Genomic DNA, 446928 nt, shown 5'->3' with positions numbered 1-446928 from the left:
TGGTACTACATTTGTGGAAGAGTAGGTCGTCGCCTTTTTTGAATCCCGATACATTTTTTGTGTCGGGATTTTTTTTGCGCTTTATTATTGAATAAGCTAAAATATATCTGACTACCACTGGTTGTGCTCCTTTTAATTTCGAATATTATTAATATCTTTAATCTCCTTTAAAAATAAGCACCAAGATTTAGTCCCAAATATGATATACACCATTATAGATGTTGAAACCACAGGTAAAAGCAATAAGCTTACTGAGATATCTATTTTTAAATATGATGGGACACAGGTTATTGATGAGTTTACGTCTTTGATTAATCCGCAGATGCTTATTCCAGATTATATTACTGCACTTACGGGTATCGATAATGGCATGGTTGCTGATGCACCAACGTTTTCAGAGATTGCACAGGCTATTTTTGACTTTACAGATCATTGCATTTTTGTAGCGCATAATGTTAATTTTGATTATAATGCGATTCGGAATGAGTTTAAAGCTGTTGGTATTGACTTTAACAGAAAAAAGTTATGTACCATTCGGTTGGCACGAAAATTAATTCCTGGGCATCGATCTTATAGTTTAGGGAAATTGTGCAGTGCGTTGCATATTCGTATTGCAGATCGTCACAGAGCGCGAGGTGATGCTGAAGCTACGGTTATTTTGTTTGAACTTTTACTTGCTCAAGAACATGCGGAAACTGTTTTTAATGACTTTTTAAAAAAATCGTCTAAGGAAGCCACATTGCCTTCGCATTTACCAACTACAGTGTTTAATAATTTACCCAACACGCCCGGTGTGTATTACTTTAAAAACAAAAAAGGGAAAATTATTTATGTAGGGAAAGCTAAAGATATTAAGAAGCGTGTGTTAAGTCATTTTTATAGTAAAACGAAGAAATCTTTAGCCATGTGTCGTGAAACGGCTGATATTGATTTTGCATTGTCTGGAAGTGAATTAATTGCCTTACTTATGGAAGATGCTGCCATAAAACAGCATTACCCAGAATACAACCAAGTGGCAAAACGTGCTACTAAAATGTATGCTATTTTTAGTTATACTGATAGAAAAGGGATTTTACATTTAGCGTATAACACCCTTAAAGCCACACCAAACCCGATATTGGTTTTACATTCTATAACCGAATGCCGCCAAGAAATAGAACAGCTCTGTATGCAGTTTGAACTCTGCCCAAAGTATTGCCATTTACAAGAAAACGTTGGTACTTGCAACCACTTTAAAATACATACCTGTAAAGGGGTTTGTAAAGACCATGAAGCTATTGGAACTTATAACCAACGTGTGTTACAAGCCATAGACAGCCTTAAAACCCATAAAAAAGATGTTGTTTTAAAACAGAAAGGACGCTACGATTACGAAGATGCCTTTATTATGATTGCACAAGGCACCTATTTGGGTTATGGCTTTATTGATAAAACCGAACAGATTAACAGCACCGAAGATTTAGAAACCTTTTTAATACGGCAGCAAGATAATAGTGATATTCAAAAGATTATTAGGAAGGTGTTGGTAAATACCTAACGTATCAATTATTATCCTTGATTAAATTTTTAAGAACTTTGTAGTTATTATCGTTTATTCAACTAGTTTAAACTTATTAAAAATCGTTACCACCAAACAACCTCGTCACCTTTAATTTGTTTATAATCTACGTTAGTTAAATCAAAATGTTTAGTAGCACAATCGATTTTACGTTTTTCATTAGGAAATTGTAATAAGTTTGGATTGACATTTCCTTTGGTTTCTCTAACCAATTCTAACTTAAATTTTTCGTTTTCATCCCAACGGATGATTCCCCAATCTGGATTGTAATTCCCAATAATCTTAGGTAATGAGATTTTAAATTGATTTGGAAATTTGAAAAAACAAACTACTTTATCATCTTCATTTAGTTTGTACTCTACAAATCGTCTTTCGATATCTGAATCAATTTGCACTTGGTCGTATAAAGACCAATTTGAACCATCAACCAATTCTTTTTGAGGGAATTTACGAGCTTCTGGAAACATATCTTCTGAATCATAGTCCATTAACTCTTTAGTTAATGAGTACTCAACATTAGCCGCAATATGGTCTGCTAAAGTACCTTTAATTGTATCTATAAAAACAGAAGTAAAACCTTCAGGGTTTTTGAAGATTTTTTCTTTGACTTCTTTATTCAGTCCTTTATAGATAGAAACTAACGTGATTCTTTTTAAATGTGTTGCTTCTTCTGCTCTTTCAATGAAATTGAAAATTGGATACGTAGTTTGTGCTTGTTGTTTGTGCTGTGGATCTCCTTTCTGTCCCTTTTCACTTGAAAAGGTGATGGCTTCACCAGTTCTTAAAATACCTTTATCTGAAAAAACAATTTCAGAATGGTCTTCGTCGGATTTAGCGTCTACGATCTTGAAACCTTTTAAACGTTCGTCTTTGGCGATTTTGGCCAAATCATCGCCAACTTTAAAATTGCGTTTAATCTTTTCTTCATTTCCGTCGGAATCTGATTTGAGAATTTCAAGTTTTATTACTCCTTCAATCACGTTTTTGAGTGTGATTTTAAAATCGGTCATCACAAAACGCCCTTTAACCACAACGATATTTGGTTCTGGAAATTTGGCTATATTAAGTTTGTCAACACAAAGCTTGGATAACTCATCTTCATCAATCTTTATTTTGTAATTTGTTTTTTGACAGAGCTTCTTCCAAAAACTATTGAAAGCTTCTGAATTGAATAATTTATTATTTCGTTTAGCTTCTACTTTACGAGCATTACTTGGTGTTGGTGGTGCAGCATCTCCACTTTCTCGGTAATTGTTTTGCAATTGTTCACAATACGACTCATAGCTTTCATTAGCTATTACTGTTAGCACATTGACACCTTCATCTGTAACCCTTTTCCCTTCTTGGTTTACTGAAAGCCTCAAACCTCTACCAATTTCCTGACGTTTTCTATTCTCAGAAGATGCGGTATTGAGTGTACATATTTGAAATACATTTGGACTATCCCAACCTTCTTTTAATGCAGAATGTGCAAAAATAAAGCTCGTCTTCTCCTCAAAACTCAATAACTTTTCTTTGTCTTTCATTATTAAGTTATAGGCTACTTTCTCCAGTTCTTTTTCTGCTTTTGTCTTTTTATCTACCGAAGTATCAACATATGTATCTGGTTTATTTTTGGCTTTCTTTTTAGCAAAATAACCTTCCCTTACTTGTTCAGCAGACCAACCATCATAAAAAGGATATTGCTTTTTCAATCTTTCATAGGCTTCATCGAATAGTTTTTTGATGACACCATCGCTTTCTACATAATTTGCAACCTTGTCAATAAAGAAAAGAGACAATACTTTTACGCCTTTATTGATGAGTTGTTTCTGCTTCTTCATGTGAGACTTGATGGTCTCCTCAATCTGAACTCTGAAAATTTCCTCTTTTGATAGTGTTACGTCACCACCTTCTGCTACTTTATATTCTGTACCATTAGTAAAAAATACAACTCCTAATGATTTGTTGATTTCATCAATCACCAATCCTTTGAAATTTTCGTTATTGGTTTTTTCAAAAAGGTCGTCGCCTTTGCGAAGTTTGATGGTTTCTGTTTTTACCTCACCATTTTTAATAACATTTAGTTTTGCTTCTAATCCTAAACCATATCCAGCCCTTTCTTCCATTAGTATTAGAGATAACTGATTGTCGTTTAGGTTGTTTTGTTCTGTAACACCAAGAACTTCAATCTTCTTTACCAAATCCATTTTGAAGGCATCCACAGGTGACAAGTGATAAAAACGATTCATTAACTCTCTGTTTTCTTCAGAGGTTTTCCCTTTTTCTGTAGGTGTTGCTGAATACTTCAATGCAAAGAATGGGTGTAATGTTCGTAAAGCTTCCCTCGATTTTGGTGACGTATAGTTTTGAGACTCATCTAATAGAAGAATTGGTCTCGTTTCTTGAATGTATTGATACGGTAATTTTTCTCCTTGAAGCTTTTCAGTAGGTTTGAAAATGACGTTTGATTCTTTATTAAAAGAATCAATAGTCATCACCATTACCTCCACTGCTGATGAATTTGCAAAACTTCGCAGCTTACTGATGTTTTTACCTGAATATTGTGTGAGGTGAATGGTTTCGTTGTTATAGAGCGATGCAAAATGGTCTTTTGTAATTTTGAATGTTTTTACAACACCTTCATAGATAGCGACACTTGGCACAATGATGATAAACTTTCCCCAACCATAGTTTTTTCGTAACTCATGAATTGTACGCAAATACACATAAGTTTTACCTGTACCTGTTTCCATCTCACAGGTGTAATATGGATAACGCCAAGAATCGATACCAGTAACCTCAAAGCCATCATCGAAATTAAGAAACATATCTTCTACCAATCCATTATCTTGCTGTACTTCCAAGAGATTATCGTACAGCCAAGTTTCATCCAACATTTCATATTGGTCCATGTTAGCAACAGTATCATCTCCTAATTGAAAGCCAGTATCTCTTTTGGTATAGCCTTGAAAGAGTTTTATCGTGCTATCGATAGCTCTTACTTGATGCTCTTGATCGCTTTCAAAATGTATTTTAAGTTTGCTCATATTTTCTTCTTAACTTTCCATAAACTGAACTACACGATGGTCTAGAATTATATCTGTCCATTGTACATTTCGTTTTAAAATAATTCCATTTAGTGATGTACACCTACTTAATGCTACATAGGTTTGTCCATGTGCAAATGCACCATTACCCAAATCTATTACTACTTGGTCAAATGTTTGACCTTGACTCTTATGAATAGTAATTGCCCAAGCTAGTTTTAGAGGATACTGGCTAAAAGTACCGGTTACAATAGGTTCTATTTTTTTAGTTTCCTTATCGTATTTATATTCCACCTGTTCCCATTCTGCCTTTTCTAATTCTATTGACATTCCATTTACAGAAACTATTATTTTATCGTCTGTAAGCTTCTTTATTTTTCCGATTGAGCCATTTACATAGCGTTTACCACTATCATTTTTTAACAACATCACCTGACTACCTTCTTTTAATTCTAATACTTCTGAAGTGGGAATAGATTTTGTGTCAAAATTTGAGCTAATATCTGCCTCATAGAAATAAGATTTCGCATTAATTCCTTCCAAACGTCTGGCATTTTCACCATCAGCAACTTTATTGGTTGTACAAAGCGTAACGAAATAGTCATCTCGCTGTGGTAAGAATCCAGGTACAACACGTTCATTTAAAGTTTCTAAAGTGTCATCATGTATTTGATTTTTGCGCACTTGATTGAGTATATCAATAAAAGTAGTATCCCCTGCTTGTCTGAATATTTTTTGTAACTCAATCTTCTTAAAACTATAATTATTAAATGTATTTGCACTAAAAAAATATGGACTTCCAAAATGATTATTATAAAATTCATTTAATTCCTTACCAACAACCACAGGTGGTAATTGAAATAAATCACCAAAGAAAACCATTTGCACACCTCCAAAAGGTAAATTGCTATTTCTATGCAATTTTAAAGATTTATCAATACCATCTATAATATCTGCACTCACCATTGAGATTTCATCAATGATAAGTGTGTCTAGTTTTTGAAACAATTCTGAACGTTGTTCATTTTTACTTATGGTATTTAATTTTATAAATCTTGGTGGAAATCTAAAAAACGAATGTATGGTTTGCCCATTGACCTGTAATGCTGCAATACCAGTAGGTGCAAGTATCACAATATTCTTTCTTGTTTTCTTTCTGAAGTATTTTAACAATGTAGACTTACCTGTTCCTGCCTTACCAGTAATAAAAACACTTTCTCTAGTTTTATCCATTAAGTCAAAAGCTTCTTGAAACTCATCCGTAATTACTAAATTGTCGGGAATTGAATTATCATATTTTGCAAGACGCTTTTCTTTTTTAGGTCTAGCAATTACAATTTCTTTTTGGTCTTGGTTTAAAACTGTAGGTGGTGAATATTTTGGTGGTGTGGATGGTCTATAGGTAGAACTTGAATTAGAACTCCCAGAGAATGAACGAATCACAAAATACCCAATTACTATTGCAATTATCCAACCCATTTCTTTAAATCGTTTTAATTAAACCTTTATCAGACAAACGCAGTTTGTCTTGGTTGCTAATGGCAGTATCTAAACAGATAAAGATGCTATTGCTATCTAACTTTAAATCTGAAATGAGGTTTTCTTCTATGTTGTCGTCTAAACAAATGAGCAGTTTGGTTTCTAAATCCTCATGACTGATTTGGTTGACCTCATTTTTACCAAAGTTGGAAGTCTCTAGTTTACTATCTAATGGGAAGCCTTCTAGTAATTGTATTTCTGTAAGCAGTTTGTTTTTTGACCAATCTGGTTTTAATGGGCTGTTGGCAAACTCATCTAATGCTAGTTCTACTTGACTAACGTTTGTTGAATTGATGTCTTGCCATGTTTTATAACTAGAATTTATTAACTTATAATTTATAAAACCCGAATTAGTATTAAGTTTTTTTTCAACTCTTCTAATTCTTTCTTTTGCTATATCTGAAACTTTTAAATAACCCTGTGAAAATGCAATACTATCTTCATTAGTCAATTCAGGTAGTTGGACACAAATAAATCTTACATCTAAATTGTCGAGATTTGACTCTAACACAGCTTGAGCTGTTGAAGCTGAACCAGCAAAGAAATCTAATGCTATTTCACCTTCCATGTTAGTGGAAGTGATAAATTCTCTTATTAAATCAACTGGTTTTGGATACTCTAAAATATCCACCCCAAATAATTCTCTTAATTCTTGACTTCCTTGTTGTGTGCTAAATTCATTATAGTAAATACTTCTTAAAGCTTTCCCTTCATATTCATATTCAAATTTTTTATATCTAGGAATATTAGCACCCTTAAGAAATACTCGATTATCATCAAATATGTCTCGCATAGAACTTGGAATATATGCCCATCTTCTAATAAAATAAGCAATACCCTTATTTTCATCAAACTCTTCAGAAGATATTGAACTACCATCAACCTCTCTAAATACTATCAGATTGTTATGATAAAAAAAACTATCAATTACGTTCTTATCAATTATTTTTTCATCATCATTCGCATCATAATAAACCTCTATTTGATATAATTGATTTTGATTTCTATTTTTTGATGGTGCAGTAATTGCGCAACTTTCCCAAGGTCCTCTATCATCATTATCAGGGTTTTTAAAATTACCATCTTCATCATCTTTAACCCTCCATTTTTCTCCCAAAAATTTATTTTTTGTATAAGCTAATACATATTCATGTTCAGAAAAAACTTTGTCAATATTAGAGCCGGAACCTGTTTTTCTTTTCCAAACAATATTAGAAATGAAATTTTCTTCCCCAAAAACCTCATTCATAATCGCACGTAGATTATGCACTTCATTATCATCAATACTTATAAAAATTGCACCGTCCTCTTTCAATAAGTTACGTGCTAAACGTAAACGTGGATACATCATGCTTAACCATTTACTATGAAAACGACCATCACTACGTTTATTGGTGGTGAGTGGCTTGCCTTCTTCGTCTATTTGTCCTGTTCTACGTAAATATTCTTGTAAGGGTTCGGTAAAGTCATCATCGTACACAAAATCGTTACCAGTGTTGTATGGTGGGTCGATGTAAATCATTTTGATACGATTGGCATAACTCTTTTGTAAGATTTTGAGGACCTCTAGATTTTCGCCTTCAATGAAGATGTTTTTTGAGTCGTTTTTACCATCGTTATCTGGCGTGCCATCTGGTTTTAAGCCTTCGCCATACACAGGCTCAAAAGTCCCTTCACTTGGAATGGCTGCGAGTTTACGTGCTTCTTTTTTACCTGGCCAGAAGAGTCCAAAATGTTCTAGCGTATCGTCGTCTTCATCTTGTGCCCAATCGCCTAAATTTTGGCGTAGCGTTTCAAAATTAATCTTACCATCTTCAAAACACTCTGGTACAATTTGTTTGAGTTGGTTAATTTTATCGTCATCGAATGTAAACTCTGGTTGTAGTTTTTCGTGTGCCATATTTTATTTTTCCTTTAAAAAGAAGGTTTCATTTTTGTTTTGTGATACTGCCTTAAAGGTATCTATTTCGATAAAACGATTAAACTTTTCATCTTCAAATTTCCATCTTTTTAAGGCAAATTTTATTAATTCGTTTTCGCGTTGGTCAATTAAAGAGCAACCTAAATTTCTGTAAAAATTCTTTTTCTTTACTCTATTTTTTGAGCAGGCAAATGTCCAAGCTTTATCCAGTTTTTTCTTTAATTCATTGACTTGCATCATTGGACTAGAAGAATTGTCTATCAGAAATTTCACTTTATTCTCAATATTCCATGCATTTATCTGAATATTACTTGATAATCCTATGAGGACAAAATTGCCCAAACGACGTTTGTCTATGTAATTTTCTGGGAAGTATTGCAATAAATTTTTATTTGCCCAAATATGCTCTCGTGAGAGGTAATCGTTAAGTTTTTCCTTTTTGGTTTGCTGTCTGCTAATTAAAATCTTTTCGATGTCCCAAGTTATCTTGCGATTTACGTTTAATTCTTCTTCATAAGAAGCGAGAAAGAATCGTAATCCATTCCAATGGTAATAATCAATAGATTCGTCCAAATCTACTGTGAGTGATTGTACAAAAACAGACTCAGGACACATTCGTTTGGTAAAATCTATAAGCTGCGCTTTGGTACAATCAAAAATATCACCATGGATTTCACTCCCTAGATAGGTTTCATATTTTTCATCATCATTATCGGAATGCCAATCTTCACAATTGAAAAGCTCATTTGCCCAAAAGAATAAATCACCTTGTTTGCTATCAGCACGTGAAATGTTGGCATTTGGCAATACATAGATTCTGAAATTTGTTATCTCAATGATTTTAAGTAATTCTAAAACCGTTTCTGGTTTATCTTGTAGATAAGACATGGTTGCCAAATACATTGGTAGTACCGATGCATTAACTGGATGGCAACGTAATTGTTTAAGGACAGTAGCAATTTCTTTTTTTAATGGTCCTTCGTATTCACGGATAAAGACATCACCATTCGTAAAATAAGCAAAGGATTGCGAAGCTTCTTGAATAAAATCTATGAAGCCTTCAATTTCTTCAATTTTATCTTCTAAATCAGATTTATCATCTGGTTTATATTTTAATTTCAATTCATCATATACATTCCAACTTTTACTCTTGTTGGCAGAGTAATACACCAAATAGCAATTTCTTAAAAAGTTGTTTTCATCTTGATTTGAGATGACTCCAGATTCGCTTAAATATTTTAAAATGGACTCCCAGTTGTTATTTACTTTAACCTGTAAGGAAACCTTATTGTTTATAGTTGCATAATAGATGAAATAGTTTTTGATTTTTTCTAATTCTGACAATGCTTTGCCACGATTATTAATCACCTCGAACATGATACCTATTTCTTTAATGTTTGCTGGTGCAAAACAAAGAAACCCTAGCTTGTTTAAAACTGTATCATGAATAACATCGATACTACCATTCTGTAACCGCAACCATTTATAGATTTGAGTTTTTGACTTTCGTAAATTTTGAAGTGATTTAATGGTTGCTGGAATATTCTTTTTATCACCAATGATACATTCTTTAAAAAATGCATCAGTCTCTTTATTAGTTTCTAAAATGTATTGCCCTTTTTTTTGAATGAGAAAGGTGTTGTGAATATGACTATATTTTTCTTTATCTATTTCATAAAGTTCTTTAAGCAATATTATGAGTGTTGTTAAACGTTGTTGTCCATCAACTATGTTATAGCGTTCACTAGTTGCATCCTTGGAAATAACTAAAGTACCTGTATAGTGTTTATGGTCTTGATGACTGATATGCTCAATATCCGTTAAAAGGTCCTCTACTTGTTCATTATCCCAAGAATAGCCTCTTTGATAATCTGGTATCTTAAAAAGCTTGCCTGAAACTACTTCTTCAATGGTTAATAAATCGGTTACATATTTAGTTTTAGTCATAAATAGTTTTATAAATTATCTGGATTTCGGGCTTGCAAGTTTGCATTTACCCAATCTTCTTTATCGGTATCGCTACCAAAATCATCAAAATATTTTTTAAAATTTCCGCGTTCACCTTTTCCTTTACTTGTAGCATACTCTCTGTATGATGAACAAGAAAAACGTGCATCGCAGTTTCGACAAACTCTAGTGCCAAACAAAGCATTCGTTCCCTCCATTTTCTCACGCAACTTTTCGGTTGGTGCAGGTTTAAACTTTTTATCTTCAATACAATCTACAGTTTCAGCAAAGTCATCGATGACATCCTGTACTTTAAGTTGATCAAATTCTAAATCGACCATTGGGTTCCATTTGGATAACTCATACTGTATTCTGAACTGGTCGTTGAGCAAATGTGCCTGTTTTAAACCCTCCGGATATGCCGTAGAAATAATTGCTGTTTTATCTAATGCTTGACCACGAAGCTCCTGCCAGATGTGAGCATAGACGTTAAGTTGCTTTTCGTAATGCTCTTTGTTGGATTGCACGTATTCTAAATCGTGGGTTTTGATATCGTACATCCACGTTTCGTCATCGTCTCGTACAATATCGACAATACCTTCAATGGTAAAGTTTCTGCCTTTAGGTGTAGTTTTGTTTGGCAATGTTAGTTTTACTTCTGTATCCGTAACCTTGTTCGCCACGTCTTTCATTTTCTGAAAATAATAGAGTACTTGGGTTAATGCCAATTGCTTGATATCTTCGGTTACTGCGTGACCACCTTCAAGACGTAACAATTCGTAATTCTCTTCGAAATACTCTCTAATCTTTTCAATTACTTCAAAATCTTCCATTAGACACTTTCTTTTTTACGATTAGCAATGAGTAGGTGATGTAAATCTTCAATGGTTTGATGTACTAAACTACCAAAAAACATCGTTTGAGAACGTGATGGAATGAAACCATACTTTTTAAACACCATATACTTTCTTGGGCATTGTTGATAATTGAGATAGTCTGCAGTATAGGAATAGCTTTTGCCTAAATCTTCTTCGTCTAAAGTGATTTGAGGAATTGTATTAAATTCTAATTCATCAAGTTTTGGAAAATCGTTTGCTTTAAACATATTCTTAAACGCCTGACTTTGTCTCTGCCGTTTCCATTGAGGTAACAAAGTCATTTGTTTGGCTCGTGATAATGCAACATAGAACATTCGCATATTATCGAAATGTGAGATTTTATCTAGTGGTTCACCTTCTTTTTTAAGTAAGTCTCTCACTATTATTTCCTTCATATCCGCAGCTCGATCAATTTTGTTTAAATTCCCCATTACTACATAAGGAAATTCCAATCCTTTGGATTGGTGAATAGTTAAAAAAGGGACACGTCCTTTTGGAAATGGGTCGTCTGCATCTTCATATTCGGATTCTCCTAATCTGTAGATGGCATATAAATAAGAACCCACAAATGTATTAGCAAACTTTCTTTCTGAAAGGAATGAAGCCGTAATAATTGCTGAATACTCTTCCATGAATCTTGCTAAATATTGCGTAATGAGCCCAAGGTTGCATACAGGACCTTCATCAATACCTTCTTCAGCCAATTGGTACATGTCTTGAAAATGTTTAAAACCGTTTATTTGATAGAAAATATCTAATACACTCCAATCTGCAGAAGTAACTCGATTCACAACATAGGCTAATGAAACTGGTTCTTTAGCTTGCTGTCGTTTTTTGAGTAAATCTAAAAAGGCTCGTTTTTGAAGTGTCGCTCTACATTTGGCAGAGAGACCAGATGCACTTGCCAAATCACGCATCATATCGAGTTGTAATGGCTTGTTAAGTTTCCATTTTTTCTTGTTGATGACTTTCATTAAGGCCTCATAATCAGAAAGCATCCCTTCAATCTCCTTTTGCCTATCTTCTACATACTCTTTTAAGAAACTATCTTGTGCCATCAGTTGTTCTGCCCTTGTCATAGCCCTTATTTGCCACATTCTAAAATCTTGCAGTCCACCACTAACATTTCCTTGATGGCTCGGTCTCCCAAGAATATGAAACATTAAACCAAAAACATCTAATGATTCTTGTATGTCTAAAAAACGTCCTGCTCTTGGCGCAAAAACTTGAATACCGAGATTGTTTAATGCGTTTTCAAATCGTTCAACTGCTGTATTTTTAACACCTCTAAAGCTTAAAGAAGGAAATAAAAATGCTACTTGATTGTAGTCTTCAATTTTATCTTGTTCTCGTAAATCATAGATAAATTGAGCAACTTGAGCAAAAACATCGGATTGATCATTTCTGTCGGTTGTTATTATTGCCGGAAAATCTTCTTGATTGAAAGGCAAGATATTTTTGTCATGCACTCGGTAATATCCATTTCCTTTTGGCTTTGACCAATCGCTTTGCTCGATAAAATCTGTATAGAATTGAACTATATTTTTTTTGGAACGATAATTAATATCAAGGTCAATACGTGTAGGTTTTAAACCCAAATATTTTTGACATCTATCTTCAAACTCTACAAGGTTTTCAACGGTTGCACCTCTAAAACGATACAAAGCTTGGTCGTCATCACCTACAACACAAATATTCTTACATTTTTTAGCTAATTCAAAATAAATCTGTTCCTGAATCGCATTGGTATCTTGATACTCATCTACAATAATGTGGTCATAAACATCACAAGATTTTTTGTAATCTTTAATCTTATTAAAAGCTCTTTGCTGTAAAAGTGAAAAGTCAACTGTTTCTATTTTGCCTTCTCTGTGCGTCTTACAATAAAAATCATACATCTTGAGAATACGTTGTAAAACTTCGTCTGAAGTCTTTACCTCATTTGGGTTTAGATTCTCTTCTGAAAATCTATTGAAAATAGCAATTAAATTATTAGCAGCATAGTGCCTTGAATAGAAATCCTTCCCATCAAAATAATTGTTTATTTCTCTTTGCGCATTTTCCTCGTTTTTCTCAATATCTTCAGAAGTCATATACCCTCCAGCATTTAAAAGCTCTCTCCAATAACCTCTCCTATAAATCTTGAAATACTGTGAAAGAGAATCTAATAGGATTGGTGAATTACTTCTTTCATCTGAAAAACATCTATCTCTATCCACTAATATATCTTGACAAATTGAATGTACAGTTCCAATTGCCATTCCTGAAATGTCATACGGAACTCCTGTTTCGTTTGTTATAAGTCCAAGCAAACTTCTTAGTCCATCTTTTAATTGATGAGCTGCTTTTTCTGTAAAGGTTGCAAGAAAAATTCTTTTTGGATCTACGTCATGAAAAACAATTAAGTTTACCGTTCGCCATAACAAAACTCTAGTTTTGCCTGAACCTGGACCTGCTGTTAAGAACAATGGACCATCAACATGTAATATTGCTTTTTCTTGTTTATTGTTAGGTTTGAATTTTTTTAAGTTCCAGAAGAAGGTAATGTCTTTTTCAACCATAAAATATTAATTATAGCTTGTATAATTGTAGTGTTAGTTTTGTTTTAAAATTTAATTCTTAGGAGTTTTTAAAGATATAAAAAGTAGTTGAATACATACAGATTTATTTAATAAATATGGTTCTTAAATTATCAATATTTATCATCGATATAGTTTTTCTTTAAGCTAATATAAAAGCATTATTAGTTGAATAATTAATAACTTTAATACATTGGAGTAGAGCGCTAATAGTCCTTCGATCGCGCTAAGGACAAGCTCGATCATTTTTTTATGGTTTTGGTAGTATGAAGTTGTTAAGGTGAATGAATTATGGCATTACTAACAAATAGAGATGGTTTTTGGATTTAAAACTGGCCTTGGCAGACACGTGCGGGAGCGATAGTAGCGGCATCCTTTTGTTTTTGTTTAAGGGGTTGGACTGAATTTTAAATATTGAACAGAGCGTGTTATGGATTCCTGCCTTCGCAGGAATGACAAAAACAAAAGATACAGCGGATAGCGCGGTTTTTATTTTTTTTATAAAAACCCGCCCAAAAAAATAGTCAATAGTAGTATCTTCATTTTTTAAATTTTTAGCGTATTAATGGCAGAGAATAGGGAGTTGGAATTGGCGTGGCAATTTGTGAACCACACACACCGATCGATTTTTTTGACGGGTAAGGCGGGTACTGGTAAAACCACGTTTTTGCACCGTTTGAAGATGCATAGTTTAAAGCGTTTGGTGGTGGTGGCGCCTACGGGTGTGGCGGCGATTAATGCGAAGGGTGTGACGATACATTCGTTTTTTCAGATGCCTTTTGGCCCCATTTTACCGGATACGGATTTGAATGCCAGCAAGGGGTTTAACCGTAAGTTTAGCAAGACGAAGATTAATATTATTAAGAGTATGGACCTCTTGGTGATTGACGAGATTAGTATGGTGCGCGCCGATTTGCTGGATGGGATTGATCGCACCTTGCGCCGTTTTAGAAACCGCAACAAAGTGTTTGGTGGTGTGCAGGTGTTGATGATTGGCGATTTACAACAACTAAGCCCCGTGATTAAGGAACAGGAGTGGGAGTTGTTGAAGCATGAGTATGCTAACGGTTTCTTTTTTAGTAGTAAGGCGTTTAGGGATTGTAATGCGATTACCATTGAGTTGCAGCATATTTACCGACAAGAGAACCCGAAATTTATTGAAATACTTAATGAGATACGCAACAATGCCTTGAGCCAAAGGGCTGCGGATGAATTGAATAAACGGTTTGTGCCTGATTTTACACCAGCGCCTGATGCGGGCTATATTAGTTTAACCACACATAATAATAAAGCAGAGGCGACCAATAGGAGTGAGCTGGCGAAATTAACGACGAAACCGTTTACCTATAGGGCGGAAGTGGATGGGAAATTCCCGGAATATGCCTACCCGAATGCTGTGGATTTGGAGTTGAAAGTTGGCGCGCAGGTGATGTTTGTTAAGAATGATAGCGACCCTGCCAAACGCTATTTTAACGGTAAGATTGGAAAGGTGATTTTGTTGGATCGTGATGAAGTGGTAGTACACTGCCCTGATGATGATTTTAATATTAGCGTAACGCCCGAAACTTGGGAGAATATTAATTATTCGGTTGATGCTGAAACGAAGGCGATTACTGAGGAGAAAATAGGTTCGTACACCCAAATGCCCTTACGATTGGCGTGGAGTATTACCATACATAAGAGTCAGGGTTTAACCTTTGAAAAGGCCATTATTGATGCGGCTGGTGCGTTTGCGCACGGGCAAACCTATGTGGCTTTGAGCAGGTGTAAATCCTTAGAGGGTTTGGTGTTGAAGAGCAAAATACATGCTAGCCAGATTATTAGCGATGGTAATGTGACGCGTTTTAACGAAGCTGCTGAGGAGAATGCGCCTGATGAAACGGTGTTGGCGGATTCGCAGAAACAGTTTCAGTTGGATTTGATTGCTGAGATTTTTGAGTTTTATGGGTTTTTGTATCCGTTGAACAGGATTTTGGATGTGTACTATAAGAATAAGACGGTGGTAGAAGGGAAGGTGGAAGACACTTTTGTACCTATAAAAGAGTGTATTACTAACTTTTTGAAAGTGGCTAATGGGTTTAACGCTCAGTTGAAACAGCTTGCTTTGGATGGTGGTTTGCCAGAAGACAGTGCCTTGATACAAGAGCGTTTTAAAAAGGGGATTGGGTATTTTAAAACGGAGACCGAAACCAAGATTTTAGCGCCTTTAAAGACCTTTGCCTTTACTACAGATAACCAAGCAATTGGTGGTGAGATTACCAAACATTTGGATGGGTTTGAGGATTTATTAACGGTGAAGCTGTTGTATTTTAAAGGGTTGGAGACTGGATTTGAAGCGCGCAAATTTTTGGAGTTGCGAGCCAAAGCGGTATTTTCTGGAAAGGAAGCGCCTAAAAAGTCACGAAAGACTGTTGTTGAAGGGACGAGCAATGTGGAACTGTTTGAAAAGTTGCGTTTGTTACGGAATGACATTGCGGAGGAGAAGGGTTTAATTCATTATCAGATTTTTACCCAAAAGGCGCTTTATGAAATGTGTGAAACCTTACCTACCAACAAAGCGGAATTACTTAATGTAAATGGTATGGGGAAAAGGCGCGTGGAGAAGTATGGTGACGCTATCTTGAAGGTGATTCGTGGGTATTGTGAGGCAAACGATATTGAAACGTCTGCTGAAGCTGAGATTTTTGATGCGCCCAAAAAACCTAAACGCCAAAAGGGTGATACTAAAAGAGAATCTTTAGCATTGTTTCAGTCGGGGAAGTCGGTTCAGGAGATTGCCGTTTTTCGGGAGTTGAATACCAATACGATTATTGGGCATTTGGCGAGTTTTATGGATTCTGGGGAGGTAAAGATTACTGATTTGATGTCTGAAGATCATTATGAAGAATTGAAGGTTTTGATTCCGAAGACGACTTTTGAGAATTTATCGGATTTGAAACATCAAGTGGATGATAAGTTTAGTTATGGGGAGTTAAGGTTGGTTTTGGAGGATTTGAAGAAGTCAGGATAATTTAGGCAGATTCTTACGTCGCACTTAAGCGCTGCTCAGAATGACATTTGTCTTATTAGATTTTCACGTCGCACTTTGCTGCTCCTCATGATGACAATCATTTTTCTTGTTCATTTTGCCTTGATGCAAAACGAACCAAAAGATCAAAACGATTTGTTAGGAAATTGCGAAGCACCATTCGCTAATACTATATGATAATATTTTTATTTAATACTAATGCTTCAATCCTTGATATTGGATTTGAACAATACTGACAGCTCATTATTTCTGAAAATCGTTGGTTCCGACGGTGTCGGAATTCCAAGCTGCATGATGTTTTGAGTTTCTATGTCGATTAATAACATAGTTGTTGGATTTTTACTTTTAAATTTATTGTCTGAAAAGTGTTAAGACTTCTCTGTCCATTTTGCCTTAATGCTAAACCCTTCGACTGTGCCCAGTATTAACAAAGCCAAAAGGTCAAAACGATTTGTTAGGAAATTGCTAAAGCACCATTCGCTAATAAATTTATGATTGTAGTTTTTTATAAATTTTTAGATTTCAATCCTAGATTTCGGCTGTCAACAATATTAGTTGCTCATTATTTCTGAAAATCGTTGATTCCGACTCTGTCGGAAGTTCAAGTGGCATGATGTGTTGGGTAAGTAGTTAGTAGGTAGTAATCAGTTTTAGTATACTGATGTTCAAAGACCCAAACCTGTACTTGAAACAGTTAGTTTTTTATTATACACGATTCTTACGTTGTGCTTTGCTGCTCCTCATGATGACAATCATTTTTCTTGTTCATTTTGCCTTGATGCAAAACGAACCAAAAAATCAAAACGATTTGTTAGGAAATTGCGAAGCACCATTCGCTAATACTTTATGATAATATTTTTATTTAATACTAATGCTTGAATCCTTGATATTGGATTTCAACAATACTGACAGCTCATTATTTCTGAAAATCGTTGGTTCCGACGGTGTCGGAATTCCAAGCTGCATGATGTTTTGGGTTTCTATGTCGATTAATAACATAGTTGTTGGATTTTTACTTTTAAATTTATTGTATGAAAAGTTTTAAGACTTCTCTTTTCATTTTGCCTTAATGCTAAACCCTTCGACTGCGCTCAGTATTAACAAAGCCAAAAGATCAAAACGATTTGTTAGGAAATTGTGAAGCACCATTCGCTAACAAATTTATGATTGTAGTTTTTTATAAATTTTTAGATTTCAATCTTAGATTTCGGCTGTCAATAATATTTGTTGCTCATTATTTCTTAAAATCGTTGATTCCGACTCTGTCGGAAGTTCAAGAGGTATGATGTGTTGGGATTTAATTAGTAATTTGTTATGCAACGCTAACTATCTTTAATTATATTTTAGATTTATTATGAGTTTTCTAATTCTCGCTTTTGTAGTTCATAGAATGACAAAACTATTGATTCTCTGTAAGGATTTTTAGGTGTTTAGACTAAACGTTAATCTTTTATGAAATTAAAAATATTTATTTAAATTAGTGTCCATGAATTTAATCATCCAATCTACTCTTAAAACACTTCAAAAGTCTCAAGTATTATTAGATAATTTATCCAACTCGCAATTGAGTGATGCTTCCGTATCGCCTTACTATTCTAGTATTGGTTGCCATATTAGGCATATACTAGATTTTTATGATTGTATTTTTAATATATCTGAAGACAACAAGGTTGACCTAACTGCAAGGAGCAGAAATAAAGACGTAGAATGTGATTGTGGATGTGCACAGGATTATTTAAATCAGATTATAGGGCAGTTGAGTTCCACTAAGTTTGATATTGACGAAACTGTTTTAGTTACTGATGATTTAGGATTGGGACAAACAGAAATTCCTTATACTTATGGTTCGTTGTTGGCACAGGCCAATAGCCATACCATTCATCATTATGCTATTATCAATTATATTTTTGATAGTTTAGGTATCGTGATTAACGATAGTGAGTTTGGTTATAATCCCACTACGCCAAAGCAGGTTTCTGCGGAGTAATATTTTTGAAAGTTAAAGGTTCTCGATACAATTTTGAGGGGAGTCAAAATCTCTTCAACTTGCGTTCAATAAGCATATTTTAGTTATTTCTTTTTGAACATGCTATTCATTATAGTTCTTATGCCTTTAAATAACATGACAACAGCTAAAGCAGAAATAGCACAGCCTATAATAAGAAGCGGATAGTATAATTTATCCTCAGGTTTACTGAAAGCAAAGCTTAATAATATTGGCCCCATAAATAAACTTAACAATGCAAAAACAAGTGTTTTTATACCCTTAAATAATACTTGTTTGTCCGTTCTATTTTCTTCCATCTTTATAATTTTTTACAGCGTTACGAACGCTTTTGTGTTGGTTTAATAAATGTAATGCTTCTGCTTCAGAAACATTTATTTCCTTCATTATCATTTTAGTACCTCTATCTACAAGCTTGTTGTTGCTCAATTGCATATCTACCATTTTGTTACCTTTTACATGACCGAGTTGAATCATTGTAGAGGTGGTAATCATATTCAATACTAATTTTTGAGCAGTTCCGGCTTTCATTCTTGAGCTACCAGTGACAAATTCTGGTCCTACCACCACTTCAATAGGATATTTTGAAGCTTGCGATAATGGGCTATTGTGATTACAGGTAATACAACCTGTAATGATATTATTTTCGTTACATTTTTCTAAAGCTGAAATAACATAAGGTGTTGTGCCAGATGCTGCAATACCAATAACTACATCTTTTGAACTTACTTTGTATTCCTGTAAATCTACCCAACCTTGCGTTGTGGAGTCTTCTGCAAATTCTACTGCTTTACGAATTGCTGAATCTCCGCCAGCAATTAATCCAATAACTAAATCGTGCGGTACGCCAAAGGTTGGCGGGCATTCTGAAGCATCAACTATACCAAGTCTTCCGCTTGTGCCTGCTCCCATGTAAAAAAGGCGCCCTCCGTTTTTTAGTTTTTCAACTATTTGCTGAACTAAAGCTTCAATTTGAGGTATGGCTTTTTCGACTGCGTGAGGAACACTTTTGTCTTCTTGGTTAATGTTTTTGAGAAGTTCTGAAACTCTCATCTTTTCCAGATGATTGTGATTAGAATCTTGCTCGGTGGTTTTAATGAAACTCATGTTTCAAAAGTACATTTTTTTTAGAAAGTAATGCATTTTCAATAGCTTTTGTTGCACTAATTTATTAGTACTATTGTTAATCAGAAAACTATTGTTTTACTCAATTATATAAGTAAATACGGATACTTCGGAAGCTCTAAAATAGCCTAAAGGGTAATTATCTGGATTGGTTTGATTAACACAATTTCCTCTAACAGAAGCTGGTTGTGTTTCAAAAGGGTCGCCAGAATCATCGTCAGTTTGTTGAAGAAGGATATTCATAAATTCATAGAAAGGACCAGATATACCTAAATTTCTTATTTCTAATTCTTCACCAGCTTCAATATCTTCGTCGGAGTAAAATGCGAATATTTGATTACCATCTGTAAACTCATCGTCATAAACTTCAAGGTCTAGAATGTTTTTATCAACTCTTCTAAATTCAAAAAGATAATGGTTTTCTATGTTTTCAGGATCGGTGTAATAAGCTTCAATCTCAGTTTCCTCACCAGAAAAGCCACCTTCATTATTTTGTTCAACAAATTCGATAGGCACTACAGGCAACAGTGTTTCTGTGGCTGTATAGGTTTCACTATTATAAACAACAGTTAGGTTGTAATCCCTGTTTAATACTGGTATAAACGTGTTGTTTTGATAAACACCTGAGTTAGCATCTTCAATAAAATTAAAAGTATTGTTAAAATTATCTGTCACAAACACAGTAGCACCAGTGGCAGGTGGAATAACATCGTCGAAAAAAGGAGCAGTTAACGACAATTTAATTGTCTGGTTGTTTCCTGTGGTTCCTTTTTCCCAATTAAGTGCGGCATCTATAACTAACCTAGTTTGAGCTGTTTCTAAATCAACATCAATAACGTCTTCACATGATGTGAGACAAAAACCAATAAAAAGAATGTATATTATATTTTTCATTTTAAAGTTTAAAATTATAAGATACCGATGGTACAATTCCGAAAATTGATAAACGAACCGCCTCATTTCTTCTATTATCTTGGTTTTGTCTGAAAGAAACAGAGGCTGCATTTCTGCGGTTATAAGCATTATACAAACCAAATACCCAATAGCTTTTCCAGCCATTAACTTTTTTAGGTTTAGGTGTGTAAGTAGCCGAAATATCTAAACGATTATAAGCTGTTAATCTATCTGAATTTCTTTCACCAAAGTTTGGTATTATAACGCCATTAAATTCATATTGACTATCTGGAAAGGTGACAGGTTGCCCCGTTTGAAAAATAAAATTTGCATTTAATTTCCATTTATCATTAAGCTCGTAACTTCCAGTTAATGAAACATCATGAGTTTTATCAAAAGGTGTTTCGTACCAATTTCCGTTATTTATACCAATTTCATCAGGTGTTCTTCCAGGTGTTCTTTGTTCTGATCTGGATAGGGTATAAGCCAACCAACCTTTAAATCGACCTTCATTTTTTCTTAATAAAAATTCGGCTCCATAGGCTCTAGCTTCACCATTTAAAATAGACTGTTCAATGGCATTATTTGCTACTAAATCAGCGCCATCTATATAATCTATTCTGTTTTGTATAGTTTTATAAAAACTCTCAATTTCTAAAGAGTATTCATTATTATTGAAATTTTTAAAATACCCAATAGCATACTGATCTAATAATTGTGGTTTTATGTATTTGCCACTAGGTGTCCACACATCTAAAGGTGTTGGCGAATTTGTATTAGAAAGTAAGTGCAAGTATTGGCTCATTCTGTTGTAACTGGCCTTAACCGAACTATTAGAATTTAATTGATATGCTAAAGCGAAACGAGGTTCTAGATTTGCAAATTTTTCAATAACATCAGAGCGTTTGAAATTTGCAACCTCAATAGGGTTTGCCTTTTCATAAATTTGAAAGTCTTCGTTAAAAACGACACCTTGGTCATTTTCATAAATATTTAATTCATCTTGACCCAGCCTGTGAAATGTACTTAGTCTTACCCCGTATGATAGCGCTAATTTATCAGATATTTTATGTTCAGCATCTAAATAAATAGCATTTTCAAAGGCATATTTGTCGGTTAATTTAAATGGATTAATCCCTGAAGTTTCTACTGTTGGCGTAATATCTCCAGGGTTAAATTTGTAATAAATGCTATTTAAACCATATTGAAGTTTAAATTTATCGTTCAAATAATGTTTTAAATCGTATTTCACGTTAAAGTTTCGAATACCTGAAACCCAATCAAATTCTACGAAGTTTAATTTTAAATCGTAATCATAATCAGAATAGATTAATGATAAATTTGAGAATAATTTGTCTGAAAATAAGTGATTCCACCTAAAGTTTAGTACAGCATTACCATAGGAGTTTTCAAAGGTATCCTCAATACTAAACACATCACGACCAAAATAACCAGAAAGATAAATATTGTTTCTGTCGTTTATTTTGTAGCTAAGTTTTGTATTTAAATCATAAAAATAAGCAATGTTGTTAAGATCAAACAATGGTAAAAATAGATGTGCATAACTAGAACGACCGCCAAAAAGAAAAGAGCCTTTATCTTTTTTAAGAGGACCTTCAGCTAAAAGTCTGCTTGATACAATACCAATACCACCATTCATTTTAAATTCTCTACTATTACCTTCTTTTTGATAAATATCTAAAACTGAAGAAACTCTTCCACCATAGCGTGCAGGAATCCCTCCTTTATATAGCTTTAAATCTTTAATGGCGTCTGGATTAAAAACAGAAAAGAAACCAAATAAATGCGATGAATTATAAATAATAGCCTCGTCTAATAGAATTAAGTTCTGGTCTGCTGCACCACCTCTAACATTAAAACCAGATGAACCTTCGCCAGCATTTGTTACACCAGGAAGAAGTGTAATCGCTTTTACAATATCTGATTCTCCTAAAACCACAGGGATTTCTTTTATTGTTGCAGATGTTAGCTTATTAACACTCATTTGAGGTGTTTTAATATTGAGTTTTTCAATATCCTCAGTAATAACTACTGCGTCTAAATTTTCTAAAGCTTCAGATAAGCTGTAGTTTTTTGTAATATTCTCGGTTAACGTAATAGTCTCAGAAATGGTATTAAAACCTAAATAACTTATTATTATTTTATAGGTACCTTCTGGAACAGTGATGGAATAAAAGCCGTATTCATTTGTTGTTGTACCTGATGCTATTTCAGGAAAAATAATATTTACTCCAATTAAAGTTTCATTACTTTTTTCTTCAGAAATAGTGCCGCTTAAAGTAAACTTTTCTTGGGCATTTATAAATAAGGTGTTAAAAGAGAGCGCGAAAATAAACCACAATAGGATTTTATTCATGTAATAGCTTTTTTTTATAAAAATATAAAAAAGCCCCTTAAAAGGAGCTTTTAAAAAATACTTTATAATTTTTTTAACCTATAATAGCATTAAAGGTTTTACTTGGTCTCATGGCCTGATTAATTAAAGTTTCATCAGGTTCGTAATAACCACCAATGCTTATTGGGTTTCCTTGAATACTATTAAGTTCGTTTATAATAGTATCTTCATTTTCAACCAGCTGCTGCGCTAAAGTTGTAAATTCTGCTTTTAAACTTTCATCTTTGTCTTGATTTGCAAGTTCTTGCGCCCAATACATGGCTAAGTAAAAATGACTTCCTCTGTTATCTAACTCTCCAACTTTTCTTGAAGGGCCTTTTTTGTTTTCTAATAATTTGTCAGTAGCATCATCCAATGCTTCGCCTAATACTTTAGCTTTTGGGTTGTTGTTTACTTCACCTAAATGATCTAGTGAAACGGCTAATGCTAAAAATTCTCCTAGAGAATCCCAACGCAAGTGATTTTCCTCTAGCAACTGCTGTACATGTTTTGGAGCAGAACCACCAGCACCTGTTTCAAATAACCCACCACCATTCATTAATGGAACAATAGACAACATTTTTGCGCTAGTACCAACTTCTAATATTGGGAATAAATCTGTTAAATAATCACGTAATACATTACCAGAAACAGAAATGGTGTCTTCACCCTTTATAATGCGTTCACAAGTAAATTTAGTTGCTTCGATAGGGGATAAGATTCTTAAATCTAACCCAGAAGTATCATGGTCTTTTAAGTATGTATTTACTTTTTTAATTAATTCAGCATCATGAGCTCTGTTTTCATCTAGCCAGAAAACAGCGGGGGTTTGTGATGCTCTTGCACGTGTAACCGCCAATTTTACCCAGTCCTGGATTGGAGCGTCTTTGGTTTGACACATTCTCCAAATATCACCAGTTTCAACATCATGTTGTAAAAGGGTATCTCCAGATTCATTAATTACTTTTACAGTTCCCTTTGACGGGATTTCGAAAGTTTTATCATGAGAACCATATTCTTCAGCTTTTTGAGCCATTAAACCAACATTGGGAACCGTACCCATAGTTGTTGGATCGAAAGCTCCATGTTTTTTACAAAAATCTATTGTGGCAGCATAGATTCCAGCATAACTACTATCTGGTATAATGGCTTTGGTATCTTGTAATTTACCTTCAGCATTCCACATCTGTCCAGATGTACGAATCATTGCCGGCATTGAAGCATCAATAATAACATCACTTGGTACATGCAAGTTGGTAATGCCTTTATCGCTATTTACCATCGCTATACTAGGTCCGTTTTTGTAAGTAGTTGCTATGTCATCTTCAATTTCTTGACGCTTATCTTCAGGTAATTCTTGAATACGTTCTAAAAGATTTCCTAAACCAGAATTTACATTTACACCAAGCTCTTCTATTATGTTGCCATGTTTTTCAAATACATCTTTAAAAAAGGCTTTTACAGCATGACCAAAGATGATAGGGTCACTTACCTTCATCATGGTGCCTTTCATGTGTAGCGAAAACAATACGTTTTTTTCTTTTGCATCAGCAACTTGTTTGTCTAAAAAGCTCACTAATGCTTTTTTACTCATTACTGTAGCGTCAATTATTTCACCTTTTAAAAGCGGAAAACTATTTTTTAAAACGGTAGTATTTCCGTTACTATCGGTATGTTCTATTTTTACACTGGTTGCTTCAGGTATTGTAACTGATTTTTCGTTATGAGCAAAATCTCCATCACTCATGGTTGCAACATGTGTTTTAGAATCGCTAGACCATACACCCATAGAGTGAGGGTTCTTTTTAGCATAATTTTTCACTGCTTTTGGTGCACGCCTGTCGCTATTTCCTTCTCTTAAAACCGGGTTTACAGCACTTCCTTTAATTTTATCGTAACGGGTTTTAATTTCTTTTTCTGTGTCGTTTTCAGGATCATCAGGATAGTTAGGAATATCAAAACCTTGAGATTGCAATTCTTTAATAGCGCCTTTTAATTGTGGTATTGAGGCACTAATATTAGGAAGTTTTACAATATTTGCTTCTGGTTTTTTTGCTAACTCACCCAAAAAAGCCAAGTCGTCTGAAACTTGTTGGTTTTGGTTTAAATAATCTGGAAATGCAGATAGAATTCTTGCTGCTAATGAGATATCTTTGGTTTCAATAGCTATTCCAGAAGATTTAACAAAAGACTGAACAATTGGTAAAAAAGAACGAGTTGCTAAAGCAGGTGCTTCATCAGTTTTAGTGTAAATAATCTTCGACATTCGTTTTGATATTTTTATAATTATGACTTAAAAAATGAAATAAAAAGAAGGGTTCATTTTTCGCGTTGCGAATATACAAAAATTGCCTTTTAAAATCTTTATATAGTTATAGTAAAAGCTTATAAATTAATTAGATTTTAAGGAATACTAATAAAAGTTGAATGCAGTATGAATTATATAAAAAAAGAAAGTGATAAAATTATATAAAAACAAAAGCCATATCACTGCAGAAATTAATCTCCTTTGATATGGCTTTCTATGAAATAACATAACATGATCTATTTAACATTACTGCTAAAATCAATTTGAATTTTCATCAAATCTTTTCGATTCAAGTGCTATTATTTCAAGTGAAACATTACTGTAATTTTCAAAATGTATTGACATATTACATACAATGCTTCAGTTAATCGTTTTTCTTGATGCTATTAAACGAACTTTTCACTTTCGTGTTAAACTAATTTAACGCATTGCTCTTATTACAACTTTCACTTTCGTTCAAGTCGTTTTCAAAGCTTTCAGTTTTAACTAGTTTCTCGTTTTATTTCTTGTGTATTCAAACTTATATCTTCAAAAAGTCATCCAATTTCTTGCATGTCCCTCAGTTTTTATAAATCTGTTTTATCCAAAACCTAATCAGAGTCTTTTTAAAACGTCATGGTTTTTAACTTACACATGCATACACATGGTATCTCAAACCTCAAAAAACAATTATAATAAAGAACGTTACCTTATTTAGATTTAATACTAATTCGCTGTTGAGACGAAACCAACCGAAGTTGTTATTATTTCTTCTATAAAGATAATATGTAAATCTAATAAAACAAACTTTTTAAGGTGTTAGATATTAACTTGTTATGAACTCTAGTTATTAACAATAGTTAACAAAAAAAGCCTTGATAGATATCAAGGCTTTTAATATTCTGCTTTTGCAGTAGTAAGTTTTTAACGTCTACGCTCGGTAATTCTGGCTTTTTTACCAGTAAGACCTCTAAAGTAAAAGATACGAGCTCTACGTACTTTACCGCGTTTGTTTACTTCTATTTTTTGTAAAGCTGGTAAGTTAACTGGGAATATACGTTCCACTCCAACAGTACCAGACATTTTTCTTATTGTAAAAGTTTCAGAAGATCCAGATCCTCTTCGTTGTATTACAGTTCCTCTAAAAAACTGAGTACGTACTTTTTCTCCTTCTCTAATTTCGTAATATACAGTAATTGTATCACCAGCACTAAATTCTGGTAAGTCTTTTCTTGTTACAAATTCGTCTTGAACAAATTTTATTAAAGATTCCATATCTTTATATTTATAAATATTTTAATCAGAACAACATTCACGATTTTCGCCAGAGGTTAACCCGAAATTGGGTGCAAAAATAGTTATTAATTAATAATCTGCAATATATTATTTGTATTTTTTTGATGTTTATTTTTGCTTAGAAATTTATTAAATATAGAGTAGGAAGTAATTATGCAATGACGGTTGAATTTGATGATGATTTCCATAGCCACGATAACGATCTAGACTAATCGTCTAATAAATCAGGTCGTCTTTCTTTAGTTCTTAGGTAAGCCTGTTCTTCGCGCCATTTTTCAATCTCAGGAAAATTTCCTCCAAATAATAACTCTGGAACCTTCCAGCCTTTGTATTCTCTGGGCTTTGTATAAATAGGAGGTGCTAATAAACCGTCTTGAAACGAATCGGTTAGGGCAGAGGTTTCATTACCTAAAACTCCTGGAATTAAACGTATTACTGCATCGCAAAGTACAGCAGCTCCTAATTCGCCCCCAGATAATACATAATCACCAATAGATATTTCTTTAGTTATAAAATGATCACGAACACGCTGGTCTACACCTTTATAATGACCGCAAAGAATAATAATATTTTCTTTAAGTGATATTTGATTGGCAATACCTTGATTTAAGGTCTTGCCATCTGGAGTCATATAAATAACCTCGTCATAATGTCTCTCATTTTTTAGTTTCGAGATACATTTATCAATAGGTTCTACCATCATAACCATACCTGCACCACCACCAAACTGTGTGTCGTCTATAGATTTATATTTGTCGGTTGTATAATCACGTAAATTATGAAAATGCACTTCAACCAACCCCGCTTCAATAGCACGTTTTAAAATGGATGCTTCAAACGGGCTTTTAAGTAATTCTGGTAAGACGGTAATAATATCAATGCGCATTGGAGAGCTTTATATCTTACAAAGATAATTTAATTGTTTGTTTTTCTATGGAAGTTTATTGTATGAAGAGTGTATTGCATGTGTATCATACCAACCAGGGACACTTTCGGTTCTTAATAATTTAACCATTACTCGTTTAAATAATTTTATTATTCGCCATTTTTTTATTTTACTGTGATCTCCAAATAATTTGTAACCAAAAAAAATGAATCTATATTTTAGTATGGCCATTCGCTTACTTATCCATGAACCTTCAAAATCATTACCAAATAAACCCGATGACCCAGGTTCAAAAACATAATTTAGTGTTTGTCCTTCTACAGACTTAAGAGGTTCTTTTTGTTTTGGTACATCTCCTTGGTTTATAACCTTAAATTTATTGTAGCCTAAACGCTCTAGTAACTTAAATTCTTTGATGAGGTTGCTAAAATTAACTTTTTCAGATTCAATTGATATATAATTTGGTTTATTTTCAAAATGCGATAAGGTTTCTAAACACACTAAATCCATACCTTCAATATCAATTTTCATGTAATGCGGCATCCCGAATTTTTCAATACATTTTTTAAAATTTACAGTAGGCACGCTTATAATAGAAGAAGGCGTTCCAAATGTTTCATTTCGTGCAGACCAATCTTCAACTACAGTATTCCAAACGCTATTATTTTGGTTTTGATAAAATTTAATGGTTTTAGTGCTAACATTATCATTGACTATTGCACCTTCAACAATAATTAATTTATTTTCTTTTATTTTTTCTTGAAATCGTTCTTTACAACTTGCTATTAAATCTGGGTCAGCCTCAAATGCAATAACAGAAAAACCTTTTTTGAGGTAAAAAGCAGTGTCTTCACCTTTGTGCATTCCAACATCATAAATTAAATTTCTATTTACTTTAGACATTTTTTGATTTTAATTTTGATAAAAATCATTAGCTATTTTTCCAAAAAAAAGACAAATCCGTATCTTTTGTAAACCCTTCACGTTGATATAAATACTGTGCATTATTGGTAGGTTCTGTTTGAATTATAAGTCCTTTATATGATTTTTCTCTACAAAGTGCTTTAGCCTCATTTATTAAACTAGTCCCGATTTTTTTATTTCGCTGGTTTTCATCAATGTATAAATCATTTAATAAATACATGGGTTGCATTGATACCGAGGAAAATAAAAAATAAAGTTGGGTAAAACCTACTGCTACATCATTTTCGTAGGCTATATAAATTACAGAATCTTTTTTTGTAAGACGCTCTTTTAAAAAGTTTCTTGCTGCAAGAATATCAGATTGTTGCCTGTAAAATACACGATAAGCATCAAAAAGAGGAATTAAGTCTTCTAAGTGCTTAATTTTAGCTTTAATTATAGTCATACAAATAAAAAATCTGCATTTTATTATTGCAGATTTTTAAAGGTTTTATTAAGCTTTTTTCTGCTTATTAATTTCGTCTTGTAATTGTCTGCGTACCTTTTGTTCACGCTCTAAAGCCGTTTTCCGGTGTTCATCAAACTCTTCTTCTATTTCTGCCAATGCATGTTTTGCATTTTTAGTAACAGCATTACTATTTTTAAATTTAAAAATGAAGAATAATAAGAGTGCTAATAGTCCTCCAACAATAGACCACATAAGGACATTGTAGCTAACTTTACTCATTTGCATACCAAATAATGCCATGTTGTTTTTTTCATTATTGGTTTTATCTAAGTCTACTTGAGTATTAGATAAGTTAGCTTTTAAATCTGTTATTTCTTTGGCTTGTGTTTCAACAATAGCTTTGGTATCTGCTAAGTTTTTATATACAGTTTTTAAAGAATCGATAGTGTTGGCTCTTAAAGTAAGTAACATATTGCGTTTTACGGCTTCATACATTTGTCCATTTGTACCTCTAAAGTTACCTGATTTTCTTAACAGAAAATCAAATTGATTATCAATAGTACCACTGTTTATAGTCTGATTATCGTCTTTTGAAGTTTGTGAGAAAGATGTTGATGAAAAAGCTATTAGAATAGCAGTAAAAGTAAGGTATTTAATAAGTTTCATTTAGGATTAGTTTAAAATGGTTGCGTTAGGTTTTACGAAGTTATAAAATATTGTCTATTAACATAATATATTTATTAAAAAGCCTCAAATTAATGAGGCTATTTTATATACGGTTAAAAAAATAATTTAGATTTTTTTTATTAATAGTAGGTATAACGTCTCACCTTAGCAATATATTTTGCTAATCTGATAACTTGATGACTATATCCATATTCGTTATCGTACCAAATGTATAGAATCACATTTTTTCCATCTTTACGAACTATAGTTGCTTTACTATCATATATGGATGGAGCTGAACTTCCAACAATATCACTAGAAACTAATTCGTCGCTTAATTCATATTTTATTTGCTCAACCAAATCGCCTTCTAAGGCATATTTTTTTAAAATGGTGTGTATGCCATTAAGAGAAGTTTTATTTTTTAATTCTAAATTTAGAATTGCTAAAGATCCATTAGGAACTGGTACACGAATAGCATTTGATGTTAGTTTTCCTTCTAAACTTGGTAATGCTTTTGCAACTGCACTTCCGGCACCAGTTTCTGTTATAACCATATTTAAGCCTGCTGCACGACCACGACGGTATTTACCATGAAAATTATCGACTAGATTTTGATCGTTGGTATAAGCGTGAATAGTTTCTAAATGTCCGCTTTTAACTCCAAATGAATCTTCAATGGCTTTTAAAACAGGGGTAATAGCATTTGTAGTACAAGAAGCGGCAGAGAAAATATTAACTTTATCTGGGTCGTTTTCTTTATGATTTACACCATAAACAATATTTGGAACTTCTTTTCCGGGTGCCGTTAATAAAACTTTATCAACACCTTTAGATAGTAAATGTCTACTTAATGCTTCTTTATCTCTAAAAGCCCCAGTATTATCAATAACTAAGGCGTTATTAATATGATTCTTTGTATAATCGATATCTTCAGGGTTATTGGCAGATATAATATTTACTGTAGTTCCGTTTATAATTAGTGCTTTGTTTTTCTCATCAACAGACACTGTTCCAGAAAAATCGCCGTGAACAGAATCATTTTTTAATAAAGAAGCTCTTTTTTCTAGTATTTGTTTATCTATTTTACCACGAGTTACTATAGCCCTTAATCGCAATTGGCTCCCTTTGCCAGTTCTGGCCATAAGCTCGCGTGCAACTAAACGCCCAATTCTACCAAAGCCATAAAGTATAACATCCTTTGGTTTTAAATCTCCATTTTTATTAGCGTCTCTTAATTTTGATGCTACAAATGCAGTAACGTTGTTGTGCGTGTTGTCTTCTAAATGGTACTCGTAAGTTAATTTGCCAATATCTAGTTTAGCAGGAGGTGTATCTAGTGTTTTAATGGCTTGTGCTATTTCAACAGAATCAAAAATAGAAATAGGTTTTTGAACAAATTTACCGGCGTAATCATGAAGATTTAAAATCTGACTTACGTTTCTATCAATTAACTGATTTCTAAAAAGAACCAACTCGATTGATTTGTCGTACCATAGGTCGCTAATAATTTTAATAAATTCTACGGTTGCTCTTCTGCGGTCTGCTTGAAAAGCTAACTCTTTTTCATAAGTTTCGTTAAAATTCATTGCTTAAATAGTTTAGTTTGTTGTATAATTTTTGGCAAAAATACCATATTTCAAACGTTTTCGTAGCGTATTTTTATAAAAAAATATGCCCATTAAAATCTTAAGATTTTAATGGGCATATAGAAGTCTTTTTATTGATGTCTCTACCTAAAAATAACTTCTTTTCTCTCTTTTCTTTTATTAATATATTCTAGTTTTTTAACGTTTTCTAAAATATCATCACCATATTGTTCTTTTATTTTAGAGATATCTTCAATAGTTTCAATTTTAGTATCATTAATACCAGTTATTATATATCCTGGCGAAATACCAAGGTTATTATACAACCATTTATTTTCAGAATCTTTTACCATAACACCATAATCAATATCATATTCTTCTTTAAATGAATCTGATAAATCTTGTAATTCCATTTTCATGAAAATCACTGAGAAGTTTTCTGTTTTGGTAAGTGTTACATTTAATGTTTTGTAGCTATTATCTCTAAATAATTCAACAGTTACAATATCGTTAGGACGTTTTGTTTTTATGTATCCGCTTAAGTCTTCAAATTTTGAGACTTTAATATCGTCTAATTTTTTAATAATATCTCCTTCTTTAATACCTGCTTTCTCTGCGCCAGAATTTTTTATTACTTCACCAACAAAAACACCTTCAGTGTAATCTAATTGAAGTTTTTCTGCAATATCACTATTAAAGGTGCCTCCTTTTATTCCTAAAACTCCATTTTGTACATTTCCGTATTCCATAATATCTTCAATAACCTTTCTAGCTATGTTGCTTGGAACAGCGAAAGAATAGCCAATGTAAGATCCTGTTTGAGATGTAATTGCAGTATTAATACCTATAAGCTCTCCGTTGGTGTTTACTAGCGCTCCACCAGAATTACCCGGGTTAACGGCTGCATCTGTTTGGATAAATGATTGAGAGCTTTGTCCTGTTAAATCTCTAGATTTTGCACTTATAATACCAGCAGTTACTGTTGATGTTAAATTGAATGGGTTACCAACGGCTAAAACCCACTCACCAATTTTTGCATTGTCTGAATCTCCAAAAGTTACAAAAGGAAGCTCGTTTTCCGGTTCAATTTTTAATAAGGCAATATCTGTTTTTGGGTCTGTACCAATAACTTTTGCTTCATAAGTTTGGTTATCGTTTAAAGTAACAGATAATTCTTGAGCGTTTTTGATTACGTGATTATTAGTAATTATGTATCCATCAGAATTAATAATAACACCTGAACCCGTTCCTAGTTGTGGTCTAGCTTGACTTCTTCCAAAAAACAAATCTTCAAAAGTTGTTGGACCAGAACTCATTGTTACATTTTTAACGTGCACCACAGCATTTACAGTATTTTCAGCGGCAGTTGTAAAATCCGGATTTTCTATAGAATTAAAAGGAGTATTAATGTTACTAGTTGGCAAAAATGTTGGATTTTCATTTTTTGTTTCAACAATCATTTTATTTTCCTCTTCTAAAAAAAGCTTGTATGCACCAAGAGTTAAAACGCCACCTAATGCAGAAACCAATACTAATGTTAAAATCTTCTTCATGTTTTTCAGTTTTAAGTATTATTTAATAACGATTAAAATTAATTATTTATTGAATTAGCAATTCAACTTTAACGATTTTTAACTTCTAATTTAACGACTATTTAACAATCAAAAAAACAGTTTATATTTATATATTTGTGCTTTATTATGCAGCAACTTTTTTATAAATACCAAGGAACAGGAAACGATTTTGTGATGATTGATAATCGTCAAAAAAAATTTAACAAAAACGATACCAAATACATAAAATTTTTATGTGACAGACGTTTTGGCATAGGAGCTGACGGACTTATTTTACTAGAAAACCATGATACTTTGGATTTTAAAATGGTTTACTATAATGCAGATGGAAATGAAAGTTCTATGTGTGGTAATGGTGGCCGATGTTTAGTTGCTTTTGCCAAACAATTAGGTGTAATTAACAACAAAGCCACTTTTGAGGCTGTAGATGGTTTGCATCATGCTACAATAGAGGGCGATATTGTTAAGTTGCAAATGCAGAATGTATCTGGTATTAAAGAAAATAATAATTATATTTTTTTAGATACTGGCTCGCCGCATCATGTTCAATTTGAGGATAATATTAATGACTTTGATATTAAATCTAAAGGTGCTAAAATTAGATATGGTGAACCTTATAATGAAGCTGGTAGTAATGTTAATTTTGTAAGCAAAATATCAGATTCTAAGTTTAGAGTAAGAACCTACGAGCGTGGTGTTGAAGATGAAACTTTGTCATGCGGAACAGGTGTTACAGCCGTTGCTTTGGCGATGCATTATATAGGTGAAACTGAAAAAAGAAACGTTACATTAAATGTTGAAGGAGGAACTTTAGAAGTTTGTTTTGATATTGAAGATGAAACGTATAAAAACGTATGGCTTATCGGACCTGCACAACTGGTTTATAAAGGAGCGATATGATAACTCTAAAAGGTGAAAACATATATTTACGAGCTTTAGAGCCAGAAGATTTAGAGTTTATTCATGCTATAGAAAACGATGAAACCATTTGGGAAATTAGTAACACGCAAACACCGTATTCTAAGTTTTTAATAAAACAATATCTAGAGCAGGCTCATAAAGATATTTTTGAAGTTAAGCAATTAAGACTCGTTATTTCGAGTTATGAGGATGAACCACTAGGAATGATTGATATTTTTGATTTCGATTTTAAAAATTACAGAGCAGGTATTGGTATTTTAATAAAAGAGCCTTTAAATAGAGAGAAAGGTATTGGGAGTGAAGCTTTAAGTATGTTAATAGATTATAGTTTTACGCACTTAGGGTTACATCAATTATATTGTAATATTTCAGAAGATAATGAAGCTAGCTTTAAACTATTTGAAAAGCAAGGTTTTAGTAAAATTGGTTTAAAAAAAGATTGGAACTATGTAAATGGTTCATACAAAAACGAATACTTGTTACAACTAATAAACAACTAAATGTATATTAAGAAAATACTTTGGGCTATAGCTATTATTGGATTACTTGTGGCTGCTTATTTTGCAAACTTTGTTTATGGCGCTATGCTAAAACCAAATACAGCCTTTAATAATGATGAAGCTTATGTTTACATTCCGTCTAATGCAAAGTATGAAGATGTTCGTGCTCAACTTGAGCCATTATTAGATAATATTAGTTCTTTTGACGATTTGGCTGAACGGAAAAAATATATCAATAACATACGAGGAGGGAAGTATGTTATAAAAAAAGACATGAGTAATAATGACATTATAAATGCCATTCGAATTAATAGTTTACCAATAAAAGTCTCTTTTAATAACCAATCCACATTAGAAAAATTAGCTGGACGCATTTCTAAAGATATTGAAGCAGATAGTATTTCAATATTAAATGCAATGCTTGATAAAACCTTTTTAGCAGATAATGATTTTAATGAAGCCACAGCTTTAGGGATGTATTTACCAAATAGTTACGAGTTTTTTTGGAATACTACAGCCGAAGATTTTAGAGACAGGATGTTAAAAGAATATAAGCGTTTTTGGAATAATACTAGAATTAAAAAGGCTGAAAATATTGGTTTGACGCCAAATCAAGTAATAGCTTTAGCATCAATAGTTTATGAAGAATCAAAGCAAGCTTCTGAGCAACCCAGAATAGCAGGAGTCTATCTTAATAGATTAAGAATTGGAATGCCACTTCAAGCAGACCCAACTTTAAAATTTGCTGCATATAAACTTCCAGAATACAAAAACACTTTAATAAAGCGTGTTTTAAATGTTCATAAGGAGATTAAATCGCCCTATAATACATATAAAAATAGAGGGTTACCACCAGGTCTTATAGCTATGCCAGATATATCAGCCATAGATGCCGTGTTAAATCATGAAAAACATAAGTATCTTTATTTTGCTGCTGATGCTAAGCGTTTTGGGTTTCATAAATTCGCTAAAACACTTGCTCAACATAATGTGAATGCAAGAGCTTATCAAAGGTATTTATCGTCTCAAGGTATAAATAGATAGTGAATGGTTCGATATTAAAATATGCGTTTTTATGTGTTTTAATATCTTCAATGTCATTTTCGCAATCTGCTCTAAATTCTTTTTTAACACCAAGTGATACACTACATATTCCAAGACGAAATGCAGTAATTATATCAGAAGCATCAGCTATGAGTTTAACCTTAATTGGTTTAAATGAACTTTGGTATGCCGATTTCGAGCGTTCTAAATTCCAATTTGTAAACGATAATAAAGAATGGCTTCAAATGGATAAGATAGGCCATGTATTTTCAGCATATCAAATGGGGCGTTTTGGTGCAGATATACTTAATTGGAGTGGAGTTAGTAAAAAAAATCAGTTAGTATACGGAGCAACTCTAGGGTTTGGCTTTTTAACAGCTGTTGAGGTACTGGATGGATTCTCGAAAGAATGGGGTTTTTCTTGGGGAGATATGTTAGCAAATGCGTCAGGTACAGGTCTCTACATTGGACAAGAATTGTTGTGGAATGAGCAACGAATTGCCTTAAAATTCTCTTTTAGCAAAACAAAGTATGCTGCTTTGAATCCAGAAAAGCTTGGAGAAAGCACCTTAGAACAAATTTTGAAAGATTATAACGGACAAACCTACTGGCTTAGTTTTAATTTACATTCTTTTTTTAAAGAAAGTAAAATTCCAAAGTGGCTAAACCTAGCTATAGGCTACGGTGGAGAAGGTATGCTTTTTGGTTCAGAAGATATTGACAATCAAGTGTTAACAAGTAATTCGCGATATAGACAATACTATTTAAGTTTTGATGTAAATTTGAGTAGAATTAGAACAAATTCAATGTTTTTAAAGACTATTTTCAGCATTTTTAATACTATAAAAATACCTTTTCCAACATTAGAATTTAACAAAAATGGAGCTGTATTTCATCTATTCTCCAACTAAATAAAGTAGTTAAACGAGTAATTTTGATAATATATAAAAAATATCTAATTTTGCACGCTCAAATTTTCAGGTGTTTGTTTTGTAAATAGCACTGAAGAAATTTAAAATTATGATAAAAAATATTGGAAGTTATTTAACCCTCACACTTACAATATGTATTCTATTGTATACGTCGTTTTCATCTGATGAAACGGTAGATTTAAGTAAGTATTCAACAAAAGGATTAGAGTTGAATTATACTGTGAGTCAAGAGCAAAATATCAATGATGATGTTTTAGCTTCAAATGATTTAGATTTTTCTCCATATTTAGGGAAATCTTTCGTTGGTTTTAAAGAGGCTTTAGCTTTTAAAGAATCACGTGGCGATTATTCTTCTGTAAATACATTTGGCTATTTAGGAAAGTATCAGTTTGGAAAAGAAACTTTAAAAATGATTGGAATTAGTAACCCAGTTAAGTTTCTCAAAAACCCAGTGCTGCAAGAAAAAGCTTTTATTGCAAATGCCTCACGTAACAAGTGGATATTAAGAAGAGATATAAAAAACTTTGTTGGAAAACGGATTAATGGAATTGTTGTAACAGAGTCAGGAATTTTGGCCGCAGCACATTTAGCTGGTCCTGGAAGTGTAAAGGAATATTTAAGAAGCTACGGTTTAGATAATTTTGCTGATGGTTATGGAACTACAGTAGAGTATTATATGAAACGATTTTCTGGTTACGATACATCTTTTGTTAAACCAAATAAGCTCGCAAAAGCGATTTAGCGATAATAAAGTAATTAGCTTTTATGAATTATAAATATGGTAGGTCTCTTATGGAGGTCTACCTTATTTTTTTTCCACGAATTGGCTGTTTGGGTTTTTATAAATTCTGATGAAAGTGTAATATCGCATGCCACACAAATACTAGTGTTACTTTCTAGTATAGCGGATAAGTCTTCAAGCATTTTGTTGTTTCTGTATGGTGTTTCTATAAATATTTGAGATTGATTTTGCTCAAAAGATAGACGCTCTAAACGTTTTATTTCGGATTTTCTTTCTCCTTTATCAATAGGTAAGTAGCCATTAAAGGCAAAACTTTGTCCGTTCATTCCAGAACTCATTATAGCCATTAATATAGATGAAGGACCAACTAAAGGTGTAACTTTTATGTTTTTCTCATGAGCAATTTTTACAACCTCAGCTCCAGGGTCAGCTACTCCGGGGCAACCAGCATCAGATAATAAACCAACGTTACTGCCATGTAAACACGGATTAAGAAAACTAGGAATTTCAGTTGCATCAGTAAATTTATTTAATGAGAATAATTTTAATGATGGTTGTGGCTTTTCAGGTGTTATTTTTTTTATAAATCGTCTTGCTGATTTTTCATTTTCAACAATAAATATATCAGTTTCTTGAATTACTTTCTTCACCAAAATCGGTAATACTTCCAAAGGATCATTATCGCCTAGAGTTGTTGGAATTAAAAAAAGTTTACCTTTAATGGAATTCATTTTTTAAATTTTTTGCTATAATGTTACAGGCTTCGTCTAGCATATTATATACATTTTCAAAACCATCATCGCCGCCATAATAAGGGTCAGGCACGTCGAAATTTTTGTTAGGATAAACTTCGTTTAAAATCATTTTTACTTTTGCGATATCAGCATCATTACGCGCAAGTTTAACAACATTTTTGAAATTCGATTCGTCCATGACATATATTAAATCGAAGGTATCAAAATCAGATACGTTAAATTGTCTTCCTCTTAAATTAGAAATATTAAGCCCGTGTTTTCTTGCAATTGCTACAGATCGATTATCGGGAGAGCTGCCTATATGATAATTTGCTGTACCTGCAGAATCAATTGTAAAATTATTATTGAGTTTAGATTTTAAAATACCTTCGGCTAGTGGAGAACGACAAATGTTGCCCAAACAAACCATTAGTATTTTAGTCATTATTAATGGGTTTTAAACGGAAAGTTTTTTTGTAATGTCTTCAACATATTTTCTGAATTGTTTGTCAGTTGAAGATAGGTTATCTACAGTTTTGCAAGCATGTAAAACTGTTGCATGATCACGTTTTCCTATTTGAGAACCAATACTAGCAAGTGATGCTTTAGTAAACTTTTTAGCAAAAAACATTGCTAATTGTCTGGCTTGTACAATGTGACGTTTTCTAGTTTTAGATTGAAGTGTATCTACGTCCATTTGGAAATAATCTGATACTACTTTTTGTATATAATCTATAGAGACTTCTCGTTTTGTGTTCTTTACAAACTTTTCAACAATTACTCGAGCTAAATCTAAAGTAATTTCTTTTTTATTAAAAGACGATTGAGCTATTAACGAAATAATAGCACCTTCTAATTCTCTAACATTGGTTTTTATGTTTTTTGCAACATATTCAATAATATCATCGGGCATTTCAACACCATCGCGATATAATTTGTTCTTTAAAATAGAAACACGCGTTTCGAAGTCTGGATGCTGTAATTCTGCAGAAAGCCCCCATTTGAAACGTGATAATAAGCGTTGCTCTATATCTTGCATGTCAACAGGTGCCTTATCACTAGTTAAGATAACTTGTTTTCCATTTTGATGCAAATGATTGAAGATGTGGAAGAATACATCTTGCGTTCCTGTTTTTCCAGATAGGAACTGCACATCATCAATAATTAAAACATCTATAATCTGATAGAAGTGAATAAAATCATTCCTGTTATTTTTCTTTACAGAATCTATATATTGTTGAGTAAACTTTTCAGCAGATATATATAATACCGTTTTTTCAGGATATTTATCTTTTATATCTACACCAATAGCATGCGCTAAATGTGTTTTTCCTAAGCCTACACCTCCAAAAATTAATAACGGATTAAAAGATGTACCTCCAGGTTTTGCTGCCACTGCTAAACCTGCACTACGTGCTAAACGGTTTGAATCACCTTCTAAAAAGTTTTCAAAACTGTAATTAGGGTTTAACTGAGATTCTATTTTTACATTCCTAATACCTGGGATTACAAAAGGGTTTCGTAATTCTGGGCTTTTATTGTTTAAAGGAACATCTACATCTTGAGATTTTAAAGCGCCTCTATTGGAGCTTGGTATTTTCTCGGTAAATGGTTGCTTATTGCCATACGTATTCTCCATTTTAATAATGTATACAAGTTTGGCATGCTCACCTAATTCTTTAGTAAGTGACACTTTTAGAATTTTTACATAATGTTCTTCAAGCCATTCGTAAAAGAATTTACTTGGTACTTGAATACTTAATGCATTATCGGTAAGTTTTACGGCAACTATGGGTTCAAACCAAGTTTTGTATGCTTGCGGTTGGATATTATCCTTTATGAATAGAAGACAGTTACTCCATACCGATTGCGCAGTCATACTCATTTGTTTGATTATTGGTTTTTAGTTAGTTTAATTGAATGAGATTTGTAATTCTCAATTCCCCCCCTTATTAGTGACGCAAATATGTGAACAAAATTCTTAAAAAAAAAATGATTTACTATTGAATTTTTAGAAATTTTTCACCATGTTTAAAGCGTAGCCGAATCTACAAAAAAATATTTAAACTACGTTATGAAAATCGATGAAATACAAATAAGAGTGAGATATGGTGAAACTGACCAAATGGGAGTTGTTTATCATGGAAACTACCCATTATATCTTGAAATGGGACGTATTGAGTGGTTAAGGAAACAAGGAGTCTCTTACAAGAAAATGGAAGAAAATGGAATTATGTTACCAGTTGTTTCATTACAGATAAACTATAAAAAGTCAGCTAGTTATGATGATGTAATTAATGTAAAAACTCAACTGAAAAACAAACCCACAGCGAAGATTGAATTTGAATATGAAATAACCAATGAAAAAGGTGAAGTCTTAACTACCGCTTCAACTATTTTAGTTTTTGTTGATATGAAAACTAATAGACCAACAAGGGCGCCTCAATATTTATTAGATACTCTAAATTTCTAGTTTTAATTTTTTTATATCAATTTCAAAAAGATGATTGAAGATTTCAAAAATAGATGATGCTTCTTTTTTTCTAACACTAATAGTTATTTGGCAATCTATTTCTAATTTCTGTTTTATAATATTTAGGTTTTTCTCCTTAATAATACGCATAACAGTATTCATATTTTTATATTCAAAGGTTAAAAGGAAATGTACATTTATTGTTTTTTCTAAAATATTAGAAGCTTCCAAAGCTAATTGGGCAGAGGTTTTATAAGCTTTAATTAGTCCGCCAACTCCAAGTTTTACACCTCCAAAATAACGCACAACCACAATTAAAATATTGGTAACATTAAAAGACTGTATTTGTCCGTAAATAGGTAGGCCGGCACTATTGTTGGGCTCACCATCGTCGTTTGTTCTATAACTTATAGTTTCTGTACCAATTTGGTACGCATAGCACCAATGGCGAGCGGCATGATGTTCTTTCTTTAGTTTTTCAATACTGTACTTTATGTCATCTTCGTTTTTTACTGGGAAAGTATAACCATAAAACTTGCTATTTTTTTCTTTGTATAAAACAGGTTTTGAAGATGATTTAATAGTTTTATAGGTATCCTTATCGATCAAAATATTTTAAAATAAATGACTTTTTGTTTTAAACATTTTTGCAACATCTTCTGACTCTGGATTAATATGCCAGGTTTTAATGTTTAATTTTTTTGCAGTTTCAATATTATCTTTATTATCATCAATAAAAAAGCATTCGTTAGCTTTTAAATTATTTTTATTTAAAACAAATTCGAAAATATCAGCATTTGGTTTTCTTAAATTAATTTCATGAGATAAATAAAAGGCGTCAAAACAATTTTTAAAATTTTCATAGAATGAAACATGTTTTTTAATCCAGTTAATGTGTAACTCATTGGTATTACTTAACAGAATAAGTTTGAATTTTGACGATGCTTTTAAATCTTTTAAAAAATCTAATCTATAATCTGGAAAATCTTTCAGTATTAAATTCCACAAGTCAATTAACTCTTCTTTTGAAATGTTTGGAAAATTATCTTTGTAAAACATTAAAAATTGATCAGTAGAAACCAGTCCTTGCTCATAAAGGCTATTGTAGGTTATTATCTCATTTGTAAACTCAGTAATATTTAAAGATTCAAGAGTTTTCTTTATCGCCTCTTCTATATTAAGATTTATAAAAACATTACCAAAATCGAATATTATGGTTTTAATCATTCTTGTAAGTTTTGAGAATATCTGAATCAATTTGTTCTTCAGAGATTAGTTTTCCAGAAAAATTTGGCGCTTTCACACCTTGTTTAAAAGAATTTTTTCCTGTAAAAACTCGAGCTTCATCCCATAAATCTCTATCAATAAAGGTTTGAAGTGTTCTTGCACCACCTTCAATAATTACAGAAGTTATGTTGTTTTCAAAAAGCAAATTACATATTTGATGCTCAATATTTTTTGAGAAATCAACATTGTTTTTATTTATAACTATTGTTTTCGCTTGATTATTAAAAATATTATAAGCTTTAGATAGTTTATTGTTCTTATCTATAACAACCCTGATAGGATTTTCTCCAGTCCAATCTCTAGCAGTTAATGTTGGGTTGTCTTCAAAAACAGTATTTGTGCCTACTAATATAGCATGTTCTTCTGTGCGCCACTTATGTACTAATTGTCTTGAATATGAATTAGTAATCCAAACTGGTTTTTGTTCGTTTTTGGTTTTAGGAGCTATAAAACCATTAGAGGTTTCTGCCCATTTTAATATAATAAAAGGGCGTTTTTTGTTATGAAATGTAAAAAAGCGCTTATGGTGTGTTTTGCATTCGGTTTGCAAAGTACCAACAGTTACATTTATACCTGAATTTGTTAGTTTTTCAATGCCTTTGCCTGCTACTTTTTTGTTATCGTCTATACAACCAATTACAACATTTGGTATTTCATGTTTAATAATTAGGTCGCTACATGGTGGTGTTTTTCCATAATGAGAACAAGGTTCTAATGTAACATAAATGGTTGCATCTTTTAGGAGTGTTTTATTTTTTACTGAATTAATAGCATTTACCTCTGCATGATTTCCTCCATATTTGCTTGTGTAGCCTTCTCCAATAATTTTGTTGTTGTGCACAATTATAGAACCAACCATCGGATTTGGTCTGGTAGTTCCCAATCCGTTTTTAGCAATTTCTAAACAACGTTGTATGTAGTTTTCGTGTGTACTCAAAACTTAATTTTAACGTCTTCGGTTTGGTTAATTTCATAATTATAAGAAAAACCTAGAACTTTATATTTTATATCACCTTTATACTGAACTTTGATTTTTTTACTAAATAAACTACCAATCAAGCCACCTATACTTTTATTACTAAAAATACTATCCGTAGGTATTATGGCCGTTAAAGGAATTGAAAACTCTTGTTTTGCTGGAACTTTAAAGCTTTTAGTTGAAACTGTTCCCATTTGGTTATCGTTTACAAAAACTTTTATCTCATCGGTTTGTAATTCGCCACCAATATCATTCGGATTAATAAAATTAGCGTCGGCGGTAAAGGTAACTTGTTTAGATGTAGATTCTAAAACCTTTATATTTTCAACGTTAACAAAAACAGGCTTTTCTTTTACCGAGCAGCTTAAAAATGTAACTAATATTGTTGATAAGATTATGAGTTGCTTCATTCTAGTTTTTTAAGATTTAATGTATCTTCACTTACTTAAAAATAGTGTTGAAGTGAACAAAGATACTACAGTTATTCGAGAAATTGAACCTCAAGATAATGCTCAATTAGAGCAAGTAATAAGAGCTTGTTTTCCTGAGTTTAAAATTCCTTTGGAGGGAACTGCCTATGCAGACGAAGAAACTCCAAAAATGTATGAAGCTTACCAAAATGATAATGACGTTTATTTTGTTATTGAAAAAGATGGCGAAGTTTTAGGTGGCGGTGGAGTTAAACCCTTAAAGGATTTTGAAAAAGAGGTTTGCGAAATACAGAAAATGTATTTTTCTCCAAAAGTTAGAGGAAAAGGTTATGGCAAAGTGTTGTTTAAAAAATGTATGACCGCTGCAAAAGATTTAGGGTATAAAAAATGTTATTTAGAATCGGCTCCGCAGCTCAAAGCAGCCATACATATTTACGAGAGCTTTGGTTTTAAACATTTAGATGGGCCTTTAGGCAATACAGGTCATTTTTCATGTGGTGTTTGGATGATAAAGGAATTATGAAGTTAAAGGACATACAAATTAAATTTCATAACGAATTAGATGTTATTTACCCATCGGAAGAGGTTGATAGTTTCTTTTTTATTTTAATAGATTTTTATCATCAAATTTCCAGACTTAAGCTGGCAATGAATTTAGATTTAGAAATTGAAAACTCAAAAAATGTATTAGAAGCACTAGAATTATTGAAAAAAGAAATGCCAATTCAGTACATAACTGGCGAAACAGAATTTTTTGGATTAACTTTTAAAGTAAACGAAAGCGTTTTAATACCTAGGCCTGAAACTGAAGAGCTGGTCCATTGGGTTGTTAAATCTAACAAAAACCAAAAAATAAAAATAATTGACATTGGTACAGGTAGTGGTTGTATAGCTATTTCTATAGCAAAAAAAATGCCCAACGCCAGTGTTTATGGTATAGATGTTAGTAAAGACGCTCTAAAAGTTGCAAAACAAAATGCAGATTTAAATCATGTTAATGTTAATTTTATTGAGGCAGATATTCTTACATTTCAAAATAATAATTTTAATATAGAACCTAGTTTTGATATTATAATATCTAATCCGCCTTACGTTAGAGAACAAGAAAAAGAATTAATGTCTCTTAATGTTTTAAATAACGAACCGCATTTAGCATTGTTTGTAAAAGATGAAAATCCGCTATTATTTTATAATATGATTACCGATTTCGCTAAACATAATCTAAACGATAATGGACAATTATTTTTTGAAATAAACGAATATTTAGGAAGAGACATGATTGAGTTATTAACCGACAAGAATTTTAAAAACATTCAGTTAAAACAAGATCTTTTCAAAAAAGATAGAATGATTAAAGCAACTATAAATTAATGAGTAAAATACAGTCACAAATAAATTTACTTCGAGAAGAATTACGCAAACATAATTACAACTATTATGTTTTAGATAATGCTACTATTTCAGATTTTGATTTTGATAAAAAACTAAAAGAGCTCCAAGAGCTTGAAGCTAAACATCCAGAGTATTTTGATGCAAATTCTCCAACACAACGAGTTGGTGGTGAGGTAACAAAGAATTTTGAAACCGTTAAGCACGAGCATAGAATGTATTCTTTAGATAATTCCTATTCAAAAGAAGATTTACAGGATTGGGAAACTCGAATTAAAAAAATGGTTTATGGTGATATTGAGTATACTTGCGAATTAAAATATGACGGAGCTTCCATTAGTTTAACCTACGAATCTGGTAAATTGGTTAAAGCTATTACACGAGGAGATGGATTTCAAGGGGATAACGTAACAGCCAATATAAAAACTATAAAATCTGTCCCGTTACAATTAAAAGGTGATTACCCTGCTAAATTTGATATTAGAGGAGAAATAGTTTTGCCATTTGAAGGTTTTATAAAAATGAATGAAGAGCGGGTTGAAATAGGAGAGGAGCCTTACAGAAACCCAAGAAATACAGCTTCTGGAAGCTTAAAGTTACAAGATAGTGCAGAGGTTGCAAAACGCCCTTTGGAATGTTTGTTGTATAATTTAACAGGATACAATTTAGGTGTAAATACGCAATTTGAAAGTTTAGATAAAGCCAGACAGTGGGGTTTTAAAGTTCCAAAAGCTGCTAAACTAGCTAAATCTATTGATGAAGTTTTAGAGTTTATAGATTATTGGAATGAGGAGCGTCACAATTTACCTTACGAAACAGATGGAGTTGTTATTAAAGTAAATAATTTGCAACAACAAGAGGAGCTAGGTTATACTGCTAAAGCGCCACGTTGGGCCATGGCTTACAAATTTAAAGCAGAACAAGTTTCGACAACTTTAAATAGTATTACTTACCAAGTTGGAAGAACTGGAGCTATTACGCCAGTAGCTAATTTAGAGCCGGTAGAACTAGCAGGAACAACTGTAAAAAGAGCATCCTTACATAATGCAGATCAAATTGAAAAGTTAGATATTAGAGTTGGGGATGAAGTTTATGTTGAGAAAGGCGGTGAGATTATACCTAAAATATTAGGAGTAGATTTAAGTAAGCGTCCGAAAAATTCTGAAGCCACAACCTATATAACATCCTGCCCTGAGTGTGATACATCATTGATAAGACAAGAAGGAGAAGCTCAGCATTATTGCCCGAATTATAATGGGTGTAATCCCCAAATTATTGGAAGAATTCAACATTTTATTTCTAGAAAAGCCATGGATATTGATGGTTTAGGTGGTGAAACTGTGTCACTTTTAGTAAATGAGGGGCTTATAAATAATTATTCAGATTTATATGAATTAACAAAAGAGCAAGTTATTCCTTTGGAGCGTATGGCAGAAAAAAGCGCTGATAATTTGATTAAAGGTATTGCGGAATCTAAGAACATTCCTTTTGAACGTGTTTTGTTTGCATTAGGTATTCGTTATGTTGGCGAAACTGTTGCAAAAAAATTAGCAAAACACTATAAGAGTATTGATGCGATAGCAATAGCATCTCAAGAAGACTTAGTAAATGTTGATGAAATTGGGATAAAGATAGCTGAAAGTGTTGTTGCATTTTTCTCTTCAGAAGAAAATATGTTGATTATCAATCGTCTAAAAGGTTTTAATGTGCAATTAAAAATTTCTGATGAAGAGCTTGAGGGGCAAACAGATAAGCTTAAAGGAGATATAATTGTTGTTTCAGGTGTTTTTGAAAGTATTTCCAGAAATGAACTAAAAAAGCTTATTGAAGATAACGGAGGTAAAGTAAGTAGTTCAATTTCTTCTAAAACAAGTTATATAGTTGCAGGTGATAATATGGGGCCTAGTAAAAAAGATAAAGCAGAAAAATTAGGTATATCGCTAATAAATGAGTATGAATTCTTACAAAAATTGGAATAATTGCTGTATTTTATCGATAAAAAGTATTTTTTTAACGTTTAATTGTAAAATATGTGTATGTTTGTATATCAACATTAAATTGCAATTATGAACAAGTCGAAAGTCTTGGTAAGTTTTGTTTTAATATTTTACGCTCTATTTGTTTTTTTTGAATTTAGCGGGAATTATGATCTCTCATTTTATTTTGACACATTACTAATACCTTTAATTACTCTCACTTATATACTATTTATAAAAAATAAAAATATCTATTTTTTATTGTTCTTACTGTTTTACTCAGTAGGAGATTTGTTTGTTTTATTTTTAGATTTTGTACCCTTCAATGAAAACTCATTATTGAGTAATTATCAATATTGTATAACAAATTCTATGTTTATTATAGCTTACATATTTCTTCTAGTAAAAATAATAAAGTCTGTTTGTATGTTACACATCTTGAAAAATTTTAAAATTCATTTAATAGTTTTAATGGCTTTAAATGTTTATTTAATTTATGTTTTGCAGCTCATTGTAAAGCCAAATTTAGATGTAGAGTTGGATTATTATTTTGAATTAGTTTATAACATAGTAACACTTTTACTGCTATCTATGGCGTTGCTAAATTACTTTTACAGAGATAACCAAAAGTCACTCTTTTTATTCCTTGGAACACTATGTTTGGTGTTTTCAGAAGTAATAGATATTGCTTTTATTTACATATCTCAAAAGAGTATTTTAAGCTTTTTAGCTACTACATTATCTCTTGTTGCATTTTACTTTCTTTTCAAACAGTCTAAGTTCATAAACACACCAAGACAAGAGGACACCTTTATTATTGCAGACTAATTTTTCTGTTTATTTATAAAAGGAATATCTTTTTTATATAAGTAAAGTAAAATAGCTGAAAGTGTAAAGGTTAAAACTGCTGTGTAGAAAAGCACACCACCATCTTCATTTACTTCTATTCCCAACATAGTTAAATGCATAAAAATAGCACCACCAATAATTCCTAAAGTTAATAATGCTCCTAACCAAACTGTTTTAGGCACAAGAAGTAAAATACCAGCTATAAGTTCTAAAATACCGATACCAATTCTTCCGTAGGGTTCTAAACCTACTGTTTCAAAAATATAAACACTATCTGGGTGAGCCGTAAATTTAAAACGGAGTGTTTGTATTAAAATAATAGCTACAATTAATCTTAAAACTAGTGGAAAGTACTTTTTCATCTTATTTATGGTTTGGTTTTATAATTATATGTTTAGACGTAAGCTCAAGAATTACTTTTCATGTGCACGTTATATTTCATAAGAAACACATGAAATATGTATTTCGTCGATAAAATAGTGTTTTTAGTCGATGTGTCTGTAATTTTTTATATATTTGAAATAACCTACTTATAATGTTATTGTGAAAAATTTGTTCAAACCTACTTTTAACAAAATCTTTTTTTGTGCTTTATTAGTTTTAATTGCCCTAAGTTTTGTTAGCGCATTTAGTGAGGATGAATTGCTTTTAAATTCAACATTACCGCTATTTGTACCACTATTATTAATATTCTTTTTTGTTAAAAATAATTACCTAAAAATATCTTTAATTTCTTTTGTAGTACTTTCCTTTTTAGGTGATTTATCTTCAACTTTTTTTAAAGAATACACTTTACTTAATTTATCCAGTATGTTTTACTTGTTAAGTTATTTGCAATTAATAATAATTGCTTTAACTAAATTTAAAATTTTAAAAGTGGATAAGCTAATTGGATTATATTTACTGGTTGTTTTCTCAATAAACCTATACTTTCTTTATACAATATTTGATATTTTAAAAATTCTTATACCTGATGCAAATGAAGTTAATATGTTAGGCGCCAATGGCTTAACTTTAATGATTTTAACGTTTGTGTCGTTTGGAGTTTATTTAAATACTCAAACAAAACAATCTATATTCTTTTTAGTTGGTGTAATTTGCTTTGTATTTTCGGTAATTATAGGCTATGTAAATCATTATTATTTGTACGATTGGATTTTTGTTATGTTAACTAGAGGTTTATATGCTTTAGGTTTGTATCAAATATTTAAATATGCCTCTTTAGATACTAAAACCAAAAGGGAGAAAGTATTACGAATGAAAGAAAGTGATAATTTTTCTTCAGAGAAAGTCTTGGTTTAGACTATTATTGAAGTTCCTTTTGCCGATTTATTTTTATCTGTATCAAAATAAAAATCTATTTTACCAAGATTAATACCATAACAACCTACTTGGTTTACTAAGGTGTTTTTTCCTTCGCTATTTTTAACGATGGTTGGTTTTGGTAAAAATGTATGTGTGTGACCACCAATAATTAAATCAATATTTTTTGTTTTTTTAGCAAGATTTAAGTCGCTAATTCTGTTAGGATTTTTTTTGTAGTAATATCCTAAATGTGATAAACAAATAATTAGATCACATTGTTCGTCATTCTTCAAAATTCGCGTCATTTCCTGAGTCATTTCAATAGGGTCTAAATATTTAGTTTCTTTACTTAGCTCAGTAGTAACAAGTCCTTTTAGTTCAATGCCTAAACCAAAAACTCCAATTTTAATCCCATCTTTTTTAAAGATTTTATAAGGCTTTGTATGAGTGTCTAATATTGTATTTGAGAAATCGTAATTAGCAGTTAGAAATTCAAATTCTTTGTGTGGATATTGTGCATATAAACCATCAATTCCATTATCAAAATCATGGTTTCCAATAGTGGCAGCGTCATATTTTAACTTGCTCATCAACTTAAATTCTAACTCACCACCGTAGTAATTAAAATAAGGAGTACCTTGAAAAATATCTCCAGCATCAAGTAATAATGTGTTTGGGTTTTCTTTTCTTATAGATTCAATTAAAGAAGCCCTTCGAGCCACTCCTCCTTTGTTTGCATTTCTTCCATCTTCTGGACCAAAGGCATCAATATGGCTATGCACATCATTGGTGTGCAAAATGGTTATTTTAGAAGTTCTATTTATTGTCGAGAACGATTGCAAACCAAAACCACCAAGTGTTATTAATGCACTTCCTGCTGTAGTTTTCTGGATAAAATCTCTACGTTTCATAAGGTAAGTTTTAGTTTATCTGAATGTATCTATCGTCAATTACAGGTTTAAGGGTGTCTATCTTTTTAAAATTATCAATAAGTGCTTTACGTATTTTGTAATCTAAAAAAGTAACGCCCTCATTAGGTTTAAAAAAGGTCATATTATCACCCATATTATATGTGTAATCACTGGTAGCTACATAATAGGTTTTTGTAGAATCTATTGTATTATCATTAATGGTTACACTTAAAATATTGTAATCTTTATCAATTTTTAATTTAAGTTGAGAGCTAAAAGGAACCGCTCTTTTAGAAGATACTATATAATCTACAATATTCTTGATTTTATCACCTTTTAAACCGGCCACAACAATGCTGTTTTCAAAAGGCATTACTTTGTAAGCGGTTCTTGCTGTGATATTTCCTTTAGAAATTATAGAGCGAATACCACCATAATTAAGTAGTACAAAATCTATATTATTTTTAGTTCTCGCTTTAAATACAGGATTGGCTTGAGTATAAACTGCATCTGCCATAAAATTGCCAATTGCGGTATTAAATTGTCCGTCAGTTTTAGAATATGTGTCTATTGAATATGCCAAAACACTATCTAAATCTTTTTGAATATGAATTCTGTAGGGTTTTATAAACGCCTCAATTTCAGAATCAATGCTTAAGCTGTCGTTAATCTCAATTTTATCTCCTACAATCTTTGTAGGCCCAATTTTTTGTTGCTTACAAGCTGTAAAAGTGAAAAAATATAACAAAAAAAAGAAATATGTAAACCTCATATATTAAACGAAATTTTGAATGTACTTTTGCTACCTTTGCGCAAAGTATAAAGGTAAATGATTTTAAAGGCTTTCAAAGAAAAATCTAATAAAAAGTACTTAAACAAATTGTTATCTGAAAGACAAGTAAACGTTACAGATAAAAAAATTAGTAGTTTAGGTATTGTAATAAATATTAATGAAATTCAGGATTTTGAAAGGTTTAATGTATTAGCTGAATCTATTAAAGTAAGACCTAATAAACTAAAAATTATTGCCTTTTCTGAAAGTAAAAAAGATGATTTAAATTCTTGGGATAATTGTTACTATCCAAAAGATTTTGGTTGGAAGGGTGATATTAAAAATATTGAACTACAATCTTTTTTAAACACTAAATTTGATGTTTTAGTAAACTATTACGAAAAAGAAGTGTTAGAATTAAAACTGATTACAGCGCTTTCAAAATCAGAGCTAAAAATAGGAATTTCTAAATCTGATGAAAGATTAAACGACTTAATAATAAAGACCAATTTAAAAGAATTTGATGTATTTAAAAAAGAGTTATTTAAATACTTAACCATATTAAATAAAATTTAAAATGAATAGCAAGTTTCTAGGAACTGGAGTTGCGTTAGTTACGCCATTTAATTCAGATTTGAGTATAGATCATGAGGCTTTAACGAATATTGTAAACTTCAATATTGATAATGGAACAGATTATCTTGTAATTTCTGGTACAACCGGTGAAAGCGTAACTATTACCAAGCAAGAGAAAAAAGAAATTATAGCAACTATTTTAAAAGCTAATAACAAAAGAGTTCCGCTAGTTTTAGGAATTGGTGGAAATAATACAATGGCTGTAATAGAGGAGATAAAGAATACAGATTTAAGTGAAATAGATGCTATTTTATCGGTCTCTCCATATTACAGTAAACCAACACAAAAAGGAATTTATCAGCATTTTAAAGCCATAGCTGAAGCTTCTCCAATAGATGTTATTTTATATAATGTTCCTGGTCGAACGTCAAAAAATGTTGAAGTAGAAACTACCTTAAGACTTGCAAATGATTTTGATAATATAATAGCTGTAAAAGAGGCAGGAAACAATTTGGCTCAATATTTAGAATTGATTAAAAATAAACCAGAAGACTTTCTAGTTATTTCAGGTGATGACGATTTAGCTTTAGGAGTTGTTTTAGCTGGAGGCGCTGGAGTAATCTCTGTAATAGGACAAGCATTTCCTAAAGATTTTTCAGATATGATTCGCCTAGGTTTAAAAGGAGAAACAGAAAAGGCTTATAAACTTCACTTCAAATTAATTGATGTTATAGGTTATATTTTTGAAGAAAATAACCCTGCTGGAATTAAGGCTGTTTTTGAAGCATTAAATTTATGTAATGACACGGTACGATTGCCACTTGTACCTGCATCTAAAGCATTAAAACATAAAATACAAGATTTTGTAAAAGGGTATTAGGATGTTAAATATTACTTAAACCTTGCTGGTACTGACTTTAAGCCTTTACTTTAGCTTTAAAATAATATTTTTAAAATCCATATTAAAAACTTAATTTTGCATCCTGTTTTATTTTTATGAAAAACATATTTTATATATTATTAGCTTGTTTAGTTTTAAGCTCTTGTAACGAATACCAGAAAGCATTAAAAGCTGAAGGTGAAGGTGCTATTGCAGAAAAATTTAAATTAGGTGAAGCTTTGTACAACGAAGGTAAATTTGAAAAAGCAAATAAGCTTTTTGCTCAAATAGTTCCTAATTATAGAGGAAAGCCACAAGCTGAAAAACTAATGTATTTATATTCTAACTCATTTTATAAAATGGGTGATTATTACATTTCTGGATATCAGTTTGATCGTTTTGCTGCCAGTTATCCTAAAAGTGAGAAAGTGGAAGAAGTTTCTTTTTTAGCCGCAAAGAGCTATTATGAATTGTCTCCTGTTTACACTAAAGATCAAAAGGAGACTAAAGAGGCCTTAGAAAAAATACAAAATTTTATCAATATATTTCCAGAATCAGAATACATAGCAGAAGCTAACGAGCTTGTTAAAGAACTTGATTTTAAATTAGAAAAAAAAGCTTTTGAAATAGCAAAGCAATATAACAGAATATCAGATTATCCTGCTTCAGTTAAATCGTTTAATAACTTTCTTTTTGACTTTCCAGGTTCTACTTTAAAAGAAGAAGCTTTATTCTACAGACTTGATTCTGCATATAAATTAGCAACAAATAGTATTGAATTAAAAAGAACACTAACAGGAGTAGTACAATTAAAAAAACAGCGTTTGGAGGAAGCCAAAGAGTTTTATACAAACTTTAAGAAAACCTTCGCAAACTCTAAATACATATCAGAAGTGGATAATATGGCCACAATTATAGACGAAGAATTAAACAAATACACAGCACAAGTTAATTAACACAATAATAATGGATTTAAAGAAAACCAATGCTCCAGTAAATACGGTAACGTATGACAGAAATCAGATTGACGAGCCAACAGAAAATATCTATGAGTCAATTTCTATTATTTCAAGACGTGCAGAGCAAATTAATACAGAGATAAAAAAAGAACTTATCGATAAGTTAGAAGAATTTGCTACTTACAACGATAGTCTTGAAGAAATCTTTGAAAATAAAGAGCAAATTGAGGTTTCTAAATTTTACGAAAAATTACCAAAACCTCATGCGTTAGCTGTTCAAGAATGGTTAACAGATAAAATTTATTTTAGAAATACTGAGGAAGATTCTCAGGAATAATTTTTAAAATGTCAATATTAAGCGGCAAGAACATACTATTAGGAATTAGTGGTGGTATTGCCGCTTACAAAACAGCTTCATTAGTAAGACTTTTTATAAAATCGGGCGCTAACTTAAAAGTAGTTATGACGCCATCTTCAAAAGATTTTATAACCCCATTAACGTTATCAACACTTTCTAAAAACCCAGTACACTCATCTTTTACAAACGAAGAAGATGATAATGCGATTTGGAATAATCATGTAGATTTAGGCTTGTGGGCAGACGTTTTTGTAATTGCTCCAGCAACAGCAAATACACTATCTAAAATGGCAAATGGTAGTAGCGACAACCTATTATTAGCAACATACTTATCGGCTAAGTGTCCTGTTTATTTTGCACCAGCAATGGATTTAGATATGTATAAACATCCTTCTAGTCATGAAAGTTTTTCTAAACTTCAGTCTTTTGGAAATATTATGATTCCTGCAACTAGCGGCGAATTAGCAAGTGGTTTAGTTGGTGAGGGAAGAATGGCAGAACCAGAAGATATTGTTTCATTTATTGAAAATGATATTTTAGACAAACTTCCGCTCCGAGGAAAAAAAGTATTAATTACCGCAGGACCAACTTACGAAGCCATAGATCCAGTTCGTTTTATAGGTAACCATTCAAGTGGTAAAATGGGATTTGAAATTGCAAAAGCATCGGCTAATTTAGGTGCTGAAGTTTTTTTAATAACAGGACCAACTCATCAAAAAGCAGTTCATAATTTAATAAATATTATACCCGTTACTAGTGCTAACGATATGTACGATGCAGCCCATATGCATTTTGATGATGTAGATGTGGCTATACTTTCTGCAGCTGTTGCGGATTTTAAACCGAAAGAAGTTGCTAAACAGAAAATAAAGAAGAAGGAACCAACGTTAACTTTAGAGTTAGAAAAAACAAAAGATATTCTAGCATCGTTAGGAGAAATAAAAAAACAGCAATATTTAGTTGGATTTGCTTTGGAAACTAACAACGAGTTAGAGAATGCAAAAGGAAAATTAAAAAAGAAGAATTTAAATTTAATTGTTTTAAATTCGTTGAAAGATAAAGGCGCTGGTTTTAAAAGTGATACTAATAAGGTAACCTTTATTGATGATAATAATGAAATCAATCGGTTTGAATTAAAATCGAAAACTGAAGTTGCTAATGATTTATTAAATAAAATTCTAAAAGAAATAAATGCGTAATATTTTAATAGCTTTATTGTTTAGTATTGGTTTTTCTGGTATAGCTCAAGAATTAAACTGTACTGTAGTTGTAAATGCACAACAAACAGGAAACGAAAATTTTCCAATTTTTAAAACTTTAGAAAAGCAATTAAATGAGTTTGTAAATAATACAAAATGGACTAGTAAAAATTTTGCACCTCAAGAGCGTATAGATTGTAGTATGTTTATAAATGTGTCTAACTACAGTGGAGAAACTTTTCAAGCGTCATTACAAGTGCAATCTTCTAGACCAGTTTACGGCTCATCTTTTACAACACCTGTTTATAATTTTAATGATGGTTACTTCAATTTCAGATACTTAGAATTTCAAAATTTAATATATAATCCTACTCAGTTTGAATCAAATTTAATATCTGTATTAGCGTTTCATATACAAATGATTCTTGGTTTAGATGCAGATTCATTTGTTCAAAATGGTGGTGCAGACTATTACAAACAAGCTCAAGTTATAACAAACTATTCTCAACAAGGGAATTTTTCTGGTTGGAAAATAGAAGATGGTTTACAAAGTAGATTTGCACTTATAGATAATATTTTATCACCAACATTTAAAGAATACAGGGATGTTATTTACAATTATCATAGAAATGGTTTGGATGCTATGGCAGATAACGTAAAGCAAGGAAAAGAACAAATAGCTACCTCGCTTAAAAAATTTCAAGTTATGAATAGTCGCAGGCCTAATTCTTTTTTATTGCGTACTTTTTTTGATGCCAAGGCTGAAGAAATTGAGCAAATTTTTACTGGCGGTCCCAATGTAAATGTGGCAAGTGTTAAAGAGACTCTGCAAAAAGTAGCGCCAATGCACAGTAGTAAATGGCAAAATATTAAGTTTTAAAAACCACTTTTTTTAAACCACATTTCTTATATTTATTTTCATAATTCAAATTTTAAATTAAACTTTTGTTAGTATCGCTTTCTATTAAAAATTATGCTTTAATTGATAACCTTCATGTTAATTTTAATGATGGTTTTTCTATAATTACAGGAGAAACAGGAGCGGGTAAATCTATTCTTTTAGGTGGTTTATCTTTAATACTTGGTAAACGTGCAGATTTAAGTAGTTTAAAAGACTCGACACAAAAATGTATCATTGAAGCTGTTTTTAATGTGTCTAATTATAAATTGAAACCGCTTTTTAAAGCTGAAGATTTTGATTATGACGATCAAACAATAATTCGTCGTGAAATTTTGCCATCTGGAAAATCTAGAGCTTTTGTAAATGATACACCCGTAAATTTAAATAGTTTACAAACTTTAGGTGAGCGTTTAATAGATATTCATTCTCAGCATCAAACACTGCAACTCATTAGTAATGATTTTCAATTTCAAGTTATTGACGCTTTAGCTAAGAATAGTGGTCTTTTAGAGGATTATAAAGCAGAGTTGAAATTATTTAAAAGCCTTAAGCAAGAACTTAAAGATATTTTAGATTTTCAAAATGAAGCTGTAAAAGAACATGATTATAACACCTTTTTGCTAAATGAATTAGTTGAAGCAAACTTAGTTGAAGGTGAAATAGAAACGCTAGAAGAAGAATATGAAACGTTAAATAATATTGAAGGTATCAAAGAAAGACTATCTGAAGCTTACCAATTATTAAACGAAGATGAAATAGGGTTAATTTCAAATTTAACTACTTTAAAGAATACATTTCAAAAACTTTCTGAATACTCTAAAAAATATGAAGATTTATATGATAGAGTAAACAGTAGTCTTATTGAAATAGATGATGTTTTTACTGAAGTTGATGCGCTTCAGGATGCCATTGATGCAGACCCAGCTAGACTAGAAATTGTAGACTCAAAATTACGCATATTACACAATCTAATGCAAAAGCATGTGTCATCTAATATTTCTGAATTAATTGAGGTAAAAAAGAACTTAGAAGAGAAAGTTTCGGTTACTGAAAATTTAGATGAAACAATACAGAAGAAACAATTAGAAATTGCATCAAAAGAAAATGAACTCAATGCTATTTCTAAAACCATTAATAAGAATAGAAAGGAAGTTATTCCAGAGTTAAAAAAACAACTAGAATCAATTTTAGTAAGTTTGGGTATGCCCAATGCTCAATTTAAAATACATATTGATTTTAAAGATGAGTTTTTTAACAATGGAAAAGACGAATTAAACTTTCTGTTTTCAGCAAATAAAGGTGGGCAGTTTAATGAACTTAAAAAAGCAGCTTCTGGAGGAGAATTATCTCGAATTATGCTGGCTATAAAATCTATTTTATCTAATTACATACAATTGCCAACCATTATGTTTGATGAAATAGATACGGGTGTTTCGGGTGAAATTTCAAATAAAATGGGAGATATTATGCTGGAAATGAGTAAAACAATGCAAGTGTTTTCAATAACTCATTTACCCCAAATTGCTGCAAAGGGTCATTCGCATTTTAAAGTCTATAAAGAAGATGTAAATGATGTAACACAAACGAACTTAATAAAGTTAAATCATGATGAGCGAATTGTTGAGATAGCTCAAATGTTAGGAGGTATAGAAATGTCCTCGTCAGCAATAGCTCATGCGAAAGAATTGCTGAATTAATTAGTATCTTTGAACTCAATTAAATCAATAATTAAACATATATAAACTAACCAAATATGTCGTACAACTTATTAAAAGGAAAAAAAGGAATCATTTTTGGAGCGCTAGATTCAAACTCAATAGCTTGGAAAACAGCAGAACGCGTTCATGAAGAAGGTGGGCAATTTGTATTAACCAACGCACCTGTTGCAATGCGAATGGGGCAAATTAATGAGTTGGCTAAAAAAACGGGTTCTCAAATTATACCAGCTGATGCTACATCTGAGGAAGATTTACAAAATTTGATAGATCAGTCTATGGAAATTCTTGGTGGTAAAATAGATTTTGTTTTACACTCTATTGGTATGTCTATAAATGTTAGAAAAGGAAAACATTACACAGATCAAAATTATGCTTGGACACAAAAGGGAACAGATGTTTCAGCTATGTCCTTTCACAAATTAATGCAAACTTTGTACAAGAGCGATGCAATGAATGAATGGGGAAGTATTGTAGCGTTAACTTACATGGCTGCACAACGCGTTTTTCCTGATTATAACGATATGGCAGATAATAAGGCGTATTTAGAGAGTATTGCACGTAGTTTTGGGTATTTCTTTGGTAGAGATAAAAAAGTGCGAGTAAATACTATTTCTCAATCACCAACACCAACAACTGCTGGTAGTGGTGTAAAGGGATTTGATGGTTTTATTGCTTACGCTGAAAAAATGTCGCCACTTGGGAATGCCACTGCTATGGATTGCGCTAATTACACAGTTTCTTTATTTAGCGATTTAACAAAACGTGTTACGTTGCAAAACCTATACAATGATGGTGGGTTTAGTAATATGGGTGTTAGCGATGCTGTAATGAGTACGTTTACAGGAGAAGACTAAATTATTTTAAATATAGAAAAAAAGCCATCTTTATTAAGGTGGCTTTTTTGTTACTTTTGTGTTATGCAATTAAACTTTTCATTTATCATTCCTGTTTATAATCGTCCGAACGAAATACAAGAATTGTTGCAAAGTTTTGTTGGATTAGAAACAAACATCAAATTTGAAATTGTAATAATTGAAGATGGTTCTGAAAAACCTTCAAAATCTGTTATTGATAGTTTTAAAGATAAACTAGATGTCGCTTATTTTTTCAAGGAGAATTCTGGACCGGGTGATTCAAGAAACTTCGGAATGCAAAAAGCAAATGGAAACTATTTTATCATATTAGATTCCGATTGTATTCTACCAAAAAACTATTTAGAAGAAGTAAAGAAAAGTTTAAAAACAGATTATGTAGATTGTTTTGGAGGTCCTGATGCGGCTCATAGCTCATTTACAAATCTTCAAAGAGCTATTGATTTTTCAATGACATCATTTATTACAACAGGTGGTATACGAGGAAATAAAAATAGTTTTGATAAATTTCAGCCACGTAGTTTTAATATGGGTTTATCAAGAAAAGCTTTTGAAGCATCAAAAGGTTTTGGGAGAATTCATCCAGGTGAAGACCCAGATTTAGTAATAAGACTCTGGAATTTAGGTTTTAAAACGAAATTGATTCCCGAGGCATTTATATATCATAAACGAAGAATTTCTTGGGTTAAATTTTATAAGCAGGTTTATAAATTTGGTTTAGTTCGACCTATTTTAAATACATGGCATCCACAAACTAAAAAAATAACCTATTGGTTTCCTACACTATTTTGTTTGGGTTTTATAGTTTCATTAATCTTATTTTTTATAAATTTTAAATGGCTATTTTTATGTTACCTTTTGTACTTTAGTTTAGCATTTGTTTTAGCTGTGTTTTCAACAAAGAGTATAGTGGTTTCAGTTTTATCAATACCTGCTATTTTAGTGCAATTTATAGGTTATGGTTTAGGCTTTTTAAAGTCTACATTTTTCATTGGTATTTTAAATAGAAAACCAGAAGCAGAATTTCCAGAACTATTTTTTAAATCAAAATGATAAAAAAGTTAAAGTCTGAAATAATAACTTCAATTAAAAACAAAAAAATAAATGTTTTCCTTTTATTTTTATTGTCGGCTTTTATTATTCTAATTTTTTCGAAACTTTCAAAGCAATACACAAAGACTATTGTTTTTGATATTGAGAAAATAAATGTTCCACAAGAGAATATTATTTTAAGCGATACAACTTCAGTTTTATCTTTAACTTTAAAAACTCACGGGTTTAAGTGGTTAGAATATTATATTAAAAAGCCAGAGATAACCGTAGATTTTAGTAATGATGTTTATAAGAAAGATTCTTTCTTTGTTTGGAGTAAGTCTGAGGCTTTTTTAAATAATACTCAGTTTGATAAGCAAGTTGAGTTATTAAACATATCTCCCGACACATTACTGTTTGCTTTTGGAAAAAATGAAGTAAGGACTGTTCCAGTAAAACTCAATTCAAATATTAAGTTTGCTGCGGGCTATGACATTTCTAGCGATTATGTTTTAGAACCCGATTCTATCCAAATAATAGGTCCAGATATACTTGTAAAAGAAATTAAATATTTAGGGACAGATACAATTTCGTTGTCAAATATAAAATCAGATATATCGCAATTAATCAAATTAAAGCTTCCAGAAAATAAAGAAGAATTACAATTTTCTGATAGAAGTATTAATTTAATTGGGAAAGTAGAAAAACATACAGAAGGCACTTTAAAAATTCCAGTAAATGTAATTAACGTCCCTAAAGGAACTATCTTAAATTATTTTCCTAAGGTAGTTAGTTTATCGTATTATGTCAGTTTAAGTAATTTTAAAAGTGTAAAAAGTAAGGATTTTAAAGTGGTATGTGATTATAGTAAGGTTTCTACAAATCATTCTATTTTAATACCAGAATTAGTTAAATTTCCTAAAACAGTTAAGAATGTAAAAATTAATCAGCAACGTATTGAATTTATAATTACAGAATGATTATAGTAGGTTTAACAGGTGGTATAGGTAGTGGTAAAACATCAGTTGCAAAGCAGTTTGAAGCTATGGGAGTGCCTGTCTATATTGCTGATTATGAGGCAAAAAAACTAATTAAGAAATCTAAAATAATTAAGCGAAAACTGATTCAATTATTTGGCAATGAAGCCTACTTAAATGGGAAATTAAATAAATCTTACATAGCTGATATTATTTTTAATGACAAGAAATATTTGGATAAAATGAATGCTATTATTCATCCAAGAGTAGCTAAGCATTTTAAAAAATGGGTATTAAAGCAAACGTCACCTTACGTTATTAAAGAGGTTGCTATTCTTTTTGAAAATGCGGGATATAAACTTTGCGATTATGTTGTAACGGTAACAGCACCAAAAACATTAAGGATTGAACGTGTTTTAAAACGAGATAATACAACTAAAGCAAAAATTGAGGCTATTATGAAAAATCAATGGTCTGATGATGAAAAAGTGATGCTTTCCGACTTTGTAATTGAAAATATTGAACTTGAAAATACTAAAAGTCAAGTAAAAAAAATACACGAATTACTTCTTCAAAAATCACAATAAAATATATTGTTTAACATTTTTGTTAACGTAAGGTTAAATGATAACTCAGCTAAATGTTAAAATGTTAATTTTGATTGATGAAAAAAAGAATATTTTTCTTACTAATTGTTTTAATGAGTTTATCTCTTATTGGTATTATAGCTGTACAGGCTTATTACATAAACAATTCAGTTGAAAATGAAAGAGAGCGATTTGAGTATAACGTAAAAAAGTCTTTAAGTTATGTAGCTAATACTTTAGAAGATGAAGAATTAGATAGACTTTTTAATGTATACCAAAGTCTAGATAAGGAGAAGAAAAAAGATTCAACTGCTGTATCACAATTATTTATATATCAACAAAATAAAGATACCAACGAAACTGTTATTTACTCTCAAGGTATATTAGAAGAGAATTATAAATTATCGTCTTCTATACTAGATGCTGGTTTTGATGTTGATAGTATAAATTTAAAACGATTTACAGGTAGTTCTAAAATAGAGGTTTTTAATTCAGATTTAACAGATAAGGATATCGAACAAAGCCCTATTTCTAAGATTACTAATATTGGAAGAATATTAGAGCCAGAAATAAGTTATTTGAAGAAAAACTTTAGAGAGGCTTTAAAAAGAAAACCTATTCATACAAGGATTTCTGAAGATGAAATTACTAGGTTATTATCAAAAAAGTTAAAAGAAAATAATATAGATATAAATTATGAGTTTGCAATTTACAGTAATGATTTAGCAACAAAAGTACAAAGTGATAATTTTGAAAATTACAAAAAGTCTACTTACAGTACAGCCATATTTTATGATGATAATAAACAAACACCATATAAGTTATTAGTTAATTTTCCAGGTGATAGTAAATTCATACTATCGTCTGTTATAGGCATGATGACGCTATCAATAGTGTTTACTTTAATTATAATTATAGCATATTCAAGTTCGTTATATCAACTAATAAAGCAACGTAAAATATCTCAGATAAAAACTGATTTTATAAATAATATGACGCATGAGTTTAAAACGCCAATAGCAACAATAAACTTAGCACTAGACTCTATTAAGAACCCTAAGATAATAGGAGACCAAGAAAAGGTGAAGCGTTATTTAGGTATGATTAAGGAAGAAAATAAACGCATGCATGCTCAGGTGGAAAATGTTTTAAGAATATCAAAATTAGAAAAGAACGAGCTTAACATTAGTAAGGATAGGGTTAAGTTACACGACTTAATACTAGACGCTATTACTCATGTAGAATTGATAGTTGAAGATAGAAATGGATATATAAAAACGTTTTTAGAAGCTGATAAATCATCAATTTTAGCTAATGAAACGCATTTTACAAATGTAATAGTGAATATTTTGGATAATGCTATAAAGTATTCTCCAGAAGCCCCGAAAATTGAAGTATATACAGAAAATGTTGGAAATAATATTTTACTAAAAATAAAAGATCATGGTAGTGGAATGAGTAAAGCTGCCGTAAAGCGTGTGTTCGAAAAATTTTATAGAGAACATACTGGAAACATACATAACGTAAAAGGTCATGGTCTTGGACTGGCTTATGTTAAGCGAATTGTAGATGACCATCAAGGTCATGTATCTGCTGAAAGTGAAAAAGATAACGGAAGTACATTTACCATAAAACTTCCCATAATAACATAAAAATGGAAGCAATAAACAAGAAAATTTTATTAGTTGAAGACGATCCAAATTTTGGAACTGTTCTTAAAGATTATTTAATCATGAACGATTATGATGTTGTTCATGCTAAAAATGGAATGGAAGGATTTGAAAAATTCAAAAAAGATGATTTTGATTTATGCATTCTAGATGTTATGATGCCTTACAAAGACGGTTTTACTTTAGCTAAAGAAATTCGTGAAAAAAACACTGATGTGCCTATTGTTTTTCTAACAGCAAAAGCTATGAAAGAAGACGTTTTAAAAGGCTACAAGGTTGGTGCTGATGACTATTTAAACAAACCATTTGATAGCGAGGTTCTATTAATGAAAATAAAAGCTATCATTCAACGTAAAGCAACTGAGACGATATCAGATAGCAAGCAATTTGAATTTAAAATAGGGAAATTCGATTTAAATTCTAAATTACGTTTCTTACGTTTTGATGGTGGAGAGCCAATTAAATTATCTCCAAAAGAGAATGAATTATTACGCTTGCTAGCTTTACATGAAAATGATTTAATGCCACGTGAGTTAGCATTAACAAAAATATGGCGTGATGATAATTATTTTACATCTAGAAGTATGGACGTGTATATTGCTAAGCTACGTAAGTACTTAAAATTGGATGAAAAGGTTGAGATTTTAAATATACACGGAGAAGGGTTTAGGCTTGTTATTAACCAATAAGTAAATTAAAAAGTAGTCTATTTCATTTGCCAGAGTCTCCACCAAGGTACTCCCGGAGAATCATGATGTTCATAGTGATAACCAAAAAAATAGCAGCTTAAAAAAGCCCATAAATGGTTTTTTTTAAGTGATCCAGACTTATGTTTATTGCCATGTTCGTGACCATCTTTATGCGGTATATATGTTCCAAAATAAAACAACTGAGATGTAGATAATATACCTGGTAAAATCCAAAATAGTAATAAATTTTCAAGAGGAAATACAAATCTCAGTAGTTGTAAGCTAATTGTCATTAATATTAGCTGTTTTAAGGTTGTGTATTTTTTTATAAAATTCCAATACCAAATCCAAAAATTTCCAGATTCGTGGTAATCAGGATCATCTTCTGAGGCTACAAACTTATGATGGTCGTGGTGTTTATACAGAAGCCTATTATAGGAATTGAAAGCAAATAACACCAAGGTTATTTGACCAAGAATTTTATTAATTTTCCTATTTTTAGATACAGTACCATGCATCGCGTCGTGTGCGGTTATAAACAATCCAGTATAAAGATGTGTTTGTATTAAAATACCAAATAGTACTAATGGGTTTGTATAGTCAAAATCCCATTTTAATAACACATAGAGACTTAAAGCCCAAATTAATATAATGGATATGCCTAGTATTATTCCAATAGGATCTACAGATAAGTTTAAGCTTTTTTTACTTTTCATAGCATTAATAAACAAGCTTCTTTTTTTTGTTTAACAAATTAAACAAAAAAATAAACAAATACACAAAAAACTTCTACAAATTGCACGGTTTTTCGGTAAAAAATTGTAAAATGATGGATGAATGAAAATTTATAGACTTTAAAAGGATTTATTTACTGCTTAACGTATTTTAAACACGTGATTTAAGCCATTCTCTAAACTCATAAAAATTTTGAGGAGCGACACCATGACCCACGGGAAATTCGGAATACGAGTGTTTAATATTTAATTGTTTTAAAAATGGTGATGTTTGTTGTGCCCACTGAACAGGAATTACCTGATCTACACTACCATGTGAACAATAGAAATCTAAATTTGAGTAATCTTTTTCTTTTAAATTACCAGCAATTATATCTTGATTTACATAACCGCTCAAGGCAACTATGTTTTTCACCTTTTCAGGAAAAGATAATGCAACTGCAAAACTTAAAATACAACCTTGACTAAATCCTAAAAGCGATACATTATTTTTATTTACAGGATATTTAGTAACAGCTTCATCAATAAAATTAGCAATTAAATCACGTGATTGTTTTGCTTGTTCATTATCACTCCATTTACCTTTTTCATTATCGAAATTAATTGCATACCAAGCATTTCCAAAGGGTTGCATTGGGTAAGGTGCTTTTACAGATATAATGAATAGCTCTTCCGGTAATTCAGCAGAAAAAGAAAACAAATCGTTTTCATCACTACCATAGCCATGTAACATTATTAATAATGGAGCATTACTGCTTAAACTAGACTCGCGAATTAAATGTTGAAGTGAAAGTGATTTATTTTCCAAGATTAGCAAAAATTTTCTGGTACAATGCTCCAACTAGAGGAACTGCTTGTGCCTTTTTTGAAATGGCACTGGTAAATCCATAAATAAAAAGTATGGCAAAAAACAAATAAAAACTAGATGTAATTAACCAGCTATTAAAGCTCCCAACAATGTAGCCCAAAGCAAAAAAAGTAAGCCACAAACCTAAAGATTGCCTAATATGAAAACTTGCAAATGTACTTTTGTTTTTTTCTTCAATATTTAGATAATAAGCAATAATAACTCCAAAAATGGTTATGTAGCTTATTATGGCATTTTTTCGACCTCTTTCAATATCCTGCTCTGTCATTATTTATGAGTTTAATGAGATGATGTTATTAGAAATAATACCATAGACCTTACCTTTTAGAGTTTCTCCTTCAAAAATGGCATTTTTAGATTTTGAAATGATATTATCTTTACTAAATATATACTTTGTTTCAGGGTTAAAAAGTGTAATATCTAATGAATTACCTGTATTTATAGAATTTGAGCTTAATCCGAATCTAGATTTCCCTTTAGTTAAAATATCTATACTCTTTTTTAGAGTAAATATATTTTGAAGCGCACCAAAAGCACTTTCTAAACCTATTGTACCACATTCAGCGTGGTCAAATTCTATTTTCTTTTGCTCAATATCAATAGGAGTATGATCGCTGGTAACCATATCTATAGTACCATCTTTAACAGCTTCAATTAGAGCGTCAATGTCTTTTTTAATTCTTAGAGGTGGTAATACTTTAAAGTGTGTGTTAAAATCTGTAAGAACATCATCAGAAAAATATAGGTTATGAATAGCTACACTACAAGTAACATCTAACTTCTTCTTTTTTGCTTCTTTTATTAAAGCTACCGATTTTGCTGATGAAATTGTTGGAATATGTAGTTTCCCTCCTGTATATTCTAGTAAAAATAAATCGCGTGCAATTTGCAATTCTTCTGCTAAAGCAGGATTTCCCTTTAAACCAAGTTTTGTACTGGTTATACTTTCATTCATTACGCCATTTCCAGAAATTTTATTCTCTTGCGGAAATGAACAAACTAATCCATCAAAATTACTTGCGTATTGCAAGGCTATTTTCATCAGGTTAGGGTTAGAAACAGGTTTTTTATAATCGTAAAACGCAACAGCACCAGCAGAATTCATATCGTAAAGTTCTGCTAAATCTTCACCTTTACTTTCAGTGGTTAAGGCCCCAATAGGCAGAAGCGAAACGGCATTATTAATTGCTTTTGAGTTTACAAAAGTGATGTCTGAATTTGAATCTATTACTGGATTTGTATTGGCATTCATTGCCACAGCTGTAAACCCAGAAGCAGCGGCGGTTTTTAAACCGTTTGCAATGGTGTCTCGTTCTTCAAACCCAGGCTCACCAAAACTTACACTGCTATCAAACCAACCTTGAGATATGTGTAAGTTATCTAACTTTATTTCTTGATAGTTTTTAGAGTTTTTAATATTGCTGGCAATCTTAGTAATCAGACCATTTTCAATTAATAAATCTTGAGTAGAATTGTGAAACTCACTTTTAGAATCTATTATTGTAGCAGATTTTATAAGTATGTTCATTTAAAATATTTTAAGATGAGCATTTCAATAATCAGTAAGGTTAGCGCAAAAATAACAAACCATTTCCAGAGCGCATTAACTTTTGTATCACTTTTTATAGTTTCAAAAACGTCTTGAATGGAATCATCTACAACTATATTGCTTAAATTAGATAGATTCTTATAATTCAAATTACTTTCATTCCTATCATAATTGTAACTTACTTTTTTTATAGTTTCAGTTTTGTTATTTATGGAATATGTATTGGCAATACTGGGGAGTTCAGATGTTTTTATGGCTACTTTGTTATTATAATAACGCTGCTCAGGAATAATATTAATATCATTATAATTAAGCGATAAGATATTGTCTTGTTGCAATTTGGTATTAACATCGTAAGTGTTATTCTTTCCTATAGTGTAGTATAATTCAGGAACTTTATAGCTGTATTTACCAATATTATAAAGCGTAGGAACAATTAAAGGTGAGTTTTTAAAACTAGAATTGTCTCTTTTTAAAGAAGCAGTAAAAATAAAAGTATTCTTATTTTGAAACAAAAATGGTTTACCGTCTTCAAAACTTAAAATAGAGGAGCTAGTATTTGAATTTGTACTGAAATAACTATTAACCTTAGGATATTGAAAATTCTTGACTTGTTTTTCAAAAACACCATTATTATATAATGGATGAGAATAATTAATAGTAGTAATGCGCTTTTCTACAGGAACTAAATTATCAAAACTAGATTGATAATTTAATAAAAACTGGTTGTATGAGGCTTTATTGCTATCCTTTGAAGGAATAATAATTAGTGTTCCATTTTGTTGCGTAAACTGTTTTAAAGCAGCCAATAAAGTACTAGAAATATTATCTAATTCGTTTAAAATTATAAGGTTTTGAGATTCAATAAGATTATAATTTAATTGATTTTCTGTAGTAGATATATAATTAAATTCTTCGTTTGTGTAAATACGTTTTAAAAACGAATCTTCAGTTGCATTTACAGAAAGTACATTTACTTTTGATGTGCTATTAATATTGAAATACAGAATATTATCAAATTGGAGATTTGCATCATCAATCGTTATTTTTCCATTTATAATGTCATTTGTAGGTATTGAAAACGTTGTACTCATTTTCTTGTTACCACTAACAGAGGTTTTTGCAATTAAATTATTATTGTTGAAAAGTGAAACTGGTAAGTTTTCAATAGGATTACCGTTGTTTTTAATAGTAACTTTTAACTCAATATTTGTGGCTGTTTTGTTTGAAATAGCTACACTTTCTAAAGAAATATTATTGGTGTTTACCGGCTTTAATTTTACAAAATAATGATTTAGTAAAGAGTCATTATAAATACTGAAATCACTTTCGTTTTCTTGAAAATCAGAAATAAAAATCAAGTCTTTTACAATACCATTTTGGTCACTAAAAAAAGTTTTAGTCTTTAACAAAGCAGCATCTGTAGTTAGACTATTGGCCGAATATGGTAGTTGAAGCAACTCATTTTTAATAGCTTTAATTGTTGTGTTTTTAAAAACACTGCTATTAGTAATTAAAGATATATTTTCATCTTCCGGTATGTTGGTTATAATATCTTGTATAGCGCGTTTTAGTAATTCACCTTGGTTTCCTTTAGCTTGCATACTGAAAGAATTATCTAAATAAATAACCGTTTCTTTTTTAGTTTTAAACGCTTTAGTTTTAGATACAAATGGTTGAGCAAAAGCAAACACTAATGCACTAATAAGTAATAACCTTGTTAATAATATTAGCCATTTTTTTATTTGCGAACTCTTGCGAGTTTGTAATGTTGCTTCTTTTAGAAAAGCTACATTAGTAAATGGTATTTTTTGAAATTTACGTAATTGAAATAGATGAATGATAATAGGTATGAGCAGTAAAAATAGTGCGTAAAGAAGTTCGGGGTTTTTAAACTGCATTCCTTTTTAGATTTGTCAAATATAGAAAATGAAAATGAAATATGACACACTAAAAATTATTTAACAAAAGAATACATAATCTTCAATAGGCTTTAACTGTAAATTATGCATATAATTTTTTATTTCTGTTTGCGCCGTTTTGTTTGCCACAGTTATAATACTTTGAGAGTTTTTAATGTGTTCTAAAAAACTAAAGGGCTGCAATATTATACCGTAAATATCTTTACCAATTTTTTTAGGATTATCGCAAATCCAATTAAATGGAATACCTTTGGAAAGAAGTGTTTTGGCTACTTTCTTTCCCTTATTTCCTGCTCCCCAAATAACTAAGGTTTTATTTGGATTAAAATCTAGTTCTAAAAAGTAGTTTAGTTTTAAATCTAAAAAATGATTTTCAGCATAATGTTTATGTGTTCTGGAAGTACGCGTATTGTAATCTCTCCAATCATGTAAAACATGGTTACACGGAATACATTTGTAGCTGTGTTTGTAAAATCGAAAAGCCAAATCGTAATCTTCAGGGTATGTATTTAAATTAAATGCTTCACAGGCTATTAAATCACTTCTGTAAACCATCCAGCAAGGTGAGGGAATAACACATTCTTTATAAATTTCACTGTAATTATTTCCTGATTTAGTTAATTTATTTAGCCAAGTTTCATAGCTTTTATAACCGCTTTTAATACCATATTTAGAGAAATAGTTTACCAAACCAATGGCAACATGTTTTTTTCCATATTTTAAAAGATTAATGGCTAATACTTCTATTTTTTCTGGACGCATAATATCATCGCTATCCATACGAGTAATAAGTTGACCTTCGCTTACTGAAAACGCTAGTTTTAAAGCTTCTATTATACCGTTTCCAGAATTTCTAAATAGTCTTATTCTAGAATCTTTTTTTGAATAATTGCTAACAATATTATAACTATTATCAGCCGAGTGGTCATCTACAATTATTAATTCCCAGTTTTTGTATGTTTGTTTAATTATTGATTTTAAACAATCATCTAAAAAACCTTCGGTGTTTTTAAATGGAATTATAATACTAACAAGAGGCTGTTGCATAATGCTAATTTAACAAAACCTTAAGAATACCAATCGTAACATAGTGGTATTTTGCGCGTCAATTGAAAAACAAATTTTTTTATGAATTCAAAAATATATTTGGCATTATTTGCAGGTATTTTATTTGCAAGCTGTAGTTCTACAAAAACAAACAATGATTTAGCAACTGTTTTACCAATAGAGACGGCAATAAATCTATCAGCAGTGCAAGATGATAAAGCACCAGTTACAATAAATCCAGGACGTTTTACAATTGAGACTGTAACCTATAGATTACCAAGAGTAGTTCAAGGTACATATGCAGTAAGCGATTTTGGTAAATACGTAGATGATTTTAAAGCCATAAATTACAAAGGCGAAGAAATGCCAGTAGTAAAAGTAGATGTAAATACTTGGACTATTGCTAATGCGAAAGACTTAGATAAAATCACGTATTTAGTTAATGATACTTTTGATATTGAAAAAGAAGGTGGTATTGGTGGCGAGCAACCGTTTTCTCCATCGGGAACAAATATCGAGGAAGAAAACTATGTTTTAAACTTGCACGGTTTTATTGGATATTTTGACTCATTAAAAAATAACCAATACAAGCTTGATGTAACAGGACCATCTAGTTTTGTTCGTACTTCAGCTTTACAAAATGTAAACACCAAAACAAGTGAAGACGGAAAAACGACAACTACAAGTTATTTAGCTACACGATATTTTGATATTACCGACAACCCAATGATGTATGGAAATTTGGATGTTGAAGAATTTATGGTAGGTGATATAAAAATCGTTTTAAGTGTATATTCTCCTAATAATGTTCACTCGGCAGCATCATTAAAAGAAACTGTTTTTAAAATGATGCAAGCTCAAAAAACCTATTTGGGCGATATTAATGCCACATCACGTTACGACATATATTTATATTTATCTGAAGGAAAAGAAGATTCTCCAAAAGGTTTTGGTGCACTAGAGCATCACACTTCAACTGTGGTTGTTTTGCCAGAATCTATGGAAATAGAAGCATTGGCAGAAAGTATGACAGATGTTGTTTCTCATGAATTCTTTCATATTGTAACACCATTAAGTGTACACTCTGAAGATGTACATTATTTCGATTACAATAACCCTACTTTCTCAAAACACTTGTGGATGTACGAGGGTGTAACAGAATACTTTGCAACCTTATTTCAGGTTAGTGAAGGGCTAGTAGCAGAAGCAGAATTTTATAACAAGATTATGGGGAAAATTCAAGGCTCAAGAAATATGAATGATGCCATGAGTTTTACAATTATGAGTGAAAACGTTTTAAAGGAGCCTTATAAAGATCAATATTATAATGTTTATCAAAAAGGCGCTTTAATTGGAATGTGTATTGATATCTTAATGAGAGAAGAAAGTAAAGGAAACCGTGGTATTTTGTCTTTAATGAAAGAACTTTCTAATAAGTACGGTAAAAACAAACCTTTTGAAGATGATAAGTTAATTGATGAAATTGTAGCCATGACATATCCATCATTAAGAGACTTTTTCGATTCTCATGTTATTGGAGATATCCCAATTAACTATAACGACTTTTTTGCAAAAGTTGGTTTAGAAATAGGAGAGGGTAAGGTAGAAACCAACTATATTCAAAATGCAGGACAACTAATTTTTGGAGCAGATCCTAAAGCGGGTAAAGTATTTTTTAGCGAATTAGTAACAGAAAATAGTTTTTGGAACGAACAAGGTGTAAAACCAAATGATGTTATTAAATCAATAAATGGTACTGAGTTTTCTATGCAAAATGCTAACCAGATTTTACAACAAGTTTACATGTGGAAACCAGGAAAAGAGATAGAGGTAAAGCTAGATAGAGATGGGGAAGAGATAGTAATTAAAACAACTACTACGCAATCTTACACAATGGGCAAAGGCATTCTTGAAAAAGAAGATGCAACAGCTACTCAAAAGGATTTACGTGAAGCTTGGTTAAGAGGATAATAAAAGAAAAAAATTAAAACCGCTGATTAATTAATCAGCGGTTTTTTTTATGTATTTAGCAGATTTTCCTTTACTTAATGATGCATTTATAAACATTCTTAAATCATCATTCGCCGAAATTAAATCTTCATTTCTTAAGTACATCATATGCCCACTTCTATAGCCTTTAAAAGTAAAGCGGTCTTTCATTTTTCCACTAGGATCTACTTGCCACATGGTGTATTTTGCTCCAAAGTAAGTGGTAGCACCATCATAATAACCAGATTGTATTAAAACTTTTAAATACGGATTTTGCGCCATAGCTTGTCTTAATGCTTCACGAGTGTTATCGTTTCTTCTATCCCAAGGATGAACATCACCAAATACCTGGTATTTCACATCCGTTTTAAAGTTTAAATGCTCTCTTATATAATAATTTATGGCAGGTGTAAAAGAGTGCATCCATGAGGTTAATTCTGGATTAAAGTCTGGAATATCTCCAGATTCGGTTTTATCTATACCTAAATATCTTGAATCTAATCTACCTATAGTTTGTCCAGTTTCGTCTCTTAATAATTCCTTCCAAAAAAAACTGGTAGGAACATCTAAGTTATTCTGAAGAATTGATTTCTCACTTAACCCAGAATAGTAAGCCATTTTTCTTGCAACGTCTTTTTTCTCGCTATCAGATATAAAACCTCCTTTTGCCAGCGCAGGCATTAATGTGTTTATCGCATAATTTTCAGATTCGGGTAAAATGTCGAGTAAATCTTTTTGTTGTAAAGCAGGAGGTAACATTTTTTGATACCATGCCGCCGCTGTGTAATACGGTAAATTAAGTGAAGAATAAACGGGTTGCGATGTGTTGTATTGTTTATAATCTGCAGGCGAAACTAAAATAACACCATTTAAATACATCCATTGGTTTACTTGCAATTCGTTAGCTAGTCCCATAACTCTGGTTCCACCATAACTTTCACCAATAATATATTTTGGCGATTCCCATCGTTCTTTTCTTGTAACAAAAGTATTAATCCAATCTGCTAAATATTTAATATCTGCATTAATACCAAAAAAAGTTTTTCGTTCAGGAAGTTTTCCATCTTTATCTTCAATCATTCTAGAATAACCAGTATTTACAGGGTTTACAAAAACAATATCAGCCACATCTAGTATAGAATTAGGGTTACTTCTTACACCATAAGGTTGTACAGGGTAGCCTTCATCATCAATCTTTAAAACTTTAGGGCCAGTATAAGCTATATGCATCCATACTGAGGCAGAACCAGGACCACCGTTAAATGAAATAATTAGAGGACGATTAGCTCTATCTTTAACGTTATTACGTTCATAGTATGTGTAATAAAGTGTAGCAATTGGTTTGCCATTTGTGTCCCAAACTGGTTGCATTCCAGTAGTAGCTTTATAAGACATGCTAACGCCTTTAATTGTGGTATTATGATTTGTAACAACCATAGTATCTGTAGGGATTTTTAAATGCTGAGAAAAACTCAGAAATGTAAAAACTAATGTGATTAATGATAGGTGGTATTTCATAAAATTCGGTTTAATTATATTTTCTTTAAATATAATGAAATCTGGCGTTAAAATCCTTCAAAAACGCCTAAACCAAATAAAGCAAAATCATATTTCACTGGGTCGTTTTTATCTAATTTTCTCAAATTAGTATCTAATTCTATAAGTGCCTTTCCATCGTTTTGTTTACGCTTTAAAAGTCCTAATTTTCTGGCTACATTGCCTGAGTGTACATCTAGAGGACATGAAAGTTGGTTTGGAGAAATACTTTTCCAAATACCAAAATCTACACCTGTATTATCGTTTCTAACCATCCAACGTAAAAACATGTTAATGCGCTTTGCAGCTGAATTTTTTAGAGGATCGCTAACATGTTTTTCAGTACGCTGTAAATGTTCCATTTCGAAGAAAATAGATTTAAACTTTGAAATAGACACTTGTAGTGAGTCTTTATCTGCATGTTTAGCGAATACAGGCTCCAATCCATGATGCTTTAGATAAATGTGTTTTAAAGACTTTATAAACTGTATGCAATCATTACCATTAAAAGTTCTATGCACGAAGGAGGAAAGATTGTCTAAATCTGTTTCTTCGTGATTTAAAACAAAATCAAAAGGAGAATTATCCATTAATTGCATTAATCGTTTTGCATTATTAATAATACTTTTACGGTTTCCCCAAGCGATTGTTGCTGTTAGAAAAGCGGAAATTTCAATGTCTTCTTTTTTACTGAATGTATGCGGTATTTGTATAGGGTCACTTTCTATAAAATTAGGGTTATTATATTGAATAACTTTAGTGTCTAAAAATTCTTTGAGTTCTGTTTTATTTAATTTTATCTGCTTTTCTTTCATAGTTAGACAAAAATAATTGTAATTAGCTTAATAAAAACTAGACTTAACTTTTTAATAACTAACTATTATAAAATAGATAAATGCCAATTAGGAGTTATATTTTACCTGTTATTGTATTTTCTCAATTTTGTTGTACATCTTTATGGTTTGCCGGAAATGCAATTATTACCGATTTAATATCTAATTTTAACCTCGAAGTTTCCGCTCTTGCACATTTAACTTCTGCTGTACAATTTGGTTTTATTATTGGCACATTTGTATTTGCTATTTTAAATATTGCAGATAGATTTTCTCCATCAAAGGTGTTTTTTATTTGTGCTGTAGTAGCAGCATCTTTAAATCTTTTTACCGTATTTGATGCAAATAACTTAAGAAGTTTATTTCTCATACGATTTGGAACCGGTTTTTTTTTAGCTGGAATTTATCCTGTAGGAATGAAAATTGCCTCCGATTATTTTAAGGAAGGACTGGGTAAGTCGCTTGGTTATTTAGTTGGTGCTTTAGTTTTGGGCACTGCATTCCCACATTTTTTAAATGTTTACAATCAAGATATATCCTGGAAAGTTATTGTTTATTTTACTTCTAGTATGGCATTAATTGGAGGCGGAATGATTATGTTTTTTGTTGCCGATGGTCCCTACAAAACTAAACTCGAAAAATTCAATATAAGTGTATTTTATAGCGTGTTTAAAATTAAAAAATTTAGAACTGCTGCGTTTGGCTATTTTGGGCACATGTGGGAGTTGTACGCTTTTTGGGCGTTTACACCCGTTATTTTAAATGGGTATTTATATTTTCACAAAAACATAGATTTTAATGTGTCTTTATATAGTTTTATAATTATAGCTTCTGGTGCTATCAGCTGTGTGTTTTCAGGATATTTATCTCAAAAATATACACCTAAAAAAGTAGCAACCGTTGCACTAACCTTATCAGGTTTATGTTGTTTATTGTCTCCTTTAATTTTTGTAATTAATTCGGAAATATTCTTTTTGAGTTTTCTTATATTTTGGGGTATGGTAGTTATAGCAGATTCACCATTATTTTCAACTTTAGTGGCTCAGAACGTTCCAAATACAATTAAAGGAACAGCTTTAACTATAGTAAACTCCATAGGTTTTGCTATTACAATTATTAGTATTCAATTACTTAATAGTCTAAGTAATAATTTCGAAATAAGGTTTCTTTTTCTTTTTTTGGCAGTAGGACCCGTTGTAGGATTAATTGAACTATATAAATCTCTTAGAAAAGAATAATGCTATTTTAATAAATTTTTAAATTACCCTTATAATATTTATAACACCAATGTGAGGTTATAAATATTGTAGTTAAATGTATGACTCACAAAACATAGGGATTACTCAAAAAGTGAAATAATTTTCAATCTCATTTTTGTTTTATTTTTAAATTTAATAAAAAGGAATAAAATAACCTTTAAAAAACTATTTTTGTATTACAGAATTATCATACTAAAATTATACGCTAAACATATAAAAAACGTTGTAGAATAATAAAGTTATAAAAGTTATGAGAAACATTATTGTCCCTTTGTTTATTTTGTTACTTGCTTCCTGTCAAAAAAATGACTCTCCAGTTGAGAATAATGGACCTGACGAAGACGAAAATTTATTTTTCATAGAAATTCTTAATGAGTATTCGTTGGTTAATCAAATTTTTCAAGACACAGGAAATATAACTATTGATGGAATTGCAAGTGCAGAAGGTACAATAACTGGTAAATTTAACAGCACAAAAACTGATCCAGTTATTTCTATAGAGCCTCTTGATTTAGAAACATTTCCAAAAACAATTACAATAGATTTTGGTACTGGTACGCTTTGTGAAGATGGTGTTACTCGTAGAGGTATTATTACTGTAGAGTCAACAGGGTTGTATAGTGAAGTTGGGAGTCTTCATACAGTAGTTTTTAATAATTTTTTTCATGATAATTTTAAAGTTGAAGGAACACAATATGTTGAAAATTTTGGAGAAAATGATGATAATCAATTAGTATATTCAGTTGTTGTTGAAGATGGAATTGTAACAGTTACGAATGATATATTCATAAGGTTTTTTCAAAGTACTTTTAGAACATGGATTGCTGGATCTGAAACACCCCTAAATATTTGGGATGATGAGTATTTGATTGAAGGAGATCAACTTGGGTTGAGTTCTAATGGTGTTAATTTTTCTACATTTATTGAAGAGCCTTTGCATTTAGTAGTATTGCCAAGGGAAATAAAATCTGGAATTATCGACTTAGAAATAGGAAGTGTTCCCAATATAAAAATTAATTACACAAACGAGACATTTACTATTTTAGGTAAAACAACATCTTTTAATTAAAAAGAATAATTGCTTTATATATCTTTTGCTAAGGAGTTTAGCTTACAATTTTTCCATCAACCATAACCAGTTTTCTGTCTGCCATATTTGCTAATTCTTCGTTGTGTGTAACAATAACAAAGGTTTGTCCGAATTCATCACGAAGTTTAAAAAATAGGTTATGTAAATTTTCTGCAGATTCACTGTCTAAATTTCCAGAAGGCTCATCAGCAAAAATTAAATCAGGGTTATTTATTAAGGCACGTGCAACAGCCACACGTTGTTGTTCACCTCCAGAAAGCTCGCTTGGTTTATGATTATAACGACGCGATAAACCTAGAAAATCTAAAAGTTCTTTTGCTCGTTTGTCAGCATCAGCTTTTGAGGTTCCTTTTATATAAGCCGGTAAACAAACATTTTCTAGAGCCGAAAATTCTGGTAATAATTGGTGAAACTGAAATATGAAACCTATATGTTCATTTCTAAACTTAGCTAAGCCTTTATCTTTTAGTAAATTTATATTTGTGTTATTTATATTCAGTTCAAAATTAGTTTCTGTTGAAGCCTTATCTAAAGTACCTAAAATTTGTAAAAGTGTAGTTTTTCCAGCTCCTGAAGCGCCAACAATAGAAACGACTTCTCCTTTTTTAATGTGAATATTTACACCTTTTAAAACTTGTAAATCGCCGTAATATTTATGAATATTTTTTGCTTGAATCATAATACCAAATAATAATGGTGAAAATACTACTTTAACCTTTGATGCACAATTAAGAATTTACTTTCTTCTTGAACACTTTTTTGATTGAGCCATAATCTATAAAATATTGTAGGCGTAATGAAAACGTATGCTGTAATGGCTGGCTTGTAAGAAGATCTAAGTTGTTTCCAAAATCAATATTAGATTCATTATCTCTATTAAATAATTGGTTTCTATATAAGGCTGTTAAAAAACTTCCAGGGGCAAGTTGCCAAGAATAACTTAAATCTAAATTCCATGTGCTGAAATTAATATTTGGGTCATTATCAACATTCGATACAGTATAACCACTACTTGTGGTTAAGCGTCCATTATCTAATAAAGTAAATAAATTTTCATCGTAATCTACTGTATCCCAATATTTCCTGATATTGAGTGAAAGATTGTGAAAAGGATTAAAATTATAACGAGCAGAGATATTATTGGAAATTACAATTCTGTCTCGTTCCCCAAAAATAGATTCATTATTTTGTGATGTGGCGTATCCTCGACTACCTTTATTTGAATTATATTCAAAATTATATTGTAGAAGAAAATGCTCGTTAAAACGCATTCTTGGACTTAATCTAATTTCATACCCGAATAAATCTCTTCCATCTTCAAATAAGGTGCTTAAGTTGGTTCTAATATCAAAAGCAAAACGGTTATTGTAGTTAGTAGAAATTGAACCGCCTATTCGGGCAAAGTTTTCAAAAATAAAGAATTTACCTTCTTGCCTTGCTTCAAAATAATCGAATTGTTTACCAGGCCTGAGATTAAATTCAATTCCAAATGAATGTAAATTAGTTGTGGTTGCTCTAAACTCAGCACTTAACTCTGCACCAGTAAAGGTATTTGGTGATGCTAATTGCTCGTAATCAAAAGATACATTTATTCTATAATTATTTAACTTCTCAGTAGGTGTAAAGGTTCTGTAAGAAAGGTTTAATCCAAAATTATTAAAGTTATTTCGTCTATTTAAACCAAGGTCGTTTATGTTGTATTCTGTATCTGCAAAATCGTGTTCTACGCCATATCTAAAATTCCCATGAATTTTACTGGCTTCAAAAGAAGAACTATAGCCTGTTGAAGTATTATCAGGTAAGTAAACATTACTCATTTTAATTTGCCCTTCTAAATTATAAGTGTTTCTCTTATTTGATATATCAGCTAATAAACCTGTAACATTAGCATCTCTAAAATTACCTGCTCTAGTAACATTAGTATTTATTAAACTTACAGATGAGTTATCGTTAAATTGTTGGTCTACTACTAAAATATTATAATTTGCAAAGGATTCTGCTACAGCTTCTCTAGAGTTTCCTGATATGGTATCTAATATTTGAGCAGTGGTTTTTTCAGTTATAGCGTTAAAAACACCTATTCCTAGTCCATTTTTTGTACGTCCAGAAACTTTAACTGCATTTAAAACTTTAACCGTATTTGGGTAATCTACAAATTTTTCATTTTCATTTAATTCTGGTCTACTAACGGGAGCATTACCTACACGTCTTGAAAAAAATAAATTACCTTTATTAAATAAATCCACACCTTCTGTAAAAAACTGCCTTTGTTCATTAAAAGTTTGCTCAAAAGGACCCAAATTTAAAGTTAGATTATCAAATCCAACCTGGCTAAAATCGGGAACTAATGTGGCGTCTAAAGTAAAGTTATCTGTAATTCCATATTTTATATCTAAGCCAAAATTTAAATTTGTTTCAGATTTTCCGTCAAAGGTTGTCCCAACACCAGATATAAATGGGTACAAATTTAACCTCACAGGAGGTGTAATGTTTTTTAATCCAGTAATTTCTCCATGATATAAGAAATTAGATCCTTTAGTCGGGTCTATCGGGTTCCATGAGTATCGAGCACGTTCGCGTCTTACTTCACGCTGGAATTGTATGCCCCAGGTTTGTACTTCCTCATTAGCAAATCTTAGCGCACGATAAGGGATTTTAATTTCAACAGTCCATCCATCATCATTTTTTTTAACGGCGCTATCCCAAACGGCATTCCAACCATAATCGCTATTGTTAAGTGTTGCTATGGCATCGGCTTGAGCTCCTGAGCTGAATACAATAAAAATGGTGTTATTTTGTGCGTCATTATTTGGGTTTATAATAATTCTAAAAAAATCGTTTTGCCCAAAATTATCACGCTGAGTTATTTGGCTCATTATTTTATCAGGGTCATCAAACATTTTTGCACTAAAGTAAATGGCGTCGTCATCATAAGTAGCTCTTACCTCAGTACGTTCGTTGTGTGTGGGTTTAACACCAATATCAGGCCTGAATTGAACAAAATCTGTAGCTATTTCAGAAGTTTTCCAAATACTTTCATTTAAAACCCCATCAATTTTTGGAGATTTATAAGTTCTTTGAATATTTAGAGATTTCTTTTCTTGAGAAAAAGTATGAAAGCCAACAGAAATAAAAAAAATAAGTAAAAAAGAAAACCGCATTGTTTTATTAAATTAGGACTTAAGTTTTATCAAAAAAAGGAGATTGATTGAATTGTTTGCAAAAATAATTTATGTTAGTATTTATTTATCTTAATTTAAAGTTAAAAGACGTCTTCGGAAATATATTGGGAGATAGACAACTAAATTTTACTTAATTTTAAAGAATGAAATTCCAATTTGCTTATTCTAACTATTAAATACTTATATGGCTTACAAAAGTTTTGAAGAATATAACATGAAAGTGACAGATGATGTTAAAACACGTTATAAAAATATTATAGAAGATTTAGGGGAAGATACCACTAGAGATGGATTAATTAAAACTCCAGAACGTGCTGCAAAAGCTATGCAGTTCTTAACGCAAGGATACGATCAAGATCCTGTTGAAATTTTAACAGCAGCAATGTTTAAAGAGTCTTACAACGAAATGGTTATTGTAAAAGACATCGAATTATATTCACTTTGTGAGCATCATATTTTGCCATTTTTTGGAAAAGTACATATTGCTTACATTCCTAACGGTTATATAGTAGGTTTAAGTAAATTACCCAGAATCGTAGATGTTTTTGCAAGACGATTACAAGTACAAGAGCGTTTAACAGAACAAATTTTAGATTGTATTAATGATACCTTAAAACCTCAAGGCGTTGCTGTAGTTATTGAAGCATCTCACATGTGTATGATGATGCGTGGTGTACAAAAACAAAACTCTATTACCACTACTTCTGGTTTTAGAGGACAGTTTGAGAAAATTGAAACCCGAAATGAGTTTTTGAAATTAATAGGAAAGTAGTTTTGGTATATTTCTTGCAATTATTCTATTAAAATAAATTAAATGAATAAATATAAAATACTGGCTTTAGGTATTCTTTTTGATGCTTTGGGTTATGTGTCTTTTTTTATTCCAGTTATTGGTGAGTTTTCAGACGTTGTTTGGGCACCTTTATCTGGATGGTTAATGACAAAATTATATAAAGGTAAACCAGGTAAAATAGCAGGTGTTGTAACTTTTGTAGAAGAAGCACTTCCGGGTTTAGATGTAATACCAACATTTACATTGATGTGGCTTTATACTTATGTTTTTACAAAAAATAAGGAATAAAAAATCCCTTTCTAAGTGAAAGGGATTTTTTATTAGAGTTTAAATAAAATTAGTTATTTATAACTAAACAAGCTCATTTTTTGCTCTATTGGATTTCAACATTAGTAAATGTAATATTTACATCTTCAGAACCTCCAGTAACAGAACCAAACTCATCAGAGTCATCAGCACCTTCCGGTTCATGTACTAAAATAATTTGAAAATTACCAGTACTAACAGCGCCAGCTACCCATGTTGTATTAACACCTAATTTATTGCTATCAGGACCATCTACATCATCACTATCTCTAGTAACAGTTAAGTTTATTCCATTTACAGCATACACAAAAAAGTGTTCATCTGCTTCTGGTATAATATCATCATTTAATACATCATCAGCAGGATTTTCAGATGCATTGGTTATTGCAAGATTTAAAGAATATGTTGCGCCTTCAGTAAAGTCTCCGGTTACTATCTCTGTAGATGCTCCATCTTGACCATCTGGTGCAATACTAGACATAACAACGGTATCTGAAGTATTTGCGTTATTTACAAAAGTTAATGTAACATTTGTAATTAACTCTTCTTCAAGAACTGGTATCGGATCATCATCATCAGAACATGACGTGATAAGCGTTAAGCAAAAAAGGGCACCAAGAATAAATTTACTAGTTTTCATAAGATTAAGGTTTAAATAATTCATTTTCATCGCTTTAAAATTTAATTTATTTGTATTCATATTTTTTTAATAATTTATTTGTATTTGTAGTGTTATATTTCGTCCTAAGTCATCAGCAAAAAACCTTAAACGATTTAAATAATTTCTATAAGATGTATTTAAAAGATTGTTTACCCCAAAAGCTACATCTAAACTTGTTTTTTCGTTAATGGGGAAAGTTGCTTTACTATAAAAGTGTAGCAAATGATACGTAGGCGGAGGCGAGCTAATATCTACAGTACTAACTTCACCATTAAGCTGGTTTGTAACATCAAAATTAAAATCTGGGAATTCGTTTTGTTCAAAAACCAATTCAGATTTTAAACTAGCAGAAAAATTATACCACGCTATATTGTTATATGTAATTTTATTAAGTGTATTAAATGATGGAATGTCTATTAAAGCTAATTCAGTTTTAGTATCATAACCTTTTGTAAATGCTGTTTTATTTTGCCATTCTAAAGCATCAGTTAGTTTATAAGTAGCTGATATATCAAGCCCAAGTAATTCGGCATTGGTTTGTTGGTATTCCCATAAAGGAAATGGACCTCTTACCGTAAGCAAAAAATCAAAAGGTCTTAAATAGATAAAATCACTAATTCTATTATAAAATGCTTCTGTTACAAGATTAAATTTTGATGTATTGTAAGCATAGGATAACGATACTCTGTTAGCGACCTCTTTATCAAATCTAATATCACCAATTTCGAACCTTGCTGCAGAATGGTGAAGTCCATCACTAAATAACTCTGAAACATTCGGCGGTCTGCTAGCTAAACTGTAATTGAAGATAATTTGATTATTTTCATTAAAGTTATATTTTACGCCTGCTGACATAGATATGTTGTGATAATCAAAAACCGGATTAGTTAAAAACTGTGTAGGTAACTCTTCAATAATGATATCTGAAAAATCTTCATCATAATTGCGTTCTTCCCACCTCGACTTGCGGTAAAACTTTTTAGCATCAATTCTATTAAAATCATACCTTAAACCAACATCAATAACTAGGTCGTTTTTCAGTCTCCATTCGGTGGTTGTATAAACTCCAAAATCATACTTATTGTAATCTGGTATTAACCGCCTTACACCAGTATCTGGATTTGCAAAATTATCTTGATAGCGCCCCATAAAACCAAAATTAACTTTCCTATTTAAGTTAGTATCTAAGTTTATATCTGCTAGAACAGTATGTGTTTGCAGAGTTAAATCTATGGCAGGGATATTTCTTCTATCTCCTATTCTTACATCAAACTCAAGACGTTTATTGTTTTGATAATCGTACTGTAAGTTTAATTTACCAAAGTTTTGGATGCGTTTATAATAACTTGCTTTTACCAAATGATGTGTGATATCTTGCTTTGGAGCATTAATATTATAACTAAAATCATTAATAAGAAGCGGTTGTCCAGAATTTATAGCACGCTCTAAATCAAATGCGCTACCAATGTGTGAAGCTCCTAAAATACCAACTTCGTTGTTTAGAAAACTGTAATAAATTTCAAAACCTGATTCAATTTTCTTTTTACCAAATTGTGCAGATATACTTTTAGCATCCAAACCCGTATTAGTTAGGTTGTAGTCTGGCGCTTTAAAATCGCCATTTTTCTTATAAGATGCTTGAAATTGAGCAAACCATCCAGATTTATAATTTTTGTTAAGTCTGGTATTAAAATTAAAACCTCTACCATTTGTTTGACCACCTAATATTGTTTTTCCATAAAGTGTGTCTTTTAAAATAGGATTTGAGGGTTTAATAATAATAACACCACCAATGGCATCTCCTCCATAGGCTAAACCACCTGAACCTTTGACAACAGATATCTGACCAGCAGAATTAATATCTACACTAGGTGCGTGCTCAACTCCCCATTCTTGATCTTGGAGTCTTACATTATTGTTTAGAATTAAAATCCGACTACTATGTAAACCATTAATAATTGGTTTTACAATAGAGTTACCTGTGTTTATCGATGATATACCTGCGACTTCTTTTAAAGCGTCTCCAAGGTTAAGCGAGCTGTAACGTTCAAGTATTTCTGTGTTTAATACAGTTTCCTGAGCTGTTTTAGTTTGCTTTTTTGTAAGGTTTCCAGAAATTTTCACTTCAAGTAATTCTTCAATATGGTGTTCCATATTAATTTCCTTGTAAGTATCTCCATTAATGTCTATTTCTAAGCTCTTGGTTTCACATCCAACATGAGATATTACCAATGTTAACTTGCCATTACATAAGTTTTTAATAGAAAATTTTCCATTAATATCTGCTGTAGTGTAAGTATTTAAAGTTTCTACAAAAATAGTAGCTCCAGACATTGGTGTACTGTCATGAAAGTCTTTTACTTCACCAATAAAAGTGTATGTACAGTTTTGAGTATGAGCGATGCTAAAAAAACACAGCGCCATAATCAATAAATAATATTTCATTGAATTTCGTTTTAGTTTAAAATGTAAGCATTAAACTAAAACTGGTGGACCTCTTAATGAGAAAGATAATTGCTGATGATTATTAAGGAATTTGTATGTTAAAGCGGATATTTTATAATTACTTGAACTGAAAAATGAATACTCATATTGAAATGATGAATAATAAGTATTGTTAAGTTTAAATTTTAAAAAATCACAATCTAAATCTACTTCGTGTATGTGAGTAGATTTTTCTCCTTTACAAACTTTATGCTCATGATGAGTAAAAACGTGTGAAAACTTAACTGCAGAAGGTAAAGCAATAGATAAAACTAATGCTATAGAAAGAATCTTAAAAGTGATATGTTCTTTTAAGTTGCCCATTAATCTACAAAGCGTTTTAATCCAATTCTACGAAGCATCTTTTTTTCAAAGTTCCAAAAAAATGAATGTTGTCCAAAAAGCCATCCAAAAAACACCAATAAAAATTGGTACATAACAAAAAGAATAACAATGCGTAAGGTCCAATAACCAACACTACCAAAAGCTTCAGTTGTTATGTTTAAATATTTTAAAATGGGTTTGCCTATATAAGAAGCCGTAGAACCTGTTATAGCAAATACAAGAATTATAACAATAATTTGAAAGTTAGATTCTATACCCCAACGCGATTTAAGTTTTTCCACAACATTTTTTATTGTGGCAAAAATAATGAAAATGAATTTAAATCCTAGGTAGAAAAGGTCCTAATCTTTGATTATAGGTTAACTGAAAATAAATAAAGTAGTTGTAAAGCATATAATTTACTTCGTAACCATAGTCAATACCATTTTGATAATCAATTTGTAACTCATATAATCTTGGATTGAATCTTTGTGGTTGAAGTACGCGTTGGTTCCATTCTATAACATAAAGTCTGTTTCTGTTTTCTAAAAACTGTTGTGAATAAAACCCTCTTTGACGTGCTGTACTAGCTAGCCAGAAATTAAAACCAGGCTCAATAATAATAATTTCATATTCTAATTCTTCATTAGCAATAGTAACGGTATCATTACTTTTAGTAGCGAGTTCTTTTTCAGATTTAGTTGTATTTGGTGTTGTGCTTTTTGACGTATTACAACTAATAATAACAATAATAAGGATAGCGGTGTATAAAAGATTTTTCATTTTTCTATTTGTTTATAGCTCAAAAGTATGGTATCACGATTCATTAGAAAAATTGAAATGAGTTAACTATCGTTTTCATTGAGCGAACAGGTTTTTTCTACTTTTCATACTATATAAATTTACAAAATGCTTTTTGTAAATACCTGAATTTAAATGATTTTAACAAAAAAAAGAGTTAGTGAAAACTAACTCTTTTAAAACTCTTATTTAGATAAATGATTATTTACCACCAAAAAGACCTCCAAGTAAACCTCCAAGGCCACCTTTCTTTTTACTTCCACCTAATACCATTCCAGCAACATCATCAACTACACTACCATCACCATCAGCATCTAGAATAGATTCTAAAAAACTTTGTTCTTGTTGTGGAGAGTTTCCTTGTATTAACCCACCTAATAAATCTCCAATACCACTTTGGCTACTTACATTTTGTTGTCTACTTTGTTTTCCTAGAACACCCATTAAAATTGGTGCAGCAACTTTAAGTATTTGAGCCACAGAACCAGCATCCATTCCAGCTTTAGCACCTAAAGCGTTTTGAACATTCTGTTGTTTTCCTCCTAATACATGCCCTAAGATTTTTTGTCCGTCGTTCATTACATTATCATCAACACCGCCACCAAATAAACCACCAAGGTTGTCTAAAATACTTCCATCATGCTTACCGTTAAGCGCACTCATTAGGCCTTCTGCACCTTGTGGGGTAGAGGCATTACGTTTCATAGCTTGCATAAGCACAGGCAATGCCATAGTTAAAACATCTTGTGTTTTGTTTTGAGGCTGCTTGGTTTGTCCAGCAACACCACTAATTATAGTTTTTCCTAAGTCGCTGTTTAATAAATCTAAAATTCCAGACATGATTTTTATTTTAATTTTTAAAAGATTAATAAATATAGAAAGGTCAATGTACAAAAAAAGTCCTAACGTTTATAGTTAGGACTCAAATATAACATTTAGGTCACATTTTATTTAAAATCTTCTTTTATCCAAGAATATTAACAATTTGTGAGGCTAATTCTGTACCAATTCTATCTTGAGCTTCATTTGTTGCTGCACCAGTATGAGGTGTTAATGATAATGCAGAATTCATTAACAATTGCATTTCTGGTTTTGGCTCTTTTTCAAAAACATCTAAAGCAGCTCTGGCCACTTTTCCATTTTCAATAGCTTTTACTAAAGCAACTTCATTAAGAACTCCACCACGAGCAGCATTAGCTATAATTACGCCATCTTTCATCATATTAAATTCAGCTTCGTCAATAACATAATCTTTTTGGGCAGGAACGTGAAGTGTTATAAAATCTGATTGTTTTAAAACATCTTCTTTAGAAATAGTTTTAATCTCAAAATTCACTTTTTGTCCATCAAAAAAGTCTAGTTCTAGATTAGCAGTTTCTAAAAACGGATCGAAAGCAACCACCTTCATACCTGCACCAAGTGCTACTTTTGCTGTTGCTTGACCTATACGACCAAATCCTAAAACACCCAAGGTTTTTCCTTTAAGTTCTGTTCCTTTAGCGTAGGCTTTTTTTAAGCCCTTAAAGTTACTATCGCCTTCTAGAGGCATATCTCTGTTTGAGTTGTGTAAAAAACGTGCTAGACCATATAAATGCCCAAAAACTAATTCAGCAACCGAATGTGAAGAAGCTGCTGGTGTATTAATTACTGAAAGTCCTTTTTCACGAGCATACTCAACATCAATATTATCCATACCTACACCACCACGACCGATAATTTTTAAATTCGGACAAGCATCAATTAAATCTTTTCTAACTGTAGTTGCACTTCGCACCAATAAAACCGAAATATCTTTTTCGTTTATGTAGTTTATTAGTTGCTCTTGCGCTACAGTGGTTGTAGAAACTTCGTAACCTGCTTTTTCTAATGCATCAATTCCACTCTGTGAAATACCATCGTTTGCTAATACTTTCATTTTTATTTTTTTTGCTATTCCTAATGTTATTTGGGAATAACGATTAATTAATTATGCTTTACTTTCTAATTCGCTCATAACTTCAACCAATACTTTTACGCTATCTAACGGTAACGCATTGTACATTGAAGCTCTATAACCGCCAACACTTCTGTGTCCATTTAAACCATTAATTCCTGCTTCTTTAAGCATGGTTTCAAAAGTTTCTTTTAAGTTTTCGTTTTCTAAGGTAAACGTAGCATTCATATCGGAGCGATCTTCTTTTGCCGAGAATCCTTTAAATAATGGGTTTAAATCTATTTCAGAATACATTAAACGCGATTTCTTCTCATTTTCCTTTTCGATAGCAGCAATACCCCCAAGATCTTTTAACCATTCTAGGGTTAACATAGATGTGTATACCGCAAAAACTGGAGGTGTATTGAACATACTGCCTTTGCTAATGTGTACTTTATAATCCATCATTGATGGAATTTTACGAGATACTTTTCCTAAAATATCCTCCTTAATAACTACTAATGTTGTTCCAGCGGGTCCCATATTTTTTTGAGCACCAGCATATATTAAATCGAATTTTGAAAAATCTAAAGTTCTAGAAAAAATATCACTACTCATATCACAAACCATTGGGATTGGTGAGTTAGGAAATGTTTTCATTTGTGTACCAAAAATGGTGTTATTTGAAGTACAGTGAAAATAATCGTAATCTTCAGGAATTTCATAACCTTTAGGAATATAATTATAGTTCGCATTTTTTGATGAGCCAACTTCGTATATATCGTCGTAAATTTTAGCTTCTTTTATAGCTTTATCTGCCCAAGTACCACAGTTTAAATACCCTGCTCTTTTTTCTAAAAGATTTAAAGCAACCATTAAAAATTGTGTGCTTGCACCACCTTGTAAAAACAATGCCTTATAGCCTTTACCTTCTAAACCCAGAAGCTCTAAAGCCAAAGCTCTTGCATTTTCCATAATATCTACAAAGGCTTTGCTTCTATGAGATATTTCAATTAAAGATAAACCATTGTTATCTAAGTCCATTACTGCCTCTGATGCTTTTAGTAAAACACTTTGAGGTAAAATACACGGTCCTGCACTAAAGTTATGTTTTTTCATTTTGAGTGATAAAATTTAAGATGCAAAGTTGCTAATTAATTGGGTATTTAATATTAAAAATTCAATAATTTTTTCATCAAGTTGCTAACAAAAATTCAACAGAATCGACACTATCCGCATAATCCCAAAGTTTAGGTTTTTGGGTGGCGCCAAATGCAATTTCATTTTCTATAAATCCTTTTGAAACGATACACTGAATTTGCTCTTTATCTGAATTTAACTTTTCTTTTAATTCCTTAGGAGAATTATAATATTCATAAAATAAAGTTGCAATGGGTGATGCATAGCTTTCATCTTCTTTTATCATGAAGAATCCGTTTTCTAGCATGTCAAATTCACTCATTAAATAAACGGCTTTGTTGTAATCGTAGTTGTTGGCGTATTTAGCTTTATTTATTATTGGATTCCAATGGTAGATGGCTTCAAAAAAAGCATCGAAATTATAATTTTTTGGAACAAAAAGTTTTGAGACATTCCTACAACCTAAACCATAATATCTAAAAATATCTTCAGATAGGTTACGTAAATCTTCTGGGGTTTCATCACCTGTTAAAACCGCAACAGAATTTCTGTTATTTCTTATTATAGATGGTTTGTCTTTAAAATAATATTCAAAATAGCGAGCTGTGTTATTACTTCCTGTTGCAATAACGATATCAAAACCTTCTAATTTATCTTCAGTAAAGGTTATTTTGCCCTTAAAATTTGGCTCAACATATTCTAAGTATTTCGATAAATAGGGAAGTAGGTGTTTATCATTTGATGATTGCTTAACAAGTACACGATGCCCTGAAATGAGTACAGATAAAAAATCGTGAAAACCAACCAAAGGAATATTTCCTGCCATTATTATGGCGACTTTTTTTGACTTAGTAACATTAATAGTGTATGGCTTAAGCCATGTGTTAATAGTTGTCTCGGTTAAAGATTCTGCCCATCCATTTAAGGCAAACCTTATATTTTCTTGCGTAAACCAACCGTTATGCTCTTCAGCAAGTTTTAATTGGTGCTTAAAGCCGTCAAAAAATAAATTGTTGTGTTCAACTTTATTGTTCTTTTCAATAACTTCATTAGAAAATTGCCTTAAAAAATCTCCTAATTTTACAAAAGCGTTAATTCTTTGTTGTAAATGCATTCCTAATTTGGTTATGAATGGTTTTGGCTTTATTTTTGCGACTGCAAAGTTAGAAAAAGAAAAACGCTATGGCAATTATTATAACAGATGAATGTATAAATTGTGGTGCTTGCGAGCCTGAGTGCCCAAATACTGCAATATATGAAGGTGCCGACGATTGGCGCTATAAAGATGGTACAAGTTTAGAAGGCGCTGTGGTGCTAACTAACGGCACTGAGGTTGATGCTGATGAAGCACAAGAACCTATTAGTGATGAGCTTTATTATATTGTACCAGATAAGTGTACCGAATGTAAAGGTTTCCATGATGAACCACAATGTGCTGCAGTTTGTCCTGTAGATTGTTGTGTTCCAGATGAAGATGTTGTTGAAACTGAAGAAGAATTATTAGCTAAACAACGTTTTATGCATCCTGATGGATAGTCTATAACCTAAAGTAAAATATATGTAAACCCTGAGCGAAAGCTTGGGTTTTTTTATAAAATTTTAATTAAATTCACTATCTGTAAAATAATCAACAGTTTTAAAATTATAAAGTATTATGAAACTTAAACCATATTTCACGCTTTTTACATTATTATGTTTTGGTTTTATTTTTTCACAGTCAACACTATCTACAAAAAACCCAAAACCACTATTGAAGATAAACTTTGATGATAATACTAACTCAAAAGATTTTAAGGCTATTGTTAATCTTAAAAATATTGAAGTTGCTGAAGGAAAAGGTATTGATGGCTCAACTGGTATTAAAGCGAGGTATGTTGGTTTTGACAAAGGAAGTGAGCGCATCGTAAAAAATATCCGGCTACCACAATCATATAAAGAAGCAACTCTTAATTATGCTGTTGCTTTTGATGAAGATTTTCAATTTCCTAGAGGCGGAAAATTGCATGGCCTCGCACCATTAAAAAAGATTACAGGAGGAAAACCTATGCAAAAGGATGGATGGAGCGCTCGTATTTGTTTTAAAAAAAATGGTGTTGTTACGTCCTATGTTTACCACCAAGATTTAAAAGGAAAATATGGCGAGGGTAAGCCATCTCCAAGCTTTTATTTTAAAAAAGGACAGTATTATCAAATGGCTATTTACGTTAAGACTAATATGCCTGCTTCTGCTTCTAATGGTGAAGTTATAATTTACGCCAATGGAAAGGAAATATCCTCATATAAAGGTTTGCAGTTAAGAGCCGTTGAAGGCAAGGATACTGAAATTAACAATTTTCTTTTTTCAACCTTTCATGGAGGTAATTCCCCAGATTTTGCACCAAAGGATAGTAATGGTAATTTTACAACCGTATACGCTTGGTTTGATAATTTTGAAGTATACGAGGGTTTATATGTTGTAGAGCGTAAAAATTAAATTTTTAACTCAAGATTCTTTGTTATAATACCCTTTTAATCAGGATTATTTATTCCAATGGTTTTTAAAATTGATGATTAATAATATTAAAATTTTTAGTTAACGATTGGGATTTTTGTTTATAACTTTTAAGAACTAACACCTTAATTAATTGACTTTTAGATAGGAAAATTCGAACTTCGCTTATCATCAGACATAAAACATTAAAACGATTTCATATCAAGTCGTTAGCTACAGCTAAAGCAATTAATATTCAAAATAAAAAAGAAGAACCAAATGTTAATTGATGATAAAAACGACTCTCGATTCTTTCATAAACTAGTTGATATTGGAACAAATAAAGACTTTTCTAATACTGAAAGCAGGTATCTACGAGTAACGAATATTGCATCTATTCTAGGTGCAATATATAATGCAATTTGGGTGCTAATTTCAATTAATCTCACTGACTCTCCAGTAATTTACGGTAGCAATGCATTGTTGGGATTGATGTTTCTAATTGTATTAATTCTTAACAAAAAAGGTTGGCGGGTATTGGCCGCCATTTGGCTAACTATTGCATCGTATATATCCGTTCTCTTATTTCTCTATTTGTTGGGATATACGTCAGGTGTAGCGTTCATTTGCTTCTTACAAATTATTATGCCATACATTACTTTTCCCCGAAAGTCAAGAAAATTAGCCCATGGTTTTAGCATGCTGGCTTGCTTGACGTTGATTGTTACTGTAGTACTTCAATTGAGTATAAGCGGTCATTATAATGAAGTAGATCCCTATTTATCACAAGTGGTTAATATCAGTATTACTGGATGTATTAGTCTCGCTCTTATATGGAGTATGTCTGTTCTTCTTGATAGATCGGAGGATTCTTTAATAGCTGAACAGAAAAAAACAGATAATCTTTTGTATAACATTCTTCCAGTAAAAGTAGCAAGAGATCTAAAGGAAACTGGTAAAACAGTGCCCAAAAGGCATAAAAATGTAACAATTCTGTTCACTGATTTTAAAGACTTTACAGAGTTAGTAGCTCGAATTCCGGCAATTACTTTGGTCAATGAACTCAATGATATTTTTGGCCGATTCGATGAGATTGTTGAGGAAGTAGGTGTTGAAAAAATTGAAACAATTGGGGATGCATATATGGCTGCATCTGGCCTTGAAGAAGAGGTTAAAAATCATGCCATTAATTGTATTACAGCTGCACAAAAGATGCTATCCTATTTGGAGGAGAGAAATAAAAAACATGAAATTAAATGGCAAATGAGAGTTGGGATACATTCGGGACCAATCGTGGCTGGTGTAGTTGGGAAAAAGAAATTTAACTATGATCTCTTTGGAGATACAGTTAATACCGCAAGTCGGATTGAATCATTAGGCGAACCTGACAAAATAAATATATCAGAAACAACCTACCGGCTTGTTAAAAATAATATCGCTTGCGAAAGCAGGGGGAAAATTCAAGTTAAAGGAAAAGGAGAATTGGAAATGTATTTTATAAAATATAGCTAGCAATATGTATAGTGCATAGCATCACGTGGGATGCTAAGACACCATACCCATGACCGATAAGCGTAACATTAAATCAGTCCTTACTCTCAAAAGCTTTCATCTCCAGAGAAGGTTCTAAAACACCTTCACTATCCCAAATGGTTTTTTCATAACGGTTTAGTTTAATTATAGGTGTTTTTTCAGCTTGTCGTTCTGCTTGAAAATCTAAAAGCGTTAATTTGTTTTGTCCTGTAATTAGTAATTCTTCTTTGGTGCTATTGTCACCTTCAATTGTAAAATCAAATGATACTTTGTTGCGCTCACTACTGTTTTCAATAAATTTTAAAGGTCTACTAACATAAAAATAGCTTCCGTAAGTGCGTTTTATGTATTTAGGATGATATAGATTACTGCTGTCTTTTTCAAAAATAACGGTGCCTTTGCTAACATTTTCAATATATTTTACACCTATTAACAAACGTAGATTAAACTTTTGTCCGCGTCGGTTTTTATAATAACTATAGTCTGCTCTTGTAATGGCATAAGTGTCATCGGTAACATAAAGTTTTCCTTCATATTTGGCTTTACCTTTTCTTGGTTTAAACGAAATAATATAAGTTAGCTCTCCATTATTGTAACCCACATCCTCTAGACTATATTGATATAAATTTGCATTTATTAGTTTGCTTAAGAATGAGTTATTATAAAATTGCCCGCGTTTTAATAAGGATTCTGTTGCTTTATTTAAAGATGAAACCTTGTATTCGTTTTTATCATCTTCCTTAAAGTCATCATCATTTAGCGCCAATGAATCTTCAATTTTAAATAGTCCTGTTTTTAACTTGTATGTTTTTGTGGTGTCTAAATATTTAAGGATTATATTTTGCATTTTATCCTGAATATTCTCGATAGAGAAGTCGTTTTTGTAATCTAATAATTCGGTAGCTTTTTCAACTTCAAGTTTAATACTGTCTTTGTTTAGTGTAAATACTTTGCCTTTTAAGTCGGCAAATTGCACCATATTGCTATTTTTTACTTGGTTTACTAAGTCTGTTAAACTTTTGTTTACGCCCTCAAGCTGTTTCTTTTTTACATTTGAAGCTTTATCAATTTCAAATTCTAAACTTTTAAAATCTACATGATCTGTAGTACGTTTAAATATATTGTATTGCTGTAAATCGATATTGTAGTTTTTGGTAAGTTTGGCTCTTACTTTCGCAATAATAAAATCTGCATTAGGTGTTTTGGAACTAATAAAAACTTCATCTAATTGGTTAAGTGCTTGCTGGAGCGTAATTATCAAGTTTGATTCTTTAATCTCATTAATGGTTAGTGTTCTGTTTTCATAACCCATACATGAAATAACTATGGATTTACTATCATCTACAGAGGATACAGTGAAAAAACCTTCATCGTTAGAAATAACACCAGAGTAAGTTCCTGTTTTAATATTTGCGAACGGAATTGGTTTATTCGTGCTCTTATCAATAAGTTTTGCTGTAATATTTTGCGATACTACGGAGGAACAAAAACATAAAAAACCTAGAAGAATATTATATTTCATTTTAATATGATGATTGATGGTATTTTCTATTCAACGATACAATTTAAATAATGTTACAGCATAAATTTATTCACAAAAACCTATTTAACGTTTAATTATAATAAACCAATGTATTTCTTAAATATTCTTAAAGCCTTTAGATTAAAAAATTTCTTTTTTATTGTATACATTTGCACTCGCTAAAATAGATTTCCGAATTCTCGGAAATAGTTAAAGATTATTTTAAATGAAAGCAGGTATTGTAGGATTGCCAAACGTAGGGAAATCAACGTTGTTTAATTGTTTATCGAATGCTAAAGCGCAGAGTGCTAACTTTCCGTTTTGTACAATCGAGCCTAATATTGGTGTGGTAAATGTTCCAGACCCACGTTTAGAAAAATTAGAATCTTTGGTAAATCCAGAGCGCGTTATGCCTGCAACTGTAGAGATTGTTGATATTGCTGGATTAGTAAAAGGTGCTAGTAAAGGTGAAGGTTTAGGAAACCAATTTTTAGCTAATATTCGCGAAACCGATGCTATTCTTCATGTGTTGCGCTGTTTTGATAATGATAATATTGTGCATGTTGATGGTAACGTAAATCCTATCCGCGATAAAGAAACCATCGATATGGAATTGCAGCTTAAAGATTTAGAAACGACTGAAAAGAAGTTAGATAAAGTAAAGCGTGCTGCAAAAACAGGGAATAAAGAAGCTCAAAAAGAAGAAGCTGTTTTACTAAAAATAAAAGACGCATTAGAATCTGGTATTTCAGTTAGAGCGATAGAGTTTAACGAAGACGATTATAACGATTTTGTTATTCCTTCTCAGTTTATTACAGATAAGCCAGTAATGTATGTTTGTAATGTTGATGAAGGTGCTGCAGTTTCCGGAAATAATTATGTTGAGCAAGTAAAACAAGCAGTAAAAGATGAGAATGCTGAGGTTTTAGTCTTAGCTGTTGGCACTGAAGCAGATATTAGCGAATTAGATGATTACGAAGAACGTCAAATGTTTTTGCAAGATATTGGTTTGGATGAACCGGGTTCTGCTAAACTAATTCGAAGTGCTTATAAGTTACTAAACCAACAAACCTATTTTACGGCTGGTGTAAAAGAAGTTCGAGCTTGGACTATAGATATTGGTGCTACAGCACCTCAAGCGGCAGGCGTTATTCATACCGATTTTGAAAAAGGTTTTATTCGCGCTGAAGTTATTGGTTATGACGATTACGTAAGTTACGGAAGCGAAGCTAAAGTAAAAGAAGCTGGGAAAATGCGTGTTGAAGGCAAAAATTACGTGGTTAAAGATGGTGATGTCATGCATTTCTTATTTAATGTTTAAACCCTTTTGAACATCGTAATTCTGAATGTTTAGTAGATAAGCCTAAAAATTATGGAACTAAATTCGTTCCATGCAATCAACAAAACAATTTTGGTTTGGTATTGGTCTAGGTGTTTTAGGAATCGTCCTATTTTCATCCAAGGCTGTAATGGTTAAATTAGCTTATACCTATGATGTTGATGTTATAAGTATTTTGCTTTTGCGTATGGTATTTTCTTTTCCGTTTTATGTTGTTATAGCTTATTTGTACCGCAATCAGAATAAATCTATCGAAACAGAAAAAAGAGATTATGCTTGGGTTTTCTTCTTTGGTTTTATTGGGTATTATTTAGCCAGTTATTTCGATTTTGTAGGGCTAACATATATTAAAGCAAGCTTAGAACGTATTATTTTATTTTTATATCCCACAATAGTTCTGCTATTAAATAAAGTCTTTTTAAAACAACCAATAACCAAAATACAGGCAGGTGCCATAGTTTTAACGTATTTTGGTATTGTTTTGGCTTTTTTCGATGAATTACATATCTCTGGAGCAGGAACAATTACAGGAGGTATATTTATACTGTTAAGTGCTCTTACATATGCATCATATTTAGTTGGTAGTGGTTGGCTAATTCCAAAATTTGGAGTTATGAAGTTTACAGCCTATGCAATGCTTGTGTCCTGTGTTTGCGTATTTATTCATTATAGTTTATTTAGTGAAACAGATATTTTTAGCTATTCTTGGGAAGTATATGCGCTTGGGTTTTTAATAGCTGTTTTTGCAACGGTTATTCCGTCTTTTTTGGTATCAGCATCAATTAAAATGATAAGCTCTTCAAATTTTGCTATTGTTGCAGGAATTGGTCCAATTTCTACTATTGTTTTGGCTGCAATTTTTTTAAATGAAAGACTAACATTACTGCAACTATTTGGTGCTTTGGTAGTTATAGTTGGAATCTTGTTGGTGTCCTTAAAAAAGCCCAAAAAACCTAAGCTTAGGTAATCAACAATATTTATTTTTTATTGTTAATTACTTTGTATCTCAGCTGTTTTATTTTTTAATTGGTTGTGCTATATTAGCGTGCTATCTCATAATTCTACAGCATTTTTTATGGCACAACAAACCAAATATACCGAAGATAATATACGTTCATTAGATTGGAAAGAGCATATTCGTATGCGACCTGGAATGTATATTGGAAAACTCGGTGATGGATCTTCGCCAGATGATGGAATTTATATTCTTTTAAAAGAGGTTTTAGACAACTCTATTGATGAGTTCGTTATGGGTGCAGGTAAAACCATTGAAATTTCTATTCAAGGGAGCAAAGTTATAGTTCGCGATTTTGGTCGTGGTATACCATTAGGAAAAGTAGTTGATGTTGTTTCTAAAATGAACACTGGTGGTAAATACGACTCTAAGGCGTTTAAAAAATCGGTTGGACTGAATGGTGTGGGTACAAAAGCTGTAAATGCATTATCTAATTATTTTAGAGTAGAATCTAATAGAGATGGGAAATCTGCATCAGCAGAATTTGAACAAGGAAATCTTACCAATCAAGATATGCTTGATGATACAACCCGAAGAAAAGGGACAAAAGTATCATTTATTCCTGATGAAACAATTTTCAAAAACTACAAGTACAGAAGCGAATATGTTGTAAAAATGCTTAAAAACTATGTGTATTTAAACCCAGGTTTAACCATAGTTTTTAATGGCGAAAAGTACTACAGTGAAAATGGTTTAAAAGATTTATTAGCTGAAAAAATTAATGAAACCGACTTATTGTATCCAATCATCCATTTGCGAGGCGACGATATTGAAGTAGCCATAACACATAGTAAAACCCAATATAGTGAAGAGTATAATAGTTTTGTAAACGGACAAAACACCACTCAAGGTGGTACGCATTTAAATGCTTTTAGAGAGTCTTTAGTTAGAACAATTCGTGAGTTTTTCGGAAAAAATTATGACGCTTCAGATATTAGAAAATCTGTAGTTAGTGCTATTGCTATTAAAGTGATGGAACCAGTTTTTGAAAGTCAGACTAAAACCAAGTTAGGTTCTACAGACATGGGCGGTGATTTACCAACAGTTAGAACTTATATAAACGATTTTCTAAAAAGAAATCTTGATAATTATTTACATAAAAATCAGGAAACCGCAGAGAAAATTCAACGTAAAATTCTTCAAGCAGAACGCGAGCGTAAAGAATTGTCTGGTATTCGAAAATTAGCAAAAGACCGTGCAAAAAAAGCGAGTCTTCACAATAAAAAACTTCGTGACTGTCGTGTGCATTTTGGTGATACTAAAAATGAAAGAAACTTAGAAACGACTCTTTTTATAACAGAGGGAGATTCAGCTTCTGGAAGTATTACTAAATCTCGAGATGTAAATACACAAGCCGTATTCAGTTTAAAAGGAAAACCATTGAATTCTTATGGATTAAGTAAAAAAATAGTTTACGAAAACGAAGAATTCAACCTTTTGCAAGCAGCTTTAAATATTGAAGAATCTCTAGAAGATTTAAGGTATAATAACGTAGTTATTGCTACAGATGCTGATGTTGACGGGATGCATATTAGATTGCTGTTAATTACTTTCTTTTTGCAATTTTTCCCAGAGGTTATAAAAGAGGGACATTTATATATTTTGCAAACTCCATTATTCCGTGTAAGAAATAAAAAGGAAACTATTTATTGTTATTCGGAAGAAGAACGGATTGATGCCATAGAAAAATTAAAACCAAAACCAGAAATAACCAGATTTAAGGGGTTAGGAGAAATATCGCCAGATGAATTCAAACATTTTATAGGAGATGATATTCGCTTAGACCCCGTAATGCTTGACGATAATATGTCTATTGAAGAACTATTGTCGTTTTATATGGGTAAAAACACACCAACTAGACAAGAATTTATTATTGATAATTTGAAAGTAGAATTAGATATTATAAAAGACAACTAAACTAAACATAATGTTATACAAGAAAAACAAAAGAGAAGTCCCAAAGCGGTCTTATGAGCATTTGCATGTACATGATGTTACAGCAAAAGCAAAAAAACGAAATAAAAAAGTAAGAACATATCTTAACGGAAGGCCAAAAAATTAAGATTTTTTAATGATTGAAGACCAAAACGACGATTTAACAAACGAACAAGACGAACCTAAAGAAACCATTACTCGTGTTACGGGTATGTATAAAGATTGGTTTTTAGATTACGCATCATATGTAATACTTGAGCGTGCGGTTCCTGCAATTGAAGATGGCTTTAAGCCTGTACAACGTCGTATAATGCATTCCATGAAAGATTTAGACGATGGGCGTTACAACAAAGTAGCAAACATTGTTGGTCATACTATGCAGTATCACCCGCATGGTGATGCTAGTATTGCTGATGCTATGGTACAAATTGGTCAGAAAGATTTATTAATAGACACTCAAGGAAACTGGGGGAATATTTTAACTGGCGACCGTGCAGCTGCTTCGCGTTATATAGAGGCACGAATTTCAAAATTCGGATTAGATGTTGTTTACAACCCTAAAATTACAGAATGGCAAGCTAGTTATGATGGTAGAAGAAAAGAGCCTGTAAACTTACCTGTAATGTTTCCTTTGCTTTTGGCGCAAGGCGGTGAAGGTATTGCAGTAGGTTTATCAACAAAAATATTGCCTCATAACTTCATTGAGCTTATAGATGCTTCAATCAAGCATTTACAAGGAAAACGCTTTACTATTCTACCCGATTTTCCAACAGCAGGAGTAGCAGATTTTTCAAATTATAATGATGGTTTAAGAGGTGGGAAAGTGCGTGTTAGAGCTAAAATTTCTCAACTAAATAAAAATACATTAACCATTACAGAAATACCTTTTGGTACAACCACATCATCCCTTATAGATTCGATTCTAAAAGCAAATGATAAAGGTAAAATTAAGGTTAAAAAAATAGAAGACAATACTGCGGCAGAAGTTGAAATACTAGTGCATTTGCCATCAGGTTTATCGCCCGATAAAACCATTGATGCTTTATATGCTTTTACGAGTTGCGAGTCGTCAATATCTCCTTTAGGTTGTGTTATTGAAGATAATAAACCTTTGTTTATAGGTGTTACAGAAATGTTGCGTCGCTCTACAGACAATACAGTTCAACTTTTAAAACAAGAATTAGAAATTAAATTAGGTGAGTTTGAAGAGCAATGGCATTTTGCATCTTTGGAACGAATTTTTATTGAAAACAGAATTTACCGCGATATTGAAGAAGAAGAAACTTGGGAGGGTGTTATTTCTGCTATAGATAAAGGTTTGAAGCCTCATATTAAACATTTAAAACGCGCCGTTACAGAAGATGATATTGTGCGTTTAACAGAGATAAGAATTAAGCGTATTTCTAAGTTTGATATTGATAAAGCACAACAAAAAATTGATGCTTTAGAAGATCAAATAGCTCAAGTTAAACATCATTTAGCAAATCTTATAGATTATGCAATTGCTTATTTTACAAGGCTTAAAAAAGATTATGGAGAAGGTAGAGAGCGTAAAACTGAAATTCGAACTTTTGATGATGTAGATGCTACTAAAGTTGTTATTAGAAACACAAAGCTTTATGTAAATAGGGCAGAAGGGTTTATTGGAACGTCACTTAGACGTGATGAATATGTTTGTGATTGTAGTGATATTGATGACATCATTGTTTTTACAAAACAGGGTAAAATGATGGTGACCAAGGTAGATTCTAAAACCTTTATTGGTAAAGATATTATTCATGTAGCTGTATTTAAAAAGAAAGATAAGCGTACCATTTACAATATGATTTATAGAGATGGGGCTAAAGGGCCATCATACATAAAAAGATTTGCGGTTACGAGTATGACTAGAGATAGAGATTACGATTTAACTAATGGTAACAAAGGGTCTAATGTGTTGTATTTCTCTGCAAATCCTAATGGTGAAGCTGAGGTTGTTACTATTCTTCTCAGGCAAGCTGGTAGTATTAAAAAATTGAAATGGGATATAGATTTCGCTGACATTCTTATTAAAGGGCGTGTTTCTAAAGGAAATTTAGTAACTAAATACACCATTAAGCGAGTTGAATTAAAAGAGAAAGGTGTATCTACTTTAAAACCTCGGAAAATATGGTTTGATGATACTGTACAGCGATTAAATGTTGATGGTAGAGGAGAACTGGTTGGAGAGTTTAGAGGTGAGGATAAGCTACTTATTGTTAATCAGTCGGGTATAATTAAAACAGTAACTCCAGAAGTTACTATGCATTTTGATGACGATATGATTGTTATGGAAAAATGGGTGCCGAAAAAACCTATTTCTGCTATTTATTTTAATGGAGAAAAAGAACTTTACTACGTTAAACGCTTTTTAATAGAAAACGAGGGAAGAGAAGAGTCTTTTATTTCAGAACATCAAAATTCGCAATTAGAAATTGTAACTACCGATTGGAAACCTATGGTAGAAGTTGTTTTTGCTAAAGAACGCGGAAAAGACAGAAAGGATAATTTAGAAATAAACTTAGAAGAGTTTATTTCCGTTAAAGGAATTACTGCATTAGGAAATCAGCTAACTAAAGATAAAGTAAATCAGATAAATTTATTAGAGCCTTTGCCTTATGAAGCTCCTGAGGAGGTTCATGCTGATGATTTGGATGTAGTTGATGAAGAGGATTTGTCGAGTAAAACTAATGACAATCAATCTGAAGGAACATCCGGCTCTGATGAAAATAAATCAGAACCAGATGTTGATGACGAAGGACAAATTACAATGTTTTAAAGGTTAAATACTATTATTTAATTCTTAATAACCATACTCTTTCAAAACCTTTTTCGCGCTGTTTAGCTAGTGTACGTTTTGATGCTATATCTCTATCCTCATAGCGGTCTACGTATACATAATTGAAATCGTCATTAGCGTCTTTTTTACCATATCTAGCATACGCACCATTAGCTCTTAAACGTTCTATTTCTTTTTCAGCGTTATCGACCTTTTTGTAACTACCCAGAATGATATAATAACCTGGTTTCAATTTACCACCAACAATATCAGATGGTGCTTCTTCAGTCATTACAGGGTATTTAAGAAGTTCAGCTTTTTCAGCTTCTGCCACAGGATCTATTTCTTCAATATTTTCAACAATGGTATCATCAACTTCAGTATTTGGTTCCTCAACAGCTATAGCAGGTTCTTCTTTTACCTTTTTTATACTTTTAATTTTCTCTCTGTTTCTTTTAACGTTTGCTAGCCATTCCGGTATTTCGTTTTCTTTTGGTCTTAAGTCAATAGATACACCCACAGAGTGTACATCATTAAAGACTTGGTCGCCTATAGCACTTTCGTAAGAGTAGCTAACTCTTATAAACTTTAAAAATCTTCCGCTTAAAGCTGCATTTAATGAGTAATTGTCTTTATACGAAACAGCTAATTCATAATTGCCTTTGTAATTTAAATTCGCAACACCTTCAAAGAAATCTAACTCGTCGTATGAATTATATCTTGCCATGGGTGAAAATCTAAAGCTGTCTGAAATTCGGAATCTATATGAAAGAAATGCGGTATAGCCTTCAATATTTGTAAATGGATCTAAACTCGTGTTGGAAAGATCGTTTTGTAATGCATAATTATTAAGAAAACCACCAATGGTTAAATTAAAATTGGTGTAGTGTAAGCCTAATCTGTAAATAGTGTTAAGGTCATTTTCTCTTGAAGACCTATCTTCGTTTAAACGATCTATACCAATAGAAGCTCCTAGATTTATATAATGAAATTCGTTCCCTAGGTTTAATCTGTAGCGGCCGTTAAAAAACATTTGAGAATATCTAAAAACTTGATAGCTATGCCTAGAGTAATCCAAACCAAAAGCAACATTATCAAAAGGAGATAGTTGTGCTGCTATGTATTGCGATGTGTTAGATATATCTGTATCTGAAGCCTGAATAATGGCGGACATATTATATTCACCGTTTAATGATACAAAAGATGGATCTTCTAGGTAACGATTAATTTGGTTCTGGCCATTATAAACAATGCGTTGACCAATCATAGAGATTGTAAATAGTAAAAAAACGGATAAACTAATTGTCTTTTTCATTGCTTCAAAATTCTAATGTTTCTATTTATTCTTATTATCAAAACAATTAATTTTAATTGGATTAGGTTTAATGGATTTGATAAAAACTAATAAATCTTGATAAATATACGATAAAATGCATATATAATCGTTTAAATGTAATTTAATTTAAAAAGTGTAGCTTAATATTTATACTATTTTAATTGAGTTAACTAGAATATTTAAGTCTATCTTCAAGAGCTTTTACTATAATATTGGGTTCAGTTTTATAATCAAACCAGAGAGTTTCTTTGTTCTTTTTAAACCAAGTTAGCTGCCGTTTTGCAAAGCGACGTGTATTTTTCTTTATTTCTGCGATGGCAAAATCTAATTCCCACTTTTCATCTAAATATTTAAATAACTCTTTGTAACCTACTGTATTTAATGAATTTAATTTTTTAAAATCATATAAATTTTCAACTTCGTTTAGTAGCCCCATCTTTATCATAGTATCTACTCGTTGATTTATTCGATTGTAGATAATCTCTCTATCTGCCATAAGACCAACACTTATTGTTTTAAAATTCCGATTGGCTAGCTTTTTACTTAAAAAAGAGGAATAAGGTTTTCCAGTTCCAATACAAATTTCTAGTGCTCTAATAATGCGATGAGGATTATCAATAGCTATGGTTTCATAACTTTTTAAATCTAATGTTTTTAGCTGTTCTTGTAAATGTAGTAAACCTTTTGTTTTTAACTCGTTATTAAGATTTTCTCTTATGGTTGAATCTATATCAGGGAAATCATCTAAACCTTTTGTAACGGCATCAACGTATAGTCCTGAACCACCAACCATAATAACTATATTGTTTGTTTTAAAAAGGGTATTTAAAGTTTTTAAAACTTCCTTTTCAAAAATGCCAACGCTATAATTATCATGTATAGATTTATTATGAACAAAATGATGCTTTGCAGATGCCAATTCTTGTTTGGTAGGGGCTGCTGTACCAATTTCCATTTCTTTGAAAAACTGCCGAGAATCAGCAGAAATAATTTCAGTTTTAAAATGTTGGGCTAATTTAATGCTTAAAGCTGTTTTTCCAATTGCAGTTGGACCAACAATAGAGATAAGATATTTAGTCTTCATTTAGTAATTCACCACAATTGTAGCAATACTCGGCATTATCACGATGCTTTCTAGCCATACAATATTGGCAAGTTTGAGTATTGGTTTCAATTGAACGTTTATTTGTTCGTATCATTTCTGCAGATACAATACCAGTAGGAACAGCAATAATAGCGTAACCCATTAGCATAATTACAGAGGCTATTAATTGACCTAAAGCTGTAGCGGGAGCAATATCTCCGTAGCCAACTGTAGTAAGCGTTACAATAGCCCAATAAACACTCCTAGGAATACTTGTAAAGCCACTATCTTGACCACTTTCTACTAGATACATAATGGTACCTAAAATGACGCAAAGAATAAATACGAACATCATGAATAAGATGATTTTTGCACGGCTTAGTCTTAATGCTCTGATTAGATTTGTAGATTCTCCAATGTATCTAGTTAATTTAAGAATTCTAAAAACACGCAGAAGTCTCAACGCTCTGAGCGCTACTAATGAATGCGAACCTACTAAAAAGAATGATAAATATTTTGGAATAGTGGAAAGTAAATCAATAATACCATAAAAGCTAAAGATGTATTTAGTAGGTTTTTTTACAGATACAATTCTAGCGATATATTCAATAGAAAACAGAACTGTAATTACCCATTCTGCTGTATTTAGAATGTCATGGTATTTTTTATCAATTTCTTCAATGCTTTCAAGCATGACAAAAATGATACTTACAATAATGGCAATAAAAAGTACAATATCAAAAAACTTACCTGCAGGGGTATCTGCTTCGTAAATTATTTCATGAAGTCTAAATCTCCAGGTATGTTTTTTTGGCTTTTCCATTTAATCAAATATAAGAAAGATTATTCTTGTCTTTTTATTAGAATTAATGAATTGGTTTGAATGTCTACTATTTTACTCATAAACTCTTTAAGGTATGGGTAGTAATCTGGGGTGTATATGTGTGATTTAAAATTTATTCTAAACGAAAGACTAAAAGACGTTTCATTAAATGTGCTTGCAAAAACAATATTTCCCATATTATTAGGTAAAGCTAATTTTAAATCAGTTGGTTTTTCTTTTATGGCGTAGCTTTCATCAAAATTTAATTTAAGCATATAGAAATAAGAATCTTTGTACCCAAAATCTATTGGGTATGTTCTTTCTTGTAATTTAAAGGGGTTTTCTTTAAAAAAAGTAACAAAAAATGGATTTAAATAAATATTACTATTTGTATCGTCTGGAATGTATTCAATATTATAACTTTCAATAAAATTTTCACTTTCAGAATCTTTATGAATAGTTTCGTAATCTGAAATTTCTCCATAAGGAAATTTATCTTCAAGGTTGCTTATGTACTTATCTGGATTCGGGTAATAGCGTTTTTTAATATTTAAGGCATGGTAGCCTGTTCTTTTGGAACTAATTTTTCCAGTAATTAAATTATCATTTTCTAAATTTAAATTTACCTGATAATTTACAGATGATATTTTATTTGGCTTAATATCTATCCATTTACTGCCTTTTTTAAAGTCTAAAAGTCTCCCATATTCATTTAAGCATCTAAAGGGAACAGCTCCAAAATTCAAATAGCTATCTGTGGCATCTAATAAATACGTTTTTTCATCAACTGTAACTTGGGCTATTAAGTAATTGAAATCTGATAATACAGGGTAGATTTTTGTAGGAAAACCATTTTCTCTGGTAGAAATAAGTAGTGGATTTACATCAATATCAGATGCTTTTAATAGGTTGTGCAGTAGTATATTAATAGATGAAGCATTGCCTGATTTATTTTTTAATAAGCCTTTTACTGACCCTTCAGAAAAAAGTTTATATTCACCATTCCATGTGTAATTATCTTGAACGTAATTATAAATTAATTTGGCTTTTGTTAATTTATTTTTCTCATTAATTATTCCTTGGCTTAGGTAATCTTCGGGTTTAATAGATTTATTGAGTTGTCTACCAATTTTGGCATCTGTTTTTAAATCTTTATCTACAGTTTTCCATGTTTTGGTATAGTCCTTTTTGGTGCCATCAAAACTATTAAAGGTTTTTAATTCGTAATCTATTTTTGCTAAATAATTAGATTCGCTGGTCATGTAGTCTTCTTCAACAAACGCAGGAATATTTTCCATAACGTACTTATAATTTCCACAGTGTGCGGAACCTCCATTTCCTACTTCTAAACAATTTTTTTCAATTTCAGACTCATTAACAGATAACTTTTTGCCTCCAACGAGTTTAATATTATATTCCCAATTACCCGGTATACTGGCTCTATATTCACTATATATTTTAGGTATTTCACTTTGAAATTTCCATCCTTTGTATTTGAACATAAAAGGAGAGCGTAAAGTATAACTATAGGTAATAACAGAGCCAACTTTAATATTTGGTAGTGTAAATTTTACTAGTGTATAATTATCGTTATACTTTTCTTTAAAAATATCTTTTTCTTCTAATTTTGTTGTAATTACTTTATTTTCAACTAGGTTGTAGGTAGTAGCTATTATGTTTTTTACTCTTTCAAAGTTGTTACCATCATTGTACAAATACAAAACAATGTTAGCTTCATCAAAGGCTTCTTTACTTAATATTTTTATTTTATGTTTTTCTTGAGTCCTTAAGTCATAGTCATTTCTATCTACATAGCTATTACCGTATTCGTAAATTACAAGGGCATTGGCAGTAGAATCTTTTTCATAAGATTGCATCTTTAAATCATTAAGTGTTACTCTAAATTTATTTTTAGAATTGTTTGATTGCGATAATGATATAAGGGTAATGAATAGAAAGAAAAATGTTAGAATGTACTGTTTCATTTAATCAAATGTAATTATTTTTAATCGTTTATTCTTTCTCAAATAGCTTTGAATAATATGTTGCGTGTGTCTATTGTTGTTCATTGGTGTGATAATGGATTCTAAAACTTCAAGATTGTTTATTTGATAATTAAGGTTGAAAAACCCTAAGCCTTTAAAAACACCATTCTGAATTAATATTGCACTTCGTTCATCAACTTTTCGGCCTCTATCAATAATCACCATATTTTTGTTTGAGTAGCTATTTTTTTCAATTAAAGATAATACGCGTTTATTGTATAATTCTGGACTTTCCTTTTCTATGCAAGCACCTTCACACTCTTTTATTTCGTATTTAAAACAACTACTTTTTGTTTTGTATAGACCAGACAATTTTTGACACAGATTATAATCCTCAACAGCTTTGGTAATAAAACTTTTTCCACTCTGTCTATTACTGAAGGTTGTAATTGGTTTTTTACGTCCGTCTGCAATGTCAATTTTAAGATTTAAATAGTTGTTTCCATCTTTAAAAGCATATAAAGCATGAGTAAAGATGTTGCGCCTTAAGGCTCTGTTGTGTAATGGTTTAACTCGTTTTATTTCTTCACTTTCTTTTAAGAGTGCAACGAGCTCACTTCCAGTAGCTTCGTATGTTACAGCGGTAACCTGAGTTTGTATTTTTTTAGATTTATGATTCGTGTTGGTGAAGTGCTGGTTAATACGTTTTTTTATATTATTACTCTTGCCTATGTATATAATTTTACCATCAGCTTTATGAATATAGTATACACCAGTTTCAGATGGCAGACTTTCAAGAATATCTAAATGTCTTGGTTCTAACTGTCTTTTAGGGTTTAACCTAATAGATTTTTGGATAATTGTTTTGGTAGAATCTTTATCAAGAAGCATTTTGAACAACTTTACAGTGGCAAGCGCATCACCAGAAGCTCTATGTCTATCTGTTACAGGAATACCCAACGAGCGTACTAATTTGCCTAAACTATAGGATGGTAAATCAGGAATTAAATCTTTTGCTAATTCAACGGTACATAAGGTTTTTCTTTTATAGTCGTAACCTAATCTTTTAAATTCTGTACCTAATATTCTATAGTCGAACTGTGCGTTATGGGCTACTAAAATACAATCTTCTGTTATTTCAATAATACGTTTTGCTACTTCATAAAACTTTGGAGCGTTACGAAGCATATTGCTATTTATTCCAGTTAAATTAACTACAAAAGGTTGGATGTCTCGCTCGGGATTTACTAAGCTTATAAACTGATCTACAACCTCGTGTCCATCATATTTATAAATTGCAATTTCCGTGATGCCTTCTTCATTATATTTACCACCAGTGGTTTCTATGTCTACAATTGCGTACAAATACTTTTAGTTAAAAGTTAAAAACTAATAGTTAATAGTTAATGATTTTTTGATTTCATTGTATTGATTGTTGAAACTAACATTTTAATAAGCTCTTTATTTATATTAACAAGTTTTGTAAATATATCATGATTTATATAATTAGTATCTTTTAGTAATAAAAGCCAATATTCAGTTTCATTTGCTTCTTTCAGAGCAATACTCATTTTATTTATGAAATCTTTATTTGATTGAGCAAATTCTGCCTCTCTTATATTTGCACCAATTGATGTACCACTTTTTAATAATTGCCTAGATAAAGTAAATTCTTTTTTTTCAGAAGAAATAGTTTTGTATGATTTTACTATTAAAATAGCAAAATCATAACTCTTATTTTTCAATATTGACTCTTGCATAAAACTGTTAACTTTTCACTTTTACTTGTTAACTTCTAAGTCCAAATATACTACTTCCAACTCTAACCATGGTGCTTCCACAATCAATGGCTAATTTATAATCGCCGCTCATACCCATTGAAATTATTTTTAAGTCGCAGTTTGAGGTTTGTATGGAATTTAAATTATCAAAAGTATTTTTTAAAACTGTAAATTCTTGTTTAATTTGATTTTTGTTGTCGGTAAATGTTGCCATTCCCATTACACCAGTAATTTTTATATTTTTTAAGTCTGAAAAGGCTTCAGACTGAAGAATTTCTAAAGCATCAACTTCAGTCATACCAAATTTAGAATCTTCCGAAGCTATTTTTATTTGAAGTAAACAATCTATAACTCTATTATGTTTTAAGGCTTGTTTGTTAATTTCTTTTAGCAATTTAAAATTATCTACACCATGAATTAAGCTAACAAATGAAGCCATGTATTTCACCTTATTTCGTTGAACATGCCCAATCATATGCCAAGAAATATCCTTTGGCATAGCTTCAAACTTTTCTGCCATTTCTTGGATTTTGTTTTCACCAAAAATACGCTGGCCTGCATTATACGCTTCCATTAAATCGCTTATTGGCTTAGTTTTAGAAACAGCAACTAATGTTACATGATTTGCAATAGATGACTTTATATTATTAAGGTTTTGTGTTATGCTCATTTATTTCCTATTTCTTTTTTTATGAATTATTGAACAACTATAAAATTTCACTAACGTTAAAATTCATAAATAGTTATTCCACTTCTTAGTTTAGGTAGTATATAAGTGCTTTTTGGTGGCATTTTTAATCCTTCGTCTGCGATATTTTTAATTTGTTTAATGGTAGCAGGACACATCCCAAAACCAATTTTAAATTCTCCACTATCTACACTGCTTTTAATAGTTATCATTTCATGTCTGCCATTAACATATTCAATACGGTTGTCGTTTCTTAAATTATGAATACCTAAAATGGGTTGTAGTATGGTTTTATATAACAATTCTGCATCAAGTTGATCCAGAGCTGTATTGAATTTATATCGTTTTTTTCTTAAATATAAAGAGTAAAATTCACCATCCAAATACATGCTGAAATGATGTGGTTTTGATGGTGTATAAGGAATACTTCCTCTGTTTGTTATACGAAATAAATAATCCAGTTTAATTAAAAAGGTTTCTTTAGTTAAGCCGTTTAAATCTTTTATAAGCCGATTAAACTCATGAATGACTAAATCTGATTCTGGTATGAGGTACGACATGAAAAAATTATAGGATTCACTTCCATTGTGATTTGTATTTTTATTCTTTTCATCTTCATATAAGAGAAAGGAAGAAGCAGATCTATGATGCCCATCAGCAATATAAATGGTTTTCATTTTATCAAATTCGTTTTGAACTTGATTAATAGCTTTTTCATTATCTAATTTCCATAAATAATGTGTGTCTCTGTAGGTCATTGTAAACTCAAATTCGGCATAATTTTTTTGAGTTTCCTTAATAATTGACGCAATAATATCATTATCAGGATAGGTAAGTAGTACAGGTTCAGCATTAAAACCTACAGTTTGTAAATAGGTTTTAAAAGTTTGTTCTCGTTTTGCTATAGTGTCTTCGTGCTTTTTTATAATATTTTGCTCGTAATCTTCTGCACTTGTTGCAGCAATAATACCGTTAAACTCTTGGCCGTGTCTGTTTACAATTTTATAAACATAAAGCGAGGGCTTTTCGTCTTGAATAAAAACGCCATCTTCCTTAAACTCTAAATACCTATTTCTAACTAATTTGTAACGTTCTTCACCATGAATGGCTTTGTGGTATTTATATCCCGGATTTACAATGTGAAGAAAACTGTAAGGGTTATAATCCATACGAGATTCCCTCTCGTCAACAGTATAACTTTGGTATGGTCGGGCAGCGACTAAACCTACAATGGCTCTTGTTGGTCTCACAGCTTTAAATGGAATTATTTTAGCCATAGGTTTTAATTTCAATTGATTAGATTGGAAAATTTTCTGTAATCTTCTTCAGAGAAAAATATGTGCTTTGGGATATAAATGAATTTTGCCTTAGACATGTATAATAGCCAATATTTGGGTTTTGAAATTATTTTTTGAATGCTATCTGGGTTTAATTTAGTCTCATTCTTATTGCCTTTAAAATATAGAAATTCATCATCAAAACATAAACTTGTTTCAGCGAATATGGGCTGATGTCCTTTAGATCTTGACCAAAAATATAGATAAGTAAACATAAGGAAAGGATAAAAAAAAGAAAATAACACAAAAAAAGTACTAAAGCTGTCCTCTCCAAATTTAGGTAAATACAAAACGCCTAATAAGAACATCAATAGATAAAGCCACCAAGATTTTTTTAGTCGTTTAGATATAACAATCTTGGAGTACTCATTTTTTGTTAATGCGTATTTTTTTGTCTGAATCATTATTTTGAAAATTGCCTAGAAACTTTCTCAGCTTTTCTACTTTCAGAATAATCATAAAAACCTTCACCAGATTTAACTCCTAATTTACCAGCTCGAACCATATTGACTAACAGCGGACAAGGAGCGTATTTAGGATTTTTAAATCCATCATACATTACATTTAGAATAGATAAACAAACGTCTAAGCCAATAAAATCTGCTAATTGTAATGGTCCCATGGGATGTGCCATACCTAACTTCATAACCGTGTCAATTTCTTCAACGCCTGCAACACCATTATACAATGTTTCGATAGATTCATTAATCATGGGCATTAAAATTCGATTTGCTACAAAACCAGGATAATCATTTACTTCAACAGGAATTTTTCCTAAGGTTTTAGAAAGTTCCATAATGGTATTGGTAACCTCATTACTAGTATTATAGCCTCTTATTATTTCAACCAATTTCATTATCGGAACTGGATTCATGAAATGCATACCAATAACACGTTCGGGTTTTGATGTAGCCGCTGCTATTTGCGTTATTGATATGGAAGATGTATTAGTTGCCAAAATCGCTGATTCCGAACAAGCGTCATCTAATTCTTTAAAAATTTTAAGTTTTAAATCTAAATTTTCAGTTGCAGCTTCAAGAACCAAAGCGGCAAAATCTACACCTTCTTTAATATTAGTAAAAGGAGTGATGTTATTTAGAGTATCTGTTTTTTGTTGCTCTGTAATCTTTTCTTTAGCAACCATTCTATCTAAATTCTTAGCTATGGTTTGTAAACCTTTGTTTAGAGCCTCTTCGCTAACATCAATCAACTGTACTTTAAAACCACTTTGAGCAAACGTATGAGCAATACCATTTCCCATGGTGCCAGCACCAATTACAGCAATGTTTTTCATTTTAAAAACTTTTTATAATTTGAGTAGCCACTCGAAGTGCTTCTGTACCGTCGTGAAGCGTTACTACTGGGGTTGTATTGTTATTTATGGCATCAGCAAAAGTTTCTAATTCATCAAGAATAGAATTATTGTCAGGTACTGGCGGATTATCAAAATAAATCTGTTTTTTAATACCTTCAGCATTTTGTAAAATCATATCAAAATCTCCTGGGTTTTCAGGAGCGTCTTTCATTTTTACAACTTCACATTTTTTAGTTAAAAAGTCAACTGAAATATAGGCGTCCTTTTGAAAAAAACGTGCCTTACGCATTTTTTTTAGAGAAATTCTGCTAGCTGTTAAATTGGCTACACAACCATTTTCAAATTCTAAACGAGCGTTAGCAATGTCTGGTGTATCACTAATAACGGCAACACCACTGGCTGAAACATTTTTCACTTTAGATTTTACAACACTTAAAATAATATCTATATCATGAATCATTAAATCTAAAACAACAGGAACATCAGTTCCTCTAGGATTAAATTCTGCCAAACGATGTGTTTCAATAAACATTGGTGACTTTATATCATCTTTTACAGCTAAATACGCTGGATTAAAACGCTCTACGTGTCCTACCTGTCCGCGTAAATTGTGTTCTGCTAAAAGTTCTCTAATATGTTCTGCTTCTTCAACAGTATTGGTAATGGGTTTTTCAATAAAAATATGCTTTCCTTTTGCTATGGCTTGTTTTGCACAATCATAGTGCGAGAGTGTAGGTGTAACAATATCAACCATATCAACTGCGTCAATAAGGGCATCAATAGAATTAAAAAAAGTATATCCAAATTCTTGTTCTACTCGTTTACCGTTTTCTTCATCAGCGTCATAAAAGCCAACAAGGTTGTATTTTTCTGATTGTTTAAGTAGTCTTAAATGAATTTTTCCTAGGTGACCAGCACCAAGTACTCCAGCGTTTAGCATAATTTTTATGTTTTCAACAAAATTAAAATAATAATGTATCAATTTACTTAATTAATGTGAATATTTGGAATGAATTTCACGAAAAATAAAATCTGAATAAATAGTTTCAAGCTTTAAAATGTTTAACTAATTTTAGCAGAACTAACATCACCAAAATTGAAAGATACATTTAAACACAAAGGGCTACGACAACAGCTTGTTAACGTATTAATTAACAAAGGAATAAAGAATGATGCCGTTTTAAACGCCATTGGAAAAATACCGAGGCATTTATTTATGGATTCAAGTTTTTTAGACCATGCTTATCAAGATAAAGCGTTTCCTATTGGTGCAGATCAAACTATTTCGCAGCCTTATACAGTAGCTTTTCAATCTGAATTACTACAAATAAAACCTGGCGATAAAATTTTAGAAATTGGTACAGGAAGTGGCTACCAAACAGCTGTTTTATGCGAATTGGGAGCCAAGGTTTATAGTATAGAGCGCCAAAATGAATTGTTTAAAAAAACGAGTAAATTTTTACCTAAGTTAGGCTATCGTGCAAAAAAACTAATTTTTGGTGATGGGTATATTGGGCTAGAAGAAGAAGCTCCTTTTGAAGGTGTTATAGTTACTGCTGGTGCTCCTTTTGTTCCCAAACCATTATTGAGTCAGCTAAAAATAGGAGGAAGGTTAGTTATTCCTGTAGGTGATGATGTGCAAGTTATGACTATGTTTACTCGAAAAGGCCAAAAAGAATTTGACCAAGAAGAATTTGGTGAGTTTAGGTTTGTGCCTTTATTGGAGGATAAGAACTAAGTGGTTAGTCTTCTAAAATTTTAGTTTCAAAACCATCAATACTTGTTGTGTTTTTTTCTTCCCAGTATTTTTCAATGCGATCTTTTCCTTGTTTTTTAGACCATGCATTAAGTTGTCCGCGTTCTTCTTTAAAATCCATAAACGGTATTGAATAACCACAAGAAGTTTGTGCCGAATCAACATTAACCTCAATTATTTGTCTTGATCCAGTGTTATCTTCAAATAATCCAATATGTTTTTGGAATTCATCATCGCGTTCATGATAAACTTTTGCGCTACCATAAAGCCTTAATATAAGTGGTTTGCCCTCGAAAGCACACATCATAATCGTTATTCTATTCTTTTTTAAAAGATGAGCAGCTGTTTCGTTTCCGCTACCTGTAAGATTTAACCAAACTACTTTATTTGGGCTTAAAACTCGAAGCGTGTCATGTCCTTTTGGTGATAGATTGATACGACCATCTTCAGCTGCAGTTGCTACAAAAAAGATTTTTTGGTTTTTGATAAAGTCTTTTAATTCGGGTGTTATTTCAGTAAAAAATTTGCTCATTTATTTTAATATTAAAATCCATTCATCCCGCCAACAACAGGTAACGTTAAACTCGTTCCATCCAAATCAATAGTTAATTCTGTTCCTGGTTTTGGATGAAGTGTATAGTCTTTATCACTGGAAAATATCATTAAACCTATTTGTTGTCCTGCTTTTATAATTTGGTCGTCGGGCATTAATTCAAAAGAAATCTCATAAAACTTACCAGGTTTTAAAGGTTCACTTTTGGTTAAAGACTTATGGTTTTGAGGATCTGCCCAACCTCGTGTAATAATATTATCTGTAGTTTTTACGCGTCGTCCTTCGTTCCATGGTAAGGACACTAACCAAACCGATAAATTTACTGCAGGTTTGTTGCTTGCTAGTTTCACGGTTATTTTAGGGATACCAGAAATGTGTAAATCTTTTGAAAGCTTAGGAGTTACAAATAGCAAACGGTGATTGGTAATTTCTGCTCTAGCCAATGCTTCGCCGGAGAATGAATAATTATCAACCAAAGTTTCTTTTCCCTCGTTAGGGGATTTGGTTGGTGCTAAAACACCAGCATTTGGAGCTCCGCCAGCTAAGTAGAGAGTCACGTCTTTTGCATCAGGGTTTGGGTAGTCTTTGTATGGTGTTGGTTCGCTCATTTTATCACCTTCACGAACAATCCAAGCTTTATTAGTTTCGTTCTCTACACCATTGTCTATTACGTGTAAATAATGTGTAAACCATTTATTCATCATACCAATAGGTGGCGGTCCACCATGACCAAATTGGTGATAGTAAATACCAGTGTGTAGTCCCATTTCAGAAGCTTTTTTATAAATACGATAACTGTGCTCTGGCATCACATTCCAATCGTTAAAACCGTGCGACATTAATAATGCTGCTTTCATAGGTTTCATTTGATTTAGATAATCACGTCCAGCCCAAAAATCATTATAATCTCCTGTTATTCTATCCATACCGTTTTTCATTTCGGTATCACGAATTTTAGCGTTGTTATGAGCACGTTTCGATTCATCACCACTATGAATATAATCGTATAAAACATCGATATCTTCTCCTAAATAACCACCCGGAGAACGCACTAACCCGTTAGAGCGATAATAATGATAATAAGATGTGTTCGGCGCAACAGGAATTATTACTTTTAAACCGTCAACACCAGTTGTTGCAGCAGCTAGTGGAATAGTACCATTATAAGAAGTACCTGTCATACCAACTTTTCCAGTAGTCCAAAAAGCTTTAACTTCTTCATTCCCGTAAGGTTCTGTGTAGCCTTTAGCACGACCATTTAACCAATCTATAACAGCTTTTGGCGCTAAAGATTCGTTTTGACCTCCAACGGTTGGAGACCCTTGAGACAGTCCTGTTCCTGGTGAACATGAATGTACCACAATATAACCTCTTGGAACCCAAGTTTTAATTTGTGAATTTGATATTATAGGTCGTTTGCCTAAACGTGTTACTTCAGGATGAACGCGTTCTTCTGCCATTTTACCAAGTTCATGTTTAACATTCCAAAATACACCATCAACATCTGGTGCAACACCAGCATAATAAGGACTAGATTCATAAATTACAGGAAGTTTTAACCCTTCAGTATCGGTTTGATAAGGTCTGGTAACATCAACATGCATGCGGTCTAACTTTCCGTCGCCATCCGTATCAAAAGTGGTTTCAACAAATAAATCATGTCTAATCCATTTTTCAGGTGTATTGAAGGCTTCTACAATTTGCGCTTCACCATCTTTAAAAATTGGTTCTGTTTTTTCTTGGGCATTAACAGAAATTATTGATAGTACTATTAGTATGAATGCTATATTATTTTTTACAAATTTTATCATAAATTAGGTTATTTTAGGCTTTTGGTAAATAGGCTTTTGGTATAGGATTTATTTCAGTTTCATGAGTCCAGAAAATATTAACTACCCACCAGCGTTTGCCATCAAATTGCAATTGGATACTATTAATACCTCGCATAAATGGCTTTTCATCGGCTTCACTCTTGTATGATTCGTAGGTGCTAAAAACATGAGCTATACTGCCAAAACCATCCGTTTTTCTGTAAATTTCTTTTTCAAAAAAACCATTCTCCACTAACCATTTTCCTGAGCTTTTAATATAATCATCAGGTTTCATGTAACGAGCCATATATTCTCCCTCTTCATTTTTACCCATGGGGATAAGTTTTGCATCTGGTCTAAAAAGATATTTAAAAAGTTTCCAATCACGTTCTTGTCCTTTTTCTCCAGAAATAACTGCGTAAAGTGTTTCTATTGTGCTATCTAGAGTTTTAACTTTTGTTGAATAATCTTTTGTTTCTTGAGCATTTAAAGTAAAAAACAATGCCAAAAAACAAAATGTAAAGTAGATTTTTTTCATATTGAAAAAAGTATTTAGTTAGAGTGTACAAAGTAGTATTTTCAATAAAAATGAAGCGTTAAGGCTTTCATAAATTATTTGTAGATTTTCTTGATTCTATCAAGGTTTCGTTTATTATCTCTGTCCTTAATAGTTTCGCGTTTATCATAAAGTTTTTTACCTTTTGCTAAGGCAATTTCAAGCTTTGCATAGCCTTTTTCATTAATAAATAAACGCAATGGTATAATAGTTAATCCTGTGTTTTGAACTTCTTTATTAAGTTTTTTAAGTTCTTTTTTATTTAATAGAAGCTTACGGGTAGCTTTCGGTTTATGGTTATAATAATTACCAAAAGCATATTCTTGAATCGTCATATTAACCACAAAAAGTTCTCCATTTTCATTAAACTCGCAAAAACTTTCTGCAATAGATGCTTTACTACTTCTTATAGATTTTATTTCGGTACCAGTTAATACAATTCCAGCAGTGTATTTATCCAATATTTCATATTGAAAACGTGCCTTTTTGTTTTGTATGTTTATGTTTTTTTGCATGAAGCACAAAGCTACATAATTTTGTACGTAATGCATCACCTTGTTTTATTGAAAAGTTAAAGAAAGTGTAATAGGTTTTAAATTAATACGAATACTTCTATTTTAGCATTATATTTTTTATATATGAAGAAGTTTTTTTTACTTGCCTTAAGTTTAGTTTTATTGGTGTCTTGCGCCAGTGTTAAAAAGTACAACTCTCAAATTACCTCATTACATGCTGTTGAAGATTTACATGATGATGTAGATAAACTCTATAAACAATTACAAAAACATCATCCAAAACTTTACCAATATACACCTAAAGCAGATTTAGATTTTAAATTTGATAGCTTAAAAAAATCAATTAACCAGCCTTTAGACTCAAAGACGTTTTATAAAAAATTGGCGCCTGTAGTTACAAATGTTAGGCAAGGGCATGTTGCTGTAAGTTCCGTATCTAAACGATTCACAAAAAAAGAACGTAAAGCACTAAGTAAAAAAAAGTTTGAATTTTACGATTTAGCTTTCGAGTATTTAGAAGATAAACTTTGGGTTAAAAATAGTTACGGAAAAGACTCAACTTTAGTTGGTAATGAAGTATTAAGTTTAAATGGAGAATCTGCATCTAAACTAGCCGAAACTTATAAAACCCGTTTTGCTTCAGATGGTTATAATAAAACTCTTCATAATAGGTTTGTAGGAAAAGCATTTACAGCATATTATGTTAGAGACAAAGGTTTTTTAGACAGTTTGCAGGTTACCTTTAAATCTAAAGATTCGGTGTTTACTAAAATGTTTAAAAGGATTCCAAAAAAGGAAAAGAAAGATTCGCTTGCTATAGATACCGCAGCAGTTAAAAAAGTAAAGCCCAAAAAGTTAACAAGTGAAGAAAAAAAGGAAAAACGTTTAGCATCAAGAAAGAAGCGAAAGGATAATAAAAAATACGGATATATTTCAAAAATAAAGGATTACACGCGTAGTTTAGATTTCATAGGCGAAGATAGTACCGTAGCTTACATGAAAATACGAGCTTTTTCAAACGGAAATTACAAGAAATTTTATAAAGAAAGTTTTGCAAAAATAGATTCTGCTAAAACGACTAATTTTATTTTAGATTTAAGAGATAATGGAGGCGGAAGAATAGCCGAAATAGAAAATTTGTATTCCTATTTAACCGATAAAGATTATCAATTTATATTGGAAAGTGAAGTGAATAGTAGAATTCCCTTCATGAAATATTTAATGAGTAATACAACACCTGTTAGTCTTAAAGTGGTCTCTGGGTTATTATCACCAATTATTATTACAGGAAACTTAATTAAAACAAAAAAGAAAAACGGTAAGTTGTACTATAAGTTTAAAGAGTCTAAAATTCAAGAACCAAGCCCATTAAACTACAAAGGTAAAATGTATGTTTTAATAAACGGGAATTCGTTTTCTGCATCTTCATTAATTTCAACGCACCTAAAAGCAACTAAGCGCGCCACTTTTGTTGGAGAAGAAACAGGAGGTGCCTATAACGGAACTGTAGCAGGGGTTTATAAAGTTTACCAATTGCCAACAACAAAGTTAAAGGTAAGAATGGGTTTAATGCAAGTTGAAGCACCTCAAAAACAAGAACCAGATGGTTATGGAATTAAGCCAGATGTAGAAATTAGTCCTACTGTAAAAGATAGAAGAGCAGGGGTAGATACCGAATTAGAATGGATTCTTAACGATATAAAGAAACAGGAATAATTTGCTCAAAAAAACTGGAAAACCTATAAATTCCTTGAATCTAAATTCGTATTTTTGGTTTTCGATTTTTTTAATAAAAAAACTTCAATAAAAATATATGAATTCATACGATGTAGCCGTTATCGGTTCTGGTCCTGGAGGATACGTAGCAGCCATTCGCTGTGCGCAATTAGGCATGAAAACTGCCATAATAGAAAAATACTCAACATTAGGCGGTACGTGTTTAAATGTAGGTTGTATTCCTAGTAAAGCACTTTTAGATTCTTCACATCACTACGAAGATGCAGTAAAGCATTTTGAAGAACATGGTATTGAAGTTCCTGGTGAGGTAAAAGTGAATTTAGAAAAAATGATAGCAAGAAAACAAGCTGTTGTAGACCAAACTACTGGCGGTATTGATTTCTTAATGAAAAAGAATAACATTGATGTCTATCAAGGTTTAGGAAGCTTTAAAGATGCAACTCATATTACTATTGCAGGAGAAGAGACTACTGAAATAGAAGCAAAAAACACCATAATAGCTACGGGAAGTAAGCCTTCTAATTTGCCATTTATCGAACTTGATAAAGAGCGCATTATTACATCTACAGAAGCTTTAAAACTTAAAGAAATACCAAAACATATGATTGTTATTGGTGGAGGTGTTATTGGTTTAGAACTAGGTCAAGTTTACAGACGTTTAGGAGCTGAGGTTACTGTTGTTGAATACATGGATAGAATTATCCCAACTATGGATGCTGGCTTGTCTAAAGAATTAAATAAAGTTTTCAAGAAAGCTAAATTTAAAATGCAAGTGTCTCACAAAGTGAAATCTGTGGAGCGTAAAGGCGATGAAGTTATTGTGAAAGCTGATAACAAAAAAGGCGAAGAAGTAGAATTTAAAGGCGATTATTGTTTAGTATCAGTTGGTCGTAGTCCTTACACAGATGGTTTAAATGCTGAAGCTGCTGGAGTAAAATTAGACGATAGAGGAAGAGTAGAAGTTGATGCCCATTTACAAACATCAGCATCAAATATTTATGCTATTGGAGATGTGGTTAAAGGCGCGATGTTAGCTCACAAAGCGGAAGAAGAAGGTGTATTTGTTGCGGAAACAATTGCTGGACAAAAACCACATATAGATTATAACTTAATTCCGGGTGTTGTTTACACATGGCCTGAAGTTGCGGCTGTTGGTAAAACAGAAGAAGAACTTAAAGAAGCTGGTATAGAATATAAAACAGGTTCTTTTCCTATGCGTGCATTGGGTAGAAGTAGAGCAAGTATGGATTTAGATGGATTTGTGAAAATTCTAGCCGATAAAACAACGGATGAAATTTTAGGAGTGCATATGATTGGAGCTCGAGCTGCCGACATGATTGCAGAAGCTGTTGTAGCCATGGAGTATCGTGCATCTGCAGAGGATGTTTCTCGTATGTCTCATGCACATCCAACGTTTACAGAAGCTATTAAGGAAGCAGCATTAGCAGCTACAGAAGATAGAGCTTTGCATATTTAACATACAATTCTTATCATAATAAGATAAAAAGCAACCTTTAAGGCTGCTTTTTTTTTGTTTTAAAGAGAAACATTATACTTTGTTAATTTTTTGTTAAATAAATTTTTATACATTAGTAACGACTAATCAACCAACCAATCAAAATGAAACTAGTATTTGTATTTCTACTTACGCTTTTCTGTACCATTTCTTATTCTCAAACTATAAATATTCCAGACCAGAATTTTGAACGAGTACTTGTTGAAGAAGGTATTGATAGCGATAAAACAGTAAATGGGCGTGTATTAAGAATAGATGTGCAATCTGTAACGTTTTTAGATTTATTTAATAAGAAAATTAAAAGTTTAAAAGGGATAGAGGAATTCACATCACTTACGTATTTAGACTGCAGAAATAATTACTTATCAAGTTTAGATTTAAGTAAAAACATTTCTTTAAGTACGCTTTACAGTGATGTAAATAATTCAATAAAAACTAGCTCTAATGATTTGGCTTTTAATTGGTTTGATCAGTAAAATTAAAGTTTCCCTTTAAAATAAATCGTTTAAAACCTTAGCTAATCTAATTCCTGCTTTTTGTAGTTGAGAACGCACAGTGTCAAAATTCTTATAAGAATAGCTATATCTTAAATTGTCGTTAGGTTTTGTATTCTTATATACTTCTCTGGTTAATTCATGGGTTTCGTCAACCCAATCTATAATACTACCATTTTGTATAGCTTTTTTCTGCTTTTTACTTAGTGTTTTAACATTGTTAGCTAGCTCTGTGTAGCTCATATTATAATCCTCAATCATATGCTTGTCCCAAACTCTATGAAGATTTGAGTCTTCATTAAACCACTGTACTTTAAAATCGTTTCCACCACGGTCTTCTTCTAGTGCTATATGCATGGGTTGATGCAAATCTCCAATAAAATGAATAAGTAATTTTAGGTAAAAAGCTTTGTCATCGTTAGTTGTATTATCATCTTTTATAATTTTTATACAGTAATTTATTCCGGATACTAAATCGCCCTCTGGATTTTTTTTTGAATTTTTATAATCCATGTCCATAGGCATATTTATATAATGCCACGTGTAAAATTCATTATAACGTCTATCCGATTTAATTTCATCAGCAAAAGTAGAAGCAAAAGCTAAAGATTGGCCTTTAAGAATTTTTTTAAGCGCTCGTTTCGTTTTACCTGTTATGTGTTTACTAGCTATTTCTCCAACTACTCTGTGTCCGGTTTGACTCCAAACATCGTTATAAGCATGACTGTTTATTGGTGAAATAAATATTATAGCAATAAGGAGAACATTTAGAGACTTCATAACTTAAAATTTTTGCTAATTTATGAATATCATATAGAAGAATGAGGTTTATAATACCCAGTTAACAAAAGTTTAATCATCTTTATACTTTAATTGCAAAATTACTTTTTTGCGTAGTAAATGCGTATATATAAATAACCGTATATAATAACTTAAATATATTTTGCAATTTATGTGACTTTTTAAATAAGTGCGTGTCTTAAAAATTAATAACAACTAAATAGCGTAAGCTAAATTTGAAAACCCTAGACAAAATTAATACACTATCTGATGAAGATTTGATAGAAGCAATTGTGAAAACAAATAACACATTGCTTTTTGAAACTTTGTATGACAGGTATGCCGGTTTGGTATATAACAAATGTTATGGTTTTGCTAAGGATGGTGATGAAGCAAAGGATTTAACACAAGATGTTTTTTTAAAACTCTTTGTTAAATTGGCTAGCTTTAAGGGCAAATCGAAGTTTTCAACTTGGTTGTATGCGTTTACCTATAATCATTGTGTAAACTATGTAACAAGAAATACGGCTAAGAAGTTTGAAAAGCAGTCGGTTGATTATAAAGACATAGAGAATCTTTCTGAAGACGATGAAGAAGATAATAGTTTCCTTAACATGAAAGTTGAAAAGTTAAAGGTTGCATTAGAACTTATTTCTCCGGAGGAAAAAATGATTCTCTTATTAAAATACCAAGATTTTTTAACCATAAAAGAGATTGGAAGTGCTTTAGATTTAGGAGATAGCGCTGTAAAAATGAGAATTAAACGCGCAAAAGATAAACTAGTAACCGTATATAACGAAAACCAAAATTAATGGATAATCCATTTAAACATATAAACCAGCCTCTAAAGGAAGTTCCGCCAGAGTTAAAGTCAAAGGTGATGAGTGATATCGCTATGGCTAAACTCTTAATGGATTTGGCTGCTTTGTTTTCTTATAATTTTAGTCATGTTATAGAAACAGTAGTAAGCAATAGAAATAAGAAAAACCAATAACCAATTATAACCCACGAATTATGGATTTTTTAGATCAAATAAAAGAATCATTAGAAAGTATTTGGATAGACATAGCCGCTTCAGCACCTAAAATTCTCGGAGTGCTTGCATTAATTATTATTTTTTTAATAGTAACAAAGATAATTACAAGTGTGCTTAAAAAAGTATTAACAAAAGCCAATGTCAATAAGTTAGGAGATAAGCTTAATGAAATTGAATTATCTGAAGGAAAAACGTTAAACATTAATTTAGTAAAAATTCTTGTTAAGACCACAAAATGGTTATTGTATATCGTTTTAATTACCATAGTTGCAGATATTCTAGAATTAACCATGGTGTCTGAAGGTTTAAAAAGCTTTTTCGCTTATTTACCAAAGTTATTTACAGCCTTAGTTATTGTAACATTAGGTTTATTGTTTGCAACTTTTGTAAAGAAATCACTTCAGAGTTTATTTGAATCTTTAGAGCTATCTGGAGGTAAATTATTAAGCCAATTGGTATTTATATTATTAATGGTTTTAATAAGTATAACAGCATTAAATCAAGCTGAAATAAATACTGAGATTATCACTAGTAATATAAAAATGATCCTTGCATCATTTTTATTAGCCTTTGCTTTAGCCTTTGGATTAGGAGCTCGTAATGTAATAGAAAAAGTATTAAGCACCTTTTATGCAAGAAAGTTATATGAGGTTGGTCAAGTCATTGAATTTAATGATATACGCGGCGAAGTTGAAGCCATCAATAGTATATCTGTAACCATAAAAACAAAAGAAGGAAAATTAATAGTACCCATTAAAGATATTGTAGAGAGTCAAGTAAGTATTCAGGATTAACTTTAAGTTAGGGTTAAAATTTGGTTGGTTACTTTTCTGGGTAACGAAACACTCTCTACATCTTATCATCCCTTTTCATTCATTTGTAAAGGGATTTTTTATTTCTTTTTTTTTTTTTTTTGATTTTTTTAACTATTACCAATGGTTAGGTTTTAGTTTAAATTAAGACCAACTTTGAAAATAAAATAGCATTTAAAATGAATTTAACAGAGCAATTAAAGCAAAAAAAAGAGCAGTCATTGGCTAGTATTCCAAAAGAAAAACTAGACGTTATGTTGGGTAGTACACAAGATTTAATTAACGTACATTTATCGAATAATGCCCTAAAAACAGGGGATACTATGGTAGATTTTGAATTACCAAACGTAAATGGTAAAAAGGAAGCACTATCCAGTTATTTACAAAAAGGCAGTACAGTTATTTCTTTTTACCGAGGCGGTTGGTGTCCGTATTGTAATTTAGAACTTAAAGCCTTACAAGCAGTGCTACCAGAAATTAAAGCTAAAGGTGCTTCGTTAATAGCCATTTCACCAGAAACACCAGATAACTCTTTAACGACTTCAGAAAAAAACGAATTAGAATTTTCTGTTTTAAGTGATATTGATAATCAAGTAGCAAAGCAAATAGGTTTAGTGTTTAAAATGCCAGAAGCATTAAAAAACGTATACAACGACTTTAATTTAGATGTTGCAAAACATAATGGTAATAACGATTACGAACTCCCAATGGCAGCAACCTATGTTGTAAATTCAGATGGAAAAATAAGCTATGCTTTTGTCTCAGAAGATTATACCGAAAGAGCCGATCCTCAAGATATTTTAAACGTACTATAAAGAAATATGTATGTAAATATTAAAATCCCTTTTCATTCATTTGAAAAGGGATTTTTTTTATTATTAAAATTTAAAGTGATAATTTAGAGAACAATAAATACTCACTACATGAAAATTCCTTTTACTCTTTTTGTATGTTTTATTTTAAGTATAAAACTATGTGCACAAGCCACGATTCCAGAGGATTATAAACTAGTTTACAGTCAAGATTTCGAATCTACAGAAGCGATACAAGATTTTGAAATGACGGACAGCAAAGTGTGGCGTATTTCAAAAGGAAGTAACGGCAACTGTTTGGAGCTTTTTGAACAAAGTCATTACAAACCAGAAGTAAGGTCGCCATTTAATATAGCTTTAATAAAAAATGTGCTTCTTGGTGATTTTATTTATGAAATAAGACTAAACCAAAACGGAAGAGAATACGGGCACCGTGATTTATGTTTAATGTTTGGCATTACAAACGCCTCCAATTTTTATTATACGCATATCGCTTCAAAAGCAGATGCACACGCAAATTCTATTTTTATAGTTAATGATGAACCTAGAAAAAGTATCGCTTCGGAAAGAACAGAAGGTACAAACTGGGGAGGAGTAAACGATTGGCATACCGTAAGAGTGGTTAGAAAAGTTGATGAAGGACTTATTGAAATTTATTTTGATGATATGACGACACCTATTATGAAAGCTACAGATACGCATTTTAAATCTGGTCACTTAGGCTTTGGTTCGTTTGATGATACAGGTAAGTTTGATGATATTAAGGTGTGGGCACCAACCATTCTAAAACCAAAAAAAGGAATCTTCAACTAAAATTTTTCTAGTACTTCTAAAACGCCTTTTTTATAACTTCTGCTTATTGTAAGTGCGGTATTATTAATTGTAATTTCCTCGTTGGTAAAAGACGTAATGTGTTTTAGTGCAATAATATAAGAACGATGAATTCGTAAAAAACGTTTGTTTGGTAGTTTTGCTTCAATGGCACTTATCGTTTCTCTAGTCACAACAGTTTCATTGGCTAAATGAATTTTTATATAATCGCTGTAACTTTCAATGTAGATTATAGATTCAAAATCTATTTTAATCATGCGTCTATCGGCTCGAACAAACATAAAATCATTCGGGTCAACTTTTGTGGCTGTGGTTGTTTCATTTGATGCGTAAACATCAAAATAGGTGTTCACTGCTTTTAATAACCTTTCAAAAGAAATGGGTTTCATCAAATAATCTATGGCTTGCAGTTCAAAACCCTCAACAGCAAAATCTCTATAAGCTGTTGTAAATATAATTTTTACATCCTTATTTATAGATTTAGCAAAGGATATACCTGATATTTCGGGCATATTAATATCTAAAAAAATTAAATTGATGGTATGGTTTCGTAATACATTAAAAGCTTCAATGGCATTATTGCAACTTGCAACTATTTCTATATGCGGTATTTTAGCCAAATGCGTTGCAATAACGTCTCTTGCAATAGCCTCATCATCCACAATTATACACGATATGTTTTTGCTTTCTTGCATTAATTGGTCATGAGTTTTAAGTGTACTTTAAATATTCCATTGGTATGTTCAATATCAAGCTGGTGCTTATCTTTGTATAATAGGTTTAATCGCTTCTTTATGTTTTCTAAACCAATACCATTTTTAGATGCGAGATTATCGCTGGTCGTATTTTCAATGTCAAAAAATATGTTTTTGTCTTCACAATACAGTTTAATGTTAATATGAAGTACCCCGTTTTTTAAACTCCCGTGTTTAAAGCTGTTTTCAATAAATGGAAGCATGAGCATGGGAGGAATTTTTACATCTTCTAGAATATTTTTGGTCTCAAAATTAATTTGAAGCGTATCATTAAAACGCATTTTTTCCAACACAATATAATCATCAATATGATTAATTTCATCTTGCAACGCCACAAACGGTTTATCAACCTGATATAATAAATAATCTAACAAGTTTGAAAGTTTTAAAATCATTTCTGGTGTTTCATCAGCTTTTTTTAAAGCAAAACCATACATGGTGTTTAATGTATTAAAAAGAAAATGCGGATGAATTTGCATTTTTAAGTAATTCAGTTCTTGTTCTTTTAATTTCAGTTGGGTTTCTAAAATTTTGGTTTCAAGTTTTTTGGTGTCTTCTGCATGTTTTAAGTTTAGTTTTAAAAGCTTAAACGCACTAACAATTATAACCACCAAATACACGCTAATAGCTACAAATAGTAAGCTTTTACTAATGGGTGCCATGTTTGTATGCTCGAAATTTGAAAGATAAACAAGTCCATAAAACACCGAAATAACAATAAGATAAGCCGAAATTATAAACGTGTAAAGGCTATAAAGACTAAATAAAAAGTAGCGTTTCGGGATTAAATAATCTGGTATTATTTTATAAATAAACACATAAGTTGTAGCTATGGTTATGGGCATTAAGAAGAATGAAAAGTTTCTAACGTAACTATAATCGCTACTATCAACACCAAAAAAATAGGTATAAAATAAAAGCACGCCATACCAGAATATAACGTGTAAAAGCATTTGCCCTACCTTTTTTAATATGAAGCGCTTTGTAAACATCAATACAATAATAGTATAAAATTTGATGAGGTTTTTGTTTTGTAGACGAATGACCGATTTTGTAACCGTTTTAACAAGACGTCATTTTTATTGCTAAATTAGTCATCCGTCGCATTTTAAATTTTGCAAGGTATCTAAGCTATATGTTTGTAACATGTTTAATTAAAACCATTATTATGAAATCATTTCCAGTTTTAGTATCAAATCCTTTTGCAGACCGTTTTATGGAAGGTGGACCACTTTTTATGTCACTTATTTTAATATGCCTATTACTGGCTTTAGCCTTTGTTGTTATGGGATTTATAAACCTTAAAAAAGATGTTCTGAAATCTAAAAAAATGACCAGTTTAGCGTCCGATACCAGTATTCTAGGTTTGGTATTTGGGTTTCTAGGGTCTATTATAGGCATGATTACGGCGTTTGATGCTATTGAAGCCATAGGCGATGTAAGCCAAGGTATGATGGCTGGCGGACTAAAAGTTTCTTTTTTAACAACCGTTTTTGGCGCCGTAACATTTATATTACCACGCATTGGTATTATTATTTTAAAAGCATTACAGAAAAGCTAGTAGGGTAAAGGTTCTTCATCAATCAAGAAACCAAGCAACTTAAAAAAATCTCTTTTTCATGTATTTGAAAAGGGGATTTTTTTGTTTAAGTTTTGTATTTGTGGATTCCTGCCTTCTCAGGAATGACAGAACTCATTATATTAATTCTAGAAACATTGAAGAATTTTTTGATTAAATAAGGGTTTACAAATTATTAATTTTAAAAGACTAAATATTCCTTTTTGTCATTCCTGCGTAGGCAGGAATCCATATTTAATTTGTTTACAAGTGTTTATAAGTTTGTTGCAGATTTTGTAAGTAAAATTCTAACTTCGCTTATCGAATGATATAGTTCACTAAAACGAAACCATATCTTAACGTTGTAAAACATTTAAATAAATTAGTTGAATCTTCAACCATTTTTTTTCTAGATTTGCATTAGTTGAACTTTCATCTAAAATTAAAATGAATAAAAAAATATTAAGGGAAATCGGAAGAATTTATAGGGCATTAAACTCATTTTCGGATTTTTTAATGAAATCTATAAATCTGGAAAAAGGACAATACCAGTTTTTACTAAGAGTAAAGGAAAATCCAGGCATTAACCAACAAGATTTGTCGTTAAATCTTTTAGTCGATAAAACAACTACTGCAAAAGCAATTAAAAAATTAGTAGCAAAGGGATATTTAATTAAAAAAATTGAACAAAAGGATAAACGCAACCTAAACTTATACTTGACGGAAAAAGGTAAACAAACTTGTATTTTTCTTGAACAAGAGGAACAATTTGCGACAAAAATATCGTTGGGTGAACTAAATACATCTGAACAGAAAAAACTATTAGAGCAATTAAATGTAATTAGTAACAATGCATCCCAATTATATTCAAATTTCAAAAATGATACTGAAGAGCATTTTATTAAGTTAGTAAAAAAAGAAAAAATATGAAATACGCAATATCTCTACTATTATTGGCAATTATTACAGGTTGTACTAAACAATACAATTCAGATAATTTATCAATAACATCGAAAAATGTAAACAAACCATTAAGTACGTTCCCGTTTGAACTAAGGGATGATAATCAATTATACATACAAATAAAAGTTAATGAAAAAGATTCATTAATATTTAATGTTGATACTGGAGCAAGCTCATATGTTGTCGTTGATAGTATAGCACGTAACAAATTAAAATTGAATTTTGATGGAGAAGAAACTAATATAGGTGCTTCTTCTTTTACAACAATTAAATCTAGTTCGAACAATAAAATCGAATTAGGCAACGTCAAACTAGAAAATTTGACACTTTATTCAATTCCATATGAGAGCGTTGATTTTGATGGAATTATTGGATGCGAATTTTTTCTTAATTACGTGGTCGACATAAACTATGATAGAAAAACAATTAAACTATACGATCCAAAAACATATAAATATAAAGGGAAGAAAAAAAGACTTGAAGTGAAAATGGACAATGGCGTACCATTAATTAAATCTTCATTTATGTTAAACGACTCATTATATGAAGATTGGTTTATGCTCGACACAGGTGCTGATGACAGAATTTCGTTTAATAGTACAGCTGTTAAAAATTTAAATCTTGAAAACAAACTTAAAGTAGTTGGTAGCTCAAATAGTATGGATTCGAATGGAATCATATATAAATCACCTTTAGTATTAGTAAATGAAATAAAGATTAGTGACTATTCATTCTATAATGTTATAGCGAGTTTATCAAAAGCCAAACTAGGAACAAATGCAAGTGATTCTCATATTGGAGCATTAGGAAACATTGTCTTAAACAAAATGAATATTATTTACGATTTGGGTAATAATTCTTTGTATTTGGAGCCTAAATATTTTAAATAGAAGCAGAATAAAACGTTTTACAACACCGTGTATATTTTATTGCTTCCTTTTAGCCAACTTACGAAAATCCTCGCGGATTTTCTATTCGGTTTTTATTTGCTAAATTTACGCTAAACCAACGCAACAAAACATACACAAACACAATAAGCGTTACTCACCAATTACCGTTAGTTTTTAACTAGTTGTATTTTAAATAAACCAAAAAGAACCAAATCTAAATATCTATAACATATTTTAGTCAATAGGCGTGTTAGTTAGTAGCAGTATCATTCTTTTGTTTTGATTAAAAATAGGTTAACACTTGAGTTGTGTAATAGATTCCTGCCTGAGCAGGAATGACAGTAGTGTTTTTAGTTATCGTATTGGATTTTTAAGTTAAAAGTAAATTAAAATTTACATTATTATACTTAAAAGCCAAATTACATTTATTTGTCATTCCTGCGCAGGCAGGAATCCAGAATAAAATCAATCAATTAAATAAGTCCAATCTGCAGATAAATCTTCCCAATTGGAATTATCTTCTTCAATTAGGTTAATTTTCCATTGGCGTTTCCATTTCTTCATATTTTTTTCACGCTTTATAGCATCATTTACATATTGATATGTTTCAAAATACATAAGTTTATCTAGTCCGTATTTTGAAGTAAAACCTTCAACGAGTTTGTTTTTGTGTTCGAACATTCTTCGTTCTAAGTCGTTTGTAACACCAATGTATAAGGTTCCGTCCTTTTTGTTGGAAAGTATATATAGGTAATATTGGTGTATGTTTTTATGCATTTACACTTGTCTTTGAAAATGGATTCCTGCCTGCGCAGGAATGACAAAAATAAAGAATTAAGAACTGAATTTAGCAGACACCCAGCTACTGCTAGTTTCCAACTAGTGGCGTTTCGAGTAAGCAATGCAAAAAACTTGCAAAAAAACCAAACCCAAATGACTTATAGCTGAATTTGGCGGATACTTGCGTTAGGGATTGCAGCGGCATCCTTTTTAAAGCTTTAGATGTAATGCATTAGGTTTAGAACTTGGTTTTAACAGATTGCCACGTCGCTCGCTACTAACAATGACGTTTTAAAAAGATATAGCGGAAAGCCCGACCTATATCCTGAACTAAATTCAGGATATAGGTAACGCCCAAAATCTACTTTCGTTTATTGCGTTTATTATAATTTTTATCGCCTCGTGTTTTAGGCTTTTTGTACTTGGCGGCTATTTTAAACTTGTAGCTTCCTCCTAAATTTTCTTTTGAGTTTTTCTCGGATTTCTCATGAAAGGCTGGCCCAGGTTCGTCTTCGTCTCTGCGTTTATGCGGGTTGTTGCGCTCTTTTATTTGTGGGCGTTCTTCTTCTATAAGTTCGGTAGAAATTTCAACGGTTTCGGGAAGCTCTAAAACAGGAATCGTCATTTTCATTAAGCCTTCTATATTGGCAATGGCTTCTTGTTCCTTTTCTGTAGAAAACACTAAAGCTTCGCCTTTACGTTCGGCACGTCCTGTTCTACCAATACGATGCATGTAGTTTTCTGGAAAATCGGGTGTGTCAAAATTTATAACGTGCGATACATTATCAATATCTAAACCACGCGCCATAACATCGGTGGCTATTAAAATACGGTTTTCGCCATTTCTAAATTGCTCGATACTTCGTAATCTGTAATTCTGGGTTTTATTTGAGTGGATCACGCAGAGTTCTTCTTTAAAGAATTCGTCTAACTTATTAAACAAACGGTCTGCCATTCGTTTGAAGGCCACAAAAATTAAAACCTTGTTATACTGTTCGGTGTCATTTAATAAATGCACCAGTAAATTTACTTTGGTGTAAAAGTTAGGCACATGGTAACGATGTTGCGAGATATTATCTAACGGCGTACCAGAAACGGCTATGGAAACACGCTCTGGACTTTTAAAGAAATCGTTTATCAGCAAATCTACATCTTGCGTCATGGTTGCCGAAAACATGATGTTTTGCCGGCGTTGGGGTAGGATATCAAAAATATTAATGAGTTGGTGCCTGAAGCCTAAATCGAGCATAACATCTACTTCATCAATTACCAATTTTTGTATTGATTTTAGTTGCAATACGCGGCTTACAGCCAAATCGTACAAACGCCCTGGTGTGGCTACAATAATATCTAAACCTTGCGCAACGGCTTGTTTTTGTGTATTTATGTTCGTGCCACCATACACGCCCAAAACACGATTGTTGATGTATTTGGATAGTTTTTCAATCTCGTCTACCACCTGTACCACCAACTCACGCGTTGGTACTAAAACCAAAACCCGAGGATTATCTTGAGTGGAATATTTTAAGTTTTTAAGAATAGGCAACATATAGGCAAAGGTTTTTCCTGTACCTGTTTGTGCAATACCAACCACATCTTTTCCAGAGGCTACTACATTAAACGCTTGCTCTTGAATAGGCGTAGGCGTGGTGTAGCCTAAATCGTCTAGGGCATTAAAAAGCGGTGTGTTTAAATTTAAATCCTTGAAATGAGCCATACTATATTATGATATGATCTGAGTTTTTTAATGTTGAATTTAATCTGTTCTTATTTTTTAAAATAACGACTAACAGATTAAAAGTCAAAGTAGTGCTATTTAGCCAGCAAAGTTAAGCTTATTATTCTGTTTAGACTAAATGCGCATTGTGTATTTCTATACTGTAAGCAGCTTCGAAGGTTTTATTGGAAGCTAAACTTAAAACACCTGCTTTATCTTCTAACTTTTGATTGGTTGTTTCGCTATCTGCAATACCTAACCAAGGTTCTATGCAAACAAAATTACCATTGGGTTTTGCCCAAATGCCTAAATATGGAAAGCCTTTAAAATGAACCGTAATAACGTCGCCTTTTTTTGTGCTTTTTAATGTTATTTTACGCGACTTAGTATCTTTAAAAACCAATGCATCTGCATTGAAAAGATTGTGCGTTAATGGAATTTTATTAGAATTATTAAATACCTCTTCTGTTTTAGAAGATATAAGCCCGTTTTCCATGTTTATTAAATGCCTTTTAGAATTTTCTTCATTTTCAAATTCTAAAACATAGTCTTCGTAGTTCTCGTTTTCAAACACAGGACATTTAAATGCTGGGTGCCCACCAACCGAGAAATACATGGTTTTATCATCTGTATTTTTAATAGTATGATTAACCTCAAGTACGTTATTATTTAAAGTATAGCTTATATAAAATTCAAACTTAAACGGATAGTGATTGAGAGTATCGGTGTTTGATGTTAGTTTGAATATTAAACTGTTTTTGGTTTGCTTATGTAGCGTTATAGCTTTGTTGTGTCTAACAAACCCATGTTTTGGAAGGGTATATGTTTTACCTTCAAACGTGTAAGAATCATTTTTTAAAGCCCCAATAATTGGGAAGAGGTTAGGGGCAAAACTACCCCAAACATTTGGGTCTGCATGCCACATAAAATCGGTATTATGTTTTACAGAAGTAATTTTACATAACTCAGCACCAATATCTTGGACAGCTATTTTTAATTTATAGTTTTGTATTGAAAACATACTAATTGGTATTTTGTACAAAAGTCTTAATTTTTTAAGTATTCTCAGTAACTTTGCTTAGAATTCATCTTAACTTTTTTTCTTTAACCGAAAATGAGATAAAATTTATCTAGATGAGGCATTCTTAATAATAATTTTATTTGAGAACAACACAAATTCATAAACTTAAAGACGTTACCAAGTTTAAAAATCTGTTACTGGTTTGGGCGCAGCAATTTGATGACGTAGTTTGGTTAGACTCCAATAATTACGAGCAGAAATTTACAAGTTATGATGCTGTTTTAGCGGTAGATGCCTTTACAAGTATTCAAACGGACTATAACGATGGTTTTGAAAAGCTAAAGGAATACCAAACCAACACTAACGACTGGATTTTTGGTTATCTCACCTACGATTTAAAAAATGACATTGAGGTTTTAAATTCTAAAAACCATGATGATTTAGAGTTCCCAGATTTGTATTTTTTTCAACCTAAAAAGCTGTTTTTAATTAAAGACAATCAGCTTGAGATTCAATATTTAAATTGTGTTGATGATGAGCTTGAAGCAGATTTAGAATGTCTTTTTGAGAACCAAGAATGTCATGCTGAACGCAATGGAAGTGGCTGCGGCGATGTTAAAATAAAACTCCGTATACATAAAGACGAGTATTTTAGTAAAGTAGATACATTGCTGGAACACATTCATCGAGGCAATATTTACGAGGCTAATTTTTGTCAGGAATTTTATGCCGAAAACACCTGTATTAACCCGTTAGAAACTTATCAGAATTTAAATAATATTTCTAACCCGCCCTTTGCATCCTTTGTTAAACTCTACGATAAATATGTATTGTGCGCATCACCAGAGCGCTATATAAAAAAGGAAGCCGAAACTCTTATTTCGCAACCTATCAAAGGCACCGCTAAACGTGCTGAAAATCCTGAAGAAGATTTACAATTAAAAGCAGCTTTAGCAAACGACGAGAAAGAACGTAGCGAAAATATTATGATTGTAGATTTAGTGCGTAACGACCTATCAAAAACGGCACTAAAAGGCAGTGTAAAGGTAGAAGAGTTATGCAAGATTTACACGTTTGACCAAGTGCATCAAATGATATCTACAGTAACCTCTAAAGTAAATCTAGAAACGCATCCTGTTGATATTATAAAAAGTACATTCCCAATGGGAAGCATGACTGGGGCGCCAAAAATTTCAGCAATGCAAATTATTGAAAACCTTGAAGAAACAAAGCGCGGGTTATATTCTGGCGGTATTGGTTATTTTTCACCCCATGGCGATTTCGATTTTAACGTTGTTATTCGTAGCATTCTTTATAACGCATCAAAACAATATATCTCGTATTCAGTTGGTGGTGCGATTACAGCAAAAAGTGACCCGCTAAAAGAGTACGAAGAATGTTTAGTTAAGGCCAAGGCTATGCGTGAAGTTTTGGAGAATTAAAAGCATAGTATACGCAACCTTTTACGAGTTAATGCATCTTAAAAAAAAATCTATTTATGAAAAAGTATTTAAAATTTGTTGCCATTGCGCCACTTTTTATGGCCGTTTTATGTGAAGAAGACCTAGATAATTGCGGATTCGAATCTCCAGAAGCCTACACGTTAAACGTTGAAAATACAGCAACAACCTATGCTGCAAATGAGACCATTTGGCTAAATGCGGAAACTTCATCAATGCTTGTAGATTTTTGTAATGATACAGAAACGCCAGAACTCGTTACTGATAGAGAGTTATTTATTGACGGACTATTTATTCTAAAACTTAACAACCAAACGGACCTTAATGCAGAGGTGTTTACAGACGCCACTATAAATTTTGATATCGGTGAGCTATTCACTTTTAACACATGTGCAGAATCTACTAATTATGTACCCGAACTCACTGATGATAATCAGTTTTACCAATACAGATTAGGCGTTTCAGTTAACACACCCGGTGATTATTGTATGGTAAGTGCCTATAGTAATGCGTTTAACCTAAATACCGAAAATAACGCTCAAATATTTGAGGCTTACAACACGTTAAACGACGAAATAAAGTTTGAAAGTTGTAACACCGTATTTACCCGAACTGGAACAGACGGACATTATTTTTTTACAATAGAATAGTATTTGTTTACTGAATTGAAGCTAAATAAGGTGCTCCTTAAAATCTTCAATAGCCAATTCCAAAATACGTTCAACACGCTTTGTTTCAATATTTTTTACGGTAGCTATTTCATCAAAACTTAATTTTCCAAAAACGAACAAATCTACAATATCAGAAACCTTAAGTGGCAACCACGTATAGTATTTGCCTAATAAATGTTTATTGCGTTTCGTAGAAATATCAGAAATATCAAAAGCATTTTGTAACGAGGCATTATTGTCATCATACACAAAAACATGTTTGTCCTCTTGGTCCTGATGATACGAAATATCGCTTAACTCCTCATTCATAATAAAATCAAAACCTTCATCAGCAGTAAATTCTTCTTCTAAACCATCCAATTCATCTTTTAGAATAGAATCTGTACTCATTGTATTTTGATGAAATGCTTCATTTTTAAACAAATCATCTAAGTCTGCATCAACAATTTTAAAAAGTTCAATTTTTATAGAAGGCGCATCAGCATCCACATTATATCCTTGTTCATAAAATTTCGCAATTCCTTCATCTATAATATCGTTAGATTTATACATGTTTTTTGGGATAATCTTTGTCGATTCTGCAATATATAAACGGTGCTTTACATAAGCTTGTAAATGTTGTGTAGCAGAAATAACCTTCTTATCAAATGCAGTTTGCGCGGTTTTGTCGTTTAATTTATCTATCGTACACATGGCTCAATTATTTAAAAATTTATAGTTTAAAATTACAAAATCTCTAAAACGAGCTTATGATTTTTGTCATGCCAAAACTCATTTAAAATGTTTATATACACTATTAGTTTTTGTGACTTTAGTATTACCCACAAGTTTGCGACTTTGCACCTTTTAAGAGACTAAAATAAAACGTAAATTTGAGCGTGGTAGAAAATTTTAAAGAACACATAAATAATCGACTTCCCTTTTTAGAGAATTCAAAATTACTTATAGCTATTTCAGGAGGGATAGATAGTGTTGTTTTAACGCATTTAAGTTATAATTTAGGCTTAAATATTGCGCTTGCACATTGCAATTTTAATTTAAGAGGCAATGAAAGTGATGCTGATGAAGATTTTGTATTAGAGCTTGCTGAGGATTTGGATATTGAAGTATTTACACAACGTTTTGATACTGAAAAATATGCTGAGGATAATAAACGCTCCATTCAAATGGCAGCACGGGAACTGCGCTATAATTGGTTTGAAGAACTATCAGAACAATTACAGTTCGATTATATTTTAACTGCACACCATGCCGATGATAATTTAGAAACGTTTTTAATTAATTTTACCAGAGGCACTGGTTTAGAGGGTTTAACAGGAATTCCTGAAGTTAATGGCAAATTTGTACGTCCGTTATTACCATTTTCAAATGTGGATATAGAGGTTTATGCTAAAGAAAATAATATCCAATGGAGAGAAGACAGCAGTAACAAATCTGTAAAATATTTAAGGAATAAACTTCGTCATGAAGTAGTACCCATTTTAAAAGAAATCAATCCTAGTTTATTGCAAAGTTTCCAGACTACATTAAGTAATTTAAATGATACCGCAGATATCGTTGAAGAAAGTACTAATGCCGTTTTAAAGCGAGCTATCGATACTATGAACGAGCATTATATAACGTTCAAAATTTCTGAATTCAAAAAGGTAAATAATCCCAAAGCCTATATGTTCGAGGTATTTAAAAGTTTTGGCTTTACCGAATGGAATGATATGGTAGATTTGCTAGATGCAGAAACAGGCAAACAAGTATTTTCTAATACGCATAGGCTCATTAAAAACCGAGAGTACCTGTTGTTAAGTCCGTATAATAATGATAATACTCCAAATGAGATTAGTATTTCTGAAAGTGAAATAGAAAAAGAAACACCATTCGGAATCATACTTTTTGAAGAAGTAGATGCTATTTCAAAACCTGATAAAAATATCATTTACGTAGATAAGGATAAATTGAAATTTCCTTTAAAGCTAAGAAAACGACAGGAGGGTGACATCTTTTATCCGCTTGGTATGACAGGTAAAAAGAAACTCAGTAAATATTTTAAAGATGAAAAATTATCACTTTTAGATAAAGAGAATACTTGGTTGTTATCTTCGGCTGGAGATATTGTTTGGGTTGTAAATAGAAGAGCAGATGATCGGTTTAAAGTTAAGAATAGTACTAAAAACATTCTAAAAATACAATTTAAACATTAATGCAATGTTCAGTGCAATAGCAATACTTCAATAAACAAGAATTTGAAATTACAAGGACAAATAGTAGACATAGAAAATAAACATATTTTTAAAGGTGAAATAACCGTTGCCAATGGTAAAATAATAGCTATTGAAGAAAAACAGCATGATGTAAATCATTATATACTTCCTGGATTTATTGATTCACATATTCATATAGAAAGCTCCATGTTAGTGCCCAGTGAATTCGCAAGAATAGCTGTAAAACACGGAACCGTATCAACCGTTTCAGACCCACACGAAATAGCCAATGTTCTTGGTGTTGAAGGTGTGGAGTTTATGATTAATAACGGAAAACAAGTACCGTTTAAATTCAATTTTGGTGCACCATCTTGTGTGCCTGCAACTAATTTTGAATCTGCTGGAGCTACTATTAATTCTGATTATATTAAAAAGTTATTGGAAAATTCAGATATCAAGTATCTCGCAGAAATGATGAATTACCCTGGAGTTATTTTTGATGATGATGAAGTTTTAAAAAAAATAGCTTGGGCGAAACACTTTAAAAAACCTATTGACGGACATGCACCCGGCGTTAGAGGAGCTGATATTTCAAAATATATAAGTGCTGGCATTTCTACAGACCATGAGTGTTTTACTTATGAAGAAGCTTTAGAGAAACTTCAAAAAGGTATGAAAATACTAATTCGAGAAGGAAGTGCAGCTAAAAATTTTGAAGCCTTAATTGATTTGTTACCAGAGCATTTTGAGAATATGATGTTTTGCAGTGATGATAAACATCCGGACGATTTAATTATTGGACATATAAATCAGCTTTGCGAACGAGCAGTAGCAAAAAGTATTAATGTGTTTAAAGTTTTGCAAGCGGCTTGTGTTAATCCAGTAAAACACTATAATTTGAATGTTGGATTATTGCAAGTTGGAGATGCTGCTGATTGCATCATTGTAGAGGATTTAAAAACATTTAAAACGCTACAAACGTATATTAATGGCGAATTGGTTTTTGATAATGGAAACGTATTAATAGAATCAATAGAATTTCAAAACCTAAATAATTTTAATTGTGAAACCAAAGTTGTTTCAGATTTCAAGCTGGAATCTTCTGCAAAACAAATTAGAGTGATAGAAGCTGTAGAAGGGCAATTAGTAACAAACGAAATAATAAAAGAGGCTACCATAAACAACGGAAATTTAGTTTCTAATATTAAAAATGACATTTTAAAAATGACGGTTGTTAATCGGTATGAAAACCAAGAACCAGCAATTGCTTTCATTAAAAATTTTGGACTAAAAGAAGGTGCAATTGCATCATCCGTTGGTCATGATTCGCATAATATTATTGCTGTTGGTGTATCTGATGAAGCAATTTGTAAGGCTGTAAATTTAATTATTAAAAACAAAGGTGGTATTTGTGCTATTTCCAGTTCTCAAGAAAAAATAGTCTCTCTTCCAGTTGCAGGCATTATGAGTGATAAAGATGGCGAAACCATAGGAAAACAATATGCAGAATTGGATGATATGGCAAAAGCTTTGGGCAGCCATCTAAATGCGCCTTATATGACATTGTCTTTTATGGCTTTGTTGGTAATTCCGTCGCTAAAGTTAAGTGACAAAGGCTTATTTGACGGAACCAATTTCAAATTCAAATCTTTAGAATTTAATTAAAACAAACAACTACTAAGTAATAATGCCAATAATAGAATCTAATTACAAGCCACGGTTTTACTTTAAAAACGGATTTGTTTCAACTGTTTATTCAGGATTATTTCGGCAAGTTTCTTTAATTCAAGACCGGGAAAGAATTACGTTAACTGATGGCGATTTTTTAGATTTAGATTGGAGCTATTCTGAAGTAAAAACAAATAAGCTTATTATACTATTACATGGTTTAGAAGGCCACGGACAAAGACCTTACGTAACGGGTGCAGCAAAATTGTTTAATAAAAATGGATGTGATGCTATTTGTGTAAATTTTAGGGGTTGTAGTGGAGAAGAAAATTTAAATTATTATAGCTATCACTCAGGTGCTACCGAAGATTTGGTTGAGGTTCTTAACCATGTTATAAACAATAAAAACTATTCAGAAATTTATTTAAAGGGTATTAGTTTAGGAGCAAATATTATTTTAAAATATCTTGGTGAAAGAGATCATGTGCCAGATGAAGTTAAGTCTGCTATTGCTGTTTCTGTTCCTTGTAATTTGGCAGGAGCTTCAGATGAATTACATGCATTTAAAAATAAACTTTACCACGATAGGTTTTTAAAACCTTTAATAAAACGACTTGAAGAAAAACAACGTCTATTTCCTGAATTTATAAGTACGAAGGATATAAAATCAATTAAAACATTATACGATTTTGATAATGTTTATACTTCAAAAGCACATGGTTTTAAAAATGCGGCAGATTATTATGAAAAATGTGCTAGTCTTCAATTTCTTCAAAATATAAAAACTCCAACTTTAATAATAAATGCGTTAAACGATTCTTTTTTATCATCAGAATGTTATCCTGTTAAAGCAGCTAAAAATAATTCGTATCTACATTTAGAAATGCCTAATCATGGTGGTCATTCTGGTTTTATAGATAAAAACAATATCTATTATAACGAAAAGAGAGCGTTTGAGTTTGCATCAAAAATAGGATAAATAGATTTATTGTGAGATAATTTTGATTTGGTTAACTGTGTGTTAAAATTATAGGTTAGTGATATACTTAAATCTATTTTTAATAACTTAATACCAAAATAATCAATATGCCAACATTTAACTTAAAAATCAACAATAAAACCCATACTGTTGATGCAGATATGGACACACCTTTACTTTGGGTGTTAAGAGATAAAATTGACTTAGTAGGAACTAAATTTGGTTGCGGAATAGGTCAATGTGGAGCCTGTACTGTTCATGTAGATGGTAACGCCATGCGTAGTTGTTTGCTGCAAGTTTCGCAAGCTGAAGGTATGGATATTACTACTATTGAAGGACTTTCAGAAGATGGAGATCATCCTGTTCAACAAGCATGGAAAGAGGTAGATGTTCCGCAATGTGGTTATTGTCAAGCAGGACAAATTATGACTGCTTCTGCCTTTTTAGAAAACAACCCTAATCCAACAGAATCTGAAATTAGAAATGCAATGCATGGTAACATTTGTAGGTGTGCAGCATACAATAGTATTGAAGAAGCTGTAAAAGTAGCTTCAAAAAAAATAACTAACTAACCTGTAAATAGAAAAAAATGACACCTTCAAAAAAAATGACATTCAGCAGAAGAGCGTTTTTAAAATCATCAGCTTTGGCAAGTGGTGGTATGATTATAGGTTTTAACTTATTCAACGCTTGTAAATCTGATGTTAAACCTTCAATAGATTTAAGTCAATTAAACTACAACGATTTTAATGCGTTCATAAAAATTTCTCCGGAAGGAAAAGTAACAATCTTTTCTACTAATCCAGAAATCGGGCAAAATGTAAAAACATCAATGCCTATGATTATTGCTGAAGAACTTGATGTTGCTTGGGATGATGTTTATGTTAAGCAAGCACCTTTAGATACTGAAAATTTTAGCGGACAAGTGGCTGGCGGAAGTCAGTCCATTAGAAGAAGTTGGCAACCTTTACGGGAAACAGGAGCTACCGCAAAACAAATGTTGGTAAATGCAGCTGCTGCAAAGTGGGGCGTTGATGCTTCAGAATGTACTGTTAAAGAAGGCATCATTACAAATGCTAAAGGAGAAACTTTAGGCTATGGTGATGTGGTTTCTGAAGCCGCTTCTCTTGAGGTTCCTGAAGAGGTAACTCTAAAAGATGTAAAGGACTTTACAATTATAGGAAAAGGTAAAGGAAATGTTGATATAGATAGAATTATTACAGGGAAGCCATTATTTGGTTTAGATTATAAAGTGCCAGACATGTTGTATGCGGCAGTTTTAAGGCCTCCAGCATTTGGTCAGGTTTTAGATACTTACGATGCTTCAGTTGCAAAATCTTTACCAGGTGTTGTTGATGTAATAACTATTGGAAAAAAAGTGCGAGAGTATCAAGAGTCAGGAAAAAGAAATTGGTCAATGCAAATAAGTAGTTCTGATAAAGTAGTTGTTATTGCAAAAACCACTTGGGATGCTTTTAAAGGAAAAAAAGCCCTAAAAGCAACTTGGAAAACAGACTCGCCACTTGAAAGTACAGAAAAGCATGACGAAATTTTAAATGGATTATTGGATGGAAAAAAGTTTAATACAAGGCGAAAAGATGGAAATGTAACAAAAGCTTTTGCAAATGCAGATAAAATTATTGAACGTGTTTATGAGTCTCCTTTTTTACCTCATAATACCTTAGAGCCAATGAATTTCTTTGCTAATGTAACGGATGAAAAGGTAGATTTGGTTGGTCCAGTTCAAACTCCTGAAGCTGCACAAAGTGTAGTAGCCGATTTGTTAGGAAGAGATATTGAGACAGTTTTTGTTGACATGACCAGAATGGGCGGTGGATTTGGAAGACGCTTATATGGTGATTTTGTTTATGAAGCTGCCGAAATTTCAGATGCCATACGAAAGCCCATTAAAATGGTATCCTCAAGAGAAGATGATATGACTACTGGTGTTTATCGTCCTGCGATTAAATATAAAATTGCTGCTTCTATAAAAGATGGAAAACTAACAGGTTATCATTTAAAAGAAGCCGCGGTAAATTCAAATATGTATGGTTTAATTCCTAACTTCTTTCCTGCAGGTGCTATTGAAAATTATCAAGTAGATACTGTAAATTATAAAAGTAATATTACCACAGGAGCTTGGAGAGCACCTTACACCAACTTTTTAGCAAGTGCAGAGCAAAGTTTCTTTGATGAATTGGCTGAGGAATTAGGTGTAGATAGAGTACAGTTTCATATTGATTTGCTTGACAATGTAAAAAAGAATCCTGATGCAAAAATTCAGTATAGTCCTGAGCGATTACAAGGTGTTTTGAAAATGGTTGTTGAGAAATCTAATTGGGGCAAAGCAAAAGAGGGCGTTTATCAAGGATTATCAGTGTATTATTGTCATAACACACATGTGGCAGAAGTTGCAGATATAACTATGGAAAATGGTGTTCCTAATGTAAAACGAGTAACCTGTGCTATTGATTGTGGTATTGTTGTAAATCCTTTGGGTGCAATGAATCAAGCAAAAGGTGGTGTCCTAGACGGAATTGGTCATACGATGTACTCAGATTTCGGATTTAGTAATGGTGTTCCGCAGTCTAATAACTTTAACTCTTATCAATTGATAAGAATGGGACAAACACCTAAAGTTGATATCCATTTTATTGAAAATGATATTGACCCTACAGGTCTAGGAGAGCCAACATTACCTCCAGTAGGAGCTGCCGTTGCCAATGCTATTTATAAAGCAACTGGTAAACGACTAACTAAGCAGCCTTATATGAGCAACATGAATATTGAAAAGAAGGTTTTAGGATAAAAAAGGCTTCTCTTATTAGTTTTCTAGTATGACACACGAATTTAAAAACATTGTAGAGGCAGGTTTAAGTGCTAGTAAAAATGGACTTAAATCTGTTTTAGCTTCAGTTGTGGCTTTAGATGGTTCTTCATACCGGAGACCAGGAGTGCGAATGCTTATTTTGGAAAACGAAAACATGATTGGCGCGGTGAGTGGTGGATGTGTAGAAAAGGAGATTTTAATCCAATCACAATCTGTTTTTAGAACAGGTCAATCTAAAATAATGACTTATGATGGTAGATATAGACTAGGTTGTGAAGGCGTTCTTTATATTTTGATTGAACCCTTTGAACCTAGTGAAACTTTTGTTTCTGCTTTTACAAAATGTTTAAATCAGCGTCAATCTTTTGAAGTATTGTCTTATTTTGAAAAGAAGGAAAATGTAAATCCTGATTATGGATCCTTTGTTAAAATAGCAGATAAATTATACGCTTTAAATACTTCAAAAAAGCATTTTGAAAAACCTAAGCTTTCAGTTTTTAAACAATACATGCCGCCATGCTTTAAATTAATGATTGTGGGAGCGGAACACGATGCAGTACAATTATGCCAATATGCAGCTTTAACGGGTTGGGAAGTGACTATTATTGCTGGAGTTAAAGAACATAAATCAATTCAGGATTTCCCAAAAGCTCATGCTTTACAAGTAACTACACCTGAAACTTTAGATGTTTCCCATATCGATAATCAAACTGCTGTTGTTTTAATGACGCACAATTTTGCTTATGATTTGCGTTATTTAGTAGCTTTAAAAGATACTAATCCAAATTATATAGGTTTGTTAGGTCCTAGTAAGCGTAGAGATGATTTATTGTCTCAGCTTATAGAATACTGTCCAGAATTATCTGATGCGTTTTTAGAATCTATCCATGGACCAGCAGGTCTTAATATTGGTTCTGAAACACCTCAAGAAATAGCTATTTCAATTGTTTCGGAGATTTTGGCATTCACACGAAAGCAACACCCTTTGTCGCTTAATCAAAAAACAGGTAGAATTCACTCAAAACATTAGGCCGTTAATTAGCATGGATATTTCTATCGTTATTTTAGCAGCTGGAGCGTCAAGTAGAATGGGGAGCCCAAAGCAATTACTTAATTGGGGTGAAGATATATTGTTGAATCATGCTATAAATACGGCTTTAGAAGTTGGTAATTCTGAAGTTATAGTCGTCCTCGGAGCAAATCAAGAAATTATAAAAAAAGCTATTCAGTCTAATTCTATTGTTATTTTACAGAATGATGAATGGAAAAAGGGTTTAGGTAAATCTATAGCATGTGCAGTAAATTACATTTTAAAATTAAAACCTCAAACTCAGGGTGTATTGATAACTTTAGCAGATCAACCTCTAATTAATACTGATTATTTGAATAAAATAATTTCTAGGTTTTCTTCTAATGAAAACCAAATCATCGCTACATTGTATGATAATAATATTAAAGGAGTTCCAGTACTTTTTGATAAAATTTACTTTCAAGAATTATCAAATTTAATAGGTGATGATGGGGCTAAAAAACTTTTAAAGGCCCACGAATATTCTGTAAAAACTTTAAAACCTCCTTTAAAAAATGTAGATTTAGATTCGAAAGAAGATTATGAAAAACTTCACAAAGAGAATTTTAAAACTAAATGAGTAAATCAATAAAAGACAAAGCGTTAACTCCAGAAAATTTTAAAAAACTAAAAAGTAAAAAACCACTAAAAAATAGTGTTGGTTTTAAAAGCATCGCAGCTGTAATTGGTCAAGTTTCAAAGTATATGAATCCTACTGATGCTTTGAAATTATCGCTTAAAATGAATCAAAAAGGTGGTTTTGATTGTCCAGGTTGTGCATGGCCAGATCCAGACGATGAACGCTCATCTTTAGGAGAGTTTTGCGAAAATGGTATTAAAGCTATTGCGGAAGAAGCTCAGAATAAAACTATTGGAACCCATTTTTTTATAAAATATTCTGTAGATGAATTAGCAGGTTGGTCTGATTTTGAAATAGGGAAATCAGGACGATTAGCTGAACCTATGTTTCTTGCTAAGGGTTCTAAAAATTATGAACCAATCTCTTGGAATGAGGCTTTTAAAAAGGTTGGAACGCATTTAAATAGTCTTGATAATCCTGATGAGGCTGTTTTTTATACATCAGGAAGAACAACAAATGAAGCAGCATTTTTATACCAATTATTTGTTAGAGAATATGGAACATCAAACTTACCAGATTGTTCAAATATGTGCCATGAAGCGAGTGGAAGTGCCTTATCAGAAACTTTAGGAATAGGTAAAGGTTCAGTAACTTTAGATGATTTATATAAAGCAGAAGTCGTTATGGTAATTGGGCAAAACCCCGGAACCAACCACCCACGAATGCTTACTGCACTAGAAAAATGTAAAAATAATGGAGGTAAAATAATTGCTGTAAACCCATTACCTGAAGCTGGTTTAATAAAATTCACCAATCCACAAAACCCTGTTAAACTTATAACTGGAGGAACGCAAATAGCAGATGTTTTTGTTCCAATTACTATTAATGGCGATGTGGCTTTTTTTAAAGCACTACTTCTTAAACTTTTAGAAAAAGAAGAATCTGAAGGAAATATTTTTGATAAGTCGTTTATACAGGAATTCACTGAAGGTTATGATGCGTTTATTACTGATTTAAAAACTTATAATTTTCAAGAATGTCTGGACGCATCTGGTATTTCTCTAGAAGTATTTAATCAGGTTTTTGATTTGATTCTTAGTAATAATAAGATTATTATTTGTTGGGCCATGGGCTTAACACAACACGAAAACGCTGTTGATAATATTAGAGAATTGGTTAACTTATTATTGCTAAAAGGGAGCATAGGAAAAGAAGGGGCAGGTACTTGCCCTGTTCGAGGACATTCCAACGTACAAGGCGATAGAACTGTTGGTATTTGGGAATCTGCACCGCAAGCATTTTTAGATAAAATAGAAGCTAAATACGGTTTTAAACCCACAAACAAGCATGGTTATTCAGTAATAGATTCTATAAAAGCCATGTATGAGAAACGAGCAAAAGTATTTATAGGCATGGGTGGTAATTTTATTTCTGCAGTTCCTGATACGGTATACTCTGCAACTGCTTTGGCAAATTGTGAGTTAACAGTTCATGTAAGTACGAAATTAAATCGATCGCATCTAGTTACAGGAAAGGAAGCTTTAATTTTACCTTGTTTAGGGCGTACCGAAAAAGATTACCAGAAATCTGGTGTTCAAGTTCAAAGTGTTGAAAATTCAATGGGTATTGTTCATACAACCAAAGGTGTTTTAGAGCCTTGTTCAGAACAATTATTAAGTGAGGTAGCTGTGGTTTGCGGAATGGCACATGCTAGTTTAAAAGAAAAATCAAAAGTTGATTGGTTAAAATATAAAGACGATTATAATTTAGTTAGAGATGATATTGCTGAGGTGGTTTCTGGATTCGACGATTATAATAAAAAGCTAAAACAATCAGAAGGTTTTTATTTACCAAATGGTGCACGAATTAGAGAATTTAAAACCAAAACAGGTAAAGCTAACTTTTCAATTAATAAGTTGCCAGAATGGGAATTAAAAGATGATGAGTTAATTATGATGACGATTCGAAGTCATGACCAATTTAACACTACAATTTATGGTTTAGATGATCGATATAGAGGGGTTTTTAATGAAAGACGTGTCATTTTTATGAATAAACAAGACATGAAACTACGTAGTTTAAAAGAGCATGATATTGTTAATTTGAAATCTGAATACAGCGGTATTGTTCGAGAAGCTCATAATTTTAAAGTTGTAGGTTACAACATTCCTAAAAACTGCTGTGCAACTTATTTTCCCGAAACTAATGTATTAGTTCCTTTAGAAAGTTTTGCCCATACAGCAAAGACTCCAGCTTCTAAGAGTGTTAAGATTACTGTTGCGAAACTTTAGTTTTATTAGGTAAAAATTCATCATAAATTCACTAATAAGCAATTATTAATATCTCAATTTGAGAAATTGATAATAATAACATATATACTTAAATTTCTTAAAAAATCACATCTAAAAATACGTATAAATACTTAGTTTTGTATTTAAATACGTAATTATGCAACATATTATTGTCGTTGGAAATGGAATGGTTGGTTATAAATTTTGTGAAAAATTTGTAGCTCAAGCTAAAAGTATCAATTTTAAGATTACAGTTTTTGGTGAAGAACCAAGGCCTGCTTATGATAGAGTTCACTTAAGTGAGTTTTTTGAAAACCAAGATGCTAAAGCCTTAGAAATGGCACCATCAAGTTGGTATGCAGAAAATAATATAGACTTAGTTACTGGTGAACGTGTTGCAGATATTAACAGGACAGGTAAAACTATCACTACTGCAAAAGACCGAGAGTTTACATACGATTATTTGGTTTTGGCAACAGGGTCTTCACCTTTTGTACCTCCAATAAAAGGCGTTGAAAAAGAAGGGGTTTTTGTATACAGAACCATTGAAGACTTAGAAGGTATGCTATCTTACGCTGCCAAGCTCAAAGTAGATAAACCTGACGCAAAAGCTGCTGTTTTAGGTGGTGGATTATTAGGATTAGAGGCTGGTAAAGCGGTTATGGATATGGGTTTAGAGCCTCATATTGTGGAGTTTGCACCTAAATTAATGCCGCGTCAATTAGACTCAAGAAGCTCTCAAGTATTAAAATTAAAATTAGAATCTATTGGACTTAATATTCATTTAAGTAAAGCCACTAATCAAATACTTGGAAACGGTTCTATAACAGGAATGGAGTTTGGTGAAGATGATATGTTAGACGTAGATATGTTGATTATTTCGGCAGGTATTCGTCCAAGAGATGAATTAGGAAGAGCAAGCGGATTGGAAGTTGGTGTTCGTGGAGGTATTGTTGTAGATAATACTATGAAAACTTCTGACGAGCATATTTATGCTATTGGAGAAATAGCACTTTACAATCAAATGATTTATGGTCTGGTAGCACCAGGTTATGATATGGCAGATATTGCTGTAAAACAAATTCTTGCAGAAAACGATGCCATAATGCCTGCAGATATTGATATGTCTACTAAGCTTAAATTAATTGGTGTAGATGTAGCCAGTTTTGGAGAACCATTTATGCCAGCTTCAAAAGGTCATTCCATCATTTTTGAAAATAAAACGCAGCATTTATATAAGAGAATAAATGTGAGTTTGGATGGTAAAACATTACTAGGCGGAATCTTAGTTGGTGATGCCTCAGATTATAATATGTTGCATCAGATGTATTTAAACGGGATGAAAATTCCAGAAGATCCATCACAATTAATTTTACCTGCAAGTGATGGCGCTTCGTCTTTTGGTGATGTTACAGATTTACCAGACGAAGCTCAAGTATGTTCTTGTGAGAGTGTTACAAAGGGTCAAATATGTGGTGTTATTGAAAACGGAGAAGCAACAGATTTAGCTGGTGTAGTTAGTTGTACTAAAGCAGGTACAGGATGTGGTGGTTGTAAACCAATGGTAGCAGATTTAACCAATGCCACACTTAAGGCTTTAGGTATTGAAGTTAAAGATTCTGTTTGTGAGCATTTTGATTATAACAGACAAGATTTATACAAAATTATAGAAGTAAAAGGGTATACTACATTTAATGAAGTGTTAGATAGTCATGGAAACGGTGGCCATGGTTGCGAATTATGTAAACCATTAATTGCGTCATTAATGGCAACTATTCATGCTGATACTGCCAATAAAGAGTATGCTATTCAGGATTCAAACGACAGGTTTTTAGCAAATATTCAACGTAACGGAACTTATTCTGTAGTGCCCCGTGTTCCTGGTGGCGAGATTACTCCTGATAAGTTAATTGCTCTAGGTGAAATTGCCAAGAAATATGATTTGTATACTAAGGTTACAGGTGGAGTTAGAATTGATTTATTTGGAGCTACTTTAAACCAGTTGCCATTGATATGGAAAGAATTAATAAGTCATGGTTTTGAAAGCGGTCATGCCTATGGAAAATCTTTACGTACAGTAAAAACTTGTGTGGGCTCAACATGGTGTCGATACGGAATGGACGAAAGTGTAAGCTTTGGTATCGAATTAGAAAATCGTTACAGAGGTATTCGTGCTCCACACAAAATAAAAGGTGGTGTCTCAGGTTGTATACGCGAATGTGCTGAAGCCAGAGGAAAGGATTTCGGGTTAATTGCAGTTGAAGGTGGTTGGAATTTATACGTTGGAGGAAACGGTGGTGCAAACCCGCGTCATGCCGAATTATTTGCAGAACAAATTGATAACGAAACAGTAATTAAGTATTTAGATAGATACTTAATGTTTTACATGCGTACTGCAAAACCTTTACAACGTACTGCCGCATGGCAAGAGCGACTAGAAGGTGGTCTCGAGTATTTAAAAGAAGTAATTATCGATGATAAACTTGGAATAGTAGAAGATTTAGAAAAAGAAATGCAAACTTTGGTTAATAGGTTTGAATGCGAGTGGACTCAGGCTGTTAATGATCCAGAAATGATGAAACGTTTCAATCATTTTGTAAATAGCGAAGAAGATGATGATAATTTGGTTTTTGTTCCTATGCGTGATCAAAAAATGCCAGAACCTTGGTTATAATAAGTACTAAATTTATATAAAATGGAAGAAATCTTAGAAAAGTACGCAACAATCAAATCAGAGCAAGTAAAAGTTTGGTTTAAAGCAGCATCGATATATGATTTTCCCATAGATGGTGGTGCTTGTGTAAAGTATAAAGACAAACAAATAGCAGTTTATAATTTTTCAAGATTAGGTAAATGGTATGCTTGTCAAAATCTTTGTCCTCATAAAATGGAAATGGTCTTGAGTAGAGGAATGATTGGAGATGATAAAGGTATTCCAAAAGTGGCTTGCCCGTTACATAAAAAAACATTTTCATTAGAGAATGGCGAAAATTTAAATGGTGATTTAGGTGCTATCGCAACATATCCTGTAAAAATAGAAGAGGACTATGTATATGTAGGTTTTGCAGAGTAAAACAGAATTGACAAAATAAGAAGCTTAAAAGTCAATTTTTATTTATAAAATGGCTAAGTTTTTCATTTCCATTTAAAAATACAACATATAGTATTTAATAAAAAAAGTAATTGTTTATCTTGGCTTTTATAGACAGTAATTCCAAAAAACATTATGAAGCCAACTCGTTTTGAAACTGCGATAGCATTAATAGATAAAGCAAATTCTGAGGATATTAGTACCTATCATGTTGCTGGTATAGAATATCCTAAGGAATTATTATACTCGCAACGGATGACTAGAAAATTGTTGCAGTTTTTACCAGATGCTTCTAAGGCATTACAAATTGCAGCACGTGCGCAACACATTTGCAGATGGAAAATTGCTCGTAATGAATATCCGATGGATCGCGTAGGGTATTTAAAATGGCGAGAAACTTTAAAGAAAATGCATGCTGATTTAACTGAGGATATCTTAAGGCAAGTGGGTTATGATGATGAGTTTATAGATAGAATAAGAAAAATTATTCTTAAAAAACTGATTAAAAAAAATGATGAATCTCAGGCTTTAGAGGATACTATTTGCTTAGTTTTTTTAGATTATTATTTTGAGGAATTTGCTGCAAAACATCCTGACGAAAAAGTCATTGATATTTTACAGAAAACATGGGTAAAAATGAGTGATAAAGGGCAACAGGAAGCTTTAAAACTAAACTTCTCTGAAAAATCTTTAGCTTTAGTAAAGCAAGCTATTTCATAATTTTAACTTTTAATAATGGCAAAAAATGGTAACTCATTAGATCATCGGACTTTTGATAAACTACGCCGTTTGTACATTATCGGGTTTAGCACCATTGCACTTTCTGTAATTATAAGTCAGATTTTAATTCGTACTCATCTGTCAGGTCAAGAAAGTGATTCTACAATTATAAATATTGCTGGTAGGCAACGTATGCTAAGTCAGAAACTGGCTAAAAATGTTGTGTCTTTATCGTCTGCATCAAGTTTAGAAGAACAATTATCTATAAAAAATAATTTAAAAGAAACACTTCTAGTTTGGGAGTTCTCGCATCATGCATTGCAAAATGGTAATGATAGTCTGCGACTACCCAATACAAATAGTGAAGCTATTACTTTAAAGTTCGCCGCTTTAAATCCTGTTTTTGATACTATTGCCAAAGCCTCAAAAGCTATTATAAGTAAGATTGAGAATAGCTCTACTAACTCAGTACCATTTATAAATGATGTAACGATTGTTAAGGCGAATGAAGGCGAGTTTTTAAAACAGATGGATGCTATTGTAAATCAATATGATGCTGAAGCTGAAGAAAAAGTAGCATGGTTACGGAAACTTGAATTTTGGTTAACAATATTAACATTAGCGATTCTTTTAGGTGAATTTTTATTTATTTTTTGGCCCGCAGCTAAATCTGTACGTTATACACTAGCACAATTATTATCTGCCGAAAAACAAGCTAAAAAAATGGCTTTTGATGCTGATGAATTGAGTAAAGCAAGAGAAAAATCCATTCAAGAGTTAAGTACTTTAACCAGGGCTATGGATGAAACTTTGTTGTTTGCAAGAACATTACCAGATGGCACGCTAATACATATGGGGAATAAGTTTTCGCGTTTATTTAAATTCTCAAATTTTAATGAAACAGTACCATTTTGGAAAGCGATTTCACAGTTAGAAAATGAGCAAGTACATATTGAAGACCTTATAAAAAAACATAAAAAAACTGGCTGGAAAGGCGAGGTTAAAGCAACTTGTAAAGAGCATAAAGATGTATGGTTAGAAATGGCTATTATTCCCTATAGCCCAACAAGTGATAAATCTGAATTATTAATTATTGCATCAGAAATTACAGAGCGTAAAATAGCCCAATTGGAGATTGATAGATTGACGGAAAAGAGTTTTGAGGAGAAAATGAGTCAGCAAAAAATCATCTCAAGTAAAATTATTGAAAATCAAGAAAAAGAGCAAAATCGTATTGCAAAAGATGTACATGATGGTATTGGGCAGATGCTAACTGGTTTAAAGTATAATTTGGAGAGTATTGATACCAAAAATATTGAAAAAGCTACCTCAAAAATAGAACATTTAAAAGCTCTAACTACAGATATAATAAAAGGTGTTCGAACAGCAACTTTCAATTTAACACCACCAGAATTAACCGATCATGGTATTGTACCAGCACTTACAAAATTAGTACAAGAATTAGCAAAACTTACAGGTAAGGAAATTGTACTTTTTAATAAATCTGATTTTAATCAAAGACTCGATTCACTTGCCGAAATAAATATTTATCGCATTACCCAAGAGGCTATTAATAATGCTATAAAATATGCTGAATCTTCGCATATAATAGTATCATTAACGCACAGTAAAAAAATGTTAAGTATTGTTATTGATGATAACGGTAAAGGTTTTGACCCTGATAAAATTAAGCGTGTAAAAACTGGTGATGGCGGTATGGGTATGACTTTTATGAAAGAGCGAATAAAATATATAGAAGGGCGTTTATTCTTAACTTCGGAAAAAGGCAAAGGTACTCGTGTAACGCTTAATGTGCCTCTTACGACTAATTAAATAGTTAACGACTAGATATTATTAAATTAAAAACTATGGAAAGAAAACTGATAAGCTCGGGTTCAACATTCGAAGAAAAAGTTGGCTATTCTCGAGCTGTAGTCCAAGGTAATTGGGTTTTTATTTCTGGCACTACAGGCTATAACTACAAAACAATGACTATTAGTAACGATATAGTAACCCAAACCGAACAATGTTTAATTAATATAGAAAACACATTAAAGGAAGCAGGGGCAAACTTATCAGATATAGTAAGAGTGACTTATATTTTACCAAAAGCTGATGATTTTAAAGATTGTTGGCCAGTTCTTAAAAAGTATTTAGGCGAAATAAAACCTGCTGCTACTATGTTTTCAGCTGGACTTGCTGATGATAAAATGAAGATTGAAATAGAGGTTACTGCTTTAAAAACATAGTATAAATTATTTATCCAATTTATAAATTGTTTATGTACTGTGTTATTTTATCCGTTGGTGTTTCATATATTTTTATGAGATGACTGCGAACTTTAACTTGAACCAAACTATCGTTATCCTGAATTTTTAATGAGTTAGAGTTTGATATTGGCATATGGCAATCTATACAGTTGCTAGCATTATCTTCTGAAGAAGTTGAGGGTAAACTACAATTAATCTTTTGGCTACTGTGGCAGTTTATACATTTGTTATTAAAATTAATTAAATTTCCTCTTTCTTTGGCGTGAGCATTATGGCAAGTGTTACAATCCATACTAGCTGTTTTTTTAAAGCATTTACTAGCTTCTAAAAGCTCTACTTGATTTCCATGAACATCAACCGTTGATTTATGTTTTGATCTGTAAAAACTCCTAAAATCTTTAACTACGTAATTGTCTAAAGTGTCTCCTAAAACAAAACGAAATTCCGTATTAGGTTTTTTTGTTTTAGAGCCTGAATGACACAAAGCACACATATCCATTTTTTGTTGTCTTGATAATTGATTTTGTTTTAAAATATGTTTTCCAATAGTATCATTTGGAAACTTAATCTGGTATTCAACATGCTTTGCGGCAGGACCGTGGCAACGTTCGCAATCTATTCCTAAAATTATACTTCGCTTGTTAAACTCATTTTTAGTTTGTTTACGAGATGTCATTTTTGCAAAAGTAGCATGACATTCTAGACAGCTTACAGAAATTGGACGTTTTTTAGGTTCTATTGTTTCTTTGTAGCCAGGGCTATTTATCCATTGTTTACTAGGAACAAAATATGAAGTTTGTAACTGAAATAACTTATCATCCTCCCAGCTAAAATAAGATTGTCCTTTTACTCCCGAACCAATTACAATATCAATTTTATCTTCCCTTACAATTTTACTAATAGAATCATTTTTTAATATTTGAAAAAAGCCATTCCATTTCTTTTGAATTGAATAACTATGATGTTTTCCTATCTTAAAACTATCAGAAATCCCTTCATGTATTCCTTTGATAGTACTATCAGAGGGGATGGTTGAACTTAAATAATGAGCAGATTTTATATGTTGATTATAAACATCTTCATGACAAGAAATGCAGGCCTCAGAGCCTGAAAATTCTAGACCATTAAAATGCTCTAATTTTTGTCCTTTTTCAAAATATTCATACCTATCAATAGGTCTTTTTTGCCAAAGGTAAACAGCAAAAACAGTGATTATAAATAAGATAAAAAATATGAATCTTTTCATCATTTTATAAATCTACAAAATTGGATTGTTATCCATAATAATTTTTTTGTTATTTAGTAGCAGTAAAAATTAGTAGGCAATAAAGAAGTATAAATACGTAGTATTACTTAATTTGTTACTTTTGTATGCATAACAATAAATTATGGATAAAATTAATGTTGTACTAGCCGATGATCATGTTCTTGTGAGAGATGGTATTAAAGCACTTTTAGAAGACCAATCAGGAATTGTAGTAATAGATGAAGCATCTGACGGAAAAGAGGCTTTAGAAGTTATTACTAGAAACAAGCCTCATGTATTGATTGTAGATATACGTATGCCAGAAATGAATGGTATTGAAGTAGTTGGCGAGATGAGTAAATCTCATAAAGATGTGCGCACATTGGTATTATCCATGCACGATTCAGAAGAATATGTTGTACAAGCCATACAAGCAGGAGCTGATGGGTATTTATTAAAAGGAGCCAGTAAAGAGGAATTTTTAAAAGCGGTTACAAAAGTAGCTGCGGGTGGTAAGTATTTTACTGGTGATGTATCGGCCATTATTATGAATAATTTTGTGAATGGTAACACCAATACTGTTGAGGCAACACAAGTAACACCGAAAGAGGATTCTTTTAATCTAACCAAGCGCGAAAAACAGATTTTAGATTTGGTATTGCAATTAAAGAACAATAAAGATATTGCTGAAGAACTTCAAATCAGTAAACGTACGGCCGAAGTACATCGCTTTAATTTGATGAAGAAATTGGAGGTTAAAAACTTAATGGAATTAAGTAATAAGGCCAAGGAATTTGGGTTGGTTTAACAAAAGTCATTTTATTGATATTTAAAGATCACATTTTAGGGTTAATTGAAATTCTCTAATTTTTATAATTCACATAATAATTATTAAACATCACTACATAAAGTCTACGTGTATTTGCTAGAAATTAGTTTTTATTTTTTTTACTAATCAAATGACTAAATTTTAGTTCTTTTATTTCTAGGTATAACATTTTAATCATTTTTACTAAATCCTTAAAATTCATATTATCAAATTATCAACCTCATAATTATTCAGTAATACGTAATATTTAACATAAAAATTAAGTATTAATACGTAGATTTGATATTATAATAAAATTAATTTTTATCTTAAATATGTAATCAATGTTACGGTTTTGTACTTTGATTTTTATCAAATTTTAAAATTTTAAGCACCTTTTTTAAGGGATTCAGAATAATGTTTAAACCATTTGTTTTCAGAAGTTAAAATGTATTATTTAGTAAAAAACAGCCCTGTAAATGATTAAAAACGAAGTAAAAACAACCTGTTCTTATTGTGGTGTTGGCTGCGGTATTATTGTTAAAAAAGACAGTAGTAATAAGGTATATGTTGAAGGTGATAAAGACCACCCAGTGAATAAGGGTATGTTATGTTCTAAGGGAATGAATTTACATTATGTTGCTAATGATACTTCCGATAGAATTTTATATCCAGAAATGAGATGGAGTAGATCGCACCCAAGAGAGCGTGTAAGTTGGGATAACGCTTTGGATAGAGCAGCAAGTGTTTTTAAATCTATCATAAAAAAACATGGACCAGATAGTGTAGGTTTTTATGTGTCTGGGCAAAGTTTAACCGAGGAATATTATATAGCAAATAAATTAACAAAAGGCTTTTTAGGTACCAATAATATTGATACTAATTCCCGTTTATGTATGAGTTCTGCTGTTGTTGGTTACAAGAAAACCTTTGGTGAAGATAGTGTTCCTATTTCTTACGCAGATATCGAGCTTGCAGATACGTTTTTAATTACAGGAGCAAATCCTGCATGGTGTCATCCTATATTATTCAGACGTTTAGAAAAGCATAAAGAAGATAATCCTAACGTTAATATAATAGTTGTTGACCCAAGAAAGACAGACACTGCTAATTTTGCCGATTTACATTTACAATTATTACCAGGAACTGATGTGATTTTATACAATGCTATTGGAAGATGCTTGTATAAACGAGGTTTAATTGACGAAAATTTTATAAATAGATACACTGAAGGTTTTAAAAATTATAAAGATTTAATTTTTAAAACGTCTTTAAGGCAGGCATCAAAAATGTGTGGTGTGCCAGAAAAGGATATACAAAAGGCGGCAGATATGATAGGGCTTTCAAAAGGCTTTATTAGTATGTGGGCTATGGGCTTAAACCAGAGTGTAGTTGGTACAGATAAAAATGTATCACTTTTAAATTTATCATTAATAACAGGACAAGTTGGTAAACCTGGTGCAGGACCTTTTTCTTTAACAGGACAGCCAAATGCCATGGGCGGACGTGAAGTAGGTGGAATGGCAAACTTACTGGCAGTTCATAAAGATTTAATGAATGAAGAACACCGTCGTGAAGTTGCTCAGTTTTGGGGCGTTGATAAAATAAATCCAAAACCAGGATTAACGGCTACTGAAATGTTTGATGCACTGGAAAGCGGTAAAATGAAAGCGGTTTGGATTGCGTGTACAAATCCATTGGTGAGTTTACCAAATTTAAATCGTATTGAAAAAGCCATGAAAAACTCAAAGTTTGTGGTGGTTCAAGAGATTTCACATAAATCGGATACAGTTGCTTTTGCAGATTTGGTATTACCAGCAGCAGCTTGGTTAGAAAAGGAAGGGACTATGACAAATTCAGAACGCAGAATTTCGTACTTGCCAAAAGAAATAGATGCACCAGGAGAAGCAAGACCAGATGTTGAAATATTTTGTGATTTTGCCCAACGTATGGGTTTTAGAGGTTTTAACTTCAATAATGCCAGTGAAATTTACGACGAATATGCATCTATGACAAAAGGGACAAATATAGATGTATCCTTTTTAAATTATGATAGATTAAAAACTGAAGGCACATTTCAATGGCCAGTACCAGAGCATAGGCATCAAGGCACCCCTCGTTTGTTTGAAGATAAAAAGTTTTACACACCATCACAAAAAGCACAATTTAATTTACCTAGTACTATTGAAAATACTTCGGTACAACCAAACAATCAGTTTCCTTTAATTTTAACTACAGGTCGCGTTCGAGATCAGTGGCATACTATGACAAAAACTGGTAAAGTATCACGTTTAAAAACACACTACCCAACTCCAGTTTTAGAAATTAATCCTGTAGATGCCTATTTATATAAAATAGAAAATGGTGATATTACTGAAATTAAAGGAGAAAATGGTGTAGTTAGAGTACGTGCAAAACTTACCGATACTATTAAAAAGGGTGTGGTGTTTTTGCCAATGCATTGGGGTAAACGATTGCAAAGTAATTTAAACAGGGCAAATAATTTAACAAATACACATATCGACCCAACATCTAAAGAACCAGATTTTAAGTTTACACGTGTTTCGGTTTCAAAATATATAAAAGTATCAGAAAAAATTATTATTGCTGGTGCGGGTGCAGCAGCATTTAGGTTTGTACAAAACTATAGAGAACAAAATAAAACAGATGAAATCCATGTGTTTTCAAAAGAACCTAACCTGTTTTACAATAGAGTATTGTTACCAGAATATGTAACTGAGGAATTAAGTTGGGAGCAACTTTTAAAAATTAAAGAAAAAGAACTAAATAAACTTAATATTCATCTTCACCCAGAAACCTATATAACTAAAATTGATAAAACTAATAAATTAGTAAATGATAGCAATTCTGAATCGCATAGCTTTGATAAATTAATATTAGCAACAGGTAGTCGTGCCTTTATACCACGAGATGTACAAATAGATTTACCTGGGCGTTTTACCATGCGAAATAAAAGTGATGCTGATAGTTTTAAAACCTATTTAGATGCTACAGGTTTGCCACCAGAAGAGCAGCACGTAGTTATTGTTGGCGGTGGGTTGTTAGGTTTAGAGTTGGCTGCGGCTATGAAGCATAAAAATGCCAAAATTACAATTGTGCAACGTGGTTCTCGCTTAATGGAACGTCAGTTAGATATAGTTTCAAGTAAATTATTAGCTCTAGATGTTCAAGAAAGAGGTATTCAAATTTACTTTGATAACGAAGTAAGTACCGTGTTTGATGACGATGAAACAGGTGAATTGAATATTACACTTAAAAGTGGAAAATTTATTACTGCAAATGCTATTGTTTATGCAATTGGTACTATTCCAAATATAGAAATAGCCAGAATAAACGGGATTTCGTGTGGTAGAGGCGTAAAAGTTAATCAACATTTACAGTCTTCGCACCCCGATATTTTTGCAATTGGTGAAATAGCAGAATACAATAATCAGCTATTCGGTATAACATCTGCAGCTGAAGAGCAAGCTAATATTTTAGCAAACTTTATAGCGGGTGATGTTAGTTCCTCTTATAGCGGTTCTGTGTTGATGAATATTCTAAAATTTAACGATTTAAACTTGTGTAGTATCGGAGAAATTAATGTTCCTGAAAATGATGATAGCTATGAAGAAATTATATTTACAGATATTAAAAAACGTTACTACAAAAAGTGTATTGTAAAAGATGATTTGCTAATTGGAGCTGTTTTAATGGGTGATAAAAATGAATTTGCCGAATTTAAAACAATGATTGATAGTAAAATTGAAATGGCTGAAAAGCGAGATAAGCTTCTTCGAGGATCATCAAACGATGTACCTGTTTTAGGAAAACTAGTATGTTCTTGCAGTCAGGTAGGAGTAGGTAATATAGAAGAAACAATTACCCAGGGGTGTACGGATTTTACAGAATTATGTAATAAAACAGGAGCAGGTTTAGGATGTGGAAGTTGTAAAACTGAGGTTAGAGAAATACTTCAAAATTCAAAAGTGTTAGCATAATGGAGCCATACAGATTAATGATAAATGGAGGTGTTTTATCGCCTGGAGAGTTAAAATATATTTGTGAAGCTGCCGAGGGTTTGGGTTTAGATGCCATTTCTTTCGGTTCTCGACAAGACATTATTTTTCCTGAAGAAATTGATGAAACTAAGTTTGCACAGTATGATAAAATTCAATTTGTAAAACCTAAAAGAGACGGTGTTGAAAATATAGCATCTTCTTATGTTTCCGCAGAAATTTTACCTAGTACCTCTTGGTTAACAAGTGATCGTTATTTATATGTTTTAGAACAATTTAAACACAACCCAAAACTTCGTATTAATGTTATAGACCCTAAACAAAGGCTAGTTCCATTATTTACTGGAAATGTGAATTTTATAGCATCAGAGCATGAAGATTATTGGTATTTATACTTAAGACTTCCGGGTTGGAAAAAAACGCAAATGTATCCTGCGCTCATTTACAGTTGGGATATGGGCAAAGTAGAGTTGGCTATAGAAAATATTTTAATAGAAGAACCAGAAAGTATCGAGATGGTTTTTGATTTGGTGATAGATGCTGTAGATACTAATAATAGAACGGTTGATAAACCTTTAGAGGTTCCTTTTTATCCATTTCCGTATTATGAAGGGATGAATCGTATAGGTCAAGACAGGTATTGGTTAGGATTATATTGGAGAAATAATCGATACGATCTTAAGTTCTTAAAGGCCATGTGCGATTTATGTTCAGAAAACAAAATTGGAAAAATTACAATAACACCTTGGAAATCATTTATTGTCAAAGGTATTCCTCTACATTCAAAATTAAACTGGGAAAAATTCTTGGGTAAATATGGTATTAATGTCCGTCATTCTATGCTTGAAATGAATTGGCATTTACCAGTTAATGACAAAGATGCCTTAAGTTTAAAAAAGTATTTAGTTACCAATTTTGACCAAAATGATATTAGTACTTACGGCTTAACCTTTGGTATTACTAGTTATGATAGTGATACTTACAATTTCACATCAATTGTGATTGAAAAAAATAGACAACCAGAAATTAAAGGCGATTTTATAATAAGAGATACCTATAATTTACTCTATGCAAAAAATTTCGATCCCAATTCACGTGAATACATAATGCATGTTCAAGATGTAGACAAGGTTGAATTACCCGCTTTGTTAATGGAGTTAAGTCAATTGTATTTTGAACAATTAGGCACAGAACGGGAGGATGAAAGTACTCAAGTTACAGTAAAAGAAACTACTGAAGACGAAGTGCATCAATGTTCAGAATGTATGACTATTTATAATGAAGTTTATGGTGATATAACTCAAAATATATCACCTAATACCACTTTTGAAAGCTTACCTGATACTTATGAATGTTCACTTTGTGAGGCACCAAAAAGTAGTTTTGAGAAAAAAGTACTCATTAGTTAGTTGTTTTTTTTAAAACCATTCGTCTACACTTAATTTCCATTCGTCTACACATAATTTCATTTAGGCGAAATCAACTTTATTTTCTTGTAACGTTTGTTAACTTGGTTATTTAAAAATACGGAGAGACTATGAATACATTGAATATATTGTTGATTGAAGACGATATGATTGAGGTAATGAAATTGAATAGAACAATTTCTAAACTTGAATTACCACATAAAATCGTGGAAGCCAACAATGGAGAAGAAGCACTTAAAGTTTTACAAAATAAAGACGAATTACCTGACATAATTTTGTTAGATTTGAATATGCCAAAGCTAAATGGTATAGAGTTTTTAAATATTTTAAAGAATGATGAAGTTTTAAAATACATTCCAACCATAATTTTAACAACATCAAACAATCAAAAAGATTTATTAGAATGTTATAGAATTGGTATCGCTGGATACGTTTTAAAACCATTAAAATATGAAGACTATACCTCTAAAATAGAAAAGCTTTTAGCATATTGGAGTATTAACGAAGTAAAGCAAATTTAAAATGAAAGGTATAGTATTTACTGAATTTTTGGACTTGGTTGAAGATAAATTTGGATTAGAAGTTCTTGATAAAATCTTAACCCAATCGGATTTAGAATCTGGTGGTGTGTATACATCTGTTGGTACCTATAGTTTTTCTGAGATGTTGCAATTGTTGCAGCATTTAAGTGCGCATACAAGCATTTCTATTGATGATTTATTATTGGTATATGCAGAACATTTTTTTGGAGTAATAGAAGAAAGTTATCCTGGACTCTTAGCAACCTATAAAGACCCTATTGAGATGTTATCTTCCATAGAAAACCACATACACGTAGAAGTACGAAAAATATATCCGGATGCAGAACTACCAACCTTTGAAGTCGTTGAGAAAACTCAAGATAGTTTGGTTATGATTTACAAATCAAGCAGAGCTATGCATCATTTTGGTTTAGGTTTAATGAATAAAACATTTGAACATTTTAATTCAACTGCTACAATAGCTTTAGAAAAACTTAATACAGATGGAACTGAAGTTAAGTTTGTAATTAACAAAAATTAATGAGTCAAGATAAAATTGACATGTTGCAACGTGCGCTTGCACGTGAGAAAGCTGCTCGGAAACAAGCAGAAAAAATTCTTGAAAATAAAGCAGCAGAATTATATGAAGCAAAACAAAAACTAGAAAAATCATATACAGAATTAGAGGCTTTACTCAGTAAAACAGATTCACAATTACAAGGCGTTTTCGAAAATATTGTAGATGCCTATGTTATTATGGACCTAATGGGTAATATTCTTAAAATGAATGATGCTGCAGTAAATCTTTTGGGTTTTGATGATACAAAGGTAGAATTCAATCTTCTTGAAATGGCGCATCCTGAAGAGATGGAACGCGTAGCTGAGTCATTTCAATCTTTAATGAATAATGGAACACTTACCGATTTTGATGTTAATATTATTACCCAAAAAAAAGAAAAAAAGTTAGTACATATTAATGCCAGTATAATTTATGATAATGGTCAACCAGTTGCTGCTCAAGGTATTGTTAGAGATATAACTAAAGCTAAAGAAGCTGAAATTCAACTTATTGAATCTGAAAATAGATTAGCAAGTCTTATTGCTAATTTAGATAGTGGTGTATTACTAGAAGATGAACATAGAAAAATAGTATTAACTAATAATAAGTTTTGCGAACTTTTTGGTATTACAGCTAGCCCCGATCAATTAAAGGGTGCAGATTGTAGTGATGCTGCAGAGCAAAATAAAGTGTTATTTAAAAAACCCGATTTATTTGTAAAACGAATAAATGAGATTTTAAAAGATAAGTTAGAAGTATTAGGAGATGAATTAGAAACTACAGATGGTAAAATTCTAGAGCGTGATTATATACCTGTTTATGAAAAAGGCACATATAAAGGACATTTATGGACTTACAAGGATGTTACCCTAAGAAGAAAGTATAGAAAGAGTTTAGAGGCACAAAAACAAAAGTATAGTAGTATAATTGCCAATATGAACTTAGGGTTATTGGAGGTAGATAATGATGATAAAATTTTGATGGTCAATCAAAGTTTTACAGAAATGTCTGGATATGAAGAATCTGAATTGATAGGTAAAATAGCTAGCAAAATATTTTTGAAGGGTACCGATTATGAAACGTTTAAGCAAGAACATAAAAAGCGAGAAAAGGGCAAATCAAACTCTTATGAACTTAAAGTAACAACTAAACTTGGGGAAGACAGGCATTGGCTAATTAGTGGTGCACCAAATTATAATCTAAACGGCGAGAACACTGGCTCTATAGGAATTCATTTAGATATTACAGATTTAAAAAGTTTAGAATTACAAAAAGAAAGTTTACTTAAGAAGTTAGAAAAAAGTAATGATGAACTTCAAGAGTATGCACATATTGTTTCTCATGATTTAAAATCGCCATTGCGTAGTATTGATGCTTTAGTGAATTGGATTAAAGAGGATAATAAAGAAAAACTTGACGATACCAGTATTCAAAATTTAAATTTAATTGAAATAACTCTGGAAAAAATGGAACAGCTAATTTCTGATGTGCTCATGTATTCTAGTGTTGGTGACGAAAGTTTGGAGAAACAAAAAGTGGATTTAGATGCTCTAATTAAAGATTTAAAAAACATATTATTTGTTCCAGACCATGTTACAATATCTATTTTACAACCTTTACCTAAAATAGAGGGCGAAAAAGTTAAACTGCAGCAGCTATTTCAAAACTTAATTAGTAATGCAATTAAGTTTATTGATAAAGATGTTGGTTTAGTTGAAATAGATGTTAAAGATAATGGAACACATTATCAATTTTCAGTTAAAGATAATGGTATCGGTATTGAAGAAAAGTTCCATGAGAAAATTTTCAAAATATTTCATTCATTAAATAAAAGTAAAGATTCTACAGGTATTGGGCTTTCCATTGTAAAGAAAATTGTGGATTTACACCAAGGCCAAATTTGGTTAGAGAGTAAACCAAATATAGGTACTACCTTCTTTTTCACTTTAAAAAAATAAGGTATGAAAACAGTACAGTTAAAAAAGCATAAAACAAGAGATTGGACCTATTTATCACCAAAGCAAGCCTTATCTAAACCATTGGTTTTGGTTTTAGGAAACAGATATATGCTTGAAGATAACACTATATATGAAGAGGTTAAAGCACTATTCCCAGACGGAGAGTTAGTGTTCGGTTCTACAAGTGGTGATATTACATCCAATACGGTTGATGACGATAGTATAACGATTACTGCCATAGAATTTGAAAAAACAGAGTTTTTAATCAAAAAAAGTAACGTATTACATTCAGATTTAGATAGCCATAAAACAGGCGTTGATTTACTAAAACAATTTCCGGAAGACGGTTTAAAATACGTTTTTGTATTATCCGAGGGCAGTTTTATAAATGGTAGTGAACTTACTAAAGGAATGAATACCTCTACAACTAATAATGTATTAATTACAGGAGGGTTGTGTGGTGATGCGGCACGTTTTGAAAAAACATTAGCCGGGTACAACGAAAACCCAAAACCAGGCGAAATTGTAGCCATTGGGTTTTATGGCGAATCGTTTGAAGCCTCATTTTCCATTCATGGCGGGTGGACACCTTTTGGTCCAGAGCGTGTAGTCACTAAATCAAAATCGAATGTATTGTACGAGTTAGACAATCAACCAGCACTAGATTTATATAAAAAATACCTTGGTGATAAATCTAAAGAATTACCTGCAGCTGCGTTGCTGTACCCATTAAACGTTAAGTCTTCAGAAGAAAAACAATCCTTTGTACGAACCATTTTAAATATAGACGAAGCTGATAATACCATGATTTTAGCTGGAGATATACCAGAACATTCTAAAGTACAGCTTATGATGACTAATGTTGATAATATAGCAAACGCATCAGAACGCGCTGCTAAACAAGCTTTAGAGCTAAGAAGTACAAAACCGCAATTAGCTTTATTAGTAAGTTGTATTGGTAGAAAACTGGTACTAGACCAGCGTGTAGAAGAAGAAATAGAAGAAGTGGTTGCTGTGGTAGGTAACGATACTACAATTTGTGGCTTTTATTCTTACGGGGAAATTGCACCATTTCATGGTGAAAACAATTGCCAACTGCATAATCAAACCATGACCATAACGCTAATTAGTGAATAATGAACTCGTTACTTAAGCGCCAAATACGAAAATATTTATCAGAAGAACAGGCTAGTTCTGAAGATTTAGCTGCATTTATAGATGCGGTAAACAGATCTTACGCAAATTTTGATGATCAATACGTCATGCAACAGCGTGCTATGTCTATAAGTTCAGATGAGTTGTTTATTGCCAATGAGCAATTAAAACAAGAAGCCCAAGCACAAACAGAGGTTATTAATAAATTAAGACGCGTTATAGAAACCCTTAAATTTTATGAGTTACCAGAGCATAAAAGTTTAGATACGGTAGATTTGGATGGTTTAAAACTTGTCGATTTCATAGATAACCAAACCAAAGAGATTGTAAAAATTAATAAGCAACGGGAAAAACTTGTAGAAGAATTAGGGTATCAAAATCAAGAATTAAGCGATTATGCTCACATGGTGTCTCATGATTTAAAATCGCCATTACGAAGTATAGATGCGTTAACCGCTTGGTTGCATGAAGATTATAAAGATAAACTAGATGCTGACGGTGCAAAAAGTTTGAGCCTAATTAGAACGAACGTAGAAAAAATGGATACACTAATAAGTGGTATTCTAGACTATTCTACCATTAATAAAAACAAAACAGATTTTTACGATGTAAGTATCGATAAATTGGTTGATAGTATTAAAACTACAATGCTAGTGCCACATCATATTACCATACTAAAAGCCAATACATTGCCTGTTGTTAAAGGCGATAAATTTAGATTACAACAGGTGTTTCAAAATCTGATAGATAATGCCATTAAATATAATGATAAGTTAGAAGGACTAATTGAAATAGGAGTGGAGGACACTACCACATTTTGGAAATTTTATGTAAAAGACAATGGAAAGGGTATCGATGATAACTATTTTGATAAGATATTTAAAACATTTCAAAAACTAGAAAACAACCCAGAATCTTCAGGAATTGGCTTGTCTATTGTTAAAAAGATTGTAACACTTTATGGCGGCGATATTTGGGTAGAATCTGAAGTTGGAAAAGGAACAACATTTCATTTCACCTTAAAAAAGTAATTTATGGAACAACCTAATTTATCTTACATAAACGAGTTGTCTGGAGGAGATGAAACCTTTAAGAATAAGCTCATTACAATAATAAAAAAGGAATTCCCAGAAGAAAAAGAGGTGTATTTTAAAAACTTAGAAGCTCAGGATTTTAAGGCTTTAGCAGAAAATGTACACAAACTTAAACATAAAATTAGTATTTTAGGGCTTGAAAAAAGTTATAAGATAGCTGAAAGTTACGAGGATAATTTAAAAGAAAACAATGTTTCAAAAGATGAAGCGTTTCACCAAATCCTTAAAACTATTACAGTCTATCTGGAAACTTTGTAAAGTGACCTTATGAACTGTATTATTATTGATGACGAAGCTACTGCTAGAGCGATTATATCTCAGTTGTGCTCTAATATACCAAGTTTAAATATTCTAGAAGAGTTTCCTAATGCTATTGAGGCTATGAAATATTTAAATCAAAACGAAGTAGATTTAATTTTCTTAGACATCCATATGCCCGATTTTACAGGTTTCGATTTTATTCAGACCTTAAAAAATCCGCCTAAAATCATACTCACAACCTCAGATTCTCAGTTTGCTATTGAAGCGTTTGAGTACGATTGTATTGTGGATTATTTAGTAAAGCCAATAGCATTACCACGTTTTGAAAAAGCAATTAAAAAAGCAGAATCTTTTATAGCTACTTCTTCAACAACTTCTGATAATGATAAAGTAGAAACTGCTTCTGGAAACGATCTTTATGTAAATATTGATAGACGTTTGATAAAAATTGATATTCCAAGTATTTACTTAATTGAAGCAAAAGGCGATTACATCCATGTAAAAACCGAGGATAAAAATTATACAGTTCATTCTACACTGAAGAAAATAGAGGAGAAGCTACCAAACGATTTGTTTTTAAAAGTACATCGTTCATACGTTATTAATGTTCAAAAAATTATTGATATTGAAGATAATAGCGTTTTAATAAAAAAGGATGTTATTCCTGTAAGTCGCTCAAACAGACCGGAATTAATGAAGCGCTTAAACTTGCTTTAAAAATGTCTTGTCATTTCGACAGAGTGAAGCATGAGCGACGAGAAATCACATGTTTTTATGCCAATAAATAGTTGCTTACTCGAATGAGATGTCTCAATCGTGCCTCATTTCGACATGACAAAAGTAAATTAATTAACTATTCATAGTCATTTCGACGTCAGGAGAAATCACATTCGAGTAAGAAATAATTATTTTAGTATAGAAAACAAATATTTCGTTTACATCACAACCAATAAATACAGAACAACTTTATATATAGGCTTCACCAGCAATATCCAAAACAGACTCTCTCAACATTATTTTGATTCCCAAAATGCTAAAAAGTCTTTTGTTGGAAAATATGGTTGTGTTTATTTAGTGTATTATGAAACCTTTGAGTTTCCAAAATTGGGTATAGCCAGAGAAAAGGAATTAAAGAAGTGGCGAAGGGAAAAGAAGAATAAACTAATTTCAGAATTTAACCCAAATTGGGAAACACTTAATAATAAGGTGTTTTAATTAATAGTTCTTAGTCATTTCGACGACAGGAGAAATCACATTATTATTTTGTAATATTCCTCATTTTTGATGTGATGTCTCAATCGTACCTCATGTCGACATGACAAGCATTTTGTAATTCTATATCCATAGTAATTTCGACGACTGGATAAATCGTATTATATGTTATTTCTATTGCTTATGAGATGTCTTACATACGTTCGACATGACAAAAGCATTAATCATTATCTACTTTAAGGGAAATCATATCTCAAATAAAAAAGCTAAACACCTCAAAACAACCATTCGTCTACACTAAATTTTCATCCACCGAAAAATAAAAAATTCACTCTATTAACAAGTTAGTTTTGTGGTATAAATTAATATACCGTGAAAAAATTATTAATATTATCTATTGTATTTGCAAGTTTGCAAACAATAAATGCGCAAGTTGGAGCCTCTACCCAAGATCAACCTTTTAATTGCGATTATAACGCCTACTTATTTCAATACAATGATGTTTACGCTATAGATTTAGCTTCTGGAAATGCGTATGCGGTAGCCACCGATATTACTGAGGGCACAATAAACGCAGCTGCTTACAATCCAGCAGATGGCTATATCTGGGGCTCTTTAAGTTTTCCATCAAAATCTATTGTGCGTATCGGTAAAGACTTTTCAACACTTATTTATTATGTTGATGAACTACCAACTAGTGGTCGTTATATAGGAGATGTAAGTGCTGATGGTGTGTATTACCTTAAAGGTGGAGGAACTTCTTATTATGCTATAGATTTAGATCCGGAATCTGAAAACTACGGACAACACATTTTAACCTCAAACTTACCTTTAAGTATAAGTATTCATGATTGGGCATTCAATGCTGTTGATAATATGTTATATACCGTTGAAAAGAAAACTAACATATTATACAGAATTGATATTGAAACTGAAACTATGACTAATCTAGGTGTAGTGCCTATTCTTTCTGGATTAAACTACACATATGGTGCTGTTTATTTTGATGCTGATGGTCGTTTTTACGTATCAGCAAACCAAACCGGAACTATTTATGTTATTCAAAATGTTCAAGATTTAACAGGTTCTAATACCATGGAATCTAACCTTTTTGCCTTCGGACCTTCAAGTTCTCAAAATGATGGTGCACGTTGTCCTACAGCACCGGTACCACAAGAAGATTGTACAAATGGAATTGATGATGATGGTGATGGATTAATAGATTGTGAAGACCCATCATGTTCAGGATATGCTAATTGTCCAGTTATAGAAGTGTCATCATCATCAAGTGCTAATTCGGGTGGTTTAGAAAGCAATAACAGACTTTCAGAATTAATTAATAAGCGCAACTTTAACCGTGCAAAAAGTAGTTATAGTTTTAATAGTACTACTGCAAAACGGTTCGAAAAATCATCAAAATATGGTAAAAGTGCTACTGCAAAAGGCGGAAGTTTTCAACTATCAGATTTAATCCCTTTAGAAGTTATTCAAGAAGACGAAGTTGTAGAATCGTCACCAAGAGATTTAATCGGTATAACCAATGCTAAAGATATCTATTCTGTAGATTATTTAAAAAACGGAGAAGCCATCGGCTCAGTTATGGTATTAGAAACCGAAAAAGGTGTTTACGAACATACTAAGTATATCTGTGATAGGTTGTTAGGTGCAAAACTAATATCAGTTTCAACCATAGAAATTAAAGAACAACAATTTATAAAAGCTCTTATACAAAATATCGATGGCTCATTAGAATTCGTATTAAGTTTATCTGCTAAACCCACCAATAACAATACAAACTTCGGGATAGAGAGTCACTGGAATTTAGATAAATACGAAAAGGACGTACCGTTTTATAATTTTCAAATATGGTCAAATTCGCTAGATAATTTGGTGGAATTAGGCGAAGAAGTAGTACGGTTAATAGAAGTACAAAAACCTATAGAAAACTATAATAATACCACACCACCAACAGTGTTTGTACGTCAAGGAAAATACCATAACGGGAAGCTAGATTTACAAATTGTAAATACCAATGGCAGTAAAGCAGTGCAGTTTGATGGAGGTTTACGAGCAACTGAAACTAACATAGTAGAATTAGTAACAACTAATATTGATTTAAACGGCAATTACATATCTAATATAGAAGTAGATGCAGGCAATTTGTTTGATGTTGGATTTAGAATTGGAGATGGCATAAACACACCAGACGATTTATTCCTTTCTGATGGTCCTTGGGGTTATGATGATGCACAGGCAAATGTATCTCGTTTTGATGTAGCAACAAACCATGAGACTTTTCAAGGCGATGTGTTTCCAGTAGAGCGAAATATTACTTTAGAAGCAACAACAAACAGTTATGTAGCGGCTTACAGAGCCTTAACACCAAAGTTTAACCCAATAGATTTATCAGCTTATAATAGTTTAAAACTACAAGCCAAAGGCACGGGAACATTAATTGTGCGCTTAGTTAAAGCAGGTATAAAAAACTGGGATACCCAATATAAAACAGCCATAGAATTAACAGAAAATATGATAGATTACACCTTGGCATTCGAAGATTTTACAACTGCAGACGGTTCAAAAATTGAGGTAAACGATGTTATATCTATTGTATACACCATGCTTGCCGAAAACGGCGAAACACAAACCAAAAGTTTTAGTATAGAGCAAGTACATTTTGCACAAAGTAGCACACTGTCAACAAATAGTGTAGGGGCAGACAAAGGTTTAGATGTTTTAGCATCACCAAACCCAATGCGCTCAAACACCACCATACTGTTTAATGCAAAAGTTCGCGAAACAGTAACACTAAAAATGTACAACCAAATGGGCGTTTTAGTAAAAGAAATAGACTATACCGTTAACCGCGGAGAAAATAACCTGCTTTTAAAAAGAGGCCAATTAAGTTCGGGCATGTATTTCTGCAAAATTGTAAGTAGCCAAAACCAGTATCAAACCCTAAAACTACTCTTAGAATAATTAATAGCAAATTATCAAAGGTGGTTAGAGCGAAAAACGAAAGTTTTTCGCTTTTTTTTATTGTTCGACTTTTAAAATAATTAGGGCGTTACCACAAGGGTCGGGCTTTCCGCTATATCTTTTTTAATGTCATTGCGAGGATTTAGCGACGTGGCAATCTGTACAATTTTAGTTCTAACCACCTATTTAGGTATTTTACAAAAAAAGGATGCCGCTGCAATCCCTAACGCGGGTAAATCTGCTAAAGCCAATTACCAAAACCTAATGTTCTGTCATTCCTGCGAAGGCAGGAATCCATAAAAAATATAGTAAAATCAAAATGAGGAGTATCAATGAATTTATTAAAAGTTGCGTAACATAATGAGATTTCTCGTCGCTCATGCTTCGCTCTGTCGAAATGACAAAGGCATATAAACAAAACACAGCTTGTCATGTCGAAATGAGGCATGAATGAGACATCACATAATAGTAAGAATTTGGGGTTGACAAAAATAATGCGATTTCTCACATAAGTTCGAAATGACTAAGCAATATAAATTAAAAAGCGATTAGTCATGTCGACGATAGGAGACATCACATTTGAGTAAATACTACACCATAAAACCAAAGCATACAACTGTAAACCCTAACGCGGGTTCAGGCATACTATTTATATATTGTATTAAGTAAGAAAATTATAGGTTTTTATAGTATTGTTTAGTATTTTTCTTGCAGCTTAATAAAGCTTAATATCTATTAAACTTCTATATAGCTAACCAAAATGAAGGTTTAGGCTTATAAAGTTACATAAATAAATAAGTTTAGAGGTAAGCTGAAAAAAAATGACATACTACAAAACATCACATCAAGTCAATTACGGTAAGAGAATAATACCTCTTAAGATGATTGAACATATGTCATTTGATGACTGGGAAGAATTTATTGAAGAATGGATTGAAATAAAAAAAGATGAATATTTAGAAGCTGAAAGGTTTGGAGGTGCAGGCGACAAAGGAAGAGACGTGGTTGGATATATTTCTGACAAGCACAAAGCCAACTATATTTGGGATTGTTATCAATGCAAACATTACGATAGTGCATTAACACCAACTCAAGTATATAAAGAATTTGGTAAAATTTTATATCATACTTTTCAAAAAGAATATCCCAAACCTAGAAAATTCTATTTCGTTTCACCCAAAGGTTGCGGAACTTCCCTTTCCAAATTATTGCAGAATCCCAGCGAATTAAAGGAAGCTATCAAAAAAAATTGGGTAAGGTATTGTGAAAATGATATATCTAGCGAACAAATTATATTAGAAGGGGAATTACTGAAATGGGTAAACAATTTTGATTTTTCAATTTTTGAAAAAATTCACACTAAAAACATTTTAAAAGAACATATTAATCATCCAAATCATCTTATAAGATTTGGTGGAGGACTTCCAGAACGTGAAAAATTAGATACGAGTTCAATTCCTAGCTCGATTCAAAATTCTGAAACGACATATGTAAATCAATTACTATCTGCTTATGCTTCCGAAAGCAATGAAGTTTATAAAAAGGTAGAAGAACTAGATTCAAAAGAACATTATAAAAATCATTTTAATAGGGCAAGAATTAGCTTTCATCACGCAGAACAATTAAGAAATTTCTCTAGAGATAGTTTACCTGTTGACACTTTTGTAGATTTTCAAAACGAAATATTAGTTGGTATTATTGATATTGTTGAAGATGAACACTCTAACAGTTTTATAAAAGTAAAAGAAGCAGAAAAGGAAGCACGTAAAATTGTGATATCCTCAAATCCATTAAAGGATGTAAGTATCATTAATGACCGAAGCGGAGTGTGTCATCAATTAGTTAATGATAAAAAAATTAAATGGATATAATGGAAAATAGTAAAAACATAAATCCGTTCAATAATAGTGTTGAAGCTGGTCTTAGAATCTTAACTATTTTAAATGAAGCATTTCCAAAATCATTTGATTTACAAAACCTAGTTTATCTAGATTATCTAACTATTCATTCGGCAGATATTGACAAAACAACAGAAAGCCTTCATCCTGCTGTACCTTATCGGTCAGGTGAAATAATGGTTAGAGGTTCAATAATTGCGAAAGGACTCAACCTTTTTGTCGCAAAGAATTTAATCGAAAAACAATATAATATCAAAGGCATAGAGTATAAGGCAACCGAGAATGCAATGCCTTTTCTTGAGTCACTTGAAGAAATATATTCAATTGAACTTCAAAACAGAGCAAAATGGGCTATTGATAAATTTTCAAGGCACACTAAACAAGAACTAAAAAAAATTATGACTCCAAAATTATCAGAAATAGACAATGAGTTTAATATTGAAATCTTACAATAATGAAAGCAGGGTTTATTTTAAAAGAGTTAAGACTAATAGGTGATTCTGTTGAAAAAGCAAGTATAGTTTTTGAAAAAGGTGTTAATATCATTACTGGTCCTTCCAATGTAGGTAAGACTTTTATATTTCAATGTTTAAACTATATGTTTGGCGGTTCAAAACCTCCAAAGCCTATTAAACAAGTAAGACCTTATGATTTTATATATCTGGAAATTAAAGATTCCCAAAATGAACATTTTACTTTATTAAGTGATTTAAAAGGTGGAAATTTTAAACTCTATAATTCAAGTATTGATAACATTAAAGAATCTGAAGAATTTGAAATACTTGATAGAAAACACAATCCATCTAGCGAGAAAACTGTTTCTGCTTTTTTACTAAAACTAAATAATTTAAATGGTAAAAAAATCAGAACGAATCAAAAAGGTAAAACTAGACAAATTTCATATCGGGATATTGTCAAATTCTCTATGGTTAATGAAACTCAAATAACTACGGAGGATTCTTTAATAGTTAGTCATTATACCAAGGCAACGGAAGAGTCTAATGTTCTGAAATTAATTGCAACAGGCAGAGACGATAGTACAGTTATTGAGTCTCTATCTCAAAACCAACTAGCAAATAGAAAAGGGAAATTAGAGATACTTAAAGAATTTATAATTGAAAATGAAAAAGAACTTAAAACCTATAAAGTTGAACCTTCTTTAATTCTCGCAGAAACTAATTCTGTAATAGAAAAATTAAGCGAAAAACACTCTAGTCTCCAAAATAAATATAACGAAATAGAGAGCAAAAGAACGGAAGCCTCAGAAGTACTTTACATAAGGCAATCAAGAAAGAGAGTGATTGAAGAGTTGTATAAAAGAACAGACCTATTAAAGTCACATTATTATTCAGATGTTGCACGTTTAAAATCAACCATAGAAACTAGTGTATTATTAAACGAAGAGAACCACTCTACAAACGGTAATTGTCCGCTTTGTAATGGAGAAATTAAGCAAGAATGTTCAATTGCCGACATTAAGAAAATAATCGATTCGTGTAGCACAGAAATACAGAAAATTGAAATATTAATTCAAGAACTAATTGAATCAGAAAAAGTTCTTAAGGAAGAGTTTAATGATATATCCAAAGCTGTTTCAAGTTTAGAAAAAAACATAGACGAATATACTTTAGAACTTGATAAAGGTATTGGGTTAGAAATGGGTTCAATCATTAAACAAATTAATATACAAAATGAAAAGAAAAGTATTGTTCTTGGGGCATTGTATAAATTTGAACAATTAAAGAAATTTAAAAAAGAAAAAGAAAAATTAGAAAATTCAATACCTAGTTCCAGTTCTAAAGAATCTTTTGAACATATCACAACTGCATCATTAACACCACTTTCAAAAGCCTTAAAATCAGTACTTGAAGGCTATAATTATCCGAACTTAACGCATGTTAGCTATAGTGAGGAACAAAATGATTTTGTAATATCTGGAGAGAATAGAAATCTATCTGGTAAAGGTTATCGAGCAATTATTTATTCCGCATTTATTGTGGCTTTACAAGAGTTAATATATCAAAAAGACTATTCAATAGGTGTACCTATTTTGGACTCTCCGTTAGTCACATATCGTAAACCTGAAAATGAAGGAGAGATTACAATAAGTGATGATTTAGCAATGGATTTTTATAGATATGTAACCTCTAAAAACGAATTAGAACAAATAATAATAATCGAGAACGAGGAACCACCAATAGATATAATAGATAAAATAAATCATATTAAGTATAGTAGAAAGAATGGATTTATACCGCAGAAATAAAAGCCTACCGCTAACAAGGTATATAAAAAAGAGGTGAAACAACAATAAATTCAAGGCTTTTTGCTCGTATCAAGCTTTTTGCTTAACCGAAAGTTTAGAACTTCGAAACCGCCTACTATTTCTATACAAAACCGTTACCTCCTAAACCCAGGAATCTCACTCAAATACCACTTAAACCTTACTCCAACTTCAGTAAATGTAAATCCTGCAGCAGTAGCCGAGGCAATATTACTTCTTGTGCCATAAAAGTTTAACAACGCGCGTTCAGAGAATTTATAACCTAGTTTTCCTTGTATGCGGTACGTACTTTGTTTTTCGTCGTCCTCAATAAACTGGTAACCTGTTGCAGCGGTTAACTCGTAAAACCACTCATTAGGTTTTGTAATAACTTCATCTTTAATTAAATTAATAAAAACCTCACCTGCATTAAATCGCTCTGGGCTAAAATAAATAGTAGGCACTTGGTTTTTAAAAGTGATGTATTGGTAATTTAAACCCGCTTTTAAGCTAGGCTTTGCTAAAATATTATAATATAAAGAGGTAAATAATAGGTTTCTAGTATTATCATCGCTTTGGCTAGTATAATAATATTGTGTAAACCAACCTAAATTAAAATTGGTACTTAGGTTGTAATTAGCGTAAAAATTGTTCATTACAATTTCACGATCTAATAATTCAGCATTAAAATTTTGTACTTCACGTTTGTAACCTAAATCCAAAACTTGCAGTTTAAACGGTTTTATTTGAAAAGAAGCATCAGCTAAAAGCTGGGTAAAGTCATCCGTATCTGCTTTTGCAGATGTAACACCTGCAGTACCTTTAAACGTAACATTTGGCATCAATTGATATGCTAAACCAAGAACAACGTTATTTGATGTGGCTTTTAAATTAGTAATAGCATTGCTTGTATTTCTGTAGGCATAACCGGCTAGCCATTTAAATTTTGTTGACGTCGGAAATTCTATGTTCGCTTCAAGCGCAAAGGCTTCGTTATCGCCATTATCAAACGTATATGAAGTTTTTGTTTCTATAAAAGGTGTAAATGTGGTGTTTAAAGTTTTTATAAATTGTGTAGCATCTTTTTGCTTATCATAATATGTTAACGTATTGTTTGCCGATTTATAGGCCTCGTCATACCTACCTAAAGCTTTAAGCGTATTGGCTTTTCCTAAGTTACCATCAAAAGAAGTACTATCATTTTCTAAAATGCGGTTATAGTCTACTAAACTTTTCTTAAAATCGCTTTTGTAAATGTTTAGTGTAGCGCGTAAGGCTAATACCCAATTGGCATTGGGCTTATTCTCTATCAAATTATTAATCAAAACATCAGCATCTTTAAACTTTTTGTTCCATATTAGTGCTTGTATGTAACGTTCTGTTGTTTGTTGTACCAATGTTGTATCTGTGTGGTCTTTTAAACTTAAAAATGCTTGTTCGCCTAATGTTAAGGCGTCCTTTTCTTTACCATTTAAATGTTGTGCTAAAGCTAAACCGTTTAATGCTGATAGTTTATTATCTGGGTTTTTAGCCAATATATTATAGGTTTCTGTTGCTTTATCAAGCTCAGCCATAATTAAATACAAATTTGCTAAGTTTAGAAGTGTGTCTTTGTCATCTTTAAAAAGGGTTAGGTTTTCTTTTAAAAGTGTTTCCGCTTCATCATACAATTGAGCCTGTTGTTTTTGATACGCATAGCCTAAATAGATGTATTTTTTTGAGGTTAAGGCATTTGCATTTCCTAGTGAAACATCTAAAGCTTTGTTAACATAAATTAAAGCATCCTGATATAGTTTTAAGTTAGACAAAGTATTTGCATAGCCTAATAATGCAGAAAAACTTTGATTATTTTCTTGTATTAAACCTTCATAATAGTTTTTAGCTGCTGTAAAGTCTTTATTCCAAAGTAAACTTTCGGCATAATTTAATTTGATTTCAAAATCGTTAGGGTAGGTGTTTAACAGATCTGTAAAAATACTTACAGCTTGTTTAGAATTACCTAATAAACCAACTGCTCTTCCATAGCACAATTTAGCGGTTTTGTTTTTTGGATACTCTTTTAGTACGGTTTTAAAAAACGATTCGGCTTTTACATATTGCCCAGTTTCTAAGAAAGAAAATCCTTCTTGCATGTTTTGGGTATATGCCATAGTGACCATAAAAAGTAAGACTAGTAAACTGTAGAATTTGTTACTCATAATTTAGATTTTTGTGATACTGCAAGTTAAGACCAAAACCCGTTTCATTCATCTACAGCAAAGCGTCACTCACCGAAATTTGACTGCCTTCCGTTGAATGTTGAAGCATCTTTGTGTCAGAAATCACAAATAACAATTATAAAAACATAGAAATTTATCAAGACTCTAAAGCTAAAATAGCGGCGTAAAGCCATACAACCAAATCACAAAACAGAACACCATGCAATTAGTTACATTAATAAAATCAAAAAAAATAAATCCAGAGCAATTGTTTATGCTTAGTGTTCTGGCTGTAAACGGAGGAAACTATTTATATAACTTACTTCTTGGTAGGTTATTAGGACCTACTGCCTTTGCAGATGCCGCTGTACTGATTACCTTTTTATTGGTATTAAGTTTTGCAGCGATGACCTTTCAATTGGTTACAGCTAAATTCTCAGTACTTTTTGAAAACTCAGTATTTAAAAGTTTTATATCTAAAGTATATCAACAGGCATTTTTAGTCGGACTTCTTTTTGGTATAGCTATCATTGTATTTGCATCATCATTACAAGATATTTTTAACACGTCATCATCCACGATGTTTGTGGTATTTGGATGCGGTGTACCTATTTATTTTTTAATGAGTGTAAACAGAGGTGTTTTTCAAGGAAAAAAATCATTCAAATCCTTATCTGTCACCTATCAAACAGAAATGTGGAGTAGGTTGCTAATTACGCTTGGTTTAATTTTTATACTGGATATTACATCACCTGTAATTATTGCTGTTGGTATTTTTGCCTCTTTTTTATTTGGATTAATACCGTTTAAGTACTTTACAATAAGTTTAAAAAAGCAAGTTGTTTTAGGTATTCATAAAAAAGCAATCCGCAGTTTTTTCCTTATTACTGCATTTTATGAATTAACACAAATCATCATCAACAACAGTGATATTCTATTAGTAAAGCACTATTTTGAATCTTACGAAGCAGGATTATATGCGTCTTTGGCTTTAATTGGTCGTATTGTATATTTTATAGCTTGGATGTTTGTAATGCTATTATTGCCAACAGTAGTACAACTAAAAAAAGATGGTAAAGATACTGCTCCTGTTTTGTTTAAATATGTGGGTTATATCGCGGCTATTTCTTTTACTATAGTATTAGTATGTTTTAGTGCACCAGAACTTATAATTGATATATTATTTGGTGAGCAGTATATTGCTATGGCACCATTATTATGGCAATATGCAATTGCTACCTCTATGTTTGCAATATCTAATATTTTCGCGTATTACTATTTGTCTTTAGACAAGTATGTCCCAGTTGTTATTTCAGGTGTATTTGGTATGTTACAAATGGCGTTAGTGGTCTTTTTTCACGATAGTTTAGCACAGGTAGTACATATGCAAATTATAGCTATGGTGTTACTTTTAATTATTCAAGTTGTATTCTTTAAAATAAACCATAAGAAGGCTTAATCTATAGCAATTTACCATTCGTCTACAGTAAAATTCCAACCACCTAAGAACCTCAATTTTACTCATCAATATACTGCAACTTTGTAGTATAAAATCACAAATAACATAAAAACTCAAATCATGAAATTAGCAATCGTTACAGCATATCCACCAAGTAAAGTTACTTTAAATGAATATGCATACCATTTAGTAAAACACTTTAGACAAAAAGAAAATATCACAGAATTAGTATTACTTACCGATACTACAGAAGGAAAAAAAGACATCAACTTTACAGAAGATGGATGTAAAATTACAGTAAAAGAGTGTTGGACATTTAATAGCTATTTAAACATTTTAAATGTAACAAAGGCTATTAATCAAGTAAAGCCAGATGCTGTGTTATTCAATTTACAATTTATGAAGTTTGGCGATAAAAAGGTTGCCGCTGCATTAGGTTTAATGTTACCATTAGTTTGTAAATTAAAAAAGATTCCAAATATTGTATTACTTCATAATATCATGGAAGAAGTAGATCTAGGAAGTGCTGGATTTACAAGTAATAAAATCATGCAAAAAATCTACGGATGTATTGGTAGCACTTTAACAAGATTGATTTTACAAGCAGATACCGTTGCGGTAACCATGCAAAAGTATGTGGATATTTTAAGTAAAAAATATAATGCTAAAAATGTAAAGCTAATACCTCACGGGACTTTTGAAATTCTTGAAGAACCTGATTATGAAACACCTTTAGAGCCTTTAAAGATTATGACTTTTGGGAAATTTGGAACCTATAAGAAAGTTGAAGGTATGATTGAAGCTGTAGAAATGCTTAGAGAAACTTCTAATTTAAATATGGAAATAGTAGTTGCAGGAACAGATAACCCAAATACGCCGGGGTATTTAGAAAGCGTACAGAGAACATATAATCATGTTAAAGGTTTGAATTTTACTGGTTACGTTGCTGAAGAAGACGTACCAAAAATATTTAAAGAAAGCGCTGTTGTAGTATTTCCATATACGTCTACCACGGGCAGTTCTGGAGTATTACACCAAGCAGGAAGTTATGGTAAAGCTGTTGTTATGCCAGACTTAGGAGATTTAGCTTTATTAGTACAAGATGAAGGCTACAGAGGTGAGTTTTTTGATGCTGAAAGCCCAAGTAGTTTAGCTATAGCTTTACAGAAAATTTTAGAAAATAAAGCATATCGTATAGCATTAGAAAAAGCTAATTATAAAGCTGCTACGGCATACCCAATGTCTAGAATTGCAGATATGTATATTAATGCTTTTGAATCTATAATAGATAAAAAATCTTCAGTAGAAACGATACAATCTCAGGAAGTTATTCTTTAGAAATATATTTAAACGCAGGCTTGGTCTCTCCATTTTGGTTGATAAAACCAAAATATTCTTGTGCCTGTTTTCTCCAAGGAAGTCGTCCTACGACTTCCTTTGGTATTTCAGTAAAATCGTAAAGTGTCCAGGACATAAACGACATATTGTTTTTACTGAATACTGCTTGTGCCTGTTTATAATACGCTGCTTGATCATCTTCAGAATTACCAAACGGATTCCACAGGCCTCGATATGAGGATATACCAAATTCTGTAACTACAATGGGTTTGTTAGGTATATCAGTTTTTAAATTTTGATATTCTGTTTCTAATGCATCCAAATCTTCGTAGTAGTGAAAGGATACAAAATCTAGATTGTCTTTCAAGATTGTAGCACTTTCAGTATTGGACCATCCTATGGTTACTGGGTGAATAGTATCAATAGATTTTACAGAAGCTATCATTTGTTTTGCCCATGCTGTAACTTTAATTTTTCCTCTATTTTCAAAATCTAAATTGGGTTCATTTTTAATATCCCAAGCTAAGAGCGCTTTATGATTTTTTAATGCAGAAACTATGTTTATGGCATGATGCTGGTTTAAAGTCCAATTTAAGACCTCATAGTCCCCATAAAAATCAAATAGAGTTACTATAACTTTTAATTCGTGTAGCGCTGCAATATCTAAAACTTTTTTTAGTTTTTGGAGCTTCTCTGGTTTAACATTTGCGAGTCCGAAATCCTCATAAGGCACAAAAATTCGAATACTATTTAACCCCGATTCTTTAATAATTTTAAAATCTTTTGAAATGATATTGTCATCAAAATCATCACCATATAAATTCCAAGGGGTAGCTTGCGGGTAGTAATTAATACCTTTAATTTTAGTGATTATATTTTCGGCTGGCTTAAATTTATTTTTATATGGTGCTGTTTGTTCTTTAATAAGATGCCTTATACGCCAAACCCCATCTTCTAAAAGTAAAATAACCTTATATGTTGTTAATTCTTTGGTTTCAAGTAAAACATTGTTTTCTTGATAAATGCGTTTATATTCTAATACATTGCTATCTCGCAATACGACTAATTGTCCATCTTCACTAAAAAACTCTAAGGTTAAATGATGTTCTAAAGTAGTGCCATCTATTGTAATGTTTTCATTGGAATTTGTTTCAACAATGGAATAAATAGAGGATCTGGCGTTTTCGGTATAATAATCATCAACACCTTTAGTTGTATTGGTCTTATAAGCTACATGTTTTACGTACCAAGCATCTAAATAATCTGTTTCAATAGATTTTAAGGTTTGTAAATCCATTGGTCTGCCTTCATTTTTTAGTGGCTCCCATTCCAATTTAGGTAAATATTGTTCTATTTTTTTTATTTCAGTATGCAGCATGTTACTTCTGTCCGCTCCAGTATTCAAATACGAAAAAACACTACTTATACCTAAAATGATTATACTAATAATGATGATGTAAGACAGCACCAAAACACTTCTCAATATGTTCTTGTTTAGTATTTTCATAATTTAATAGCGTTTATAGATTTGCTATTACCTGCAGCTTTTACAGTAATATTATAAGTGCCTTTTGGAAATTGGTTGATGTTTAATTTGAAATTTACATAACCATCTGCACTATTTTTTCGTTTGGTAAGCACCAGTTTATTTTCTGAATATACATAAAGTGTAACATCTAAACCATCAGGAATCATTTGATTCATAAAACTCTGCAACGGGCCCACAGTAATGTTTCTGTTGTTGTTCGATAACTTAATGTTGAAATCTGAAATAACAGATTTATAATCAATTGTAATGCTGTTACTTTCTGCCATACCATCAATAAATGCTTGAACGGTCCATTTATCTGCATGATCTGGATGAATTATTCTTCCGGTAGCGATTCCATTAATAGTTGTACCAGATGTTTTTAAAACGGTTGCTGTTGACGTTTTAATAAAAAACTCAACGTAAGTACCATCACTTACCAAATTCTCATATTTATCTTTTAGGATTGATGTAGATAAAGTGGTTATTTGGTTGCCATCAGCGTAAACATGATGTCTGTTATAATCTATCGTGAAATTTTCTGGAGGTGCTGGCATGATATTAATACCATATTCCTTAGACTCTAAGCCGTAGCATGATGAGTTTATAAGGATACGTCCCGTTTTTTCAGTTGAATATATATTCTTATAGGCAATACTGTTTTTTACGACCACAGTATCTGTACTTACTCTAGTTTTAAATTGATGCTTTACAGCAATTTTGGTATCATCTGATAGTGGATTATCATACGAGTCGGTTGGAATAGCTACCAGCATACTATAATCACTACCACCAGCAGCAATACTGGGAGGACCTAAATATGTTTGGATGGTTTTAACAGTATTTTGAGGTATAATTTTGAGCTGACCTTGTAATTGATGTGTTTTGTTTAAAAGTCTCCAATTAATAGAGCCAACTCTTGATGATATATGTAATGGAATATTATAAGTTAAGATTGTTGAGCTTAAATTAGGTTTTATAAGAGTTGACCCAAAACTGTTACTTACATATAAAAATGGGGATAAATTTCCAGGTGTTGTAAATTGTAATGTAATAGTATTACCTGCAACAAACTCTGTAATTTTGGTAATTAGCCTAATATCCTCAGAGGCAAATGTATTTGGGTTGCCAAATGTTAGAAGCATCACTAAATAAATAATATGTAATTTATATTTAATCATGTATTATGGGTTACCTAAATAAGCATTTGTTTCAATTTTTATAAACTTGTAAATAGGATGGTTAATCGGTTGTAATTGTGAGTTGGTATGATTTAGAATTCTATTTGGAATAACTTTATTAGCAATATCTAAATTAGGTAATCCATTTACAAAACAATTACTCATATTCGAGTTGATAATAACGCTAGGGTCTTCATCTAAACGATATTCAAAATATTGTTTATGCTGCTGCCTGATACCTTCTTTTAAAAATTTATGGTCTACCCATACCAACTTTTTATCGGCATCATAATAACTAATTATTAATTGAGGTATGGTAACCTCTTTAATTCCTGAATTAAATAATGCCCCAGAAACGGTAGTTTTTGTTATTTGTAAATCACTTAAAACGGTTTGTTTATATAAATCAGAGCCAGATACATTGCCTGCGGCTTGCAAATTAAATTTAGTGGGCTGTTCTTCAAATTCAACAGGTGTAAACTCATCTGGATTAAAAGTTTTTGGAATAGAATCTTGAGTTTTAGACCAGGCAATACCTTCAAAATTTATTCTAAACGCACTTACCTCTTTAGGCATTAGTTTGTGTTTTATTTGATGTTTTGCATTATAAGTGGCTAACTCTTTGTTATCATCGTTGTATAATGTGCCTTTTAAAACCACGTCGGCAGGTACGTTATCTATATTTTGAATTTCGCCTATAAGTGAATAACTCTTGTTATGTTTTACTAATTTGGTTTGAAGAATCTCTAAAACAGGTTGTTTTAAAACATCTTCATGATGTGTTTGCTCAGTTGTGATACGTCGTCTTCCTTGATTAAAATAAGCCGTTTCGTTATTAGAGTAAAATTGATCTGGTGGTAAGTCTAAATCAATATCGTCGGGTTCAATAAACCATTTGCCCTCTATTTTGACCAAAGATTTATAAAATATTTTGTCTATTTTTTCTAGTGGCGTAATCCATTTAGTGTTCACTATAGCAGAAGCCAGAGTATCGGTTTGTGCCGTTATTTGGGTATCAATAGCATCTAATTTAGCATACGAACTTAGTAAGCCATCGGTTACCGAAATTTCTAGCATGTATTGTGCAATAGTTAAATCGCTTTTGGGGTTAATAAGACTATGTGCTTTTTCAAACCGTTTAAAATCTAAAGCATCATAATAGGCGAGTAGTGCATTTTCTGGTGTATGATGACTATCATTTTTTAAATAGAATTGATACATTCCAAACCCAAAAATAATGGCTAATGCTAAAGACCAGATGTGTGTTATTTTTAATAATCCGCTAGAAAATAGTGTATAGTTTGTTTTGAAATTTAAATAGTCAGGTACATGTTTAATTTTTGTTTTAAGCGCTCTTGCAAATAATAAATGGATATTTAATAAGAAAGCAATAAGTACTGTTAAAAAAGGCATAATACCCCAGAGTATTTTTTGCCATTTGGCAACATCATCTTTAGGTAAAATTGAGGATATTGGTGGCACATTTAATTTCTCCCAAACTTGTATGCCATTTTCTAATTGTCGCAGGCGTTGCCATCCACAGAAATATAAAATAGGATCGTAAAATTTATCGTTTGAAAAAATGTACTTAAAGTTATATTTTTCAGGAGTGGTTAAAAATTGTTGTAAAGAACCAATACCTTCAACACCTTTAAATTTTGAGTTTTCTAAACGTTCAATTGGTCTTGTTGTAAGTTCGGGTAAGCGTCTTGCAGAATGATAATTACCATCAACACTCATAGCCTTAGTTTGAGCAGATAACCACGCCATTTGGTCTCCAAATCCTAAAGTCATATAACGCCATTGGTCATGTTGGTCTTGATTAAGGAAATTCACAATGGGTAACATCTTAATTTTCTGTGGTTGTGAGGGTCTAAAATATCCTAGACTCATGGTAAATATTGTCATAAACACAAACAAACCAGCAAAAACACCTCCAATAATTCTATGGTAAACCGCGCCAAATTTATTTTGTATCAAGACTTTTAAATCACCATCAACCAATCGATATACAAACTCACCAAAAAGTGGTATAGACATAATGGATGCCCAAAGTGTAAAACGATCTAAGGTTAAAATATTGAAAGCAGTTTCACCTAAAAACAATCTAGGAATTGGTGTGGTACCGCCTGTACCCAAAATTGTAAGTATGGTTATGGAAAAGCCAAAAAACAGGTAACGCTTGCTATAGTAGCGATAAAAAATGTAAGGTAAAATTATTAATAAAACACCCCAAGGAATTAAAAAGAACACCAATCCTGATGAAGTGATTTCTAAAAAATTATCACGAGAGCCATGTGGTATTGGTACTTGAGTTATGGGGTTATTCTTAGAGTTTATCCAATAGGGTAAAATACATCCAATAATGATAACTAATGATAATAGTCCAAAGCTAACAATACGCTTGAATAGTTTAAAGAAGCTATTTAAAAATACTTTAAAAGTAACGGCTTTAATGCTGCCTACTTTGTCTTTTGAAACATCCATAAGCACCATACCAATTAATGGAAAAATAAAAAATACCATTCCAAAAATAGGTGTAACATGATGTGATGTTACGGTAACTGCAATTAGTGAGAGGCTGGTACATAAATAACGCAGTTTACCAGTTTTAAGCCATAAGTATATTTCTGGTAAAGCATGCATTAATACGGAAATTCCGATAATACTTGGTAACTGCCCAAAAACATGTAGGGTTTCTACGAAAGAGGATGATAAAACGGCTAATATGGAAGCGTAACCTGCTACAGTTCTATTACCAGTGATTAGTAATGAAAACCGATATGCTCCAGTTATAAATAAAACAATACTGATGAGTGCAACTGTAAAAAGTCCAAATTTTAAACCACCTATATAAGATAGTGCAGCTATAGCTTGATGCACCAAAGGCGGGTAACTCATTACAGTAAAGCCAGTATACCACTTATAGTTCCAAGGTTCAAACCAACTATTTGAATAGTGTTCTGCAAAAAATAAATGTATTAATGCATCATAGGTGCTTTCTAAGGTAAAAAATATAGAAGTACCATGAAATGCAATACCAATAAGTAGTGCAACAATTAAAAATTTATTCGATTTGGTTGGGTTCAACATATATCAATTTAAGACTATGTAAAGATATATAATGCTTAGTTTGGTTTCAGTCTAGCTCATCTATAGTAAAGTACCATTCATCTACACAAAACATCTTCTTAAGCTAAAATAGACTTTTTCTTACGCTAATCATAATACTTTTGTCTTGTAAATAATCACAAAAACTATTTATTATGAAAATTTTAGCAATCGATGACCAACAATTAGTATTGTTGCCATTACAAAAAAGATTAAACGAATTAGGTTACAATGTTATTATTGAAACCGATGCCAACACTGGTATTTCAAAATACAATACGTTTAAACCAGACCTTGTTATTGTCGATATTAATATGCCAAAAGTATCAGGTTTAGATATTGTAAAATACATTAGGCAGTCTAAAAATGCAGAAACACCAATCATGGTGTTATCAGGCAATACGCAAGACGATATTATTACTGAAGGGTTTGATTTAGGAATTAACGATTACATGAAAAAGCCACTTAGTCTTAATGAAATTTGTGCACGTGTAAAACGATTAATAGGAACTCCAGAAAGCAAAAATATTGTTTCTAAAACAGATGTTATGATACAGCAACGATGTGTTGGTGTTGTAATTCCGTGTTATAATGAAGAAGATAGATTATTGAGTGATGAATTTCTTCAGTTTATTAATAAAAATTCTGGATACCATTTGTGTTTTGTAAACGATGGCAGTAAAGACAATACTTTAGAGGTATTACACAACTTACAAAAAGGGCGTGAAGATTTTATCACAGTTTATAATTGTGAAAAAAATGGAGGTAAAGCAGAAGCAGTAAGATTGGGTATGTTACACATGGCTGAAAAATCTGATTTAGATTATATAGGATTTTTAGATGCCGATTTATCAACCGATTTGAAGGATTTTGATGATTTAGTTTCTACTATAGAAAATTCAAACTTTAAAATTGTTAGTGGTTCAAGAATAAGCAGAATGGGAGCTAACATTACAAAAGAATCTGCTAGAAAAATAATAAGTATGACCATTAACTTTATTATAAGAAAGATTCTTGGCATGAATTTTAAAGACACACAATGTGGTGCTAAGATTTTTAGGAAAGATGTAATACAATTAGCTTTTGATAAAGAGTTTGTAACACAATGGATTTTTGATGTTGAAATATTTAAAAGAATGTCTATTCATTTTGGAGTAGAAAAAGCTAAAAGTTATATCTGTGAACAACCTTTAAAACGATGGATTCATGCAGATGGTTCAAAATTATCTATGAAAGATTCTGTAAAAATAGTTTTACAATTAGGACAAATAGCATGGGTATATAGAAATAAAAAAAAGCATTTGATTGGTAATACTCAAGTTGAACTCAAATTAGTTCATAAGAGCTAGTTTAGTTTGATTTGTTTATGTTTTTGTGATTGAAAAGGTAGTGTTAATACACTACCTTTTTTTATTCTTTTAGCCGTGAATAGAATGCTTTTTGAATCATATATTAATGGAGTTTAAGTGCACCAATTCCTTTATCCCATAGTTGTTTATTGAATTCTGGAATCTCTTTATTTATAAATATTTCAGCCTCTTTTTTCAAAATTGTCCATTGCTTATCAAGTTCTTCTTTACGATCTTTTGAAGACCTATTAATTATTGGTAATGTATTATCTGATTGATTAATTAAAAACATGTAGTTTGCTGTAAACTTATTTTGAAAATTTTCAACATCATCATAAGCTTTTGATTTTCGCTGTACCATTTTTTCATCCCAATCTTTCAGTTTCTTTAGCAATAGTTTTCCTTGAGTAACCAAATCTTTGTTTTCAGGGTTCTTTTTTAAATATGTAATGGTTTCTTTTAGTTGGTTTTGTAAACTAAAAATTAAGTTTACTTTATTATGCATTTCTGTTAAGTTTTGTTCCATCCCTCCAAGAAACGCATCATAAGCTTTGTAATCATTTTCATCAATGTTATCGTAAAGCGGAACTTCAACAATTTTAGCATTAGTGCTTAATATTGAATCTCCAATTTTTAAACTTAATTCATATGTACCAATAGTAACAACATGTCCGCTATAACCTGCTTCAATGTATACATTTTTAATTCCCGGCATTGTAGCTTGCCTCATATTCCATACAAATCTATTTAAGCCCTCATTTTTGTCTAATGTTGGTTCTTTTGAAGGACCACCATCGTATTTTTTGTATGAAGTATCTTTTTTCGATGTAAAAGTACGTACTAATTTACCAGAATTATTTCTAATTTGTAATTGAATATCAATAGAATCATTAAGTTTAGGAAGTTCGTAATATATTACCATGCCATTGGCTGGATTAACACCACTAAATGCACTTGACCCTTTGAAGTTTTTACTATTACTGTTTAATTGACTTCTCCAAGAACCTCTGTAAGTATCTTCAGGTGTAAATAACTTTGATTCCTTATTGCCTTTATATTGAGTCATTAAATTTAAATCATCAAGAATCCAAAAACCTCTTCCAGAAGTCGCTACTATTAAATCACCTTTATGCACTTTTAGGTCTGTAATAGGAGTAATAGGTAAGTTTAATTGAAAGGGTTCCCACGAATCACCTCCATTCCAAGATATATAAATACCTTGTTCAGTTCCTGCATAAAGTAAATTTTTACGTGAAGCATCTTCTCTAACAACTCTTGTAAAAGCTCCATAAGGAATATTTGAACTTATATTTTTCCAAGTTTTTCCATAGTTAGTTGTTTTGTATAGCGCTGGTGTATGGTCATTAAATTTAAACCGAGTTGTAGCTATATAAGTGGTTCCTGGATTATGTGGAGATACTTCAATAGCATTTATTAAGCATTCTTTTAATCCTTTAGGTGTAATATTAATCCAATTTTCACCATCATCTTTTGTAATGTGTACTAGCCCATCATCACTTCCAGTATAAAAAACACCTTTTTCATGTGGAGATTCAATCATATAACTAATAGTACCGTAGTTTTCTCCTCCCACAGCTTCATTGGTATATGGCCCACCTCCTTTGCCTTGCCTCTCATCTAAATTACGAGTTAAGTCTGGTGAAAATTCTTCCCATGTACGCCCCATGTCATTGGTTTTTAAAACCAATTGAGCACAGTGAAAGTATGTATTTTTACTATGTTGAGACCATAATGTTGGAGCATTCCAGTTATAAAGATATTTCATATCTCTTGCGTCTTCTCCTAAGTATTGGATAGGAGCAGCCATAACTTTAGTGTTTGTGTTGGACTTGGTATCTAGAACATTTATCGTACCTAAGTAACTTCCGCCCATTACATATCTGGGATTGTCTGGATTAAAGGCCAAAAACGCACTTTCACCACCTGCAGAATTAGACCAATCACTTTCGGTAATAGAAGAATTTCCATAGGATAAACTTGCAATTTTCATTGAAGGAAAATCTTGCTGCCCACCGTAAATATTGTACGGAAACAGATTATCTGTATTGATACGGTAAAATTGTGCAAGAGGCATATTAGATTGTGTTGACCAACTTTTTCCAGCATCAAATGAAATTCCAGCACCTCCATCATTAGCAATAACCATGTTATTGGAGTTATTAGGATTAATCCATAAATCATGAAAATCGCCATGAGTTCCAGATAAGACCTTCCAAGTTTTACCTCCATCTATAGATTTTAATGCGGGAGCACTTAAAACATAAACCACATTTTCGTTATTAGGATCGGTAAATACTTCTGTGTAATACCATGCACGTTGTGTTAGACGATTATCATCGCTAATGCGAGACCAATTTTTTCCTGCATTAGAAGAAACAAACAAACCACCAAGATCTTTATTACTATCACTTTCTATTATGGCAAAAAGTTTATTTGGGTTTGATCTACAAACTGAAATACCCATTTTACCCTTTTCCTTTGGAAGTCCCTCATGAATAGTATTCCAAGTTTCACCACCGTCTGTCGATTTATACAAACCACTTCCAGATCCACCACTAATAATTTTCCAAGGTTTTCTCTGATGATGCCACATAGCTGCATACATCACATTAGGGAAATTCATATCAATCGATAATTCTGAACAACCAGTTAATTCATTTATAAACAAAACGTTTTTCCATGTTTTTCCGCCATCTATAGATTTGTATATACCTCTTTCTTTTGATGGACCATATAAAGCACCTTGGGCTGCAACATAAACTATATTTGGATTTTTAGGATGCACTACAATTCTAGAAATATGTTGGGTTTTAGCTAACCCGATATGTTTCCATGTTTTTCCGGCATCTGTAGACTTATAAACACCATCACCATATGATGTCATTACTGCTCTAACAGCATGTTCTCCCATGCCACAATAAACTATATTTGGGTCAGATTCAGAAACAGCTACGGCTCCAACAGATCCAGTTTTAAAATATCCATCAGAAATATTCTCCCAACGTTGCCCTGCATCTTTAGTTTTCCATAAGCCACCTCCTGTTGATCCCATGTAATAGGTAAGAGGATTATTAATTACACCGCTCGTAGCAACAGATCTTCCTCCACGAAATGGACCTATGTGTCTATATTTTAAGGGTTTAAAATAAGTTTCGAGGTCTTGAGCAAAAAGGGATGTTATTGAAAAAAATAATAAACAAAAGGAAAATAATCGCTTCATATGGATTGGTTATAAGGTATCAATCAAATATACCTAAATTAATAACTCATATCCAAAAAGAAGTTATTCATAATAAACTACTTTGTTCTTTTATTTTAATTGTTCTGTTTCTAGAGAGTTTTGAATATGTGTACCAACCAAAACCTAAAATTGAGTTAGGTTGCTTTTTTCTTAACTTACTGTCCATTTTGAATGGTTATTTTGTTTTTTTTGTAAAAGGAATTAACATAGGGGTTTTTGATTGGTAACTCTTATAAGCTTTACCAAATTCCTTTTTTAGATCTCGTTCTTCAAAAAGAGTTCCTATTATAAAATAAGAGGTTAATCCAATTGCAAAAATTAGATGTGTAACTGTCATATTTGGTGTTGCCCATATTCCGAGTATACCTCCAAAATATAAAGGATGACGTACATGTTTGTAAAAAGAAATTACTTTAAAGTTTAAATTTGTATAGGGCTTATTTCTGAGTTCTAAGTACGTTTGGCGTAGTCCGAATAGATCAAAATGATTAATTAAAAATGTACTGATAAATAGAATTGTCCAACCTAAAAAGAACATAATATAAACCAGATAATACAAAACACTATCAGATTGAATTTTCCAAATAGACCCACCCATAGGTGCCCATTCTGTAACTAAAAGAATTAATAATAACCCAGAAATTAAAACAAATGTGCTACGTTCAATAGGTTTTGGAAAGTATTTAGCGAAGGTAGTTTTAAACGATTGTCGAGCCATAACACTGTGTTGAACTCCAAAAAGCGCTACAAGACCAAAATTCTTTAATAGTGCTAGGTAGAAAGGAAGTGTAGCGGTTTGATCGATAGATATTTCAGTAACTAAATCACTACAAGAGATTATCCATAATAACAGCGAAGTAAACCCAATAAGATAGGCGATTATTGAATACAAAAACATTAATATTTTTTTCATGACATATTGATTTTAAATAATATGCCAAAAGTATTGTGTAAAGGAGGTTTAGAATTTTCTTAAAAGTTCAACTTTCTTTCTAAAAAGTTCAATCCAAAAAAGATAACGATTTGGTTACGTGCTTATTTCTATATTGATTGGGTGGATATTCGAACTTTTTTTTGAAGCTACTATTGAAGTGTGAGGTGTTTTTAAAGCCACTTTCATAACAAATTTCATTTATGTTTAACTCAGAATTTTCTAATAGTGTTTTAGCGTATTCCAAACGCTTTTTGTTTAACCACTTTCCTGGTGTCTCTTTAAAGTGAGTTTTAAAATCTCTTTTAAATGTAGACAAGCTTCTTCCACAAAGACGTGCATATTCTTCCAATTGTAAATCATAATGAAAGTTTTTCATCATAATATCGTGTATACTAGTCTTTTCAACTTGTTTTAGCGTATTAAAGAAATTAATTAAATCTTTATTAATAGGATCCAGTGCTATGTTAAAAAGCAATTCATTAAATTTTATTTCAACTAATTCTTTGGGAATTTCTCCTTCCATGTCAAAATAGTTAAAAACGGAAAGAAATAGTGAATTAATTGAATTTGTAACGTGTATTGGAAATATTTGATCGTATTTTTCTTTTGGGCTTGTAGATTTTATAAACGAAGTGTTATTCGTCATAAAACGTCTTATAAAATCCTCAGTAATAAAAAATAGAATAGTGCAATAATCCTCTTCAAAATATTGTTTTGTATTGTAAATACCTTTTCTAATAAAAAGTGCATCTCCAGAATGCAACGGATATGTTTTATTTACGGAAGTCCAATCCTTTTTACCACTAATAACGTAGGTTATGAATGGTATATCTGTCCATAGTTTAAATTTTTCTACATCAATTGGACATTTGTACTCAACAAACATATAGTCATCACTAATTAGTCTGTTATAATGGGTACTATTCTTGAAATATTTGAAAACATCTAGGGTCATATACAAATTTAGTAAAAAAAATTATCCACCAATAGTAATCATACTTCTGTTATTAGTGTGTAGTTTGGGTTCTTGTAATTTTTTTAAAGTATCCATACCACCACGCACTTTAAACTTAGCTTTTACTGCTTTTTGGATAACAGGCTCTATAGATTTTCCTGCTCTTAGGGTAGTCAATAAATCAGATTCAGTAGACGAAAACAAACAATTTTTCAATTGCCCATTGGCAGTTAAACGCAATCTATTACAAGAATCGCAAAACGGATTAGTTACAGAACTTATAACAGCAAAAGAGCCTTTATAACCTTTTATTTTGTAGTTTTTTGAAGTGTCATTGGGTGCGTCTTGTAAACGTTCAATGTTATCTTTTTCAAAAGTATTATTAACATATGTCATCACTTCAGCATAGGAAACCATTTTACTCATATCCCATTTATTGCCGTCAAAAGGCATAAATTCAATAAAGCGAACTGAAATAGGTAAATTCCTGGTGAAATTGATAAAATCGATAATTTCATTATCATTAAATCCTTTTATTAAAACGGCATTGACTTTAACGGTAAACCCTTCTTTAACAAGTAATAAAATGTTGTCATAAACTTTTTGAAATTCATGACGACGCGTAATGTGTTTAAATTTTGAAGCATCTAAAGAATCTAAACTCACATTTATTTTATTGACGCCGTTTGTTTTTAAAGCATTGATAAACTTATCAATAATAACAGCGTTTGAAGTAATAGATAATTCCACAGGAAGCGTTGCTAATTTTTCTAAAATTACAGGAATATCTTTTCTAATTAAAGGTTCTCCACCAGTTAATCGAATTTTGGTAACGCCATTATCTACAAAAGTTTTAGCGATTTCATAAATTTCCTCATAAGTCATTAAATGACTTTTAGGAGATAGTTTTACACCTTCTTCAGGCATGCAATAGGTGCAACGTAAATTACAACGCTCTATTAAGGAAATCCTTAAATAGGCGTGATCTCTATGATGTGAATCTTGTAATATGTTTTGGTTTGTATTCATTAATCGTGTCTAGCACCTTTTAAAATTCTAAAACTATGTAATACGGCTGGAAATATAGCGTCCATAGATTCCTTAGCACCGTTGGTTGAGCCTGGTAAAGCTAAAACCAAAGTATCTCCAATGGTTCCAGCAACACTTCTGGAAAGCATCGCAAAAGGCATACGTTCTTGTCCATAACTTCTAATGACTTCTTCAATTCCTGGAATACGTCTATCTAACAAAGGCAGTAAAGCTTCTGGTGTAATATCCCTTCCTGATAATCCTGTGCCACCAGTATAAATGACCATATCGATGCCTTGTTCCTGATAAGTTCTTGCTTTTTGCTGAATATCTTTAACTTCATCAGGAATTATAACATATTCAGAGATTTTTACATTGCAACTTTCAAGTTTGTTAATTATGGCTTTTCCTGCTCTGTCTTCTTTATGACCAGCAGAAATAGTATCGCTACACACCACAACGGCTGCTTTTAAGTCTTTTCTGAAGGTGTCTTTGAAATCAGATTTCCCTCCTTTCTTTTTCAAAAGTTTAATGGCGTGTATTTCTATGCCTTTATCAATAGGTTTGAGCATATCATACATATTTAAAGCTACAACACTAGCACCATGCATCGCTTCAACTTCAACCCCTGTTTTGTAAATGGTTTTTACAGTAAAAAGCACTGTAATTTCTAATCCATTAGTTTTATATTCTACACCAGTGTACTCAATAGGTAAGGGGTGGCAATCTGGCAAAATATCTGGCGTGCGTTTTACACCTAATAACCCTGCCGCTTTACTCATAGCGAATACGTTGCCTTTTGGTACGGTTTCGTTTTGAATTGCCGTTATGGTTTCAGGCTTACTGACCTTTACAATGGCTTGTGCAACTGCTGTTCTTAGTGTGGTTACTTTATGTGTGATATCGACCATATTATTTTATTTTTGGATTATTAATAACAATCGTTTGGAAACTTTCACAGACCCATTCTCTGATTATCTTAATGTTATTTTTTTTCCCAAAATCAACTATTAAATCCCACTTAGAATTCATATCTAGGAAAATGTTCTCATTTTTAGTTTTAAAAATCAAATCAACAGAATCAGCATTTTTACCCAACACAGAATCACAAATTTCATAGATTTCAGATGCATTAATTATTATGTCCCGCCTTGTGTTTTTTTTAACTCCAAGTATCAATGAGCTTTCTTTAATTTCCTTTAAATGAAGTCTATTTGAATTAAACATTTTTTTAAATTTAGATTAATTATAAAACATTTTTATGAGTTTACTTTCCATTGGTGACTTTCATCTTCAAAAATTTCCTTTCCAAATACAGGAACATCAGCTTTAATGGCTTCAACTATAAACTCTAGAGCTTCAAAAACTACTTTTCGTCTTGGTGAGGATACAAACACAAAAAGACAAATTTCACCTGCTTTTACAGTTCCAAGACTATGATAAATATGCATGCAGGTTAAATCAAATTTTTCAAAAGCACTTTCACGTATCTCGTGAAATTTTTGATTTGCCATGTCCTCGTAGGCCGAATATTCAATGGCAGAAACAGTCTTTCCGTCTATCTCATCTGCACGAACTTGCCCCAAGAAAATATTATGGGCACCGATACTTGTTTTTGTTTGATGTTTGTAAATAGAATTCCCTATAAATTCTGAAGTTATCGCTCCTTCTTTGAAAACGCTTTTCATTGGTTTTTTATCTTTCATTGGATAGTATTTTATTATGTTCTTTTAAATAATTGTTTATTTCTGAAGCACCTTGAGGTATACTAAAACAATTATTAATATTTAATCCTTGCAATACTTTTACGGCATGTTTACTGCGCATTCCAGATTTACAAAAAAGGGCTTTCTTTTTTGATAAATCAATTTTATGTAAACTAGTTTCTAATTCACTTAATGGAATATTGGTAACGTTTAAATGGTCTACTTTAGGTTGTTCGTCTATCTCTCTAACATCAATAAACTGAACGTTTTTTTCTAAAATCATCTCGGATATTGAAACTTCCATGACTTCAATTTGACAGTCAATAATGAGATGCTTATTCTCAAAACTATCTTGCTCATCTAAAACAGATTGAATACTAGTTTCATTTCTATTTATTTTTAAAGTTGACGTTTGGGATGTCAAAGCATTATAGCAAAGCAATTTCCCAGATAATACATCACCTAATCCTATAATGAGTTTTAAAACTTCATTAGCTTGCATGCTCCCAATAATACCAGGAAGCACACCTAAAACACCAATATCTGAGCAATTAGGAACAGTATCTTTATGTGGTGGGTTAGGGAAGAGACATCGGTAACTTGGTCCGTCTTTATAATTGAAAACCGAAACCTGACCTTCAAATTTATAAATGGCTCCAAAAACTAGTGGTTTGTTTGTGATGATGCAGGCGTCATTTACCAAATACCGTGTTTCAAAATTATCAGAGCCATCAACTATAATATCGTATTCTCTAAAATGGGTAATTGCGTTTTGATAGGTGAGTGTTTCTGGGTAAGCAATTATTGAAATATCATTATTTAAATCCTGTAACCGTTCTTTGGCTGCAAGGGCTTTGTTTTTTCCCAGAGATGAAGTTCCAAAGAGCACCTGACGTTGTAAATTTGAAAGTTCAACCACATCAAAATCAATGATGCCGATGGTTCCAATGCCAGCAGCTGTAAGGTATTGCAACACAGGGCATCCTAAACCACCAGCACCAATAACCAAAACTCTGGCATTGGAAATTTTATCCTGACCTTCTTGTCCGATTTCGGATAAAATGATATGTCTGTTGTATCTATCTGTCATTCCTGCGAAGGCAGGAATCTCTTCCTACCAATTTTATGTTTTTTATTTTGTCATGTCGAAATGAGGTACGATTGAGATATCTCATAAAAGGTCTCATTTCAATTATTATGTGATTTCTCCCTTTCGGGTGAAATGACACGTTTTATCAACCACCAGCAAAAGGTGGTAATAACGCAATTTCAGCTCCTGTTAGTTCAGTTTCTAAACTTACTAATTCTTGATTCTGCGCTATTTGAAAATCTTTATCATTTAAAGTGTCATATTTAGAATGTAGCACATTTAAAAGCGCTGAAATTTTACCTTCATAAACTTCTAATTGTTCCTCTTCTTTTTGAGTCACTTCTGCTATTTGTCCGAAATATTTAATCGTAATAAGCATCTTCAATTTGTTTAAATTCTTCTTTTGTATTCACATTTAATGTTGCATTTTGAAAGGCTTCATCTAAAACAACATTTTTATAGTTACAACCTTTTATTGCTACTCTCAATCGCCGTTCGCCCTGTTCTAAAAAGCTTTTGAATATATCATTAACAGTCTTTTTGTAAAGCGCAATTAGAGGCATAGATTTACCATTACTTTCAACTTGGATAATATCAGAAGTATCATCGATAGCATTCGTTAATAATTGTAGTACTTCAGAAGTTATCAGTGGAATATCGCAACTTAAAACCAAATTAAGTTCAGTTTTTGAAGCTTCTAATCCTGAATAAATACCAGAAACAGGACCTGCATCTTTGGTAATATCCGTTATGCGTTTTAATCCAAAAACATCATAATCAGGATTATCAGAAACAATTATAATTTCTGAAACTAAAGGCTTTAAAGCATCAATACTATATTGTACAAAAGGTTTGTCATTCAACATTAAAAAACCTTTATCAATCCCCATTCTTGAGCTTTTACCTCCAGCGAGGATAATACCTGTTATGTTTGTTTTGTTTATCATTTTATGTAAACATGAGTTTAGCACAAGCTATAATTAGTACAAAGGCTAAAATATATCGTAGTTTCTGATTATTGATTTTTTTACTGCCATAATAACCACCTAAAACACCACCAATAAGTGCAATAGCAACTAATAGAAACGATTCTTTTTCTAAAGTAATGCCAATGCTAAATTGTCCTATTAATGCCGAAGCTGAATTTACCCATATAAAAAGCGCTGAAACCGCTGCTGCTTCCTTCATTTTTCCCCAATGAAATAATAGAATGAGTGGCGTTAATATGATACCACCTCCAATTCCTATGAGTCCAGAGAAGAATCCGATAATAGCACCAACAATAAGTCCTTGCCAAAGTTTTATGTCTTTAATTTTATCACTTTCTTTCCCAAAAACATTCAACATTTTTAGGATTGCAAATATTAATAAGACAGCTAGTATTTTTTTATACAATGATGCATCAATATCAAATCGACCACCCAATAAAGAAAAAGGAATGGAAGTTACTGCAAATGCTAAAAATAATTTTTTATTAAAATAACCTTCTTTATAGTAATAGTAAAACGAAATGCCTGCTACAAAAATATTAAGTAATAGGGCAGTAGGCTTCATGCTTTCTGGTGCAAATGAAAACAATGCCATAAGCGCTAAATAGCCACTAGCACCACCATGCCCCACACTAGAGTATAAAAACGATACTATTGGTAGTATAGCCAGGAAAAAGTATATGTTTTCGTTTTGCAGCATTTAGCTAAATTATTTTACTTTTTGTCATGTCGAAATGAGGTACGATTGAGACATATCATCAGAGTAAAATGTATCAATGATTATGTGATTTCTCATTGCATTCGAAATGACTCACTCAGTTTTTAATTTTATATTTTTTCAATCTTTTTTAATTCATTATCCAAAAACGCCCAACAATTTCTATTGATTTCATCAAAAGCCTTGACTAAAGACTTCCCATATTCCGTTAATTCAGCGCCACCACCACCTTTACCTCCAATACTATTTATAGTAACAGGTTTTTTTGCCGATTTGTTCACAGAATCCAATAGTTGCCACGCTTTTTTATAAGATATATTCAGCGACTTTGCAGCTTTAGAAAGCGAACCCGTTTCTTGAATGGCTTTTAATAGATGTACACGACCTTCTCCAAGAAGTACGTTTTCGTCAGATTCAATCCAGATTCTACTTTTTATTTTGTATCCCATAATAATCTTTTAAACAGGCAATTGAATCACTTCAGTAACATCTCCCTTTTCAATTTTTGTAATGCTTTCTGGCGCATAAACCAAAGCATTGGAAAGCGCAAAAGTCTGCAACATGGATGAATTCTGCCCATCTAAAATTTCAACTTGCCCATCGCTATATATACCTTTTAGAAATTGGGGTCTATCACCTTTCTTTACAAAAGGATTTATAGCTTTAGCTTTTATTCTTGGTAATTCTAAATCTTTACGATACATCATGTGTTGCAAAGCGATGTATACATATACATAAAAACAAGATAAAGCTGCTGCAGGATTCCCAGGAAGCGCAAATACTTGAGTGTCCTCTTTTTTTCCATAATATAGAGGCTTTCCTGGTTTTTGTTTTACCTTATAAAATAGTTCTTCAACTTGTAATTCTTTTAACGCTTTACCAACAAAATCATAATCACCAACCGAAATACCGCCAGTAATCATCACTAAATCATTATCATTAATTGCTGTATTTAATGTGTCAACAGTTTTGTTGTAATTGTCTTCAACTTTGTAAAGTGTAACATCGTAGTATTTTAAATTGTAAAGCGCACTCAATAGCATTTTTGAGTTACTTTCGTATATCTTTCCGTATGGTAAGTCTTGTCCTGCTTCAACTAATTCATTTCCAGTAGTAACTACAGCAATATTTGGTTTTTTAAAAACAGAAACTTCCGTTATACCCAATGAGATTAAATATCCAATGGAGGCAGGTGTTAATTTCGTGCCTTTTATTAAAGCTATGTCTCCTGCCTTGACTTGTTCTCCTAAAGGACGAATATTTTGATTTTGATGAATTTGTTGTTCTATTGTTATCGTTTTTCCTTTTGGTATCACTTTTTCCTGCATCATAACTGCATTGGCAGAATCTGGAACAGGCGCGCCAGTAAAAATTCTAACAGCTTCTCCTTTTTTTAAAACCAATTTTTCACCATCACCTGCTTTTATTTCACCAATTAATGTATATGAAAAATCTTCATGTAAATTTAAAGCGTAACCATCCATGGCCGATTGTCTGAACGGTGGCATATTAATAGGCGAATGCACATCCTTAAACAAAAGGTAACCACCTGCTTTTTCAACCTTTTTGGTAGTAGATTGTAATAAAGGCTTTCCGTTAGTTTTTACTATAGAAATAGCTTCGGCAATAGAAATCATAAATCATTTTCGTTATATCCAAACAAATATAACGATTTGATTTATTTTTTGACTTCAATAACAAGTCTTATAATAAATTAATATAAATCAACTAAAAAAGGAGCATCAATATTTAGATTTTACAAATTGACGTTCCATTTTTTGTGGAACTCCTAAAAATACGTATTCAACTCAAAAAATTAAGTATTATTACTTACTTTTGACTTAAATCTAATTTTAATGCACTTAATGCCCACATTAAACAGTTTGGAAACTAAATCATCGTTAGATGTAGTTTGTGATGTTTGCAAAAGTGCAAGTTGCTTAATTCATAATAATTATGAAGTACTTTTTAACGTTAAATCTACACAAGTTAGTACAGTAATAAAATGTAAAAAGGGCCAGCAATTCATTATAGAAGGCGCACCAGTAAACGGACTGTTTTTTATAAAAACTGGAACGGTAAAAGTTTTTAGAACGGGTATCAACGGCCGTGAGCAAATTGTACGTTTTGCAAAACCGTGCGAAATTATAGGCCATCGTGGTTTTGGCACACAAGAATATTATTCCATTGGTGCAATTGCTCTTCAAAATACTGAGTTGCATTACTTTTCTAAAGAGCACATGCAAGATGTTTTAATGCATAACCCAAAGTTTGCCTATGAAATGATGTTGTTTTACGCCAACGAACTCAATAGAAGTGAAAACAAAGTAAAGTCTATTTCACAAATGACAGTGCGTGAGCGTGTTATTGATACCTTATTATATATTCACCGTAAGTTTGGCGACCTAAGAGGCTTTATAAACTTACCGTTAAGTAGGAAAGAATATGCTGATTATGCTGGTACAACAGAGGAGCAAGTAATTCGTGTGTTTTCTGCTTTAAAAAAGGAGAGGCTTATTTCAGCTAAAGGCAAAAAGATTGGAATTAATGATGTTAATTTACTTAAAAAAGAAATTAGCGAACATAACTACTTTTTGGATAGTTAGTACCCCCTGTATTATACTTATTTTTTTATTAATGTTATAGTATATTCTGCGTTTTGGCAGTTTTTTTCATGACGTAAAAGATTATTTTCTACTGTATTATTTCATATTTAGTTAAAAGTTGACACTTTATTTTTGTTTCAAATAAGTATTAATACTTAATTTTTAGAAACAATCCGAAAATATAGAATTATGGAAGCAAAAACAGTCACTCTAGTACAAGAGTCATTCGAAAAAGTAAAACCTATTGCCCCAGCAGCAGCTGAAATATTTTACACAAAATTATTTGAGTTAGATCCTGCATTAAAGCCTCTATTTCCAACAGATAAAGAAGGCGCCATGGTAGAGCAAGGAAATAAGTTAATGACTATGCTTGCTGCTGCAGTAGCAGGATTAAGCAATTTAGATGCTTTAATTCCTGTATTAAAAGGTTTGGGAAAGCGACATGTAGAATATAAGGTAGAGCCTTCTCATTATAATACTGTAGGAGCTGCATTGTTAGGAACTCTTGAAGCTGGTCTAGGTGATGACTTTACACCAGAGGTAAAAGAAGCATGGACTAGTGTTTACGGAACAATGTCGAGTGTTATGATTGAAGCAGCTTATTAAAAAATCTATTAAAACTACATTTATGAAGAATATATATAGAATATCCATCATATCATTGTTATTACTTTTTAGTGCTTTAGTATTAAATTCTTGTGGTGGTGTTCCAGAGGAAAAGTCTGAAACATCAGGTGCAGAAAATGTTTTTTCTGTTGAAGAAGTACTAGAAATGGTATCTAAAGAAAACGATGTAACTAGAACACTTTATACAAAAGCTATTGTTGGTGGAGGAAAAAAGCAAGGTATGAAATTTGATGAAGATTGGAGAAAAGACGATGTTGAAGCTGGTCCATTACCTGCACTATTTCTTAGAGGAGTTGCAACAAGTATAAAAAAGAGTCCAGTACCTTTAGGTCTGTATTTAGGTTCAGATTTCCCTGTAAATGCAGCTAATAAATTTGTTGGAAAACAAGCTGAGCTTTTTGAGCAAATTAAAGAAGATAGAAAACCTCAGTTTTTTTATGAAGAAGACCAAAAATTACACACTGCTATGTTTGCTGATGTTGCTGGTGCAGCAGCATGTGTAACTTGCCATAATGACCATAAGCAATCTCCTAAAAAAGATTGGAAACTTGGTGACGTTATGGGAGCAACAACATGGCAATACCCAAAAGATTCTTTAACGTATAAAGAAACAGTTGCGGTATTGAATTCTTATGCCAAAGGTACTGTAGATATTTATATGGAATACCTAGATGAAATAGAAGCTTTTGAAACAAGTGAAAAGCCAGTAATTGGAGATAAATGGCCAGCAGATGGAAAATTTTTGCCAACTGCTGAAGTCTTTTTAGATAGTGTTAGAAAACTATCATCTTATGAGACCATGAAGCATTTAGTTGCAGCTAGTAAATAATTTTATTCAGTGTTTAAATTGCAATTATGCTCATTTCTTTTCATCGGGGTTTGGGCATATTGCAATTGTTTTCAATTTAATAAGACCCAGTATGGTTATAAGTAGTCATAAATCTACATTATTTGGATTGGTATTACTCGGTATATACTTTTTGCAATTTTTTTTAAAATTAGAATGGAATTGGTTGTTTCATTTACAGCAAGAAGAAATGTATAAACGTTGGTCTGGATTGGCCTTAGCATTATTTATTGCGTTTCAATGGGTTTTGACACTTACCAGAACTATTAAAAAGTTTAGAAAGTATGCAGTCTCTATGCAAAATGTCCATAAGTGGTTGGGTGCTTTGAGTCCTCTATTTTTTTACATACATAGCATAACCTTGGGTTATGGTTATTTATTGTTATTATCATATCTATTTTTTGCAAATACACTACTGGGTTATTTCAACTTGGATATTATAAAAAATAGTAGTGATGCCTTTTTTAAAGGTTGGATGATAACTCATGTGGCTTTATCTATAGTGGTAACAATACTTATGCTGTTTCATATAACTATGGTGTTTTATTATAAATAAAAAGGCATGAAGTTAGTAGTAAAAGATATAATTAAAGAAACGAATGATGCTGTAAGTATATCTTTCAAAAACGGGAATTTTTTTAAAAAACTTAAATATAAACCAGGACAGTTTTTAACTATTCATGTACCTATTGATAAAGAGGTTCAGCGACGTGCTTATTCTTTTAGTAGTAATCCGTATACAGATAAAGATATAAAAATTACTATTAAACGTGTGGAGAAAGGATTAGTTTCAAATTATGTACATGATAATCTTAAGGTAGGCGATAAATTAGAAGTTGATGACCCAGCAGGATCTTTTTTTGTTGAGCCGTCACAAAAATCGAAAAAGCAATATGTGTTATTTGCAGGCGGAAGTGGTGTAACCCCTATGTTTTCTATAATAAAATCAGTTTTAACAGAAGAGAAAGACTCAAGGATGTTGTTAATTTACGCCAATCAAAACATGGAGTCTATTATTTTTCATAAAGAAATACAAGCACTTGAAACCGAATATCCAAATAATTTTTCAGTCGAGCATATTATATCTTCAAGTAAGGTTACCAAAGAGAATTATCATAAAGGTTTAGCCACTAAAACATTGATAGATAGAATTCTAAAAACGCATCATTTAGTTTATGATGACCATATATATATGATTTGTGGTCCATTTGGCTACATGGAAAAAATCAAGGAAATTTTAAAAGATAATGGCATTTCACGTGAAAAAATAAAAATTGAAGTTTTTAAAAGTCCAGAAGTTAAAATTTTAGGTAAAAACTTGTTAAGCGATGTAACTTTGAAATTTGAGGGCGATGAACATTTATTAAAGGTTAAAGGCGACACATCTATTTTAAAACAAGCCATGTCTGATAATATAGTAATACCGTATTCATGCAGGTCTGGTATGTGTTCAACATGTAAAGCAAAGTGTGTTGAAGGCGAAATTAAAATGACGGATGGGCATTTTTTAACAGAAGAAGAAGTAGCTGAAGGGAGTATTTTAACTTGCATTAGTTATCCATTAAGTAAAGAAGTTGTTATAGAAATATAATTAAAATTTTATAGTTGTATGTTTAAGGTAAGTCCGTTACGAAAAAGACAATTTTTAGGAGGTGTTATAGGTTTGGTCTTGGGTATAGGAATATTTTATGTACTCACTTTGGAAGCCACTGAAGATTATGTTTCTATTGGCCCTATGAATACTGGTCATCAGGATTTATCTTGTTTCGCATGTCATGCTGATGCTAAAGGAAATTTAATGCAGCAAATACAATCTAATATCTCTCATGCGGTTGGGGCAAGAAAAAATGGCGTAGATTTTGGAACTCAAGATGTTACAGTTAATAATTGTTTAGAGTGTCATGATCGTCCAAACGATAGGCATCCAGTACATCGTTTTTCTGAACCTCGATTTAAAGATGCCATTAAAAATATAGATGCCACTACATGTATAACTTGCCATACAGAGCATGGGGGAGAACGTGTATCTGTAGCTTCCATAAATTACTGTATGAATTGCCATCAGGATTTAGAGGTTGAAAACGACCCAGTAGATATTTCTCATAAGGATTTAATATCTCAAGAATCATGGAATACCTGCATCCAATGTCATGATTTCCATGGCAATCATAAATATGCTTTACCCGAAAAGATGAGTGATACTATTCCTATGCAAACCATTCAAAATTATTTTGATGGTGGAGAAGACCCATATGGTAAGGTAAAAAAGTATATTGCTTTATCTCAAGAAGAGTGGTTAAAAAGCTTAGACGAATAATGTTTTAATTATTAGCTAGTTACTCTAACGAGTTAGTCTTAGTTGAAGACTTATGTGTTTTTTTCAGTAGAAATCATATCGCAATTTAGAATTACTCCTTTTATTACTCAAATCTAAATTTATCATACTACAAATAAAAACTACGTAGTTTTTTATTTAAATCACCTATTTTTTGTTGAGTATTTCCTATTTATACTAAAACAATACGTAAAATGTTATTAACAATTACTTGTTTATACGTAGTGTTTTACGTAGTTCTATGTGTCGTAATTTATCTTTCAAATACCTTTTAATCAGAAAGTTATATTAAAAAACTATGTTTTAGCATGTTTTGTTATGCGTAAAAAGAGGTTGGTTTATGCGGATTAACATGGGTGATAATTAAGTCTACTTATATATTTGTCAAAAAAATAAGTATTTATACTTAGTTAATTCAAAAAAAACAGACACATGAAATCTCTTCTAAAAAAAACAACTTGGATTTTACCTGTAGCAGCATTACTAATTGCTTGCGGTGGTAAAGACAAAAAGAAAGACGTTGCCGAAGTTGCAGTTGCTGAAACTTCAAAAACAAAAACATTAGCTATTGAAAAGCCACAATTAACTTTTGGTTTTATAAAATTAACAGATATGGCACCTTTAGCCATTGCTAAAGAAAAAGGATTCTTCGAAGATGAAGGGTTATTTGTTTCTGTTGAAGCACAATCTAACTGGAAAAATGTATTAGACCGTGTTATTGATGGTCAGTTAGATGGATCGCACATGTTAGCAGGTCAGCCAATTGCTGCTGGTGCTGGTTTTGGTCGTCAAGCAAAATTAGTTACGCCATTCTCTATGGATTTAAATGGTAATGGTATTACGGTATCAAACGATGTTTGGTCTAAAATGAAACCAAATGTACCAAAAGGAGCAGACGGTAAACCAATTCATCCTATTAAAGCAGAAGCTTTAAAACCGGTAATTGATGAATACAAAACAAATGGTAAAGCCTTTAAAATGGGTATGGTATTTCCAGTTTCTACTCACAACTATGAAATAAGATATTGGTTAGCAGCAGCAGGAATTCACCCAGGAATGTATACTGCAGACAACGTACAAGGGCAAATTGATGCAGAAGTTTTATTATCTGTAACGCCTCCACCACAAATGCCAGCTACACTTGAAGCAGGAACTATCTACGGTTATTGCGTAGGTGAACCATGGAATCAGCAAGCGGTATTTAAGGGTATTGGTGTACCTGTTACTACAAACTACGATATCTGGAAAAATAACCCAGAGAAAGTATTTGTGATGACGGAGAAATTTGTTGAAGAAAATCCTAATACGGCCATTGCTGTTACTAAAGCTTTAATTAGAGCAGGGAAATGGTTAGATGAGCCATCAAACAGAAAAGAAGCTGTTGAAATCTTATCAATGTCTCAATATGTTGGTGCTCCAGTTGAAGTATTAGCAAACTCAATGACCGGGACTTTTGAATTTGAAAAAGGTGACAAACGTGAAATGGAAGATTTCAACGTATTCTATAAGTACAATGCAACATATCCGTTTTACTCTGATGGTATTTGGTTCTTAACACAAATGAGAAGATGGGGACAAATTCCTGAAACTAAACCAGCTGATTGGTATGCTAGCACAATTAAAGACATTTACAGACCAGATATCTGGACAAAAGCTGCAAAACTTTTAGTTGAAGAAGGAAATATTCCTGCAGGAGATATACCAACAACTGATGGTTACAAACCAGCAACATCAGACTTTATTGACGGAACAACTTACGATGCAAAAGACCCAATTGCATATATCAATAGTTTCAAAATAGGAAATAAAGATAAAGCGATACAATAATAGATTGATATCAGTTACGCTGTCTCGAATTTTCGGGACAGCTTAACAAAAACGTATAACACTAAAACAAAACATAGCACTGATGAAGCAAAGTTTAACATTAGGAAAAGTAACTAAATTTATGGGCTTAGGTTTTCTTACTACATTAAAAAATCTATTTACCGGAAAACTTGAAAAAGAAGATTTTAAAAACTTTCTACGAAAAGTAGTTGTACCAATTGCATCAATTTTATTATTTATTGGTCTTTGGCATATGGGAGCAAAAGCTTTGTACAACATAGAGGCAGATTTTAAAATTCAAAAAGCATTAAATGACCAAGGTCAAGCTGCTGCTGACGCTTTAGAAGCTTGTATAGCATCAGGAGATTCTAGTTGTCAGCCAAATACCTTACCATCACCAAGTCAGGTTTGGGCCTCGTATCAATCTTTGTTGAGAGATCACAATATTATTAGTGCAGATAAGGAAGCTTTTATTGAAAAAACTGCTGCCTTGAATGAAACTCGTATTGCACAAGGTTTAGATGCTATTACTTACACAGGACGTCCATCATTTGTTGATCAAATTTTTAGAAGTTTAAAAACGGTTTTTGCAGGGTTTTTATTAGCCTTATTTATTGCGGTGCCTTTAGGAATTTTTATTGGGTTAAGTCCAACGTTAAAAAGTGCTTTCAACTGGTTTATTCAAATTTTTAAACCAGTATCTCCAGTAGTTTGGTACTTATTGGTTTTTATGATTGTTAAAACATTATTGATAGATTCTAATGAAGATAGTTCATTTACTATTTCGTTTATTAGTGTTGGTTTATGTTCTATGTGGGCCACTTTAGTAAATACAGCAATGGGTGTATCATCGGTTGATAAAGATTATATAAACGTTGCAAAAGTATTGAAGCTTGGTAATTTTCAGAAGATTTTTAAAGTCGTATTGCCATCGTCTTTACCATTAATTTTCACAGGGTTGAAGATTACGTTATCCGTAGCGTGGATGGTTTTAATTGCTATTGAGTTATTAGCACAAAGTCCTGGTTTAGGATTATTTGTTTGGGAAGAGTTCCAAAACGGAGCTAACGACTCTAATGCAAAAATTATAGTAGCCATGTTTGTAATTGGTATCATTGGTTTCTTGTTAGACCGACTGATGTTAACCATTCAAAACTGGGTGTCTTTTGATAAAACCGACGCAATATAATTCTAAAACATAAAAAATATGGCATACTTAGAATTAAATAATATTTATAAAACCTACGGTCAAGGCGACAATGAAACTGAAGTGCTTTCAAATATCAATTTATCGATAGAAGAAGGGGAGTTTGTGGCAATAGTTGGGTTTACAGGAAGCGGAAAAACAACCTTGGTAAATTTGATAAATGGTTTGATAGAACCAACAAAAGGAGAGGTTTTATTTAAAGGTGAACCTGTTCAAGGAACGAGCCATGAACGAGGTGTAATTTTTCAAAATTACTCATTATTACCTTGGTTGACTGTTGGACAAAATGTTTTTATGGCGGTAAAAGAAGCATTTCCGAAAAAGAGTAAAAAAGAGTTAAACGAAATTGTTGCTAACTATGTGGAGATGGTGAGTTTAACACCTGCAATTAATAAACGCCCCAAGGAATTATCTGGGGGTATGCGTCAACGTGTAGCGGTTGCTAGGGCTTTAGCCATGAAACCCGAGATGATTATTATGGACGAACCACTCGGTGCTTTAGATGCATTAACAAGAGGGAATTTGCAAGATGAAATTTTAAATATATGGGGAAAAGATAAGCGCACAGCATTATTAATTACCAATGATGTGGATGAGGGCATTTATATGGCAGATCGAATTATTCCGTTACGTCCGGGGCCAAATGCAACTTTAGGACCTGAATTTAAAATAGATATTGAGCGTCCGCGAGATAAAACAGAAATGAATGATAATGCAAATTTTAAGGAAACAAGAAATGCCATTATTGAATATTTAATGGATATAGGAAACGAACGAAAAACTGAGGCAAGTGTAGAAATTAAGCTTCCAGAGTTAACACCGAAAGATTTTGTAAATCAATTTAAATAAGCATCAAGATGAGCACTATAATTGAAAATAAAACAAAGATTATAAAAGAGGTTTCAGGTTTTCCATCTAATGACGTGATGCTTGATTTAAAAAATTTAAAGAAAGTATACCCAACACCAAAGGGCGACTATGTAGTTCTGGAAGATTTAAATCTTCAAATACGTAAAGAGGAGTTTGTTACCATTATTGGACATTCTGGTTGTGGAAAAACAACTATGCTTTCTATGATTGCTGGATTAAACCCAATTTCTGGAGGTAATATTTCGGTATTAGGAAAACACATAAAAGGCCCTGGGCCAGATAGAGGTGTTATTTTTCAAGCACCTAGCCTGATGCCATGGATGACAGCATTAGATAATGTGTTGCTGGGAGTAAAACAAGTTTTTCCTCATGCTACAAAAGCACAGCGTAACGATATAGCAAAATACTATTTACAGAAAGTAGGTTTAGAAGATGCTTTTAATAAACGTGCTTCAGAATTATCTCAAGGCATGCAACAACGTGTTGGAATTGCCAGAGCATTTGCCATAAAACCAAAGGTATTATTATTAGACGAGCCTTTCGGAATGTTAGATTCATTGACACGAGGAGAACTTCAAGATATTTTAATTGAGATTTGGAATAAAGAAAAAATTACCGCTGTAATGATTACTCACGATGTTGATGAAGCTATCTTTTTGGCAGACCGTGTAGTTATGATGACTAGCGGACCTCGCGCAAAAATTGGAGATGTTTTAGATATTGATTTTGAAAGACCCAGAACCAGAAAAGCCGTATTAGAACATGACGATTATTATAAATACAGAAAACACTTAATAGACTTTTTAGAGCACTAATAAAGAGAAATTAATCAAAACAAATAGAAAATAATATGAGTTTATGAAAAAGTAAATTTTTCATAAGCATTGGATAACTACAACCTTATTTAAACAGAAATTAACGATTAACAAAAACTCAAATTAACAAAAATTAAAAACAAGAAAAATGAAAAAACAATATGTAATTTTAGGACTATTACTTGTGTGTATACAATTTGCACAAGCACAATTTACATTAGATGGTCAGTTTAGACCAAGAACTGAGTACAGAAATGGATTTCAAACCTTAATTCCAGATGCAGCTGATGCAGGTTTTGGTATTAATACCAGAATTAGATTAAATGCAGGTTATAAAACAGATGCTTTTAAAGTGTATATGAGCTTGCAAGATTTATTAGTTTGGGGAGAAAACCCACAAATTATACCAGTTGATGCAAATAACTCATTTTCAATTTTTGAAGCATGGGCGCAAATTAATTTAGGAGGAAAATGGTCTACTAAAATTGGGCGTCAAGTATTGTCTTATGACGATCAGCGTTTCTTTGGAGGTCTAGATTGGGCACAGCAAGGAAGAAATCATGATTTAGCTATGATTAAATATGTAGGTGAAGGTTTCGTTTTAGATTTCGGACTTGCTTTTAATCAAGATTATGATAATAATGGTGGTCCTTTGTTTGGTTTTCAAAATATTGGTACAGGATACCCTGCAAACAATCCTTTTCAATACAAAACTATGCAGCATATATATGCTAAAAAAACTTGGAGTGGTTTTGATGCAAGTCTTTTGTTAGTTAACTACGGGCACCAAAACTTTGATACTAATAGCGAACCTGATGGTGTAAATAGTTTATTTACTGCAGGAACACACCTAAACTATAAAAAAGGAAAATTTGGTGCTGCGGCTAATGCATTTTTACAAACAGGTACGTTCTTTAATGGAAGTACCGATGTTGGAGGAGCATATTTATTAGGACTAGATTTAAGCTACAAAGCATCTAGCAAAGTTGGTTTAGGTCTTGGTCTAGAACTTATTAGTGGAGATGATAGTAGTACAACAGATAAAACTGAAGCATTTTTACCAACCTTTGGTACCAACCACAAATTCAATGGTTTTATGGATTATTTCTATGTTGGGAATCATGTAAATACTGTTGGTTTATTTGATGTTCATGCAAGTGCTAACTTTAAATTAGGAGAAAAAGCAAGTTTATTGGCTAAGGTATTAAACTTCAGTGCAGACCAAGAGTTACCAAGCGGAGAGACTTCTTTAGGTACAGAAATAGATTTAGTATATAGTCAAACATTTAAAGGCTATGCTTTAAAGATTGGATATTCTCATTTATTCGTCGCTGATGGTATGTACGAACTTAAAGGTGTCGCTGAAAGTGCAGCAAAAGACACTCAAAACTGGGCATGGGCAATGCTAGTAATTAAGCCAAAATTTATTAACTAAATATTTTAAAATTTTTCATCAGTGAATTGGAGATAATTTTCATTTTAGTGTTAATTAGTTTGATTTTCCAATTTATTAATCCCGCTTCGGCGGGATTTTTTTGGTTTATAACCTGTTGGCTCACTCAAATTGATAGTTCACTCAATTTGGTTGGTTTTACTTTTAGTTATAATGTAGTTTCGAAGTAACTAAAAAAACAAATATCATGGAGCAAAAATTCAATCTTACAATTAGTAAACCGTGTTCAGAAAAATTTAATCAGTTTAATAAAACTGAAAAAGGAGGCTTCTGTAATTCATGCCAAAAAGAAGTTATAGACTTCAGAACTGTTAGTGATGAACAGTTAATTAAGTATTTTAAAAGTAAAGAAGGAAAAACATGTGGGTATTTTAGCAAAACTCAACTAAATAGAGATTTTCAAATTCCAGAATTCGAGCAATCAAGTAGATATAAATTCTTAAGAATTGCTGCTGTTGCGTTTCTAAGTCTAACTTCTCTTCATAATATTCAGGCTCAAAATCAAAAGGATAAAACGGAAATCATTGAATCATCTAAACAGAACAATAATTCAAATGATAACAGAATACAAGAAGTATTACTAACAGGATCTATTGTTGAAGAATCTGGTTCTCTTCCGGGAGCAAATATCGTATTAAAGGGAACAACAATTGGAACATCGACTAACTTTGATGGTAAATTTGAATTCCCAAAACCTTTAAAAGAAGGTGATATTTTAGTGGTAAGTTATCTGGGTTATGTTACAAAAGAAATAAAGATTAACAAGTCTCAAACAGAACTTAATGCTATACTTAATATTAATATGGAGGAAGATTTATCCTGTGTTTTATTGGGTGAAGTAGAAGTTAATGAAGTATATAAATCTAAGCGTTCGTTTTGGCAAAAAATAAAAGGAATATTTTAAATGAGACAGTTAGTTTTAATACTTGTTTTGTTTTTGAGTTTTACTATTTATGCACAAAAGGAAGATTTTTCATTTATAAATTTTGATAAAGCCGATAGTATTGCCAATTCATGCAAAGGTTATAGTTTGAGAAATTTACCTGTATTAACTTATAATATTACACAAGATTTAGACACCCAAGTAGAACAATTTCGGGCAATTTATATTTGGGTGTGTAACAACATTGAAAGTGATTATAGTTTTGGTGAATCCACTTTGCGCCATCGTAAAAGGATGAAAAATGATAGTGTTTCATTTTCTATTTGGAATGCCCAAGTGCTTCCAAAAGTGTTTAAAAAACTTCTAAATGATAAGAAAACTATTTGCTCTGGTTACGCCTATTTGATTAAAGAAATGTCTGCTTTGGTTGGTATAAATTGTGAAATAGTAGACGGATATAGCAGAACAACAAGCCATAATATTGGAGAAATTGATATTCCTAATCATTCATGGAATGCAGTGAAATTAAATAGTAAATGGTATTTAGCAGATGCAACAATGGCAAGTGGGTATTTCGATATTGATAAAAATGAATTCGTTAAAAACTATAATGATGGTTATTTTTTAGTATCACCCGAATTATTTCTTAAAAAAAATTATCCGTTAGATTTAACATGGTTGTTATCAGAAAATAAAACGACATTGAGACAGTTTGTTGATGCCCCAATTGTTTATGGTAGTACATTTAAACATACTGTTACCCCAATTTGTCCAAAAATTTTAAATACGAAAATTACAGTTAACCAAGAAGTTGTTTTTAAGTTTAAACTTAAAGATGAAACTAAAATTAAGAATACACGTTTAGTTTTTAGTAGCGGTTTAAAAAGCAAAACAATTAATGTAACTGATTTAGATATTAATAACGGAATAGTAGAATTAAAATACCGTTTTACTAAAAAAGGTAGCTATGATGTTCATTTAATGGTAGGTGCAGATTTTGTAATTACATATACAGTTAAAGTAGAAAAGGTTAAAAAGAACTTATTGTAGAGAACTTTTTATTTATTATTCAATTTCAAATACATTTCTTACATTTAAGCAGTAAAGAATAAATATGCTTAAAAAAGTTTTTGCTAGCGCCGTTTTTGGTGTTGAGGCCTCAACAATTACTGTTGAAGTGAATGTAGATAAGGGTGTTGGTTATCATTTAGTTGGCTTGCCAGATAATGCCATAAAAGAGAGTAATTTTCGAATAGCCGCAGCACTCCAAAATAATGGTTATAGAATTCCTGGAAAGAAGATAATTATTAATATGTCGCCCGCAGATTTACGCAAGGAGGGAAGCGCATACGATTTAACTTTAGCTATAGGTATTCTTGCTTCTACAGATCAAATTAAAGCCGAAGATTTAGATAAGTATTTAATTATGGGAGAGCTTTCATTAGATGGAAGTTTACAACCCATAAAAGGCGCTTTACCAATAGCGGTTAAGGCACGAGAGGAAGGTTTTAAAGGGTTTATTTTGCCTATTCAAAATGCAAAGGAAGCTGCTATTGTAAATGATTTGGAAGTTTATGGAGTTGAAAATATAGAGCAAGTCATTAATTATTTTGATAAAGGCGAGCCTTTAGAGCAAACCATTATTGATACAAGAAAAGAATTTGAAAAAAATCTAGATTTCCCAGAATTTGATTTTGCTGATGTAAAGGGACAAGAAGGTATTAAGCGTTGTATGGAAATTGCTGCAGCTGGCGGACATAATATTATTTTAATAGGTCCACCAGGTGCTGGTAAAACTATGTTAGCAAAAAGGCTTCCAAGTATTTTACCACCAATGACTTTGCATGAAGCTCTTGAAACTACAAAAATTCATTCTGTAGTTGGGCGCGTAAAAGATTCTGGCTTAATGGCACAACGCCCATTTAGAAGTCCACATCATACCATAAGTAATGTAGCCCTTGTTGGTGGCGGTAGTTACCCACAACCCGGAGAAATTTCATTATCTCATAATGGTGTTTTGTTTTTAGATGAATTACCAGAATTTAAGCGTGAAGTTTTAGAAGTGATGCGGCAGCCATTGGAGGATAGAGAAGTAACCATTTCTAGAGCAAAATTCACGGTAACCTATCCGTCCTCATTTATGTTGGTAGCGAGTATGAACCCGAGTCCGGGAGGTTATTTTAATGATCCTGATGCACCTGTAACCTCAAGTCCTGCTGAAATGCAACGCTATTTAGGTAAAATTTCTGGACCGTTACTAGATAGGATTGATATTCATATTGAAGTGACGCCTGTACCTTTTGATAAGTTAAGCGATGATAGAAAAGGTGAAACTTCCGTAGAGATAAGAAAGCGTGTTACCAAAGCCAGAGAGCTGCAAACTAAGCGTTTTGCTGATTCTGATGCGGTGCATTATAATGCCCAAATGAACACTAAGCAAATAAGAAAATATTGTATTTTAGATGATGCTTCAAAACAGCTTTTAAAAACGGCTATGGAGCGTTTAAATTTATCAGCTCGTGCTTATGATAGAATATTGAAAGTATCAAGAACCATTGCTGATTTGGAAGGTGTTGAATTGGTAAACGGATCTCATATTAGTGAAGCTATACAGTATAGAAGTTTGGATAGAGAGGGTTGGTTGGGATAGCTTTATGCAGACTATTTAATTAAACAAAAAAAAATAAAATGAAAAATCTAAAAATCAATTATATTAGATTAAATGTTATGAACAAATGAATATTTCAACAATACCAACCGATAACCTGTACAAATTTATAGCAATTTTTGGATTAGCTATTTTTATATCATCATTTTTCCTTGTAAAAGATACTGATTTGGAGAAAAGAGACAAAGCAGGAAGCGAGTATGTTATAGCTAAAGATTTAATGGATTTTAATCTAAAAAGATATAATGAATCAAAAGAAGTTTATGACTATTTAGGTGATAAATTGCAAAGTTTTAAAATTTCAAAAGAAACAGACTTAGATGTTTTTTTAGATCATCGAAAGGATTTTGATGAAAGTTGTGATTTAATGAATTTAAGGTATCAAGAATATTATGATAGTTACAGAGATTTATTAATGAAACAATTCAATAATAAATTTTATGAAGACCTTATAAAATTCAATAAAAGTCGTTCTTCAAATTTAATTATTTTAGGATCTATTCTTATAGTTATTGGATTTTTATTATGGTACTATAAGCATCAAAGGTATATTGATGCCCAAAAAGCTGCTGAGGGGAATAAATTTTTAGAGTTATTAAATCATGTTAGTGAAAATAAAATTAAAAATAATAATAAAGTTGATTTAGATGAGGATAAAATAAACTAGATACTTAATCTTTCTAAACTATCAGATATGTCACGCTCGTGACTAGAATGATTACAAGACTTCTTATCTTAAAAGCCAATATTAAAGTTACGAGTATTATGCTCATACTTAACAGTTATTTTCTACTTCATAGAAAAAGGTTGTCCTGTACTTTGTAAAGCACCAAACCAAAAACTGCCTTCGTAAAGTGTAAGTAAACAAATCTCGTGTTGAAGCTTACCGCAAGAAAATTTGTTTTTTGATTTAAAGTAATAAATCTTCAAATTAAGACAACTATTTTCTATTTTTATGATGTCATGTTATTATGCACTTCATTTAATTAAACTGATAAAATCATGAAACAAATATTTTTTTTACTTGTCAGTACTTTTTTGTCAATATCAATTAACGGGCAAAGTTTTATAGGAGCTTGGGAGGCAACTTCAACATCTAATGCGGGTGTTGAAATAAGAAATGTTGTTATTTTTTCTGAAGGATATCAAGTTGCAACATGGTACGAAGCCAAAACAGGAAAGTTTTTAAAAACGAATGGTGGAACATGGAAATTAGAGAGCGATACCATGACTGAAGTTGTAGAGTTTGATTCTGAAAACCCTGATAGGGTGGGAACTGAATTGAGTTTTAAAGTGCGAATTGATGTTAATACTATGGGCATTATTGGAGATTCAGCAACATATAAAAGAATAGATGATGGTTCTCCGGGTAAATTGCAAAATGCTTGGTTAATGTCTGGAAGAGTTCGAAATGGAGAAACTCAATTAAGAGACGTTAATAGACCTAGAAAAACCATGAAAATTTTATCTGGTACACGTTTTCAATGGATAGCTTACAATACAGAAACTAAAAAGTTTTCTGGAACAGGAGGTGGAACTTACACTACCATAGATGGAAAATACACTGAAAATATAGAGTTTTTCTCGAAAGACAATTCAAAAGTAGGCATGAGTCTAGATTTTAACTACAGTATAGATAATGGTAACTGGACACATACTGGTTTTACTAGTAAAGGAGATCCTCTGCATGAAATTTGGAGTGTTCGAGAGTAACTATATCAATAATTTAAATGCTAAGAAGAATACAATATAGATAAGATTGTGTTTTAGATGATGCTTCAAAACAACTTTTAAGAACAGCTGTTGAGTGTTTAAATTTGTCGGCAAGCGCTTACAATAGAATATTGAAAGTTTCCAGAACCATTGCTGATTTAGAAGGTGCCGACGTGGTAAATGGTGCTCATATTAGTAAAGTGATTTAGTATAGAAGTCTGGATCGTGAGGGTTGGTTGGGGTAACCAGTTCCTAAGAAAGCGAGAATCTTTTCATGCTTACTAGTGGTCACTATTTGCAAACTAACAGTAGCGGCGGTATTTAGTATAAAATTTTTATTTGTAAAGAAATATTTAAATAAAAAAGAACTCTTTAGTAACGAGCACTGAAAAATTAGTATCACTAATTTAAATGTTTAATGTTATAATACATTAACTTATTCGCTCATCTTCATCCCAAACTCCAGAGTCTGTAATATCACCTTTAGAATTAAAAATTTTGCCCTTTCCATTTTTAAGATTTTGTTTCCATTTACCACTCCATTTAGTGCCGTTTAGCAAAATAAGAGAGCCTTTGCCGTGACGTTTTCCTTTTTTAAATGCACCTTCGTAGCGCATACCGCTAGACCAAATGTATGTGCCGCGTCCAGAAATGTATTTTCCATTTAGATTGCCAGAGTAAGATGTACCATCTTTCCAAATAATATTGCCTTTTGCATATTTGCCTTGTAATATCTCTACATCAAAGTAGGCATCTTCTAGTTCAAATTTATACCAACCATCAGTTAGCAATTGTATATCGTTGTGTACGGGTAAAACTTTGATTTTTTGCGCATTAACATGTTCAAAAATCAAAAATAAGATGATAATAAGCAATTTTTTCATAATATATTTTTTTAATTGAGTCGTTCCTTTTTTATAGGAGCTTACAGAAAAGTTAATTAACCTAAAAGAATAGCTGTATAGCTCTGTGATAGAACGGTTATTAATTAATTAGTATTTGTTTGTGGAAAAAAAATACAACTCAAATGTGTACTATCTCAACAAAAAAGCTTAGGAGAAAATAATTCCAAATTTTGCTATAAATTTTTTCTCTATCCAATTGAATTGCTCCTCAAAGTCGAGAGACTTTGAGGGTATAGTACTCCTAAATTAATTCTTATTCTGAAAACTTTCAATTGCAAACCATATTAAAAGGTAAAATTAGCAAAAGAAGAAAAGGTTAAAATTTAAAACTATAGTTGGCAAACAAGTGCGTTAGGGATTGAACGGCATGTTTGAAATCCCTGACGTAGGAGGGATTGAGTAGTGAAAGCCCGACCCCTTGTGGGTAACGCCCAAATAAAAACCTATCATTAACATCTTATTTCATAGAAAAAGGTTGTCCTGTACTTTGTAAAGCACCAAACCAAAAGCCACCTTCCATGTTTATCTTTTTACGTTTTTTGGTAACATCTGCTATTGGTAAGTAAACAAACCTATTATTAACGCTAGCGACAACAAAATTTGTTTTTCCTGCCATAGCACCGTGTACAGCATGATATGCTAAGTGATTACAGTAAAGGCTATCATTCGCGTTTGCTGGAGCACTTCTAATGATATAACTCGGGTCGATATATTTTATCGTTGTTTTCATATCTATAGCGTCAAAATATGCTTTAATTTTCTCTTTAAGTAGTATTCCAATGTCTTTATGTTGAATATTTCCTGAGGCATCTGTAGTCGCTTCATCATTTTTAAATAAATGTTGACCAGCGCCTTCAGCAACAACAATAACGGCGTGTTTTTTGGAATTCAGCCTCTTTTTTAAATTTTCCAGAAATCCATTCTCACCCTCCAATTCAAAATCCATTTCTGGTACTAGAACAAAATTAACTACAGGCATGGAAAGTGCTGTTGATGCAGCAATAAACCCACTGTCTCTCCCCATTAATTTAACTATAGCCATACCATTGTAAGCACCATCTGCTTCGTTATGAGCATCTCTTACAATGGGGCAGGCCACATCGAAAGATGTTTCAAAGCCAAAAGATTTGTCAATAATATCAATATCATTATCAATGGTCTTTGGTATGCCAGTAACAGCAATTTTTAAGCCTCTGTTGAGGATTTCAGTTCCTATGGCGTTAGCGCCTTTTAAAGTGCCATCGCCACCAATAGCAAATAGTATATCTATTTTATTATTCACAAGGGTATCAACCATTACCGATACATCTTGTCCGCCTCTTGAAGACCCTAAAATAGTACCTCCAAATTCATGGATATCTTTAACTTTATCAGGTGTAAGTTCAATAAAATCATGTCCAACTTCAGGGTTTAAACCCTCATAACCATAAGGAATACCAACAATTCGCTTGACGCCATAAAAATAATGCAATGCCATGACCAAACTACGAATAACGTTATTGATGCCAGGGCAAAGTCCGCCGCAGGTTACAATAGCTGCAGTAGTATTTTCACCCTTAAAAAAGATTTTTTCACGAGGGCCAGAACGCTCGTAAGAATCTGGAATTACGTCATGTTCTAAAGAAGAATGAAGATTTTTCAATTTAACATCTGCCAAAATCCTATCTGTATCTTCAACAAAATTAAAAATACTATCACCTATGGTTTTACTTAAATGTATTGGAGATATTATTTTAGGATCTCCTAAATTAGTTATTCTGAAATTATCATTCTTTTTCATGTAGCTAGTAATAGTTTAAATCAAAACATAAAAATAGAATAAAATAAGAACTTTATAATCCTTATTCAATAACTATTAATTGCTATTTCACAATTAGTATTGAACCTTTATATTTACATTATGAAAAAACTAATTGCGTTTGTACTTGTATCGATTATTTTCAATTGTAATTCATCAAAAGAAGAAAAAAAACCTGAACAAACTAAACCTTTAGAAATAGTCAAGCAACCTGTTTTAAACATAGAACAAGCCAATAAATTGGCCAATTTGCCATTGCATTGTATTAATACTGAATATCCAAATAAGCTATCTCAGACTTTGGGAGGTGATGAAGATTTAAAGTCGCCAACCCAATTACATCCTGCGTTTTATGGTTGTTTCGATTGGCATTCATCTGTTCACGGACATTGGAGCTTAGTGAGTTTGCTAAAATCGTTTCCTAACATTGAAAACGCAGATGATATCAAACAAAAATTACTCAACAACATATCAAAAGAAAATATTGAAGCTGAGGTTGCTTATTTTCATGGTAAACACAATAAATCTTACGAGCGTACCTATGGTTGGGCGTGGTTATTAAAACTTACTGAAGAGATTCATACTTGGGAAGACGAAACTGCACGACAATTAGAAAGTAACTTGCAGCCACTTACTAATTTAATTGTGGATAAATATATAGAGTTTTTACCAAAATTAAATTATCCACAACGTGTGGGAACACATACAAATACGGCATTTGGTTTGTCTTTTGCTTATGATTATGCTGAGACTCTAAAAAACGAAGTGCTTGCGAAAGCTGTTAAAGATCGCGCTTTGTATTTTTTTGAAAAAGATAAAGAATGCCCAATTACTTGGGAACCTAGCGGAAGCGATTTTTTGTCACCTTGTTTGGAAGAAGCTGCTTTGATGAAGCGTTTAATGTCTATTAATGATTATAAAGTTTGGCTTAACGATTTTCTACCTGAATTAAAAGATGAAAATTATACTTTAGACGTTGGTATAGTTTCCGATAGAACTGATGGTCATTTAGTGCATCTGGATGGTGTAAATTTTTCCAGAGCTTGGAGTTTAAATAAAATAGCTGAAGGCTTACCTGAATATAATCACCTTAAAAATATTGCAAATCAACACATCAATTATTCGTTACCTAGTATTTTTGGTGATAGTTACGAAGGTGGGCACTGGCTGGGTAGCTTTGCTATTTATGCTCTTAATTCTATAGATTAATGATAAAAAAATGGTATAAAAATATAGGTCCAGGTCCATTAATAGCAGCAGCTTTTATTGGTCCTGGAACTGTTACCGTTTGCACTTTGGCTGGAGTTGGTTTTGGATACTCACTATTATGGGCTATGGCGTTATCAATAATAGCTACTATTGTGCTTCAAGAAATGTCAGCTCGCTTAGGTATTATTACGCAAAAGGGATTGTCTGAAATCATTAGAACAGAAATTAAAAATCCCGTATTTAAATTATTCGCCATTGCTTTAATTCTTTCCGCTATTGTTATTGGAAATGCCGCATATGAAGCTGGAAATATTAGTGGCGGGGTGCTTGGTTTAGAAACCATTATTGGTAATAAAAATATAAATTTTGATGGATTCTCGTTCAACTTACTAAGTTGGTTTATTGGATTTGTTGCTTTCTTTTTATTGTACTTAGGTAATTATAAAGTTCTAGAAAAGGTGCTCTTATTCTTGGTTATCCTAATGAGTTTTTCTTTTTTGTTTACAGCAGTTATTACGAAACCTGATGTTCTAGATATTTTAAAAGGTGTTTTTGTTCCAAAATTTAATGATACTAGTTTGTTCACTGTTATTGCTTTAATTGGTACTACGGTGGTACCTTATAATTTATTTTTGCATGCATCATTAGTAAAAGAAAAATGGCAAAATATTGATGATTTAAAATATGCTAGGAAAGACACCTTTGTAGCGGTTTTTTTGGGAGGTATAGTATCTATGTGCATCATTATATCTGCTGCATCTATTCAAGCAGCAGAGGTAAATAATGTGGCAGATTTGGCAAAGGGGTTAGAGCCATTATTTGGTAATTTGGCTAAGTATTTTTTAGCTATTGGTTTGTTTGCAGCTGGTATTACAAGTGCTATTACGGCACCTTTAGCAGCAGCTTATGTAGCATGTGGTTGTTTGGGCTGGAGCAATAATTTAAAGTCTAACAAATTCAGAGCAGTCTGGATTTTTATTCTAATTTTAGGTGTTTTGTTTTCGTCGTTTGGCATTAAGCCTATAGAAATAATAAAATTTGCACAAATTGCAAATGGTATTCTGTTACCTGTTATTGCAGGGTTTTTAGTATGGATTATGAATAAAGAATCGTTGTTGGGACAATATAAGAACACAATAATGCAAAATATATTAGGGTTTTTAATCCTTGGAATTAGTGTATTACTGTCTTTGGCAACTCTTAATAAAGTATTTGATTTAAACTTTTTTTAGTGATAAATAAAACGATAGATATTAACGCAGATGTAGGTGAGGGGATTGGTAACGAATCTCAGCTGATGCCTTATTTATCATCCTGTAATATTGCATGCGGCGGACATGCCGGTGATTTTGATATTATGAAGGAAGTAACAAAGCTTGCACTGGAAAATGGGGTTAAAATAGGTGCGCATCCTTCCTTTCCAGATAAAACTAATTTTGGTAGGCAAGCCATGGATATTACTAGACTAGATTTATATAACTCGATAAAAAATCAAATTGAAGATTTAATAAAGGTTTTGAATAAAGAAGACGCCTTATTACATCATATTAAGCCACACGGTGCACTTTATAATTTTGCTGCAGTTGATGAAAATATTGCTAATATTATTATAGAAGTTATAAAAAGTATAGGACTACCTTTGAAACTTTATGTGCCTTATAAATCTGTAATTGCAGATTTAGCCATAAAGGAAAATATCCAAATTATATACGAAGCTTTTGCAGATAGAAACTACAACAACGACTTAACTTTGGTTTCTAGAGCAGAAAGTAATGCCGTAATTACTGATTCTAAATTGGTTTTTGCTCATGTGTTTTATATGGTTTCAACACAGAAAATTAAGACAATACAAAATACAAAAGTAGATATAAAAGCCGATACATTTTGCATTCATGGAGATAATCCAAAAGCTTTAGAAGCTATTAAATATTTAAATGAAAAACTAATGCTTAATGGCTATAAAATTAAATAGTTTTTGATGTCTTTTGAATTGAAATACAAGCCCTTTGGAGAGTCTGCAATTTTAATAGAATGGCCTTCTAGAATTGATAAGGGTATATTAAAAAACATCACATTATTCAAAGATAAAATACAACAAAAAAGTACTGAATATATACTTGAAATAAAACTCTCATATAACTCACTATTAGTTATTTATAAATTTGAAATCATAGATTTTAAGAAGAAAGTGAAGTCTTTGAAAAATATTTATAATTCTGGTTTTTCAGAAGATGAAATTATATCAAAAACATGGTATATTCCTGTATGCTATGATGATAGCTTTGGATTAGATTTAGAACATATGTCCAAGACGAAAGATATATCTAAATCTAAAATTATTGAGTATCATTCAAAAGGTTTATACACAGTTTATTTTATCGGATTTTTACCAGGGTTTTTATACTTGGGAGGTTTAAATGAAGCACTACATTATCCTAGAAAATCATCTCCCAGATTAGAAATTGAAAAAGGCGCAGTGGCTATTGGTGAAAGTCAAACAGGAATATATCCGGATGTTAGCCCTGGTGGATGGAATATTATTGGTAACTCACCAATCAATTTTTTTGATGTTTCTAAAACTGAACCATGTTTTGCAAAACCTGGAGATTTTATTAAGTTCTTTTCAGTTTCAATAAAGAAGTATAACGATATAAAAACTCTAGTAAACGCAGGAGTTTATGAGTTAAAAAGCGAGGTTGTTTATGGTTAAGGTTTTATCACCAGGATTTTATTCAACAATACAAGATATTGGACGTTTTGGTTATCAAGAATATGGAGTACCTTATTCTGGAGTTATGGACTTAAATGCAACTACTCTAGTAAATATGTTGTTGGGGAATGATAAAAATGATTCTGTAGTTGAAATGACAATGACTGGTGCAAAACTTCAATTTAGTATCAAAACAGCTATTGTAATTTCGGGTGCAGATATGTCTCCGATGATTAATGGTAATTCTATTCAATTAAATAAAATAGTAGCAATTAACCCTAATGATATTCTGTCTTTTGGAAAATTAAACACAGGTTTTAGGTCTTATTTAGGGGTTTTAGGTGGTTTTAATACAGAAACCGTTATGCATAGTAAAAGTATGTATAAGAGCATAACTAAGTCCTTTATGCTAGCTGCAAATGATAAATTGCAAATAACAGAAGTATTGTCTAATCATAATAAAAAGCATGCCAGTATTAGATTTGATACATCATATGTTAGTTCTAAGGATTTAGTGGTTTTCAAAGGTCCAGAATTTGATATGTTATCCAATGAACAACAAAAAGCATTATTTAATAAAAGTTATACTATTTCAAAAAATAACAATAGAATGGCTTATCAAATAGAGGAAGTAGTTCAAAATAACTTAAAACCTATTATAACTTCGGCAGTTTTACCTGGAACTGTTCAATTAACACCTTCAGGTAAACTCATAGTTTTAATGCGCGATTGCCAAACAACAGGAGGTTATCCAAGAGTGCTTCAACTTGAAAAATCTTCAATTAGTATATTAGCACAAAAGTTTACAAGTAAAACCATTCAATTTAAGCTTAAAGCTCAAATTTAATATCTATGTGGTTGGGTAATTGTTTAAGAATCTTACCACTATTAAAAAAAATATCTTATGATAAAAAAAATCTCATTACAATTATTAATCTTACTATTGGTTTTTAGTTGTGCTGAAAGTCCAAAAGAGGCAAGTGTTATTGTTGATAAGTCAATTGATATTTCAGGAGGGAAAATAATTGAAAAATCAATAATAGACTTCGATTTTAGAAACAGGCATTATAAAGCAACTAGAAATAATGGTTTATTTGAATATGAAAGACAATTTCTAGACTCAATAACTGTCATTAATGATGTGTTAAATAATAAAGGTTTTAAGCGATTTATAAATAATGAATATGTTGAATTAGCAGAAAAACGAGAACAGGCTTATTCTAGTTCAGTAAATTCAGTCCATTATTTTTCTGTTTTGCCTTATAGTTTAAATAGTGAAGCAGTAAATAAAAGTTATTTAGAGACAATAACTCTAAAGAATAAAGAGTACCATAAAATTAAGGTTACTTTTAACGAAGATGGAGGTGGAGAAGACTTCGAGGATGTTTTTATTTATTGGATAAACACAGAAAACTATAAAGTTGATTATTTAGCTTATTCTTACAGTGAAAACCACGGAATGGGACTGCGTTTTAGAGAAGCATATAACGAGAGATATGTTGAGGGTATTAGGTTTGTAGATTACAATAACTATAAGCCAAAAAATGGAGATGCCACTTTAGAGAATTTAGATGTTTTGTTTGAAAAAGAAGAATTAGAATTGCTTTCTAAAATAAAGTTAGAAAACATAAAAGTCAGAACCAAAGCTATTTAATAAACAATAAATTGCTAATTATAGTGTCATTAAAAACGGTAACCGTATATAGGTTAGCGTTGTTATTGTCATCAATTTGTTTGTAAGTTTTATTTTTTAGGATCTTATTTACAAAAGATGGAGTTGAATTACTATGTCCAACAACCAATACGTTTTTGCCTGCATTTTCCTTTAAAAATTTATTTATATCAATTGCATTGGAGTTATAAATAATAACTTCTAGGTTGTTTTGTTTAGCAGTAGGTGCTGCAGTTAGTTTTGTTCTGTGATAGTTAGTTGAATAAATAGCATCAAAAGCTACATTTTTAAAAACTTGACTCCATTTTTCAGCTCGTAAAAGTCCTTTTTCGTTAAGTTTTGGATTTTTATTGGTAATGTCAGTCCTATCTTTTTCTGCGTGTCTTATAAAATAAAATGTAGATATAGTTTTATCATCTGGTGTTTTAATAATTGTTGTTTCCTTTTTGCAGGACGTCAAAATAAAAAGAGTACAGAGAATAAAAGATAATAGGTGTTTCATACTTCAGTTTTAAGCTAATTCAATAGCAATTTCAATCATGTCTTTAAAAGTGGTTTCGCGTTCTTCACTAGAAGTGCGCTCTCCTGTTACAAGAGAATCTGCAATAGTTAAAATAGATAAAGCATTTACATTGTGTTTTGCTGCAACGGTATATAAACCAGCTGTTTCCATTTCTACACATAGCACTCCAAATTTTGACCATTTTTTGTACGATTCAAAATCATCAGCATAAAACTCATCAGAAGTAAATACATTACCAGCTTTTATTTGGATATTTTTATGTTTTGCAGCTTCAATAGCTTTTTGAAATAATTCAAAATTAGCAGTTGGTGCATAATCTGCTCCACCAAACCTAAGTTCGTTTAATCCTGAATTTGAAGATGCCGCCATGGCTAAAACAATATCTCTAATTTTAATATCTTTTTGGTACGAACCAGCACTACCAACCCTAATTAAGTTTTTTACGCCGTATTCTGTAATAAGTTCATGTGCGTAAATAGATATGGATGGAATCCCCATACCAGTTCCCATAACAGAAATATTTTTCCCTTTAATCTTACCTGTGTAACCAAACATTCCTCTAATTTTATTGAAACAAACAGGGTTTTCAAAAAAAGTTTCAGCAATCCATTTAGCTCTTAAGGGGTCTCCTGGTAATAAAATAGTTTCGGCTATATCTCCTTTTTTGGCTTCAATATGTACGCTCATATTTTAATATTTTGAGTTTGAAGATTTACCAGTTACAATTTCAATACCACTTGATGTTCCTAAGCGTTCTACACCAAGGTTAATATATTCTAGAGCTGTTTTAGCATCTTTTATACCACCTGATGCTTTTATTTTTACTTCATTTTTTGCTACACACTTCATAAGTTTTATATCATGAACGGTTGCTCCGGCAGTACCAAAACCAGTTGATGTTTTTATAAAATCTGCACCACTTTGTATGGCAAGTTCACTAGCTTTAATAATTTCGAGTTCTTCAAGATAGCAAGTTTCTAATATAACTTTAAGTATTTTATTTGGCATTATATTTTTAACAGATTCAATATCTTTCCATACACCATCAAAATCTTTACTTTTTAACAATCCAATATTAATAACCATATCAATTTCATGGGCACCATCATTTAAAGCAGTTTTAGCTTCTTCAACTTTAGCTTTGGTACTCATAGCTCCTAAAGGAAACCCAACAACACTACATATTTTTATGTTGGTGCTTTTTAATTGAGATTGCGCTAAAGATACATAGCCACTATTAACGCAAACGGAGTAAAATTTATGTTCAATGGCTTCTTTGCATAACTTTATAATATCATTTTTAGTGGCATTAGGCTTAAGAAGTGTATGGTCTATATAATGGTTTAAAAGTTTCATATTGTTGTGCTTAAAGTATGCACAATCAAATGTATTAAACTATTATTAATTTAATGTATATTAGGAAGTGATATTTAACTGAAAATTTATGATTGTGAGTTCTTTATGAAGGAATCTGAATTAGAAATTTTATTCTTTTCTATACCTTGAAGATAGTTTTTGTAGATCTTTATATTTCTATTTAATTGCGCTTTATTTACGCTTTGTATGTTTATTTCTGTGCCAATTCTATCAGCTCCAGATTCAATATATTTTAAGGCCGTTTCGTAATCTAAAATACCACCAGACGCTTTTATTTTAGCTTTATCCTTAACTGTTTTTTTAATAATCTTTACGGCTGTTAATGTGGCTCCACTTTTTGAAAAACCGCTTGATGTTTTTATAAAATCTGCTTTAGCATCTAAACATATTTCACATGCTTTTATTATTTCGTTCTTGTTTAATTCTGAAATTTCTATAACCACTTTTAAAGGAATTTTACCTATAGCAAGTTTTACATCACTAATATCTTTTAGTACCGATACGTAATTTCTGCTTTTAAGTAAGCCAATATTAATTACCATTTCAATTTCATCTGCTCCATCTTCAATGGCTTTTTTTGCTTCAAAAACTTTTGATACTGTTGCCATAGTGCCCAAAGGGTAACCTATAGTAGTACATATTTTTACTGAAGAATCGTAAAGTAATTGTTTAGATAGAGCTACAAAACAACTGCCTATACAAATGGCATAAAACCCATCTTGTTTTGCTTCATTACATAGGTTTATTATATCTCTTTCTGTGGCAGATGGATGTAGTAAGGTGAAATCAATGTACTTTGATATTGTCATTAGTATAAGTAGGTTTTTAAAATGTTAATATTCTGATTTTCAGAAATTAAACATTTTGTTAGTTGGGTTTAAATGAGTGATTTGGGCACTTACATTTAAGCTAATTTATAAATAATTTCTGATACTTTTCATTAAAACTCACATTTTTAGATGAACTGCACATTCTATTATTTTAGAACTTAATTGTGTTATTATTATTTTATTATTTAGAATGTTTTTTTACTTTTTTTGTTTTAAATTTTTGAATTCGTTCTTCAAAAGTTTGAGAATCAACAGGATGATTTACAGATTTAAACAAATTTAGAAATTCAGTTGAATGCGTCTCTCTTTTTTGCAATAACAAATTAAAATGTACAAATTCACACCAAATAATCGATTTTATATGAGTTTTATCTTCATTAAACATACGCATTTCCACAAGTAATTCACTATTAGTGTATTTTATTAATTGAGATTCTATATACACTGTTTCCATTAAAAAAGCAGGTTTTAAATACGCTATTTGGCTACTGCTAGAAACCCAGCTTTTACCTTCTTTTCTTGCTATTTTATAAATATCTAAATTGTAGTTTTCTATTAAGGAATCTTCCCTATGGTTCATAAAATAATTTATATAACTACCATTATTTAAATGATTAAAAGGATCGCAGTCTTGAAATCTAATTTTCGTTTTTGTTGTTAATACTTTTAATAATTCGTTCATTTTAATTTGTGTTTAAAATATACCAATCGGTATATTTTTGGTTAAAAAAATATTATATTTTTAATTCGTTTACTATTATTCTATCTATGGTATCCATGGTGTCTTTTAAATAAATATCATCATCCATAGTGTAAGTCATGAAAATAGCACCTTGTATCATGGTATCTAATCGTTTAGCGAAATGCATAGCATTTACTTCTGTGGATATTTCACCAATTTCAATACCATCTTCTATAAGTGTTGCAACTTGATCTTGAATGCGTTCTATAACTTGTCTTACTTTTTGTAGAAGTAGTGAGTTCTGATTATTAGCATCAACACCAATATTTAAAACAGGACACCCACCAAGTTTTTTACTATAATCGTAATAATTTCTATAAAAATCGGTGATTAGAAATAGCTTTTTAATTGGAGAATCACCTTTTGAAATATGACTATTAATAACATTCATCATGTTTTTAATAGTAAACTTAAAGGATGCAATAGCAAGCTCTTCTTTATTTTTAAAATTACCGTATATAGAGCCCTTTGTTAAACCTGTAGCCATTGTAATATCTGAAATGCTAGTTGCAGCATAACCATTTTTGTTAAAAATAGGCGCTACAGTCTCTAAAATATATTTTGACGTTAGTTCAGCTTTTGTAGTCATATTTAACAAAGATATAAAAAATATACCAATCGGTATATTTTTTATATCTAATTAATATTTTATTGAACAGCTGTAACCGAGTATCCTGAATTTCTTAATAATTGAATAACACCTTCTTTACCCGCTAAATGACCCGCACCAACACCAAAGAAAGTAGGTTGTTGTTTAGAATATTCTTTAATTTTAGGTATCCAATTTTTATTCCTGTTTGCTAAAAGTTTATCTTGATGCTTTGAAACTGTTACACTGTTTTTATCATTCATCATATCAAGCATTTCAGAAATATTTTCACTTTTGTAAATAGCTAACATTTTAGCAAAACTTGTTTTGTCGTATTCAAGATTATCTTTTGCCATTCTTAACAAATCAGATATTTGATCCTCATAAGGAATATCATCAAATAATTGTAATTGCTCTTCAATAGTTTCAAGACCATTTACTTCCTCTTCTTGACTTTTTGCAATTTTCATAAGTTCCATTTCAAAGGATTGCATAGGGCAATCTATCATTTTTGGATATAACATGGCTGATAAGAAAAATGGTTTTACATTTTGCATCATATTTACAGACATTCCTATATTTTTTAAAAATAGAGAATCTATAACGGTATAATCTTCTTCAGAAACATAATCTTTTATGGTCTTTCCATCTTTCATATACATACCACCCATCATTTTTGTTTGCATTGAAGGGTCGTCCATATCAAATTCTAAAACTACTTGAGAGGTTTCTTCTAGTGCTTTCGTAACGTCTTCGTCAAGTGATGCATCACAAGTAATATGGATAGTTCCGAATAAATACGAAGGCTTTTCTAAACCATTTCCAGTAATTTTCCAAAGTGTTGAGTTTTCTAGTTCTTGTGCGTTAATTGATATAATTGAGAAAACTGATAATACTAATAGTGATAATTTAAATTTCATATGTTCAAGTTTTTATTTCGACCTATCAGTATAAATATGGTTGAGTTTGTTACATAAAAAAAGCAACAATCATCTATTTAAAGATTCATGTTGCTTTTAAACCGTCTGCGATTAAACAGACAACCAACCATTATAAAGACTGTTTTAATTCATTTTTGTTACAGAAAAACCTATGTTTTTTAAAATTCTTCAGTAACTAAGTCTCCTTGATTTCTAAAAACCAGCTTATCATCAAAGGCATCTAGTAATATAATACTATCAGTTGTTACTTTTCCAGATAGAATTTCTTTACTTAAAGCATTCAAAACTTCTTTTTGGATTACTCGCTTTACTGGTCTTGCTCCATATTCTGGATTATAACCTTTTTCTGCTAGATAATTAATAGCTTCAGGAGTAGCATCAAAAGTAATGCCTTGTTGTGCTATCATTTTTGTTATACTTTTTAGTTGTAAGCCAACAATATCAACAATATTCTTTTTGCTTAGTGGTGTAAACATCACGGTGTCGTCAATTCTATTTAAAAATTCTGGACGAACCGTTTGCTTAAGTAAGGCCAAAACATCAATTTTAGCTACTTCAATGGCAGACTCTATATCTTTTGTAGCCTCAAAACGCTCTTGAATGATATTACTTCCCATATTTGAAGTCATGATAATAATGGTGTTTTTAAAATTAGCAACGCGCCCTTTATTATCAGTTAAATGTCCTTCATCTAACACTTGTAATAAAATATTAAATGTATCTGGATGTGCTTTTTCTATTTCATCCAACAGTACAACAGAATATGGTTTTCTTCTTACAGCTTCGGTAAGTTGTCCGCCTTCATCATATCCAACATATCCAGGAGGTGCTCCAACTAATCTGCTAACAGTATGACGTTCTTGATATTCGCTCATGTCAATTCTGGTCATCGCATTGTCATCATCAAATAAATACTCTGCTAAGGCTTTTGCTAATTCTGTTTTACCTACACCTGTAGTTCCTAAGAATAAGAAAGTACCTATTGGTTTTTGAGGATTTTGTAAACCTGCACGACTTCTTCTAACGGCGTCACTTACAGATTCAATAGCTTCTTCTTGTCCAACAACACGTTTATGCAATTCATCTTCCAGTTTTAATAACTTTTCTCGTTCACTTTGTAGCATTTTCGTGACTGGAATTCCTGTCCATTTAGCTACCACTTCAGCAATGTCATCATAAGTTACTTCTTCTTTAATTAAAGAGGTTTCAGCTTGTTCCTGTAATTTTTTTTGAAATACTTCCAGTTGTTCTTGTGCCTCTTTAATTTTTCCGTATCGTAATTCTGCTACCTTACCATAATCACCTTCACGCTCTGCTTTTTCAGCCTCTAGTTTATAGTTTTCAATATCTTGTTTTGTATTTTGAATATTATCAACTACTTCTTTTTCAGACTTCCATTTAGCATTAATTTCATTACGTTGTTCTTTGATATTTGCTAAATCTGAGCGTAATGATTTGAGTTTTGTTTCATCTTTTTCTCGCTTAATAGCTTCAATTTCAATTTCTAACTGCATAATTTTTCTATCCAAAACATCGAGTTCTTCTGGTTTTGAATTGATTTCCATTCGGAGTTTAGATGCTGCCTCATCCATTAAATCAATGGCCTTATCTGGTAAAAAACGATTTGTAATATATCTTGTAGATAATTCTACTGCACCAATAATAGCTTCATCTTTAATACGAACTTTATGATGTGTTTCATATTTTTCTTTAATACCTCTTAGAATTGAAATAGCACTCTCGGTATCTGGCTCATCTACCATTACTTTTTGAAAACGACGCTCTAGAGCTTTGTCTTTCTCAAAGTATTTTTGGTATTCATCTAAAGTTGTAGCACCAATAGCACGAAGTTCGCCGCGGGCTAGGGCAGGTTTTAAAATATTTGCTGCATCCATAGCGCCTTGGCCACCACCAGCACCCACAAGGGTATGTATTTCATCAATAAATAGAACAATATCACCATCACTAGTTGTAACTTCCTTTATTACGGCTTTTAATCGTTCTTCAAACTCACCTTTGTATTTTGCACCTGCAATTAGTGCGCCCATATCCAGAGCGAAAATTTGCTTATCAACTAAGTTTTCTGGAATATCGCCATCTATAATTCTGTGTGCTAAACCTTCTGCTATAGCCGTTTTTCCTGTACCAGGCTCACCAACTAAAATAGGGTTGTTTTTGGTACGTCTAGATAAAATTTGAAGTATTCTTCTAATTTCTTCATCACGACCAATTACTGGGTCTAGTTTACCATCTTTAGCTAACTGGTTTAAATTTTTAGCGTATTTATTAAGTGAATTATAAGTTTCTTCTTGACTTTGAGACGTTACGTTTTCGCCTTTTCGTAGTTCTTCAATTGCAGCTTTTAAACCTTTTTCAGTTACCCCTTGATCTTTCAACATTTGTGCTATTTTGCTGTTAGATTTAAATACAGCTAATATTAAATGCTCTACAGATACAAAGTCGTCTTTCATTTTTTTAGCAATGATTGAGGCTTCGTTAAGTGTTTTTCCAGCTTCACGAGAAAGCATGAGTTCGCTACCTGTTACTTTAGAAAAGCTTTCTAATTGCTTATCTAAAGCCTGTTTTAAAATTGAAACGTTTACATTCAGCTTTTTTAACAAGAATGGTAATACGTTTTCATCAACTTCGAAAATACCTTTAAAAATATGTTCGTTTTCAATTTGTTGATGGGAAAAGCCTTGAGCAATTTGTTGTGCTTGCTGTATGACTTCTTGCGATTTTATTGTATAATTATTTGGATTCATATAATTTGTTGTTTTCTTTTTACATTTACAACAACTATAGGTCAACAATCTTACCAATTGATTTTAAGAGACAAAATGTCTTGTTTAGCCTTGTTTTGAATGACTTTTTGTCTGTTTGTAAGATTTAGAATTTGTTTCGACTTAATTTGTGTTAATTAGATTTTCCATGTTTTTTTGGAAAGTATAAAAAGAAATTTAAAATGGGATTTTTTAGTAAAGTTTTTGGTGGTTCTGGTGAAGCTAAAGAAGAAAAGGTTTTACCTTGGATAGCATTGAATGATTTAAAACAATTAAGTGAAATTGAAAGTAAGTCTAAAACAAAAACTCAAGTTATCTTCAAACATTCTACTAGATGCGGTATAAGTAGAATGGTAATGAATCAATTTATAGATGCCTATTCGCTTACTGAAAAAGACTTAGATTTATATTATCTAGATTTGTTGAGTAACAGAGATATTTCTAATGAAATAGCCGCTAAATTTCAAGTTATGCACGAATCTCCACAACTTCTTGTAATAAAAAATGGAGTGGTGGTTGCGCAAGATTCTCATGGAGCAATTAACAGTATAAATCTTCAACAATTTATATAATACTTCTTAGGTTATTTTTTTAAGTATTTAGTAAACAGTATATTTAGATTGTAATTTTCTATAACAATCCAAGTATATGCGATTTCTCCCTGTTTTATTTTTTTCCTTTTTATTAGTTTTTACTTCAAGTTGTAAGAAATCTAAAAACGAATCAGTTTCAAGTTTCGATACATTAGTTTGGTCTGATGAGTTTGATAATAGTGGCGCTATTGACTCTACAAAATGGTTTCATCAAACACAACTACCAGCAGGTGGCGATTGGTATGGAGGCTTAATAAACCATTACACCAATAGATTAGAAAATACATTTGTTAAAGATGGGTTTTTAAACTTGGTAGCCAAAAAAGAAGTTTTTAACGACCAAGGAGAAATTAAAAACTACACCTCTGCAAGGTTAAATTCAAAATTCGCATTTACTTATGGAAAAGTAGAAGTAAGGGTTAAATTACCTACTGGAATTGGCACATGGCCAGCAATTTGGATGCTTAATAAAAATATTGACGAACCCGGAGCGTATTGGGAAAAGCAAGGTTACGGTACAACTTATTGGCCTGTTTGTGGCGAAATAGACATTTTGGAGCACTGGGGGGGTAAACAAAATCGTATTCAAAGTGCTGTTCACACAGGATCTAGTGCTGGAGATGATGTTGTAAATGTTGGAGGTAGAATTATTGAGAATGTATCAAATGAATTCCACATCTATGAGTTAGAATGGGATGAGAATAAAATGATTTTTAGTGTTGATGGTATTGAACATTATACTTATAAACCAGAAATAAAAAATGCAGATACATGGCCTTTTACTTCTGATCAATACTTACTACTCAACATAGCCATAGAACCTGATATAGATCCTTCCTTTGAAGAAAGTGCCATGGTGGTCGATTATATCAGAGTATATCAATAAATTTTAATGAAACAAAAAGCTTCTTTAAATAATAGTTTTAAGATATTCTATTTAGTTTTTATTCTTTTTTTCTGCTGCGAAAAAGATTCAATTACTAAAAATGAGGTAGAAGTTGATCAAATAGATGGTCAGTGGGATTTAGAGCAAATTAAGGCAAAAGGAACTTTAAGAGCATTAGTTGTTTACAGCGGAACAACCTATTATCTCTATAAAGGAAGGCCTATGGGTTACGAGTTTGAACTATTAGAACGCTTTTCGAAATACATAAACGTAACCTTAGAAATAATAGTTGTAAAAAATGTAACTGAGCTTTTCGAGAAATTGAATAATGGTGAAGGTGATATTATAGCACATGGTTTAGCCATTACACAAGAACGACAAACAGAAGTGTCCTTTACAGACCATTTGTATTTAACAAAGCAGGTTTTAGTTCAAAAAAAGCCTGTTAACTGGCGAACAATGAAATGGAGTAAACTAAACAAAGCCTTAGTAAATGATCCAGTAGATTTATTAGGCCATACCATTTCTGTAAGAGATAAAACGTCGTACAAAGAGCGAATAGATAATTTGTCAGGAGAATTAGGCGGAAAAATTCATGTAAAAATACTGCCAGGAGAAATGACTACAGATGAAATTATAGAACGGGTAGTTGAGGGAGACATTAAGTACACCATAGCAGACCAAAATATAGCAAGCATTATGGCAACGTATTATCCTATTTTAGATGTTAAGGTTCCTGTTAGTTTTTCGCAACGCATAGCTTGGGCTACTCGACACGATTCGCAAAGTTTATTGAAAGCAACAAATAATTGGTTATCGCAAATAAAAAGGAAGATAGATTTTAATGTAATTTACAATAAGTACTTCAAAAACAAAAAATACTTTAGAAGACGTATAAGAAGCAATTTTTATAGTATAAATAAACAGCAAATTAGTATTTATGACGAGTTAATTAAAAAACATTCAAAACATTTAAATTGGGATTGGAGACTTATTGCATCTCAAGTATATCAAGAGTCAAAGTTTGATCCCAGAGTAAGTTCTTGGGCTAAGGCATCAGGTTTAATGCAACTTATGCCAAATACCGCTATTGAGCTTGGTGTGACTAACAGAGCAGACCCAGAACAAAGTATTAAAGGCGGAACAAAATACTTAAAACAATTATGGAAAAATTTTGAACAAGTCAATGATTCCATTCAGCGTTTAAAGTTTACTATGGCTTCATACAATTGTGGATTAGGGCATGTTTTAGATGCTCGAAGGTTAGCCGAAAGTGAAGGATTACAAAAAGATGTATGGGATAATAATGTAGAAAATATGATATTAAAGTTAAGTAAACCAGAATATTATAACCATCCAGTAGTTAAATATGGTTATGTAAGAGGTTTGGAACCATACAATTATGTGAAGCAAATTTTTGAACGCTACCAGCATTACCAACAATTTATTGAAGAATAGATACTTTTAGAAAATAGGTATATCTACGTATTGACTTTCTGGTAGGAAAATTCTAACTTTAGCTTTATCATTAGAAATAAAACATTTTGACAGAAACCTATCGTATTATTACAGTATCTATCCTTTTACTGGGCTTAAGTTATAATCTATCTGCTCAGGACATTATTGATAAACTTTCGAAAAAATTATGTAAATGTATTGAAAAACAAGAAGTTAAAAATCCTAATGAAATGGGGCCTTGTTTTGAGGACTTACTGATAAATAATTGGAAAGAAATAAAAGAGCACTACAAAGCCGAAACAATGGAAGATTTAAATATGGAAGAAGTTGGAAATAAAATCGGTGTAAAAATGATTAAAGAGTGCCCTTATGTTTTAGATAACTTTCCATCTGGCGTTGCTGGAGACGAAGAAAAAGTTGAGAAACAACCTGATTTGAATTGCAAAGATTTGAAAAAAGGAGAATTCTATTATCTAACTGAAAGACCTGAAGTTGGAATCGTGGACACAACTTTTGTTACAATATCAAATAATATGTTTTTGGAACGAATGAAAAATGGAAAAACATACTCTCTTCTGAATATAATATGGAATGAAAATTGCGAATTTGATTTAATTTTTAAGGAAAGTAATGACCCAATGAAAAAGGAGTTAAGTAAAACTGGAGATGTTTACCAATATGAAATACTAACAAATAGTAGTGAATCCGTTTACTTAAAAACCACTTGGATGAACAGAAGTTATCAATTTGAACTAATAAAAATAAAATAACATATTACCTAAATGGCTATAATTAATTGCTAGTACATAGTTAATTCGGAAAATCCTTGCGCAAAAACACGTAAATTTTCATATACGAATAAGCTGTGTTGCTCATAAACAAAACGAAATGAAAAATAAAATTAAAGTATCTTTCGCTGTTATATTGATTTTAATAATAATCGGATGTCGAAACCCTGACAAAAAAGAAAAAGAGTCAACACAAAAAGAAACGGCCTTGATTCAAATGGAATTTGGAAAGTGGAATAGACAAAATGATAGTCTAGGAGTAGAATTAAACGTTAATAATTTCGAAAACTGGATTGACCTAATTAATCGAATTGAAATAATAGTCTGTAATGATAGTATACCGAAAATAACTTCAACAACAGACAGAGAAATTAAAACCATTTATTTCAGAAACACTTGTCTAAAAGAAGATTCTTTTAGAATTATTAAAACTAAAAATGTAATTGAAATCTATAATAATAAGATATTTAAAAATAACAAATCTGGTCTTCCTTTGGATAGTTTAGAAAATGTTTTAAGAAAAGATATTGAAAATAATGGAAAAAATTTAGATTTAAGTGAAAGTTCAGAAAAGCTAACCATATGTATTCAGTATGATGATAAAAATGAATTTAATAACCTGCCTAATATCTTAAATCAACTTACAGAAACCTATTACCGAATTACAAACAAAAAGGATTTGAAAATACTTTTAATTAATGAAAACTATTTTAGTCCACCACCAAGGCCAAAGACTAAATTTAAAAAATAAGACCATACACAAAAACGATAAGGGTAACTCAAGATCACATTATTAAAAACTACACAAAATTATTAAGTATTTTGTTTTAACTATATTTACAAATACCCTTAATTAACTAATCCATAATTTATGAAAGTTCGAATATCATTTATTTTACTATTTCTCTGTTCTCTATTTTTTTTAAACTCACAAAATACTCCAATAGCATATCAAGGAGCGCTAATTTATCCAATTAATGGAAACCCTATTGAAAATGGTACTTTACTGGTGCAAAACGGAAAAATAATTGCAGTAGGTTCCAATGTAAATATTCCACAAAATGCTATAGTTAATGATGTGTCAGGTAAAGTAATTATGCCAGGTTTAATAGATACACATTCCCATTTGGGAAATGGTTCTGGAGGCGATAGGTCAGGGGCATTACATCCTGAAGTTAGATTACTAGACGCTTTAAACCCTATGGCTGTAGATTTGATGAAAGCACGTTCTGGTGGCATTACTACGCTTAATATTATGCCAGGTTCTGGGCATCTTATGAGCGGACAAACCGTGTATATTAAAAATAAGCTTGGTAAAGTAATTGAAGATTTAACTATTTGTAATAATGTATCCTCTGAAATTTGTGGCGGTATGAAAATGGCAAATGGTACAAACTCTATTAGAGATAAGCCTTTTCCCGGAACACGAGCAAAATCTGCAGCTTTAGTAAGAGAATTGTTTATTAAAGCTCAAGATTATCAGAAAAAGCTAGATGCTGGTAAAAAAGATGCCTCAAAAATGCCAACACGCGATTTAAAAATGGAGGCACTTGTACAAATTTTAGAAAGAAAACGTATTGTTCATTTTCATACACATAGGCATGATGATGTACTTACAGCTATTCGCATATCTAAAGAATTTGGTTTTAAAATTGTGCTACATCATGTAAGTGAAGCATGGAAAGTAGCTGATGAAATCGCTGAAGCTAAGGTTCCAGTATCTCTAATTTTTATAGATTCTCCAGGAGGTAAAATGGAAGCTGTAGACCTTGATCCTAAAAGTGCGCCTTTTCTTGAAAAAGCAGGTGTAGATGTTGCTTTTCATACAGACGACCCAATTACAGACTCGCGCTTATTCTTGCGTTCTGCTGCTATTGGTGTTCGTGAAGGCATGTCAAAACAAAAAGCTTTAGAAGGTTTAACATTGGCAGGAGCTAGAATGCTTGAATTAGATGATAGAATTGGATCTCTAGAAAAAGGAAAAGACGCAGATTTTATAATTCTTTCCGGCGATCCATTAAGCGTTTATACACACGTTGAAGAAACTTGGATTGAAGGACAAAAAGTTTACGATAGAAAAAACAAAACAGATAAAGCATTTGCTGTAGGCGGATATCAAGTATATCCAGAAACAACTACACATGTTCACGATTAATATAGAAAATATGATAAAGTATATTTTATTTACAGCCAGTTTACTATTTGTAATTCAATTTACGGAAGCACAAATAGCAGTAAAAGGTGAAACTGTTTATACCGTTACTGGTGAAACGATTAAAAATGGTATTGTTCTTATAAGAGATGGAAAAATAACCAAAGTAGGAAGCGCATCTAAAGTGAAAATACCAAATGGTTTTAAGATTTATGAAGGAAAGGTGGTTACACCCGGTTTAGTTGATGCTCATGCCACTGTTGGGTTTTCTGGTATTTACAACCAAAAGTCAGATCAAATGCAACTAGATAAATCGTCTCCCATTCAACCAGAATTACGAGCCATAGATGCTTACAATCCTCAAGAATCTTTAGTCGCTTTTTTAAATTCAAATGGGATAACAACAGTACATACAGGACATGGGCCGGGTGCTCCAATTAGCGGTCAAACCTTTGTTGCAAAAACGGTAGGAAAAACCATTGAAGATGTAAAACTAGATGATGCTACCATGCTTGCTATGACTATGGGCGGAAGTGTTCATTCAAATTTTAAAACACCTGGAACTGTAGCTAAAGAAATGGCGATGCTACGTTCAGAACTCATAAAAGCTCAAGAATATCAAAAGAAATCGTCTAATTCAGATGCTTCTAAGCGTCCTGCTAGAAATCTTAAAATGGAAACGCTTGTGATGCTTTTAGAAGGAAAGCTTAAAGCATTAATTACCGCAAATTCATCAAACTCAATTATGACTGCTATTCGTTTGGCTAAAGAGTTTAATTTAAAATTAGTACTTGATGGTGCATCAGAATCTTACTTATTAATAGACGAGATAAAAGCTGCAAATGCTGAAGTTGTTTTACACCCAACTAAAGCCAGAGGTTATGGCGATATGAAAAACATGTCGTGGGAGACGGCAGGAATACTTGCAAATGTTGGTGTACCAGTAGCTATACAAAGTGGTTATGAACCTTATGTTCCTAAAACTAGAGTTATTTTGTTTGAAGCCGCTATTGCCGTTGCTAATGGACTTTCATTCAATGATGGATTAAAATCGATTACCATAAATGCTGCGAAAATTATAGGTCAAGATAATCGAATTGGCTCTCTTGAAAAAGGTAAAGATGGCGATGTTGTAATTTTTGATGGCGACCCTTTTGAGTATCTAACAACAGTTACCACTGTAATTACAAATGGTGAATTGAGTTATGAAGTAAAAAAGTAGATTGTGGTTAACTTACAATAAGACAAATCAAACTTATGATATAAAAAAACTCCCAAATTATTTTGGGAGTTTTTTATTTAATTTAAGCTATATGAATTTATAATATTTTTTAATTGAAGTTTTAGATCTTCGCCTGTGTCATAAATCATTTGCTCTTCAGTAGGGAAGGGAACAGCTCGTCTTTCTAAAAAAGGAATCAAACTTGTTTCTAAAGCTCTTCGGTCTCCTCTAGAGGTCGCATAAATATGCTCGAAAACAAACTTACTAGTTACAGGAAATGCATCTACAAGTTGTTTTGTGTTTAAATTTACATATTCTACATTTCCGGTTACTTGTGTTGCTTTAAATTGTGTAAACTCATAATATTCGCAACGCACGGTTTTCATTCTGTCTACTTTAATAGCATTACCAAGACTGTCTTTAACAACTTCTCCATTTTCAATCAGTTCTTTTTTTCCGTCAGCAATTTGTTTTTCTTTAATTATTTGACGCTCTTTAATTTGCTCTGGAGAAATATTAATACCTCTTAAGTTAACACGCATATTGTAATCGTAGTTAACTTTGTCTTCTGGTGTGCTATGATATACAGCCCAAAAGTTATTTAGACCGTAACTACTAAAGTTTAGCAAATCATTTTCTAAACGAACTGGAATAATTTTCCCAGAATCATTAATCATATCTACTAATACAAAATCAATTCCTTTATTGTGTGCTATTTGCATCAGTTGACGCACATCTTTATAATTAGGGTTAATTTCTTCAATGCTTTGCAAAACTTGATAAGCTGTTCTAAAATCTAATTTATTATTCGCGTTTAACAAAGCTGTAGCGTTATTGTATAATTGTATTGAAGCACTATTTTTATAATCAATAATTTCATCAGAATAATCATTAAAATTTAAATTGATGGCTCTGTCTTTTATATAAAGAGGCAAAAGCGGTTTAATGCGTTCTTGACGATTATCTAAGTTCACATACGAATCAAAAATACGTAAGTAGCTTTCTGGGTTATTGTCTTTTTTAAGAAGATTAATATTATCTAAATCTCTTGCAGTTGCTTTATTAAAAGCTTCTTCAAGTAACATTATAATATCGGTTTTACCCTTTCTGTCTTTATTAATTTGAAGTTTGCCAATCGCATCTGAAATTGCACGATCGTAGTTACCATAGCTTATGGTTTTTTCCATTTGTCTGCGTGTACTACACGCAAAAAGTATTGTAATGGCTATTGCTGAAAGTAATATTTTTTTCATAGGTTAAAATTTTAGGTTATGGGGCTATGATTTCAATAGTGGTGCCAAAGTACTACTATTGCAGATAAAACGCAAATAAATACGATTAAATGTAATTTATATTAATTTTATGTAAGTTTTATCTTATTTTTTAGAAAAAACAGGAAGTAATTTTGTTGATACTTCTCCAAAACCTATTCGAGTTCCATCATTTTCACAATGGCCCCTCATAATAACAGTATCGTTATCATTAATAAATTTGCGCTCGGTACCATCTTTCATTTTAAGTGGTTTTTCGCCTTTCCATGTAAGTTCTAACATAGATCCATAAGAATCTTCGGTAGAACCTGAAATAGTTCCGCTTCCCATCATATCACCAGAATTTACTGGACAACCATTAACTGTATGATGTGCTAATTGCTGTACCATATTCCAATACATGTACTTGAAGTTAGAATTACTAACAACTGCTTCTTTTGCACCTTCTGGTTGAATAGATACTTCTAGATGAATATCGTAACTTTTCTTTCCTTCATACTTAAGATAATCTAGTTGTGGTTTAACAGGTTTTGGTCCTTCAACACGATAAGGCTCTAAAGCATCTAAAGTTACTATCCAAGGTGAGATAGATGATGCGAAGTTTTTAGCTAAAAACGGTCCTAAAGGAACATATTCCCATTTTTGTATATCTCTGGCGCTCCAATCATTTAGTAGGACTAATCCAAATATATATTCTTCAGCTTCTTCAATAGGGATAGGTTCTCCTAAATCGTTAGCGTCTGTGGTAATAAAAGCCATTTCTAATTCAAAATCGACTAATTTACTTGGGCCATAAACAGGTTCAGTTGCTCCATTCGGTAGTGTTTGTCCTTGTGGCCTGTGTACTGGAATTCCTGAAGGAATAATTGAAGAACTTCTCCCATGATAACCCACTGGAATATACAACCAGTTTGGTAGCAACGCATTATCTGGATCTCTAAACATGGTTCCTACGTTTGTAGCGTGCTCTATACTTGAATAAAAATCGGTGTAATCACCAATTTGAACAGGTAATTGCATCTCTATTTCATCTAAACGAAATAGTACAATTTCTTTATGCGGCTTGTTGTCTTTAAGTGTTTTATTGTTGCTATCAAAAATTTCAGCAATTCTATTTCTAACAGCGCGCCATGTTTTTCTACCGTCGGCTATAAAGTCGTTTAAAGAGTCTTGAAGAAAAATATCATCAGTTAATGGAATCCCATCAAAATACCCAAGTTGGTGTAAAGCTCCTAAATCTATGGCGGTGTCTCCAATTCGTGTACCAATGGTTATAATATCATCTCGGGTTAAAAACACACCAAAAGGAATATTCTGTATTGGGAAGTCTGAGTTTTTATCTACGTGTAACCACGATTTTCTATCTGGATTATTAGCTGATAATGGCATAGCTTTATTTTATTTTTTGTTATTGATTTCTTATCAAACCTACACATTTTTTTTATTTTAAATAACAAAAACAAAAAAAATCTAGGTTAACTTTAAACGTTAATAAAATGGTTAAAAACTTACTAGTAAATATATGTTTTTTGATGAATTTAAATATTGTATTTCATATTTTTGCCCAATATTTAATTAGAAAGACATTTTATGAAACGCGACGAACAAATTTTTGAACTTATTGAGGCTGAAAAAGAGCGTCAACTTCATGGTATTGAATTAATTGCATCTGAAAATTTTGTAAGTAATCAAGTTATGGAGGCTGCAGGTTCTGTTTTAACAAATAAATATGCTGAAGGCTACCCAGGAAAGCGTTACTACGGTGGCTGCGAAGTAGTTGATGAGGTTGAGCAAATTGCTATTGATAGAGCAAAAGCTTTGTTTGGTGCTGCATATGTAAATGTGCAACCGCACTCGGGAAGTCAAGCAAATACAGCTGTTTACCACGCATGCTTGAAACCTGGTGATAAGATTTTAGGATTCGATTTGTCTCACGGAGGGCACTTAACACATGGGTCGCCAGTAAATTTTTCTGGTAAATTATATAAACCTTCTTTTTATGGTGTTGAGGAAGAAACAGGTGTCTTAAATTATGATAAAATTCAAGAGATTGCTACAAAAGAGCAACCTAAATTAATAATAGCCGGAGCTTCTGCCTATTCTCGTGACATAGATTTTGAACGTTTTAGAGTTATAGCCGATAGTGTTGGTGCTATTTTATTAGCAGATATCTCACATCCTGCAGGTTTGATAGCTAAAGGCATTTTGAATGATCCGCTTCCGCATTGTCACATCGTTACTACAACAACACACAAGACGCTAAGAGGACCAAGAGGCGGTATGATTATGATGGGGCAAGATTTTGAAAACCCTTTCGGAATTACTTTAAAAAATGGGAATTTACGTAAAATGTCCTCATTGTTAGATTCTGCTGTTTTTCCAGGAAATCAAGGCGGACCATTGGAACATATAATTGCGGCTAAAGCAATTGCTTTTGGAGAAGCATTAACTGATGAATTTTTACATTATCAATTACAAGTAAAAGCTAATGCAAATGCTATGGCACAAGCTTTAGTAGCTAAAGATTATCATATTATTTCTAACGGAACAGATAATCATATGATGTTAATAGATTTACGAAACAAAAATGTGTCTGGAAAAGATGCAGAACAAGCACTTGTTAAAGCTGATATTACAGCAAATAAGAACATGGTTCCTTTTGATGATAAGTCGCCATTTGTAACATCTGGAATCCGTTTAGGAGTTTCTGCCGTTACTACTCGTGGGCTAAAAGAAGCAGATATGGTTGCTATTGTAGACTTAGTTGATGAAGTTATTACAAATTTTGAGGATGAAGCTACTTTAGAATCAGTTAAAGCTAAAGTTAATACAATGATGAAGGACAAGCCTTTATTTGTTTAGACACACTTCAAACATATAATATGAATAGTAAAACCCGTTAATCACGGGTTTTATTGTAAATAATAGTTAGTTATTATATGAGTTTAAATAAAAAAGTTTTTTACGATTACTATTTATAAATACTTCAAACTAAAAATCTAGGTTGTAACAATAGATTCTTGAAGGCGTTAGAAACCATTTGTTTAAATTGAAAATCGCGTATCCAGAAAATTATCAATTAAGCTTTTAAATGTTAATTCTCATCTTCAGGAAACGTGATATGCTGGTAGGCACCTAAATCTGGAGAACTAGTTCTGCTGACATTTAAAATATCAAAAGGAACTTGTATTGCAAAAGCTGCTAGTCCTTGGTTTATAGCTGCAGACTCTTCGCCAATTATAAGTTTATTTAATTCTGTATCAAGAAAGTTTGGGTCTTCATTGAAAATATTGCCTTCATATTTGGTAATATCAGTCAAATCATAATTAGGACCTGTAAAGTTGTTATTATTATCTTCAAATCGAATTAAGCAATTTGTAAACTTAAAATTAAATTCTACCGCCTCATCTTCAATTTCATCCAAAAGAATTTCTGGGTTATCGTTGCCATAAATAATACAATTGCTAAAATTTGCTTCGGTTAAATTTGCAATAGTCGCATTATTATCTTCATCTAAAATAAAATTATTAAGTAATACTGATGGGAATTGCCTAAAACTATTATTCCAATAATTTACGATTGTGCTATGTGTAAAGTTATATTTTCCACCAAGTGTACCTGCAAAAGAGGATTGACCTGTGTTATTAATCACTAAATTTTCTCCTAAAATAGATGTGTTTCTGCCCAAAATACCAAAACTACTAGAGTTATAAATTTGCGAATTTGTAATGGTTAATTTGTTACCAATCTCGTTAGGGTTACCATCACATAAAATTCCAACAGTTGCGTTTTTTATTGTAGCGTTATTAATGGTGTTATTTATGCTTCCATCAAAAAACCAAATAGTTCCCCATTGCCCTGGTGTTTCAGAAAAATTGGGTTCTAATCGGTCGCCTTCAAAAATAACTTCATTCTCTAATACATCTTGGTCATTACTAAAACTACCATTTACTTGTAGTGTGGCATTGTCAGTTACTATTAATCCAGATTCTGAATGAAAGTGAATTCTTGCTCCAGCTTCAATGGTTAAAGTTTCTCCATTAGGTACTGCGGCAAAACCATAGATAACATAAGGTTTTTCGTTTGTAAAAGTTAGTTCTGTAGGTAATAATTCTCGACCTTGTAGTTCAGTTTCAATTGGTTCACCATCAACATTGAGCGTTAAAGTTTCTATTACTTTAGTTGTGTTATCTCGGTTAGGATATATAAAGACTGCATCTTGAACTAGAGTAACTAATTCTACAGTTTGTAAGTTAGCATTACTGTCAAATTCAATTTTATCGGTGTATAAAAAGTTTCCGTCTGGATTTGGGAAATTATTAATATCTATAGTTGTTTCAACAAATATAAAGAGACTGTCTTTTGCTAATAATTCTATATTCTGAAATTCTTTTCCTGCTAAACCATCAACGCTTAATCTATAATTTGATGATTCTCCTAAACCAAGTTTTAAAGAGGGGATAAGAATATCTTCATTACTTCTATTGTAAACTTTTAAGTTATATGTACTTGATCCTATGTTTGTGAAAATTGTGTCTAAGTATACCGTGTCTTTTGAAAATTCTAGACTTCCAGTGCTTGGTGAAAATTCAAAATCCTTTCTACAAGAACTCCAAAAAACTAAAAAGCATATTAGGAATAAAAAGTAGCAGAGTTTTTTAATCATTATTAATTCGAGTTAAGAATGCTAAAATATAACTTTTGATTTTATGAAATAGTATTTAATAAGTAGTATTAAATGTTTTTTCTTAACTATTAACTCAAAATAGGCTAATAAAAAAGCCTTTACAATTTGTAAAGGCTTTTTTTTGTTTATGCGATACTATAAAACTGATTAGTTACCAGCTTCAAGGTTTTTCATTTCTTTTTCAATCATATCATAAAACTGATCGATTTTTGGTAAGATAACAACGCGTGTACGTCTGTTTTTTGCTCTATTCTCAGCAGTATCATTATCTACTAAAGGAACATAAGAACTACGACCAGCAGCTATTAACTGACCTGGATTAACATCTAGTTCTTGTAATACTCTTATTATTGATGTAGAACGCTTTACACTTAAATCCCAGTTGTCTATTAACGGAGCTTTATTATAAGGAACACTATCTGTATGCCCTTCTACCATACACTCAAAATCTGGTTTGCTATTTACTACTTTAGCAACTTTAGCTAAAACATCTTTTGCTTTGCTTGTTACATTATAACTTCCACTTTGGAATAATAATTTGTCTGCAATAGAAATAAATACAACACCTTTTTCTACATTAACTTCAATATCTGGATCGTTAATACCAACTTCACGTTTTAAGCTGGTAACTAAAGCTAAAGTAACACTGTCTTTTTTTGTAATAGCATCTTGTAAACGAGTAATTTTAAGATCTTTTTCTTTTATGCTCTCCAAAGTTTTTTCTACGTTACTAGCACCTTTTGCTGATAAAATTTGAAGATTATCATTACTTTTACGTAAATCTGCTACTTGCTCTTCTAATGCTGTTGCTCTTGCTGTAGCAGCAGCTCTGTCTTCTAAACAAGTATTTAATTTTACAGTGGCAGAATTAAGTAAATCTTGAGTTTCTTTTTGTTTTGCTTGTAAATCTGTGAATTGTTTTTTTGATACACATGAGCTTAATACTATCATTGCTGATGCACCAAGTAATAAAACTTTCTTCATAATTTTTGAAATTATTTTTGGATTAAAAATTGCTAATTTGATATACAAAAGTATATAAAAATAAGTACGTTAGAGCATTGTTAACAAAACTTTTACTAACTATTTATAAACTTTTAAATTTCTTCTTCTTATTTACGAAATAATCAAGTACTATAGATGTTATCTGATAATATTTTATTTTGTTTTTTGATGTTTTTCGCTGTTTTAGCAATCGTCTTAGATTATAATAATAACTAAAATGAGCTTTTAAAATAGCTAATGTATGACTTGGCTTTAATTCAAGTAAAAATTTTATGGCGGCTATCCCATCTAAAATCAAACGTATAAAAACAATTCCGAGTAAACCACCTTTTGCATTTTTGGTAAGAGAAAATAAACTATTACGGAAATTCAAAAATGTTTTTTTAGGATTCAAGTTACTAAGTGTTGCACCGCCAACATGATAAATTTTAGAATTGTAGACATATTGGATTTGATATTCAGAATTTTTTGCACGCCAACATAAATCTATTTCTTCCATATGTGCAAAAAATGATTCATCAAATCCATTTAATTCTTTAAATAGGTTGCTTTTAATAAATAAACAAGCACCTGAAGCCCAAAAAACTTCTGAGTTTTCATCATATTGCCCTTCATCTCTTTCAATAGTATCAAAAATTCTTCCTTTACAATATGGATAACCGTATTTATCTATAAAACCACCAGCAGCACCAGCATATTCAAAATAATCTTTCTTATTATAATCTAATATTTTAGGCTGAATTATTCCTATACGTTTATTAGTATCAAAAGCTTTTTTGATAGGGTTTAACCAGTCTTTAGTAACCTCTACATCATTATTTAGTAAGCAAAATACATCGGCGGTAATATGTTTTAAAGCATCATTGTATCCTTTTGCATAACCTCCGTTTATTTTATTTTGAATAATTTTTACTGAAGGAAAATTAGTTTTAACATATAAAATTGAATCATCAATAGAAGCATTATCTGCTAAATACACTTCAGCTCCAACAGAAAACTTAACAACCGAAGGTAAAAACTGTTTTAGTAATTTTTCTCCATTCCAATTTAATATGACGATGGCTAACTTCATTCTTTGTAATCTGGAATATCTTTTAAGAATTGATAACGCTTATTTTTTATATCCATTTGGCAATAATAATGATTTAATCCATTAGTAACCATTAAAAATGATGCATTTAACGCTAGGTTATAACGTGCTATTTGGTCGAATGTATCCTGCTTTAAAACTATTTTAGGAGCTTTACATTCTACTATTAAAAAAATACTACCATCAGTATTAAATACTACAATATCGTAACGTTTTTTTAGAGTATTAATAGTTAGTGTTTTTTCAACATTTATTAAAGATTTTGGATACTTTTTCTCTTCAATCAAATAATGAACACAATGTTGACGCACCCATTCTTCTGGTTGTAAAATCACATATTTTTTACGAATGACATCAAAAATGGAAACTTTATTTTCGCTATTTTTGAATCGGAACGAATATGTAGGGAAATTTAGTTTTTGCACTACACAAATTTGGTGATTTTTTTTTAATGGACGAAGTAAAACAATTAGTTACAGATATTAAAAACGGAAATTTAAAGCCTATTTATTTTTTAATGGGTGAAGAGTCTTATTATATTGATAAAATCTCAAATTTTATTGAAAGCACTGTTCTTGCTGAAGATGAAAGAGGTTTCAATCAAATGGTTTTGTATGGCAGAGATGTTTCTATTGAAGATATTATTGGACAAGCAAAGCGTTATCCTATGATGGCTGAATATCAAGTGGTTATTATTAAAGAAGCTCAAGATTTGTCTCGTACTATAGAAAAACTAGCTTCTTACGCAGAGAACCCGCAACCAAGTACCATTTTAGTTTTAAACTATAAGTACAAAAAAATTGATAAGCGTAAAGCACTTTATAAAACCTTAAAGAAAACCGGATTAGTTTACGAAAGTAAAAAACTTTATGAAAATCAAGTTGCTGACTGGATTAGACGTGTTTTATCTCCAAAAAACTATACCATTTCTCCAAAAGCAGCTCAAATGCTTGTTGAGTTTTTAGGTACAGATTTGAGTAAAATAAATAACGAACTAGAAAAGCTTCAAATTATTCTACCAAAAGGCACACAAATTAGTCCAGAACATATTGAAGAAAATATAGGAATAAGTAAAGATTATAATAATTTTGAGTTAAGAAAAGCTGTTGGTGAAAAAAACACAATTAAGGCATATCAAATAGTTAATTATTTTGCCGATAACCCGAAAGATAACCCTATGGTTGTAACAGTATCTTTATTGTTTAATTTTTTTTCTCAGTTGTTGCATTTTCATGGTTTAAAAGATAAATCACCAAGAAATGTTGCGTCTGCTTTAAGAGTAAACCCATATTTCGTTAATGAATATATTACAGCTGCTAGAAATTACCCCATGCGAAAGGTTAGTGCTGTTGTGTCTACGTTAAGAGATTTTGATGTTAAAAGTAAAGGTGTTAGTTCTAATGCTGTACCTCAAGGCGATTTATTAAAAGAGTTATTAGTTCGAATTTTATCATAGCCGTTCATGGATATTAAAATACACGAAAGTTGGAAACCTCATTTGGTGGAAGAATTTAATAAACCATATTTTAAAGATTTAATAAACTTTGTAAAATGTGAATACAAGAATAAAAAATGTTTTCCTCCTGGAAATGAAATTTTTAATGCTTTTAACCATTGCCATTTTAATGATGTTAAAGTTGTTATAATTGGGCAGGACCCATATCATGGAGAAGGTCAGGCAAATGGTTTGTGTTTTTCTGTCAATGATACTGTACCACATCCTCCATCTTTGATTAATATTTTTAAGGAGATTGAGTCAGACTTAGGAATAAAATATCCAAAGAATGGAAACTTGTTAAGGTGGGCAAAGCAAGGGGTTTTATTATTAAATGCTACGCTTACAGTTAGAGCTCATGAAGCAGGAAGTCATCAAAAAAAAGGATGGGAAGAGTTTACCAATGCTGTAATTAAAGTTTTAAGTAATAATAAAAACGGAATTGTTTTTTTGTTGTGGGGCGGATTTGCTAAGAAAAAAATGAAAATTATTGATAATAACAAACATTATATATTAACTAGTGGTCACCCTTCTCCACTAAGTGCTAACAGGGGGTATTGGTTTGGTAATAAACACTTCAGTGAAACTAATGCTATTTTAGGAGAACAAGTAAAACGAGATGTAATTGATTGGTAGTTTACTTTAGCTACCTGTTGGAGCAAGTGTTTCTAAATCTTGCTCTATATTTTTTGGTTTAAGAATTACTGGATTTTTTTCCTGTTTTTTATTGACGACTTTTTTACAACTAAACTTAAGCAACAATAAATTGATAAAAACTAAAGCAGACAGCGTAATAGTGATAGTTAATAGCATTATCTTTTGGGGTTTAAAATTAAGGCAAAATACAATAAAATTCGATTAAACGCAAAAAATACCGATTAAATTGAATTTATATTACAATATTAATAAATAAAATACTACAAATCAATACGTACATATACTTATTTTTTATTTATAATTAATTAGTAATTTTTAATAATCAAAATTGAAGAGTTTATAAAAATTTATGATTATTTCTGCTAGATTAGTATTTCATAATTGAATCTAAAGAAGCTATATTTATTAGTAGAATTTGGTATAATTTATTAAATAAGAATTATTTTTGACAAAATATTAAGAAATGAATCAACCCGAATGGATAACTGTTAAGGACTATCAAGACATAACCTATAAAAAATGTAATGGCGTAGCCAGAATTGCTTTTAATAGGCCAGATGTTCGTAATGCTTTCAGACCTAAAACAACTAGTGAACTTTATGATGCATTTTATGATGCTAATGAAGATGTTAATATCGGAGTTATTTTACTATCCGCAGAAGGACCTTCCAGTAAAGATGGTGTTTATTCATTTTGTAGTGGTGGAGATCAAAAGGCTAGAGGTCATCAAGGATATGTTGGGGAAGATGGATATCACCGTCTAAATATCCTAGAAGTGCAGCGTTTAATTCGTTTCATGCCAAAAGCTGTAATAGCTGTTGTGCCCGGTTGGGCGGTTGGTGGAGGCCATAGTTTACATGTGGTTTGCGATTTAACGTTAGCCAGTAAAGAGCATGCTATTTTTAAGCAAACTGATGCAGATGTTACTAGTTTTGATGGCGGTTACGGTTCAGCCTATTTAGCAAAAATGGTTGGTCAAAAAAAAGCCAGAGAAATATTTTTCTTAGGTAGAAATTATTCGGCTCAAGAAGCTTATGATATGGGAATGGTAAATGCCGTATTACCGCATAACGATTTAGAAGATACTGCTTATCAATGGGCACAAGAGATTTTATCTAAATCTCCAACATCAATAAAGATGCTTAAATTTGCAATGAATTTAACAGACGATGGTATGGTTGGTCAACAAGTATTTGCTGGTGAAGCAACAAGATTAGCTTACATGACTGATGAGGCTACAGAAGGACGAAATGCATTTCTTGAAAAAAGAAAACCAAACTTTGAAAAAAAATGGATTCCATAATGAAGAAAGTTTCCATTTGGATTTCATCAATGCGTTTACGAACACTACCATTATCGCTCTCAGGTATAATTTTAGCATCATCTTTTGCGGTTTATAACGGAGTTTTTAAGTGGAGTATTTGTATTCTTGCTATTCTTACAACATTAAGTTTTCAAATATTATCAAACTTAGCCAACGATTATGGTGATGGTTTAAAAGGAACGGATAATAAAAATAGGGTAGGTCCTGAAAGAGCTATTCAAAGTGGTAAAATTTCTCCAGATGAGATGCTTAATGCCATTAAATTAAATGTTTTATTTGCTATTTGTCTATCTACTTGCTTAATATATTGTGCTTTTGGTGTTACAAATTTTACACTTACTGCTACTTTTTTTGTTTTAGGCACGTTGTCTATAATCGCTGCTATTCGTTATACTGTTGGTACTAATGCCTATGGATATAAAGCACTTGGAGACATTTTTGTTTTTATATTTTTCGGTTTGGTAAGTGTAATAGGTTGTTACGTTTTGTTTGCTAAAAGAATAGATGCTGTGGTTTATTTACCAGCAATAACAATAGGTTTATTAAGTACAGCTGTGCTTAATCTTAATAATATGAGAGATATTAAAAATGATGAAACATCTAATAAAATGACTTTAGCCGTAAAATTAGGTTCCAAAAAAGTTAAGATATATCATTATATTCTTATTATTTCGGCTATTGTTTTATCCTTAATGTTTGGTTTGTTGTTTTATACTTCATCTTATAATTTAATTTTTACTATCACATATATCCCTCTGATTATTCATCTTAATAAGGTAAATAAAAATTCAGATCCAAAAGACCTTGATCCTGAATTAAAAAAGTTGGCACTAACAACAGTATTACTTTCTATTTTGATGGGTATTGCTTATTTAATATAGATGTAACCTTAAATTATTACAATAAATCATGAGAAATAGTTTTCACTACATCACGTTTCTTATATCACTTTTTAGTTTTTCTCAAACAACAAATTTAAAAGTATTAGAAAGCGCTGAGTTTAAAGACAAAGTGAAGTCTGAAGAAGTTATTTCTATGCATTCAACTTCTTTAAACCTAACTGCAGTTATTAGAAATAGCAAAAAGAACTTAATGTTTGATGTTTTTAATGAATCTCTTGATAGAGTTAATAGTATTTTAGTACCAATTGAAAAAAAAGAGCGTGTTTATGGTGATTTGGCTTTTAATAACACAATGAAGGTGTTTACTGTGTTTTCTTCATCGAAAAGAGAACGAGTAATAAACTGTTATGAGTTTGATATAATATCAGGGGAGCACAAAAAAATTGAATTATTTAAAGCGAATGTAGATAAAAACCGAAGTTTATTTTCAGGCAATAATAAACGTGAAACCGGATTGGCAATGTCGCCTAACGGACAATATTTTGTGGTTTCTACTGATAATATAAAGAAGAATTCTAACTCATATACCCTACATGTTTTTAACTCCAATACTTTAAGTTTAATCTATAAAAAAACGTTTCAAGAAAATTTAGAAAAGTTTTATGAAGCTAACGATTTATCTATAGATGATGAAATGAATGTTTATTCATTAGGAAAGTTGTTTGTTGAGGGAAAGAAAGATAAAAAAGGAGGTAAAGCTAATTACGATTTTGTATTAAATAAAATTAGCGATTCTAACATTAAAACAACTAAAGTAGATTTTGAAAAAGAGGCGTTTATAAGCTCTCTAATACTTTCTAATATTGATAATCAAATTAAGTTAATAGGCTTTTATTCTGATAAAAGAGCAGGAAAAATAAAGGGAACTTTAATATTTAATGTAAATACTGAAGACTTAACGATTACTGAAAATAAGTCGTTTAAATTACCTGAAAACGTATACAAGGATTTGTACAGCGAAACCAGAGCAAAAAAGAAAAAAGATAATAATGCAGAATTATCAAATTATTATGTTGATTATGTAATTACTGATGCTATTGGTAATACATACTTATTAGCTGAAGAATTTTATATTACAGATGCATACGTATCTAATGGTATGAATGGCGGTGGATATTGGCTTACTACTTTCCATTATAATAATGTATTAGTGCTAAAGATAAATGCAGAAGGAAAGCTAGATTGGGGGAGAAGTATATTTAAAAGAGCTGGTAATCCTTCCTACGGTGCTTTTGTTAAAGATAATGAGTTACATGTTATTTTAAATTCTGGTAAGAATTTAACAGAAAAAGATGATGGTAGAGTAAAGGTTTCAAAAGGGTGGTTAGAATCAACGGCATTGTATGACATTGTTTTTGATGAAATTGGCAATGTTACTCATAACAAAATTCAAGATAATAAAGGAAAAACATTCTATAAACCTTATTATGGGATTTTTAATGGAGAACGTTTTATTACTATAAGTAAAAGTGGTGGTAAAAAACAATTTTTAATTTTGGAGTAAAAGCAGTATTTTACGAGTAAAAATTTATTAAAATGAAAATCACATTTTATGGTCATGCCAGTTTAGGTATTAAAATAGATAATATTAACATTATTGTAGACCCTTTTATAACAGGAAACCCAAAAGCATCTAATATTGATATAAATAAACTAGAAGCAGATTATATTTTAGTAACACATGCACATCAAGATCATATTCTGGATGTTGAAGCTATTGCAAAACGCACCGGAGCAAAAGTAGTTTCAAATTATGAAATTGTATCATATTATGAAAAACTAGGAATTGATGGTCACCCAATGAATCATGGTGGGCAGTGGAATTTTGATTTTGGAAACGTAAGATACGTAAATGCAATACACACATCTTCTTTTCCAGATGGAAGTTATGGTGGGCAACCAGGAGGTTTTGTAATAAAAACAAAAAATAAAACTATATATATTGCTGGCGATACTGCTTTAACCTACGATATGAAGTTAATTCCAAAAGCATATAATTACGATTTAGACTTAGCTATACTACCTATTGGAGATAATTTTACCATGGGTATAGACGATGCTATTCTTGCAACAGATTTTTTAAAATGCGACCAAGTTTTAGGATATCATTACGATACATTTGGCTATATAGAAATTGATTCTGCTAAAGCAAAAGCTAAATTTGATATTGAATTAAAGTCTCTCACACTACTTGAAATTGGTGAATCCTTACAATTAAAATAAAGAGTTAATAAATGAGGAAACTATTTTTAGTAGTATGTCTTTTATTTGTATTTAAGTTTTCAAATTCTCAAATTGAACAATCTAAAACTGGTGCATGGTATATGTATTTTTTCAAGCATCAGTTTAAGAAAAGTAAGTTTGGTATTCAAGGTGATTTACAATATAGAAATTGGAATACCATTGGAGATTTAGAACAACTTTTGGTAAGAACAGGTATTACATACACACCTAAGGATTCAAATCTATTATTAACTTTAGGATATGCAAATATTACCACAGGAGTTTTTGGAGATAGTAATGATACTACTAACGAAAGTAGAATTTATCAAGAAGCTCTGTTTTCGCAGCGATTGTTAAGCCGAGTTTTATTAACTCATAGATTCAGGTATGAGCAGCGATTTGTCGAAAATCAAGATTTTAGAACACGCTACAGGTATAATTTGTTTATGAATATTCCTTTTAACAAAAAGGACTTGGTTAAAGATGCTATTTATGCAGCTTTGTATAACGAGCTATTTATAAATGGACAAACTGATATTGGTGATGATAGAATTGTTGAATTATTTGATAGAAATAGAACTTATTTAGGAATTGGTTATGTGTTGAAGCCATCAATGAAGTTTCAATTTGGTTGGATGAACCAAAAAACAGTTAATTGGGGAAAGGGTCAACTGCAATTAAGTTTTCATCATAGTTTTTAATTTGTATTAACCGTATGAAAGCAACCTATCAAAGGTTTATTTTAAAATTTAAACAAGCCAGTGGAACCTCTCGTGGTGTACTAAAAACCAAAGAAACCTTTTTTCTAATTTTACACTCTGCACAAAATACGGGTATTGGTGAATGTGGTTTATTTAGAGGTTTATCAATTGATGATAGACCAGATTATGAGGATAAGTTAAAATGGGTTTGTAATAATATTGAACTTGGTTTAGATTTACTATTAAGCGAATTAATTGAATTCCCAAGTATACAGTTTGGTTTAGAAACAGCTTTTAAATCATTACAAAGTCAAAACTCTTTCGATTTATTTCCTTCTAAATTCACCGAGAGTAAAGATTCTATTTCAATAAACGGTTTAATTTGGATGGGTTCTGAGGCTTTTATGAAAAAGCAAATTAAAGAAAAAATAAAGGCTGGTTTTAATTGTATTAAAATGAAAATTGGAGCTATTGATTTCCAACAGGAAATTAACCTTTTAAAGTCAATAAGAAAAGAATTTACATCAAGAGATATTGAACTTAGAGTGGATGCCAATGGCGCCTTTTCAACTCATGAGGCGTTAGAAAAACTCAAAATATTATCAGATTTAGATTTACATTCTATAGAGCAACCTATAAAACAAGGTCAAATAGAATTTATGGCTAAACTTTGTAGTAAAACGCCTTTACCTATAGCTTTAGATGAAGAACTAATTGGTGTTTTTTATGCAACAAAAAAAGAGGAATTAATACAAATTATTAACCCACAATATATTATTTTAAAACCTAGTCTTGTTGGTGGTTTTAAAGGAAGTAATGAATGGATAAATATTGTAGAAAACAAAAATATAGGCTGGTGGATAACCAGTGCACTTGAAAGTAATATAGGGTTAAATGCTATTTCGCAATATACATATAACAAACAAAGTAATTTACCGCAAGGCCTAGGTACAGGAAGTTTATTTACAAATAACATTCCTAGTCCTTTGCAGGTTAAAAATGGTACATTATATTACAACAAAAATATTGACTGGAATTTAAAAAAAATTAACCATTAAAATTTATGGTTAAAAGTATTAACTCTCATTCCGTAATTAATATGGAATTTAATTTGTAAACATGTATATAGCACAAACATTTAATGTATTACACGATTGGTGGCGGTATTTAGTAGGTTTAATTTTTGTTGTAATAGCCGTTGTTTTAGGTCAGTTACCTTTTACAGCTGCGGTTATGATAAAAGCGTTTAGTGAAGGTGACGGAATTGGAAAACTTGATGAGTCTAAAATGATGTCGTTATTAGAACCAAATCTTAATTTGTTTTTAATGCTTCTCTCTTTTGCAATTGGTTTATTGGGCTTATTTTTAGTTGTAAAACATTTACACAAACAATCTATAACACATTTAACAACATCCAGAAAAAAAATAGATTGGAAACGCTTCTGGTTTATTTTTATTATTTGGGGAACACTTTCTAGCAGTTTAGTAATAATCGATTATCTATTTATTACACCAGAAGATTATGTACTTAATTTTAAATTGGTTCCATTTATTATTCTTTGTGTTATAGCTATCATAATGGTGCCATTACAAACAAGTTTTGAAGAGTATCTATTCAGAGGTTATTTGATGCAAGGTATAGGGGTTTCAACAATTCATAAACAATTTCCCATAATCTTTTTATATATTCTTATTTCAATAGCAATCTTTATTTATCTCAATTTTATATATTCTTTTGGATTTTTAATGAATATTATTCTTCTAATTTTATTATCGGGGTTATTAATGTTACTACTTAATTCAAAATGGATTGAAAGGCTAATTAAGTCATCTAATTATTTTGCATTTTACAAGGTTTTTAAAAGAAACTCAACACCTTTAATAATAACATCTATAATTTTTGGAATATTACATATAGCTAACCCAGAAGTTGATAAATTGGGTTATGTTATTATGGTATATTATATAGGAACCGGTTTGTTTTTAGGAATTCTAACTTTAATGGATGAAGGTATGGAACTAGCATTAGGTTTTCATGCAGCAAATAATTTATTTACAGCATTATTAGTTACAGCGGATTGGACAGCTTTTCAAACACATTCTATTTTGAAGGATATGAGTAATCCAGAAACTATGGCTTTAGGAGAAATTTTTGTTCCTGTATTTGTCATATTTCCAATATTACTATTAATTTTGGCTAAGAAGTATAAATGGACAAACTGGAAGGATAAATTATTCGGTGAAGTGGTTGAATTACCAAAAGAAGATTACAAAATTTTAGAAAACACAGACTAGCATGATTCCAAATTATAAAAATGTACACCTTAGGTTTAAGTTAAACGGTCATCACTATTCATTTGAAGACCTTATGGAAGTAGCCTATAGTTTTGTGAAAGAGGGAGAGCCTTACCAACAAGAACTTGGTAATTTTTTATTAGATTGGTTAGACAGGCACGATTTTATAATAGTAAAAACCTCTGGTTCTACAGGAAGGCCTAAACGTTTGAAAATAAAAAAGCAGGCCATGGTTAATTCTGCTATAATGACAGGTGATTTTTTTAAGTTAGAGCCAGGTAACAAAATGTTAAACTGTTTACCTTCAAATTTTATTGCTGGCAAAATGATGATTGTACGGGCATTAATTCTAGGTTTAGAATTAGATATGGTAGAACCCAAAGCATTACCACTTATAGATTATGAAAAAAAATATGATTTTTGTGCATTTACACCTATGCAACTTAAAAATTTCGCAAAATATTTTAATAGTATAAAAACAGTTATAGTAGGAGGTGGTCGTGTTTCAAATCATATTGTAAGTCTAATACAAGATACGAAACCACAAGTTTGGGAAACTTATGGAATGACAGAGACTGTGTCTCATATAGCTGTAAAAAAACTTAATCACAGAGGTGATTCTGAAGTTCATAAACGTTTTAAAGCTTTGCCAAATATTTCATTGTCTGTAGATGATAGAAATTGTTTAGTAATTGATGCTCCAAAATTATCTGACGATAAAATAGTTACAAATGATATTGTAAAACTGCATTCTGATACAAGTTTTGATTGGTTAGGTAGGTACGATAATGTAATTAATTCAGGAGGTATAAAATTGTATCCAGAACAAATAGAATTTAAGCTTCGAGGTAAAATAGAGCCACAATTCTTTATTACCTCAATTCCTGATGATACTCTTGGTGAAAAGGTGATTTTGGTTTTAGAAAATGATAAAAATGATATTGATACATCAATTTTTAATAGCTTAGATAAATTCGAAAAACCAAAAGAGATTTTTACTATTCCTAAGTTTATAGAAACAGGTTCAGGAAAAATACACCGCAAAAAAACTTTAAAAGCATTAGGGTTAATTAATTAATCTTCACCTTTTAAACTAGAAAAAAAAGCTAAACTATTTAAGTTTAGCTTTTTTCTTTATTCACTCATTCAAAAGTACACTTCACTCATTTGCTGTTTTAAATAATAGTGGTTGGTTATAGTTTTATGAAAACTTTAAAATCAACTATTATGAAATCATTACTAAAATTATTGTTTGTATTGGCTGTAACAATACAAATGCAATCTCAAGAAAAAACTATTTATGGGAAAGTGCTGGATGAATCTAGTATACCGTTACCAGGAGCAGCCGTGTTAGTTAAAAATTCAAATATTGGAGTAACCACTGATTTTGATGGAGAATATCAAATAAAGGCTAAGGAAAAAGACACATTGGTTTTCAGTTATGTGGGTTATATTACAAAAGAAATTTTAGTAGGTACTGGTAATGTAATTACTGTTGCTTTGCAAGCTGATTACGCAACACTTGATGAAGTTGTAGTGGTTGCTTATGGCACTCAAAAAAAGAGTTCTGTTACTAGCTCTGTAACTCATGTTTCAGCGTCTCAAATTAAACGTCAAAAACAAAGGAATTACCATAATAAATTAGCAAATCAATTACAATCTAATTCAATTCCAAAAGCTTTACAAGGAAAAGTTGCAGGAGTAAGTGTTAATCAATCAATAGGTAAAACTAAACCTAATACTAAGGTTTTAATTAGAGGGGTTAGCTCATTAAACATGAAAAAACCTCTTGTTATTGTTGATGGTAAAATTACAACTTACAGTAAAATGGAGAGTTTAAATCCTAAAAACATAAAAGATATAAGTGTTTTAAAAGACGCAAGTGCTTCAGCAATTTATGGAAGTAGAGCTGCCAATGGAGTAGTAATTATATCAACAAAAAATAAATTAGTAAAGAATTCTGAAACACCATTATATATTGTTGACGGTGTGCCAATAAAAAAAGAACATAATTATATAGTTGAAGGTTTGTCTAAATCTGATATTGATAGTAAAAAAAAATATAACAAATCTGAAGCTAAGACTAAGTTTGGCAAAATAGCTAAAAATGGATGTATTGTAATTACAACGCACCAAGGTAATTTCCGATTAAATAATCAAGAGGCTTATGCAATAATTGACGAAAACACTTTTGAAAGAACAACCTTATCACCGTTATCAACTTTTTCAATAGATGTAGATAAAGCGTCTTATAGCAATGTAAGAAGAATGATTAATAATGGATTAACCATTGAACCCAACGCTGTTAAAATTGAAGAAATGATTAATTACTTTGATTATGATTATCCGCAACCAAATGGGGAACATCCTTTTTCTATAAATACTGAAGTTTCAAAAACACCTTGGCACAACGATACTAGAATTGTAAAAATTGGTCTTCAAGGAAAGACTTATAATTATGAAGAATTACCACCATCTAATCTAACATTTTTAATTGATGTATCTGGTTCTATGAGTTCTCAAAACAAATTACCGTTGCTTAAACAAGCATTTAAACTCTTGGTAAATCAACTTAGAGAGGAAGATAAAGTTTCGATAGTAGTTTACGCAGGTGCTGCTGGAGTTGTTTTAAAGCCTACTTCGGGAAAGCACAAAGATAAAATTATTAGTGCTTTAAATAATTTAAATTCAGGTGGATCTACTGCTGGAGGGGCAGGAATAGAGTTAGCTTATAAATTAGCTGAAGAAAACTTTAAGAGTAAAGGTAATAATAGAGTTATACTAGCAACGGATGGAGATTTTAATGTTGGAGCATCAAGTGATATAGATATGAAAGCACTTATTGAAGAAAAAAGAAAATCAGGAGTGTTTTTATCAGTTCTAGGTTTTGGATATGGCAATTATAAAGATTCTAAACTAGAAACATTAGCAGATAAAGGTAATGGTAATCACGCATATATAGATAATATGCAAGAAGCTCAAAAAGTATTTGGTAAAGAATTTGGTGGAACATTATTTACAATAGCCAAAGATGTTAAAATTCAAGTAGAGTTTAACCCTAATAAAGTTCAAGCTTATCGTTTAATAGGTTATGAAAATAGAATGTTGGAAGATGAAGACTTTATTGATGATACTAAAGATGCAGGTGAATTGGGAAGTGGACATTCAGTAACGGCTTTGTATGAAGTTATTCCAGTTGGTATTAAAAGCAGTTATTTAAAAGATGTTTCAGATTTAAAATATACCAAAACACAAGTTTCTCAAAATTATTCTGATGAATTATTTACTGTGAAATTTAGATATAAGAAACCAGACGGAGATAAAAGTATTGAAATGATTCATGTTCAAAAAGACAAGATTTCAGAAGCATCACAAGATTTAAAATTTGCATCATCAGTTGCTTTATTTGGTATGCAATTGAGACAATCAAAGTATCAGAATAGTGCTAGTATTGAAGATGTTATTTCATTAGCCAAAGAAGGTAGAGGAGTAGACGAAAAAGGTTATCGCTCAGAGTTTATTAGGTTAGTTTCATCTTACCAAAGTCTGTAATACTAATTCAAGTATAAGAATATAAAAGAGCAAATTTGTTTTGCTCTTTTTTTATACTCTTAAAATCCATATTTTTAAGAAAACAATAAATTTCATGAAAAACGTATCTATTATAATATTCTCATTTCTAATCTTTCAATTAAATGCACAACAAATTTTACCAATTAAAGATCGAGCCAGAGTAATTGATGAAATTCTAGCAGATCGTTTCAATAACTTGCTTCCAGAATTAATGGATCGAGCAAATCTAGATATGTGGATTTTAATTTCCAGAGAATACAACGAAGATCCTGTTTTAAAAACCATGTTACCAGCTACTTGGTTAAATGCAAGGCGTAGAACTGTAATTGTTTTTTATAGAGATAAAGCAAAGCAAAACATTGAAAAATTGGCTGTTGCACGATATAATTTTGGAGATAATATTGTTTCAGCTTGGAATAAAGAAAAACAACCAAACCAATGGAGGCGTTTAATAGAAATTATTGAAGAGCGGAACCCAAAACAGATTGGTTTAAACTACTCTAAACATTTTAATATTGCTGATGGGCTAGATAAAACAGATTTTGATGAGTTTATACAAGAACTACCATCAAGTTACAAATCTAAAGTTGTTTCTGCTGAAAAGCTAGCTGTTGGCTGGATAGAAACTAGAACCAAACGAGAAATGATTATATATAATCAGTTAATCGATATAACCCACAATATTATAGCAGAAGCATTTTCAGAAAAAGTAATAACTCCAGGAATTACTACAACTACCGAAGTAGAGTGGTGGATGCGTCAAAAAGTAAATGATTTAGGTTTAAAAACTTGGTTTCATCCAACTGTTGATGTGCAACGTTCAAAGGATGATTTGAAAGGTCATCTGTATTCATTTTCAGATCGACCAGAGCAACAAGTCATCTTACCTGGCGATTTAGTACATTGTGATTTCGGAATTACTTATTTGAGATTAAATACCGATTGTCAAGAATTAGCATATATATTAAAGCCTAATGAAACCCACCCACCAAAATTTTTATCAAATGCACTAAAAGCTGGAAATAGAGTTCAAGATATCTTTACAAATAATTTTGAAAGAGGAAAAACAGGTAACGAGATTCTATTAAAATCATTACGAGAAGCCAAAGAAGAAGGACTTAAACCTTCTATTTACTCGCATCCATTAGGAAGTTATGGACATTCTTCAGGGCCTACTATAGGGATGTGGGATTCTCAAGGTGGTGTAGCCGGTGCAGGTGATTATCCATTATATCCAAATACAGTATACGCTATAGAATTAAATACAACAGTAAGCATCCCAGAATGGAAAAGAGATATTAGAATTATGCTAGAGGAGGCTGGTTTTTTTGGAGAAGATGGATTTAGATATGTAAATGGAAGACAAACAACTTTATTGACTATTCCTAGAGTAAAAGCTCATCAAGGCAATTAAATATTTGTTTATTTCCAAAATGTTGTCACTATTAAGTTTAGCTGTATTAAACTTGTAAAACACCCATATTAAATGCCTTTTGAATTGGGGCGTGGTTAGCAGCCTCAATACCCATAGAAATCCATGTTCTTGTGTCTAAGGGATTTATAACAGCATCGGTCCAAATTCTAGCAGCAGCGTAATACGGCGATACTTGATTGTCATAACGGTCTTTAATTTTATTAAATAATTCTTCTTCTTTTTCGGGGGTAATTTTCTCTCCTTGCTTTTCAAGCGAAGCTTTTTCGATTTGCAACAAAACTTTTGCTGCAGAGTTACCACTCATTACGGCAAGTTCTGCACTAGGCCATGCAAAAATCAAGCGAGGGTCGTAAGCCTTACCACACATAGCGTAATTTCCAGCGCCATAACTATTACCAATAACTACAGTAAATTTTGGTACCACAGAATTGCTAACTGCATTTACCATTTTAGCACCATCTTTAATAATACCGGAATGTTCACTTTTACTACCAACCATAAAACCAGTAACATCTTGTAGAAAAACTAAAGGAATTTTCTTTTGGTTACAATTGGCTATAAATCGGGTGGCTTTATCAGCGGAATCATTATAAATTACACCACCAAACTGCATTTCAGTTGGTTTAGTTTTAGAACCTGTAGTTTTTACCAGTTTACGTTGGTTTGCAACAATACCTACTGCCCAACCATCTATTCTAGCATAACAGGTAATTATGGTTTGTCCATACCCAGCTTTATATTCCTCGTATTCAGAATTATCAACTAATCGCTTAATAATCTCATACATATCATATTGGTCTGCACGACTTTTTGGTATAATTCCAAATATATCTTCAGGGTTTTCAGATGGTTTTTTAGCATCTATTCTGTTAAAACCAGCTTTATCGTAATCTCCAATTTTATCAACTATATTTTTTATTTTATCTAAAGCATCTTTATCATCTTTTGCTTTATAGTCTGTAACACCAGAAATTTCACAGTGTGTTGTTGCACCACCTAAAGTTTCGTTATCAATACTTTCGCCAATAGCCGCTTTTACTAAATAACTACCTGCAAGGAAAATACTACCTGTTTTATCAACAATTAAAGCCTCATCACTCATAATAGGGAGGTAGGCACCACCGGCAACACAACTCCCCATAACCGCAGCAATTTGTGTAATACCCATACTGCTCATTATGGCATTGTTTCTAAAAATGCGTCCGAAATGCTCCTTATCAGGAAAAATCTCATCTTGCATTGGTAAATAAACACCTGCAGAATCCACCAAATAAATTATTGGTAACCTATTTTCAATGGCTATTTCTTGAGCACGCAAATTCTTTTTTCCAGTAATAGGAAACCATGCACCAGCTTTAACCGTAGCATCATTAGCAACAACAATACATTGTTTTCCTTTTACATACCCGATTTTTACAACAACACCACCTGAAGGACATCCACCATGTTCTGTATACATATCTTCACCAGCAAAAGCAGCTATTTCAATAGATTTTGATTTATCATCTAACAAATAGTCAATTCGCTCTCTAGCAGTCATTTTACCTTTACTTTTGTGCTTTTCAATACGCGATTTACCTCCACCTAAGCTTACTTTTGCTAACCGTTTTTGTAATTCTGACACTAAGAGTTTATTATGATCTTCGTTTTTATTGAAGTTGATATCCATAGAGAAATTATTTGTTACGAATTTACAAAACCAATTCCTGTATAAAAAGCGAATAATTTGTTAAAATAAATTACATGGAAATATATTCCTTGGAATATAAAATATTTTTTCTTACTTTTGTATTGTAATTAATAATTTAAGACATGAAAACAAATAAAATAATTTATTACATCGCAACAGTTTTACTTACAGCAGTGATGTTATTTTCAGTAAGCATGTATTTTCTTCAACACGAGATGATTAAAGGTGCATTTGAAAGTTTTGGATATCCCTCATATATTATATATCCATATGCTGTGGCTAAATTATTGGGACTTGTAGCACTATGGTTGCCAGGATTTAAAACACTAAAAGAGTGGGCTTATGCAGGTTTCTTTTATGCGTTTGTTTTAGCATTTTTTGCTCATTACATGATAGGCGATGGCCAACAAGGAACAGCAGTAGTAGCTTTAATAGCTTTAGCTTTATCATACATATTTTATAAAAGAATTAATAAATAGAATTTAAAAAGAAAAATAAATGAAAAATATTATTGCATTTGCGGGAACAAATAGTAAAACCTCAATAAACAAACAGTTAGTAACATACGCATCAAGCTTAGTAGAAGATGTAACGGTAGATATATTAGATTTAAACGATTTTGAATTACCTATTTACGGTATCGATTTAGAAAACGAAAAAGGTATACCAGATAATGCCAAAACGTTTTTAGAACATATAAAATCATCAGATGGTATTATATTATCTCTAGCAGAACACAATGGCGCGTATGCTACAGTATTTAAAAATATATTTGATTGGATGTCTAGAATAGACGGTAAACTTTGGAGCGATAAACCTATGCTTTTAATGGCAACTTCACCAGGAGGTAGAGGAGGTGCAACAGTTTTAGATGTAGCAAAAGGACGATTCCCTTTTATGGGCGGTAATATAGTAGCAGATTTTAGTTTCCCATCATTTTTTGATAATTTTTCAGAAGGGAAAATAACTAATGAGGATTTGAATAAAGATTTGAAAAGTAAAGTGAAAACTTTTAAAGAAGCTTTATAATTTAATAGTATGGGAGATTTATCAAAAGATATAAATTCAAAATTTGCAAATAACAGAGTAAAAGCTATGTTGAATGTTATTTATACTGCAAATTGGATATCGAGTCATCAAAACGAGTTTTTTAAGTCTTTTGGTATCTCACCACAACAGTACAATATTTTAAGAATATTAAAAGGCGCTGATGAACCTCTAAATGTTCAAACAATTAAAGATAGAATGTTAGAGCGTTCTCCAAACGCAACGCGATTAATGGATAAATTATGTGCTAAAAAATATATTGAACGCTGCCCGTCTGAACACGATAGGCGTGTTGTTAAAATAGCCATTACCAATGAGGGGAAAGATTTTTTAGAATCTATTCCTAATAATTTCAACAAAGAACTATTAAAGCGTTTAAGTGAGGAAGAAGCAGAACAATTAAGTAATCTGCTCGATAAGATGCGATAATCGTATTTTTTTAATTTAATATTTTCCATGGAAAATAAAAACAAAGTAATTATGAAATTAAATACAATAAAAACAGTAAGTCGAAGTGACTTTGTAAACATGGGTCCTATACAATTACGGCAGCCCATTCCTACGAGAACAATTGATAATATAGATCCTTTCATATTATTGCACCATTACGGACCTTATGAGATATCTGAACTAAACAATCCGTTTGATTTAGGTCCTCATCCGCATCGTGGGTTTGAACCTATTACATTTTTAATTGAAGGCGAGCAATTTCATAGAGATTCGCTTGGTAACGAAAGTGTAGTAAAGGCGGGAGATGTGCAATGGACAACCGCTGGTAGAGGAATAATTCATGCTGAAGCACCAACAAAGGATTTCGTTAAAAAAGGAGGTACTTTAGAAGGAATTCAGTTATGGTTAAACTTACCTGCTAAAAAGAAAATGATAGAAGCGAATTATCAGCATGTTGCTAATCATGATTTTAGATTAGTAACATCCGATGATAGTAAAGTTAAAATTCAAATTATAGCAGGGGAGTTGGAAGGTGTTTATGGTCGTATTAAAACACAAACAACTGTTAATGCTTTTATGATTGATGTTGAATTAGGTGGGGAATTTAATTTTGCTATTCCCGCTTCCCATCATTCAACTATATATTTATTAAAAGGTGAAGTTTTGATAAATGCTGCTGAAAATTTGAAGTTAAATGAGAATCAGTTAATTGAATTTAATCAAGATGGTGAAGGGTTTTCAATTAAAGGTAATGCAGAAATGAGCAAATTATTATTTCTTTCAGGCGAACCTTTTAACGAGCCAGTAACCACATACGGTCCTTATGTAATGAATACTCAAACAGAAATTATGGAAGCTATGCGCGATTACCAAATGGGAAAAATGGGATTTCTTCCGGCTAATTAAAATAATAATAATTCGTATATCCAGATATTTTTCCGGGTGTATCGATTAAAATAAAAAATTGAAATTATGAAAACAGTAGTTCACAAGTCGGAAACAAGAGGTTTTGCAAATCATGGTTGGCTAAAATCTTATCATACATTTAGTTTTGCAAGTTATCAAAATGCAGAACGTATGAATTTTGGAGCCTTAAGAGTTTTAAATGATGATGTAGTTGAACCAAAAATGGGTTTTGGAACGCATCCGCACCAAAATATGGAAATTATTTCTATCCCTTTAAAAGGCGCATTATCGCATAAAGATAGTATGGGGAATAAACGTGCAATTGTGGTTGGTGAAGTTCAAGTAATGAGTGCAGGAACAGGTTTAACGCATTCTGAATTTAATGATAGTACAACTGATGAAGTTAATTTTCTTCAATTATGGATAATACCAGAAGAAATGAGTGTGAAACCCAATTATGAGCAGCGAAAGTTTGATATAGAAAACCAGAATAATACGTTACAAACCGTTGTGGCTCCTAAAGACAAATTGATTGATAATGCTTTACCAATTAGTCAGCAAGCTTATATTTATAGAGCAAATTTAGATTCAGAAAAAAACATTGAATTACAGGTTAAATCTGGACAAAATGGTTTTTATGTTTTTGTTGTTGATGGAGAAGTACAAGTAGCAGGAAATAAATTGAATAATAGAGATGCTATAGGTGTTTACGAAACAGAAAGTATTGAAATACAAGCTAATAAAAATTCAGAATTGGTAATAATTGAAGTGCCTATGAATTAGTATTAATTTAATTAAAAAGCATCCATATGTGGATGCTTTTTCGTGGAATTTTACTTTTGTAGATTATTTTTATTTTTCAATATAATTAATAATTTATGTGTTGCTTTTACTCTTAAACGGCAAAAAACAACTTTTAGAAGTTTTTATTTTTCAGTTTAATGATATTGGGTAAAATTTGCATTAAGAACCCAAATCTTAAGTTAAAATGATACCTAAAAAAATACTAGCTTTAGTATACGTGTGCGTTTTTATATCTTCTATTAATGCACAAACACAATTACCCGAACTCACAAAAAAAGATTCTACAGCAGTTAGTTATTGGCTAGTTGGTCTTAGTTATAATATTATTGATGATTCAGGAGACGTTTTTGATAGATTATTTGATATTGAAGAATCATGGCATGCCGTTGCATATCCATCTCGTATTAATGTTGGTAGATATTTTGAAAACGGATTGGGCATAGAAGCCATAGCAGCCTATGTCAAATATAGTGAAGGTAAACGTGTTGATAGAGAAACTATAAACGAAAACAAAGAGTTTCTTTCTTTTGATACAAGACTAAGTTACGATTTGAATAAAATAGTAGGCGAAACAGGTTGGTTTGATCCATATGTTGGTATAGGTCTAGGTTATACTAGAGCAAATAGTTTATCGCGTGGTACTTTTAATGGTGTATTAGGTTTTAGAACATGGTTTTCTGATAACTGGGCAGCAGATGTTAATACTTCAGGAAAATGGTCATTGGATGGTACTGCAACAAACTATCTTCAACATGCAGTAGGTGTTGTATATAGGTTTGATAAAAAGAAGGAATTAACTAAAAAGGGAAAGAAAAAATTAGCTTTAATAAATCAATTAAAAGAAGAACAAATTAAGATTAATGATTCAATTGCATTAATTGCTGAGGCCAAAGAAAGTGCCAGACTACTTGAAGAAAAATTAGCCCGAGAAAGAGAAAATAATAGAATAGCAAAACTTGAGGAAGAAAAACAAAAAGCAAAAAACAAAGAGTTACAAGACATAAAAAGTGCCATACAAAACTTAGATAAAATCTATTTTGCTTTTAATTCTTCTAATTTAAATTCGCCATCAAAAGATATATTGACTAAGTTGGCTAAAATTTTAAATGATTACCCTGAATTAATAGTCGAGATTAGCGCACATACAGATTCCAGAGGAGCAGCTAAGTACAATCAAATACTCTCAGAGAAAAGATTAAAATCTACAATCAAGTATTTATTAGAAAACCAAGGTATACTACCAAAAAAGGTTGAAGGAAAAGCTTTTGGTGAAGAAAAACTACTTAATGAATGTAACGGAAAGGTAAAATGTAGTGAAGAAAAACATAAGCAAAACAGAAGATCTGAAATTAAAATCTTAAATAATTAAAGAAGTATTTGGAAACATTTTCTTTTATTTTAGTACAAATCTTTAAAAGAGGTTAGCATTAAAAGTTAACCTCTTTTTTATTTTAATAAATAACCGAATAATTTAATATTAGTTCAACTTTAGTTTTATTAGTAAAAACACGATATTTGCTTTTAGACTAACCAAAAAAAGAAAAGATTATGGCAATGAATAAAAATACGGTTTTAGCTTGGGCTACTGTTTTAATGGTAATAATGGGAATTGTATTGATTTTAATGGGAGCTTACAGGTATGACGATGTTGCAGGTTGGGGCTTTGCAACTGTTGGTATTGGTTTTTTTGCAATAGCCTGGGTGTTTAATGCTTTAAAAGGACGCGTTTAATCAGCTTTAACAAAACACATACAATTAATAAAAATGAGTGACGATAAAAAAATAATTTTTTCAATGTCTGGGTTAACCAAGACATTTAAAAGTTCAAATACACCAGTTTTAAAAAACATTTATTTAAGTTTTTTCTATGGTGCCAAAATAGGAATTTTAGGACTTAACGGTTCTGGTAAATCTACCTTACTCAAAATTATTGCTGGTGTAGATAAGAATTATCAAGGAGACGTGGTGTTCTCACAAGACTATTCTGTTGGATATTTAGAGCAGGAACCGCAACTTGATGATGATAAAACAGTAATGGAAGTAGTTCGTGAAGGTGCTGCTGAAACTGTTGCCATTCTTGATGAATACAATAATATAAACGATCAATTTGGTTTAGAGGAAGTGTATTCTGATCCAGACAAGATGGAGAAATTGATGGCTAGACAGGCAGAATTACAAGATCAAATTGATGCTGCAGGTGCTTGGGAGTTAGATACCAAATTAGAAATTGCTATGGATGCATTACGCACTCCTGATGGCGATAAAAAAATAGGTATACTTTCTGGTGGAGAAAAACGACGTGTGGCTTTATGTCGGTTATTGCTTAAAGAACCAGATGTATTACTATTAGATGAACCTACTAACCATTTGGATGCAGAGTCTGTACATTGGTTAGAGCATCATTTAGCTCAATATAAAGGAACAGTAATAGCTGTAACACACGATAGGTACTTTCTGGATAATGTAGCAGGATGGATTTTAGAGTTAGACAGAGGTGAAGGTATTCCGTGGAAAGGAAATTATTCATCTTGGTTAGATCAAAAATCTAAACGAATGGCTCAAGAAGGGAAAGCAGCTTCTAAGCGTCAGAAAACATTAGAACGCGAGTTGGAATGGGTTCGTCAAGGAGCTAAGGGACGACAAACTAAGCAAAAAGCACGTTTGAAGAATTATGATAAATTAATGAGTCAAGACCAAAAACAACTTGATGAAAAGCTTGAAATATACATTCCAAACGGACCACGTTTAGGGACCAATGTTATTGAAGCTAAAGGGGTTGCAAAAGGTTATGATGATAAATTATTATATGATGATTTAAATTTCAATTTGCCTCAAGCTGGAATTGTTGGTATTATTGGTCCAAATGGTGCTGGTAAGACCACAATTTTTAGAATGATAATGGGAGAAGAAACTCCAGATAAAGGCGAGTTTGTTGTTGGAGATACCGCTAAATTGGCTTACGTAGATCAAAAACATTCCAATATAGACCCAGAAAAAACTATTTGGCAAAACTTTAGTGATGAGCAAGAGTTGATTTTGATGGGTGGAAAAGAAGTGAATTCTAGAGCATATTTAAGTCGATTTAACTTTTCCGGAGGTGAACAAAACAAAAAAGTAAAATTGCTTTCTGGAGGAGAGCGTAACCGTTTACATTTAGCTATGACACTTAAAGAAGAAGGTAATGTATTACTTTTAGATGAGCCTACTAACGACCTTGATGTTAACACATTAAGAGCATTAGAAGAAGGTTTAGAAAACTTCGCAGGATGTGCTGTAGTAATTAGTCACGATCGTTGGTTTTTAGATAGAATATGTACACATATTTTGGCTTTTGAAGGAGATTCTCAAGTGTATTTCTTTGAAGGAAGTTTTTCTGATTATGAAGAAAATAAGAAGAAACGTTTAGGTGGTGATTTGATGCCAAAAAGAATTAAGTACAAGAAATTAGTACGATAGAAATAACGGGTGTTGCACAGATAACAAAAGCCTGCATTTGCAGGCTTTTGTTATTATTTTAATTTTAATTGACCTTCTAAGTTTTTAATTCTCTTTTTTTGTTTATTCGATTTTATTAGGCTTAAAGTTAATAATACTAATAATGTAATAAAACCTATAGTTAGGATACTGATTAATTTACTCAAATTATCAGCATCTTCAAATGTTTGTAACTGCTCTTGGATGTTTTGATAAACCAAGGTTGATGTTAATGAAAAATTCATATTAGTAGGTTTTAATGATTTAAATAAACGTCCAGAACATATACTATGGTTTCATAAGGTTTAACCCTCATTGTATTATTTTTAAATGGATTATTCAATTTCCGCCATACATATGCCCATCTGTAAAATCTTGATAGGGCTTTTCTTCTTCCTCTGCAATTTTTTTATTTATGGCATCCAAACGTTCGTTCTCTTTTTTGAGCTTATAGGATTTTCTAATACCCAAAAGTAATAAAACAGCAAAAAACACCACTACAATAGTAAGCATAGTGACAATGTCAGATTGTTCAATTAGGGAAATCTTATGCGTAAAAAATGAAATTTGGTTTAGGGGCATTTTAGTACTTTAAGTTAGATTTTTAGCTTACCAAATATACTATATTTTCATTTAAGAAAGAACAAGAAACGTATTAAAGGTTTGGATACCAATTAAGTTGTACAACCTCAATTTCTAAGTCAGCTTTGTTAACAATATTTGCAAATTTTCTTATGTCACTTAGTCCACCCGTTCCTCTATAATGATAAGGATATACTTGTTTTGGTTTAAACTCTAATACGGCATCAGCAGCACTTTCAACAGTCATTGTATACGGTAAATTCATGCAAACAAAAGCTTTATCTATATTTTTTAAAGCTCTCATTTCTGGTATATCTTCTGTATCACCAGAGATGTATATCCGCTCATTATCAAGAGTTAAAACATAGCCATTTCCCCTTCCTTTTGAATGAAATTTGAGTGCTTCCTCTCTTAAATTATACATAGGAACTGCTTCGATGGAAATATCTTTAATAACTGAAGATTCTCCGTTGTTTAATACTTTAAACATAGGTTTAAAATCTTCTGGAAATTTATCAATTACAGCAGTTGGCGCAACTATTATTGTACCATTTAAATCTATTTCTTTTAGTGTTTTTAAGTTATAATGATCGCCGTGAATATCTGTAATTAATACAATAGTAGGTTTTTTTTGATTTTTGAAGGCTAATTTCCCACCAGTTGGATCTACATAAATGGTTTCGTTACCATAGTTTAAAACCATAGTGGCATGAGATATTGGCTTTATTTCTAACCTTTTTTCAGATTCAGAGTTAGTCGAATTTTCTGTCGAATCAGCAGTTTTATCATTTTTACAACTAGAAATTAAAATGGTTATTAGAAATAAGTAGTAAAATAGTTTTTTCATTTTTATAGAATTTGTTTAAAGATAAAAAATAAAATACTTACAGATTTTTTGTAACATTTATTTAATGTATAATACCAATATGTGTAGCTATAAGGTAAAAATAAAATATGTAAAGTAAGTACTTATTTACTTTTAGAAATCATATTTTTTAACGAAATTGCTTATCCAAAAATTTGTTCAATCTTAATTTAATTTATAAACATGTCAGACGATTTTGATTTATTAGAAACCAATTCAAACGAAAAAACCGAAAAAGTAGATGTCAATTGGGGTAAAGCCATTGATACTATGAAATCTAAATTGTCTCAAGAGGATGACCCTGAAATGCGTCAGAAAATATTAAATGCGACTTTAGATGATGTTGTGCATATGGCAGAAAAGGATAGAACAACCCTTTTAGATGCCATTAAAGACTTAACGGATTATCAAGATGAAGTTGGAATTATTTTCGAGAAATTCTCTGCTCTAAATCCTACCGAACAAAAAGTTATTGATGATGCCCAAAAAGCTTTAGAACGTGCCAAAATTGAATTAGAAGATGCTCAGGCAAAACCAGACACTTGGTGGAATAACCTTTGGGGACGTAAAAGCAAAATTAAAAAAGCAGAAGACGAATTAAAATCAGCCGAGAAAGTTAGAGCGGGAGCAGATAACAAAGCAAAAGCTATGTTTCAAGAGCGTATTGAAAGTGCTGATGTACAAACGCTTTTAAGCGAGTTATCTTATAAATCTCAAGCTGCAGTTACACGTCTAAAAAATCGTGAAGTAGAAATAAAAGAAGTTGAAGAAAAATTAAAAGACGCTATTGTTGAAGCTTCAAAAAATCACACAAAAGCTTTAGAGAAAAAGAAAGAAGTTGAAGCTAAATTAGAAGAACAATATGCCTTATTAAAACAAGCGCGCCAAGAGTTGGAAGATATTGCCGATAAACAATCTGCAGAATATGCAGAAGCTATAGGTAAAGTAACTGGTTTAGAGCAAAAAGTAGAAGAACTAGAAGGTCTTAAAAACGCCTATACTACATTGGCTGCAAGTAAAGATAGTTTTGTGCACAAGCATAATTTAACTATTAAAGTATTAACGTCTTTACGTAGTAATTTACAAACGCACCGTGCAAAATTAAAATCTGATACAGAGGAACGCCTTAAATATTATGATGGTTATGTAGTTGCATTAAAAGCAAGAACCGACCAAGAATTTGCGGCTATTTTAGAGCATTTAGGTGTTAAAACTGATGAGCATATTGGAGAAACTTTAGCTTCTATGCACACAGCTAGTGCTAAGGCAAGACAAGATATGATGGATAATATTCCAGTTCACGAAAAAGTTATGCAAGGTGTTTATAGTAGTTATGCTGAGGCTTTACAGGAAATTCGTGCTAAAGACGGTGAGATTCAAAAGAATTTTGCAGAGCGTTATGGAATAGATATGAAAGAGATTTTTGAAGATTACTATAATGCTGATTCTAATGCGCCATCTGGAGATGATGGTGAACCAGCAGGGGAGCCTAAACCTGAAGCTAGCGAGGACGATTTGTTGTCTTAAAATAATTTTGTTATTCCGATTAAAGCGGTAATCTCATTAAATAATTTCAATAAATTTATATTAAAGTGCGGGGGTTGTACGACGTATTTTGTATTCATTGCAAGTAAGAAAGAGAATATTAGACCTTCTTCTTGTGTTTGTACTCCATTGTCAAATTTTAATTAAAACATGTCCATAAACCACATTGTAACACCTTTAGATTCGGCAATACTAGACTCCAAAGAGCAATACGTTTTTTATCATAAAATGATAGATTTTGCCTTTAAGGAACTCATCGTAGCAGTACAAAGACAAAACCTATGTAACGAGCAAGAGGTATTATTGTTTAAGCAATATTGTGATTTACTGCTGTATTCCATTGAAGCCATGCGTATTAAATATATGTATGACGAGGAGGATAACATGAAAGTGGATTTAACATATTCTGGATTCCCTAATTATTTAGAGTTTAGATATTTATTTAACGATTTAGAATTACGGGAGGAATATCTAGGAAAACTGACGCCTATAAGTTCACTGAAAGAAGAGTTTTTACAAACATTGATGCATAAAAAACAGCCTATAAAAAAGAGTAAGTTGTTTCAAGCGGCATCAATAGTTTACTATTCTTCGGTAAAAAAAGAGTATATATTCAATCGATTTGTACAAGGTAAAATTTTAAATGCGCCCCCAAATTCAGCAGGAGATTTATTAATTAGCTGGAGTTTTTTTGATGTATCTCACAACCGCCCATTTATTTGTTTTATGTATTTTAATTATGATGGAAATCGTATTGAGGATTATAAATATGATATTTATGAGGTATTAAAAACTGTAGCAGATAGAGATATGAATTTGGATGCAATGGCTTATACGATAGACAGAAAGCTAGCTAAAGTGTCACCAAAGCTTATAAAACGAATTGATTTGGGGCCAATTCACAATGTTTTTGCTAAGGATGAAAACGAAGTAACTCATACTATTTTAAATGCTATTGCTAAGAAAGAAGTACCATTAGAATCTTACGCAATTTCTTTAAAAATTGATGAAGTATTATCTGGTAGCGAATTTAAAGAAGGAAGTTTTTTTAGTAAACAAATTTTGCAAAAATGGGATGATGTTTTTAAACGAAAGTATGTATTTGCACCACATCGTATCATTCAATTATTATACAATAAAACACCAGAAATCATGAATAGGTTAGCTAAAGCACCTATTGAAATATCTAAATTAAAAATAGATTTAAAAAAATAAATAGTTTGCTAGCAGTATTTAAAGCTGTAAGCAACTGAGATTGAAAATTTAAAACATGGAACATAACTCGACATTCCCAATAAAATTAACCGAACTTGATATGCTTCGAGACGAAGCATCTTCATACTTAAAAAGCATACAATGGGAGCAAGGTGCTCGAGCTAAAAATAGAGATAAAGATGCAAAAGAAGAATCTATTTTATTGTATTTATCTCGTGCTAATAATGGGTCAAGTGCTGCAGAAATTACTTCTGTGTCTAAAACAATATTAGCATTAAAAAAGCGGTTACTACCAGACTCTGTAGCTATTCCTATCTATTTAAATCAAACGCTTTATGCAGTTCAAGAAGGCATTACTTTGGGTATTTGGATTAAAGATAGTTATTACGATGCATCTGGTTTATCGGCATTGAACGAAAACAAATCGGCTTTAGACAATAATGGAAAACGAGAGTTTGAAAGTAAAATGCATACTGCTACAGCATTTATGTTGTTTTCTCAAGCTTATAAAATATTAAACGATTTAAAACCACATGCTTCGGATGATTTAAGTGTCATGAAACAGAAATTTGCTGGTATTCCAGAGGTGTCTTTACTATCGCCTTTAAAAGGAATTTCCTGTACTTTGTTTTATTATGATAAATATTTAGGACATCCAGAAATTATCAAATCAGATAAAGATGTTATCGATTTTACGGTCGTTTATTTTGAGGCTCTAATTGATGAAATTCAGCTAAGAAAAAGTAGTTTAGAATATACTGAAACTATTGAAGATAGAACTTATAAACTGGAAAATTCAGAATTTGCAGTGTCAGGTTGGAATAACGTATTTCAAGGTACAGCAAAGAGTGTTGAGTTTAATAAAATCCAGTTTGAACAAATTGTTGGTAACCGTGATGCTAAGCATTTTGCGCGACGTTTAACGGAGCGTATGTTGAGTTACGATTTTACTGCTAAGAAAAATCCATTTCAAGAACTAGGTGGTTTTATGCCTGTATTTATGGGCTATGGTATTCCAGGAACAGGTAAAAGTATGTTAATTGCAGCTATTGCTACAAGACTAAAAGAGCATTGCGACACACTTGATATTCCATTTTTATTTCACCCTATGCCAGATACGCTAATTTCTACGTTTCAAGGTGGTTCGGCAGAAAAAATGGTTGAATGGATGAAACCGATGCAAGATCCTTCTAAATTAATTTTTGCTCCTATTGATGATGCTGAAAATAATTTACAAGAGCGAACGGCTCAAGGTGTTTCGGCAGGTGTAAAAGAAGTTATTGGTGTTTTTTTAAGATATACTGAAGGTGCTTATGCTGTAAATTATGGCAATAGTTCTATCGGATTATTTACAAACCTACCAGAAATGCTCGACAAAGCAGTGATTTCACGTGTACAAGGACGTTTCAAAATAGATGGTGCTAGAACTGAGCATGATTTTCTAGATCAAGATCATCTTTGGTGGCGAAAATTAGATGATACTATGCCAGATTTTGTAAACATGCAAGGTCCAGAAAACTATAGCTATCTACAAAATCAAGGCTTAGCAAAAAACATGGGAGATATTTTAAGTAATGTTGAAAAACCAACAGAACAGAGAGTTCACGAGGTTTATGATAAAGTTGAAAAACAGTTTAAAACCAATCAACATTTATTTTATGCTAATTTGTATAAAGATATGCAAACGGTATTTCCATTCTTTTCATCTCGTGATGTTCGTAATATTCAATCTGCTATTTCTTTACGTTTAACCGATTTTGATTTGGAAGAAGATTGGTTTGAAAATCCTGAAATTTATTTTAAACAAGATTATGACACTAAGTTTAATATGCTTCAAGAATTGATGCGCGCCAACATGAAAGGTCTAAATTTCTCTGAAATTCGTCGTCAAGAAGTAGTTCGTTATTTAGATAATGTAGCAACCATTGCAGATACTGATTTTAAACGAAAAGTAGATGCTAGAGTGAATCAATTAAATATAGAAACCGAAGCTAGAAAAGCATTTGATAATGAGTAGTAATAAAATTAAAAATATAGAAAAAAAACTCCTTTCAGATAATTATTATATCCTCAACCGAGTAACCTTCGATTATTTAATGTCAAGCGGAAAATGGGTAAACCAAATGCGAGAGGTTTATGATAGAGGTGATGGTGCTGGAATTTTGCTTTATAATAAAGAAAAGAAAACGATAATTCTTACCAAGCAATTTAGAATGCCGACTTATATGAATGATAATAAAGATGGTTTTTTAATTGAAATTGCTGCAGGTATGTTAGATAAAGACAATCCAGAGGCTTGTGTTATTAGGGAAACAGAAGAAGAAGTAGGATACAGGCTAAAAAGTGTTAAAAAAGTATTTGAAGCTTACTCGTCACCTGGAGTCATGACCGAAAAGATGTATTTTTTTGTTGGCGAGTATACTGATGACATGAAAGTGAATGAAGGTGGTGGTTTAGATTCAGAACATGAAGATATTGAGGTATTAGAAATTCCTTTTCAAGAAGCTACTAAAATGTTGAATAATGGACAAATTGTAGATACTAGAACAATTGTATTGTTGCAGTATGCTATAATTCATAAGTTATTAGATTAAATGGACAAACTAAAACAAGCCAATTTATATAGAAGTGAACTTATTCCAGTTAGTGGAAAACTTGTTGAACGTTACAATAAATGCTTGATAAAGCTAGGTTTCACAAAAACAAAATTAAAAACCTTTCACATAGATGGTATAGGTTGGAGTCCTGAGATAGCAGAGGAAAAGAAAAACAATAGCTACTTAAATAACGGTGAAGCTAATCCACATGGTATTATTATTTCGCCTTTGCAAAAAGGCAAACCTGTATACTACCCATTTCATAGTTTTGATAGGGATATGATGCGTTTTATTTTCAGAACCTATGGCGATAAAATAAACGATATTACTCGAGATTCTGCTATTTGTATTGATTTTGACCAAAAAATAGATGCTTTTTATGAGCCTTTAGATGTGCTGAAATATAATACAGTTCACATTAATTTTCATTTAATGGATAACCTCTACCATCTTCAAAATGAACAATTAGAGCTCATAGAAAAGTTTAATCAGGGTAATAACTTTATAGATGAAAATATACATCAAGAGCTGTTAACTTCTGCAAAAACTTATGGCGATTTAAGACATCGAGATTTAAAAATGCCAGCTTTAAGCTTTTCAGTAAGTTCATTTTATACCAAAGCTTTTGGAGGTATTTATTTATTAAGAGATTTTATTTCACCAATTATAATATTTGAGGATACAAAGTGGCATAAAGAAGCTATTAAAGACACGAATTATGATGTGTTAATTTACCATATTGAGCAACCCGAATTGATGGATAAATTACGTGACCACGTTATTATAGAATACGATTTGGAAAAAGCTGTTAATACTAAACGTTACGAACGTATTAAGAAGTTTGAAATAACCAAATACTTAAAAAAGCCAGAACATACTATAAAAGACATACTAAACAACCCTATTTTATTTAAAAGCTATTTAAATAAATTAGATATAAATTCTCGTAAAAAAGTAATGAGTGTTGAGCGCTACTTAGAAAAATTAGAAGTTAGCAACCAATATAAAATAGCTGATATTGTTGATTTAAAACTCTTTGAAGCACTGCATCAACCGCATTCATCATTAGATGTAAAACATCAAGATTTAATTTGGAAATTATTAGTCAATATAGCTCCAAAAGATATTTTATTTTGGTATTGGTATGATAAAGAAGATTTTTATACAAGTTTTAAAACATGGGATGATTCTCTTAAAGAATGGGCAATTGAAACCATTAGTAACAATATTTAAAAATTAAAGACTAATTTTATAGAGATTAACTTCAAAGTAAAAGATTATGACACTAGAACTTATCGTATTTATTGGCGCCATACTATTTGGAATTTTCTTGTATTGGAGGGAATCTCACGGAAACGGACTGTATCGTTTTTTTAATAAAATTATAAATTCAAAAGAACTTCAAATGAAACCTGAAGATAAAACGGGTTTTGTTTTTCAGCAAACATTTGTATTACGATTAGTTTTTATAGGATTTTTGTTTTTAATAGGTATTGTAATAACACGTTTTTTAATTCCAATTGATTTAGCTACTATTTCCATTTTTGCATCCATGATTTTTGGAACATTAGCAGGTACATATTTAGCTAATTTCATCTTTAAATCTGGTGAAGTAATTGAAGAAAAAAGTGACTCAATAGAAGACATAGTAAGTGATACTATTGAAAAAGGAAAAGATTTTATAGAAGATTTAAAAACTAAAGAGACCACAGAAACTAAGGAAATAGACAAGATAGATAAAAATTCAGAACCTCAAGAAAAAAGTGCTAGAGAACGTTTAAAAGACAAAGGGTTGTTATAAGATGAGCAAGAATAAATTTAGATATATTTTAATAGTAATATTTTCAATTTTATTGATTCTACAATTACTTAATTATGATTATACGAGTGATTTTGAGTGGATAAGTGCTTTAAACTTATTAACTCCTATACTAATGATATTTGCTATGATATTATCTATAAACGATTCTAAAAAGCAAGGGAAAGAATAAAAGTACTACATATGTTAAAAAACTATTGGAATAAAGGAAAAAAGCAAAAAATAATAACTGTAATTATTGCGTTGATTATTTTAATTACACTGTTTGTACTTAGAGATGATTATCAACCTGCTTTATTATTTATAAGAAAGTATATTTTTATTATTCTTTTAAGCGGTATAGTGTTGTTTTTTGGTTTACGAAAGTTCAGAAACTCTGCAAGCACAGGAAGTCGTATAGGTATTTTAGGTTTACTCGTAGCTTTTTTCGGTATTTTATATGTTGTAGGGTGGCATTTTAAGATGTACGATTATATGAAAACATACAATGTTTTTAATCACTTAAATCGTATTGAAATTAACGAATTACCTTTAACTCAAAACGAACGTATACAGCCATTACGAAATGTTTTTTCAATGGCCAATGAAAGTGTTGGTGAAACCAAAGATGTATCACTTCCACATTTAGTAAGAATTGACGATGAAAATAAATGGACCATGGCTATTCAACCTACAGAAAAGTATGTTTGGCAAGGCATGACTGATAATACAGAGGAAGTTTTTGCTGTATCAAGCACAACACCCTTTCCAAGATTTTCAAGTGAAAACAGAATTCCAGTTACTTTCTCAATAGGTGAGTCTTTAAAGTTTAGCAGAAACACATATAATGCTGTTGTGCAAAGATTTAATTTTTTCAAATTGTTTACAATGGAACCTAGTGATACCTATTATATGAAAAATGATACAGGGCAATGGGTACAAGTAGTAAGTTTAATAAAATGGAAAGGTTTTTTATTTCCTTACCCAACCTTTGGAGGTGTTATGGTTATTGATAATGGGGAGCATGATTTTAACGATTACATTGAACGAATTTTTATTGGAAAAGGTACTTATATAAGTCCTGATGAAATGAAGAATTATCCATATCTAACTCGTCAAAATACACTAGCTGAAAAAGTATCGCGTTTACAGGCAGAATCTTTGAAGTTTTTGGGAGGATTTAGCGACCCATTACCTTGGAATATGAAAACGGCTGTTAAAATACCAGACTTGCCAGACGATCAAAATCAACAGCCTTTTGTTACCGATTTTGATTTTTCTGATACAGATTCTGATGCTTACAGTGGCTTATACCATTGGTTTGGCTTAGAGCCAGTAGGAGATGAGCGTACCAGTTTAACATATAGCGTATTTGTTCCTGCTGATGGGACTAATGCATTTTATTATTACGACCATGCCTCAAAAAAGCAAGGATATGCAGGTGTTTCTGCTATGCCACTTAAGGTCATAGAATCACGTAAGGAATTTGATTGGTCTGTTAATAAACCAGTAGAATTCAGGCCATATATAAAAGATATTGCAGGGAGAAAACGTATGTTTTTTCTAGGAACAATTTCGGCAATTCGAGAAGGCTCAGATAATTTTGATGGGTCTGCAACACCAGATTTAGCTTTAATAGATAGTGAATACAGAGATGTAGTCTGGATAGACGTAAAACACCCAAGCCAATGGGATAAAACGGTTTACGACCAACTTAATGAAGCTTGGCGCTCAAGCGAAAAAATTGGATACTACTTTGCTGAAGAAACTAAAGTTATTGATATTGCTGAAACGATGCGAGATTCAATAAATATTATACCAGCTGTTGATAAAAAAGCTGAAGAAATTGAAAAACTTCAAAAGCAGATTGATTCTCTAAAGGCGGTTAACAATTAAATATTTGATCTCAACTGATATTTTGTATTTTATGTAACAAATACACTTCATTCTGGACTTATAATGTAAAGGTTCGTTATGGGGTATATGGGTTTCGGAATGCAAAGTTGGGTTTATAAAAAACGCCCTAGAAAACCTTTTTCAAAAAGAGGACGAATTCCTTCATTTTCTCCATTTCAAGAATATTCTAGGACTTTTAAAATAAAGTCTCATACTAAAGAAAGTAAATATAAATACACTTTATGGGGTATAATATTCTTTATTAGCTTAATATTTTTAGTTACAAACTATACTAAAAAATTTACTCTATATACAAATGAAAAAAGTATTGTAAGGATTAAAGCAGCTGAGAAAATTGATAATAGAGCATTTGTTTTTTTAATTAAATCTGGAAAAAAAAGATTAATATCCAATAATATCATTGGTGCATATTCAGAGTTTAATTTAGCTTATCAAATAAAACCAAACAATGAAGAATTAAATCAATTGCTAATAGAAACTTTAAGTATACTCTGTGATAAAAATACCGATTATTGTGATGATTTAAATTACCATCTGGATAGTAGGTTCTAAAGCCTAAATTTTAACAAAACGTTATTAACTATTTTTTGTTCCTTTAGGTTTCTTAAAAACCGGTCATTATGAAAAATTTCCACATTGTTTTTTTAATAATTTTAGTATTACTTTTCGCTTGTAAATCAGAACAAACCGAAAAAGCATACTTGTCCTTAAAAGTTCCTGAAGCTAAAAAAGTTCCGAAAGAGCTTACAATTCATGATGATACTCGAATAGATAATTATTTTTGGATGCGTTTAAGTGATGAACAAAAAAATGCTGAAACTCCAGATAGCCAAACACAAGATGTTTTAGATTATTTAAATGAGGAAAATGACTATTTAAATAAGACTATGGCTCACACAAGTGAGTTACAAGAAAATTTATATACCGAAATTGTAAACCGAATTAAAAAGGATGACCAATCTGTTCCAGTTAATGATAATGGATATTCATACTATACTCGATTTGAAGAAGGTGGCGATTATGCGTTGTATTGTAGAAAAAAGCTAGAGGAAGGAGCTAAGGAAGAAATTATGTTAAACGGACCAGAAATGGCCAAAGCGTATTCATATTATGGTTTTGGAAGTCAATCTGTAAGTCCTGATAATAAAATGTTAGCCTTCGGAATTGATACCATTTCGAGGAGACAATATACCATATACTTCAAAAATTTAGAAACAGGCAAACTATTAAAAGATAAGCTTAGTAATACAGGAGGAAGTGCAACTTGGGCTAATGATGGTAAAACAGTTTTTTATACTACAAAAGACCCGCAAACACTTCGTCAGAATAAAATTGTTAAACATGTAATTGGCACCAATCAGTCTGATGACGTTGTAGTTTATGAAGAAAAAGATGATACCTTTAGGTGTGGTGTTGGCAAAACAAAATCTGATGCTTATTTAATGATTGGAAGTTTTCAAACGTTATCAACTGAATTTAGATATTTAGATGCCAATAACCCTGATGGAGAATGGAAAGTTATTCAGCCAAGAGAAAAAGATTTAGAGTATAGTGTAGATCATTTTGAAGACCATTTCTACATACGTACCAATCTTAATGCTAAAAATTTTAAGTTAGTAAAAACACCTGTAAATAGAACTGAAAAAGAAAATTGGGTTGATGTAATTCCGCATAGGAGCGATGTGTATTTTCAAGGGATGAATTTATTCGAAAACCATTTAGTTGCAGAAGAGCGAAAAGAAGGATTAAGAACTATAAGAGTAATAAAATGGGATGGGTCTGATGATCATTATATAAAGTTTAACGATCCTGCTTATGTTGCAGCTCCAACCTCTAATTTAGATTTTGACACTAATACATTACGTTATTTTTATAGCTCACTTACTACACCAAACAGTACTTTAGAATATAATATGGACACCAAAGAGCAAGTCTTATTAAAACAAGAAGAAGTTATTGATAGTAGTTTTTCTGTTGATAATTATGTATCAGAACGTTTGTATGCAACAGCTAGAGATGGTGTAAAAGTTCCAATTTCGTTAGTATATAAAAAAGGGATTGAGAAAACAGGTAAAAACCCTTTACTTTTATATGCTTATGGATCTTATGGGAATAGTATGGAGCCTACGTTCAGATCAACACGTTTAAGTTTATTGGACCGCGGTTTTGTTTATGCCATTGCACATATTCGTGGCGGACAAGAAATGGGAAGAGATTGGTATGAAAACGGAAAGCTATTAAAAAAGAAAAATACGTTTACCGATTTTATAGATGTGGGAGAGTTTTTAGTTAATGAGGGATTTACAAACAGTAGTCAGTTATACGCACAAGGTGGATCTGCAGGTGGTTTGTTAATGGGAGCTATATTAAATATGAAGCCAGATTTATGGAATGGTGTTGTTGCTGCAGTACCATTTGTTGATGTAGTATCTACAATGCTTGATGAATCAATTCCATTAACTACTTTTGAATTTGATGAATGGGGTAACCCCAAAAATAAAGAGTATTACGATTACATGAAATCGTATTCACCTTATGATAATGTTGAAGCTAAAGATTATCCAAATATTTTAATTACTACAGGTTATTGGGATAGTCAAGTTCAATATTGGGAACCTGCAAAATGGATAGCTAAGTTACGTGAATTAAAAACAGATGATAATTTACTTATCATGGATTGTAATATGGAAACTGGACATGGAGGTGCATCTGGACGTTTTGAGCGCTACAAAAGACTAGCTTTAACATATGCCTTTATTTTTGATTTAGAAGGTATTAAAGAATAGTTAATTAGATATAAAAAAACTTTGAGTTTTTATTAAAGGCTTTTCTGTTGATTTAATATCAACTCCATTTTAATATTACTTCTTTTGTATGGAGAATTTAACTCAACTGGCATTTCAATAAAGCCATATTTTCTGTAAATGTAAATGGCGTTTTCTAATTTAGTATTTGAGTAAAGAATGAGTTTAGGTAACCCGACAGATTTAGCATAATCAATACAATATTGCAAAAGTTTTTGTCCAATTTTTAATCCACGTTGTTCTGGAGAGACAGCCATTTTTGTGAGTTCAAAAAGGTTGGTATTATCAACAGACATTAATGCTACTGTTCCAACGACATTATTATTGTATATGGCGAAAAAGATATGCCCTCCTTTATCAATAATATATACTTTGGGTTTACTTAAAACTTTCTCATCATAAGGTTCAACATAAAAGTGAGTTTTTAGCCATTCTATATTTAGATTATAAAAATCTTTAGAATATTCATTCTTAAAGGAAACAATACTTATGTTCATTTAGCTTTTATAAAATCTGTTACTAAGTAGGTGAGAAGCTTACCTATTTGTTTAGAACTTTTCTTGGTTGGTGAAGCTTCGCATATGTGCAGATAAGAGGCATTTTCATGTTTTGCAAAAAAGTTTAAAAATAACCTTGTCTTATTTAAACTAAACCCGGTTGGCGTTTCAGCACTGCTTTTTATATTCTGTATAGCATCACAATCAATTTCAATACCAAAGGGTTTGCTTTCAACATGATTTAATGCACGTTGCATTTCTTGTTTAAACTTAAGTTCTTTTCTAATTTCAATAGCTTCAAAAGTATTGTAATTAATAAATTTAACCTTTTTTAATGTTTTAAGTAATTTGTCTGAAGTGTAATTTTCATGAAGCCCAAATACAAAGTATTTTTCTAAAAAGCCTTCTGCATAAGCATAACTGAAACCATTTCCGCTATGTCGACCTTCTTCGGGTCTAAAATCAGAGTGAGCATCAAAATTTACAACATTTATGGTTTCTCCTTTTGCTAAAGAAGTACCTTTAATATTTCCGTAAGCATTATTGTGTCCACCACCAATTACAATAGGTTTTTTTCCAGCTAAAACAATTTGATGAATAATGTGTGTAGTGTAAGTGTCAATTTCTTTTACTAAAGCCCTAGTTTTTTGAATATGCTTTTTCTTTGACTGGTCTAATGTAGAAAGTTGAATTAGTTCTTCAGTAAAATCAAGACGACCTAGTATTAAAACTTTATCTGCTTTGGTAAATTCATTACTTTGAATATTTAACAAAACTTTAATAAAGCTGTCCCAGGCTTTTGCTGTACCTGTTTTACCATAATTTGCAAATACACCAATATCTTCAGGAAAACCAATAATTACATAATTAACATCCAAACTTTTAAGTTGCTCGTATATATTGGAAATGCCGGATAACATTTTAATATGTTCTCCAAATTTGGATTCGCCAGAGCGTTTGTTTAGTAATTTATTGCGCGTTGTATTATTAAATAAAACTAGTTTATCCATTAAAGTAAATTTTGAATTAAAAATACATCATTATTTATTTACCGCATTAAAAAAACAAAGTATTAGTATTAAAAAAACAAGTTTAAGAATTTAAAACATTAAAACTATTAATTATGGAAAACAACAAAAGTAGTATGGGACTTAAAGTGGCTTTAGGAATAGCACTAGTATTATTTTTAGGTACAGGTTTCTATACAATGAATTTGTACAAAAAGAGTAACGACACACAAAGAGAACTTACAGAAGAAAAGAATTTAGTAATGAATGATTTAAACGCAATGGCTAAACAATATGATGAAGCTATAAGCGAGAATGATGTAGCTAATGCTAACCTAGTAGAAGCAAGAGCACGTATTCAAGGTTTAATTGATTCTTTAAAAATTTCTGAAACTAATGTAAAAAGTTTATGGAGATATAAAAGCAAATACCAATCATTACAAAAAGAAATGGATGTATTATTAGCTCAGAATGATTCTTTAAGAGTTGAGAATTCTTATTTAGCAACTTCTCTAGATAGCACTCGTGTTCGTTTGGAAGAACGTACTATGTTTACAGACTCTTTATTGGTTCAAAATACTGCCTTAGCTGAAGTTGTAGAAAACGCATCTGTACTAAATACTGTTGGATTAAAAGGATTTGGAGTAATAGAAAGAACTTCTGGAAAATTAATACCTACAGAAAGAGCAAGTCGTACAGATAAAATTAGAGTTTGTTTTACTGTAGCTAAAAATGCTTTAGTACAAGCTGGAGATCAAGAATTATATGTTCAAGTAATTGATCCAAAAAACAATACTTTAGGATTAAATGAGCAAGTTCAATTTGAAGATAAAACTTTAAATTATAGCATCATTAGTAAGTTTAATTATGAAAATGGAAGCTTAAACATTTGTGAGTTTGTAGCATCAAAAGGAGAAGATAACTTTGAAAAAGGACGTTATATTGTAAATGTTTTTAATGCAAAAGATTTAGTATCTAGTTCAGAGTTTACTCTAAGATAAAGAACTTAATAGTATTCAATATAAAACCTCAGGCTTTATTGCTTGAGGTTTTTTTGTATTATTAATTGCCATTATTGCAGGTAAACAATTTTTTTTACTTGTTGCGGATAAACTAAATATTAATTTTAAATAATTTGTAATATTACAAAAATATGTTTTGCGTAGTAAATGAGTAGTAATTTTGAATTTTTAAAATCAATTGCAGATATCTCTGAAGAAACTTTTAAACAGCTTCAAAGCATATCTGAATTTAAAAAAATTCCATCTGGCACTCAATTAGTAAAACAGCAAGAAGTACCATCTAAAATTTATATGTTAATATCTGGTGCAATCCGGTGTTACATTTCAACAGAAAATGGTAAAGAATTTAATAAAACCTTCTACACCCCAATAAGTTTTGTTGGTTCTTTAACAGCATTACTTAAAAAAAAGCCTTCTTCACTAGCATTTGAAACATTAACAGAATGTAAACTTTATGAGCTAGATTATTATGAGCTTATGGAGTTATGTGAAAAAAATCCTAAACTTAAAGCATTATATACTAAAATTTTAGAACTTCTTTTTGTAAAATACGAAAAGCGTTTAATTGAATCAATTTCATTAAATGCTACCGATAGGTATTTGAAATTGAGAAAACAAAATCCAAATATTGATGCAGTTATTTCTCAGTACCACATAGCATCTTATTTAGGTATTACACCGGTGCAATTAAGCAGAATTAGAAAAAAAATATAGGTTGTTAACAAATGTTAATAACTATTAATATGTTAAATTATATATTTGACTCGATTTCCTTTTTAATTGTAAAATACAAAGGATTGATAGCTAACCAACCAAAAAAACAGGTAAATTATTTACCTGTTTTTTTATATAAATTTGTTAGTATAGTTTACTTTAAACTACCAACCATATCTTCAGGTTTTACCCAAGCATCATAATCCTCCGCAGTAACATAGCCTAAATTAATGGCTTCTTCTTTTAAGGTAGTTCCATTTTTATGCGCAGTATTTGCTATTTCCGCAGCTTTATAGTATCCTATTTTGGTGTTTAAAGCTGTAACTAGCATTAAAGAGTTATTTAACAGTTTGGTAATAACTTCATTATTGGGTTCAATACCATTGGCACAATTTTCTTCAAAACTTACACATGCATCACCAATTAATTGTGCAGATTGTAAAACATTAGCAGCCATAACAGGTTTAAAAACATTAAGTTCATAATGACCTTGTAAACCACCAACAGAAACTGCAACATCGTTACCCATAACTTGTGCACAAACCATAGTTAAAGCCTCACATTGAGTTGGATTAACTTTTCCTGGCATAATCGAACTACCTGGTTCGTTAGCAGGAATAGTAATTTCGCCAATTCCAGACCTTGGTCCAGATGCCATTAACCTAATGTCATTTGCTATTTTATTTAACGATACTGCCAATTGTTTTAATGCGCCATGTGTTTCAACTAAAGCATCATGAGCTGCCAAGGCTTCAAATTTGTTTGGAGCAGTTACGAAAGGAAGGTTAGTAAATTCCGCTATAAATTCCGCAACACGCTTACTATAGCCTTTAGGTGTGTTTAAACCTGTTCCAACTGCAGTGCCTCCCAATGCCAATTCGCTTAAGTGAGATAAAGTGTTTTCTAGAGCTTTTAAGCCATGATCTAATTGTGCAACATAACCAGATAATTCCTGACCCAGTGTTATTGGTGTAGCATCCATTAAATGTGTTCTACCAATTTTCACAACAGTTTTGAAATCTTCAGATTTTTTCTTTAATGTATCTCGTAATTGTTTAACTCCCGGTATTGTGGTTTCAACTATTTTCTTATAAGCAGCTATGTGCATGCCAGTAGGGAAGGTGTCGTTTGATGATTGCGATTTATTAACATCATCATTTGGTTGAATAGTCTTTTCACCTTCTCCAATAACTTTTCCAGCAATTTGATGAGCTCTGTTAGCAATAACCTCATTAACATTCATATTGCTTTGTGTGCCAGAACCAGTTTGCCAAATAACTAAAGGGAATTGGTCATCATGTTTACCAGCTAAAATTTCCTCGCAAACTTGAGCTATCAAATCTCTTTTTTCAATAGCTAAAACACCCAATTCACAGTTGGTGTAAGCTGCTGCTTTTTTTAAATAAGCAAAGCCATATACTATTTCCAGAGGCATAGAAGCAGCTGGACCTATTTTAAAGTTATTTCTAGAGCGTTCTGTTTGTGCTCCCCAAAGTTTATCGGCAGGTACTTTTACCTCGCCCATAGTATCTTTTTCTATTCTGAAACTCATTTTTGGAATGATTTAATTTGATTTACAAAGTTAATTCTTTTGTCAGGTTTAATATTATGATACTTGTTAGTTTTTTAAGATTTTTTAGAAAAACTATATTGATGACAAGTATGTTAATAATTTTTGGTTTCGTATTGTATAACAAATACCTTTATTATATCTTTGCAATAGATTTTTAATAAGATACACACAAATTATGTTTGAATTTGATCAATATTTAGGATTTTTAGCTTTTTTAACCATATTAACAATAGGGTTTTGGTTGATGATTTTTTTATTAACCTTTGTAATTCCTTATTGGATTGGAGGTTCTTTAATAGAAAGAATAAAAGAAATTCGTGAGGAAAAAAAAGCAAAACGATTAAATTCTTAATAAGAAAATAATATAAATAAAAAAGGAAGCTAATTTAGCTTCCTTTTTTATTTTGTAACAATTAGATATCTATATCACCACCACTAAAGTTTCTTTGAAACTCTTGTTTCTTCTTCTGATTAAATCTATATGTGAATGATAAGTTATAGGTTCTTACACCTCTATACCGAAGTTCTCTCTCAGTAATAAAATCTTCTGTATCAACAGTACCAGTAAATGCACGACTGTTAAACAAATCACTTATATTAAAAGCTATAGAAGCTTTTTCTTTGAACAAATCTTTACTAAAAGCCAAGTCTACTGCCAATACACCGTCTCTTGTATTTTGAGCATCTAAAGTGGGACCTCTATAGTTTAAATTAGTTTGCCAGTCTATATCTTTAAATATGGTTAGCTTGTTGTTTAGGCGAACTGTCCAACTTACGTTTTCCGAGTCAAAATTATTACCATTAAATTCGCCTTCAATTATAGAGTTGAATAAATTGAAGTCTGTATTAACACGCCATTTTCTGGAAGGACTATAAGTAAGATTGAATTCAAAACCATAACGATTTTCTGTTGCAATGTTTGATGGTGTTCTTAAAACTACAGGAGTGCTTCTACCACCTACATCTACAAAATCTCCCGTATTTCTGCTAACAAATTTAATTATGTTTGTAGAACGCTGATAGTATGCAGATGAGCTTAAAACAAACTTATTAAACCTATTGAGATAACCTAAATCTATCTGGCTAGAATATGTTGGATTAAGCCCAGGTTCTCCTTGAAAAATGTTAGTAATACTACTTCTTGATGGATACGGATTTAGGAAGAATGACCATGGGCGACTTAATCTTCTGTTAAAACCAAGCGTTAAGTTTTCGTCATCATCAAATTCATAAGTTAAGTTAACTGTTGGAAACAAGCCTGTGAAATTTCTTTTTTCAAAATCTCCAGATGTTGGCTGATCTAGAGTAAGTTGCGTGTTCTCCATACGTAAACCCAATAAATAAGAAAATTTATCAACCTTACTTCCAAATTGCATGTATGCAGCATGTATGTAATTTCTAAAATTAAATACGTTGGTTAAGCCCGTATCAACTTCAAACATATTGGTATTTGTGTTTAATAGCTCTACTCTGTAATCTGTTTTTGAATCATTATAATCTCCTCTATAACCTATCTCAAATTGGCTATTCTCTCCTAATGGTAAAACATAATCAGTTCTTAAAAATATTTTAGAATCATCAATGTCTTGATCAAGAATATCTGTGTCTGTACCATCAACATTTATTAACGAGAATTCATTTCTTTCATTATCTTCAAACTGAAAATCGAAAGTTAATTTATGTCCACTTGTTTTGAAATTTTTAGTATAATTAAATGAGTATTGAATATTTTTTGAGTCGCGATCTTGAGGATCTATTCTTAAACTTTCTGATGTTAAATTCAAGTTAGAATCAAACTGCAATAAATTATTAATTGAATTTCGTCCACCACCATTATCGCTATAAACCATAGCTGTTGTTATTGATGAGGATTCGTTAATATACCACTCAATTCCAAAATTATTTGTTATGCCTTTTGATGTTTCAGTCCAGTCCCTTCTTTCGTCAAGAATATTTCCAGTAGATTTAAAAGTTGTAGTAGAATACCAGTATCCTGGAGATTCATTATACCTGTAAGACAATGTATTAAAAATGTTTAAATCTCCTGTTCGGAAATTTATATTTCCAGATAAACCAGCTCTATCTGGATGACCTACATTTGCTGTAATTGCGCCATTAAAGCCTTGGAGCTTACTACGACGCAAAATTATATTTAAAATTCCTGCGGTTCCTTCCGCTTCATATCTAGCAGAAGGAGATGTAATAACTTCAACTTTTTCAATAGCTTCAGCTGGAAGTTGTCGTAAAGCTTCACTAGAATCTAAACCAACCAACCCGGATGGTTTACCATTTATAAGAATTCTTACATTATCATTTCCACGCAATGCGATTGTGCCTTCAGCATCAACAGAAACCGATGGTACGTTATCTAAAACATCGCTAACATTACCACCACGAACGGTAAGGTCTTTACCAACATTGTATATTTTTTTGTCTAATCTAACTTCAACAGTAGTTTTTTCAGCGATGATTTCAACTTCAGCTAACGATTCTAAATTCAGATATAATGATACAGTTCCTAAATCGAAGTTAGAGTCAATTTTTTTCTTTTCAATAACAAATGATTTGTATGAAATGTATTCAATTTTAATGTCGTAAATATCTTCACTTACTTTTATTTCGAAATCACCGTTTATATCAGTAATAGTTCCATCAACGATTTTCTGTTGTGTAAGACTAAACAGAGAAACGGTAGCATACTCTAAAGGTAAATTTGTTTCAGCATCTATAACTTTACCTTTTATAATTCTATTTTTTACGTTTGAAGGGTTTGGGTCTGCAAACAAAATATTAGTAGATAAAACAGAAAAGAATATTAAAAAAAAGTATTTCATTTCAAGTAATTTTGTGCAAAACTATATATATGAAGGATTAACTACGGTTAAAGAAAAGTTAAATAAAATAACACATTAACATTGAGTTGTTTAACGTTTAAAATGTTTTATTTGTGAGGGTTTAGCTATCAAAATCTAAATCATCATCGTCATTATTTTGGCGTCTTTGTCGTTGTTTTTGTTGGTTAAACCTATATATTAATGATAAATTAACTTGACGTTGTCTTCTCTGAGATTCATTAAAACTGGAAAAGAAATCAGTAGTAGTTGTCGATCTACGTTTTCTACTGTTAAATAAGTCTCTTACGTTTAATGTTATTGTGGCGTTATCATTAAAAAATTCTTTACTAAAAGCTAAATCTAACGAGAAAATACCTTTATCTTTACTCTGAGCATTTTGTCTGGCACCTCTGTAAAAAGCATTAGTTTGCCAATCTATTTTATGGGGTAAAGTTACTTTTCCACTAAAACGAGCAAACCAACTTGTATTATTTGCTGCATAACTTACACCATTAAATTCTCCCTCTGTCTCAAATTTAAATATATTGAAGCTCGTATTTAGTCTTAACCATTTTTCAGGATTATATAATATGCCAAATTCACCACCAGTTCTTTTATTAGTTGATAAGTTTACAGGTATTGTTCTTATGATATCAATACCATCAGTAGTTTGTTGACCTGTATTTTCTTGAATACGCTCAAACGAATCTGTTTCATATTGATAATAAACTGAAGTTGTTAGTGTCAATTTATCCCAACGTTTTAAATAACCAATATCAAATGCACTAGCAAAGGCAGGATTTAGATTTGGATTTCCTTGAAACACATTAGTTCTACTTGATCGAGATGGAAAAGGATTTAAGAAAAACCCACGTGGTCTGTTAACTCTTCTGTTGTAACCAAGAGTGATGCTTTCCTCTGAATCATCTTCTGTACCACTTAAGTTATAAATAACATTTAGGGTAGGGAATAAGCCTAAAAAGTTATTATTAAAATCTGTATCTATTGGAAAGCCAAAGGCTTCTTCTAATTCAGCATCTGTTAGTCTTGAATCTATATTTCCTTTAAGTTGAGTGTTTTCTAAACGTAAACCTACTAGAAACGAAAACTGACCAAATTTGGTTCCGTATTGTGTATAAAATGCATTTATATTTTGACTGTAATCAAACACATTTGATATGGTATCATTTACAAAAAATGTATTTGTTACAATATCTTCTTGCTCTAATAGATAGTCTGACACTTCGTTATTAAAATTACCTCTGTAACCTGCTTCAAACCTAGAATTTTTACCAATAGGTAAAACGTAGTCAGTTTGAAATAGGTATTCTTTTTCTTTTTGGTTTACAAATACTTGTTCTCTTTGAAAAGGGTCTGGATTGGTTTGATTTGTAATAATATAGTCTTCGTCAAAAAAAGTAAATTGATCTTCAGAACCATTTTCAAACTGAATATCAGCAGTTAATTCATGCCCGTTTTTATCAAATCTTGTGATGTAGTTTAGTGCCAATTGATAGTTTCCTCCGTCTTCTTCTTGTCTTTCTTGGCGTAAAGTTCTCTCAACAACACTATTGTTATTAAAGCGTTCGCTATTATTCTTTGACAAATCTGCATCTTCACCATATCTATAAAACAAGCTTCCTGTTACAGAAGTTTTATCAGAAAGGAAGTATTCTAAACCAAGATTCCCGTTATAGTTTCTGTTTAAACGTTCTACTTGTTCATCTTCAATAATTCTCTCAAACTCTGGAGTAATAGTTGCACCATTTACTAATCTGTCAAAATATTCGGTATCGTCAAAACTATTTCTGGGAGCGTTAAAATATCTAAACCCCAGATTTGAAAAAAGATTAAATTTTTCTGTTCGGTAATTAATATTAACATTAATTCCAAAATTATCAGGGTTTCCTACTGTAGCATTTAGTGAGCCATTAAATCCTAAAGTTTCTTTTTGTCGTAGTATGATATTTAATATTCCTGCGGTTCCTTCAGCATCGTATCTAGCAGAAGGCGAGGTAATTACTTCAACACGTTCTATAGCTTCGGCTGGTAACTGACTTAAAACATTGGAATCTCCAAAACCTGCTAATGCAGATGGTTTTCCATTTATTAAAATTCTAACACTTTCATTTCCTCGTAAACTAATAGCACCATCAATATCTACTGAAACAGATGGTACATTATTTAGGGCATCGCTAACTGTACCTCCAGCAGTTGTTAGATCTTTGCCTATATTGTATATTTTTTTGTCGAGTTTTATTTCAACTGTTGTTCGTTCTGCAACAATTTCAACAGCATTTAAAGATTCAAAATTTAATTCTAATTGTAGAGTTCCTAGGTTTAAATTTTGGTTAATTTCTTTATTTTTTATTGTAATTGTTTTGTATGAAATATACTCAATTTTGATGTCGTAGATATCCTGAGCAACCTTAATACTAAATTCGCCATTGGTATTTGTAATTATTCCATCTACAACTTTTTTTTGAGCATAGCTGTAAAACGAAACTGTTGCATATTCTAAAGGTTGTTTAGTTTCTGCATCTACAATTTTACCTTTTATGGTAATGTTTTTGTCTATTCCAGCATTAACAACGTTGCAAATGCTTAAAAGTAGTATGAATAAAAAAAATCTGTTCCTGTAATCCATTGGTTAGTTTTGCATTTAGACTAAAAGATTACTCTGTAGTTTAAGCTTTATTAGTTAAAAACTTGTTAAATAAAGCTTTTTGATTAACTACTAAAAATCACTTAAAATGCAAATCTATAATTATGATAACTTGATTGGGGTTAATTTTTTGTTAAAACATTTTAAAAAAAAATTAAACAAAATTAAATAATTTCAAGAATACGTTCAGGTGGTCTACCAATAACAGCTTTGTTACCACTAATAACTATAGGGCGTTCAATTAGTTTTGGGTGATTTACCATAGCCTCAATAGTTTCAGTATCTGTTAGTGTTTTTCCTTTAAAATCACTTTTCCAAATGGCTTCATTTTTTCTTACTAAGTCTATAGGATTTATATTTAGTAATTCTACTATTTCTTTTAATGCTTCAACAGAAAGATTGTTGTCCAAATATTTTACAACTTCAAATGGTTTACCCGATTTTGTTAATATTTCTAATCCTTGTCTGGATTTAGAGCAGCGTGGGTTATGGTATATTTTTGTCATTTTATATGGATGTTATATAATTCTAAACTTTTTATAAGTTCGTCTGGGTTTATAAACTGAATCCCATTTATTCCAAGAGTATTAGCGGTTTTAATATTTTTTAAATTATCGTCAATAAAAACTGAATTTTTTGCTTCAATGTTAAAACGATTTAATGTGATATCGAAAATTTTTTTAAAAGGCTTTCTTGTCTTTTCATCACCAGAAACTACAATACCCTCAAACCAATTTAAAAATTCAAAACGTTGTTTAGCAATTGGAAATGTTTCATTACTCCAATTTGTAAGTGCAACTACTTTGTATTTATTTGTTTTTATTAATTTTTCTAAAATTTTTACAGTTCCAGTAATTTCTCCTCCAAGCATGTTTTCCCATTTACCATAATACATTTCAATAAAAACTTTGTATTCTGGAAATTGCCCAACTAAATCAGAAGTAGCCTGTTTAATAGGATAGCCAGCATCTTGATTTTCATTCCAATCCATGGTACAAATGTTATCGAGAAACCATTGCATTTTTTCTCTATTGCCTTCAAAAGCATCTAAGAAAACATACTCAGGATTCCAGTCGATAAGTACACCGCCTAAATCGAAAATTATGGTGTCTATTTTTTTCATAATTGATTGTCATCTTCAACTTTTTGCCCCATCATCATTAAATAGGCCTTTAAAAAGTTATCAATATTACCATCCATAACAGCATCAACATTTCCAGTTTCATGAGCGGTTCTAACGTCTTTCACTAACTTATATGGATGCATTACATAATTTCTAATTTGACTACCCCATTCAATTTTCATTTTTCCAGCCTCTATATCTTCACGCTGCGCCATTTGCTTCTGCAACTCAATCTCGTATAATTGAGACTTTAACATTTGAAGAGCTCTAGACCGGTTGTCGTGTTGAGAACGTGTTTCGGAACATTGAATTTGAATACCCGAAGGTTTGTGTAATAATTGTACTTTGGTTTCAACCTTATTCACGTTTTGGCCTCCAGCACCACTGGAGCGCGCTGTGGTGATTTCAATATCTGCTGGATTAATTTCTATTTCTATAGAATCATCAACTAGAGGATAAACATATACAGATGCAAAACTGGTATGGCGTTTTGCATTACTATCAAAGGGAGAAATACGAACTAAACGATGTACTCCGTTTTCACCTTTTAACCACCCAAAGGCAAAATCCCCTTCAATTTCTAAAGTCACTGTTTTTATACCTGCAACATCACCTTCTTGAAAATTGAGCTCTTTTACTTTAAAACCACTTTTTTCAGCATACATGAGGTACATACGCATTAGCATACTTGCCCAATCGCAACTTTCTGTTCCACCAGCACCAGCTGTAATTTGTAGTACAGCACTTAAACTATCACCTTCTTCTGAAAGCATGTTTCTAAACTCAATATCCTCTAATAAGTTAGCAGCTTTTTCAAAACGTTTTTGAACATCTTCAAGTGTTGCTTCTTCCTCTTTGTAAAATTCATAAATAACTTCAAGATCCTCTACTAATGTTTTTGCATCGTTAAAATCTTGAACCCATTTTTTCTTTACACGAATAGATTTCATAATAACTTCTGCCGCTTTAGAGTCGTTCCAAAAATTAGGGTCAAAAGTTTGTTCTTCTTCGTTTTGTATTTCTATAAGTTTGGCATCTATGTCAAAGATAGTGCCTAAGTTTATCTAGGCGGGTATTGAGATCTTTTATTTGATCGGATGTAATCATGTGTAGAATTTATTTAGAACAAAAATAGGATTTATAGATTGATATTAAAATAATATGTAGCTTTATAAAAAAATAATTATTTATGAAGAAACTAATACTAACCATTTGTTTATTTGTCAATATTTTCAATTGCTTTTCTCAAGGCTTAAAAGATAAAAAGTTAAGTACTTATAATGGATTTTTTAATTTTCATTATGTAGAAAGTGAAGACAAAATTTATCTAGAGGTAAAAGATTTAAACAAAGAATTTTTATACATTAATTCGTTAGCTACCGGAGTTGGATCTAATGATATTGGTTTGGATAGAGGGCAATTAGGAAATGAGCGTATCGTAAAGTTTGAAAAAGCTGGAAATAAATTATTATTAGTTCAGCCAAATCAGAAATACAGAGCTATTACCAATAATGAATTAGAACGTAATAGTATTGAGCAGGCTTTTGCTAAATCTGTTTTATTTGGTTTTAAAATAGTTGAGAAACGTGATGATATTTATATCATAGATTTCACTCCTTTTTTAATGGAAGATGCACACGGTGTAGCAAATACATTAAAACGTTCTAAAGAAGGAGTCTATAAAGTAGATTTAACTAAAAGCGCATTGTCGCTAGTAAGAACTAAAGCATTTCCAAAAAATGTAGAATTTGAAGCGTTGCTAACTTTAAAGGGAACACCTACAGGAAAAAAACTTAGAACAGTGGCTCCAACACCATCGTTAATAAGTGTAACTCAACATCATTCTTTTATAGAACTCCCTGATGATGATTATAAACCTAGAGCTTTTGATGTTAGAAGTGGTGCCATATCTATGTCTTATTTAGATTACGCAACACCTGTGCACGAACAAATAAAAAAGCGTTTTGTTACAAGACATCGTTTAAAAAAGAAAAACCCTCAAGCTTCAGTTTCGGAGGCGATTGAGCCAATTATTTATTATTTAGACCCTGGTACTCCTGAACCTGTTAAGAGCGCCCTTTTAGAAGGCGCTTCATGGTGGAATCAAGCTTATGAAGCTATTGGTTTTAAAGATGCTTTTCAGGTTAAAATACTACCAAAAGATGCAGACCCTATGGATTGTAGATATAATGTTATTCAATGGGTACATCGTTCTACTAGAGGTTGGAGTTACGGTGGCAGTGTAACAGACCCTAGAACTGGCGAAATAATTAAAGGTCATGTGAGTTTGGGGAGTTTACGTATTCGTCAAGATTTTTTAATCGCACAAGCCTTATTAAATAAACCGTTTGCAAAACGCGATGATAATTATAAACCAATGCTTGATATGGCTTTGGCTAGAATAAGGCAGTTAAGTGCGCATGAAGTTGGGCATACTTTAGGTTTAGCCCATAATTTTGCAGCAAGTACAAATAGCAATGCCTCGGTTATGGATTATCCGCATCCTCAAATTAGGTTGATAAACGAAGAGGTAAATATTGATAACGCCTACAGTACAGGTATTGGCGAATGGGATAAAGTAACAGTAGCCTATAGTTACAGTGAATTTTCAGAAAATAAGAATGAGAAAATTGAATTAAATAGAATACTTAATAATGCTTCTAAAAAAGGCTTACGATTTATAACCGATAGTGATGCTAGAGCTGCTGGTGGGGCACATGGTTTAGCACATTTATGGGATAATGGAAAAAGTGCTTCTGTAGAATTAGACGATGTTTTAGCAGTTAGAGAAAAAGCAATTTCTACGTTTTCTGAGGATAATATAAGAACCAATGAACCATTTTCTGTTTTAGAGGATGTATTCGTACCTCTCTATTTTTTTCATCGCTATCAAACTGAAGCTACCACAAAACTAATAGGTGGACTAGACTATAATTATGCTATTAAAGGTGATGAGAATTTTACAACTAAACCAATTAGTTCCGATACACAACGAGATGCGCTAAAATCGATTCTTAAAACGATTTCAGCTGAAACCATAGCTATACCAAAAGATAAACTGAATTTATTTCCTCCTAGAGCTTTTAATTACTCTAGAACAAGAGAATCTTTTCAGGGTATAACTGGCGTAAGTTTTGATGCCTTAAGTGCTGTTTCTACTTCAAGTGAATTAACGCTAAAATTTTTATTACACCCGGAAAGAATGAATAGATTAATTCAGCAAGAAAGTTTAGATAATAAGCAATTAGGAATCAGAGAAGTTTTTGAAGAACTTATCGAAAATTCATTTTCTACGGTTTATAAAGACGACTATTTAATCGAAGTACAACAGATGATTAATGTTGAGGTTTTAAAATATTTAATGAATCTTGCAGTAAATGATAAAACGTTTTTTCAAGTAAAATCTGAAGCAAATACTGCTATTAATAATATTTCAAAACTGATTTATGATAAAAAGAGTGGAGTTAAATATGCAAATCAATATGCTTTCATGATTTCAGAATTCAAAAAACATCCAGATAAATTTAAATTAAAAAACACGCCCAAGATACCTGATGGTTCGCCAATAGGTTCTGGTATTTGTAACTATATTTTAAATTAATTTTTATGATAATTGACTTAAGAAGCGATACCGTAACAAAACCATCAAAAGGGATGTTGGAGGCTATGACGGAAGCTAAAGTTGGTGATGATGTTTTTAGAGAGGATCCAACAGTAAACAAGCTAGAGCAACGCGTAGCTAAAATGTTTGGAAAATCTACTGCATTATTTTTTCCAAGTGGCACAATGGCAAACCAAACAGCTATAAAGTTACATACTAATCCGGGAGATCAAGTTATTTGTGATAAATACGCTCATATTTATAATTATGAGTCTGGTGGAGCCTCTTTTAACAGTGGTGTTTCCTGTAAACTACTAGATGAAAATAAAGGGATGTTTAATGCGCAACATGTTTTAGATGCTATAAATCCAGAAGCTTATTATTACAGTAAAACAAGTTTAGTTGAAATTGAAAATACTGCAAATAGAAGAGGAGGAACAACTTGGGATTTTAATGAGATTCTAAAAATTAAAAAAGTTTGTGATGAACATGAGCTTGGTTTTCATTTGGATGGTGCACGGTTATGGAATGCATTGGTAGCTAAAAATGAAACCACACAACAATATGGTGAAGTATTTGATACTATTTCGGTATGTTTAAGTAAAGGTCTTGGTTGCCCTGTAGGTTCTGTTTTAGTTGGCGATTCAAAAATCATGGAAAACGCCATTAGAATCCGAAAAATATTTGGAGGTAACATGCGTCAAGCAGGATATTTAGCAGCGGCTGCCTTATATGCTTTAGATAATAATGTAAATCGTTTAATTCAAGATCATAAAAAGGCTAAAGAAATAGGAGAGGAGTTGTCTAAACTATCCATAATTAAAACTATAGAGCCAATTGAAACCAATATTGTTATTTTCGAATTGAATAATGATATAAACGAAAACGAATTTGTGAAAAAATTAGCCGACAATAATATTTATGTAATTAGTATGGGTGGAGGTAAGCTAAGAATAGTTACGCATATGGATTATTCCGATGCCATGCATGAAAGTTTTTTGAGATATTTAAAGGGGTTTAAATTAATCACTTAAACATATCCATCCCAGGGATATTAGGCATACCATCTTTTGCAACAGCTGCTAATTCAGCTTCATTTATGCTAGTTGCTTTTTCAATTGCTTTGTTCAACGTTATAATTAAATAATCTTCTAGTTGCTCTTTATCTTTAAGTAATTCATCATCTATTTCAATAGATTTAAACGTTCTATTAGCTGTTAATGTAACTTTTAATTTTTCGTCGTTGCTGGTCTCATCAACCAAAACAGTGTCTAAACGTTTTTTTGTTTCCTCAACTTTTTTTTGGGCTTCTTTAAGCTTATTCATCATGCCCATCATATCTCCAAACATAAATTCTTATTTTAATTAGTTTTTGCAAATTTATTACAATAAGCTAAGAACAAATTGTTTTTTGTATGAAAAAATATAAAATTCAATTATAGTTTTAACCTTTATCTTATTTTTGCATTTCCTAAAAAAATAAATACTAGATGAGTGAGAATGCAAATGATATTAAAATTCCAAAAGCTAAAAAAATACCTAGAGAATTAATTATTCATGATGATGTAAGAGTAGATAATTATTATTGGTTGAACGACAGAGAGAACCCTGAGGTAATTAAATATCTTAATGAAGAGAATGCTTACACGAATAGTGTTTTAAAACATACAGAAGCCTTTCAAAAAGATTTATTTGAGGAAATGAAAGGCAGAATTAAAGAAGATGATTCATCTGTTCCATATAAACTTAATGGATATTGGTATTTAACACGTTACGAAATAGGAAAAGATTATCCTATTTACATTCGTAAAAAGGAAACCTTAGAAGCGCCTGAAGAAATTCTATTCGACTGTAATGAAATGGCTGAAAATCAAGCCTATTTTAACTTAGGAGGAATTTCTATTAGCCCAGACAATACAATGGCAGCTTTTTCTACAGATTTGGTTAGTAGAAGACAATATACGCTTCAAATTAAAAACTTAGTTACCGGAGAAATTTATGATGATAAAGTTTTAAACACTACAGGGAGTGCAACTTGGGCAAATGATAATAAAACCTTGTTTTATGCAATGAAAGACGAGGTGACGTTGCGTTCAGAAAAAATATTTAAACACAAATTACAATCTGATACTAAGGAAGATAGAGTTGTTTATTTTGAAGAGGATGAGACTTTTAATACGTTTGTTTACAAAACAAAGTCAAAAAAATATTTAGTTATTGGTTCGTCTAGTACGCTGTCTTCAGAATATAGAATTTTAAATGCAGATAATCCAGATGGAGATTTTAAAGTATTTCAAAAAAGAACTCAAGATTTGGAATATAATATTGCACATTATAACGATTCGTTTTACATTATTTCAAATTTAGATAATGCTACTAATTTTAAATTACTCAAAACCCATGAAGATTTTACTGAAAAAAACCATTGGGAAGAAGTAATTCCTCACAGAAAAGATGTTTTAATTGAAGATATTGAAATTTTTAAAGACTATTTAGTTGTTAACGAACGTGAAAACGGTCTAAATAATTTAAGAATAATAAATTGGAATGGAAATGAAGATTATTATTTGCCTTTTAATTCTGAAACTTACAATACTTACATAGGTAATAATCCAGATTTTGACAGTGATGTTATGCGTTATGGATTTAATTCTTTAACCTCACCAAGTTCAATAATTGACTATAATTTCACTACAAAGAAAAGTAAAATAATGAAAGAACAAGCGGTTTTAGGAGGTAAGTTTAAAAAATACAATTACGAGTCTAAACGTATTTGGGCTACTGCTAGAGATGGTGTAAAAATCCCTATCTCTTTAGTCTACAAAAAAGAAATCAAGCTAGATGGAACAAATCCGTTATTACAATATGCATATGGTTCTTATGGTTCAACGGTCGATCCTTCATTTTCAACCATAAGGTTAAGTTTGCTAGAAAGAGGTTTTGTGTATGCCATTGCACATATTAGAGGTGGCGAATATTTAGGAAGAGATTGGTATGAGAATGGAAAATTATTAACTAAGAAAAACACATTTACAGATTTTATAGACTGTTCTAAACATTTAATAAAGGAAAAATACACCTCAAGCAAACATTTATATGCTTACGGAGGTTCTGCCGGTGGTTTATTAATGGGTGCAATTATTAATATGAATCCAGAATTATATCATGGTGTATTAGCTGCAGTTCCTTTTGTAGATGTAGTTACTACTATGTTAGACGACACTATACCATTAACTACTGGAGAATATGATGAGTGGGGTAACCCTAATGAAAAATCGTATTATGATTATATGAAATCTTACTCACCCTACGATAATGTTGATGCTAAGGCATATCCACATATGTTAGTAACTACAGGTTTGCACGACTCGCAAGTACAATACTGGGAACCTGCAAAATGGGTAGCAAAACTTCGAGAACTAAAAACAGATAGTAATAAATTATTATTGCATACTGATATGGATTCAGGTCATGGAGGGGCTTCAGGCCGATTTGAAAGCTTAAAAGAAGTCGCTATGGAATATGCTTTTCTATTAGATTTAGAGGGAATTACTAGCTAATAAAAAAAAAAATATTACTTTTGTCTGGTTTTAAGAAGTATTAAATTTCAAATAATACATCTTAAATAAAAAGCATTTATGAAGCACAGAAATCAAGTTTTTGACAATGTACTGGATTTAGTAGGTAATACACCGCTAATCAGACTTAATAAAATAGCTTCCAAGTTTAAAGGAAACTTTTTTGCAAAAGTTGAATCTTTCAATCCTGGGCAATCTTCCAAAGATAGAATAGCACTTTATATAATAGAACAAGCTGAAAAAAAAGGTATTCTAACACCTGGTGATACTATCATTGAAACAACCTCTGGTAATACAGGGTTTAGTATAGCAATGGTTAGTATTATTAAAGGTTACGAATGTATTTTAGCTGTTAGCTCGAAATCTTCAGCTGACAAAATAGATATGCTAAGAACTATGGGAGCAAAGGTTTACGTTTGTCCAGCACATGTTAGTGCAGACGACCCTAGGTCTTATTACCAAGTAGCAAAACGTTTACATGAAGAGCGAAAAGGTTCTGTATACATTAATCAATATTTTAATCAATTAAATATTGATGCACATTACAAATCTACAGGTCCCGAGATTTGGGAACAAACTGAAGGTAAAATAACGCATTTGGTAGCATGTAGTGGAACTGGAGGAACAATTTCTGGTACAGCTAAATACTTAAAAGAGCAAAACCCTAATATTAAAGTTATTGGTGTTGATGCTTTTGGTTCTGTAATTAAAAAATACCATGAAACTAGAGAGTTTGATGAGAAAGAAATATACCCATACAGAATAGAAGGCTTAGGAAAAAACTTGATTCCAACTGCAACAGATTTTGACTCGATAGATGAATTTGTAAAAGTTACAGATGAGGAAAGTGCCCATATGGCAAGAGCTATAGCTAAAACTGAAGGTATGTTTGTAGGGTATACATCTGGTGCAGCAATGCAAGCAATAAAGCAATTGGGGGAAGAGAAAAGATTTAAGAAAACTGATAATGTGGTTATTATTTTTCCAGATCATGGTTCTCGCTACATGAGTAAGGTTTACAGTGATAAATGGATGAATGAGCAAGGCTTTTTTGATAGCATTAATGAAGAAACGACACAAAAAATTCAGTATATAAAATAATTCATTTAAATTATACTTCAAAAGAGATAGCATTGTTATAACAATAAAATGCTATCTCTTTTTTTATTTTATTAATAATTGAGAGGTAAAAATTATGAACAAACAATATAAATAATTAATTTTGCACAACTAACTAAAGATTAAAGCTTTCATAAAACATAATGAAACATTAAAAAGTTTTTTTGTTTTTCCTTGTAAAAGCCTCTCCTGGTCGATAGTTATGTCTTAACATTAATAGCAACTATACTATAATAAATGAAAGATTTATTTGAAAAGATTTATAAGGACAAAGGACCATTAGGCAAATGGGCGTCACAAGCTGAAGGATATTTTGTTTTTCCTAAACTAGAAGGAGAGATTTCTAATAGAATGAAATTTCAAGGAAAAGATGTTATTACTTGGAGTATTAACGATTATTTGGGTTTGGCTAACCATCCTGAAGTTCGTAAAGTAGATGCTGAGGCTGGAATAAAATATGGGTCAGCTTATCCAATGGGTGCTAGAATGATGTCTGGTCATACAGATTTGCACGAGCAACTTCAAAATGAATTAGCGGCTTTTGTTAAAAAAGAAGCAGCTTACCTTTTAAATTTTGGTTACCAAGGGATATTATCGACTATTGATGCTTTAGTTGGTAAAGATGATATTATTGTTTACGATGTAGATTCGCATGCTTGTATAATTGATGGTGTACGATTACACATGGGTAAACGATTTACATATAAGCATAACGATGTTGAGAGTTTAGAGAAGAACTTAGAGCGCGCTACTAAAATGGCTGAACAAACAGGAGGTGGTATTTTAGTAATCTCTGAAGGTGTTTTTGGAATGCGAGGAGAACAAGGTCGTTTAAAAGAAATAGTAGCTTTAAAAAAGAAATTTAATTTCAGATTTCTAGTTGATGATGCACATGGTTTTGGAACCTTAGGAAAAACAGGTGCTGGTGCCGGTGAGGAGCAAGGTGTTCAAGATGATATTGATGTGTATTTTGCTACGTTTGCTAAATCAATGGCTAGTACCGGAGCATTTATTGCTGCAGACCAAGAAATTATAGACTATTTAAAATACAATTTACGTTCTCAAATGTTTGCAAAATCTTTGCAAATGCAACTAACTGTTGGCGCATTAAAGCGATTAGAAATGCTTAGAACAATGCCTGAGTTAAAAGAGAATCTTTGGAAGATAGTTAATGCACTACAATCTGGTTTAAAAGCTCGTGGTTTTGATATAGGAACAACTCAAAGTTGTGTTACACCGGTATATTTAAAAGGAAGTATTCCTGAAGCTATGGCTTTAGTTAGAGATTTGCGTGAAAATTACGGAATATTCTGTTCTATAGTAGTTTACCCTGTAATACCTAAAGGATTAATTTTACTTAGAATGATTCCAACAGCTACACATACATTACAAGATGTTGAAGAAACTCTAGACGCCTTTGATGCTATTAGAGAACGTTTAGATAATGGAACTTATAAACGCTTATCTGCTGCAGTTATGGCTGCAATGGGAGAGTAATTTCTATAAAAAAACAAACAAATAAAAAATCCGATTCTCTTAGAGAATCGGATTTTTTTATGCGATATCTTTTCTAAGTGTTTTTCTGCGTTTATAAACTTCAGGTGAGAAGTGTTTCCATATTCTATGTATGGCTTCATTATCTTCTAGTTCCGGAGTTCTGTAACATGTTTCAATACCTTTTTCTTTGAAAGTTTCATAATATTCATTGAAAATTACTGCATGTACTCCTTTGTTTTGATAATCGGGATGAATACCAATTAAATAAAACATCACGTCTTTGCTATGTTTTTTAGCATTCATAATATGTCTAAATCCTAAAGGAAATAGTTTTCCATTCATTTTTTGTAAAGCTTTAGCAAAAGCTGGCATTACAATAGCAAACCCAACCATGTTGTCATCTTTATCAACAACAAATTTTATATATTCTGGATTTATAAAACTTATAAATTTCTTTTTAAAATATTCTTTTTGAATTTCATTAATTGCAACAAAAGAGGATAATGAGGCATAACTTTCATTAAACAAATCAAACATCTTATCTGCATAAGGCATAACCTCTTCTGTTTTAGTGAGCTTTAACGGCGTTAGTTGATAACGTCTTTTTATTAGCTCTTGAGCTTTTTTGAAAAACTCAGGCTTTACATTTTCGAAAGGAAACCTACTTTCTGAATATGACTTTTCAACTTGGTAACCAGCAGACTCGTAGTGTTTTATATAATAAGGATGATTGTACCATGTAATCATTGAAGATATTGAATCAAAACCTTCTGTCATTACACCAACTTTATCAAGATTAGAAAAGCCAACTGGTCCTTCAACAAAATCTAGCTTTTTTTTCTTTCCAATTTCTTCAACTTTACTTAAAAGCATTTGAGAAACTTCTAAGTCATCAATAAAATCGAACCAACCAAAACGCATTTTCTTCAAATTTTGGTTTTTAACCTCTAACCAATTAGTTATTGCAGCTATTCTACCTACTATTTCGTTACCTTTAAATGCTAAAAACAATGTAGTTTCAGCGTCATTAAAAACTGGGTTTTCCTTTTCATTGAAGGTTTTTATTTCTTGACTAATAATTGGTGGTACCCAATAGTCTGAACCTTTATATAATTTAAAAGGAAACTTTACAAATGCCTTTAAATCTTTTTTTGTTTTTACTTCTTTAAGTGTAATCATATTCAAATTATAAATTTTGGTGTTTAGTTATCATCAAAATCTATATCATCTTTCTTTCGTTTTTTCTTAGTACTAGCTTTATCAGAGCTGTCTCCTTTTTTCTTTTTTCTTTTTTTATTGAAACGTCTTTTTCCTTCATCCTTTGCAGATGTTCCGTTGTCAATTTCCTTATCTCTATGAAAATCTAGGCGATAGGACATCCCAAAATTTACACTAAATACTGATGGCGTGTCTTTTGTGTTAAAAGTTAAGGCAGTATCCAACTGAAAATCTTTAGTCCATAAATATGCACCCCCAAATCTGAATAAATTATCTGCATAAAAATCACTTTTTATACCTTGCGTTTCGCCAAATACAACCCATTGCGGACTAAATGAATGGGTTAAGGTTAGTACATAAGAAAAATCAGATTGATCTGTACCTATTCTGTCTTTTACTAAATTCATAATAAATACCCAGCCACCTGCAAAATTATTTTGGGTTGCGATCATTACTTTTGGACTAAATCCTTCAATACCTGGAGCGGTATACGGATTGTCCTTGGTGTCAAAATTAGCGCCAGCATAAACTGCTACGGCTGGTATTAATGATTTCCATTTAAAACTATGATTTGCTTTCCAACTGTATAGGTTAGGTTTGTCATCTTCAGAATTTTTATAAGGGTCGTAAATTAAATATTTAGCACCAATAGCTAAACTTCTAAAATTTGCGCGTTTGTTCTCGTTAGAAATGTTAGATGTAAATGTTTGGGTGTCGTTTTGAAACGTACCCTCAATATTTAATTCTAATTCTTCCCAAAGTAAGCCATAGCGAGCTGCAAAGTCTACTCCAAATCCAGATACCTCAAATGCAGTTGCAGGTGTTCGTTCTTCTTTTAATATATATGGGCCAACTTCAAACTGTGCTACGTTGGTACCAACAGAAAAAGCACTTCTTGAAACTCCTGGTCTATTAGAATTTATAACATCTGTGTATTGACTGAAAGCTTGCATGGTAATCAAGCTAAAAATTAAAACTAAGGTAGGTTTGATTGGGCTCATAATTAAGGTTTTACACGGAATTTTAGATAAAATACCATTTAATTTTTTTGTTTTTAGAACTTATGGGTTCTCAAATATAGATATTTTATACTTTTTTTATCATTTCTGAACGTTTTTTAAACGAACAGAATTGTATTTTTGTACTAAGTTTTTAACAAAAAATTTCATAATGGGTTTATTAAGAACCATATTTATAATTGTATTAGTCTATTATATTTTTAAAGTACTTTCAAGAATTTTTGCACCATTTTTAGTTAAGTATGCAGCAAAAAAAGCAGAACAACGCTTTGGAGACCAATTTGGTCAGTATCAAAAACAAAAGCAAAAAGAGCCTAGCAAAAAAGTAGGCGAAATTACAATTGATAAAATGCCAAAAACTAAAACTTCAAATAAAGATGTTGGCGATTATGTGGATTACGAAGAAATTGATTAATTTTCGCATTCATTGTTTTTAAAACATTTTCATGCAATTTTCAATAAAAAGAATATTACCTCATGTTCTAGTTCTTTTAGGATTTATAATACTGTCTTTAGCTTATTTTAGCCCTGTTTTAAAAGGGAAGCAGATTTTTCAAAGTGATATCATGCAATATATTGGCATGAGTAAACAGCAAAAAGATTTTAAAGCTGCGACAGGAGAGGAAACCTATTGGACAAATGGTGCGTTTTCAGGCATGCCAACCTATCAATTGGGTACAAAATACCCACACAATTACATAAAAAAACTTGATTTATCGCTTCGTTTTTTACCAAGACCCGCAGATTATCTATTCCTATATTTACTAAGTTTTTATATTTTATTATTAGTACTTAAAGTCGATTTTAAACTCGCTGCTTTAGGCGCTTTAGCTTTTGGTTTTTCTACTTATTTAATAATAATATTGGGTGTTGGACATAATAGTAAAGCACATGCTATTGCTTATATGCCTTTAGTTTTAAGTGGAATATTGCTAACTTTTCAAAGAAAATACGTTGCAGGTTTTTTATTAACAGCTGTGGCCATGGGATTAGAAATAGTAGCAAATCATTTTCAAATGACTTACTATTTATTGCTATTGGTAATTGTTTTGGGCGTAGTTTATTTAATTGATGCTTATAGGAAAAAGGTATTACCACATTTTTTCAAATCAGTATGCATTTTGTGTGGTGCTGTTTTACTAGCTATAGCTTTAAATGCAACTGGTGTTATGGCAACGCAAGAATACGTAAAAGAAAGTACGCGTGGTAAAAGTGAGTTAACTATAAATGCCGATGGCTCTCCAAAAGAAGTTACTTCGGGTTTAGATAGAGCATATATTACGCAATTTAGTTACGGTATTTTAGAAACATTTAATTTATTTATCCCACGTTTTATGGGAGGTGGAACTTATGATAATGTTGGTAAAGATTCTAATACATACAATACATTTAGGGCATTAGGGGCTACTACAACACAAGCTGCTGATCAAGCTAAGCATGCACCAATGTATTGGGGAGACCAACCTATTGTAGAGGCTCCTGCTTATGTAGGTGCTGTTGTTTTGTTTCTATTTGCATTCGCTTTGTTTTTAGTAAAAGGACGATTAAAATGGTGGATTGTTGGTGGTACATTACTTTCTCTATTATTGTCTTATGGGAAGAATTTAGGATTTTTAACCAATTTCTTTATCGATTATGTTCCTATGTACAATAAGTTTAGGGCAGTAAGTTCTATTCAGGTCATTTTAGAATTATGTATTCCGTTGTTGGCTATTTTCGGACTTTCGAAATTATTTAATGATTTTGAAAGTAAAGATGATAAACTGAAAGCTTTAAAGTATGCAACAGCAATTACGGGTGGTTTGGCTGTTTTATTCTTAATATTTAAGTCTTCATTTGATTTTGTTGGACTAAATGATGGTTATTTTCGTCAAAGTTATGGGGTAGACTTTATTGATGCGATTAAAGCAGATAGAAAAGCTGTTTTTACAACCGATACCTTACGAACATTAGTTTTAGTTTTACTTTCCGCAGGTACTATTTTTATGTATTTAAAAGGAAAGTTGAAAGAGAATTTGGTTATTGTTGGGCTAGGGGTGTTTATTTTGTTTGATTTGGTTGGAGTAGATAGGCGTTATGTAAATAATGAAGATTTTGTATCGGCTATTAAAGTCAATAAACCATTTCAAGCAAACGAAGCCGATAAAACTATATTAAAAGATAAATCGCATTTTAGAGTTTTTGATATGGTTTCAGGTCCCTCTAAACCGTCTTACTTTCATAATTCTTTAAATGGATATAATGCAGCCGAATTAAAAAAGTATCGTGAAGTTTTTGATTTTTATATCGCTAAAAATAATATTAATGTGCTTAATATGCTTAATACAAAGTATATTATTGCTAAAGACGATAAAAAAAATATATACCCTTATGCCAATCCAGATGCTAATGGTAATGCTTGGTTTGTAAAAGAATTAGATAAAGTTGCATCTGCTAATGATGAAATAAAAGCTTTAGATAAGTTAGATACAAAAAACAAAGCGGTTTATAGATTAAACGATAAAGCGTATGCAAGTCAATTTAAAGTAGATTCTTTGGCGTCAATTAAATTGATAGATGTAAAACCTAATTACCTTAAATACGAATCGAACAATCAAAATGATGGTTTTGCAGTGTTTTCAGAAGTTTACTATGGTAATGGATGGAAAACTCTAATTAACGGAAAAAAAGCTAATCATATTCGTGTTAATTATATACTACGAGGAATGTCCATACCTGCAGGAAATCATATTATTGAATTTAAGTTTGATCCTGATGTTGTAAAAACCGGAAGTAAAATAGCGTTGGCAAGTTCTATTTTATTAGGAATATTGTTAATTGCTGGTTTATTTTACGAGTTTAAGAGTAAAAAAAGTGTCTAAAAAAATACTTATAATCACTTATTATTGGCCACCTGCCGGTGGACCAGGAGTACAACGGTGGCTAAAATTTGTAAAATATTTACCCGAATTTGATGTAGAACCAATCGTTTATATTCCTGAGAATCCGAGTTATCCGTTGATAGATAAGAGTTTGATTTCTGAAATCCCTGATAATATAATTATTTTAAAACACCCTATAAACGAACCTTATAAGTTTGCGGGAGCGTTATCAAATAAATCAACAAATACTATTAGTAAAGGGATTATTCCTGAAAAGAAAAGACAAAGTTTTTTTGAAAAAGTAATGCTTTATATTCGTGGTAACTTTTTTATTCCAGATGCACGTAAAAATTGGGTAAAGCCTTCAATTAATTACCTTTCAGAGTATATTTCAAAAGAGAATATAAAGACCATTATAACTACTGGGCCACCGCATAGTTTACATTTAATAGGCTTAAGTTTAAAAGACAAACTAGGGGTGAAGTGGATAGCAGATTTTAGAGACCCGTGGACAACAATTGGTTACCACAAACAACTTAAACTAACAAAAGCCTCAAAATGTAAACATAAAGCATTAGAAAAGCAGGTTTTAAATACTGCAGACCAAGTTATTGTAACAAGTTCTGTTACAAAAAATGAATTTCAACAAATTACAAATCAACCAATAGAAGTTATTACAAATGGTTATGATAATGATTTAGTTGGAAAAATTGAGCAAGATTCAAAGTTTACATTGGCGCATATTGGATCACTACTGTCAAAACGAAACCCTGAAATTCTTTGGCAAGTTTTATCTGAAAACATTCAAGAAAATGAAAGTTTTGCTCATGATTTTCAATTAAATTTAGTTGGAGCAGTAAGCGAAAATGTATTAGAATCTATTAATAAATATAATTTAAGTAACTATATAGATAATGTAGGTTATATATCACATAAAGAATCAGTTAAGTTTCAAAAAAAATCACAATTATTACTATTGATAGAGATTGATTCTGAAGAAACAAAGTGTATTATACCTGGAAAGTTATTTGAATATATTGTTTCTAATAGACCTATAGTAGCATTAGGTCCTAAAGGTTCAGACGTTGAAAATATTATTAAGGAAACCAACACAGGGGATTACTTTTATTACAACGATTATAAATCATTAAAATCTACTATCTTGATGCATTATAAAGCGTTTCAAAATAAGACTCTTAAAACACAACCAATAGGTTTGCAAAAATACCATAGAAAATCGCTCACAGAATCGTTATCTAAACTCATATGATGGGAATTGTTGCATCACAATCTTTAAAAAACATCGTTTCAACTTACATCGGCTTTGTCATTGGTGCAATTAACACGCTATTTTTATATACCGAATTTTTGACGGATGAATATTATGGAATGGTAGGTTACATGATGTCTTTAGCTTATGTTGTTATGCCTTTAATGGCATTTGGGGTACATAATACCTTGGTTAAATTTTATTCCTCTTTTAAGTCAAGAATTTCAATAAATAGTTTTTTAACACTCATGTTGTTTTTACCAATACTTATTATTATTCCTTTGGTGTTAATCACATTTTTTGGCTACAATACTATTGGTAACTTTTTATCAGAACGAAATTCTATAATTAAGGGGTATTTGTGGCATACCATATTTATTGCTGCTTCTTTAGCCTATTTTGAGGTGTTTTTCGCATGGGCAAAAGTGCAAATGAAAACAGTTTTTGGGAACTTTATGAAAGAAGTGTATCATAGAGCAGGAATTATGTTATTGCTGTTTTTGCTTTATTTTAAAGTGATTGATATTGAACAGTTTATGTGGGGCTTGGTTGTCATTTACGTTTTAAGAATGTTAATTATGATGTTTTTCGCTTTCAGTATAAAATTACCTGTTATCATGTTCAGAAAAGTTAATGATATGAAGCGTATTTTAAAGTACTCCTTTTTAATAATCATTGCTGGGTCTATAGCAACCTCATTATTAGATATTGATAAAGTAATGTTGGGTAGTTATATTTCTATAGAAGAAATTGCATATTACAACGTAGCTATATTTATTGCTGCCGTAATAGCAGTACCACAGCGCTCTATGCATCAAATTTTAATGCCATTGTCTGCAAAGTTTTTAAATGATAAGGATTTTGAAGCTTTAGAAGATTTATACAAAAAAAGTTCAGTTAATTTATTTATAGTAGGCGGTTTCATTTTTTTACTCATTGTTTTAAATATAAATGAGCTTTATTACATTATCCCAGAAGAGTTTAGCAAAGGGCTTTTTGTGGTGTTTATTATAGGTATTGTAAAACTATACGATTCGTTTTTAGGAAGCAATAATGCCATTTTATTTAATAGTGATTATTACAGAATTGTTTTAGTTTTAGGAGTATTATTAGTTATTTTAATGATAATATTAAACATAATTCTAATTCCCTTATATGGTATTAATGGTGCGGGTTTAGCAACATTTATTGCTGTTTTTATTTACAATTCAATTAAATTATTTTTCGTTTATAAAAAATTTAAAATACTGCCTTTTACAGTTACTACATTTAGAATAGGAGCTTTTATTTTGTTATGCACACTGATGTTTTATTTTTGGGATTTTCCTTTTAATCCTTTTATAAATATTGGGTTAAAATCACTATTAATAGGAGTAGTGTATTTGTTTATTGTTTATGGTTTTAATTTTTCTGAGGATATTACGGCACTTATAAACAAAACAATAAAACGTAACAATTAGAAACAGAAAACCCCACGATGTTGCTTTGAGGCATACTACTCGTAGGGCTTTCCAAACTAACCAACCAAAATCTTTACGATCGTCTTCTTGTGCTTGTCGATCTTTTATTATTATTAGAACTACTTCTTTTTTGTGTTGCTTTAGGTCTATTATTTGTTGAAGACCTTACAGTACGCTGAGTCGATTTTGATTTACTCTGTACTGTTCTATTTGCTACACGCTGAGTGTTTCTATTATTGTCACTTCTATTATATTTACGAGTATTTGTGCTTTTTGGTTTTTGTGTAACTGTATTACTACGCGTTACCGTTCTTGTACTCGTTCTATTTACATTAGGTCTAGATGTTCTGTTAACGGTTTCAGTAGTTCTTTTAGTATTTACAACTTGCGAATTACCTCTTGAAGGTGTTCTTGTTGCTTTTACTTCACGTTTACTAACCGTTCTGTTCCCAATATTTGTGTTTGTTCTAGAAGTTCTGCTAACCGTATTGTTGTTAGGTCTTGAGCTTCTATTAATAACATTGTTATCACGTCTGTTTTCATTTCTGCTAATAGTATTATTAGATCTAGATGTTCTGTTTATGTTAACGTTATCACGTCTATTAGACTTATTGTTTTGAGCAACAGATCTTCTTGTATTTGCATTTCTGTTAACTCGTGTAACATTTCTAGAGCTTCTATTTACTGTTGCGTAACTTCTGTTTCTTATAACGTTATTACCGCGTCTGCTAAAAACTGATGATACAGGTCTGTAGTTATTATAAAACGGTCTGTTGTATACATAACGAACAGGGTTATAAAATTGTCTGTAGGGCCTGTTATACACTACACAAAAGTTTCTTGGCGGTACAACATAAAAGTTATGCCATGGTCTGTAAATATATCGTCTGTTAAATACATTTATAAAACCTGTGTGATGTGAAAAACGATTAAAGTTATCATAGTGAACAAATAACCCACCAACACGCGATACATAACCAAAGTTGTTATAAAATATATTCACATTACCTACTTGGTTTACACGACCATAATAATCGTAAAAAATAGGAGTGTTTTCTATTTGAATAATGGCTCCAAACTCATCATATTGTAAATATGGGTTGTAATCGAAACCAGAATTGAAACTTACATTTACATTAGGAGATCCAATTGATACATTAAAACGTGAATTGTTTCTTATTAGATTAAAATCGAATTGTCCGTCTCTAAAAACTGAAAACTCAATACCACCTTCAACAAAAATGAAAGAATTGCTGTAACCTCCATAATAAGTGGCTGTTGTATTTAATTCTGCGTTTTTCGTGTCTGCATTAACAAAGAATCCCACTAGGAGTAAACTTGCTAATAAAAATGCTATCTTTTTCATAATTGTAAATTTTAAGGGTTACGATTATGTATTTACAAACAGCGTGCCAAAAAAACAAAGTATCTCTTAAACCCTTGAAAATCAACAAAAAATAGTTAATAACTTTTTAGTAAGTAGAAATTGTTTTGATTGCTTTTGTGAGAAAAATTAGTGAATTTCGTTTAATATCAGATAAAAAACATTAAAACGATTTCATATTAAGTCGTTGTGCTTCATTATTAGAAATCACTAACCAATGATAAAATTCTTTAGAAAAATTCGCCAAAACTTGTTTATGCAAAATAAAACTGGAAAGTATTTTAAGTATGCTATTGGAGAAATCGTGCTTGTAGTTATTGGTATCTTAATTGCTCTTCAAGTAAACTACCTCAATGAACAACGAAAAGAAAATAATTTTGAAATTGAAATATTAAAGCAAATTCAAATCAATCTACAAACTGACCTAATAGAAATAAGAGAGGATTTAGAGGTAATAGATTTCGTGAATAAAGCCTGTGTGGATGTAAAGAACCATATACTAAACCTTGATCAACCGTCCGATTCTTTATCAATAAGTGCAGCTATTTTAAGAGCTACACCACATTTTAGCCCCATAACTAGTGGTTATAATTTACTTCAAAACAGAAGCGTTGGAATAATTAAGAATGATAGTTTAAGAGATGCTATTATATATCAATACGATATGTTATATCCTTATTATAAAACTTATGAGGAAGAGCGTGGACGATTTCATGCCTTACATAGCGAACCACAACTCATAGAATATTTTTCAATGAATTATAATGTAAATCAACCTTTAAGTTTTCGAGGGTTGTTTTTTGAAATAAGTAAAGAGGATTATCAAAGATTGAGAGAAGATTTAAAGTTCTTGAAACTACTAAAAGCTATTACTTTTGAAAATAGTTTAATTCAATCCCGGGGCAAAAGAGTTGAAAAAAACACTCTTGATCTTATCAATAAAATTAATGTTGAATTAAACTCAAAATAAGTATTGTACAACATTGGCTATAAATAATTCTTTGTTCTCGCCTACTTTGAAAATTCTGCAGGTATTTCCAATTTGGTGTTAACTTGTGAAGTTTCGTGCAAACCCTCGCCACTTGGCATAGCCGAGACCGTTAAACGAACAATAAAAAACTCGAAATCATTATAACTTCGAGTTTTCACTTTTAACTAAATAACTAATTCAAAAAATTATCTTTTGTTTTTCTTTTGTTTTTTTACTTTACCATTTTGTTTGTAGTAATAGTAATTGTCGTCATCAAATCTATCAACATTCCTTCTATCGTCCCAATCGTTATTGTTTCTATGTCTATTTCCGTGTCTGTGATCTACATCACAAGATAAGGTGCCACAAAAATTACAATTATCATTAAAACGGTTTACTTGTCCTCGGGTATTTATAATTTCTCCCCAACGGTTATAGTTAACTCGTAAATTACCAACTCTAGATAGGTTTGAGTGTCTTCCTCTGTTATAACTCATAAAAACTGAACCTGCACGAGTAATACGACCAAATCTATCATAATTTAAAAACACATTTCCAATACGTCTAACCATACCATTTCTATCTCTTATAATGGACACACCTCTGTTTCTGTTAAGACGAGCGTTACTATATTGAATGTTTACGTTTGGGCCTCTGTAAGCTACATTTATATTGCTTCTTCTTGAGTTATTTTTATAATATATATCGTTATAAAAATTATTATCAATATTGGTGTTAAAATCGAAACTACCATCAGGGAAAATTAAAAACTCTACACCTCGCTCAATAAACACAATAGGTTGAGCTAAACGAGAATGTTTGTTTTTCTTAAAATGAGCATCTGTGTTTTCGATGTTCTGTTCTGTTGCTGATGCAGTTGTTAATCCTATTAACAAACCTGCGAATAATAGTACTAATCTTTTCATAATCATATAGGATTAATTTATGCCTACTCTTTAGCTTTTCGGCTTACGCTATATGATTGTGTGTTTTCAATATGCGTGCCAAAACTATTTTAAAGTTTTTTGATTAGTAGTGTTTTGTTATATAAAACACTAATTATAAGTGCTTTAATGTATTTAAAAACTTATTTTATTTTTTAAAATATAGATTAAGTATAAAATGATTTTATTTTCTATTTTTATAAAAACCAATTTAGGAAATGGCTAAAGAGCAAGAAACGTGTAAGAATTGCGAACAAAATTTTGATGCAGATTTTTATTTTTGTCCATATTGTGGGCAACAATCAAAAGAAGATTTGACTGTTGGGGTGCTTTTTTATAATACCATCAGTAATTACTTTTCTTTTGATGCACGTTTTTTTAAAAGCTTTTTGCCATTAATGCTAAAACCAGGTTTTTTGGCAAAACGATTTATTGAAGGTAAACGTTTATTATACTTGCATCCAGCGCAATTGTATTTATTTATATCAGTTGTGTTTTTCTTTGTATTCTCATTCATTCAGCGTGAGCAAGTGAGAAGTTTAGATGAAAACCTAGCTAAAACATTAAAGCAGGAAAAAGTTATAGATACTACCATAACAAAAGAGGTTAGGGATTCACTAAGGCTTGTTGAGATAAAAAAGAAACAAGTAGCAGATTCGATAGGTCGTGCAAAACTCCGAAAGACTTTAGAAGATAATAAAATGTTTCACGGTTTTTCTGAAAAACAAATAGATTCCTTAGTAAACGCTGAAAATTTCCAGCAAAATGGAATGGTAAATTTTGATTTTAATGAAAGGAATATTGATTCTTTAATTGCTAAGGGTGCTCCAGATAAAATGATTTATAAAGAAATGGGGTTGCCTGATGATGCCGGTGCTTTTAAACGTAGATTGTATGCGCAAGCTTTAAAGTTTTATAAATCTAGAAAGGGAGGGAGTATATTACAAGCATTTTATGATACTATACCCATAGCTATGTTTTTTCTGTTACCAATTTTTGCTTTATTTTTAAAACTGTTTTATAGAAAAAGTGGAAGTTATGCACATCATTTGGTATTTAGTTTTTACTACTTTTCATTCCTATTTACTGTATTTAGTATTATAATAGGCTTAAACTTTATTATAGATACTCCAGATTGGATTGACTGGTTGATAGCCTTTTCAACTTTTTTCTATTTATTGAAAGCGCTACGCGTATTTTATCAGCAAGGAAAATTTAAAACTTTTCTCAAGGGAAGTTTTGTTACGTTTCTATTTCTATCCTTTGTTGCGCCTTTAACAGCTTTTATTTTAGGAATATTTGCCTTTTTATTCTATTAAATATCTAGAGTTTATCTTTTAAATATTTCCCAGTTTCTGAGGCTTTAACCTTTACTATATCTTCGGGAGTACCAAATGCGACTAAATTACCACCTGATTCTCCACCTTTTGGACCTAAATCGATAATGTGGTCTGCGCATTTTATAAGTTCCAAATTATGCTCAACAACAAGAATTGAGTGTCCGTTTTCAATCAAAGCATTAAAAGACTTTAATAGTTTTTGAATATCATGAAAATGTAAGCCCGTAGTAGGCTCGTCAAAAATAAAAAGTGTTTTATCTTTATTATTGCCTTTGCCTAAAAATGATGCTAATTTAATACGTTGTGCTTCACCACCTGAAAGGGTAGAAGAACTTTGACCTAAAGTAACATAACCCAACCCAACATCTTGTAAAGGTTTTAGTTTCTTTTTTATTTTATCTTGATTTGTAGCTTCAAAAAATGCAACAGCATCATCAATGGTTAGGTTTAAAATATCATCAATATTTTTATCTGCAAAAGTAACTTCTAATACTTCTTTTTTAAAGCGTTTTCCTTTACAAGTTTCACACTCCAAATGCACATCGGCCATAAATTGCATCTCAATAGTTACTTCACCTTCACCTTTACAAGTTTCACAGCGCCCGCCATCTACATTAAATGAAAAGTGTTTTGCTTGGTAATTTCTAATGGCACTTAATTTTTGTTTTGAGTATAAAGCACGAATATCATCATAAGCTTTAATATAGGTAACTGGATTAGATCGAGAAGAGCGCCCAATAGGGTTTTGGTCAACAAACTCAATTTGTTTGATGTTGCTAAAATTCCCATCTATAGATGTAAACTGACCCGGCTTATCTCCAAAATCTGTTAACTTTTTCTGTAAAGCTGGGAATAATATTTTTTTAATTAATGTACTTTTTCCACTTCCTGAAACACCAGTAATAATGGTTAAAACTCCCAAAGGAAAGCGAACATCAATGTTTTTAAGATTGTTTTCACGAGCTCCTTTTATATCGACATGATACTTAGAGTCTCGTCGTTTTTTTGGAACTTCAATTTTTAAGTTTTCATTTAAATACTTGGCTGTTAAAGATTCTGATTTTAAAATATCTGAATATGTACCACTTGCAACAACATTACCACCAAAAGTGCCTGCTTCAGGACCAATATCTATTATGCTATCGGCAGCTTTCATTATGTCCTCGTCATGTTCTACTACAATAACAGTGTTTCCTAAATCGCGAAGTTGTTTTAAAACTAATATAAGGCGTTCGGTGTCCTTTGGATGCAACCCAATACTGGGTTCGTCTAAAATATACATTGAACCTACCAAACTACTACCTAAAGATGTTGCTAGGTTTATGCGCTGGCTTTCACCACCAGATAATGTGTTCGATTTCCTGTTTAGCGTTAAATAGTCTAAACCAACATTTGCTAGGAAAGAAAGTCTGTTGTTTATTTCTTTTAATAATCTGTTGGCAATTTGCGTATCGTAATCATTAAGTTCTAATTGCTTGAAGAAATTAGTTAACTTGTCTAATGGCATTTCAACCAAATCAGTAATCGTTACACCTCCAATTTTAACATAGTTAGCTTCAATTCGTAAACGCTTACCGTTACAGGTTTTACACTTCGTTTTTCCACGATATCGTGATAACATCACCCGATTTTGAATTTTATAAGCTTTAGATTCTAGTTCTGCAAAAAATGAGTTTAAACCCTCAAAATATTGGTTTCCTTTCCAAATAAGCTGTTTTTGGTCATCGCTGAGTTCAAAAAAGGGTTTATGAATTGGAAAATCGAACTTATGTGAATTATTAACTAATTGATCTCTATACCAACTCATGCTTTCTCCACGCCATGGAAAAATAGTGTTGTCGTAAACTGAAAGCCCTGTATTTGGAATAACTAAATCATCATCAATTCCTATAATATCACCATAACCTTCACATTTAGGGCAAGCACCGTAAGGATTATTAAAACTAAATAAATGCACGTTGGGTTCTAAAAATTGAATGCCGTCAAGTTCAAATTTATTACTAAAATGTCTTTGCTTATTATCGCTAAGCGTTTCAATAATACATTCACCTTTCCCCTCGAAAAAAGCCGTTTGTACGGCATCAGCTAAACGATTTAGGAAATCTTCTTCATCTTTAATTATAACTCTATCTACTACTAAATGTAAATTGTCTTTTTTATTAATTTTTCCAACTTCATCTATTCTTACAACAGCATCATTTACTTTAATTCTAGCATATCCTTGCTGGTTTAAAGCTTTAAGTTTGTCTTCAATAGTTCGGCCTTCTTCTAGGTAAATAGGGGCGAGTAGGAGTAGTTTTTCTCTTTCAGCAAAAGTTTTTAAATAGTTTAAAACATCAGAAACTGTATCTTTTTTTACCTCATTACCAGAAATAGGAGAATATGTTTTACCAATTCTAGCAAATAAAAGTTTTAAATAATCATAAATTTCTGTTGTTGTGCCGACCGTTGAGCGCGGGTTTGTAGAATTTACCTTTTGTTCAATAGCAATAGCTGGTGCTATACCTTTTATATAATCGACTTTTGGTTTATTTAATCTACCTAAAAATTGGCGCGCATAACTTGATAAACTCTCAACATAACGTCTTTGTCCTTCAGCATAAAGTGTATCAAAAGCTAAACTAGATTTTCCAGAGCCTGATAAACCTGTTATTACTACTAATTTATTTCTAGGTATAACAACATCTATATTTTTTAAGTTGTGCAGTTTTGCACCTTTAATAATGATATTTTCTTTTGGATTTACTTCTGAAATAGTAGTATTCATAGACATTTGTAGCAATAATTTTGCAAAGATACTATAAGTATACGAGCATAAAAAATAACCGTTTATCGAATAAATTGTTAAAAAAAGACTCGATTCTTTGCTTTTTAGGAACGATTGTTGTTATATTTGAATTCATTAATCATTTATAAATCAACACTTGCCTATAGCATAACATTACTTTTAAACATTTAACCCCAAGCAAAGAAGCCCTCTTCTGCGCGCTAAAAGTAATTATTATGCAATACGAACTTATCACAGATGCTACTTTGGTTAGCGACTACATTAAAGGCAATGAAAGTGCTTTAGAGATTCTAATTAAAAGGCACAAACAAAAAATTTACAGTTTTATTTATTCTAAGGTTTATGACAGAGATGTTGCTGAAGATATTTTTCAGGACACTTTTATAAAAGTTATAAGAACGTTAAAAAGAGGTGCTTACAATGAAGAAGGAAAGTTTTTGCCTTGGGTTATGCGTATATCTCACAACTTAGTAATCGATTTTTTTAGAAAGAATAATAGAATGCCAAAATTTGATAATGCTGGTGAGTTTAGTATTTTTTCTGTGCTAAGTGATTCAAGTTTAAATGCTGAAAAAACAATTATTAAAGAGCAAGTTGAGAATGATGTTAGACGCTTAGTTGATGAATTGCCATTAGACCAAAAAGAGGTTTTATTAATGCGTATATATAAAGATATGAGTTTTAAAGAAATATCTGAAAGAACTGGTGTTAGTATTAATACTGCCTTAGGTAGAATGCGTTATGCATTAATTAATTTGAGAAAGATAATAGATAAGCATAATATTGTTTTAACAAACTAATACAATAAAGTAATTTTTGCTACGTTAATATTTTGTATTAACCCTTAAATTAAAGAAATGGCAAAAATTTACTCTGAAAATTCTATTAAAAAATTAGATAATCTTGAGCCGCGAGAAGAAACGGTTAATTTTCTTCTAAATTATTCAAAAGCTTTACGTGTTATAAATTGTAATAAATTGAAGTTTGAAGCACTTCTAAATTAAGTTTTTAAAAAGTCCTGTTTTTAATAAAAATCAGGACTTTTTATTTTTATAGTATTCTTCAAGCACTGATTTTCTTCCAATAGTGCTGGTAATAATATCTTTTTCAAGATTCCAGCCTCTAGCTGGAGAATATTCTCGTCCATACCAAATAATTTGAAGATGTAAATCGTTCCATAATTCCTTTGGAAATAAACGTTTGGCGTCTTTTTCAGTTTGTGCTACATTTTTACCATTAGTTAAATTCCAACGGTACATTAACCTGTGAATATGAGTATCTACAGGAAATGCAGGCACGCCAAAAGCTTGTGACATGACTACACTTGCTGTTTTGTGTCCCACGGCTGGTAATTCTTCCAAAGCTTCAAAACTTTGCGGAACTTTACCATTATATTTTTCTATAAGTATTTTAGATAGTCCATAAATGCCTTTACTTTTCATTGGAGATAAACCGCAAGGTCTTATAATTTCTTTTATGTCTTCAACAGACATTTTAATCATATCAAAAGGGTTGTCTGCTCTTTCAAAAAGTAATGGTGTTATTTGGTTAACACGAACATCTGTACATTGCGCAGATAACAATACAGCTATTAATAGTGTATATGGGTCTTTATGATCTAAAGGGATTGGTATTTCTGGGTATAATTTATATAAGGTGTTAATAATAAAATTAACCTTCTCTTTTTTAGTCATAAGTTGTATTTTTGATAAAAATCAAAGTTAAGACTATGAATACACTAAAACAAGGTGATGCTGTTCCTAATTTTACAGCACAAGATGAACAAGGAAACACAATTTCTTTAAGTGATTATAAAGGTAAAAAGTTAGTAGTTTTCTTTTATCCTAAGGCGAGTACTCCAGGTTGCACCGTCGAGGCTTGTAATTTAAGAGATAATTACAAGGAACTCCAAGATCAAGGTTATGAATTGCTTGGTGTAAGTGCAGATTCAGCAAAACGTCAATCTAATTTTAAAAACAAATACGAATTTCCGTTTCCTTTATTGGCAGATGAAGATAAAACAGTTATAAATACTTTTGGTGTTTGGGGCCCTAAAAAGTTTATGGGTAAGGAATACGATGGCATTCATAGAATGACATTTTTAATTAACGAAAATGGAGAAGTTGAACGCGTTATTGATAAAGTAAAAACGAAAGATCACGCAGCACAAATATTAGGTTAAATCAAAAAGAGGCTGTTTTTAAAAAACAGCCTCTTTTTGTATTATAAATAAATTATATTTTTTACAGCTTTCTTTTTCTGCTTAAGGTTAAAGGTTTTCTGGTGTAACCAAATAATCTGTAATCTTTTATTAAATCTGCAGTGCCTTCTGGGACCATATCTTCCCAACCACGTTCACCATCTGTAATCATTCTTAAAATTTCTCGAGAGAAAATATTCATAATGCTTTCATCATACTCTTCAATATCAATAACTTTTCCGTTATACTTGAAGAATTTGTACAATTCTTTCATTCGTGGATAAACTTTTAGATTTTCACTATTTATAAGCTCACCTGTTTTTGCGTCTAGCATAGGATACAAATAAACTTTTAAATCCTTAAAGAATAATTTACCAAAGGCTTCTAAAATACCACCACTTATATGTCTGTAATATTTCTCATCAAAAATATCTATTAAGTTGCTAACTCCCATGGCTAAACCCATTCTGGCTTTAGTGTATTTTGAGAAATATTCAACTACTTTAAAGTATTCTTGGAAGTTTGAAATCATTACCGATTGTCCTAAAGAACAAAGTAAATCAGCTCGGTCAATAAAATCTTGTTCGTCAATTTCTCCCTCAGCCCTAAGGTTTGAAAGTGTGATTTCAAAGACTACAACGGTCTTTTCTTTATCTACTTTATTCTCTTTGATAAACATGTTATAGGATTTCTCATACATAGCCATGTTTACCTTGGTTACTGGTCTAAAACTACCTCTTAGTGCAAGAATGTTTTTCTTGTAAAAAACTTTTGCAGGCAAAACATTTGTTCCGTCAGGACCAAACATTACGGCATCTGTCATCCCGTTTTTAACAAGTTGCAAACTCATTAATCTATTATCTACGTTTTTAAATACAGGTCCAGAAAAATTTATTGTATCTATTTCAAGTTGATCTTTATCTAAATGGTCATAAAGATATCGAAGTAATTTCTTGGGTTCGTTATACTTATAAAAAGCACCGTAAATAAGATTAGTTCCTAAAACTCCCAGAGTTTCTTGTTGCAATCGAGCGTCAGTTTCTTTAAAACGCAAGTGCAAGATAATTTCATTGTAGTCCCCATTTTCTTCAACTTGATACTTTATACCTACCCATCCATGGCCCTTGAATTGCTTTGCAAAATCAATAGTAGCTACAGTATTGGCATAAGTGAAGAATATTTTATTTGGATTATTCTCTCGGGTTAATCTATTTTCCATGAGGTTCATTTCATGGGAAAGCATTTTACGTAAACGTGCCTCTGTTACATATCTTCCGTCATCTTCTGCTCCATAAATGGCATCACTAAAATCTTTATCGTATGCAGACATTGCTTTGGCTATTGTACCTGAAGCACCACCGGCTCTAAAGAAATGTCGACAAGTTTCTTGACCTGCACCAATTTCTGCAAATGTTCCGTAAATATTTTCGTTTAAATTTATGCGAAGCGCCTTTGATTTTAGTGAAGGAATATCATCAAATTCTTTATCGCCTTTTATGGTAATTTCCATGTATAAGAGGTTATTTCTTGTATTTACAAAGGTATTAAATAAGTGTATCAAACAAAAAAATAACCTTATTTTTGTATAAAAATTAACGTATTTGAAAATTACTTTTCTAGGCACAGGTACATCGCAAGGAATTCCTATTATAGGTAGTAAGCACCCTGTATGTTTAAGTGAAGATTCAAAAGACAAAAGATTACGTGTGTCTGTTCTAGTGGAATGGGATAGTTATACTTATGTAGTTGATTGTGGGCCTGATTTTAGACAACAAATGCTTAGAGCGGGTTCCGAGAAAATTGATGGTATTATTTTTACTCACGAACATTCAGACCATGTTTTAGGCTTTGATGATATAAGACCGTTTTACTTCAGACAAGGCGATATCCCAATTTATGCACATAAACGTGTTTTAAAAGCTTTAAAAAAGCGTTTCGATTATGTTTTTAAAACTAAAAATAAATATCCCGGTGCGCCAACAGTTATTACCAATAGGATTAAAAACAAACCATTTAATTTAAGAACTTTGACTGTTGTACCAATAAAAGGAAAGCATCACGAATTACAAGTTTTTGGCTTTAAATTTGGGGATTTCGCATACTTAACTGATATGAAAACAGTTAAAGATAAAGAGATTGATAAGATTAAAAATGTTAAAATTTTAGTTGTAAATGCACTTCGTATAGAGCCACATCAATCACATTTTAATTTGGAAGAAGCATTAAATTTTATAAAAAAAGTAAATCCAGAAACAGCTTATCTTACTCATATTAGTCATTTGCTTGGTTTTCATAAGGAAGTTGAAAAATCACTGCCCAAAAATGTATTTTTAGCATATGATGGTTTACAAATAAATATATAAAGAAAATGAAACAAAGAATATTTATGTACCTATTTGTGTTTTCAGTACTACTGATTTTGTTTCAGTATGTAAATTCAAAACGTGTATTTGAAGACATGAACAACAACCTTGGTAAATACAAAGCTCAAACACAAACCTACAAGGATTCAATAGTTTATCTTCAAAATGAGATACAAGAGCTTTCTCATTTTAATTTAAGCAGAAATGAAGACGCCATCAGTTATTTTGAAGATTCTGGATACGATGTTAGCAAATTGATTCCACTTATAAAAGACAAGCTTTACGAACTAAATTTACAAAAAAGTAACAATCCTCTAATTCCTTACAGCTCGAGTGAAGGAAGAAAAATGTTGGTTAATACAGTTAAAATTCTAAATCACAGATGGATTATTGCTGATTTTTCAGATGGAGAGTATTGGGGTGAGATATTTTTAACCTACTTTATAAATGAAGATGAAACTGTTGATTTTGAATTGGCTGAATCATTTTTATATCCATTTGATTAACGCCTAATCAACTCTATAAGCAATACCTTTTTGTTTTCTGGTTTCACCTACATACGAATATTCATAAGTATAAGATGAATCTGTAGTGGTGAGTATTTTTAAATGAATATCCTTTTTCTCGGCCATTCGTTTGGGGTTTATAGTTTTAAAAATAACCTCACAGTCATTTATCCATCGTAATTTAGATGAATCTATTTTATTATTATAAACTTCTATTTGTAAATCTTTAGTTCTTGTAAATTCAGATTTAAACAATTTGTCGTTTATAACCACTTTACTGTAAAACTTACCCGTTTTAAATTCTTTGCAGTTTCTAGAAGACTCGTAACAATTGGTTAATAATAACAATGGAATTAAATAGATTATTTTCATGAAAAGTATTTGAAATACAAATTTACTAAGAAAGGATTTAATTTTGAAAACTTTTAAAACTTCCGTCAGAATAAAAAATAACAATACGTTCAATAGATTTTTGAGCATCTATTTCGTCACTAGGGTTATTTTTTATTTCTGCAGATGTAGAGGAGAAGTTGCTTTTTTTCAATTTAAGATTATCTCCCGATGGGAATTCTCCTTTGCCATTTAATAACCAATATAATTCTACTTCCTGATATGAAGAAACTACTTTTAAAACAAACTCCAAACTAGGTTTATTTCTGCCTGATAAAACATGTGAAATACTAGAGCGTTGTACCCCAATTTTTTCCGCAAATGATGAAGCAGTTTCTCCGTAGTATTCTATTATTTTTTGAATTCTTTTAGCAAACTCTTCGGTGTTTACCATTTTATTTTTAAAATTAAAATTATATATAAACAAATGTAAACATAAAAAGAATAATAAAGGTTTAAAATGTTATATACTACGCAATATATTAAAACTAAAACTTAATATAAATTATATTAAAATACTGAAAATTTGATATTTAAATTTATTTTTATATGAATACTACTATTTTGTGTTAATGTTATTGATTGTTGTTTACATAAGTAAACAAAAGATGATTTTTACTTTGTTTACAATTGTAAATAATCAATTGTTTACATTTGTATCCTATAATAATTGTATGGAACTAAAACATATTCAATCACTTTTCTTAAAGCACAAAGAAGCCAGTATTTCTAATCGATATATCACTAATAAACACATAGCTCCTTTATTAAAAAAAATTGATAAAAAAATCAAGGTTGAGTCTATTGGTAAATCTGTTTTAAATGAATCTATCTATGGATTGAAAATAGGAAATGGGAATAAACGAATATTAATGTGGTCTCAAATGCATGGAAACGAATCCACTACAACAAAGGCCATTTTCGATTTATTAAATACATTATTGGATTCAACTTCTAACATAAACTACATTTTAGAGGCTTGTACTTTATATATTATTCCAATTTTGAATCCAGATGGAGCCAAAGTTTACACGCGCGTAAATGCCAACCAAATTGATTTAAATAGAGATGCTCAAAATTTATCTCAGCCTGAAAGTAAAGTACTAAGAGGTATATTTAACACTTTTAAGCCGCATTTTTGTTATAATTTGCATGGGCAAAGAACTATTTTTAGTGCGGGTAAAAGTAATAATCCAGCAACGGTGTCATTTTTAGCACCTGCGCAAGATGATTTTTGCACGGTTACTGAAAACAGAAAAATTGCTATGGAAATAATTACAGTTATGAATAGCACTTTACAAGAATTAATCCCAAATCAAGTTGGTGTTTATGATGACGCATTTAATATTAATTGTGTGGGTGATACTTTTCAAAGCGAAGATGTACCTACCGTTTTGTTTGAAGCAGGACATTATAAAAATGATTATGCAAGAGAAAATGTTAGAGAATTTATTTTTATATCGTTATTAAAGTCTTTAGATTATATTTCTAAAACAGAAATTACTGGGTATTCTCACGAGTCTTATTTTGAAATTCCAGAAAATGATAAATGCTTCTATGACATTATAATTCGAAATGCAAAATTATACGATGCTGAAAACAATGGTTTAATCGATATAGGAATTTTATACACTGAAAAATTAGTGGGTGATAAAATAGAGTTTTTGCCAAAAGTTATCACCATAGAAAAACTAAACGATTTTTACGGTCATCGTGAAATAAATGCTAACGGTCATAAAGTTTTAGATGATACTGGGATAGAAATAGAAGTTGGTTACGAAAACGTTTTCGTAATATTGAATAATGAAAAAATCTCATTATTATTAAAATAAACTACATCGATAATACATAATTATTAATAAAAATGTATTAATTTTGCTTTATATTTAAGAAAAAGTTAATTATGGGGAAAATTAAATTAGATGAAATAGATCATCAAATTCTTGATATGTTAATTGATAACACAAGAATACCGTTTACAGACATTGCTAAAAAACTCTTAATCTCAGCAGGAACAGTACATGTTCGTGTAAAAAAAATGGAAGAAGCTGGAATTATAAGAGGTTCTTCATTAACATTAGATTATAAAAAATTAGGGTACTCTTTTATTGCTTACGTTGGGGTTTATTTAAATAACACCTCACAAACCAAATTTGTTTTAGAGCGTATAGACGAAATTCCATATGTAACAGTAGCTCATATAACTACAGGGAAATTTAATATTTTCTGTAAAATTAGAGCTAAAAGTACAGAGCACGCCAAAGAAATTATATTTCTTTTAGATGATATTGAAGGTGTTTACAGAACAGAAACAATGATTTCTCTTGAAGAAAGTATTAATGATAAAAAGCGTTTAATGCATTCAATTTTTAATGATTTATAATGTAATTTATCTTACAATAAAAAAGCCCTTTTTAGGGCTTTTTTATTGTAAATTATTTTAGTTTAGTGTAGATTATAGTAGTATTTGGTAATTTGAAGAATATTTTTGACGATTCAATTGTCTTAAATGATATTTAACAAATGTTAACGTCCCAATATCTAAAAAAAGTAAAATGATTACACCTAAATTCAAACTTAATTTTTTTATTACCCTTGTTATTGTTAGTTTTTTTGTAACATCATGTGTTACAAAAAAAGATATAATTTATTTTCAAAATGCTAAAGATTTTGAAACAGTTGTAGATACTGACACATTTTCTGCAAAATTAAAAGTAGGAGATGAAGTTAGTATTATAGTTTCTACATTTGATCCAACACTTTCAGCACCTTATAATGCGTTAACTCAAGCGGCAAACCAAGGTGGTGGTGGTGGCCAAATGATGGGCTATATAATTGATGTAGATGGAAATATTGATTTCCCTGTTCTAGGAAAAGTAAAGCTAATAGGACTCACAGTTGATGAGGCAAGACAATTATTTAAGAAAAAATTTGAAGAAGGTAAGCTTTTAAAAGATCCAGTAATACTTATTAGACTCTTAAACTACAGGGTGATTATAGAAGGAGCAGTCAATGGTCCAGGTGTATATAATGTATCAGGTGAGCGTATGACTATTTTAGAAGGATTGGCCATGGCTGGAGGTTTATCAATAAATGGTAGAAGAGATAATATTTTAGTTATTAGAGATTTTAATGGAACTAAAACATATTCTCGAGTAGATTTAACTAGTAAAGAAATCTTTAATTCTCCAGTTTATTACTTAACACAAAATGATTATATATATGTAGAGCCTAATAACTCAGCTATTAGTGCTGCTTCGGGAGATTCAAGACTTACGTCTATTTTAGGAGTTACAGGAACTATTCTAGGTCTTGTGCTTATATTTGTTTCAGTGAATTAATTAAATAATAATTAATTATCATAATATTTAAAAGCATCAATTATAACATCTTCATCCACGATACAATCAATTTTTGTTACTCCTATATCTTGTAATAAAACGAAGTTTATATTACCATGATTATTTTTCTTATCATATTTTAGTAAATCAATTATTGTGGCATATTCATTTTGACTAATTGTTGTTTTACCATAATAATCAACAAAAATATTTTTGATTAATTGAGTTTTTTCTTCAGGGAAACCTAACAATTTTGTTGATATATAGCAAGCTAAAATCATCCCTACAACAATAGCTTCTCCGTGTAATAATGTTGTTTTTTCTGGATTACTTAAAAAATATGATTCGATTGCGTGTCCGAGAGTATGACCAAAATTTAGTGTTTTTCTTAAACCATTTTCATTAGGATCTTGTTCAACTACGTTTTTTTTAATCATTACAGATTCATAAATTAAATCATCCAAATCATCTAATGTTAATTTAGATAAATCTGTAAATTTACTCCAATATTCTTCACCTGTTATTAAACCGTGTTTTAGCATTTCGGCTAGTCCGGAACGCATTTGATTTCTAGGTAGTGTATCTAGAAAATTTGTATCAATTAATACTAAATCAGGATTGCTAATAACACCTATTTGATTCTTTAAATGACCTAAATCAACACCAGTTTTACCACCAACAGAAGCATCAACCATTGATAGTAATGATGTTGGTATATTTATATATTTTATCCCTCGTTTAAAAGTACATGCAACAAAACCACCTAAATCGGTAATAACTCCACCACCAATATTAATCAGTAAACTTTTTCTATCAGCATCTAAATCAGATAGAGTATTCCAAACTCCAACACAAGTATCAATTGTTTTATTTATTTCGCCAGATTCTATTTCTATTATTTCAATAACAATGCTAGTGTTTAGTTTTTCCAAAAAATATGGTAAGCAATGTGCATGCGTGTTTTCATCTACTAAAATAAATATTTTAGAAAAGTTCATTACTTCAATATACTTATTTATTGCATCGTAGCAGGCATTGTTAAAGTGAATTGTGCAATTGCTATAATTAATAGAATCCATAAAATATGTGTGCTTTTTTAAGGCTGTGAAATTAAGGAGATTTTATATAAAATGGTAACTTCGGGTTAATTATATTTGTAATAAATATTAACTATAATGCAAAAAAATATAGATATTTTTGATAATACTGAGATAGCATTTGCTCTTAAAACTGATTCTGAGTTGGAGCGTGCATATTTCTTATTTAAGATGATATCAATTGAGCCTTTAGTAAGGATTGGAACTGCGGCTACTAATTTTGCCATCAAAGCTCACCTTCCAATTGAAGGGCTTATTAGGTCAACAGTTTTTGATCATTTTTGTGGAGGTGTTAATGAAACCGATTGTTTACCTGTAATTGACAGAATGTATCAAAAAGGTGTAAGTTCTGTATTAGATTATTCTGTAGAAGGTAAAGAAAACGAAAATGAGTTTGATTCTGCTACTGAAACCGTTCTTAAAATCATTGATTTTGCCAAAAATATTGAAGCCTTGCCTATTGCTGTATTTAAACCTAGTGGCCTAGGAAGGTTTAGTCTTTACGTTAAAGTAGGTGATGGAGCAGAGTTATCAAGTAATGATAAAAGTGAATGGGACAAAGTAATTAACAGATTTGATGTTATTTGCAAAAAAGCAAAAGAAAATGATGTAGCTGTTTTAATTGATGCTGAAGAAAGTTGGATTCAAAGTGCTGCTGATGATTTGGTAACTCTTATGATGCAAAAATATAATACAGAGAAACCAATAGTGTATAACACTTTACAAATGTATAGGCATGACAGACTAAGTTTTTTAAAAGAGCAACATGCCAAGGCAAAAAAAGGAAATTACTTTTTAGGTTTTAAACTGGTAAGAGGTGCATACATGGAAAAAGAAAATGATAGAGCTGAAGACAAAGGTTATATTTCTCCAATATGTGTAACTAAGATGGCAACAGATATAAATTTTAATGAAGGTTTAAAATATATAATAGAAAATATAGATTGTATATCATTATTTGCAGGAACTCATAATGAAGATAGTTCTTATTTATTAATGCAGTTAATGTCTGATAAAAACATTCAAAATGACGATAAACGCATCTGGTTTGGGCAATTATATGGTATGAGCGATCATATAAGTTTTAACTTAGCTAACAGAGGCTATAATGTAGCTAAATATATTCCTTTCGGTCCGGTTAAAGATGTTATGCCTTATTTAATTAGAAGGGCTGAAGAAAACACATCAGTTGCTGGACAAACTGGTAGAGAATTAACACTTATTAGTAAAGAAAAAAAACGTAGAAAAGCACTAGATTAATTACTTTTTTCTAAATTTAAGATAGTAGCAATGCTATCACAGTTTTCTATTGAAAAAGTGATATCCTCATCATTGTAGGAGCTCTCCAAAATATATACTCCACAAGGTTTTTTTCGAGGATTACTTTTAGAAAAATTAATATGTCCTTTTTTTAAAATATGTTTAATGTCTATGGAGTCGATAAAATCATTATCAAGATAGACTCTAAAGTCTTTACTATAAAGCAGTTTTTTGGTGTTTATATTTTTTAAAACTCTCGCTTCCGGTCCATAACTGCAAGATGTTTTTTTTCCATTTAAAAAGAAGGCTAAAATTACTAATCCTAAAGAGAATCCGCCTAAATAATAGCCGATACGTTGTATTAATTTCATTGAAAAGTTTGGAGATTTATCAATTTAAAATATCAGTAAATTTATATCACTATATTTTAAATCAAACCATTCACCTACAGGTTTACTTGTTAAAATTCCGTGGTAAAAATACAACCCATTTTTTAAACCTCTATCAAATCTTAGAGAATTTTCAATACCTCCGTCTTCAGCTATTTTTAATAAATAGGGCGTAAAGATATTACTGATTGAAACTGAAGAAGTTCGAGAATATCTAGCAGGAATATTCGGCACACAATAATGTACAACATTATGCTTTATGAAGGTTGGCTGTTTGTGCGAAGTAACTTCACTGGTCTCAAAACAACCTCCCATATCAATGCTAACATCTATAATTATAGCACCTTTTTTCATGTTCTGCACCATGCTGTCAGATACAACAATAGGTGCTCTATTTGTCCCTCTAACTGCACCAATTACAACATCACAGCGTTTTAAAGCTTTTGTTAAATTTTTTGGCTGTAAAGTAGAAGTGAAAAAAGGCCTTCCTAAGTGAGATTGAATACGCCTAAGTTTGGTAATAGAATTATCGAAAACTTTTATATTAGCACCTAATCCCATGGAGCTTCTTGCAGCGAATTCACCAACTGTTCCAGCGCCAAGAATAACAACTTCTAAAGGTGGTACGCCACTTATGTTACCGAACATAAGCCCATTACCATCACGATTGTCAGATAGTAATTCTGAAGCGATTAAAACTGAAGCAGTACCTGCTATTTCACTTAAAGACCTAACAGCGGGATATGCACCATCACCATCTCTAATAAATTCAAACGCAAGTGCAGTAATTCGTTTTGAGGCTAATGCTTCAAAATATTTTTTGGTTTGCGTTTTTATCTGTAAAGCTGAAATAAGAATTGCTTGAGGATTTAATAGTTTTATTTGCTCCATAGTAGGAGGTTCTACTTTAAGTATCATAGGACAAGCAAAAACTTTAGCCGTGTCTTTTGAGATTTCTGCACCAGCTTCGCTATAGTCTTTATCACTAAATCTTGCACCTTCTCCAGCACCAGATTCCAAAAGTACCCTATGTCCGTTGCTAACTAATGCATAAACTGCATCTGGAGTTAAGCAAACACGTTTTTCTTGGTAAGCTGTTTCTTTGGGTATTCCTATAAATAGTTCACCTTTTCGTTTAGAGATTTCAAGAGTCTCTTCTTGTGGAATGAGTTGTTGTTTTGTAAAAGGCGATAACGATTTAGACATGGTTAGTTCTTTTAATAAAAATCAAATTACAAATTAATTTTTTATTGAATATAATTTTTTTTAATATTTAAATGTTTGTAGGAAAAAAAGCAGGTATTGATATGGTATAACCATAATTATTTTTAAATTAAATATCATATGTTTGTATTACAAATTAAAGTATGCTTAACAAATTAAATCTTTGTTTTTTCTTTTTATTCTCAATTCTTAGTTTTTCTCAAAACATAGTTTTTAAAGGTGTTGTAAATGATTCTGGAGGTTTTTCAATATCGTATGCAAATGTGGTTTTACTTAATGGTGAAAATGATACATTTAAGGCCGGAACAACCACAAATGAACAAGGTGCTTTTGAGTTTGGTAACATTGAAAGTGGTGAGTATAAATTAAAAATAAGTTATTTAGGTTTCAAAGAATACGAGAAAGTTTATTTGATTACTGAGAGTACAGATTTAGGAATTATAGTTTTAGAAGAAAAAACCGAAGAACTTAATGGAGTTGTAGTTGTATCAAAAAGGCCAACTGTTAAAAGAATGGTTGATAGATTGGTTTTTAATGTTGAGAATTCTACATTATCCAATAACAATGTTTTGGATGTCTTAAAGCATACTCCAGGGGTTTTGGTTTATGATGAGTCAATATCTATAAAAAACTCTACACCTACTATATATATTAATGATAGAAGAGTGCATCTATCTGAAAATGAGATACAACAACTTTTAGAGGGTACATCAGCTACAAATGTTAAATCTATTGAGGTTATTACAAATCCGCCAGCGAAATATGAAGCTGAAGGGGGTGCCGTTTTAAATATTATTACTAGTAAAAATGTTATTGCAGGATATAATGGAAGTATTTTTGGTAATTATAAACAAGGATCTGAATTTCCTAAATACGCATTTGGTACAAGTCATTTCTTCAAAGCAAAAAAACTTAATACGTATTTAAATTATAGTATAAGCCCAAGAAAGGATTTTAGAGACAATGATGAGTTTATAAATTTTATAGAAAATGATGTTATAACATCAAGTTGGGAAACAGACTTTAAAAGAGTAAGAGAAAATGCAAATCAGAATATAAATGCTAATATTGATTATGAATTAAATAAAAATAACAGTATTGGTTTTTCTACAAGTATACTCATATCTCCAAGAGAAAATACAGAAACACTTGTAAATTCTGGAACACAGGTTTTTAGTGCTGATAAAACTTTAGATTCAATTTTTAATACAGAAAACAGATTAAGAGACGAAACGTTCAATCTGGCATTTACATTTGATTATCTTCATAAATTTAAAAGGGAAGGAGAGAACCTTTCAGTAAGTTTACATCATACGGATTATGACTTCTCAAGTTTTCAAAATGTAGATACTGATTATTTATTCCCAGATTTATCGCTAATCAGAAATAATAGGTTTCAAACATTTTCAAGTCAAGAAATAAAACTGTACACTGGCCAAATAGATTATGTGCTTCCTATTGGAGATTCAGCACAATTTGAAACCGGTGGAAAGATTTCTAACATTAATTCTGAAAGTGTTTTAAATCAATTTGTTTTTATAGGTGACATGAGAGAGGAAGATTTACAAAATTCTGATACTTTTTTATATGATGAAACGAATTATGCAGCATATAGTAGTTTTTCAAAAGACTGGGATAATTGGAGTTTTAAATCTGGTTTAAGAGTCGAATACACAGGTATAAAAGGCAATTCATTATCTATTAATCAGATAAATAATAACGATTATGTTAAATTTTTCCCCTCTTTCTATTTGTTAAACAGAATTAATGATAATAATGAAGTTTATTTTAATTACAACAAGCGTATATACAGACCACGCTATTCGCAATTAAATCCTTTTCGCTATTTTTTAAATGACAATGCCTTTAATATTGGTGACCCAAATTTGCAACCACAAATAGATAATACATTTACTTTAGGATACACTTTAAATGATAAATTTACTTTTGAAGTTTATTATCGTCATGAAAATGACCCTACAGACCAAATCGTTTTTCAAGACAATGAAGAACGAGTTATTAAGTATGTTTATACTAATACAGATCAAGCAACCGAGTATGGTTTTGATTTTGCTACCTATACAGAAATAACCAAAGATTGGAGTCTTTATGTGCTATCCTCATTATTTCATAATGAAACCCAATTTTTTGCATTAGAAAGTAATAATGAATTATCTACAAATTCGCAATGGTCATTATACGCCCAAGTGATTAATTATTTTACTTTTCTAAAAGATAAGAGTTTAACTGCAGATTTATCTTTTCTTTATATTTCTCCGACTGCTAATGATGCATCAGATATTAGTGCGAGGTCTAATTTTGATATTAATTTCAGAAAAACATTATGGAATAACAGAGCATCTGTAAACATTGGAGTTGCGGATATCTTTAATGGTAAAAACTTCACTCAAACAACACAATACTTAAACCAAGATGTTAAATTAAAATCAAGAATTGAAAATAGACTTTTCGTGTTCGGCTTTAATTATAAATTTGGTAATTTCAAACTAAGAAATAATAAAAAGGAAATAGATTTAATTGAAAGGGAACGTTTAAATTAAAAATACTCTTTTACTTTACCCCAAAAGTTTTTAGGAGATATTTTAAACTCATCCTCTAATTCTTCCATAGTTTTATTAGCCTCATTAATTTTATTAAAAATTCGTGCTCTAATTAAATAAATTGTTGGAATTATTAAAGCCATTACAGGTATTAAGTATATGAGTTGAGACTCATCAACAAATTTAGTATTTTGATTGAATAGACCCATAATTTGGTATATGTACATAACTATAGGAACTAATAAAGTATGATACCACCAATGCCTATTTGTAAAAAACCATATAAATAATAATAATAAAGGAATTGCTTTTGTAGTTAGTAGCCACATTCCATATTGGGCATCTTCCCAATCCATACTATCGTATGAAAATAAAAAAGTGTTCCAAACTCTTGTGGTTGGAACACTTTCATATAAATAAAATAAATAGGGAGTAATAGCTATTAATGTAGCTATTAAACTACCCCCAACTAAAGATTTACTGAGTTTCTTACCCGTTACATGGGATTTCTCTTTTCTTTTTTTCAATCTTTGCTGTTGATTCTCCATCTACGTTGTATGTATTTGCAGCTTGCGCTAAAAATAACATACCTCCGAAAATTGCGATTGCAATAAAATACTTTTTTGTCTTCATTTTATAAGGGATTTAATTAATTAATTACCCAAATTTAAATAAAGGCTTTTCTGAAGATTGTGCTTAAATGTTAAAAAAATGTTAAAAACAATGTTTTTTAAATTTAGTGATGCGGGTTTCCCGTAAAACTTCAAAAATCGGAATGTTATTTTTTGTTTTTATTTGCTTATTGCTGGTTTATATGTTGTTTAATTAATAGTTTTCTGCAATTTTCTGATTCTATTTTTAAATAAATACTATCAATATTATCACTTAAAATATCTTCTATTAGTTCAGGCCATTCAATTATTATCCAATTATTTGAATACAAATAATCTTCAATTCCAAAATTATATGCCTCATCTAAACTTTTAACTCTATATAAATCAAAATGATAAATTTTATCATCACCTAATTCATATTGATTAACAATTGAAAATGTTGGACTGCTAACTTCGTCATCACTTCCTAAAGCTTTTACAATAGCTTTTATTAAAGTTGTTTTACCAACTCCCATATCACCATATAAAAATATCGTTTTAGATGTTAAATTGTTAATTACTTGATTAGCAATACTATTAACATCATTTAGTTCATAAGTAATTTCCAATTGAAATAAAATTTATGAAGCAATATTAGTAATTTAATTTGATAAAACCTAGAAAAATGTGTATTTCATCGATGTTTTGTGCTTTTTATGGATTATTTAGGATTGAAAACAACAAAAGGAATAATCATTTCTTCGAGTGAAACGCCACCATGTTGATAGGTGTTTCTAAAATAACTAACATAATGATTGTAGTTGTTTGGATATGCAAAAAACAAGTCGTTTTTAGCAAAAATATATGAACTACTCATAGTAATAGAGGGTAAGTGCAGTTCTTTAGGGTCTTTAGCAACTAAAACATCTTTGCTTTCGTAAGTTAAACTTCTACCTGTTTTGTATCGAAGATTTAAACTAGTGTCTCTGTCACCAATAACTTTTGAAGGGTTTTTTACATTTATAGTTCCATGATCAGTAGTAAGTATTAACTTAAAACCTAGCTGTTGAGCTTGTTGAATCATTTCTAATAAAGGTGAGTTTTTAAACCAACTAAAAGTTAGCGATCTGTATGCTTTATCATTAGATGCCAGTTCTTTAACAACTTCCATTTCTGTCTTGGAATGTGATAGCATATCAACAAAATTATAAACTACTACAGTTAAGTCATTGTTTTTAAGAGTATTAAAATTTTCTACTAACTTTTTACCAGTTTTTAAGTTTGTTATTTTATGATATTCATAGTCTAAATTATTTAAGTTTAGGCGTTTCATTTGAGCTTCTAAAAACTCTGCTTCATAGAGATTTTTTCCACCTTCATCAGTATCATTTTTCCAGTATTTAGGAAATAGTTTTTCCATGTCACTAGGCATTAAACCAGAAAAAATAGCGTTTCTGGCATATTGAGTAGCGGTTGGTAAAATGCTATAAAAAGCTTCTTCTTTCTCTTTTTTGTAATAGTTGTTAATTATTGGTTCAAATACTTTCCATTGGTCGTATCTTAAATTATCTATAACAATTAGCAGTGTTGGTTGTTCTTTACTTAATTCTGGTGCAATTTTATCTTTAAAAAGATTGTGAGACATCACAGGAGCATCAGTATGTGGTTCAAACCAATTTGCATAATTTTTGTCTATAAATTTTCCAAATTGTGTATTCGCTTCATTTTTTTGAGATTCAAGTATTTCAAACATACCAGCATCTTCAATATCCTCAAGTTGAATTTCCCAATAAATAAGCTTTTGGTAAAGATTTATCCATTCTTCATAGCTATTAACCATAGATAAATCCATAGCAATTTTTCTAAATTCTTGTTGATAATTAGAGGTTGTTTTTTCAGAAACTAGCCTAGAGTGGTCCAAATTCTTTTTTAAACTTAAAAGAATTTGGTTTGGGTTTACAGGCTTTATTAAGTAATCGGCTATTTTATTTCCTATAGCTTCTTCCATAATATATTCCTCTTCACTTTTGGTAATCATTACAACAGGTAGTGTGTCTTTTTTTGCCTTTACTTCATTTAAAGTTTCTAATCCTGTAAGTCCAGGCATATTTTCATCTAAAAATACGATGTCAAAATTTTCTTCATCAAGAATATCAATAGCTTCCGTACCGCTATTACAAGTAGTTACATGGTAGTTTTTCTTTTCAAGGAATATTATATGAGGTTTTAATAAATCAATTTCGTCATCAACCCAAAGTATTTTTATTGTATTCATTAAATGTATTTTAAAATGTAAAGTTTCTATTATGTTTATAAATTCATGTATTAGAATTCATATAATTATATTTGTGTTTATTAAACTATAACTTTTAAAGTTTGAACAAACTTAAAATATTAAACGACCCAATTTACGGATTTATTACTATTCCAAATTCTCAGGTTTTCGATTTAATACAACATAAATACTTCCAGAGATTACGTAGAATTACTCAAATGGGAATGTCTTATTTAGTGTATCCAGGGGCACATCATACACGTTTTCATCATGCTATTGGTTGTGTTCATTTAATGCAACAAACGGTTAATGTACTTCGTTTTAAGGGAGTTACAATTTCTGATGATGAAGAAAAAGCTCTATATGTTGCTATTTTATTACACGATATTGGTCATGGTCCATTCTCTCATGCTATGGAGCACAGTGTTGTAAATAATGTGTCGCATGAACAGATTTCGCTGCTTTTCATGGAGCGTTTAAATGAAGAATTTAACGGAAGTTTAACGCTTGCCATCCAAATTTTTAAAGGTGAGTACTCAAGAAAATTTATGTGTCAGCTTATTTCTGGACAATTAGATATGGATAGAGCTGATTATTTAAAGCGTGATAGTTTTTACACAGGAGTTGCAGAAGGAAATATAAATAGCGAACGACTAATTACTATGCTTAATGTAGTAGATGATGAATTAGTTGTTGAAGAAAAGGGTGTTTACAGCGTTGAAAAATTTATTATTGCACGTCGCTTAATGTATTGGCAAGTGTATTTACACAAAACAGGATTAGTTGCAGAGCAATTGCTTATTAGAGTTTTAAAAAGGGCAAATGAGTTAACTTTAAGAGGCGAAAAGTTAGAAGCGAGTAAACCATTACTATACTTCCTGAACAACAAGATTTCTATAGATAATTTTAATAAAGAAACTTTAGAAGTTTTTGCGAAATTAGATGATTACGATGTTATTTCGGCAATGAAAGAGTGGCAGTATCATGACGATTTTGTGTTAAGTAATTTGTGCCAAATGATAATTAATCGAAACTTATTAAAAATAAAGATTAAAAATAAGCCAATTAAAAAGATTGATTTACAAAAGCATATCACCAGAATGATAGAAAAATATAATATTTCTAAAACAGAAGCATCATATTTTGTTTTTATTGGAGATATTTCAAATCAAGCCTATCATCAAAAACAACAACGTATTAATATTTTGCATAAATCTGGAAAAATTGAGGATATTGTTAAGGCATCAGATCAATTAAATCTTAAAGCATTATCAAAACCAGTCACTAAATATTATATATGTTATCCTAAGGAATAACTTTAGTACATTTTTCCTATTTTTGCGTTAATCAAACAAAAAACACCAATTTCTTAGAGTGAAATTTACAGCAGAACAAATAGCAGGAATTTTAGAAGGTGATGTTGTAGGCGATTCTGATATTCAAGTTTCTAAGTTATCTAAAATAGAAGAAGGTGAAGAAGGTGCTTTAACTTTTTTAGCTAATCCAAAATACACACCATATATATATTCTACAAAAGCATCCATTACCATTGTTAATAGAACTTTCGAGCCTGAAAACAGCATAGAAACAACACTTATTAAGGTAGATGATGCTTATGTTGCTTTTTCTAAAATACTTGAATATTACAATGCTGTAAAGCTTAATAAGTTTGGTGTAGAGCAGCCCTCTTTTATATCTGAAAATGCTAAATATGGAGATAATGTGTATGTTGGTGCGTTTAGTTACATATCAGATAATGTGAGTATTGGAGATAACGTAAAGATATTCCCAAATACTTTTATAGGTGAAAATGTGTCCATTGGTGATAATTCAGTCGTTTTTTCTGGAGCTAAAATTTATTCTGAAACAGTTATTGGAAATAATTGTGTAATAAATTCTGGAGCTATTATTGGTGCTGATGGATTTGGTTTTGCACCCAATGAAACCGGTGGATATAACAAGATTCCGCAAACAGGAAATGTTATTATTGAAGACTATGTAGATATTGGTGCTGCTACTACAATTGACAGAGCAACAATGGGCTCAACTATTATTAGAATTGGAGTAAAACTCGATAACCAAATTCAAATTGCACATAATGTAGAAATTGGTAAAAACACAGTAATTGCAGCTCAGTCTGGTGTTGCAGGCTCAACTAAAATAGGAGAGAATTGCCAAATTGGAGGACAAGTTGGCATTGCTGGGCATATTACCATTGGTAATAATGTTAAAATTCAAGCTCAAACAGGTATAGCTAGAAATGTAAAGGATAATGAAGTTTTACAAGGTTCACCTGCATTAACGTTAAGTGACTACAATAAATCTTACGTGCATTTTAAAAACTTACCGTCGATTATAAAAAATATTAACGATTTAGAAAAAAAAGTGAATGGGAATAGTTAGTACAGATATAAAACAAAAAACCATCCAAAGTGAAGTGTCTTTAAAAGGTGTAGGGTTACACACAGGAAAAAACGTTACATTAACTTTTAAACCTGCTCCAGCAAATTCAGGTCTATCTTTTAAAAGAATAGATTTAGAAGGCGAACCAACAATTGAAGCAGACGCTAATTATGTAACCAATACCCAACGTGGCACTTGTTTAGAAAAAAATGGTGTGATGATTCAAACCTCAGAGCATGTTTTGGCTGCGCTAGTTGGATTAGATGTTGATAACGCCCTTATTGAATTAGATGCTTCCGAACCTCCTATTATGGATGGTTCATCAAAGTTTTTTGTTGAAGCAATTGAAAAAGCTGGCATAGTAGAACTTGATGCTTTTCGAGAAGAATTTGTTATTACAGATATTGTCTCTTACACCGATGAAGAATCAGGTAGCGAGATTTTAGTAATGCCTGCAAAAGAATACCAAATCACTACAATGGTAGATTTTGGTACGAAAGTTTTAGGAACACAAAATGCTACTCTAAATCAAATTTCAGATTTTAAAAAGGATATTTCTAACTCACGAACATTTAGTTTCTTACACGAAATTGAAATGCTTTTGGAACATGGTCTCATAAAAGGCGGTGACTTAAATAATGCTATTGTTTATGTTGATAAGGCATTATCTGAAAAAACCATGGAGAAGCTAAGAATTGCATTTAATAAAGAGAATATTTCTGTTAAGCCTAACGGTATTTTAGATAATTTAACACTGCACTATCCTAATGAAGCTGCAAGACATAAGCTTTTAGATGTTTTAGGAGATTTAGCACTTGTAGGAACTCGAATTCGAGGAAAAGTTATTGCCAATAAACCAGGACATTTCATTAATACCCAATTTGCAAAAAAACTATCTAAGCTTATAAAAAATGAAAGACGTAACAATGTTCCAAATATAGATTTGAATCTGCCTCCATTAATGGATGTAACTCAAATTATGGCTATGTTACCCCACAGACAGCCTTTTTTATTAATTGATAAGGTTTTTGAACTTTCTGAAAACCACGTTATAGCTACAAAAAATGTAACTATGAACGAAGAGTTTTTTAAAGGACATTTTCCTGGTGCTCCAGTAATGCCTGGCGTTTTAATTGTTGAAGCTATGGCACAAACAGGAGGTATTTTAGTTTTAAACACTGTACCAGATCCTGAAAATTACCTTACGTTTTTCATGAAAATGGATAATGTAAAGTTCAAACAGAAAGTTATGCCAGGAGATACATTAATTTTTAAATGTTCCTTAATAACACCAATACGTCGCGGTATTTGTCACATGCAAGGTTACGCTTATTCAAACGGAAAACTTTGTGCGGAAGCAGAACTTATGGCGCAAATATCTAAAGTTAAATAATCTAAAGAATGAATCAACCACTAGCATACGTGCATCCTGGAGCAAAAATCGCAAAAAATGTGGTTATTGAGCCTTTTACAACTATTCATAATAATGTAAAAATAGGAGAGGGAACCTGGATAGGTAGTAATGTAACCATAATGGAAGGTGCTCGAATAGGAAAGAATTGTAATATTTTTCCAGGTTCAGTAATATCGGCAGTTCCTCAAGATTTAAAATATAACGACGAAGATACTACTGTAGAAATAGGGAATAATGTTACTATTAGAGAGTGCGTAACTATTAATAGAGGCACCGCTGATAGAATGAAAACAGTAATTGGTGACAATTGTCTAATTATGGCATATTGCCACATTGCACACGACTGTATTGTAGGTAATAATTGTATTTTTTCTAATAATAGTACTCTTGCAGGCCATATTACAATTGGTAATTATGTAGTGTTAGCAGGAATGACAGCAGTACATCAATTTGTTTCAGTTGGTAATCATGCTTTTGTAACTGGTGGATCTTTAGTTAGAAAGGATGTGCCTCCATACGTGAAAGCAGCTAGAGAACCTTTATCTTATGTTGGAATCAACTCTGTTGGGTTACGAAGAAGAGGTTATTCAACAGATAAAATTAGAGAGATTCAAAATATTTTCAGAATTCTCTATCAAAAAAATTACAATAATACTCAGGCTTCAGAGATTATAGAAGCAGAAATGGAAGCAACTACAGAGCGCGATGAGATTCTTCAATTTATAAAGAATTCGCATCGTGGAATTATGAAAGGATATTTTAAATCAAACTAAATAAATGGCAACAACTAGTGATATTAGAAACGGATTATGTATTCGTTATAACAACGATATTTATAAAATCATTGAATTTTTACATGTAAAACCTGGAAAAGGACCTGCATTTGTAAGAACAAAAATGAAAAGTGTTACTTCGGGTAAAGTATTAGATAATACATTTTCTGCAGGGCATAAATTGGAAGATGTTCGTGTTGAAACTCATAAATTTCAATATTTATATAATGATGGTGAGTTTTATCATTTTATGAATGAATCAGATTACACACAAATACGATTATTAGAAGCTGCACTAGATAATCCAGGATTAATGAAAGAAGGTGAAGTGGTAACAGTTTTAATAAACACTGAAGATAATATGCCGCTATCTGTAGATTTACCAGCAAGCGTTATTTTAGAAGTAACCCATACAGAACCTGGAGTTAAAGGAAATACAGCAACCAACGCAACAAAACCTGCAACTGTAGAAACAGGTGCAGAGGTTAATGTGCCTTTATTTATAAATGAAGGCGATAAAATTAAAGTTGAAACTGCCAAAGGAACCTATAAAGAACGTGTAAAGGAGTAAATGAAATTTCCTAAACCATATACTTTAAAGTCTATTGCAGAAATAATTGATTCCTCATTTATTGGAGACGATGATTTTCCTGTTTTGGGAATGAACGAAATTCATGTTGTTGAAGCTGGAGATATTGTTTTTGTAGACCATCCTAAGTATTACGATAAAGCTTTAAATTCAGCAGCTACAATAGTTTTGATAAATAAAGAAGTTGAATGTCCCGAAGGGAAAGCACTTTTAGTAAGTGATGATCCTTTTAGAGACTTCAATAAACTTGCAGACTATTTTAAACCATTTAAATCTTCTGGCAGCTCTATTTCAAATTCAGCAACAATAGGCGAAAATACAGTAATTCAACCCAATTGTTTTATTGGTAATAATGTAACAATTGGAGATAATTGTGTTATTCATTCTAATGTTAGTATATACGATGATGCTATAATTGGAGATAATGTTACGATACATTCTGGTACGGTTTTAGGAGCAAATGCATTTTATTATAAAAAACGAGAAGATGGGTACGACAGACTCAAATCAAGCGGGCGTGTTGTTATTGAAAACTATGTTGATTTAGGAGCCTCTTGCACTATTGATAGAGGTGTTACAGCAGATACAACCATTAAAGCAGGTACAAAAATTGATAATTTGGTCCAAATCGGTCACGATACTATTATTGGTAAAAAATGTTTAATTGCATCGCAAGTAGGTATTGCTGGTTGTGTTGTTGTTGAAGATGAAGTAACTATTTGGGGGCAAGTTGGAATTACAAGTGGAATAACCATTGGTGCCAAAGCTGTAATATCTGCAAAGGCAGGAGTCAGTAAATCTCTTGAAGGTGGCAAAAGTTATTTTGGAATTCCTGCAGATGATTTTAGAACTAAATACAAAGAGATAGCCTCTATTCGAAAAATTCCAGAAATTTTAGAACATTTAAAATCAAAAAAGTAAAATTTAATCTTATAAAATAGCTTTAAAAAAAGTATTTTTGCAAGGCTTTATTCAAATAAAAAATAAATAAATGAGTGTTTTAGTAAACAAAGATTCAAAAATTATAGTTCAAGGTTTTACCGGTAGTGAAGGTACTTTCCATGCCACACAAATGATTGACTACGGAACCAATGTTGTTGGTGGTGTAACGCCCGGTAAAGGTGGTCAAACACATTTAGGTAAACCAGTTTTTAATACCGTAAAAGAAGCTGTAGATAAAGTTGGTGCTGATACTACTATTATATTTGTTCCGCCAGCATTTGCCGCAGATGCTATTATGGAAGCTGCAGATGCAGGTATTAAAGTAATTATTACAATAACTGAAGGAATTCCTGTTGCTGATATGATTACAGCATCAAGCTACATAAAGAACAAAGGATGCAGATTAATTGGTCCAAACTGTCCAGGTGTTATAACTCCGGGTGAAGCAAAAGTTGGTATTATGCCAGGTTTTGTATTTAAATCAGGAAAAGTAGGTATTGTATCTAAATCAGGTACTCTAACTTATGAAGCGGCAGATCAAGTTGTAAAACAAGGCTTAGGAATTACTACTGCTATTGGTATTGGTGGAGATCCAATTATAGGAACAACAACTAAAGAAGCCGTTGAATTATTAATAAATGACTCAGAAACTGAAGCTGTAGTCATGATTGGTGAAATTGGAGGACAATTAGAAGCTGATGCTGCAAATTGGTATAAAGCAAGTGGAAGTAAAAAACCAATTGTTGGCTTTATTGCAGGTGAAACAGCTCCTGCTGGTCGAACAATGGGGCATGCTGGGGCTATTGTAGGCGGAAGTGACGATACGGCTCAAGCTAAAAAGAAGATTATGAGAGCTTGTGGAATACATGTTGTAGATTCTCCTGCAGAAATTGGAAAAAAGATAGCTGAAGTTTTAGGCTAAATTTAATTTAACATACATCAAAACCTTGCAAATCTTGTGAGGTTTTTTTATTTGAAAACATTTGTATTTGCTATATTTGAATATATCTAGATTTAAAACAAACTAACTACACATATACATGAAATTATTAGAGGGGAAAACGGCTATTATAACTGGGGCAAGCCGTGGTATAGGAAAAGGAATAGCACAAGTTTTTGCAGAGCAAGGAGCAAATGTAGCGTTTACCTATAGCTCATCAGTTGATGCGGCAAATGCATTAGAAAATGAACTGAATGACTTGGGAGTAAAAGCCAAAGGTTATAAAAGTAACGCAGCTAGTTTTGATGAAGCTCAGAAATTAGCTAAAGAAGTGCTTGAAGAATTTGGTAGTATTGATGTTTTAGTAAATAATGCAGGTATTACAAAAGATAATTTACTAATGCGAATGGGTGAAGAAGATTTTGATAAGGTTATTGAAGTAAACCTGAAGTCAGTTTTTAACATGACAAAAGCTGTTCAAAGGACGATGCTTAAACAAAGAAAAGGGTCAATTATTAATATGAGTTCTGTAGTTGGTGTAAAAGGAAACGCTGGACAAACTAATTATGCAGCTTCAAAAGCTGGAATTATTGGTTTTTCTAAATCTGTAGCTTTAGAGCTGGGTTCCAGAAACATAAGGAGTAACGTTGTTGCGCCAGGATTTATTGAAACCGAAATGACAGCAAAATTGGATGAAGAAGTGGTAAAGGGTTGGCGAGCAGGAATTCCTTTAAAACGAGGAGGTACACCTGAAGATATAGCAAATGTTTGCGTGTTTTTAGCCAGTGATATGAGTGCCTACATTACAGGACAAACATTAAATGTTGACGGTGGAATGTTAACCTAATAACTATTACCTTGAGCATAGTTGAGAGGTCTTTAAATGCAAACAGAAACTTTATTTTACATCATAATTGCTGGAATTATAGCGCTAGGTTTAGCGCTTTTTCAGTATTTGACTAAAAAGAAAACCTTGTCTAGGTTAAACATCCTTTTTGCTTTTTTAAGATTTCTAAGTTTTTTTTCTGTTTTACTACTCATCATAAATCCAAGTTTTGATCAAATAAAAGTATCTATTGAAAAGCCTAATTTAGTTGTAGCTATTGATAACTCAACTTCAATTAAACATCTAAAACAAGATGAGAACGTACTTAGATTAATTGAAGAAATTAAGGCTGATAACAAGATTCAAAACAAGTTTAATATAGATTATTATACGTTTGGCGAAAACTTAAAGTCATCTGATTCTATTACGTTTTCTGAAAAGCAAACTAATATATCTAAAGTCTTTAGTCAGTTAAATCAAATTTATAAACAAACTACTTCACCAACTATTTTAATTACGGACGGAAATCAAACCTATGGTAACGACTATCAGTTTTCATCTAACACTTACAAACAGCCTATTTACCCAATAATACTAGGAGATACCATAACATATACAGATTTAAAGATTCAGCAATTAAATGTTAATAGGTATGCTTTTTTAAAAAATAGGTTTCCAATTGAAGCCATTTTAGTTTATAATGGTAATCGTGCAGTCAAATCAACTTTTGTAGTTAAAAGTGGAAATACAACAGTTTACTCCAAAGAGATAAACTTTTCTAAAAAAGATAATTCTGAAGTAATTAGTTTTACTCTACCTGCTAGTAGAGTAGGTGTTAGTAATTATAAGGCTACAATTGTTCCTTTAGATAATGAAAAAAACATTATTAACAACTCGAAGGATTTTGCAGTTGATGTTATCAATCAGAAAACAAAAATAGCATTAGTAAGTGATTTTTCACATCCAGATTTAGGTGCCTTAAAAAAAAGTATTGAAAGTAATGAACAACGCTCAGTAGCTATTTTGGATCCGATAAAGATAATTAATCAAGTTAATGATTTTCAATTAATTATACTATATCAGCCAAATAATAAGTTTAATACTATATATGATAGATTAGAAGAACAAAATAAAAATAAATTTGTTGTTGTAGGTACAAAATCTAACTTAAGTTTTTTAAATCGTGTATCTAAAAACTACTCTCATGATATAACAAATCAAACAGAAAACTATCAAGCCGAATTAAACATCAACTACTCAACATTTATTGTAGATGATTTAAATTTTGAATCTTTTCCGCCTTTATTATCATACTATGGAGATGTTAAATTTAATCTACCATTTCAGTCAATTTTAGAGAAAACAGTTAGAGGCGTTTCAATCAATCAACCACTTTTAGCTACCTATGAAACTAACGGAAAAAGAGAAGCGGTCTTGTTTGGAGAAAATATATGGCAATGGCGCGCTCAAAGTTATTTAAATGAAAAGACGTTTAACAAATTTGATGATTTTGTTGGTAAATTGGTTCAATATTTAGCCTCAAATAAACAAAAAAGTCGCTTAAATTTAGATTATGAATCATTTTATAACGGTAGTGGGAACATTATTATTAAAGCAGAGTTTTTCGATAAAAATTACTCATTTGATGCACGAGAAACTTTAAATATTACCTTAAAAAATAAGTCTAATAATGAAGAAATAATATATCCTTTAACTATCAAGAACAATAATTACCAAGTAGATTTAAGTAATTTACAACCATCTACTTATGATTTTACTGTAAAAGCTAAAAGTGAAAATATTTCTAAATCTGGTAGCTTTCAAATTTTAGAGTATAACGTAGAAGAACAATTTTTAAATGCAGATGTAACAAAATTGCAGTTACTTGGTACTAATAGTTCTGGTGCGAGTTCTTTTATTGCTGACACTAAGAATATGTTAAATGATTTACTTAATGATAATCGTTACGTTCCTATTCAAAAAAGCAGTAAAAATACCATACCTTTGATAGATTGGAAATACTTGTTAGCCATTATAGCGCTTAGCTTAGGTTTAGAGTGGTTTTTGAGAAAATATAACGGATTAATTTAAAATAAAATAAAAATGGAAAAATTACCTAAAGTAGCATTGCCTTTTATTATTGGGGCAATTATATTAGTTGTCTTATTAGCAAAATCTGCTGTGACAATAGATTCTGGAGAGGCAGGAGTTCTTTTTAAAACCTTTGGAGATGGTGTTGTAACAGATGAGCCTCCAATGGGAGAAGGATTTCATATTGTTGCTCCTTGGAATAAAGTGTATGTTTATGAAGTTCGTCAACAAGAGCTTTTTGAAAAAATGAAAGTATTATCATCAAACGGATTAGAAATTCAAATTGATGCCTCGGCTTGGTATGAACCCGTTTACAACGATTTAGGTAATTTACACCAATCTCTTGGACAGGGTTATTTACAACGAGTTATTCAACCTGCAATTCGTAGTGCAGCAAGGAGTGTTATTGGGCGTTATACACCTGATGATTTATATTCAACTAAACGTGATGCTATTCAAGTTGAAATATATGAAGAAACCAAGAAAATACTTGATAAACAATATGTGCAATTAAATGAAGTGCTAGTAAGAGATGTTACTTTACCTCCAACAATTAAAGATGCTATTGAGCGTAAATTAAAACAAGAACAGGAATCTTTAGAATATGAATTTAGATTAGTAACCGCTGAAAAAGAAGCTGAGAAACAACGTATTGAAGCCCAAGGAAAAGCAGATGCAAATAAAATTCTAAACTCTTCTTTAACTGATAAAATCCTTCAAGATAAAGGTATTGAAGCAACTGTTAAGCTTTCAGAGTCTCCAAATAGTAAAGTAATTGTTATTGGATCTGGAGATAGTGGAATGCCAATTATACTAGGAAATCAATAAGCCTAAAATTAAATAATTCAGCAATTAATATAATCTTTTAGAAATTATTAATTTTTTATGGTTAAATATTAAAATTGTTGAATTGTTAGAAGAATTGTATTTATAATTTGGTTTTAATCACATAAATTATAGATATTTGCACAAAATAAATAAAGAACATGACATTTATTCAATTACATCATCATTTTCATATTTGCTCTCAAGCGAAGTGAAAATGTATTGAATAAAATCAAAATATATTTAAACCCGTTTGAGACAATCAAGCGGGTTTTTTAATTTAAGTTCCAGCTTGGTAGTTTCAAACTCATAAAAACAAGATAATGAGTAAATTAAGAATTGCAGTACAGAAATCGGGTCGTTTAAACGAAGACTCAATGAAATTATTGAAAGATATAGGTATTTCTATTGATAATGGAAAAGACCAATTAAAAGCATCAGCTAAAGGATTTCCAGTTGAGGTTTTCTATTTAAGAAATGGCGATATTCCTCAATATTTGAAGGATGGTGTGGTTGATGCTGCCATTATTGGAGAAAACGTTTTAATAGAAAAAGGCGAGGGCATAAATGTTGTTGAGCAGTTAGGCTTTTCAACTTGTCGTGTTTGCATTGCAGTACCTAAGGCTGATAATTATACTAGTATAAAAGATTTAGAAGGTAAGCGTATTGCAACATCATACCCAAACACAGTACAACAATTTTTGGATAAAAACGGTGTAAAAGCAAATCTGCACATCATTAACGGCTCTGTAGAAATAGCACCAAATATTGGTTTAGCCGATGCTATCTGTGATATTGTTTCTAGTGGAAGCACTTTGTTTAAAAATAATTTAAAAGAAGTTGATACGATTTTAAAATCGGAAGCAGTTTTAGCCGTTTCTCCCAAATTAAATGCAGAAAGACAAGCAATCTTAGAAAAGATTCAATTTAGGATTCAGTCGGTTTTAAAGGGAAGAAATTCAAAGTATGTATTACTAAATGCACCAAATGATAAGGTTAAAGATATTATTAATGTACTGCCAGGAATGAAGAGTCCAACGGTTTTGCCATTAGCAGAAGAAGGTTGGAGTTCAATTCACTCAGTAATTAGTAAAAACCAGTTTTGGGAAGTAATTGATGATCTTAAAGCTAAAGGTGCACAAGGTATTTTAGTGTGTCCGATTGAAAAAATGGTACTTTAATTAATTAGTTATGCAGACAATTAAAAATCCAGATAGAAATCAATGGGCAGAATTATTGTCCAGACCAACACAAACCTTAGGAGATATTGAAGGAACTGTAAACGAAATATTCCTTGATGTCTCTGAAAATGGTGATGCCGCGATTAAAAAATATACGAATAAATTCGATGGTGTTTCATTAGATTCAAATGTTGTCACTTCCATAGAAATTAAAAAAGCAATAGAGCAAGTTCCTGAAAAACTTCAAGAAGCTATTAGAAAAGCAAAAGCAAATATAGAAGTATTTCATACTGCTCAAAAAACAACAAAAATAGAGATAGAAACTACAAAAGGCGTGCAATGTTGGCAGGAAAAAAGACCGATTCAAAAAGTTGGTTTATATATTCCTGGAGGCACAGCTCCTTTGTTTTCAACTGTTTTAATGTTAACAGTACCTGCGCAAATTGCAGGTTGTAAGGAGATTGTTTTGTGTTCGCCACCAAATAAAGAAGGTGAGTTAGCACCAGAAATTTTATTTGCAGCACAACTATGTGGGGTTACAAAAATTATAAAAGTAGGAGGTATTCAAGCCATTGCCGGATTAACATTTGGAACTGAAACTATTCCTCAGGTCTATAAAATTTTTGGACCAGGAAATCAGTTTGTTACTGTCGCCAAACAAATTGCAACCAAACATGGTGTTGCTATAGATATGCCTGCAGGTCCAAGTGAGTTATTAGTATTTGCAGATAAAACAGCAAATGCGTCTTATGTAGCTTCAGATTTATTAAGTCAGGCGGAACATGGAACAGACAGTCAGGTTATTTTGGTCTCAACATCTGAATCATTAATTAATGATGTTTCAGAAGAAGTTTCAAAACAATTAAAAGTGCTACCACGTAAGGCTATCGCTGAAAAAGCAATATCGAATTCAAAATTGATTTTTATTGAAAATGATAGTTTGGCTTTAGAATTAATTGATGCATACGGGCCTGAACATTATATTATCTGTTGTGAAAATGAAGATTTATATATAGATAATATTAATAATGCAGGTTCAGTTTTCATAGGTGATTATACTCCTGAAAGTGCGGGTGATTATGCTTCTGGAACTAATCATACACTGCCAACTAACGGTTTTTCAAAAGCATACTCTGGTGTAAATCTTGATAGCTTCATGAAGAATATGACGTTTCAAAAAATATCAAAAGAAGGACTTTTGAATATTGGAGAAACTATTGAGTTAATGGCAGAAGCAGAAGGCTTACAGGCACATAAAAATGCTGTAACTATAAGATTAAAGGATTTGAAATAATGAATATTCAAGATTTAATAAGGCCGACTGTAAAAGTGCTAAAACCATATTCTTCTGCAAGGGATGAGTTTCAAGGTAATAGTGGCGATATGGTATTTTTAGATGCAAATGAAAACCCGTTTGAAAATGGCGTTAATCGTTATCCAGATCCCAAACAGCAAACAGTAAAATCATTACTTTCAGAAATAAAAGGTATTCCTAAGCAAAACATTCTTTTAGGCAATGGAAGTGATGAAGTTTTAGATTTGATTTATAGAGCATTTTGCGAACCTAATCATGATAATATCATCACATTGCCACCAACTTATGGCATGTATAGTGTATTAGCAAATATTAATGCTATTGAGATTAAAAGTGTTCAGTTAGATGAAAATTTTCAACCTAAAGTTGATGAGATTCTTGAAATAGCAGATTCAAATTCGAAGTTGTTATTTTTATGTTCACCAAACAATCCAACAGGGAACAGTTTTGAAGCTTCTTCAATTGAAAAGTTGATAAAAGAATTCAAAGGTATTGTGGTTATTGATGAAGCGTATATTGATTTTTCTAATGAAGAAAGTTGGGCAAGTAGATTAAGCGAGTTTCCTAATTTAATGGTAACTCAAACACTTTCAAAAGCTTACGGAATGGCTGGTATTCGTTTAGGAATTTGTTTTGCTTCAGAGGAGATTATTTCAGTTTTAAACCGTATTAAGCCTCCTTATAACGTTAATGAGTTAACACAACAAAAAGCTATTTCTCAACTAGAGCAAAACGAGTTAACAACACAACAAGTTGAAGCTATTTTACAAGAACGAGAGGCTTTAGTTAAAGAATTGAAATTTGTAGATTATATTTCTAAAATATATCCATCAGATGCTAATTTTATTTTGGTAAAAGTAGATGATGCAACAAAACGTTATAATCAATTAATTAAAAAAGGGATTGTCATTAGAAATAGAACCACTCAACCAGGATGTGAAAATTGTTTACGTTTTACAGTTGGAACTCCTGAAGAAAATAAAATATTAATAGATACTTTAAAATCTATATAATGAAAAAAGTATTATTTATAGATAGAGATGGAACACTTGTGTTAGAACCACCAGTGGACTATCAATTAGATAGCTTAGAGAAGTTAGAATACTATCCAAAAGTATTTCAATACATGGCTAAAATAGCAAATGAATTGGATTACGAACTCGTTATGGTAACTAATCAAGATGGCTTAGGAACCGACAGTTTTCCTGAAGATACCTTTTGGCCAGCTCAAAATAAAATTATTGATGCGTTTGCAAAAGAAGGGGTTGTGTTTTCCGCTATTCATATTGATAAAACGTTTCCGCATGAAAATGCAGAAACACGTAAACCAAGAACAGGCTTGTTAACTCAATATTTTTCAGAAGATTATGATTTGGCAAATTCTTTTGTGTTGGGTGATAGAATAACAGATATGGAGTTGGCTAAAAATTTAGGAGCTAAAGGTATTTATCTATCTGAAGACCCAGAATTAGGAGCTGATGAAATTGAAAGTTCTAAACAAGAGATATTTGATGCTATTGCTTTAAAAAGTACTGATTGGTCAGAAATATATGAGTTTTTAAAACTTCAAGATCGTGTTGAAGAAATTACACGTAACACCAATGAAACACAGATATATATCAAATTAAATTTAGATGGTTCTGGTAAAAATGATATTAATACTGGTTTATCGTTTTTTGATCACATGTTAGATCAAATTGGACGTCATGGTGCTATGGATTTAACTGTAAAAGTTGATGGTGATTTAGAAGTTGATGAACACCATACTATTGAAGATACCATGATTGCTTTAGGTGAATTGTTCAACAAAGCATTAGGAAATAAACTTGGTATTGAACGTTATGGTTTTTGTTTACCAATGGATGATTGTTTAGCACAAGTAGCAGTTGATTTTGGCGGAAGAAACTGGTTAGAATGGGATGCCGAATTTAAGCGTGAAAAAATAGGAGATATGCCAACTGAAATGTTTTTTCACTTGTTTAAATCATTTACCGATGGGGCAAAATGTAATTTAAACATTAAAGCAGAAGGTACTAACGAACACCATAAAATTGAAGGTATTTTTAAAGCTTTTGCTAAGGCGATGAAAATGGCTGTAAAAAGAGATTCAAATAAAATGTTTTTACCGAGTACAAAGGGAATGCTATAATGAAGTTAGTAATAATAAATTACGGAGCAGGAAACATAAAGAGTATCCAGTTTGCTTTTAATCGTTTAGGTTATGATGCAATTCTGTCAAATAATCCTGAAGAAATAAAAGATGCCGATAAAGTTATTTTTCCAGGAGTTGGAGAGGCTAGTTCTGCAATGAAAATGCTTAGAGAAAGTGGTTTAGATGAATTGATTCCTACGCTTAAACAACCGGTTTTGGGTATTTGTTTAGGCATGCAACTCATGTGTTTACATACTGAAGAAGGCGATACCGAAGGTTTAGGTATATTTCAAACCAAAGTTAAACGCTTTTCTGATAATGTGAAAGTACCGCAAATGGGATGGAATGTTATTAAAGATTTAAAATCTGATTTGTTTAACGATATCAAAGAAAACGAATACATGTATTTGGTTCACAGTTATTATGCAGAGCATTGTAATGAAACCATAGCAGCAACAGATTACGAGATTAATTATGCCTCTGCTTTAAAACATGAAAATTTTTATGGAACCCAATTCCATCCAGAAAAAAGTAGTGTTGCAGGAGCAAAAATATTACATAATTTTATCAAAATGTGATTAAAATTTCTTAGCCAAATACGATAATAACGCATATAAAGCAATAGTCAATGAAATCAAAATCAAATCCTCATATTTAGGAAAAATTCTAGCTAAACCTTGGGCAAAAGCAATTGAAATGAAAAACCTAAAAGCTAAATTTTTTATGATATTCATATAAACAAATATATAATAAATGAGAATAATACCAGCCATAGACATTATAGACGGAAAATGCGTTCGTCTTACAAAAGGTGATTACGATACAAAAAAAGTGTATAATGAAAACCCACTTGAAGTTGCAAAAATGTTTGAAGCCTCAGGGATTGAATATCTTCATTTGGTTGATTTAGATGGCGCTAAGGCGAAGCATATTGTAAACTACAAAGTCTTAGAGCAAATTGCTTCTAAAACAAAATTAAAAATTGATTTTGGTGGCGGTTTAAAAGCAGATGAAGACTTACACATTGCATTTAATTCTGGAGCACGACAAATTACAGGTGGAAGTATTGCTGTAAAAGATACTAAAACGTTTGAAGGCTGGATTAATAAATATGGTAGTGAAAAAATCATACTTGGTGCAGATAGTAATGCGGGTAAAATAGCCATTAGTGGTTGGCAAGAAGATAGTAATGAGGATGTTATTCCGTTTATAAAAGACTATCAAAAAAAAGGCATTCAGTATGTAATTTGTACTGATATTTCAAAAGATGGTATGCTTGAAGGACCTTCTTTTGAATTATATAAAAGCATAATCGGAGAATGCAGTAATAGCAGTAATGATCAGTCTATAAAATTAATTGCTTCTGGTGGAATTTCACATATTGATGAATTACCAAAATTAATAGAATTAGGTTGTGAAGGTGTTATTATCGGAAAAGCTATTTATGAGAATAGAATCAGCCTTTATCAATTAGAAAAATTTGTATAATGCTAACAAAAAGAATTATACCTTGTTTAGATATTAAAAACGGACGCACAGTTAAAGGTGTCAATTTTGTTGACTTGCGAGATGCTGGTGATCCAGTCGAACTAGCAAAACAATATGCTGATCATGGTGCTGATGAATTGGTGTTTTTAGATATTGCCGCAACTTTAGAGAATAGAGGAACTACTTTAGACATGGTATTACATGTAGCAGAACAAGTAAATATCCCTTTTACAGTAGGTGGTGGTATTTCCAGTGTGGAGCATGTAGATGCTTTATTACAATGTGGTGCAGACAAAGTGTCTATTAATTCGTCAGCAGTAAAACGACCAGAATTAATTAATGAATTGGCTGATAAATTTGGAAGTCAATGTGTAGTTGTTGCTATTGATGCTAAACAAATTGATGGCGAGTGGTTTGTACATCTCGCTGGAGGAACAATTCCAACAGATATTAAGTTATTTGAATGGGCTAAAGAAGTTGAAGAACGTGGTGCTGGAGAAATTTTGTTTACATCTATGAATCATGATGGCACAAAAAATGGATTTGCAAATGACGCCTTAGCTAAATTATCAGAGGAGTTGAATATTCCAATAATAGCCTCAGGAGGCGCAGGGAATGTTCAGCATTTTATTGATACTTTTGAAAAAGGTAAATCTGATGCTGCTTTGGCAGCTAGTGTATTTCACTTTGGCGAAATTCCTATTCCAGAATTGAAAAAAGAATTAAAAGCTAATAATATAGAGGTTAGATTATAGTTGTCATTCCTGCGAAGGCAGGAATCCACAATTAAGTTTAAATAAAAATAGATTCCTGCCTTCGCAGGAATGACAAGAAATTATGACAATTAAATACGACTCAAACGGACTAGTGCCAGCCATCATCCAAGACTTCACAACAAAAAAGGTTTTGATGTTAGGCTATATGAATGAAGACGCTTATCAAAAAACAATAGACATAAAACAAGTGACTTTTTTTAGCAGAAGCAAGCAGCGTTTATGGACCAAAGGTGAAGAGAGTGGGAATTTTTTAAACCTTGTTGATATTAAAAATGATTGTGATAACGATTCATTATTGATTCAAGTACATCCTGTTGGACCAACATGTCATAAAGGAACGGATACATGCTGGAAAGAGGGAAATAATTCTTCATATGGATTCTTTTCAACTTTAGAAGATGTGATTGCAGAACGTATTGCCAATAAAGAGACTAAAAAATCTTATGTAGCTAGTTTATTTTCAAAAGGCATTAATAAAGTAGCTCAAAAAGTAGGTGAGGAGGCTGTTGAAACTGTTATCGAGGCTATGGATAATAATGATGAATTATTCTTATACGAATCTGCAGATTTATTATTTCACTATTTAATGCTACTACAAGCAAAAGGATTCACATTAAAAGATATAGAGGAAGAACTTAAAGGCAGACATAAATAAAACTACCGATAGAATTTCTATAGGCAGTTATTCTAATGTAAATAGAAAGTTTAATCGTGCATTAGAAACACATTTTACTCTTAATTACTAGTTCTCATTTTTTATAATACTAAGTGTTTGTTTAATCCAATCGCTATTAAAATCTAGTTTTATGTCTGGCGCTATACCAAAGCCTTCGTATTTGTAGAATTCATGAAAGTTCATATCTGTTGGTAAAATGCTAAAATAACCTGACGGTGTCTTATATGTTTTGCCGTAATTTAAGCCGTAAGAAATTAAACCATAAGTAGTTTGACCTAAATGAGTTGTGCCTTTTATGTTTTTTAGCTTAACCGTAAATTGTTCTGCGTTACTGCCCGTAAAGCTATTGGTTAAAACAAAAAGTTTTGCTCCACTTTTTTTGAATAACTTTAAAAAAGGATCTGATAATTTTTTATTTCCTCCACCATTATTTCTTAAATCAATAATAATGTGTTTTACACTTTCAAAACTATTTTTGTGCTTTTCGTAGAAATCTTTAAATGCTTTCTTGTTTTTTTGATGAAAACGAGGAGAAGTCTCCAAAATATATATATTGAGTATCAATATTTAATTGCTTAAAATCCCAGTTGGTTTCATTATTTACCTCTATTTCAAAATTAGTTGAATTATCTATTTTCTTGTATTTCCAGAACCTTCCATTTTCAAAAGTTAAACTTTTCACCATCATTAATTTTCTGGTAAAATCATCATACGCTAATACATCATATTTGCCAAACTCATTTCTTTTTGCTTTGAATTTTATTTGTCCGGGTTCCCATATTTTAGAATCACTGGTTAAAACTACAGCATGGTAATTTTCGTCTTTAGTCTTATATATGCCAATAGTTACTTTTTTTCCATAATTATAAATACCTTCAAAACTATTTTTTGTCTTAACTTTCAAGTCACTTTTCAAAAAAACTAAGTCTTTGTTAGTTCTTGGATGGTTTTTGAAATTATCAGAATTAATAAAATCTTCTAATTTCTTTTTGTCGTCATAATCATCTTTGTTAAAGTATTCCGAATCAAAATAAATATTGGCATGTAAATCGTTTACTATCATCATTTGTTCCTGTAGCATCTTATAACAGTCTACGATGCTAATTGGGTTTGTCATTTTCTCTGAAAGTATATTATAAGTGTTTTGAAATTTAACTTGTTTTTCACCTTTTATCTGTTTCTTGTAAGAAGGCATTTTTTTCATTTTTGTAATTAGAAAATCTAAATCTATCTTACAATTACATGTTTCTGTTTGGGCATAAAATACTGAACTATTAAATAGAATAATTAAACAAAATTTTAATAAATTTTTCATGGTCACTATTTTTTTTGATTAAACTTTCTTAAACAAAAGTATTTTATTAATCTTCAAAAATTCAATGATAACAGTACTTTGGGATGAAATACTATTGCTTTGTGGTGAAATTTAGTACTTCTTTTGTCGCCTCAAGATAAGTTTTAGAAACAGGTGTTTCTATATTATTTGAAAGTACAAGCAGATGTTTGCCATTTTGAGTTTTCCATGTTTGAAAATGAAATGGATTTATTAAATATGAACGATGTATTCTAATCAATTCTGAAAATTCATTATCAATTACTGATAGTTTATTTCTAATCAAAGTTTTTTTAACAAGATTACCTTAAAAATGTTGTACCTCTATATAATTGTCCGAAGATTGTATTGATATTAAATTATTTATTTGAAGTCGTAAACCTTCATAATTGCCTTCACCTTTTATTTCAATTTTCTGATTTTCTATTCGCTTTTCCTTATATTTTCCAAAAGAAAAACGGCCAATAATTATTATAGGTAAAATGGTTGCAATGGCAGGTAAATAAATATCAGAAATCATATACCCTAACGGATAAGGATTTCTTTCATTAATCATAATTACATAAATGTAAAATAGTCTTGCTAAAGTAATTGCAACTAATGTAAAAACGGTTAAAAACACCATTTCATTTAAAAGAGTCCATCGCTTTTTACTTTTTTTAAAAAGGAGATTTTGAAACGGTAAAAATAATAGATAAGAAACTCCTCCTAAAAGCCCGTATATAGGTAAGTAAATTAGTTTTTCTCTATTACCAAATTCGCTAACATCTAAGGGTTCAGTAAAATATAGGAAGACAAAAATCCAAATAGTCAAACCTAAAGCAATTAAAAAATGACTTTTTATAGCGCTATCAAAAGGGTATTTAATTTTCAAATTTTTATTTAAATATAACTTAGATTTATTTCATAAAAAAAGGTATTACTTATTTAATACCTTATTAAATCGACTTTATTTTTGATTAAGACAACCACCCATTAGCTTCAGATTTTCTGGCAAACCAAACAAAAATAAAAGCAAAAGCAATTATCATAATTGTCATTCCTGTACTTGAAGCAAAACCATTTATTAAAAGATAGCCCATTTGCACAATTACTGCAATTAAGGATAGTACCCATAGTTTTACAGACCAAGATTTTCTTAATAATAGTCCAATAGCTGCAAGTGCACCAGCAAAAACAGCAATAGCAAAGGCAGCGGTTACAAAAGCTGGCAGGTTAGATTCAATTTCTAGTTGTTCCGCAGTATACATAGCTCTGTAACTTTCTGTATTATAGGCTTGTTGTAAATATGCATTTACACCCATGCCATTCCATACTAAAGCAATTACGCTTACTATCCAGAACCAAATTGGAGGTTTGTTTGTTGAGTTACTCATAATTATTAGTTTTTATTTAGTAAAAAAGTAATACAATGTATAAATTTTTTGTCACAATTAATAAATAGTCTATTTTCAAATCCTTTTTAAAAAAGAAATGAAAAAGTACTTCTACGTTATAAATATTCAATTTTTAGGTTATCGTTTTCATGGTTGGCAAAAACAACCGAAAGTAAAAACTTTGCATTTAATGATTGATAGAACATTGAATTTCATACTTGAAGGACAGTATTTTAAGAGTTTAAGCTCAGGAAGAACCGATGCCATGGTTTCAGCTGAAAATGCCGCTTTCGAATTGTTTGTATCAGAGCCTATTGAAGATCTTGATGTTTTCCTACAATTATTTAATTATAATTTACCGCAGGATATTCGTGCTTTAAATATCAGAGAAGTTGATTCAACCTTTAATATCATTAATCATTCAAAGGTGAAAGAGTATTTGTATTTATTTGCTTTTGGAGAAAAGTGTCATCCTTTTTGTGCGCCAATAATGACAACCATTTTAGATGATTTAGATGTAGAACTCATGAAACAAGGAGCAAAACTTTTTGAAGGTGAAAATTACTTATGGTCTTACTGCTATAAACCCACAGAAAATGGTATTTATACTCGTGAAATTTTACAATGCGAGTTAGTAGAAAACACAATTTATTCTGCTAATTACTTTCCAGAAAAAACATATTTATTGAGAGTAAAAGGGAAGGGGTTTATGCGAAATCAAATTAGGCTAATGATGGGTACTTTGATTGATTTAGGTAAAGGGAAATTAATGCTTCAAGATATTAAGAATAGTTTGGTTCAAGATAGCAGAGTTAAGATGGATTATATAGCTCCTGCTTCTGGTTTGATTCTTAACAAAATAGAGTTTGAATAATACTAAAGCTTTCGTAGCTTTATAAAAAATATAAAATTAATGAGTTTAGTTGTCTCTAAGAATGTTTTCACCTTTTTTAAAAATTTAGAAAAGAATAATAACCGTGATTGGTTTAATGAAAATAAACCAGAATTTAAGGCTATTGAAGGCGAAGTAAAATTGTTTTACAATGCTATTCTAGAAAACTTAAATATTCATGATGAGATTGATAAATTGAAAATATTTAGGATTTATCGAGATGTGCGTTTCTCGAAAAACAAACTACCTTATAAAACCCATTTTGGAGGATCGTTTCATCGTACAAAACCCAGATTACGAGGTGGTTACTATTTACATATTCAACCAAATAATCAAAGCTTTATAGCTACTGGTTTTTGGGAACCAGCAAAAGAAGATTTAATGCGTATTCGTAAAGAATTTGAAATGGACGACTCTGAAATTCGTGAGATTCTAGCTAATAAAAAATTCAATTCGGTTTGGGGAGATACATTTGTTGGGGATGAAGTTAAGTCAGCTCCAAGAGGCTTTGCTAAAGACCATAAAGCCATTGATTTAATTAAGAAAAAACAATACATCTTCACCAAGAAATTTACAGACAAAGAAGTACTTGATGCGAATTTTTTAAATGAAATAGATACGTCATTTAAAGCGATTCGACCTTTTTTTGATTATATGAGTGATGTATTAACTACGGATTTGAATGGGGTTTCAATGATTTAATTGGCATCATCAAAAATCTTTTTGAGTAATTTAAATATGAAGAACAAATACAAGTTTATTTTAGTTTTGATAGTTTTTGGGATAATATGTTTTTTTCAAGGCGAAACAATAGATAGGATAAAAATAGATGGTATTTCTGGAGAGTTTTTAGATGTTTTATTTGTTACTGATACTAAATATGCTAATAATTATTCTCATGCCAATTTTAATAAAATAAAAATAGGAATGAGTGATACTCAAGTGAAAGAAATTCTTGGCGAACCTTTAATTTATTGGAAACCAAAAAAAGATGTTGCACATCTACAAGTACTTGTTTATAGTGAAAGTCCTAAAGATACACATTATAGAATCAGACAAATATATCTTGACAATTCAATAGTAAAAAAAGTTAAAGGATACTTTTATGTTGATTAGCTAGAATTATAAAATTAAACCGCCGCTAACAACTCAGGCTTCTCAAAAAGTTGAATATTACTCAACAACCGCTGTTTAACAATATTCATCATACGCTTATTCAAAGCAGAAGAATTTTCAATATATATATTGTATTCTTCAACCGTAAACTGACCTATAATCATGCCTTTCATAGAGTTTCGAAGTTTCATGTCTTTTTGAATGGCATTTTCTATATAATCTATTCGTTTCTCTAAGGATAAATCATAAAAAACCGACTTGTGCTTTTTTATATAATTTCTAAAAACAGCAATTAATAAATCATTTTGAAATTTAATTATTGGACGCAACACTAAATTCTGAAAACGCTCATCAGAACTCATGTTATCATTAATAGTGGCAGTTAAAATTTCAGGTCTAATACTTTTAAGATTAAATTGTCTGGAGTTCATTTTTGTAGATTTTCAATAAAAATATTGATTAATAACTCTTGAATTTGGTTCTAAACTTTATACTTGTTAACGAGGTTATCAACATTAAAGATTTTTCTATCTTTATTGAAAATATAAAACATGAAATTCGGAAGCGTTGACAATCCAGAATTAATAGACTTTACATTCCCAAAAGACCATCCAGATACTAAAAAAGTGCTTGAAAAAGTTAAGGATGACAATATTCCAGAAATTTATGTTGGATGTGCAAAATGGAATAAGGCAGATCTAAAAGGTTTTTATCCAAGGGGTACGAAAGACGAATTAGGATACTACTCGTCTCAATTTAATTCTATAGAGATGAATGCTACGTTTTATAGAATATTTCCTGCTGAACAATTCTCTAAATGGTATGATAAAACCCCCAAGGGGTTTAAATTTTTTCCAAAGCTAAATCAAGAAATTAGCCACTGGAAACGATTGAACGAAACAGACGCTGTGGTTGAAAATTATTTATATAACGCTTCAAACCTAAAAGAAAAATTAGGAACAATTTTTTTACAAATGCATAGTAATTTCGCTCCTAAAGATTTTGATAGAGTGATTACTTTTGTTGAAAATTGGCCAAAAGAAATTCCTTTAGCTATAGAATTTCGCCATACTAATTGGTATAATGATAAAGCTATTGCAGAAGATTTATATCAACTTTTAGAGGCAAATAATATTTCAAATGTTATTGTTGACACAGCAGGAAGGCGCGATTTAATGCATATGCGATTAACTAATGCTACCGCTTTTGTTCGTTATGTTGGCGCAAATCATGAAACAGATTATAGTCGTTTAGATGATTGGGTGGATCGCTTAAAACTATGGAAAAATCAAGGTATTAAAGAAATCGATTTTTTCATACATCAAAACATAGAAAAAGAATCCCCACTATTATCGGCTTACTTTATAAAAAAATTGAATTCAGAATTAGGCTATTCATTAACCATTCCTAATGAAGATTCACAAAAAACATTATTTTAAATTATATCATAACAATGAGATTTCACACTAGAAAATGGATTAAACCAGAAGATTTAAACGCAAATGGTACTCTTTTTGGAGGACGACTTTTAGAATGGATTGATGAAGAGGCAGCTTTATACAGCATAGTTCAACTTGAAAACCAAAAAATTGTTACAAAATTCATTAGTGAAATAGACTTTATTGCTTCGGCAAAACAAGGTGATGTTATTGAAATTGGCATTAAACCTGTAAAATTTGGTAAAGCATCTTTAACCTTGAGTTGCGAGGTTAGAAATATGATGACAAGAGAGACTATTATTACCATTTCAAATATAGTTATGGTAAATATTGGACCAGACGGAAAGGTTTTACCTCATGGAAAAACACAAGTTGAATATGTAAAGGATAGACTTTAAAATCTTATTCTTATTATCCTTTAAAGATTATAATCATTTTTTAGTTTTTATTGCATAAAATGCAATGAAAAATGCGTCCATTATTTATTTTATAAAAATAAAATAACAAGGTGGTCTAAAGTTTCGATTATCTGTAATAAAAATTAACTTTGAAGACTTTATAAAAAATTTAAATTACTTATGAGTAAATCATTGTTTGACAAAGTTTGGGATTCGCATGTGGTACGAAACATTGAAGATGGACCAGACGTATTGTATATAGACCGTCATTTAATTCACGAAGTTACAAGTCCTGTAGCTTTTGTAGGTTTAGAAAGTAGAGGATTAAGTGTGTTATATCCAGAGCGTACATTCGCTGTGGCAGATCATAATACGCCAACAATAAACCAACATTTACCGGTTCAAGATCCATTATCTGCTAACCAGTTAAAAACGTTAGAAGATAATGCTAATAAATATGGTATTAGTCATTGGGGTTTAGGTCATGAAAATAATGGTATTGTTCATGTTGTAGGTCCAGAAAACGGTATAACACTTCCAGGAGCAACAATTGTTTGTGGAGATTCGCATACATCAACTCACGGAGCTTTCGGAGCTATTGCTTTTGGTATTGGTACTTCAGAAGTTGAAATGGTGTTAACCACACAATGTATCATGCAGCCTAAGCCAAAGAAAATGCGTATTAGCGTTAATGGCACTTTAAATAAAGGTGTTACGCCTAAAGATGTTGGTTTATATATCATTTCTAAATTAACAACTTCTGGTGCAACAGGGTATTTTGTTGAGTATGCTGGAGATGTTTTTGAAAACATGACTATGGAAGGCCGTATGACGGTGTGTAACTTATCTATTGAGATGGGTGCTCGTGGCGGTATGGTTGCTCCAGATGAGAAAACATTTGATTATATAAAGGGTCGTCCTAAAACCCCAAAAGGTGCTGATTGGGATAAGGCTATGGCATATTGGAAAACATTAAAAACAGACGAAGGTGTTGTTTTTGATAAAGAATTAACTTTTGATGCCAGTGATATTGAACCTATGATTACATACGGTACAAATCCAGGTATGGGTATGGGTATTTCTAATAATATTCCAACTGCAGAATCTGTTGAAGGCGGAAAAGCAACTTATGATAAGTCTTTAGCCTATATGGGTTACGCTGAAAACGACCAGATGATTGGGAAGAAAATCGATTACGTATTTATTGGAAGTTGTACAAACGGACGTATTGAAGATTTTAGAGCATTTGCTTCTATTGTTAAAGGTAGAAAAAAGGCAGACAACGTTACAGCTTGGTTAGTTCCAGGGTCTCATGTTGTTGAAGCTAAAATTAAAGAAGAAGGATTACTTGATATTTTTGAAGAAGCTGGATTTGTACTTAGAGAACCAGGTTGTTCAGCTTGTTTAGCCATGAATGATGATAAAGTACCTGCTGGGAAGTATGCAGTAAGTACATCCAACAGAAACTTTGAAGGTCGTCAAGGACCAGGATCAAGAACGTTACTTGCTAGTCCGTTAGTTGCTGCAGCTGCCGCAGTTACAGGAGTAGTAACAGATCCGAGAGAATTACTTTAATAATTTAGAATATAAGAAAATGGCTTACGATAAATTCACAAAATTAACGAGTACTGCAGTTCCATTACCAATAGAGAATGTAGATACAGACCAAATTATACCAGCACGTTTTTTAAAAGCTACAAAGCGTGAAGGTTTTGGAGATAATTTATTCCGTGATTGGAGATATAATGGTGATAACACACCAAAGCAAGATTTTGTTTTAAACAATCCTATTTACAAAGGGAAAATATTAGTAGGAGGAAAGAACTTTGGTTCTGGGTCTTCTAGAGAGCATGCTGCTTGGGCGGTATATGATTATGGTTTCCGTTGTGTAGTCTCTAGTTTTTTTGCAGATATTTTCAAGAATAACTGTTTAAATATTGGCGTTTTGCCAGTTCAAATTAGCCCAGAATTTTCAAATGAAATTTTTGAAGCAATTTATGCTGATGCTAATACAGAATTAGAAGTTGATTTACAAGAGCAAACAATAACATTATTATCAACTGGTTCAAAAGAATCTTTTGATATCAATGGTTACAAAAAAGGAAACATGTTAAATGGTTTTGATGATATCGACTATTTACAAAGCATGAAAAGTGAGATAGAAACATTTACTGAATCTCGTCCTTTCTAATCAATGAGTGGTGTAAAGCACATAGAAATAATGGATACGACATTGCGCGATGGTGAACAAACCTCGACAGTGTCGTTTTCTGCTTCAGAAAAATTGACTATTGCCAAACTTTTACTTGAAGAATTAAAAGTTGACCGTATAGAAATTGCATCTGCACGCGTTTCTGAAGGTGAGCTTCAAGCCGTAAAAGACATTACTGATTGGGCTTCAAAAAATAATTATATAGAAGCTGTTGAAGTATTAACTTTTGTAGATAAAGGTTTATCTATAAAATGGATGATTGAAGCAGGAGCTAAGGTTCAAAACCTACTTACTAAAGGTTCTTTAAATCATTTAACTCATCAGCTTAAAAAAACTCCAAATCAGCACTTTAAAGAAATAGAAAACAATATTACTCTTGCTAAAAAACACGATATAAAAACTAATGTTTATTTAGAAGATTGGAGTAACGGCATGCGAAATTCCAAAGCTTATGTTTATGAGTTTTTAGATTTTTTGAAAACTCAAGATGTAGCTAGAATTATGCTCCCAGATACCTTAGGTGTTTTAACACCAAAAGAGTCTTTCGATTTTATAAAAGAAATAAAAGATACTTATCCAGATTTACATTTTGATTTCCATACCCACAATGATTATGACTTAGGTGTTTCTAATGCTATGGAAGGTGTAAAAGCAGGAGCAGATGGATTGCATTTAACGGTTAATGGTATGGGAGAACGTGCTGGAAACGCGCCAATGTCTAGTACAATTGCAGTCATTAATGATTTTATGCCTGAGATAAAAATTGGTGTAAATGAAAAAATGCTATACACGGTAAGTAAGTTAGTAGAGAATTTCTCAGGAGTTATGATTCCTGCAAATAAACCCATTATTGGCGCTAACGTATTTACGCAAACAGCAGGAATACATGCTGATGGCGATAATAAAAAGAATTTATATTTCAGTGATTTGATGCCCGAACGCTTTGGAAGAAAACGCCAATATGCTTTAGGAAAATCATCTGGAAAAGCTAATATTCAAAAGAACTTACAGCAATTAGGACTTCAATTAGATGAAGAGGACCTTAAAAAAGTAACCCAGCGTATTATTGAGTTGGGCGATAAAAAACAAGTGGTTACCAAAGAGGATTTACCATATATTATTTCTGATGTTTTAGATAGAACATATGAGGAAAAAGTAAAAGTAAACTCCTATGTATTAACACATTCAAAAGGATTAAAACCTTCTACAACGGTTTCCATTACCATTGAAGATGAGACTTTTGAAGAGAATTCACAGGGTGACGGACAATATGATGCCTTTATGAATGCTGTGAAAAGTATCTTTAAAAGTAAAAAGATTGTATTGCCTAGTTTGATTGATTACGCGGTAAGAATTCCACCCGGAAGTAATTCAGATGCATTATGTGAAACGATTATTACTTGGAAAAATCCAGAAAAGGAATTTAAAACTAGAGGTTTAGACTCAGATCAAACAGTATCTGCAATTAAGGCAACAGAAAAAATGTTAAATATTATTATTAATTAAGAATATAAATAGATGAAATTAAATATTGCACTTTTGGCTGGTGATGGTATTGGACCAGAAGTAATAGATCAAGCAGTAAAAGTTAGTGATGCGGTTGCAAAGAAATTTGGACACGAAATTAATTGGAAACCCGCATTAACAGGAGCTGCAGCAATTGATGCTGTTGGCGAACCTTATCCAGATGAAACGCATGAGATTTGTAAAAGTTCTGATGCAGTCTTGTTTGGTGCTATTGGTCACCCACGTTTTGATAATGACCCTTCAGCTAAGGTTCGTCCAGAGCAAGGTTTGTTAAAAATGCGTAAAGCTTTAGGTTTGTTTGCTAATGTGCGCCCAACGTTCACATTTCCTTCATTATTAGATAAATCGCCTTTAAAACAAGAACGTATTGAGGGCACAGATTTAGTGTTTTTACGTGAGCTAACTGGCGGTATTTATTTTGGTGAAAAGGGTAGAAGAGATAAAGGAGAAACAGCTTTTGATAATTGTGTTTATACTAGATCTGAGGTGCAACGCTTAGCAAAAAAAGGATTTGAATTAGCCATGACACGTGGTAAAAAACTTTGCTGTGTTGATAAAGCAAATGTTTTGGAAACTTCTAGACTTTGGAGAGAAACAGTACAAGCCATGGAAAAGGATTATCCTGAAGTTGAAGTGAGTTATGAGTTTGTTGATGCTGTAGCGATGCGCTTGGTACAATGGCCAAATAGCTACGACGTTTTAATAACTGAAAATTTATTTGGAGATATTTTAACGGATGAGGCTTCTGTAATTTCTGGTTCAATGGGATTAATGCCTTCTGCATCTTTAGGTTCTGATATTGGTTTATTTGAGCCTATTCATGGGTCTTATCCGCAGGCAACAGGATTAAATATAGCTAACCCAATGGCTACTGTTTTATCAGCAGCTATGATGTTTGAAAACTTTGGTTTACAAGAAGAAGGAAAAGCAATTAGAAATGTTGTAAATGAAGCTTTAAGTAAAGGTATAGTAACTGAAGATTTAGCCGATGGTGGAAAAGCTTATGGAACCAAAGAAGTAGGGGATTGGTTGGCTGAAAACATTTGATTCTTATTAAATCTAAAAATAGTATCGGGAGCAACATTTAATGTTGCTCCTTTTTATTTAATAAAACTTAAAGTTTTGTGAAAAGTATTATAAATAATACGCTATTAAGTATTTTTGGCGCAAAATTCTAATCAAAAAGCTATTTTTATGAAAAAAGTATTACTCCTAGCATTTACTTTATTATTATGTTTTTCAACTAACGATAGTGAAGCACAATCAAAACGAAAAAAGAAAAAGGAGGCTGCCCAGGAAGCGCCTAAAGTAGTACCAAAGAAAAAAGAAGGAAAAATAAAACCTTATAATAAAGTTATTACTAAAGATGCTATTTCTGATGATGGCTTATTTATAACTCATAAGGTTGGTGAGAAATATTTTTTTGAAATTCCAAAAGCATATCTAAATAAAGATATGTTGTTAGTTAGCCGAATAGCAAAATTACCAGCTAATTTAGGTAATGGTTATGTTAATGCAGGTAGTAAAACAGGTACGCGTTTAGTAACATGGGAACGTTTTCAAGATAAAGTTTTAATAAAAGAAAAGTCTTATAATGCAGTTGCTAATGATGAATTACCAATTAGTATTTCGGTAAAATCAAATAACTACGAACCTACATTATATGCCTTTGATATTTCTGCTTTTAGTAAAGATTCAACTGCTTTAGTTGTTGATGTAACTAAATTTTATTCATCAGATGTAAAAGCATTAAGTGGCTTATCATCTAGAGCGAGAACCGCTTATAAAGTTAGAAATTTAGATGCCTCACGAAGTTTTATAAATTCAATTAAAAGTTTTCCTGAAAACATAGAAGTTGTTCAAGATATGACTTATAATGCATCGGCACCACCATCATTTGGAAGTACGCAATCTATCAGTCTTCAAATGAACCAATCTATGATTTTACTTCCTGAAACTCCTATGCAACCTCGTTTTGCTGATGATCGTGTGGGTTGGTTTACTATAGATCAAGTGGATTATGGTAGTGAAGAATTAAAGGCTGATACTAAAACATATATTCGAAGATGGCGTATGGAACCTAAAGACCCTGAAGCCTATGCGAGAGGTGAATTAGTAGAACCTGTAAAACCAATTGTTTACTATTTAGACCCTGCTACACCAGAAAATTTACGTAAGTATATGAAAGAAGGTGTAGAACTTTGGAAAAAACCGTTTGAAGAAGCAGGTTTTAAAAATGCAATTATTGCTAAATATCCACCTAGTAAAGAAGAAGATCCAGATTTCAGTCCTGAAGATATTCGATATTCAGTAATACGGTATGTAGCGAGTGAAACAAGAAATGCCGTAGGACCTAGTGTATCAGATCCAAGAACAGGCGAAATTATAGAAAGTGATATTATTTGGTATCATAATCATTTACGTTCATATAGAAATCGTTATTTATTAGAAACTGGAGCCGCTAATCCATCTGCGAGAACATTGAATACATCACCCGAAGAAATAGGAGAGATGATGAAAATGGTAATTGCCCATGAAGTAGGTCATGCCCTAGGATTACCGCATAATATGAGTGCCAGTAAAGCTTACGATGTAGAAAGTTATAGAGATGGCGATTTTACACAAAAAAACGGTATTGCTGCAACTATTATGGATTATGCGAGATACAATTACATAGCGCAACCTGGTGATAAAAATATCCGTTTTATACGCCAAATAGGACCTTACGACAATTATGCTATTAATTGGGGATATCGTTTTATACCTGAAGCTGATACGCCTGAAAAAGAGTTAAAAAAATTAGATTCATGGATTCTTGAAAAAGCAGGAGACCCAAGATATGTTTTTGGAAAACAAAGCAGTCGTTTTGACCCAACATCACAAACTGAAGACATTGGGAATGATGCCATAAAAGCAAGTAATTATGCGCTTAAAAACCTGAAATATGTTGCAGAACATTTACCAGAATGGACAAGCGATGTAACTAATAATTACGACGATTTAGAAGAACTTTATGGGGAATTATTAGGATGTTATAACAGATATGTTGGTCATGTTTTAACTAATGTTGGAGGCGTTTATGAAAACTTAATTAACCCAAACCAAGAAGGCGTAGCATACCAAGCAGTGCCAAAAGTGTTACAAAAGGAATCTATACAATGGTTACATAAAAATGCGTTCAAAACACCTAATTGGTTAGTTGATAAAGAATTACTTTCAAATATTGATTATGCTGGATATACAGCACGAATAGGAAGATTACAAAATAGATATTTAAGTGGATTATTGAGCTTTGATCGTTTGGGGCGTCTTTTAGACCATAAAGCTATTAATAATAATAACTATGCTGCATTAGAAATGATGCAAGATATACGAAGAGGTATTTGGAGCGAAGCGAATGCTACTAAAAATGTTGATATATATCGTCGTAATTTACAACGTGCCTATATAGACCGCATGTCTTATTTAATGACTGAAGATTTAAGTACTAGAGCAAGTAAACCCTTTAGCGTATCTCAATCAGATATTAGAGCTATAGTTCGAGGAGAATTAAATGTATTAAAACGTATCGTAACTAGCGCATCAAATAGAGCCACAAATACTGAAACAAAATACCATTACAAAGATTGTATAGCTCGTATTAATCTAATTTTAGACCCTAAATAAGTTTAATATTTTTAGTATTTATTTAAAATTAGAATTACTGGGTAATTCAAAAATTTCTAAATCAAAGTAAGACAAAGAAGCTATGAGATGATCGAATATATCAGACATGATATATTCGTAATTCTCCCAGCGTTTATCACTACTAAAAGCATATATTTCTAAAGGAATACCTTGAGTTGTTGGAGCTAACTGTCTAGCCATAATCATCATATCTTTATTAATAGCAGAATGATTTTTTAGGTAAGAATCAATATATTTTCTGAAGACACCAATATTGGTAAGGTTTCTACCATTTATGAATAGCGCTTTGTCTATTTCATTATTTGCATTATAAGAATCAATATCCTTTTGTCTTTTATTTAAATAAGAACTTATAAGCTGAATGTTTTTCAGTTTATCAACATCTTCCTCAGATAAATATTTTACGCAGTCTTGTTTAATGTATAAAGCTCTTTTTATACGTCTACCATCAGAATTAACCATACCTCTCCAATTTTTAAAAGAGTCTGAGATTAGGGCATAAGTAGGAATTGTGGTTATGGTTTTATCAAAATTCTGAACCTTAACTGTGGCTAAAGTAATTTCGGTAACATCACCATCAGCACCGTATTTTTCAAAGGTAATCCAGTCTCCAATTCTTACCATATCGTTTATTGAAACTTGAATACTGGCCACAAAACCAAGAATAGTATCCTTAAAAACTAATATTATAACTGCTGAAATGGCTCCTAAACCTGTTACAAATTTTAAAAATGGAATACCTGTAATTATAGCAATTGCAGACATAATACCACCTAACCAAGCAAAAATCATGAATACTTGAATGTAACTATCGATGGGTTTATCTTTAAACCTAGGCAAGGTCTTTAAATAATCTTTTAATGTATTTAAAAGGCTTCTAGCAATCCATAAGGTTAAAATAATTGCAAATACTTGCAACCCTGTTTCAATAACAACATCAGATTCAGGAAAATCAAAAAATACAATTGGCGCAAATTTCAAGGCTATTAATAAAGGAATAATATGAGCAACGTTTCTTGGTACTTTATTAGTTATTAAAAGGTCGTCAAAATTGGTTTTAGATTTTATAGCAAATTGCGTAAAAGCACCTCTTATAATTCTTCTTATAATAAAGTCTATTATAAAAACAATAAGCAGCAACAAAATTAATAGTGCTAACATGTTTAAGTATTTAGCAGTACTTTCTGAGATGCCTTGAGATACTAAATAATCAAACAGCATATGTTTTATACTATCCATTTTTTTGTGGTTTTAAAAACTTCTTGTCTACATAAAATGTCCCAAATGGAATTATAGCTGCCAATAATATTAAACCAAATTCATTGTTTGTCCATTTCATATCTTTTCTTAGCATAAAAGCTAAAATAATATATAACATGAATAAGAGACCATGCGGCATACCTAATAACTTTACATATTCAGGATTATCGGCAATGTATTTAATTGGTGTTGCTATAAACAAGAGTAATATGTATGAAACTCCTTCAAGTAAAGCAACAATTCTGAAGATATTTATAAATGAAAACATTTGCATTTTATTTTATGCAAAAGTAGTACAGAATGTCGAGATAAATTGAGTTTTAAGACTTTTTTAAAACACATTAAAAATGATTAGACCATATATTACAAAGCGTAATAATCTTAACAATCCATATAACACAACATTTTTAAAAGGAAACTCAATGAGTCCAGCAGCCATACAGGAAATTGAGAAGGGTAGTGGTAATAGTGCCCCAACAATAATTAAAAAACCGCCCCATTTTCTAGAATTTTTAAGCTGTTTTTCCATTTTTAGCTCTAAATAACTATGCACTGAAGGAATTTTTGTAATTAAATTACCAATCCAATACGTTAAAAGACCGCCGAAATAGGATAAAAAAGCCAAAATACTTAAGTATAACCAAGGAATACTCGTTTTAGCAGACCAGGCTATAAATATTTCTGGAGGAATTAAACCAAGTAGTGTTTCTGAAACAAAAAAGAATAGAAGCACACTAAATATAGGTAGTGTTTCAGTAAGATTTACTAATAACGTATTAATATCATAAAAATGATTTACCACATAAACTAAAGCTGTAAATACTATTATAATTGGTAAAGCTTTTTTTACTGATTGCCAAACAAATGTATAAAACCCAGTATATTTATAATACTGGTGAAGTAATTGTAATCGGGATTTTTCAATTTTCGATTTGGGCTTCATACAAAGATAAATTCAAGGTAAGCAAATATACGGTCTAGTAATCTAGAATAAAAACTTTGACTTTGTATTTGGACGAATTTAACATATGATAAGGGAATGAGTTAAACTAAACAAAAATTGTATTTGACATAATATAAATTATAGTACAAATGTATTTCATAACATTGGATAGCTATAATTTCATACTATGTAAAATATCCCAGAATAATCCGTTGTTATTAGAATATTTAGAACGAGGGTGTTGAAACATTCGTCTTTGGGCTTTTGTAATTAAATTTAACATTCTTTATAATTTGGATATTCTGTATAAATATCCAGAAATTTTAAAATACAAGATTCTCAAGAAACTTATCGTCTGCGCATGTGTACTATAATTTGCCGTTATGTAAAATATCCGCTGCCATTGCGCTCGATTGTTTTATAAAATCAAATTGCTCTAGCAATTTATTTTAAACACAATTCCCAACCGCATGCCAGCGCATTATAAAAGCTAAGTTTTGGATTCCTATTGAAATTCTCGTAAACTTAGAAATATTCGTCAAAAAAAATTTTAAGTTATTCTTGGCTAAATTGCCACAAGAGTATAAAATTTTCCCTCGCATAAATCCATACTTTAAAATTTCTATACACTTGTTTTGTTATGAACTTCTATTTAAGTTTTCAAAGATTGAACCTTTGTAAATATTATGTAAAATAGAAATTTATTGATTCTTTGAAGATTGTTAACAATTGTTCTATTTAAAATCCCTAATTTAACTAATTAATGATGAGCTCTTTGATTTGATCAATTTCCTTAACTCTTAACGAATTATAGTCTAAATTACCTAATTCGGAACTATATTTAATGTTATTGGTTAACCATGGTGTCTGATTATCAACTTTTCCAGCGGCCAAATAAGACTCTGTTGCTTCCTTGTAATCTTTGCCCGCAAAAAAAACATCTCCCAAAAGAATTAATGCACCAGCTTGAAATGATTTAGATTTAGTGCTACCTGCGGCTAAAAGAGAAGAAATAAGTGCGTTGTCCCTATAACTATTGTTATTTTTATCGATTTCAAATAAAAAATAATTGCTTAATGCTAAATCTTTAAATAATGCCGATAAATACATATCATCATTACCTTCAATATTTTTTTCATTTATAGGATTTAACCAATCAACACTAAAATCAATAGTATCTGTATTTGTTGCGGACAAAGCATATTTGATGGAAGCGGGATTAGTCTTTATATGACTGTTTATACTACTTTTTAGCAAATTGCTAGCATTTTCAAGATGTCCAATGGCAGAATCTATATTTCCTAAAAGATATTCTCTTTCACCTATTTTCAACTCAGAACGTGCAACATCTTGCCTAGACGCAACCGAACTTAAAAGAGAATATCCGTCAAAAATTTCTCTATGCAGATAAGCTGGACTAATTGGACAATAAAATAGAGTATTTATTCTCGGCAATTTTTTCCAATACACACCAATATAGAGAGCTAAATGATACAGGTCTAGATTGCTCATTTTATTTTCTCTAGGAAAAGTGGGTTTTAAGGCTAATTCAAGTTCTTGAGGCGAAATCCTCCCTTTAGTTAAATCATTAATAATGGAATTAGTAATATTTCTTAATTCCATTTTTTTTAATAATTTTTTTAAGCCTGCCGAGGAGGAATAGAATGAAGTAGTTGCATCAACCCTCGATTTCGCAACACCATAAACCAACCCTTGATCCGATATTAATGGAGCCCCACTGTCACCAGGGTATCCACTCCCCTGCACCTCTATGACCTTTCTTCCATCACGTTTAGTAAGTCTTACTACATCAAGTTTTTTTACTGTAGCAATGGGATCATCTCCACGCGAATATCCTATTACAAAATGATTTTTGGGTCTTGGTAGATTAAGAGATATATCTAGTCTGCCAACTCTCTTTGTTATTTTATCTAAATGATTCGTTGTGACCTTCAATAATGCTAAATCACTATTCCGTTCATATATGAAATCCACCAAAATAGCATTATATGTTGATGGAAGAAACTCTGATTCAAAAGTTATAGGCACCGAAGAATCAGAAATTGCTTTTTTAATAACATGAGCAGCCGTAATTATATATCCATTCTCATTGTCAATAAAAAAACCTGTCCCGATATTAGCATCACATCTAATCTTAACTACACTTGATTTAAATTCGGATTCAATTATTTGTTTGGAAGCACCATCAGCGCGCCAAAAGGGGCCGCAATCAGACTGACAGAATAATGAGTTAAACATCAATAATGCCACCAAAATTTGAATTATGGAAACACTTTTCATTAGAATCACTTCTCAAATGACAATTTAACTGTGTGGATGGCTTTCTTACTTAAATCTCCACCTAGTTCAATATTTAACGGGGCTATTTCGAATTCAATACCAGGGCTTTTAGATTTTTTAATTGCAAACTTTAATTCAAGACTTATTGAACTTAACCTCAAATCGGGATCTGTATTATCTATATTTTTAGCTGATTTAGCCATCTGAAGTATTGTTTCTTTTAATTGTTCTGACAAGCTAATTTTCTTTTTCTTCCCAATCTCTTCTTCAATATTTTTTGGAACGGTGAAATTAAAATTGGCTGTTTGGGTAAATTCTTTATTTACCGTTTTGCCAAAAGAAAAAATTAGAATTTTAACCTTTTTTTTAACTTCTTTACTGACTACAGTTTGAAAGTTAATATCCACAGACTTTAGTTTGGGTAATTCTAAACTTTCTAAATCTTTCTGGGTTTCCTCTAGAGCTATTTTCACTTGTTCATATACCTCTTCTAAAGGAAAAACATCCTTTGTACTTTCCTGTGAATAAGTTAACGGAGAATAAACAATAAGAAATACAGCAACCATTAATAATTTTTTCATTTTTTCGGTTTTTAGGTTAGACAAATAATACTAAAAAATTATGAGCTTTAATGAAACACCATAAATGGGGAATTAATAAAGCTGTACTATTATTATATCTGGGAGAAGAATTAATTACTGTCACTCAAGTGACTTGGCTAAATATAAAAAATATGTAATATTAAACCTAATTATTCGTACGAAAAAAGAGAATTTAATAAACAAAAAAATGTTTTAAATTGAATTTTAACTAATAAAAGTTACAAAACATTTAAGTTATATCTTTTTTTCTTGATAAAAAAAGAAACAAAAAAATCAAGACTACATATAATTTTGGAAACAATTACGGCTCGTTTCGCTATATTTTAGGAAAGTTTTGAACTCGTCAAGATTTACTTTGAACTATATTAAAAATAAGAGAATCTTAGGAAAACTTAGAACTAGCTCCCTAAAATATAGACGCTCCACTCTCCTATTGTTTTAGCCAAAATTTTATGAGGTCAGAGTTTAGTACTCGTAATCAACTTTATCGATTTCTGCTAAGACATCTATCTGTTCAAATAAAAACTTGAAATTTTTAAAAACCTCAGGATTATTTAGTTTTCTAATTGTCTCAGAAAATTTCTTTTTCTTTTTGTCATTTATTTCAAAAATATCTGGAATAACAGTTTCTTTAATCATTCCTTCTTTTAATAAAATATCATCTTCAAAATAATGCTCAATACTAAAATAATTAAATACTTGGTCTTTAATTAAATATTGTTCTCTGAATGGAGGTATTGGCAATTTTATAGCATAAATATTTTTAGCTATATGCTTTTTAACTCTTTTAGAACCATCTATTAATTTATAAACACCCTTATTTAAACCTTGAAATTCTTGTATACCTTTTGCATCATTATCAAAAATACCGATTACAATTTCATCATCTTTTACCATTGGTAAACATTTCATGAGCAAACCATGCAGTTCTGTAGCACCACCTGTTTTATTACCGCAAGCCTTAATTGACCAGTATGGGTCAGTATTTTGTGTCAATTTCATAAATGCGTGTTCAATTATTTCCACATCAGATTTGCCTTCAGTATAAATATTTACCTTTCTACTTGAACGAATTTGGTCAAGCCCTGTGAACCTTAATTTTTTAGCGGGTGTATCAAGTAATAGTTTCGATACCGCATTTTTTCCATCAATATTTTTACCTATTTCTTTTTTTAAATCATTGTAATTATTTCCTTTAAACAATGAAACTCCAATATCAGCTAGTAGCAACAAAAACTGATTGTTCAAAAAAGATGAATTGTAAATTAATTTCTCTAATTCCACTTCTGAATTAATTCTTGTTGAATTAAGAGTTACAGCAAGCTTGAGGGCTTTGTAACCAATTGTTACATTTGCAAAGTCCTTCTCATATTCATTATAAATATCTGCAAATGCCAATTGAAGTGGCGTTTTAATTGTAATTGAATTAAAGTTTTCAAAAAAATAAAACATGTTAATCATTGCTATGAAAGGCAATTTCATGTTTTTGAAAGAGACCATTTGTTCATCAGATGCAATTTTAGTCAATAGTTCGTAGCTTTTAATATTTATATTAAGAGCAGTTAATAAAGAATCCTTTCTTAAAACATTATCAGTTTGATAAAGGGCTTGAAGTAAATAGCCAATACCCATTACACCACCAAAATAATTATTCAGATTGTTGGCATTTTTGACTTTACTTGTGATTTTCTCTAAAAACTTTGGCATATCTCTAGATTTTCCAGCATAAAAAATTGCTGAATTTTGCCAATTCGGGTCAAAAAAATTGTCAATTAAGTAACTTTCTTTATCTCTTTGGTGCTTAAAAATTTCAATCGCACAATAATATTCCATAAAAGAATCATGCTTGAACTGAACATACTTACCATTTTTCAAAAACAAAATACCTGTGTTTTCAATAAGAAATAGAAGGAATTCCTGTAATTTATCTTGAGCTAATGGTTGTGTTTTATTTTCAAAATATTTATTAAAAAAAACTATAAACTCATCTTTTGTAAGAGGTACTTTATTTTCAGTTGTCATTACATGGAGAGCATAATGCGATAATATCCTCTCTTTAAAGTTGATATCAATGAATTCGAAACGACTTTCTACATTAGTTTTTCCAAGAAGTAATTGATTGAAATTGTCATATATATCAGAAATAGTAGCTGGTATTTCGAAATTTTTTTCTTCAAAAAGTATTGATATCAATGATATTGATAAAGGTGTTATTGGTAACCTTTCTAGAATTCTATTTTCTTTCAATGCATTTATTAAATTATCTGCTCTAGAACCATTTGGGAAAAATTTAGAAATAAAGTTTTTTATCTGATGGTCATTAAATTTTTCCATATTAAAATAGGCCATTTCCTGATTAATATGCTCATTAAAACCATTATCAATATGTCTCGTTCCAATGAAATAATTTATTTTATAATCATTGAATAAACTTTCTAATTCAATTAATATACTTTTTTGAACTTTTTTGTCAAACTCATCTATAGAATCAACAAGCAATAATATATCATTTGTTTCTAAGGCTTTAATAAAATTTCCTTCATAAAAGCCATTTAGGCATTTATTAATAGCATTGACAATATTATACTTGCTAGAAATTAAATCTACTGTTGATATAAAAACAGGGATTTTCTTTTTATTAACGGCACTAGTCTCATTGATGCAGGTTTCTCCAATTTTTCTTAAAAATGTAGACTTACCAGCTCCTGTGTCACCCGCAATAATAGCAGGCTTTTTTATACTTAGAATTTTTTTACTATCAAATTTCACCAAAACGGGACTTGAAGATTCTTTATCTTCTTTTAATTGATAAATTCTTGGCTCAATAAAAATACCCAATAATTTATCATATGTTTTTTCAGAAATTTTAAGTCTTTTTAGCTCACCATCTTTAGCTATATTATTTAAAAAATATTTCTCGTATTCTAATAATTCTAAATCTTGATGATTCCAAAAATTTGGCAAGTATTCATCAATTAACTTGATTAAATCATCTCTATCAATAAATTCAAGATTGTATTTGAGTTTGACCTTTCTTCTAAAACCACTTGAAATATTTTTTGTACTAATTAAATAGCAAGTATGGAAATCATATTTTTCTGCATTTACATTTATTGGCTTACAAAATGAATTCATGTCAACATTACTACCAGTAAAAGCATCTAAATAGAGAATAAATCCATGTTTAGATGTTGTAATACCAGTTTTAATATCTCCAACTATACAACGTTCATTTTTTGTTTGTAAGTCAAAATAACCTAAGCTTTTAAATATTGTTTTGGTTAGTTCAGAAAGTTCTTGGTATGAAATATTTTTTAAATTTTCTATTTTTTTATTTGACTCCATAAATTGCATTGATATAAGTGTTAAAAATACGAAACCAATTTGGAATAATTACTTAATAACACCATTTCACACACATTCCACTACTCTCCTATCGTCGCTTCGTAAAAAGCGTGTTCCATTAACATCGTAAAGAAATTTTTAGAATTAAAATTTTTCAAGAAACTGTAGAAAGGACTTTCGCTTTTATCCAAAGCTCAAGTTACATAACGCGAGAACATTATGATACAAAATAGTAATCATAATAAGACATTATATAAAATGGCTTTGAAACGAATAATCGCTATTTATTATTGTTAAGCACTATATAGTATTAAACTAATAGGCATCCTTGTAAGTTTTTTTCCTGTATTGTATCCAGAAATTTTGGATATCCGTATTTTTTTTTAGTTATTCCATTTTTATTCAATTAATATGATTATCAAAACTACCAACCTCTACTTTATTTCTTTAATTTTCCTTTTTAGTTTCTGCCTTTGTAAAGCTCAAATTAAAACTACCAATACACCACAATGGGTTGTAAATCAATCTTATGATAAAAATCCAGATATTGACTTAAACGAAATCTCATACGGTTTGCTCGTATTACTTAGTGATGAACAAGTCCATATTCCAAAAAAAGAACGTTATCTGCGTTTTGTACGTAAAATAACTGATAATGTTGGTGTACAAGATGGCTCGTCAATATCTATTAATTACGATCCTACTTATCAGCAGCTTTTTTTACATAAAATACAGGTAATACGTAATGGTAAAACTATTAATAAACTAAATGTTAATGATTTTCAGACTATACGCCAGGAGTCTAATGCTGAGAGTTATATTTACGACGGAAGTCTTAATGCATTAACTAATTTATCAGATATTCGTAATGGTGATATTTTAGACGTAAGTTACACTATTAAAGGTTTTAACCCCATCCAAGGCAATCATTTTTCTGGAGGTACTACGCTAAATGATTTTCAACCTGTTGGTAAAATTAATTATGCTCTAATATCAAATAAGAAGCTTATTTACAAATCTCTAAATTCTGATATAGAACCCAAAATAGGAAAATACAATGGTTATACAACTTACAATTGGCAGACAACTTTAGCAAAAGCTCCAGAATTTGAAGAAAATACTCCCAGTTGGTATCTGCCCTATCAAAACCTATTTGTTAGCGATTTTGAAACTTGGGATGAAGTTGTTAAATGGGCTTTAAACATCTATCAAGATGATGTAAAACCATCAACATCTCTAAAAGCAAAAATTGAGCAAATAAAGAATAGTACTGAATATGAAGGCGAACGTATTTCGGCTACTTTAAAATTTGTACAAGATGATATTAGGTATCTTGGTTTAGAGTCTGGTATTGGTGCCTATAAACCCTTTTCTCCAAATAAAGTACTTGAACAACGCTTTGGAGATTGCAAAGACAAAAGTTGGCTTATGGTTACTATGTTGCGTAATATGGGCATTAAGGCTTACCCAGTACTTATAAATACTATTTATGGTGAATCACTTCACCAGTTTTTACCATCACCAAAAGTATTTGACCATGTTGTTGTAAAAGTTATTGATAGCACTGATACTAATTTGTTTTATGACCCAACTAATAGTAATCAATTTGGAAATTATAAATCTGTTTCTTTTCCAAATTATGGTAAAGCTCTAGTAATAAAAGAAGGAGTTACTTCTTTAGAACAAATCACCTCTAAAAGTGAAGATTTAGTAGAAGTCTTTGATACATTTGATTTGCCTACTGTTGGAGGCCCGGGTACACTAAATATTATGACGGTTTATCGTGAAGCGGAAGCAGATATTATGAGAGCGCGATATAAATCTAGCAGTTTATCTTCATTAAGTAGAGATTTTAAAAGTTATTATGACAACCTTTATGATGGTGTTGAAGTTTTAAAAGACCCCGTTTTTGATGACGATAGTCTAGCTAATAAAATACTTGTTGAAGAATCTTATAAAATTGATAAGATATGGAAACCAATGGTTGGAAACGATAAAAACATTGCTGTTGAATTTCTACCATACAGTATTTTAGACATTTTTGTTTCACCTGCTGAAAAAGAGAGAGAAACGCCGTTTGCGCTATATTATCCAACACATAAAAAGCATCAAATTACGGTAAAGTTGCCAAGACGATGGCCTGTACCAAAAGATAACTATAGTGTAAATTCTAAAAGTTTTGATTTTTCCTTAAAGTCTAAAACAAACTCTGGACAGGATATTCTTTATATTAATTACGAATATAAGAATAAGAGTAACTATGTAAACCCTGAAGATTTTGATGATTACTATGCCAAAATTAAGGAGGTAGAACAAATTATATCCTACTATATTTATATACCAAAATCTGAAGCAAAAAGTGGTGATTTTGATACCGCTGGTTTAAATCATAACCTGGCTTCTAATATTACCAAAATATTTTATTGGATAATAGGTATTATGGCACTCATAGTAATTGGTTTGGTAGTTTTTGTTATCAGAAGTAATAAAAAGAGAAACTAGGTTTTTTATAAATTACTCATCTTACATATACAATAAAAAAAATGGATTACCGAGAAAGGTAATCCATTAATTAACAAGGGTAAGGAAATTAATCTATTGGAAAATTTTTAAGTCTTCATTTAGTTTAATGTTTTTAGTAGCTATTAAAATATCACCCTCTTTTTCTAATTTTAGCATGCTCTGCACAGCTTTAGCTCTACAAGCAAGTGTTAACTCGGGAATTAATGGATCATCGTTAAAAAAGAATGAGTTAATCTCATATTCTGGCTTACCAGGTTCTTTTATAACACGATGTATTTGTTTAAGTTCTTTTGAACGCTCATATTTACCAGGCATAAACGTATAAAAAGTATATCGTCCATCGGCATCAGTTTTTATCCAACCTCTATGGTTTACATAACGCTTACGTTTATCATCTTTTCTTAAATCGTAATCTCCGTTTTCATCAGGCTGACAAACATAAAGAATAACGTCTTTGGCAGGAGTAACACCATCAGCTTTATATATAATACCTGTAATTTTTAATTTATTTGGTTTAGAATCAAAATCTGGAATAGTATCTGTATTGTTTAATACTTTTTCTGAATAGTCATAAATAGGGCTACGTTTTTTGTATTTAACAGGTACTTCTCTTAAAGCACTTCTATAATCTTCTTGAGCGTTAACACTAGAAGAAAAACTAATGAAATAAAAAACACATAGGATAGTAATTAGATTTTTCATGGGGGCTGTTTTTTTTAATCTTTTCAAAATTAGTCAACTAGCCTAAGTTTGGAATAAAAAAATCGTTTGAACTATAATATTTCCCGATGAATAGATGAAATGCAATATATTTTTCTTATTAGGAAATATTATAATTATACCATATGGTTATCTTAATTGAAGACTTTAATCTTTTAATTCATAACCTTGATTTACACCTTTTTCAATAGCAGGAACACCTCTATCCATCCATATTGGCATAGGTTTGCCTTTTAAATAATAGTCAAAAAACTGTGACATTCTAAGCGTGAAGTCTTTTCTATTCTGATATTTTAAAGGCCAATGTGGTTCGCCATTATAATTTAAAAACCATGATGGTTTTGACAAACGACGCAAACTAACAAAAAACTCGATACCTTGATACCATGGTACATGACCATCGGCATCATTGTGCATTATAAGTAATGGTGTATTAATTTTATCAATATTGAAAATAGGCGAATTTTCTATGTAGCGCATTGGGTATTCCCAAGGGGTGCCTCCTATCCTACTTTGTGTATGTTCGTACTGAAATTGTCTGCTTAAACCTGTCCACCATCTTATACCTCCATATGCACTAATCATATTTGGTACTGGTGCACCAGACTCTGCAGCTTTAAAAATATCTGTTTTAGTAACTAGATATGCTATTTGATAACCTCCCCAACTATGCCCTTGTACACCAATATTATCTTCATCAACAAAACCTTTTTCAATTAAAGCATTAACTCCTGCTATAACACAGTTAAAAGCACTTTCTCCTGGATAACCTTCACGATAAACAACATCAGGATTAAAAATAATATAACCTTGATTTGCATAATAACTATAACTAATTGTTGATCTAACATATGATGGCGGTCTATGACGATGTAATCCATCAGAGCTTCTTTCATAAAAATTAACAATCATTGGATATTTTTTGTTTGGATCGAAATTTTCAGGTTTTACGAGCATACCAGTAAGAGGAATTCCATCCAACGAAGTCCAATTTACCAATTCATTATTTCCCCATAAATAATCGTTTTGTTGTGGGTTAGCATCACTTAAAAGTGTTTCGTTTTTAAATTTTAAGTCTGTAACTCTTAAATCAGGGAATTCGGTAAAGGACTCTTTTGTAAAGATTAATTTATTTGATAATTGAGCCTTATTAGGTCTTGAATATCTATGTGGACTAAACTTGAGTTGTTTAATACTGTTATTTTTTGGGTTTAATTCTGAAAAACCTGAAGACTTGGTATTCTCATCAAAAACAGATATCAACCAATTAGATTTTGAATTAATATAATCTGCTTCATCATCTAACTCTACATAACGATAAACTATTTTTTCGTCACGCCCATTAGTTAAATTAGTAGCTGCTCCTGTATCTGGATTAAACTTCCAAATATCGAAGCGGTCATATATTAAAATATGTTCATCATCTTCTGTCCAACCTGCTAAACCATAACTTCTTGGGTAATTGGGTGTATCTTGCAATTCGTTATAAAACCCTTTTCCTTTTGTTAATGCTTTATAATGGTCTGTTTTTGTATTGTATGTAAACCAAGTGCTATCAATCTCGTTATAGCCAAATAAATATTTTGCTTTAGGGCTTAAAGATGCTCTAGATATGCCTTTTAAAACCGTTTTTCTGCTTCCAGTATCTGTGTTAATAATGGCGTAATCTCTTAATCTTCTTCCAGTCCATTGGCTTTCAAGTTCGTATGGTGTTGTTGTGTTTGCAAGAGCTAAATTTGAATTTCCCTTATCTGTTAATGAAACATTTGGAAAATATTTTTCACCTATTTGAATAATTTTATCAGATTTGTAGTTGTAAACAGCCTGATAAGATTTAACAGTATCATTTTTAACTTGAAGTTCTTGAACGGTATACAATCTCGGTTCGTTGTATGTCCAAACTTCAACATTTACAATTTCGTCTTTAAGTAATGTGGTGTCTTTTATTACTGGTGGAACACGTAAACCAAAATATAACTTAGATTCATCTTTTGAAAAGGAAACATCGCCATTTGAAGATACTAAATATCCTTCTGGAGCACTTGAGTTATCAATAAGTTTCTTTGCAATAGCACTTCCCTCCTGCCACGTATAAACTACATTTGGACGAATTTGAATTTTTGTAGTATCTGCATCTGCAACAAACGCAAATTTATTTCCAGACTCACTAAAACCCATTTTTGAATATTTGGTTTTTGGAGTATTATGAATGTTAGTTAATTCTTCTTTGTTAAAATCTAAGACAAAAACTCCAGCATTTTTATCTTCAATATCACCAGTGGTTGTAAAGGCAATTTTTTCACCAACTTTTGCAAAAGTATAATTTGTTACATATTTAAAAGTATCGTGAGCTGTGGTTGATAAATCGTGCACTACCAAATGATAACCATTTTTTTTACCAACCTTTTTTGTTTTTTTCTTTTTATCTTTTTCTTTTGTTGAGCTACTATCACTTTCTGTTTTCTTATCTTCTTTTTTAACATCTTCTAATAAATACGCCAAATATCCGGACCATTTTTCTGGCATTTTATAAGATTTAACGTTTGCTATTTTAGTTAATTCCTTGGTTTTTATATTGTAAATGGCAAGCGTATCTTTTGGCATTTTAGATTTTTTTACTTTTCTACGCTGCATATCCTTGATACTATCTTTCCAAGGTTTTATTGTAAAGGTTAAGAAATTTGAATCGTATGAAAACTTACCTTGGCTAGCTCTTTCATGCTCAAGAACAGTATCTCCATTACTGGTTTTAAGAATTAAATGGCTATCAGAATTGTCTAATTGTAAATCATAAACAACGTGATTTCCATTATGTGAAATAGATTCATTTTCAATGGTTTTCCATGATTGAATATCGGAATGTGTAAGTGTTTTTTTTTGTGAAAATGATAAAAGTGAAAGGCAAATAAACAATGAGGGTAAAAATATTTTCATGGAAGATTAATTTTGAATTTTAATATTGTAAGTTTTATTTTTTATTAATAATAGGAACATTTATTGCGAGGTCTCAGATATAATATTGCCAGAATACCGAATAGGAAAACGTGAGGAACTATTTATAATTATTTCGCTTCTTAAATTTGGGAAAATTATTATTGAAGTATTAAATGCTTCTTGTTTGTTTCTTGATTGAAATGATAGTGTATAACTTTCGTTTTTATTTTTTTCAACTTTGTAATCATTTAATAATCCATTTAACTGAATAGCAGAATCGTTATTGTTGTAGCTTACACCCATTTGCCTTTCTCCAAAATATGGGAGATAAGAACTAATACTGTCTCCTGAAATAGTTAAATAGTTAGAATTACCTATTAAATTTACGGATGTTGCATTACTACCTATTTGCATAAAAGCAGAGTTAAGCACTTGCTGCATAGCATTAGTAACTTGGGGATGAGCCCAAGTTGATTCAATAGTAAACTTTTTATTATCAATTAGTTTAGCTAAATCTTCAATTTGTTTTGGTGATGCCTTAGATTTTGATGATGCGCATGAAAATAAAACCAAAAACAACAAAATAAGAATATAATAAGCCTGTTTCATCTCTCTAAAAATAGATATGTATAAAATTACAAAACCATTTTTGCTATTCCTAGAATATTTATGTTAATAATTTGAACTAAAATGTTAAAGTATTATATTATATTCACTTAATTTTCAATTATACCTAATAATATTCATCAAAAAATGAAATTTAGCTATAATAATTTAAATTAAAGCTGTAAATTAGTAGCATTGATTAACATAACTAATCTACCCAACCAAAAAAAATGAAAATGAAAACATCTCAAATTAGTAGACGAAATTGGCTAAAAAAAGGGGCATTAACAATGGCCGGTATAGCAATGATGCCACAAGATATATGGGCAAAAACTGTTGAGCAAGCGCAATTAGAAAAACGTCCTTTTTTATTTAACACAAAAAATACTTTTAATGAGTATACACCTCCACTTTTTAAAGAATCCAAGCCTCTTAAAGCTATTTTAAGAGCTAACGAAAACCCTTATGGTCCGCCACCATTAGCTGCAAAAGCATTTCAAGATGAAGTTTTTTCGGGAAATAGATATGCTTGGAGTACGTTAAATAATTTGATTGATATTATTTCTAAGAAAGAAAATGTGAAACCAGAGCAAATTATTATGGCACCAGGTTCTTCAGATATTTTAGAAAAAGTAGCTATGGTATTTTTTCAAAAAGGTGGTGATGTCATAAGCGCAGATCCAAGCTATATGTCTTTAATGAATGTTTCAAAGTCTGTTGGTGGAGAATGGAAGGCATATAAACTATTAAGCGATTCTCAGCATGATCTTGATGCTATGGAGGCTGCTATTGATGAAAACACTAAGCTTATTTATATCTGCAACCCCAATAACCCAACAGGCTCTATTACTGATGCTAAAAAACTTAAATCTTTTTGCAGTAGGGTTTCAGAAAAAGTGCCAGTATTTATTGATGAGGCTTACATTGAGCTTTCTAATAATGGTATTAAAGATAGTATGGTTAGCTTAATTAGTGAGGGCAAAAATGTGATGGTTGCTCGTACATTTTCTAAAATTCATGGTATGGCAGGATTGCGAATTGGGTATTTACTCGGTAAAGAGGAAACTCTAAAGCGTATTAATGATGTTACTCGTGGTGGTATGGGAATAACAGGGCCATCAATTATGGCAGCAACTACTAGTCTTAAAGGAGAAGAGTTTTTAAACATGTCGAAAACCAAAATAGCTGAAGCCAGAGCTTATACCAAGGCTTATTTAGATACAAAAGGTTACAGCTCGTTACCTTCTCAAACTAACTTTATGATTTTTGAAATTCCAATGGATGGAAATGCATTTTTAGAAAAAATTTATAACAAACAAGTTGGTGTAAGAGCTTTTAAATTTTGGGATAAAAATTGGTGTAGAGTAAGCATGGGAACCATGGAAGAAATGAAACTATTTACTGCAGCTATGGATGAAATTTTTGCTTAATGAGTGACGGTCTTGTAAAAGCATTTTCTTTTATATTATTTATTATTATTGGTATTTTACTTAAACGCAAATTCACTTCTAAAGATGAAGTGAATGGTTTAAAGAAAATTATATTACTCCTTGCTTTACCAGCAACTATTTTTATAGCGCTTTTAAAAATAAAGATAGATTATAACCTCTTTCTTTTACCATTATTAGCATTAGGGCTTAATGTGTTTTTATATGTTATTACACCAACGCTTTTATTAATTCTAGGAGTAACTGACAAACCTACAGTGAATACTGCAAAGCTATTAATTCCATCTTTAGCACCTGGCTTATCATGTTTTCCTTTTATATTAGAATTTTTAGGTGATAATTACTTAGCGAAAGCAGCCATGGCTGATCTTGGAAACAAATTTTTTGTACTATTTATTTTATATTTAATAGCCATCAAATGGTATTATATAAATCAGTCTATTACCCAACAACCTATTGGTGAAAAAATAAAAAATTTAGCAAAAACTATGTTGTTTGAGCCTGTGAATTTATTTATCATAGTGGCCCTAATTTTAGTTTTTTTTGGTGTAAACAATAGTAATCTACCAATTTTTATACAAGAAATTTTAAATAGACTAAGCTATATTATGTCTCCTTTAGTACTTATATTCATTGGCTTATCCGTTAAAATTGAAAAGAAACAGTTTACTCAAATATTTTCGATACTTATGCTAAGAGCATCATTAATTATTTTCACTCTAGCTTGTTTGATTAATATTTTTGGTGTTGAAATAAAAAGTGATATTTTATTCTATATCACTTTCGGCCTTAGTGCTTGTAGTTTTTGGCCATTTGCTCATATGTGCAGTATTGAGTCTAAAGAAATTGAAGTCTCAGAAAATAAAAAAACATTCAATATCGATTTTGCTTTGTCAATTCTTGCTTTATCGCTACCCATATCTGTAATTCTTATTTTAAGTATTTTAACAGCTGGAGAAACTTTTTCAAATTTCAATAACCTTTTATTATTGGCATTATCTCTGTTTGGTCTAGGTGTTATGATACCACTTCAAAAATGGCTTAAAAATGGCGCTCAAATTAAAGACCGATTTAAAAAGATTGAAGAATCTTAATTAAAATTCTCGCTTTCCAAATTCACTATCTATGAATTTAGATTTGTTTTTAGCTTTGTTGAAAGTATAAGATAGGTTAAGTATAATCATATCAACTTCATAAACGTAATTTGTTGTAGTGAAAAATTCGTTAGGATTAGATGTTGTAATCCTTTGTTCATTTGTATTAAGCATGCCCATATCTATATTTTGCCATTGCAATGTGGCAACTAATTTATCATCTGAAAAGGATTTTCTAAATGTTAAGTTTGGCGAATAGAATCTGGAATCTTCGCCTAAAGCAGTATTTCTATCTGACAAATAATTAAACGTAAATTGCAACGATGCATTATCCAAAAAGTTGTAGGTTGAATTTAAATTAATAGAATAAATAGTAGATTCACTATCGATATTATAACGTCTTTCAATACCATCTCGATGCCTAAAATTTAAAACACCATCTATGGCATAATTGTAAATATTTGCACCAATAAAGTTTGTCCAATTTTTAGAAGGTTTTACAGTAGCACCAATTTCTAAACCAATAGCATTACTTTTTCCAACATTGGAATATACTCGATTTATAATACTATCTATAACAGCACCATTTGGCTGATAAGCTAATGTATTTACTCGATTTATAACGTTTTCAGTATGCCTTAAATACGCTGTTGCAAAAACAGAATTACCTCCTTTTATCTTTTTAGTAATACCAAGTTCTACCAAATCTATAAATTCGGGACGCAATGTGTTGTCTCCTTGCTCGAAAACTTCAGAATGCTCTCTTTCAGCAAAACTATTCATCTTAAATGTTGTGGTACGCTCAACACGTTTGCTATATGCCGCTTTTAAATTGGTTTTATTATTTACTGCATATTGTACTGATGCAGATGGAAAGAGTTTAACAAAATCGTAATTAAAAACGTTTGTAGTAGTTTCACTCGCTAAGGCTTCCGTATAGGTTCTTTCCATGGATTCTAAACGTATTCCTGCATTGTAATCCCATTTGTTTTTTGCACCACTTAGCTGTGCATAACCCGAGTGAATGGTTCTTTTTAACTCAATACTACTGGAAAATTCTGGAACCAAATTTCCATCACGCTCATATACAAAATCGCCCTCATGATCTAAATCTCTGAATTGATAACCAGTTTCAATGGTTCCAAACGGAAATGGTTTCCATTTATAATCAATATTAATTCGTGTTCCGTAAAGCGGATTGTCATTTGTATTGAATTCACGTTGGTAAACAATACTCTCGTCTGGAAAGCCTAAATTATCGTTTTCTGTTGGTCCGCCTAGAAAAGTATATTCATATAAGAAAGATGTTGATAATTTAGAAGTGTCATTAAACGTATGCGAATAATCAAAACTTCCTAATGCAAAATCTCCTTTTCTTATTCTTAGGTTATGATTAAAATAAGTAAATTCATAAAGTCTGTTATCACTATCAATTGGTGACACTGCAAAATTGTTATAAACAATATCTGCTAATCTGTCTTTTGTTCTTTTTCCAGCGAAAAACCCAAGTGAATAAGTATCTTTATTATTGGGGGTGAAATCAAGATTAAAGCGTCCATTATACGTTATTTCATCAAAACTACGCTCACCATCAGAAGGTAAAAAAGTAGTTCTGTTTTCTGCATTATTTATTATAAACATATCTCCTTCTCGCCTACCCGTTTTATCATTTCGCTGATAACTTGCACCTACAGAAACATTCCATTTATCGCTTCGTTTGTTAACAGTCGCATCAATTCCATAACGTTGTGCTACTACTTGAGTATCGTAAGGTTCTATTGAAGGAAACCCACCACGTAAGTTAACTTGAGCATAAGTTCCATTTATAGCTCCTTTTTTTGTAATGATATTTAAAATACCACCAGTACCCTCAGGATCGTATTTTGCTGAAGGTGCTGTAATAAGTTCTACAGTTTGTAGGGCATTTGCTGGAAGTTGAGATAATATACTAGTTACGTCGCCTTGCGTTGGTTTTCCGTTTATTAGAACAGCAAATCCTTGGCTACCTCGAACGCTAATTCCACCTTGCCCATCTACAGTTACAGATGGCAAATTACGAATAACATCAATCGCATTACCACCTTGACTATTTTGGAATTTCTTACTATCAAAAACCTGACGGTCTATTTTATGAATAACATCAGAACGTTCTGCGTTAATTGTAACTTCATTTAATTGGCTACCTATTTGCAAAGCTATATCGCCAATTTGAACTGTTTCGTTTCTACTAGTAACTTTAATATCAGAAATCGTATTGGTAGAATAACCTATAAATGATATTTCTAAGTAATATTTGCCACTCGTAATGTTATCTATTGAAAATACACCATTTACATCAGTAATAACTCCAGTTACTAAGCTGTTATCTTTTTGTTTATATAAAGCAACTGTAGCATACTCGATTACAGATTTGTCATCATTATCTAATACTCGCCCACTAATCTGAGCATGAATATTAAAAGAAGTAAAAATAAGAAGGGCTAAAAAAACTATTTTTTTTATCATGTACTTTACCTCAGTAGTTTAATTTAAAATTATATCTAATTGCTTAAACCAATCATCAATATTTGAATTATTTGTATTGATAGCTAAACTACCATTTCCGTAGGGTGCATAAACGCTTTCGTTAGTTACCGAGAAAAACCCAACTGTTGGCGTTAATGAAGCACTAGCTAAATGCATAACGCCGTTATCAGCGGCAATAAAAACTACCGTGTTCTTTATAATTGCTGCCATTTCTCGAATGTCTTTACTGTAAAAATTAGGTGCTTGAAAATTAATTTTTGATATGTTTTCAATAGGTAACATTTCAATGACATTATAATTAGGGTAAGTCGCTATTAAACGATTGTAAAAGGTTATCCACCAGTCTTCAGAATAACATTTATTTCCTGTGGCATTGGTATAAATACAAATTGTTTTTTTATCGTTTTTAGTAATATTATCTAATATGCCTTTTCCCGTTAAAACTTCATCATTGCTAAGCTTAATATCTAAAACCGGTAGCTCTTTATCAACATTCGAAATACCTAAGCTTTTCAGATAATAACGAAGGTTATAAATTGGGTATTTAGAAATGTGTTTGTAATCTGCATAGTCATTTTCTATAGCTTCATATGCTTCACCAAAAATTTTAAAATTAGATTTTGATAATTGTGTAAGCAAACGCCCTGAAGATGAGTTTTTATCACCATTAATCACTAAATCGTATTGCTTCTTTTTTATAGAAATCCAACCTTTTACGTATTTAAACAAATTGTTGAATGGCTTTCTTGGAAGCGGGATTATTTTATTAACGCTTTCATAATTTTCAAAAACAGGAAATGCTACACCACCTTTTACAAATAAATCAACTTCACAATTAGGGAAAGTATTAATAACCTCTTGGACTATTGGTGTTAAAAGTAATTGGTTTCCTAGTCTGTGGTTAGGTCTTATAATTAAAACCTTTTTTATTTCTTCTAGTTTTAAATCCCCTTTTTTGGGTTCTGAATAAGCACTACCAATGTTTTTGGTAATGCTTTGCATAAGTTTTCTCCTAAATTTATTAATGCGTGTTTTAAATGTCATATTCATTAAAACTAGTTGATTTTGGTAACCAAAAGTACAAAGATACTGTATGGTAGACAAGTATAAAATATTGTAAAAATAGCCTTAATCTTATTCATCACTAGGGTTTTTTAATTTAATAAAACCAATACCTAAAATAATTAGAAAACCTAAATTAATATAGCTGATATAACCGTAAGAGCCTAGTTTAGAAAAACAATAACTAAAAATAGTTGGTGCAATAGCACTAGCAATAATTAAGAAACTCATAACTTTTCCTGTTATGGCACCTAGATAAGTTCTACCATAATATCGTGGCCAAGTAACAGCGTTAACAACTGCAAATAGACCTCCTAAAACTCCTAAACCAGAAATTAATAAATACACGCCAACAGGTTTTTCTAAAAGTAACAATCCAAATGAAGCTACAAATCCACTAGCAATCATTATTAGTACATATATTTTATGTTTAATATAATCACTTAAAATATTACATAAAGTAGATACACATATGGCAATTATTGATATGGGTAAAAATATAGCTATCGCTTCAGATTTTAAATAACCTTGACTTTCAAAAATTGAAACCACATGAAATGTAAATCCTGTTATAAAGAAACTATTAAAAGCTAACATAAGACCAATTATCCAAAAAGCTCTGGTTTTTTTCGCTTCTTCTAAAGTTAGACTAAAATCTGATGGATTGATATTATTTTCCTTTTCAGACGAAATAAATCCATCAGGATGCATTCCAAAATCTTCTGGTTTATTTCTGTAAAATTGTAAAATAAAAAAACTGAAAACGAATAAGCATACCGCAAGTATTTGCCAACTTTTATCCCAACCATATGCATCAATTAATTTGCTAAAAAATATTGGTGAAATTGAAAACCCTAGCGAAACACCAATGCTACTTATTGAATTTACTTTACCTCTATTTTTGTCAAACCAAAGCATTATCATGTTTCTTGAAGACATTGTTATTACACCTTGTCCGCTAAATCGGATTAAAAAAAAGCATATGGTAATAACTAAAAAAGGAATAATCCAGGTTTGGGTGTTCAATAACTCTGAAAAGGTATTACTAATATTTACCGAAAACGAAGCTATAATTAGTGATATTCCCAAAAGTAAAGCTGCAAAAAACGCTACATTACGCGCCCCATATTTATCAAACCAAATACCTGCTCTACTTATAAAAAATGAACTAAGAAAAGTACCAATCATATAGGCATTACTAAATTGATTTCTGGTAAGACCTAAGGCATCTTTTACAGGATCTGTAAATACTGAAACACCAACTGTTTGCCCTGGAATACTTGCCAAAACACCAATACTTCCAAAAAATAGAATAAAATAACCGTAGAATATGGGTGATTTTTTAGGATTTACTAATGAATATTTATTTGGGTTGTTAGTCATGAAAAAGCATTATTTTTTATACAATGCATTTAAAACCAGCGCAATAATAATCATTGAAATACCCAATATACTCCAAAGGGTATAAATTTCTCCAAAAAGAAATATTCCAAATAATACTGTAAAAATAACTTCTACATATTTAATGGGAGCGACTTGATTTGTTGACGCTATCTGGAAAGCTTTAGTCATGTAAACTTGTCCGAAATAACCAAATAAGCCTAATGCTGATAGTAATACCCACTCAATCCCTTCAGGGTTTACCCAATTAAAAATTGACATAACACCACCAAATACGGTAGCAATAACCATAAAGTAATTAACTACCACAACAGGGTGCTCACTTTTCCCTATTTTATTGATTATAACATAAACAAAACCGCTAGTAATAGCGGCAAGAAGCACCAGAAGTAAGCCGTATGAATTCAGTTGAGTATCCAATCCTTTAAGAATAAATACACCAGCTAATGCTATTAAAAAAAGCAACCATTGTATAGGTTTTATTCTTTCTCTTAGCAGTAAGACAGCGAATATGGCTGCAAAAACTGGAGCTGTGTAACGCAGCGAAACAGCTGTGCCAACCGATAAATATTTGACCGACATAAAAAATAGTGTCATGGATGTAACACCTACTACACCCCGTAATATTAGCAACTTATTATTAGAGCCAATAATGGGAATTTTATTCTTAATAAGAAATCCGAAAGTAAAAAATAAGGAACTAATTGACCGAAAAAATACAATTTGAAAAGAATCAATATCTGTTAAAAACTTTACTATTGCATTCATACAAGCAAAAGCAAATGTGCTAATAAGCATAAATTTTATTGCGTTCTTAACGTCCAATACTTCTAGGTTTTATTTTTCGCTTAGTGTTAATAAAATATACTCCTGTAAGTAGCACAATAGCAGCAATTATCGATTGTTTGGTAATTTGTTCATTTAATATCCACCACCCTAAAATAAGGGCGATAATTGGGTTAACGTAAGTTGAAGTTGCTACTTTTTCTGGAGAAACTACTTTCAGTAAATAATTGAATGAAGTAAAAGCTATAATACTTCCGAAAATAATTAGAGCTACCATAGACCATTGCACGTCTGCACTCCAAGACGAAGGTAATGACCATGTTTCTCCAAAACATAAACTAGCAATGGCAAGCATAATACCTCCAGCTAACATTTGATACCCGGTATTTACAAAATAATTTGTAGGTAAATTTGCTTTACCAACAAATAAACTCCCATAAGCCCAACTTAACATACAAATAAAAATCATGATCATGCCTTTAATTTGACCTTCCTGACTTATAATTTGTTTTTGACTAACTAATAGGTAAATACCAATAAAACCCAATAAAACTCCAATGTACGACATGGGAGAAATTTTTTTCCCTTGCAAAATTCGCATTAAAATTAAAACAACTAAAGGTTGTGCAGAAATCTCAAGTGCTGTGAAACCACTATCTACATATTTAAGTGCCCAAACAACAACACCATTACCGAAAGTTAAAAACAAAAAACCAGCTATAATTGTATTTTTTAGCTGCTCTTTTGTAATTGATATGTTAACTTTTAAAATTTTTGCAATTATAAAAATGAGAATACCAGCCGATACAAATCGTATTGACGCTAATTTAAAAGGAGGTAATTCCCCGACTGCAATTTTGTTTAGAAGATAGGTTGAACCCCAAATAACGTAAATGGAGAAAAACGCCAATACAATAGAAATTGTTTTTCGATTTACACCCATTTAGTAGTAAATGCAATTTTAAAATAAAATACGGTTATATTTTCTTTACACGAACGGCATTCATGCCTTTTTGTCCGCGTTCTAGTTCGTAAGTAACCTTATCGTTTTCTTCAACTTCGTCAAGAAGACCACTAACATGAACAAAATATTTTTCTTGATTTACGCTATCTATTATAAAACCAAAACCTTTAGAATGATCGAAAAAAGAGACCTTACCTTCTTTTGCAGTTGGCTCTTCTTCTACTCTATCCTCTTTTTTAGGAATTCCTAACTCGATAGTTTCAGCTTCAACTTTTTCTCGCATTGCAGGATCTGGTGGTGTATCAGTTAAATTACCATTAAAATCTACATAAGCAAATTGAATTCCTGATGAACCGCTTGCTTCTTTTTCAGCTTTACGAGCTTCTTTTTTCTTTTGTTTTTCTTCTCTCTTTTTTAAGCGCTTTTTTTCTTTTTCTATTTTATTAAATGTTACTTGTGATTTAGCCATAGTTTACGTGAAGTAGTTTGAAATTAGAGCGTAAAGATACGTTATACAATTCAATTTAATTCCTCAAATTGAATAAATAAAATTATCTTAATCTCTTTGACCTCGCCCTGGAGTGTATGGCAAACCTTGTTTTATTAATTTCGATTCTAATTCTTTGATAGAAATATTATATAATTTTTCTAAATTTTGCTTAGCATCATTTATTTCATTTTTAGAAACATTAAAACTATTTAAATGTGTTTTTGTTGGTTCTGATGTAGAATATTTTTGTTCAGAATAAATAATATTTAACCTTGAAATTGGATTTTGAGGTTGATCAATATCTAGTTTAGTCTTTAAATTATCACCATAAAGAGCCGTTTTTACTTCTTTCAATTTAGCTTCAATATCAAGAATTTCCTTAGAAAATATGCCAATAGGCTGTTCAGCTCGTTTAACAGCTTTTTTAATATACTTAAGTTTATTTTCCATGTCATTAATTAAACTTGCACAAATTCTTGACGTTGCAAATAAATCTGCCATGTTTTTTTGAAAGGATACCTTTGCTCCTCTATCTTTTACAGGCATGCTTGAATTGTTTATAGCCTTGATATTAAACATTACAGAATCGCTTATTTGTTCAGCTTCACCATTTTGTAATTTATACATGGTTACTGAATATTTGCCTGGTTCAACTAAAGTCCCTTGATCTCTTGATGAAAACGGATTATAAAAAGCATTTTTATTGAATTCAATTGGATCCGGCAACGTATATCTTAAATCCCAATGAAACCTATTCAATCCTTTTTTAGGCGTTGTATATTCTTTTTTCACAACAAGCCCTTTGGAATCTTTAATTACAAAAACCAATTGTTGCTTACTTTCATTGCTTTCTGAGTATAATTCCTCATAATTTGGATAGTAAACATCTTTACTCGCTTTTACTAATTTCTTTTCTTTATCTGTACGAATCTCTTTTAAAGATTTATATGTTTTATCATAATAATAAGTTATCATAACTTCAGGTCCCAAATTTGTAGCGCTGTAAAAATTATCACCTTGAAATGCTTTTCCTGGAAGTCCTAATGGTTTTTTCTTCTCCCAAATTAGAGCATCTCTAATTGGATGTATCATTACATTTGTGGCTTCAATGTTACGGAGTGAAGAATAATCATCTAAGATGTAAAACCCTCTCCCAAAAGTTCCTAAAACCAAATCATTTTCTCTTTCCTGTATTGCAATATCTCGAACCGCTATAGTTGGTAGACCATTATCCAATTCTCTCCATCTTTCACCACTATTATTTGAAAAAAATACACCAAATTCAGTTCCGCAAAAAATTAATTCTTTATTAACTGTATCCTCTTCAAATGCATAAACACTGCCTCTTTCAGGAAGGTTATTACTTATTGATTTCCAACTTTTACCTTTATCTGAAGATTTAAATATATAAGGTTTAAAATCTCCATACTTATGGTGATTAAAAGCTACATAAATAACATTTTGATTGTGTCTGGACAGATAAACACTGTTTACATATGATTGTTTTGGCGCTCCTGATATTTGATTTATTTTATTCCAATTAGCACCACCATCTTCAGAAATATGAACCAATCCGTCATCTGTTCCAACTGCTAAAAGGTTTTCATTCAATAGAGATTCAGACATAGCCACAATACTTCCATAGAGCGATGTTGACCTATTTTTAGCAACGGCATCAATACTTACAACTCTATCATAAACTTTTAATTTATTTCGTTCTATATTTCTTGATAAATCATCACTTATAACTTCCCAACTATTTCCATAGTCATCAGATTTAAAAACTTTGTTTGCTGCAAAATATAAACGTCCGGACTTATGTTTACTGGCAATTAATGGAGCATCCCAATTAAACCTGTAAGCATCTTCCCCTTTTCTTTCTTTAGGTTGAATACCTACAGTCTCCCCACTTTTTCTATCATATCTGGCTAAAAAACCATATTGAGACTGCGCATAAACGATATCAGGATTATTAGGGTCTACTTGAGATTCAAATCCATCTCCTCCTTTGGTAATAAACCAATCGCTATTTGTTATACCATGATCTGTAAGAACACGAGAAGGACCACCTAAGCTGAAATTATCTTGAGTGCCGCCATAAACATTGTAAAAAGGATAATCGTTATCAACGGCAACTTTATAAAATTGGGTAACAGGTAGATTTTCTTTAAAATCCCATGTTTTTGCTGCATCAAAAGTTTCATAAATTCCACCATCACAACCAATTAGCCAATGTTTGTTATTATTAGGATTAATCCACATAGAATGGTTATCTACATGTTTGGTATCCTCGCCTACTTTATTAAAAGTTTTCCCACCATCATGACTTACAGACATCCAAGTATCCATAGAATAAATAGTGTGCTCTTGAATTGGGTCTGCAATTATTTCTTGATAATAATTTCCACTGGTGCTATGATTTCCTCGTTTTTGCCAAGATTCACCTCTATTAGTAGATGCAAAAAAACCACTCTTACCATTTGCGGCCTCAACAATAGCATATATAATCTCTGGGTTTGCTGGCGAAATTGCTAGTCCTATTCGCCCTAATTCAGTTTTTGGTAGTCCTTTATTTATTGTTTTCCAAGTTGCACCTCCATCAACAGATTTATGAAGTCCCGATCCTGGACCACCACCCACATAGGTATAAACATGTCGCCTTCTTTGTAAACTCGCAGCATAAAGGACATCTGGGTTTCTAGGGTCCATTACTAAATCTGTTATTCCAGTATGTTCGTCTATTTTTAAAACTTGAGTCCAATTTTGTCCGCCATCTATTGTTTTATATAAACCACGATCACCTCCTTTGCTCCATAAGGGACCAATAGCTGCTACATAAACAATATCTGAATTTTTTGGATGAACTATTATTTTTCCTATATGCTCAGAGTTTTTTAACCCCATATTCTTCCAGCTAGCACCACCGTCAACAGATTTGTATACTCCATCTCCATAAGCAACAGATCGTTGGTTGTTATTTTCTCCACTACCAACCCAAATAATATTCGCATTATTAGGATCCATAGTTATACATCCAATAGAATAAGAACCTTGTTTATCAAATAAGGGAATGTATTCTACTCCTGCGTTAACAGTTTTCCATACACCTCCAGAAGAAGTTGCTATATAATATTCAAAAGGATTATTTGGATTAACAGCTATATCAGAAATCCTTCCAGAAGTTAGTGAAGGACCAATAGAACGCCACTTTAATCCATTAATTTTTATTGAATCAAGAGTATGAGTTTGTTGTTTCTTTGAAGATTGCCCATAGTTTATTTTAAAACTAAAAAGGAGAATTATTAAAGAGAAAGTAATGGTTTTGTGCATTTTGGTTGTAAATTTTTAAGAATAGAAACGTAATTTATAAAAATTTAAAACCAAAATGTATAAAAAAGGAAATTTTAATTAATCCTCTGGAGGATATCCATGAATTTGTTCAAAAACGTCATCAAAATTAGTACGTAAATAAGAATTTAATTTCTTTTTGTAATCGCCTTTAAGCCATTCAACAAAATTGTATGTGCTCTTGCTAATGCATTTTGTGTAACGACCAATTCTAAAATCAATATCATCACCTAATTTTTTTGCAAGTGCTAAAGCATCATAAACATCTTCACTATTTTCAATGCAAATTTTACCGTGTTGTTCTATTGAACGCTCTAAAACTACTTTTGAGGATTCGCCTGCTCTAATAGAATCAACATAGCATTTTTGAATATCAAAATAGACTTCTTTTGATTTAGAGAACTCTGAACGAAGTGCATCGGGCATTTCGTATCGGAAATTACTCTCCAGTTCTTCATCACTTAAAATAGCATCTAAATAGTAGTTTGGCGACCTAAAAATACGTTGCCAATCTAAATCGTCTCCCCAGGGACCAAAACGATGGAAATTGTTTCCTAAATCTAAAACTTGAAACGTTTTTTTATCTTTTAAAATACGAGAACCACGTCCTATCATTTGGTAATAAAGGGTTAACGATTTTGTTGCTCTATTTAAAATGATACTCTCAACTGTTGGCTCATCAAATCCTGTGGTTAAAATACTTACAGATGTTAATATGGCATCAGGCGTTTTTTTAAACCACTTTAAGATCATGGCACGCTCCTTTTTAGTATTGGTATTATCTAAATGCGCTACCGGATACCCTGCTCTTCTAAAAGTATCGTAAACATGCAAAGAAGTGTTAATTCCATTGTTGAAAATTAACGTCTTTTTACCTTTAGAACGTTCTTCGTATGCTTGAATAAGTTTTGTAAGCATATCGTTTGCGGTATATAAATCTTCAGAAGATTTTACTGTATAATCCCCATTAGCACCAACAACCAATGAAGTTAATCCTACATTATAAGAGAACATTTCTGCTCGTGCTAAAAATCCGTTTTCAATTAACGATTCTATACTTTCTCCAACAATAAGTTCATCATAGTTATCAGTCATTGGCAGTTCCATGCTTGAACTTAAAGGTGTTGCTGTAACTCCTAAGATGAATGACTGACTAAAAAATTTAAATAATTTGGTGAAAGAATTGTAATGCGCCTCATCAATAATTACTAAACCAATATCAGAAATATCAAGTTTATCATCATTTAAACGGTTGTTTAAAGTTTCAACCATAGCTACAAAACAACTATACTCCGCCTGATCGCTTAAATCTGCTTTACTATCAACTACTTTGTTAATTACACCAAATTCTGTAAGCATGTTTGAGGTTTGCTTACACAACTCTATACGATGTGTCATGACCAAAACTTTCTTTTGGTGGTGCTTTAAATATTGTCTAACAATTTCTGAGAAAATAACTGTTTTACCTCCACCTGTTGGTAATTGATATAGTAAGTGATAATCATCGGGAGATTCTTCAAAAGCCTTGAATATCTTATCTATAGCCCCTTTTTGATAACTATATAAATTTTTTCCCTCAGCTCTTTCTTCTAATTCAATAGTTGATATTTTCGACATATTTTAAATTTATAGACGTGCAAAAATAACACCTTTAAAGGGTTTTTAACGACTATTTATTGTGAAAATTTAAATAAATATTAAAGTCGTTTGTAACAAAAAATAGTTTTAAGCTTCTAACAGTAATATTTATTAGTAAAATAAATCATTAATCATAAAATCGTTAAAAATGAAAACTAGTATTTTAAAATTCAGTAGTGCTTTTTTTCTATTTGTATGTGCTACATTGCAAATAGGTGCTCAAGAAATAACCGGCTCTTGGGAAGGAAAATTATCAGTTCAAGGAACCGAAGTGCCTCTTGTTTTTGATATTAAAAAGGATGCAGATACTTACTCATCTACCATGGATAGTCCGTCACAAGGTGCAACAGGTATTCCAATGGACGAAACTACTTTTGTAGACAATACCATCACCATTAAATTTGTTAAAGCTGGAATTAAGTATGTTGCAAGTTTAAAAGAAAACACGTTAGATGGTACATTTTTCCAAGGTGGTATGGAATTCCCTTTAAGCTTAAATAAAACCACTAAAACCTTACCTGGGGATACTTCACTGCCAACATCTGATGCTGACTTAGAAAAATTGGCTAATTGGAATCCTACTAACTACAAATATTCTGTAAAAGATTATTTTGCTAGACCTAAAGCTAGATCTTTTAGCTTTTCACCAAATGGAACTTATTTATCTTATAGAGAAAAAGATGAGAATGCAAAAAACCATGTTTATGTTAAAAATCTTGAAACTAATGAAGTTAAAAAGGTAATTGAAGAAAAAGAAGAGTTAATAAGAGGCTTTGGATGGGCAAATGATAATCGTTTAATTTATGTTATGGATAAAGGTGGTAACGAAAACTACCACTTGTTTGCAGTAAATATTGACGGTACAAACCAAAAGGAATTAACACCCTTTGATGGTGTTCAAGTTAGCATTCTTGAAGGTTTAAAAGAGGATAAAGACCATATGATTATTTCTATGAATAAGAACAATCCACAGATCTTTGAGCCTTATAAAATCAACATTATTTCTGGCGATTTAGAGCAACTATACAAAAACGAAGATCCTGCAAATCCAATTAATGGTTACCAATTTGATAAAGACGGAAAATTAAGAGGCTTTGCAAAAATGAGAAATGGTGTAAACGTAGACTTATATTACACTTTAGATGGCCAAAATTATGAGGTTATGAAAGAGCTAAGTTGGAAAGATAGCTTTAGTATTGCATCATTTAATTATGCATCAGATAACCCACATGAAGCCTATGTGATTTCTAATTTAGATAGCGACAAAACTCAAATTTATTTATACGATTTAAAAGAAGATAAAGTTTTAAAAAAGTTATTTTCAAATGATGATTATGATGTTTCTGGTATGGGTTTATCAAGAAACAGAAACTACGAGTTAGATTATTTTACTTACGAAGGAGAAAAGAGATACATTATCCCTGTGAGCAAATACTATAAAAAATTACACAAAAGAATAACTGATAAATTCCCAGGTTATAACTATTCCATTCCAGATGCAACTGATTATGAAAGTAAGTACTTAATTTATTTACAAAGCGATAAGTTATACGGTAAATACTATTCTTATGATGCTAAGAAAGATGAATTTAAATTGTTGTACGATTTAATGCCTCATCTTATTGAAAGTGATATGGCCGAAATGCGTCCAATCTCATTTAAAAGTAGAGATGGCAAAACTATTCATGGTTATATAACATTACCAAAAGAAGCGCTTAATGGCGCTAAAGTACCAGTAGTTGTAAATCCACACGGAGGGCCTCAAGGTATTAGAGATTCTTGGGGTTTTAACCCAGAAGCGCAATTATTTGCCAGTCGTGGTTACGCTACTTTACAGGTAAACTTTAGAATTTCTGGTGGCTACGGACGTGAGTTTTTAGAATCTGGTTTCAAACAAATTGGTAGAAAAGCTATGGATGATGTTGAAGATGGTTTACAGTATGTTATTGATAAAGGTTGGGTTGATAAAGACAATGTAGCAATTTATGGAGGAAGCCATGGTGGGTATGCTGTTTTAAGAGGCTTGACAAAAACACCAGATTTATATGCCTGTGGTGTAGATTATGTTGGTGTTTCTAATATTTTCACATTCTTTGAATCGTTTCCAGAATATTGGAAACCATACAAAGAAATCGTAAAAGAAATTTGGTATGATTCAGATATTCCTGAGGAGAAAGCAATTATGACAGAAGTATCTCCTGTTTTTCAAATAGATAAAATTAAAAAACCATTATTTGTAATTCAAGGTGCTAACGACCCACGAGTAAATATTAACGAATCTGACCAAATTGTAGCAGGATTAAGAGAAAAAGGCTTTGATGTACCTTATATGGTAAAATATGATGAAGGTCATGGTTTTGGTAAAGAAGAAAACAGAATAAAACTTTATGAATCTATGATGGGTTTTCTTGCTAAAAATTTAAAAAAAGAGATAAAACAACCTTTAAAAGATTAAGTAAAAAGTATAATTAATATTTTAAGACCTCCTTTATTGGAGGTCTTTTTATTTTTATCAAAAAACTTATTTTATTTTTGCATCAAAATTATTCCTAAAATGCAAATCAACGATAAAAGTCAAATTACCGAATACAAAGCTGCAGAGAATCGTTATCATACTATGACTTATAATCGTAGTGGTAAAAGCGGTGTGTTATTGCCTGCGATTTCATTGGGTTTATGGCATAATTTTGGTTTTGTAGATAGCATTCAAAATGCAAGGGCTATTTTACGTTGTGCATTCGATTTAGGAATTACACATTTCGATTTAGCAAACAATTATGGTCCACCCTACGGCTCTGCTGAAGAAAATTTTGGTACCATATTCAATAAAGATTTTAAAAATTATAGAGATGAATTATTTATTGCCACCAAAGCAGGTTACGATATGTGGCCTGGTCCTTATGGTAATTTAGGATCGCGAAAATATTTAATATCAAGTTTAGATCAGAGCTTAAAACGTATGAATTTAGACTATGTTGATGTTTTTTATCACCATCGTCCAGACCCAGATACTCCTATGGAAGAGACAATGGGAGCTTTAACAGATATTGTGCGCCAAGGAAAAGCATTGTATGTAGCTATATCAAATTATAACCCAGCTGAAACACAAAAGGCAGCAGCGTTATTAAAAGCATCTAACACGCCGTTTATATTACATCAAGCAAGATATTCTATGTTTGACCGTTGGGTTGAAGATGGGCTTTTAGATACCTTAGAAAAAAACGGAGTAGGCTGTATTACCTTTTCACCACTAGCACAAGGTATGCTTACTGATAAGTATTTAAATGGGATACCTAAAGACTCTAGAGCAGCTAAAGATTTAACATATTTAAATACAGAAACTGTAAATAACAATATTGATAAAATTCATCAATTAGCTGAAATTGCTAATAATCGTGGGCAAAAACTATCGCAAATGGCTATTGCTTGGATTTTAAGGCAACCTCAGGTTGCATCGGTGCTTATTGGTGCAAGTTCAACAAACCAATTAAAAGAAAATGTAAAGGCGTTGGATAATTTAGAGTTTACTTCTGAAGAATTGCAATTGATTGATAAGATTGTTTCTTAAGGATTACTATTCCTTTACGATGATAATAGTAGCTTTTACACCAGTAGCCAAATTCCATTGGTTGTGCGACACTAAATTACCAGTATCATCAACTACTCTAAATTCTGCTGTGTTTGGGCCAGAACTTCCTTGATTTAATGCTAAAAAATCTATTTTATTAAAACCCTTTTGCAAATCTAATTTAAATCCTTTGAAGCCTCCTGTTAGATAAACACGAGGTTGAATAATATCATCATTAACTAAAACCTGAATAACATCACCGTCTGTAAAACCGTGGTCTCTATAAACGACATTTACAAATTTAGCACCACTTTTAAAATCGCCTAAAAACTGATTTGTTGTACTACCATTACGTCGCTCTACTTCTTCAGGAGATAATTTAACATCCTCTATATTTTTATTTATTTGTTTTACAAAAAGCTCACCAGGATTTCCAAAATTTTCTTGCGGAAACATTGAAAATTCCTTTTTGGGTAAGTTTAGATTAGTTGATATTTTGGGTGCATTTAAAGGATTTATACTTTTATTATTCTCAATAGGTTTTGAGGGTACTAATGGGCTTAAGTCTGCAGAATCCTTTTTACTCTCCACAGCAGGAATAGTGATGGATGTTTTCTTATTATCAATTTGTGAAAAAACCGATAATGTAAAAAACAACATTACGAAAAATGAAAAATAAAGTTTCATCTGTTTTTTGTCTTTTATACTTTAGACCGCTATCCTATTAATTTATAAGATAAATCAAAGATATTTTTTTATGTTGAAATCGTCAACAATGTTATTAATATTTAGGATTTAATTAATACAAAAACCATACCTAACGTTTTTTTGTCGCATTTAATCCCTCACATTTACGTTCAAATCACTCCTATTTTCAAATTTATAGTTAAAAAATGTTAATTTATTACTTTGCTATACATAGTACTGTAACATTTTTTATTTATCGTCGTCTACTTAGTATAACAATCAAAAAACAAAACAATTATGAGAACTTTAAACAACAATCAATTAACAGGAACTTTAACTGAAACTAAAAGTAACCAGTGGAACACAAAAAGACGTTATAGATAAAAATAACGTCTTTTTAAACCAAACTCTTTCATCAATCAAATTTAAAAAAACATAAAATCATGAGAACGTTAAACAGCAATCAATTAACAGGAACTTTAATAAAAACTAAAAGCAATCAATGGAATACAAAAAGACGTTATAGATAGAATAGCATCTTCTTAAACCAAAATCATTCATCAATCAATTAAATCAAAAAAATGAACCTAATCAAAACATTATTATTGGCTACAATAATTTCTTTTAGTAGTCAAATCTCAGCAAGTACAGATAATCCATCTGACAATTTAAAGTCGGTGACAGAACAAATTGAAACATATTTAAAATTTTCAGAAGTGAAAGTTTATGATGATGTAATAGTTAATATTAAATTCAAAATAAATGAAAATAATATAATTATAATTATTTCAAGTGATTCAAATAACTATGATATTTCAAAGTTTATTAAAACAAGGTTAAATTCAAAAAAACTTTCAATTAATAAAACAAACAACTACAGGTTTTATTCTATTCCAGTAAAATTTAAGGCAACAGTAAAATAAACAAAATAAAAAGTAGTTTATAGTAACAAAAGACGCTACTACTAAAGTAGTGTCTTTTTTAAACTAAAATCTTTCATCAATCAAATCAAAAAAAAATCAAAATGGAATCTTTTCCCAGAATATCGAAACGTTTGGATATTATTACAAATGAAAATTTAAATAATTGCAGACGAATTCTAAACTTTCATAATACAGACACAACTATTTGGAAAGGCTGTAAACGTTATGCGCATTAATTAAATTGGTCTTTTATGGTATTGTTTTTGTGACACTTAGCGCATATTAACATATAAACTATAATTATGAGACGTTCAAATTTAATGCCTGAAGTTAATGCGGGGTCTATGGCAGACATCGCATTTCTATTACTAATTTTCTTTTTAATTACGGCTGCTATTCCTAAAGATAAAGGAATTACCAGAAAACTACCCGCAGAATGCCCACCTGGAGTTATTTGTGAAGGAGATATTTTTGAAAGAAACCTTTTAAGAATTTCAATTAATTCCAATGACGAAATAATGGTTGAGGATAATGTTATTCAATTAAACGAACTTAAAAACATTACAAAACAATTTATTGATAATAACCGAGACGAAAGTTGTAATTATTGTGAAGGAATGAAAGAAGAATCATCATCTGACAACCCTCAAAAAGCAGTAATATCGTTACAAAATGATAGACACACATCTTATAATCAATTTATTAAAGTTCAAGATGAGTTGACCAAGGCTTATTTTGAATTACGAAAAGTTTACGCAAAAAAAGTATTTAATAAATTACCCGAAGACTTATCAAAAGAAGAATTACAAAAGGTAAAAGATGCCTATCCTTTTATTTTATCGGAAGCTGAAACGAAGTAGTGTTATTCAATAATTGGAGTACCATAATCGATACAAACTTTTTTACGGCCCCATAATTTTGCGGCTTTAATATCAACCCCCATGTAAATATCAATTTTGTTTTTCCAACGCGAATGCATTTTATCTTTAACTAAATACACCCCTTCAAGACCATCAATTTTGACAGGGGTATTATGCCTTAAGCCTAGTTTAAGTAAATCTCGCGATACCGCTATATACTTCAATCCTGGTCTTAAACTATCTCCAAAAGCAGTAATATTAGGATCAGAATCTGTTTGATACTTTAATGAATTATATGCCGTTGCAGTAACCTCTAGAGATTGCCAATTGTACAACTCTTTTGGTACTTTCTTACAACTAAAAACCAATAATATTATTACACAAAACCTGAAACACATAAACTAAATATACAAATTTCGCACTATTACTATTTATTTGTAATTTGTATCTTCACAAACTAACACCAATTACTATATTACAAATGCGGTATTCCATTTCTATTTTTCTTATTTTATTATCTTTTTTTTCTTGTAAAAATGAATCAAAATCTTCTGAAACTTCCACTATGAATAATGATTCCATAGCTTTAATAAATCGAGCAAAATCTATTCACGAACGGGTTATTACTTTAGATACCCATTGTGATATAAATGTTAAGAACTTTACAGATTCTATAAACTATACGCAAGATTTAGATACACAAATAACATTACCTAAAATGAAATCTGGCGGATTAGATGTGGCTTGGTTTATAGTTTATACAGGACAAGACACTTTAAGTGCCGAAGGTTATAAAAAAGCATATGAAAATGCCATGAGTAAATTTGATGCCATACATAAATTAGTAACAGAAATAGCACCAAAAGATATTGAATTAGCAACAACATCAGCAGATGTTAAGCGTATTACTAAATCTGGAAAAAAAGTAGCCATGATTGGAATAGAAAACGGTTACCCTGTTGGCTTAGATATAAGTAATGTTGAAAAATTTTATAACCTAGGTGCACGTTACATGTCGTTAGCTCACAATGGACATAGTCAATTATCTGATAGTAATACTGGTGAAGCTGATGGTGTTTGGCTACACAACGGTTTAAGCGATTTAGGGAAAGACGTTATAAAAGAAATGAACCGATTAGGAATGATGATTGATGTCTCACATCCTTCAAAAGAAGCCATGAAACAAATGATTGAATTAAGTAAGGCTCCTATTATCGCATCTCATTCTTCAGCTAGAACTTTGTGCAACCACAGTAGAAATTTAGATGATGAGCAACTAGAACTTATGAAAGAAAATGGTGGTGTTGTGCAAACTGTTGCTTTTCAGTCGTATTTGAATGAAGAAAAAAATGATGCCAGAAACGAAGCCATTAAATCTATTAGAATTGAAATAGCAGATTCACTTGGTGGAAAATGGTACAATTCGAAAGAGCGACAATTATTAAATAACGAAGAAAAAGAAAAGTTTTACAGTATTAGAGCACAAGTGAGAAAACTGGCTAATGAAAAAGCAAGAAAACTACCTAATTTCCCTCCAATGGTTGATGTATCAGATTTTGTTAATCATATTGATTACTTAGTAGAAAAAATCGGAATTGCTCACGTTGGTATAAGTAGTGATTTTGATGGCGGAGGCGGAATTGAAGGTTGGAGTGATGCTTCAGAAACCTTTAATGTTACATTAGAACTTGTAAAACGAGGTTACACAGAAGATGAAATAGAAATGTTATGGAGTGGTAATTTGCTTCGTGTTTTAGATGAAGTTGAAGCAGTAGCAAAAACTATAAATTAATAGTTTGATAATTCTTTTAAAGCTGCTTCAAATCTATTCTTCGGAAGATATTGCTGTTCTAACTGACTAGCAAAAGGAATAGGTGTTTCAATACTCGCTACGCGTTTTACCGGTGCATCAAGATATTCAAAACAGTTTTCCATAATTAAAGATGAAATATCACTAGCTATACCACCAAAAAGAGAGTCTTCCTGAAGAATAATTGCTTTTCCAGTTTTCTTTACAGAGTTGTAAATAGTTTCTGTGTCTAAAGGTTGCAGTGTTCTCAAATCAATCAAGTCTGCAGAAATATCTGAGTTGTTTTCTAAAGTATTCAAGGCCCAATGTATTGCAGCTCCGTAAGCTATAATAGTGATGCCCTTACCCACTTTTAAAACAGATGCTTTACCAAAAGGAAGTGTGTAATAATCTTCAGGAACATTTTGTCTTACGCTTCTGTACAATCCTTTATGCTCAAAAAATAACACAGGGTTTGAATCGTTAATAGCTGTATTTAAAAGGCCTTTGGCGTCATAAGGAAATGCTGGGTAAACTACTTTTAAGCCAGGTGTTTTAGTAAACCAAGCTTCATTTGTTTGTGAGTGAAACGGACCTGCAGCTACACCACCTCCGCAAGGCATTCGTATGACAACATCTGCATTTTGACTCCACCTGTAATACGATTTTGCAAGATAGTTTACCACAGGATTAAAACCAGATGTTATAAAATCTGCAAATTGCATTTCCACAATACTTTTCATCCCTGCAATACTAAGTCCCATACCAGTTTCTATAATAGCAGATTCGCATATAGGTGTGTTTCTAATACGGTCTTTACCAAAACGTTCTAAAAAACCATCAGTAATTTTAAAAGCTCCACCATATTCTGCTATATCTTGCCCCATAATAATCAAGTTATCATGTCTTTCCATACTTTGTTTCAAACTCTCTGAAACAGCATCAATTAAACGTATTTCTTTAAATTTTGAATTCGATTTAACTTCTTGATATTTAAAATCTTGATAAACATCACTTAATTCTTTGGTTAAATTTGGAACAATAGCGTCTTCGTTAAAAGAAATCTCTAAATGCTCGTTAATTTCATGTATTATATTTTCTTTTATTTCAACTTCTTCGCTTTCAGTAAGTAGCTTTTTGTCTTTTAAAAATGCTTGAAGATTTAATAGTGGATCTCTTGCTGCCCAAGTATCCATGAGTTCCTGCGGAACATATTTTGTTCCACTAGCCTCTTCATGTCCTCGCATTCTAAATGTTTTAAATTCTATTAAAACAGGTCGCGGATTTTCACGAACGCTTTTAGCAATCTCATTTACTTTTGTGTAAACTTCTATGACATTATTGCCGTCTATAATATGTGATTCTATACCGTAGCCAATACCTCTATCAGCAATATCGTTGCAATTATATTGCTCGTTAGTTGGAGTTGATAAGCCATAGCCATTGTTTTCTACACAAAACAAGACCGGAAGTTGCCAAACTGAAGCTACATTTAAGGCTTCATGAAAATCACCTTCACTAGTTCCACCTTCACCAGTAAAAACAGTTGTTACTGCTTTTTCTTTTGTTAATTTTGATGCTAAAGCAATACCATCTGCTACACCTAATTGAGTACCTAAATGAGAAATCATACCAACAATTTTATATTGTTGTGTTCCAAAATGAAAAGATCGATCTCTACCTTTTGTAAATCCAGAAGCTTTTCCTTGCCACTGGGCAAATAAGCGATATAAAGGAATATCTCTAGTTGTAAAAACCCCTAAATTTCTGTGCATAGGTAAAATATACTCATCATTTTTCATTGCCATAGTAACCCCTACAGAAATGGCTTCTTGACCGATACCAGAAAACCACTTACTTATTTTACCCTGCCTTAAAAGAATGAGCATTTTCTCTTCTATCAGCCTTGGTTTTAAAATATTTTTATAGAGTTTTAATAGTGTATCATTATCTAACCCGCTTCTGTCGTATTCTATATTTATTGAGGTTTTCATAAAAAAGATATCGTTTCTTTATCAAATATAATTTAAAAGCAACAAATTATAATACAAAATCGAAGATTGTCTAAAACAAAATTTTCTAATGTTTTTGTACATTTGTAATGCACGTTAATAAATTTTTCTACATGAATAGTATACCAAGTGTCGATTTAAATAATTTTCTTTCAGATGACTTAAACGAAAAGCAAAAGTTTGTTGATGCTATTGGTAAAGCTTATGAAGAAATTGGTTTTGTAGCGTTAAAGGGGCATTTTCTAAACGATATTTTAGTTGAGAATTTATATAAAGAAGTTAAAAACTTTTTCAATTTATCAACCGATACCAAACAAAAATATGAAATTCCAGGAATTGCAGGTCAACGTGGCTATGTATCTTTTGGAAAGGAAAGTGCCAAAGGAAAAAAAGAAGGCGATTTAAAAGAGTTTTGGCATTTCGGTCAATATGTTGAAGATAACGATAAATTAAAACAGGAATACCCTGATAATGTAATAGTTGAAGAACTACCTGAATTTAACAAGGTTGGAAAGGAAACTTATAAAATGCTTGAGAAAACAGCTAAATATGTTTTAAGAGCTCTTGCGTTATACTTAGGTTTAGAAGAAATGTATTTTGATAAATATATACACAACGGAAATTCTATTTTACGTCCTATTCATTACCCTCCCATAAAAGAAGAACCCAAAGAAGCTGTTAGGGCCGCAGCACATGGCGATATTAATTTAATTACGCTTTTAATGGGTGCTCAAGGACGTGGTCTACAAGTTAAAAACCACAAAGGTGAATGGATTGATGCCATAGCACAACCAGATGAATTGATGATAAATGTAGGCGATATGTTATCTAGGCACACCAATAATAAATTAAAATCTACAATACATAGAGTTGTAAATCCTCCAAAAGAACTTTGGGGAACTTCACGTTATTCCATACCATTTTTTATGCACCCAATTAGCGACATGAAATTAGATGTACTAGACAGTTGTGTTGATGAGGGAAATCCAAAAAAGTTTGACGACATTACTGCTGGAGCCTTTTTAAACGAGCGCTTAGTGGAACTTGGACTTATTAAAAAGTAAACGTGATGGATTTACAAGACCAACTTAAAAATCTATTTCCAGACCATATTCAAGAAGAATCTACTGAAAAAGAAGTTGAAGACAATATTTGGATGCAAGATGACCCTATACTCTGTAAATACGAAAAAAGAAAAGGAAAACCAATCACTATTCTTGAAGGTTATACAGGCGCAACCGAGGATTTTAAAATTTTAGCAAAGGAAATTAAAAAAAAACTTAGTGTTGGTGGTAGTTTTAAAGATGATAAAATTATTATTCAAGGTGATTACAGAGATAAAATTATGCAAATCTTAAAAGATAAAGGGTTTAATGTAAAACGTGTTGGCGGATAATGTTATGAATAAACAACCTTTACACATTACCAATGGTAATGCTTTAACAAAAAAACTTAACGAGCTAGGTTTTGAAGGCGATAAACTAATATGGCAAGAATTACTATGTGAAGGCCCAACGATAGAGCATATAGATTCAAAAGATTTCTTAGATATTAGAAAAGAGTTTTTTAGTAACTTTTACAATATTGATTTAGATATTAATAAAATTCAACAGGAATTTGATAAATTAAATCATCCTGAAAGCTATTCAGAAATAATACTTTGGTTTGAGTACGATTTGTTTTGCCATATAAATATGGTAGCAGTTATAAGTCTTATAATGCAAAAGAAAATCGATCTTCCTTTGTATTTAGTATGCAGTGGCAGAATTAACAATTCTAAAAATTTAAAAGGTTTGAGCGAACTATCTTTTAACCAATTAATAGCACATTTTGATAAAAAAACGCTTTTAAAACCCTCTGATATTGAATTAGCCACCACTATTTGGGGTATTTATTGTGGTATAGACCACAATTTGTTTAAACCATTTATTGTTCAATCTTCCTCTTTCGAGTACTTGAGCAATTGCTTAAAGGCACATTTAGAACGATTTCCAAATTCTATTGATGGTTTAAATAATATAGAACGAAATATCTTAGAGATTATAAAAAATGAAGCCATAACATCGAAACATCATTTATTAGGTTATGCGTTAAACTACCAAGGGTATTATGGGTATGGCGATTTGCAATTATCTAGAATTATAGATCAATTAGAAGTGTTTTTTACTGTTAATGATGAAAGTATTGTATTAAATAGAAAAGGACATGAAGCACTAATTGGCCAACATAATTTTGCTCTCGAAATTGATAATAAAATAGTTTATGGAGGAGTAAACAGAATAGATTTTCAATTTAGTAAATCTGAAAACAAACTTATTAAATCTGTTTTAAATGCCAATTAAAGAATCGGAGCTTATTTTAAATCCAGACGGCAGCATATATCATTTAAATTTAAAGCCTGAAAACATAGCTGATACCGTTATTTTCGTTGGAGATCAAAATAGAGTAGAAAAAGTTACAAAACATTTTGATTCCATTGATTTTAAAACAAGTAAACGAGAATTTAAAACCCATACTGGTACATACAATAACAAACGAATAACCGTTATTTCAACTGGTATTGGTCCAGATAATATTGATATAGTTTTAAACGAATTAGATGCCCTAATTAACATTGATTTAAAAACAAGACAGCCTAAAAAAAAATTAAAATCTATTGATATTATTAGAATTGGAACATCTGGTTCGCTACAAAAAAACATTCCTGTAGATTCCTTTCTATTAAGCACACACGGATTAGATATAAATGGAATGCTTCACTCCTACCAAATAAATAAAATAAACAACACTAGTATTGAAAATGCTTTCATAAAGCACACTAATTGGAGTAATGTAAAAGCAAAACCTTTAATTATTGAAAATAGTAAAACGTTAGAAAAACGTTTTGAAAACTATAAAATTCATAAGGGAATAACGATTACTGCTGGAGGTTTTTATGGACCACAAGGTCGCAAACTTCGTTTAAATCTTCAAGATGAAAATCTGAACAATAAAATTGACTCATTCAATTATAATAATTTGTGCATTTCGAATCTTGAAATGGAAACATCAGCTATTTATGGATTATCAAAGTTGTTGGGTCATAATGCGTTATCACTTAACGCCATAATTGCCAATAGAGCTAATGGTACATTTAGTAAAAACCCAGGAGAAGTTATTGAAAACTTAATTGAATATACCCTTAAAAAAATTACAGAATAAATAATCGGATTGATGAAGAAAGTTAATATTGGTGGCGTGCCAGAACATTTTAATTTAGCATGGTATTTAACCTTAAAAAACGGTGAGTATAAAGACAAGGATATTAACCTTAGGTGGCATGATTATTATGGAGGCACGGGTGCCATGTGTAAGGCACTTAGAAGCGGAGATATAGATATTGCAGTAATTCTAACCGAGGGAATAATTAAAGATATAATAGCCGGAAACCCAAGTAAAATTGTACAAACATTCGTAGAAACACCTCTGGTTTGGGGTGTTCATGTAGCAGATAAATCTAGCTATAATAAAGTTGAAGATTTAAAGGGAACAAAAGCAGCAATTAGCAGATATGGTTCTGGCTCTCATTTAATGGCATACATTAATGCTGAAAACCATAATTGGGATTTAGAAAAAGATTTAGATTTTGAAGTTATTAAAAACTTAGATGGCGCTGTAGAAGGTCTAACTAATGGCGATGCCGATTATTTCTTATGGGAAAAGTTTACAACCAAACCATTAGTAGATGATGGTGTTTTTAGACGAATAGATAACTGCCCTTCACCATGGCCTTGCTTCGTTATTGCTGTGAGAGAAGACTTCATTAATTCAAATAAGAAAGATTTACAAACCATTTTAGATATCATAAACAACTCAACTGTAGATTTTAAAAATATTCCAAGCATAGATAGAACAATTGCCAATCGTTACGAGCAACAGTTAGAAGATGTTCAAGAATGGCTGAGCATTACTGAGTGGTCCCAAAGCTTAATAGATAAAAAAACTATTATGACTATTCAAAAAGAACTTTTTGCTTTAAACATAATCCCTGAGGTAGTTGATTATGAAACACTTACTCATAAACTTTAAAACAGTGTTAATAATTACTAAAATATATTGCTGAGACTAATTAAAATATTAATTTTAAAAAATACATAAACAATAACTCATGAAAAAATTACTAATTCTAGCTTTAATAATAACGATTTCAGCTTGCAAAGAAGAACCAAAAGTTGACTACACTGTAGTAACAGGAAAAATAACAAATAAGGCTTCTGGCGATTTTTCAATACAAAGTTTCGACAGAACTTTTGAGAAAACCCTTGAAGTTTCAGAAGATGGTACTTTTGCCGATACGCTTACAGTAGATGGTAATTCTTATGTGCTTTATGATGGTAAAAACCCCATTTTTATGCATTTAGAATCTGGTTACAATTTAAATGTTACCTATGATGCAACAGATTTTGATAATACCCTTACTATTACAGGTAAAGGTTCAGAAATAAATAATTATCTACTTTCAAAACGAAAAAACCAAAAAGAACTTTTTGGAAATTCTAAAGACACTTACAGTCTTGATGAAGCTGAATACAAAGAGAAAATGGGTAGTATAAAAGACACTCAGTTAGCTTTATTAGAGAGTGTAAAAGGAATCCCTGGAGACTATTTAGAAAAAGAAAAAAGAAATTTAAATTATTCATATTTATATAAATTGAGTGATTATCAGGGTGCACACAGATACTTTACTAAACAACAAGATTTTGAAGTAACAGAAGGTTTCTTAAATGAATTAGAAGGTTTAGATTACAATAGTGTTGATGATTTTGAATTCTCGCAAGACTATAAAAGACTGGTAACAAGTAATTACAGAAAAGAAGCTACAGATTTATCTAAAAAGGATTCTATCGAAAATGATATTGCATTTCTAAAAACAGTAAGTTCTATTGATAATGAGGTAATTAAAAACGGACTACTGTTTGACCATGCTACTTTTGGTATAACATATACAAAGGACTTAGATACTTATTATAATACATATATGGCAAATTCTACAGATGATGACAACAATGCCATAATTACCGAAAAATATAATAAACTACAAGCTTTAAATGCTGGTAAACCTTCACCTCAGTTTGTGAACTACGAAAATTATAAAGGTGGAAAAACATCGCTTTCAGATTTAAAGGGAAAATATGTTTATATAGATGTTTGGGCAACTTGGTGTGCACCTTGTTTAGGCGAAATTCCTTCATTGAAAAAAGTAGAAAAACAATTTCATGATAATAACATAGAATTTGTAAGTATCTCTATTGATAAATTACCAGACCATGAGAAATGGAAAACGATGATTGAAGAGAAAGAGTTAGGAGGCGTTCAATTATTTGCAGATAACGATTGGAAATCTAAATTTGTAACAGACTACCAAATTGAGGGAATTCCACGATTTATTCTTATAGATCCTGAAGGTAATATTGTTGATGCTAATGCACCTAGACCTTCAAATTCTAAACTCACAGAGTTATTTACTGAATTGAGTATTTAAAAAAATGTTTTAAATAGAAAAGCCGCTAATTGCGGCTTTTTTTATTGTTCATTTCCGTCTTCTGGATTTTGCTGTGGTGGCTGCTCTGGCTGTTTAAACAAATCCAAATAAGCTTCACCTAAATAATCAATAACATGGCTTGCTATTAAACTTTGATAACCAAAATCTTCAATAGCAATGTCTGCCGATTTTCCATGTAAATACACACCAAATATGGTAGCTGTAAGTGGATGATAATTTTGTGAAATCAAGCCTGTAATAATACCCGTTAAAACATCTCCGCTACCAGCAGTAGAAAGTCCGGGATTTCCTGTGGTATTAACATAAAGTTTATCCTCAAAAACAGTAATAGTATTGGCGCCTTTAATAATTATAATAAGTTTGTGTTTTTTAGAAAATGTTTTGACCTTTTTAAGTTTATCAAAATCATCTTTCCAAGTTCCTATTAAACGTTCTAATTCTTTTGGATGCGGAGTTAAAACAGTTGCTTCAGGTAATAATTTTAGCAAAGTTTTCTTTTTAGAAAGAATATTTATGCCATCAGCATCAATAACCAAAGGTGCTTTATTTGTTTTTAAAAATGCTTCAAAGGCTTTAATAGTATCTGTATCTGTCCCAACACCTATGCCTAAGCCAATTACAGTTGGCTCTATATCAAAACTAATAGATGTTATTTTTTCTTCATTAGTATCGGTAATCACCATAGCTTCTGGAAAAGATGCTTGCAAAGGTGTATAACCACATTTAGGAACAAAAGCAGAAATTAATCCTGCTCCGGCAGATAAAGCGGCTCTACTAGCTAAAGTTACAGCTCCTATTTTCCCATAGCTTCCGCCTATAATTAGTGTATGACCAAATTGTCCTTTGTGTGAAAACTTTTCTCTAGGAATGTAATTTGGCAATACTTCATGCTTACCAATTAATTCGACTTCAGTTTCTGTAGTAAATAAAAATTCTTGGTCTAAGCCAATATCCAGAACCTCCCATTGCACAGTATATTTAGCTGTTTCTGGCAAAAAGAAAACTAATTTTGGTGACGCAAAACTTAATGTAAAACCTGCCCAAACTACAGCATCTTCATCTTCAATAGCTTTATCAGGAAATAATCCTGAGGGTATATCAATGGCTAGAGTAAAGGCTTTACTGGCTCTAAAATGTTTAAATAAATTCTTAACCCATTCATCTACTGGTCTATTTAATCCAATTCCAAATACAGCATCAACAATAATATCATCTGGATTAATTTCAGGAAAATCTTCAGCACAACTTAAAAGTACGGGCCACTTTTTTGTAACATTTTTAATTCTATCGTAATTAATGAGAAAATCTTTTGAGCGCTTATCGCTACAATTGATAATAAATGTATTAACATTATACCCATGAGTGATTAAATGGCGAGCTAAAACAAGTCCATCGCCACCATTGTTACCAATACCACAAAACACATGAATTGGTACTTGTGCACCTTGCATACGCATGTGCATCCAATTAAAAATTTGCGTCCCCGCACGTTCCATCAAATCGGTTGAAGATATTTGTTGCTTCTCAGCTGTTAACTTATCGCCTGCGTAAATTTGCTCTTTAGAGAATATTTTCATCTATATTTTAATTGTTGTTTTTTCAGTTCTTAATATGGATTGTTGTTTTTTTTCAATCAAAATCCATTGAATATAAGAATACTGTAAAAAAAATATTTTAGTTTTTTTATAAGGCTAAAAGTAATACTTTTGGAGGGTATTATATAACATTAATGAATCATTTCAACCAAAATACACTTACAATTGTTTCTTTTTTCTCAAAAGGAACTACGTCTACTTTTGGTACAACTACAAATATCACAACCCTTTGGGGTTACTAGTTATATATATTCCGCAGACTATTTTTGTAATTTATAAGAATTACAACATTTCAAGCATTATTTTTAATTATTCAAGGTATTAAAACATGAAGGTTTTAAAATTCGGAGGAACTTCAGTAGGTTCTTCAAAAAACATAAATAACGTCATCAGTATTTTAGAAAACTACGGAAAAGATGATTCTATAGCATGTGTAGTTTCTGCAGTTGGTGGTATTACAGATAAATTATTATTAGCAGGAAAACAAGCTCAAAATAAAGACAGAGATTTTGTTAAAACGTTTCAATTTATCAAAGACAAGCATTTAAGCATTATTAAAGAGTTAAATCCAGATAATAATAGTGCTATTTTAGAATATGCCGAAGAAAGGCATAACAGTTTAAAAAACTTATTAGAAGGAATATTTTTAATAAATGAATTATCACCTAAAACTTCTGACAAACTTGTGAGTTATGGAGAGCGATTATCCTCTTTCATTATTGCTGGAACAATGAAAAATAGAGGCTTATCTGCAGATAGGAAAAACTCACAAGAATTGGTAATTACCAACTCCAATTACACCAAAGCTGAAGTTGATTATTCTATTACAAATCAAAATATAAAAAGCTATTTTGAAACAGCCACACAAAACATTACTATTTTACCCGGATTTGTAGCTAGTTCTAAAACTGGTGAGCAAACAACACTTGGTAGAGGTGGTTCAGATTTTACAGCAGCAATTATTGCAGCAGCTTTAAATGTTGATCAATTAGAAATTTGGACAGACGTAAGTGGTATGTTTACTACCAATCCAAAAATGGTAAAACAAGCCTACCCTATTGATAAAATATCGTACCAGGAGGCTATGGAATTATCACATTTTGGAGCAAAAGTATTATACCCTCCAACTGTGCAACCAGTATTAAGTTTAGGTATTCCTATTCATATAAAAAACACCTTAGAGCCTGAAGCTGTTGGTACAATTATTTCAAATGAGGAAATAAAATCTTCGTCGCCAGTAAAAGGAATTAGTAATATTAACAACATCGCTTTGTTAACCTTAGAAGGCACCGGAATGGTTGGTATACCTGGGTTTTCCAAACGATTATTTGAAACATTATTACAAGAAAAAATTAATGTGATTATGATTACTCAAGCCTCATCAGAGCATTCTATTTGCTTGGGTATAGAAAATAAAGATGCAGATAAAGCAAAGGAAGCCATTGATGTCGTTTTTGAAAATGAAATTGCATTGGGGAAAATTGAACCTATAATTATTGAATCTGATTTATCGATTATAGCTTTAGTTGGTGACAACATGAAAAACCACCAAGGTATAAGTGGAAAGATGTTTAGTAGTTTAGGCAAAAATAATATTAATATTAGAGCGATTGCTCAAGGTGCTTCGGAGAAAAACATAACTGCAGTTATTAATGAAAAAGATGTAAAAAAAGCACTTAATACTTTACATGAGCAGTTTTTTGAAGCAAAAACTAAACAACTTAATGTATTTATAACAGGAGTTGGAAATGTTGGTGAACGCCTTGTCGAACAAATAAAACAGCAAAAAAAATACTTAAAAGAAAACCTGAAAATTAATCTTAGAGTTGCAGGATTATCAAATTCTAGAACTATGATTTTTGATGAAACAGGTCTTAATTTAAAAGATTGGAAAATGCAACTGGCTAATGGAGAACAAGCCTCTTTACAAGGATTTTTTGAAAACGCAAAAGCATTGAATTTACGTAATAGCATTTTTGTTGATGTTACTGCAAATAAAGATATTGCAGAATTATACCCGCAATATCTTAGAGAAAGTATTGCTATTGTAGCTTGTAATAAAATTGCTTGCTCAAGCGAATTAAATAATTACAAAGAATTAAAAAGATTATCATTAAAATACAATGCACCATTTTTATTTGAAACTAATGTAGGTGCCGGTCTACCAGTCATTGATACATTAAGTAATTTAATTGCTTCTGGTGATAAAGTAAACTCAATTCAAGCTGTTTTATCTGGAAGTTTAAATTTTGTATTTAATAATTTTACCAATGAAACTAAGTTTTATGATATTGTAAAACAAGCTGGTGTTGAAGGGTATACAGAACCTGACCCAAGAATTGATTTAAGTGGTGTTGATGTAGCTAGAAAGATTTTAATTTTGGCCAGAGAAAGTGGTGTAGAAATGAATTTAGAAGATATTGAAAACACATCATTTTTATCAGAAGCAGGTTTAAAAAGTGATACTGTTGATGATTTTTATAAAACATTAATTGCAGATGAGGCACATTACCAGAGCTTATATGCTTCCGCGAAAGCGAACAACTGTCAATTAAAATATGTTGCTAAATTTAATGATGGTAAAGCAAGTGTTGGTTTACAAGAAATTCCTGAAGGCCATCCATTTTACAATTTAGAAGGTAGTGATAACATTGTTATGTTTTATACAGAGCGATACCCTAAACAACCAATGATTATTAAGGGTGCAGGTGCTGGAGCAGACGTAACAGCTTCTGGATTATTTGCTGATATTATTAGATTAGGAAACGATTAATAATATGGAATTACACAAAGAAAGTAATATTTCTTGCTCCAGTGCAGCCGAAAATTATTTAATAGAAAAGATGAACAAAATAAAAATATTTTCTCCTGCAACCGTAGCCAATGTATCTTGTGGTTTTGATGTTTTAGGCTTTTGCTTAGACAGTATTGGAGATGAAATGGTAATAAGAAAGGTTGATAAAAAAGGCATTGCCATAACTCGAATCGAAGGTTTTGATTTGCCTTTTGAAGCAGAATTGAATGTGGCTGGGGTATCTGCATTAGCCATGTATAATTCACTTGACTTAAGTTTTGGTTTTGAAATCGAAATCTATAAAAATATAAAACCAGGAAGTGGTATAGGTAGTAGTGCAGCTAGTGCCGTTGGTAGTGTTTTTGGCATGAATGAGCTTTTAGGTAGACCATTCAGCAAAACACAATTAACAGAATTTGCAATTAAAGGAGAAGCTTTAGCTAGTAAATGTGAACATGCTGATAACCTTGCTCCTGCACTTTTTGGAGGATTTACATTGGTAAAAAGCGTTTCGCCTTTAAAAATTTTAGAAATTCCATCTCCAGATGATTTATACGCCACAATTATTCATCCTCAAATAGAGATTAAAACTTCTGAATCTCGAGCTGTACTTCCAAAAGAAGTCCCTCTCAGTGATGCGATTGAACAATGGGCAAATTTAGGAAGTTTAGTTCATGCTTTACACACAAGCGATTACGAATTAATTAGCCATTCTTTGAGAGATGTAATTATAGAACCATATAGAAGTCAATTGATTCCGTATTTTGATAACGTTAAAGAAGCTGTTTTAAATGTTGGTGCACTTGGTGCTGGAATTTCAGGTTCTGGCCCTTCAATTTTCTCATTAAGTAAAGGATTGGATACAGCCAATAAAGTAAAAGACGCTATGCATGATGTATATTCTAAAACAGATATAGCATTTGACATACATGTGTCGAAAATTAATGCCAATGGTGTAAAAATTATAAACTAAACGTTTAAATAGAAATATTATGTCATTTCGACGAAAGGAGAAATCTCATAGCAAATAACTAATAAATAGATTCCTGATTTCGCAGGAATGACAGAAAAATGAACTATTACTCACTTAATCATAAAGCACCAAACACATCATTTAAAGATGCTGTTATAAAAGGATTAGCACCCGATAAAGGTTTGTACTTTCCAGAAAGCATAAAACCTTTACCGCAGTCATTCTGGGATAATTTTGAAAACTTATCGTATTCTGAAATTGCTTTTGAAGCTATTAAACAATTTGTGTCTCCTGAAATTCCAGAAGCTATTTTAAAAACAATTGTTGAAGAAACACTCTCTTTTGATTTTCCAGTGGTTCAGCTAAATGAAAACATTTCAACTCTTGAGCTTTTTCATGGACCAACAATGGCCTTTAAAGATGTTGGCGCACGTTTTATGGCGCGCTGTTTAGGGTATTTCAATCAAAACAACACCAATGAAGTTACCGTTTTAGTAGCTACTTCTGGAGATACTGGAGGCGCTGTGGCTAATGGGTTTTTAGGAGTTAAAGGTGTAAATGTAGTTATACTCTACCCGAGTGGAAAAGTGAGCGATATTCAAGAAAAACAGCTAACAACATTAGGTCAAAACATCAAAGCGCTAGAAGTAAATGGGACGTTTGACGATTGTCAAGCCATGGTGAAAACCGCTTTTTTAGATGAGGAGTTAACCAGTAAAATGCAGTTAACATCAGCAAACTCAATAAACGTAGCACGTTGGTTACCACAATTATTCTATTTTATGTTTGCTTACAAGCAATTACATAAAAAATATGAGGACATTGTATTCTCTGTACCAAGTGGAAACTTCGGAAACATTTGTGCTGGTATGATGGCGCAACAATTAGGCTTACCAATCAAACATTTTATAGCATCAAACAATGCTAATAACGTAGTAACACGTTATTTACAATCGCAGTTATACGAACCAAAACCGTCTATTCAGACTATTAGTAATGCCATGGATGTTGGCGCGCCAAGTAACTTCATTCGTATTCAAGAGATTTATAAAAATAAATTTGATAGCTTAAAACAAAATGTGTCTTCATACAGCTTTACAGATGAAGAAACCAAAGCAGCCATGTTAGAAATTTACAATAACTACAATTATGTTGCAGACCCACACGGTGCTGTTGGTTATTTAGGAAGTAAGACATATCTAAAAGAAAACCCAAACGCCCATTGTGTGTTTTTAGAAACCGCGCATCCAACTAAGTTTTTAGATGTTGTTATAGAAGTCATCAAAGAAGAACAACCTTTACCAAAGCAAATTCAAGAAGTAATGGGTAGAGAAAAGGAATCGATAGGCATTTCTAACTATGAAGGTTTAAAAGATTTCTTATTGGCATAAGAGCTTTTAGTAATAAATTCGATCTTCTACAAGCTATAACCATAAAGTATTACCCTAATAGTTGCTGCAACAGGATACCTCATGATGGTATAGTTTATTTTTTTCTAGAAATTTACACACATTAGAAAAAATTGCAACAATGAAAAAAATTACAATTCAAACATTGTATCTATTAGTGTTTTCACTTCTCTGTATACAGATATCAGCGCAAACAGCAACGTGTGATGGTACACTTCCGTTTGAAGAACAAAATGGCATCTTAATCATTGAAATGGAATCTGGAATTAGGAACAATTCTAGCTGGAAAACAGGTAGTGAGGCGGACCCAAATTTATCTGGATCTACTATTAATTATATTTATTGGGATGGACCACAATCTTTTAATACACTTACAGGAGCATCCATAACCTATAACATTAGAATAAATAACCCAGGTACCTATAGATTTGCATGGCGCGGTAGAATTGGAACAGGCACCGAAAGAGGCGAACACAATGATGCATGGTTGAGAATAATTGCTGATGATTGGTATATGACGCAAAATAACGACCCAAATGGAAGTGCTATAGAGCCTATACCTGATTGTAACTCTAATCCAAATAGAGGATGTCCAGATGATGCAAAAGTTAACAATTGGATTAAAGCTTTTATGAACGTAGATCCGACTGGGGATATTGATAAACGCTGGAAGTTTGTTACCAACTCTAGATCTAATCTTGTTTCACAAAGGTTTATATGGGCAACTTTTAATACAGCAGGTAATTATTCTATAATTGTAGATGCAAGATCAAGCTTCTTTTTTATGGATAAAATGGTATTGCGAAGAACAGATGTTTCTGATAGTACTGCATTTAATTTAATGAATAGTGAATCTTTATGTTTTGACGCTTCATTATCACTGGAAGAAATAACAAATATTAACGAGATAAAAGTCTATCCAAATCCAACTAATGATAATATTACGATTAGTAATTTACCTGAACAAGGGCAACTTTTATTAAAAAATATACACGGTGTTACAGTTCGCAAAATAGATTACACAACATCAAATAAAACTTTTGATATTAGTAATTTACAAAGCGGTGTTTATTTCTTATCAAACAGCAACAGTAATAATTACTTCGTTAAAAAAATAATTAAACTTTAAAAAGTTAGTCAATTGAAAACTTCATTTTAAACCAAATGATTTAAGTTTTATTAAACGTTCTTTATTTAAATTTTCAATACTTTTACTTCTAGAAAATTTTAATAGAACTTATAAATGAAGAATACAGCTTTAACAGAAACTCATATAGCACTTGGCGCAAAAGTAGTACCATTTGCTGGCTATAATATGCCTGTACAATATGAGGGTGTAAATTTAGAACACGAAACTGTTAGAAATAATGTTGGTGTTTTTGATGTCTCACACATGGGAGAGTTTTTAATTGAAGGTGAACACGCATTAAAATTAATACAAAAAGTATCAAGTAATGATGTATCAAAATTAACTATTGGAAAAGCACAATACAGTTGTTTACCTAACGACGATGGTGGTATTGTTGATGACTTAATTATTTATAAAATTAAAGAAGAAACATATTTATTGGTGGTTAATGCCAGTAATATTGAAAAAGACTGGAATTGGATTAGCTCTAAAAATGATGTTGGTGCTACAATGCGAGATTTAAGTGAAGATTATTCTTTATTAGCTATTCAAGGTCCAAAAGCTATTGAATCGATGCAAAGCATTACAAGTCACGATTTATCTGCTATTAAATTTTATAATTTTATTGTTGGAGATTTTGCTGGTATCGAACACGTAATAATTTCTGCAACAGGATATACAGGCAGTGGTGGTTTTGAAATTTATTGTAAAAACTCTGAAGTAAAACAAATTTGGGATAAAGTTTTAGAAGCTGGAGCAAATTTTGGAATAAAACCAATAGGTCTTGCAGCACGTGACACCTTACGCTTAGAAATGGGCTATTGTCTTTACGGAAATGATATTGACGATACTACGTCGCCTATTGAAGCAGGATTAGGCTGGATAACAAAATTTACGAAAGACTTTACAAACTCGGAAGCTTTAAAAGCAGAAAAAGAACGTGGTCCTGAACGAAAGCTTGTTGCTTTTGAATTAAATGACAGAGGGATTCCACGTCATGGCTATGATATTGTAGATGGCAACGGCAATAAAATTGGTACAGTTACTTCAGGAACAATGAGTCCTTCAATGGGTAAAGGTATAGGTCTAGGCTATGTCCCTGCTGTTTTTGCTGATTTAAATAGCAAAATAAATATACAAATACGTAAAAAAGCTATTCCTGCAACAGTTGTAAAATTGCCCTTCTACAAAAGCTAGTATGTCTGATTTTAAAGCTATTCTTAGTAATATTTACCAAAATGTTTCAAAAACTAATGATAAAGGTACTGTAGCAACTTACATACCTGAATTAGCTGACATTGATATTAATAATTTTGGTATTCACCTCCGCACCGTTAATGGGCAACATTATGGTATTGGTGATTTTAACAAACCATTCTCTATACAAAGTATATCAAAAGTTTTAGCTTTATCTAAAGCCATGGAATTAGTTGGTGAATCCATCTGGAAACGAGTTGATGTTGAACCTAGTGGCAACCCTTTTAATCATTTATCTTTACTAGAAATTGAAAATGGTATTCCTAGAAACCCATTAATAAATTCTGGAGCCATTGTTATTGCAGACATTTTAGTTTCTAGTTTGAAAAATCCCAAACAAGATTTTTTAAATTATGTTAGAGATATAACTGGTGATACCACTATTAATTTTAATGAAGATGTAGCTTATTCAGAAAAAATAACTGGATTTAAAAATTATGCAGCAGCTAATCTTTTAAAATCGTTTAATAACTTAAATAATCCTGTTGAAGAAGTTCTAGATTTTTATTTCCATCAATGCTCGATAGAAATGAGTTGTGAGCAATTAACAAATGTATTTTTCTTTTTAGCAAATAAAGGTAATTGTTTATTAAATAAAGCCCGACTAACCAAAACACAAGCTAAACGTATTAATGCTATTATGCTTACTTGTGGATTTTATGATGAAGCTGGAGAATTTGCTTTTGAGGTCGGTTTACCTGGTAAAAGTGGTGTTGGCGGAGGCATTGTGGCCTTACTACCAGATTATTTTGTTATAACTACCTGGGCTCCAGGCTTAAATAAAAAAGGAAATTCTAAATTGGGAATGCTAACTTTAGAAGCGTTTACTACTAAAACAAAACTATCCGTTTTTTAAATGTCTTTTGAAGTTTGATTTATGAAGAAACGAGAAGATAAACATAGAGTTTTAATAATTGGTGCAAGTGGTTTTTTAGGAGGTGCAATTTATAAAGAACTCTGCTCCTATTTTAAAACGTTTGGAACTTACGCTACTACCAATAAACAATTTGAAAAGAATCATCATTTCTTTCAATATAATATTGAAGAAGATGATATTTATGAAATTCTAGATATTGTAAAGCCTACTATTATAATTTCTTCGCTTCGAGGCGATTTTTCAAAACAAGTTTTAATGCATCAACATCTAGCAGAATATGTATTTTCACATAAAATAAAACTTTTATTTTTATCATCTGCTAATGTTTTTGATGCCTACAGTAAATATCCTAGCTATGAAGAAGACAAAACTTATAGCAATAGTATTTATGGGCATTTTAAAATAAAAATTGAGAATATGCTCCTACGTTTACCCAAAAAACAAGTTGCTATTTTAAGATTACCTATGGTTTTTGGAGCTCAATCGCCTAGAATAAATGAAATCTCACAAAATATAAAAGCAAAAGAGCCTATTGAAGTTTTTCCTAATTTAATAATGAATGTTACTAATGATAGTAAAGTAACTCAACAAGTTCATTACATCATAAATAGAAAAAAGTCGGGTATTTTCCATTTAGGAAGCACAGATTTGGTGCATCATGATGATTTTATAAAAGAAATAGCATCTAGTTTATTACTTGACGAAAAAGCTATTTACAAAAGAGTTTATACTACTAACAATGATAGATATTTAGCCGTTTTGCCTAAGTTTAACAAATTACCTAAACACCTTCAGTTAATTAGTCAAGATATTTTAACAGAATTAAAATTATAAGTAAATTGTAACAATAAAATTGCTAACATTATGAATAAATTATCTGAATTAGAAATAGAAAAGAAACTTCTCCGATTTCCAGATTGGGAATATTTTGATGATGCAATTCATGCAGAATTCGAATTTGAAAATTTTAAAGATTGCTTTAGCGCCATGAGTCGTATTGCTTTTGATTGCGAAGCGCTTAATCATCATCCAAATTGGAGCAACGTTTATAACGTACTTACAATTTCATTATCAACACACGGTGCGAATGGCGTTACTAATAAAGATTTCAAACTAGCAGAAGCTATTGAAGCCATAGTAGAACCAGAAGAATAGTTTGTTTTTAGTAAGTAGATTTTTAAATTTGCGAAAAGTAGTTTAAAATTTGTTTAATTTAATAAGTTCCTGCTTTTGAGGAATAACAAATAATATTATGGGAAGAGCTTTCGAATTTAGAAAAGCAAGAAAAATGAAGCGTTGGTCGGCAATGAGCAAAGCCTTTACACGAATTGGTAAAGACATTGTTATGGCTGTTAAAGAAGGTGGTCCAGACCCAGACAGTAACTCACGTTTAAGAGCCGTTATACAGAACGCAAAATCTGTAAACATGCCTAAAGACAATGTAGAACGTGCTATAAAAAAAGCTAGTGAAAAAGGCCAAGGCGATTATAAGGAAGTTATTTTTGAAGGTTACGCACAACACGGTATTGCAGTGCTCATTGAAACTGCCACAGATAACAATACACGTACCGTAGCTAATGTAAGATCGTATTTTAATAAAACTGATGGGAGTCTTGGAACATCAGGATCTGTGGTGTTTATGTTCGACCATACTTGTAATTTTAAAATTAAAGGCGAGAACATAGATTTAGAGGAACTTGAGTTAGAACTTATAGATTTTGGAGTTGAAGAAATTTTTGAAGATACCGATGAAGATGAAGAAGGTAATGAAGTAACTAGTGTAATGATTTACGCTCCTTTTGAAAGCTTTGGTAATATACAATCGTACTTAGAAGATAATAATATTGAAATTCTATCTTCTGGTTTCGAACGAATTCCTCAAGTAACAAAACAACTAACACCAGAGCAAGCTGAAGATGTTGAAAAACTTTTAGAAAAACTTGAAGAAGATGATGATGTACAAAACGTATATCATACTATGGAAGAAACTGCCTAATATATTGATATCAGAAATATTGTGTAATTTGTTTCTCCTTATATCTTTTACCGTAATACTATAAAATATGATTAGACTAATAGTTATTTCAATATGCGTTCATTTACTTTCAATTTCATCATTAAATTCGCAAACAAATGCTGCTATTAGTTTCTTGGATGCTCTAAATGAAGAGCAAAAAGAAAAAGCAAATTTAATGTTTGATGATTCAAACAGAGAAACTTGGCACTATCTACCAGCCGTATCTTTTAAAAGAGAAGGCATTGCACTTTTTGAATTAAACGAACAGCAAAAAATACTAGCTACTAATCTTCTAAAAAGTTATTTAAGTGAAGTCGGCTATATTAAAACACAAAAAATTATAAGTTTAGAAAACGTACTTGCTGAAATTAGTGGTGACCCTATTTACAGAGATCCATTAAAATATTATATAACAATTTACGGAGACCCAAAAAAAGACAACATATGGTCTTGGTCATTTGAAGGACATCATATATCATTAAATTTTACTATTGCCGAGGATAAAACATCTTTTTCTCCAAGATTTTTAGGAACTAATCCTGCAATGATAAAAAATGGAAAACGAAAAGGAGAACGGGTTTTAAACAAAGAAGAAGATTTAGCTTTTAAATTAATTACTTCGATGAATGGTGAACAAAAAAAGCAAACCATATTTAAGGAAAACTCATTTTTAGAGATTATAACGGCTAATAAATCGGAAGTTATTAAACTAAAACCAGTTGGTATTGATGCGAAATCACTAAATAAAAATCAGCAAAATATCTTAAAAGCTATCATTGAAGAATATCTTTCTACAATACCCACCGAATTAGCTAAAGAAAGATTAAGAGCCATAAATATAGCCGAATTTAATGATATTAAATTTGGTTGGGCAGGATCAACAGACATTACTAAAGGGCACTATTATAGAATTCAAGGTGACACTTTTTTAATAGAATTTGATAATACTCAAAATAAAGCTAACCACATACATACAGTATGGAGAGATTTTAATGGTGATTTTGGTAGAGATTTAATAAAGGAACACTACGAACAAGCAGAACACCATAAACAAGATTAGAATATCTATTGTGTAATCTCTTCTATTTGTTCTTAACATAAATCAGTTTAAATCGACCGTTTGTTTGATCTCGTTGTTCCATTTCAAATTGCGATAAAGATTTAAATAGTGGTGTTAGCTTAGAAAAACCAAAGTTTCGTGAATCGAAATTTGGTTGTTTCTTTAAAATTAACGAACCAACATCTCCTAAAAAAGCCCACCCATCATCATCGGCTGCATCATCTACAGAATTTTGAAGAAGTTTAATCACTTTTGGTGTTATGTTATATAGGTTTTCTTTTTTCTTTTTACCGCTCTTTTCTCCTTTATCATTATCTTCATCGTTGGCAAGAATTTCTAAATAAATAAACTTATCGCAAGCCACGATAAACGGATTTGGTGTTTTCTTCTCCCCCATTCCATAAACAACCATGGCTGCTTCACGCAGACGAGTGGCTAATTTTGTAAAATCACTATCAGAAGATACTAAGCAAAAACCATTTACTTTTTCAGAATACAAAATATCCATAGCATCAATTATCATGGCAGAGTCTGTGGCATTTTTCCCTGTAGTATAACCATATTGCTGAATAGGCGTTATGGCATTTTCTAACAACACATTTTTCCATTTTGACAAATGTGGCTTGGTCCAATCTCCGTAAATCCTCTTTATAGTTGGCGTACCATACTTGGCAATTTCCTCCATCATTTCAGAAATATACTTTGATGGAATATTATCACCATCAATTAATACAGCAATTTTTGTGTCTTTTATCATATTTTTTAAAGATATATAAATAATAGTTAAAACAGTACTTTATTATAATTGTTTAAAAGATTAAAAAGCAAAGATTTTAATTAAATTTACAATGAAAGCTTATAACATTAAGCTGTAATATTTTAATTTCAATCAAAAAAAATCAAATGAAGAATATTTTTTTAATTACTGTTTTGTTTATTTCATTACAATCCTGCGGACAAAATATGTCCTTTACTAAAGGTTTGGTAACTGAGAGAAATTATTACTCAGAAATTAAATTTGAGTATGTTTCAGAAAAAATAATTATACCTGTTACAATTCAAAATAAAGAATACAAATTTTTGTTAGACACTGGAGCACCTAATGTTATTTCTGCTGAGTTCGCTAAAAAAATTAAAACAAAAGCTATTGGTAGTTTAAAAGTAAGTGATGCGTCCAATAAAAAAAATACACTAGATATGGTTTCAATACCGCTAATACAGTTTGGCGGTTTGAATTTTAAAAATACTACCGCATTAGTTGATAACACTCTAAAAAATTTGGTGTTTGATTGTTTTAATATTGATGGTATAATTGGAAGCAATATGCTTTACAAATCAATACTTCAAATAGATTTAAAAAGGAAACTTATTATACTAACTGATAAAGAAAAAAGGTTAAAACTAGACAAAAGTAAAGCCACAAAACTATCATTACTAAAAAGTCAAAAAAGTCCCTATATATGGGTTAATATTGAAGGCAATAAAAAAGCTAGAGAACATTTACTTATAGATACGGGCATGAAAGGGTTTTATGATTTATCAAAGGAAAACTTTAATCTTTTACAGAAAAATAAAGTTTTTAATATTCATAATACAGGTGAAGGAAGCAATGGAATAAGCATATTTGGAGCAGCAGAAAAAGGCAAACAGTATAGAATTATTGTTCCTAAATTGAAAATTAATAATACTGAATTTAATACAATTGTTACCGAAACTACAAATGATGACAATTCTAGAATTGGGACTAAAATTTTAAATCATGGTGTTTTAACTATTGACTTTAAGAACAAACGCTTTTATTTAGACTCTGAAAAAAATGCTGTAAAAATAAATAAAAAACACTTTGGATTTAATTTAACTATTAAAAATGATAATCTAGCTGTAGGTATTGTTTGGGATGATTCGCTTAAGAATGATATTGAATTTGGAGACGAAATTATAGACGTAAATGGCCTAGATTTAGAGAATATACCAGTTTGTAAATTCTTAAATTCTGAATCAATATTTAAAAAAGATATTTCTTATGACATTACGTTTAGAAAAAATGATGGTACAATAAAAAAATTGAATGTAAAAAAAAGCTACCTTAAATAAGATAGCTTTTAATTAGTAATGTTTCTTTTTAGGGACAAGTAATTGTTTACTTTATGTTTCAGTTACTAATATTATATCAGCAATTCTCATGCCATATTTATGAATATTCAGGTATTTTTCCTTTAATACCCTCAAAAAATTTATACATGAATTTAAAGTCAGCTTCTTTATCATCAGTTGGATAAAATGGCTCAGATATTTTATTTTGTTTGTTTTCAAAATCTAGAGTAAACATAATTATAGGTACTTTAGCTTCTTTGGCTATATAGTAAAATCCTGTTCGCCATTCTAAAACTTTTTTACGGGTACCTTCTGGCGCCAATGTCATTCTAAATTCTTTTTTTTCTTCAAATAATTTAGCTATGGCTTGAACTTTATTTTCATTGTCTTGCCTATTTATTGGAGCACCACCTAAAACTTTAAAAAACCACCCTATAGGAAATATGAATAATTCTTTTTTACCAACAAAATTTGTTTTTAAACCAATAACAGCCCTTAATAAAACTCCAATATAAAAATCATGCCAGCTGGTATGAGGCACAGCAATAATAACAGCTTTTTTAATAGTATCTTTTGAAAAATTTTTGTTACCACAAATTTGCCAACCTAAAACTTTAAAATAAATAAATTTGGCAAACCATTGCATATTACATTTTTTTATAAAGTTCTTTTAGCTTTTTTCGAGTAACAGTGTTTTTCCAATTTTTCCCTACAGCGTTTTCCCAAAGAGGTTCTAAACTCAAAGAAATATTTATCATGGTATCAAAATCTGAATCACTTAAATCTGCACAAATACCTTGAGGTAATTCTATATTGTGTTTCTTTTTCATGGCTTTAAACAGTTTTACCCCTTCTGGATAAAATTCTTCTAAATGATTAAAAACAATACAGTTACCAATTCCGTGTTTAGTTCCTAATAAATAGGATAATCCGTAACTAAGCGCATGAGCAACACCTACTTGAGAATAAACAATACTCATACCTCCATGCCATGAGGCCATCATTAATTTGTCTTCAGCTTCCTCCTTACTCAAACTTTCACCAAAAAAGATGTCTTTACAAAGCTCTAAAGACATTTCGCCATAACTTTGACTAAATGTGTTTAAATAAGTTCCATTAAGTGATTCTATACAATGAATATAGCAATCCATACCTGTGAAAAACCATTGTTCTTTTGGAACATCCTTAGTCAATTCAGGATCCAAAATAACCTGATCAAAAGGTGTGTAATCAGAATTAATACCTAACTTTCTTATTGGACCGGTTAATACCGTTGTTCTAGAAACTTCAGCGCCTGTACCAGATATTGTTGGAACTCCCACATGATATATAGCAGGGTTTTTAACCAAATCCCAACCTTGATAATTTTCAGTCTTACCTTGGTTAGTAAGCATTATAGAAACAGCTTTGGCTAAATCTAGAAGTGTACCACCACCTATACCTATTATACCTGATGGCCGCTCTTTTGTATCTAGAATAATAGACTCAACTAGTTCATCAACTTGTGATGTTTTGGGTTCTTCTTTAGCTGAGATATAAATAATTTTATCGTCGTATGATAAATTTATCCTCGATGTTAACCATGTATTGTTTTTAAAAACATCGTCAACTAGAAAAATAAAAGGTGATTTTGTATTTAATCGCTTTGGGGCAACTATATCATTTAATTGATTGAAACTACCTCTGCCAAAAATAACTCTTGACACCATTGGAAAGTTTTTATAACTCATTTAATATGTTTTCTTTTACAAAAATGTAAAAATAGTATTAATTTAAATTTTACTCATTTAAATCGTATTGAAATTTTCAAAAAGAGTATTGAACTCTGTTTATTCAATAGAACGTTGTAATATACTTTTAACACAAGGCAAAGTCATGAGACTAATCAAAAATTCCTAAAATTTCATTTAACGATTTTATGGTTTTATAAGCTTTACCATTAGTTTCTTCCTCTGTTACTTCTTCGTGAGCCCAAGTAGTATGAAAAGGAACATGAATGGCATGCGCATTTATGTTTACTAGTGGCAAAATATCTGATTTTAATGAATTCCCTATCATTAAAAATTCTGATGGATTAATATCTAAATGATTTAATAACCTTGAATAATTAGCTTCTTTCTTATCACTTAGAACCTCAATATGATGAAAATAATCGGTTAATCCAGACTTTTCTAGTTTTCGCTCTTGGTCTAATAAATCCCCTTTTGTTGCTAAAATTAAGCGGTAATTTTTCGATAGCGTTTTTAAAACATGTTCTACACCATCTAGTAACTCTACAGGCTTATTTAGCATATCCTTACCTATATTAAGTATAGCCTCTATAGTTTTATTGGAAACATTATAGTTAGATAATTCTAACGCCATTTCTACCATAGATAATACAAATGCTTTAACACCATAACCATAAAGAGGCAGATTACTAATCTCCTTTTTAAAAAGCTCTTGATCAATTTTGTTTGGTGTTTCATATTTAGACAATAGCCTTCCAAACTCTTCCTCAGCCTCACGAAAATAGGTTTCATTTACCCACAACGTATCATCGGCATCAAAACCAATTACTTTTATGTTATTATAATCTATTTCCATAATTTCTTGGCGCGTTCTAAATCTTCAGGAGTATCTATTTCGACACCTTGAACATCGGTTTCTACCATTTTAATTCGTTTTCCATACTCTAAATAGCGCAACTGTTCTAGCTTTTCTGAGGCTTCTAAAAGCTGCATTGGTAAGTTGTAAAAATCTAATAAAGCTTGCTTTCTGAAGGCATAAACGCCTTTATGCTTAAAATATCTAACACCAACATTTTTATCTCTTGGATATGGAATTGGACTACGAGAAAAGTATAACGCAAAATTAAATTGATCTACAATAACTTTTACAGTATTTGGATTGTTGATTTCTTGTGTATCTGTAATATGTACCATTAACGATGCTAAATCAACCTCTTTTTTAGAGTCTTTTTTAAAAACATCTATGAGTTTAACTAAAGATTCTTTATCTGTAAATGGTTCGTCTCCTTGAACATTTATAACGACATCTACATCCATAAACTCAATAGCTTCAGCAATTCTATCACTCCCACAATCGTGCTCTTTTTTACTCATTATAGCTTTGCCACCATTATTCACAATTTCATTATAAATAATAGAGCTATCGGTTACAACGTAAACATCATCAAATAAATTAGTAGCTATTGTGGCCTCATACGTTCTAGTTATAACTGTTTTTCCTTCTAAATCTTGCATTAATTTACCAGGAAAACGTGATGCAGCATAACGCGCCGGAATCATTGAAATTATTTTCATCAAGTTGATTTCAAAATGTTATTCAAAAATAGAATAATTATTACTAGTGTTTAACTTTTTTGGTTTTAAACTTTTTGTAAAATTTAAAAATAATTAATAAGATTATTAAAACTAATATTACAGCCAAAACAGGAATAAAAACAGAAATAATAGCCATAACTATTGAAGTTCCTGTTTCTATGGTAGATACTACAGGGTTTGCTAAACCACCCGTTGTAGCAGTAGATGCTAAGCGCGTGGTACTTGACGAACCCGATATGGCCGCTGCTGTACCTCCACCAGCAATAATAGCTAACGACCAAGTTATTACAGGGCTTAAATCTGCCACTGTAGACATCATAACAACTGTACCTGCTATGGCCGCTAATGGAACCGCAATGGTGTCTAATAAATTATCAATGTAAGGAATATAATAGGCGAATACTTCAACCAAAGTGGCTACTCCTAAAGTTATTAAAGCGGTAGTACTACCAATCCATTCCCAAGATTCATTAAGTTGCCAAACATCAAAATATGACGCTAAACTTAATGCAAATAGTGGGACAAACACTCGAAAGCCAACAGAGGCCGCTAGCCCAATTCCTAAACAAATACTAATTATGGTTTCAATAGTCATATGTATTAATAATCAAATATCATTCCTCAAAAAAATCTTGTTTAAAACCAATAAGATACAACTTTTCTTTGGCTCTAGTTACGGCTGTATATAACCATCTTAAATACTCTTTATTTATTCCATTTGGCAAGTATGGTTGTTCTACAAAAACAGTATGCCATTGCCCACCTTGAGATTTATGGCAAGTTATTGCATATGAAAATTTTACTTGTAAGGCATTAAAGTATTTATTTGACTTTACTTTTAAAAACTTCTTGTATTTACTGGTTTCAGCCTCATAATCTTTCATAACTTCTTGATAAAGTCTATTTGATTCTTCATATGGTAATGATGGGGTTTCTGCATCAATAGTATCCAATAACAGAACGGTTTCAAAAGGGCGCATTTTTGGGTAATCAACCATTCTTACTTTTACTTCTGCAAATCTAAATCCGTAAAGCTCTTCTATTCTAAAAATTTCTAAAACTTCAACAATATCACCGTTAGCAATAAAACCAGCCTCGGTTGTTGGTTTTATCCAAAAATAATTATTCTTTACAACCATTAAAAAATCGCCTGCAGATAATTCATTTTCATTAAATAAAATGCGACTTCTTATTTGTTGATTGTACAAATTTGCTCTTTTATTACTTCTAACTATAATGGCGGTTTCTTCGTTTCCTAAGTTGCTGTAAGCATCATTTATTGCGTCCATAATATCATAACCATCAACTAGGTTAACAATATCTTTAAAACCATTTAAATCGAACTTAAATGACTCGTTAAATGAGTTTGATATAGACTCTCTAAGTACTGTTGCATTTACAAGAATACCAGAATCTTGTTCTTGTCTTACAACCTCGTCAAGTTCCATTTTAGTAACCTCTTTATTATAATTTAGGCTTAATGTGTTTTCATTTAAAGCGGGACTTAAATCTAATTTTACTGGCGGAAGTTGTGCCGTATCACCTATTAACAAAAGTTTACAGTGATGTCCAGAATATACATATTGCATTAAATCATCTAAAAGAGAACCATTTTCAAAAAGTTTAGATTCTGCAGGGGTATCTGGAATCATAGACGCTTCATCTACTATAAAAATGGTATTTTTATGTTTATTGGGTTGCAAGACAAACTTTACACCTCCATTTTTTTCTTTTTTAGGAAAGTAGATTTTTTTATGAATGGTAAACGCCTCTTTGCCTGAATAATTCGATATAACTTTAGCTGCTCTACCTGTAGGTGCCATTAAAATAGCGCTTTTTTTTGCTTTCCATAAATTAGTAACAATTGTACCAACAATAGTGGTTTTTCCTGTTCCTGCATAGCCTTTTAATAAATAAATATCATTATTCCCCTTTTTGAAGATAAACTCCGAAAGTTGTTGTAAAACAATATTTTGTTTAAGCGTTGGTTTAAACGGAAACTGCTGTTTTATAAGGGAATAAAATTCGGAAGATGTCATTTATTGTTTAACAAATTATAAATTATTCAAATATAGAAATGATTTTTACGCCTTATAGGTTTTTACGATTAAAAAAAAATTGTAGATTTGCTAAATACCATTAATAAACTTATAATAATATAACTATGTTAACATTTATTCTAATTGCAGTTGCTGTAATTCTTGTTACAATTGGCTTAGTTAAGCTGGTTGACAAATTTGTACCTACAAAATTTAAACCTGTTTTAACTATAGCTCTATGGGTATTAATTGCTTTTTTAGGATATCAAACATTTATGTCTGTTTATAATCCGATTCTTTTTAACCAAACAAAAGAAAAGCGATATGCTCAAGTTATTGAAAGTTTAATAGATATTAGAGATGCACAATTAGCTCACAAACAGGTTACTGGTAGATTTTCTGATGATTTTAACAAGTTAGTTACTTTTATAGATACTGCTAAATTTACAATTACTCAACGTCGTGACACTAGTGTTGTTGATGAAGTACTTACTAAACAATTTGGTGTAACTATGACTAAAGATATGGTAGTTATCGATACACTAGGTTATGCATCTGTAAAAGACTCTTTATTCAAATCTGATAACAGATACAAAACAATGATGAATGTTCCTGTTGGAGAAGAAGGTGCTAAATTTTCTTTAAAAGCTGGGTTTATAAATCAGAATGATATTAGAATTCCTGTTTTTGAAGCTATGGTAAAAAAGTCTGTTATTTTATTCGATCAAGATAAAGATTTAATAAATCAAGAAAATCAAGTAGTTTCAGTTGAAGCCGTTAATGGTGATGCTCTTAGAGTTGGCTCTATGGATGAAGTAAATACCAACGGAAACTGGCCAAAAAATTATGCCGCAAACGATTAATATTCAAAATAAACTAACTAATTTAGAACTGTCCATTCAACTGAGTTTGAGTGGACTTTCTTTTTGTATATTACAAAGAGATTCGAATACTATTCATGCTTTAAAGCGTTATTTTTTTGATAGTAAGGTAAACCCTGTTCAATTATTAGAAAAATTAAAAGATGTATTTAGCACAGAACCATTTCTTAAAAACAAGTTTGATAATGTTTCTTTAATACATGATAATAACCTTTCTACTTTAGTACCAAAACCGCTGTTTAACGAAGATTGTTTAGCAGATTATTTAAAATTTAACTCCAAAATATTGAAATCAGATTTCATTACTTTCGATAATTTAGATATAAACGATAGCGTTAATGTTTATGTACCTTATATAAATATTAACAATTACATCTACGATAAATACGGTTCTTTTACATTTAAACATGTTTCAACTCTATTAATAGAACAGGTATTAAAAATTGAAAAACATTCAGATGTACCAAAAGTTTATGCAAATATTGGGAAAAATAGTTTTGAATTAATTGTTGTTAATAACAGTAAACTTATATTTTACAATACTTTTGAGTATACTACAAAAGAAGATTTTATTTATTATTTACTTTTTACAGCAGAACAACTAGAACTAAACCCTGAGATTTTAAATTTAGTATTTACTGGAGAAATAGATTCTAAAGACGAATTATATATAATTGCCTATAAGTATATTCGTTTTGTGTTTTTGGGCAATAGGGAAGATCAATACAAATATCATTCTGATGCTCAACCTACTTCTAACCATAGTAACTTTGCCATAATACATAGTTTTTAATGCGAATTATTTCTGGATTATACAAGAGCAGAAAAATAATTGCTCCTAAAAATTTACCTGTACGCCCTACAACAGATATGGCAAAGGAATCGCTATTCAATATTCTAAATAACCTATATTATTTTGATGAGATTAGAGTTTTAGATTTATTTGCAGGTACGGGAAATATTAGTTATGAATTTGCATCACGAGGCACAGAACAAATTACTAGTGTTGACCAAGATTTTGGATGCATAAAATTTATTAATCAGACTGCTGAAAAATTTGAAATGCCCATTCAAACTATTAAAAGTGATGTTTTTAAATTCTTAGAAAAGACAACAATACAATCAAATATTATTTTCGCAGACCCGCCATATAATTTTTCAAATGAGCATTTTGCAAAAATACCAGAATTAGTCTTTCAAAATAACTTATTACTACAAGATGGTGTTCTTATTTTAGAACATTCAAAACACACCAATTTATCTTCATTAAATCATTATAACTACTCTAAAAGCTACGGTGGTAATATGTTCAGTTTTTTTGAACATGCCGAATCTTAATATTATTTTTTTAATTACCTTTTTTACAGTATATTACAGTCCCTATAAGTACTAATTAAAAAAGTCGTCCCAGACTTTACACATACTTTTCTCTCAAAAAAATCTTATTTTTTTAACATAGTTATGGCTTAAATTGAGTACTAACCTTTAAACCATAATTATAATGAAAAAACTTTTTTTACTTGGATTAGCAATAATTGTATTTACTGCTTGCCAAAACCAGCCACAACGTTATTTCTCTGAATCCTCAGAAATTGAAACTTTAAAAGCGGGTATTAAAGCTTATGAAGCTCAAGATTGGGATACTTGGAAAGCTAATTTTGCAGATACAGCAAAAATATACCATAACACAAATAAAGGAGCATCACCAGATGAACTCATGGTTGGCATGAAAGATATGTTATCCAACTTTTCTGATTACAAATTTTTAAACGAAGACGCTGAAATTGAAATGATTATTGATGATGATGGCGACACTTGGGTAAACTATTGGAATACTTGGGGAGGAAAAGCTAAAGTTACTGAGAAAAAAATAGCCGTCCCAGTACATTTAACTGTTCAATTTATTGATGGAAAAATTGTTCAAGAGTACGCATATTACGACACAGCTAGCATTGGAGAAACAATTGCAGAAATTGAATCTATGAAAGTAGTGGAAGAAACCGAAGAATGACATTTGAAGTATATAATCAACCAAAAACCCTTCTTAAAAATTTAAGAAGGGTTTATTTATTTCTAAGCAAATCTATAAGCCGAATTCTGTACTCAAAAAGAGCTCCTATCATTTATCTGAGTTAATAGTTACCTATAAACTTAAGCTGCCTACCCTCCAGTATCGAGCGTGCAGCTCTCAAGCACTGGTTTACATGACATTGCACCACATAGAGTTTACCTGGTTTCACTACGGCATTACCCGTACATACTTTCTGTTGCACTTTTCCTAACCTTACGGTTGGTGGTTATTAGCCACTATGTTGCACTATGGTGTTCGGACTTTCCTCTATCTCTAAAATGAGACAGCGATAAGACAATCTACTTGCCTGCAAAAGTACATAAATTGTTAATAACTATAAATAATTTGGAAACCTAGAATTCTTAATTTTGAGTTGAATTTTTAACTTTGTTACTCTAAGTTTTTTTAATGGAACATTTTATAGTATCAGCTAGAAAGTACCGCCCACAAACATTTAAAGATGTTGTGGGACAACAAGCTATTACCAACACTTTACTTAATGCCATTGAAAACAATCATTTAGCTCAAGCCCTGCTGTTTACGGGTCCGCGTGGTGTTGGTAAAACTACTTGTGCACGTATTTTAGCTAAAATGATTAATAGTGATGGAAATGAAACAGAAGATGAAGACTTTGCTTTCAATATTTTTGAATTAGATGCTGCTTCTAATAACTCAGTTGATGACATCAGGAGTTTAACCGACCAAGTTAGAATACCTCCACAAGTTGGTAAATATAAAGTCTATATTATTGACGAGGTGCACATGTTGTCTCAAGCTGCTTTTAATGCGTTTTTAAAAACCTTAGAAGAACCACCAAAACACTGTATTTTTATTCTAGCAACCACTGAAAAACATAAAATTATTCCGACTATTTTATCACGTTGTCAAATTTTTGATTTTAAACGTATTACAGTTAAAGATGCTAAGGAATATTTAAAATATATAGCTGAAGAGCAAGGTATTACTGCAGATGATGATGCTTTGCATATTATTGCTCAAAAAGCAGATGGCGCCATGCGTGATGCGCTTTCTATATTTGACAGAGTAGTTAGTTTTTCTGGAAAAAATTTAACCAGACAAGCTGTTACAGAAAATTTAAATGTACTTGATTACGAAACTTATTTTACAAGTACAGACTTAATATTAGAGAATAAAATACCCGAATTATTACTTCAGTTTAATAATACATTATCGAAAGGGTTTGATGGGCACCATTTTATTGCAGGTTTAGCATCGCATTTTAGAGACTTATTAGTTAGCCAAACTTCTGAAACGATAGAATTACTTGAAGTTGGTGAACAAACAAAGAAAAAATATTTAGACCAATCTAAAAAAGCATCTCAAGCGTTTTTGCTTCAAGGCATAAATTTAGCTAACGATTGCGATCTTAAATATAAAACTAGTAAAAATCAGCGATTACTCGTTGAATTATGTTTAATGCAGCTTGCCTCTATCACTTTTGATGGAGAAAAAAAAAATAGCAAACATTACATAATTCCTGCTTCATATTTTAAAGGTAAGGGCATTACCCCTATTCCTGTTGAACTTCCAAAACAAAAAATAGAAACTAAAGTTGAAGTTAATAACGATCCGACCGAAGAAAAAGATGAGTTGTTAAATTCTAAACACCTAGAAAAACTTCAAGTAAAAGAGCCTCCAAAAATTGTTTTAAAACATGATATTAAACGTACATCAGGGCTTTCTTTAAGTAGTATTAAAGCAAAAAAAGATCATCAAATAAAACAAATGGAAGTTATTATTGATGAAGAAAATTTACCAAAAGATGATTTTACACAAGATGAACTTACTGAAAGTTGGAATAAATTCATTAAAATTATTCAAGATAAAGGGCAATTTAATCTAGCATCTATTTTGTCAATAGACATTCCAAAATTAACAGGGACAACTGTTAATTTAGAATTTCCAAACGCCACCAATAAATTAGAAGTTGAGCGTCAACAATACGATTTATTATTGTTTTTAAGAAAGTCTTTAAATAATTATGATATAAATTTAAATATTATAGTTAACGAAGAAATAGAAAAAAAATATGCATACACTACTCAAGACAAATTTGAAAAACTGAAAGAGAAAAACCCAAATATTGATGTTTTGAGAAAAACTTTCGATTTAGATATCTAAAATAAATGAAAAACCTTCTTCTTATAGCCTGTATTAGTTTTTTTGCTTTTGCAAGTTGCGATGGCAGACAGACCAAAAAAGATTCTTTAAAAAAAGCAGTCGTTAAATTTAAAGATTCGGTAAAACCAACTACAGTAGTAAAATACAAGCCAGAAATGTATGCCGAAGTTTTAACTGATACAATTTTAAGTAATGGTTATTCAGTTAGTGTAAAAACATATACAGATATGCAAAATTCGGTAACACATAATTACCAAATTGATGATTTTAATATGGTTAAAGACATCTATAGAAAATGGATCTCTGAAGTCACAATAACCAAAGATAACATTATCATTTTTCGTGAGAATATTGACGAACAATTCCTAAACAAAGAAAACAAATTAAAAGCAGATAAAAGCTTGTTAAATTCTATTTCTATTGGAGTTGAAGTAGATGAGGAATTGTCTTTAACTAATAACGAGATATATTTACATACGGCAATCCTTTACCCAAAAGAAGAAAAACAAATACTTTACATATTGAAAATAAATGATAAAGGCTATTCGGTTTTAAAAGAACTTAATACCTTTTACAAAACTACATAATTATGTTAGGACTAAAATTACCTACAGATCCGCGTTGGGTTAATATTGTAGAAAAAAATATAGAAGAAATACTAACAGATCATGCATTTTGTGAACAAAAAGCTGCAAGTACAGCTATTTCTTTAATCGTAAGTTTTCCAGAATACACTGATTTGGTTAAAGAAATGGTAGCCTTAGTTAAAGAAGAAATTAGTCATTTTAAAATGGTACATGACAAAATTATAGAACGCGGATGGACATTGGGCAGAGATAGACGTGATGATTATGTTATTCAATTAGTAAAGTTCTTTCCAAAAGGTGGCAGCAGAACAACCCAGTTAATTCATCGACTTTTGTACGCTGCTCTAATTGAAGCTAGAAGTTGTGAACGCTTTAGACTTTTATCTGAAGAATTAGAAGATAGAGAATTAGCTGACTTTTATAGAAACCTCATGGTAAGTGAAGCAAATCACTACATTATGTTTTTAGGTTTTGCAAGACAATATGGAAATAAAAAAGAAGTTGATACCAAATGGCAGCAACTTCTTGAATATGAGAGTAAAATTATTTCTAATTTAGGAACAACTGAGGCAATACACGGCTAAAATTTATAACCAATCCCAATTTGAATATTTGAGTTTTTAGCTGAAATTAATTGGTTATCATCAAAAACATCAGAAATTCCGTAAGTATACCTTAAATCTGCAAAAAGCATGTGTGAAAGTTTGTATTCTATACCAGCAAGTCCAGAATATGCAAAGTTTTTAACTCCATCTCCTTCTTTGTGAATTTTTAAACTTACTTGCGGCCCTAAACCAAACTTTAACTTTTCGCTAAGTCTAAATTTAATTAAAACTGGCGCTTGTAAATAATCTAAATGTAAAACTTCAGCTTTAGCTCCTTCTGGTGAAAACTGTATTTCTGGCATTAATGAAACAGTTTTAGATAAACCAATTTCTGCAAAAAAACCAATATAGAAGCTGTTTCTATGTTTATTTTCAATTCCAGGAGATTCATCAAAGTCTAGGTTGGAAATATTATAACCACCTCTTACTCCATATTTTACACCTTGAAATGTAGAACTTTTAGACTTTTTATCGTCTTCTTTTTTTTCGTCTTCTTGACAAAATCCTTGTAAAGAAACGCTAAGTAGGATTATTAATAGTGATATTTTTTTCATAATTAAATAGTTTTGGGATATAATTTTATATCAATTATATGCCGACGAATATATATTAATTATGATTAAAAGTAATATTTTAAAAGGTAAAGTGCAGAATTTTACTGTGTATTGCTAGAAACAGTATCGTAATAAATACTTTTTATTATACCATCTGCAAGTCCAATTTTTGGTACATATATATTTTTTGCACCACTCCATTTCATTGCAGAAAGATAAATCCTCATAGCTGGAATAATAACATCTGCTCTGTCTTGATTTAAATCGAGCTCTGTAATACGTTCTTCATAAGAATAACTTTGTAACGTTTGGTAGTATGTGGTTAAATAAAAGTAAGACAGTGGTTTACCTATTGATTTTCCTGATATTTTAAAGATTTTATTTATGTTTCCTCCAGAGCCAATAACATCTATTTTATCATAAACTTTTACGTTTGCTTTAATCCAAGTTTCCAACTCTTGCCATGCCTCTTTTTTAACCATATCATTCAACAAACGAACGGTACCAATTTTAAAAGACCGTGAAGCAACCTGATTTCCTTGATGTATTACAGTAAATTCCGTACTACCACCTCCAACATCAACATACAAGTACGTTTTATTATTATCAATATATTTATTTAAATCTGTAGCTGCTATTATGGCTGCTTCTTCTTCTCCTCCAATTATATCTATACTTACACCGCATTGATTCAAAATTAGGTCAACTACCTTTTTACCATTTTCAGATTCTCGCATTGCCGAAGTGGCACATGCTTTATATTTAACAACTTTATGAGATTTCATAAGCAGTTTAAAAGCTAGCATGGTATCTAAAATACGCTGGGTGTTTTCTTTAGAAATTTTATTTTTTATAAACACATCTGCACCTAAACGAATAGGAACACGAACTAAAGAGTTTTTTTTAAATTGAACTGGTTTCCCTTTTTGTTCTATAATATTTGAAATAAGTAGTCTTACAGCGTTTGAACCTATATCTATGGCTGCGTACTTTTTTATTGAGAGCATATTAGTTTTCTAACTTTTTTAAATAATAGTCATAAATAGCAAATTGAGATCTTACCTTTTTCTTATCATTTCTTTTGTATTCATTTTCTATGTCAGTATTAATAAATCTTGCTTTTACATTATCGTTCCAAGATAAATTAAAACCATCTATAATTTCCTGCTTAATTGCCTCATCATAAATAGGACAGCTTACTTCCACTCTATTTTCAATATTTCTAGTCATCCAATCTGCTGAAGATATATAAACCTTTGTGTTACCATTATTTCCAAATATATAAATTCTAGAATGTTCTAAAAACTTATCTACTATACTGATAACCTCTATATTTTCACTCATTCCCTTAACTCCCGGAATCAAACAGCAAATGCCACGAACTATCATTTGTATTTTTACTCCTGCTCTACTGGCCTCATATAATTTATCAATCATTGTATAGCTAGAAATACTATTCATTTTAAGTCTGATAAATCCTTTTTCTCCATTTTTTACATTCTCTATTTCAGTGTCTATTAATTTAAAAACAGAAGATTGTGTGTAATGAGGTGATGTAATGAGGTGCTTATATCTATATATTTTATAATTTATTTGAAAAAAGTTGAATATTTTATTGACGTCTTTTAAAATTTTCTGATTTGATGTAAATAAAGTGTGATCTGTATAAATTTTAGCGGTAGATTCGTTAAAATTACCTGTACTTATAAAACCATAACGTTTTAATTTTTTCCCTTCCTCTCGCTCAATAACACACATTTTACTGTGCACTTTTAAACCCGGAACTCCAAAAATTAAATTAACGCCTTCATCTTCCATTTGTTCAGCATAATCAATATTGGCTTGCTCATCAAAACGAGCGCGTAACTCAATTGAAACCGTAACTGCTTTACCGTTAATAGCTGCATTTATAAGCGAACTAGCAATATGAGAGATCTGTGCAAGCCTGTATATAGTAATTTTTATAGTTTTTACAGACGGGTCTAGCGCTGCTTCTCTTAAAAATTTAACAACGTATGAAAATGTTTGATACGGTGCGTAAAGCAAATAATCTTTCTTAGCAATAGCCTCAAAAATACTAGCTTCTAGACTTAGTCCTTTTATTGGTAATGGCTCGATTTTATCATAAGATAAATCTGTTCTTCCTAAACTTGGAAAGCCCATATAATCTCTTCTATTATGGTAACGTCCTCCAGGAATAATACTATCTGTATTGTCTATTCCCATTTTAGACATTAAATACTCAAGAGTTTCATTATCAATAGTTTTATCGTAAACAAAACGAACAGGCTCACCTACTTGACGATGCTTAACACTATCAGATATTTTTTCAATAAAACTTTTACTTAGGTCACTTTCAAAATCTAACTCTCCATCACGAGTTATTTTAATCATATGGGCAGAAATACTCTTGTAATCAAAAATATTAAAAATATCACCCAAACAATGTCTTAATAAATCATCTAGCATGATGATATAGTTTTTGTTTCCTTGTTTAGGTAACTCAATAAACCTATTTATATTTTTTGGGATTTCAATTAATGCATATTGTCTTTTTTCATCATTCATTAACATTCTAACAGCCAAATAAGCAGCACTATCTTTTAAGTTAGGTAGTACTACCATATCGCTTAAAATGATTGTAACTAAAGCAGGACTAACTTTCCTTATAAAATAGCGTCTAATAAAGTCATGCTGATTACTATCAATTTGAGTTTCATCTATTATATAAATATCCTCATCTTCTAATCTAGATTTGATGTCTTTTAATATTCCCAGACTTTCAGTTTGTTGACGGATAACAATTTTAGTTATTATTTCTAATAATTCGGCAGCTTTAATACCACCAAGTGCATTTTTACCACCTTTACCTGCCTCAACAATTCGTTTTACGGTAGCATATCTTACTTTAAAAAATTCATCTAGATTATTTGAGAAAATTCCTAAAAACCGCAATCGCTCAATTAATGGCACATTCTCATCTGACGCTTCTTGTAAAACTCTAGCATTAAACTGTAACCAGCTTATTTCTCTGTTAATATATTCGTTATTATTTATTTCTGTTTTAGACATTATTTTGTATTGAAAAAGTACTTAACAAATATATTCTATTTATGATTAATTTGTAAAGAAAACAAACATCAGTTTTAAAAAAACTAGGCTTAAAATTAAGTATACTTCTATTCCTTGCTCAAACACTAAAATATTACTTAAAATCACGAGGAAATAAAGTTTTAGTTGTTTTTCCTTTTTTCAAATCTATCCAATTATCTATATCAAATTCGATAACAACCAAGCCACTAGTTGGAACGTTGTCAATATATTTGTCACCATATTGATTTACAAAATGTGTGATGGCATGATTATGCCCAAAAACCATAAGATTACTAATTGTTTTATCTGAAGACTTTATTATTTCTAATAAGTTTTCTCCCGAAAAATCATATAAACCATGATTTAGACTAAAATTGCTTTTATTTATTTCAAGATTCTCAATAAATATATTAGCGGTAGTTTTTGCTCTCATTGCGTCGCTAGAAAGTACCTTATCGATTAACAATTTTTCTTTCCTTATTTTATTAGAGATTGTATGAGCATCATTTATACCTCTATTCTTTAATGGTCGGTCATGATCTATGACATCATATTCCCAAGAAGATTTTGCATGCCTAACTAAAATTATTGTCTTCATAATATTCGATTAAATGTTTTATTTTATCGATAAAAAGTTGTTTTTGTCGATAAAAAGCAATTTATTTGCTTAATAAAATTAATAAAAATGATTTAATAATATGATTTAAAAAATTTAAAAAGTTAACTAGCTTTATATTAGGTGAGTAAGGAATTTAGTGGTCGATAAATGAATATATTAATCGTTTAAATGATTTTTATGAGCTTTTAATCGATTTTATAAGTGATTTGGCATTTATTTTTGAACAGTATTAATCATATATGTTCTTTTGCTAAACCTACTTTAAAAAATATTATTATGAACCCAAGTCTAGTATTTTATAGCAATAGTATGTTTGCTAAGATTAAATCCCTCACTGTTTTTCCCTCAAAGACTTTATTTTTTAATTAACGATAATTTCATTTTGTGACTATCATAACTCACAAGTGTCTAATATACATTTATAGTATATATAATCTTTTTGAATCATGAAAAATAAATACAATTGTATTTCATTAAAAAGTATATCGAAGATAATTTTATTAGTCTTTAGTGTTACTTTCTCTCATTTAATGACCGCTCAGACTCAAGCTCCCTCGATTCAAACTGGGGTAACTTTTCAATGGTCAGATACACAAACCAACAACAATAATCCTGCTACTATTCAATCGATTACTATTGATGGAACCCTGTACAATACTTTTGTAGTTCCTACAGATTATGAACTGACAAGAGTATTTCCAGGAGGTCATGGTGACAATAGAATTTTTGAAAACGGAAACCAACTAATAATTAATAGTGACCCTTTAGTAAATCCTAACTGGGATAATTTTGCGCTATCAGCTTTTCAAGATAAAAACTTAAACCATTACTTTTCGGCAAACCAAAATGGTAGAAATATTTGCGGAAACTTTCCTGCAGTTGAAACTACTGATGCTCAAAAACAAACTATTTTTTATAATCCATCCATTCCTTCAAATTCTGGTGGAGTTTTAGCTGTAACAGAACGTGGTGGTAATAACTGTTTTTATATAGAAGTTTGGGGTATTCCAGCTGGTGGAGGATCTGAACAAAAATTAGGAGAAACATTTGTTAGAAACGTTGGGAATTATTCAGGTTCTACTCCTGGTGTACCTGCTGCTGGATCTGATTATTGGAGATCTGGACGTGTAAATGAAAATGGTCAAACTATTGCTGTTGCATTATTTTACTTAAATGAATTAGCACCAACTGGATCTAACATTACGAAAATTGAGTTTGTAGGCGCAAGTAATGACCACGGAGATGGTAAATTCTTCTTACTTCAAAAATACGCTGTTGACCAGCAAGTAATTGAATGTTTAGACGAAACTTACAATGGAGATTTAAAAGTACTTAATAATGCACCTGCTAATTCCACTTATACAATAAATCCACCAGCTCAAATTGGATCATCATCTTTTACTTGGAATTCTGATGGTACATACACTTATGTCCCCGATGCTAATTATATAGGTGATGTAACTTTTACATATGAATTATGCTTGCCATTTCCAAATCAAAGTGTTTGTGACCAAGGAGGCGTTACTTTATCTTATGTAGATTTACCACCTGAACCAACCTTTAATGTAGATTGTAATACAGTTGATAATTTTACTATTACGGTAACAAGTCCATTAAATACAAGTACAGACCCTAATCAATATGAATATTCATTAGATGATGGAGTTACTTACCAAAGCTCTCCAACTTTTACAAATCTTCCTGAAGATTCTTACACTTTGAAAGTTAAGAGTACTTATACTACTTGTGAAAGAACATCTACCACAAATCCGATTATATTAGAGAATCTAGAAATTTCGGGTACGATTTCAGATGCTATATGTGATCCTGGATCTCCTCCTGGTGGAGGTATCGATATTACTGTCTCTGGTGGAAACCCTTCATACACATTCCTTTGGAGTAATGGTGAAACCACTGAAGATTTATCAAATATTACCGGTGGAGTTTATTCTGTTACTGCTACAGATCAAAATGGTTGTTCAATTTCACAAAGTTTTACTGTAGATGAAACTTCAAGCGGAGCTTCTTGTCAAATCATAGTTGATGATTGTCCTACTATGGTTGATCCTGTTTGTAGTGAAAACGACGGTGGCACTCCTATTTTCTGGTCTCCACCAAATTTCTCTTTTCAGTGTTGTTCTTCAACACCTGGGGATGACTACTCATTTAATGTAGAGTTTGATTTACCTGAAAACTCTAACGTTTGTTGGGATTATAGCGGAGTTCAAAGAATTGGAAGTAACAATTTAAGGTTATTCCAGTCTAATGGAGGTGAAACTAGTTTTTCGACGCCTCTTTCATACTTTGATACTTCTAATGGTGTTCCAATAAATTTAGATTTAATTGTTCCTAGTGGTACTTTTGATTGGACTTTAGAAGTTTTAGAAGGTAGCAATATTGTTTATACAAATACCATAACTAATATATCTTCTGATGGTTTACAAACTATAACCATACCAAATACAGTTTCTAGTGGAGCCTATATTTTAAAGTTTATTTTTGATGATAATGGTACAAATCTAAATGCTAGTGATTCAATTGAAGTTGATAGATTATACTATAATGCTTATTTATTAAATACAAATTGTACTGATGGTATAAACTTCGCTGTGACTTCTAATTTTAATCCTGGAGACTCTTTTAATGATGGCACTACTGCTGTAATTTATACAGCTACATATACAAGCGCTAATGGTGATACTGAGCAATTAACTTGTGAATTTAATGTAGAAGTACTTACTTTAACTGTAAGCGGAACACTTACGGCTACAAATGTTGCATGCTTTGGAGACAATACAGGAGAAGCAACTATAACACCTATTGACGGAACAGCTCCTTATACCTATTTATGGGATGATGCTAATGCGCAAACTACTGCTACAGCAACTGATTTAATAGCTGGAACTTATTCAGTTACAGTTACTGATGCTAATGGATGTAGTGCTTCTGACAGTATTACAATATTAGATGGAGATAATGAAAATCCAGTAATAGATTGTCCTGGTGATATTAACGTAAATGTAGACCCTGGTGTAGATGGTGCTATTGTAAATTATACTAATCCTATTGGTACTGATAACTCTACAGGCTCTATTACAACACAAACTGCTGGTTTAGCTTCTGGGTCATTATTCCCGATTGGTACAACAACAAATACATTTGAGGTAACAGATATATGTGGAAACTCTGTAACCTGTAGTTTTANCCTGGTGTAGATGGTGCTATTGTAACTTATACTGATCCTGTAGGAACGGATAACGCTACTGGTGCGGTAACCACAAGAATTGCTGGTCCTGCTTCTGGATCGCTATTCCCGATTGGTACAACAACAGTAACTTTCCAAGTGGAAGATGCTGCAGGTACTATTGTAACCTGTAGTTTTACAGTAACCGTTACGGATAACGAACCTCCTGT

At 31.3% G+C, this 446928-nt stretch carries 402 protein-coding genes, 1 other RNA gene and 1 pseudogene; 231 read left to right on the top strand and 173 right to left on the bottom strand.

Annotation, left to right across the window (positions count from 1 at the left end):
- The first annotated feature begins 199 nt into the window (after positions 1-199).
- Complete coding sequence (locus tag ABD939_RS11155; RefSeq protein WP_345168472.1) at positions 200-1537, top strand: exonuclease domain-containing protein; 1338 nt, start codon at positions 200-202, stop codon at positions 1535-1537.
- Between the two features lie 86 nt (positions 1538-1623).
- Here ABD939_RS11155 and ABD939_RS11150 read toward each other — a convergent pair whose 3' ends face one another.
- From ABD939_RS11150 to ABD939_RS11125, 6 genes are read right to left on the bottom strand one after another with little or no spacing between them, the layout of a single operon-like run.
- Positions 1624-4587, bottom strand: coding sequence for a restriction endonuclease (locus tag ABD939_RS11150; RefSeq protein ID WP_345168470.1), 2964 nt, complete (start codon positions 4585-4587; stop codon positions 1624-1626).
- A 9-nt stretch (positions 4588-4596) separates the two neighbouring features.
- Positions 4597-6066, bottom strand: a complete 1470-nt coding sequence (locus ABD939_RS11145; protein ID WP_345168468.1) for an ATP-dependent DNA helicase — start codon at positions 6064-6066, stop codon at positions 4597-4599.
- Positions 6067-6070: 4 nt separating this feature from the next.
- Positions 6071-8026 (bottom strand): site-specific DNA-methyltransferase, encoded by a 1956-nt coding sequence (locus ABD939_RS11140; protein ID WP_345168464.1) that lies wholly within the window; start codon positions 8024-8026, stop codon positions 6071-6073.
- Positions 8027-8029: 3 nt separating this feature from the next.
- Positions 8030-9994 carry a DUF262 domain-containing protein gene (locus tag ABD939_RS11135; protein WP_345168461.1) on the bottom strand — a complete coding sequence of 655 codons (1965 nt, stop codon included), beginning with the start codon at positions 9992-9994 and terminating at the stop codon, positions 8030-8032.
- A gap of 8 nt (positions 9995-10002) precedes the next feature.
- A complete protein-coding gene (locus ABD939_RS11130) occupies positions 10003-10827 on the bottom strand; it encodes a PD-(D/E)XK nuclease family protein (protein ID WP_345168459.1) in 825 nt (274 codons plus the stop codon).
- Positions 10827-13433, bottom strand: a complete 2607-nt coding sequence (locus tag ABD939_RS11125; protein WP_345168454.1) for a UvrD-helicase domain-containing protein — start codon at positions 13431-13433, stop codon at positions 10827-10829. Before ABD939_RS11125 ends, ABD939_RS11130 begins: the two co-directional genes overlap by 1 nt.
- Positions 13434-14016: 583 nt before the next feature.
- On the opposite strand from ABD939_RS11125, the gene ABD939_RS11120 reads away from it, so the two are divergent.
- Both ABD939_RS11120 and ABD939_RS11115 read left to right on the top strand, forming a co-directional pair.
- On the top strand, positions 14017-16461 hold the full coding sequence (locus ABD939_RS11120; RefSeq protein WP_345168449.1) for a helix-turn-helix domain-containing protein: 2445 nt from the start codon (positions 14017-14019) through the stop codon (positions 16459-16461).
- Positions 16462-17965: 1504 nt separating this feature from the next.
- On the top strand, positions 17966-18466 hold the full coding sequence (locus ABD939_RS11115; protein ID WP_345168446.1) for a hypothetical protein: 501 nt from the start codon (positions 17966-17968) through the stop codon (positions 18464-18466).
- 83 nt (positions 18467-18549) lie between these two features.
- On the opposite strand, the gene ABD939_RS11110 is transcribed toward ABD939_RS11115, so the two are convergent.
- The 12 genes from ABD939_RS11110 to ABD939_RS11055 all read right to left on the bottom strand — a co-directional run bounded on the left by ABD939_RS11110 (position 18550) and on the right by ABD939_RS11055 (position 32547).
- Positions 18550-18783: a DUF6095 family protein gene (locus tag ABD939_RS11110; protein ID WP_345168442.1), complete on the bottom strand. Its 234-nt coding sequence runs from the start codon at positions 18781-18783 to the stop codon at positions 18550-18552.
- Positions 18770-19591 (bottom strand): N-acetylmuramic acid 6-phosphate etherase, encoded by an 822-nt coding sequence (murQ, locus tag ABD939_RS11105; protein WP_345168439.1) that lies wholly within the window; start codon positions 19589-19591, stop codon positions 18770-18772. Before murQ ends, ABD939_RS11110 begins: the two co-directional genes overlap by 14 nt.
- A gap of 96 nt (positions 19592-19687) precedes the next feature.
- Positions 19688-20503, bottom strand: a complete 816-nt coding sequence (locus ABD939_RS11100; RefSeq protein WP_345168435.1) for a DUF4249 family protein — start codon at positions 20501-20503, stop codon at positions 19688-19690.
- A 1-nt stretch (position 20504) separates the two neighbouring features.
- Entirely contained in the window at positions 20505-22880 is a 2376-nt protein-coding gene (locus ABD939_RS11095) for a TonB-dependent receptor (RefSeq protein WP_345168429.1), read from the bottom strand.
- Between the two features lie 73 nt (positions 22881-22953).
- Positions 22954-25164, bottom strand: coding sequence for an NADP-dependent isocitrate dehydrogenase (locus tag ABD939_RS11090; RefSeq protein ID WP_345168425.1), 2211 nt, complete (start codon positions 25162-25164; stop codon positions 22954-22956).
- A gap of 945 nt (positions 25165-26109) precedes the next feature.
- The gene (gene rplS, locus ABD939_RS11085; protein ID WP_345168423.1) at positions 26110-26460 is read right to left on the bottom strand and encodes a 50S ribosomal protein L19; all 351 of its coding nucleotides are present in this window, start codon (positions 26458-26460) and stop codon (positions 26110-26112) included.
- Between the two features lie 229 nt (positions 26461-26689).
- Positions 26690-27367 (bottom strand): tRNA (guanosine(37)-N1)-methyltransferase TrmD, encoded by a 678-nt coding sequence (gene trmD / locus ABD939_RS11080; protein ID WP_345168420.1) that lies wholly within the window; start codon positions 27365-27367, stop codon positions 26690-26692.
- Between the two features lie 45 nt (positions 27368-27412).
- Positions 27413-28270: an FkbM family methyltransferase gene (locus ABD939_RS11075; RefSeq protein ID WP_345168414.1), complete on the bottom strand. Its 858-nt coding sequence runs from the start codon at positions 28268-28270 to the stop codon at positions 27413-27415.
- Between the two features lie 28 nt (positions 28271-28298).
- Positions 28299-28736 (bottom strand): GNAT family N-acetyltransferase, encoded by a 438-nt coding sequence (locus ABD939_RS11070; protein WP_345168408.1) that lies wholly within the window; start codon positions 28734-28736, stop codon positions 28299-28301.
- Positions 28737-28784: 48 nt separating this feature from the next.
- Positions 28785-29405, bottom strand: coding sequence for a tRNA (guanine-N1)-methyltransferase (locus ABD939_RS11065; RefSeq protein WP_345168404.1), 621 nt, complete (start codon positions 29403-29405; stop codon positions 28785-28787).
- 140 nt (positions 29406-29545) lie between these two features.
- Complete coding sequence (locus ABD939_RS11060; RefSeq protein ID WP_345168400.1) at positions 29546-30994, bottom strand: glyceraldehyde-3-phosphate dehydrogenase; 1449 nt, start codon at positions 30992-30994, stop codon at positions 29546-29548.
- 143 nt (positions 30995-31137) lie between these two features.
- Positions 31138-32547 (bottom strand): Do family serine endopeptidase, encoded by a 1410-nt coding sequence (locus ABD939_RS11055; protein WP_345168396.1) that lies wholly within the window; start codon positions 32545-32547, stop codon positions 31138-31140.
- 147 nt (positions 32548-32694) lie between these two features.
- Here ABD939_RS11055 and dapF point away from each other — a divergent pair, with 147 nt between their 5' ends.
- The 5 genes from dapF to ABD939_RS11030 all read left to right on the top strand — a co-directional run bounded on the left by dapF (position 32695) and on the right by ABD939_RS11030 (position 36707).
- Positions 32695-33468: a diaminopimelate epimerase gene (gene dapF, locus ABD939_RS11050; RefSeq protein ID WP_345168393.1), complete on the top strand. Its 774-nt coding sequence runs from the start codon at positions 32695-32697 to the stop codon at positions 33466-33468.
- Positions 33465-33989 (top strand): GNAT family N-acetyltransferase, encoded by a 525-nt coding sequence (locus tag ABD939_RS11045; protein ID WP_345168390.1) that lies wholly within the window; start codon positions 33465-33467, stop codon positions 33987-33989. Before dapF ends, ABD939_RS11045 begins: the two co-directional genes overlap by 4 nt.
- Positions 33990-35033 carry an endolytic transglycosylase MltG gene (mltG, locus tag ABD939_RS11040; protein ID WP_345168385.1) on the top strand — a complete coding sequence of 348 codons (1044 nt, stop codon included), beginning with the start codon at positions 33990-33992 and terminating at the stop codon, positions 35031-35033.
- A 50-nt stretch (positions 35034-35083) separates the two neighbouring features.
- Complete coding sequence (locus ABD939_RS11035; protein ID WP_345168382.1) at positions 35084-35944, top strand: DUF2279 domain-containing protein; 861 nt, start codon at positions 35084-35086, stop codon at positions 35942-35944.
- A gap of 109 nt (positions 35945-36053) precedes the next feature.
- Positions 36054-36707: a peptidoglycan-binding protein LysM gene (locus tag ABD939_RS11030; protein ID WP_345168379.1), complete on the top strand. Its 654-nt coding sequence runs from the start codon at positions 36054-36056 to the stop codon at positions 36705-36707.
- Positions 36708-36721: 14 nt separating this feature from the next.
- On the opposite strand, the gene ABD939_RS11025 is transcribed toward ABD939_RS11030, so the two are convergent.
- Genes ABD939_RS11025 through dnaA form a run of 3 tightly spaced genes read right to left on the bottom strand, consistent with a single transcriptional unit; the run spans position 36722 to position 39326 of the window.
- A complete protein-coding gene (locus ABD939_RS11025; protein WP_345168377.1) occupies positions 36722-37438 on the bottom strand; it encodes an SAM-dependent methyltransferase in 717 nt (238 codons plus the stop codon).
- A complete protein-coding gene (locus ABD939_RS11020) occupies positions 37425-37886 on the bottom strand; it encodes a low molecular weight protein-tyrosine-phosphatase (RefSeq protein WP_345168375.1) in 462 nt (153 codons plus the stop codon). Before ABD939_RS11020 ends, ABD939_RS11025 begins: the two co-directional genes overlap by 14 nt.
- A gap of 12 nt (positions 37887-37898) precedes the next feature.
- Positions 37899-39326, bottom strand: a complete 1428-nt coding sequence (gene dnaA, locus ABD939_RS11015) for a chromosomal replication initiator protein DnaA (protein WP_345168373.1) — start codon at positions 39324-39326, stop codon at positions 37899-37901.
- A 189-nt stretch (positions 39327-39515) separates the two neighbouring features.
- Here dnaA and ABD939_RS11010 point away from each other — a divergent pair, with 189 nt between their 5' ends.
- A complete protein-coding gene (locus ABD939_RS11010) occupies positions 39516-39914 on the top strand; it encodes an acyl-CoA thioesterase (protein ID WP_345168371.1) in 399 nt (132 codons plus the stop codon).
- Here ABD939_RS11010 and ABD939_RS11005 read toward each other — a convergent pair.
- The 4 genes from ABD939_RS11005 to ABD939_RS10990 are packed head-to-tail and all read right to left on the bottom strand — an operon-like array spanning position 39903 to position 42590.
- The gene (locus tag ABD939_RS11005; RefSeq protein ID WP_345168369.1) at positions 39903-40523 is read right to left on the bottom strand and encodes an IMPACT family protein; all 621 of its coding nucleotides are present in this window, start codon (positions 40521-40523) and stop codon (positions 39903-39905) included. The two genes, ABD939_RS11010 and ABD939_RS11005, sit on opposite strands and share 12 nt — an antisense overlap.
- Before the next feature lie 6 nt (positions 40524-40529).
- Positions 40530-41141, bottom strand: coding sequence for an HAD family hydrolase (locus tag ABD939_RS11000; protein ID WP_345168366.1), 612 nt, complete (start codon positions 41139-41141; stop codon positions 40530-40532).
- The gene (ribD, locus tag ABD939_RS10995; protein ID WP_345168363.1) at positions 41134-42138 is read right to left on the bottom strand and encodes a bifunctional diaminohydroxyphosphoribosylaminopyrimidine deaminase/5-amino-6-(5-phosphoribosylamino)uracil reductase RibD; all 1005 of its coding nucleotides are present in this window, start codon (positions 42136-42138) and stop codon (positions 41134-41136) included. The genes ABD939_RS11000 and ribD overlap by 8 nt, the downstream gene beginning before the upstream one ends.
- Positions 42135-42590: a hypothetical protein gene (locus ABD939_RS10990; RefSeq protein ID WP_345168361.1), complete on the bottom strand. Its 456-nt coding sequence runs from the start codon at positions 42588-42590 to the stop codon at positions 42135-42137. The genes ribD and ABD939_RS10990 overlap by 4 nt, the downstream gene beginning before the upstream one ends.
- Before the next feature lie 52 nt (positions 42591-42642).
- Between ABD939_RS10990 and ABD939_RS10985 the strand changes: the two genes are divergently transcribed.
- The 4 genes from ABD939_RS10985 (at position 42643) to ABD939_RS10970 (ending at position 46804) form a co-directional block, all read left to right on the top strand.
- Positions 42643-43134: a GNAT family N-acetyltransferase gene (locus tag ABD939_RS10985; protein ID WP_345168359.1), complete on the top strand. Its 492-nt coding sequence runs from the start codon at positions 42643-42645 to the stop codon at positions 43132-43134.
- Complete coding sequence (gene prmC, locus ABD939_RS10980) at positions 43131-43982, top strand: peptide chain release factor N(5)-glutamine methyltransferase (RefSeq protein ID WP_345168357.1); 852 nt, start codon at positions 43131-43133, stop codon at positions 43980-43982. The genes ABD939_RS10985 and prmC overlap by 4 nt, the downstream gene beginning before the upstream one ends.
- Positions 43982-45979 carry an NAD-dependent DNA ligase LigA gene (gene ligA / locus ABD939_RS10975; RefSeq protein ID WP_345168354.1) on the top strand — a complete coding sequence of 666 codons (1998 nt, stop codon included), beginning with the start codon at positions 43982-43984 and terminating at the stop codon, positions 45977-45979. The genes prmC and ligA overlap by 1 nt, the downstream gene beginning before the upstream one ends.
- A gap of 423 nt (positions 45980-46402) precedes the next feature.
- The gene (locus ABD939_RS10970; protein WP_345168351.1) at positions 46403-46804 is read left to right on the top strand and encodes a hypothetical protein; all 402 of its coding nucleotides are present in this window, start codon (positions 46403-46405) and stop codon (positions 46802-46804) included.
- On the opposite strand, the gene ABD939_RS10965 is transcribed toward ABD939_RS10970, so the two are convergent.
- Positions 46801-47187 carry a DoxX family membrane protein gene (locus tag ABD939_RS10965; protein ID WP_345168348.1) on the bottom strand — a complete coding sequence of 129 codons (387 nt, stop codon included), beginning with the start codon at positions 47185-47187 and terminating at the stop codon, positions 46801-46803. The two genes, ABD939_RS10970 and ABD939_RS10965, sit on opposite strands and share 4 nt — an antisense overlap.
- A gap of 514 nt (positions 47188-47701) precedes the next feature.
- Between ABD939_RS10965 and ABD939_RS10960 the strand changes: the two genes are divergently transcribed.
- Positions 47702-48127, top strand: a complete 426-nt coding sequence (locus ABD939_RS10960; protein WP_345168345.1) for a hypothetical protein — start codon at positions 47702-47704, stop codon at positions 48125-48127.
- Here ABD939_RS10960 and ABD939_RS10955 read toward each other — a convergent pair.
- Entirely contained in the window at positions 48124-49041 is a 918-nt protein-coding gene (locus ABD939_RS10955) for a bifunctional metallophosphatase/5'-nucleotidase (RefSeq protein ID WP_345168342.1), read from the bottom strand. The two genes, ABD939_RS10960 and ABD939_RS10955, sit on opposite strands and share 4 nt — an antisense overlap.
- A gap of 10 nt (positions 49042-49051) precedes the next feature.
- On the bottom strand, positions 49052-49813 hold the full coding sequence (locus ABD939_RS10950) for a 5'-nucleotidase C-terminal domain-containing protein (protein WP_345168339.1): 762 nt from the start codon (positions 49811-49813) through the stop codon (positions 49052-49054).
- A 57-nt stretch (positions 49814-49870) separates the two neighbouring features.
- Here ABD939_RS10950 and ABD939_RS10945 point away from each other — a divergent pair, with 57 nt between their 5' ends.
- The 13 genes from ABD939_RS10945 (at position 49871) to ABD939_RS10885 (ending at position 62231) form a co-directional block, all read left to right on the top strand.
- Positions 49871-50389 carry a DUF6913 domain-containing protein gene (locus tag ABD939_RS10945; protein WP_345168337.1) on the top strand — a complete coding sequence of 173 codons (519 nt, stop codon included), beginning with the start codon at positions 49871-49873 and terminating at the stop codon, positions 50387-50389.
- Between the two features lies 1 nt (position 50390).
- Positions 50391-51269: a 4-hydroxy-tetrahydrodipicolinate synthase gene (gene dapA, locus ABD939_RS10940; protein WP_345168334.1), complete on the top strand. Its 879-nt coding sequence runs from the start codon at positions 50391-50393 to the stop codon at positions 51267-51269.
- A 116-nt stretch (positions 51270-51385) separates the two neighbouring features.
- Entirely contained in the window at positions 51386-52225 is an 840-nt protein-coding gene (locus ABD939_RS10935) for an outer membrane protein assembly factor BamD (RefSeq protein ID WP_345168331.1), read from the top strand.
- A 10-nt stretch (positions 52226-52235) separates the two neighbouring features.
- Positions 52236-52565 carry a DNA-directed RNA polymerase subunit omega gene (locus tag ABD939_RS10930; RefSeq protein ID WP_136481415.1) on the top strand — a complete coding sequence of 110 codons (330 nt, stop codon included), beginning with the start codon at positions 52236-52238 and terminating at the stop codon, positions 52563-52565.
- An 8-nt stretch (positions 52566-52573) separates the two neighbouring features.
- Complete coding sequence (coaBC, locus tag ABD939_RS10925) at positions 52574-53785, top strand: bifunctional phosphopantothenoylcysteine decarboxylase/phosphopantothenate--cysteine ligase CoaBC (RefSeq protein ID WP_345168323.1); 1212 nt, start codon at positions 52574-52576, stop codon at positions 53783-53785.
- Positions 53778-54665, top strand: a complete 888-nt coding sequence (porD, locus tag ABD939_RS10920) for a type IX secretion system protein PorD (protein WP_345168321.1) — start codon at positions 53778-53780, stop codon at positions 54663-54665. The genes coaBC and porD overlap by 8 nt, the downstream gene beginning before the upstream one ends.
- A gap of 65 nt (positions 54666-54730) precedes the next feature.
- Entirely contained in the window at positions 54731-56383 is a 1653-nt protein-coding gene (gene recN / locus ABD939_RS10915) for a DNA repair protein RecN (protein WP_345168319.1), read from the top strand.
- Between the two features lie 56 nt (positions 56384-56439).
- Positions 56440-57258, top strand: coding sequence for an enoyl-ACP reductase FabI (locus tag ABD939_RS10910; RefSeq protein WP_345168317.1), 819 nt, complete (start codon positions 56440-56442; stop codon positions 57256-57258).
- 63 nt (positions 57259-57321) lie between these two features.
- Complete coding sequence (locus ABD939_RS10905) at positions 57322-58329, top strand: glycosyltransferase family 2 protein (RefSeq protein ID WP_345168314.1); 1008 nt, start codon at positions 57322-57324, stop codon at positions 58327-58329.
- Positions 58326-59288 (top strand): CdaR family protein, encoded by a 963-nt coding sequence (locus ABD939_RS10900; RefSeq protein ID WP_345168311.1) that lies wholly within the window; start codon positions 58326-58328, stop codon positions 59286-59288. Before ABD939_RS10905 ends, ABD939_RS10900 begins: the two co-directional genes overlap by 4 nt.
- Entirely contained in the window at positions 59285-59872 is a 588-nt protein-coding gene (gene coaE, locus ABD939_RS10895; RefSeq protein ID WP_345168308.1) for a dephospho-CoA kinase, read from the top strand. The genes ABD939_RS10900 and coaE overlap by 4 nt, the downstream gene beginning before the upstream one ends.
- A 77-nt stretch (positions 59873-59949) precedes the next feature.
- Positions 59950-61524, top strand: a complete 1575-nt coding sequence (locus ABD939_RS10890) for a sensor histidine kinase (RefSeq protein ID WP_345168306.1) — start codon at positions 59950-59952, stop codon at positions 61522-61524.
- A gap of 2 nt (positions 61525-61526) precedes the next feature.
- Positions 61527-62231, top strand: coding sequence for a response regulator transcription factor (locus ABD939_RS10885; RefSeq protein WP_345168303.1), 705 nt, complete (start codon positions 61527-61529; stop codon positions 62229-62231).
- A gap of 17 nt (positions 62232-62248) precedes the next feature.
- Here the strand turns inward: ABD939_RS10885 and ABD939_RS10880 are convergent, their stop codons facing one another.
- From ABD939_RS10880 to ABD939_RS10855, 6 genes are all read right to left on the bottom strand, one after another.
- Entirely contained in the window at positions 62249-62947 is a 699-nt protein-coding gene (locus tag ABD939_RS10880) for a fatty acid desaturase (protein WP_345168300.1), read from the bottom strand.
- Between the two features lie 169 nt (positions 62948-63116).
- The gene (locus ABD939_RS10875; protein WP_345168297.1) at positions 63117-63773 is read right to left on the bottom strand and encodes an alpha/beta hydrolase; all 657 of its coding nucleotides are present in this window, start codon (positions 63771-63773) and stop codon (positions 63117-63119) included.
- On the bottom strand, positions 63763-64101 hold the full coding sequence (locus tag ABD939_RS10870) for a hypothetical protein (RefSeq protein ID WP_345168294.1): 339 nt from the start codon (positions 64099-64101) through the stop codon (positions 63763-63765). The genes ABD939_RS10875 and ABD939_RS10870 overlap by 11 nt, the downstream gene beginning before the upstream one ends.
- 3 nt (positions 64102-64104) lie before the next feature.
- Complete coding sequence (locus ABD939_RS10865; protein WP_345168292.1) at positions 64105-65361, bottom strand: dihydroorotase; 1257 nt, start codon at positions 65359-65361, stop codon at positions 64105-64107.
- A complete protein-coding gene (locus ABD939_RS10860; RefSeq protein ID WP_345168289.1) occupies positions 65358-67283 on the bottom strand; it encodes a vWA domain-containing protein in 1926 nt (641 codons plus the stop codon). The genes ABD939_RS10865 and ABD939_RS10860 overlap by 4 nt, the downstream gene beginning before the upstream one ends.
- Before the next feature lie 60 nt (positions 67284-67343).
- A complete protein-coding gene (locus tag ABD939_RS10855) occupies positions 67344-68351 on the bottom strand; it encodes a glycosyltransferase family 2 protein (protein ID WP_345168286.1) in 1008 nt (335 codons plus the stop codon).
- 81 nt (positions 68352-68432) lie between these two features.
- On the opposite strand from ABD939_RS10855, the gene ABD939_RS10850 reads away from it, so the two are divergent.
- Positions 68433-70322 (top strand): M61 family metallopeptidase, encoded by a 1890-nt coding sequence (locus tag ABD939_RS10850; protein ID WP_345168283.1) that lies wholly within the window; start codon positions 68433-68435, stop codon positions 70320-70322.
- 30 nt (positions 70323-70352) lie between these two features.
- Here the strand turns inward: ABD939_RS10850 and ABD939_RS10845 are convergent, their stop codons facing one another.
- Both ABD939_RS10845 and ABD939_RS10840 read right to left on the bottom strand, forming a co-directional pair.
- The gene (locus ABD939_RS10845; protein WP_345168282.1) at positions 70353-71858 is read right to left on the bottom strand and encodes a S10 family peptidase; all 1506 of its coding nucleotides are present in this window, start codon (positions 71856-71858) and stop codon (positions 70353-70355) included.
- A 47-nt stretch (positions 71859-71905) separates the two neighbouring features.
- Positions 71906-72691 carry a TIGR02757 family protein gene (locus ABD939_RS10840; RefSeq protein ID WP_345168280.1) on the bottom strand — a complete coding sequence of 262 codons (786 nt, stop codon included), beginning with the start codon at positions 72689-72691 and terminating at the stop codon, positions 71906-71908.
- An 80-nt stretch (positions 72692-72771) separates the two neighbouring features.
- On the opposite strand from ABD939_RS10840, the gene ABD939_RS10835 reads away from it, so the two are divergent.
- Positions 72772-73947: an MFS transporter gene (locus ABD939_RS10835; RefSeq protein WP_345168278.1), complete on the top strand. Its 1176-nt coding sequence runs from the start codon at positions 72772-72774 to the stop codon at positions 73945-73947.
- 271 nt (positions 73948-74218) lie between these two features.
- Entirely contained in the window at positions 74219-75037 is an 819-nt protein-coding gene (locus ABD939_RS10830; RefSeq protein ID WP_345168275.1) for a hypothetical protein, read from the top strand.
- Between the two features lie 37 nt (positions 75038-75074).
- Here the strand turns inward: ABD939_RS10830 and ABD939_RS10825 are convergent, their stop codons facing one another.
- Together ABD939_RS10825 and ABD939_RS10820 are read right to left on the bottom strand one after the other, a co-directional pair.
- Positions 75075-75737 carry an ABC transporter ATP-binding protein gene (locus ABD939_RS10825; RefSeq protein WP_345168273.1) on the bottom strand — a complete coding sequence of 221 codons (663 nt, stop codon included), beginning with the start codon at positions 75735-75737 and terminating at the stop codon, positions 75075-75077.
- Between the two features lie 49 nt (positions 75738-75786).
- A complete protein-coding gene (locus ABD939_RS10820; RefSeq protein ID WP_345168270.1) occupies positions 75787-78219 on the bottom strand; it encodes a DUF5916 domain-containing protein in 2433 nt (810 codons plus the stop codon).
- A gap of 205 nt (positions 78220-78424) precedes the next feature.
- Here ABD939_RS10820 and folE point away from each other — a divergent pair, with 205 nt between their 5' ends.
- Positions 78425-79012: a GTP cyclohydrolase I FolE gene (gene folE / locus ABD939_RS10815; RefSeq protein ID WP_345168268.1), complete on the top strand. Its 588-nt coding sequence runs from the start codon at positions 78425-78427 to the stop codon at positions 79010-79012.
- A 42-nt stretch (positions 79013-79054) separates the two neighbouring features.
- Complete coding sequence (locus ABD939_RS10810) at positions 79055-79321, top strand: hypothetical protein (protein ID WP_345168263.1); 267 nt, start codon at positions 79055-79057, stop codon at positions 79319-79321.
- 85 nt (positions 79322-79406) lie between these two features.
- Here ABD939_RS10810 and ABD939_RS10805 read toward each other — a convergent pair whose 3' ends face one another.
- The 9 genes from ABD939_RS10805 to ABD939_RS10765 form a co-directional block, all read right to left on the bottom strand.
- On the bottom strand, positions 79407-79979 hold the full coding sequence (locus tag ABD939_RS10805) for a type 1 periplasmic binding fold superfamily protein (protein ID WP_345168259.1): 573 nt from the start codon (positions 79977-79979) through the stop codon (positions 79407-79409).
- A 66-nt stretch (positions 79980-80045) separates the two neighbouring features.
- Positions 80046-82445 carry a TonB-dependent receptor gene (locus ABD939_RS10800; protein ID WP_345168255.1) on the bottom strand — a complete coding sequence of 800 codons (2400 nt, stop codon included), beginning with the start codon at positions 82443-82445 and terminating at the stop codon, positions 80046-80048.
- Between the two features lie 30 nt (positions 82446-82475).
- Positions 82476-82808 carry a hypothetical protein gene (locus ABD939_RS10795; protein ID WP_345168250.1) on the bottom strand — a complete coding sequence of 111 codons (333 nt, stop codon included), beginning with the start codon at positions 82806-82808 and terminating at the stop codon, positions 82476-82478.
- Positions 82808-83110 carry a DUF6787 family protein gene (locus ABD939_RS10790; protein ID WP_345168246.1) on the bottom strand — a complete coding sequence of 101 codons (303 nt, stop codon included), beginning with the start codon at positions 83108-83110 and terminating at the stop codon, positions 82808-82810. The genes ABD939_RS10795 and ABD939_RS10790 overlap by 1 nt, the downstream gene beginning before the upstream one ends.
- A gap of 37 nt (positions 83111-83147) precedes the next feature.
- Positions 83148-83591: a DUF6146 family protein gene (locus ABD939_RS10785; RefSeq protein ID WP_345168242.1), complete on the bottom strand. Its 444-nt coding sequence runs from the start codon at positions 83589-83591 to the stop codon at positions 83148-83150.
- Between the two features lie 219 nt (positions 83592-83810).
- Entirely contained in the window at positions 83811-84449 is a 639-nt protein-coding gene (locus ABD939_RS10780) for a DUF937 domain-containing protein (RefSeq protein WP_345168240.1), read from the bottom strand.
- Positions 84450-84573: 124 nt separating this feature from the next.
- Positions 84574-85524, bottom strand: a complete 951-nt coding sequence (locus ABD939_RS10775) for a D-2-hydroxyacid dehydrogenase (protein WP_345168238.1) — start codon at positions 85522-85524, stop codon at positions 84574-84576.
- A gap of 51 nt (positions 85525-85575) precedes the next feature.
- On the bottom strand, positions 85576-86640 hold the full coding sequence (gene serC / locus ABD939_RS10770) for a 3-phosphoserine/phosphohydroxythreonine transaminase (RefSeq protein ID WP_345168236.1): 1065 nt from the start codon (positions 86638-86640) through the stop codon (positions 85576-85578).
- Between the two features lie 76 nt (positions 86641-86716).
- Complete coding sequence (locus ABD939_RS10765; protein ID WP_345168234.1) at positions 86717-87775, bottom strand: acyl-CoA reductase; 1059 nt, start codon at positions 87773-87775, stop codon at positions 86717-86719.
- A gap of 68 nt (positions 87776-87843) precedes the next feature.
- Here ABD939_RS10765 and ABD939_RS10760 point away from each other — a divergent pair, with 68 nt between their 5' ends.
- The 3 genes from ABD939_RS10760 to ABD939_RS10750 all read left to right on the top strand — a co-directional run bounded on the left by ABD939_RS10760 (position 87844) and on the right by ABD939_RS10750 (position 90643).
- Positions 87844-88197, top strand: coding sequence for a 4Fe-4S dicluster domain-containing protein (locus ABD939_RS10760; protein WP_345168231.1), 354 nt, complete (start codon positions 87844-87846; stop codon positions 88195-88197).
- 118 nt (positions 88198-88315) lie between these two features.
- Positions 88316-89134: a polysaccharide lyase gene (locus tag ABD939_RS10755; protein ID WP_345168228.1), complete on the top strand. Its 819-nt coding sequence runs from the start codon at positions 88316-88318 to the stop codon at positions 89132-89134.
- A gap of 276 nt (positions 89135-89410) precedes the next feature.
- Complete coding sequence (locus tag ABD939_RS10750; RefSeq protein WP_345168226.1) at positions 89411-90643, top strand: adenylate/guanylate cyclase domain-containing protein; 1233 nt, start codon at positions 89411-89413, stop codon at positions 90641-90643.
- Positions 90644-90716: 73 nt separating this feature from the next.
- Here ABD939_RS10750 and ABD939_RS10745 read toward each other — a convergent pair whose 3' ends face one another.
- Positions 90717-92186 carry a carboxypeptidase-like regulatory domain-containing protein gene (locus ABD939_RS10745; protein ID WP_345168223.1) on the bottom strand — a complete coding sequence of 490 codons (1470 nt, stop codon included), beginning with the start codon at positions 92184-92186 and terminating at the stop codon, positions 90717-90719.
- A gap of 226 nt (positions 92187-92412) precedes the next feature.
- Here ABD939_RS10745 and ychF point away from each other — a divergent pair, with 226 nt between their 5' ends.
- The 4 genes from ychF to ABD939_RS10725 all read left to right on the top strand — a co-directional run bounded on the left by ychF (position 92413) and on the right by ABD939_RS10725 (position 99272).
- Positions 92413-93507, top strand: coding sequence for a redox-regulated ATPase YchF (gene ychF / locus ABD939_RS10740; RefSeq protein WP_345168221.1), 1095 nt, complete (start codon positions 92413-92415; stop codon positions 93505-93507).
- A 70-nt stretch (positions 93508-93577) separates the two neighbouring features.
- Positions 93578-94492, top strand: a complete 915-nt coding sequence (locus ABD939_RS10735) for a DMT family transporter (RefSeq protein ID WP_345168220.1) — start codon at positions 93578-93580, stop codon at positions 94490-94492.
- 108 nt (positions 94493-94600) lie between these two features.
- Complete coding sequence (locus tag ABD939_RS10730) at positions 94601-96457, top strand: DNA topoisomerase IV subunit B (RefSeq protein ID WP_345168218.1); 1857 nt, start codon at positions 94601-94603, stop codon at positions 96455-96457.
- A gap of 154 nt (positions 96458-96611) precedes the next feature.
- Positions 96612-99272: a DNA gyrase/topoisomerase IV subunit A gene (locus tag ABD939_RS10725; RefSeq protein WP_345168216.1), complete on the top strand. Its 2661-nt coding sequence runs from the start codon at positions 96612-96614 to the stop codon at positions 99270-99272.
- Positions 99273-99285: 13 nt separating this feature from the next.
- Here ABD939_RS10725 and ABD939_RS10720 read toward each other — a convergent pair whose 3' ends face one another.
- The 11 genes from ABD939_RS10720 to ABD939_RS10670 form a co-directional block, all read right to left on the bottom strand.
- Positions 99286-100587, bottom strand: a complete 1302-nt coding sequence (locus ABD939_RS10720; RefSeq protein ID WP_345168213.1) for an SPOR domain-containing protein — start codon at positions 100585-100587, stop codon at positions 99286-99288.
- 187 nt (positions 100588-100774) lie between these two features.
- Positions 100775-101692 (bottom strand): tRNA (adenosine(37)-N6)-dimethylallyltransferase MiaA, encoded by a 918-nt coding sequence (miaA, locus tag ABD939_RS10715; protein ID WP_345168210.1) that lies wholly within the window; start codon positions 101690-101692, stop codon positions 100775-100777.
- On the bottom strand, positions 101682-102515 hold the full coding sequence (locus ABD939_RS10710; protein WP_345168208.1) for an ion transporter: 834 nt from the start codon (positions 102513-102515) through the stop codon (positions 101682-101684). Before ABD939_RS10710 ends, miaA begins: the two co-directional genes overlap by 11 nt.
- A 20-nt stretch (positions 102516-102535) precedes the next feature.
- The gene (locus ABD939_RS10705) at positions 102536-104500 is read right to left on the bottom strand and encodes a DUF3857 domain-containing protein (RefSeq protein ID WP_345168205.1); all 1965 of its coding nucleotides are present in this window, start codon (positions 104498-104500) and stop codon (positions 102536-102538) included.
- A complete protein-coding gene (locus tag ABD939_RS10700) occupies positions 104501-105865 on the bottom strand; it encodes a 3'-5' exonuclease family protein (protein ID WP_345168203.1) in 1365 nt (454 codons plus the stop codon).
- A 38-nt stretch (positions 105866-105903) separates the two neighbouring features.
- Entirely contained in the window at positions 105904-106245 is a 342-nt protein-coding gene (locus ABD939_RS10695) for a four helix bundle protein (RefSeq protein ID WP_345168202.1), read from the bottom strand.
- A 43-nt stretch (positions 106246-106288) separates the two neighbouring features.
- A complete protein-coding gene (locus ABD939_RS10690) occupies positions 106289-106951 on the bottom strand; it encodes a YggS family pyridoxal phosphate-dependent enzyme (protein ID WP_345168200.1) in 663 nt (220 codons plus the stop codon).
- Positions 106952-107007: 56 nt separating this feature from the next.
- The gene (locus ABD939_RS10685) at positions 107008-108246 is read right to left on the bottom strand and encodes a DUF1015 domain-containing protein (RefSeq protein WP_345168198.1); all 1239 of its coding nucleotides are present in this window, start codon (positions 108244-108246) and stop codon (positions 107008-107010) included.
- Between the two features lie 11 nt (positions 108247-108257).
- Entirely contained in the window at positions 108258-108710 is a 453-nt protein-coding gene (locus ABD939_RS10680) for a YcxB family protein (protein WP_345168195.1), read from the bottom strand.
- Positions 108710-109600, bottom strand: a complete 891-nt coding sequence (locus ABD939_RS10675) for a 3-hydroxyacyl-CoA dehydrogenase family protein (RefSeq protein WP_345168192.1) — start codon at positions 109598-109600, stop codon at positions 108710-108712. The genes ABD939_RS10680 and ABD939_RS10675 overlap by 1 nt, the downstream gene beginning before the upstream one ends.
- A gap of 1 nt (position 109601) precedes the next feature.
- Positions 109602-110561: a Gfo/Idh/MocA family protein gene (locus ABD939_RS10670; protein WP_345168190.1), complete on the bottom strand. Its 960-nt coding sequence runs from the start codon at positions 110559-110561 to the stop codon at positions 109602-109604.
- A gap of 156 nt (positions 110562-110717) precedes the next feature.
- On the opposite strand from ABD939_RS10670, the gene ABD939_RS10665 reads away from it, so the two are divergent.
- The gene (locus tag ABD939_RS10665) at positions 110718-111359 is read left to right on the top strand and encodes a protein-L-isoaspartate(D-aspartate) O-methyltransferase (RefSeq protein ID WP_345168187.1); all 642 of its coding nucleotides are present in this window, start codon (positions 110718-110720) and stop codon (positions 111357-111359) included.
- A 4-nt stretch (positions 111360-111363) separates the two neighbouring features.
- Here the strand turns inward: ABD939_RS10665 and ABD939_RS10660 are convergent, their stop codons facing one another.
- The 4 genes from ABD939_RS10660 to smpB form a co-directional block, all read right to left on the bottom strand.
- Positions 111364-111909: a pyridoxamine 5'-phosphate oxidase family protein gene (locus ABD939_RS10660; RefSeq protein ID WP_345168185.1), complete on the bottom strand. Its 546-nt coding sequence runs from the start codon at positions 111907-111909 to the stop codon at positions 111364-111366.
- Between the two features lie 11 nt (positions 111910-111920).
- Positions 111921-113741: a Xaa-Pro dipeptidyl-peptidase gene (locus ABD939_RS10655; protein ID WP_345168182.1), complete on the bottom strand. Its 1821-nt coding sequence runs from the start codon at positions 113739-113741 to the stop codon at positions 111921-111923.
- 13 nt (positions 113742-113754) lie between these two features.
- Complete coding sequence (locus ABD939_RS10650; RefSeq protein ID WP_345168179.1) at positions 113755-114279, bottom strand: hypothetical protein; 525 nt, start codon at positions 114277-114279, stop codon at positions 113755-113757.
- A gap of 74 nt (positions 114280-114353) precedes the next feature.
- On the bottom strand, positions 114354-114812 hold the full coding sequence (gene smpB / locus ABD939_RS10645) for an SsrA-binding protein SmpB (RefSeq protein ID WP_345168176.1): 459 nt from the start codon (positions 114810-114812) through the stop codon (positions 114354-114356).
- 123 nt (positions 114813-114935) lie between these two features.
- Between smpB and ABD939_RS10640 the strand changes: the two genes are divergently transcribed.
- The 3 genes from ABD939_RS10640 to ABD939_RS10630 all read left to right on the top strand — a co-directional run bounded on the left by ABD939_RS10640 (position 114936) and on the right by ABD939_RS10630 (position 118541).
- Complete coding sequence (locus ABD939_RS10640) at positions 114936-116528, top strand: S41 family peptidase (RefSeq protein WP_345168174.1); 1593 nt, start codon at positions 114936-114938, stop codon at positions 116526-116528.
- A gap of 97 nt (positions 116529-116625) precedes the next feature.
- Complete coding sequence (lpdA, locus tag ABD939_RS10635; RefSeq protein ID WP_345168172.1) at positions 116626-118026, top strand: dihydrolipoyl dehydrogenase; 1401 nt, start codon at positions 116626-116628, stop codon at positions 118024-118026.
- Between the two features lie 143 nt (positions 118027-118169).
- Entirely contained in the window at positions 118170-118541 is a 372-nt protein-coding gene (locus ABD939_RS10630) for a hypothetical protein (RefSeq protein ID WP_345168170.1), read from the top strand.
- A gap of 15 nt (positions 118542-118556) precedes the next feature.
- On the opposite strand, the gene ABD939_RS10625 is transcribed toward ABD939_RS10630, so the two are convergent.
- Positions 118557-119339: a S1/P1 nuclease gene (locus tag ABD939_RS10625; protein WP_345168168.1), complete on the bottom strand. Its 783-nt coding sequence runs from the start codon at positions 119337-119339 to the stop codon at positions 118557-118559.
- Between the two features lie 236 nt (positions 119340-119575).
- Here ABD939_RS10625 and ABD939_RS10620 point away from each other — a divergent pair, with 236 nt between their 5' ends.
- The 5 genes from ABD939_RS10620 (at position 119576) to ABD939_RS10600 (ending at position 122812) form a co-directional block, all read left to right on the top strand.
- Positions 119576-120151: an RNA polymerase sigma factor gene (locus tag ABD939_RS10620; protein WP_345168165.1), complete on the top strand. Its 576-nt coding sequence runs from the start codon at positions 119576-119578 to the stop codon at positions 120149-120151.
- A complete protein-coding gene (locus ABD939_RS10615; protein WP_109353385.1) occupies positions 120151-120333 on the top strand; it encodes a hypothetical protein in 183 nt (60 codons plus the stop codon). The genes ABD939_RS10620 and ABD939_RS10615 overlap by 1 nt, the downstream gene beginning before the upstream one ends.
- 20 nt (positions 120334-120353) lie before the next feature.
- Positions 120354-121169 carry a mechanosensitive ion channel family protein gene (locus ABD939_RS10610; RefSeq protein WP_345168158.1) on the top strand — a complete coding sequence of 272 codons (816 nt, stop codon included), beginning with the start codon at positions 120354-120356 and terminating at the stop codon, positions 121167-121169.
- Positions 121170-121366: 197 nt separating this feature from the next.
- On the top strand, positions 121367-122002 hold the full coding sequence (locus tag ABD939_RS10605) for a peroxiredoxin-like family protein (protein WP_345168155.1): 636 nt from the start codon (positions 121367-121369) through the stop codon (positions 122000-122002).
- Positions 122003-122110: 108 nt separating this feature from the next.
- The gene (locus ABD939_RS10600; RefSeq protein ID WP_345168152.1) at positions 122111-122812 is read left to right on the top strand and encodes a hypothetical protein; all 702 of its coding nucleotides are present in this window, start codon (positions 122111-122113) and stop codon (positions 122810-122812) included.
- Here ABD939_RS10600 and ABD939_RS10595 read toward each other — a convergent pair.
- Together ABD939_RS10595 and ABD939_RS10590 are read right to left on the bottom strand one after the other, a co-directional pair.
- Positions 122809-123525 carry a LytR/AlgR family response regulator transcription factor gene (locus ABD939_RS10595; RefSeq protein ID WP_345168150.1) on the bottom strand — a complete coding sequence of 239 codons (717 nt, stop codon included), beginning with the start codon at positions 123523-123525 and terminating at the stop codon, positions 122809-122811. The genes ABD939_RS10600 and ABD939_RS10595 overlap by 4 nt on opposite strands.
- The gene (locus tag ABD939_RS10590; protein WP_345168148.1) at positions 123525-124538 is read right to left on the bottom strand and encodes a sensor histidine kinase; all 1014 of its coding nucleotides are present in this window, start codon (positions 124536-124538) and stop codon (positions 123525-123527) included. The genes ABD939_RS10595 and ABD939_RS10590 overlap by 1 nt, the downstream gene beginning before the upstream one ends.
- Before the next feature lie 215 nt (positions 124539-124753).
- On the opposite strand from ABD939_RS10590, the gene ABD939_RS10585 reads away from it, so the two are divergent.
- From ABD939_RS10585 to ABD939_RS10575, 3 genes are all read left to right on the top strand, one after another.
- Positions 124754-125146: a MotA/TolQ/ExbB proton channel family protein gene (locus ABD939_RS10585; protein ID WP_345168145.1), complete on the top strand. Its 393-nt coding sequence runs from the start codon at positions 124754-124756 to the stop codon at positions 125144-125146.
- 444 nt (positions 125147-125590) lie between these two features.
- Positions 125591-126073, top strand: coding sequence for a MarR family winged helix-turn-helix transcriptional regulator (locus tag ABD939_RS10580; protein ID WP_298881404.1), 483 nt, complete (start codon positions 125591-125593; stop codon positions 126071-126073).
- Positions 126070-126996 (top strand): aspartyl protease family protein, encoded by a 927-nt coding sequence (locus ABD939_RS10575; RefSeq protein ID WP_345168136.1) that lies wholly within the window; start codon positions 126070-126072, stop codon positions 126994-126996. The genes ABD939_RS10580 and ABD939_RS10575 overlap by 4 nt, the downstream gene beginning before the upstream one ends.
- Before the next feature lie 465 nt (positions 126997-127461).
- On the opposite strand, the gene ABD939_RS10570 is transcribed toward ABD939_RS10575, so the two are convergent.
- The 3 genes from ABD939_RS10570 to ABD939_RS10560 form a co-directional block, all read right to left on the bottom strand.
- Positions 127462-127773: a GIY-YIG nuclease family protein gene (locus ABD939_RS10570; RefSeq protein ID WP_345168133.1), complete on the bottom strand. Its 312-nt coding sequence runs from the start codon at positions 127771-127773 to the stop codon at positions 127462-127464.
- A 364-nt stretch (positions 127774-128137) separates the two neighbouring features.
- Positions 128138-129493 (bottom strand): DEAD/DEAH box helicase, encoded by a 1356-nt coding sequence (locus ABD939_RS10565; protein ID WP_345168130.1) that lies wholly within the window; start codon positions 129491-129493, stop codon positions 128138-128140.
- A 130-nt stretch (positions 129494-129623) separates the two neighbouring features.
- The gene (locus ABD939_RS10560) at positions 129624-130514 is read right to left on the bottom strand and encodes an aldose 1-epimerase family protein (RefSeq protein WP_345168127.1); all 891 of its coding nucleotides are present in this window, start codon (positions 130512-130514) and stop codon (positions 129624-129626) included.
- A 140-nt stretch (positions 130515-130654) separates the two neighbouring features.
- Here ABD939_RS10560 and pabB point away from each other — a divergent pair, with 140 nt between their 5' ends.
- A complete protein-coding gene (pabB, locus tag ABD939_RS10555) occupies positions 130655-131956 on the top strand; it encodes an aminodeoxychorismate synthase component I (protein ID WP_345168125.1) in 1302 nt (433 codons plus the stop codon).
- 56 nt (positions 131957-132012) lie between these two features.
- Entirely contained in the window at positions 132013-132624 is a 612-nt protein-coding gene (locus ABD939_RS10550) for a hypothetical protein (RefSeq protein ID WP_345168123.1), read from the top strand.
- Positions 132625-132645: 21 nt separating this feature from the next.
- On the opposite strand, the gene ABD939_RS10545 is transcribed toward ABD939_RS10550, so the two are convergent.
- Positions 132646-133338, bottom strand: coding sequence for a hypothetical protein (locus ABD939_RS10545; protein ID WP_345168120.1), 693 nt, complete (start codon positions 133336-133338; stop codon positions 132646-132648).
- A gap of 185 nt (positions 133339-133523) precedes the next feature.
- Here ABD939_RS10545 and tilS point away from each other — a divergent pair, with 185 nt between their 5' ends.
- From tilS to ABD939_RS10480, 13 genes are all read left to right on the top strand, one after another.
- Positions 133524-134840, top strand: a complete 1317-nt coding sequence (tilS, locus tag ABD939_RS10540) for a tRNA lysidine(34) synthetase TilS (protein ID WP_345168481.1) — start codon at positions 133524-133526, stop codon at positions 134838-134840.
- Positions 134841-134882: 42 nt separating this feature from the next.
- A complete protein-coding gene (gene ade / locus ABD939_RS10535; RefSeq protein ID WP_345168118.1) occupies positions 134883-136505 on the top strand; it encodes an adenine deaminase in 1623 nt (540 codons plus the stop codon).
- A 22-nt stretch (positions 136506-136527) separates the two neighbouring features.
- Complete coding sequence (locus ABD939_RS10530; RefSeq protein ID WP_345168115.1) at positions 136528-137487, top strand: YheT family hydrolase; 960 nt, start codon at positions 136528-136530, stop codon at positions 137485-137487.
- Positions 137488-137594: 107 nt separating this feature from the next.
- Positions 137595-138059: a (2Fe-2S)-binding protein gene (locus tag ABD939_RS10525; protein WP_345168113.1), complete on the top strand. Its 465-nt coding sequence runs from the start codon at positions 137595-137597 to the stop codon at positions 138057-138059.
- Positions 138060-138076: 17 nt separating this feature from the next.
- A complete protein-coding gene (locus ABD939_RS10520; RefSeq protein ID WP_345168110.1) occupies positions 138077-140296 on the top strand; it encodes a xanthine dehydrogenase family protein molybdopterin-binding subunit in 2220 nt (739 codons plus the stop codon).
- A 28-nt stretch (positions 140297-140324) separates the two neighbouring features.
- Positions 140325-141347, top strand: coding sequence for an XdhC family protein (locus ABD939_RS10515; RefSeq protein ID WP_345168108.1), 1023 nt, complete (start codon positions 140325-140327; stop codon positions 141345-141347).
- A gap of 13 nt (positions 141348-141360) precedes the next feature.
- On the top strand, positions 141361-141966 hold the full coding sequence (locus tag ABD939_RS10510; protein ID WP_345168107.1) for a nucleotidyltransferase family protein: 606 nt from the start codon (positions 141361-141363) through the stop codon (positions 141964-141966).
- The gene (locus tag ABD939_RS10505) at positions 141963-144257 is read left to right on the top strand and encodes an FdhF/YdeP family oxidoreductase (RefSeq protein WP_345168106.1); all 2295 of its coding nucleotides are present in this window, start codon (positions 141963-141965) and stop codon (positions 144255-144257) included. Before ABD939_RS10510 ends, ABD939_RS10505 begins: the two co-directional genes overlap by 4 nt.
- Positions 144258-144414: 157 nt before the next feature.
- On the top strand, positions 144415-146931 hold the full coding sequence (gene nirB, locus ABD939_RS10500) for a nitrite reductase large subunit NirB (protein ID WP_345168105.1): 2517 nt from the start codon (positions 144415-144417) through the stop codon (positions 146929-146931).
- A 21-nt stretch (positions 146932-146952) separates the two neighbouring features.
- Positions 146953-147330: a nitrite reductase small subunit NirD gene (gene nirD, locus ABD939_RS10495; RefSeq protein WP_345168103.1), complete on the top strand. Its 378-nt coding sequence runs from the start codon at positions 146953-146955 to the stop codon at positions 147328-147330.
- 153 nt (positions 147331-147483) lie between these two features.
- Positions 147484-148068 carry a DUF4202 domain-containing protein gene (locus tag ABD939_RS10490; protein WP_345168102.1) on the top strand — a complete coding sequence of 195 codons (585 nt, stop codon included), beginning with the start codon at positions 147484-147486 and terminating at the stop codon, positions 148066-148068.
- 15 nt (positions 148069-148083) lie between these two features.
- Positions 148084-149901, top strand: a complete 1818-nt coding sequence (locus tag ABD939_RS10485; protein WP_345168101.1) for an ATP-binding protein — start codon at positions 148084-148086, stop codon at positions 149899-149901.
- A 35-nt stretch (positions 149902-149936) separates the two neighbouring features.
- Positions 149937-150317 carry a RidA family protein gene (locus ABD939_RS10480; RefSeq protein ID WP_345168099.1) on the top strand — a complete coding sequence of 127 codons (381 nt, stop codon included), beginning with the start codon at positions 149937-149939 and terminating at the stop codon, positions 150315-150317.
- A 19-nt stretch (positions 150318-150336) separates the two neighbouring features.
- Here the strand turns inward: ABD939_RS10480 and ABD939_RS10475 are convergent, their stop codons facing one another.
- Complete coding sequence (locus ABD939_RS10475) at positions 150337-151587, bottom strand: multiheme c-type cytochrome (RefSeq protein WP_345168097.1); 1251 nt, start codon at positions 151585-151587, stop codon at positions 150337-150339.
- 139 nt (positions 151588-151726) lie between these two features.
- Between ABD939_RS10475 and ABD939_RS10470 the strand changes: the two genes are divergently transcribed.
- From ABD939_RS10470 to ABD939_RS10400, 15 genes are all read left to right on the top strand, one after another.
- Positions 151727-152392: a response regulator gene (locus tag ABD939_RS10470; RefSeq protein ID WP_345168096.1), complete on the top strand. Its 666-nt coding sequence runs from the start codon at positions 151727-151729 to the stop codon at positions 152390-152392.
- A gap of 479 nt (positions 152393-152871) precedes the next feature.
- On the top strand, positions 152872-156393 hold the full coding sequence (locus tag ABD939_RS10465) for a molybdopterin-dependent oxidoreductase (RefSeq protein ID WP_345168094.1): 3522 nt from the start codon (positions 152872-152874) through the stop codon (positions 156391-156393).
- Entirely contained in the window at positions 156393-157820 is a 1428-nt protein-coding gene (locus ABD939_RS10460) for a rubredoxin (RefSeq protein WP_345168092.1), read from the top strand. The genes ABD939_RS10465 and ABD939_RS10460 overlap by 1 nt, the downstream gene beginning before the upstream one ends.
- 128 nt (positions 157821-157948) lie before the next feature.
- A complete protein-coding gene (locus ABD939_RS10455) occupies positions 157949-158359 on the top strand; it encodes a response regulator (protein WP_345168090.1) in 411 nt (136 codons plus the stop codon).
- 1 nt (position 158360) lies between these two features.
- Complete coding sequence (locus ABD939_RS10450) at positions 158361-158900, top strand: heme NO-binding domain-containing protein (protein WP_345168088.1); 540 nt, start codon at positions 158361-158363, stop codon at positions 158898-158900.
- Positions 158900-160876: a PAS domain S-box protein gene (locus tag ABD939_RS10445; protein WP_345168086.1), complete on the top strand. Its 1977-nt coding sequence runs from the start codon at positions 158900-158902 to the stop codon at positions 160874-160876. Before ABD939_RS10450 ends, ABD939_RS10445 begins: the two co-directional genes overlap by 1 nt.
- Before the next feature lie 3 nt (positions 160877-160879).
- The gene (locus ABD939_RS10440) at positions 160880-162013 is read left to right on the top strand and encodes an FIST signal transduction protein (RefSeq protein WP_345168084.1); all 1134 of its coding nucleotides are present in this window, start codon (positions 160880-160882) and stop codon (positions 162011-162013) included.
- A complete protein-coding gene (locus tag ABD939_RS10435) occupies positions 162013-163062 on the top strand; it encodes a sensor histidine kinase (RefSeq protein WP_345168083.1) in 1050 nt (349 codons plus the stop codon). The genes ABD939_RS10440 and ABD939_RS10435 overlap by 1 nt, the downstream gene beginning before the upstream one ends.
- A 3-nt stretch (positions 163063-163065) precedes the next feature.
- Positions 163066-163383, top strand: coding sequence for an Hpt domain-containing protein (locus ABD939_RS10430; protein WP_345168081.1), 318 nt, complete (start codon positions 163066-163068; stop codon positions 163381-163383).
- A 9-nt stretch (positions 163384-163392) separates the two neighbouring features.
- On the top strand, positions 163393-164103 hold the full coding sequence (locus ABD939_RS10425) for a LytR/AlgR family response regulator transcription factor (RefSeq protein WP_345168079.1): 711 nt from the start codon (positions 163393-163395) through the stop codon (positions 164101-164103).
- 138 nt (positions 164104-164241) lie between these two features.
- Entirely contained in the window at positions 164242-164601 is a 360-nt protein-coding gene (locus tag ABD939_RS10420; RefSeq protein ID WP_345168479.1) for a GIY-YIG nuclease family protein, read from the top strand.
- A gap of 369 nt (positions 164602-164970) precedes the next feature.
- Positions 164971-167577: a DUF6923 family protein gene (locus ABD939_RS10415; RefSeq protein WP_345168077.1), complete on the top strand. Its 2607-nt coding sequence runs from the start codon at positions 164971-164973 to the stop codon at positions 167575-167577.
- An 821-nt stretch (positions 167578-168398) separates the two neighbouring features.
- Positions 168399-169448, top strand: coding sequence for an ABC-three component system protein (locus ABD939_RS10410; RefSeq protein ID WP_345168074.1), 1050 nt, complete (start codon positions 168399-168401; stop codon positions 169446-169448).
- Positions 169448-169930, top strand: coding sequence for an ABC-three component system middle component 2 (locus ABD939_RS10405; protein ID WP_345168072.1), 483 nt, complete (start codon positions 169448-169450; stop codon positions 169928-169930). Before ABD939_RS10410 ends, ABD939_RS10405 begins: the two co-directional genes overlap by 1 nt.
- Positions 169930-171741: an AAA family ATPase gene (locus ABD939_RS10400; protein ID WP_345168070.1), complete on the top strand. Its 1812-nt coding sequence runs from the start codon at positions 169930-169932 to the stop codon at positions 171739-171741. Before ABD939_RS10405 ends, ABD939_RS10400 begins: the two co-directional genes overlap by 1 nt.
- 134 nt (positions 171742-171875) lie before the next feature.
- On the opposite strand, the gene ABD939_RS10395 is transcribed toward ABD939_RS10400, so the two are convergent.
- Positions 171876-173936: a tetratricopeptide repeat protein gene (locus ABD939_RS10395; RefSeq protein ID WP_345168067.1), complete on the bottom strand. Its 2061-nt coding sequence runs from the start codon at positions 173934-173936 to the stop codon at positions 171876-171878.
- 220 nt (positions 173937-174156) lie between these two features.
- Between ABD939_RS10395 and ABD939_RS10390 the strand changes: the two genes are divergently transcribed.
- Together ABD939_RS10390 and ABD939_RS10385 are read left to right on the top strand one after the other, a co-directional pair.
- Positions 174157-175395 carry an oligosaccharide flippase family protein gene (locus tag ABD939_RS10390; RefSeq protein WP_345168065.1) on the top strand — a complete coding sequence of 413 codons (1239 nt, stop codon included), beginning with the start codon at positions 174157-174159 and terminating at the stop codon, positions 175393-175395.
- A 120-nt stretch (positions 175396-175515) separates the two neighbouring features.
- The gene (locus ABD939_RS10385) at positions 175516-176733 is read left to right on the top strand and encodes a glycosyltransferase (protein ID WP_345168062.1); all 1218 of its coding nucleotides are present in this window, start codon (positions 175516-175518) and stop codon (positions 176731-176733) included.
- On the opposite strand, the gene ABD939_RS10380 is transcribed toward ABD939_RS10385, so the two are convergent.
- The 3 genes from ABD939_RS10380 to ABD939_RS10370 are packed head-to-tail and all read right to left on the bottom strand — an operon-like array spanning position 176723 to position 182535.
- Positions 176723-178240, bottom strand: a complete 1518-nt coding sequence (locus tag ABD939_RS10380; RefSeq protein ID WP_345168059.1) for a glycoside hydrolase family 2 TIM barrel-domain containing protein — start codon at positions 178238-178240, stop codon at positions 176723-176725. The genes ABD939_RS10385 and ABD939_RS10380 overlap by 11 nt on opposite strands.
- On the bottom strand, positions 178237-179442 hold the full coding sequence (locus ABD939_RS10375; protein WP_345168056.1) for a hypothetical protein: 1206 nt from the start codon (positions 179440-179442) through the stop codon (positions 178237-178239). The genes ABD939_RS10380 and ABD939_RS10375 overlap by 4 nt, the downstream gene beginning before the upstream one ends.
- 3 nt (positions 179443-179445) lie before the next feature.
- The gene (locus tag ABD939_RS10370) at positions 179446-182535 is read right to left on the bottom strand and encodes a hypothetical protein (RefSeq protein ID WP_345168054.1); all 3090 of its coding nucleotides are present in this window, start codon (positions 182533-182535) and stop codon (positions 179446-179448) included.
- 173 nt (positions 182536-182708) lie between these two features.
- Here ABD939_RS10370 and ABD939_RS10365 point away from each other — a divergent pair, with 173 nt between their 5' ends.
- Positions 182709-183902 carry a response regulator gene (locus ABD939_RS10365; RefSeq protein WP_345168051.1) on the top strand — a complete coding sequence of 398 codons (1194 nt, stop codon included), beginning with the start codon at positions 182709-182711 and terminating at the stop codon, positions 183900-183902.
- A 103-nt stretch (positions 183903-184005) separates the two neighbouring features.
- On the opposite strand, the gene ABD939_RS10360 is transcribed toward ABD939_RS10365, so the two are convergent.
- The 13 genes from ABD939_RS10360 to ABD939_RS10300 form a co-directional block, all read right to left on the bottom strand.
- Entirely contained in the window at positions 184006-187143 is a 3138-nt protein-coding gene (locus tag ABD939_RS10360; RefSeq protein WP_345168048.1) for a WD40/YVTN/BNR-like repeat-containing protein, read from the bottom strand.
- Positions 187144-187339: 196 nt separating this feature from the next.
- Positions 187340-188077 carry a methyltransferase family protein gene (locus tag ABD939_RS10355; RefSeq protein WP_345168046.1) on the bottom strand — a complete coding sequence of 246 codons (738 nt, stop codon included), beginning with the start codon at positions 188075-188077 and terminating at the stop codon, positions 187340-187342.
- A gap of 88 nt (positions 188078-188165) precedes the next feature.
- Entirely contained in the window at positions 188166-189053 is an 888-nt protein-coding gene (locus ABD939_RS10350; RefSeq protein ID WP_345168043.1) for a helix-turn-helix domain-containing protein, read from the bottom strand.
- A 21-nt stretch (positions 189054-189074) separates the two neighbouring features.
- Positions 189075-190082, bottom strand: coding sequence for a GTP 3',8-cyclase MoaA (gene moaA, locus ABD939_RS10345; protein ID WP_345168041.1), 1008 nt, complete (start codon positions 190080-190082; stop codon positions 189075-189077).
- Positions 190082-190993, bottom strand: coding sequence for a bifunctional molybdenum cofactor biosynthesis protein MoaC/MoaB (gene moaCB / locus ABD939_RS10340; protein ID WP_345168039.1), 912 nt, complete (start codon positions 190991-190993; stop codon positions 190082-190084). The genes moaA and moaCB overlap by 1 nt, the downstream gene beginning before the upstream one ends.
- A 1-nt stretch (position 190994) precedes the next feature.
- Entirely contained in the window at positions 190995-191309 is a 315-nt protein-coding gene (locus tag ABD939_RS10335; protein ID WP_345168036.1) for a hypothetical protein, read from the bottom strand.
- A 32-nt stretch (positions 191310-191341) separates the two neighbouring features.
- The gene (locus ABD939_RS10330; protein WP_345168034.1) at positions 191342-191788 is read right to left on the bottom strand and encodes a molybdenum cofactor biosynthesis protein MoaE; all 447 of its coding nucleotides are present in this window, start codon (positions 191786-191788) and stop codon (positions 191342-191344) included.
- Positions 191778-192878 carry a molybdopterin-synthase adenylyltransferase MoeB gene (moeB, locus tag ABD939_RS10325; RefSeq protein WP_345168032.1) on the bottom strand — a complete coding sequence of 367 codons (1101 nt, stop codon included), beginning with the start codon at positions 192876-192878 and terminating at the stop codon, positions 191778-191780. The genes ABD939_RS10330 and moeB overlap by 11 nt, the downstream gene beginning before the upstream one ends.
- A 145-nt stretch (positions 192879-193023) precedes the next feature.
- Positions 193024-193257 (bottom strand): MoaD/ThiS family protein, encoded by a 234-nt coding sequence (locus ABD939_RS10320; RefSeq protein WP_345168030.1) that lies wholly within the window; start codon positions 193255-193257, stop codon positions 193024-193026.
- Positions 193241-193825: a molybdenum cofactor guanylyltransferase gene (gene mobA, locus ABD939_RS10315; RefSeq protein WP_345168028.1), complete on the bottom strand. Its 585-nt coding sequence runs from the start codon at positions 193823-193825 to the stop codon at positions 193241-193243. The genes ABD939_RS10320 and mobA overlap by 17 nt, the downstream gene beginning before the upstream one ends.
- Position 193826: 1 nt before the next feature.
- Entirely contained in the window at positions 193827-194567 is a 741-nt protein-coding gene (locus ABD939_RS10310; RefSeq protein WP_345168026.1) for a sulfite exporter TauE/SafE family protein, read from the bottom strand.
- A gap of 128 nt (positions 194568-194695) precedes the next feature.
- A complete protein-coding gene (locus ABD939_RS10305) occupies positions 194696-195034 on the bottom strand; it encodes a winged helix-turn-helix domain-containing protein (protein WP_345168023.1) in 339 nt (112 codons plus the stop codon).
- A gap of 9 nt (positions 195035-195043) precedes the next feature.
- Entirely contained in the window at positions 195044-196222 is a 1179-nt protein-coding gene (locus ABD939_RS10300; RefSeq protein ID WP_345168020.1) for a molybdopterin molybdotransferase MoeA, read from the bottom strand.
- Positions 196223-196450: 228 nt separating this feature from the next.
- On the opposite strand from ABD939_RS10300, the gene ABD939_RS10295 reads away from it, so the two are divergent.
- The 17 genes and pseudogenes from ABD939_RS10295 to ABD939_RS10215 all read left to right on the top strand — a co-directional run.
- Complete coding sequence (locus ABD939_RS10295) at positions 196451-197191, top strand: Crp/Fnr family transcriptional regulator (RefSeq protein ID WP_345168018.1); 741 nt, start codon at positions 196451-196453, stop codon at positions 197189-197191.
- Between the two features lie 189 nt (positions 197192-197380).
- Positions 197381-197797: a globin family protein gene (locus ABD939_RS10290; protein WP_345168016.1), complete on the top strand. Its 417-nt coding sequence runs from the start codon at positions 197381-197383 to the stop codon at positions 197795-197797.
- Positions 197798-197819: 22 nt separating this feature from the next.
- Positions 197820-198647, top strand: a complete 828-nt coding sequence (locus ABD939_RS10285; protein WP_345168014.1) for a c-type heme family protein — start codon at positions 197820-197822, stop codon at positions 198645-198647.
- A gap of 91 nt (positions 198648-198738) precedes the next feature.
- A complete protein-coding gene (locus ABD939_RS10280; protein WP_345168011.1) occupies positions 198739-199221 on the top strand; it encodes a hypothetical protein in 483 nt (160 codons plus the stop codon).
- Between the two features lie 6 nt (positions 199222-199227).
- Entirely contained in the window at positions 199228-200256 is a 1029-nt protein-coding gene (locus ABD939_RS10275; protein WP_345168008.1) for a 2Fe-2S iron-sulfur cluster-binding protein, read from the top strand.
- 18 nt (positions 200257-200274) lie between these two features.
- Entirely contained in the window at positions 200275-200982 is a 708-nt protein-coding gene (locus ABD939_RS10270; RefSeq protein WP_345168006.1) for a cytochrome c3 family protein, read from the top strand.
- Positions 200983-201432: 450 nt separating this feature from the next.
- Positions 201433-202827, top strand: a complete 1395-nt coding sequence (locus ABD939_RS10265; RefSeq protein WP_345168003.1) for a CmpA/NrtA family ABC transporter substrate-binding protein — start codon at positions 201433-201435, stop codon at positions 202825-202827.
- Positions 202828-202909: 82 nt separating this feature from the next.
- On the top strand, positions 202910-204016 hold the full coding sequence (locus ABD939_RS10260) for an ABC transporter permease (RefSeq protein ID WP_345168001.1): 1107 nt from the start codon (positions 202910-202912) through the stop codon (positions 204014-204016).
- An 18-nt stretch (positions 204017-204034) separates the two neighbouring features.
- Entirely contained in the window at positions 204035-204883 is an 849-nt protein-coding gene (locus ABD939_RS10255; RefSeq protein WP_345167998.1) for an ABC transporter ATP-binding protein, read from the top strand.
- An 8-nt stretch (positions 204884-204891) separates the two neighbouring features.
- Positions 204892-205719: an ABC transporter ATP-binding protein gene (locus ABD939_RS10250; protein WP_345167995.1), complete on the top strand. Its 828-nt coding sequence runs from the start codon at positions 204892-204894 to the stop codon at positions 205717-205719.
- Between the two features lie 148 nt (positions 205720-205867).
- Positions 205868-207154, top strand: coding sequence for an alginate export family protein (locus ABD939_RS10245; RefSeq protein ID WP_345167992.1), 1287 nt, complete (start codon positions 205868-205870; stop codon positions 207152-207154).
- 205 nt (positions 207155-207359) lie between these two features.
- Positions 207360-208076, top strand: coding sequence for a carboxypeptidase-like regulatory domain-containing protein (locus tag ABD939_RS10240; RefSeq protein WP_345167990.1), 717 nt, complete (start codon positions 207360-207362; stop codon positions 208074-208076).
- On the top strand, positions 208077-209105 hold the full coding sequence (locus ABD939_RS10235) for a transglutaminase domain-containing protein (RefSeq protein WP_345167987.1): 1029 nt from the start codon (positions 208077-208079) through the stop codon (positions 209103-209105).
- Positions 209106-209169: 64 nt separating this feature from the next.
- Positions 209170-210705 carry a YifB family Mg chelatase-like AAA ATPase gene (locus ABD939_RS10230; protein WP_345167985.1) on the top strand — a complete coding sequence of 512 codons (1536 nt, stop codon included), beginning with the start codon at positions 209170-209172 and terminating at the stop codon, positions 210703-210705.
- An 85-nt stretch (positions 210706-210790) separates the two neighbouring features.
- Positions 210791-211390 carry a hypothetical protein gene (locus tag ABD939_RS10225; RefSeq protein ID WP_345167983.1) on the top strand — a complete coding sequence of 200 codons (600 nt, stop codon included), beginning with the start codon at positions 210791-210793 and terminating at the stop codon, positions 211388-211390.
- A 335-nt stretch (positions 211391-211725) separates the two neighbouring features.
- Positions 211726-212436, top strand: coding sequence for a membrane or secreted protein (locus ABD939_RS10220; RefSeq protein ID WP_345167981.1), 711 nt, complete (start codon positions 211726-211728; stop codon positions 212434-212436).
- A gap of 47 nt (positions 212437-212483) precedes the next feature.
- A pseudogene (locus tag ABD939_RS10215) lies at positions 212484-212645 on the top strand (magnesium chelatase subunit ChlI family protein); the annotation flags it as partial.
- Positions 212646-212867: 222 nt separating this feature from the next.
- Here ABD939_RS10215 and ABD939_RS10210 read toward each other — a convergent pair.
- Positions 212868-213320 carry an MORN repeat-containing protein gene (locus ABD939_RS10210; protein WP_345167979.1) on the bottom strand — a complete coding sequence of 151 codons (453 nt, stop codon included), beginning with the start codon at positions 213318-213320 and terminating at the stop codon, positions 212868-212870.
- 478 nt (positions 213321-213798) lie between these two features.
- Positions 213799-215121: an ATP-dependent 6-phosphofructokinase gene (locus ABD939_RS10205; RefSeq protein ID WP_345167977.1), complete on the bottom strand. Its 1323-nt coding sequence runs from the start codon at positions 215119-215121 to the stop codon at positions 213799-213801.
- A 120-nt stretch (positions 215122-215241) separates the two neighbouring features.
- Here ABD939_RS10205 and ABD939_RS10200 point away from each other — a divergent pair, with 120 nt between their 5' ends.
- Genes ABD939_RS10200 through ABD939_RS10175 form a run of 6 tightly spaced genes read left to right on the top strand, consistent with a single transcriptional unit; the run spans position 215242 to position 220712 of the window.
- Complete coding sequence (locus tag ABD939_RS10200; RefSeq protein WP_345167975.1) at positions 215242-216348, top strand: DUF2891 domain-containing protein; 1107 nt, start codon at positions 215242-215244, stop codon at positions 216346-216348.
- Positions 216348-217580, top strand: a complete 1233-nt coding sequence (locus ABD939_RS10195; RefSeq protein WP_345167972.1) for an Nramp family divalent metal transporter — start codon at positions 216348-216350, stop codon at positions 217578-217580. The genes ABD939_RS10200 and ABD939_RS10195 overlap by 1 nt, the downstream gene beginning before the upstream one ends.
- Positions 217580-218320: a 5-oxoprolinase subunit PxpA gene (gene pxpA, locus ABD939_RS10190; protein ID WP_345167969.1), complete on the top strand. Its 741-nt coding sequence runs from the start codon at positions 217580-217582 to the stop codon at positions 218318-218320. The genes ABD939_RS10195 and pxpA overlap by 1 nt, the downstream gene beginning before the upstream one ends.
- 6 nt (positions 218321-218326) lie before the next feature.
- On the top strand, positions 218327-219058 hold the full coding sequence (pxpB, locus tag ABD939_RS10185) for a 5-oxoprolinase subunit PxpB (protein ID WP_345167966.1): 732 nt from the start codon (positions 218327-218329) through the stop codon (positions 219056-219058).
- Positions 219051-219905, top strand: a complete 855-nt coding sequence (locus ABD939_RS10180) for a 5-oxoprolinase subunit C family protein (RefSeq protein WP_345167964.1) — start codon at positions 219051-219053, stop codon at positions 219903-219905. The genes pxpB and ABD939_RS10180 overlap by 8 nt, the downstream gene beginning before the upstream one ends.
- A gap of 57 nt (positions 219906-219962) precedes the next feature.
- Positions 219963-220712, top strand: coding sequence for a DUF6503 family protein (locus ABD939_RS10175; protein ID WP_345167961.1), 750 nt, complete (start codon positions 219963-219965; stop codon positions 220710-220712).
- Here ABD939_RS10175 and ABD939_RS10170 read toward each other — a convergent pair.
- From ABD939_RS10170 to clpB, 8 genes are all read right to left on the bottom strand, one after another.
- Positions 220705-221232, bottom strand: coding sequence for a SixA phosphatase family protein (locus tag ABD939_RS10170; RefSeq protein WP_345167958.1), 528 nt, complete (start codon positions 221230-221232; stop codon positions 220705-220707). The genes ABD939_RS10175 and ABD939_RS10170 overlap by 8 nt on opposite strands.
- A 9-nt stretch (positions 221233-221241) precedes the next feature.
- Entirely contained in the window at positions 221242-221940 is a 699-nt protein-coding gene (gene deoD, locus ABD939_RS10165; protein ID WP_345167956.1) for a purine-nucleoside phosphorylase, read from the bottom strand.
- Between the two features lie 3 nt (positions 221941-221943).
- Complete coding sequence (deoC, locus tag ABD939_RS10160; RefSeq protein WP_345167954.1) at positions 221944-222609, bottom strand: deoxyribose-phosphate aldolase; 666 nt, start codon at positions 222607-222609, stop codon at positions 221944-221946.
- Between the two features lie 86 nt (positions 222610-222695).
- Positions 222696-223439: a deoxyribose-phosphate aldolase gene (gene deoC / locus ABD939_RS10155; RefSeq protein WP_345167951.1), complete on the bottom strand. Its 744-nt coding sequence runs from the start codon at positions 223437-223439 to the stop codon at positions 222696-222698.
- Positions 223440-223641: 202 nt separating this feature from the next.
- Positions 223642-224142, bottom strand: coding sequence for an acyl-CoA thioesterase (locus ABD939_RS10150; protein ID WP_345167948.1), 501 nt, complete (start codon positions 224140-224142; stop codon positions 223642-223644).
- A gap of 52 nt (positions 224143-224194) precedes the next feature.
- On the bottom strand, positions 224195-224791 hold the full coding sequence (locus ABD939_RS10145) for a TetR/AcrR family transcriptional regulator (protein WP_345167945.1): 597 nt from the start codon (positions 224789-224791) through the stop codon (positions 224195-224197).
- Between the two features lie 59 nt (positions 224792-224850).
- Positions 224851-225711, bottom strand: coding sequence for a TraB/GumN family protein (locus ABD939_RS10140; protein ID WP_345167943.1), 861 nt, complete (start codon positions 225709-225711; stop codon positions 224851-224853).
- Positions 225712-225890: 179 nt separating this feature from the next.
- Complete coding sequence (gene clpB / locus ABD939_RS10135; protein WP_345167940.1) at positions 225891-228497, bottom strand: ATP-dependent chaperone ClpB; 2607 nt, start codon at positions 228495-228497, stop codon at positions 225891-225893.
- Positions 228498-228697: 200 nt separating this feature from the next.
- On the opposite strand from clpB, the gene ytxJ reads away from it, so the two are divergent.
- The 7 genes from ytxJ to ABD939_RS10100 all read left to right on the top strand — a co-directional run bounded on the left by ytxJ (position 228698) and on the right by ABD939_RS10100 (position 235614).
- Positions 228698-229087 carry a bacillithiol system redox-active protein YtxJ gene (ytxJ, locus tag ABD939_RS10130; protein ID WP_345167937.1) on the top strand — a complete coding sequence of 130 codons (390 nt, stop codon included), beginning with the start codon at positions 228698-228700 and terminating at the stop codon, positions 229085-229087.
- 76 nt (positions 229088-229163) lie between these two features.
- Positions 229164-229994, top strand: coding sequence for a glycoside hydrolase family 16 protein (locus ABD939_RS10125; RefSeq protein ID WP_345167934.1), 831 nt, complete (start codon positions 229164-229166; stop codon positions 229992-229994).
- A gap of 6 nt (positions 229995-230000) precedes the next feature.
- On the top strand, positions 230001-231452 hold the full coding sequence (locus ABD939_RS10120) for an MltF family protein (protein WP_345167932.1): 1452 nt from the start codon (positions 230001-230003) through the stop codon (positions 231450-231452).
- An 86-nt stretch (positions 231453-231538) separates the two neighbouring features.
- Positions 231539-232222 carry a hypothetical protein gene (locus ABD939_RS10115; protein WP_345167930.1) on the top strand — a complete coding sequence of 228 codons (684 nt, stop codon included), beginning with the start codon at positions 231539-231541 and terminating at the stop codon, positions 232220-232222.
- Positions 232223-232340: 118 nt separating this feature from the next.
- Positions 232341-232991, top strand: coding sequence for a hypothetical protein (locus ABD939_RS10110; RefSeq protein ID WP_345167927.1), 651 nt, complete (start codon positions 232341-232343; stop codon positions 232989-232991).
- Positions 232992-233111: 120 nt separating this feature from the next.
- The gene (locus ABD939_RS10105) at positions 233112-234395 is read left to right on the top strand and encodes an amidohydrolase family protein (RefSeq protein WP_345167924.1); all 1284 of its coding nucleotides are present in this window, start codon (positions 233112-233114) and stop codon (positions 234393-234395) included.
- 10 nt (positions 234396-234405) lie between these two features.
- Entirely contained in the window at positions 234406-235614 is a 1209-nt protein-coding gene (locus ABD939_RS10100) for an amidohydrolase family protein (protein WP_345167921.1), read from the top strand.
- A 77-nt stretch (positions 235615-235691) separates the two neighbouring features.
- On the opposite strand, the gene ABD939_RS10095 is transcribed toward ABD939_RS10100, so the two are convergent.
- Positions 235692-236867, bottom strand: a complete 1176-nt coding sequence (locus ABD939_RS10095) for a hypothetical protein (RefSeq protein ID WP_345167918.1) — start codon at positions 236865-236867, stop codon at positions 235692-235694.
- Positions 236868-236990: 123 nt separating this feature from the next.
- Positions 236991-238274 (bottom strand): fumarylacetoacetase, encoded by a 1284-nt coding sequence (fahA, locus tag ABD939_RS10090; RefSeq protein WP_345167916.1) that lies wholly within the window; start codon positions 238272-238274, stop codon positions 236991-236993.
- 201 nt (positions 238275-238475) lie between these two features.
- On the opposite strand from fahA, the gene glyA reads away from it, so the two are divergent.
- On the top strand, positions 238476-239747 hold the full coding sequence (gene glyA / locus ABD939_RS10085; protein ID WP_345167913.1) for a serine hydroxymethyltransferase: 1272 nt from the start codon (positions 238476-238478) through the stop codon (positions 239745-239747).
- 232 nt (positions 239748-239979) lie between these two features.
- Here the strand turns inward: glyA and ABD939_RS10080 are convergent, their stop codons facing one another.
- From ABD939_RS10080 to ABD939_RS10065, 4 genes are all read right to left on the bottom strand, one after another.
- Positions 239980-241551, bottom strand: coding sequence for a hypothetical protein (locus ABD939_RS10080; RefSeq protein ID WP_345167911.1), 1572 nt, complete (start codon positions 241549-241551; stop codon positions 239980-239982).
- Positions 241552-241719: 168 nt separating this feature from the next.
- Complete coding sequence (locus ABD939_RS10075) at positions 241720-242556, bottom strand: OmpA/MotB family protein (RefSeq protein WP_345167909.1); 837 nt, start codon at positions 242554-242556, stop codon at positions 241720-241722.
- 103 nt (positions 242557-242659) lie between these two features.
- Positions 242660-243649 (bottom strand): glycosyltransferase family 2 protein, encoded by a 990-nt coding sequence (locus tag ABD939_RS10070; RefSeq protein ID WP_345167907.1) that lies wholly within the window; start codon positions 243647-243649, stop codon positions 242660-242662.
- Complete coding sequence (locus ABD939_RS10065; protein WP_345167905.1) at positions 243646-244092, bottom strand: type I restriction enzyme HsdR N-terminal domain-containing protein; 447 nt, start codon at positions 244090-244092, stop codon at positions 243646-243648. Before ABD939_RS10065 ends, ABD939_RS10070 begins: the two co-directional genes overlap by 4 nt.
- A gap of 26 nt (positions 244093-244118) precedes the next feature.
- On the opposite strand from ABD939_RS10065, the gene holA reads away from it, so the two are divergent.
- Positions 244119-245123, top strand: coding sequence for a DNA polymerase III subunit delta (gene holA, locus ABD939_RS10060; RefSeq protein WP_345167903.1), 1005 nt, complete (start codon positions 244119-244121; stop codon positions 245121-245123).
- A gap of 6 nt (positions 245124-245129) precedes the next feature.
- A complete protein-coding gene (gene ung, locus ABD939_RS10055) occupies positions 245130-245798 on the top strand; it encodes a uracil-DNA glycosylase (RefSeq protein WP_345167900.1) in 669 nt (222 codons plus the stop codon).
- Between the two features lie 6 nt (positions 245799-245804).
- Here the strand turns inward: ung and ABD939_RS10050 are convergent, their stop codons facing one another.
- On the bottom strand, positions 245805-245975 hold the full coding sequence (locus tag ABD939_RS10050) for a hypothetical protein (protein WP_345167898.1): 171 nt from the start codon (positions 245973-245975) through the stop codon (positions 245805-245807).
- Between the two features lie 307 nt (positions 245976-246282).
- On the opposite strand from ABD939_RS10050, the gene ABD939_RS10045 reads away from it, so the two are divergent.
- The 10 genes from ABD939_RS10045 (at position 246283) to ABD939_RS10000 (ending at position 258251) form a co-directional block, all read left to right on the top strand.
- Positions 246283-247122: a 1,4-dihydroxy-2-naphthoyl-CoA synthase gene (locus ABD939_RS10045; RefSeq protein ID WP_345167896.1), complete on the top strand. Its 840-nt coding sequence runs from the start codon at positions 246283-246285 to the stop codon at positions 247120-247122.
- A complete protein-coding gene (gene menA / locus ABD939_RS10040) occupies positions 247122-248024 on the top strand; it encodes a 1,4-dihydroxy-2-naphthoate octaprenyltransferase (RefSeq protein WP_345167894.1) in 903 nt (300 codons plus the stop codon). The genes ABD939_RS10045 and menA overlap by 1 nt, the downstream gene beginning before the upstream one ends.
- A gap of 28 nt (positions 248025-248052) precedes the next feature.
- Positions 248053-249549 (top strand): hypothetical protein, encoded by a 1497-nt coding sequence (locus tag ABD939_RS10035; protein ID WP_345167892.1) that lies wholly within the window; start codon positions 248053-248055, stop codon positions 249547-249549.
- Positions 249550-249581: 32 nt separating this feature from the next.
- Positions 249582-250268: a metal-dependent hydrolase gene (locus ABD939_RS10030; RefSeq protein ID WP_345167890.1), complete on the top strand. Its 687-nt coding sequence runs from the start codon at positions 249582-249584 to the stop codon at positions 250266-250268.
- An 11-nt stretch (positions 250269-250279) separates the two neighbouring features.
- Positions 250280-250969, top strand: coding sequence for a DUF2490 domain-containing protein (locus ABD939_RS10025; protein ID WP_345167887.1), 690 nt, complete (start codon positions 250280-250282; stop codon positions 250967-250969).
- A gap of 14 nt (positions 250970-250983) precedes the next feature.
- The gene (locus tag ABD939_RS10020) at positions 250984-252027 is read left to right on the top strand and encodes an o-succinylbenzoate synthase (RefSeq protein WP_345167885.1); all 1044 of its coding nucleotides are present in this window, start codon (positions 250984-250986) and stop codon (positions 252025-252027) included.
- 61 nt (positions 252028-252088) lie between these two features.
- Positions 252089-253264: a CPBP family glutamic-type intramembrane protease gene (locus tag ABD939_RS10015; protein ID WP_345167882.1), complete on the top strand. Its 1176-nt coding sequence runs from the start codon at positions 252089-252091 to the stop codon at positions 253262-253264.
- A gap of 1 nt (position 253265) precedes the next feature.
- Positions 253266-254342 carry an AMP-binding protein gene (locus ABD939_RS10010; RefSeq protein WP_345167880.1) on the top strand — a complete coding sequence of 359 codons (1077 nt, stop codon included), beginning with the start codon at positions 253266-253268 and terminating at the stop codon, positions 254340-254342.
- A 149-nt stretch (positions 254343-254491) separates the two neighbouring features.
- The gene (locus tag ABD939_RS10005; protein ID WP_345167877.1) at positions 254492-256816 is read left to right on the top strand and encodes a YfbK domain-containing protein; all 2325 of its coding nucleotides are present in this window, start codon (positions 254492-254494) and stop codon (positions 256814-256816) included.
- Positions 256817-256910: 94 nt separating this feature from the next.
- Positions 256911-258251 (top strand): M24 family metallopeptidase, encoded by a 1341-nt coding sequence (locus tag ABD939_RS10000; RefSeq protein WP_345167874.1) that lies wholly within the window; start codon positions 256911-256913, stop codon positions 258249-258251.
- A gap of 46 nt (positions 258252-258297) precedes the next feature.
- Here ABD939_RS10000 and ABD939_RS09995 read toward each other — a convergent pair whose 3' ends face one another.
- On the bottom strand, positions 258298-259941 hold the full coding sequence (locus ABD939_RS09995) for an acyl-CoA carboxylase subunit beta (RefSeq protein ID WP_345167871.1): 1644 nt from the start codon (positions 259939-259941) through the stop codon (positions 258298-258300).
- 143 nt (positions 259942-260084) lie between these two features.
- On the opposite strand from ABD939_RS09995, the gene ABD939_RS09990 reads away from it, so the two are divergent.
- From ABD939_RS09990 to ettA, 8 genes are all read left to right on the top strand, one after another.
- Positions 260085-260441, top strand: a complete 357-nt coding sequence (locus ABD939_RS09990) for a DoxX family protein (RefSeq protein WP_345167868.1) — start codon at positions 260085-260087, stop codon at positions 260439-260441.
- A gap of 19 nt (positions 260442-260460) precedes the next feature.
- Entirely contained in the window at positions 260461-260991 is a 531-nt protein-coding gene (locus tag ABD939_RS09985) for an NADPH-dependent FMN reductase (RefSeq protein ID WP_345167866.1), read from the top strand.
- Positions 260992-261000: 9 nt separating this feature from the next.
- A complete protein-coding gene (locus ABD939_RS09980) occupies positions 261001-261438 on the top strand; it encodes a MarR family winged helix-turn-helix transcriptional regulator (RefSeq protein WP_345167863.1) in 438 nt (145 codons plus the stop codon).
- 51 nt (positions 261439-261489) lie between these two features.
- Entirely contained in the window at positions 261490-262365 is an 876-nt protein-coding gene (locus ABD939_RS09975; RefSeq protein ID WP_345167860.1) for a pirin family protein, read from the top strand.
- Between the two features lie 66 nt (positions 262366-262431).
- Complete coding sequence (locus tag ABD939_RS09970; RefSeq protein WP_345167857.1) at positions 262432-263148, top strand: pirin family protein; 717 nt, start codon at positions 262432-262434, stop codon at positions 263146-263148.
- A 205-nt stretch (positions 263149-263353) separates the two neighbouring features.
- A complete protein-coding gene (locus tag ABD939_RS09965) occupies positions 263354-264538 on the top strand; it encodes an OmpA family protein (RefSeq protein WP_345167854.1) in 1185 nt (394 codons plus the stop codon).
- Positions 264539-264717: 179 nt separating this feature from the next.
- Positions 264718-264900 (top strand): CAL67264 family membrane protein, encoded by a 183-nt coding sequence (locus tag ABD939_RS09960; protein WP_167611731.1) that lies wholly within the window; start codon positions 264718-264720, stop codon positions 264898-264900.
- A gap of 33 nt (positions 264901-264933) precedes the next feature.
- A complete protein-coding gene (ettA, locus tag ABD939_RS09955; RefSeq protein ID WP_345167847.1) occupies positions 264934-266625 on the top strand; it encodes an energy-dependent translational throttle protein EttA in 1692 nt (563 codons plus the stop codon).
- Between the two features lie 53 nt (positions 266626-266678).
- Here ettA and ABD939_RS09950 read toward each other — a convergent pair whose 3' ends face one another.
- From ABD939_RS09950 to ABD939_RS09940, 3 genes are all read right to left on the bottom strand, one after another.
- Entirely contained in the window at positions 266679-266888 is a 210-nt protein-coding gene (locus ABD939_RS09950) for a hypothetical protein (RefSeq protein WP_345167844.1), read from the bottom strand.
- Between the two features lie 94 nt (positions 266889-266982).
- Positions 266983-267156 (bottom strand): hypothetical protein, encoded by a 174-nt coding sequence (locus tag ABD939_RS09945; RefSeq protein ID WP_345167843.1) that lies wholly within the window; start codon positions 267154-267156, stop codon positions 266983-266985.
- A 142-nt stretch (positions 267157-267298) separates the two neighbouring features.
- On the bottom strand, positions 267299-268072 hold the full coding sequence (locus tag ABD939_RS09940; protein ID WP_345167841.1) for an MBL fold metallo-hydrolase: 774 nt from the start codon (positions 268070-268072) through the stop codon (positions 267299-267301).
- A 201-nt stretch (positions 268073-268273) separates the two neighbouring features.
- Here ABD939_RS09940 and ABD939_RS09935 point away from each other — a divergent pair, with 201 nt between their 5' ends.
- The 9 genes from ABD939_RS09935 (at position 268274) to ABD939_RS09895 (ending at position 279948) form a co-directional block, all read left to right on the top strand.
- Positions 268274-269617 carry a microtubule-binding protein gene (locus ABD939_RS09935; protein WP_345167839.1) on the top strand — a complete coding sequence of 448 codons (1344 nt, stop codon included), beginning with the start codon at positions 268274-268276 and terminating at the stop codon, positions 269615-269617.
- Positions 269618-269785: 168 nt separating this feature from the next.
- Positions 269786-270850, top strand: a complete 1065-nt coding sequence (locus ABD939_RS09930) for a hypothetical protein (protein ID WP_345167836.1) — start codon at positions 269786-269788, stop codon at positions 270848-270850.
- Positions 270851-270905: 55 nt separating this feature from the next.
- Complete coding sequence (locus ABD939_RS09925) at positions 270906-272867, top strand: AAA family ATPase (protein ID WP_345167833.1); 1962 nt, start codon at positions 270906-270908, stop codon at positions 272865-272867.
- Entirely contained in the window at positions 272860-273444 is a 585-nt protein-coding gene (locus ABD939_RS09920; RefSeq protein ID WP_345167831.1) for an NUDIX domain-containing protein, read from the top strand. Before ABD939_RS09925 ends, ABD939_RS09920 begins: the two co-directional genes overlap by 8 nt.
- Positions 273445-274680, top strand: coding sequence for a DUF6638 family protein (locus ABD939_RS09915; protein ID WP_345167828.1), 1236 nt, complete (start codon positions 273445-273447; stop codon positions 274678-274680).
- 46 nt (positions 274681-274726) lie between these two features.
- Positions 274727-275248: a hypothetical protein gene (locus ABD939_RS09910; protein ID WP_345167825.1), complete on the top strand. Its 522-nt coding sequence runs from the start codon at positions 274727-274729 to the stop codon at positions 275246-275248.
- Positions 275249-275449: 201 nt separating this feature from the next.
- The gene (locus ABD939_RS09905; RefSeq protein WP_345167822.1) at positions 275450-277141 is read left to right on the top strand and encodes a hypothetical protein; all 1692 of its coding nucleotides are present in this window, start codon (positions 275450-275452) and stop codon (positions 277139-277141) included.
- A gap of 78 nt (positions 277142-277219) precedes the next feature.
- Positions 277220-277714 carry a hypothetical protein gene (locus tag ABD939_RS09900; protein ID WP_345167820.1) on the top strand — a complete coding sequence of 165 codons (495 nt, stop codon included), beginning with the start codon at positions 277220-277222 and terminating at the stop codon, positions 277712-277714.
- Positions 277715-277782: 68 nt separating this feature from the next.
- Complete coding sequence (locus ABD939_RS09895; protein WP_345167818.1) at positions 277783-279948, top strand: S9 family peptidase; 2166 nt, start codon at positions 277783-277785, stop codon at positions 279946-279948.
- Positions 279949-279980: 32 nt separating this feature from the next.
- Here the strand turns inward: ABD939_RS09895 and ABD939_RS09890 are convergent, their stop codons facing one another.
- Positions 279981-280463, bottom strand: coding sequence for a GNAT family N-acetyltransferase (locus ABD939_RS09890; protein WP_345167815.1), 483 nt, complete (start codon positions 280461-280463; stop codon positions 279981-279983).
- On the bottom strand, positions 280460-281473 hold the full coding sequence (locus tag ABD939_RS09885; protein WP_345167812.1) for a formimidoylglutamase: 1014 nt from the start codon (positions 281471-281473) through the stop codon (positions 280460-280462). The genes ABD939_RS09890 and ABD939_RS09885 overlap by 4 nt, the downstream gene beginning before the upstream one ends.
- A gap of 113 nt (positions 281474-281586) precedes the next feature.
- Between ABD939_RS09885 and ABD939_RS09880 the strand changes: the two genes are divergently transcribed.
- Together ABD939_RS09880 and ABD939_RS09875 are read left to right on the top strand one after the other, a co-directional pair.
- The gene (locus ABD939_RS09880) at positions 281587-282471 is read left to right on the top strand and encodes a chromosome partitioning protein ParA (protein WP_345167809.1); all 885 of its coding nucleotides are present in this window, start codon (positions 281587-281589) and stop codon (positions 282469-282471) included.
- Between the two features lie 168 nt (positions 282472-282639).
- A complete protein-coding gene (locus tag ABD939_RS09875; protein ID WP_345167807.1) occupies positions 282640-283206 on the top strand; it encodes a Crp/Fnr family transcriptional regulator in 567 nt (188 codons plus the stop codon).
- Between the two features lie 154 nt (positions 283207-283360).
- Here the strand turns inward: ABD939_RS09875 and fumC are convergent, their stop codons facing one another.
- Positions 283361-284758, bottom strand: a complete 1398-nt coding sequence (gene fumC / locus ABD939_RS09870) for a class II fumarate hydratase (RefSeq protein WP_345167804.1) — start codon at positions 284756-284758, stop codon at positions 283361-283363.
- A gap of 196 nt (positions 284759-284954) precedes the next feature.
- Between fumC and ABD939_RS09865 the strand changes: the two genes are divergently transcribed.
- Positions 284955-285131 carry a hypothetical protein gene (locus ABD939_RS09865; protein WP_345167802.1) on the top strand — a complete coding sequence of 59 codons (177 nt, stop codon included), beginning with the start codon at positions 284955-284957 and terminating at the stop codon, positions 285129-285131.
- Between the two features lie 61 nt (positions 285132-285192).
- Here ABD939_RS09865 and ABD939_RS09860 read toward each other — a convergent pair whose 3' ends face one another.
- From ABD939_RS09860 to prfB, 5 genes are all read right to left on the bottom strand, one after another.
- Positions 285193-287613, bottom strand: a complete 2421-nt coding sequence (locus ABD939_RS09860; RefSeq protein WP_345167799.1) for a TonB-dependent receptor — start codon at positions 287611-287613, stop codon at positions 285193-285195.
- Between the two features lie 121 nt (positions 287614-287734).
- On the bottom strand, positions 287735-290260 hold the full coding sequence (locus ABD939_RS09855) for a TonB-dependent receptor (protein WP_345167796.1): 2526 nt from the start codon (positions 290258-290260) through the stop codon (positions 287735-287737).
- 182 nt (positions 290261-290442) lie between these two features.
- Positions 290443-290784 carry an arsenate reductase (glutaredoxin) gene (arsC, locus tag ABD939_RS09850; RefSeq protein WP_345167793.1) on the bottom strand — a complete coding sequence of 114 codons (342 nt, stop codon included), beginning with the start codon at positions 290782-290784 and terminating at the stop codon, positions 290443-290445.
- Complete coding sequence (locus ABD939_RS09845; protein WP_345167791.1) at positions 290781-291401, bottom strand: HAD family hydrolase; 621 nt, start codon at positions 291399-291401, stop codon at positions 290781-290783. The genes arsC and ABD939_RS09845 overlap by 4 nt, the downstream gene beginning before the upstream one ends.
- Positions 291398-292508, bottom strand: a protein-coding gene (gene prfB / locus ABD939_RS09840) for a peptide chain release factor 2 (protein WP_345167788.1) whose coding sequence is annotated in 2 segments (ribosomal slippage) — positions 291398-292444 and positions 292446-292508 — 1110 coding nt in all. Because the reading frame shifts where the segments join, the coding sequence is not laid out codon by codon here. The genes ABD939_RS09845 and prfB overlap by 4 nt, the downstream gene beginning before the upstream one ends.
- 82 nt (positions 292509-292590) lie before the next feature.
- Between prfB and ABD939_RS09835 the strand changes: the two genes are divergently transcribed.
- Positions 292591-295002 carry a zinc-dependent metalloprotease gene (locus ABD939_RS09835; RefSeq protein ID WP_345167786.1) on the top strand — a complete coding sequence of 804 codons (2412 nt, stop codon included), beginning with the start codon at positions 292591-292593 and terminating at the stop codon, positions 295000-295002.
- A 5-nt stretch (positions 295003-295007) separates the two neighbouring features.
- Complete coding sequence (locus tag ABD939_RS09830) at positions 295008-296036, top strand: threonine aldolase family protein (RefSeq protein WP_345167783.1); 1029 nt, start codon at positions 295008-295010, stop codon at positions 296034-296036.
- Here ABD939_RS09830 and ABD939_RS09825 read toward each other — a convergent pair.
- Positions 296029-296352 carry a YbaB/EbfC family nucleoid-associated protein gene (locus tag ABD939_RS09825; RefSeq protein ID WP_345167779.1) on the bottom strand — a complete coding sequence of 108 codons (324 nt, stop codon included), beginning with the start codon at positions 296350-296352 and terminating at the stop codon, positions 296029-296031. The two genes, ABD939_RS09830 and ABD939_RS09825, sit on opposite strands and share 8 nt — an antisense overlap.
- A gap of 140 nt (positions 296353-296492) precedes the next feature.
- On the opposite strand from ABD939_RS09825, the gene ABD939_RS09820 reads away from it, so the two are divergent.
- The 3 genes from ABD939_RS09820 to capB all read left to right on the top strand — a co-directional run bounded on the left by ABD939_RS09820 (position 296493) and on the right by capB (position 301196).
- A complete protein-coding gene (locus ABD939_RS09820; RefSeq protein ID WP_345167777.1) occupies positions 296493-298562 on the top strand; it encodes a S9 family peptidase in 2070 nt (689 codons plus the stop codon).
- A gap of 78 nt (positions 298563-298640) precedes the next feature.
- Complete coding sequence (gene capA / locus ABD939_RS09815; RefSeq protein ID WP_345167775.1) at positions 298641-299681, top strand: cysteate synthase; 1041 nt, start codon at positions 298641-298643, stop codon at positions 299679-299681.
- A gap of 255 nt (positions 299682-299936) precedes the next feature.
- Positions 299937-301196 (top strand): cysteate-C-fatty acyltransferase, encoded by a 1260-nt coding sequence (gene capB / locus ABD939_RS09810; RefSeq protein ID WP_345167774.1) that lies wholly within the window; start codon positions 299937-299939, stop codon positions 301194-301196.
- A gap of 57 nt (positions 301197-301253) precedes the next feature.
- Here the strand turns inward: capB and ABD939_RS09805 are convergent, their stop codons facing one another.
- Together ABD939_RS09805 and ABD939_RS09800 are read right to left on the bottom strand one after the other, a co-directional pair.
- On the bottom strand, positions 301254-302375 hold the full coding sequence (locus tag ABD939_RS09805) for a GTP cyclohydrolase (RefSeq protein WP_345167772.1): 1122 nt from the start codon (positions 302373-302375) through the stop codon (positions 301254-301256).
- Positions 302376-302398: 23 nt separating this feature from the next.
- Positions 302399-303415: a transporter gene (locus tag ABD939_RS09800; protein WP_345167769.1), complete on the bottom strand. Its 1017-nt coding sequence runs from the start codon at positions 303413-303415 to the stop codon at positions 302399-302401.
- 169 nt (positions 303416-303584) lie between these two features.
- On the opposite strand from ABD939_RS09800, the gene ABD939_RS09795 reads away from it, so the two are divergent.
- The 4 genes from ABD939_RS09795 to ABD939_RS09780 are packed head-to-tail and all read left to right on the top strand — an operon-like array spanning position 303585 to position 309024.
- Positions 303585-303848, top strand: coding sequence for a DUF4834 family protein (locus ABD939_RS09795; RefSeq protein ID WP_345167765.1), 264 nt, complete (start codon positions 303585-303587; stop codon positions 303846-303848).
- 31 nt (positions 303849-303879) lie between these two features.
- Positions 303880-306294, top strand: coding sequence for a YfhO family protein (locus tag ABD939_RS09790; protein WP_345167762.1), 2415 nt, complete (start codon positions 303880-303882; stop codon positions 306292-306294).
- Complete coding sequence (locus tag ABD939_RS09785; RefSeq protein WP_345167760.1) at positions 306287-307564, top strand: glycosyltransferase family 4 protein; 1278 nt, start codon at positions 306287-306289, stop codon at positions 307562-307564. Before ABD939_RS09790 ends, ABD939_RS09785 begins: the two co-directional genes overlap by 8 nt.
- On the top strand, positions 307561-309024 hold the full coding sequence (locus ABD939_RS09780; RefSeq protein WP_345167757.1) for a lipopolysaccharide biosynthesis protein: 1464 nt from the start codon (positions 307561-307563) through the stop codon (positions 309022-309024). Before ABD939_RS09785 ends, ABD939_RS09780 begins: the two co-directional genes overlap by 4 nt.
- Positions 309025-309097: 73 nt before the next feature.
- Here ABD939_RS09780 and ABD939_RS09775 read toward each other — a convergent pair whose 3' ends face one another.
- On the bottom strand, positions 309098-310390 hold the full coding sequence (locus ABD939_RS09775) for a hypothetical protein (protein ID WP_345167754.1): 1293 nt from the start codon (positions 310388-310390) through the stop codon (positions 309098-309100).
- Between the two features lie 274 nt (positions 310391-310664).
- On the opposite strand from ABD939_RS09775, the gene ABD939_RS09770 reads away from it, so the two are divergent.
- The gene (locus ABD939_RS09770; RefSeq protein WP_345167751.1) at positions 310665-311378 is read left to right on the top strand and encodes a DUF6090 family protein; all 714 of its coding nucleotides are present in this window, start codon (positions 310665-310667) and stop codon (positions 311376-311378) included.
- A 206-nt stretch (positions 311379-311584) separates the two neighbouring features.
- On the opposite strand, the gene ABD939_RS09765 is transcribed toward ABD939_RS09770, so the two are convergent.
- Positions 311585-312304, bottom strand: a complete 720-nt coding sequence (locus ABD939_RS09765; protein ID WP_345167749.1) for a hypothetical protein — start codon at positions 312302-312304, stop codon at positions 311585-311587.
- Between the two features lie 236 nt (positions 312305-312540).
- Here ABD939_RS09765 and ABD939_RS09760 point away from each other — a divergent pair, with 236 nt between their 5' ends.
- Positions 312541-313641 (top strand): DUF3667 domain-containing protein, encoded by a 1101-nt coding sequence (locus ABD939_RS09760; protein WP_345167746.1) that lies wholly within the window; start codon positions 312541-312543, stop codon positions 313639-313641.
- A 4-nt stretch (positions 313642-313645) separates the two neighbouring features.
- Here ABD939_RS09760 and uvrA read toward each other — a convergent pair whose 3' ends face one another.
- Positions 313646-316429: an excinuclease ABC subunit UvrA gene (uvrA, locus tag ABD939_RS09755; protein WP_345167743.1), complete on the bottom strand. Its 2784-nt coding sequence runs from the start codon at positions 316427-316429 to the stop codon at positions 313646-313648.
- Positions 316430-316665: 236 nt separating this feature from the next.
- Between uvrA and ABD939_RS09750 the strand changes: the two genes are divergently transcribed.
- The gene (locus ABD939_RS09750; RefSeq protein ID WP_345167740.1) at positions 316666-317250 is read left to right on the top strand and encodes an RNA polymerase sigma factor; all 585 of its coding nucleotides are present in this window, start codon (positions 316666-316668) and stop codon (positions 317248-317250) included.
- A 57-nt stretch (positions 317251-317307) separates the two neighbouring features.
- On the top strand, positions 317308-317454 hold the full coding sequence (locus ABD939_RS09745; RefSeq protein WP_345167737.1) for a hypothetical protein: 147 nt from the start codon (positions 317308-317310) through the stop codon (positions 317452-317454).
- Positions 317455-317484: 30 nt separating this feature from the next.
- Here ABD939_RS09745 and ABD939_RS09740 read toward each other — a convergent pair whose 3' ends face one another.
- Positions 317485-318144 carry an endonuclease III domain-containing protein gene (locus ABD939_RS09740; RefSeq protein WP_345167735.1) on the bottom strand — a complete coding sequence of 220 codons (660 nt, stop codon included), beginning with the start codon at positions 318142-318144 and terminating at the stop codon, positions 317485-317487.
- A gap of 35 nt (positions 318145-318179) precedes the next feature.
- On the opposite strand from ABD939_RS09740, the gene bcp reads away from it, so the two are divergent.
- Positions 318180-318632, top strand: coding sequence for a thioredoxin-dependent thiol peroxidase (gene bcp / locus ABD939_RS09735; protein ID WP_345167733.1), 453 nt, complete (start codon positions 318180-318182; stop codon positions 318630-318632).
- A gap of 61 nt (positions 318633-318693) precedes the next feature.
- On the opposite strand, the gene ABD939_RS09730 is transcribed toward bcp, so the two are convergent.
- Positions 318694-320160 (bottom strand): TonB-dependent receptor, encoded by a 1467-nt coding sequence (locus ABD939_RS09730; RefSeq protein WP_345167730.1) that lies wholly within the window; start codon positions 320158-320160, stop codon positions 318694-318696.
- A gap of 91 nt (positions 320161-320251) precedes the next feature.
- Here ABD939_RS09730 and ABD939_RS09725 point away from each other — a divergent pair, with 91 nt between their 5' ends.
- Positions 320252-321013, top strand: a complete 762-nt coding sequence (locus tag ABD939_RS09725) for an MBL fold metallo-hydrolase (protein ID WP_345167728.1) — start codon at positions 320252-320254, stop codon at positions 321011-321013.
- A gap of 5 nt (positions 321014-321018) precedes the next feature.
- Positions 321019-321519 (top strand): hydrolase, encoded by a 501-nt coding sequence (locus tag ABD939_RS09720; RefSeq protein ID WP_345167725.1) that lies wholly within the window; start codon positions 321019-321021, stop codon positions 321517-321519.
- A gap of 3 nt (positions 321520-321522) precedes the next feature.
- Here ABD939_RS09720 and ABD939_RS09715 read toward each other — a convergent pair whose 3' ends face one another.
- Positions 321523-321891, bottom strand: coding sequence for a DNA topoisomerase IV (locus ABD939_RS09715; protein WP_345167722.1), 369 nt, complete (start codon positions 321889-321891; stop codon positions 321523-321525).
- A gap of 37 nt (positions 321892-321928) precedes the next feature.
- A complete protein-coding gene (locus ABD939_RS09710; protein WP_345167719.1) occupies positions 321929-322303 on the bottom strand; it encodes a helix-turn-helix domain-containing protein in 375 nt (124 codons plus the stop codon).
- 280 nt (positions 322304-322583) lie between these two features.
- Here ABD939_RS09710 and ABD939_RS09705 point away from each other — a divergent pair, with 280 nt between their 5' ends.
- From ABD939_RS09705 to ABD939_RS09695, 3 genes are all read left to right on the top strand, one after another.
- The gene (locus tag ABD939_RS09705; protein ID WP_345167717.1) at positions 322584-323741 is read left to right on the top strand and encodes a M14 family zinc carboxypeptidase; all 1158 of its coding nucleotides are present in this window, start codon (positions 322584-322586) and stop codon (positions 323739-323741) included.
- A 71-nt stretch (positions 323742-323812) separates the two neighbouring features.
- Complete coding sequence (locus tag ABD939_RS09700; protein ID WP_345167715.1) at positions 323813-324292, top strand: Lrp/AsnC family transcriptional regulator; 480 nt, start codon at positions 323813-323815, stop codon at positions 324290-324292.
- A gap of 172 nt (positions 324293-324464) precedes the next feature.
- On the top strand, positions 324465-325250 hold the full coding sequence (locus tag ABD939_RS09695; protein ID WP_345167713.1) for a polysaccharide biosynthesis/export family protein: 786 nt from the start codon (positions 324465-324467) through the stop codon (positions 325248-325250).
- Between the two features lie 11 nt (positions 325251-325261).
- On the opposite strand, the gene aroB is transcribed toward ABD939_RS09695, so the two are convergent.
- On the bottom strand, positions 325262-326329 hold the full coding sequence (aroB, locus tag ABD939_RS09690) for a 3-dehydroquinate synthase (RefSeq protein WP_345167709.1): 1068 nt from the start codon (positions 326327-326329) through the stop codon (positions 325262-325264).
- A 96-nt stretch (positions 326330-326425) separates the two neighbouring features.
- Here aroB and ABD939_RS09685 point away from each other — a divergent pair, with 96 nt between their 5' ends.
- Positions 326426-327607, top strand: a complete 1182-nt coding sequence (locus tag ABD939_RS09685) for a proline dehydrogenase family protein (protein WP_345167706.1) — start codon at positions 326426-326428, stop codon at positions 327605-327607.
- Here ABD939_RS09685 and ABD939_RS09680 read toward each other — a convergent pair.
- Both ABD939_RS09680 and ABD939_RS09675 read right to left on the bottom strand, forming a co-directional pair.
- Positions 327604-327978 carry a DUF4258 domain-containing protein gene (locus tag ABD939_RS09680; RefSeq protein WP_345167702.1) on the bottom strand — a complete coding sequence of 125 codons (375 nt, stop codon included), beginning with the start codon at positions 327976-327978 and terminating at the stop codon, positions 327604-327606. The two genes, ABD939_RS09685 and ABD939_RS09680, sit on opposite strands and share 4 nt — an antisense overlap.
- A 24-nt stretch (positions 327979-328002) precedes the next feature.
- Positions 328003-329202 (bottom strand): alanine dehydrogenase, encoded by a 1200-nt coding sequence (locus ABD939_RS09675; RefSeq protein WP_345167699.1) that lies wholly within the window; start codon positions 329200-329202, stop codon positions 328003-328005.
- Between the two features lie 161 nt (positions 329203-329363).
- On the opposite strand from ABD939_RS09675, the gene ABD939_RS09670 reads away from it, so the two are divergent.
- Positions 329364-331781, top strand: coding sequence for an outer membrane beta-barrel protein (locus tag ABD939_RS09670; RefSeq protein ID WP_345167696.1), 2418 nt, complete (start codon positions 329364-329366; stop codon positions 331779-331781).
- Here ABD939_RS09670 and ABD939_RS09665 read toward each other — a convergent pair.
- The 4 genes from ABD939_RS09665 to porX all read right to left on the bottom strand — a co-directional run bounded on the left by ABD939_RS09665 (position 331778) and on the right by porX (position 334649).
- Entirely contained in the window at positions 331778-332308 is a 531-nt protein-coding gene (locus ABD939_RS09665) for a hypothetical protein (RefSeq protein WP_345167693.1), read from the bottom strand. The two genes, ABD939_RS09670 and ABD939_RS09665, sit on opposite strands and share 4 nt — an antisense overlap.
- Complete coding sequence (locus tag ABD939_RS09660; RefSeq protein ID WP_345167689.1) at positions 332271-332414, bottom strand: hypothetical protein; 144 nt, start codon at positions 332412-332414, stop codon at positions 332271-332273. The genes ABD939_RS09665 and ABD939_RS09660 overlap by 38 nt, the downstream gene beginning before the upstream one ends.
- Positions 332415-332580: 166 nt before the next feature.
- Complete coding sequence (gene tsaE / locus ABD939_RS09655; protein ID WP_345167686.1) at positions 332581-333003, bottom strand: tRNA (adenosine(37)-N6)-threonylcarbamoyltransferase complex ATPase subunit type 1 TsaE; 423 nt, start codon at positions 333001-333003, stop codon at positions 332581-332583.
- A gap of 92 nt (positions 333004-333095) precedes the next feature.
- Positions 333096-334649, bottom strand: a complete 1554-nt coding sequence (porX, locus tag ABD939_RS09650; RefSeq protein ID WP_345167684.1) for a T9SS response regulator signal transducer PorX — start codon at positions 334647-334649, stop codon at positions 333096-333098.
- A 101-nt stretch (positions 334650-334750) separates the two neighbouring features.
- Here porX and ABD939_RS09645 point away from each other — a divergent pair, with 101 nt between their 5' ends.
- From ABD939_RS09645 to hisIE, 18 genes are all read left to right on the top strand, one after another.
- Positions 334751-335965, top strand: a complete 1215-nt coding sequence (locus ABD939_RS09645; RefSeq protein ID WP_345167680.1) for an HD domain-containing protein — start codon at positions 334751-334753, stop codon at positions 335963-335965.
- Positions 335966-336023: 58 nt separating this feature from the next.
- The gene (lpxD, locus tag ABD939_RS09640) at positions 336024-337052 is read left to right on the top strand and encodes a UDP-3-O-(3-hydroxymyristoyl)glucosamine N-acyltransferase (protein ID WP_345167677.1); all 1029 of its coding nucleotides are present in this window, start codon (positions 336024-336026) and stop codon (positions 337050-337052) included.
- Positions 337039-338445 (top strand): bifunctional UDP-3-O-[3-hydroxymyristoyl] N-acetylglucosamine deacetylase/3-hydroxyacyl-ACP dehydratase, encoded by a 1407-nt coding sequence (locus ABD939_RS09635; RefSeq protein WP_345167675.1) that lies wholly within the window; start codon positions 337039-337041, stop codon positions 338443-338445. Before lpxD ends, ABD939_RS09635 begins: the two co-directional genes overlap by 14 nt.
- Before the next feature lie 8 nt (positions 338446-338453).
- The gene (lpxA, locus tag ABD939_RS09630; protein WP_345167672.1) at positions 338454-339239 is read left to right on the top strand and encodes an acyl-ACP--UDP-N-acetylglucosamine O-acyltransferase; all 786 of its coding nucleotides are present in this window, start codon (positions 338454-338456) and stop codon (positions 339237-339239) included.
- A 4-nt stretch (positions 339240-339243) separates the two neighbouring features.
- Entirely contained in the window at positions 339244-339810 is a 567-nt protein-coding gene (efp, locus tag ABD939_RS09625) for an elongation factor P (protein ID WP_345167669.1), read from the top strand.
- A complete protein-coding gene (locus tag ABD939_RS09620; RefSeq protein WP_345167665.1) occupies positions 339811-340749 on the top strand; it encodes a UDP-3-O-(3-hydroxymyristoyl)glucosamine N-acyltransferase in 939 nt (312 codons plus the stop codon).
- 70 nt (positions 340750-340819) lie between these two features.
- Positions 340820-341692 (top strand): succinate--CoA ligase subunit alpha, encoded by an 873-nt coding sequence (gene sucD, locus ABD939_RS09615; protein ID WP_345167662.1) that lies wholly within the window; start codon positions 340820-340822, stop codon positions 341690-341692.
- Positions 341693-341810: 118 nt separating this feature from the next.
- The gene (gene fabG / locus ABD939_RS09610; RefSeq protein WP_345167659.1) at positions 341811-342557 is read left to right on the top strand and encodes a 3-oxoacyl-[acyl-carrier-protein] reductase; all 747 of its coding nucleotides are present in this window, start codon (positions 341811-341813) and stop codon (positions 342555-342557) included.
- A gap of 36 nt (positions 342558-342593) precedes the next feature.
- The gene (locus ABD939_RS09605) at positions 342594-344627 is read left to right on the top strand and encodes a VWA domain-containing protein (RefSeq protein WP_345167657.1); all 2034 of its coding nucleotides are present in this window, start codon (positions 342594-342596) and stop codon (positions 344625-344627) included.
- A gap of 12 nt (positions 344628-344639) precedes the next feature.
- A complete protein-coding gene (locus ABD939_RS09600) occupies positions 344640-345455 on the top strand; it encodes a prohibitin family protein (RefSeq protein ID WP_345167654.1) in 816 nt (271 codons plus the stop codon).
- Positions 345456-345775: 320 nt separating this feature from the next.
- Positions 345776-346633: an ATP phosphoribosyltransferase gene (hisG, locus tag ABD939_RS09595; RefSeq protein WP_345167650.1), complete on the top strand. Its 858-nt coding sequence runs from the start codon at positions 345776-345778 to the stop codon at positions 346631-346633.
- Positions 346634-346643: 10 nt separating this feature from the next.
- Positions 346644-347927 carry a histidinol dehydrogenase gene (gene hisD / locus ABD939_RS09590; RefSeq protein WP_345167647.1) on the top strand — a complete coding sequence of 428 codons (1284 nt, stop codon included), beginning with the start codon at positions 346644-346646 and terminating at the stop codon, positions 347925-347927.
- Positions 347927-348961 carry a histidinol-phosphate transaminase gene (gene hisC / locus ABD939_RS09585; protein WP_345167645.1) on the top strand — a complete coding sequence of 345 codons (1035 nt, stop codon included), beginning with the start codon at positions 347927-347929 and terminating at the stop codon, positions 348959-348961. The genes hisD and hisC overlap by 1 nt, the downstream gene beginning before the upstream one ends.
- Complete coding sequence (gene hisB, locus ABD939_RS09580) at positions 348961-350097, top strand: bifunctional histidinol-phosphatase/imidazoleglycerol-phosphate dehydratase HisB (RefSeq protein ID WP_345167643.1); 1137 nt, start codon at positions 348961-348963, stop codon at positions 350095-350097. The genes hisC and hisB overlap by 1 nt, the downstream gene beginning before the upstream one ends.
- Complete coding sequence (gene hisH, locus ABD939_RS09575; protein WP_345167640.1) at positions 350097-350678, top strand: imidazole glycerol phosphate synthase subunit HisH; 582 nt, start codon at positions 350097-350099, stop codon at positions 350676-350678. Before hisB ends, hisH begins: the two co-directional genes overlap by 1 nt.
- Before the next feature lie 175 nt (positions 350679-350853).
- A complete protein-coding gene (gene hisA / locus ABD939_RS09570; RefSeq protein WP_345167637.1) occupies positions 350854-351588 on the top strand; it encodes a 1-(5-phosphoribosyl)-5-[(5-phosphoribosylamino)methylideneamino]imidazole-4-carboxamide isomerase in 735 nt (244 codons plus the stop codon).
- Positions 351588-352343 (top strand): imidazole glycerol phosphate synthase subunit HisF, encoded by a 756-nt coding sequence (gene hisF / locus ABD939_RS09565; protein ID WP_345167634.1) that lies wholly within the window; start codon positions 351588-351590, stop codon positions 352341-352343. The genes hisA and hisF overlap by 1 nt, the downstream gene beginning before the upstream one ends.
- A gap of 82 nt (positions 352344-352425) precedes the next feature.
- Positions 352426-353019 carry a bifunctional phosphoribosyl-AMP cyclohydrolase/phosphoribosyl-ATP diphosphatase HisIE gene (hisIE, locus tag ABD939_RS09560; protein WP_345167631.1) on the top strand — a complete coding sequence of 198 codons (594 nt, stop codon included), beginning with the start codon at positions 352426-352428 and terminating at the stop codon, positions 353017-353019.
- A gap of 87 nt (positions 353020-353106) precedes the next feature.
- On the opposite strand, the gene ABD939_RS09555 is transcribed toward hisIE, so the two are convergent.
- From ABD939_RS09555 to ABD939_RS09535, 5 genes are all read right to left on the bottom strand, one after another.
- Entirely contained in the window at positions 353107-353583 is a 477-nt protein-coding gene (locus ABD939_RS09555; protein ID WP_345167627.1) for a S41 family peptidase, read from the bottom strand.
- Positions 353537-354355 carry a hypothetical protein gene (locus tag ABD939_RS09550; RefSeq protein ID WP_345167624.1) on the bottom strand — a complete coding sequence of 273 codons (819 nt, stop codon included), beginning with the start codon at positions 354353-354355 and terminating at the stop codon, positions 353537-353539. The genes ABD939_RS09555 and ABD939_RS09550 overlap by 47 nt, the downstream gene beginning before the upstream one ends.
- Positions 354356-354446: 91 nt before the next feature.
- A complete protein-coding gene (locus ABD939_RS09545) occupies positions 354447-354659 on the bottom strand; it encodes a LytTR family DNA-binding domain-containing protein (protein ID WP_345167622.1) in 213 nt (70 codons plus the stop codon).
- 21 nt (positions 354660-354680) lie between these two features.
- Complete coding sequence (locus ABD939_RS09540) at positions 354681-355247, bottom strand: LytTR family transcriptional regulator (RefSeq protein ID WP_345167619.1); 567 nt, start codon at positions 355245-355247, stop codon at positions 354681-354683.
- 85 nt (positions 355248-355332) lie between these two features.
- Positions 355333-355749 (bottom strand): hypothetical protein, encoded by a 417-nt coding sequence (locus ABD939_RS09535; RefSeq protein WP_345167614.1) that lies wholly within the window; start codon positions 355747-355749, stop codon positions 355333-355335.
- A gap of 97 nt (positions 355750-355846) precedes the next feature.
- Between ABD939_RS09535 and ABD939_RS09530 the strand changes: the two genes are divergently transcribed.
- From ABD939_RS09530 to ABD939_RS09520, 3 genes are read left to right on the top strand one after another with little or no spacing between them, the layout of a single operon-like run.
- Entirely contained in the window at positions 355847-356623 is a 777-nt protein-coding gene (locus ABD939_RS09530) for a tRNA pseudouridine synthase A (protein ID WP_345167613.1), read from the top strand.
- Between the two features lie 39 nt (positions 356624-356662).
- Positions 356663-357343 (top strand): DUF2461 domain-containing protein, encoded by a 681-nt coding sequence (locus ABD939_RS09525; protein ID WP_345167611.1) that lies wholly within the window; start codon positions 356663-356665, stop codon positions 357341-357343.
- Between the two features lie 36 nt (positions 357344-357379).
- A complete protein-coding gene (locus ABD939_RS09520; RefSeq protein ID WP_345167608.1) occupies positions 357380-357757 on the top strand; it encodes a hypothetical protein in 378 nt (125 codons plus the stop codon).
- 14 nt (positions 357758-357771) lie between these two features.
- Here ABD939_RS09520 and ABD939_RS09515 read toward each other — a convergent pair whose 3' ends face one another.
- Positions 357772-358188: a glyoxalase gene (locus tag ABD939_RS09515; RefSeq protein ID WP_345167606.1), complete on the bottom strand. Its 417-nt coding sequence runs from the start codon at positions 358186-358188 to the stop codon at positions 357772-357774.
- Between the two features lie 120 nt (positions 358189-358308).
- Between ABD939_RS09515 and ABD939_RS09510 the strand changes: the two genes are divergently transcribed.
- From ABD939_RS09510 to ABD939_RS09480, 7 genes are all read left to right on the top strand, one after another.
- Positions 358309-359196 (top strand): DUF72 domain-containing protein, encoded by an 888-nt coding sequence (locus ABD939_RS09510; RefSeq protein ID WP_345167604.1) that lies wholly within the window; start codon positions 358309-358311, stop codon positions 359194-359196.
- Between the two features lie 14 nt (positions 359197-359210).
- Entirely contained in the window at positions 359211-359594 is a 384-nt protein-coding gene (locus ABD939_RS09505; protein ID WP_345167601.1) for an acyl-CoA thioesterase, read from the top strand.
- Between the two features lie 180 nt (positions 359595-359774).
- Complete coding sequence (gene leuC / locus ABD939_RS09500) at positions 359775-361169, top strand: 3-isopropylmalate dehydratase large subunit (protein ID WP_345167598.1); 1395 nt, start codon at positions 359775-359777, stop codon at positions 361167-361169.
- Positions 361170-361188: 19 nt separating this feature from the next.
- Positions 361189-361785, top strand: coding sequence for a 3-isopropylmalate dehydratase small subunit (gene leuD / locus ABD939_RS09495; protein WP_345167595.1), 597 nt, complete (start codon positions 361189-361191; stop codon positions 361783-361785).
- Positions 361786-361788: 3 nt separating this feature from the next.
- Positions 361789-363312: an alpha-isopropylmalate synthase regulatory domain-containing protein gene (locus ABD939_RS09490; RefSeq protein WP_345167592.1), complete on the top strand. Its 1524-nt coding sequence runs from the start codon at positions 361789-361791 to the stop codon at positions 363310-363312.
- 12 nt (positions 363313-363324) lie between these two features.
- Positions 363325-364380: a 3-isopropylmalate dehydrogenase gene (gene leuB, locus ABD939_RS09485; RefSeq protein ID WP_345167589.1), complete on the top strand. Its 1056-nt coding sequence runs from the start codon at positions 363325-363327 to the stop codon at positions 364378-364380.
- Positions 364381-364527: 147 nt separating this feature from the next.
- The gene (locus ABD939_RS09480; protein WP_345167586.1) at positions 364528-366999 is read left to right on the top strand and encodes a zinc-dependent metalloprotease; all 2472 of its coding nucleotides are present in this window, start codon (positions 364528-364530) and stop codon (positions 366997-366999) included.
- An 18-nt stretch (positions 367000-367017) separates the two neighbouring features.
- On the opposite strand, the gene ABD939_RS09475 is transcribed toward ABD939_RS09480, so the two are convergent.
- The 6 genes from ABD939_RS09475 to ABD939_RS09450 all read right to left on the bottom strand — a co-directional run bounded on the left by ABD939_RS09475 (position 367018) and on the right by ABD939_RS09450 (position 375471).
- Complete coding sequence (locus tag ABD939_RS09475; RefSeq protein ID WP_345167583.1) at positions 367018-368259, bottom strand: mechanosensitive ion channel family protein; 1242 nt, start codon at positions 368257-368259, stop codon at positions 367018-367020.
- Positions 368252-368548, bottom strand: a complete 297-nt coding sequence (locus tag ABD939_RS09470; protein ID WP_345167580.1) for a DUF3817 domain-containing protein — start codon at positions 368546-368548, stop codon at positions 368252-368254. Before ABD939_RS09470 ends, ABD939_RS09475 begins: the two co-directional genes overlap by 8 nt.
- 63 nt (positions 368549-368611) lie before the next feature.
- A complete protein-coding gene (locus ABD939_RS09465) occupies positions 368612-369223 on the bottom strand; it encodes a YqaA family protein (protein WP_345167577.1) in 612 nt (203 codons plus the stop codon).
- A 756-nt stretch (positions 369224-369979) separates the two neighbouring features.
- Positions 369980-371524: a S1 family peptidase gene (locus ABD939_RS09460; RefSeq protein ID WP_345167574.1), complete on the bottom strand. Its 1545-nt coding sequence runs from the start codon at positions 371522-371524 to the stop codon at positions 369980-369982.
- 5 nt (positions 371525-371529) lie between these two features.
- Complete coding sequence (locus tag ABD939_RS09455; protein ID WP_345167571.1) at positions 371530-372105, bottom strand: trypco2 family protein; 576 nt, start codon at positions 372103-372105, stop codon at positions 371530-371532.
- Between the two features lie 486 nt (positions 372106-372591).
- Positions 372592-375471: an NACHT domain-containing protein gene (locus ABD939_RS09450; protein ID WP_345167568.1), complete on the bottom strand. Its 2880-nt coding sequence runs from the start codon at positions 375469-375471 to the stop codon at positions 372592-372594.
- 411 nt (positions 375472-375882) lie between these two features.
- Here ABD939_RS09450 and ABD939_RS09445 point away from each other — a divergent pair, with 411 nt between their 5' ends.
- Complete coding sequence (locus ABD939_RS09445) at positions 375883-377973, top strand: DUF3857 domain-containing transglutaminase family protein (RefSeq protein ID WP_345167565.1); 2091 nt, start codon at positions 375883-375885, stop codon at positions 377971-377973.
- Between the two features lie 93 nt (positions 377974-378066).
- On the opposite strand, the gene ABD939_RS09440 is transcribed toward ABD939_RS09445, so the two are convergent.
- The 3 genes from ABD939_RS09440 to ABD939_RS09430 all read right to left on the bottom strand — a co-directional run bounded on the left by ABD939_RS09440 (position 378067) and on the right by ABD939_RS09430 (position 382257).
- On the bottom strand, positions 378067-378696 hold the full coding sequence (locus ABD939_RS09440; protein ID WP_345167562.1) for a dioxygenase family protein: 630 nt from the start codon (positions 378694-378696) through the stop codon (positions 378067-378069).
- Positions 378697-378861: 165 nt separating this feature from the next.
- On the bottom strand, positions 378862-381648 hold the full coding sequence (locus ABD939_RS09435) for an alpha/beta hydrolase family protein (protein ID WP_345167559.1): 2787 nt from the start codon (positions 381646-381648) through the stop codon (positions 378862-378864).
- A gap of 60 nt (positions 381649-381708) precedes the next feature.
- Positions 381709-382257, bottom strand: a complete 549-nt coding sequence (locus tag ABD939_RS09430; protein WP_345167557.1) for a DUF4251 domain-containing protein — start codon at positions 382255-382257, stop codon at positions 381709-381711.
- 233 nt (positions 382258-382490) lie between these two features.
- Between ABD939_RS09430 and ABD939_RS09425 the strand changes: the two genes are divergently transcribed.
- Positions 382491-383684, top strand: a complete 1194-nt coding sequence (locus ABD939_RS09425; protein ID WP_345167555.1) for a pyridoxal phosphate-dependent aminotransferase — start codon at positions 382491-382493, stop codon at positions 383682-383684.
- Positions 383684-384796 (top strand): AEC family transporter, encoded by a 1113-nt coding sequence (locus tag ABD939_RS09420; RefSeq protein WP_345167552.1) that lies wholly within the window; start codon positions 383684-383686, stop codon positions 384794-384796. The genes ABD939_RS09425 and ABD939_RS09420 overlap by 1 nt, the downstream gene beginning before the upstream one ends.
- Here ABD939_RS09420 and ABD939_RS09415 read toward each other — a convergent pair whose 3' ends face one another.
- The 8 genes from ABD939_RS09415 to ABD939_RS09380 all read right to left on the bottom strand — a co-directional run bounded on the left by ABD939_RS09415 (position 384797) and on the right by ABD939_RS09380 (position 396990).
- On the bottom strand, positions 384797-387301 hold the full coding sequence (locus tag ABD939_RS09415) for a TonB-dependent receptor domain-containing protein (RefSeq protein WP_345167549.1): 2505 nt from the start codon (positions 387299-387301) through the stop codon (positions 384797-384799).
- Between the two features lie 18 nt (positions 387302-387319).
- Positions 387320-388324 (bottom strand): glycosyltransferase family 9 protein, encoded by a 1005-nt coding sequence (locus ABD939_RS09410; RefSeq protein WP_345167545.1) that lies wholly within the window; start codon positions 388322-388324, stop codon positions 387320-387322.
- Between the two features lie 132 nt (positions 388325-388456).
- Complete coding sequence (locus tag ABD939_RS09405; RefSeq protein ID WP_345167542.1) at positions 388457-389767, bottom strand: MFS transporter; 1311 nt, start codon at positions 389765-389767, stop codon at positions 388457-388459.
- A 9-nt stretch (positions 389768-389776) separates the two neighbouring features.
- Positions 389777-390583 (bottom strand): DMT family transporter, encoded by an 807-nt coding sequence (locus tag ABD939_RS09400; protein WP_345168477.1) that lies wholly within the window; start codon positions 390581-390583, stop codon positions 389777-389779.
- Positions 390584-390599: 16 nt separating this feature from the next.
- Positions 390600-391514 carry an EamA family transporter gene (locus tag ABD939_RS09395; protein WP_345167539.1) on the bottom strand — a complete coding sequence of 305 codons (915 nt, stop codon included), beginning with the start codon at positions 391512-391514 and terminating at the stop codon, positions 390600-390602.
- 34 nt (positions 391515-391548) lie between these two features.
- Positions 391549-392004 (bottom strand): cold-shock protein, encoded by a 456-nt coding sequence (locus ABD939_RS09390; protein WP_345167536.1) that lies wholly within the window; start codon positions 392002-392004, stop codon positions 391549-391551.
- An 87-nt stretch (positions 392005-392091) separates the two neighbouring features.
- Positions 392092-395355 carry a WD40/YVTN/BNR-like repeat-containing protein gene (locus ABD939_RS09385; RefSeq protein WP_345167533.1) on the bottom strand — a complete coding sequence of 1088 codons (3264 nt, stop codon included), beginning with the start codon at positions 395353-395355 and terminating at the stop codon, positions 392092-392094.
- Positions 395356-395433: 78 nt separating this feature from the next.
- Positions 395434-396990 carry a DEAD/DEAH box helicase gene (locus ABD939_RS09380; protein ID WP_345167529.1) on the bottom strand — a complete coding sequence of 519 codons (1557 nt, stop codon included), beginning with the start codon at positions 396988-396990 and terminating at the stop codon, positions 395434-395436.
- Positions 396991-397159: 169 nt separating this feature from the next.
- Here ABD939_RS09380 and ABD939_RS09375 point away from each other — a divergent pair, with 169 nt between their 5' ends.
- Both ABD939_RS09375 and mgrA read left to right on the top strand, forming a co-directional pair.
- The gene (locus ABD939_RS09375; protein ID WP_345167526.1) at positions 397160-399466 is read left to right on the top strand and encodes a S9 family peptidase; all 2307 of its coding nucleotides are present in this window, start codon (positions 397160-397162) and stop codon (positions 399464-399466) included.
- A 99-nt stretch (positions 399467-399565) separates the two neighbouring features.
- Positions 399566-400579, top strand: a complete 1014-nt coding sequence (gene mgrA, locus ABD939_RS09370) for an L-glyceraldehyde 3-phosphate reductase (RefSeq protein WP_345167523.1) — start codon at positions 399566-399568, stop codon at positions 400577-400579.
- 6 nt (positions 400580-400585) lie between these two features.
- On the opposite strand, the gene ABD939_RS09365 is transcribed toward mgrA, so the two are convergent.
- On the bottom strand, positions 400586-401266 hold the full coding sequence (locus ABD939_RS09365; protein WP_345167520.1) for a hypothetical protein: 681 nt from the start codon (positions 401264-401266) through the stop codon (positions 400586-400588).
- A 581-nt stretch (positions 401267-401847) separates the two neighbouring features.
- Between ABD939_RS09365 and ABD939_RS09360 the strand changes: the two genes are divergently transcribed.
- From ABD939_RS09360 to ABD939_RS09350, 3 genes are all read left to right on the top strand, one after another.
- Positions 401848-402189, top strand: a complete 342-nt coding sequence (locus ABD939_RS09360) for a hypothetical protein (protein ID WP_345167517.1) — start codon at positions 401848-401850, stop codon at positions 402187-402189.
- Positions 402190-402290: 101 nt separating this feature from the next.
- Positions 402291-402425 (top strand): hypothetical protein, encoded by a 135-nt coding sequence (locus tag ABD939_RS09355; RefSeq protein ID WP_345167514.1) that lies wholly within the window; start codon positions 402291-402293, stop codon positions 402423-402425.
- A 66-nt stretch (positions 402426-402491) separates the two neighbouring features.
- Positions 402492-403049 (top strand): ExbD/TolR family protein, encoded by a 558-nt coding sequence (locus ABD939_RS09350; protein ID WP_345167511.1) that lies wholly within the window; start codon positions 402492-402494, stop codon positions 403047-403049.
- Positions 403050-403051: 2 nt separating this feature from the next.
- On the opposite strand, the gene ABD939_RS09345 is transcribed toward ABD939_RS09350, so the two are convergent.
- Entirely contained in the window at positions 403052-403384 is a 333-nt protein-coding gene (locus ABD939_RS09345; protein ID WP_345167508.1) for a 3D domain-containing protein, read from the bottom strand.
- A 146-nt stretch (positions 403385-403530) separates the two neighbouring features.
- Between ABD939_RS09345 and ABD939_RS09340 the strand changes: the two genes are divergently transcribed.
- The gene (locus ABD939_RS09340; RefSeq protein ID WP_345167506.1) at positions 403531-404841 is read left to right on the top strand and encodes a dipeptidase; all 1311 of its coding nucleotides are present in this window, start codon (positions 403531-403533) and stop codon (positions 404839-404841) included.
- On the opposite strand, the gene ABD939_RS09335 is transcribed toward ABD939_RS09340, so the two are convergent.
- Positions 404838-406832 carry an alpha-ketoacid dehydrogenase subunit alpha/beta gene (locus ABD939_RS09335; RefSeq protein WP_345167503.1) on the bottom strand — a complete coding sequence of 665 codons (1995 nt, stop codon included), beginning with the start codon at positions 406830-406832 and terminating at the stop codon, positions 404838-404840. The two genes, ABD939_RS09340 and ABD939_RS09335, sit on opposite strands and share 4 nt — an antisense overlap.
- Before the next feature lie 131 nt (positions 406833-406963).
- On the opposite strand from ABD939_RS09335, the gene ABD939_RS09330 reads away from it, so the two are divergent.
- The 6 genes from ABD939_RS09330 to ABD939_RS09305 all read left to right on the top strand — a co-directional run bounded on the left by ABD939_RS09330 (position 406964) and on the right by ABD939_RS09305 (position 412371).
- Positions 406964-407914, top strand: a complete 951-nt coding sequence (locus tag ABD939_RS09330; protein WP_345167500.1) for an isopenicillin N synthase family dioxygenase — start codon at positions 406964-406966, stop codon at positions 407912-407914.
- A gap of 5 nt (positions 407915-407919) precedes the next feature.
- Positions 407920-408246: a translation initiation factor gene (locus ABD939_RS09325; protein ID WP_345167498.1), complete on the top strand. Its 327-nt coding sequence runs from the start codon at positions 407920-407922 to the stop codon at positions 408244-408246.
- A 4-nt stretch (positions 408247-408250) separates the two neighbouring features.
- Complete coding sequence (locus tag ABD939_RS09320) at positions 408251-409192, top strand: DUF1835 domain-containing protein (RefSeq protein ID WP_345167495.1); 942 nt, start codon at positions 408251-408253, stop codon at positions 409190-409192.
- Positions 409182-410051, top strand: a complete 870-nt coding sequence (locus ABD939_RS09315) for a nucleoside phosphorylase (RefSeq protein WP_345167492.1) — start codon at positions 409182-409184, stop codon at positions 410049-410051. Before ABD939_RS09320 ends, ABD939_RS09315 begins: the two co-directional genes overlap by 11 nt.
- Positions 410052-410063: 12 nt before the next feature.
- Entirely contained in the window at positions 410064-410918 is an 855-nt protein-coding gene (locus ABD939_RS09310) for a substrate-binding domain-containing protein (RefSeq protein WP_345167490.1), read from the top strand.
- A gap of 79 nt (positions 410919-410997) precedes the next feature.
- Entirely contained in the window at positions 410998-412371 is a 1374-nt protein-coding gene (locus ABD939_RS09305) for a TlpA family protein disulfide reductase (RefSeq protein WP_345167488.1), read from the top strand.
- Between the two features lie 41 nt (positions 412372-412412).
- Here ABD939_RS09305 and ABD939_RS09300 read toward each other — a convergent pair whose 3' ends face one another.
- Positions 412413-413969: an NAD(P)H-hydrate dehydratase gene (locus tag ABD939_RS09300; protein ID WP_345167484.1), complete on the bottom strand. Its 1557-nt coding sequence runs from the start codon at positions 413967-413969 to the stop codon at positions 412413-412415.
- A 346-nt stretch (positions 413970-414315) separates the two neighbouring features.
- On the opposite strand from ABD939_RS09300, the gene thrA reads away from it, so the two are divergent.
- From thrA to ABD939_RS09250, 10 genes are all read left to right on the top strand, one after another.
- The gene (thrA, locus tag ABD939_RS09295) at positions 414316-416760 is read left to right on the top strand and encodes a bifunctional aspartate kinase/homoserine dehydrogenase I (RefSeq protein ID WP_345167482.1); all 2445 of its coding nucleotides are present in this window, start codon (positions 414316-414318) and stop codon (positions 416758-416760) included.
- A 70-nt stretch (positions 416761-416830) separates the two neighbouring features.
- On the top strand, positions 416831-417754 hold the full coding sequence (locus ABD939_RS09290) for a homoserine kinase (protein ID WP_345168474.1): 924 nt from the start codon (positions 416831-416833) through the stop codon (positions 417752-417754).
- A 98-nt stretch (positions 417755-417852) separates the two neighbouring features.
- A complete protein-coding gene (gene thrC / locus ABD939_RS09285) occupies positions 417853-419145 on the top strand; it encodes a threonine synthase (RefSeq protein ID WP_345167479.1) in 1293 nt (430 codons plus the stop codon).
- A 139-nt stretch (positions 419146-419284) separates the two neighbouring features.
- The gene (locus ABD939_RS09280; protein ID WP_345167476.1) at positions 419285-420292 is read left to right on the top strand and encodes a T9SS type A sorting domain-containing protein; all 1008 of its coding nucleotides are present in this window, start codon (positions 419285-419287) and stop codon (positions 420290-420292) included.
- Positions 420293-420406: 114 nt separating this feature from the next.
- Positions 420407-421489: a glycine cleavage system aminomethyltransferase GcvT gene (gcvT, locus tag ABD939_RS09275; RefSeq protein WP_345167473.1), complete on the top strand. Its 1083-nt coding sequence runs from the start codon at positions 420407-420409 to the stop codon at positions 421487-421489.
- A 1-nt stretch (position 421490) separates the two neighbouring features.
- Entirely contained in the window at positions 421491-422405 is a 915-nt protein-coding gene (locus ABD939_RS09270; protein ID WP_345167471.1) for a glutaminase, read from the top strand.
- Between the two features lie 21 nt (positions 422406-422426).
- Complete coding sequence (locus ABD939_RS09265) at positions 422427-423260, top strand: sugar nucleotide-binding protein (protein WP_345167468.1); 834 nt, start codon at positions 422427-422429, stop codon at positions 423258-423260.
- Positions 423261-423290: 30 nt separating this feature from the next.
- Positions 423291-423581, top strand: coding sequence for a 4a-hydroxytetrahydrobiopterin dehydratase (locus tag ABD939_RS09260; RefSeq protein ID WP_345167465.1), 291 nt, complete (start codon positions 423291-423293; stop codon positions 423579-423581).
- Positions 423582-423678: 97 nt separating this feature from the next.
- On the top strand, positions 423679-424422 hold the full coding sequence (locus tag ABD939_RS09255; RefSeq protein ID WP_345167462.1) for a YebC/PmpR family DNA-binding transcriptional regulator: 744 nt from the start codon (positions 423679-423681) through the stop codon (positions 424420-424422).
- 67 nt (positions 424423-424489) lie between these two features.
- A complete protein-coding gene (locus ABD939_RS09250; protein ID WP_345167459.1) occupies positions 424490-425503 on the top strand; it encodes a DUF3500 domain-containing protein in 1014 nt (337 codons plus the stop codon).
- A gap of 22 nt (positions 425504-425525) precedes the next feature.
- Here the strand turns inward: ABD939_RS09250 and ABD939_RS09245 are convergent, their stop codons facing one another.
- Positions 425526-426260: an NYN domain-containing protein gene (locus ABD939_RS09245; RefSeq protein WP_345167456.1), complete on the bottom strand. Its 735-nt coding sequence runs from the start codon at positions 426258-426260 to the stop codon at positions 425526-425528.
- A 146-nt stretch (positions 426261-426406) separates the two neighbouring features.
- Here ABD939_RS09245 and ABD939_RS09240 point away from each other — a divergent pair, with 146 nt between their 5' ends.
- The gene (locus tag ABD939_RS09240; RefSeq protein WP_345167454.1) at positions 426407-427597 is read left to right on the top strand and encodes a retropepsin-like aspartic protease; all 1191 of its coding nucleotides are present in this window, start codon (positions 426407-426409) and stop codon (positions 427595-427597) included.
- 97 nt (positions 427598-427694) lie between these two features.
- Here the strand turns inward: ABD939_RS09240 and ABD939_RS09235 are convergent, their stop codons facing one another.
- The 6 genes from ABD939_RS09235 to ABD939_RS09210 all read right to left on the bottom strand — a co-directional run bounded on the left by ABD939_RS09235 (position 427695) and on the right by ABD939_RS09210 (position 432962).
- A complete protein-coding gene (locus tag ABD939_RS09235) occupies positions 427695-428243 on the bottom strand; it encodes a 1-acyl-sn-glycerol-3-phosphate acyltransferase (protein ID WP_345167451.1) in 549 nt (182 codons plus the stop codon).
- Position 428244: 1 nt separating this feature from the next.
- Positions 428245-429327, bottom strand: coding sequence for an iron-containing alcohol dehydrogenase family protein (locus ABD939_RS09230; protein WP_345167447.1), 1083 nt, complete (start codon positions 429325-429327; stop codon positions 428245-428247).
- 151 nt (positions 429328-429478) lie between these two features.
- Positions 429479-430183, bottom strand: a complete 705-nt coding sequence (locus ABD939_RS09225; RefSeq protein ID WP_345167444.1) for an HAD family hydrolase — start codon at positions 430181-430183, stop codon at positions 429479-429481.
- Positions 430174-430902, bottom strand: coding sequence for a 3-deoxy-manno-octulosonate cytidylyltransferase (kdsB, locus tag ABD939_RS09220; RefSeq protein ID WP_345167441.1), 729 nt, complete (start codon positions 430900-430902; stop codon positions 430174-430176). The genes ABD939_RS09225 and kdsB overlap by 10 nt, the downstream gene beginning before the upstream one ends.
- Positions 430903-430945: 43 nt before the next feature.
- Positions 430946-431518, bottom strand: coding sequence for a DUF4126 domain-containing protein (locus ABD939_RS09215; protein ID WP_345167438.1), 573 nt, complete (start codon positions 431516-431518; stop codon positions 430946-430948).
- A gap of 19 nt (positions 431519-431537) precedes the next feature.
- On the bottom strand, positions 431538-432962 hold the full coding sequence (locus tag ABD939_RS09210; protein WP_345167435.1) for an ATP-dependent DNA helicase: 1425 nt from the start codon (positions 432960-432962) through the stop codon (positions 431538-431540).
- A 125-nt stretch (positions 432963-433087) separates the two neighbouring features.
- On the opposite strand from ABD939_RS09210, the gene ABD939_RS09205 reads away from it, so the two are divergent.
- From ABD939_RS09205 to ABD939_RS09190, 4 genes are all read left to right on the top strand, one after another.
- Positions 433088-433825, top strand: coding sequence for a hypothetical protein (locus tag ABD939_RS09205; RefSeq protein WP_345167432.1), 738 nt, complete (start codon positions 433088-433090; stop codon positions 433823-433825).
- Positions 433809-434636: a DUF3822 family protein gene (locus ABD939_RS09200; protein WP_345167428.1), complete on the top strand. Its 828-nt coding sequence runs from the start codon at positions 433809-433811 to the stop codon at positions 434634-434636. The genes ABD939_RS09205 and ABD939_RS09200 overlap by 17 nt, the downstream gene beginning before the upstream one ends.
- The gene (locus ABD939_RS09195) at positions 434636-435181 is read left to right on the top strand and encodes an RsmD family RNA methyltransferase (RefSeq protein ID WP_345167425.1); all 546 of its coding nucleotides are present in this window, start codon (positions 434636-434638) and stop codon (positions 435179-435181) included. Before ABD939_RS09200 ends, ABD939_RS09195 begins: the two co-directional genes overlap by 1 nt.
- 163 nt (positions 435182-435344) lie before the next feature.
- Positions 435345-435854, top strand: coding sequence for a nuclear transport factor 2 family protein (locus ABD939_RS09190; protein ID WP_345167422.1), 510 nt, complete (start codon positions 435345-435347; stop codon positions 435852-435854).
- A gap of 59 nt (positions 435855-435913) precedes the next feature.
- Here the strand turns inward: ABD939_RS09190 and rnpB are convergent.
- An RNA gene (rnpB, locus tag ABD939_RS09185) (RNase P RNA component class A) lies at positions 435914-436220 on the bottom strand.
- 102 nt (positions 436221-436322) lie between these two features.
- Here rnpB and dnaX point away from each other — a divergent pair.
- The 3 genes from dnaX to ABD939_RS09170 are packed head-to-tail and all read left to right on the top strand — an operon-like array spanning position 436323 to position 439227.
- Positions 436323-438056, top strand: coding sequence for a DNA polymerase III subunit gamma/tau (gene dnaX, locus ABD939_RS09180; RefSeq protein WP_345167419.1), 1734 nt, complete (start codon positions 436323-436325; stop codon positions 438054-438056).
- 5 nt (positions 438057-438061) lie between these two features.
- On the top strand, positions 438062-438643 hold the full coding sequence (locus ABD939_RS09175) for a hypothetical protein (RefSeq protein WP_345167416.1): 582 nt from the start codon (positions 438062-438064) through the stop codon (positions 438641-438643).
- A 2-nt stretch (positions 438644-438645) separates the two neighbouring features.
- Entirely contained in the window at positions 438646-439227 is a 582-nt protein-coding gene (locus ABD939_RS09170; protein WP_345167413.1) for a MiaE family protein, read from the top strand.
- On the opposite strand, the gene ABD939_RS09165 is transcribed toward ABD939_RS09170, so the two are convergent.
- The 4 genes from ABD939_RS09165 to ABD939_RS09150 form a co-directional block, all read right to left on the bottom strand.
- Positions 439224-439802, bottom strand: coding sequence for a porin family protein (locus ABD939_RS09165; protein ID WP_345167410.1), 579 nt, complete (start codon positions 439800-439802; stop codon positions 439224-439226). The two genes, ABD939_RS09170 and ABD939_RS09165, sit on opposite strands and share 4 nt — an antisense overlap.
- 101 nt (positions 439803-439903) lie before the next feature.
- On the bottom strand, positions 439904-440809 hold the full coding sequence (locus ABD939_RS09160; RefSeq protein ID WP_345167407.1) for a Ppx/GppA phosphatase family protein: 906 nt from the start codon (positions 440807-440809) through the stop codon (positions 439904-439906).
- Position 440810: 1 nt separating this feature from the next.
- On the bottom strand, positions 440811-442874 hold the full coding sequence (gene ppk1, locus ABD939_RS09155) for a polyphosphate kinase 1 (RefSeq protein WP_345167404.1): 2064 nt from the start codon (positions 442872-442874) through the stop codon (positions 440811-440813).
- Positions 442875-443007: 133 nt separating this feature from the next.
- Positions 443008-443493 (bottom strand): SixA phosphatase family protein, encoded by a 486-nt coding sequence (locus ABD939_RS09150; protein ID WP_345167401.1) that lies wholly within the window; start codon positions 443491-443493, stop codon positions 443008-443010.
- Positions 443494-443960: 467 nt separating this feature from the next.
- On the opposite strand from ABD939_RS09150, the gene ABD939_RS09145 reads away from it, so the two are divergent.
- Complete coding sequence (locus ABD939_RS09145; protein WP_345167397.1) at positions 443961-446729, top strand: HYR domain-containing protein; 2769 nt, start codon at positions 443961-443963, stop codon at positions 446727-446729.
- Between the two features lie 8 nt (positions 446730-446737).
- Positions 446738-446928: HYR domain-containing protein (locus ABD939_RS15740; RefSeq protein ID WP_425550285.1), on the top strand; the 191-nt coding region annotated here is incomplete at its 3' end.

The sequence above is a fragment of the Algibacter aquimarinus genome, assembly GCF_039543265.1.
Taxonomy (GTDB): domain Bacteria; phylum Bacteroidota; class Bacteroidia; order Flavobacteriales; family Flavobacteriaceae; genus Algibacter_B; species Algibacter_B aquimarinus.
This window is presented reverse-complemented; position numbering and strand designations above follow the sequence as displayed.

Bases quoted from the DNA above. Each gene is read 5' to 3' on its own strand.
- ABD939_RS11155 (WP_345168472.1), top strand. From the start codon at position 200: ATGATATACACCATTATAGATGTTGAAACCACAGGTAAAAGCAATAAG.
- ABD939_RS11150 (WP_345168470.1), bottom strand. From the start codon at position 4,587: ATGAGCAAACTTAAAATACATTTTGAAAGCGATCAAGAGCATCAAGTA.
- ABD939_RS11145 (WP_345168468.1), bottom strand. From the start codon at position 6,066: ATGGGTTGGATAATTGCAATAGTAATTGGGTATTTTGTGATTCGTTCA.
- ABD939_RS11140 (WP_345168464.1), bottom strand. From the start codon at position 8,026: ATGGCACACGAAAAACTACAACCAGAGTTTACATTCGATGACGATAAA.
- ABD939_RS11135 (WP_345168461.1), bottom strand. From the start codon at position 9,994: ATGACTAAAACTAAATATGTAACCGATTTATTAACCATTGAAGAAGTA.
- ABD939_RS11130 (WP_345168459.1), bottom strand. From the start codon at position 10,827: ATGGAAGATTTTGAAGTAATTGAAAAGATTAGAGAGTATTTCGAAGAG.
- ABD939_RS11125 (WP_345168454.1), bottom strand. From the start codon at position 13,433: ATGGTTGAAAAAGACATTACCTTCTTCTGGAACTTAAAAAAATTCAAA.
- ABD939_RS11120 (WP_345168449.1), top strand. From the start codon at position 14,017: ATGGCAGAGAATAGGGAGTTGGAATTGGCGTGGCAATTTGTGAACCAC.
- ABD939_RS11115 (WP_345168446.1), top strand. From the start codon at position 17,966: ATGAATTTAATCATCCAATCTACTCTTAAAACACTTCAAAAGTCTCAA.
- ABD939_RS11110 (WP_345168442.1), bottom strand. From the start codon at position 18,783: ATGGAAGAAAATAGAACGGACAAACAAGTATTATTTAAGGGTATAAAA.
- murQ (WP_345168439.1), bottom strand. From the start codon at position 19,591: ATGAGTTTCATTAAAACCACCGAGCAAGATTCTAATCACAATCATCTG.
- ABD939_RS11100 (WP_345168435.1), bottom strand. From the start codon at position 20,503: ATGAAAAATATAATATACATTCTTTTTATTGGTTTTTGTCTCACATCA.
- ABD939_RS11095 (WP_345168429.1), bottom strand. From the start codon at position 22,880: ATGAATAAAATCCTATTGTGGTTTATTTTCGCGCTCTCTTTTAACACC.
- ABD939_RS11090 (WP_345168425.1), bottom strand. From the start codon at position 25,164: ATGTCGAAGATTATTTACACTAAAACTGATGAAGCACCTGCTTTAGCA.
- rplS (WP_345168423.1), bottom strand. From the start codon at position 26,460: ATGGAATCTTTAATAAAATTTGTTCAAGACGAATTTGTAACAAGAAAA.
- trmD (WP_345168420.1), bottom strand. From the start codon at position 27,367: ATGCGCATTGATATTATTACCGTCTTACCAGAATTACTTAAAAGCCCG.
- ABD939_RS11075 (WP_345168414.1), bottom strand. From the start codon at position 28,270: ATGTCTAAAGTAAATAGAAATTTAATTTATGATGTTGGAATGCACAAA.
- ABD939_RS11070 (WP_345168408.1), bottom strand. From the start codon at position 28,736: ATGACTATAATTAAAGCTAAAATTAAGCACTTAGAAGACTTAATTCCT.
- ABD939_RS11065 (WP_345168404.1), bottom strand. From the start codon at position 29,405: ATGAAACTTATTAAATACCTTACTTTTACTGCTATTCTAATAGCTTTT.
- ABD939_RS11060 (WP_345168400.1), bottom strand. From the start codon at position 30,994: ATGAATTTTAACGAAACTTATGAAAAAGAGTTAGCTTTTCAAGCAGAC.
- ABD939_RS11055 (WP_345168396.1), bottom strand. From the start codon at position 32,547: ATGAAGAAGATTTTAACATTAGTATTGGTTTCTGCATTAGGTGGCGTT.
- dapF (WP_345168393.1), top strand. From the start codon at position 32,695: ATGCAGCAACTTTTTTATAAATACCAAGGAACAGGAAACGATTTTGTG.
- ABD939_RS11045 (WP_345168390.1), top strand. From the start codon at position 33,465: ATGATAACTCTAAAAGGTGAAAACATATATTTACGAGCTTTAGAGCCA.
- mltG (WP_345168385.1), top strand. From the start codon at position 33,990: ATGTATATTAAGAAAATACTTTGGGCTATAGCTATTATTGGATTACTT.
- ABD939_RS11035 (WP_345168382.1), top strand. From the start codon at position 35,084: ATGTCATTTTCGCAATCTGCTCTAAATTCTTTTTTAACACCAAGTGAT.
- ABD939_RS11030 (WP_345168379.1), top strand. From the start codon at position 36,054: ATGATAAAAAATATTGGAAGTTATTTAACCCTCACACTTACAATATGT.
- ABD939_RS11025 (WP_345168377.1), bottom strand. From the start codon at position 37,438: ATGAATTCCATTAAAGGTAAACTTTTTTTAATTCCAACAACTCTAGGC.
- ABD939_RS11020 (WP_345168375.1), bottom strand. From the start codon at position 37,886: ATGACTAAAATACTAATGGTTTGTTTGGGCAACATTTGTCGTTCTCCA.
- dnaA (WP_345168373.1), bottom strand. From the start codon at position 39,326: ATGAGTATGACTGCGCAATCGGTATGGAGTAACTGTCTTCTATTCATA.
- ABD939_RS11010 (WP_345168371.1), top strand. From the start codon at position 39,516: ATGAAAATCGATGAAATACAAATAAGAGTGAGATATGGTGAAACTGAC.
- ABD939_RS11000 (WP_345168366.1), bottom strand. From the start codon at position 41,141: ATGATTAAAACCATAATATTCGATTTTGGTAATGTTTTTATAAATCTT.
- ABD939_RS10990 (WP_345168361.1), bottom strand. From the start codon at position 42,590: ATGAAGCAACTCATAATCTTATCAACAATATTAGTTACATTTTTAAGC.
- prmC (WP_345168357.1), top strand. From the start codon at position 43,131: ATGAAGTTAAAGGACATACAAATTAAATTTCATAACGAATTAGATGTT.
- ligA (WP_345168354.1), top strand. From the start codon at position 43,982: ATGAGTAAAATACAGTCACAAATAAATTTACTTCGAGAAGAATTACGC.
- ABD939_RS10970 (WP_345168351.1), top strand. From the start codon at position 46,403: ATGTTACACATCTTGAAAAATTTTAAAATTCATTTAATAGTTTTAATG.
- ABD939_RS10965 (WP_345168348.1), bottom strand. From the start codon at position 47,187: ATGAAAAAGTACTTTCCACTAGTTTTAAGATTAATTGTAGCTATTATT.
- ABD939_RS10955 (WP_345168342.1), bottom strand. From the start codon at position 49,041: ATGAAACGTAGAGATTTTATCCAGAAAACTACAGCAGGAAGTGCATTA.
- ABD939_RS10950 (WP_345168339.1), bottom strand. From the start codon at position 49,813: ATGAGGTTTACATATTTCTTTTTTTTGTTATATTTTTTCACTTTTACA.
- ABD939_RS10945 (WP_345168337.1), top strand. From the start codon at position 49,871: ATGATTTTAAAGGCTTTCAAAGAAAAATCTAATAAAAAGTACTTAAAC.
- dapA (WP_345168334.1), top strand. From the start codon at position 50,391: ATGAATAGCAAGTTTCTAGGAACTGGAGTTGCGTTAGTTACGCCATTT.
- ABD939_RS10935 (WP_345168331.1), top strand. From the start codon at position 51,386: ATGAAAAACATATTTTATATATTATTAGCTTGTTTAGTTTTAAGCTCT.
- ABD939_RS10930 (WP_136481415.1), top strand. From the start codon at position 52,236: ATGGATTTAAAGAAAACCAATGCTCCAGTAAATACGGTAACGTATGAC.
- coaBC (WP_345168323.1), top strand. From the start codon at position 52,574: ATGTCAATATTAAGCGGCAAGAACATACTATTAGGAATTAGTGGTGGT.
- porD (WP_345168321.1), top strand. From the start codon at position 53,778: ATGCGTAATATTTTAATAGCTTTATTGTTTAGTATTGGTTTTTCTGGT.
- ABD939_RS10910 (WP_345168317.1), top strand. From the start codon at position 56,440: ATGTCGTACAACTTATTAAAAGGAAAAAAAGGAATCATTTTTGGAGCG.
- ABD939_RS10905 (WP_345168314.1), top strand. From the start codon at position 57,322: ATGCAATTAAACTTTTCATTTATCATTCCTGTTTATAATCGTCCGAAC.
- ABD939_RS10900 (WP_345168311.1), top strand. From the start codon at position 58,326: ATGATAAAAAAGTTAAAGTCTGAAATAATAACTTCAATTAAAAACAAA.
- coaE (WP_345168308.1), top strand. From the start codon at position 59,285: ATGATTATAGTAGGTTTAACAGGTGGTATAGGTAGTGGTAAAACATCA.
- ABD939_RS10890 (WP_345168306.1), top strand. From the start codon at position 59,950: ATGAAAAAAAGAATATTTTTCTTACTAATTGTTTTAATGAGTTTATCT.
- ABD939_RS10885 (WP_345168303.1), top strand. From the start codon at position 61,527: ATGGAAGCAATAAACAAGAAAATTTTATTAGTTGAAGACGATCCAAAT.
- ABD939_RS10880 (WP_345168300.1), bottom strand. From the start codon at position 62,947: ATGAAAAGTAAAAAAAGCTTAAACTTATCTGTAGATCCTATTGGAATA.
- ABD939_RS10870 (WP_345168294.1), bottom strand. From the start codon at position 64,101: ATGACAGAGCAGGATATTGAAAGAGGTCGAAAAAATGCCATAATAAGC.
- ABD939_RS10865 (WP_345168292.1), bottom strand. From the start codon at position 65,361: ATGAACATACTTATAAAATCTGCTACAATAATAGATTCTAAAAGTGAG.
- ABD939_RS10860 (WP_345168289.1), bottom strand. From the start codon at position 67,283: ATGCAGTTTAAAAACCCCGAACTTCTTTACGCACTATTTTTACTGCTC.
- ABD939_RS10855 (WP_345168286.1), bottom strand. From the start codon at position 68,351: ATGCAACAGCCTCTTGTTAGTATTATAATTCCATTTAAAAACACCGAA.
- ABD939_RS10850 (WP_345168283.1), top strand. From the start codon at position 68,433: ATGAATTCAAAAATATATTTGGCATTATTTGCAGGTATTTTATTTGCA.
- ABD939_RS10845 (WP_345168282.1), bottom strand. From the start codon at position 71,858: ATGAAATACCACCTATCATTAATCACATTAGTTTTTACATTTCTGAGT.
- ABD939_RS10840 (WP_345168280.1), bottom strand. From the start codon at position 72,691: ATGAAAGAAAAGCAGATAAAATTAAATAAAACAGAACTCAAAGAATTT.
- ABD939_RS10835 (WP_345168278.1), top strand. From the start codon at position 72,772: ATGCCAATTAGGAGTTATATTTTACCTGTTATTGTATTTTCTCAATTT.
- ABD939_RS10830 (WP_345168275.1), top strand. From the start codon at position 74,219: ATGAGAAACATTATTGTCCCTTTGTTTATTTTGTTACTTGCTTCCTGT.
- ABD939_RS10825 (WP_345168273.1), bottom strand. From the start codon at position 75,737: ATGATTCAAGCAAAAAATATTCATAAATATTACGGCGATTTACAAGTT.
- ABD939_RS10820 (WP_345168270.1), bottom strand. From the start codon at position 78,219: ATGCGGTTTTCTTTTTTACTTATTTTTTTTATTTCTGTTGGCTTTCAT.
- folE (WP_345168268.1), top strand. From the start codon at position 78,425: ATGGCTTACAAAAGTTTTGAAGAATATAACATGAAAGTGACAGATGAT.
- ABD939_RS10810 (WP_345168263.1), top strand. From the start codon at position 79,055: ATGAATAAATATAAAATACTGGCTTTAGGTATTCTTTTTGATGCTTTG.
- ABD939_RS10805 (WP_345168259.1), bottom strand. From the start codon at position 79,979: ATGAAAACTAGTAAATTTATTCTTGGTGCCCTTTTTTGCTTAACGCTT.
- ABD939_RS10800 (WP_345168255.1), bottom strand. From the start codon at position 82,445: ATGAAATATTATTTATTGATTATGGCGCTGTGTTTTTTTAGCATCGCT.
- ABD939_RS10795 (WP_345168250.1), bottom strand. From the start codon at position 82,808: ATGGGCAACTTAAAAGAACATATCACTTTTAAGATTCTTTCTATAGCA.
- ABD939_RS10785 (WP_345168242.1), bottom strand. From the start codon at position 83,591: ATGAAAAATCTTTTATACACCGCTATCCTTATTATTGTTATTATTAGT.
- ABD939_RS10780 (WP_345168240.1), bottom strand. From the start codon at position 84,449: ATGTCTGGAATTTTAGATTTATTAAACAGCGACTTAGGAAAAACTATA.
- ABD939_RS10775 (WP_345168238.1), bottom strand. From the start codon at position 85,524: ATGAAAGTATTAGCAAACGATGGTATTTCACAGAGTGGAATTGATGCA.
- serC (WP_345168236.1), bottom strand. From the start codon at position 86,640: ATGAAAAAACATAACTTTAGTGCAGGACCGTGTATTTTACCTCAAAGT.
- ABD939_RS10765 (WP_345168234.1), bottom strand. From the start codon at position 87,775: ATGCATTTACAACAAAGAATTAACGCTTTTGTAAAATTAGGAGATTTT.
- ABD939_RS10760 (WP_345168231.1), top strand. From the start codon at position 87,844: ATGGCAATTATTATAACAGATGAATGTATAAATTGTGGTGCTTGCGAG.
- ABD939_RS10755 (WP_345168228.1), top strand. From the start codon at position 88,316: ATGAAACTTAAACCATATTTCACGCTTTTTACATTATTATGTTTTGGT.
- ABD939_RS10750 (WP_345168226.1), top strand. From the start codon at position 89,411: ATGTTAATTGATGATAAAAACGACTCTCGATTCTTTCATAAACTAGTT.
- ABD939_RS10745 (WP_345168223.1), bottom strand. From the start codon at position 92,186: ATGAAATATAATATTCTTCTAGGTTTTTTATGTTTTTGTTCCTCCGTA.
- ychF (WP_345168221.1), top strand. From the start codon at position 92,413: ATGAAAGCAGGTATTGTAGGATTGCCAAACGTAGGGAAATCAACGTTG.
- ABD939_RS10735 (WP_345168220.1), top strand. From the start codon at position 93,578: ATGCAATCAACAAAACAATTTTGGTTTGGTATTGGTCTAGGTGTTTTA.
- ABD939_RS10730 (WP_345168218.1), top strand. From the start codon at position 94,601: ATGGCACAACAAACCAAATATACCGAAGATAATATACGTTCATTAGAT.
- ABD939_RS10725 (WP_345168216.1), top strand. From the start codon at position 96,612: ATGATTGAAGACCAAAACGACGATTTAACAAACGAACAAGACGAACCT.
- ABD939_RS10720 (WP_345168213.1), bottom strand. From the start codon at position 100,587: ATGAAAAAGACAATTAGTTTATCCGTTTTTTTACTATTTACAATCTCT.
- miaA (WP_345168210.1), bottom strand. From the start codon at position 101,692: ATGAAGACTAAATATCTTATCTCTATTGTTGGTCCAACTGCAATTGGA.
- ABD939_RS10710 (WP_345168208.1), bottom strand. From the start codon at position 102,515: ATGGAAAAGCCAAAAAAACATACCTGGAGATTTAGACTTCATGAAATA.
- ABD939_RS10705 (WP_345168205.1), bottom strand. From the start codon at position 104,500: ATGAAACAGTACATTCTAACATTTTTCTTTCTATTCATTACCCTTATA.
- ABD939_RS10690 (WP_345168200.1), bottom strand. From the start codon at position 106,951: ATGAGCATAACACAAAACCTTAATAATATAAAGTCATCTATTGCAAAT.
- ABD939_RS10685 (WP_345168198.1), bottom strand. From the start codon at position 108,246: ATGGCTAAAATAATTCCATTTAAAGCTGTGAGACCAACAAGAGCCATT.
- ABD939_RS10680 (WP_345168195.1), bottom strand. From the start codon at position 108,710: ATGATTCAGACAAAAAAATACGCATTAACAAAAAATGAGTACTCCAAG.
- ABD939_RS10675 (WP_345168192.1), bottom strand. From the start codon at position 109,600: ATGAAAAACATTGCTGTAATTGGTGCTGGCACCATGGGAAATGGTATT.
- ABD939_RS10670 (WP_345168190.1), bottom strand. From the start codon at position 110,561: ATGCTAAACGCTGGAGTACTTGGTGCTGGTCACCTAGGAAAAATTCAT.
- ABD939_RS10660 (WP_345168185.1), bottom strand. From the start codon at position 111,909: ATGAGCAAATTTTTTACTGAAATAACACCCGAATTAAAAGACTTTATC.
- ABD939_RS10655 (WP_345168182.1), bottom strand. From the start codon at position 113,741: ATGATAAAATTTGTAAAAAATAATATAGCATTCATACTAATAGTACTA.
- ABD939_RS10650 (WP_345168179.1), bottom strand. From the start codon at position 114,279: ATGAAAAAAATCTACTTTACATTTTGTTTTTTGGCATTGTTTTTTACT.
- smpB (WP_345168176.1), bottom strand. From the start codon at position 114,812: ATGCAAAAAAACATAAACATACAAAACAAAAAGGCACGTTTTCAATAT.
- ABD939_RS10640 (WP_345168174.1), top strand. From the start codon at position 114,936: ATGAAGAAGTTTTTTTTACTTGCCTTAAGTTTAGTTTTATTGGTGTCT.
- lpdA (WP_345168172.1), top strand. From the start codon at position 116,626: ATGAATTCATACGATGTAGCCGTTATCGGTTCTGGTCCTGGAGGATAC.
- ABD939_RS10630 (WP_345168170.1), top strand. From the start codon at position 118,170: ATGAAACTAGTATTTGTATTTCTACTTACGCTTTTCTGTACCATTTCT.
- ABD939_RS10625 (WP_345168168.1), bottom strand. From the start codon at position 119,339: ATGAAGTCTCTAAATGTTCTCCTTATTGCTATAATATTTATTTCACCA.
- ABD939_RS10615 (WP_109353385.1), top strand. From the start codon at position 120,151: ATGGATAATCCATTTAAACATATAAACCAGCCTCTAAAGGAAGTTCCG.
- ABD939_RS10610 (WP_345168158.1), top strand. From the start codon at position 120,354: ATGGATTTTTTAGATCAAATAAAAGAATCATTAGAAAGTATTTGGATA.
- ABD939_RS10605 (WP_345168155.1), top strand. From the start codon at position 121,367: ATGAATTTAACAGAGCAATTAAAGCAAAAAAAAGAGCAGTCATTGGCT.
- ABD939_RS10600 (WP_345168152.1), top strand. From the start codon at position 122,111: ATGAAAATTCCTTTTACTCTTTTTGTATGTTTTATTTTAAGTATAAAA.
- ABD939_RS10595 (WP_345168150.1), bottom strand. From the start codon at position 123,525: ATGCAAGAAAGCAAAAACATATCGTGTATAATTGTGGATGATGAGGCT.
- ABD939_RS10590 (WP_345168148.1), bottom strand. From the start codon at position 124,538: ATGCTTTTACACGTTATATTCTGGTATGGCGTGCTTTTATTTTATACC.
- ABD939_RS10585 (WP_345168145.1), top strand. From the start codon at position 124,754: ATGAAATCATTTCCAGTTTTAGTATCAAATCCTTTTGCAGACCGTTTT.
- ABD939_RS10580 (WP_298881404.1), top strand. From the start codon at position 125,591: ATGAATAAAAAAATATTAAGGGAAATCGGAAGAATTTATAGGGCATTA.
- ABD939_RS10575 (WP_345168136.1), top strand. From the start codon at position 126,070: ATGAAATACGCAATATCTCTACTATTATTGGCAATTATTACAGGTTGT.
- ABD939_RS10570 (WP_345168133.1), bottom strand. From the start codon at position 127,773: ATGCATAAAAACATACACCAATATTACCTATATATACTTTCCAACAAA.
- ABD939_RS10565 (WP_345168130.1), bottom strand. From the start codon at position 129,493: ATGGCTCATTTCAAGGATTTAAATTTAAACACACCGCTTTTTAATGCC.
- ABD939_RS10560 (WP_345168127.1), bottom strand. From the start codon at position 130,514: ATGTTTTCAATACAAAACTATAAATTAAAAATAGCTGTCCAAGATATT.
- ABD939_RS10550 (WP_345168123.1), top strand. From the start codon at position 132,013: ATGAAAAAGTATTTAAAATTTGTTGCCATTGCGCCACTTTTTATGGCC.
- ABD939_RS10545 (WP_345168120.1), bottom strand. From the start codon at position 133,338: ATGTGTACGATAGATAAATTAAACGACAAAACCGCGCAAACTGCATTT.
- ABD939_RS10530 (WP_345168115.1), top strand. From the start codon at position 136,528: ATGCCAATAATAGAATCTAATTACAAGCCACGGTTTTACTTTAAAAAC.
- ABD939_RS10525 (WP_345168113.1), top strand. From the start codon at position 137,595: ATGCCAACATTTAACTTAAAAATCAACAATAAAACCCATACTGTTGAT.
- ABD939_RS10520 (WP_345168110.1), top strand. From the start codon at position 138,077: ATGACACCTTCAAAAAAAATGACATTCAGCAGAAGAGCGTTTTTAAAA.
- ABD939_RS10515 (WP_345168108.1), top strand. From the start codon at position 140,325: ATGACACACGAATTTAAAAACATTGTAGAGGCAGGTTTAAGTGCTAGT.
- ABD939_RS10510 (WP_345168107.1), top strand. From the start codon at position 141,361: ATGGATATTTCTATCGTTATTTTAGCAGCTGGAGCGTCAAGTAGAATG.
- ABD939_RS10505 (WP_345168106.1), top strand. From the start codon at position 141,963: ATGAGTAAATCAATAAAAGACAAAGCGTTAACTCCAGAAAATTTTAAA.
- nirB (WP_345168105.1), top strand. From the start codon at position 144,415: ATGCAACATATTATTGTCGTTGGAAATGGAATGGTTGGTTATAAATTT.
- nirD (WP_345168103.1), top strand. From the start codon at position 146,953: ATGGAAGAAATCTTAGAAAAGTACGCAACAATCAAATCAGAGCAAGTA.
- ABD939_RS10490 (WP_345168102.1), top strand. From the start codon at position 147,484: ATGAAGCCAACTCGTTTTGAAACTGCGATAGCATTAATAGATAAAGCA.
- ABD939_RS10485 (WP_345168101.1), top strand. From the start codon at position 148,084: ATGGCAAAAAATGGTAACTCATTAGATCATCGGACTTTTGATAAACTA.
- ABD939_RS10480 (WP_345168099.1), top strand. From the start codon at position 149,937: ATGGAAAGAAAACTGATAAGCTCGGGTTCAACATTCGAAGAAAAAGTT.
- ABD939_RS10475 (WP_345168097.1), bottom strand. From the start codon at position 151,587: ATGATGAAAAGATTCATATTTTTTATCTTATTTATAATCACTGTTTTT.
- ABD939_RS10470 (WP_345168096.1), top strand. From the start codon at position 151,727: ATGGATAAAATTAATGTTGTACTAGCCGATGATCATGTTCTTGTGAGA.
- ABD939_RS10465 (WP_345168094.1), top strand. From the start codon at position 152,872: ATGATTAAAAACGAAGTAAAAACAACCTGTTCTTATTGTGGTGTTGGC.
- ABD939_RS10460 (WP_345168092.1), top strand. From the start codon at position 156,393: ATGGAGCCATACAGATTAATGATAAATGGAGGTGTTTTATCGCCTGGA.
- ABD939_RS10455 (WP_345168090.1), top strand. From the start codon at position 157,949: ATGAATACATTGAATATATTGTTGATTGAAGACGATATGATTGAGGTA.
- ABD939_RS10450 (WP_345168088.1), top strand. From the start codon at position 158,361: ATGAAAGGTATAGTATTTACTGAATTTTTGGACTTGGTTGAAGATAAA.
- ABD939_RS10445 (WP_345168086.1), top strand. From the start codon at position 158,900: ATGAGTCAAGATAAAATTGACATGTTGCAACGTGCGCTTGCACGTGAG.
- ABD939_RS10440 (WP_345168084.1), top strand. From the start codon at position 160,880: ATGAAAACAGTACAGTTAAAAAAGCATAAAACAAGAGATTGGACCTAT.
- ABD939_RS10435 (WP_345168083.1), top strand. From the start codon at position 162,013: ATGAACTCGTTACTTAAGCGCCAAATACGAAAATATTTATCAGAAGAA.
- ABD939_RS10430 (WP_345168081.1), top strand. From the start codon at position 163,066: ATGGAACAACCTAATTTATCTTACATAAACGAGTTGTCTGGAGGAGAT.
- ABD939_RS10425 (WP_345168079.1), top strand. From the start codon at position 163,393: ATGAACTGTATTATTATTGATGACGAAGCTACTGCTAGAGCGATTATA.
- ABD939_RS10410 (WP_345168074.1), top strand. From the start codon at position 168,399: ATGACATACTACAAAACATCACATCAAGTCAATTACGGTAAGAGAATA.
- ABD939_RS10405 (WP_345168072.1), top strand. From the start codon at position 169,448: ATGGAAAATAGTAAAAACATAAATCCGTTCAATAATAGTGTTGAAGCT.
- ABD939_RS10400 (WP_345168070.1), top strand. From the start codon at position 169,930: ATGAAAGCAGGGTTTATTTTAAAAGAGTTAAGACTAATAGGTGATTCT.
- ABD939_RS10395 (WP_345168067.1), bottom strand. From the start codon at position 173,936: ATGAGTAACAAATTCTACAGTTTACTAGTCTTACTTTTTATGGTCACT.
- ABD939_RS10390 (WP_345168065.1), top strand. From the start codon at position 174,157: ATGCAATTAGTTACATTAATAAAATCAAAAAAAATAAATCCAGAGCAA.
- ABD939_RS10385 (WP_345168062.1), top strand. From the start codon at position 175,516: ATGAAATTAGCAATCGTTACAGCATATCCACCAAGTAAAGTTACTTTA.
- ABD939_RS10380 (WP_345168059.1), bottom strand. From the start codon at position 178,240: ATGAAAATACTAAACAAGAACATATTGAGAAGTGTTTTGGTGCTGTCT.
- ABD939_RS10375 (WP_345168056.1), bottom strand. From the start codon at position 179,442: ATGATTAAATATAAATTACATATTATTTATTTAGTGATGCTTCTAACA.
- ABD939_RS10370 (WP_345168054.1), bottom strand. From the start codon at position 182,535: ATGTTGAACCCAACCAAATCGAATAAATTTTTAATTGTTGCACTACTT.
- ABD939_RS10365 (WP_345168051.1), top strand. From the start codon at position 182,709: ATGAAAATTTTAGCAATCGATGACCAACAATTAGTATTGTTGCCATTA.
- ABD939_RS10360 (WP_345168048.1), bottom strand. From the start codon at position 187,143: ATGAAGCGATTATTTTCCTTTTGTTTATTATTTTTTTCAATAACATCC.
- ABD939_RS10355 (WP_345168046.1), bottom strand. From the start codon at position 188,077: ATGAAAAAAATATTAATGTTTTTGTATTCAATAATCGCCTATCTTATT.
- ABD939_RS10350 (WP_345168043.1), bottom strand. From the start codon at position 189,053: ATGACCCTAGATGTTTTCAAATATTTCAAGAATAGTACCCATTATAAC.
- moaA (WP_345168041.1), bottom strand. From the start codon at position 190,082: ATGAATACAAACCAAAACATATTACAAGATTCACATCATAGAGATCAC.
- moaCB (WP_345168039.1), bottom strand. From the start codon at position 190,993: ATGGTCGATATCACACATAAAGTAACCACACTAAGAACAGCAGTTGCA.
- ABD939_RS10335 (WP_345168036.1), bottom strand. From the start codon at position 191,309: ATGTTTAATTCAAATAGACTTCATTTAAAGGAAATTAAAGAAAGCTCA.
- ABD939_RS10330 (WP_345168034.1), bottom strand. From the start codon at position 191,788: ATGAAAGATAAAAAACCAATGAAAAGCGTTTTCAAAGAAGGAGCGATA.
- moeB (WP_345168032.1), bottom strand. From the start codon at position 192,878: ATGACAGATAGATACAACAGACATATCATTTTATCCGAAATCGGACAA.
- ABD939_RS10320 (WP_345168030.1), bottom strand. From the start codon at position 193,257: ATGCTTATTACGATTAAATATTTCGGACAAATAGCAGAAGTGACTCAA.
- mobA (WP_345168028.1), bottom strand. From the start codon at position 193,825: ATGATAAACAAAACAAACATAACAGGTATTATCCTCGCTGGAGGTAAA.
- ABD939_RS10310 (WP_345168026.1), bottom strand. From the start codon at position 194,567: ATGCTGCAAAACGAAAACATATACTTTTTCCTGGCTATACTACCAATA.
- ABD939_RS10305 (WP_345168023.1), bottom strand. From the start codon at position 195,034: ATGGGATACAAAATAAAAAGTAGAATCTGGATTGAATCTGACGAAAAC.
- ABD939_RS10300 (WP_345168020.1), bottom strand. From the start codon at position 196,222: ATGATTTCTATTGCCGAAGCTATTTCTATAGTAAAAACTAACGGAAAG.
- ABD939_RS10295 (WP_345168018.1), top strand. From the start codon at position 196,451: ATGCCCACATTAAACAGTTTGGAAACTAAATCATCGTTAGATGTAGTT.
- ABD939_RS10290 (WP_345168016.1), top strand. From the start codon at position 197,381: ATGGAAGCAAAAACAGTCACTCTAGTACAAGAGTCATTCGAAAAAGTA.
- ABD939_RS10285 (WP_345168014.1), top strand. From the start codon at position 197,820: ATGAAGAATATATATAGAATATCCATCATATCATTGTTATTACTTTTT.
- ABD939_RS10280 (WP_345168011.1), top strand. From the start codon at position 198,739: ATGGTTATAAGTAGTCATAAATCTACATTATTTGGATTGGTATTACTC.
- ABD939_RS10275 (WP_345168008.1), top strand. From the start codon at position 199,228: ATGAAGTTAGTAGTAAAAGATATAATTAAAGAAACGAATGATGCTGTA.
- ABD939_RS10270 (WP_345168006.1), top strand. From the start codon at position 200,275: ATGTTTAAGGTAAGTCCGTTACGAAAAAGACAATTTTTAGGAGGTGTT.
- ABD939_RS10265 (WP_345168003.1), top strand. From the start codon at position 201,433: ATGAAATCTCTTCTAAAAAAAACAACTTGGATTTTACCTGTAGCAGCA.
- ABD939_RS10260 (WP_345168001.1), top strand. From the start codon at position 202,910: ATGAAGCAAAGTTTAACATTAGGAAAAGTAACTAAATTTATGGGCTTA.
- ABD939_RS10255 (WP_345167998.1), top strand. From the start codon at position 204,035: ATGGCATACTTAGAATTAAATAATATTTATAAAACCTACGGTCAAGGC.
- ABD939_RS10250 (WP_345167995.1), top strand. From the start codon at position 204,892: ATGAGCACTATAATTGAAAATAAAACAAAGATTATAAAAGAGGTTTCA.
- ABD939_RS10245 (WP_345167992.1), top strand. From the start codon at position 205,868: ATGAAAAAACAATATGTAATTTTAGGACTATTACTTGTGTGTATACAA.
- ABD939_RS10240 (WP_345167990.1), top strand. From the start codon at position 207,360: ATGGAGCAAAAATTCAATCTTACAATTAGTAAACCGTGTTCAGAAAAA.
- ABD939_RS10235 (WP_345167987.1), top strand. From the start codon at position 208,077: ATGAGACAGTTAGTTTTAATACTTGTTTTGTTTTTGAGTTTTACTATT.
- ABD939_RS10230 (WP_345167985.1), top strand. From the start codon at position 209,170: ATGCTTAAAAAAGTTTTTGCTAGCGCCGTTTTTGGTGTTGAGGCCTCA.
- ABD939_RS10225 (WP_345167983.1), top strand. From the start codon at position 210,791: ATGAATATTTCAACAATACCAACCGATAACCTGTACAAATTTATAGCA.
- ABD939_RS10220 (WP_345167981.1), top strand. From the start codon at position 211,726: ATGAAACAAATATTTTTTTTACTTGTCAGTACTTTTTTGTCAATATCA.
- ABD939_RS10210 (WP_345167979.1), bottom strand. From the start codon at position 213,320: ATGAAAAAATTGCTTATTATCATCTTATTTTTGATTTTTGAACATGTT.
- ABD939_RS10205 (WP_345167977.1), bottom strand. From the start codon at position 215,121: ATGAAAAAGAATGATAATTTCAGAATAACTAATTTAGGAGATCCTAAA.
- ABD939_RS10200 (WP_345167975.1), top strand. From the start codon at position 215,242: ATGAAAAAACTAATTGCGTTTGTACTTGTATCGATTATTTTCAATTGT.
- ABD939_RS10195 (WP_345167972.1), top strand. From the start codon at position 216,348: ATGATAAAAAAATGGTATAAAAATATAGGTCCAGGTCCATTAATAGCA.
- pxpB (WP_345167966.1), top strand. From the start codon at position 218,327: ATGTCTTTTGAATTGAAATACAAGCCCTTTGGAGAGTCTGCAATTTTA.
- ABD939_RS10180 (WP_345167964.1), top strand. From the start codon at position 219,051: ATGGTTAAGGTTTTATCACCAGGATTTTATTCAACAATACAAGATATT.
- ABD939_RS10175 (WP_345167961.1), top strand. From the start codon at position 219,963: ATGATAAAAAAAATCTCATTACAATTATTAATCTTACTATTGGTTTTT.
- ABD939_RS10170 (WP_345167958.1), bottom strand. From the start codon at position 221,232: ATGAAACACCTATTATCTTTTATTCTCTGTACTCTTTTTATTTTGACG.
- deoD (WP_345167956.1), bottom strand. From the start codon at position 221,940: ATGAGCGTACATATTGAAGCCAAAAAAGGAGATATAGCCGAAACTATT.
- deoC (WP_345167954.1), bottom strand. From the start codon at position 222,609: ATGAAACTTTTAAACCATTATATAGACCATACACTTCTTAAGCCTAAT.
- deoC (WP_345167951.1), bottom strand. From the start codon at position 223,439: ATGACAATATCAAAGTACATTGATTTCACCTTACTACATCCATCTGCC.
- ABD939_RS10150 (WP_345167948.1), bottom strand. From the start codon at position 224,142: ATGAACGAATTATTAAAAGTATTAACAACAAAAACGAAAATTAGATTT.
- ABD939_RS10145 (WP_345167945.1), bottom strand. From the start codon at position 224,791: ATGACTACAAAAGCTGAACTAACGTCAAAATATATTTTAGAGACTGTA.
- ABD939_RS10140 (WP_345167943.1), bottom strand. From the start codon at position 225,711: ATGAAATTTAAATTATCACTATTAGTATTATCAGTTTTCTCAATTATA.
- clpB (WP_345167940.1), bottom strand. From the start codon at position 228,497: ATGAATCCAAATAATTATACAATAAAATCGCAAGAAGTCATACAGCAA.
- ytxJ (WP_345167937.1), top strand. From the start codon at position 228,698: ATGGGATTTTTTAGTAAAGTTTTTGGTGGTTCTGGTGAAGCTAAAGAA.
- ABD939_RS10125 (WP_345167934.1), top strand. From the start codon at position 229,164: ATGCGATTTCTCCCTGTTTTATTTTTTTCCTTTTTATTAGTTTTTACT.
- ABD939_RS10120 (WP_345167932.1), top strand. From the start codon at position 230,001: ATGAAACAAAAAGCTTCTTTAAATAATAGTTTTAAGATATTCTATTTA.
- ABD939_RS10110 (WP_345167927.1), top strand. From the start codon at position 232,341: ATGAAAAATAAAATTAAAGTATCTTTCGCTGTTATATTGATTTTAATA.
- ABD939_RS10105 (WP_345167924.1), top strand. From the start codon at position 233,112: ATGAAAGTTCGAATATCATTTATTTTACTATTTCTCTGTTCTCTATTT.
- ABD939_RS10100 (WP_345167921.1), top strand. From the start codon at position 234,406: ATGATAAAGTATATTTTATTTACAGCCAGTTTACTATTTGTAATTCAA.
- ABD939_RS10095 (WP_345167918.1), bottom strand. From the start codon at position 236,867: ATGAAAAAAATATTACTTTCAGCAATAGCCATTACAATACTTTTTGCG.
- fahA (WP_345167916.1), bottom strand. From the start codon at position 238,274: ATGCCATTATCAGCTAATAATCCAGATAGAAAATCGTGGTTACACGTA.
- glyA (WP_345167913.1), top strand. From the start codon at position 238,476: ATGAAACGCGACGAACAAATTTTTGAACTTATTGAGGCTGAAAAAGAG.
- ABD939_RS10080 (WP_345167911.1), bottom strand. From the start codon at position 241,551: ATGATTAAAAAACTCTGCTACTTTTTATTCCTAATATGCTTTTTAGTT.
- ABD939_RS10075 (WP_345167909.1), bottom strand. From the start codon at position 242,556: ATGAAGAAAGTTTTATTACTTGGTGCATCAGCAATGATAGTATTAAGC.
- ABD939_RS10070 (WP_345167907.1), bottom strand. From the start codon at position 243,649: ATGAAGTTAGCCATCGTCATATTAAATTGGAATGGAGAAAAATTACTA.
- holA (WP_345167903.1), top strand. From the start codon at position 244,119: ATGGACGAAGTAAAACAATTAGTTACAGATATTAAAAACGGAAATTTA.
- ung (WP_345167900.1), top strand. From the start codon at position 245,130: ATGGATATTAAAATACACGAAAGTTGGAAACCTCATTTGGTGGAAGAA.
- ABD939_RS10050 (WP_345167898.1), bottom strand. From the start codon at position 245,975: ATGCTATTAACTATCACTATTACGCTGTCTGCTTTAGTTTTTATCAAT.
- ABD939_RS10045 (WP_345167896.1), top strand. From the start codon at position 246,283: ATGAATCAACCCGAATGGATAACTGTTAAGGACTATCAAGACATAACC.
- menA (WP_345167894.1), top strand. From the start codon at position 247,122: ATGAAGAAAGTTTCCATTTGGATTTCATCAATGCGTTTACGAACACTA.
- ABD939_RS10035 (WP_345167892.1), top strand. From the start codon at position 248,053: ATGAGAAATAGTTTTCACTACATCACGTTTCTTATATCACTTTTTAGT.
- ABD939_RS10030 (WP_345167890.1), top strand. From the start codon at position 249,582: ATGAAAATCACATTTTATGGTCATGCCAGTTTAGGTATTAAAATAGAT.
- ABD939_RS10025 (WP_345167887.1), top strand. From the start codon at position 250,280: ATGAGGAAACTATTTTTAGTAGTATGTCTTTTATTTGTATTTAAGTTT.
- ABD939_RS10020 (WP_345167885.1), top strand. From the start codon at position 250,984: ATGAAAGCAACCTATCAAAGGTTTATTTTAAAATTTAAACAAGCCAGT.
- ABD939_RS10015 (WP_345167882.1), top strand. From the start codon at position 252,089: ATGTATATAGCACAAACATTTAATGTATTACACGATTGGTGGCGGTAT.
- ABD939_RS10010 (WP_345167880.1), top strand. From the start codon at position 253,266: ATGATTCCAAATTATAAAAATGTACACCTTAGGTTTAAGTTAAACGGT.
- ABD939_RS10005 (WP_345167877.1), top strand. From the start codon at position 254,492: ATGAAATCATTACTAAAATTATTGTTTGTATTGGCTGTAACAATACAA.
- ABD939_RS10000 (WP_345167874.1), top strand. From the start codon at position 256,911: ATGAAAAACGTATCTATTATAATATTCTCATTTCTAATCTTTCAATTA.
- ABD939_RS09995 (WP_345167871.1), bottom strand. From the start codon at position 259,941: ATGGATATCAACTTCAATAAAAACGAAGATCATAATAAACTCTTAGTG.
- ABD939_RS09990 (WP_345167868.1), top strand. From the start codon at position 260,085: ATGAAAACAAATAAAATAATTTATTACATCGCAACAGTTTTACTTACA.
- ABD939_RS09985 (WP_345167866.1), top strand. From the start codon at position 260,461: ATGAAAAATATTATTGCATTTGCGGGAACAAATAGTAAAACCTCAATA.
- ABD939_RS09980 (WP_345167863.1), top strand. From the start codon at position 261,001: ATGGGAGATTTATCAAAAGATATAAATTCAAAATTTGCAAATAACAGA.
- ABD939_RS09975 (WP_345167860.1), top strand. From the start codon at position 261,490: ATGAAATTAAATACAATAAAAACAGTAAGTCGAAGTGACTTTGTAAAC.
- ABD939_RS09970 (WP_345167857.1), top strand. From the start codon at position 262,432: ATGAAAACAGTAGTTCACAAGTCGGAAACAAGAGGTTTTGCAAATCAT.
- ABD939_RS09965 (WP_345167854.1), top strand. From the start codon at position 263,354: ATGATACCTAAAAAAATACTAGCTTTAGTATACGTGTGCGTTTTTATA.
- ABD939_RS09960 (WP_167611731.1), top strand. From the start codon at position 264,718: ATGGCAATGAATAAAAATACGGTTTTAGCTTGGGCTACTGTTTTAATG.
- ettA (WP_345167847.1), top strand. From the start codon at position 264,934: ATGAGTGACGATAAAAAAATAATTTTTTCAATGTCTGGGTTAACCAAG.
- ABD939_RS09950 (WP_345167844.1), bottom strand. From the start codon at position 266,888: ATGAATTTTTCATTAACATCAACCTTGGTTTATCAAAACATCCAAGAG.
- ABD939_RS09945 (WP_345167843.1), bottom strand. From the start codon at position 267,156: ATGCTTACTATTGTAGTGGTGTTTTTTGCTGTTTTATTACTTTTGGGT.
- ABD939_RS09940 (WP_345167841.1), bottom strand. From the start codon at position 268,072: ATGAAAAAACTATTTTACTACTTATTTCTAATAACCATTTTAATTTCT.
- ABD939_RS09935 (WP_345167839.1), top strand. From the start codon at position 268,274: ATGTCAGACGATTTTGATTTATTAGAAACCAATTCAAACGAAAAAACC.
- ABD939_RS09930 (WP_345167836.1), top strand. From the start codon at position 269,786: ATGTCCATAAACCACATTGTAACACCTTTAGATTCGGCAATACTAGAC.
- ABD939_RS09925 (WP_345167833.1), top strand. From the start codon at position 270,906: ATGGAACATAACTCGACATTCCCAATAAAATTAACCGAACTTGATATG.
- ABD939_RS09920 (WP_345167831.1), top strand. From the start codon at position 272,860: ATGAGTAGTAATAAAATTAAAAATATAGAAAAAAAACTCCTTTCAGAT.
- ABD939_RS09915 (WP_345167828.1), top strand. From the start codon at position 273,445: ATGGACAAACTAAAACAAGCCAATTTATATAGAAGTGAACTTATTCCA.
- ABD939_RS09910 (WP_345167825.1), top strand. From the start codon at position 274,727: ATGACACTAGAACTTATCGTATTTATTGGCGCCATACTATTTGGAATT.
- ABD939_RS09905 (WP_345167822.1), top strand. From the start codon at position 275,450: ATGTTAAAAAACTATTGGAATAAAGGAAAAAAGCAAAAAATAATAACT.
- ABD939_RS09900 (WP_345167820.1), top strand. From the start codon at position 277,220: ATGGGGTATATGGGTTTCGGAATGCAAAGTTGGGTTTATAAAAAACGC.
- ABD939_RS09895 (WP_345167818.1), top strand. From the start codon at position 277,783: ATGAAAAATTTCCACATTGTTTTTTTAATAATTTTAGTATTACTTTTC.
- ABD939_RS09890 (WP_345167815.1), bottom strand. From the start codon at position 280,463: ATGAACATAAGTATTGTTTCCTTTAAGAATGAATATTCTAAAGATTTT.
- ABD939_RS09885 (WP_345167812.1), bottom strand. From the start codon at position 281,473: ATGGATAAACTAGTTTTATTTAATAATACAACGCGCAATAAATTACTA.
- ABD939_RS09880 (WP_345167809.1), top strand. From the start codon at position 281,587: ATGGAAAACAACAAAAGTAGTATGGGACTTAAAGTGGCTTTAGGAATA.
- ABD939_RS09875 (WP_345167807.1), top strand. From the start codon at position 282,640: ATGAGTAGTAATTTTGAATTTTTAAAATCAATTGCAGATATCTCTGAA.
- fumC (WP_345167804.1), bottom strand. From the start codon at position 284,758: ATGAGTTTCAGAATAGAAAAAGATACTATGGGCGAGGTAAAAGTACCT.
- ABD939_RS09865 (WP_345167802.1), top strand. From the start codon at position 284,955: ATGTTTGAATTTGATCAATATTTAGGATTTTTAGCTTTTTTAACCATA.
- ABD939_RS09860 (WP_345167799.1), bottom strand. From the start codon at position 287,613: ATGAAATACTTTTTTTTAATATTCTTTTCTGTTTTATCTACTAATATT.
- ABD939_RS09855 (WP_345167796.1), bottom strand. From the start codon at position 290,260: ATGGATTACAGGAACAGATTTTTTTTATTCATACTACTTTTAAGCATT.
- arsC (WP_345167793.1), bottom strand. From the start codon at position 290,784: ATGACAAAAATATACCATAACCCACGCTGCTCTAAATCCAGACAAGGA.
- ABD939_RS09845 (WP_345167791.1), bottom strand. From the start codon at position 291,401: ATGAAAAAAATAGACACCATAATTTTCGATTTAGGCGGTGTACTTATC.
- ABD939_RS09835 (WP_345167786.1), top strand. From the start codon at position 292,591: ATGAAGAAACTAATACTAACCATTTGTTTATTTGTCAATATTTTCAAT.
- ABD939_RS09830 (WP_345167783.1), top strand. From the start codon at position 295,008: ATGATAATTGACTTAAGAAGCGATACCGTAACAAAACCATCAAAAGGG.
- ABD939_RS09825 (WP_345167779.1), bottom strand. From the start codon at position 296,352: ATGTTTGGAGATATGATGGGCATGATGAATAAGCTTAAAGAAGCCCAA.
- ABD939_RS09820 (WP_345167777.1), top strand. From the start codon at position 296,493: ATGAGTGAGAATGCAAATGATATTAAAATTCCAAAAGCTAAAAAAATA.
- capA (WP_345167775.1), top strand. From the start codon at position 298,641: ATGAAGCACAGAAATCAAGTTTTTGACAATGTACTGGATTTAGTAGGT.
- capB (WP_345167774.1), top strand. From the start codon at position 299,937: ATGAAAGATTTATTTGAAAAGATTTATAAGGACAAAGGACCATTAGGC.
- ABD939_RS09805 (WP_345167772.1), bottom strand. From the start codon at position 302,375: ATGATTACACTTAAAGAAGTAAAAACAAAAAAAGATTTAAAGGCATTT.
- ABD939_RS09800 (WP_345167769.1), bottom strand. From the start codon at position 303,415: ATGAGCCCAATCAAACCTACCTTAGTTTTAATTTTTAGCTTGATTACC.
- ABD939_RS09795 (WP_345167765.1), top strand. From the start codon at position 303,585: ATGGGTTTATTAAGAACCATATTTATAATTGTATTAGTCTATTATATT.
- ABD939_RS09790 (WP_345167762.1), top strand. From the start codon at position 303,880: ATGCAATTTTCAATAAAAAGAATATTACCTCATGTTCTAGTTCTTTTA.
- ABD939_RS09780 (WP_345167757.1), top strand. From the start codon at position 307,561: ATGATGGGAATTGTTGCATCACAATCTTTAAAAAACATCGTTTCAACT.
- ABD939_RS09775 (WP_345167754.1), bottom strand. From the start codon at position 310,390: ATGAAAAAGATAGCATTTTTATTAGCAAGTTTACTCCTAGTGGGATTC.
- ABD939_RS09770 (WP_345167751.1), top strand. From the start codon at position 310,665: ATGCAAAATAAAACTGGAAAGTATTTTAAGTATGCTATTGGAGAAATC.
- ABD939_RS09765 (WP_345167749.1), bottom strand. From the start codon at position 312,304: ATGAAAAGATTAGTACTATTATTCGCAGGTTTGTTAATAGGATTAACA.
- ABD939_RS09760 (WP_345167746.1), top strand. From the start codon at position 312,541: ATGGCTAAAGAGCAAGAAACGTGTAAGAATTGCGAACAAAATTTTGAT.
- uvrA (WP_345167743.1), bottom strand. From the start codon at position 316,429: ATGAATACTACTATTTCAGAAGTAAATCCAAAAGAAAATATCATTATT.
- ABD939_RS09750 (WP_345167740.1), top strand. From the start codon at position 316,666: ATGCAATACGAACTTATCACAGATGCTACTTTGGTTAGCGACTACATT.
- ABD939_RS09745 (WP_345167737.1), top strand. From the start codon at position 317,308: ATGGCAAAAATTTACTCTGAAAATTCTATTAAAAAATTAGATAATCTT.
- ABD939_RS09740 (WP_345167735.1), bottom strand. From the start codon at position 318,144: ATGACTAAAAAAGAGAAGGTTAATTTTATTATTAACACCTTATATAAA.
- bcp (WP_345167733.1), top strand. From the start codon at position 318,180: ATGAATACACTAAAACAAGGTGATGCTGTTCCTAATTTTACAGCACAA.
- ABD939_RS09730 (WP_345167730.1), bottom strand. From the start codon at position 320,160: ATGGAAATTACCATAAAAGGCGATAAAGAATTTGATGATATTCCTTCA.
- ABD939_RS09720 (WP_345167725.1), top strand. From the start codon at position 321,019: ATGAAACAAAGAATATTTATGTACCTATTTGTGTTTTCAGTACTACTG.
- ABD939_RS09715 (WP_345167722.1), bottom strand. From the start codon at position 321,891: ATGAAAATAATCTATTTAATTCCATTGTTATTATTAACCAATTGTTAC.
- ABD939_RS09710 (WP_345167719.1), bottom strand. From the start codon at position 322,303: ATGGTAAACACCGAAGAGTTTGCTAAAAGAATTCAAAAAATAATAGAA.
- ABD939_RS09705 (WP_345167717.1), top strand. From the start codon at position 322,584: ATGGAACTAAAACATATTCAATCACTTTTCTTAAAGCACAAAGAAGCC.
- ABD939_RS09700 (WP_345167715.1), top strand. From the start codon at position 323,813: ATGGGGAAAATTAAATTAGATGAAATAGATCATCAAATTCTTGATATG.
- ABD939_RS09695 (WP_345167713.1), top strand. From the start codon at position 324,465: ATGATTACACCTAAATTCAAACTTAATTTTTTTATTACCCTTGTTATT.
- aroB (WP_345167709.1), bottom strand. From the start codon at position 326,329: ATGGATTCTATTAATTATAGCAATTGCACAATTCACTTTAACAATGCC.
- ABD939_RS09685 (WP_345167706.1), top strand. From the start codon at position 326,426: ATGCAAAAAAATATAGATATTTTTGATAATACTGAGATAGCATTTGCT.
- ABD939_RS09680 (WP_345167702.1), bottom strand. From the start codon at position 327,978: ATGAAATTAATACAACGTATCGGCTATTATTTAGGCGGATTCTCTTTA.
- ABD939_RS09675 (WP_345167699.1), bottom strand. From the start codon at position 329,202: ATGTCTAAATCGTTATCGCCTTTTACAAAACAACAACTCATTCCACAA.
- ABD939_RS09670 (WP_345167696.1), top strand. From the start codon at position 329,364: ATGCTTAACAAATTAAATCTTTGTTTTTTCTTTTTATTCTCAATTCTT.
- ABD939_RS09660 (WP_345167689.1), bottom strand. From the start codon at position 332,414: ATGAAGACAAAAAAGTATTTTATTGCAATCGCAATTTTCGGAGGTATG.
- porX (WP_345167684.1), bottom strand. From the start codon at position 334,649: ATGAATACAATAAAAATACTTTGGGTTGATGACGAAATTGATTTATTA.
- ABD939_RS09635 (WP_345167675.1), top strand. From the start codon at position 337,039: ATGGGAATAGTTAGTACAGATATAAAACAAAAAACCATCCAAAGTGAA.
- lpxA (WP_345167672.1), top strand. From the start codon at position 338,454: ATGAATCAACCACTAGCATACGTGCATCCTGGAGCAAAAATCGCAAAA.
- efp (WP_345167669.1), top strand. From the start codon at position 339,244: ATGGCAACAACTAGTGATATTAGAAACGGATTATGTATTCGTTATAAC.
- ABD939_RS09620 (WP_345167665.1), top strand. From the start codon at position 339,811: ATGAAATTTCCTAAACCATATACTTTAAAGTCTATTGCAGAAATAATT.
- sucD (WP_345167662.1), top strand. From the start codon at position 340,820: ATGAGTGTTTTAGTAAACAAAGATTCAAAAATTATAGTTCAAGGTTTT.
- fabG (WP_345167659.1), top strand. From the start codon at position 341,811: ATGAAATTATTAGAGGGGAAAACGGCTATTATAACTGGGGCAAGCCGT.
- ABD939_RS09605 (WP_345167657.1), top strand. From the start codon at position 342,594: ATGCAAACAGAAACTTTATTTTACATCATAATTGCTGGAATTATAGCG.
- ABD939_RS09600 (WP_345167654.1), top strand. From the start codon at position 344,640: ATGGAAAAATTACCTAAAGTAGCATTGCCTTTTATTATTGGGGCAATT.
- hisG (WP_345167650.1), top strand. From the start codon at position 345,776: ATGAGTAAATTAAGAATTGCAGTACAGAAATCGGGTCGTTTAAACGAA.
- hisD (WP_345167647.1), top strand. From the start codon at position 346,644: ATGCAGACAATTAAAAATCCAGATAGAAATCAATGGGCAGAATTATTG.
- hisC (WP_345167645.1), top strand. From the start codon at position 347,927: ATGAATATTCAAGATTTAATAAGGCCGACTGTAAAAGTGCTAAAACCA.
- hisB (WP_345167643.1), top strand. From the start codon at position 348,961: ATGAAAAAAGTATTATTTATAGATAGAGATGGAACACTTGTGTTAGAA.
- hisH (WP_345167640.1), top strand. From the start codon at position 350,097: ATGAAGTTAGTAATAATAAATTACGGAGCAGGAAACATAAAGAGTATC.
- hisA (WP_345167637.1), top strand. From the start codon at position 350,854: ATGAGAATAATACCAGCCATAGACATTATAGACGGAAAATGCGTTCGT.
- hisF (WP_345167634.1), top strand. From the start codon at position 351,588: ATGCTAACAAAAAGAATTATACCTTGTTTAGATATTAAAAACGGACGC.
- hisIE (WP_345167631.1), top strand. From the start codon at position 352,426: ATGACAATTAAATACGACTCAAACGGACTAGTGCCAGCCATCATCCAA.
- ABD939_RS09550 (WP_345167624.1), bottom strand. From the start codon at position 354,355: ATGAAAAATTTATTAAAATTTTGTTTAATTATTCTATTTAATAGTTCA.
- ABD939_RS09535 (WP_345167614.1), bottom strand. From the start codon at position 355,749: ATGAGTAACTCAACAAACAAACCTCCAATTTGGTTCTGGATAGTAAGC.
- ABD939_RS09530 (WP_345167613.1), top strand. From the start codon at position 355,847: ATGAAAAAGTACTTCTACGTTATAAATATTCAATTTTTAGGTTATCGT.
- ABD939_RS09525 (WP_345167611.1), top strand. From the start codon at position 356,663: ATGAGTTTAGTTGTCTCTAAGAATGTTTTCACCTTTTTTAAAAATTTA.
- ABD939_RS09520 (WP_345167608.1), top strand. From the start codon at position 357,380: ATGAAGAACAAATACAAGTTTATTTTAGTTTTGATAGTTTTTGGGATA.
- ABD939_RS09515 (WP_345167606.1), bottom strand. From the start codon at position 358,188: ATGAACTCCAGACAATTTAATCTTAAAAGTATTAGACCTGAAATTTTA.
- ABD939_RS09510 (WP_345167604.1), top strand. From the start codon at position 358,309: ATGAAATTCGGAAGCGTTGACAATCCAGAATTAATAGACTTTACATTC.
- ABD939_RS09505 (WP_345167601.1), top strand. From the start codon at position 359,211: ATGAGATTTCACACTAGAAAATGGATTAAACCAGAAGATTTAAACGCA.
- leuC (WP_345167598.1), top strand. From the start codon at position 359,775: ATGAGTAAATCATTGTTTGACAAAGTTTGGGATTCGCATGTGGTACGA.
- leuD (WP_345167595.1), top strand. From the start codon at position 361,189: ATGGCTTACGATAAATTCACAAAATTAACGAGTACTGCAGTTCCATTA.
- ABD939_RS09490 (WP_345167592.1), top strand. From the start codon at position 361,789: ATGAGTGGTGTAAAGCACATAGAAATAATGGATACGACATTGCGCGAT.
- leuB (WP_345167589.1), top strand. From the start codon at position 363,325: ATGAAATTAAATATTGCACTTTTGGCTGGTGATGGTATTGGACCAGAA.
- ABD939_RS09480 (WP_345167586.1), top strand. From the start codon at position 364,528: ATGAAAAAAGTATTACTCCTAGCATTTACTTTATTATTATGTTTTTCA.
- ABD939_RS09475 (WP_345167583.1), bottom strand. From the start codon at position 368,259: ATGGATAGTATAAAACATATGCTGTTTGATTATTTAGTATCTCAAGGC.
- ABD939_RS09470 (WP_345167580.1), bottom strand. From the start codon at position 368,548: ATGTTTTCATTTATAAATATCTTCAGAATTGTTGCTTTACTTGAAGGA.
- ABD939_RS09465 (WP_345167577.1), bottom strand. From the start codon at position 369,223: ATGAAGCCCAAATCGAAAATTGAAAAATCCCGATTACAATTACTTCAC.
- ABD939_RS09460 (WP_345167574.1), bottom strand. From the start codon at position 371,524: ATGAAAAGTGTTTCCATAATTCAAATTTTGGTGGCATTATTGATGTTT.
- ABD939_RS09455 (WP_345167571.1), bottom strand. From the start codon at position 372,105: ATGAAAAAATTATTAATGGTTGCTGTATTTCTTATTGTTTATTCTCCG.
- ABD939_RS09450 (WP_345167568.1), bottom strand. From the start codon at position 375,471: ATGGAGTCAAATAAAAAAATAGAAAATTTAAAAAATATTTCATACCAA.
- ABD939_RS09445 (WP_345167565.1), top strand. From the start codon at position 375,883: ATGATTATCAAAACTACCAACCTCTACTTTATTTCTTTAATTTTCCTT.
- ABD939_RS09440 (WP_345167562.1), bottom strand. From the start codon at position 378,696: ATGAAAAATCTAATTACTATCCTATGTGTTTTTTATTTCATTAGTTTT.
- ABD939_RS09435 (WP_345167559.1), bottom strand. From the start codon at position 381,648: ATGAAAATATTTTTACCCTCATTGTTTATTTGCCTTTCACTTTTATCA.
- ABD939_RS09430 (WP_345167557.1), bottom strand. From the start codon at position 382,257: ATGAAACAGGCTTATTATATTCTTATTTTGTTGTTTTTGGTTTTATTT.
- ABD939_RS09425 (WP_345167555.1), top strand. From the start codon at position 382,491: ATGAAAACATCTCAAATTAGTAGACGAAATTGGCTAAAAAAAGGGGCA.
- ABD939_RS09420 (WP_345167552.1), top strand. From the start codon at position 383,684: ATGAGTGACGGTCTTGTAAAAGCATTTTCTTTTATATTATTTATTATT.
- ABD939_RS09415 (WP_345167549.1), bottom strand. From the start codon at position 387,301: ATGATAAAAAAAATAGTTTTTTTAGCCCTTCTTATTTTTACTTCTTTT.
- ABD939_RS09410 (WP_345167545.1), bottom strand. From the start codon at position 388,324: ATGCAAAGCATTACCAAAAACATTGGTAGTGCTTATTCAGAACCCAAA.
- ABD939_RS09405 (WP_345167542.1), bottom strand. From the start codon at position 389,767: ATGACTAACAACCCAAATAAATATTCATTAGTAAATCCTAAAAAATCA.
- ABD939_RS09400 (WP_345168477.1), bottom strand. From the start codon at position 390,583: ATGCTTATTAGCACATTTGCTTTTGCTTGTATGAATGCAATAGTAAAG.
- ABD939_RS09395 (WP_345167539.1), bottom strand. From the start codon at position 391,514: ATGGGTGTAAATCGAAAAACAATTTCTATTGTATTGGCGTTTTTCTCC.
- ABD939_RS09390 (WP_345167536.1), bottom strand. From the start codon at position 392,004: ATGGCTAAATCACAAGTAACATTTAATAAAATAGAAAAAGAAAAAAAG.
- ABD939_RS09385 (WP_345167533.1), bottom strand. From the start codon at position 395,355: ATGCACAAAACCATTACTTTCTCTTTAATAATTCTCCTTTTTAGTTTT.
- ABD939_RS09380 (WP_345167529.1), bottom strand. From the start codon at position 396,990: ATGTCGAAAATATCAACTATTGAATTAGAAGAAAGAGCTGAGGGAAAA.
- ABD939_RS09375 (WP_345167526.1), top strand. From the start codon at position 397,160: ATGAAAACTAGTATTTTAAAATTCAGTAGTGCTTTTTTTCTATTTGTA.
- mgrA (WP_345167523.1), top strand. From the start codon at position 399,566: ATGCAAATCAACGATAAAAGTCAAATTACCGAATACAAAGCTGCAGAG.
- ABD939_RS09365 (WP_345167520.1), bottom strand. From the start codon at position 401,266: ATGAAACTTTATTTTTCATTTTTCGTAATGTTGTTTTTTACATTATCG.
- ABD939_RS09360 (WP_345167517.1), top strand. From the start codon at position 401,848: ATGAACCTAATCAAAACATTATTATTGGCTACAATAATTTCTTTTAGT.
- ABD939_RS09355 (WP_345167514.1), top strand. From the start codon at position 402,291: ATGGAATCTTTTCCCAGAATATCGAAACGTTTGGATATTATTACAAAT.
- ABD939_RS09350 (WP_345167511.1), top strand. From the start codon at position 402,492: ATGAGACGTTCAAATTTAATGCCTGAAGTTAATGCGGGGTCTATGGCA.
- ABD939_RS09340 (WP_345167506.1), top strand. From the start codon at position 403,531: ATGCGGTATTCCATTTCTATTTTTCTTATTTTATTATCTTTTTTTTCT.
- ABD939_RS09335 (WP_345167503.1), bottom strand. From the start codon at position 406,832: ATGAAAACCTCAATAAATATAGAATACGACAGAAGCGGGTTAGATAAT.
- ABD939_RS09330 (WP_345167500.1), top strand. From the start codon at position 406,964: ATGAATAGTATACCAAGTGTCGATTTAAATAATTTTCTTTCAGATGAC.
- ABD939_RS09325 (WP_345167498.1), top strand. From the start codon at position 407,920: ATGGATTTACAAGACCAACTTAAAAATCTATTTCCAGACCATATTCAA.
- ABD939_RS09320 (WP_345167495.1), top strand. From the start codon at position 408,251: ATGAATAAACAACCTTTACACATTACCAATGGTAATGCTTTAACAAAA.
- ABD939_RS09315 (WP_345167492.1), top strand. From the start codon at position 409,182: ATGCCAATTAAAGAATCGGAGCTTATTTTAAATCCAGACGGCAGCATA.
- ABD939_RS09310 (WP_345167490.1), top strand. From the start codon at position 410,064: ATGAAGAAAGTTAATATTGGTGGCGTGCCAGAACATTTTAATTTAGCA.
- ABD939_RS09305 (WP_345167488.1), top strand. From the start codon at position 410,998: ATGAAAAAATTACTAATTCTAGCTTTAATAATAACGATTTCAGCTTGC.
- ABD939_RS09300 (WP_345167484.1), bottom strand. From the start codon at position 413,969: ATGAAAATATTCTCTAAAGAGCAAATTTACGCAGGCGATAAGTTAACA.
- thrA (WP_345167482.1), top strand. From the start codon at position 414,316: ATGAAGGTTTTAAAATTCGGAGGAACTTCAGTAGGTTCTTCAAAAAAC.
- ABD939_RS09290 (WP_345168474.1), top strand. From the start codon at position 416,831: ATGAACAAAATAAAAATATTTTCTCCTGCAACCGTAGCCAATGTATCT.
- thrC (WP_345167479.1), top strand. From the start codon at position 417,853: ATGAACTATTACTCACTTAATCATAAAGCACCAAACACATCATTTAAA.
- ABD939_RS09280 (WP_345167476.1), top strand. From the start codon at position 419,285: ATGAAAAAAATTACAATTCAAACATTGTATCTATTAGTGTTTTCACTT.
- gcvT (WP_345167473.1), top strand. From the start codon at position 420,407: ATGAAGAATACAGCTTTAACAGAAACTCATATAGCACTTGGCGCAAAA.
- ABD939_RS09270 (WP_345167471.1), top strand. From the start codon at position 421,491: ATGTCTGATTTTAAAGCTATTCTTAGTAATATTTACCAAAATGTTTCA.
- ABD939_RS09265 (WP_345167468.1), top strand. From the start codon at position 422,427: ATGAAGAAACGAGAAGATAAACATAGAGTTTTAATAATTGGTGCAAGT.
- ABD939_RS09260 (WP_345167465.1), top strand. From the start codon at position 423,291: ATGAATAAATTATCTGAATTAGAAATAGAAAAGAAACTTCTCCGATTT.
- ABD939_RS09255 (WP_345167462.1), top strand. From the start codon at position 423,679: ATGGGAAGAGCTTTCGAATTTAGAAAAGCAAGAAAAATGAAGCGTTGG.
- ABD939_RS09250 (WP_345167459.1), top strand. From the start codon at position 424,490: ATGATTAGACTAATAGTTATTTCAATATGCGTTCATTTACTTTCAATT.
- ABD939_RS09245 (WP_345167456.1), bottom strand. From the start codon at position 426,260: ATGATAAAAGACACAAAAATTGCTGTATTAATTGATGGTGATAATATT.
- ABD939_RS09240 (WP_345167454.1), top strand. From the start codon at position 426,407: ATGAAGAATATTTTTTTAATTACTGTTTTGTTTATTTCATTACAATCC.
- ABD939_RS09235 (WP_345167451.1), bottom strand. From the start codon at position 428,243: ATGCAATGGTTTGCCAAATTTATTTATTTTAAAGTTTTAGGTTGGCAA.
- ABD939_RS09230 (WP_345167447.1), bottom strand. From the start codon at position 429,327: ATGAGTTATAAAAACTTTCCAATGGTGTCAAGAGTTATTTTTGGCAGA.
- ABD939_RS09225 (WP_345167444.1), bottom strand. From the start codon at position 430,183: ATGGAAATAGATTATAATAACATAAAAGTAATTGGTTTTGATGCCGAT.
- kdsB (WP_345167441.1), bottom strand. From the start codon at position 430,902: ATGAAAATAATTTCAATGATTCCGGCGCGTTATGCTGCATCACGTTTT.
- ABD939_RS09215 (WP_345167438.1), bottom strand. From the start codon at position 431,518: ATGACTATTGAAACCATAATTAGTATTTGTTTAGGAATTGGGCTAGCG.
- ABD939_RS09210 (WP_345167435.1), bottom strand. From the start codon at position 432,962: ATGACATCTTCCGAATTTTATTCCCTTATAAAACAGCAGTTTCCGTTT.
- ABD939_RS09205 (WP_345167432.1), top strand. From the start codon at position 433,088: ATGTTAACATTTATTCTAATTGCAGTTGCTGTAATTCTTGTTACAATT.
- ABD939_RS09200 (WP_345167428.1), top strand. From the start codon at position 433,809: ATGCCGCAAACGATTAATATTCAAAATAAACTAACTAATTTAGAACTG.
- ABD939_RS09195 (WP_345167425.1), top strand. From the start codon at position 434,636: ATGCGAATTATTTCTGGATTATACAAGAGCAGAAAAATAATTGCTCCT.
- ABD939_RS09190 (WP_345167422.1), top strand. From the start codon at position 435,345: ATGAAAAAACTTTTTTTACTTGGATTAGCAATAATTGTATTTACTGCT.
- dnaX (WP_345167419.1), top strand. From the start codon at position 436,323: ATGGAACATTTTATAGTATCAGCTAGAAAGTACCGCCCACAAACATTT.
- ABD939_RS09175 (WP_345167416.1), top strand. From the start codon at position 438,062: ATGAAAAACCTTCTTCTTATAGCCTGTATTAGTTTTTTTGCTTTTGCA.
- ABD939_RS09170 (WP_345167413.1), top strand. From the start codon at position 438,646: ATGTTAGGACTAAAATTACCTACAGATCCGCGTTGGGTTAATATTGTA.
- ABD939_RS09165 (WP_345167410.1), bottom strand. From the start codon at position 439,802: ATGAAAAAAATATCACTATTAATAATCCTACTTAGCGTTTCTTTACAA.
- ABD939_RS09160 (WP_345167407.1), bottom strand. From the start codon at position 440,809: ATGCTCTCAATAAAAAAGTACGCAGCCATAGATATAGGTTCAAACGCT.
- ppk1 (WP_345167404.1), bottom strand. From the start codon at position 442,874: ATGTCTAAAACAGAAATAAATAATAACGAATATATTAACAGAGAAATA.
- ABD939_RS09150 (WP_345167401.1), bottom strand. From the start codon at position 443,493: ATGAAGACAATAATTTTAGTTAGGCATGCAAAATCTTCTTGGGAATAT.